This window comes from Blochmannia endosymbiont of Polyrhachis (Hedomyrma) turneri (assembly GCF_000973505.1).
Taxonomy (GTDB): domain Bacteria; phylum Pseudomonadota; class Gammaproteobacteria; order Enterobacterales; family Enterobacteriaceae; genus Blochmanniella.
Genome location: NZ_CP010048.1, coordinates 173,014 through 634,386 on the forward strand (window position 1 = coordinate 173,014; position 461,373 = coordinate 634,386).

Annotated in this window: 373 protein-coding genes, 23 tRNA genes, 1 rRNA gene, 1 other RNA gene and 7 pseudogenes (2 of these 405 cut by a window edge); 215 read left to right on the forward strand and 190 right to left on the reverse strand. The window is 28.7% G+C overall.

The genetic code is table 11. The features are described 5' to 3' along the window. The 8 genes and pseudogenes from murC to folK all read left to right on the forward strand — a co-directional run. Nucleotides 1–880, forward strand: the 3' portion of a protein-coding gene (gene murC / locus BTURN675_RS00670) for a UDP-N-acetylmuramate--L-alanine ligase (protein ID WP_046289080.1). It extends 575 nt beyond the left edge of the window; the window shows 880 of its 1,455 coding nt (coding positions 576–1,455); its start codon lies beyond the left edge, outside the window; it ends in the stop codon at nt 878–880. A 177-nt stretch (nt 881–1,057) separates the two neighbouring features. After that, complete coding sequence (locus BTURN675_RS00675) at nt 1,058–1,738, forward strand: cell division protein FtsQ/DivIB (RefSeq protein WP_082086674.1); 681 nt, start codon at nt 1,058–1,060, stop codon at nt 1,736–1,738. Nucleotides 1,739–1,787: 49 nt separating this feature from the next. Beyond that, entirely contained in the window at nt 1,788–3,050 is a 1,263-nt protein-coding gene (ftsA, locus tag BTURN675_RS00680) for a cell division protein FtsA (protein ID WP_046288676.1), read from the forward strand. Nucleotides 3,051–3,149: 99 nt separating this feature from the next. After that, nucleotides 3,150–4,127: pseudogene (gene ftsZ / locus BTURN675_RS00685) on the forward strand (cell division protein FtsZ); the annotation flags it as partial. Between the two features lie 362 nt (nt 4,128–4,489). Then, the gene (gene lpxC / locus BTURN675_RS00690; RefSeq protein ID WP_046289081.1) at nt 4,490–5,404 is read left to right on the forward strand and encodes a UDP-3-O-acyl-N-acetylglucosamine deacetylase; all 915 of its coding nucleotides are present in this window, start codon (nt 4,490–4,492) and stop codon (nt 5,402–5,404) included. A gap of 468 nt (nt 5,405–5,872) precedes the next feature. Beyond that, nucleotides 5,873–8,575, forward strand: coding sequence for a preprotein translocase subunit SecA (secA, locus tag BTURN675_RS00695; RefSeq protein WP_046288678.1), 2,703 nt, complete (start codon nt 5,873–5,875; stop codon nt 8,573–8,575). Between the two features lie 376 nt (nt 8,576–8,951). After that, nucleotides 8,952–9,410: an RNA polymerase-binding protein DksA gene (dksA, locus tag BTURN675_RS00700; protein WP_046288679.1), complete on the forward strand. Its 459-nt coding sequence runs from the start codon at nt 8,952–8,954 to the stop codon at nt 9,408–9,410. A 603-nt stretch (nt 9,411–10,013) separates the two neighbouring features. Continuing rightward, nucleotides 10,014–10,520, forward strand: coding sequence for a 2-amino-4-hydroxy-6-hydroxymethyldihydropteridine diphosphokinase (folK, locus tag BTURN675_RS00705; protein ID WP_046288680.1), 507 nt, complete (start codon nt 10,014–10,016; stop codon nt 10,518–10,520). 12 nt (nt 10,521–10,532) lie between these two features. Here the strand turns inward: folK and BTURN675_RS00710 are convergent, their stop codons facing one another. From BTURN675_RS00710 to aceE, 4 genes are all read right to left on the reverse strand, one after another. Further along, nucleotides 10,533–13,100: a bifunctional aconitate hydratase 2/2-methylisocitrate dehydratase gene (locus BTURN675_RS00710; RefSeq protein WP_046288681.1), complete on the reverse strand. Its 2,568-nt coding sequence runs from the start codon at nt 13,098–13,100 to the stop codon at nt 10,533–10,535. Between the two features lie 275 nt (nt 13,101–13,375). Beyond that, nucleotides 13,376–14,821 (reverse strand): dihydrolipoyl dehydrogenase, encoded by a 1,446-nt coding sequence (gene lpdA / locus BTURN675_RS00715; protein ID WP_420021788.1) that lies wholly within the window; start codon nt 14,819–14,821, stop codon nt 13,376–13,378. A 218-nt stretch (nt 14,822–15,039) separates the two neighbouring features. Further along, nucleotides 15,040–16,320, reverse strand: coding sequence for a 2-oxo acid dehydrogenase subunit E2 (locus BTURN675_RS00720; protein ID WP_046288683.1), 1,281 nt, complete (start codon nt 16,318–16,320; stop codon nt 15,040–15,042). Between the two features lie 31 nt (nt 16,321–16,351). Then, on the reverse strand, nt 16,352–19,036 hold the full coding sequence (gene aceE, locus BTURN675_RS00725) for a pyruvate dehydrogenase (acetyl-transferring), homodimeric type (protein WP_046288684.1): 2,685 nt from the start codon (nt 19,034–19,036) through the stop codon (nt 16,352–16,354). A 1,301-nt stretch (nt 19,037–20,337) separates the two neighbouring features. Between aceE and mrcB the strand changes: the two genes are divergently transcribed. The 13 genes and pseudogenes from mrcB to BTURN675_RS03275 all read left to right on the forward strand — a co-directional run. After that, nucleotides 20,338–22,557, forward strand: a complete 2,220-nt coding sequence (gene mrcB / locus BTURN675_RS00730) for a bifunctional glycosyl transferase/transpeptidase (RefSeq protein WP_245592139.1) — start codon at nt 20,338–20,340, stop codon at nt 22,555–22,557. A 679-nt stretch (nt 22,558–23,236) separates the two neighbouring features. Beyond that, complete coding sequence (gene erpA, locus BTURN675_RS00735; protein WP_046288685.1) at nt 23,237–23,584, forward strand: iron-sulfur cluster insertion protein ErpA; 348 nt, start codon at nt 23,237–23,239, stop codon at nt 23,582–23,584. Between the two features lie 710 nt (nt 23,585–24,294). Then, nucleotides 24,295–25,983 (forward strand): CTP synthase, encoded by a 1,689-nt coding sequence (locus tag BTURN675_RS00740; protein WP_144406097.1) that lies wholly within the window; start codon nt 24,295–24,297, stop codon nt 25,981–25,983. Between the two features lie 131 nt (nt 25,984–26,114). After that, nucleotides 26,115–27,410 carry a phosphopyruvate hydratase gene (eno, locus tag BTURN675_RS00745; RefSeq protein ID WP_046288687.1) on the forward strand — a complete coding sequence of 432 codons (1,296 nt, stop codon included), beginning with the start codon at nt 26,115–26,117 and terminating at the stop codon, nt 27,408–27,410. Nucleotides 27,411–27,815: 405 nt separating this feature from the next. Further along, nucleotides 27,816–29,678, forward strand: coding sequence for an assimilatory sulfite reductase (NADPH) flavoprotein subunit (locus tag BTURN675_RS00750; RefSeq protein WP_046288688.1), 1,863 nt, complete (start codon nt 27,816–27,818; stop codon nt 29,676–29,678). Beyond that, nucleotides 29,678–31,378: an assimilatory sulfite reductase (NADPH) hemoprotein subunit gene (gene cysI / locus BTURN675_RS00755; protein ID WP_046288689.1), complete on the forward strand. Its 1,701-nt coding sequence runs from the start codon at nt 29,678–29,680 to the stop codon at nt 31,376–31,378. The genes BTURN675_RS00750 and cysI overlap by 1 nt, the downstream gene beginning before the upstream one ends. A 25-nt stretch (nt 31,379–31,403) precedes the next feature. Continuing rightward, nucleotides 31,404–32,138: a phosphoadenylyl-sulfate reductase gene (locus BTURN675_RS00760; RefSeq protein ID WP_046288690.1), complete on the forward strand. Its 735-nt coding sequence runs from the start codon at nt 31,404–31,406 to the stop codon at nt 32,136–32,138. A gap of 553 nt (nt 32,139–32,691) precedes the next feature. Continuing rightward, nucleotides 32,692–34,143: a siroheme synthase CysG gene (gene cysG / locus BTURN675_RS00765; protein WP_046288691.1), complete on the forward strand. Its 1,452-nt coding sequence runs from the start codon at nt 32,692–32,694 to the stop codon at nt 34,141–34,143. An 11-nt stretch (nt 34,144–34,154) separates the two neighbouring features. Next, nucleotides 34,155–35,069 (forward strand): sulfate adenylyltransferase subunit CysD, encoded by a 915-nt coding sequence (gene cysD, locus BTURN675_RS00770; RefSeq protein WP_046288692.1) that lies wholly within the window; start codon nt 34,155–34,157, stop codon nt 35,067–35,069. A gap of 20 nt (nt 35,070–35,089) precedes the next feature. Next, a complete protein-coding gene (gene cysN / locus BTURN675_RS00775) occupies nt 35,090–36,532 on the forward strand; it encodes a sulfate adenylyltransferase subunit CysN (protein WP_046288693.1) in 1,443 nt (480 codons plus the stop codon). Further along, nucleotides 36,519–37,148, forward strand: coding sequence for an adenylyl-sulfate kinase (cysC, locus tag BTURN675_RS00780; RefSeq protein ID WP_046288694.1), 630 nt, complete (start codon nt 36,519–36,521; stop codon nt 37,146–37,148). Before cysN ends, cysC begins: the two co-directional genes overlap by 14 nt. 125 nt (nt 37,149–37,273) lie before the next feature. Next, nucleotides 37,274–37,567, forward strand: a complete 294-nt coding sequence (locus tag BTURN675_RS00785; protein WP_046288695.1) for a septum formation initiator family protein — start codon at nt 37,274–37,276, stop codon at nt 37,565–37,567. Between the two features lie 652 nt (nt 37,568–38,219). Continuing rightward, nucleotides 38,220–39,017: pseudogene (locus tag BTURN675_RS03275) on the forward strand (peptidoglycan DD-metalloendopeptidase family protein); the annotation flags it as partial. A gap of 173 nt (nt 39,018–39,190) precedes the next feature. Here the strand turns inward: BTURN675_RS03275 and mutS are convergent. Continuing rightward, nucleotides 39,191–41,704: a DNA mismatch repair protein MutS gene (gene mutS / locus BTURN675_RS00795; protein ID WP_052722577.1), complete on the reverse strand. Its 2,514-nt coding sequence runs from the start codon at nt 41,702–41,704 to the stop codon at nt 39,191–39,193. A gap of 968 nt (nt 41,705–42,672) precedes the next feature. On the opposite strand from mutS, the gene alaS reads away from it, so the two are divergent. From alaS to tyrA, 11 genes are all read left to right on the forward strand, one after another. Next, entirely contained in the window at nt 42,673–45,336 is a 2,664-nt protein-coding gene (gene alaS / locus BTURN675_RS00800; protein ID WP_046288696.1) for an alanine--tRNA ligase, read from the forward strand. Nucleotides 45,337–45,421: 85 nt separating this feature from the next. Continuing rightward, complete coding sequence (gene csrA / locus BTURN675_RS00805; RefSeq protein ID WP_046288697.1) at nt 45,422–45,607, forward strand: carbon storage regulator CsrA; 186 nt, start codon at nt 45,422–45,424, stop codon at nt 45,605–45,607. Nucleotides 45,608–45,759: 152 nt separating this feature from the next. Next, nucleotides 45,760–45,849 (forward strand) — tRNA-Ser (locus BTURN675_RS00810). Nucleotides 45,850–45,874: 25 nt separating this feature from the next. Beyond that, nucleotides 45,875–45,948: transfer RNA gene (locus BTURN675_RS00815), tRNA-Arg, on the forward strand. 189 nt (nt 45,949–46,137) lie between these two features. Next, a complete protein-coding gene (gene ffh, locus BTURN675_RS00820) occupies nt 46,138–47,505 on the forward strand; it encodes a signal recognition particle protein (protein ID WP_046289085.1) in 1,368 nt (455 codons plus the stop codon). Nucleotides 47,506–47,637: 132 nt separating this feature from the next. Further along, nucleotides 47,638–47,901: a 30S ribosomal protein S16 gene (gene rpsP, locus BTURN675_RS00825; protein ID WP_046288698.1), complete on the forward strand. Its 264-nt coding sequence runs from the start codon at nt 47,638–47,640 to the stop codon at nt 47,899–47,901. A gap of 33 nt (nt 47,902–47,934) precedes the next feature. After that, nucleotides 47,935–48,555 carry a ribosome maturation factor RimM gene (gene rimM / locus BTURN675_RS00830; protein WP_052722579.1) on the forward strand — a complete coding sequence of 207 codons (621 nt, stop codon included), beginning with the start codon at nt 47,935–47,937 and terminating at the stop codon, nt 48,553–48,555. A gap of 34 nt (nt 48,556–48,589) precedes the next feature. Beyond that, nucleotides 48,590–49,366, forward strand: a complete 777-nt coding sequence (trmD, locus tag BTURN675_RS00835) for a tRNA (guanosine(37)-N1)-methyltransferase TrmD (protein ID WP_046288699.1) — start codon at nt 48,590–48,592, stop codon at nt 49,364–49,366. Nucleotides 49,367–49,457: 91 nt separating this feature from the next. Continuing rightward, complete coding sequence (rplS, locus tag BTURN675_RS00840) at nt 49,458–49,808, forward strand: 50S ribosomal protein L19 (protein WP_046288700.1); 351 nt, start codon at nt 49,458–49,460, stop codon at nt 49,806–49,808. A 416-nt stretch (nt 49,809–50,224) separates the two neighbouring features. Then, nucleotides 50,225–51,292 carry a 3-deoxy-7-phosphoheptulonate synthase gene (locus tag BTURN675_RS00845; RefSeq protein ID WP_046288701.1) on the forward strand — a complete coding sequence of 356 codons (1,068 nt, stop codon included), beginning with the start codon at nt 50,225–50,227 and terminating at the stop codon, nt 51,290–51,292. Between the two features lie 16 nt (nt 51,293–51,308). Continuing rightward, nucleotides 51,309–52,430, forward strand: a complete 1,122-nt coding sequence (tyrA, locus tag BTURN675_RS00850; protein WP_046288702.1) for a bifunctional chorismate mutase/prephenate dehydrogenase — start codon at nt 51,309–51,311, stop codon at nt 52,428–52,430. A gap of 160 nt (nt 52,431–52,590) precedes the next feature. Here tyrA and BTURN675_RS00855 read toward each other — a convergent pair whose 3' ends face one another. Both BTURN675_RS00855 and bamD read right to left on the reverse strand, forming a co-directional pair. After that, the gene (locus tag BTURN675_RS00855; protein WP_052722581.1) at nt 52,591–53,448 is read right to left on the reverse strand and encodes a prephenate dehydratase domain-containing protein; all 858 of its coding nucleotides are present in this window, start codon (nt 53,446–53,448) and stop codon (nt 52,591–52,593) included. Between the two features lie 411 nt (nt 53,449–53,859). Beyond that, nucleotides 53,860–54,633, reverse strand: a complete 774-nt coding sequence (gene bamD / locus BTURN675_RS00860) for an outer membrane protein assembly factor BamD (RefSeq protein WP_071840774.1) — start codon at nt 54,631–54,633, stop codon at nt 53,860–53,862. A gap of 154 nt (nt 54,634–54,787) precedes the next feature. On the opposite strand from bamD, the gene rluD reads away from it, so the two are divergent. The 36 genes from rluD (at nt 54,788) to rplQ (ending at nt 76,312) form a co-directional block, all read left to right on the forward strand. Next, a complete protein-coding gene (gene rluD, locus BTURN675_RS00865) occupies nt 54,788–55,765 on the forward strand; it encodes a 23S rRNA pseudouridine(1911/1915/1917) synthase RluD (protein WP_216697868.1) in 978 nt (325 codons plus the stop codon). Between the two features lie 81 nt (nt 55,766–55,846). Beyond that, nucleotides 55,847–58,423: an ATP-dependent chaperone ClpB gene (gene clpB / locus BTURN675_RS00870; RefSeq protein ID WP_046288704.1), complete on the forward strand. Its 2,577-nt coding sequence runs from the start codon at nt 55,847–55,849 to the stop codon at nt 58,421–58,423. 219 nt (nt 58,424–58,642) lie between these two features. Continuing rightward, complete coding sequence (gene murB / locus BTURN675_RS00875; RefSeq protein WP_046289088.1) at nt 58,643–59,707, forward strand: UDP-N-acetylmuramate dehydrogenase; 1,065 nt, start codon at nt 58,643–58,645, stop codon at nt 59,705–59,707. A 116-nt stretch (nt 59,708–59,823) separates the two neighbouring features. Then, a complete protein-coding gene (locus BTURN675_RS00880; protein WP_052722583.1) occupies nt 59,824–60,633 on the forward strand; it encodes a biotin--[acetyl-CoA-carboxylase] ligase in 810 nt (269 codons plus the stop codon). A 151-nt stretch (nt 60,634–60,784) separates the two neighbouring features. After that, nucleotides 60,785–60,856 (forward strand) — tRNA-Thr (locus BTURN675_RS00885). Nucleotides 60,857–60,877: 21 nt separating this feature from the next. Continuing rightward, a tRNA-Tyr gene (locus BTURN675_RS00890) sits at nt 60,878–60,960 on the forward strand. A gap of 76 nt (nt 60,961–61,036) precedes the next feature. Beyond that, nucleotides 61,037–61,108: transfer RNA gene (locus tag BTURN675_RS00895), tRNA-Gly, on the forward strand. An 18-nt stretch (nt 61,109–61,126) separates the two neighbouring features. After that, nucleotides 61,127–61,199: transfer RNA gene (locus BTURN675_RS00900), tRNA-Thr, on the forward strand. Nucleotides 61,200–61,281: 82 nt separating this feature from the next. After that, entirely contained in the window at nt 61,282–61,746 is a 465-nt protein-coding gene (gene bfr / locus BTURN675_RS00905; RefSeq protein WP_046288705.1) for a bacterioferritin, read from the forward strand. A 270-nt stretch (nt 61,747–62,016) separates the two neighbouring features. Beyond that, nucleotides 62,017–62,328 carry a 30S ribosomal protein S10 gene (rpsJ, locus tag BTURN675_RS00910; RefSeq protein WP_046288706.1) on the forward strand — a complete coding sequence of 104 codons (312 nt, stop codon included), beginning with the start codon at nt 62,017–62,019 and terminating at the stop codon, nt 62,326–62,328. A gap of 56 nt (nt 62,329–62,384) precedes the next feature. Continuing rightward, nucleotides 62,385–63,020: a 50S ribosomal protein L3 gene (rplC, locus tag BTURN675_RS00915; RefSeq protein ID WP_046288707.1), complete on the forward strand. Its 636-nt coding sequence runs from the start codon at nt 62,385–62,387 to the stop codon at nt 63,018–63,020. Nucleotides 63,021–63,061: 41 nt separating this feature from the next. Next, nucleotides 63,062–63,673 carry a 50S ribosomal protein L4 gene (gene rplD, locus BTURN675_RS00920; protein WP_046288708.1) on the forward strand — a complete coding sequence of 204 codons (612 nt, stop codon included), beginning with the start codon at nt 63,062–63,064 and terminating at the stop codon, nt 63,671–63,673. Then, a complete protein-coding gene (gene rplW, locus BTURN675_RS00925; protein WP_420021787.1) occupies nt 63,673–63,984 on the forward strand; it encodes a 50S ribosomal protein L23 in 312 nt (103 codons plus the stop codon). Before rplD ends, rplW begins: the two co-directional genes overlap by 1 nt. 77 nt (nt 63,985–64,061) lie before the next feature. Continuing rightward, entirely contained in the window at nt 64,062–64,889 is an 828-nt protein-coding gene (gene rplB, locus BTURN675_RS00930; RefSeq protein WP_046288710.1) for a 50S ribosomal protein L2, read from the forward strand. A 16-nt stretch (nt 64,890–64,905) separates the two neighbouring features. Beyond that, entirely contained in the window at nt 64,906–65,184 is a 279-nt protein-coding gene (gene rpsS, locus BTURN675_RS00935) for a 30S ribosomal protein S19 (RefSeq protein WP_046288711.1), read from the forward strand. 60 nt (nt 65,185–65,244) lie between these two features. Then, a complete protein-coding gene (rplV, locus tag BTURN675_RS00940; RefSeq protein ID WP_046288712.1) occupies nt 65,245–65,592 on the forward strand; it encodes a 50S ribosomal protein L22 in 348 nt (115 codons plus the stop codon). 64 nt (nt 65,593–65,656) lie between these two features. Continuing rightward, a complete protein-coding gene (gene rpsC / locus BTURN675_RS00945) occupies nt 65,657–66,361 on the forward strand; it encodes a 30S ribosomal protein S3 (RefSeq protein ID WP_046288713.1) in 705 nt (234 codons plus the stop codon). A gap of 40 nt (nt 66,362–66,401) precedes the next feature. Next, the gene (rplP, locus tag BTURN675_RS00950; protein ID WP_046288714.1) at nt 66,402–66,815 is read left to right on the forward strand and encodes a 50S ribosomal protein L16; all 414 of its coding nucleotides are present in this window, start codon (nt 66,402–66,404) and stop codon (nt 66,813–66,815) included. Next, nucleotides 66,812–67,036 (forward strand): 50S ribosomal protein L29, encoded by a 225-nt coding sequence (rpmC, locus tag BTURN675_RS00955; RefSeq protein WP_046288715.1) that lies wholly within the window; start codon nt 66,812–66,814, stop codon nt 67,034–67,036. The genes rplP and rpmC overlap by 4 nt, the downstream gene beginning before the upstream one ends. Nucleotides 67,037–67,047: 11 nt before the next feature. Then, nucleotides 67,048–67,299, forward strand: coding sequence for a 30S ribosomal protein S17 (gene rpsQ / locus BTURN675_RS00960; protein ID WP_046288716.1), 252 nt, complete (start codon nt 67,048–67,050; stop codon nt 67,297–67,299). 88 nt (nt 67,300–67,387) lie between these two features. After that, nucleotides 67,388–67,759 carry a 50S ribosomal protein L14 gene (rplN, locus tag BTURN675_RS00965; protein ID WP_046288717.1) on the forward strand — a complete coding sequence of 124 codons (372 nt, stop codon included), beginning with the start codon at nt 67,388–67,390 and terminating at the stop codon, nt 67,757–67,759. A gap of 32 nt (nt 67,760–67,791) precedes the next feature. Beyond that, the gene (rplX, locus tag BTURN675_RS00970) at nt 67,792–68,106 is read left to right on the forward strand and encodes a 50S ribosomal protein L24 (protein ID WP_046288718.1); all 315 of its coding nucleotides are present in this window, start codon (nt 67,792–67,794) and stop codon (nt 68,104–68,106) included. A 36-nt stretch (nt 68,107–68,142) separates the two neighbouring features. After that, nucleotides 68,143–68,682: a 50S ribosomal protein L5 gene (gene rplE, locus BTURN675_RS00975; protein WP_046288719.1), complete on the forward strand. Its 540-nt coding sequence runs from the start codon at nt 68,143–68,145 to the stop codon at nt 68,680–68,682. A gap of 72 nt (nt 68,683–68,754) precedes the next feature. Continuing rightward, entirely contained in the window at nt 68,755–69,060 is a 306-nt protein-coding gene (gene rpsN / locus BTURN675_RS00980) for a 30S ribosomal protein S14 (protein WP_046288720.1), read from the forward strand. Nucleotides 69,061–69,082: 22 nt separating this feature from the next. Next, nucleotides 69,083–69,484, forward strand: a complete 402-nt coding sequence (rpsH, locus tag BTURN675_RS00985; protein WP_046288721.1) for a 30S ribosomal protein S8 — start codon at nt 69,083–69,085, stop codon at nt 69,482–69,484. Nucleotides 69,485–69,541: 57 nt separating this feature from the next. Continuing rightward, nucleotides 69,542–70,081, forward strand: coding sequence for a 50S ribosomal protein L6 (gene rplF / locus BTURN675_RS00990; RefSeq protein ID WP_046288722.1), 540 nt, complete (start codon nt 69,542–69,544; stop codon nt 70,079–70,081). A 48-nt stretch (nt 70,082–70,129) separates the two neighbouring features. Further along, nucleotides 70,130–70,483, forward strand: coding sequence for a 50S ribosomal protein L18 (gene rplR, locus BTURN675_RS00995; RefSeq protein WP_046288723.1), 354 nt, complete (start codon nt 70,130–70,132; stop codon nt 70,481–70,483). 82 nt (nt 70,484–70,565) lie between these two features. After that, nucleotides 70,566–71,069, forward strand: coding sequence for a 30S ribosomal protein S5 (rpsE, locus tag BTURN675_RS01000; RefSeq protein WP_082086693.1), 504 nt, complete (start codon nt 70,566–70,568; stop codon nt 71,067–71,069). Nucleotides 71,070–71,125: 56 nt separating this feature from the next. After that, on the forward strand, nt 71,126–71,560 hold the full coding sequence (gene rplO, locus BTURN675_RS01005) for a 50S ribosomal protein L15 (RefSeq protein ID WP_046289090.1): 435 nt from the start codon (nt 71,126–71,128) through the stop codon (nt 71,558–71,560). Between the two features lie 7 nt (nt 71,561–71,567). Beyond that, nucleotides 71,568–72,896, forward strand: a complete 1,329-nt coding sequence (gene secY / locus BTURN675_RS01010; protein ID WP_046288725.1) for a preprotein translocase subunit SecY — start codon at nt 71,568–71,570, stop codon at nt 72,894–72,896. Between the two features lie 87 nt (nt 72,897–72,983). Continuing rightward, a complete protein-coding gene (rpmJ, locus tag BTURN675_RS03205) occupies nt 72,984–73,100 on the forward strand; it encodes a 50S ribosomal protein L36 (protein ID WP_071840775.1) in 117 nt (38 codons plus the stop codon). A gap of 139 nt (nt 73,101–73,239) precedes the next feature. Then, a complete protein-coding gene (gene rpsM, locus BTURN675_RS01015; RefSeq protein WP_046288726.1) occupies nt 73,240–73,596 on the forward strand; it encodes a 30S ribosomal protein S13 in 357 nt (118 codons plus the stop codon). 28 nt (nt 73,597–73,624) lie between these two features. Continuing rightward, entirely contained in the window at nt 73,625–74,020 is a 396-nt protein-coding gene (gene rpsK / locus BTURN675_RS01020) for a 30S ribosomal protein S11 (RefSeq protein WP_046288727.1), read from the forward strand. 126 nt (nt 74,021–74,146) lie between these two features. Next, on the forward strand, nt 74,147–74,767 hold the full coding sequence (rpsD, locus tag BTURN675_RS01025) for a 30S ribosomal protein S4 (RefSeq protein ID WP_046288728.1): 621 nt from the start codon (nt 74,147–74,149) through the stop codon (nt 74,765–74,767). Nucleotides 74,768–74,807: 40 nt separating this feature from the next. Further along, complete coding sequence (locus BTURN675_RS01030; RefSeq protein WP_046288729.1) at nt 74,808–75,818, forward strand: DNA-directed RNA polymerase subunit alpha; 1,011 nt, start codon at nt 74,808–74,810, stop codon at nt 75,816–75,818. 74 nt (nt 75,819–75,892) lie between these two features. After that, nucleotides 75,893–76,312: a 50S ribosomal protein L17 gene (gene rplQ / locus BTURN675_RS01035; protein WP_046289091.1), complete on the forward strand. Its 420-nt coding sequence runs from the start codon at nt 75,893–75,895 to the stop codon at nt 76,310–76,312. A gap of 63 nt (nt 76,313–76,375) precedes the next feature. On the opposite strand, the gene fmt is transcribed toward rplQ, so the two are convergent. Further along, nucleotides 76,376–77,332 carry a methionyl-tRNA formyltransferase gene (gene fmt, locus BTURN675_RS01040; RefSeq protein ID WP_046288730.1) on the reverse strand — a complete coding sequence of 319 codons (957 nt, stop codon included), beginning with the start codon at nt 77,330–77,332 and terminating at the stop codon, nt 76,376–76,378. An 85-nt stretch (nt 77,333–77,417) separates the two neighbouring features. Continuing rightward, nucleotides 77,418–77,861: pseudogene (gene def, locus BTURN675_RS01045) on the reverse strand (peptide deformylase); the annotation flags it as partial. A 234-nt stretch (nt 77,862–78,095) separates the two neighbouring features. Between def and tsaC the strand changes: the two are divergent. From tsaC to rrf, 3 genes are all read left to right on the forward strand, one after another. Then, a complete protein-coding gene (tsaC, locus tag BTURN675_RS01050) occupies nt 78,096–78,707 on the forward strand; it encodes an L-threonylcarbamoyladenylate synthase type 1 TsaC (RefSeq protein ID WP_082086675.1) in 612 nt (203 codons plus the stop codon). Between the two features lie 44 nt (nt 78,708–78,751). Then, nucleotides 78,752–79,585 carry a shikimate dehydrogenase gene (aroE, locus tag BTURN675_RS01055; RefSeq protein ID WP_046289093.1) on the forward strand — a complete coding sequence of 278 codons (834 nt, stop codon included), beginning with the start codon at nt 78,752–78,754 and terminating at the stop codon, nt 79,583–79,585. A gap of 176 nt (nt 79,586–79,761) precedes the next feature. Next, nucleotides 79,762–79,877, forward strand: a 5S ribosomal RNA gene (gene rrf, locus BTURN675_RS01060). A 109-nt stretch (nt 79,878–79,986) separates the two neighbouring features. Here the strand turns inward: rrf and gloB are convergent. Both gloB and rnhA read right to left on the reverse strand, forming a co-directional pair. Next, complete coding sequence (gene gloB, locus BTURN675_RS01065; RefSeq protein WP_046288732.1) at nt 79,987–80,736, reverse strand: hydroxyacylglutathione hydrolase; 750 nt, start codon at nt 80,734–80,736, stop codon at nt 79,987–79,989. A gap of 154 nt (nt 80,737–80,890) precedes the next feature. Continuing rightward, the gene (gene rnhA, locus BTURN675_RS01070; protein WP_046288733.1) at nt 80,891–81,364 is read right to left on the reverse strand and encodes a ribonuclease HI; all 474 of its coding nucleotides are present in this window, start codon (nt 81,362–81,364) and stop codon (nt 80,891–80,893) included. A 64-nt stretch (nt 81,365–81,428) separates the two neighbouring features. On the opposite strand from rnhA, the gene dnaQ reads away from it, so the two are divergent. From dnaQ to BTURN675_RS01085, 3 genes are all read left to right on the forward strand, one after another. Beyond that, nucleotides 81,429–82,226 carry a DNA polymerase III subunit epsilon gene (gene dnaQ / locus BTURN675_RS01075; protein ID WP_046288734.1) on the forward strand — a complete coding sequence of 266 codons (798 nt, stop codon included), beginning with the start codon at nt 81,429–81,431 and terminating at the stop codon, nt 82,224–82,226. A 360-nt stretch (nt 82,227–82,586) separates the two neighbouring features. Then, the gene (lpcA, locus tag BTURN675_RS01080) at nt 82,587–83,207 is read left to right on the forward strand and encodes a D-sedoheptulose 7-phosphate isomerase (RefSeq protein ID WP_046288735.1); all 621 of its coding nucleotides are present in this window, start codon (nt 82,587–82,589) and stop codon (nt 83,205–83,207) included. A gap of 192 nt (nt 83,208–83,399) precedes the next feature. Further along, nucleotides 83,400–83,472: transfer RNA gene (locus BTURN675_RS01085), tRNA-Thr, on the forward strand. A 47-nt stretch (nt 83,473–83,519) separates the two neighbouring features. On the opposite strand, the gene BTURN675_RS01090 is transcribed toward BTURN675_RS01085, so the two are convergent. Continuing rightward, nucleotides 83,520–84,122, reverse strand: a complete 603-nt coding sequence (locus BTURN675_RS01090) for a peroxiredoxin C (RefSeq protein ID WP_046288736.1) — start codon at nt 84,120–84,122, stop codon at nt 83,520–83,522. A gap of 444 nt (nt 84,123–84,566) precedes the next feature. Between BTURN675_RS01090 and tgt the strand changes: the two genes are divergently transcribed. From tgt to BTURN675_RS01110, 4 genes are all read left to right on the forward strand, one after another. Beyond that, a complete protein-coding gene (tgt, locus tag BTURN675_RS01095) occupies nt 84,567–85,679 on the forward strand; it encodes a tRNA guanosine(34) transglycosylase Tgt (RefSeq protein ID WP_046288737.1) in 1,113 nt (370 codons plus the stop codon). 55 nt (nt 85,680–85,734) lie between these two features. Further along, the gene (yajC, locus tag BTURN675_RS01100; RefSeq protein ID WP_046289094.1) at nt 85,735–86,067 is read left to right on the forward strand and encodes a preprotein translocase subunit YajC; all 333 of its coding nucleotides are present in this window, start codon (nt 85,735–85,737) and stop codon (nt 86,065–86,067) included. 913 nt (nt 86,068–86,980) lie between these two features. Further along, the gene (nusB, locus tag BTURN675_RS01105; RefSeq protein ID WP_046288738.1) at nt 86,981–87,406 is read left to right on the forward strand and encodes a transcription antitermination factor NusB; all 426 of its coding nucleotides are present in this window, start codon (nt 86,981–86,983) and stop codon (nt 87,404–87,406) included. A 160-nt stretch (nt 87,407–87,566) separates the two neighbouring features. Further along, nucleotides 87,567–88,052, forward strand: coding sequence for a phosphatidylglycerophosphatase A family protein (locus BTURN675_RS01110; RefSeq protein ID WP_046288739.1), 486 nt, complete (start codon nt 87,567–87,569; stop codon nt 88,050–88,052). An 82-nt stretch (nt 88,053–88,134) separates the two neighbouring features. Here the strand turns inward: BTURN675_RS01110 and dxs are convergent, their stop codons facing one another. Then, complete coding sequence (gene dxs, locus BTURN675_RS01115) at nt 88,135–90,015, reverse strand: 1-deoxy-D-xylulose-5-phosphate synthase (protein WP_046289095.1); 1,881 nt, start codon at nt 90,013–90,015, stop codon at nt 88,135–88,137. Nucleotides 90,016–90,320: 305 nt separating this feature from the next. Here dxs and thiI point away from each other — a divergent pair, with 305 nt between their 5' ends. Continuing rightward, nucleotides 90,321–91,784, forward strand: coding sequence for a tRNA uracil 4-sulfurtransferase ThiI (thiI, locus tag BTURN675_RS01120; RefSeq protein WP_046288740.1), 1,464 nt, complete (start codon nt 90,321–90,323; stop codon nt 91,782–91,784). 169 nt (nt 91,785–91,953) lie between these two features. Here the strand turns inward: thiI and BTURN675_RS01125 are convergent, their stop codons facing one another. From BTURN675_RS01125 to cyoA, 6 genes are all read right to left on the reverse strand, one after another. Next, complete coding sequence (locus BTURN675_RS01125) at nt 91,954–93,141, reverse strand: MFS transporter (protein WP_046289096.1); 1,188 nt, start codon at nt 93,139–93,141, stop codon at nt 91,954–91,956. Nucleotides 93,142–93,306: 165 nt separating this feature from the next. Continuing rightward, nucleotides 93,307–94,188, reverse strand: a complete 882-nt coding sequence (gene cyoE / locus BTURN675_RS01130; protein ID WP_046288741.1) for a heme o synthase — start codon at nt 94,186–94,188, stop codon at nt 93,307–93,309. Between the two features lie 10 nt (nt 94,189–94,198). After that, a complete protein-coding gene (cyoD, locus tag BTURN675_RS01135) occupies nt 94,199–94,564 on the reverse strand; it encodes a cytochrome o ubiquinol oxidase subunit IV (RefSeq protein ID WP_320408642.1) in 366 nt (121 codons plus the stop codon). After that, a complete protein-coding gene (gene cyoC, locus BTURN675_RS01140) occupies nt 94,519–95,085 on the reverse strand; it encodes a cytochrome o ubiquinol oxidase subunit III (protein ID WP_046288742.1) in 567 nt (188 codons plus the stop codon). The genes cyoD and cyoC overlap by 46 nt, the downstream gene beginning before the upstream one ends. A gap of 40 nt (nt 95,086–95,125) precedes the next feature. Then, the gene (gene cyoB, locus BTURN675_RS01145; RefSeq protein WP_046288743.1) at nt 95,126–97,102 is read right to left on the reverse strand and encodes a cytochrome o ubiquinol oxidase subunit I; all 1,977 of its coding nucleotides are present in this window, start codon (nt 97,100–97,102) and stop codon (nt 95,126–95,128) included. Nucleotides 97,103–97,342: 240 nt separating this feature from the next. After that, the gene (gene cyoA, locus BTURN675_RS01150) at nt 97,343–98,197 is read right to left on the reverse strand and encodes a ubiquinol oxidase subunit II (protein ID WP_046289098.1); all 855 of its coding nucleotides are present in this window, start codon (nt 98,195–98,197) and stop codon (nt 97,343–97,345) included. 463 nt (nt 98,198–98,660) lie between these two features. On the opposite strand from cyoA, the gene clpP reads away from it, so the two are divergent. Next, on the forward strand, nt 98,661–99,278 hold the full coding sequence (gene clpP, locus BTURN675_RS01155; protein ID WP_046288744.1) for an ATP-dependent Clp endopeptidase proteolytic subunit ClpP: 618 nt from the start codon (nt 98,661–98,663) through the stop codon (nt 99,276–99,278). 171 nt (nt 99,279–99,449) lie between these two features. Next, nucleotides 99,450–100,721, forward strand: a complete 1,272-nt coding sequence (gene clpX, locus BTURN675_RS01160) for an ATP-dependent Clp protease ATP-binding subunit ClpX (protein WP_046288745.1) — start codon at nt 99,450–99,452, stop codon at nt 100,719–100,721. A gap of 118 nt (nt 100,722–100,839) precedes the next feature. Here the strand turns inward: clpX and BTURN675_RS01165 are convergent, their stop codons facing one another. The 6 genes from BTURN675_RS01165 to metK all read right to left on the reverse strand — a co-directional run bounded on the left by BTURN675_RS01165 (nt 100,840) and on the right by metK (nt 105,872). Next, nucleotides 100,840–101,073 carry an oxidative damage protection protein gene (locus BTURN675_RS01165; RefSeq protein WP_046288746.1) on the reverse strand — a complete coding sequence of 78 codons (234 nt, stop codon included), beginning with the start codon at nt 101,071–101,073 and terminating at the stop codon, nt 100,840–100,842. 41 nt (nt 101,074–101,114) lie between these two features. Beyond that, nucleotides 101,115–102,173: an A/G-specific adenine glycosylase gene (gene mutY, locus BTURN675_RS01170; RefSeq protein ID WP_046288747.1), complete on the reverse strand. Its 1,059-nt coding sequence runs from the start codon at nt 102,171–102,173 to the stop codon at nt 101,115–101,117. A gap of 106 nt (nt 102,174–102,279) precedes the next feature. Beyond that, complete coding sequence (locus BTURN675_RS01175) at nt 102,280–102,975, reverse strand: YggS family pyridoxal phosphate-dependent enzyme (RefSeq protein WP_046288748.1); 696 nt, start codon at nt 102,973–102,975, stop codon at nt 102,280–102,282. Nucleotides 102,976–103,245: 270 nt separating this feature from the next. Continuing rightward, nucleotides 103,246–103,665, reverse strand: coding sequence for a Holliday junction resolvase RuvX (gene ruvX / locus BTURN675_RS01180; RefSeq protein ID WP_052722588.1), 420 nt, complete (start codon nt 103,663–103,665; stop codon nt 103,246–103,248). Further along, a complete protein-coding gene (locus BTURN675_RS01185) occupies nt 103,666–104,232 on the reverse strand; it encodes a YqgE/AlgH family protein (protein ID WP_046288749.1) in 567 nt (188 codons plus the stop codon). A gap of 479 nt (nt 104,233–104,711) precedes the next feature. After that, the gene (gene metK / locus BTURN675_RS01190; protein WP_046288750.1) at nt 104,712–105,872 is read right to left on the reverse strand and encodes a methionine adenosyltransferase; all 1,161 of its coding nucleotides are present in this window, start codon (nt 105,870–105,872) and stop codon (nt 104,712–104,714) included. Nucleotides 105,873–106,151: 279 nt separating this feature from the next. On the opposite strand from metK, the gene speB reads away from it, so the two are divergent. From speB to rpiA, 4 genes are all read left to right on the forward strand, one after another. Continuing rightward, nucleotides 106,152–107,072 carry an agmatinase gene (speB, locus tag BTURN675_RS01195; protein ID WP_046288751.1) on the forward strand — a complete coding sequence of 307 codons (921 nt, stop codon included), beginning with the start codon at nt 106,152–106,154 and terminating at the stop codon, nt 107,070–107,072. Nucleotides 107,073–107,369: 297 nt separating this feature from the next. Continuing rightward, the gene (locus BTURN675_RS01200) at nt 107,370–108,536 is read left to right on the forward strand and encodes a phosphoglycerate kinase (protein ID WP_046288752.1); all 1,167 of its coding nucleotides are present in this window, start codon (nt 107,370–107,372) and stop codon (nt 108,534–108,536) included. A gap of 125 nt (nt 108,537–108,661) precedes the next feature. Then, nucleotides 108,662–109,744, forward strand: coding sequence for a class II fructose-bisphosphate aldolase (gene fbaA, locus BTURN675_RS01205; RefSeq protein WP_046288753.1), 1,083 nt, complete (start codon nt 108,662–108,664; stop codon nt 109,742–109,744). A gap of 366 nt (nt 109,745–110,110) precedes the next feature. Then, nucleotides 110,111–110,779, forward strand: a complete 669-nt coding sequence (gene rpiA / locus BTURN675_RS01210) for a ribose-5-phosphate isomerase RpiA (protein WP_046288754.1) — start codon at nt 110,111–110,113, stop codon at nt 110,777–110,779. Nucleotides 110,780–110,823: 44 nt separating this feature from the next. Here rpiA and BTURN675_RS01215 read toward each other — a convergent pair whose 3' ends face one another. Then, nucleotides 110,824–111,438 (reverse strand): 5-formyltetrahydrofolate cyclo-ligase, encoded by a 615-nt coding sequence (locus BTURN675_RS01215; RefSeq protein ID WP_046288755.1) that lies wholly within the window; start codon nt 111,436–111,438, stop codon nt 110,824–110,826. A gap of 116 nt (nt 111,439–111,554) precedes the next feature. After that, nucleotides 111,555–111,884, reverse strand: a complete 330-nt coding sequence (zapA, locus tag BTURN675_RS01220; protein ID WP_046288756.1) for a cell division protein ZapA — start codon at nt 111,882–111,884, stop codon at nt 111,555–111,557. A gap of 671 nt (nt 111,885–112,555) precedes the next feature. Here zapA and BTURN675_RS01225 point away from each other — a divergent pair. Both BTURN675_RS01225 and BTURN675_RS01230 read left to right on the forward strand, forming a co-directional pair. Further along, nucleotides 112,556–113,716: an FAD-dependent monooxygenase gene (locus BTURN675_RS01225; protein WP_046288757.1), complete on the forward strand. Its 1,161-nt coding sequence runs from the start codon at nt 112,556–112,558 to the stop codon at nt 113,714–113,716. Nucleotides 113,717–113,752: 36 nt separating this feature from the next. Next, nucleotides 113,753–114,988 (forward strand): Rossmann-fold NAD(P)-binding domain-containing protein, encoded by a 1,236-nt coding sequence (locus BTURN675_RS01230; protein WP_046288758.1) that lies wholly within the window; start codon nt 113,753–113,755, stop codon nt 114,986–114,988. A 186-nt stretch (nt 114,989–115,174) separates the two neighbouring features. On the opposite strand, the gene ygfZ is transcribed toward BTURN675_RS01230, so the two are convergent. Continuing rightward, nucleotides 115,175–116,155, reverse strand: a complete 981-nt coding sequence (ygfZ, locus tag BTURN675_RS01235; RefSeq protein ID WP_046288759.1) for a tRNA-modifying protein YgfZ — start codon at nt 116,153–116,155, stop codon at nt 115,175–115,177. A gap of 338 nt (nt 116,156–116,493) precedes the next feature. Between ygfZ and prfB the strand changes: the two genes are divergently transcribed. From prfB to BTURN675_RS01270, 7 genes are all read left to right on the forward strand, one after another. Then, nucleotides 116,494–117,592, forward strand: a protein-coding gene (gene prfB / locus BTURN675_RS01240; RefSeq protein WP_144406090.1) for a peptide chain release factor 2 whose coding sequence is annotated in 2 segments (ribosomal slippage) — nt 116,494–116,550 and nt 116,552–117,592 — 1,098 coding nt in all. Because the reading frame shifts where the segments join, the coding sequence is not laid out codon by codon here. 19 nt (nt 117,593–117,611) lie between these two features. After that, nucleotides 117,612–119,165: a lysine--tRNA ligase gene (gene lysS, locus BTURN675_RS01245; RefSeq protein ID WP_173424200.1), complete on the forward strand. Its 1,554-nt coding sequence runs from the start codon at nt 117,612–117,614 to the stop codon at nt 119,163–119,165. A gap of 421 nt (nt 119,166–119,586) precedes the next feature. Then, nucleotides 119,587–120,876: a diaminopimelate decarboxylase gene (gene lysA, locus BTURN675_RS01250; protein WP_046288760.1), complete on the forward strand. Its 1,290-nt coding sequence runs from the start codon at nt 119,587–119,589 to the stop codon at nt 120,874–120,876. A gap of 438 nt (nt 120,877–121,314) precedes the next feature. Then, nucleotides 121,315–122,199, forward strand: a complete 885-nt coding sequence (gene lgt / locus BTURN675_RS01255) for a prolipoprotein diacylglyceryl transferase (RefSeq protein ID WP_046288761.1) — start codon at nt 121,315–121,317, stop codon at nt 122,197–122,199. A 266-nt stretch (nt 122,200–122,465) separates the two neighbouring features. After that, nucleotides 122,466–125,918, forward strand: coding sequence for an exodeoxyribonuclease V subunit gamma (gene recC, locus BTURN675_RS01260; protein ID WP_052722590.1), 3,453 nt, complete (start codon nt 122,466–122,468; stop codon nt 125,916–125,918). A gap of 368 nt (nt 125,919–126,286) precedes the next feature. Beyond that, nucleotides 126,287–128,623, forward strand: a complete 2,337-nt coding sequence (gene lon, locus BTURN675_RS01265; protein WP_046288762.1) for an endopeptidase La — start codon at nt 126,287–126,289, stop codon at nt 128,621–128,623. A gap of 131 nt (nt 128,624–128,754) precedes the next feature. Beyond that, nucleotides 128,755–129,027 (forward strand): HU family DNA-binding protein, encoded by a 273-nt coding sequence (locus BTURN675_RS01270; protein WP_046289103.1) that lies wholly within the window; start codon nt 128,755–128,757, stop codon nt 129,025–129,027. Nucleotides 129,028–129,102: 75 nt separating this feature from the next. On the opposite strand, the gene pmbA is transcribed toward BTURN675_RS01270, so the two are convergent. From pmbA to BTURN675_RS01295, 5 genes are all read right to left on the reverse strand, one after another. Beyond that, a complete protein-coding gene (gene pmbA, locus BTURN675_RS01275) occupies nt 129,103–130,443 on the reverse strand; it encodes a metalloprotease PmbA (RefSeq protein WP_052722637.1) in 1,341 nt (446 codons plus the stop codon). A 162-nt stretch (nt 130,444–130,605) separates the two neighbouring features. Beyond that, nucleotides 130,606–132,090 (reverse strand): metalloprotease TldD, encoded by a 1,485-nt coding sequence (tldD, locus tag BTURN675_RS01280; RefSeq protein WP_046288763.1) that lies wholly within the window; start codon nt 132,088–132,090, stop codon nt 130,606–130,608. A gap of 288 nt (nt 132,091–132,378) precedes the next feature. Then, on the reverse strand, nt 132,379–132,879 hold the full coding sequence (gene mreD, locus BTURN675_RS01285) for a rod shape-determining protein MreD (RefSeq protein WP_046288764.1): 501 nt from the start codon (nt 132,877–132,879) through the stop codon (nt 132,379–132,381). 152 nt (nt 132,880–133,031) lie between these two features. Further along, complete coding sequence (gene mreC / locus BTURN675_RS01290) at nt 133,032–133,919, reverse strand: rod shape-determining protein MreC (protein WP_071840777.1); 888 nt, start codon at nt 133,917–133,919, stop codon at nt 133,032–133,034. Between the two features lie 133 nt (nt 133,920–134,052). Next, nucleotides 134,053–135,096 carry a rod shape-determining protein gene (locus BTURN675_RS01295; RefSeq protein ID WP_046288765.1) on the reverse strand — a complete coding sequence of 348 codons (1,044 nt, stop codon included), beginning with the start codon at nt 135,094–135,096 and terminating at the stop codon, nt 134,053–134,055. A 680-nt stretch (nt 135,097–135,776) separates the two neighbouring features. On the opposite strand from BTURN675_RS01295, the gene aroQ reads away from it, so the two are divergent. From aroQ to accC, 3 genes are read left to right on the forward strand one after another with little or no spacing between them, the layout of a single operon-like run. Continuing rightward, a complete protein-coding gene (gene aroQ, locus BTURN675_RS01300) occupies nt 135,777–136,229 on the forward strand; it encodes a type II 3-dehydroquinate dehydratase (RefSeq protein WP_046288766.1) in 453 nt (150 codons plus the stop codon). 26 nt (nt 136,230–136,255) lie between these two features. Then, nucleotides 136,256–136,729 carry an acetyl-CoA carboxylase biotin carboxyl carrier protein gene (gene accB, locus BTURN675_RS01305; protein ID WP_046288767.1) on the forward strand — a complete coding sequence of 158 codons (474 nt, stop codon included), beginning with the start codon at nt 136,256–136,258 and terminating at the stop codon, nt 136,727–136,729. A gap of 15 nt (nt 136,730–136,744) precedes the next feature. Then, on the forward strand, nt 136,745–138,118 hold the full coding sequence (accC, locus tag BTURN675_RS01310) for an acetyl-CoA carboxylase biotin carboxylase subunit (protein WP_046288768.1): 1,374 nt from the start codon (nt 136,745–136,747) through the stop codon (nt 138,116–138,118). Between the two features lie 158 nt (nt 138,119–138,276). Here accC and gmhB read toward each other — a convergent pair whose 3' ends face one another. After that, a complete protein-coding gene (gene gmhB, locus BTURN675_RS01315; protein WP_046288769.1) occupies nt 138,277–138,846 on the reverse strand; it encodes a D-glycero-beta-D-manno-heptose 1,7-bisphosphate 7-phosphatase in 570 nt (189 codons plus the stop codon). 357 nt (nt 138,847–139,203) lie between these two features. Between gmhB and BTURN675_RS01320 the strand changes: the two genes are divergently transcribed. Then, on the forward strand, nt 139,204–140,934 hold the full coding sequence (locus tag BTURN675_RS01320) for a proline--tRNA ligase (RefSeq protein WP_046289106.1): 1,731 nt from the start codon (nt 139,204–139,206) through the stop codon (nt 140,932–140,934). Nucleotides 140,935–141,120: 186 nt separating this feature from the next. Here the strand turns inward: BTURN675_RS01320 and tilS are convergent, their stop codons facing one another. The 17 genes and pseudogenes from tilS to rpsB form a co-directional block, all read right to left on the reverse strand. Further along, nucleotides 141,121–142,620 (reverse strand): tRNA lysidine(34) synthetase TilS, encoded by a 1,500-nt coding sequence (gene tilS / locus BTURN675_RS01325; RefSeq protein ID WP_046288770.1) that lies wholly within the window; start codon nt 142,618–142,620, stop codon nt 141,121–141,123. 166 nt (nt 142,621–142,786) lie between these two features. After that, the gene (gene accA, locus BTURN675_RS01330) at nt 142,787–143,746 is read right to left on the reverse strand and encodes an acetyl-CoA carboxylase carboxyl transferase subunit alpha (RefSeq protein WP_046288771.1); all 960 of its coding nucleotides are present in this window, start codon (nt 143,744–143,746) and stop codon (nt 142,787–142,789) included. 268 nt (nt 143,747–144,014) lie between these two features. Continuing rightward, nucleotides 144,015–147,251, reverse strand: a pseudogene (dnaE, locus tag BTURN675_RS01335) (DNA polymerase III subunit alpha); the annotation flags it as partial. Nucleotides 147,252–147,544: 293 nt separating this feature from the next. Then, complete coding sequence (gene lpxB / locus BTURN675_RS01340) at nt 147,545–148,714, reverse strand: lipid-A-disaccharide synthase (RefSeq protein ID WP_046288772.1); 1,170 nt, start codon at nt 148,712–148,714, stop codon at nt 147,545–147,547. A 3-nt stretch (nt 148,715–148,717) separates the two neighbouring features. Continuing rightward, nucleotides 148,718–149,506, reverse strand: a complete 789-nt coding sequence (lpxA, locus tag BTURN675_RS01345; RefSeq protein WP_046288773.1) for an acyl-ACP--UDP-N-acetylglucosamine O-acyltransferase — start codon at nt 149,504–149,506, stop codon at nt 148,718–148,720. Beyond that, nucleotides 149,499–149,966 (reverse strand): 3-hydroxyacyl-ACP dehydratase FabZ, encoded by a 468-nt coding sequence (gene fabZ / locus BTURN675_RS01350; RefSeq protein WP_046288774.1) that lies wholly within the window; start codon nt 149,964–149,966, stop codon nt 149,499–149,501. The genes lpxA and fabZ overlap by 8 nt, the downstream gene beginning before the upstream one ends. A gap of 117 nt (nt 149,967–150,083) precedes the next feature. After that, on the reverse strand, nt 150,084–151,112 hold the full coding sequence (lpxD, locus tag BTURN675_RS01355; RefSeq protein ID WP_046288775.1) for a UDP-3-O-(3-hydroxymyristoyl)glucosamine N-acyltransferase: 1,029 nt from the start codon (nt 151,110–151,112) through the stop codon (nt 150,084–150,086). A 5-nt stretch (nt 151,113–151,117) separates the two neighbouring features. After that, nucleotides 151,118–151,606 carry an OmpH family outer membrane protein gene (locus BTURN675_RS01360; protein ID WP_046288776.1) on the reverse strand — a complete coding sequence of 163 codons (489 nt, stop codon included), beginning with the start codon at nt 151,604–151,606 and terminating at the stop codon, nt 151,118–151,120. Between the two features lie 112 nt (nt 151,607–151,718). Continuing rightward, nucleotides 151,719–154,181 carry an outer membrane protein assembly factor BamA gene (bamA, locus tag BTURN675_RS01365; protein WP_052722594.1) on the reverse strand — a complete coding sequence of 821 codons (2,463 nt, stop codon included), beginning with the start codon at nt 154,179–154,181 and terminating at the stop codon, nt 151,719–151,721. A 106-nt stretch (nt 154,182–154,287) separates the two neighbouring features. Beyond that, complete coding sequence (rseP, locus tag BTURN675_RS01370) at nt 154,288–155,667, reverse strand: sigma E protease regulator RseP (protein WP_158332951.1); 1,380 nt, start codon at nt 155,665–155,667, stop codon at nt 154,288–154,290. Nucleotides 155,668–155,717: 50 nt separating this feature from the next. After that, nucleotides 155,718–156,560, reverse strand: a complete 843-nt coding sequence (locus BTURN675_RS01375) for a phosphatidate cytidylyltransferase (protein ID WP_046288777.1) — start codon at nt 156,558–156,560, stop codon at nt 155,718–155,720. A 38-nt stretch (nt 156,561–156,598) separates the two neighbouring features. Beyond that, complete coding sequence (uppS, locus tag BTURN675_RS01380) at nt 156,599–157,339, reverse strand: polyprenyl diphosphate synthase (RefSeq protein WP_275451392.1); 741 nt, start codon at nt 157,337–157,339, stop codon at nt 156,599–156,601. Nucleotides 157,340–157,783: 444 nt separating this feature from the next. Continuing rightward, nucleotides 157,784–158,425 carry a hypothetical protein gene (locus BTURN675_RS01385; RefSeq protein ID WP_144406091.1) on the reverse strand — a complete coding sequence of 214 codons (642 nt, stop codon included), beginning with the start codon at nt 158,423–158,425 and terminating at the stop codon, nt 157,784–157,786. A 152-nt stretch (nt 158,426–158,577) separates the two neighbouring features. Then, nucleotides 158,578–159,147: a ribosome recycling factor gene (gene frr / locus BTURN675_RS01390; protein WP_046288780.1), complete on the reverse strand. Its 570-nt coding sequence runs from the start codon at nt 159,145–159,147 to the stop codon at nt 158,578–158,580. Between the two features lie 63 nt (nt 159,148–159,210). Beyond that, nucleotides 159,211–159,951, reverse strand: a complete 741-nt coding sequence (gene pyrH, locus BTURN675_RS01395) for a UMP kinase (RefSeq protein WP_046289110.1) — start codon at nt 159,949–159,951, stop codon at nt 159,211–159,213. Between the two features lie 240 nt (nt 159,952–160,191). Continuing rightward, entirely contained in the window at nt 160,192–161,013 is an 822-nt protein-coding gene (gene tsf, locus BTURN675_RS01400) for a translation elongation factor Ts (RefSeq protein WP_046288781.1), read from the reverse strand. 109 nt (nt 161,014–161,122) lie between these two features. Then, nucleotides 161,123–161,818, reverse strand: a complete 696-nt coding sequence (gene rpsB / locus BTURN675_RS01405; protein WP_046288782.1) for a 30S ribosomal protein S2 — start codon at nt 161,816–161,818, stop codon at nt 161,123–161,125. Between the two features lie 338 nt (nt 161,819–162,156). Between rpsB and map the strand changes: the two genes are divergently transcribed. The 6 genes from map to ffs all read left to right on the forward strand — a co-directional run bounded on the left by map (nt 162,157) and on the right by ffs (nt 170,425). Continuing rightward, nucleotides 162,157–162,918, forward strand: coding sequence for a type I methionyl aminopeptidase (gene map, locus BTURN675_RS01410; protein WP_046288783.1), 762 nt, complete (start codon nt 162,157–162,159; stop codon nt 162,916–162,918). Between the two features lie 194 nt (nt 162,919–163,112). Further along, nucleotides 163,113–163,976, forward strand: a complete 864-nt coding sequence (gene dapD / locus BTURN675_RS01415; protein WP_046288784.1) for a 2,3,4,5-tetrahydropyridine-2,6-dicarboxylate N-succinyltransferase — start codon at nt 163,113–163,115, stop codon at nt 163,974–163,976. 390 nt (nt 163,977–164,366) lie between these two features. After that, on the forward strand, nt 164,367–165,425 hold the full coding sequence (locus BTURN675_RS03240; RefSeq protein WP_052722600.1) for a UvrD-helicase domain-containing protein: 1,059 nt from the start codon (nt 164,367–164,369) through the stop codon (nt 165,423–165,425). Nucleotides 165,426–165,433: 8 nt separating this feature from the next. Next, nucleotides 165,434–167,962 (forward strand): exodeoxyribonuclease V subunit beta, encoded by a 2,529-nt coding sequence (gene recB / locus BTURN675_RS01420; RefSeq protein ID WP_245592134.1) that lies wholly within the window; start codon nt 165,434–165,436, stop codon nt 167,960–167,962. Nucleotides 167,963–168,183: 221 nt separating this feature from the next. Then, nucleotides 168,184–170,118 (forward strand): exodeoxyribonuclease V subunit alpha, encoded by a 1,935-nt coding sequence (gene recD, locus BTURN675_RS01425; protein ID WP_046288785.1) that lies wholly within the window; start codon nt 168,184–168,186, stop codon nt 170,116–170,118. 219 nt (nt 170,119–170,337) lie between these two features. Further along, an RNA gene (gene ffs, locus BTURN675_RS03210) (signal recognition particle sRNA small type) lies at nt 170,338–170,425 on the forward strand. Nucleotides 170,426–170,594: 169 nt separating this feature from the next. On the opposite strand, the gene BTURN675_RS01430 is transcribed toward ffs, so the two are convergent. Next, nucleotides 170,595–170,798, reverse strand: a complete 204-nt coding sequence (locus BTURN675_RS01430; protein WP_046288786.1) for an HHA domain-containing protein — start codon at nt 170,796–170,798, stop codon at nt 170,595–170,597. 617 nt (nt 170,799–171,415) lie between these two features. Here BTURN675_RS01430 and apt point away from each other — a divergent pair. The 4 genes from apt (at nt 171,416) to BTURN675_RS01450 (ending at nt 176,766) form a co-directional block, all read left to right on the forward strand. Further along, entirely contained in the window at nt 171,416–171,970 is a 555-nt protein-coding gene (apt, locus tag BTURN675_RS01435; protein ID WP_046288787.1) for an adenine phosphoribosyltransferase, read from the forward strand. A gap of 109 nt (nt 171,971–172,079) precedes the next feature. After that, nucleotides 172,080–173,294 (forward strand): DNA polymerase III subunit gamma/tau, encoded by a 1,215-nt coding sequence (gene dnaX, locus BTURN675_RS01440; protein WP_052722603.1) that lies wholly within the window; start codon nt 172,080–172,082, stop codon nt 173,292–173,294. A gap of 365 nt (nt 173,295–173,659) precedes the next feature. Beyond that, nucleotides 173,660–174,322 (forward strand): adenylate kinase family protein, encoded by a 663-nt coding sequence (locus BTURN675_RS01445; RefSeq protein WP_046288788.1) that lies wholly within the window; start codon nt 173,660–173,662, stop codon nt 174,320–174,322. A 218-nt stretch (nt 174,323–174,540) separates the two neighbouring features. Further along, nucleotides 174,541–176,766, forward strand: a complete 2,226-nt coding sequence (locus BTURN675_RS01450; RefSeq protein ID WP_046288789.1) for an NADP-dependent isocitrate dehydrogenase — start codon at nt 174,541–174,543, stop codon at nt 176,764–176,766. Between the two features lie 63 nt (nt 176,767–176,829). Here the strand turns inward: BTURN675_RS01450 and BTURN675_RS01455 are convergent, their stop codons facing one another. Continuing rightward, nucleotides 176,830–177,549 (reverse strand): UDP-2,3-diacylglucosamine diphosphatase, encoded by a 720-nt coding sequence (locus BTURN675_RS01455; RefSeq protein WP_046288790.1) that lies wholly within the window; start codon nt 177,547–177,549, stop codon nt 176,830–176,832. A 271-nt stretch (nt 177,550–177,820) separates the two neighbouring features. On the opposite strand from BTURN675_RS01455, the gene cysS reads away from it, so the two are divergent. Next, nucleotides 177,821–179,251: a cysteine--tRNA ligase gene (gene cysS / locus BTURN675_RS01460; protein ID WP_046288791.1), complete on the forward strand. Its 1,431-nt coding sequence runs from the start codon at nt 177,821–177,823 to the stop codon at nt 179,249–179,251. Nucleotides 179,252–179,411: 160 nt separating this feature from the next. On the opposite strand, the gene folD is transcribed toward cysS, so the two are convergent. After that, nucleotides 179,412–180,272, reverse strand: coding sequence for a bifunctional methylenetetrahydrofolate dehydrogenase/methenyltetrahydrofolate cyclohydrolase FolD (gene folD, locus BTURN675_RS01465; RefSeq protein WP_046288792.1), 861 nt, complete (start codon nt 180,270–180,272; stop codon nt 179,412–179,414). 188 nt (nt 180,273–180,460) lie between these two features. Here folD and BTURN675_RS01470 point away from each other — a divergent pair. From BTURN675_RS01470 to BTURN675_RS01480, 3 genes are all read left to right on the forward strand, one after another. Continuing rightward, nucleotides 180,461–180,534: transfer RNA gene (locus BTURN675_RS01470), tRNA-Arg, on the forward strand. A 445-nt stretch (nt 180,535–180,979) separates the two neighbouring features. Beyond that, nucleotides 180,980–181,954 carry a DMT family transporter gene (locus tag BTURN675_RS01475; RefSeq protein ID WP_046288793.1) on the forward strand — a complete coding sequence of 325 codons (975 nt, stop codon included), beginning with the start codon at nt 180,980–180,982 and terminating at the stop codon, nt 181,952–181,954. A 252-nt stretch (nt 181,955–182,206) separates the two neighbouring features. After that, the gene (locus BTURN675_RS01480) at nt 182,207–182,851 is read left to right on the forward strand and encodes a DUF481 domain-containing protein (protein WP_144406092.1); all 645 of its coding nucleotides are present in this window, start codon (nt 182,207–182,209) and stop codon (nt 182,849–182,851) included. 251 nt (nt 182,852–183,102) lie between these two features. Here BTURN675_RS01480 and rodA read toward each other — a convergent pair whose 3' ends face one another. The 8 genes from rodA to BTURN675_RS03280 all read right to left on the reverse strand — a co-directional run bounded on the left by rodA (nt 183,103) and on the right by BTURN675_RS03280 (nt 194,172). Beyond that, a complete protein-coding gene (rodA, locus tag BTURN675_RS01485) occupies nt 183,103–184,209 on the reverse strand; it encodes a rod shape-determining protein RodA (protein ID WP_046288795.1) in 1,107 nt (368 codons plus the stop codon). 87 nt (nt 184,210–184,296) lie between these two features. Continuing rightward, on the reverse strand, nt 184,297–186,147 hold the full coding sequence (gene mrdA, locus BTURN675_RS01490; protein ID WP_046288796.1) for a peptidoglycan DD-transpeptidase MrdA: 1,851 nt from the start codon (nt 186,145–186,147) through the stop codon (nt 184,297–184,299). Between the two features lie 357 nt (nt 186,148–186,504). Continuing rightward, nucleotides 186,505–187,551, reverse strand: a complete 1,047-nt coding sequence (gene holA, locus BTURN675_RS01495) for a DNA polymerase III subunit delta (protein ID WP_046288797.1) — start codon at nt 187,549–187,551, stop codon at nt 186,505–186,507. 54 nt (nt 187,552–187,605) lie between these two features. Beyond that, nucleotides 187,606–187,956: an LPS assembly lipoprotein LptE gene (lptE, locus tag BTURN675_RS01500; protein WP_158332953.1), complete on the reverse strand. Its 351-nt coding sequence runs from the start codon at nt 187,954–187,956 to the stop codon at nt 187,606–187,608. Between the two features lie 198 nt (nt 187,957–188,154). After that, the gene (gene leuS / locus BTURN675_RS01505; RefSeq protein ID WP_046288799.1) at nt 188,155–190,743 is read right to left on the reverse strand and encodes a leucine--tRNA ligase; all 2,589 of its coding nucleotides are present in this window, start codon (nt 190,741–190,743) and stop codon (nt 188,155–188,157) included. Between the two features lie 446 nt (nt 190,744–191,189). Beyond that, complete coding sequence (lnt, locus tag BTURN675_RS01510) at nt 191,190–192,722, reverse strand: apolipoprotein N-acyltransferase (RefSeq protein WP_046288800.1); 1,533 nt, start codon at nt 192,720–192,722, stop codon at nt 191,190–191,192. Continuing rightward, a complete protein-coding gene (gene corC / locus BTURN675_RS01515) occupies nt 192,715–193,623 on the reverse strand; it encodes a CNNM family magnesium/cobalt transport protein CorC (RefSeq protein WP_046288801.1) in 909 nt (302 codons plus the stop codon). Before corC ends, lnt begins: the two co-directional genes overlap by 8 nt. A 312-nt stretch (nt 193,624–193,935) precedes the next feature. Beyond that, nucleotides 193,936–194,172: a hypothetical protein gene (locus BTURN675_RS03280; RefSeq protein WP_245592135.1), complete on the reverse strand. Its 237-nt coding sequence runs from the start codon at nt 194,170–194,172 to the stop codon at nt 193,936–193,938. 342 nt (nt 194,173–194,514) lie between these two features. On the opposite strand from BTURN675_RS03280, the gene BTURN675_RS01520 reads away from it, so the two are divergent. Next, on the forward strand, nt 194,515–195,699 hold the full coding sequence (locus BTURN675_RS01520) for an FAD-dependent monooxygenase (RefSeq protein WP_046288802.1): 1,185 nt from the start codon (nt 194,515–194,517) through the stop codon (nt 195,697–195,699). Nucleotides 195,700–195,867: 168 nt separating this feature from the next. Here the strand turns inward: BTURN675_RS01520 and BTURN675_RS01525 are convergent. The 5 genes from BTURN675_RS01525 to nagB all read right to left on the reverse strand — a co-directional run bounded on the left by BTURN675_RS01525 (nt 195,868) and on the right by nagB (nt 198,279). Beyond that, nucleotides 195,868–195,940, reverse strand: a tRNA-Gln gene (locus tag BTURN675_RS01525). A gap of 17 nt (nt 195,941–195,957) precedes the next feature. Further along, nucleotides 195,958–196,042 (reverse strand) — tRNA-Leu (locus BTURN675_RS01530). A 25-nt stretch (nt 196,043–196,067) separates the two neighbouring features. Further along, a tRNA-Met gene (locus tag BTURN675_RS01535) sits at nt 196,068–196,141 on the reverse strand. Between the two features lie 141 nt (nt 196,142–196,282). Beyond that, nucleotides 196,283–197,431: an N-acetylglucosamine-6-phosphate deacetylase gene (gene nagA / locus BTURN675_RS01540; RefSeq protein ID WP_046288803.1), complete on the reverse strand. Its 1,149-nt coding sequence runs from the start codon at nt 197,429–197,431 to the stop codon at nt 196,283–196,285. A 47-nt stretch (nt 197,432–197,478) separates the two neighbouring features. Continuing rightward, a complete protein-coding gene (gene nagB / locus BTURN675_RS01545; protein ID WP_046288804.1) occupies nt 197,479–198,279 on the reverse strand; it encodes a glucosamine-6-phosphate deaminase in 801 nt (266 codons plus the stop codon). 145 nt (nt 198,280–198,424) lie between these two features. Here nagB and glnS point away from each other — a divergent pair, with 145 nt between their 5' ends. Continuing rightward, nucleotides 198,425–200,098 carry a glutamine--tRNA ligase gene (gene glnS, locus BTURN675_RS01550; protein WP_046288805.1) on the forward strand — a complete coding sequence of 558 codons (1,674 nt, stop codon included), beginning with the start codon at nt 198,425–198,427 and terminating at the stop codon, nt 200,096–200,098. 216 nt (nt 200,099–200,314) lie between these two features. Here the strand turns inward: glnS and fldA are convergent, their stop codons facing one another. The 3 genes from fldA to BTURN675_RS03250 form a co-directional block, all read right to left on the reverse strand. Next, entirely contained in the window at nt 200,315–200,836 is a 522-nt protein-coding gene (fldA, locus tag BTURN675_RS01555; protein ID WP_046288806.1) for a flavodoxin FldA, read from the reverse strand. A 206-nt stretch (nt 200,837–201,042) separates the two neighbouring features. Beyond that, the gene (locus BTURN675_RS03245; protein WP_052722605.1) at nt 201,043–201,321 is read right to left on the reverse strand and encodes an alpha/beta fold hydrolase; all 279 of its coding nucleotides are present in this window, start codon (nt 201,319–201,321) and stop codon (nt 201,043–201,045) included. Further along, on the reverse strand, nt 201,315–201,806 hold the full coding sequence (locus BTURN675_RS03250; RefSeq protein WP_052722606.1) for an alpha/beta fold hydrolase: 492 nt from the start codon (nt 201,804–201,806) through the stop codon (nt 201,315–201,317). Before BTURN675_RS03250 ends, BTURN675_RS03245 begins: the two co-directional genes overlap by 7 nt. Before the next feature lie 298 nt (nt 201,807–202,104). Here BTURN675_RS03250 and BTURN675_RS01565 point away from each other — a divergent pair, with 298 nt between their 5' ends. Continuing rightward, entirely contained in the window at nt 202,105–203,760 is a 1,656-nt protein-coding gene (locus BTURN675_RS01565) for a phosphohexomutase domain-containing protein (protein ID WP_046288807.1), read from the forward strand. Nucleotides 203,761–203,924: 164 nt separating this feature from the next. Here BTURN675_RS01565 and BTURN675_RS01570 read toward each other — a convergent pair whose 3' ends face one another. Beyond that, entirely contained in the window at nt 203,925–205,241 is a 1,317-nt protein-coding gene (locus BTURN675_RS01570) for a citrate synthase (RefSeq protein WP_082086677.1), read from the reverse strand. A 670-nt stretch (nt 205,242–205,911) separates the two neighbouring features. Here BTURN675_RS01570 and sdhC point away from each other — a divergent pair. From sdhC to ybgF, 14 genes are all read left to right on the forward strand, one after another. Beyond that, on the forward strand, nt 205,912–206,304 hold the full coding sequence (gene sdhC, locus BTURN675_RS01575) for a succinate dehydrogenase, cytochrome b556 subunit (RefSeq protein ID WP_046289113.1): 393 nt from the start codon (nt 205,912–205,914) through the stop codon (nt 206,302–206,304). After that, nucleotides 206,289–206,645, forward strand: coding sequence for a succinate dehydrogenase, hydrophobic membrane anchor protein (gene sdhD / locus BTURN675_RS01580; RefSeq protein ID WP_046288808.1), 357 nt, complete (start codon nt 206,289–206,291; stop codon nt 206,643–206,645). The genes sdhC and sdhD overlap by 16 nt, the downstream gene beginning before the upstream one ends. Nucleotides 206,646–206,653: 8 nt before the next feature. Next, nucleotides 206,654–208,429: a succinate dehydrogenase flavoprotein subunit gene (gene sdhA / locus BTURN675_RS01585; protein WP_046289114.1), complete on the forward strand. Its 1,776-nt coding sequence runs from the start codon at nt 206,654–206,656 to the stop codon at nt 208,427–208,429. A 27-nt stretch (nt 208,430–208,456) separates the two neighbouring features. Continuing rightward, a complete protein-coding gene (locus BTURN675_RS01590) occupies nt 208,457–209,191 on the forward strand; it encodes a succinate dehydrogenase iron-sulfur subunit (RefSeq protein WP_046288809.1) in 735 nt (244 codons plus the stop codon). Between the two features lie 220 nt (nt 209,192–209,411). Beyond that, nucleotides 209,412–212,261 (forward strand): 2-oxoglutarate dehydrogenase E1 component, encoded by a 2,850-nt coding sequence (locus tag BTURN675_RS01595; protein WP_046288810.1) that lies wholly within the window; start codon nt 209,412–209,414, stop codon nt 212,259–212,261. Between the two features lie 21 nt (nt 212,262–212,282). Further along, complete coding sequence (gene odhB, locus BTURN675_RS01600; protein ID WP_046288811.1) at nt 212,283–213,527, forward strand: 2-oxoglutarate dehydrogenase complex dihydrolipoyllysine-residue succinyltransferase; 1,245 nt, start codon at nt 212,283–212,285, stop codon at nt 213,525–213,527. A 154-nt stretch (nt 213,528–213,681) separates the two neighbouring features. Beyond that, entirely contained in the window at nt 213,682–214,854 is a 1,173-nt protein-coding gene (gene sucC / locus BTURN675_RS01605; RefSeq protein ID WP_046288812.1) for an ADP-forming succinate--CoA ligase subunit beta, read from the forward strand. Nucleotides 214,855–214,866: 12 nt separating this feature from the next. Further along, nucleotides 214,867–215,757 (forward strand): succinate--CoA ligase subunit alpha, encoded by an 891-nt coding sequence (gene sucD, locus BTURN675_RS01610; protein WP_046288813.1) that lies wholly within the window; start codon nt 214,867–214,869, stop codon nt 215,755–215,757. Nucleotides 215,758–215,793: 36 nt separating this feature from the next. Beyond that, on the forward strand, nt 215,794–216,468 hold the full coding sequence (gene tolQ / locus BTURN675_RS01615) for a protein TolQ (RefSeq protein WP_173424201.1): 675 nt from the start codon (nt 215,794–215,796) through the stop codon (nt 216,466–216,468). A 41-nt stretch (nt 216,469–216,509) separates the two neighbouring features. Continuing rightward, entirely contained in the window at nt 216,510–216,950 is a 441-nt protein-coding gene (locus BTURN675_RS01620; protein ID WP_046288815.1) for a biopolymer transporter ExbD, read from the forward strand. Between the two features lie 50 nt (nt 216,951–217,000). After that, the gene (locus BTURN675_RS01625) at nt 217,001–217,990 is read left to right on the forward strand and encodes a cell envelope integrity TolA C-terminal domain-containing protein (RefSeq protein ID WP_046288816.1); all 990 of its coding nucleotides are present in this window, start codon (nt 217,001–217,003) and stop codon (nt 217,988–217,990) included. 90 nt (nt 217,991–218,080) lie between these two features. Then, nucleotides 218,081–219,385 carry a Tol-Pal system beta propeller repeat protein TolB gene (gene tolB, locus BTURN675_RS01630; protein WP_046288817.1) on the forward strand — a complete coding sequence of 435 codons (1,305 nt, stop codon included), beginning with the start codon at nt 218,081–218,083 and terminating at the stop codon, nt 219,383–219,385. Nucleotides 219,386–219,422: 37 nt separating this feature from the next. Then, entirely contained in the window at nt 219,423–219,941 is a 519-nt protein-coding gene (pal, locus tag BTURN675_RS01635) for a peptidoglycan-associated lipoprotein Pal (protein ID WP_052722610.1), read from the forward strand. 25 nt (nt 219,942–219,966) lie between these two features. Then, nucleotides 219,967–220,734 carry a tol-pal system protein YbgF gene (ybgF, locus tag BTURN675_RS01640; RefSeq protein WP_046288818.1) on the forward strand — a complete coding sequence of 256 codons (768 nt, stop codon included), beginning with the start codon at nt 219,967–219,969 and terminating at the stop codon, nt 220,732–220,734. Between the two features lie 167 nt (nt 220,735–220,901). Here ybgF and gpmA read toward each other — a convergent pair whose 3' ends face one another. Further along, nucleotides 220,902–221,615 (reverse strand): 2,3-diphosphoglycerate-dependent phosphoglycerate mutase, encoded by a 714-nt coding sequence (gene gpmA, locus BTURN675_RS01645; RefSeq protein WP_046288819.1) that lies wholly within the window; start codon nt 221,613–221,615, stop codon nt 220,902–220,904. Between the two features lie 250 nt (nt 221,616–221,865). Between gpmA and pgl the strand changes: the two genes are divergently transcribed. Both pgl and BTURN675_RS01655 read left to right on the forward strand, forming a co-directional pair. Next, nucleotides 221,866–222,882 (forward strand): 6-phosphogluconolactonase, encoded by a 1,017-nt coding sequence (pgl, locus tag BTURN675_RS01650; protein ID WP_082086678.1) that lies wholly within the window; start codon nt 221,866–221,868, stop codon nt 222,880–222,882. A gap of 136 nt (nt 222,883–223,018) precedes the next feature. Beyond that, complete coding sequence (locus tag BTURN675_RS01655; protein ID WP_046288821.1) at nt 223,019–223,729, forward strand: Bax inhibitor-1/YccA family protein; 711 nt, start codon at nt 223,019–223,021, stop codon at nt 223,727–223,729. Between the two features lie 275 nt (nt 223,730–224,004). Here the strand turns inward: BTURN675_RS01655 and ychF are convergent, their stop codons facing one another. From ychF to prfA, 14 genes and pseudogenes are all read right to left on the reverse strand, one after another. Then, nucleotides 224,005–225,120 (reverse strand): redox-regulated ATPase YchF, encoded by a 1,116-nt coding sequence (ychF, locus tag BTURN675_RS01660; protein WP_046288822.1) that lies wholly within the window; start codon nt 225,118–225,120, stop codon nt 224,005–224,007. Between the two features lie 79 nt (nt 225,121–225,199). Beyond that, a pseudogene (gene pth / locus BTURN675_RS01665) lies at nt 225,200–225,774 on the reverse strand (aminoacyl-tRNA hydrolase). A gap of 95 nt (nt 225,775–225,869) precedes the next feature. Then, nucleotides 225,870–226,808 carry a ribose-phosphate pyrophosphokinase gene (locus tag BTURN675_RS01670; protein ID WP_046288823.1) on the reverse strand — a complete coding sequence of 313 codons (939 nt, stop codon included), beginning with the start codon at nt 226,806–226,808 and terminating at the stop codon, nt 225,870–225,872. A gap of 338 nt (nt 226,809–227,146) precedes the next feature. Then, nucleotides 227,147–227,740 carry a lipoprotein insertase outer membrane protein LolB gene (lolB, locus tag BTURN675_RS01675; protein ID WP_158332955.1) on the reverse strand — a complete coding sequence of 198 codons (594 nt, stop codon included), beginning with the start codon at nt 227,738–227,740 and terminating at the stop codon, nt 227,147–227,149. A gap of 145 nt (nt 227,741–227,885) precedes the next feature. Then, nucleotides 227,886–228,908: a lipoate--protein ligase gene (locus BTURN675_RS01680; protein WP_046288825.1), complete on the reverse strand. Its 1,023-nt coding sequence runs from the start codon at nt 228,906–228,908 to the stop codon at nt 227,886–227,888. 61 nt (nt 228,909–228,969) lie between these two features. Further along, a complete protein-coding gene (gene pheT, locus BTURN675_RS01685; RefSeq protein ID WP_046288826.1) occupies nt 228,970–231,393 on the reverse strand; it encodes a phenylalanine--tRNA ligase subunit beta in 2,424 nt (807 codons plus the stop codon). A 15-nt stretch (nt 231,394–231,408) separates the two neighbouring features. Next, nucleotides 231,409–232,404, reverse strand: coding sequence for a phenylalanine--tRNA ligase subunit alpha (pheS, locus tag BTURN675_RS01690; RefSeq protein WP_046288827.1), 996 nt, complete (start codon nt 232,402–232,404; stop codon nt 231,409–231,411). Nucleotides 232,405–232,585: 181 nt separating this feature from the next. Beyond that, nucleotides 232,586–232,936: a 50S ribosomal protein L20 gene (rplT, locus tag BTURN675_RS01695; RefSeq protein WP_046288828.1), complete on the reverse strand. Its 351-nt coding sequence runs from the start codon at nt 232,934–232,936 to the stop codon at nt 232,586–232,588. A gap of 95 nt (nt 232,937–233,031) precedes the next feature. After that, nucleotides 233,032–233,229, reverse strand: a complete 198-nt coding sequence (rpmI, locus tag BTURN675_RS01700; RefSeq protein WP_046288829.1) for a 50S ribosomal protein L35 — start codon at nt 233,227–233,229, stop codon at nt 233,032–233,034. A 58-nt stretch (nt 233,230–233,287) separates the two neighbouring features. After that, nucleotides 233,288–233,824 (reverse strand): translation initiation factor IF-3, encoded by a 537-nt coding sequence (infC, locus tag BTURN675_RS01705; RefSeq protein ID WP_046288830.1) that lies wholly within the window; start codon nt 233,822–233,824, stop codon nt 233,288–233,290. A gap of 12 nt (nt 233,825–233,836) precedes the next feature. Continuing rightward, a pseudogene (gene thrS, locus BTURN675_RS01710) lies at nt 233,837–235,072 on the reverse strand (threonine--tRNA ligase); the annotation flags it as partial. 498 nt (nt 235,073–235,570) lie between these two features. Continuing rightward, on the reverse strand, nt 235,571–236,431 hold the full coding sequence (kdsA, locus tag BTURN675_RS01715; protein WP_046288831.1) for a 3-deoxy-8-phosphooctulonate synthase: 861 nt from the start codon (nt 236,429–236,431) through the stop codon (nt 235,571–235,573). A 186-nt stretch (nt 236,432–236,617) separates the two neighbouring features. Next, nucleotides 236,618–237,454, reverse strand: coding sequence for a peptide chain release factor N(5)-glutamine methyltransferase (gene prmC / locus BTURN675_RS01720; RefSeq protein WP_046288832.1), 837 nt, complete (start codon nt 237,452–237,454; stop codon nt 236,618–236,620). 21 nt (nt 237,455–237,475) lie between these two features. Continuing rightward, complete coding sequence (prfA, locus tag BTURN675_RS01725) at nt 237,476–238,531, reverse strand: peptide chain release factor 1 (RefSeq protein WP_046288833.1); 1,056 nt, start codon at nt 238,529–238,531, stop codon at nt 237,476–237,478. A gap of 310 nt (nt 238,532–238,841) precedes the next feature. Between prfA and BTURN675_RS01730 the strand changes: the two genes are divergently transcribed. From BTURN675_RS01730 to sufE, 6 genes are all read left to right on the forward strand, one after another. Next, the gene (locus BTURN675_RS01730; protein ID WP_046289117.1) at nt 238,842–239,240 is read left to right on the forward strand and encodes an iron-sulfur cluster assembly accessory protein; all 399 of its coding nucleotides are present in this window, start codon (nt 238,842–238,844) and stop codon (nt 239,238–239,240) included. 89 nt (nt 239,241–239,329) lie between these two features. Continuing rightward, the gene (gene sufB / locus BTURN675_RS01735; protein WP_046288834.1) at nt 239,330–240,796 is read left to right on the forward strand and encodes a Fe-S cluster assembly protein SufB; all 1,467 of its coding nucleotides are present in this window, start codon (nt 239,330–239,332) and stop codon (nt 240,794–240,796) included. A 103-nt stretch (nt 240,797–240,899) separates the two neighbouring features. Next, nucleotides 240,900–241,637: a Fe-S cluster assembly ATPase SufC gene (gene sufC / locus BTURN675_RS01740; protein ID WP_046288835.1), complete on the forward strand. Its 738-nt coding sequence runs from the start codon at nt 240,900–240,902 to the stop codon at nt 241,635–241,637. Continuing rightward, nucleotides 241,621–242,946 (forward strand): SufD family Fe-S cluster assembly protein, encoded by a 1,326-nt coding sequence (locus BTURN675_RS01745; protein ID WP_046288836.1) that lies wholly within the window; start codon nt 241,621–241,623, stop codon nt 242,944–242,946. Before sufC ends, BTURN675_RS01745 begins: the two co-directional genes overlap by 17 nt. Beyond that, nucleotides 242,915–244,162 carry a SufS family cysteine desulfurase gene (locus BTURN675_RS01750; protein WP_046288837.1) on the forward strand — a complete coding sequence of 416 codons (1,248 nt, stop codon included), beginning with the start codon at nt 242,915–242,917 and terminating at the stop codon, nt 244,160–244,162. The genes BTURN675_RS01745 and BTURN675_RS01750 overlap by 32 nt, the downstream gene beginning before the upstream one ends. A gap of 10 nt (nt 244,163–244,172) precedes the next feature. Continuing rightward, nucleotides 244,173–244,622 (forward strand): cysteine desulfuration protein SufE, encoded by a 450-nt coding sequence (sufE, locus tag BTURN675_RS01755; protein WP_046288838.1) that lies wholly within the window; start codon nt 244,173–244,175, stop codon nt 244,620–244,622. Between the two features lie 90 nt (nt 244,623–244,712). On the opposite strand, the gene BTURN675_RS01760 is transcribed toward sufE, so the two are convergent. Together BTURN675_RS01760 and BTURN675_RS01765 are read right to left on the reverse strand one after the other, a co-directional pair. Continuing rightward, entirely contained in the window at nt 244,713–244,949 is a 237-nt protein-coding gene (locus tag BTURN675_RS01760) for an LPP leucine zipper domain-containing protein (RefSeq protein ID WP_046288839.1), read from the reverse strand. A 133-nt stretch (nt 244,950–245,082) separates the two neighbouring features. Further along, nucleotides 245,083–245,156 (reverse strand) — tRNA-Val (locus BTURN675_RS01765). Between the two features lie 1,059 nt (nt 245,157–246,215). Here BTURN675_RS01765 and grxD point away from each other — a divergent pair. The 4 genes from grxD (at nt 246,216) to tyrS (ending at nt 250,240) form a co-directional block, all read left to right on the forward strand. Beyond that, the gene (gene grxD / locus BTURN675_RS01770) at nt 246,216–246,575 is read left to right on the forward strand and encodes a Grx4 family monothiol glutaredoxin (RefSeq protein WP_046288840.1); all 360 of its coding nucleotides are present in this window, start codon (nt 246,216–246,218) and stop codon (nt 246,573–246,575) included. 899 nt (nt 246,576–247,474) lie between these two features. Beyond that, nucleotides 247,475–247,963, forward strand: a complete 489-nt coding sequence (gene slyA, locus BTURN675_RS01775; protein ID WP_173424202.1) for a transcriptional regulator SlyA — start codon at nt 247,475–247,477, stop codon at nt 247,961–247,963. A gap of 230 nt (nt 247,964–248,193) precedes the next feature. Further along, nucleotides 248,194–248,850: a pyridoxamine 5'-phosphate oxidase gene (pdxH, locus tag BTURN675_RS01780; RefSeq protein ID WP_046288842.1), complete on the forward strand. Its 657-nt coding sequence runs from the start codon at nt 248,194–248,196 to the stop codon at nt 248,848–248,850. Nucleotides 248,851–248,956: 106 nt separating this feature from the next. After that, nucleotides 248,957–250,240, forward strand: coding sequence for a tyrosine--tRNA ligase (gene tyrS / locus BTURN675_RS01785; protein ID WP_046288843.1), 1,284 nt, complete (start codon nt 248,957–248,959; stop codon nt 250,238–250,240). Nucleotides 250,241–250,309: 69 nt separating this feature from the next. Here the strand turns inward: tyrS and nth are convergent, their stop codons facing one another. Both nth and fumC read right to left on the reverse strand, forming a co-directional pair. Then, entirely contained in the window at nt 250,310–250,948 is a 639-nt protein-coding gene (gene nth / locus BTURN675_RS01790; RefSeq protein ID WP_046288844.1) for an endonuclease III, read from the reverse strand. 155 nt (nt 250,949–251,103) lie between these two features. Then, nucleotides 251,104–252,507 carry a class II fumarate hydratase gene (gene fumC, locus BTURN675_RS01795; RefSeq protein ID WP_046288845.1) on the reverse strand — a complete coding sequence of 468 codons (1,404 nt, stop codon included), beginning with the start codon at nt 252,505–252,507 and terminating at the stop codon, nt 251,104–251,106. A gap of 200 nt (nt 252,508–252,707) precedes the next feature. Between fumC and BTURN675_RS01800 the strand changes: the two genes are divergently transcribed. Beyond that, nucleotides 252,708–254,591, forward strand: coding sequence for an inverse autotransporter beta domain-containing protein (locus tag BTURN675_RS01800; protein ID WP_046288846.1), 1,884 nt, complete (start codon nt 252,708–252,710; stop codon nt 254,589–254,591). Nucleotides 254,592–254,658: 67 nt separating this feature from the next. Here BTURN675_RS01800 and BTURN675_RS01805 read toward each other — a convergent pair whose 3' ends face one another. The 11 genes from BTURN675_RS01805 to BTURN675_RS03300 all read right to left on the reverse strand — a co-directional run bounded on the left by BTURN675_RS01805 (nt 254,659) and on the right by BTURN675_RS03300 (nt 269,575). Continuing rightward, the gene (locus tag BTURN675_RS01805; protein ID WP_046288847.1) at nt 254,659–255,255 is read right to left on the reverse strand and encodes a UbiX family flavin prenyltransferase; all 597 of its coding nucleotides are present in this window, start codon (nt 255,253–255,255) and stop codon (nt 254,659–254,661) included. Nucleotides 255,256–255,348: 93 nt separating this feature from the next. Beyond that, nucleotides 255,349–256,116, reverse strand: a complete 768-nt coding sequence (gene kdsB, locus BTURN675_RS01810) for a 3-deoxy-manno-octulosonate cytidylyltransferase (protein ID WP_046288848.1) — start codon at nt 256,114–256,116, stop codon at nt 255,349–255,351. Then, nucleotides 256,113–256,298 carry a Trm112 family protein gene (locus BTURN675_RS03305; RefSeq protein ID WP_046288849.1) on the reverse strand — a complete coding sequence of 62 codons (186 nt, stop codon included), beginning with the start codon at nt 256,296–256,298 and terminating at the stop codon, nt 256,113–256,115. Before BTURN675_RS03305 ends, kdsB begins: the two co-directional genes overlap by 4 nt. Nucleotides 256,299–256,407: 109 nt before the next feature. Beyond that, the gene (lpxK, locus tag BTURN675_RS01820) at nt 256,408–257,430 is read right to left on the reverse strand and encodes a tetraacyldisaccharide 4'-kinase (RefSeq protein WP_046288850.1); all 1,023 of its coding nucleotides are present in this window, start codon (nt 257,428–257,430) and stop codon (nt 256,408–256,410) included. Then, nucleotides 257,430–259,178 carry a lipid A ABC transporter ATP-binding protein/permease MsbA gene (gene msbA / locus BTURN675_RS01825; protein WP_046288851.1) on the reverse strand — a complete coding sequence of 583 codons (1,749 nt, stop codon included), beginning with the start codon at nt 259,176–259,178 and terminating at the stop codon, nt 257,430–257,432. Before msbA ends, lpxK begins: the two co-directional genes overlap by 1 nt. Nucleotides 259,179–259,288: 110 nt before the next feature. Further along, the gene (gene rpsA / locus BTURN675_RS01830; RefSeq protein WP_046288852.1) at nt 259,289–260,977 is read right to left on the reverse strand and encodes a 30S ribosomal protein S1; all 1,689 of its coding nucleotides are present in this window, start codon (nt 260,975–260,977) and stop codon (nt 259,289–259,291) included. 951 nt (nt 260,978–261,928) lie between these two features. Next, nucleotides 261,929–263,233 (reverse strand): 3-phosphoshikimate 1-carboxyvinyltransferase, encoded by a 1,305-nt coding sequence (gene aroA, locus BTURN675_RS01835; protein ID WP_046288853.1) that lies wholly within the window; start codon nt 263,231–263,233, stop codon nt 261,929–261,931. 270 nt (nt 263,234–263,503) lie between these two features. After that, complete coding sequence (gene serC / locus BTURN675_RS01840; RefSeq protein WP_046288854.1) at nt 263,504–264,595, reverse strand: 3-phosphoserine/phosphohydroxythreonine transaminase; 1,092 nt, start codon at nt 264,593–264,595, stop codon at nt 263,504–263,506. 361 nt (nt 264,596–264,956) lie between these two features. Continuing rightward, complete coding sequence (serS, locus tag BTURN675_RS01845) at nt 264,957–266,276, reverse strand: serine--tRNA ligase (protein ID WP_046288855.1); 1,320 nt, start codon at nt 266,274–266,276, stop codon at nt 264,957–264,959. A gap of 290 nt (nt 266,277–266,566) precedes the next feature. Further along, the gene (gene lolA, locus BTURN675_RS01850; protein WP_046288856.1) at nt 266,567–267,187 is read right to left on the reverse strand and encodes an outer membrane lipoprotein periplasmic chaperone LolA; all 621 of its coding nucleotides are present in this window, start codon (nt 267,185–267,187) and stop codon (nt 266,567–266,569) included. 183 nt (nt 267,188–267,370) lie between these two features. After that, nucleotides 267,371–269,575: an FtsK/SpoIIIE family DNA translocase gene (locus tag BTURN675_RS03300; protein ID WP_320408640.1), complete on the reverse strand. Its 2,205-nt coding sequence runs from the start codon at nt 269,573–269,575 to the stop codon at nt 267,371–267,373. Between the two features lie 456 nt (nt 269,576–270,031). On the opposite strand from BTURN675_RS03300, the gene trxB reads away from it, so the two are divergent. The 8 genes from trxB to BTURN675_RS01895 all read left to right on the forward strand — a co-directional run bounded on the left by trxB (nt 270,032) and on the right by BTURN675_RS01895 (nt 278,440). Continuing rightward, complete coding sequence (gene trxB, locus BTURN675_RS01860) at nt 270,032–270,988, forward strand: thioredoxin-disulfide reductase (protein WP_046288857.1); 957 nt, start codon at nt 270,032–270,034, stop codon at nt 270,986–270,988. 287 nt (nt 270,989–271,275) lie between these two features. After that, nucleotides 271,276–271,494, forward strand: coding sequence for a translation initiation factor IF-1 (gene infA, locus BTURN675_RS01865; RefSeq protein ID WP_046288858.1), 219 nt, complete (start codon nt 271,276–271,278; stop codon nt 271,492–271,494). A 1,456-nt stretch (nt 271,495–272,950) separates the two neighbouring features. Then, entirely contained in the window at nt 272,951–273,640 is a 690-nt protein-coding gene (locus BTURN675_RS01870) for a winged helix-turn-helix domain-containing protein (protein WP_046288859.1), read from the forward strand. Between the two features lie 528 nt (nt 273,641–274,168). Next, nucleotides 274,169–274,543 (forward strand): HIT domain-containing protein, encoded by a 375-nt coding sequence (locus tag BTURN675_RS01875; protein ID WP_046288860.1) that lies wholly within the window; start codon nt 274,169–274,171, stop codon nt 274,541–274,543. A 357-nt stretch (nt 274,544–274,900) separates the two neighbouring features. Continuing rightward, nucleotides 274,901–275,269 carry a hypothetical protein gene (locus tag BTURN675_RS03315; protein ID WP_420021789.1) on the forward strand — a complete coding sequence of 123 codons (369 nt, stop codon included), beginning with the start codon at nt 274,901–274,903 and terminating at the stop codon, nt 275,267–275,269. A gap of 18 nt (nt 275,270–275,287) precedes the next feature. Next, nucleotides 275,288–276,496, forward strand: coding sequence for an FtsX-like permease family protein (locus BTURN675_RS01885; RefSeq protein ID WP_046288862.1), 1,209 nt, complete (start codon nt 275,288–275,290; stop codon nt 276,494–276,496). Beyond that, nucleotides 276,489–277,169 (forward strand): lipoprotein-releasing ABC transporter ATP-binding protein LolD, encoded by a 681-nt coding sequence (gene lolD, locus BTURN675_RS01890; RefSeq protein WP_046288863.1) that lies wholly within the window; start codon nt 276,489–276,491, stop codon nt 277,167–277,169. Before BTURN675_RS01885 ends, lolD begins: the two co-directional genes overlap by 8 nt. A gap of 26 nt (nt 277,170–277,195) precedes the next feature. Further along, a complete protein-coding gene (locus tag BTURN675_RS01895) occupies nt 277,196–278,440 on the forward strand; it encodes an FtsX-like permease family protein (protein WP_046288864.1) in 1,245 nt (414 codons plus the stop codon). A gap of 155 nt (nt 278,441–278,595) precedes the next feature. On the opposite strand, the gene purB is transcribed toward BTURN675_RS01895, so the two are convergent. After that, nucleotides 278,596–279,978 carry an adenylosuccinate lyase gene (gene purB / locus BTURN675_RS01900; protein WP_046288865.1) on the reverse strand — a complete coding sequence of 461 codons (1,383 nt, stop codon included), beginning with the start codon at nt 279,976–279,978 and terminating at the stop codon, nt 278,596–278,598. A 77-nt stretch (nt 279,979–280,055) separates the two neighbouring features. Continuing rightward, nucleotides 280,056–281,177 (reverse strand): tRNA 2-thiouridine(34) synthase MnmA, encoded by a 1,122-nt coding sequence (gene mnmA / locus BTURN675_RS01905; protein WP_046288866.1) that lies wholly within the window; start codon nt 281,175–281,177, stop codon nt 280,056–280,058. Nucleotides 281,178–282,166: 989 nt separating this feature from the next. Here mnmA and BTURN675_RS01915 point away from each other — a divergent pair. Then, nucleotides 282,167–282,814 carry a transglycosylase SLT domain-containing protein gene (locus BTURN675_RS01915; protein WP_046288868.1) on the forward strand — a complete coding sequence of 216 codons (648 nt, stop codon included), beginning with the start codon at nt 282,167–282,169 and terminating at the stop codon, nt 282,812–282,814. A gap of 150 nt (nt 282,815–282,964) precedes the next feature. Here BTURN675_RS01915 and BTURN675_RS01920 read toward each other — a convergent pair whose 3' ends face one another. The 11 genes from BTURN675_RS01920 to BTURN675_RS01970 all read right to left on the reverse strand — a co-directional run bounded on the left by BTURN675_RS01920 (nt 282,965) and on the right by BTURN675_RS01970 (nt 292,298). After that, complete coding sequence (locus BTURN675_RS01920) at nt 282,965–283,759, reverse strand: YchF/TatD family DNA exonuclease (RefSeq protein ID WP_046288869.1); 795 nt, start codon at nt 283,757–283,759, stop codon at nt 282,965–282,967. Between the two features lie 19 nt (nt 283,760–283,778). Next, nucleotides 283,779–284,780 carry a DNA polymerase III subunit delta' C-terminal domain-containing protein gene (locus BTURN675_RS01925; RefSeq protein ID WP_046288870.1) on the reverse strand — a complete coding sequence of 334 codons (1,002 nt, stop codon included), beginning with the start codon at nt 284,778–284,780 and terminating at the stop codon, nt 283,779–283,781. A gap of 21 nt (nt 284,781–284,801) precedes the next feature. Then, nucleotides 284,802–285,431, reverse strand: a complete 630-nt coding sequence (gene tmk, locus BTURN675_RS01930) for a dTMP kinase (RefSeq protein ID WP_046289119.1) — start codon at nt 285,429–285,431, stop codon at nt 284,802–284,804. A 217-nt stretch (nt 285,432–285,648) separates the two neighbouring features. Further along, nucleotides 285,649–286,464 (reverse strand): aminodeoxychorismate lyase, encoded by an 816-nt coding sequence (gene pabC / locus BTURN675_RS01935; RefSeq protein WP_046288871.1) that lies wholly within the window; start codon nt 286,462–286,464, stop codon nt 285,649–285,651. Between the two features lie 147 nt (nt 286,465–286,611). Continuing rightward, on the reverse strand, nt 286,612–286,860 hold the full coding sequence (gene acpP / locus BTURN675_RS01940) for an acyl carrier protein (RefSeq protein WP_046288872.1): 249 nt from the start codon (nt 286,858–286,860) through the stop codon (nt 286,612–286,614). A 192-nt stretch (nt 286,861–287,052) separates the two neighbouring features. Then, nucleotides 287,053–287,787, reverse strand: a complete 735-nt coding sequence (fabG, locus tag BTURN675_RS01945; RefSeq protein WP_046288873.1) for a 3-oxoacyl-ACP reductase FabG — start codon at nt 287,785–287,787, stop codon at nt 287,053–287,055. Between the two features lie 17 nt (nt 287,788–287,804). Continuing rightward, the gene (gene fabD, locus BTURN675_RS01950; protein WP_046288874.1) at nt 287,805–288,743 is read right to left on the reverse strand and encodes an ACP S-malonyltransferase; all 939 of its coding nucleotides are present in this window, start codon (nt 288,741–288,743) and stop codon (nt 287,805–287,807) included. Between the two features lie 21 nt (nt 288,744–288,764). Continuing rightward, entirely contained in the window at nt 288,765–289,718 is a 954-nt protein-coding gene (locus BTURN675_RS01955) for a beta-ketoacyl-ACP synthase III (protein ID WP_046288875.1), read from the reverse strand. 36 nt (nt 289,719–289,754) lie between these two features. Then, entirely contained in the window at nt 289,755–290,798 is a 1,044-nt protein-coding gene (plsX, locus tag BTURN675_RS01960; protein ID WP_144406094.1) for a phosphate acyltransferase PlsX, read from the reverse strand. An 18-nt stretch (nt 290,799–290,816) separates the two neighbouring features. Next, a complete protein-coding gene (gene rpmF / locus BTURN675_RS01965) occupies nt 290,817–291,005 on the reverse strand; it encodes a 50S ribosomal protein L32 (RefSeq protein WP_046288876.1) in 189 nt (62 codons plus the stop codon). Nucleotides 291,006–291,341: 336 nt separating this feature from the next. Further along, nucleotides 291,342–292,298, reverse strand: a complete 957-nt coding sequence (locus BTURN675_RS01970) for an RluA family pseudouridine synthase (RefSeq protein ID WP_046288877.1) — start codon at nt 292,296–292,298, stop codon at nt 291,342–291,344. A gap of 424 nt (nt 292,299–292,722) precedes the next feature. Between BTURN675_RS01970 and rne the strand changes: the two are divergent. The 4 genes and pseudogenes from rne to BTURN675_RS03265 form a co-directional block, all read left to right on the forward strand. Beyond that, nucleotides 292,723–294,258: pseudogene (gene rne, locus BTURN675_RS01975) on the forward strand (ribonuclease E); the annotation flags it as partial. Nucleotides 294,259–295,119: 861 nt separating this feature from the next. Further along, nucleotides 295,120–296,049, forward strand: coding sequence for an LpxL/LpxP family Kdo(2)-lipid IV(A) lauroyl/palmitoleoyl acyltransferase (gene lpxL, locus BTURN675_RS01980; protein ID WP_046288878.1), 930 nt, complete (start codon nt 295,120–295,122; stop codon nt 296,047–296,049). Between the two features lie 122 nt (nt 296,050–296,171). Beyond that, on the forward strand, nt 296,172–296,642 hold the full coding sequence (locus BTURN675_RS03260) for a L,D-transpeptidase family protein (protein ID WP_216697866.1): 471 nt from the start codon (nt 296,172–296,174) through the stop codon (nt 296,640–296,642). An 11-nt stretch (nt 296,643–296,653) separates the two neighbouring features. After that, entirely contained in the window at nt 296,654–297,106 is a 453-nt protein-coding gene (locus BTURN675_RS03265; RefSeq protein ID WP_245592140.1) for a L,D-transpeptidase family protein, read from the forward strand. Nucleotides 297,107–297,203: 97 nt separating this feature from the next. Here BTURN675_RS03265 and BTURN675_RS01990 read toward each other — a convergent pair. From BTURN675_RS01990 to pgsA, 3 genes are all read right to left on the reverse strand, one after another. Then, nucleotides 297,204–297,286, reverse strand: a tRNA-Leu gene (locus BTURN675_RS01990). Nucleotides 297,287–297,295: 9 nt separating this feature from the next. Then, a tRNA-Cys gene (locus tag BTURN675_RS01995) sits at nt 297,296–297,366 on the reverse strand. A gap of 260 nt (nt 297,367–297,626) precedes the next feature. Further along, a complete protein-coding gene (pgsA, locus tag BTURN675_RS02000) occupies nt 297,627–298,196 on the reverse strand; it encodes a CDP-diacylglycerol--glycerol-3-phosphate 3-phosphatidyltransferase (protein WP_046289122.1) in 570 nt (189 codons plus the stop codon). A 384-nt stretch (nt 298,197–298,580) separates the two neighbouring features. On the opposite strand from pgsA, the gene BTURN675_RS02005 reads away from it, so the two are divergent. Next, nucleotides 298,581–298,653 (forward strand) — tRNA-Lys (locus tag BTURN675_RS02005). A 294-nt stretch (nt 298,654–298,947) separates the two neighbouring features. Here BTURN675_RS02005 and BTURN675_RS02010 read toward each other — a convergent pair. Further along, nucleotides 298,948–299,034 (reverse strand) — tRNA-Ser (locus tag BTURN675_RS02010). A gap of 328 nt (nt 299,035–299,362) precedes the next feature. On the opposite strand from BTURN675_RS02010, the gene BTURN675_RS02015 reads away from it, so the two are divergent. The 6 genes from BTURN675_RS02015 (at nt 299,363) to BTURN675_RS02040 (ending at nt 306,056) form a co-directional block, all read left to right on the forward strand. After that, the gene (locus tag BTURN675_RS02015) at nt 299,363–299,692 is read left to right on the forward strand and encodes a TusE/DsrC/DsvC family sulfur relay protein (RefSeq protein ID WP_046289123.1); all 330 of its coding nucleotides are present in this window, start codon (nt 299,363–299,365) and stop codon (nt 299,690–299,692) included. Nucleotides 299,693–300,002: 310 nt separating this feature from the next. Continuing rightward, a complete protein-coding gene (gene hspQ / locus BTURN675_RS02020) occupies nt 300,003–300,320 on the forward strand; it encodes a heat shock protein HspQ (protein WP_046289124.1) in 318 nt (105 codons plus the stop codon). 221 nt (nt 300,321–300,541) lie between these two features. After that, nucleotides 300,542–301,186, forward strand: coding sequence for an outer membrane beta-barrel protein (locus BTURN675_RS02025; RefSeq protein ID WP_046288879.1), 645 nt, complete (start codon nt 300,542–300,544; stop codon nt 301,184–301,186). Between the two features lie 569 nt (nt 301,187–301,755). Then, nucleotides 301,756–302,274: a bifunctional 3-hydroxydecanoyl-ACP dehydratase/trans-2-decenoyl-ACP isomerase gene (gene fabA, locus BTURN675_RS02030; protein WP_046288880.1), complete on the forward strand. Its 519-nt coding sequence runs from the start codon at nt 301,756–301,758 to the stop codon at nt 302,272–302,274. Nucleotides 302,275–302,666: 392 nt separating this feature from the next. After that, complete coding sequence (gene asnS, locus BTURN675_RS02035) at nt 302,667–304,070, forward strand: asparagine--tRNA ligase (RefSeq protein WP_046288881.1); 1,404 nt, start codon at nt 302,667–302,669, stop codon at nt 304,068–304,070. A 798-nt stretch (nt 304,071–304,868) separates the two neighbouring features. Beyond that, on the forward strand, nt 304,869–306,056 hold the full coding sequence (locus tag BTURN675_RS02040; RefSeq protein WP_046288882.1) for an amino acid aminotransferase: 1,188 nt from the start codon (nt 304,869–304,871) through the stop codon (nt 306,054–306,056). Here BTURN675_RS02040 and BTURN675_RS02045 read toward each other — a convergent pair. The 3 genes from BTURN675_RS02045 to topA form a co-directional block, all read right to left on the reverse strand. Next, complete coding sequence (locus BTURN675_RS02045) at nt 306,049–306,684, reverse strand: MBL fold metallo-hydrolase (RefSeq protein ID WP_046288883.1); 636 nt, start codon at nt 306,682–306,684, stop codon at nt 306,049–306,051. The genes BTURN675_RS02040 and BTURN675_RS02045 overlap by 8 nt on opposite strands. A gap of 163 nt (nt 306,685–306,847) precedes the next feature. After that, nucleotides 306,848–307,612 (reverse strand): SDR family oxidoreductase, encoded by a 765-nt coding sequence (locus tag BTURN675_RS02050; RefSeq protein WP_046288884.1) that lies wholly within the window; start codon nt 307,610–307,612, stop codon nt 306,848–306,850. 959 nt (nt 307,613–308,571) lie between these two features. Beyond that, the gene (gene topA / locus BTURN675_RS02055; RefSeq protein ID WP_046288885.1) at nt 308,572–311,163 is read right to left on the reverse strand and encodes a type I DNA topoisomerase; all 2,592 of its coding nucleotides are present in this window, start codon (nt 311,161–311,163) and stop codon (nt 308,572–308,574) included. A 791-nt stretch (nt 311,164–311,954) separates the two neighbouring features. On the opposite strand from topA, the gene BTURN675_RS02060 reads away from it, so the two are divergent. The 7 genes from BTURN675_RS02060 to cls all read left to right on the forward strand — a co-directional run bounded on the left by BTURN675_RS02060 (nt 311,955) and on the right by cls (nt 321,760). Beyond that, complete coding sequence (locus tag BTURN675_RS02060; RefSeq protein WP_046288886.1) at nt 311,955–313,541, forward strand: anthranilate synthase component 1; 1,587 nt, start codon at nt 311,955–311,957, stop codon at nt 313,539–313,541. After that, complete coding sequence (locus tag BTURN675_RS02065) at nt 313,534–314,118, forward strand: aminodeoxychorismate/anthranilate synthase component II (protein WP_046288887.1); 585 nt, start codon at nt 313,534–313,536, stop codon at nt 314,116–314,118. Before BTURN675_RS02060 ends, BTURN675_RS02065 begins: the two co-directional genes overlap by 8 nt. Nucleotides 314,119–314,133: 15 nt before the next feature. Further along, a complete protein-coding gene (gene trpD / locus BTURN675_RS02070) occupies nt 314,134–315,147 on the forward strand; it encodes an anthranilate phosphoribosyltransferase (protein ID WP_046288888.1) in 1,014 nt (337 codons plus the stop codon). A gap of 1 nt (nt 315,148) precedes the next feature. Next, nucleotides 315,149–316,522: a bifunctional indole-3-glycerol-phosphate synthase TrpC/phosphoribosylanthranilate isomerase TrpF gene (trpCF, locus tag BTURN675_RS02075; RefSeq protein ID WP_052722616.1), complete on the forward strand. Its 1,374-nt coding sequence runs from the start codon at nt 315,149–315,151 to the stop codon at nt 316,520–316,522. A gap of 62 nt (nt 316,523–316,584) precedes the next feature. Further along, complete coding sequence (gene trpB / locus BTURN675_RS02080) at nt 316,585–317,790, forward strand: tryptophan synthase subunit beta (protein ID WP_046288890.1); 1,206 nt, start codon at nt 316,585–316,587, stop codon at nt 317,788–317,790. Next, nucleotides 317,791–318,615, forward strand: a complete 825-nt coding sequence (gene trpA / locus BTURN675_RS02085) for a tryptophan synthase subunit alpha (protein ID WP_046288891.1) — start codon at nt 317,791–317,793, stop codon at nt 318,613–318,615. Between the two features lie 1,663 nt (nt 318,616–320,278). Beyond that, a complete protein-coding gene (gene cls, locus BTURN675_RS02090) occupies nt 320,279–321,760 on the forward strand; it encodes a cardiolipin synthase (RefSeq protein WP_046288892.1) in 1,482 nt (493 codons plus the stop codon). A gap of 631 nt (nt 321,761–322,391) precedes the next feature. Here the strand turns inward: cls and BTURN675_RS02095 are convergent. Then, nucleotides 322,392–323,018, reverse strand: coding sequence for a thymidine kinase (locus BTURN675_RS02095; protein ID WP_046288893.1), 627 nt, complete (start codon nt 323,016–323,018; stop codon nt 322,392–322,394). A gap of 480 nt (nt 323,019–323,498) precedes the next feature. Here BTURN675_RS02095 and hns point away from each other — a divergent pair, with 480 nt between their 5' ends. After that, complete coding sequence (hns, locus tag BTURN675_RS02100) at nt 323,499–323,906, forward strand: histone-like nucleoid-structuring protein H-NS (RefSeq protein ID WP_046288894.1); 408 nt, start codon at nt 323,499–323,501, stop codon at nt 323,904–323,906. A gap of 387 nt (nt 323,907–324,293) precedes the next feature. On the opposite strand, the gene BTURN675_RS02105 is transcribed toward hns, so the two are convergent. The 3 genes from BTURN675_RS02105 to galU all read right to left on the reverse strand — a co-directional run bounded on the left by BTURN675_RS02105 (nt 324,294) and on the right by galU (nt 327,704). Then, a complete protein-coding gene (locus BTURN675_RS02105) occupies nt 324,294–325,343 on the reverse strand; it encodes an NAD-dependent epimerase/dehydratase family protein (RefSeq protein WP_046288895.1) in 1,050 nt (349 codons plus the stop codon). Between the two features lie 16 nt (nt 325,344–325,359). Further along, nucleotides 325,360–326,709: a UDP-glucose dehydrogenase family protein gene (locus BTURN675_RS02110; protein WP_046288896.1), complete on the reverse strand. Its 1,350-nt coding sequence runs from the start codon at nt 326,707–326,709 to the stop codon at nt 325,360–325,362. 95 nt (nt 326,710–326,804) lie between these two features. Then, the gene (gene galU, locus BTURN675_RS02115; protein WP_046288897.1) at nt 326,805–327,704 is read right to left on the reverse strand and encodes a UTP--glucose-1-phosphate uridylyltransferase GalU; all 900 of its coding nucleotides are present in this window, start codon (nt 327,702–327,704) and stop codon (nt 326,805–326,807) included. 379 nt (nt 327,705–328,083) lie between these two features. On the opposite strand from galU, the gene xthA reads away from it, so the two are divergent. The 7 genes from xthA (at nt 328,084) to minE (ending at nt 335,189) form a co-directional block, all read left to right on the forward strand. After that, nucleotides 328,084–328,893, forward strand: coding sequence for an exodeoxyribonuclease III (xthA, locus tag BTURN675_RS02120; protein WP_046288898.1), 810 nt, complete (start codon nt 328,084–328,086; stop codon nt 328,891–328,893). Nucleotides 328,894–329,107: 214 nt separating this feature from the next. Continuing rightward, entirely contained in the window at nt 329,108–330,973 is a 1,866-nt protein-coding gene (gene sppA / locus BTURN675_RS02125) for a signal peptide peptidase SppA (RefSeq protein WP_046288899.1), read from the forward strand. 383 nt (nt 330,974–331,356) lie between these two features. Further along, nucleotides 331,357–332,352, forward strand: coding sequence for a type I glyceraldehyde-3-phosphate dehydrogenase (gene gap / locus BTURN675_RS02130; RefSeq protein WP_046288900.1), 996 nt, complete (start codon nt 331,357–331,359; stop codon nt 332,350–332,352). 251 nt (nt 332,353–332,603) lie between these two features. Then, nucleotides 332,604–333,137, forward strand: coding sequence for a disulfide bond formation protein DsbB (dsbB, locus tag BTURN675_RS02135; protein WP_046288901.1), 534 nt, complete (start codon nt 332,604–332,606; stop codon nt 333,135–333,137). 220 nt (nt 333,138–333,357) lie between these two features. Next, nucleotides 333,358–334,062 (forward strand): septum site-determining protein MinC, encoded by a 705-nt coding sequence (gene minC, locus BTURN675_RS02140; RefSeq protein ID WP_046288902.1) that lies wholly within the window; start codon nt 333,358–333,360, stop codon nt 334,060–334,062. Between the two features lie 43 nt (nt 334,063–334,105). Continuing rightward, nucleotides 334,106–334,921, forward strand: a complete 816-nt coding sequence (gene minD, locus BTURN675_RS02145) for a septum site-determining protein MinD (protein WP_046288903.1) — start codon at nt 334,106–334,108, stop codon at nt 334,919–334,921. A 4-nt stretch (nt 334,922–334,925) separates the two neighbouring features. Next, complete coding sequence (gene minE, locus BTURN675_RS03225) at nt 334,926–335,189, forward strand: cell division topological specificity factor MinE (protein WP_071840778.1); 264 nt, start codon at nt 334,926–334,928, stop codon at nt 335,187–335,189. Between the two features lie 138 nt (nt 335,190–335,327). Here minE and tsaB read toward each other — a convergent pair whose 3' ends face one another. After that, nucleotides 335,328–336,008: a tRNA (adenosine(37)-N6)-threonylcarbamoyltransferase complex dimerization subunit type 1 TsaB gene (gene tsaB, locus BTURN675_RS02150; RefSeq protein ID WP_082086684.1), complete on the reverse strand. Its 681-nt coding sequence runs from the start codon at nt 336,006–336,008 to the stop codon at nt 335,328–335,330. A 479-nt stretch (nt 336,009–336,487) separates the two neighbouring features. Between tsaB and pabB the strand changes: the two genes are divergently transcribed. Beyond that, nucleotides 336,488–337,882: an aminodeoxychorismate synthase component I gene (pabB, locus tag BTURN675_RS02155; RefSeq protein ID WP_046288904.1), complete on the forward strand. Its 1,395-nt coding sequence runs from the start codon at nt 336,488–336,490 to the stop codon at nt 337,880–337,882. Nucleotides 337,883–338,011: 129 nt separating this feature from the next. Here the strand turns inward: pabB and BTURN675_RS02160 are convergent, their stop codons facing one another. Continuing rightward, the gene (locus BTURN675_RS02160) at nt 338,012–339,574 is read right to left on the reverse strand and encodes a TerC family protein (protein ID WP_046288905.1); all 1,563 of its coding nucleotides are present in this window, start codon (nt 339,572–339,574) and stop codon (nt 338,012–338,014) included. Between the two features lie 341 nt (nt 339,575–339,915). Between BTURN675_RS02160 and manX the strand changes: the two genes are divergently transcribed. From manX to BTURN675_RS02175, 3 genes are all read left to right on the forward strand, one after another. Continuing rightward, nucleotides 339,916–340,872, forward strand: coding sequence for a PTS mannose transporter subunit IIAB (gene manX / locus BTURN675_RS02165; RefSeq protein WP_046288906.1), 957 nt, complete (start codon nt 339,916–339,918; stop codon nt 340,870–340,872). Between the two features lie 208 nt (nt 340,873–341,080). Then, nucleotides 341,081–341,893: a PTS mannose/fructose/sorbose transporter subunit IIC gene (locus tag BTURN675_RS02170; protein WP_046288907.1), complete on the forward strand. Its 813-nt coding sequence runs from the start codon at nt 341,081–341,083 to the stop codon at nt 341,891–341,893. A gap of 33 nt (nt 341,894–341,926) precedes the next feature. Then, the gene (locus BTURN675_RS02175; RefSeq protein WP_046288908.1) at nt 341,927–342,778 is read left to right on the forward strand and encodes a PTS mannose transporter subunit IID; all 852 of its coding nucleotides are present in this window, start codon (nt 341,927–341,929) and stop codon (nt 342,776–342,778) included. 200 nt (nt 342,779–342,978) lie between these two features. Here BTURN675_RS02175 and cspE read toward each other — a convergent pair whose 3' ends face one another. The 3 genes from cspE to zwf form a co-directional block, all read right to left on the reverse strand. After that, on the reverse strand, nt 342,979–343,188 hold the full coding sequence (gene cspE, locus BTURN675_RS02180; RefSeq protein WP_046288909.1) for a transcription antiterminator/RNA stability regulator CspE: 210 nt from the start codon (nt 343,186–343,188) through the stop codon (nt 342,979–342,981). A gap of 536 nt (nt 343,189–343,724) precedes the next feature. Further along, nucleotides 343,725–344,654 (reverse strand): protease HtpX, encoded by a 930-nt coding sequence (gene htpX, locus BTURN675_RS02185; RefSeq protein WP_046288910.1) that lies wholly within the window; start codon nt 344,652–344,654, stop codon nt 343,725–343,727. A gap of 259 nt (nt 344,655–344,913) precedes the next feature. Then, entirely contained in the window at nt 344,914–346,407 is a 1,494-nt protein-coding gene (gene zwf / locus BTURN675_RS02190; RefSeq protein ID WP_046288911.1) for a glucose-6-phosphate dehydrogenase, read from the reverse strand. Nucleotides 346,408–346,870: 463 nt separating this feature from the next. Between zwf and pyk the strand changes: the two genes are divergently transcribed. Then, a complete protein-coding gene (pyk, locus tag BTURN675_RS02195; RefSeq protein ID WP_046288912.1) occupies nt 346,871–348,331 on the forward strand; it encodes a pyruvate kinase in 1,461 nt (486 codons plus the stop codon). 379 nt (nt 348,332–348,710) lie between these two features. Here the strand turns inward: pyk and mepM are convergent, their stop codons facing one another. From mepM to aspS, 3 genes are all read right to left on the reverse strand, one after another. Continuing rightward, complete coding sequence (gene mepM, locus BTURN675_RS02200; RefSeq protein ID WP_046288913.1) at nt 348,711–350,078, reverse strand: murein DD-endopeptidase MepM; 1,368 nt, start codon at nt 350,076–350,078, stop codon at nt 348,711–348,713. 100 nt (nt 350,079–350,178) lie between these two features. Further along, entirely contained in the window at nt 350,179–350,940 is a 762-nt protein-coding gene (locus tag BTURN675_RS02205; RefSeq protein ID WP_046288914.1) for a YebC/PmpR family DNA-binding transcriptional regulator, read from the reverse strand. Nucleotides 350,941–351,230: 290 nt separating this feature from the next. Beyond that, entirely contained in the window at nt 351,231–352,973 is a 1,743-nt protein-coding gene (gene aspS / locus BTURN675_RS02210) for an aspartate--tRNA ligase (protein WP_046288915.1), read from the reverse strand. Between the two features lie 260 nt (nt 352,974–353,233). On the opposite strand from aspS, the gene argS reads away from it, so the two are divergent. The 3 genes from argS to BTURN675_RS02230 all read left to right on the forward strand — a co-directional run bounded on the left by argS (nt 353,234) and on the right by BTURN675_RS02230 (nt 357,188). Beyond that, the gene (argS, locus tag BTURN675_RS02215; protein WP_046288916.1) at nt 353,234–354,970 is read left to right on the forward strand and encodes an arginine--tRNA ligase; all 1,737 of its coding nucleotides are present in this window, start codon (nt 353,234–353,236) and stop codon (nt 354,968–354,970) included. 595 nt (nt 354,971–355,565) lie between these two features. Next, a complete protein-coding gene (gene mdtH, locus BTURN675_RS02225) occupies nt 355,566–356,747 on the forward strand; it encodes a multidrug efflux MFS transporter MdtH (RefSeq protein ID WP_046288918.1) in 1,182 nt (393 codons plus the stop codon). 349 nt (nt 356,748–357,096) lie between these two features. Continuing rightward, nucleotides 357,097–357,188, forward strand: a tRNA-Ser gene (locus BTURN675_RS02230). A gap of 195 nt (nt 357,189–357,383) precedes the next feature. On the opposite strand, the gene BTURN675_RS02235 is transcribed toward BTURN675_RS02230, so the two are convergent. Beyond that, nucleotides 357,384–357,471, reverse strand: a tRNA-Ser gene (locus BTURN675_RS02235). 130 nt (nt 357,472–357,601) lie between these two features. Here BTURN675_RS02235 and BTURN675_RS02240 point away from each other — a divergent pair. Beyond that, nucleotides 357,602–357,674 (forward strand) — tRNA-Asn (locus BTURN675_RS02240). Nucleotides 357,675–357,774: 100 nt separating this feature from the next. Here the strand turns inward: BTURN675_RS02240 and gutQ are convergent. Further along, complete coding sequence (gene gutQ, locus BTURN675_RS02245) at nt 357,775–358,746, reverse strand: arabinose-5-phosphate isomerase GutQ (RefSeq protein WP_420021784.1); 972 nt, start codon at nt 358,744–358,746, stop codon at nt 357,775–357,777. Between the two features lie 417 nt (nt 358,747–359,163). Next, nucleotides 359,164–359,490 (reverse strand): PTS system regulator TmaR, encoded by a 327-nt coding sequence (gene tmaR / locus BTURN675_RS02250; RefSeq protein WP_046288920.1) that lies wholly within the window; start codon nt 359,488–359,490, stop codon nt 359,164–359,166. 455 nt (nt 359,491–359,945) lie between these two features. On the opposite strand from tmaR, the gene sbcB reads away from it, so the two are divergent. The 9 genes from sbcB (at nt 359,946) to hisIE (ending at nt 368,981) form a co-directional block, all read left to right on the forward strand. Then, entirely contained in the window at nt 359,946–361,421 is a 1,476-nt protein-coding gene (sbcB, locus tag BTURN675_RS02255; protein ID WP_046288921.1) for an exodeoxyribonuclease I, read from the forward strand. A 443-nt stretch (nt 361,422–361,864) separates the two neighbouring features. Continuing rightward, nucleotides 361,865–362,764 carry an ATP phosphoribosyltransferase gene (gene hisG / locus BTURN675_RS02260; protein WP_046288922.1) on the forward strand — a complete coding sequence of 300 codons (900 nt, stop codon included), beginning with the start codon at nt 361,865–361,867 and terminating at the stop codon, nt 362,762–362,764. Nucleotides 362,765–362,769: 5 nt separating this feature from the next. Further along, entirely contained in the window at nt 362,770–364,086 is a 1,317-nt protein-coding gene (gene hisD, locus BTURN675_RS02265; RefSeq protein WP_046288923.1) for a histidinol dehydrogenase, read from the forward strand. Beyond that, a complete protein-coding gene (gene hisC, locus BTURN675_RS02270; protein WP_046288924.1) occupies nt 364,076–365,161 on the forward strand; it encodes a histidinol-phosphate transaminase in 1,086 nt (361 codons plus the stop codon). Before hisD ends, hisC begins: the two co-directional genes overlap by 11 nt. A gap of 12 nt (nt 365,162–365,173) precedes the next feature. After that, nucleotides 365,174–366,262, forward strand: coding sequence for a bifunctional histidinol-phosphatase/imidazoleglycerol-phosphate dehydratase HisB (hisB, locus tag BTURN675_RS02275; RefSeq protein ID WP_046288925.1), 1,089 nt, complete (start codon nt 365,174–365,176; stop codon nt 366,260–366,262). Beyond that, entirely contained in the window at nt 366,262–366,855 is a 594-nt protein-coding gene (hisH, locus tag BTURN675_RS02280; RefSeq protein ID WP_046288926.1) for an imidazole glycerol phosphate synthase subunit HisH, read from the forward strand. The genes hisB and hisH overlap by 1 nt, the downstream gene beginning before the upstream one ends. A gap of 3 nt (nt 366,856–366,858) precedes the next feature. Continuing rightward, nucleotides 366,859–367,599: a 1-(5-phosphoribosyl)-5-[(5-phosphoribosylamino)methylideneamino]imidazole-4-carboxamide isomerase gene (gene hisA / locus BTURN675_RS02285; RefSeq protein ID WP_046288927.1), complete on the forward strand. Its 741-nt coding sequence runs from the start codon at nt 366,859–366,861 to the stop codon at nt 367,597–367,599. After that, nucleotides 367,581–368,357: an imidazole glycerol phosphate synthase subunit HisF gene (gene hisF, locus BTURN675_RS02290; RefSeq protein WP_046288928.1), complete on the forward strand. Its 777-nt coding sequence runs from the start codon at nt 367,581–367,583 to the stop codon at nt 368,355–368,357. Before hisA ends, hisF begins: the two co-directional genes overlap by 19 nt. 18 nt (nt 368,358–368,375) lie before the next feature. Beyond that, nucleotides 368,376–368,981, forward strand: coding sequence for a bifunctional phosphoribosyl-AMP cyclohydrolase/phosphoribosyl-ATP diphosphatase HisIE (gene hisIE, locus BTURN675_RS02295; RefSeq protein ID WP_071840779.1), 606 nt, complete (start codon nt 368,376–368,378; stop codon nt 368,979–368,981). A gap of 173 nt (nt 368,982–369,154) precedes the next feature. Here hisIE and gnd read toward each other — a convergent pair whose 3' ends face one another. Beyond that, nucleotides 369,155–370,561, reverse strand: coding sequence for a decarboxylating NADP(+)-dependent phosphogluconate dehydrogenase (gene gnd / locus BTURN675_RS02300; RefSeq protein WP_046289126.1), 1,407 nt, complete (start codon nt 370,559–370,561; stop codon nt 369,155–369,157). A 528-nt stretch (nt 370,562–371,089) separates the two neighbouring features. On the opposite strand from gnd, the gene metG reads away from it, so the two are divergent. Beyond that, the gene (gene metG, locus BTURN675_RS02305) at nt 371,090–372,733 is read left to right on the forward strand and encodes a methionine--tRNA ligase (RefSeq protein WP_046288930.1); all 1,644 of its coding nucleotides are present in this window, start codon (nt 371,090–371,092) and stop codon (nt 372,731–372,733) included. 433 nt (nt 372,734–373,166) lie between these two features. On the opposite strand, the gene folE is transcribed toward metG, so the two are convergent. Next, nucleotides 373,167–373,811 (reverse strand): GTP cyclohydrolase I FolE, encoded by a 645-nt coding sequence (folE, locus tag BTURN675_RS02310; protein WP_046288931.1) that lies wholly within the window; start codon nt 373,809–373,811, stop codon nt 373,167–373,169. 467 nt (nt 373,812–374,278) lie between these two features. On the opposite strand from folE, the gene rplY reads away from it, so the two are divergent. Further along, on the forward strand, nt 374,279–374,569 hold the full coding sequence (rplY, locus tag BTURN675_RS02315) for a 50S ribosomal protein L25 (protein ID WP_046288932.1): 291 nt from the start codon (nt 374,279–374,281) through the stop codon (nt 374,567–374,569). A gap of 260 nt (nt 374,570–374,829) precedes the next feature. On the opposite strand, the gene BTURN675_RS02320 is transcribed toward rplY, so the two are convergent. The 3 genes from BTURN675_RS02320 to gyrA form a co-directional block, all read right to left on the reverse strand. Then, a complete protein-coding gene (locus BTURN675_RS02320) occupies nt 374,830–375,927 on the reverse strand; it encodes a D-alanine--D-alanine ligase family protein (RefSeq protein WP_046288933.1) in 1,098 nt (365 codons plus the stop codon). Between the two features lie 369 nt (nt 375,928–376,296). Continuing rightward, complete coding sequence (locus BTURN675_RS02325) at nt 376,297–377,424, reverse strand: porin (RefSeq protein ID WP_046288934.1); 1,128 nt, start codon at nt 377,422–377,424, stop codon at nt 376,297–376,299. 643 nt (nt 377,425–378,067) lie between these two features. Then, nucleotides 378,068–380,605 carry a DNA gyrase subunit A gene (gyrA, locus tag BTURN675_RS02330; RefSeq protein WP_046288935.1) on the reverse strand — a complete coding sequence of 846 codons (2,538 nt, stop codon included), beginning with the start codon at nt 380,603–380,605 and terminating at the stop codon, nt 378,068–378,070. Between the two features lie 360 nt (nt 380,606–380,965). Between gyrA and ubiG the strand changes: the two genes are divergently transcribed. The 4 genes from ubiG (at nt 380,966) to yfaE (ending at nt 385,911) form a co-directional block, all read left to right on the forward strand. Beyond that, nucleotides 380,966–381,679: a bifunctional 2-polyprenyl-6-hydroxyphenol methylase/3-demethylubiquinol 3-O-methyltransferase UbiG gene (gene ubiG / locus BTURN675_RS02335; RefSeq protein ID WP_046288936.1), complete on the forward strand. Its 714-nt coding sequence runs from the start codon at nt 380,966–380,968 to the stop codon at nt 381,677–381,679. A gap of 345 nt (nt 381,680–382,024) precedes the next feature. After that, entirely contained in the window at nt 382,025–384,313 is a 2,289-nt protein-coding gene (gene nrdA, locus BTURN675_RS02340) for a class 1a ribonucleoside-diphosphate reductase subunit alpha (RefSeq protein ID WP_046288937.1), read from the forward strand. 94 nt (nt 384,314–384,407) lie between these two features. After that, on the forward strand, nt 384,408–385,538 hold the full coding sequence (gene nrdB, locus BTURN675_RS02345; RefSeq protein ID WP_046288938.1) for a class Ia ribonucleoside-diphosphate reductase subunit beta: 1,131 nt from the start codon (nt 384,408–384,410) through the stop codon (nt 385,536–385,538). Nucleotides 385,539–385,632: 94 nt separating this feature from the next. Further along, on the forward strand, nt 385,633–385,911 hold the full coding sequence (gene yfaE / locus BTURN675_RS02350) for a class I ribonucleotide reductase maintenance protein YfaE (protein WP_082086685.1): 279 nt from the start codon (nt 385,633–385,635) through the stop codon (nt 385,909–385,911). A gap of 78 nt (nt 385,912–385,989) precedes the next feature. Here yfaE and BTURN675_RS02355 read toward each other — a convergent pair whose 3' ends face one another. The 19 genes from BTURN675_RS02355 to fabB all read right to left on the reverse strand — a co-directional run bounded on the left by BTURN675_RS02355 (nt 385,990) and on the right by fabB (nt 409,027). Next, nucleotides 385,990–387,540, reverse strand: a complete 1,551-nt coding sequence (locus tag BTURN675_RS02355; RefSeq protein ID WP_046288939.1) for an NADH-quinone oxidoreductase subunit N — start codon at nt 387,538–387,540, stop codon at nt 385,990–385,992. A gap of 31 nt (nt 387,541–387,571) precedes the next feature. Next, a complete protein-coding gene (nuoM, locus tag BTURN675_RS02360) occupies nt 387,572–389,116 on the reverse strand; it encodes an NADH-quinone oxidoreductase subunit M (protein ID WP_046288940.1) in 1,545 nt (514 codons plus the stop codon). Nucleotides 389,117–389,230: 114 nt separating this feature from the next. After that, a complete protein-coding gene (nuoL, locus tag BTURN675_RS02365) occupies nt 389,231–391,111 on the reverse strand; it encodes an NADH-quinone oxidoreductase subunit L (protein WP_046288941.1) in 1,881 nt (626 codons plus the stop codon). Next, nucleotides 391,108–391,410 carry an NADH-quinone oxidoreductase subunit NuoK gene (gene nuoK, locus BTURN675_RS02370; RefSeq protein WP_046288942.1) on the reverse strand — a complete coding sequence of 101 codons (303 nt, stop codon included), beginning with the start codon at nt 391,408–391,410 and terminating at the stop codon, nt 391,108–391,110. The genes nuoL and nuoK overlap by 4 nt, the downstream gene beginning before the upstream one ends. A 23-nt stretch (nt 391,411–391,433) precedes the next feature. Continuing rightward, nucleotides 391,434–391,976, reverse strand: a complete 543-nt coding sequence (locus BTURN675_RS02375) for an NADH-quinone oxidoreductase subunit J (protein WP_046288943.1) — start codon at nt 391,974–391,976, stop codon at nt 391,434–391,436. 83 nt (nt 391,977–392,059) lie between these two features. Next, nucleotides 392,060–392,626: an NADH-quinone oxidoreductase subunit NuoI gene (gene nuoI / locus BTURN675_RS02380; RefSeq protein WP_046288944.1), complete on the reverse strand. Its 567-nt coding sequence runs from the start codon at nt 392,624–392,626 to the stop codon at nt 392,060–392,062. Between the two features lie 4 nt (nt 392,627–392,630). Then, nucleotides 392,631–393,581: an NADH-quinone oxidoreductase subunit NuoH gene (gene nuoH, locus BTURN675_RS02385; protein ID WP_046289128.1), complete on the reverse strand. Its 951-nt coding sequence runs from the start codon at nt 393,579–393,581 to the stop codon at nt 392,631–392,633. 29 nt (nt 393,582–393,610) lie between these two features. Then, nucleotides 393,611–396,367, reverse strand: a complete 2,757-nt coding sequence (gene nuoG, locus BTURN675_RS02390) for an NADH-quinone oxidoreductase subunit NuoG (protein WP_046288945.1) — start codon at nt 396,365–396,367, stop codon at nt 393,611–393,613. 185 nt (nt 396,368–396,552) lie between these two features. Next, complete coding sequence (gene nuoF / locus BTURN675_RS02395; RefSeq protein WP_046288946.1) at nt 396,553–397,848, reverse strand: NADH-quinone oxidoreductase subunit NuoF; 1,296 nt, start codon at nt 397,846–397,848, stop codon at nt 396,553–396,555. Then, entirely contained in the window at nt 397,845–398,390 is a 546-nt protein-coding gene (nuoE, locus tag BTURN675_RS02400; protein ID WP_046289129.1) for an NADH-quinone oxidoreductase subunit NuoE, read from the reverse strand. Before nuoE ends, nuoF begins: the two co-directional genes overlap by 4 nt. Before the next feature lie 4 nt (nt 398,391–398,394). Next, a complete protein-coding gene (gene nuoC, locus BTURN675_RS02405; RefSeq protein WP_046288947.1) occupies nt 398,395–400,155 on the reverse strand; it encodes an NADH-quinone oxidoreductase subunit C/D in 1,761 nt (586 codons plus the stop codon). Between the two features lie 184 nt (nt 400,156–400,339). Next, nucleotides 400,340–401,005, reverse strand: coding sequence for a NuoB/complex I 20 kDa subunit family protein (locus tag BTURN675_RS02410; protein ID WP_046288948.1), 666 nt, complete (start codon nt 401,003–401,005; stop codon nt 400,340–400,342). Between the two features lie 213 nt (nt 401,006–401,218). Then, a complete protein-coding gene (ndhC, locus tag BTURN675_RS02415; protein ID WP_052722619.1) occupies nt 401,219–401,605 on the reverse strand; it encodes an NADH-quinone oxidoreductase subunit A in 387 nt (128 codons plus the stop codon). Between the two features lie 380 nt (nt 401,606–401,985). Beyond that, the gene (locus BTURN675_RS03180) at nt 401,986–402,600 is read right to left on the reverse strand and encodes an SPOR domain-containing protein (protein WP_052722621.1); all 615 of its coding nucleotides are present in this window, start codon (nt 402,598–402,600) and stop codon (nt 401,986–401,988) included. A gap of 72 nt (nt 402,601–402,672) precedes the next feature. Further along, complete coding sequence (gene folC, locus BTURN675_RS02425; RefSeq protein ID WP_046288949.1) at nt 402,673–403,920, reverse strand: bifunctional tetrahydrofolate synthase/dihydrofolate synthase; 1,248 nt, start codon at nt 403,918–403,920, stop codon at nt 402,673–402,675. A 146-nt stretch (nt 403,921–404,066) separates the two neighbouring features. Further along, nucleotides 404,067–404,933, reverse strand: coding sequence for an acetyl-CoA carboxylase, carboxyltransferase subunit beta (accD, locus tag BTURN675_RS02430; RefSeq protein WP_046288950.1), 867 nt, complete (start codon nt 404,931–404,933; stop codon nt 404,067–404,069). 98 nt (nt 404,934–405,031) lie between these two features. Beyond that, nucleotides 405,032–405,823, reverse strand: a complete 792-nt coding sequence (truA, locus tag BTURN675_RS02435; protein ID WP_046288951.1) for a tRNA pseudouridine(38-40) synthase TruA — start codon at nt 405,821–405,823, stop codon at nt 405,032–405,034. Between the two features lie 398 nt (nt 405,824–406,221). Beyond that, the gene (locus BTURN675_RS02440) at nt 406,222–407,352 is read right to left on the reverse strand and encodes a 4-phosphoerythronate dehydrogenase (RefSeq protein WP_046288952.1); all 1,131 of its coding nucleotides are present in this window, start codon (nt 407,350–407,352) and stop codon (nt 406,222–406,224) included. 457 nt (nt 407,353–407,809) lie between these two features. After that, nucleotides 407,810–409,027, reverse strand: coding sequence for a beta-ketoacyl-ACP synthase I (fabB, locus tag BTURN675_RS02445; protein ID WP_046288953.1), 1,218 nt, complete (start codon nt 409,025–409,027; stop codon nt 407,810–407,812). Nucleotides 409,028–409,346: 319 nt separating this feature from the next. Between fabB and prmB the strand changes: the two genes are divergently transcribed. The 3 genes from prmB (at nt 409,347) to BTURN675_RS02460 (ending at nt 411,638) form a co-directional block, all read left to right on the forward strand. After that, a complete protein-coding gene (gene prmB, locus BTURN675_RS02450) occupies nt 409,347–410,264 on the forward strand; it encodes a 50S ribosomal protein L3 N(5)-glutamine methyltransferase (RefSeq protein ID WP_046288954.1) in 918 nt (305 codons plus the stop codon). A gap of 187 nt (nt 410,265–410,451) precedes the next feature. Further along, nucleotides 410,452–411,531 carry a chorismate synthase gene (aroC, locus tag BTURN675_RS02455; protein ID WP_046288955.1) on the forward strand — a complete coding sequence of 360 codons (1,080 nt, stop codon included), beginning with the start codon at nt 410,452–410,454 and terminating at the stop codon, nt 411,529–411,531. 35 nt (nt 411,532–411,566) lie between these two features. Continuing rightward, a tRNA-Arg gene (locus tag BTURN675_RS02460) sits at nt 411,567–411,638 on the forward strand. A gap of 12 nt (nt 411,639–411,650) precedes the next feature. Here BTURN675_RS02460 and BTURN675_RS02465 read toward each other — a convergent pair. After that, nucleotides 411,651–412,856, reverse strand: a complete 1,206-nt coding sequence (locus BTURN675_RS02465) for an Nramp family divalent metal transporter (RefSeq protein WP_245592127.1) — start codon at nt 412,854–412,856, stop codon at nt 411,651–411,653. Between the two features lie 397 nt (nt 412,857–413,253). On the opposite strand from BTURN675_RS02465, the gene BTURN675_RS02470 reads away from it, so the two are divergent. Next, nucleotides 413,254–414,444 (forward strand): NupC/NupG family nucleoside CNT transporter, encoded by a 1,191-nt coding sequence (locus BTURN675_RS02470; protein WP_046288957.1) that lies wholly within the window; start codon nt 413,254–413,256, stop codon nt 414,442–414,444. 75 nt (nt 414,445–414,519) lie between these two features. Here the strand turns inward: BTURN675_RS02470 and BTURN675_RS02475 are convergent. Both BTURN675_RS02475 and gltX read right to left on the reverse strand, forming a co-directional pair. Then, nucleotides 414,520–414,593: transfer RNA gene (locus tag BTURN675_RS02475), tRNA-Ala, on the reverse strand. A 103-nt stretch (nt 414,594–414,696) separates the two neighbouring features. Then, complete coding sequence (gltX, locus tag BTURN675_RS02480; RefSeq protein ID WP_046288958.1) at nt 414,697–416,118, reverse strand: glutamate--tRNA ligase; 1,422 nt, start codon at nt 416,116–416,118, stop codon at nt 414,697–414,699. A 193-nt stretch (nt 416,119–416,311) separates the two neighbouring features. On the opposite strand from gltX, the gene BTURN675_RS02485 reads away from it, so the two are divergent. Both BTURN675_RS02485 and BTURN675_RS02490 read left to right on the forward strand, forming a co-directional pair. Next, a tRNA-Val gene (locus BTURN675_RS02485) sits at nt 416,312–416,384 on the forward strand. Between the two features lie 20 nt (nt 416,385–416,404). Then, a tRNA-Lys gene (locus BTURN675_RS02490) sits at nt 416,405–416,477 on the forward strand. Nucleotides 416,478–416,641: 164 nt separating this feature from the next. Here BTURN675_RS02490 and ligA read toward each other — a convergent pair. Then, nucleotides 416,642–418,441, reverse strand: coding sequence for an NAD-dependent DNA ligase LigA (gene ligA / locus BTURN675_RS02495; RefSeq protein ID WP_046288959.1), 1,800 nt, complete (start codon nt 418,439–418,441; stop codon nt 416,642–416,644). Nucleotides 418,442–419,300: 859 nt separating this feature from the next. On the opposite strand from ligA, the gene cysK reads away from it, so the two are divergent. The 3 genes from cysK to ptsI all read left to right on the forward strand — a co-directional run bounded on the left by cysK (nt 419,301) and on the right by ptsI (nt 422,666). Beyond that, nucleotides 419,301–420,269, forward strand: coding sequence for a cysteine synthase A (cysK, locus tag BTURN675_RS02500; RefSeq protein WP_046288960.1), 969 nt, complete (start codon nt 419,301–419,303; stop codon nt 420,267–420,269). Nucleotides 420,270–420,615: 346 nt separating this feature from the next. After that, nucleotides 420,616–420,873 (forward strand): HPr family phosphocarrier protein, encoded by a 258-nt coding sequence (locus tag BTURN675_RS02505; RefSeq protein WP_046288961.1) that lies wholly within the window; start codon nt 420,616–420,618, stop codon nt 420,871–420,873. Nucleotides 420,874–420,938: 65 nt separating this feature from the next. Then, complete coding sequence (gene ptsI, locus BTURN675_RS02510; RefSeq protein WP_046288962.1) at nt 420,939–422,666, forward strand: phosphoenolpyruvate-protein phosphotransferase PtsI; 1,728 nt, start codon at nt 420,939–420,941, stop codon at nt 422,664–422,666. 142 nt (nt 422,667–422,808) lie between these two features. Here ptsI and cysA read toward each other — a convergent pair whose 3' ends face one another. From cysA to cysP, 4 genes are read right to left on the reverse strand one after another with little or no spacing between them, the layout of a single operon-like run. Next, nucleotides 422,809–423,882, reverse strand: coding sequence for a sulfate/thiosulfate ABC transporter ATP-binding protein CysA (gene cysA / locus BTURN675_RS02515; RefSeq protein ID WP_046288963.1), 1,074 nt, complete (start codon nt 423,880–423,882; stop codon nt 422,809–422,811). 38 nt (nt 423,883–423,920) lie between these two features. After that, nucleotides 423,921–424,760: a sulfate ABC transporter permease gene (locus tag BTURN675_RS02520; RefSeq protein ID WP_046288964.1), complete on the reverse strand. Its 840-nt coding sequence runs from the start codon at nt 424,758–424,760 to the stop codon at nt 423,921–423,923. Further along, nucleotides 424,761–425,591 (reverse strand): sulfate/thiosulfate ABC transporter permease CysT, encoded by an 831-nt coding sequence (gene cysT / locus BTURN675_RS02525; protein WP_046288965.1) that lies wholly within the window; start codon nt 425,589–425,591, stop codon nt 424,761–424,763. Further along, entirely contained in the window at nt 425,592–426,566 is a 975-nt protein-coding gene (gene cysP / locus BTURN675_RS02530; protein WP_245592128.1) for a thiosulfate ABC transporter substrate-binding protein CysP, read from the reverse strand. A 1,345-nt stretch (nt 426,567–427,911) separates the two neighbouring features. Between cysP and tal the strand changes: the two genes are divergently transcribed. From tal to dapE, 3 genes are all read left to right on the forward strand, one after another. Beyond that, complete coding sequence (tal, locus tag BTURN675_RS02535) at nt 427,912–428,871, forward strand: transaldolase (RefSeq protein ID WP_046288966.1); 960 nt, start codon at nt 427,912–427,914, stop codon at nt 428,869–428,871. A 23-nt stretch (nt 428,872–428,894) separates the two neighbouring features. Beyond that, nucleotides 428,895–430,895, forward strand: a complete 2,001-nt coding sequence (tkt, locus tag BTURN675_RS02540; RefSeq protein ID WP_046288967.1) for a transketolase — start codon at nt 428,895–428,897, stop codon at nt 430,893–430,895. A 218-nt stretch (nt 430,896–431,113) separates the two neighbouring features. Then, nucleotides 431,114–432,241 carry a succinyl-diaminopimelate desuccinylase gene (gene dapE / locus BTURN675_RS02545; RefSeq protein ID WP_046288968.1) on the forward strand — a complete coding sequence of 376 codons (1,128 nt, stop codon included), beginning with the start codon at nt 431,114–431,116 and terminating at the stop codon, nt 432,239–432,241. Between the two features lie 82 nt (nt 432,242–432,323). Here dapE and BTURN675_RS02550 read toward each other — a convergent pair whose 3' ends face one another. The 11 genes from BTURN675_RS02550 to guaB all read right to left on the reverse strand — a co-directional run bounded on the left by BTURN675_RS02550 (nt 432,324) and on the right by guaB (nt 444,343). After that, a complete protein-coding gene (locus BTURN675_RS02550; protein WP_046288969.1) occupies nt 432,324–432,584 on the reverse strand; it encodes an outer membrane protein assembly factor BamC in 261 nt (86 codons plus the stop codon). 62 nt (nt 432,585–432,646) lie between these two features. Then, the gene (gene dapA / locus BTURN675_RS02555) at nt 432,647–433,531 is read right to left on the reverse strand and encodes a 4-hydroxy-tetrahydrodipicolinate synthase (RefSeq protein WP_046288970.1); all 885 of its coding nucleotides are present in this window, start codon (nt 433,529–433,531) and stop codon (nt 432,647–432,649) included. A gap of 940 nt (nt 433,532–434,471) precedes the next feature. Then, complete coding sequence (upp, locus tag BTURN675_RS02560) at nt 434,472–435,098, reverse strand: uracil phosphoribosyltransferase (RefSeq protein ID WP_046288971.1); 627 nt, start codon at nt 435,096–435,098, stop codon at nt 434,472–434,474. 352 nt (nt 435,099–435,450) lie between these two features. Further along, a complete protein-coding gene (gene ureG, locus BTURN675_RS02565; RefSeq protein WP_046288972.1) occupies nt 435,451–436,065 on the reverse strand; it encodes an urease accessory protein UreG in 615 nt (204 codons plus the stop codon). Between the two features lie 109 nt (nt 436,066–436,174). Next, on the reverse strand, nt 436,175–436,885 hold the full coding sequence (locus tag BTURN675_RS02570; RefSeq protein ID WP_046288973.1) for an urease accessory protein UreF: 711 nt from the start codon (nt 436,883–436,885) through the stop codon (nt 436,175–436,177). A 392-nt stretch (nt 436,886–437,277) separates the two neighbouring features. Next, complete coding sequence (ureC, locus tag BTURN675_RS02575; RefSeq protein ID WP_046288974.1) at nt 437,278–438,987, reverse strand: urease subunit alpha; 1,710 nt, start codon at nt 438,985–438,987, stop codon at nt 437,278–437,280. After that, complete coding sequence (locus BTURN675_RS02580; protein WP_046288975.1) at nt 438,984–439,301, reverse strand: urease subunit beta; 318 nt, start codon at nt 439,299–439,301, stop codon at nt 438,984–438,986. Before BTURN675_RS02580 ends, ureC begins: the two co-directional genes overlap by 4 nt. A gap of 26 nt (nt 439,302–439,327) precedes the next feature. Continuing rightward, a complete protein-coding gene (locus BTURN675_RS02585) occupies nt 439,328–439,630 on the reverse strand; it encodes an urease subunit gamma (RefSeq protein ID WP_046288976.1) in 303 nt (100 codons plus the stop codon). Between the two features lie 36 nt (nt 439,631–439,666). Then, entirely contained in the window at nt 439,667–440,506 is an 840-nt protein-coding gene (locus BTURN675_RS02590) for an urease accessory protein UreD (protein ID WP_046288977.1), read from the reverse strand. Between the two features lie 643 nt (nt 440,507–441,149). Beyond that, the gene (gene guaA, locus BTURN675_RS02595; RefSeq protein ID WP_245592129.1) at nt 441,150–442,781 is read right to left on the reverse strand and encodes a glutamine-hydrolyzing GMP synthase; all 1,632 of its coding nucleotides are present in this window, start codon (nt 442,779–442,781) and stop codon (nt 441,150–441,152) included. A 98-nt stretch (nt 442,782–442,879) separates the two neighbouring features. Then, nucleotides 442,880–444,343, reverse strand: coding sequence for an IMP dehydrogenase (gene guaB / locus BTURN675_RS02600; protein ID WP_046288978.1), 1,464 nt, complete (start codon nt 444,341–444,343; stop codon nt 442,880–442,882). 394 nt (nt 444,344–444,737) lie between these two features. On the opposite strand from guaB, the gene mqo reads away from it, so the two are divergent. After that, nucleotides 444,738–446,315 carry a malate dehydrogenase (quinone) gene (gene mqo, locus BTURN675_RS02605; RefSeq protein ID WP_052722623.1) on the forward strand — a complete coding sequence of 526 codons (1,578 nt, stop codon included), beginning with the start codon at nt 444,738–444,740 and terminating at the stop codon, nt 446,313–446,315. Between the two features lie 272 nt (nt 446,316–446,587). Here mqo and der read toward each other — a convergent pair whose 3' ends face one another. From der to BTURN675_RS02645, 7 genes are all read right to left on the reverse strand, one after another. Next, nucleotides 446,588–447,967: a ribosome biogenesis GTPase Der gene (gene der / locus BTURN675_RS02610; protein ID WP_052722624.1), complete on the reverse strand. Its 1,380-nt coding sequence runs from the start codon at nt 447,965–447,967 to the stop codon at nt 446,588–446,590. 87 nt (nt 447,968–448,054) lie between these two features. Next, nucleotides 448,055–449,236, reverse strand: coding sequence for an outer membrane protein assembly factor BamB family protein (locus BTURN675_RS02615; RefSeq protein ID WP_158332956.1), 1,182 nt, complete (start codon nt 449,234–449,236; stop codon nt 448,055–448,057). Between the two features lie 289 nt (nt 449,237–449,525). After that, nucleotides 449,526–450,833 (reverse strand): histidine--tRNA ligase, encoded by a 1,308-nt coding sequence (hisS, locus tag BTURN675_RS02620; protein WP_046288979.1) that lies wholly within the window; start codon nt 450,831–450,833, stop codon nt 449,526–449,528. 1,229 nt (nt 450,834–452,062) lie between these two features. Next, nucleotides 452,063–453,043, reverse strand: coding sequence for a RodZ domain-containing protein (locus BTURN675_RS02630; protein ID WP_046288981.1), 981 nt, complete (start codon nt 453,041–453,043; stop codon nt 452,063–452,065). A gap of 189 nt (nt 453,044–453,232) precedes the next feature. Beyond that, nucleotides 453,233–454,342 (reverse strand): dual-specificity RNA methyltransferase RlmN, encoded by a 1,110-nt coding sequence (rlmN, locus tag BTURN675_RS02635; RefSeq protein ID WP_046288982.1) that lies wholly within the window; start codon nt 454,340–454,342, stop codon nt 453,233–453,235. 201 nt (nt 454,343–454,543) lie between these two features. Beyond that, a complete protein-coding gene (gene ndk / locus BTURN675_RS02640) occupies nt 454,544–454,981 on the reverse strand; it encodes a nucleoside-diphosphate kinase (RefSeq protein WP_046288983.1) in 438 nt (145 codons plus the stop codon). Between the two features lie 193 nt (nt 454,982–455,174). Further along, entirely contained in the window at nt 455,175–456,338 is a 1,164-nt protein-coding gene (locus tag BTURN675_RS02645; RefSeq protein WP_046289137.1) for an aminotransferase class V-fold PLP-dependent enzyme, read from the reverse strand. Nucleotides 456,339–456,822: 484 nt separating this feature from the next. Here BTURN675_RS02645 and BTURN675_RS02650 point away from each other — a divergent pair, with 484 nt between their 5' ends. Then, nucleotides 456,823–457,611, forward strand: a complete 789-nt coding sequence (locus tag BTURN675_RS02650; RefSeq protein ID WP_046288984.1) for an inositol monophosphatase family protein — start codon at nt 456,823–456,825, stop codon at nt 457,609–457,611. A gap of 383 nt (nt 457,612–457,994) precedes the next feature. On the opposite strand, the gene glyA is transcribed toward BTURN675_RS02650, so the two are convergent. The 4 genes from glyA to BTURN675_RS02670 all read right to left on the reverse strand — a co-directional run. Further along, nucleotides 457,995–459,248 carry a serine hydroxymethyltransferase gene (gene glyA / locus BTURN675_RS02655; protein WP_046288985.1) on the reverse strand — a complete coding sequence of 418 codons (1,254 nt, stop codon included), beginning with the start codon at nt 459,246–459,248 and terminating at the stop codon, nt 457,995–457,997. A gap of 752 nt (nt 459,249–460,000) precedes the next feature. Beyond that, nucleotides 460,001–460,561, reverse strand: coding sequence for a tRNA adenosine(34) deaminase TadA (tadA, locus tag BTURN675_RS02660; protein WP_320408641.1), 561 nt, complete (start codon nt 460,559–460,561; stop codon nt 460,001–460,003). 126 nt (nt 460,562–460,687) lie between these two features. Then, nucleotides 460,688–461,068, reverse strand: coding sequence for a holo-ACP synthase (acpS, locus tag BTURN675_RS02665; protein WP_046288986.1), 381 nt, complete (start codon nt 461,066–461,068; stop codon nt 460,688–460,690). A gap of 3 nt (nt 461,069–461,071) precedes the next feature. Continuing rightward, nucleotides 461,072–461,373, reverse strand: the final stretch of a protein-coding gene (locus BTURN675_RS02670) for a pyridoxine 5'-phosphate synthase (protein WP_046289139.1). It continues 424 nt past the right edge of the window; 302 of the gene's 726 nt are visible here — the last part of the coding sequence; its start codon lies off the right edge, out of view — the gene reads right to left on this strand; its stop codon occupies nt 461,072–461,074.

Here is a 461,373-nt window from a genome sequence, read left to right on the forward strand (position 1 = left end):
TACTAATATTGAGCCTGATCATATGGATACTTATCAAGGAGAATTAGAAAATTTAAAGATGGCATTTCTTAATTTTTTGCATAATTTACCATGTAATGGTAAGGCTATTTTGTGTCTTGATGATCCTGTTGTTCGAACATTGTTGCCTTATATTAATAGAAAAGTTATTACATATGGTTTTAGTAAGGATGCTGATTTGTATATTAGTAATTATTCTCAGAATATGAATAAAAATAATTTCATTTTATGTAGAAAAAATATGGTCACTTTAGATATAGTTACAAAGATTCCTGGTCGTCATAATGCACTTAATACTGCAGCGGCTATAGCTTTAGCAGTGGAATCTGGCATTGATGATAATAGTATATTACGGGCTGTGTTACAATTTCAGGGTGTTAATAGGCGGTTTGATATTTTAGGTATGTACGATCTTAAATATTTTAATAAACAATCTGGTGAGGTGATATTAGTAGATGATTATGGTCATCATCCAATTGAGTTGTATGCTACTATTGAAACAATTCGTTCTGGTTGGCCTAACAAACGTGTAGTGATGGTATTTCAACCCCATCGTTTTACCCGGATACGAGATTTATATGATGATTTTGTGCAGGTGTTATCTACGGTGGATGTTTTATTAATTTTGGATGTTTATTCCGCTGGTGAGATGTTCATTCCTGGTTATGATAGTATTTCTTTATGTGCAACAATTCATAAATATGGTAAAATAGATCCATTTTTGGTGTCTGAGGAGGTATTGTTTTATGCGTTATCATCGATTTTAAAAGATAAAGATTTTCTTGTGATGCAGGGGGCTGGAACAATTGGAAATATAGCACAAAGATTGTTTAATTATGATCGGTTGAGCGATATGTCTTGATTGTAGTGATTTTTTTAGTGAATATAGATGAAAAATATTACAATATTTAATGATTTATGTATTATTAATATGTATTGATTGTATTAATGACATGATATCAAGAAATGTATTGTGAGATATTTTAATGTAATCAGAAATATATTTTTAAGATGGATATATTTTTTAATATTCTTTAGTATGATAGTGTTTGTTGTTTGTCGGTTGATATTTTGGATGCACCATACTAGTAGTTCCGTGCTGGTATTTAAGTTGGTGATTAGTGGGAATCGACGTTATACTACTGATGATGAGATTCGAAATGCCGTTTTGCGTGTTGCTCCGATGGGAACTTTTATAACTTATAATATAAATCTTGTTCAAAGAGAAATTAAAAGTTTGCCTTGGGTTAAGCAAGTAAGTGTTCGGAAGCAATGGCCGAATAAGTTAAAGGTTTATATTATTGAATATGTGCCAGTGGCGTATTGGAATTCTTCACATATGATGCTTACTAGAGATGCGGTAATTTTTACTATTCCTGAAAGTCGAATGAATCGGCAGTCATTTCCTATGTTGTTTGGTCCAGTAGGTACTGAAAGAGATGTACTGATTAATTATTATGTTTTTCTTGAGATTTTAAAATTTAATTTATATACACTGCAATCAGCCGGTATAGATAATCGTTATTCGTGGCACATAATATTAGAAAACGGTACTAGATTAATATTAGGTCGAAAATATTGTATTGAACGATTGCAACGTTTTGTCAAGTTTTATCCTATTTTTCTTAAGAAAAATATGTATAAAAACAACGAATTTGTTCATTATATTGATTTGCGTTATGAATCAGGTTTTTCTGTAAAGACCATACCGAATAAATAATTGAGAAAGAATTAATTGATATAATTTTATTATGTAAGGTCATGCTAGTATGGTTAAATTACTGGAAAAAAAGTTAGTTGTTGGTTTAGAAATAGGAACATCTAAAGTTTCTGCATTAATTGGTGAAATTTTATCTGATAATACGGTGAATGTTATTGGTGTTGGCAATGTGTTATCGCGAGGGATAGATAAAGGATGGATTAATGATTTAGAGTCTGTTATAAGTTGTGTGCAATGTGTTGTCAATCAAGCTGAATTAATGGGTAACTGTCAGGTTTCATCGATATATTTAGCTGTATCTGGTAGAAATATTAATTGTCAAAATGAAATAGGTATGGTTCCCCTTTTAGGGGAGGAGGTTACATTAGAGGATATTGAAAATGTAGTACATACAGCTAAATCTGTTAAAATACGTGATGAACATAGAATTCTTCATGTTATCCCCCAAGAATACGCGATTGATGCTCAAGAGGGTATTAAAAATCCGTTAGGTTTATCTGGCGTAAGAATGCAAGCCAAGGTGCATTTAATTACATGTCACAATGATATGGCTAAAAATATTATTAAATCTGTTGAACGGTGTGGTATAAACGTGGATCGACTAATATTTTCTGGTCTCGCTTCATCTTATGCAGTATTAACTCATGATGATCGTGAATTGGGAGTGTGTGTGGTGGATATTGGTAGTGGTACTATGGATATAGTAATTTATATTGGTGGTGCATTGCGATATACCAAAGTTATTCCTTATGCTGGTAATATAGTAACTAGTGATATTGCTTATGCTTTTGGAACATCTACAAGTGATGCAGAAAGTATTAAGGTACGTTATGGGTGTGCTTTGGAGTCTTTAGTTAATAAAGATGAAAATGTTGAATTGACAAGTATTAATGGCCGTTCTTCTCGTATTTTGCAGCGGCAAACATTAGCAACAATAATTGAACCAAGATATTATGAATTATTAACTTTAGTTAATAATGAGATAATTAAATTGCGTAATCAATTACGTTTTCGTGGTATAAAGTTTGACCTTTCGGGTGGTATTGTATTAACAGGTGGGGGTTCTAAGATAAATGGTTTAGTAAGTTGTGCAGAAAGAGTTTTTTCTGGTTTTCATATTCGTATTGGTAGTCCAATGTGTATCACTGATTTGACAGAGTGTGTTCAGAAGCCTGATTATTCTACTACTGTAGGTTTGTTGCATTACGGAAAAGAATTGCAAATAAATACTGCAACAGGGATTGGGAAAAATACTTTATTTAGTACATTGTTGAAAAAAATAAATCATTGGTTCAAAAAGGAGATTTGTTGAACATTAAGTTGTAAGTATTTTAGGTGAAATCGGCGTTAATTTTTAATAGGTAAGTGATAACATGGATAATGAGGTAATGATAAGTTATGGAGAAAAAATATGTTTGAACCGATAGAATTGACTACTGAAGCAATAATTAAAGTACTTGGAGTTGGTGGTGGTGGATGCAATGCTATTGAGCATATGGTGCACGAGAATATTGAAGGTGTTGATTTTTTAGCCATTAATACTGACGCTCAGGCATTGCGAAAGATGGATGTAAAGCAGATTATTCAAATTGGTAGTACTATTACTAAAGGATTAGGTGCTGGTGCTAATCCAGATGTAGGTCGCAATTCTGCAGAAGAAGATCGTGATGTATTACGAGGCGCGATAGAAGGAGCGGATATGTTATTTATTGCTGCTGGTATGGGTGGTGGCACTGGGACTGGTGCAGCACCAGTAGTTGCGTCTATTGCTAAAGATTTAAGTATTTTAACTGTAGCAGTAGTTACTAAACCATTTAGTTTTGAGGGCAAACGACGTATGGCTTTTGCTGAGCAGGGTATTTCTGAATTATCGAAATATGTTGACTCTTTAATTATCATTCCAAATGATAAATTATTAAAAGTATTAGGGAAAGGTATTTCTTTATTGGATGCTTTTCGTGTTGCTAATGATGTCTTAAAGGGAGCTGTGCAGGGTATTTCTGAATTAATTACACATCCTGGATTAATGAATGTTGATTTTGCTGATGTGCGTACGGTGATGTCTGAAATGGGATATGCTATGATGGGTACTGGGGTGGCATCCGGTGATAATCGTGCTGAGGAAGCCGCAGAGCTAGCTATATCGAGTCCTTTGTTAGAAGATATTGATTTATCTGGTGCTCGGGGTGTGCTTATTAATATTACTTCTGGTTTTGATTTACGTTTGGATGAATTTGAAATTATAGGTAATACTATACGCTCTGTGTCTTCTGATAATGCGATTGTTGTTATGGGTACTTCGTTAAATCCAGATATTAATAATGAATTACGTGTTACTATTGTAGCAACTGGTATTGGTATTGATAAGCCTTCAGAAATAATGTTGGTAGCAGGCAATAATCAAGATAAAGAACATGGACAGAGAGCTGTGGATAAAAACCATTATCGAACTCCTGTTAAAGAATATGCTGCTACGTCTCTTTCAGGTCACAGTTATTCATCTGATGTTTTAAGTCAAAAAAGTTTATCAGTTAACAAGAATAAAGAGAATGAATCAGATTATTTAGATATTCCAACTTTTTTACGTAGACAGATAGATTAATATAATGTGATGGTTGTATGAGTTATTTTGTTTCGTGTTATGATGTTTAATTAATTTATGTGCTTTCTTATGTTATTGTATGATAAATATGGTAAATTTATGGATCTATGCTTCGATAATAAAAATACATGACATAATAGGAAATAGTGATTGTGAGACAACGGACAGTAAAGCGTACTGTCAAAATAAATGGCATTGGATTGCACACTGGTCGGAAAGTTACATTAACTTTGCATCCTGCGTTAGAAAATACTGGAATTATTTATCGTCGTGTTGATTTGAATCCTCCTACAATGTTTCAGGTTAGTAGTATGTTAGTAGGAGATACTAAATTATGTACTTGTTTGGTTAATGAATATGGTGTTCGTGTTTCTACTGTTGAACATTTAAGTGCAGCGCAAGCTGGATTAGGTATTGATAATATTGTAGTGGAGATTAATGCTCCCGAAATTCCCATTATGGATGGCAGTGCTGTTCCTTTTGTCAGTTTATTGTTAGATGCGGGTATTACAGAGCTTAATAGTGCAAAGAAATTTATTCGTGTTAAACGAATGATACGGGTAGAGGATGGAGATAAATGGGCGAAATTAGTGCCATATGATGGTTTTACATTAGATTTTACTATTGATTTTAATCATCCTGCTATTGATCCTAATTTGCAACATTATTTTTTTGATTTTTCTGTAGAATCTTTTATATATAAAATTAGTCCTGCGCGCACTTTTGGTTTTATTAAAGATGTAAAACAATTACAATCTTCTGATTTAGTTCTTGGGGGTAGTTTAGATTGTGCTATTGTGGTTGATGATCATCAAATTTTGAATAAGGATGGTTTGCGTTTTAAAAATGAATTTGTTCGACATAAGATGTTGGATGCGATAGGTGATTTATTTATTTGTGGTTATAATTTAATTGGTTCTTTTGTTGGTTTTAAATCTGGTCATGCGTTAAATAATAAATTGTTGAAAACGTTATTAGCATCTCAAGAGTCATGGGAATTTGTGACTTTTAATAATGAATCAGATCTTCCTTATGTTTTTGGTTTTCCTCATGGTGTTATTTAAAAATGGAATATTAATATTCTTTTGTGTATGCAAAAATATATTTTTTTTAAAATGATTTCAATATATTACTAAATTAATATTTATAATTATGCATTAGTGATTTTTCATTATATTTTTATGTTTTTTTAGGTATTATTTTGTTGTGAGTGTAGTTTAGTTATTTTTTAGAAATGAATAATTATTACTGTTTTATATAATAAATTATGTATATGTCTTGTTTATGTTTATAAATCATTATTTGAAATATCGTATGGTATTTAAATATTATTTATGTTATAAAATTGGATACTGATAGTGTTTATGTTGTTGATTTTATTGTGTGTGTTTTATTATTTGTTTTTGTTTGTGGATTTTTGTTAATTATGAATATTTATGGTAAATAATTATGTAAAATAACAGCATAATATTTTTTAGTATGTGTGTTATAGTTAACGTCAATTTATATTATTTATACAACAATGTAAAATAATGTTATTAAGATTTTTTTCTAAATTTTTTGGTAGTTATAACAATCGAATATTGCGTCGTGTAAGTAAAATTGTGGAGATCATTAATCGTATGGAATCAGATATGGAGCGATTAACTGATAAGCAACTTTCCGCTAAAACTGACGAATTTCGTTCTTGCATTCGACAAGGTCAGACTCTTGAGTATATACTACCGCAAGCATTTGCTGTAGTGCGTGAAGCTAGTAAGCGTATTTTCAATATGCGTCATTTTGATGTTCAGTTATTAGGAGGTATAGTTTTAAATAATCGATGTGTAGCTGAAATGCGTACTGGAGAAGGAAAAACACTAACAGCTACTTTACCTGCTTATTTAAATGCTTTGACTGGAAAAGGAGTACATATAGTTACGGTCAATAATTATTTGGCAGAACGTGATGCGAATGATAATCGTCCTTTATTTGAGTTTTTGGGTTTAACGGTAGGGCTCAATTTGCCAGGAATGTCTATATCAGATAAACGTCTTGCGTATCAGGCAGATATTACGTATGGTACGAATAATGAATATGGTTTTGATTATTTACGAGATAACATGATATTTGATTCGCAGGAACGTGTACAACGTGTATTGCATTATGCATTGTTGGATGAAGTAGATTCGATTTTAATTGATGAAGCTAGGACTCCATTAATTATTTCTGGTCCTGCCGAAGATAGTTCTGATTTGTATAAAAAAATTAATATGTTAATTCCTAGTTTAGTTCGTCAGGATCGAGAGGATTCAGATTCTTTTCAAGGAAAAGGTCACTTTGTTGTTGATGAAAAATTCAAACAGGTTATTTTAACTGAGCGTGGGTTAATATTAATTGAAAAATTAATGATGCAAGCTGGAATAATGAATGAAGGTGAATCTTTATATTCACCAGCAAATATTATTTTAATGCATCATATGAATGCTGCTTTACGTGCTCATGTATTATTTACTCGTGAAGTAGATTATATTGTTAAAGATGGTGAAGTGCTCATTGTGGATGAGCATACTGGTAGAGTTCTGCCAGGTCGACGTTGGTCAGATGGTTTACACCAAGCGATAGAAGCTAAAGAAAATTTATCAGTTCAAAGTGAAAATCATACATTAGCTTCAATCACATTTCAAAATTATTTTCGATTATATGAAAAATTGTCAGGTATGACTGGTACTGCAGCTACTGAGTCATTTGAGTTTCGTGCTATTTATAAATTAGATACGATTGTAATACCTACTAATTGTCCCATGATTCGTAAAGATTTTCCAGATTTAGTGTATATGACGGAATGCGAAAAAATTGTTTCTATAATTAATGACATTAAATCTTGTGTGCGACGTAATCAACCAGTTTTAGTAGGAACTATTTCTATTGAAAAATCAGAAGTTATTTCTTGTTTTTTAAAACGTGAACATATTCCTCATAAGGTTTTAAATGCAAAATTTCATGCTGTAGAAGCTGATATTATTGCTCAGGCTGGTCGACCTGGTGCAGTGACTATTGCAACAAATATGGCAGGGAGGGGTACAGATATTGTATTAGGTGGTAATTGGCGTGCAGAAATAGCTGCGTTGGGAAATAATATCAGTGATAATCAGATTACGAGTATTAAATCATCTTGGAAAAAGCGAAATGATGCAGTGTTATCTGCTGGTGGTTTACATATTATTGGAACTGAAAGGCATGAATCTCGTCGAATTGATAATCAATTACGGGGAAGGTCTGGTCGACAAGGAGATGTTGGTTCATCTCGTTTTTATTTGTCGATGGAAGATTCGTTAATGCGTATTTTTGCATCTGAACGTGTTGTTAGTATGATGCGTAAATTAGGTATGCAATCAGGTGATGCTATTGAACATCCTTGGGTTACTAAAACTATTGCCAATGCGCAAAGAAGGGTGGAAAACAGGAATTTTGATATTCGCAAGGAATTATTGGAATATGATGACGTTGCAAATGATCAACGGCGAGTTGTATATACACAGCGTAATATATTAGTAGATATGTTAGATGTTAGTGATGTGATTAAAAGTATGCGTGGTGATGTTGTAAAGAAGGTGTGTGATATTTATATTCCTATTTCTTTACCTAAGAGATCATGGGATATTTGTGGATTAGAAAAATGTTTACATGATGATTTTTCGGTAGATGTTTTAATAACGCAATGGTTACATGATGAACCGAGTTTATATAATAATGGTGTAGTGTTACATGAACGTGTTTTGTTGAAAATTATTGATCATTTTCTTTATCAGGAGTCTCTTTTTGGGGTTGAAGTGATGCGTTCGTTTGAAAAATCGATTATATTGCAAACTTTCGATTTATTATGGAAGGAACATTTGTCAGCTATGGAGTATTTGCGTCAAGGTATTCATTTACGAGGTTATGCTCAAAAGGATCCTAAGCAAGAATATAAAAGGGAATCTTTTTTAATGTTTTCAAAGATGTTGGAAGATTTGAAATATGAAGTGGTTATTTCAATTAGTAAATTACATGTTCTTTATGCGGATAGGCTGAATTGTAGTGTAAATAAGGATTTTTCTTGGTATTATTCTAATATTTTCACGGATTTAAAAATAGGTCACATTAATAATGATCAAGTAAAAAATAATATTTTATATAAGGTAAAAAAAAATGATTTATGTCCATGTCAATCCGGGAAAACATTCAGATTGTGTCATGGATATAATTTATATTGACTATATGAATTAGGTATTTTTTATTTTGAGATATTATTATTACATAATAGATAGATGTTTGTTCGTGGTTATTTTTTAAAATATAATGTGTTTGTTAGTATAAGTTATATATATGTTTTTTAATATGAATGTTTGTGTATTGTGTTTTGTGTGTGTTTGGTTGTGTTTTTTGTATTATAACGAAATATTTTGAAATATGATTGTTAAAGATCATTATATGATAATAGTAATATATTAGGATGATGTGAATTTGTTAATTAGTTTATTTATATAACAATATTGTTAATTATGTTCTAATTAATATGTTAAATGGTATTGTTATTCTAGTATTTTTTAGTTATTGTTGTGGTTGATAAGTAATGGAGAGATTGAAATTATGAGACGGCATGTTACAAAAAAAAAGGTTGGATCATTAAATATTTTATCAATTGCAGGAGTACGACCATATGAGTGTAAATCTAATGAACAGTATATGAACAGTGCTCAAATTGATCATTTTAAGAGAATTCTTGAAGCTTGGCGTGACCAGCTTCGAGTTGAGATCCAAGAGTCTCCTTTGTATATGCGTGATGAGGTTGAAAATTTCCCTGATCCTATTGATCGCGCTGTTCAAGAAGAGGAGTTCAATATTGAGTTAAGAAATCGAGATAGAGGATACAAATTAATTAAAAAAATTGAGAATACTATTAAAAAGTTAGAGAGAAGTAGTTTTGGTTTTTGTGAGTCTTGTGATGTGGAAATTGGTATTCGTCGACTAGAAGCGAGTCCTATTGCTGATCTATGTATCGATTGTAAAATATTGTCTGAAATGAGAGAGAAACAGATTATTGGATAAAATTATCGTGTTTATATGTAGTAGTATTTCATATATAGTTGATAATAAAGATATATTTATGGTATTTATTTGGTTTGATTTGTTGAGGGTGTGATTAGTAGTATGATTTAATGTTATTTGTTAAGTTAAATTATTGTTTATTGAATGCAACGTATTTTTGTTGTGTATTTGTTATTTCGAAAGTATTAAATTTTTATTTTTTATTTTAAAAATCATGAAGTATTGTGTGATTTGTGTGTTTTATGTAACGATGATGTTATAATATATTATATATTAATTGTTAGTATGATGATGGTTTTATTTTTTTGAAAAGTTTTTATTATGTAAATATATTTTATGATAGTGTTATAAAAATTAAATTTTTTAATTGTAAAATTTTTTGAAAAATGAGGTAAAGAATTTTTATAATTCTTAATTATGTTTTAGATGGTTTTTAAGTATATTGTGTCGAAGAATGTTTCAGTTATTAACTTATAAGTTAATAGTAAAATGTGGTATACATATGTGTTATAAAAGAATACTTGTTGTTGTTTGTAAGTGATTTTGTTGTATTAGTGATTACTAAAAATATAATTTTATTAAATTAGGTATTTATATTGCATTATGGAACGTGTTGTAATTGGTATTGGAAGCAATTTATTAGGTCCATTACAGCAAATCAAGAAGTCTTTGTGTACAATGAAGAAAGATTATGCTAATGATATTAGATTGATAGCTTGTTCATCTTATTATCGAAGTCGTCCTTTAGGGGGGATGAAGCAGCCAGATTTTTTAAATGTAGTAGTGATAATAGAGACTCGATTATCTCCAATTGGTTTATTAAATTGTTTGCAATTAATTGAAGCTCAACAAGGTCGAGTAAGAAGCGGTAATTTTCTTCGTTGGGGCCCTCGAACGTTAGATATTGATATTTTATTATTTGGTAATAGGATTGTAATTACTCCAAGGTTGATTATTCCGCATTATGATATGTTAAATCGTGCATTTGTTTTGTGTCCATTATTAGAATTGTTGCCTGATTTTTGTTTTTTAAATGGAAGAATGTTATCTGAATATTTACATATTTTACGAACCGATAATAATTATTTGAGACGTTTAGATATTTCATAAAACAATATATTATTAAATGTATTCATTTAATTTCGAAAAATTTAAGAACGGTGCATTATGTATCGATATTATATTTTTTATTATTTGAAAATACTCTTTTTTATTTGGTATGCGTCCAAGTATTGCTGTTATTGTTGCTATTTCTGTTGAGGCCAGATAAACATTGGCTGATTTACCTAAACGATTAGGAAAGTTTCTTGTTGATGTAGAAATCACTGTCGCTCCATCTTTGACACGTAATTGATTACCCATACATAAAGAACAGCCTGGAATTTCTATTTTAGCACCGACTTTATTAAAAATATCATAATATCCTTCTTTAGTTAGTTGTAAAGCATCCATTTTTGTAGGTGGAGCAATCCATAGTCGACATGGTAATGGATTGAGTTGTTTGCTTAATAATTTTCCAAGTGTACGAAAATGTTCAATATTAGTCATACAAGAACCAATAAAAACCTCATCTACATGATGCCCCGAAATTTCTGATAATGTACAAGTATTATCTGGATCGTTTGGCATACATAAAATCGGTTGATTAATAGTGGATAAATCAATATGTAGTGTTTCAATATATTTAGAGTTTTCATCAGCACATAGCAGATATGGTTTTTTTAGCCAATTAATCATACTGGCAATTCTTCGTTTTAAAGAATTCTTATTTTGATATCCTGTATTTATCATCCAAGTTAATAAAGTAATATTAGATTTTAAATAATTAATTACTACTGTAGGATTAAGTTTTATAGTACAAGCGGATGCTGATCTTTCTGCTGAGGAATCTGTAAGTTCGAATGCTTGATCTATATTGAGATTTGGTAAACCTTCTATTTCTAGAATATGTCCGGAAAAAATGTTTTTTTTATTTTGTGTATTAGTGGTGAGTAGTCCATTTTTAGTAGCACAATGAGGAATAGCATGAACTAAATCTCTTAAGGTTATTCCTGGTTGTATGTTACCAGTAAATTTCACTAATACTGATTCTGGAACATTAAGTGGCATAATTCCAGTGGTTGCAGCGAAAGCTACTAGAGAAGAGCCAGCTGGGAACGAAATTCCTATAGGGAATCTAGTATGAGAGTCGCCACCTGTCCCGACTGTGTCTGGTAATAACATATGATTTAACCAAGAATGGATAATTCCATCTCCAGGCTTCAAAGCTATTCCACCACGTTCTATAATGAATTGTGGTAAAGTATTATGTAGTTCTATGTCAATAGTTTGTGGATAAGCGGCGGTATGACAGAATGATTGTAGAAATAGATCTGTGGAAAAATTCAAGCACCCAAGGCTTTTAAGTTCATCTCTGGTCATGGGTCCAGTTGTATCCTGAGAACCAATGGATGTGATTTTAGGTTCGCAATATTGTCCTGGATATACTCCAGGAATTCCACATGCTTGTCCTATTATTTTTTGTGCAAGTGTAAAATTTTGTGTTTTGTTTTTTAAAAATGAAAAATTTGATTTTTCGAAAATGTCATTTTTTTTTAAATTAACAAATTGTCGCGCTCGCTGTGTTAGATCACGTCCGATGATAAACATAATTCTGCCCCCGGCACGTACTTCATGTAGTAATGAGTTGTGTTTTAGTACAAATTTAGTTAATAATATATTATGTTCATGGTGCCAGATTTCTCCACGAAAAGGATATATATCTATAATATCTCCATGTTTAATATTGGAAACATTTGTTTCAATTGGTAAAGTTCCGGAGTCTTCTAAAGTATTAAAAAATATTGGAGCAATTTTGTTTGCTATTAAAATACCTCCAGATTTTTTATTAGGTATATAAGGAATATCATTCCCTATAAACCATATTAGTGAATTAGCGGCAGATTTTCTTGAAGAACCTGTTCCTACAATATCTCCGACATATATTAATGGAAATCCTTTTTTTTTGAGTTCTTGAATTTGTTTTATTGGGCCGATATAACCTGGTTTATCAGGTATGATACCTTTTCGTGGATATTTTAACATTGTTAATGCATGTAATGGAATGTCTGGTCGTGACCATGCATCGTTTGCTGGTGATAAGTCATCTGTATTTGTTTCTCCAGGTACTTTAAAAACTGTGCCGGTGATTTTTTCTTTTATGTTTGGTTGTGAAAAGAACCATTCTGCGTGTGCCCATGATTTTAATGTTTTTATAGAATAAAAGTTATTATTATTAGCCCGCTGGGTGATGTTTTCAAAATTGTTAAATATTAGTAATAATTTTTTTAAAGTTTTAAAGGCAGTCGGTGCAAATTCATGATTGTCCAGTAGATGTATTAATGGCGGGATGTTATATCCACCTTGCATGGTTCCTAGTAGTTCTATAGCTTTTTTTTTTGAAATAATTTTTGAATGTATTGTATTATAAATGATCGATGTAAGAAAATTTGCTTTAATATATGACGTTTCATCAACGCCTGGTACTACTTTGTTACTTAGTAATTCTAATAAGTATTGTGTGTTGTTTGTGAGCGATGGTGTATTTTCAAGTAGTTTGATTAGCTCTTTTATTTGCATAACATTCATTGGTTTGGGTACCAAACCTTGTTTTTCGCGTTCTTGAATGTGTTTTTGATATTCTTGCATCATAGAGATATACTTTATGTTATTTAACGTATTATTTTTAGTATATAATATTTACAATATTTTTGACAAAATATTGTCATATATTTTTGATGATATAATGATATTATGTGAACCATGGTAAAATTGTTTATTATGATATGAAGAATATATTTTATGATATTCCATAAATAACTTGAATTTGATAGGTATTTTTATACCTTGGTATATTATTTTTGTATCATTTTTTGTTGTTTGTGAATAGATTATTATCTAATGTTTTAAATCAGATATTGGTTATTTTATTTTGTGTATAAATTTTTATTAATTTTGGATTTTATATTTGGTATGTCAGTAATTGAACCTTCGTATACGGCAGCTGATAATCCTATTGTTTCATGCAGACTTGGATGAGCGTGTATTGTTAATGAAATATCTTCTGCGTCACATCCCATTTCAATAGCTAATCCAATTTCTCCTAATAGTTCGCTGGCATGTTTTCCCAAGACGATTCCTCCAATAATTCTATGTGTTTTTTTGTTAAAAAGTAATTTGGTAATTCCTTCTTGCGCATTGGAAGTAATTGCTCGTCCCGATGCTAACCATGGGAAATTAGCAACCTCGTAATTCATATTGTGTATTTTAGCCGTTTTTTCTGTGAATCCAATCCATGCAACTTCTGGATTAGTATAAATAACGGATGGGATGACCTTTGGGTCAAAATAACTTTTCATTCCTGCAATTACTTCTGCTGCTATGTGACCTTCGTGGATACTTTTATGTGCTAACATAGGTGTTCCAATGACGTCACCGATTGCGAAAATGTTTGAAATATTAGTACGCATTTGATTATCAACTTTAATGAACCCAGATTGGTTGATGTTGATATTTATGTTATTTAAGTTTAATAATTCACTATTAGGTTTTCGTCCAACAGCTACTATTATAGTATCGTAATGAGTTTTGTTTTTTACGCATTGTCCATTTTCTGTGTTTACGTAAATACCGTCTGTTTTAGGTGTTATTTTAGTAACTTGTGTTCCTAAAAATAGATTAAATTGTTTTTGAGTATATTTAATAAATAGTCTTGTGATATCCTCATCTACATCAGGTATTGGTTGATTAAGTAATTCTATAACATCAACTTGTGATCCTAATGAATTATATATTGTAGCCATTTCTAAACCGATAGCTCCAGAGCCGATAATGAGTAGATTTTTAGGAATATATTTTAGTTCTAACGCATCTGTTGAGTCCCATATTCGTTGATCGTTGTATGGTATGAATGGAAGTTTATTAGGGTGTGAGCCAGTTGCAATGATGGCATGTTCAAAATTAATTATTGTATTGTTATTGTTGTTAGTGATATGAATGTTATTTTTGTCGATAAATCTTCCATGACCATTAACGATATTTATATTTCTCATTTTGGCCATGCTATTCAGACTGTTGGTTAATTGGTTGACAATTCTTTCTTTCCATTTTCGTATCGCATGGATATCATAGATAGTTTTTTCTTTAAAAATGCCATTTTCGCTTAATTTGTTTGTGTTATCTATTATTTTAGCAATATCTAATAGTGTTTTAGATGGGATACAACCAACATTAAGACAGACACCTCCTAATGTGGGGTAACGTTCTATTATTGTAGTATGAATCCCTAAATCGGCACAACGAAATGCCGCAGAATAGCCTCCTGGTCCTGCTCCGAGGACGGCCACTTGAGTATTTTTGGTGTTTTGCATTATTGTTTTTCGCCGTTTATATGTTATTTAAGTATTTGAGATATTATTTTTTCGAACATAATATTTTGTAACGTTTTTAGTTGTTAGGTAAGTGATTTTTAAATGTTTTTTATTAATTATTGTTTAATATCTATGAATAAGAATTGTATATGTTTTTTATAAAATTGGACAGGGATTTAAGAAGAAAATATTTTAAAATATAAAAGTGTTATTTGATAGTGTCACATGATTAAGTTGCGAATATCAGACAGTAATTTATTGATAATGTTCATGAATTGTGCTCCATCTACCCCATTGATTACTCGATGATCATAAGATAGTGAAAGTGGCAGCATGAGTCGTGGGGAAAATTTTTTACCATTCCAAATTGGTTTAATAGATGCCCTTGAAACACCTAATATTGCAACTTCTGGAACATTGACTATTGGTGTAAATGCAGTACCTCCTGTTTTTCCCAAACTAGATATAGTGAAACACCCTCCTTGCATATCAGATGCAACTAATTGATTATTATTAGAGGTTTTTTGTAAAATGTTAGAAAGTTCTTTTGTTAGTGTGATTATGTTTTTTTTATTTACATCTTTAATTACTGGTACGATGAGTCCATAGTGAGTGTTTACTGCAATGCCTATGTTTATATATTTTTTCAGAATTAGTGTGTGGTTGTTTTCTGATAGTGAACTATTAAATCGTGGAAGTTTTTTTAATGTTAGTGCTACTGCTTTCATAATGAATATTATTGGTGTAATTTTGAAATTTAGTTTTTCTTTTTCAGCTTCTTCATTTTTTTCTTTTCTAAACTTTTCAAGTTCTGTAATGTCAACTTCGTCAAATTGTGTTACATGAGGTAACATGATCCAATTTCTATGTAAGTTAGCCCCAGAAGTTTTTTGAATATGTTTAAGTTTTATTTTTTCGGTTGGGCCAAATTCATCAAAATTTATTCTTGGCCACGGTGCTATATTATTAAATGTTTTTGATTGTGTATGTTGATTGATTGTTTTTTTGTTAATATTTTGAATGTTATTTTTTATATAATTTTGGATATCTTCTCGCAGTATTCGTCCTTTTCGTCCAGTACCGTGTATGTGTTTTAAATTGATTCCAAATATACGTGCCATATGTCGAATTAGTGGTGTCGCATGTATATGATTTTTATTATCATGTATTATAGTTTGATCGTGATGGTGTATTATAGTGGTATTATTTTGATTTATGGGAGTGTTGTTTTGATTGTTTTTTATGGGTATTGTTGTTTTTTTAGTAATTTCAGTATTTTCGATTAACATGATTAGTGAACCAGTATTTACTTTGTCGCCAATGTTAATCATAATTGATTTAACTATTCCTGAACTTGGTGAAGGGACTTCTATCGAAGTTTTATCTCCTTCTAGAATAGCAAGTGGTTGATCTGTGAGCACTGTATCTTCGATTTTGACCATAATATCTGTTACTTCTAATTTGTCGTTTCCAATATTTGGTATATAAACTTTGATAGTCATACTGGTCCTTGTTATTTTTTTCGATATTTCGTCATATAAGACGGGGATTGATTTTATTTATGTCAATGTTGAATTTTTTAATAGTATTCATTACTAAATTGTCTTTTATTATGCCCTGTTTTGACAATTGATATAGTGCAGCAAGTATTATATGGGATTGATTTATTTCAAAATGAGATCGAAGGTTTTCTCTGCTGTCAGAACGTCCAAATCCATCAGTGCCTAAAACGAGAAAATTTTTTCCAGGGATGAAATTTCGGATTTGTTCCGGAAATAATTTAATATAATCAGTAGATGCTATGACTGGTGTCGTGTCTAAAATATTTGTTACGTAAGGAATACGTGGTATTTCCATTGGGTGTAACATGTTCCAACGTTCACAATCCTGTCCATCACGAGCTAGTTCAGTAAAAGAAGTTACACTATATACGTTGGAGCTAATGTTATATTCTGCGGATAGAGTTTGTGCTGCTTTACGTACGTGATATAAAATGGCTCCTGATCCGATTAATTGTATTTTTCCGGATGTTCCAGGAAAAGATTCTAATTTATAGATACCTTTACAAATACCTTCTTCTGTTCCTGGTGGCATAGCAGGCATTTCGTATTTTTCATTGAGTGTGGTTAAATAAAAAAAAATATTTTCTTGTTGACTGCCATACATACGTGCTAATCCATTTTGGATAATGACTGCAAGTTCATATGCATATGCTGGATCATATGAAATGCAATTAGGAATGGTTGATGCATGGATATGACTATGACCGTCGGCATGTTGTAATCCTTCTCCATTAAGTGTAGTGCGTCCGGATGTTCCTCCTATTAAAAATCCTCGTGCTTGTTGATCAGCAGCAGCCCAAAATAAATCTCCAATTCGTTGAAATCCGAACATTGAATAATAAATGTAAAATGGTATCATTGGAAAATCATTTGTGCTATATGATGTTGCGGCTGCTATCCATGATGATCCTGCCCCTAATTCATTGATACCTTCCTGTAGAATTTGTCCTTTTTTATCTTCTTTGTAATAAGCGAGAAGATCTTTGTCTTGTGGTGTATATTTTTGTCCTTGAGAGTTATAAATTCCAAGTTTTCGAAACAACCCTTCCATTCCAAATGTACGAGCTTCATCTGCAATAATTGGTACTAAATAATGTTTAATTGATTGATTTTGCAATAGTATGTTCAGTATACGGACAAATGCGATTGTAGTAGAGGTTTGTTTTTGCTGATTTAGTAATGATTTAAAATCTGTTAATTCAGGTATTGTAAATGATTTTGTGAATTTTTTTAAACGACTGGGAACATAACCATGTAGATCTTTTCGTTTTTTATGTAAATAGGTATATTCTTCAGAATGTTTTTCAAATATTAGGTATGGTAATGATTTTATCTGATCGTCTGTAATGTGATTTAAGTGCAATTTATTTCGGAAATTTTTTATATCTTCTATAGTCATCATTTTTATTTGATGAGAAATGTTTGCACTTTCTGCTGTTGTACCCATGCCATATCCCTTTATTGTATGCAATAATATTACTGTTGGTTTTCCTGTTGTGTGTTTTGCTTTATGTAGTGCAGAAAATATTTTTTTTGGATCGTGTCCACCGTGATTTAAATTCCAAATTTCATCGTCGCTCATATTTTTTACTAGTAATTGAGTTTCTGGATATTTTCCAAAAAAATGCTTACGGATATATGCTCCATTTTTTGTTCTGAGTGTTTGATAGTCTCCATCAATAGTTTCATTCATTAATTGTATTAATTTTCCAGTTGTATCTTGTTTTAGTAATGTATCCCATTTTCCACCCCAAATAACTTTAATGACATTCCAGCCTGATCCATTAAATATATTTTCTAGTTCGTTGATAATTTTCCCATTACCATGTACTGGTCCATCCAGACGTTGTAGGTTGCAATTTATGATGAAGATTAAGTTGTCTAATTGTGCTCGACTAGCAATATTTAGCACACCTGTTGATTCAGGTTCGTCCATTTCTCCGTCTCCTAAAAATGCATATACAGTTTGTTTGCTAGTATCTTTAAGGTTTCGGTCGTTTAAATATTTTAAAAATTTTGCTTGATAGATTGCAGATATTGCACTTAACCCCATGGAAACTGTTGGAAATTGCCAAAATCCGGGCATTAATTTTGGATGTGGATAAGATGGTAGTCCATGATTATTGATTTCTTGACGAAAATTGTTTAACTGTTTTTCAGTTAAACGCCCTTCCAGAAAAGCCCGGGCATATACACCAGGTGAAATATGGCCTTGAAAATATATTAGATCCCCTCCATCATTGTTATTTCGAGCTCTAAAAAAATGATTAAAGCATACTTCATAGATAATTGCTGCAGATTGAAAAGAAGCAATATGTCCTCCGAGCTCAAGATTTTTTTTTGATGCCTTTAATACCATCATCATGGCATTCCATCGGATGGCAGAGCATATTTTATGTTCTAATTCTAAATTACCAGGATATAATGGTTCATTTTCAGCGGGTATTGTATTAATGTAATTACTTGTGTGTTGCTGATTATTATTTTTAGTAATAGTGTTAGTATGTAGTTTGTAGTTATTTATTTCTTGTAGGATGTGATTGATTAAAAATTGTGCACGTTCAATACCATCATTATAAATGACCGATGTAATGGCTTGTATCCATTCATTTGTTTCAGTTTTATCTACATCGTTATATGTAAGATGTTTAGACATGTTGATATTTCCTTAATAAAATCGGTCATGTTGTATGTTAAATGTACTGTGTACATGTATTTTTTGTCAAATATTTCCATATATGTTTTGTAAAATATAAGAATGTCATGATATGTGACAGTTATGTTATATAATACTTATATCAGTAGTGTTATGTAGTTGTTAGTAATATTATGTAGTAATAATAATATGGTTGCTTTGTTGAGTGTATTGATATATTTTTTTCAAAAAAATTATTTTTTATATGTTTTAAAAATATTTTATTTAAAGTAAATGATCTATTTTTCATCTGAAATTTGTGTATGTTTTCAATTAGTGCATAATGCCATCATTAATAAACAGCATGTACATGGTATTAATCGTATTTAGGTTTTATATAAATTTAGTATATTATTGTGTATGTAGTATGTGATTGTGGTTTATTATAAAATTTGTTGTTAGTCGTATCAATCATACAACAATTATATCAATTGAGGAGTAGATATTGAATCGAATATATTATTAAATTTTGATAGATTTGTTATGTGTAGTAATATTTTTTTATTATTTGAATGTTATTTATTATTTATATTTAAGTTAGTGTGGTTACATCTATATTATTTAAATATTGTAATATCTAAAAAAATATTAATTTTTACGCTATGCAAAGTCGTTATTTGTTATCAATGATACTAATTAATTTATAAAACTTGAATGTAATTATTGTACATATATAAATGTTAGAGTTAAAAAATTAGAAGTATAATAAGTTTTGGTTGGTTTTGTTGTTAATCATTTTTTTGTGTAATTTATTTTTATCTTTAAAAGTGTGAATTTATTATATAATACAATTAATCATGTAGTTAAGTATTTTAAAACATTAATGTTTTGTTTAATGTTTTTAAAATTATTTATATCCTTAATAAGGTTAGAATGTAAGGTTAGAATTAAGAATTCCAAAAAATAGTATTGGTATCATTTTTAATAAAAAGATGTTGTTTCGACATTTTTTTGTAGTGTTCATGTTGAATTTTTTAATTTTTAATAGGTTTATGGTGCCTTGTATTAAGTAAATTTTAAAAGTTATATATTTTAATAAATGAATATTCGTCTAAAAATTTATATTATTTATTGACTAAATTATACGATAATTTATTTATTTTATAATAATTTATATATTGTTAGTTGATATATTAGATACAAGGAATGTTAAGAAGAAAAAGATATTATTAAGGAGGTATAAATAAGAAAAAGGAGGCGAGCAATCTGTGTATATTTTTCAGTTTATTAAAAGTTATAAGTTATTGTTGTGTTTAAAAAAGATATTTTTTGTTAATTTTTGTAATACCTTTTCAAAAAATTATTTTGTGTTATTAGTGGTTGTTGTTTTAATACCAATAATTAGTATTATTGGTTATGGTTGGTATTTAAATATAATAATACGTAATCGTATCAGTGGTGAAATTTGGCAGTTGTCTCCGGTTGTATATGGGCGAATTATTGATTTAGAACCAGGTATGTTATGTAGTTGTAATACAGCTATTAATATGTTGGAAGCCATTCAATATCGTCGTGTATCTAAAATTACTAGATCTGGTGAGTTTGTTGTATGTTCTAATTATATCGAGTTAATTCGTCGTGGATTTTTATTTCCAGATGGTTGGGAAAATGAAACTCATGTTCGTATAGTTTTTAATCAAGAATTAATATCAGAGATACGTAATCAAGATACAGATAAAGAGTTTAGTTTATTTCGCTTAGATCCTCCATTAATTGGAATTGTTTCATCGCCTACCGGGGAACAGCGTTTGTTTGTGAGAAAAAGTGAGTTTCCAGATCTGTTAACAGATATTTTGTTAACTATTGAAGATCAGAGTTTTTATAGGCATGATGGCATAAAATTTTCATCAATCTTTCGTGCTTGTTTAATTAATATTCTCAAAGGGCGCACGGTACAGGGTGGTAGTACTTTAACACAGCAATTAGTAAGAAATTTATTTTTAAGTAACCAAAAATCATTTTGGCGAAAATTTAATGAAGCGTATATGGCGTTAATTTTTGATTATCGTTATACTAAAGATCAAATCCTCGAATTATATCTGAATGAAGTATATTTTGGGCAATATGGAAATGACGAGATCAGGGGGTTTCCGCTAGCTAGTTTTTATTATTTTGGTCGTCCTGTAAATGAGTTGAGTTTTGATCAGCAAGCTGTATTGGTTGGTATGATTAAAGGTGCTTCGTTATATAATCCTTGGAAGAATCCTAAATTAGTATTAGATCGTCGTAATTTAGTACTGAAATTATTAGAGAGCAAAAATGTTATTGACAGTGAATTATATAATGTATTGAGTGTTCGTCCCTTAGGAATTCGTAGTAAAGGTGGGGTGTTAATTTCTCAACCAGCATTTATGCATATGGTTCGTGAAGAAATGCGTAAAAAATTTGATAATAGAAAATTAAATTATTCTGGAATTAAAATATTTACCACTTTGGATCCAATATCTCAGTGTATGGCTGAGAAATCGATAGAGCAAGGTATTTTTTCTTTACGAATTAAGCACAATATGACAGATTTAGAGGTTGCTATGGTCGTAATTGATAGATTTAGTGGTGAAATACGTGCTATGATTGGTGGATCGGATCCCCAATTTTTTGGGTTCAATCGTGCGATGTATGCTCGTCGTTCTGTTGGTTCATTGGCTAAGCCGGCTACGTATCTCACTGCTTTAAGTGATCCTGATAAATATAGTTTAAATACATGGATTCCTGATAAGCCAATTTTGATTAAGCAAACGAATGGGCATTATTGGTTTCCGAGAAATTACGATCGTACATTTCGGGGAAGAGTTATGTTAATTGATGGTTTAGTCCAATCTCTTAATGTACCTACTGTACATCTTGGAATGATGATTGGATTAAATAAAATTATTAGTACTTTATTAAAGTTAGGTATTCCTGAATTTGCTATTATGCCATTCCCATCAATGTTGTTAGGAGCTATGAGTTTGACTCCATTAGAGGTTGCTCAAGAATTTCAAACTATAGCTAGTGGTGGTAATTATGTTAATTTATCTGCAATATATTCAATAATTTCTACGGATGGTACTGTGTTATATCAGAATATGCCTCAAGTAAAAAATGTTGTATCACCTCAGGCTGCTTATTTAACATTATATGCCATGCAACAAGTGGTAGAGCGTGGAACTTCTCGCTCTTTATCTTTGTTGTTTCCGGATTCTCATTTAGCAGCGAAAACGGGTACTAGTAATGATTTTCGTGATAGTTGGTTTGTTGGCATTGATGGTAAAGAAGTAGTTATTGTTTGGGTTGGACGAGATAATAATGGTTCTGCTAAGTTAACTGGTGCTAATGGTGCATTATTTTTATATCGGTTATATTTAGAACGTCATCCCCCATTTCCGTTATCTTTAGTACCTCCAAAAGGTATTGTGGATATGTTTGTTGATAGCTATGGAAATTTTGTTACTGAATCTCAAAGTACGGATCGTATGTTTCCTGTTTGGATTAAAGATTCTTAGTATATATTGTTATTGCCGGAAGTATTTAGCTGTGGTGCTATGTTTTATGGGATAATTATTAATTTATTTTTAGTGTATTTCGATGTAATATATGTAGTATAAACATATATTGTTAATGTTCAATTGAGAGAAATATAATCAGTATCAGTTTTTGATTTCGTGGTATTTTTTGTAGAGAAAATTTGCACGATTTGTGAAATAGTATTATCAATTTTTATATTGATGTTTGATTATTGTGCATGATGATGTTTGTTTTTTGATGTTGCAATAATTTTTTTGTATTTTCGTTTGTAATTAAGATGGCTTTTATTGGGAATTGTGGTTTGTTCAATGGTGTGTGCATAATATATGTTATGATGTAATATTAGGAGGGGTAAGTGATTGTTTATAGAATATTTATGCACATAATAACGATAATTTGTATGGTTATATTTTAATTTTTAATTAGTAATTGCATTTTTGCGAGGATGACATCATTAATAGTATATTTTAATAGTATCACTGATTTATGTTGCGTATTCTTTTTTTAAAAAACGTTTTTAAAATTATTTTCAGGGCGTATTACAGAATATGAGTGTATTTTTTATTATGGATATATTATATTTTGTGTAATATTTTGAAGTTTTATTTTGGGTATGTTTAAGTTTATTAATGATTCGGTGTTGTAGAGAAAATATTTATGGTTACGGGTTCATCAAAGGAATATTTGGAATTTACTGATGCAGCAGTGATTAAAATGACGAATATTATTCAGGATGCACATAATCCTGCATTAAAGTTGCGTGTGTATATAGTAGGTGGAGGTTGTGGAGGATTTCAATATAAGTTTATACTTGATGAGGTTATTCAAGTTGATGATTTTTATATTGAGAAAAAAGGTGTGATTTTAGTTGTTGATCCTATAAGTTTACAGTATTTAACTGGTGGTACGATAGATTATTATCATGGTTTAGAGGGTTCTCGGTTTATAGTTATTAATCCTAATGCTAAAAGTACTTGTAGTTGTGGATTATCTTTTAGTGTTTAGAAAATACTTTATGTATTTTGTGAGTTTTTGTTTGTTTAGTTTGTTATTTTTTTATTTTTTTAATGTTTTTGAAAGTAGAATATAATACAATATGATGATGTTGTGGTTGAAATTGTTTGAAATTTATGATTAATTATTGTTATTATAGAAAAAAACTTTAAATTTATTTCGTTATGTTTTGATCATCATAGCTCCCGTATTTTTGATTACGTATTTTGATATTATTATTTTATTTTAATTATATAATATATTTGATTAGTTATTTGATATTTGATTAGTTTTGGTGTGTTGATTATTTGACATATTTATTTTTCGGATTTAGGGTAAATTTTTAGATGTTCGTTTTAAAATATGTTAATACATTAAGTGGTTCAAGAGTATTAATAAGTTGATTTATTGTGGATTTTATGGATAGTATATTTAGATGGGGTTATTATAATGTGCATTCGTTTTTTAAACTGTATAATAAATTTATTGTCGTTTTATTGTTGTTAGTGTCGTTTATTTTTAATATTTAATGATTGTTGATTGTTGTGTTTATTAATAAAAAAGTGGTTGATTGGTTTATAGATGTTGTTTTGAGTGTTTTTTTAAATTTATTATTTTTTGATCATGGATTTAGATTGTTTACTGTTTGTTTGAATGTGTTTTGTGTGTTTTAATAAAATGTTTTCATTGATCATTATTATAATGTATTTATGGATGTAATAGTGAAGGGTAATTATGTTTTCGTCACGGGCGGAGTAGTGTCATCTTTAGGTAAGGGTATTTCAACTGCTTCTTTAGCGGCGGTGCTTGAGGCCCGTGGTCTTAGAGTCACCATCATGAAATTAGACCCGTACATTAATGTAGATCCTGGCACTATGAGTCCCATTCAACATGGTGAGGTATTTATTACTGAAGATGGTGCAGAAACAGATTTAGATTTGGGACATTATGAAAGATTTATTCGAACTAAAATGACTAAGTATAATAATTTCACTAGTGGGCGTGTATATGCTGATGTGTTATACAAAGAGCGACATGGAGATTATCTTGGTGCAACTGTACAGGTTGTTCCCCATGTAACTAATGTTATTAAAGAGTATATTATCAGAGTTGGTGAAGATGGTAAGTACGATATTGTTTTTGTGGAAATTGGTGGCACTGTAGGTGATATTGAATCTTTGCCATTTTTAGAAGCGGTTAGACAAATGATTGTGGAAATAGGTCGTGAGCACGCTTTATGTATACATTTGACATTATTGCCTTATATTGCTACTTCTGGCGAGATTAAAACTAAGCCAACTCAACATTCAGTAAAGGAATTACTTTCTATTGGGATACAGCCTGATGTATTAATTTGTCGTTCAAATCGCGTTATGGAGCCTGCTGATCGAAGTAAAATAGCTTTGTTTTGCAATGTATCTAAACATGCAGTGATTTCTTTGCATGATGTTGATTCGATTTATAAAATTCCGGCTTTATTGAAGTCACAAAATTTAGATACCTATATTTGTAATCGATTTTGTTTACAGTGTCCGGAATCTGATTTGTCAGAATGGAATAGGGTGGTTTATCAGCAAGAACATCCATTGGGTAGTGTTACTATTGGTATAATTGGCAAATATATTAAATTGGCAGATGCATATAAATCAGTAATTGAAGCTTTACAGCATGCGGGTTTAAAAAATAGATTGGCTGTAAATATTCGATTAATTGATTCTCAAAATATTGAACATAATGGCGTGAATAGTTTGAGAAATCTAGATGCTATTTTGGTGCCTGGTGGATTTGGATATCGAGGTGTTGAAGGAAAAATAATTTCTGTAAAATATGCACGAGAAAACAATATACCATATTTTGGAATTTGTTTGGGTATGCAGGTGGCATTAATTGAATTTGCCCGTCATGTAGCTAACATGCCTGCTGCGAATTCTACCGAGTTTATGCCTAACTGTAAATATCCTGTTATATCGTTGATTAATGAATGGAAAATGAAGAATATGCAATTTACTTACAATGAAGATATTAGTAATAACAATGCATTAATAGGTAGCAAAAAAATATTATTGTTAGATCATATTCGTTCAGGCATGCGATTAGGTGGTCAAATTTGTTATATTTCTGAAGGAAGTTTGGCGTACCGTTTATATGGAAAAAGTACCGTATTAGAGCGTCATCGTCATCGGTATGAAGTGAATGTTAAATTTTTGAAAGCAATTGAGGATCATGGTTTGCATGTTGTGGGATTTTCAGAAAAGAAAAAATTAGTGGAAATTATTGAATATCCAAATCATCCGTGGTTTCTTGCTAGTCAATTTCATCCTGAATTTACATCAACTCCTCGTGATGGTCATCCTTTATTTACAGGTTTTGTTAAAGCAGCGGGTGAATATCAAAGAAGTTTATTTAGTTAGTTGGTATATGATTAATATTTTGTTTTTTTATGTAAATACAATTATGTTATATATTAATTGAAATTATAAATATTAATTGAAATTATAATTGTCACCAAAATATAGTATTTATATTAGGGAGTGGTGAAATAATGTCTAAGATTATAAAGGTTGTAGGTCGTGAAATTATTGATTCTCGTGGGTATCCGACAGTAGAATCAGAAGTGTATGTGGAGGGTGGTTTTATTGGTTTAGCATCGGTACCTTCTGGTGCTTCTGTGGGGATTCGTGAAGTGTGTGAGTTGCGTGATGGTGATTCATCACGATTTTTAGGAAAAGGTGTGATGAAAGCGGTAAATTGTGTTAATGGTCCTATAGCTAATTTGTTAATAGGAAGAAATGTACTTGATCAGTCTTCGTTAGATCAAAATATGATAGATTTGGATGGTACTAAAAATAAATCAAGATTTGGGGCAAATGCTATTCTTAGCGTTTCTCTTGCTATTGCAAAAGCTGCTGCTTCTTTAAAATCAGTTCCTTTGTATCAGTATATATCCGAGCTGTATGGTACTTCGAATAAATTTTCTATGCCTATTCCAATGATGAATATAATTAATGGCGGGAAACATGCAATTAATAATATTGACATTCAAGAATTTATGATTCAACCAGTTGGAGCTAAAAGTATTAAAGAAGCAATTCGTATGGGCGCAGAAGTGTTTCATAATTTAGGTCATGTTTTAATTGATCATGGTTTGGGTGTTACATTAGGTGATGAAGGTGGATATTCGCCTAATTTAAAATCTAATGTTCTTGCTTTGGAGTTTATTAAGGAAGCAACGGTGCGTTCTAATTATATTTTAGGACAAGATATTGTTTTTTCAATAGATTGCGCGGCTTCTACTTTTTTCGATAAATCTAATAAGCAATATTATTTACGAGGTGAAGGAAAACATTTTACTTCTGAGGAGTTTACTAATTATTTAGATATTCTTACTAAAAAGTATCCGATTGTTTCTATTGAAGATGGTCAAAGTGAGTGTGATTGGAATGGTTTTATTTATCAGACTCGCATGCTTGGAGATAGGTTGCAATTGATCGGGGATGATGTATTTGTCACTAATTCTGATATTTTAAAGTCTGGTATTAATGATGGTGTTGCGAATGCTATTTTAATTAAATATAATCAGATAGGGTCTTTAAGTGAAACATTGCAAACAATTAGGATAGCAAAAAGTTCGGGGTATGCTACAATTATCTCTCATCGTTCTGGTGAGACTGAAGATTCCACTATAGCTGATTTATCGGTTGGCACTGCTTCAGGATACATTAAAACAGGATCATTACGTGGTTCTGAGCGTTTGGCTAAATATAATCGTTTGATTCGTATTGAAGAAGAATTAGGAGATAATGTGTCTTATAGCGGGAATGGTGTATTTAGTTCGTAATTGTTAAAGTTTAAAATTATTTATTAGTTTATAATATTAGTAATGTATAATAGTTTATTTGATCAATATTTCTTCTTTAGTTTAGGAGGCAAGAAATATTTTGTATTATTTTTTCAGAATCTCAGATTTTATTTAAAATTAATTCTTCAAAATTTATATTTAAATATTTATGATTAACGATAGACATGTTTATTTTACATTTTCAAATAATTTTATGTTTTGGATTGTTTGTATTTTTTAGTATTTGATAATATATTATCAATTATTTTATCAATAAGTATATGAGTTTTAAAATAACAATAAATAATAACTTTATATTATCGAATATAGAGTTTTGACGCACTTGTGTGTTGTTTGTATTTTAATAGTAATAGTTGTATTGATGTTATATTTGGTATCTTTATAATGAAAAATATTCAATCGAATTTTAATGTTCCATTTGCTCCATTAAATAAAGAACAATGGGATATTTTTCAAAAATTAATTACTACTTTATCAATGTCGCAGAAAATATGGATGTCTGGATATTTATGTGGTATGTCGGTTAGTTGTACACAATCTGTTATGAATATTGTTGATTGTAATCAACAAATTTTTGGAGATTCATCTTTTTCTCGTGGTATTACAATTTTATCCGCTTCTCAAACTGGCAATGCAAGAAAATTAGCAGGGGAGTTATATCAATCTTTGTTAAATGAAGGATTTAATGTGAATTTGTTTAATGTAGGTGATTATAATATAAAAAAGATTGCTCAAGAAAAGTTGTTTTTTTTAATTACTTCTACTTATGGAGAAGGGGAACCACCCGAAGAAGCAGTGATGTTATATAAGTATTTATTTTCTAAAAATGCTCCTAATATGAAAGACGTTTACTTTTCTGTATTTGGCATAGGTGATAGTTCATATTTGTATTTTTCGAAAGCTGCTAAAGATTTTGATAAACGGTTAGAAGAATTGGGTGCTTGTCGTATTTATGAACGTATTGATGCGGATGTTGATTATTATCAAAAGGCATGTGATTGGCGTTGTAAAATTATTGATATACTGAAGAAACAGTTTATGGTTTTTTATGAAAAAACATCGATGTTAAATAGTTTAAATAATAGTGAAAACCTTGTTAATATTAATAGAAATTCGTTTGAATATTCTAATGTGTATACCAGAGAATCTCCATTCTCTGCAAGTTTAATTTTACGTCAAAAAATTACGAGTCGTGATTCACTTAAAGATGTTTATCATTTAGAAATTAATTTATCTGGTTCCGGGTTATGTTATCAGCCAGGGGATGCATTAGGTGTTTGGTATGAAAATGATCCAGATTTAGTAGGTGAGTTATTAGGGTATTGTCATTTTACAGGAAATGAAGAGGTTAATATTCAGGATAATATATTGCCATGTAATTTGGCTTTACAAAAATACTGTGAATTAACGAATAATACGCCGTTGTTTGCAAAAAGTTATGCTAGATTAATTAGCAATCAGAAGTTATTGTCTGAATTTTCTGATGAAAATAATTTCAAAAAGTTTATTTCATCAACTTCTATTGTTGATATGATACGTTTTTGGCCACCCAGAGGATTAATACCTAGAGAACTAGTGTCGTTATTTCGTCCATTAGTACCCCGATTGTATTCTATTTCTTCATCACAAGATGAAGTAGGTGAGGAAGCTCATATTACTGTGGGTATGGTTCGTTATAAATGTGATAATTTTATTCGTACTGGTGGTGCGAGTGGGTATTTGGTGGATCGATTATTAGAAGGTGGTGAATTACGAGTTTTTATTGTACCTAACGAAAATTTTCGTTTACCTGTAGATCATAGTAAGTCGATAATTATGGTTGCAGCAGGTACTGGTGTTGCACCATTTCGTGCTTTTGTTCAACAACGTTCTTCAGATTCTTCATCAGGAAAGAATTGGTTGTTTTTTGGAAATTTAAACTTTCTTAATGATTTTTTATACCAACGAGAATGGCAAAGATATGTTAAAGATGGTATATTAACCAACGTGCATACTGCTTGGTCTCGTGATCAAAATTGCAAAATTTATGTGCAAGATAAAATTTTAGAATATGGTTTGGAGGTATGGCAATGGATTAAGAGTGGAGCATATATTTATGTTTGTGGTGATGCATCTCGTATGGCGCATGGAGTAGAAGAAAGTTTAATTCAGTTGGCTGTTAAGTATGGTAATATGAGTATTGAAGAATCAGATTTATTTTGGGGAAATATGCGTATTGATCATCGTTATCAAAAGGACGTTTATTAATGGATAAAGATAAAAAAAATAAACTATCTGATCATGAACGTTTGAAATCGGAAAGTAATTTTCTTCGTGGTACTATTGTGAAGGATTTGTCTAATGAATTAACTGGAGGTTTCACTGGAGATAATTTTCATTTGATTAGATTTCATGGAATGTATCAGCAAGATGATCGTGATCTTCGTACAGAGAGAATAAACCAAAAACTTGAGCCATTGATTAGTATGATGTTGCGGTGTCGTTTGCCTGGAGGTGTTATTATGCCATCGCAATGGTTAGCTATTAATTCTTTTGTTTCCAAACATACTTTGTATGGTACCATGCGGCTTACGAGTCGTCAAACGTTGCAAATACATGGATTATTAAAACGTGATTTGAAAGATACACATCGTATATTACATCATATTGGTTTAGATTCTATTGCTACAGCAGGTGATGTTAATCGAAATGTTATATGTACTTCAAATCCCATGGAATCTATTTTGCATCATTCGGTTATTGGGTGGGCCAAAAAGATTTCAGAGCATTTTTTACCTAATACTCGTGCGTATGCGGAAATTTGGTTGGACGGTGAAAAAACTGAATCAACAGAGGAATGTGAACCGATATTAGGGGCGTCTTATTTACCCCGTAAATTTAAAATTGCTCTTGTAATTCCTCCTCTTAATGATGTAGATGCGTATGCTAATGATTTAAGTTTTGTTGCAATTAGCATGAATAAACAGTTAGTTGGTTTTAATGTTTTGGTTGGTGGTGGCTTAGCTATGACATATGGTGATTCTACAACATATCCACGTATAGCTAGTGATTTTGGTTATATTGATGTTAATGATACTATAAAAGTTGCTGAAGCGATAGTGACGACACAACGTGATTTAGGAGATCGTTTAAATCGTAAACATGCTAAAACGAAATATACTTTAGTGAAAGTTGGTGTAGATGTATTTAAAAAAGAAGTAGAAAAAAGATCTGGAATAAAATTTTTTTCTACGCATCCTTATACGTTTTTAGAGCGAGGTGATCGTTTTGGATGGGTTAAAGGAATTGATGATCAGTGGCATTTTACTGTATTTATAGAAAATGGTCGTATTTTTGATACTGAGGGTTCTTTGTTAAAAACAGGTTTATCAGAAATTGCTTCTATTCATACAGGGTGTTTTCGTTTGACTGCAAACCAAAATTTAATTATTTCTAGTGTTCGAGAATCTGATAAAATTTCTATTGAGTCTTTACTTGTAAAGTATAAATTAATTAATGAAAATATTAGTGTGCAGCGTAAATCTTCTATGGCTTGTGTGTCATTTCCTACGTGTCCGTTAGCTATGGCAGAATCTGAACGCTTTTTACCTAATTTTATTAGTAAAATTGAGAATATTATGTTTCGTTGTGGTTTAAGTAATGATTCGATTATTCTTCGGGTGACTGGATGCCCTAATGGTTGTGCTAGAGCTATGCTTGCGGAGATTGGTTTAGTCGGTAGGTCTGTTGGTTATTATAACATATATCTTGGTGGTAATCGTATAGGGACACGTATTCCTCGTCTATATAAAGAGAATGTTACTGAAGAGGAAATTTTAAATATTCTTAATACAACTATTGTGCGTTGGTCAAACGAGAGACATCCTCAAGAATCTTATGGTGATTATGTGATACGTGTTGGTATTATTACTCCAGTTTTAAATTCTGAACATGATTTTTATGGATAAACTATGGGAAATAATATGATGAAAGATGTGTGATTTTAGTGAATTTGATGTATTGGAAATTGCTCAGCAGGAGTTATTATTACATCGGGTAAATCGAAAATTAAATGCTTTGACTGCTGAGGATAGAGTGGTATGGGGGTTAGAACATTTACCTCGCCAAGTTATTTTGTCTTCAAGTTTTGGTATTCAATCTGTAGTGAGTTTGCATTTGGTGACTCGTTATTGTTGTGATATTCCTGTTGTTTTTATTGATACTGGCTATTTGTTTCCTGAAACGTACCATTTTGTTGATCAATTGACTGACATTATGAAATTAAATTTGCAAGTATTTTCTCCTTTGAGATCTGCTGCGTGGCAGGAAGCGCGTTATGGCAAGTTGTGGGAGCGTGGTTTAGAGGGAATTCAACAATATAATTATTTTCATAAAATAGAACCTATGCGTCGTGCTCTTAAAATATTGAAAGTTCGTACATGGTTTGCTGGGTTGCGTCGTACTCAATCTCAAATTAGAAATAAAATGCAAATATTATCTGTACATCGGGGTGTGTTTAAATTGTTACCTGTTTTGGATTGGGATGATAAAAAAGTATTTGAATATATTGCAAGGTATTCTTTATTGCGTCATCCATTGTGGGATAAGGGCTATACTTCATTAGGGGATGTGCATACTACTCTTAAATCTTGTGTTGATGTTGCTGAGAAAGATGTTCGATTTTTTGGTTTAACAAGAGAATGTGGTTTGCATGAAGAATACTTTTGAAACGGTATTTGTTTGTTGTGTGGATGACATACTTCTATTTATAATATTTAATATATTTTATAAATGTTGATATGTGTTAATGTTTTTTTTATAATATTCATTGAAAATTATATATTTCAGTGGTTTTGTATTGTATAATTTTAAAAATTAGTGTTTATATATTTAATATAATTGTATATTATCAAGTGTTGAATTTTTATTGTTAAAATAAGATCTTGATATATTTGTTTGAGATGTTATATATATTTTTTTATATGACAGGTATAAGTAATTTTTTAGAAATTATATAATTATAATGTTATTTTTGTTTTAAATATATATTATTAATATTATTAATTGGATTATTATAAAAGTTTTTATAATATTTTATAAATACAATTTAAAAAGTGTGTTTGTTGTTTTTTTAAGTGATTTAATTTAGAATTAATTAATATATTTAGAATATTAAAAATTCAAAATTTTTGTTTTTTTGTAAGTTTGATATTTAAGTTTAAAATCCGAATAGTGGTTATTAATATCTTGGATTGTTTTTGAAGTGTAGATAGGTTGTAGTGTGGAATATTTATTTTTGCTTTTTGATCTTAAGGATCGTTATGTTTTAGTGGTAGGTGGTGGAGATGTTGCTGCACGTAAAATTTGTCTTTTGAAACGTGCTGGTGCTAGGATCAAAGTAGTGGCGTATTCATTATGTTCTGAACTAGAAGTAATACTGAAGAATATGTGCGATGTAACATGGATTGGCACAACATTTACACCAAGTATGTTGGATGATGTATTTTTAGTGATTGTTGCTATTGATGATACATCTATTAGTGATTTTGTCTATCAATGTGCTGAAAGATGTCATAAATTCATTAACGTGGTTGATGATCAGAGAAAATGTTCATTTATTTTTCCTGCTGTTATTGATCGGTCTCCTATTGTAGTGGGAATTTCTTCATGTGGTCGATCGCCGGTATTGGTACGTATATTACGTGAAACACTGGAATCATTATTACCTAATTTTTTAGGTCCGATGGCGAGTTTGTTAGGTAATTGGCGTGAACGAGTGAAACATCGTATTTTACATATGGCGCAGCGTCGAAGATTTTGGGAGAAAATACTTCGTAATAATAGTTTTATTACATTAATCTCAGCAGGTTTGTTTAAGGAAGCGGAAAAATTTTTGGATAAGGCTTTGTTGTTTCATTGTAAGAGAGATACATTTGAGAAATTATCTATGGGTGGTGTGTCATTAGTGGGAGCTGGTCCAGGGGATAGTGGATTGTTTACTTTACGTGGGTTACAACTTGTACAGGAAGCAGATGTTGTGTTATATGATTGTTTGGTTAGTGTTGAAGTTCTTGATTTAGTACGTAGAGATGCCAAAAAGATATGTGTTGGAAAAAGAGGTGTAGGCAAGAGTTTCATGAAACAACAAGATATTAATCACTTATTAATATCGTTGGCTAAAGCAGGTAAAAGAGTTGTTAGATTAAAGGGCGGTGATCCTTGTATTTTTGGTCGAGGTGGTGAAGAATTAGAGGCAGTGGTTGCTGCTGGAGTGCCATGCCAAGTAATTCCTGGTGTTACATCTGCGTCGGCTGCTATTTGTGCTGGAATTCCATTAACACATCGACATTATTCTCATAGTGTAACATTTATTACTGGTCATGTGTTTTGTAATAGTGCGTATAAACAAGCAGATTTTCATTTTTTGAGTTATACGAATCAAACTTTAGTGATTTATATGGGGATGATGTATGTTAAACAGATTTATAATGTTTTAGTTGCTAGTGGATGTGATGTTAATACTCCAGTAGCTATTATTAGTCACGGTGCTTGTTCAAATCAAAAAGTGATCATTGGGACATTGAATAATTTAAAACAGTTGGTTAGAATGGCCAATTCTCCATCATTGTTGATAATTGGTCGTGTTGTAGAGTTGCATCGCAAAGCATATTGGTTAAATCAGGAAAACATAGTAAATAGATATAAATTAACTTCTTTAATTAATTTGTTTTAAAGGTTGTATTTATGAAGTATTGTGAAAAGCGTTCTAATTATTTGTATCGTTTAGAGTCAGAAAGTATTTATATTTTTAGAGAAGTGGTATCTGAATTTCATAATCCTGTTATGATGTATTCTGTTGGTAAAGATTCTTCTGTTATGTTGCATTTGGCTAGGAAAGCATTTTATCCGAAACCAGTTCCTTTTTCTATATTACATATAGATACTGGATGGAAGTTTACTGAAATGTATCATTTTCGTGATTATATTGCTCAGACTTATGGTTTAAATTTGTTAATTTATAAAAATTCGGAAGAAAAAGCTGTACATACTAATCCTTTTTTACATGACGTTAGTGAGTATACTAATATTATGAAGACAGAAGCTTTGAAACAAGCGTTAAATAAATATAAATTTGATGCTGCAGTTGGTGGTGGTCGTCGTGATGAGGAACAATCTCGCGCCAAAGAGCGAATTTATTCTTTTCGTGATATCCAACATCGTTGGAATCCTAAAGATCAACGTCCGGAAATGTGGAATAATTATAATTCTCAGATTAAAAAAGGTGAAAGTATACGTGTTTTCCCATTGTCAAATTGGACGGAATTAGATGTTTGGCAGTATATTTTTTTAGAAAATATTGAGTTTGTTTCTTTATATTTAGCTAAAAAACGTCCTGTAGTGCGCCGAAATGACATGTTAATTTTAGTAAATGATAATCGTTTTAATTTACAGTCTCATGAAGTTATTGAAGAACGCATGGTTCGTTTTCGTACTTTAGGTTGTTGGCCATTAACTGGAGCAATAGAATCTGAGTCAGCAACATTGTTGGAGGTTATTCAGGAAATGTTTACTACTACTACTAGTGAGCGTTGTGGACGGATAATTGATTTTGATCAGTCTGGATCTATGGAAATAAAAAAACGTCAAGGTTATTTTTAGATTGTTGTTAGGGATAAATCATGAATGAGATAGCGGATGAAATTGTTCAGTCTGGAGGTATTGAAAATTATTTATATAAGCAACAGTGTAAATCTTTGTTGCGTTTTCTTACTTGTGGTAGTGTGGATGATGGTAAAAGTACATTAATTGGTCGATTATTGTATGATTCTTACCAGTTATATGATGATCAGTTGTTAGCATTACGCAATGATAGTAAAACTGTTTTTCAGAGTAGTAATGATCAATTGAATTTTGCAGCGTTAGTAGATGGTTTGCACGATGAACGTGCACAGGGAATTACTATTGATGTTGCTTATCGTTATTTTTCTACTAAAAGTCGTAAATTTATTATTGCAGATACGCCTGGACATGAACAATATACTCGTAATATGGCCACTGGTGCTTCTACAAGTGATTTAGCTATTTTATTGCTTGATGCAAGAAAAGGTATTCGTGATCAAACTCGTCGTCATACTTTTATTAGTATATTATTTGGCATTAGGAATTTTATCATTGCGATTAATAAGATGGATTTAGTGGATTATGATAAAAATGTTTTTGAGAATATCAGGAGAGATTATTTAGCATTTATTGAATCTTTTACAATGAAATTAAATATTTATTTTATACCAATATCTGCGTTAGTTGGTGATAATATTATTCGTCGTTCTCAATATATGTCTTGGTATGGTGGTTCTACATTAATTCAATTATTAGATACAATTGAAATTATGGAACCCATGTATCATAGTCAGTTTTTACGTTTTCCTGTACAATGTGTTAATTATGATCATATGGATTTTCGAGGGTATTCTGGTACAGTAGCATCTGGTAGGTTGTGTGTTGGAAAGAAAATTAAGGTTTTTCCTTCTGGGGCGATTTCTGTAATTCGTAGAATTGTTACTTTTAGAAAGGATTTAGAAAATGCTGTTGCGGGAGATCCAGTCACCGTAGTTTTAGAGCATGATTTAGATATTAATAGGGGGGATATATTTCTGGATGTTGATGATAATATTTTACCTGTCAATAGTGCTCAAGTTGATGTAGTTTGGATGAGTGTGCAGAATTTATCGAAAGGTATTATTTTTAATGTTCAAATTGCACATAAGCGAATTGGAACGTGTGTAAAGCGTTTACATTATCAAATAGATATTAATAATTCCACCTATCTCATGGTGGATCATTTACCCTTAAATAGTATTGGTTTAGTAGATTTAGTATTTGATGAATCAATGATACTAGATCCATATTCTTATTCTCCGGTGACGGGTAGTATGATTTTTATTGATCCATATACCAATTGTACGATTGGGGCGGGTATGGTACGGTTGCCTTTGCACGGAATAGTAAAATCTGGTAAATATACCACATTTGAATTAGAATTACATGCGTTAATTCGTCGCCATTTCCCACATTGGGGGATGAATGATTTGTTAATGGAAAATTGTGATGTATCTTCGTAAGAAAAACAATTTATTAGGTGAACAAGTGATATGGCATAGTCATGTCATTAAAAAAAATGCTCGTGAGTATTTACATAAACATCGTGCTATGTTGTTATGGTTTACTGGTTTATCAGGTTCTGGTAAATCTACAATAGCTGGTGTGTTAGAAGAAGAATTATATTCTAGATCAATTAGTACATATTTGTTAGATGGCGATAATATTAGGCATGGGTTATGTTATGACTTAGGGTTTACTAATTTTGATCGTCATGAAAATTTACGGAGGGTTGGGGAGGTGGCTGCGTTGATGGTTGATGCAGGATTAGTAGTATTAGCGTCTTTTGTTTCTCCATATTGTTTTGATCGTCAAATGGTTAGAAGTATGGTTCCAGTTGGTTCTTTTGTTGAAATTTTTGTTGATACTCCATTGTCAATATGTAAAGCTCGGGATCCTAAAGGGTTATATAGGATGTCTGATGATGGTATGATTGAAAACTTTGTTGGGGTTCATGCGGTATACGAAAGACCAGTTTTTCCAGAGATTTATCTTGATGGTCGAAAATCAGTGAAATATTTGATTAAGCAATTATTGGAAGCATTGATTTGTAGGATTGTGGTTAGTGGTGGTGTATAATTTTGTTTATTTTATTTTATAATTGGTTGTCATTAAAATATATTTTCGAGTTGTATTGGTGTGTTTGTAAGTATCCGATTGTATTATTGATTGATAGTGTATGAATAAATTTTTTTATATTTAATATGAAATGTTTAGTGTTTACATTGATGGTTATATTATTTTGGTTGCAGTATGTTTTTTGGTTTGGTAAACATGGGGTATGTGACTTTTTTTGTATTAAAAATACTCTTAAAATTAAATTCTTTAATAATTCTAGATATGAATTAAAGATTCGTAATAGTCAGTTGTTGTTTGAAATTGATGATTTAATTAGTCATCGGAATGAATCAGTAGAGGAACGTGCTCGTCATGAATTAGGGATGATTAAATCAGATGAATGTTTTTATCGTTTGATTCCTCTTGATAGAGGGGAGTAGTATAATTGTATATATAAATGTTACAACATTGTTGTTTGTTTGTGTGTTAATAATTTTAATGATAGCAGATATTGGCAAATAATATTGATGTTGATGATGTGTAAACAGGATAGTTAATAAATGTTAAATCACTTTTTGTCATTATGGAAAAAAGGATTTTTTGAATTTTTTAGGGTGGCTATTTTCATTTTGTGTATGATATAAGGATTATTTTGCAGGTTTAAAATTTTTTATTCTTTAGAATGATTATAAATTCTATATTGGTTGTTATGTCTTGCAATGCATTGGAGGTTAAGTTTATTGGATTGTTGTTCATATTGGCGAAAAATGTATAATTATGTGAGGAATAGTTTTTATGAGTGAACCAATTAGTTTTTTATCATATTATTATTGTATGATGATGGGTTCTTTCATGTTTATATGGATATTATCAGGATGCTCTTATGAGCATCCTTCTTACGAAAATATATGTATTAGTAATATTGATCGTTCTATCCGTGAATTTTCTCTAGATTCGGAGGATCCTCATCATCGTGTATCTGGTGATCGGAAGAAGTTATTAAATTCATCTACTATAAAATATAATGCTAGTGATTCTGGTTATCATCATGACTATAATTATGGTAATAAAGGTTCATATTCTTCCTGTTGTTATGTAGTTAAGCCTGGTGATACCTTGTTTTATATTGCTTGGATTACTGGAAATAATTGCCATATTTTAGCGCAAAAAAACAATATTAGTATTAATTCTGTTTTGAAAGTGGGTCAAATTTTGCAAGTAGGTGGTGATAATGAACAGTTGAATGATCGATTTTTTAGAAAATCTATGCAGCATAATCAGAATCGTAATTTTGATCAGAAATGTAATGTGTCTTTTTGTTTAAATTCATGTAAATCAGGCAGTTGTTCTGATAACAGTATTGATGGGAATGTTAATGGTAATATTCATCATATGTTGAATAAAAATTTTATAAATTTGTTATCCTCATCTAATCAAGATTTTTCTATTAGTAGTTCTAAAAATATTGCATCTGTCAATAAAGAAAAAAAAGTGGAGTTAAATGTCGTTAATAAATCTAGAATAGTGTGGACATGGCCTACGTATGGTAGTATTATTAGTAGTTTTTCTTCTCTTAATGGGGGGAATAAGGGAATTGATATATCTGGTAAGTTGGGTCAACCTATATTTTCTGTTGCTTCTGGTAAAGTAGTTTATGCAGGTAATGCTTTAGTTGGATACGGAAATTTAATTATTGTTAAGCATAATGATGATTTTTTAAGTACATATTCGCATAATGAAACAATATTAGTATCTGAACAGCAATATGTTAAGGGTGGCCAGAAAATAGCTACCATGGGGAGTAGTGACTCAGATGTAATTAAGTTATATTTTGAAATTCGTTATAAAGGAAAATCGGTAGATCCATTGTATTATTTACCTAAAAGATAGTTATATTGAAATTGAAAATGAGATGTTTGTAGTTGATTGTCTTGCTGATTCTGTGTTTTTTTAGGAATTTTCATAGTATGTGTTATTTTTTTATCCGTTGTTTATGAAATTGTTTAAGAATATGTGGAATAGATAGTAATATGTTTAATGCGGTTTGTTTTATGTTTGTATATTTATTTTTTTATTTTTTTTAAAATGTTGTACAAATAGTTTGTTATGTGTTGTTTTGTGTTTATTTTTTTGGAATTTTTTTCTAGTTGTTTTAGTTTAAAGTGTGCATTATTTATTACATCAGTTGGTATTCCTGCTAATTTAGCTACTAATAGACCATAACTTTTGTGTGTTGCTCCATGTTTCACATTATATAAAAATGTTACGATGTCATTATTTGTTATTGTATCTAAGTGAACGTTAGTGATTTCTGGGATGTATTTAGATAATGTGGTAAGTTCGAAATAGTGGGTGGAAAATAGTGTCAGTGCTTTAATTTGAGTTGCAATTTTCTCTGCACATGCCCATGCTAGTGACAGTCCATCATAAGTAGAAGTACCTCTTCCGATTTCATCGATTAAAATTAAACTATAATTAGTAGCATGATGTAAAATATTGGCGGTTTCAGTCATTTCTATCATAAAAGTAGATTTATTAGATGTAAGGTCGTCGGCTGAACCGATTCTAGTAAAAATTCTATCAATAGGTCCAAGAATAGCTTTTTGTGCTGGTACGAAACTACCAATATATGCCAATAATACAATTAATGCAGTTTGTCTCATATATGTGCTTTTCCCCCCCATATTTGGGCCAGTAATGATGAGCATATTTTGTTTATCTGATAAAATCGTTTGATTCGGTATAAATGGTTTTTTTATTAATTGTTCAACGACTGGATGGCGGCCATTGATTATTGTGATTCCCTTTTTTTTTGTAATTATGGGGCAAGTATAATTTAGCGTTTTTGCACGTTCTGCGAGGTTACTTAAAACATCTAATTCAGCTAACGCTTCGGCAGCAAATTGTAAATTTAATAGTTCTGGTAATATTTTTTTTAGTATTTCATTATAAATTTTTTTTTCTAGTGCTATAGCTTCTATACCGGAATTTAAAATTTGTTTTTCGTATTGTTGAAGTTCAGGGATTGTATATCGTTCAGAGTGTTTTAATGTTTGTAATTGTATGTAATGTTGGGGTACGAGGTGTTTTTGTTTTTTTTTTATTTGAATAAAATAGCCATGTAATGTGTTGAAAGATATTTTTAGACTATCTAGTTGTGTTTTGTTGCGTTCTTCTGTTTCTAATGTTTTTAGATAGTTACTTGCATTTTTTTGTGTGTTTCTTAATTTGTCTAGTGTTTGGTTATATCCATAAGCGATGATTCCTCCATCATGTATTGATGATGGAGGAGATTCGTTGAGAGCGGTTTTTAGCAAATTTAATAATTGGTCGAATGGTTTTATTTGTTTAGATATTTTAGTGATATTATTGTTAGTGATGTTTAGTAGGATATTTTGAATTTTTGGAAATTGTTGGATGGCTTCTTTCATGTTTATTAGGTCTTTTGGTCGTGCTGTGTGTAGTGCAACTCTAGCTAAAATTCGTTCAAGATCGCCGATTTTTTTTAAAATAGTTTGTAGATAGCTGATTTCTAATTTTAGTAATGATTGAATATTGTTTTGTCTATAAGTAATAGTATTTTGATTGCGAGTAGGTAGGTTTAACCATCTGTTTAACATACGACTACCCATTGAGGTTACAGTGTGATCTAGAATTCCAATGAGTGTATTGTGTTTGTTTTTTTTATTAATGATGTTTTGCGTGAGTTCTAAGTTGCGTCTTGTAGTGTCATCCATGATAATACTAGTTTTGTGATTTTCTAACACAATTGTGCGAATATGGGTTAATAGTGTACATTGAGTGTGTTCAGCATATGACAATAAGCAACCAGCTGCTTGTAATGCCAATTTTTCGTTTTTTATTCCAAGTTCTGTTAAATTGTGTGTTTTGAATTGTGAGTTTAGCTTTTTATATGCGTTGTTTAAGTCAAATTCTAATGCAGGTAGACAACGTAAATATTTTTGTTTTTCAATTAAGTGAAATGATTTAAGTGTATTTGGATATAAAAGTTCAGAGGGATGAGTTCGTGCTAATTCGGCAGCCATGATTTCTTCTCCATTAATTTCTGAGATTATAAATCGACCAGTGGAGATATCTAATGTAGCGTATCCAAATTTATTAAAATCTTGATAGATTGCAGCTAGTAAATTTTCTTGATTGGCTTGTAGTAATTTTTCATCAGTTAATGTTCCTGGTGTAACGATACGTACTATTTTTCTTTCTAAAATATTTTTTTTTAGTGCTAAGTTATATTTGTCTAGTGGATTGATTTGTTCACAGATTGCTACTGATTCTCCTAATTGCATTAATTGTACTAAATAATCTTCTATTGTATTATGGGGTATACCAGCCATGGGTATTTTTTTTCTGCCTGAGATATTGTTTCTTGTGGTTAATGTAATGTTTAACAATTTTGATGCTTTGTGTGCGTCATCGTAAAATAGTTCGTAAAAGTCTCCCATGCGATAAAATAACAGGATATTTGGATGTTGTGATTTAATTTTTAAATATTGTTGAATCATTGGGGTATGTATGCAAGAATGTTTTGTTTTGTTTTTTATTTTAGTGTGTTTCATGAAATTATTGATTTTTAATGTGGTTGTTTGTTGTTTATTGATAAAAATTGATTTTTGTATGTTGGTTTTGTAATATGTTGTGTTATTTGTTTATTATATCGAAAAGTCAGTGATATTTTGTGTTTAGGGATAATAATATTTGGTGTTAGTGTGTATAATTATTTTTTTAAAAATTTTTGCATGGTAGCAGAGTGTTGTTGAAGATTATTTTTTTAGTGGTTTTAGTAAATATTTCAAAATGTTTTTGTATTTTCTATCTAATAAATAGTAATATAAATAATAATCTGATTAAAGGAATGTTTTTTAGTAGTTGAATGTATTCAAGTATGTTTTTATTCATATAATTAAGATAGATACAATATAATTATAATAATAATTATTATAATATATAATATACATGTATAATATATAATAGAGGTGTATTTTAGTTATATAATAATTATTATAGGGTATGTAATTGAGAATTCAAATGATGTGGAAAATTCATTTGGTTTTGATTTTGTGTATTAAGGTTATATTGTATTTGTGAAATCATTTAGTTTTAAAAAATCGGTGATAATAAATTATGATTTATAAAACATTATTAATTTTTGAATAAATGGCATTATATTTTTTTTGCTATGTTATTATTTTCTGATTTTTTAATTAGAAATTGTATTTCATTTAATGTTGTGTGTATATTTTATATTAATAATTAAATTTATGGATAAAAAATTTGATAATTGTTATTAAATTAAGTTTTAAATGTTGATTGTATATATAGTTCAAATCGTGGATAATATACGTTTTAGTTGACTTGTACATGATATTCTTAATATATGATGTTTTTATTAAGATTATGTTGTTTTTATCACATATGTATGTAGATCGGGGTATTTATTTTGTTTAGTTATTTTTATGTTTTTAAATTTGTAAAAATCGTTTTATATTTTTAGTTTTTTTAATATTGTTAATTTTTTGTAATTGGTATGAATAAGAACAGTATAGTTGAAGTGCGCCAGGCGTTTTTTGATTTTTTTTCTAATAAAGGACATGTAGTGATCGATAGTAGTTCTTTATTACCTGAAGAAGACTCTTCATTATTGTTTACAAATGCTGGCATGAATCAATTTAAAAATTTATTTTTGGGTCTAGATAAGCCTTTAAATAGTCGTGTTGTTACTGCCCAACGTTGTGTACGAGCAGGGGGTAAGCATAATGATTTAGAACATGTTGGTTATAGTAATCATCATTTAACATTTTTTGAAATGTTAGGTAATTTTAGTTTTGGTGATTATTTCAAGGAAACTGCTATTTTATTTGCTTGGGAGCTATTAACTGGTTCTCAATGGTTTAATTTATCAAAAGATAAAATACTGGTTACTATACATGTAAATGATGAAGAAGTATATGAAATTTGGAATAATATAATTGGCATATCAGATAAATATATAGTACGTATTGGTGATAACAAAATAGGTGATGGTAGTATAATTTCCGATAATTTTTGGCAGATGGGTGATGTTGGGCCTTGCGGTTATTGTTCTGAGATTTTTTACAATTGTGGTGAAGTGATTGAAGAAAATCAGTTGGAAAATGAAAAAGGTATTCGTGGTAATTATGTTGAAATTTGGAATTTGGTTTTTATGGAGTTTAATCGTCAATTTGATGGAACTTTGTTGCCTTTGCCGTTTTTATCAGTAGATACTGGTATGGGATTAGAGCGTATTACTTCGGTTTTGCAGTCTGTGAGTAGTAGTTATAGCATTGATTTATTCTATAATCTTATGATGGGTATAGTGGGGGTTATTGGAAATGTAGATTTTAAAGATCGGTCTTTTCGTGTTATTACAGATCATATTCGAACGTGTTCTTTTTTAATTAGTGATGGTGTGCGTCCTTCAAATTCAGGGCAGGGTTATGTTTTACGTCGTATTATTAGAAGAGCTGTGCGTCATGGAAAGATATTAGGTATTCGGGGGATGTTTTTTTATAAATTAGTGGGTCCTCTTGTTGAGGTTATGGGTTACGTTAATGTTCAGTTAGTAGAGCATAAAAGTATTATAGAAAGTGTGCTGTTTAATGAGGAGAAGCAGTTTTTATTTGTTTTGGAAAAAGGTTTGGATATTTTAAATGAGTTATTGTCTAAATTAAATGTTGGTGATATTTTAGATGGAGAAGAAATATTTTATTTATATAGTACATACGGTTTTCCATTTCAATTTACAAAAGATATTTGTTTACAACATAATTTTAAAGTTGATGAAATTGGTTTTAATCAATCAATGTTAATTCATAAGAAAAATGCTCAAAGATTCAATAAGTTTTCTATAGATGCAAATAAGTTGTTATTAACGGATCATCATACTATTTTTATTGGGTACAAGGATTATTCATGTATATCTGAAATTTTGTCTATATTGAAAAATAATCAATTAACAGAGTCATTATTTCAAAATGAATTTGGTTTTATTGTGTTGGATACAACTCCTTTTTACGGTGAATCTGGTGGACAAATTGGTGATATTGGTGAATTAAGGACTGAATCTGTTTATTTTGAAGTGTTGCAAACTAGAAGATATGGTCAAATTTTTGTGCATTGGGGGAAGGTGATAAGTGGTATTTTTCGGGTTGGTGATCGCGTAACTGCTCAGGTTAATAAAGACCACCGGCGATGTGTTTCTTCTCATCATTCTGCAACTCATTTATTACATTCAGCTTTAGTGCATGTTTTAGGGAGTCATGTTGTACAGAGAGGATCGTTAATTAATAATCAATATTTGCGTTTTGATTTTTCACATGATAAATCGTTATCTTTAAAGGAGATATATTTGTTAGAAGATATTGTTAATAATAACATTCGAAATAATTTGTTGGTTTGTAGTGAATTGTTGCCAATTGACATTGCCCTTAACAAGGGAGCTAAAAGTATATTTGGTAAGCGGTATGATCCAGTAGTTCGTGTGCTAAGTATTGGTGATTTTTCTATTGAGCTTTGTGGTGGTACTCATGTAGATCGTACCGGTGACATCGGTTTGTGTGTTATTCGTAGTGAGCATGGTGTTGCTTATGGTGTGCGTCGAATTGAAGCGGTATGTGGTGTAGAAGCATTATTTTTCATTCGGGAGAAAAAACGTTTAATTCAGTGTGTTTCAGATCAGGTGAGAAGTAGTCAAGAGAATGTAGTTAAAAAAGTTAGTATATTATGTAATAGAGTAGTAGAATTAGAAACAAAATTAAAAAGATGTAGAGATCGTCAGATTATTGATGAGAACGAACGATTAATAAAACAGGTTCGTTGTGTTGGTAAGATAAAATTAATAGTTGATTGTGTGGATTGTAGTGTTGATTTAAAAATGTTGCGTATGATTGTTTGTAAATTAAAGAAACAATTAGTTTCTGGTATTGTTGTTATTATGTCTCTTAGTACTAGTAAGGTTATATTACATTTGGTAGTTGGTGTTACTAAGGATTTGATTTTTTACGTAAGTGCTGCGGAAATTGTTAGTTATTTAAACAATCATTTTGGTGGAAGTGGAGGCGGTCGGTCAGATTTAGCACAATCCGGTGGTGGTCGTGTTAAAGCATTGCCAACGGTCATAGATATGTTAGATAGATTTTTAATTAAAAAAATTGGTTTTTATAATATGTAATTTATTAATGTGTTGAAGATTTTGTTTTTCATTTCATTTATAATTTTATGTGGTTTTTTTTAAAAAATTTACAAGGAGTTCAGGGATGCTTATTCTAACTCGAAGAGTTGGTGAAACGCTTATGATTGGAGATGAGATTAAAGTTACAGTTTTAGGTGTGAAAGGTAATCAGGTACGTATTGGTGTGCATGCACCCCGAGAGGTGTCGATACACAGAGAAGAAATTTATCAGAGAATTCAATCTGAAAAATCGCAACAAACTTTTTGTTAGATGAATAACTTAATGATAGTAAATTTTTAAGTATTTACATAGTTTTTATTTGTTAGAGAGGTTTTTGTTAACTTGAAATCAAGTGGTTTTTTAGATTCTATGAAAATTAATGATTTACTTGGTTGATTATTTTTGTTTTATTAATGTTTTTTAGTGAGGTGGCCGAGTGGTTGAAGGCGCTCCCCTGCTAAGGGAGTATATAGCGATAATCTGTGTCGAGGGTTCGAATCCCTCCCTCACTGTATTTTATTTTTTATAATATAATGTGCACCCGTAGCTCAGTGGGATAGAGTACTCGGCTACGAACCGAGCGGTTGGGGGTTCGAATCCTCCCGGGTGCGTTTGGGTTGTTTTTTATTGTTTTTGTTTTTATAAATGTAAAAAATATATGTGTGTGCGTTATAATATATTATGTTATAACAATTATTTTTTTGTGTTTTTGTTATATTTTGTGGTGTAAATATTAGGGGTTGAAATTAAAATAGTTAGTTTCAATGGCGTTTTTATATATACAATGTGAGAACATTATAATGTTTGAAAGTTTATCTAATCGTTTATCAAAAATAATTCATAATATTAATACACGCGGTGTATTAACAGAAGACAGCCTTCAGAAGGTATTAAGTGAAGTGCGAATAGCTTTGTTAGAAGCAGATGTTACGTTACCGGTAGTACGTACTTTTATGGATAATGTTAAAGCACAGGCAATTGGTAGTGTGATACGAAAAGGATTGACTCCTTCTCAAGAGTTTGTTAGGATTGTCCATGGTGCATTAGTGCAATCTATGGGTGGTCAAGATTTATCTTTGAATTTGTCTAAAAATATTCCCTCTATATTATTAGTAGTTGGTTTTCAAGGAGCTGGAAAAACTACTACGTGTGCTAAAATTGCTAAATATTTGTCTGTAAAAGAAAAAAAGAAAGTTCTTTTGTCATCAGTAGATATTTATCGTCCATCGGGTATTAGGCAGTTAGAAATTTTGTCAAATATTGCTGGTATTGATTTTTTAAAGGTTGAAGATGATAAAAATGTAATTAATATGGCTTCTTACGTTTTGAGAAAAGCAAAATCAGGATGTTATGATGTTGTGTTGATTGATACAGTTGGTTGTTTGTTAACTGATTTAGATCTTATTTCAGAGATTGTTGATCTTTCATCTTTCTTAGATCCCGCAGAGATTTTGTTAGTGGTTGATGCTATGCTTGGACAAGAATCTGCAAAAATTGCTAGTTTTTTTAGTTCTAAATTGTCGTTAAGCGGAGTGGTTTTAACGAAAATTGATGGAGATTCTCGTGGTGGGGCAGCACTTTCTACATATCATACTATTAATAAGTCAATAAAATTTATTGGCACAGGGGAAAAAGTTAGTGATTTAGAGCCATTTTATGTGAATCGTATGGCAAGTCGTATTCTTGGTATGGGTGATGTTTTATCTTTAATTGAAGATATTGAACATAAGGTGGAAAGTGTTCATGTGAGGCATACTTTATCTAAATTAAATAAAGGGGGGGTTTTTGATTTATCTGATTTTTTAAATCATTTAAAACAAATGCGTGATTTGGGAGGTGTTGATCAAATATTGAGTAAGTTACCTATCATGGGTAGTGTTTCGGATACTGTAAAATCAAAGATTGATGATAAGATATTGATGAACATGGAGGTTATTATTAGTTCAATGACAATAGAAGAGCGAAAATATCCTAACATTATTGATGGTTCACGAAAACGGCGTATTGCGTCTGGATCTGGTGTTTCAGTTCAGTCGGTCAATGTATTGTTGAAGCGTTTTGGAGAAGTAAAATCTGTTATGTCGAAAATTAGTAAAAATGGGTTATCAAAAGTTTTAGATGTTGTGAAAAATAAATTATCTTCGGGGTTTTTCCAAAATAAAGTTTAATATTTATTGAGTTTAGACAATATGTTAATGATATTATATAAAAAATATCATTAAAGTGTTTTTGAATTGAATTCGTAATATTAATTTAATATAGTTTGGTTTGTAAGTGTCATTGTGAGTAGGAGCGAGTGTATGGTAAGAATTCGTTTATCGCGGGGTGGAACAAAAAATAGACCGTTTTATCGTGTTGTGGTTACTGATAGTCGTAGTTCTCGTGATGGTAGATTTATTGAAAGAGTTGGTTTTTTTGATTCGATTGATAACAAATGTTATATTCGTCAAGGTATAACTTTAAATTTAGATAGAATTTATTATTGGATGAAACAAGGCGCAGTTGCTTCTGATCGTGTATGTAGTTTGATTAAGAACTATAAAAAGCAAAAAATTATATCATGATTTTTATTATATGTGTTGTGTTTATAGTTTTTTATGTGTAGAAATATTTTTGTTATTATTGATTTTGTATTATTAGAGATGAGTATAGATAAGAAAAAATTAAATGCGTTGTTTTCTAGTGATATACCTATTAATTTTGATCCTATTATTATAGGTCAAATACGTTCAGCATATGGTATTTTTGGATGGTTAAAAATTATTTCTTTTTCTGAAAAATTTAATCAGATTATGAGTTACAAACCTTGGTTTGTACAGTTATTTTTGTGTTGGTATAGTGTATACGTGGAATATTGGAAAAATCATGGTAGTGACTGTCAGTTTATTGTTAAAATTAAACAAGTATCTAATCGAGAGATGGCTCAAATATTTAATAATCACAAAATCTATATTGATGTGTCACAATTACCTTTACTTAGTTGTGGTGAGTATTATTGGAAAAATATAATTAAATGCCAGGTTATTAGTGTTTCTGGTTACAATTTTGGGGTAGTTACTGATTTAATTTCAACTGGTTCTAATGATGTGTTAGTTGTTAAAACACAACGAGTGTCGATTTCTAGTCGTGTTGTTTTGATTCCTTTTCTTACAACAGTGGTAAAATATGTTGATTTTTTAAATCGTGTTATTTATGTGAAATGGAGTATAGAGTTTTGATTTTATTTTTATAAGATGATTAGGTATATATTAAATGTGGATTGCTGTGATAACTTTATTTCCAAAAATGTTTCGTGCTATTACTGATTATGGTATAGTGGGACGTGCGATAAAAAGGGGTTTATTATCGATAAAATTTTGGAATCCTCGCGAGTTTTCGAGTGCTCGATATGGTCGAGTAGATGATTATTTATATGGCGGTGGATCAGGTATGTTAATGATGGTTCAGCCATTAAGGGACGCAATTTCTTGTGCGAAAAGTGACGGAGGAACAGATAATATAAAGGTTATTTATCTTTCTCCTCAAGGAAAAAAGTTAGATCAAAATGGAGTGTATGAGTTTCTTCATGCTTCAAAATTAATTTTGGTGTGTGGACGTTATAAAGGTATCGATGAACGTTTGATACGTTTAGAAATTGATGAAGAATGGTCGATTGGTGATTATGTTTTAAGTGGTGGTGAATTAGCTGCAATGGTATTAATTGATGCGGTTTCTCGTTTTATTCCAGGAGTTTTAAATCAGATAGTATCTGCAGAAGAAGATACTTTTTGTTGTAATAATTCAATGGGTATATTGTCACCCCCCCATTACACGCGGCCTTCTATTTTTGAAGGTATATCTGTCCCACGTGTGTTATTATCGGGAGATCATGATAAAATTTGTCAATGGCGTTTAAAACAATCTCTTGGTTGGACATGGGTCAAAAGACCCGAGTTATTAAAAAGCATTGTATTATCGCCTGAAGCTAAGAGATTGCTGTTTGAGTTTAAATATGAATTTTTTATGAGATTAATAAATGAGTTACATTAAATATGTATTTTTATATGAAAGTATGTTAGCATTATTATAATATTTATTGATGCTAACAGATTTTTACAGGATATAGAAGTGATAATATATTATGAACAGTAATATTATTAAAATGTTTGAAGTGCAACAAGTGCAGAAAAAATTTTTATCTTTTCGTTCTGGGGATTTTGTTATTGTTAAGATATGGATTATAGAGGGAAATAAAAAGCGTTTACAGATATTTGATGGTGTGGTTATTTCTATACGAAAATCTGGATTAAATAGTACTTTTACAGTTAGAAAAATTTCTCATGGGGAAGGTGTTGAGCGTGTATTTCATCTTCATTCTCCTGTTATTGAGGAGATTGTGGTCAAACGTTATGGTAAGGTTCGTCAAGCTAAATTATATTATTTACGTTTTTGCACGGGAAAGAATGCAAGGATTCGGGAACGTCTCGTTTAGCCGGAGGTTTTGATGTCTTTTTAATGTAATTGATTTTTTTAAATTGTTTTAGTTAATAATTGGTAAGTTTTTTTGAATATATTGTGTTATTTAGTTTGGTGGTAGTTTGGTTTGTATGATTTTATTTTGTTATTGATCTGTTGATTGTTTAATTTCATGATTATTTCAAGATAATTTGTAATGTATGCAATATATTTATGTTTTGATAATGTAGTTAATAGCATGATCTTGCATGTTTAATTTTTCTTCATTAAATTATTTCTTGATTAAAATAAGTGCATGTGTGTTATTTATTAGTGGTTTTTTATATAACATTAATATAATATATATTGCATATATCATTTCATATACTTTAATTTAGTATAAAGTTTTCGTTTATGATTTTAATGTGAATTATTTTAATTAAGGTTGATGTTATGCTAAATTGCAAAAATAATTTTAAAACTAATAGTGAATTATGTATTATTACGCCAGAACAGTTAAAGAGGCAATTTTTTTTAAAATCGAATTATCGTGAAATGATTTCCTGTTCCAGACAGGTAATTTCTGATATCATACACAGATTAGATTCACGATTTTTAGTAATTTGTGGTCCTTGTTCTATTCATGATGTAAATTCTGCTATTGATTATGCTAAACGTTTAAAACAATTATCTGACGAATTGTGCGGACAATTGTATATTGTTATGCGTGTATATTTAGAAAAACCGCGTACGAGTATTGGTTGGAAAGGTATAATTAACGATCCGTATATGGATGGATCATGTAATATAGAATCTGGATTAAAAGTTGCTCGTTCATTATTATTGGAATTAATTGATATTGGTGTACCTTTAGCAACTGAAGCTCTAGATCCCAATATTTCTCAGTACCTTAACGATTGTTTTAGTTGGTCAGCTATTGGAGCGCGTACTAGTGAATCTCAAGTACATCGTGAAATGGCTTCTGGGTTATGTATGCCAGTAGGATTCAAAAATAGTACTAACGGTAGTTTAGAGATGGCAATTAATGCCATACATTCTGTGTCTATTGCTCATTCATTTATTGGTATCAGTCAATCTGGACATGTTGCTCTATTGCGTACCACAGGTAATTCTAATTCTCATATTATTTTACGTGGCGGTAAGCATCCGAATTATTATCCTGAAGATATTTTATATTGTGAAAAAATGATGTTTCAGGCGGGTTTACCTGCTGCATTAATGATTGATTGCAGTCATGGTAATTCTAATAAAGAATATAATCGTCAATTAGACGTTGCAGAGTCTGTATTGTCGCAGATTAAGTCAGGAAATCGTTCTATTTTTGGATTAATGCTTGAAAGTCATATTTATTCTGGCAATCAATCTGTAACATTGCCAGTTAATAATATGCGGTATGGTGTTTCAGTTACTGATCCTTGTATTGATTGGGATAGCACCAAAAAACTTTTACGTCATTTATGTTTTCAATTTAAACAATTTTCTTCTTCTCGATTATTATAGAGGTATTTTGAAAAATATGATAGAAGAATTGAATATTTTGAGAAATAAGATAGATAAGGTTGACAAATCTTTATTGAAATTATTATCTAAGCGTCTTGCGTTGGTTTCTCAAGTTGGTGAAGTCAAAAGCAGGCATGGATTGTTTATTTATGCGCCTGAAAGGGAAAAGATCATGTTAGATTCTCGTCGTCGAGATGCTATTAAATTGGGGGTATCTCCTGATTTAATTGAAGATATTATTCGGCGAATAATACGTGAGTCTTATTCTAATGAGAAAAAAAAGGGGTTTAAGACTTTATGTCCTGGATTGCGTCCAGTAGTTATTGTTGGTGGTTGTGGTCAAATGGGTCGTTTATTTTATAGAATGTTTATTCTATCCGGTTATCAAGTGCGTATTTTAGAGAAAGAGGATTGGATTCGTGCAAAGACAATATTATCGGATGCAGGAATGGTGTTAATTAGTGTACCAATTCATACTACAGTAGAGGTAATTAAAAAATTACCACCTTTATTGCATGATTGTATTTTGGTTGATGTGGCATCAATCAAACATGATTCATTGCAGGCTATGTTATTAGTTCATAATGGTCCAGTATTAGGACTGCATCCAATGTTTCATCCGGATACTGATAGTATGGTTAAACAAGTGATTGTTTGTTGTGACGGTCGTTATCCTGAGTCATATCAATGGTTATTACAACAAATTAAAGTTTGGGGAGCACAATTGTATCATATTAATGCATTAGATCATGACAAAAATATGTTATTTATTCAATCTTTATGTCATTTTATCACATTTGTATATGGCATGTGTTTGTTTGAAGAGAATGTTAATTTAAATGAAATAGAGTCTTTATCATCGCCAATTTTTCGTTTAAAGTTAATGATGGTAGGGAGGTTGTTTGCTCAAGATCCTTCCCTGTATGCTGATATTATTATGTCTTCGAAAGATAGTATATTATTAATCAAGCGTTGTTATTCATATTTTAGTAAATTACTTGTATTGATTGAGAAAGGTGATAAGCAGGAATTTCTTGATTTTTTTAGAAAAATAAAATGTTGGTTTGGACTGTATTCTGAACGTTTATTATTAGAAAGCCGTGTTTTGTTGCGTCAAATAAATGATAATCGTAAATAAATTTTAGATAATACTTAGTTATCATAATTTATGATTTGTTGATATAGTGTTTTTGTTTCTGTAGTTATCGTGTATACATTTTAAAAATGTGTTATTTTACTTGTTATATTTTATTATGTGGATTATATCGTCATATATATGTAATTATATGTAATATGACTTATTCTTGAATTGAAATAGGGTAACAACCTAGTATTTTTAAGGAATGTGTGATATTTCGTAATTTTTTTACAGCCTCTTGTACGTATTGTTGGTATAAATTAGCTTGCATGTCAATAAATATTTTTTGTTCATTTGTGTTATTTTTTATTGATTGAGGTTTAATGTGATGTATTTTAATATTGTATTGATTTAGTATGTGTGATATTTCTTCGATGGAAATGTTAGATGGATGATCAGTGGATAGAATAAGTGTAGTTTTAGCAGGTGTGTTTTTGTTTATTGTGATTTTTTTATTTCCTAGTATTATGAATCGTGTAGTATTATTTTTTTTATTAGCGATGTTTTTTTTTATAACTTGTAATCCATATAAATATTTTCCGCTATTTTCATTACCTAATGCGGCAAAGCTCGGGTTTTTGAGTTTAGATACTTTTTCCATTGCATCAGCGCTACTCTTGCAGAATATAAAATCTAATTTTGGAAAATTTTTAAAAAATTCATTACATTGTTGAAATGGTTCAGGGTGACTATAAATTTTTTTTATTTCTTTAAAAGAAGCGTTTGGTATAGTTAATATGCAGTGTATTATTGGTATATGAATTTCACCTATTAGAAATAAAATAGTGTTTTGTAATAAGTTATATACTTCATGAATTGCACCTGACGTTGAGTTTTCAATAGGTAAAATTCCGTATTTTGCTTGTTTAGTTGTTACTAATTTAATTATGTCACTGAAATTTTGGCAGCTATACTCCCCGATATTATTTAGTTGACGTGTATTTGCATATTGTTCTGATGCAATGTGGGAGTATGATCCTTGTGGTCCTAGAAATGCTATGTTTTCTGTATGCTTCATGGTTGTTTGAGTTTTTTTAAGTTTTTATTGTGTTTTTTGATAATTTATTTTATTTTTCAAGATGGATAATTGGATAATAACTGTATATTTTTTTAGTATGTAAAAAATTAATTAATGTTATTTTTACGAGTTTTATATATCATATTGTGATATTTTGATGTTATTTTATATGTTTTATTAAAAAATTAAAAGATTATAAGTTTATTATATTAGTAGTTGTTATTATATTAGTAGTTATATTTTATATGTAGTAGTGATGTTATAGTAGTGATGTTATCACGGAATATTATGTTTTGTGATTTTAATGTTTTGTGGTCATTGAGTGTTTAAATAGATGGTTAATATTTTGTGATCTAAAGTTAAATTTGTATTTAAGTTGCAAGTTATTTTATTGTAGTAGATGTTTATATATTATGTTTGTTTTAATGTATTAATTATTTTGTTTTTGTTAAAAATGATTATTTTCATAACTTGGTTTGTTTGATGGGTAAGATGTAATTTTTGGTAGGCTGTATGCATATACCATAGTGCATGGTGTGCAGCTTTTGTATCTGAAAAATATCGGAGCATATCTTCAGTACGGTTGATAACCGTTATATAAGCTTGTTTTTTGTTGTAATATTTTATAATAGCTAATTCGTAGTCAGCAATACGGTTTTTTAGATAAATGAGTCGTTTGTATGCGTCTGGTGTGTATTGGCTGTTTGGGTATTGGTGTATTAGTTTTGAAAAATCATGAAATGCTTGACGAGCGTATATTGGGTTATATTTTGATTGCTGTTTTATAAAAGATAATTTGTGTATTGTATGATTATCAAGTTCCATGTTGATTAATCCGCTTATATAAATAGGGTAATCCAAGTTTGGATGATTAGGGTTTTGTTGTAAAAAGTCATTTATAGTTACATGTGCCAATGAAAAATCCATAGATTTGTAATATGCATAAATTAAATCAAGATAAATTTGGTTACTGTATTGATTGAATGGGTATTTTTTATTTAGTGTTTCTAATTTTTTAATAGCGGTTTTATAATTTTTATTTTTTAATTTACATTTTGCGGATAGATATTGTTTATGTAAATCATCATTTGTAGTATTGGTATGATTTTTACAGTGGCATAAAAATGGTGTGAAACACATGATTATAATTAATATTGTTGATGTTGAATGTTTTGTATATATCATGGATTGATGATTAATAGTATTTAATTATATTTTTGCACTAATAATTATGATTAGTGAATGAATTTCATGATATTTATTAGTTAAGTAGGGAATAATTTATTTTTTTATTAAAATCCCGCATTGTGCAACAAATAGCATTATAATGCAACATTCTATGATGAAACAAGAACATAAAAATATTACCAAAACTATAATAATCACAAGTTTTTTATCTGGACTCCGTTTAGATAAAGCATTATCACAATCACTTCCAGATCATTCTCGTTCCAGAATTAAGCGATGGATTCTTAATAGACAAGTTAAAGTTAATAATTGTGTTGTTACAATGCCGGATAAAAAAGTATTACAAGGTGAATTGATTGAGATTAGTTATGTTGTTGAGTATGTTAAATCTTTAAAACCAGAAAATATTTTTTTAAATGTTGTATATGAGGATGATTTCATCGTTATAATAAATAAGCCGTCGAATTTAGTTGTACATCCTGGTGTTGGTAATACTTCTGGCACGGTGTTGAATGCTTTATTATATCATTATCCTAATATTTCTGTTGTTCCTCGTGCTGGTATTGTACAACGTTTAGATAAAGATACCACCGGATTAATGTTAATAGCGAAGGATATTGATACACAGGTTAAGTTGGTAAAGTTATTCCAATTACATAAAATAAGGCGTGAATATGACGCAATAGTTTATGGTAATATCGTTAATAATGGGACAATAGATAGACCGATTGCTCGTAATTTTTTTAATCGGACATCTATGTGTGTTCATCCTTCAGGAAAATCTGCTATCACTCATTATCAAGTTATTGAGACTTTTTCTCATTCTTACACGAGGGTAAGATTACAGTTGGAAACTGGGAGAACACATCAGATTCGAGTGCATATGGCGCATATTCAGCATCCTTTAATTGGTGATAAGAAATATGGAAAATCTAAGCATTTATTGTATTTGAAGAAGAGATATGACAGGACATTTAATCATTGTTGTGTGTTTTCCTTTGAAAGGCAAGCTTTACATGCTTCCATGTTAAAGTTTGTGCATCCTATTACAGGTGTTTCGATGAGATGGAAAATACCATTACCGTTAGATATGTTAGGTTTATTAAATGTTTTGCGATTGAGTCTTTAATTGATTTAGTTGTAGAATTTTGAATTTAGCAGTATATTGTTTATATTTTATATCAAGGCCTTGGTTTAGGAAAAATAGTTCATGAATTTTGATCGTTTTACTAGTAATTTTCAATTAGCGTTATCTGATGCTCAGAGTATAGCTATTAGACTGAATAATCAGTTTATTGATTCATTACATGTTATGTTATCTTTATTGCGGCAATCAAACGATTCGATATGTCGGTTATTACAGTGTATTGAAGTTGATATTGATAAATTTACTGTCGCTGTTGATCAAGCTTGTAAATTATTGCCTAGTATTGATAATCCTGATGGAAATGTTCAGTTTTCTCAAGATTTAATTCGCACATTAAATCTTGCTGAAAAGTTTTCACAAAAATATTTCGATACTTATATTGCTTCTGAAGTATTTATGTTAGCTGCAGTAAAGATAAATAGTTCTTTAGGTATTATTTGTAATAAATTTGGTATTAGTGTAGATAATGTAAAAAAGGCTATAAAAACTATACGAGGAAACAAACCGGTGAGTTCTCAAGAATCGGAAAATTTAAGAGATATTTTAAAAAAATTTACTATTGATTTAACTGAATTAGCTAAACATAATAAATTAGATCCAGTAATTGGTAGAGATGAAGAGATTCGTCGTACAATTCAAGTATTACAGAGGCGGACTAAAAATAATCCAGTTCTTATTGGTCCACCAGGGGTGGGAAAAACCGCGATTGTAGAAGGATTAGCACAGCGGATAGTTAATGGTGAAGTACCTGAAGGATTAAAAAATAGCCGAGTTTTATCATTAGATATAGCAACATTGTTGGCTGGAGCTAAGTATCGAGGTGAATTTGAGGAACGTTTAAAGCATGTATTGCGTGATTTATCTCAACATTCTGGGGCTGTAGTTTTGTTTATTGATGAGTTACACACTGTGGTGGGTGCTGGAAGAACTGATGGGGCTATAGATGCCGGGAATATGCTCAAACCTAGATTAGCGCGAGGTGAACTGCATTGTGTGGGTGCTACAACATTAGATGAATATCGAAAATATATTGAAAAAGATGCGGCTCTTGAAAGGCGTTTTCAAAAAGTATTTATACTTGAGCCAAGTATTGAGGATACTATAGCAATTTTGCGGGGTTTAAAAGAACGTTATGAATTACATCATCATGTACAAATAACTGATCCAGCTATTGTGGCTGCAGTGGTTCTTTCGAATCGTTATATCACTGATCGTCAGTTACCAGATAAAGCTATTGATCTTATCGATGAAGCAGCGGCTAATATTCGTATACAAATAGATTCTAAACCAGAGGATTTAGATCGTTTAGACCGAAGGATTATACAGTTGAAGTTAGAGCAACAAGCTTTAAAAAAGGAATCGGATGATGCTAGTCGAAAACGTTTTGAAATGTTAAGCAGTGAACTTTCTAATAAGGAAAGTGAATATGTAAAATTAGAGGCTGAATGGAAAGAAGAAAAAGAATTTTTATTAGATATGCAATCTTTAAAAACACAATTGGAAGAGGCTAAAATTGCTCTTGATCAATCTCGTCGGGTTGGTGATTTAGCACGAATGTCTGAATTACAGTATGGTAAAATTCCTGAGTTGGAAAAAGAGTTATCTACGTATTTGAGTTCTAAATTTACTAAAATGCGTTTGTTGCGTAATCGTGTTACTGATACAGAGATTTCTGAAGTGTTGTCAAAATGGACTGGAATTCCTGTTGCACGTATGTTAGCCAGTGAAAAAGAAAAATTGTTACGTATGGAAGAGGTGTTACATCAATCAGTCATTGGTCAAAATGAGGCAGTGGAGGTAGTTTCTAATGCTATTCGAAGAAGTCGCTCTGGGTTATCTGATCCTAAAAAGCCAATTGGTTCTTTTATGTTTTTAGGTCCTACTGGTGTGGGTAAGACTGAGTTATGTAAATCATTGGCAAACTTTTTATTTGATACTGAAAGTTCTATAATTCGTATTGATATGTCTGAATTCATGGAAAAGCACTCAGTATCAAGATTGCTTGGTGCTCCTCCTGGATATATAGGTTATGAAGAGGGGGGGTATTTAACAGAGTCAGTTCGTCGTCGTCCTTATTCTGTAGTGTTGTTAGATGAGATAGAAAAAGCACATTCAGAAATATTTAATGTTTTGTTGCAAGTATTAGATGAAGGTCGTTTAACGGACGGACAAGGTCGTACAGTTGATTTTCGTAATGTTGTTGTTATTATGACATCTAATTTGGGGTCGAATATCATTCAGGAAAATTCGGGTCAATTGAATTATTCTGGTATTAAAGAAATTATTTTTAATTTATTATCTCATAATTTTCGTCCAGAATTTATCAATCGTATCGATGAGGTGGTTGTGTTTCATCCATTAAATGAGACTCATATTATTAGTATTGCAAAAATTCATTTATCGATTTTATCCAAACGTTTGGAAGAATGTGGTTATAAAGTTAGTTTTTCTAACGATATTTTAGTTTTGTTAAGTAAAATTGGATTTGATCCCGCATATGGTGCTCGGCCGTTAAAACGTGTGATACAACAAAAAATTGGAAATTTTTTGTCGCAGGAAATATTATCAGGTTGTTTAGTGCCTGGGGATAATATTATACTAAAAGTGAAAAATGATTTTATATATTTTGAAAAACAATAATAGATTAAATGATGTGTGTGGTTGTTGTAATTGTGATATTCGGTATAGTAGTACACTGTTTGTATATATTTGAATACTATTATTTGTAGATTGTATTTTAATTGAGTGATGTTTGTTTTTGTTTGGTGATTTTCATTTATATTATATTAGTGTTTTGTGTTATTTAAAGCCAAGATAAGTGAAAAATAAATTGTGATTTTTTTTGTTTTTGTTGTAGTTATGATCAAGAATCGAGTTTCCTTAAAGTCTTTGAATACTTTTTCTTTAAGAGTATATGCTGATTATGTGATTAAGGTATATACCGAGGGTGATTTGTTGATCTTTTGGAATCGTTTTGTGCAAAAAGGGTATTCGGTGTTAATTTTAGGAAGAGGTAGTAATGTTTTATTTTTAGAGGATTATTGTGGTGTGATTTTATTAAATCGTATTAAAGGAATTGATTTACATGAAGATAAATATTACTGGTATTTGCATGTTTGTTCAGGTGAATTATGGCATGAATTAGTGGTATATAGTTTAAAAAATAATATGCCTGGATTGGAAAATTTAGCGTTAATTCCGGGTTGTGTAGGTGCTGCTCCTATTCAAAATATAGGAGCTTATGGTGTAGAGTTGCAAAAGTTTTGTGAATATGTAGATATTTTAAATTTAGATATTGGAGAAAAGATTCGTTTTACAGTGGATGAATGTCAATTTGGTTATCGTTATAGTATTTTTATGGAACAATTTAAGTTTAATTATGTCATAGTGGCTGTTGGATTAAAATTAAGTAAAACTTGGCGTCCTGTACTAAATTACATTGGTTTAGATAAATTAAATATAAATAGTGTTACTCCTGTAGGAATATTTAATGCAGTATGTATTATGCGGCAGTATAAATTGCCAGATCCGTTGGTTTTCGGTAACGCTGGTAGTTTTTTTAAAAATCCGGTGATTAATTGCGCATTGATGGATGATTTATTAAATGATTATCCAGATATGCCGTGCTTTTTTTATAAACAGAATTTAGTGAAATTATCGGCAGGTTGGTTGATTGAGAATTGTAATTTATCAGTTTCTACATGTGGATATGCATCTATTTATAAAAAACAGTCTTTGATTTTAATTAATATAAATCAGCAAGCTACTGCTGGTGAAATTGTAACATTAGCAGGTCGTATATATGAAAAAGTTATGGATTATTTTCATATTTCTTTAGAACCTGAAGTTCGATTTATTGCTGATTTTGGGGAAATAGATAGTGTTCAGTTATTATCAACGGGAAAAAAAGTTTTAAGAAAGTAATATAATTGAATTATGTGATGGTTATTTTATTTATTCATAATTAAAAAATTATCAACGATTGGCATATTTTAAAGTGTTTTATTAATATTTAAATACAGTAATTGTGGGTATTGTGTATGTTATATCAGTTGTTAAATATATCGAAAATTTTATCTCAATTATCATACAAGGGAGAATTGGTTATTTTAAAAACTGTTGCTTCTACCAATCAGTATCTTCTTGATAATATTTATTATTTACAATCAGGGGATGTTTGTCTTGCGGAAAGTCAAATGCAGGGTCGTGGACGATATGGAAAATATTGGTTCTCTCCGTTTGGTAAAAATGTTTATTTGTCTATTTATTGGTTGTTATCACACTCCAATCGAAGAGAACCAATTACTATATTAAGTTTAGTGGTTAGTGTTGTTATAGTTGAGGTCTTACAATCGTTGGGTGTTAATGATATACGAGTGAAATGGCCTAATGACATTTATTTTAGAGGTCGAAAGTTAGCAGGTGTGTTGATTGAAGTTATCAGTAAATTTCGAAATTGTATACATGTGGTGATTGGTATTGGTATTAATACGGCTATGATGTTAAAGGTTGTTGAAGATAGTGTCTCAATAGTTAGTTTAGAAGAGATTGGTATTAAGGTTGATCGTAATATTTTAGCGGTGAAGATGATTAATGCATTATATCGATCTTTAATACAATTTGAATGTTGTGGTTTTTCTTCGTTTATTTCTCGTTGGTTATCTTTGGATTATTTTTATAATCAGAGAGTAAAAGTATTTGTTGATGATCGTTGGGTATTAGGAATATCTAAAGGTATTAATGGTAATGGTGAGTTATTATTGGAATATTTTGGTGCAATATATTCTTATTCATGTTTGGAGAATGTCATTTCAATTCGTAGTGTTAGTAATAGTTGTGTTAGTGTGTAAATATTAGAAATAATAGTTATGTGATATATGATAAATATGATAATAGCTAATCATAGTTATTTTTTTTACATGACTAGATAAATATTTATTCTCTTGATATTTTTTTCAAAATATATTAAACTAGAGCAGTTACAATGTGAATTATTGATGAGTCGGCATAGCTTAGTGGTAGAGCAACTGATTTGTAATCAGTAGGTCAAAGGTTCAAGTCCTTTTGCCGGCATTTTAAATTTTATAAATATTTGGTGGGGTGCCCGAGTGGCTAAAGGGAGCAGACTGTAAATCTGCCGTCATATGACTTCGAAGGTTCAAATCCTTCCCCCATCATTATATTAATTTTTTAGATGGTTTTTTAGAGAAGAGTGTTTCGTTTTTTTTTGGGGTAAAAAATATATTATTACATGTGGGCATCGTATAATGGTTATTACCTCAACCTTCCAAGTTGAAGATGTGGGTTCGATTCCCATTGCCCGCTTTCGTTCAAAAAAATTCAGCTGGTATAGCTCAGTCGGGAGAGCACACCCTTGGTAAGGGTGAGGTCAGCAGTTCGAATCTGCTTATCAGCATTGTATATTACAAATACTTTGTGTATTTTTTATTAATGGGAAATTGTAAAATTTTTATTATTTAAAATGGAGGCTTCTGTTTATGAAAGGCAATGAGCAGATTATAGTGAATTTTAATCGTTTACTTGCTAATGAGTTTACTGTTGCTAATCAGTATTTTTTACATGCTGGGATATATAAACATTGGGGGTTAATGAAACTGCATGATATTGAATATAAAGAATTTTTAGATGAAGTTGAACATGCAGATAAATATTTAAAACGAATTTTATTTTTAGAGGGAGTGCCTCATATACAGAATGGTAATTTATGTAATGTGGGCAATTGTGTTGAGGAGGTTTTGCGTGTTGATCTTAATCTAGAATATGATGCGGTAAGTGACTTACGAGAATGTATCTCGTATGCTGATTCGGTGCATGATTTTGTGTCTAGAGATCTTATGGTAAAAATTTTAGTAGATGAAGAACAACATATTGATTTTTTAGAAACTGAACTATCTTTAATTTCACGGATTGGGGTGTATAATTATTTGCAATCACAATCTTAATATTGGATTAATATAATAATATAGTGTCGATTAATGCTATTTGAAATGTATGATATTGCTTGATATTGTTTGTTTATATGTTATATCATGCACTTTATTTGATTATAGTTTTTATTTATTATGCCTCATGGGTTGAGTAATAATAATAAATGGGTTTATATTAATTAGTGTGTTATAAATTATAGTGTGTTATAAATTAATTTATTAGTTAGATGGTTTAATTTTTAGTAAAGTTTGTTTAAATTTTTAGAGGTTTCGGGGTTAAATTGTATGTCAAATCAAAGAATTAGAATTCGTTTAAAAGCATTTGATCATCGATTGATTGATCAATCAACTTCGGAAATTGTTGAAACTGCCAAAAGAACAGGAGCTCAAGTAAGGGGTCCTATTCCTTTGCCTACTAGAAAAGAACGTTTTACTGTTTTAATTTCTCCTCATGTAAATAAAGATGCACGTGATCAATATGAAATACGGACTCATAAACGATTGATTGATATTATTGAATTAACAGATAAAACTATTGATGCTTTAATGCGTTTAGATTTGGCTGCGGGGGTAGATGTTCAAATAAGTTTAAGGTAGTAAATCTTTAATATTTAATTGCCACAAAATGTAGAAAAAATAGGACGGTGTTTGTAATGATTGGATTGACTGGCATGAAGGCGGGAATGACGCGTTTTTTTATTAAAGACGGTGTTACGGTTCCTGTTACTATTATAAAAGTTGAACCACATAGGGTTATACAAGTAAAAACATTAAAGACAGATGGATATAATGCTGTTCAAGTGACTGCTGGTGTTAAAAAATTAAATAGAGTCAATAAACCAGAAATTGGTCATGTTAAAAAGTCGGGTATGAAACTCGGGCATGGTTTATGGGAGTTTCGCATGAGGCATTGTTGTGATCAGTCTATTTGTGTTGGCGATGTTATTACTGTGTCATTATTTACCGATGTTAAACAAGTTGATGTTACTGGTATTTCTAAAGGAAAAGGTTTTTCAGGTACTGTAAAGCGTTGGAATTTTTGTTCGCAAGACGCCAGTCATGGTAATTCTTTGTCTCATCGTGCTCCTGGTTCTATCGGTCAGAATCAAACTCCCGGGAAAGTTTTTAAAGGAAAAAAAATGCCTGGTCATTTAGGTAATATGAAAGTCACTGTACAGAATTTACATGTAGTACTTGTCGATTTGAAAAATAATTTGTTAGTTGTAAAAGGTTCGATTCCTGGTGAAGTAAACAGTATCGTTCGTGTGAGTATATCTGAAAAATTATAAATTTTTTTTGATAACATTAAAATCGGAGTAAATAATTATATATGGAAGTGAAATTAAAAGATACAGGCTCTAAAGTATTTATTTCTGATGTTGTTTTTAGATCTTCTTTTAATGAACCATTAGTACATCAAGTTGTTACTGCTTATTTATCAGGTGCTAGGCAGGGTACATGTGCTCAAAAAAGTCGCTCTGGAGTGCGTGGATCTGGAAAGAAACCTTGGCGGCAGAAGGGTACTGGTCGGGCACGTGCGGGTTCAATACGGAGTCCTATTTGGCGTTCTGGCGGGGTGACTTTTGCTGCATCTAATCAAGATCATGGACAAAAAATAAATAAAAAAATGTATCGAGGAGCGTTAAAGAGTATTTTTTCAGAATTAATTCGTCAAGATCGTGTAATTTTTATAAGCAAATTTTATATTGAAGAACCAAAAACTAAACTATTAGTTAATCAACTGCATCGGATAGATATAAGAGAGAAACTTTTAATTCTTATAGATAATGTGTTAGATAGGAATTTATTTTTAGCGTCTCGCAATTTGTATAAAGTTAATGTATGTTGTGTAGGTAATATAAATCCGTATATTTTAATTGCTTCTAATATAGTTCTTATGACTGTTGAATCTCTTAAAAGAGTTGAGGATATGTTAGCATAATGTTTAATGATCGATTGTTACGAGTGTTGTATTTTCCTCATATGTCAGAGAAATCGTCATCTGTGATGGAAAAATGTAATGTTGTTGTTTTTAGTGTGAAAAAAACATCTACTAAGTCAGAAATAAAAAATGCAGTTAATAGTTTATTTTCAGTGGATGTATGTAATGTGCGCACTTTAATTGTTAAAGGAAAAGTTAAAAAACGTGGAAAGAATATTAGTAAGTGTAGTAATTGGAAAAAGGCTTATGTTACTTTAGCGTCTGGCCATAGTATAGATTTTACTACCAAAATAAAAAAGAACGTTTATTAGAAAATTTATATCAAAAGTAATAATAAAAAATATTGTAAGTATTTTTCAACTAATTATTTATATATCGGTGGGATTTTGTGGTAGTTATAAAATGTAATCCTACGTCTCCAGGTAGACGACATCTTGTTAAAGTGATAAGGCCGTATCTTCATAAAGGGAGGCCTTGTTATTCCTTATTAAGAAAACGTATTCATTCTGGTGGAAGAAATCATCATGGACATATTACGACTCGTCATATCGGGGGTGGTCATAAACGTTATTATCGTTTAATTGATTTTAAGCGTGACAAGGATAATATTCAAGCAGTAGTGGAACGTTTAGAATATGATCCTAATCGATCTGCTGATATTGCTTTATTGTTATACGCAGATGGTGAACGGCGTTATATTTTGTCTCCGAAGGGGTTGACAGTTGGTGATCGAGTACAGTCTGGAATGAGTACACCAATTAATGTTGGAAATGCTTTACCAATATATAAAATTCCAGTAGGTTCTGTAGTGCATAATATAGAACTTAATCCTGGCGGAGGTGGAAAGTTAGTTCGTGCAGCTGGTTCATATGCACAGATTGTTTCTTATGATGTTAAGTATGTTTCCATTCGTTTACGTTCTGGTGAGATTCGGAAAATACAGTCTGAATGTCGTGCTACTGTTGGAGAAGTTAGTAATTCTGAACATATGTTGCGAGTGTTGGGTAAAGCAGGTGCTAAACGGTGGTTGGGTATTCGACCAACTGTTCGAGGAACGGCTATGAATCCAATTGATCATCCCCACGGGGGGGGGGAGGGAAGAAATTTTGGAAAACACCCAGTATCTCCGTTAGGGGTGCCTACGAAAGGTAAAAAAACACGTAATAATAAACGTACTGATCGATTTATTATACATACTCGAACTCGAAATAGGTAATTTAAGGATAATTTTTATGCCTCGTTCTCTTAAAAAAGGTCCATTTATTGATTTGCATTTACTAAGGAAGGTTGATAAAGCTGTGAAGAACAATGATAGACGGCCTATTCGTACTTGGTCACGGCGTTCAACAATTTTTCCAAATATGGTTGGTTTAACTATTGCTGTTCATAATGGTCGTCAGCATATACCTGTTTTTATCGCTGATGAAATGGTAGGACATAAGCTTGGTGAATTTTCTCCTACTCGTCTTTATCGTGGGCATTCGGCTGATAAAAGAGTTAAAAAACGTTAGTTGTGTTATTTTTTTATTATATTGTGTTTTTTTATTATGTTATTATGAGAATATTATATTATGCAAAGTAAAAAATGTTTAGTCAGTGTAGCTAGGTGTCGTTATATTCGAATTTCCGCTCAAAAAATACGTTTAGTAGTAAACGAAATTCGGGGTAAAGCTGTTTTACAAGCAATTAATATTTTAAGTTTTACTAATAAAAAAGCTTCTAGGATAGTAAAAAAAGTATTATTATCAGCTGTTGCAAATGCGAGACATAATTATGCTTTAGACGTTGAAAGTTTAAAAATTACAAAAATTTTTGTTGATGTTGGTCCTAGTTTAAAACGTATAATGCCTAGAGCTAAGGGGCGTGCTGATCATATTTTGAAGCGTACTAGTCATGTTACTGTAGTTGTTTCTAACTAGTTATAATGAATGTTGGTTTTGTATTTGATTGATTGTGTTTAGACGATCTTGAGGTTTAATGTAAATGGGTCAAAAAGTAAATCCTAATGGGATGCGGTTAGGTATCATCAAGTCTTGGCAGTCTACTTGGTATGCAAATAGTCGAGATTTTTCTGCTAATCTAAAAAGTGATTTTAAAGTACGTCAGTTTTTAATGAGAGAATTATCTAAAGCTTTAGTATCTCGTATTATTATAGAACGTCCAGCTAAAAGTATTCGTGTAACTATTTATACTGCTCGTCCCGGAATTGCGATTGGGAAAAAAGGAGAGGATGTTGAAAAATTGCGTAAATGTGTTGCTAATATAGCCGGTGTTCCTGCGCAAATTAATATTTTTGAAGTCCGTAAGCCAGAATTAGATGCTAAATTATTAGCGGATAATTTGTCTTCGCAATTAGCAAAGCGTGTTATGTTTAGAAGAGCTATGAGGCGTATTGTGCAAAGTTCTATGAGACTTGGAGCTAAGGGAATTAAGGTAGAAGTAAGTGGTCGGCTTGGTGGGGCGGAAATTGCACGAACTGAATGGTATCGTGAAGGTCGTGTTCCATTGCATACTTTACGTGCTGATATTGATTATAGTACTTCTGAAGCGCATACTACATATGGCATTATTGGAGTAAAAGTGTGGATTTTTAGAGGTGAGATTTTGGGTAAATATATTCCAGATGCTGAACAAGTTGAGATGTTTGTTCAGTCTAAGAGACAGCAGTTTCGTAAATTACGTAAATAATTTTAATTTAAAAAAAATAAATAGGGAATATGTACATATTATGTTGCAACCAAAGCGAACTAAGTTTCGTAAAATGCAAAAGGGTCGTAATCGGGGCATGGTTGTAGATGCTGTATTAAATTTTGGGCGTTTTGGGTTAAAATCCATTAATTATGGGCGATTGAGTTCTGCTCAAATTGAAGCGGCTCGTCGGGTTATTTCTCGTTCCATTAAACGACAGGGGAAAATTTGGATTTGCGTATTTCCGGATAAGCCAATTACGGAAAAACCTCTTGAGGTACGTATGGGAAAGGGAAAAGGTAATATAGAATATTGGGTAGCTTTAGTACAACCAGGACGATTGTTATATGAAATGGATGGAGTTTCAGAATCTGTAGCACGTGATGCATTTAAATTAGCAGCATCGAAGTTACCTATTAAAACTATTATGGTAGTTAAGGATAGTCAAGCATGAGCGCATTTTCTAAGGTAAAAAAGAATAAGGAGTTTTCTAAGAACAATTACCAAGAGTTGCGATTGGAGTTATTGAATTTATTGCGTAAAAGATTTTATTTTTATACTCAGTTTAAAATAGGTCAATTAAAACAGACACACTTATTAAGAGGAGTGCGTCGTGATGTTGCTCGAATAAAATTTTTATTATTAAAAAGTAATTCAAAAAAACATAAAACATAAAGGTTGTGTAAATGTCTAAAGTGCGAGTGTTGTATGGTCGTGTACTTAGTAGTAAGATGGATAAAACGGTTGTTGTTGTTATTGATCGATGTGTGAAACATTCTTTATATGGAAAATTTATTAAGCGAACAACTAAGTTGCATGTTCATGATGAGTGCAATAATGCCCGTGTTGGTGATGTGGTTTCGATAAAAGAGTGTCGCCCTATTTCTAAAACTAAGTCATGGAAATTAGTATCTGTTGTGGAAACAACAGTTTTATAGTTGTTATGAATTGTTGTTACTGAAAGAATTTTCAATTATTTTTTATCTTTTTTTTATTTTTTTATGTATATTGTTGAGGTGTTTCATTATGATTCAAGAGAGTAGTATTTTAAGTGTTGCTGATAATTCTGGAGCACGTCGTGTGATGTGTATTAAAGTTTTGGGGGGGTCTAAACGTCGGTATGCTAATATTGCTGATATTATTAAAGTTACTATTAAGGAAGCAAATCCTCGTAGTAAAGTGAAAAAAGGTGATGTATTGAAAGCTGTTGTTGTTCGTACAAAGAAAGGTTTATCTCGTTTAGATGGTTCATTTATTCGATTTGATAATAACGCTTGTGTTTTGCTTCATGATGTTACTGAACAGCCGATCGGAACTCGTATTTTTGGTCCAATTACTCGTGAGTTGCGTATTGAAAAATTTAATAAAATTGTTTCTTTAGCACCTGAAGTTTTATAAGTATTTTAATGATTTTGCTGGAGTATGACATCATGGCAAGAAAAATTCGTTGTAATGATGAAGTGATTGTGTTAACTGGTAAAGATAAGGGAAAACGCGGAAGAGTTCAGAGTATAGTATCTCCAAATAAAGCTATTATTACAGGCATTAATGTCGTTAAAAAACATCAAAAACCGATACCTGCAATAAATCAACCTGGTGGTGTTATTAAAAAAGAAAAGGCGATTGATCTTTCTAATGTCGCGATATTTAATCATTCTTCCTTTAAGGCGGATCGGGTAGGATTTAGAATGCAAGGTTGTAAAAAAGTACGAATTTTGAAGTCCTCTGGAAAGGTGATTGATTAAATATTTATTAACAATGATATGGGAGTTTTATATTTCATGAGGTTGTATGATTTTTATAAGAAAAATGTGATTCCTCAATTGATGAAAAAATTTCAATATACGTCAGTTATGCAGGTTCCTTGTTTTCAGAAAATAACTATTAATATGGGTGTTGGTGGCTCAGTATCTGATAAAAAGTTGTTGGATAGTGCAATGAATGATTTGATGATTATTTCTGGTCAAAAGCCTATTTTGACATATGCCCGTAAGTCTATTGCTAGTTTTAAAATTCGTCAGGGGCATCCAATTGGATGTAAAGTTACCTTACGTAATTTTCGCATGTGGGAGTTTTTTGAGCGTTTAATTTTTATTGTTATTCCACGTATTCGTGATTTTCGTGGTTTGTCTTCTAAGTCATTTGATACCAGTGGTAATTATAGTTTAGGAATACGTGAGCAGATTATTTTTCCTGAAATTGATTATGATAAGGTTGATACTATTCGTGGGATGGATATTACTATTACTATAAATTCTAGATCGTATGATGAAAGTTATGCTTTATTATGTTCATTTAATTTTCCGTTTCGACGTAGTTAATTATTAATCTTACAGAATGAATAACTAACAATGTTGATGCAATAAAAAAAAATTATGGAGGAATAGAAACAAGTGGCTAAGGAATCACTTAAAGCACGTGAGTTAAAGCGTTTAAAGTTAGCTAATAAATATTTTTTCAAGCGGCGTTCATTAAAATCTATTATTTTGAATATGAAAATTTCTCAAGAAGAACGTTGGGAGGCTGTTCTTAAATTGCAGATGCTTCCTCGGGATTCTAGTGTTTCACGGCAACGTAAACGGTGTTATCAAACTGGACGTCCTCATGCTGTTTTGAGAAAATTTGGTTTAAGTCGTATGAAATTACGTGAGGCAGCTATGCGTGGTGAAATTCCAGGTTTAAGAAAAGCTAGTTGGTGAGTTTAATAGAAGGGTCATAAAAATGAGTATGCAAGATCCAATTGCTGATATGTTAACATGTATACGTAACGGGCAGATGGCGAAAAAAAATCTAGTGACTGTGCCATCTTCTAAGATAAAGATCAATATTGCAATTTTGTTAAAACAAGAAGGTTTTATTGGAGACTATGCAATTATTAAAAATATTAAAAATAATAAACCTTATTTGTCATTAACATTGAAATATTTTAATCAAAAACCAGTGATAGAAAATATACAGCGTGTTAGTCGTCCGGGTTTACGTGTTTATAGAAAAAAAAATAGTTTACCGATCATAATGTCAGGTATGGGGGTTGCTATCATTTCCACCTCTCATGGGGTTATGACTGATCGTTTAGCACGTCAAATGGGCCTTGGGGGGGAAGTCATTTGTTATATATCATAAGTAAATCAAATGATAATTTTAGATTAGAGTTGTACAGAAGAATTCGGGAGTTATAGAATGTCGCGTCTTGTAGAATCAACAATTTGCATTCCTAATGACGTAAAAATGATAATTAAGGATCGGGTAGTTTTAGTGCAGGGTAATCTTGGTTTGTTGACCCATTTTTTACATAATATATTGGATTGTAAGATAATTGATAAGAATTGTATTTTATCATTCCGTTCAAAAAATAGATTAGTGAATAATAGGTCTTTGTTAGGTACCACATATGCGTTATTGCGTGCTATGATATTTGGTGTGAGTTTTGGTTTTATAAAAAAGTTACAGTTAGTTGGGGTTGGTTATCGGGTAGCGATTAATGATAATATTATAACTCTTATGGTAGGTTTTTCTCATGTTGTTAATTATAAAGTCCCAGATGGGATAATTGCGACTTGTCCTAGTTTGGTAGATATTGTATTGAGAAGCGCGAATAAACAATTGCTTGGGCAGTTTGCTGCCAATTTACGTGCGATTCGTCCACCAGAACCTTTTAGTGGAAAGGGAATTCGTTATGAAGGAGAGATTGTACATATCAAGGATATAAAAAAGAAGTGAATTTATTATTATTTTTATGAATGTTGTTTAAATTACGAGGTTAGGTACATGGATAAAAAATTAGCTCGGATTCGTCGAGGTGCTAGGCTTCGTTATAATTTGAGAAAATTGGGTGCAGTGCGTTTAGTGGTTCATCGTACTTCAAGACATATATATGCACAAATAATTTCGCCCGATACTTCTAAAGTATTGGTTGCTGCTTCAACAGTAGAAAGAGTGATTAGAGAAAATTTGAAATTTACTGGAAATAAATATGCTGCTGGTGTAGTTGGTCAGATAATTGCAGAACGTGCATTAAATAAAGATATTTCTAAGATATCTTTTGATCGTTCTGGTTATAAATACCATGGTCGTGTGCAAGCATTAGCAGAATCAGCACGAAAATTTGGAATAAATTTTTAAGTAATTAGTAAAAATAAATCATTATATATAAAATTATAAAATAATATTACAACAAAAGGATGTAATTAAAGTGGCACGGGATATTGATAAGCAGTTCATTAGTAGTGAGTTTAAAGAAAAGTTAATTGTAGTTAATCGAGTATCTAAAACTGTCAAAGGGGGTAGAATTTTTAGTTTTACCGCGTTGACTGTTGTAGGTGATGGGAATGGTCGTGTAGGTTTTGGGTATGGAAAAGCGAGAGAGGTGCCATCTGCTATTCAAAAATCCATGGATAAGGCTCGTAGAAATATGATTAGTATTCCTTTGAAAAAAGGAACTTTACAACATTCTATTATAGGGGTGTATACGGGTTCTTGTGTTTTTATGAAACCTGCGTTTGATGGAACAGGAATTATTGCTGGGTGTTCCATGCGTGCTATTTTAGAGGTAGCTGGTGTGCATAATGTATTGGCTAAGTCTTATGGTTCTACAAATCCTATTAATATTGTTCGTGCTACTATGACAGCGTTGAGTAACATGAAATCACCTGAGATGGTGGCTGCCAAGCGCGGTAAAACAGTTCAAGAAATATTTGGTGTTATATAAATGAGTAAAATTGCTTTATGTTTTTTAGAGTGGTTTGATTTATGAAGGAGTTTCAGATGCGTTTAAATACTATTTCGCCAGCTCGTCAATCTAAAAAATCAATAAAACGTTTAGGTCGGGGGATTGGTTCTGGATTAGGCAAAACTTGTGGTCGAGGTCATAAAGGACAAAAATCTCGTTCTGGTTGTTCTTTGGCTTCTTCTTTTGAAGGAGGACAGATGCCTTTATATCGTCGGGTGCCAAAATTTGGTTTTAGATCACGTAAATCGTTATTTACTGACGAGGTGAGGCTATCAGATCTTTCGTGTATTAAAAATAACATAGTGGATTTAAAATTATTGAAGTCATTAAATATTATCCCACGGAAGGTTAAATATGTTAAAATAATAAAATTTGGTACCGTAAAATATCCTTATATTATACGTAATATACGTGTTACTCGTGGTGTTCGTTTTATGGTTGAAGCTGTTGGTGGTGTTGTTGAGGATTAATTAATAAATGATAAAAACATCAAAATTATGTTATGAAAATATTAAAGGTGGTTTTTATACATTAAGGCGTAGGTTATTTTTTGTTGTGGGAGCACTTATTATTTTTCGTATTGGATCATTTATTCCTATACCTGGAATTGATATCCGTGTTTTTACAAAAATATTAGAACAACAACAAGGTACGATTATTGAAATGTTTAATATGTTTTCTGGTGGTGCCTTGAGTCGTGCTTCTGTTTTTAGTTTAGGTATTATGCCATATATTTCATCATCGATTATTGTTCAATTGTTATCATCAGTACACCCTAAATTAATTGAATTAAAGAAAGAAGGTGAAGCTGGTCGTCGAAAAATTAATTCTTTTATTCGTTATGGGACTTTGTTTTTAGGTATATTTCAAGCGATAGGGATTGCTACTGGATTACTTAGTATTTCTGGTATACATCATGGATTGATTGTTAATCCATGTATTTCGTTTTATTTCATTGTAGTTACAAGTCTGGTTTGTGGCACTATTTTTTTAATGTGGTTAGGTGAACAAATTACTCATCGGGGTATAGGAAATGGTATTTCAATTATCATTTTTTCTGGTATAGTCGCAGAGTTGCCAGTTGCAGTTCTCCATACTATCGAGCATGCCCGACAGGGTGAATTACATTTTTTTGTATTAATATTAGTATCTATATTAATATTATTGATTACTTTTTTTGTTGTTTTTATTGAAAGAGGTCAACGTTGTATAATTGTTCATTATGCTAAAAAACAACATGGTCGAAAGATTTATACTCCTCAGAGTACTCATTTGCCACTTAAAGTAAATATGGCTGGTGTAATTCCAGCGATTTTTGCATCGAGTGTGATTCTGTTTCCAGGAACGATTACATCGTGGTTTGGTGATGGGATAGGATGGAATTGGTTAACTGTAATTTCTTTTTATTTACAGCCTGGTCAGTTTTTGTATATTATATTATATGCTGTTGCTATTATATTTTTTTGTTTTTTTTATACATCTTTGGTATTTAATGCTAGGGAAACTTCTGAGAATTTAAAAAAATCTGGTGCCTTTGTTCCGGGTATTCGTCCAGGCGAGCAAACAGCTAGGTATATTAATAAAGTAATGGTTCGTTTAACTTTATTTGGAGCAGTATATATAACTTTTATTTGTTTAGTTCCAGAATTATTAAGAGTTACTATGCATGTTCCTTTTTATTTTGGCGGAACGTCATTATTGATTGTCGTTATAGTAATTATGGATTTTATAGTGCAGGTTCAAACTTTATTGATGTCTACTCAATATGAATCTGTGTTAAAAAAAACACATTTGAAAGGTTTTTAACTGAAAAAATCATTTTTGTTAATTTATAATAAAAATTGACGTTTTTGTTTTTTCAATATAAAGCATCTCATGAAGAGGTAGTAATAAATGAAGGTTCGAGCTTCAGTGAAAAAATTTTGTAAGCAATGTATAATTGTTAAAAGGAAGAGGATAGTGCGTGTCATTTGTCGAAATACAGCAAAACATAAACAAAGACAGGGATAATATAATGATATATTTAAATATTAATAATTTGTACTATTTTGTTATTTTTCAAAATTTTATTCGAGAGTTTTTTTAAGAATATGTTAGTTAGATAATATTATATATTGTATTAAATTTTTTTGTAGGAGTGTATAATTCAGTGGTGCGTATAGTAGGAATAAATTTGCCTGATTATAAACATGTTTTTATTGCATTGATGCTAATTTACGGAATTGGTAGGTCGCGTGCTCGTTCTATTTGCGCGGCTGTGGGTATTTCTGAGCATATTACACTTGGTAAATTATCTGAAGAGCAGATCGATAATTTACGTAATGTAGTATCTAAATATGTTACAGAAGGTGATTTGCGTCGTGAAGTGTCGTTAAATATTAAACGATTAATAGATCTAGGTACTTATCGAGGTTTAAGACATCGTCGGAATCTTCCAGTGCGCGGTCAGAGAACGAGGACAAATGCACGAACTCGAAAAGGTCCTAAGAAAACAGTTAATAGATAATATTTTTTAAGGAGTGTAATTAGGTAACATGGTTAAATCGAGTAGTCAGTTTCGAACAAAAAAGCGTGTCAAAAAGCAAATTTTAGATGGAATAGCATATATACATGCATCTTTTAATAATACGATTGTTACAATTACTGATCGTCATGGTAATACTTTAGCTTGGGCAACATCTGGTGGTTCAGGTTTTCGTGGTTCTAGAAAATCAACTCCGTTTGCAGCACAGGTTGCAGCTGAAAAATGTGCGGAGTTAGCACAGGAGTATGGGATAAAAAATTTAGAGGTTATGATAAAGGGTCCTGGTCCAGGTCGTGAGTCTACAGTTCGCGCATTAAATTCGGCAGGATTTCGTATTACCAATATTACCGATATTACCCCTATTCCGCATAATGGATGTCGGCCTGCTAAAAAAAGAAGAGTATAATATCACAAATATATGATAAATTGTATTTATAAATTCATGATGTTTATTATTAATTTTTCGTTGTGTTACTAATATACAGGTTATTGCAATACAGGAATAATTATATATATAAAGGAATAATTATATATGGCAAAATATTTAGGACCTAAATTAAAATTAAGTCGTCGTGAAGGAACAGATCTTTTTTTAAAATCTGGTGTGCGTTCAATTGATTCTAAATGTAAAATTGATCAATTACCAGGTCAACACGGCATTCGTAAGCCGAGATTATCAGATTATGGTCGTCAATTAAGAGAAAAACAAAAAGTTCGGCGTTTATATGGTATTTTAGAACGTCAATTTTCTAATTATTATAAAAAAGCAGCAAGATTTAAGGGAAATACTGGAGAAAATTTATTAAAATTATTAGAGGGACGATTAGATAATGTTGTTTATAGAATGGGTTTTTCTGCTACACGTTTTGAGTCTCGTCAATTAGTTAGTCATAAATCTATTATGGTGAATAATCGTGTGGTGAATATCCCGTCTTATCAATTAATGCCGAATGATATAGTTTCTGTATCTGAAAAATCTAAACAGCAATTGCGAATTCATGCTGCGTTAGAATTATTTGAGAATCGTGAAAAAATAGATTGGATTAATGTTGATAAAACTAAATTGAAAGGTATTTTTAAACGATTTCCGGAACGTAGTGAATTGTCAGCGGATATTGATGAGCATTTAATTATTGAATTGTATTCTAAATAATATTTAGTGGTGATATATTGGAGATAATACAGGGGGCGGTATGCGACAAGTTGCTTTGAAAAATTTTTTAAAGCCTCGGATTGTAGATATCGAACAAATTAGTTTGACTCATAGTAAAGTGACGCTTGAGCCTTTAGAACGTGGTTTTGGTCATACTTTAGGTAATGCATTGCGTCGTATATTGTTGTCATCCATGCCTGGTTATGCAGTTACTGAAGTAGAAATTGATGGAGTATTGCATGAATATAGTACAAAAGAAGGCGTCCAGGAAGATGTTTTAGAAATTTTATTAAATTTTAAAGAATTAGCGGTAAAAGTGCAGGGTAAGGATCATGTAATATTAACGTTGCATAAGTCTGGTGTTGGTCCTGTTCAGGGATCTGATATCATTCATGATACTAGTGTTGATATAATGAATCCTGAGCATGTTTTATGTCATTTGACTGCAAATGATGCGTCAATTGATATGCGTATTAAAGTTCAATGTGGTCGTGGTTATGTGCCTGCAAATTCTAGACTTTTATCTAACACTGAGATTGTAAGTGAGTTATCTGTAGGACGTTTGTTAGTAGATGCTTGTTATAGTCCAGTATCACGAGTTTTTTACAATGTAGAAGCGGCTCGTGTTGAACAACGTACTGATTTAGATAAATTGGTTATTGATATAGAAACTAATGGGACTATTGAACCGGAAGAGGCTATTCGTTGTTCAGCTACTATTTTATCTGAACAATTGATTGCGTTTGTTGATTTGCGTGATGTACATCAGCAAGAGGTCCAGGAAGAAAAACCTGAATTTGATCCTATTCTGTTGCGTCCTGTAGATGATCTTGAGTTAACTGTGCGTTCTGCTAATTGCTTAAAGGCAGAGTCCATTCATTATATTGGAGATTTAGTTCAACGAACTGAAGTTGAATTATTGAGGACACCGAATTTAGGTAAAAAATCTCTTGCAGAAATTAAAGATGTTTTAGCTGCTCGTGGATTATTTTTGGGAGCACATTTTGATAACTGGCCTCCGAAAAGTATTGTCGATACGATAGTTGAGTAGTAAAAATTATAAATTGATTTAACAAGATAGGGTAGAGAAAATGTTGTCCAGGAGAGCAAATGGGGGGGTTGCTTATGCGTCATCGTAAGATTGGTCGTAAGTTTAATCGTACTAGTTCACATCGTAAGTTGATGTTAAGGAATATGACAGTTTCATTGCTGTATCATACAATCATTAAAACAACTTTAGCAAAAGCTAAAGAGTTACGTCGTGTTGTTGAACCTATAATTACGTTATCTAAATTTGACACTTTAGCAAATAGACGTTTGGTGTTTTCTAAATTAAGAAATAATAGGGCACTAAATATATTGTTTCATCAATTAGGTCCTCATTTTGTCAATCGTCCTGGTGGTTATACGCGTATTTTGAAATATGGAATACGTACAGGAGATAATGCTCCTATGGCTTATATTGAGTTAGTTGATCGAGTTTTATTAAAGGACAACAGTGAGAGTAAGAGTAATGGATTTCGTGGTATTAGTATGAAAAAATAATTCAGTGGTTTTATATTTAAAATGTTTTTGAATTTTGCATTGTTGCAGATGTGTTTTTATTTTTTAAGATAAAATAGTGCCGGGTATAAACCAGTTTTTTTTTGAATTTAGTAGATCTTTAATTGAAATTATTTTTTTCCCTTCTATTTGTACTAATTTTAGGATTAATGATCCATCATTTGTGGCAATGGTAATTCCTGATTGTTGTATTGTTAATATTGTACCTGCTGTTGTTTTTTGTTGTCTGTTTATGTTATTAATTGTTGCTTCCCATATTTTGATTCTTTTTTTATGTATGTGAAAATAGGTAACAGGCCATGGATTAAAAGCTCGTATACGGCGTTCTAATTGTATAGAAGGTGTATTCCAATTAATTTTTCCTTCTTGTTTATCTATTTTTTTAGCATATGTGGCAAGCTTATTATTTTGAGGTATAGCGCGATTTTTCCCAGATATGATTTGTTGTAATGTATATAATAGTGCTTTAGTTCCAATATTAATTAGTTTTTTATATATCTCGAGACTGGTATCATGAGGTAAGATGCTACAGGTGTCTTTGTATAATATATGTCCGGTGTCTATGCCAGTGTCCATTTGTATGATACTGATACCGGTCTTTGTATCTCCGGCTTCTATTGCGCGTTGTATGGGAGCTGCTCCTCTCCAACGGGGCAATAATGATCCATGTACGTTGATGCAGCCTAATGGTGGTAAATTTAATATTTTTTGAGGTATGATTAATCCGTAGGAAACAACTATTATAATATCTGGATTAAGATGTTGGATGGTTTGTATAATTTGATTTGTATTTAGACATTTTGGTTGAAATATTGGTAATTTATTTTTGTTTGCCACATCATATACGCTGTTAGCGTATATTTTTTTTTCATAATTAACAGGGGAATGTTTTTGTGTAAAAATTGCTAATATTTGATGTGATGATGAGTGGATTAAAGTGTATAAGTAAGATGCTGAAAAATTTGTTGTTCCAGCAAATATAATTTTTAATGATTTTTTCATAAATAATCTTATTGATAAAATTTATAGTAATGTGAGTAATTTGTATGTTTGAACTTTATGTGGTTTGTGTTAAATTTTGATGATCAGTAAGATAATCAATAAATAGTTTTCCAATTAAATGGTCTATTTCATGTTGAATACAGATTGCAAGAAGATCACATGCTTCTATTTCAAAGGTATATCCATATTGATTTAATGCACGAACTCTTATTGTTCTTGAGCGTGTTATAAATTTATGTTGGTTAGGAATAGATAAACATCCTTCTATAATACCAGTTTCACCCGTTTTATTTAACAAATTTGGATTGATAAATACTAAGCGTTTTTTAGGGTCTTTCCATATGTCAATTACAATAATTTGTTTATGAATATTAATTTGAGTAGCAGCTAAACCTATGCCATCATTGGAATACATAATTTCGAACATATTATATATAATAGACTGAATATTGCTGTTAATATCATTGACAGGTTTAGCAATTTTTCGTAAACGTTTATCTGGATAAATTAAAATTTTTAGTTTTGACATGTTATTTAATTATATTCTTATAAAAAGTATACTTTGTGTTAGCAGTATGTATGTAATTATACTAATTTATTTAATATGAAAGTTAAAGTTATATTTTTTTAAAAGTTGTTTAATAGGTGAATGATTTAATGCATGTTTTTTTGTATTTTTCATTAAATGTTTTATAATATACAACGATAATTCATAGTTATTTTGATAAATTATAGACACAGATAAGTATTGAAATTTATTATTATGAATGTATGTAAATATAAGTTAAATAATACTATTGATTGTAAAATTAATAAAAATTTTTTTTTGGATAATCATGATTTATCTTTTGCTTTACATTGTAGTCAGGTTATCATTTATCCTACAGAATCTGTATTTGGGTTAGGATGTGATCCTGATAGTGAATTTGCAGTAAAAAAATTATTAGATATTAAACAACGATCATGGAAAAAAGGGTTGATTTTAGTTGCTGCTTATTATAAGCAATTAATTAATTATATTGATGATAGTAGTTTAAATAATGTTCAGCGGTCACGTGTTTTTAGTACTTGGCCTGGTCATATATCATGGAGTTTTCCAGTACATTCAAATACTCCTAAATGGTTGATTGGTGATTTTTCTTCACTTGTGGTTCGATTGAGTAGTTTTAAACCAATTCAAGAGTTATGTTTGTCTTTTGGTAAACCTTTAGTTTCTACCAGCGCAAATATATCTGGTTATTTGCCGGCCGACAATGTTGATGATGTGTGCGATCAGTTAGGTTTGAATTTATTTATTATGGATGGTTCTGTTGGTGATATGCAACATCCTTCAGAAATTCGTAGTGCTGTAACTGGTAAGTTAATTCGTAAATAATGATAAGTTTATTTTTATATTCGAAATTTTTAGGAAGTGTTTATATGAGTGCATTTGCAGTTTTTGGTAATCCAATCAGACATAGTAGATCACCTGAAATTTACTCTATTTTTGCTCAAGAATTTGGTTTTTTTCAGTTATATACTCGAATTTTAGCATTTCGAGTGAATTTTGATCAAGTGTTAAAAGATTTTTTTAATTTTGGAGGGATAGGTGCAAATGTTACCATGCCTTTTAAAGAACGTGCATTTTTTATATGTGACAAGTTAACTGAACGTGCTTCTATTGCTGGTTCAGTGAATGTAATTAAGAAAGATATTCATGGTATGTTGTTGGGTGATAATACTGATGGTGTTGGATTATTAGGTGATTTACATAGATTACAGTGGTTGAGTAATACTCCTGAGAAGAGAACTAAAATTTTATTATTAGGGGCCGGTGGTGCTTCACGTGGTGTGATTTTTCCATTATTGCAGTTTGGTTGTCAAATTGAAATCATAAATCGAACATTATCGCGAGCTCAAAAAATAGTTGATTTTTACAAACATGTTGGAGATATTTCTCTTGCTGTTTTAAAAGATGATGATTCGAATGATGTTTGTGAGTATGATTTAATTATTAATGCTACTGATAGTTCATGGGTATATAGTCAGCATCCCATTTTACCAGTGAGATATATTACACCGTTGGTGGCATGTTATGATATGTCTTATCAAACTGGAAAGAATGCGACACCATTTATTTCGTGGTGTCAAGATCATGGGGCATCTTATTGTTCTGATGGACTTGGTATGTTAGTTAGACAGGCAGCTTATTCTTTTTTATTTTGGCATGGTGTTTTTCCTTCTGTTATTTCAGCTTTGAATAAATTAAGATAATATTGTGTGTTTGTTTTATTATATGATGTTTTATAATGTTATAATATATTAGTGATTAATTATTTGAGTTACGATCGGGTTATTAGGGAGTATTGTTAAATATACATTTGACATATTTTTTTTTTTGAGAGAGAATGTATCTTTTATATGTTGTATGTTGTTTTGAATATTATTTACTTGGTGGCGAGAGCGCGATGGATCCACCTGAATCCATATCGAACTCAGAAGTGAAACGTCGTAGTACCGATGGTAGTATGGGGCTTCCCCATGTGAGAGTAGGTGGCTGCCAAGTATTTTAGTGAATTTTTATTTGTGGAAGGTATATAGTTTGTGTATTTAAAAAAGGCATGATGGATGCTGATATATGTTGAATTAATCTTGAAGTTAACCGAGCTTAGACATTAGTAGTTGTCTCTTCGTTTTCGTAGTTCTGTAAATATTTTTAATTCAGGGCATTGTACGGAAAATCCTAAAGATTTTTTTAATGTAATGTCGTGGCATTGCAAAAATAAATTGATTTTTAATTCGTGTTTTAGTTTTGATGGTAGTGTGGGTTTGTTTTTTTTTCGCATTTCTTCTATATATTTTTTATAAGATACCAGTTGTTTATTATAGGGTGTGATTGATATAGCAAAATTAATGTTAGATAATGTGTATTCGTGTGCACTACAAAGGAGTGTATTTTTGTTTAGTTGCTTAATTTTTTGTAATGATGTATACATTTGTTTTGTTGTTCCTTCAAATATTTTACCACATCCGGCTGAAAATATTGTGTCTCCGCAAAATAGCCATGGGTAACTATAGAATCCAACATGGCCAGATGTATGGCCGGGTAGTGAAATTGTTTTAAGTTTTATGTCTAAGATTGTTATTGTATCTCCCTCAATTACAATGTTATTGCTGCCTTTATTTTTTGTTTCTTTTGGACCATATACTGGTATTTGGTAGTGTTTAGTTAAGTTGTGTACTCCATGAACGTGATCGTGATGGTGGTGTGTTAAAAAAATACCTATTAAGGTAAAATTTAATTTTTTTAATATTTGTAATACTGGTTTATGATCTCCTGGATCAATTATTATACATTGTTTTTTGTCATTATATAATAACCAAATGTAATTATTTGTTAGTGCTGGAATACAAATTAATTTCATATGTGAATGTATTTTTCTATTTGTTTATAATGTTATTAATTATCGGTTGTATTTTTATACAACTTATAATTAATATCGTTGTTTATAGTTATGACGAAAATTTGTTTGTGTATTATTATATTGTATAATATGTCAGTAGGTTTTTTTGCGTGTTCTATAAAAAATATTTTTTAGTTATAATATCGTCATATATTGGAAATTTAGCAGCGTTTTGGGCTAAAAAGTTGCACCGTTCATTTTCTATGTGTCCTGCATGTCCTTTTAACCATTTCCAATATATTTGATGAGTGTGCGTGGAGAGTTCTAGACGTTTCCATAAATCATCGTTTTTCACTAATTTTTTTTTTGTTGTTTTCCAGTCGTTTTTTTTCCAAATAAATATCCATTGTGTGATACCTTGTAATAAATATTGGCTGTCCGTATAAAAAATAATATTACATGAATTTTTCAATGTTTCTAGTGCTATGATAGCTGCCATAAGTTCCATACGGTTATTTGTCGTTAATTGGTATCCTGCGCTAAGTTCTTTTTGATATCCTTTATATTGAAATATTATAGCATATCCTCCTGGTCCAGGATTACCTAAGCAAGAACCATCAGTAAAAATTTTTACTTTTTTTGTGTTCATTTTTTTGTTTTTTTGTTATTTTATTTTGATTTTTTTAATCATTTGCTTATGTTATAATAAACACATGAATGACAAGATTCTTAGGCAAGTTGTTTTAGATACAGAAACTACTGGAATGAGTAAAGACAAACCTCATTATAAGGGTCATCGTATAATAGAAATTGCTGCAGTAGAAATTGTCAATCGCCGTTTAACAAATCATTTTTTTCATGTATATCTTAATCCTAGTCGTAATATTGACTCAGAAGCTTTTAGTATTCATGGAATTAGCGAGCATTTTTTATATGATAAACCGAAATTTTCTGAAATATCAAATGATTTTTTAAATTTTGTGTCTGGGAGTGAATTAATAGTTCATAATGCTTTGTTTGATATAGGTTTTATAGATTATGAATTTTCAATGTTAACAAATAATGTAGAAAAAATAACTTCATTCTGTAATGTTATAGACACTTTACAATTAGCTCGGAGATTATTTCCTGGAAAAAGGAATAGTTTGAATGCTCTTTGTGAACGTTATTATATCGATAATTCTGCAAGACGCGTTCATAGTGCGTTAATTGATGCCAGACTTTTAGCACAAGTTTTTTTGTCAATGACCGGTGGGCAAATTCAGATGTTTTTTATGAATGATCATCCTGAAATATGTGATATGGAGTATTATGATGTCGATAAAAATAAATTGTGTGATATATCATCAAGCAATTGTATTCAACTTCCTATGATAAGAGTAATTTATGCTAATAAATTTGAGGTTGAATTGCATGAGCGATATTTAAATATACTTGAAAAGAATAGTAGTCAGGGTGTTTGTATATGGCGTAATAAAAAATATATTGTGGTTAATAGGTCAAATAGTTAAATTGATTGTTTTTTAATTTTTTTATTTGTTTATTTTTTATATGTATTATTTATATTTTTGCATTATTATTTGGATGTATTTTATAAGTAATTAAAAATTAGATTTTTTTGATTTTTTTTCAATATTATTATTAAAAATGTGGTTCACTATTATAGTTTAGTGGTGTGTGATTTTTTAGTTACGTATAAAATATATAGTTTTTATAATACAACAAAGGTTTTTTTGAAATTGTTAATTAGAGTATTCTTGATTCAATGTGGATAAAGTTATTTATATTTAAATATAAATTATATGTCATAATATAATATTATTAATATAATTTGAATATTATTTATTACATTTTTGATTGAGGAATATTTTATGTATCATGATTTAATTCGCAATGAGTTTTTTGAATCGATAAAGTTAATGCAGATTTTTAGTTCGGATGATAGACTGGTTCAGTCTATTGAGGATGCATCTCGTGTTATTGTTAGTGTTTTTAAAAATGGAGGTAAGGTATTATCTTGTGGGAACGGTGGTTCACATTGTAACGCTATGCATTTTTCGGAAGAGTTGACAGGACGTTATAGACAAGCTCGACCAGGGTATCCAGCAATTGTGATTTCTGATCCTTCGTATTTTTCTTGTGTTAGTAATGATTTTGGTTATGAATATGTTTTTTCTCGTTATTTGGAATCAGTTGGTACTAATCGTGATGTATTATTAAGTATTTCTACTTCTGGACAGTCTATCAATATTTTAAATGCAATTAATGCTGCTTATAATATGGGAATGCAGGTAATTTCATTAACTGGTAATAAATATAAAAGCGAAGATCATGATAATAGTCGATATGATAATACAATTGATTTAAAAAGTAATGCTATTTCTGTAGAAATTTCTGTACCTTATTCTGAATATTCGGATCGTATTCAAGATGTGCATATAAAAATTATTCATATATTAATTTTATTAATTGAGAAAGAAATGTTAAAGTAATATTTGTTGGTGTGTGTGTAAAATTTATCTTTTTATTTTGAAGGTAATGAAGAGTATATATTATATATTATATTGTAATGTATTGATTAAGTGGCAATGGTCTTGAATTATTATTTGAAATAATAGTGATCGTTATTGCAATTATGTTGTTTTTAATTATTTTCTTGACTAAAAAAAACAGTTCTCATAAATGCCGGTGTAGCTTTAATGGAAGAGCAGTGTATTCGTAATACACAGGTTATAGGTTCGAATCCTATTACCGGCAACGTTTATGAGTAGATTTGTTAGTTGAAATTATGAATTGCAACAATTTTATAATTTATCAATGTGTTTTTTAAGATATTGGGAAACTCCTGATTGTGAGGCCTTCATTCCTTCTTGATCTTTTTTCCATTGTGCTGGGCAAACCAATCCAAATTTTTCATGGAATTGAAGTGCATCGATCATACGAATAATTTCATCAAAGTTTCTGCCTAACGGCAGATCATTAATCAATTGATGTCTGATAAATCCTTGTTTATCAATTAAGAATGTAGCACGTAAAGCCACTCCAAGTTTGGGGTGCGTTATTCCATAAGCTTGCATAATTTCATGTTTAATATCAGCGACCATTGGATATTGTATTGGACCAATACCTCCTTGATCAATTGGAGTGTTTCTCCAAGCATAATGAACGTATTGTGAATCACCTGAAATTCCGATAACATTGACTTTTCTTTTTTTGAATTCGGCATGTCGTTTGTCACAAGCGATTAGTTCCGATGGGCAAATAAAAGTGAAATCCATTGGCCAGAAAAAAATAATTGATGTTGTATTTGATATATATGTTTTAAGATTAAAATCGTTAACGATTTCACCGGTGTTTAATACTGCAGGAGCAGTGAAATCTGGTGCTTGATACGTGACTAATATCATAATTATTATTCCTTATCTATTTATTATTTATTTTTTGGTATATTTTTAATTGAAGTTATATTTTTATGTAATGTGTATATTTTTAAATACATCAACATATAAAATTATAAAATATTTTTAGTTAGTTATAAAGTATTTTTTATTGTTGTAATATTTATATTATTAATTGTTATATAATATAAATTGAAAATAATTTTTAGTAGTTTTTAATTGTGATAAATGTTTTATAATTTTATTTTTTGAATTTTTTATCTATGATATTTAGTGAATTTTAATTAATAGATTGTTTATTGAATTTTTTGATATTATATTATGAGTTTTTTAATTAATATGTATATAAAATTTTTATGTATTTAATATAGAGATGTTATTATATCATTATTGTTTCATGATTAATTATTATATTTAGACCTTATAACCTTACAAATGGAGGAACTTAATTTCGTGAAGTTTCAATTATTGAAAACGGATGGTTTTGCTCGTTTGGGACGATTTATGTTTAGTCGTGGTCTTATTGAAACGCCTGTTTTCATGCCAGTAGGAACGTATGGTGCTGTTAGAAGTTTAACCTCTGAGGAAATGGTAAATAGTGGTGTAAAAATGATTTCAAGTAATGCTTTTCATTTATGGCTGCGTCCAGGGGAAGAAATATTACGATCTTATAATAATTTGCATTCTTTTATGCATTGGCCTGGTCCCATACTTACAGATTCAGGTGGTTTTCAAGTATTTAGTTTGGGAAAATTTTGTAAAATTATGGAAGAGGGTATATGTTTTTGTAATTTTATCAATGGGAATATGTTGATTTTTGATGTTAAAACATCGATGAGAGTTCAGTATAATTTACAATCTGATATAGTTATGGTTTTTGATCATTGTATATCCTATCCGTGTAGTTGGGATGATGTTAAATGTTCTATGGAAATATCTTTACATTGGGCATTAAAAAGCCGTGAATATTTTGATCAATTCAATAATTTAAATATGTTATTTGGTATTATTCACGGCGGTGTGTATACAGATTTAAGGGATGTGTCGATTAAACATTTAATAGAGATTGGATTTGATGGATATGCAATAGGGGGGTTAGCGGTTGGAGAGAGTAATGATATAATGTACGGTATAGTAGATCATGTGTGTAAAAAAATACCTGATGATAAACCTCGTTATTTGATGGGAGTTGGAAAACCTGCAGATATAATTGAATGTGTAGCACGAGGAATTGATATGTTTGATTGTGTTTTACCTACTCGTAATGCTCGTAATGGTTCATTATTTATTAATCGTAGTGGGGGTGTTTTAAAGATACGTAATGCTTGTTATAAGTATGATATGAATCCCATAGATAAAGAATGTGATTGTTATACATGTCAATATTATAGTCGTTCATATTTACATCATTTGAATCGTTGTAATGAAGTACTTGGTTTACGTTTAAATACCATTCATAATATATATTATTATCAGCAGTTAATGGATAAATTGCGGCACGCTATTAACATAGGTTGTTTGAAGAAGTTTATAAGAGAATTTTATTTTAAATTAAATTGTGTGTAATAATGAATTATTTTTAGAGAAATGTGGTGCTGTAAATCATTATTTGGAGGATTGTATGAATATTTTTATTTTTGATGCTATTGCTGATACGGGTATTTCATCTCAGAGTAATCCATATTCCATTATAATTATGTTAGTTATATTTGCTGCCATTTTTTATTTTTTAATTTTTCGTCCACAGCAAAAACGTAATAGAGTCCATAAAGAACTTATGAATGCTATTTCTAAAGATGATGAGATAGCAACAGTTGGTGGACTAATAGGTCGGGTTACGAAAGTAACAGAAACTGGTTATGTTTTTGTTAGTTTAAATGAGATCAATGAAGTTATTGTTAAACGTGATTGTATTACTGCTATTTTACCCAAGGGTACAATACAGGCTTTGTAATAATTACACATTAATTAGTTTTCTATTGATATTTTTGAGAGTAAGATACATGATATATTTTAAAGTGTAATGGTAGGTTGATAAATAGATAAACATTATAATATTAACTTAATAAATGTTTATGGGTGTATGATTAATACGTGTTATTGAAAATAAAATATTAATATTAATCAGTTTATTTGTTTGTTAGTTACTTGGTATTAAAAATTTTTTAGATTAATATTAAGGTTATGTTTTAACATAGATATTACATGTATGGTGGTTTTTTTTGTTTTGTAGCATTGAAATGTGTGAGTTGATAATCCTTATTATATTATATATCTAGTCTTAATTGGTCTTAAGTATATATTAGATAATTAATAATAACATAATATGTGTAGCGTTATTTGTGTTAATGATAATTATTGATAGTTTGACAATGATATATATATTTTTTAAAATTTATTTGTTTTAGATTATAAGTGTGTGTTAAAAGTAATCGCAAATGTTTTAGTAATGATTAATTGTATACTTAAAATAAAAGTTGTGTATAACTACTAAAAATTATTGTTTTATTCTGATGTTATTAAATGATAACGAATGTCATTTGATCATTGTTTCAGAATTTTTTTGATTTATTATGAAGATATTTAATGTATTAATAATGTGATTACTGTGTAATTTTAGTTTGTTGTGTTATATTAATATAACATATTATGCTGTCTTTTGGTTTGTGGTTTTGATGATAACAATTTTTAATTAATTTATTGAAATTTTTAATATTACAATAATTAATCATTGAAAAGCGGAAGTACACGAGTGATTTTAAAGATGGCTTATATTATTTTTCTATAGTGAAATGATGTGTTATGGATAGTACAATAATGTTGTTTTTTTGGTTTTATATTATACGAAATACAGGTTATTAATTTTTATGAAATTTGTTACTTCTCGTAGATTAGCTAGAAAACGGGCATTACAAGTGTTGTATTCTTGGCAGGTGTCTCATAATGATCTTGTAGAAATTGCATCAAATTTTATTGTAGAACATGATATGACTGGTGTTAATATTTCATATTTTCATATATTATGTTTTGGAGTAGTAGATAATTTATATACTTTAGATGATTTAATGAAACCATATTTATTAAGAACGTTTAATGAGTTAGGATATGTGGAGTTAATAATACTTCGAATAGCAATATTTGAGTTTGTTAAATGTCTTGATGTACCATATAAGGTTATTATTAACGAGGCAATAGAATTGGCTAAGGTTTTTGCAGCTGAAATGAGTTATAAATTTGTTAATGGTGTATTAGATAAAGTAGCGAATAAGGTCATTTTAACAGAAAAATATTAATAATTTTTTATAAAATTTTTTGAATATTTTGTTGTTATTTTTTTATGGTTGATATTGAGTTTTTGGTGTTTTAATGTACAGATATAGATATATTATATTTTGTTTGACGTGAAAATTGTATATTAATATAACATTAATTACTATATGATATAATCATCTCATGGTATGTCATTTTGGGTATTCGTATTTATTAGCAACTTTTTTTGGTGTGGGGCTTATTTCTTGGATTTCTGCACCTGGGACATGTGTGTCATTTTTGTCCATTTTATTATGGTACTTTTTAAGTGTTCTGTTTTCTCCTTCGAAAATATTTTTTATAATTTTGTTGGTGTTAATTATTGGGATTGGTTGTTATGTTTGTCATGTGACTAATGAAAATTTAGTAGTTCATGACCATCAGTGTATTGTTTTAGATGAATTTATTGGCATGTGGTTTGTGTTAATATTATCACCTAATATATCTATTGAGAATTGGTTATTAGTGTTTTTCGGTTTTTTTTGTTTTAGGGTATTTGATATATATAAGCCTTGGCCAATTTTTTTGATTGATGAAAATATAAAAAATGGCTTAGGAATTGTATTTGATGATATAGCAGCTGGAATATTTACCATTTTTGTTTTGTTTTTATTTGATTGTTGCTTATAGAAAATGCACGTTTGTCAATTTATTTTAGATAGATGAATTTTTTATTATTTATTGTGTGTTCTATTTATTACATTAGATTTATTTATTTTAATAACCAAGTTTTTATTTGCGTAGAAATTCCTGTACTGTCTAATTGTAGATCGGATCGTATTTCTTTTTGTGAGCCTTGTTGGATAAAAGAATCGGGGAGCCCTATATTTAGGACAGGAATTAGTATTTTTTGTCGCATTAAAAATTCGTTGACCCCACTTCCTGCACCTCCTAAAATAGAATTTTCTTCTAATGTAATGAATGCTTTATGGTTTTTGCTGAGCAAATGTAATAATTTTTCATCTAATGGTTTCACAAATCGCATGTCCACCAGTGTGGCATTGAGATTGTGCGCAGCTTTTTCAGCTTCTGGTAGTAAAGTACCAAAATTAAGAATAGCTACATCTTGTCCGGGTCTGTAAATTACTCCTTTTCCTAGTGGTAAATTATATAGTTTATTATGATGATCATGATATATTGTAAAATTATTAATTTCTCCTCGAGGATAGCGTACCACGCTTGGTCCGTATCGATAGTTATATCCTGTGTATAGCATTAATTTACATTCGTAATCATTACTTGGGGTCATAATCAACATATTTGGGATACAACGAAGATAGGAGAGATCAAATGCACCTTGATGTGTTTGTCCATCAGCGCCTACGATTCCTCCCCGATCAACAGCGAAAAGTACTGGAAGATTTTGTATTGCTATATCATGGATTACTTGATCATAAGCGCGTTGTAAAAATGTTGAATATATAGCTACAATTGGTTTGTAGCCACTTATTGCTAACCCAGCAGCAAAAGTAACTGCATGTTGTTCGGCGATACCTACATCAAAATATTGATTGGGATATTTTTTTGAAAATTTTGTCATTCCAGAGCCTTCACTCATAGCAGGAGTAATGGCTATTAATTTTTTATCTTTGGATGCCATGTAACATAACCAGTTCCCGAATATTTCAGAATAGGTGGTTTTATTTTTTTGTTTTGGTAAGACTCCGATTATTGGATTAAATTTTGGTACAGCGTGCCAATTAGTAGGATCATTTTCAGCAGGATGATATCCATGTCCTTTTTTAGTTATAACATGTAAAATTTTTGGGCCTTTTAAGTTTTGTATTTTTTTTAAAATTCTTATTAATATAATAATATCATGTCCATTAATTGGACCTATATAATTAAATCCTAATTTTTCAAATAATGAATTTGATGAAATTATATTTTTATTATTTTTTTCTTTGTATGTGTTTGTTTTATTGATTAAAGGTGTTAAATATGAAAGTATATTTTTGTTATTTGTATGTAAGTGTGCATAATATTTTTCTGATGAATTTTGTGTTAAATGATTACTTAATCCTCCTATATTTTTTGAAATTGACATTTTATTATCATTTAATATAACTAGAATATCGTATTCAGTTCCTCCTGCGTGATTCATTGCTTCAAATGCCATTCCAGCTGTAATAGCTCCATCACCTATTACACATACTGTGTGTTGTTTTGACATATTTTTTTTTGCAGCTACAGCCATACCAAGTCCAGCACTAATTGAAGTTGATGAATGGCCCACCGATAGGGGGTCATAGCTACTTTCACTGCGACAAGGAAATGGATGAAGTCCATTTTTTTTTCTTATTTTAAATATTGAGTCTCGTCGGCCAGTAAGAATTTTATGGGGATACGCTTGATGTCCTACATCCCAAATTAGTAAATCAAATGGTGTATTGTATACATAATGTAATGCTATAGTAAGTTCTATTGTTCCTAGTCCAGAAGCCAGATGCCCGCTAGATTGACTAACACTGTTTAACAAAAATTGACGTAATTCACATGATAATTTTAATAAATTTTTTTGAGAAAGTTGTCTTAGTTCTATAGGTGTTTCTATTGTGCTTAATATTGGATATTTTTTTTTATTATAGTTCATGATTTTATGGTTAAATTTTATTGTCATACAATTAATTAATATTGTTGATATATTTAATGTTGTTATATTAATTATAATAATTATATTACATTTTATATTAGTAATAGAATAATTTTCTGATGAATTTTGTAACATTAAAATATTATTTAAAATTTGATATTTAATTTTTTTTGTATATTTTTAATTATTTTTTTGTGTGAAAATATTGGTTATGGAGCATTGGTGATTTTAGATTATTTATTATATAGAACAGTTATATTATATGATATTTGATATATTAGTGTTATTTAACGTGGTATTTAATTATGAAGATTATTGTTAAGTTTTTTCCAGAAATCACTATTAAAAGTAAATCTGTGCGATGGTATTTTATAAAAATTTTAAATAGTAATATTTGTAGGGTTTTAAAATTTTATGATTGTACTGCAGTAGTAAAATATTATTGGGATTATATTGAAATTGTGGTTAATGAAGAATATTCTATTATGAATATTGTTGAGATATTAATTTGCATTCCTGGCATTCATCATGTTTTATTAGTTCAAGAGTATTGTTTTAGATATGTGGATGATATTTTTAAAAAAGTTATGTCTTTGTATAGTGATACCTTAGTTGGCAAAAGTTTTTGTGTACGTGTAAAACGTTGTGGGCATCATAATTTCAGTTCTCAAGAACTTGAATGTTATTTAGGGGCTATGTTGTGTAAAAATATTAAAAGTTCTTTTGTTAAATTAGTAGATCCCGAAGAAGTAATTTCACTTGAAGTTAAATTAGATCGTTTTTTGTTATTGAAAAATCGTTATGTTGGATTAGGTGGTTTTCCAATTGGGAGTCAGGGGGCAGTATTATCTTTAATATCTGGTGGTTTTGATTCGGGAATTGCTAGTTATATGTTGGTTCGTCGGGGCTGTAAAGTACATTATTGCTTTTTTAATATCGGCGGTGATTGTTATGAAAATAGAGTGCATGAAATTGCTTATTTTTTGTGGAAAAGATTTGGATGTTCACATGTAGTGAAATTTATATCTATTGATTTTTCTTGCGTAATAGATGAAATTTTAAATAAAATAAATAGTTCTTATATGGGTGTAGTATTGAAGCGGATGATGATACGCGCAGCAACGTTAGTTGCTAAAGGTTTAAATATATCAGCATTAGTTACTGGTGAGGTATTAGGACAAGTATCTAGTCAGACGTTAATTAATCTAAATATAATCAATAGTGTTACAGATGTTATGATTTTTCGTCCGTTAATTTCGTTCAGCAAGGAAGATATTATTGATATATCGAGAAAAATTGATATTGAGAAATTGATTATTAATGTTCCTGAGTATTGTGCATTATTTTCTAAAAAACCAAATGTTAAGGCATCTAATCGGCTTGTTGAGTTTGAAGAAAAAAAATTTAATTTTTCAATATTAACTACAGTTGTTAATCGAAGAAAAATAGTGAATATTACGAATTTTTTTTCAAAAAATAATTTAAAAATTGTTGATGATATAAAATTTGTAGATCAAGTGGATTCTTCATATATTGTTATAGATATCCGTTTGAAGGTAGATCAAAAGCGTCGTCCTTTGTGTTTGGGTGTAATTGAGGTTCAAAACATTCCTTTTTATAAACTATTTAATGTATTTTTTACTTTAGATCAAGATAGGGAATATTTATTGTATTGTGAGAAGGCTATAATGAGTCGATCGCAAGCTTTATATTTGCGAAGTCATGGTTTTAATAACGTGCATGTTTATTTGCCTTCAAAAGATTCTTAATTAAAAAATTAAGAATAATTTGTATGGAGCATGTTTTGATTGAAATTGAAGTTAGTTGTTTGTGTTGAAAATATTTCATAAACATATTTTAAAATAGGATTATGTTTTTTAAAATTGTTGATTTTATTATTTTATAAAGTGGAATGAATAGAGTGTTTTAGTATATTTTTTAGTTGAGTTTTGTATGAGTTGGTTCTTTTAATGAATAAATTATTATTAACCATATCATTGTTACTATTATTTCGAGAGAAAATATTATTTGTATATCATATATATTTAATAAATATCCTCCTAATATTCCACCACATGTTGTGCCTAAAAATTGGCTAGTGGCATAAAATCCATTGATTGTTCCTTTGTGTGTGTTTGGTGTTTCTTTATTAAGAATTGATGGTAAGATTCCTTCAATTATATTGAAAGCAATGAAAAAGAGTAAAATACTAAAAAATAAAAAATAAAAATTGCTGTTGATATATAATAAAATTATTTCAGATAGAAATAACACATATATAGCTGTGATTAGTGTTTTTTTCATTTTTTTTGTTTTTTCAGCATATAAGATTGTTATTGCGCTGACAATAAGGGCAATTAAAATATTTATACAATATATTTTTGATTGTTCTATAGGTAGCAGTTTTAATACGTTCATAATTTGCGGTAAAGTCATAAAATTTAATATTAGAATGGTATGTAAGAAAAAAATACTGCAGTCTAGTTTAATTAATTGGGGTTGAGTTGAGATTTTTATAAATTTTGAATTTATTGTGATATATTGATGATTGCTATTTTTTATATTTTGTTGTGATAAGGATGGAATGAAAAATATAATTAATACTATTCCTAGTAATGTTAATAATGTAATTGTTAAAAATAGTCCTTGTAGTCCGATGCTATTTGTAATGATTGGTCCTAGTATGATAGATATTGCAAATGTAATAGCAAAATTTAATCCAAAAAACATCATGGCTTTGGTTTTATTTTTATTTTGAATTAGATCTGATAACAATGCTAGTATTGTCGCGCTGATAGCACTTACCCCTTGTAAAGCGCGTCCTAAAATTAGCCCCCAGATATTTTCTATTATAGCGGCTATACAGGTTCCCATAGAAGAGATTAATAACCCTGTTATAATTACAGGTTTTCTTCCGATTTTATCGGATGCGAATCCGAAAGGAATTTGAAAAATAATTTGTGTTAATCCATAAATTCCAATAGCTATACCGATTAATAATTCGCTTGATCCTGTTAATTTCATACCGTATGTACTGATTACTGGTAATGTCATAAATATTCCCAGCATACGTAGTGAAAATATTATATTCAATATAAACACAATATATATTTCTTTATAGGTCATGTTTTTTTATTGTTATTTAATTTGTATAGTTTATGTTGTGGTCGGTATTATTGTTTTTGTTAATTATGTTGAATGTTGTTTATATATACAGTTTATGTGCACTTTTTAAGATCGATATTGTAAATTATCATTTAATGTATAGTATGTATTTTTATAATAATAAAATTATGTCTGTTGTAATATTGTGGTATCTATAACGATACCCACGTTGAAAAGTATTATAATTATGATAGACATGGCAAAAATTTTATTTGCCCAGTTTGTTACATAATGGTTATTATTTTTTGTTTTACTATCTCCTAAAAACGTTACATATAGCCAAATTCCGCTTATTACTTCCATTCCTAATAGGAAAATATAGCTCATGTACTGATTGAATGTAAGTATTATGATATTGATCATAAATGTAGTGATATAAAATATCATATGGCGTTTTGTAGATTTGATACCTTTTTTTAATGGAAAAATGGGAATGGATGCTGTTTTGTAATCTTTTATTCTAGATATAGCAAGGCTATAAAAGTGTGGTATTTGCCATGAAATGAGTATTATCGATAAGATTAATGCTCCTACATCAATATTATTAGTTACTGCACAGTAACCAATAACTGGTGGGGTTGCACCAGCTATGCTGCCAATTAATGTGCTATGCATGGATTGTTTTTTTGTTAAAAGACTATACATTCCGACATATATAATAGAGCTGATTATGGTTAAGTAGATAACTTTTAAATTTGTTGTGTAGAATAATATGATATATCCCACAATAAGTAGAATGATGGCATATATACCAGCATTTTGTAATGTTATTAATTTTTTTGCTAAGGTTCTGTGTTTTGTTCTTTCCATAAGTGCGTCAATATTACGATCAATTATATTATTTATTACGCAATTAGAAGCTATTATTAATGAAACACCAATAATTGTATTAGTAAGTAAATTATAGTTAATGGATTCTTTTGATGCCATAAAAAATCCTCCTATAATAGACAGAATATTTCCAAATATTATTTTTGGTTTTATGATTGTTATATAATGAATAATCATTAGTTATTTTTTAATTATGATGTATAACATAATGGTGAAGATGTTTCATAATCCATATTGATCCGAAAATAAGGATTAAAATAATGAGTGTTGTAAATATTAAAGTTACAGTATTCCAAATTGTCTTGGGTGAATTATCAATATGTAAAAAACAAACAAGGTGAATAACAATTTGTAGTATTGCACAAGTTGTCAAAATAATGATTAAAATATTTTTGTCGATAGTAAAAGTATTAATTACTAAAATAAACGGAATAATAGTTAAAATTACAGATGTAAAAAATCCTAATATATAATTTTTATATGTGTTGTGTGTTATTTTATTGTTTGTCATATCATTCCAAATAAATAAACGAAAGTAAATACGCAAATCCATATTATATCAAGAAAATGCCAAAATATGCTTAAACATTGCAAGCGAATTTTATTATCGATAGTTACACCGAATTGATAAATATGTATCATCATTATTATTATCCAAATTAGACCAGAAAGTACATGTAAGGCATGTGTTCCTAATAATGTAAATAACGATGAAAGAAATCCGCTTCTCCACGGCCCATAGTTTTTACCAATTAAATGGTAAAATTCGTGTATTTCCATGATGCAAAAACAACAACCGAATAAAAATGTTATAATCATCCAAATGTTAATCATTTTTTTATTATTTGTATTTGTGGCGATTGATACCATAGTATATGTGATACTACTGATTAGTAAAAGTAATGTTTCTATAAAAACAAAGGGGAGATTAAAAATATCTTTTCCTGATGGGCCATCGGCAATGTTATTTTTTAAAATAATATATACTGCAAATAGTGTTGCAAATAATATCGAATCACTCATTATGTACAGCCAAAATCCAAATTTTTTGATATTTGATAAATTATTGTTCATAGATGGTATTTTATGGTGATTAAAGGTTTGTAATTACCGTTCATTCGTGTAATTTAATACATAAAATATTTTTTTCTATTTTTTGTATTTCTTTTGTTGAGAGATGAAAAGTTTTGGTCTGTGAAAAAGTATATATTATGTATGTTGTGATAGCAAAAAATAGACTAAAAATAGCCAGCCACCAGATATTCCAAATCATAGAAAATCCAAATATCAAACTAAAAATACTAATAATAATGCCCGCGTTGGTGTTTTTTGGCATATGTATAGGTTGATATATATTTGTTTTATAAAGTGTTTGTTTATTATTTTTTATATACCAAAAACTATCTATAGTATTATGGGCTTGAGGTATAATTGGAAAATTATACAATGGGGGTGGTGAAGGTGTCGACCATTCTAATGTGCGTCCATTCCAAGGATCTCCAGTGGTATCTTTATTTTTATCATAATGATAAATACTGATTATTATTTGAATAATTTGTGACACAATTCCTAAAGCAATGATTATTACACCTCCAGCAGCAACAGTTAATAATTCGTGAAATGAATGATCTATATTTTGATTTAATCTTCGTGTCATACCCATAAATCCTAATATATACAGCGGCATAAATGATATATAAAATCCGGTAATCCATAGCCAATAAGCAAATTTTCCCCATTTTTCATTCAAGCAACAACCAAATGCTTTTGGAAACCAGTACGTTAATCCAGCAAAACATCCAAATATTACTCCACCGATAATAACATTATGAAAATGAGCAATTAAAAACAAACTATTGTGTAATACAAAATCAATACCAGGAATGGCTAATAATACCCCGGTCATTCCTCCAATGGAAAATGTAATAATAAATCCTACAGTCCATAACATCGCTGAATTAAAGGTAATTTGTCCTTTATACATAGTAAAGATCCAGTTAAAAACTTTTACCCCTGTTGGGATTGCAATAATCATTGTCATAATACCAAAAAACGCGTTAACATTCGCACCTGATCCCATGGTGAAAAAATGGTGTAACCAAACGCAGAAAGATAAAAAAGTAATAGCAATTGTAGCCCATACTAATGAAGTATATCCAAAAATTTGTTTTTTTGAAAAAGTGGCGACAATTTCTGAGAAAATACCGAAAGCTGGTAAAACTAAAATATATACTTCTGGATGTCCCCAAGCCCAGAAGAGGTTAATATATAACATCATGTTTCCACCAAGATCGTTTGTGAAAAAATGGGTGCCTATATATCTGTCTAAGGTAAGCAATAGTATAGTAGCAGTTAAGATTGGAAATGCAGCAAGAATTAGTGTATTAGTACACAGAGCTGTCCATGTAAAAACAGGCATTTTCATCATTGGCATGTCTTGAGTACGCATATATAAAATGGTAGTAAAAAAATTTATTCCGGTTAAAGTAGTACCAATACCTGAAATTTGTATACTCCAAATCCAATAATCTACACCCACACCCGGACTATATGTTTTATGGGATAATGGTGGATAAGCCGCCCATCCTGTTTGCGCGAATTCTCCAATACCTAAAGATAGGTTAATTAGGATGACTCCTACCATAAAAAGCCAAAAGCTTAGGGAATTTAAAAATGGAAAAGCAACATCCCGTGCGCCAATTTGTAATGGTACAATTAGGTTCATCAAACCGATTATAAATGGGGTGGCCATAAAAATAATCATAATTACACCATGTGCTGTGACTATTTGATCATAATGATGGGGGGTAAGAAAACCTATATGTCCTGAAGAGGATATTGCCTGATGTGCCCGCATCATGATAGCGTCAGCAAATCCTCTAACAAACATTAATGATGCTATTATGATATACATAATTCCAATTTTTTTATGATCTACAGAAGTAAACCATTCAGTCCAGAGATATTTCCATTTTTTATAATATGTGATGGTAGACATTAGTATTATACTTAATATAGTAAGAACTAATATTGTAATCATAACTATTGGTTCATTATATGGAATATTATTAGAGGTTAATTTTCCAAACATTTTTTTTCCTTGAATTATTTAATAATTTTAAGATAGCATAATATTGTTTATACAGATTGTATTTTGTTATAATGAATTGTATTGTTTGTTATATATCATTATATATCATAATGATACTTATATATTATATAATAGATAAATAATAGGGAGGTATATTATTTATTTTTTTGGGGTTTCTGAAGTGTGATTAATCTATTCTTTTTATATTTTATCACGGGTTATAGTTATAATAATATTAAATTATGTAGAATGAGCAAATTTATTGATAACATCATTAAATAGATTGACTTTAACTTCGGAAAAATATTCTACTGGATGATTTTCTGTCGGGCGTGCTAGTTTTTCATAGAATTCCATATTATTGAGTTTTTTGTGTGATAAATGAATCATTTGTACCCATTCTTTAAATTCTTCTATATTTTTTGTAGCAATTGCATTGAATTTCATTCCAGAAAATCCATATCCGCTAAAATTTGAAGATATTCCTTTATAAATTCCAGGTTGATTGGCAATTAAATGTAATATTGTATGCATGCCTGCCATAGCGTAGATTTGGCTGCCTAATTGTGGAATAAAAAATGCATTCATGACTGAATTAGAAGTAATATTGAATTGTAATGGTGTATTTATTGGAAAAACTATTTCATTAATTGTTGCGATATTTTCTTTTGGGTAAATAAATAACCATTTCCAATCAAGTGCAATGACTTGGATGGTAATTGGATCTAGAGTGGATGTAATTTTTTTTTGCGGATCTAATGTGTGTGTAGATTTCCATGTTAACGTTGCTAAAATAGTGATGATAATAATTGGTATGCTCCAAATGGTTATTTCAATTTTATGATTGTTAGTCCAATTAGGGTTGTAGTTATTGTGAGTATTAGATGATCTGTATTTAACAGCAAAAATGATTGTCATAGTAATAGCCGGTATGACTACGATAAGCATTAATGTCAAGGCAATTAATATTAACGAACGTTCTTGTAATCCCACATTTCCTTTTGGATGCATTAGTATGATGTTGTTACATCCTGTTAGTAAAGTGTTTATTACAAAATAAAATATTATTATTGATACTGTTTTTAGTAACCTGATACAGGGTGTGAAATGATGTTTCATGATAACAATCTCAAATTTAATTTTGGATAATGTAAAGTTTTTATTATTTTTTAATATAGAGTAATAAAGGTTATGTAATATTTTCATTTTAACATATAGTGATCATTGCATCATTATTTCAATAATACAGTACGATTTTATTATATTAAAATTAATGTTGTAATTTATTTTTGTTATTGATGAATTTTGAACAGTTTTGTTTTTAGTGTGCATTTATTCTAATAATATAGGATACTTGATATCTATAATTTATAAAATCATTAGTAATAATAATATTTTATGTGTTTGAAAAATAATTTTTAATTAGATATCATTGCGAAAGTATGCATGGGTGTATTTAATGTTAAGGTAATTTTTATATTTATTATTTGAATTATTTAAAAAATTATAAATTTTGAGATATTTAATATCATAATATTTTTTATGGGAAAATTATAAAATGTTATATTGTAAATCAGGTCAGGAAGAATCATATGTTTCTTTAGTTCCGACTGTAATTGAGAGAACTATACAGGGGGATCGTGCTTACGATATTTTTTCACTGTTATTAAAAGAGCGTATTATTTTTGTCACTGGAAATATTGAAGATCAAATGGCTAATTTAATTGTTGCACAGATGATATTTTTAGAGTCTGAAAATGCTGAAAAAGATATTTATTTATATATAAATTCTCCTGGGGGGGTAATAACGGCAGGAATGTCTATTTATGATACCATGCAATTCATTAAGCCAGATGTTAACACTTTTTGTATGGGACAAGCAATTTCAATGAGTGCATTTTTATTAGCATCTGGTACTAAAGGAAAACGTTTTAGTTTGCCAAATGCTAGAATAATGATTCATCAACCATTAGGAGGATTTTATGGTCAGGCTACTGACATTGAGATTCATACTAAGGAAATATTGAGAATTAAAGCTAAGATGAATGAATTGTTGTCAAAACATACCGGACAATCTGTTGATGTCATTACTCAGGATACTGAACGTGATTGTTTTTTATCTGCTAATGAAGCAATTGATTATGGATTGTTGGATTTTATATTACAGAAGCGTTAAGAATGATGGATATTTGTAGTACAATAATTTAACAATTTACTATTGTTTAATCTTAAGTATTAAATTTTGTTAGATGTTTTAGTGATAATTGTTATTAGATGTTGTAGTTTTCATTATATTAGTAATGATATTGAGTTTTGATTTTAAAATTAAATATAAGAGGTTATATATATGATAGAAGATGATGGATGTTCTTCTGAGGAATTATTGTGTTGTTCTTTTTGTAAAAAAAATCAACATGAAGTGAAAAAATTAATTTCTGGTATATTACGTGTCTATATTTGCAATGAATGTGTTGATTTATATAGTTATGTTATTCGAAAAGAAGGTGAAAAAAAGTTTGAGTTATATAATGATACTCATTATACTCCTCACGAGATATATTCTCATTTAGATGAGTATGTCATCGGACAAAAAACAGCTAAAAAGGTATTATCTGTGGCGGTATATAATCATTATAAGCGTTTACGCAATTCGACTATTAATTTTATCAAACATGATAAAAATGAGGTAGAATTAGGAAAAAGTAATGTTTTATTAATTGGCCCAACTGGTAGTGGAAAAACTTTATTAGCTGAAACGTTAGCTCGTTTTCTTAATATACCATTTTCGATATCAGATGCGACTACTTTAACTGAAGCGGGGTATGTAGGTGAGGATGTGGAAAATATTGTTCAAAGATTATTGCAAAAATGTGATTTTGATGTACAAAAAGCGCAGTGTGGCATCATTTATGTAGATGAAATAGATAAAATTTCAAGAAAATCAGATAATCCATCTATTACCAGGGATGTATCTGGGGAGGGAGTACAACAAGCGTTGTTAAGGTTGATGGAAGGCACTGTAGCAGCTGTTGCACCACAAGGAGGGCGAAAACATCCAAATCAAGAATTTATTTATGTAAATACTGCTAATATACTGTTTATTTTTGGAGGTACTTTTTTTGGTTTAGAGAAAATCATTCAAAAACGTGTTTCAAGTAATCGGAATATAGGATTTTGTAAATCAGTTGGTAGTGATTTTAAAGGTGTTTTAGATTATAATGCATTGTTAAGTGAGTTAAAGTCGGAAGATTTAATTAAATTTGGATTGATTCCAGAATTTGTTGGTAGACTTCCTATTTCAGCAGTATTACATGAATTAAGTGAAGAATTGTTGGTTAAAGTTTTGTATGAGCCTAAAAATTCTCTTATAAAGCAATATCGAAGTTTATTTAATTTAGATGGTATTACATTGGAGTTTTGTGATGGTTCTCTTGAGGCTATAGCCAAAAAAAGTATAGTAATGAAGTCTGGAGTTAGAGGTTTACGTTCTATTTTAGAAAGTATATTGTTAGATGTTATGTACGAGTTGCCATCTCAAACAGGGGTGGAGAAAGTTATAATCAATCAGGCAGTTGTAAAAGGTGAATCAAGCCCGATGTTAGTGTATAAATCATTTTAATTGTTTATATTTATTATTGTTTGTATGTTGTTGTTCCTTAAGTATGTTTTAGAATTTTATATATAATTAAGAATATTTTTCGGAATAAATCAAGAATATTTTAATATAGTGACATAGTTTATTTTTTAAATAAAAAATGTAACATTTCATTCTCTAATATTTTCCTATCGTTTGGATTAATCATGTTTAGTTTTTTTTCGTTGATTAATATGGTTTGTTGTTTTTGCCATTCTATCCAGGCTTTTTTTGAAATATTTTCGTAAATTATCTTTCCTAGTTTTCCAGGATAGCATGGAGATTCTAATGCTTCAGCATCTTTTTTAAAAAAAGAACAGTAGATTATTTTTTTCATAAATATGAATTATTTTTATATATATGATATTGTTAATAGTTTTATTTTAAGTAGTTTATTTGTTGTAATAATTTTAACATTGGTTGAGGAAAACCAATAGTTTGTGGTTGAATAAGATCAAACCATAATCCGGTGTTTTTTTTATTTTCTGTTGTTAAATGTAGAATTTTATTTAGAGTAAATATTATTGGTGTAATATATATGTGATAATTACTTAATGTGTGTTGTAACAATGGTAATATTGTATATTGTTTTGGATTTAAATTGTGATGAATTAACCAATGGTTTAGGTTATTTTGTGTTTTGAATTGTGGAAAGCAAAATAATCCTTTCCATATTTTTCCTGATAAGCATTGTTCAATCCATACTGTATTTTTGTATTGTAGTATTAATAACCACAAATTTTTTTTAAATGTAGTTTTTTGAGTTTGTTTATTTGGATATTTATGAACTATATTGTTCAGATTAGCTTGACATGTAGTGTTCAGTGGGCAAATAGGACATTTTGGATTTTTTATTGTACAGATCATTTCTCCCAAATCCATCAAACCTTGATTAAATTTTGATATATTATTGTGGGGAGTAACTTCATCAATTATTATCCATAGTTTTTTTTCTATTTTATTTTTTTTAGGACACCCGTCGATTATGTGATATCGAGTAAGTATACGTTTTACATTACTATCTAAAATTGGGTGACTTTTTTCTAAGGCTAATGATAATATTGCACCTGCAGTTGAACGTCCAATTCCTGGAAGGGTGATGAGAATACTGAAATCAGCGGGAAAAACAGCATAATATTTATTTACTATAATTTTAGCAGTTTTGTAGAGATTATGAGCTCGGGTATAATAACCAAGCCCGCTCCAAACATGGAGTACTGTGTTTAATTCTGATTTTGCTAATGTTATTATATTGGGAAATTTATTTATAAATCGATTAAAAAATGGTAATACTCTGATTATTTGTGTTTGTTGTAACATAATTTCTGACACCCAGATTGTATAGGGTGTTTTTTTTATTTGCCATGGTAGCGTTTTTCTGCCATGTATATTATACCAATGAATGATTTTTTTTGAGAATTCTGATTTTATTGTCATAAAGTATGATTATTTTTGTATTTTTGTTTAAGCTAAAACGTTGTAATACATATAAAGTAGTAGGATATTCGTTGAATTTATTAATTATTTTTACATGAAATAAAGTTTATATTTTTTTTTTGAAAATTGCTTTTCCTATTCGTATAAGTGTGCTACCAGCTGAAATAGCTGCTTCTATGTCATCGCTCATTCCCATCGATAATGTGTCAATATTTTGTGTAGTTTGTTTTAATGTGTCAAATATTTTTTTCATATTGTTAAATGTTACTAGTTGTTTATGAAACTTTGTTTCATGTTTTGGGATGCACATAATTCCTCTAAGATGTAATCGTGGATATATATTAATAATGTTTGATAAATTCTTTAATTGATTGGGATGAATGCCAGATTTTGTTGGTTCTGAGTCGATATTGATTTGTATCAATACATTTAGTGGGGGAAGTGTGGTAGGGCGTTGTTTATTGAGTCGATAAGCGATATGTGCGTTGTCTATGGTATGGCACCAATCAAAATATTCTGCAATATAACGTGTTTTGTTAGATTGTATTGAGCCAATATAATGCCAAATTAGTTTATTGTATTTTATTGTTTTTTTAAAGTATTGTATTTTTTCTATCCCTTCTTGAACATAATTTTCGCCAAAATTTTTTTCTTTCATATCGATTGCTTTTTTGATGTTGCTAATAGTTTGTGTTTTTGTGGCTATAAGCATTGAAATATCTTTTTTATTTCTGTTATAATTTTTTGCGAAAGTATCAATTTGACAGTGTATTTTTTGTAGGTTATTTGGAATATCATTCATAATTGTAAATATGTTAAAATTGTAATCGAGTGTCATTGTATTAATATTAATGTTTATTAGCAACGTTTTTATTGAGTTTCAGTTGTTAGGATGTGTATATATCGAATATTTAATATTTTTTTGTATTTGTTTATATTTGTATATTTAAGATTTATTGCAATGTTGTTTATTTGTTTTGTGTTATTTTGTTGTTATTTTAATTTGTACAATTGATTATAAATTTTAGTGAAAAGTATAAATTTAATGTTTTAATGTTTGTATGAATTTTATTTATGTTTTTTGTAACCAACTTTCTAAAATAATAACTGCAGATATTGAATTTATTTGATTCGGTTTTAGTGATCGAAATCCATGGTATTTAAATAGTCGAGACCGTGCTTCAATAGTGCTAAATCGTTCGTCTTGCATGATCACTTTAAGATCAAATGTTTTATGTAACATTTTTGAAAATTCATATGTTAAATAAGTTAGTGGTTGATTCGTGCCATTTATGTTTATTGGTAAACCCACGATGAATATTTTTGGTTGCCATATATTAAAAATTTTTTTCATTATGTCCCAATTGGGTTGATATTTTTTAGTTTGCAATGTGGTTATTGGTTGTGCAGTATATGTTAATTGTTGTCCTACAGCAATTCCGATATTTTTTAATCCAAAGTCAAATCCCATGACAATTCCTGTGATTTTCATTTACGCATGTCCTTTTTGATTAATAATATTGTAAATATCAATGCCTAATATTTTAGCTGCTTTTTCCCATCGTGAAATAATAGGTATATGAAATAGAATTTCTTTATTCGCGGGTGTAGTTAACCAAGTGTTTTCTCGTAGTTCATGTTCTAGTTGTCCTTGTTCCCATCCAGAATAGCCAAAAGCTACTAAGATTTCTTCGGGTTGAGTATAACTACCAATGCTTTCTAATATATCTCTAGATGTTGTAATCATAGTGTGGGAAGAGACTTCAATACTAGATCCAAAACCTTTTTGTGGTGTGTGTAAGATAAAACCGCGATCTTCTGCTAATGGTCCACCAGCAAATACCGGCTGAGTTAGGTGTTTAGAGAGTTTTTTTTGGATTAATGGTGTAATTTTTAAATTTTGTAATATCGTTTCAATAGTGAATTCTTTAATTGGTTTGTTAATAATAAGTCCCATGGCACCGTATTTATTGTGTTCACAAACATAAATGACTGAATGTTTAAACAATGGATTTTGTAATGTTGGCATGGCTATTAGAAAGTGATCTTGTAAGTTCATTGTAATAGTTATATATTGATAATTAATATTAAAGTTGATACCAATCTTTTTTTATATCAAAATTTTGAATTTTTTTGTAAGTTAACCTTATGTAGTGTTAGGCGATATTAATTGTTATTTGAAATTTATGAACATTATTATTATATTTTATAATAACGGTGCATATAATTTTATAATGAGAAATATTTATTTTATTTAAGTATATTGTGTTTTTTTGTTCATTAATAGTATGATTTATACATAATGTTTGTGTTTAAATAGTTAAATTATTTAATGAATTATTTAAATTATATTTTATTTAGAGAGTTATCAAAAAAATATTAGTACTGTTATACAGTTATACAAATAAATAGTATTACTTATATTTTAGTGATTTAGTGATTTTGTCTTTTGAAAATACAACACCCCATGTCAGATGTTATAATCTGTTTATCGGAATATATTTAAATATTTTAATTTTAAAGATATATTTGTAATTATTAACACGTGAATGTTTTTATGGTTTCTTTCAGAAGAGCGACTTTATCAGTTTTTTCCCAAGGAAATTGTTCTCGTCCGAAATGTCCATAAGCTGCTGTTTCTTTGTAAATTGGTTGCAAAAGATGTAACATGTTTACTAGTGCATGTGGTTGAAAATCAAAAATTTTTTTAATTAGTTTATATAATAGTTTAATAGGAACATGTTCTGTTCCGAAAGTTTCAAGCATTATAGAAATTGGGTCAATGATTCCAATAGCATAAGATATTTGTAGTTCACAACGATCGGCTAATCCTGAAGCTACAATATTTTTTGTTATGTATCTTGCTGCGTATGATGCTGATCTATCAATTTTGAATGGATCTTTTCCAGAAAATGCTCCTCCCCCATGTCTAGCCATTCCTCCATAAGTGTCTACAATAATTTTTCTTCCAGTTAATCCACAGTCTCCTATCGGTCCCCCGATAACGAAACGGCCTATTGAATTAATAAAAAATTTTGTTTGTTGAGAAATCCATTGTTGAGGCAATATTGGTTTAATAATTTCTTCCATGACAGCTTCTTTGAGAATGGTGGTGGTTATGTCTTCAGTATGTTGAACAGATAACACTACTGCTTCAATTCGTATAATTTTCCCATTTTCGTAGGAAAATGTTATTTGGCTTTTAGCATCTGGCCGAAGCCAAGGAAGTATGCCGTTTTTTCGTACATAAGCTTGTTGTGCAACTAATCGATGCGCATAAACAATCGGGGCTGGCATGAGCACATTGGTTTCGTTACTAGCATAGCCAAACATTACTCCCTGGTCGTTTGCTCCTAATTTATCCCTAGATTGAGATTTTAAATATGTTCGAATATCTTGAGATTGTTTCCCTATAAGATTTAATATTGCGCATGAATTTGCATCAAAACCCATACTTGGGTGAATATAACCAATGTTTCGTATTGTATCACGAACAATTTCTTCTATATCTATTTGAGCAGATGTATTAATTTCACCTCCTACCAAAACAATACCTGTTTTTATATATACTTCGCAAGCTACACTGGCTATAGTGTCTTGTGTTAAAATTGCATCTAATATAGCATCAGAAATTTGGTCGGCAATTTTATCTGGATGTCCTTCAGAGACTGATTCGGAAGTGAATGAATATAGAGTCATTATAATAATGTTGTTTCGTATATTTATATATGATTGTTAAATTGGGTTATTTTATTTATAAAACTTGTATTTAAATATTAAATCATACATCCAATAATTCACAGTTAATAATTCACAGTATAATATAAATATAAAGTGTATTTTAAAATTTTTTATTTATCAATTATAATCCATAATTTAATTTTAAAAAAGTTATTAATTTGCATAATATATGATATTACATTAGTATGATCAAATTTTATCTATGTTCTATATCATGATATTATAGGATATATTTTTATGAATACTTTAGGTTATGCGCCAGATTTTTCTTTAGTTTCTAATGCTTTTGGTTTTTTGCGTTTTCCGTTAGAGTATAATCCTTATACTGTAGATGCTGACTGGGTTATTACTGGTGTGCCATTTGACATGGCTACAACAGGTCGTTCCGGTAGTCGGCATGGTCCTAGTGCAATTCGCCAAGTATCTACTCATTTAGCTTGGGAACAGTTTCGTTGGCCTTGGAATTTTGATCTTCGAAAAAAGTTAAGGATTATAGATTGTGGCGATTTAGTTTTTAATTTTGGGGATGCTCAAGATATGAGTAATAAATTACAGATGCATGCTGAGTTACTTTTATCTTCTGGGAAAAGAATGTTGTCTTTTGGTGGTGATCATTATATCACTTTGCCTTTGTTGCGTGCTTATGCAAAACATTTTAATAAATTAGCTATAATACATTTTGACGCGCATACTGATATGCACAATAGTAAAAGTCAATACGATCATGGCAGCATTTTTTTTCATGCTGTAAATGAGAAGTTAATTAATCCGCATCATTCGATTCAAATTGGTATTCGTACGGAGTGTAATCATGCAAACAATTTTACTATAATAGATGCAGAGTATATTCGCAGATGTGATTCTAATTTTTTGTTTGAAGAGGTAAAAAAATTTCTTAATTCTGCTGGCGAAGTTCCCTTTTATTTAACTTTTGATATTGATTGTTTAGACCCATCAGTAGCTCCTGGCACTGGTACCCCAGTAGTTGGGGGGTTGCATACTAATTTGGCGCTTAATTTGTTACGTAATTTACAGTTTTGCAATATTGTGGGTATGGATGTTGTCGAAGTAGCACCAGCGTATGATTGTTCGCAAATTACTTCTTTAGCTGCTGCAAGCATAGCATTGGATATGTTACACGTTGTTGTAAAAGATTAAGTAAAGTGTTATTTAGTGTGTAAAGTTGTTACAAAATATTAGTTATTTGACTTACTAGCTAGTATTACAATAGTTATTAAATATTGTTTTGATTCTTGTTTAAAGATAAGAAAATAGTACGTGTTGTATACGGAAATATTTACAGGATTTTAAAATTGTTATAATTTGTCAATGAAAAATTGAATTGTTGTTATTTGTGATGATTTTAGTGTTATTGATTTAATGTATGTTATGTTTTGTGATTTGTTTGATTTAAAAGGAAGTATTTTATAAACTTTAAGTATGAAAAGGTTATATATGTCTATTATTAAAATGACTGATATAGATTTGCTTGGTAAGCGTGTATTGATTCGTTCAGATTTTAATGTCCCCATAAAAAATGGTGTGATTATTTCTGATGCTAAAATTCGTGCTTCATTGCCTACTATTGATCTGGCGTTACGAAAAAAAAGTAAATATGTTATAGTTGCATCTCATCTTGGTCGTCCTGTTGAAGGGGAATGTGATGAAAATTTATCATTGTATCCAGTTTTTACATATTTAAAAAATATATTTTTGCAGCAGGCTAGTGAAGTGCTATTTATTAAAGATTATTTAAATGGCATTAATGACATTAGTGATGGGGCACTTGTTATTTTAGAAAATGTTCGATTCAATAAAGGCGAGAAAAATAATGATGAAAGTTTAGCCAAACAATATGCCACTTTGTGTGATGTGTTTATTATGGATGCTTTTGCTGCTTCTCATCGTACTCAATCTTCAACTCATGCTCTGGCTAAAATAGTTCCTGATGTTTGTTCTGGTTTATTGTTGCATAATGAAATAGAAGCTTTGAGTAAGGCATTACATGATCCAAAACGCCCTATGGTTGCAATCGTTGGGGGTTCTAAGGTATCAACCAAATTAACTGTTTTAGATTCATTGTCACGAGTTGCTGATTATCTTATTGTAGGTGGAGGAATTGCTAATACTTTTTTAGCAGCTCAAGGAAAAAATGTAGGAAAATCTCTTTATGAATCTGAATTGATACCTATGGCACAGCGTTTATTAGAGAATTGTGATATTCCAATTCCTATAGATGTATGGGTAAGTACAGAATTTTCTGAAACTGCGAGTGCCACTTTGAAAGTTGTTGATAATATTAATGATGATGAGCAAATTCTTGATTTAGGAAATAGGTCAATTTCTCATATAGTAAATATCGTAACAACTGCTAATACTATTCTTTGGAATGGTCCACTAGGGGTTTTTGAATTCCCTAACTTTCGTCAAGGTACAGAATTAGTAGCAAAGGCTATTGTTGACAGCCAGGCTTTTTCTATTGCTGGGGGGGGTGATACATTAATGGCGATTGATTTATTTGGTATTTCTAATGATATTTCTTATATTTCTACTGGTGGGGGTGCTTTTCTTGAGTTTATTGAAGGTAAACAATTACCATCTATTAGTGTTTTAGAAAGATAGTTATATGTAGCAATTTATCACATAAATATATTTTATTAATGAATACAATTATATTGATATATTTCTGGTTTCTAATTATAGTAACAAGATCATGTTTTACAAAAAAATTATATATAAGGGTGGATGTGTCAAAAGTTTTAGATTTTATTAAACCTGGAGTGGTTACTGGTGATGATGTTCAAAAATTATTTTCTTTAGCTAAAGAAAATAATTTTGCTTTACCTGCTATAAATTGTATAGGAATAGATTCAATTAATGCTGTATTAGAATCAGCTGCTAAATTTCGTTCACCGGTTGTTATACAGTTTTCTCATACTGGATCATCATTTATGGCAGGACTTGGATTAAATATTTTGAATAAAAGGTATTCAAAATCCGTTTTAGGTGCAGTTTTTGGTGCATTATATATACATTATATATCTGGTTATTATGGGGTTCCTGTTATTTTACATACTGATCATTGTTCTAAACAATTATTACCATGGTTAAGTTCTTTATTGGATGTTGGTGAAGAGTATTTTTCTATTACCGGAAAACCTCTGTTTTCTTCTCATATGATTGATTTATCTAATGAACCTTTAAAAGAAAATATTTTGATTAGTTCTCAATATTTATCACGAATGAAAAAAATTAATATGACATTGGAAATAGAGCTTGGTTGTACAGGAGGAGAAGAAGATGCCATAGATAATACGGCTATAGATAGTGATTTTTTATATACTTGTCCGGAGGATGTATCGTATGCTTATGAAAAATTACATATCATTAGTTCAAGATTTATTGTAGCTGCATCTTTTGGTAATGTGCATGGTGTATATAGGCCTGGTAATGTAAAATTAAAACCAAAAATACTTTATCATTCTCAACAGTATGTATCTAAAAAATTTCATTTACCGAATAATTTTTTGAATTTGGTATTTCATGGAGGTTCAGGTTCTTCGGCAGATGAAATTCGAGAAGCAATCAGTTATGGTATTGTAAAAGTGAATATTGACACTGATGTTCAATGGGCGACTTGGTCAGGAATATTGCAATATTATAAAGATAATTATTTATTTCTTCAGACACAAATAGGTAATTCTATTGGAGTAGATCAGCCAAATAAAAAATTTTATGATCCTCGAGTATGGATTAGAAAGGGACAACTATCTGTAGTGAATTGTTTAGAGCAATTTTTCAAAAAGTTAAATATTGTTGATGTTTTGTAACTTGATGTTATTGATATAATTTTATTGTTAATTATTAATTTTATAATTATTAATTATATTAATGTTTCATTGATATATTTAAATAACAACATATTAATTGAATTATAAATTTTAATAACAACATATTACACGTTGTGATAATATATATTTATAAATATATATTATGATGATTAGTTATGCGTGATGTTTATTAGTTAGTATTTTTTTAGTTAATTGTTTATAGTATCTAATATATTATATATGAATGGTATGGTAGTAATATTTAATATAAATATAAATGTATGCTGTCTTGTTTGTTTTGTAATTGTAAATTATTTAAATTAATTCAATTTATATTAGTAGATATTTGTTATTATAAGGAAAATCATGGTTCAGAACGATCTGAAAAAAATAGTTGGCTGGGCTGTTTTGAAATATATTCAATCTCGCACTATTGTAGGGGTAGGTACTGGTTCTACTGTTGCATATTTTATTGAAGCTTTAGCAAGCATTAAAAAAAATATTAAGGGAGTGGTTGCCAGTTCGGATGTCTCTTCATTACAGTTAAAAAAATTGGGAATTCCTATGTTTAATTTAAATAATTTGGATTCATTAGATATTTATATTGATAGTGCAGACGAAATTGATAATCATATGTATATGATTAAAGGTGCTGGTGGTGCATTGACACGCGAAAAAATTTTGGCTGCAGTGGCAAAAAAATTTATTTGCATTGTCGATGTGACTAAACAAGTAAATATTTTAGGTAGTCGTTGTCCATTACCAATAGAAGTTATTCCTATGGCTCGTTCTTTAGTAGCGAGAGAATTGGTGCGGTTTGGTGGTGTTCCTAAGTATCGTCACGGGGTAATTACTGACAATGGTAATAATATTCTTGATATTTACAAATTAAAAATTATTAATCCAATCGATTTAGAAGAGAAAATTAACAATATTCCTGGTGTAGTTAGCGTTGGTATATTTGCTCGTAGATGTGCAGATGTTGTATTAGTTTCCGATAAAAAAGGTATTAAAGTCATTAATGCAAATAGCTGAAATATTATTTTATTTACAAAAGAATAATAGATTTATTTCTGTAGTTAATTAAATTTTTTCCATTTCCAGTGAAAAGATGGTGTGATGATTTCTGGTAATGGAACATCCCATTCTTCTTTTGGAATTCTATTATTAATTTTTTGACAATCATGTGCAAGTCCAATTAAAAGTGTTTTTGAATGATGTGAGTAAGATTTTAATGTATGATCATAAAATCCACCACCCATCCCTAATCTGTTACCATATCGATCAAAAGCTACTAGGGGGATCAACAAAATATCTAGTTCTTGATTGAATATTACGTGTTTTAGATAAAGTTCTGGTTCATATATTTTAAAATGATTAAGTATTAGATTTGTTGATGTTGTATATTTGGAAAATAATAGTATTTTAGGTTTTTTGAAAGGGTATAAAATTGGTAAATATATTGTTTTTCCAATATTTAATAATTTTTTAATAAGTGGGTATGTTTGTATTTCTCCATCAAAACTTATAAATAATCCGATGTGTTGTGCTTGTTGAATACGGTAATCATTTATAATATAATTAGTGATTCTTTGTGAAGATTGAATGTGTTCTTTTTTTGTTAAATTTTTACGTATATTTCGAATATAGTTACGAAGAGATTGACGTGTTTGATTATTATTTATTGTTATCATGGTGATGTAGTATTTATTGTTTTTGTTTTATACATACATATTTGTACTTTAAATGATACAATACAATGGAGCTTTAATATTTTTTTTGGTGATATATTTTTTGTAGTAGTTATTTGTTATTCAAATTGGTTGTTGGAACGATCTGATATTTGTTCATGTTTTAATAATGCTTCTTCAATGGTTTTTTGCAAAATTTGAATATGTTTTTCAATGTTTTTTGCATAATCTTGTATTTTTAGTTTTTCTTGTGCTAATTCGTGACATATATTGAGAGCAGTAATGAAGGCAATTTGTTCACTATTGTTTATGTTAGTTTTTGATTTGAGAGTGTGTAATCGTGTATTGAGATCTTCTACTGCTTGCATAAGAGCTTCTTCTTGTTTATGGGGACACTGCACTCTAAATGTACGTCCAAAAATTTGGACATCTATCGGTTGTCCAGACATATTATGTCCTTAAATGTTTATACTATATTTATTTTTAATGTATATTTTTTATTATTAGTTGAGGTGGTTATATTGTTATGATTTAAAATACAATATAGTAAATATAACACATTATTATTTACGATTTGTTGGTAAAGTGTCAAATATTTTAATATATCGTGAAATTCAAGTTTTTTTTGTATTTATATGAATGCATGTTGACAACATTCATTAAATACGATCAATGTTTAAGGTCTATGTTATTTTTATTTTTTATTTTAGTATACTGTATAAAATAGATGATGTTATTTTGTATTTACAAAAAAATTAATTTTTTATTTTTTTAGCAATATATTATAAAAATTATTTTTGTATAGTAATTTAAAGATAATATTGTCATACATGATTGTTATACATGTTATATAGTTTTAGTATATAATTTTTTATGAGTTTTTTGAATTAATATAATGTGATTTGTGTATATAATATTGATGTTCGATGTATAATATTATGTATTAGGTGTTTAGATTTTTATATTATATATTATATGTTATTTTAAATTTTTGAAAAATTTTAGTTTTTTAGTTATTGTATGTACTACATAAAAGTATAAAAAATATTAATGATATGTATTTAATGTATTAAAAATAAAATGTGTTTATTTTAATAGTTTAAAAAATTGGTTAGATAATATGTCTGTTATTATTAATGGTGGAGGGATATCTGGTGTTATTTTAGCGTTAATGTTATCTAAATTCACTTTGGGAAAGTTACGTATTAATATTATAGAAAGATTACCTAGTAGTTTGTTTTCCAGTGCATATGATACTAGATATATTGCTTTATCTCGGAATTCGTATTGCACATTAATGTCTTTTGGTATTTCTTCGATTTTATCCTCTTGTAGTGTTGCTATTAAAGAGATAGAGGTTAGTTTTGATAATCGGGATGTTGTACTTTCTGCTTCTGATTATCAGATGTCTGCATTAGGATATGTTATTGAATTACATAGTGTTACATCAAAAATTTTTAATATGTTAAATAAATTGACTTCTGTTGATTTTTTTTGTCCGGCAAAATTACAGCAGATAATACGAAATCGGTTTGATTGTTCAGTTATTTTGCATGGTGGCCGTGAAATTTCTGCTCAGTTATTAATAGCAGCAGATGGTTCTTATTCTGTTTTGGGTGATTTATGTGGAATAGAATGGGAATTTTTTGATTATAAACAAGTAGCTGTTATTGCTAATATTGTTACTGCCCTTCCACATGAAGGGCGCGCTTTTGAGATATTTACGTGTTATGGTTCTGTAGCTTTATTGCCTATTTTAAATAGTCAAAGTGCTGTAATTTGGTGTATTCCAATTTCTTATAAAGAAGAGGTTTTAAATTGGAGTTCATCCGAATTTTGTCAAAGTTTACAGAAAATCGTTAAATGGAAATTAGGTGCTATACTTGATGTTGATAAACGTTATTGTTTTTCTTTATTTTTGCGAAAATCTAAAAGTCATATATCTCATAGATTAGCATTAGTTGGTAATGCAGCACAGACTTTACATCCTATTGCAGGACAGGGTTTTAATCTTGGATTTCGTGATGTTCTTAATATTTCTAAAATAATATCAAATGCAAATGTTAGGAGCATGGATATTGGAGATTATAATATTTTAAAATTATATGAAAAGAGTAGACAATTAGACCAAGGTAGGGTAATTACAATGACACATGGTTTAGTCTGTATGTTTAATGGTTCTTGTTTTCCGTTAATATTTTCTGGTAATTTTGTTTTAAGTGCTATGAGACATAGTAAGTTGCTGCGCGATATTTTTGTTCGGACAGTGTTAAGTTGGTAGTAATATTGATTAAATGTATGAGTTGATAGGAATGTTGTGAAAAATTTTGATATTATAATAACTGGCCAGACCATATCAGGATTGGCGTTAGCGTGTGGATTGCCTCGTAATTTTAAGATAGCTATTTTAAATAATCAAAATCATGGTTATGAGTCTGATGTTGTTTTTGATAGCGTTGTAAAACTGTCAATGATTAGTATTGCGGTATTTTATTTGTTGCGTTTTTTAAAGGTTTGGGATACTTATATTATTGATGCAGTAACTTCTTATTGTTCTGTAAATATTTCTGAAAAAGATAGTTTTAATAGCTTTACCTTTAATTGTTTACATGTAGGTTATCCATGTTTAGGTTATATTGTGGATAGTTCTATTATTTATAAGTCGTTATTATTTCGTGCACATTCGTTAGATAATATTTTTTTTATAAATAATTGTGATTGTTACACAACCAAAATAATTGATAAAGGAGATATGTTATGTGTGGTAATGAATAATAGATATTATTTATTAGCTAAATTATTAGTAATTACTGATAGTTGTTTGTCTTTTTTGCATCAAAATTTAGGTATTCCTGTAACATATTGGCATTATCCGTATAGTATATTACTTGGCACAGTATGTTTTGAACATCCTCATTCTAATATTGTTCGTTATGTTTTTCAAAAGAAAAATATATTAGTATTGCTCCCTCTAATGGGAGCGAATTCTTATTTTGTTTTTTGGTTGTTATTTTCTGATTCTTTAAATAATTTTCATGCTTTTGTTGATAAAAAATATTGGAATGATTTGTTTATGCGTTCTTGTTATGAATTAGGAAAAGCGTCTTTTGAAGATAATATAAAAATTTTTCCATGTGTGGCCAGATATGCTAGACATTCATCAGTAAGTCGTTTGTTGTTATTAGGTGATATTGTTTATGATATTTCTCCTTTTAAGTATCAAAGTATAAACACATCTTTAATAGATGTAGCACTATTATTAGGAGAAATATATAAATTTGGGAAATTTATTTATACAGATATAGGATATAGTTCCTGTTTGTGTGCTTATGAACGGAATAGAAGAAAAATGATGATGAAATTTTTTAAGAATATTCAGTATATGCGAATGTTTTTTTCTGGTGATATCCTTTTTCAACAATGCGTTAGGGCTACTGTTTTTCGATTAATGAATGAAATTTCTCCATTTGTAGTTTCGTCAGATATTAGTCGTATAATAATTGGGTTTAATGACATACCTAATTGGTTGTTAACTAATAATTTTGATGATTAAGTGTGAATTCAATATTTTGTAATATAATAAATATGAAATCATGTTTTTTAAAAGTTATACATGTATATGCATTGTTTAAGAAAATATTTGTTGTTTATAGTATTACAAAGTGTGAAACAATTTAATTTATACACTTTGATGTTATTATATATAAATTTATATAATTTTATTGCATTGATCTGTATATTATGTAATAGAATATGGTAGTGGAGAAATTTTAAATATGTTTTTATTTGTTGTATCGTTTATTATTCTAAACTGACTATCATTGGATATGTTATGGGGTAAGACAGCTTGTATCCATGTTTCTTTTGTTTGTATTTGACAAGATTCTAGTATTAATCCAATTGGTTTCCATCTATTGTTATACATTTTTATTTCTAAATTGGTACCATTAGTTGGTAAGTGGTTATTGTTTTTCCCAATTAACCAATACAACGCGCGTTTATTAGTATTTTTATATTGTGTGCGTGCTATAATTTCTTGTCCAATATAGCATCCTTTGTTGAAGCTAATACCTTGTAGTATATGGAGGTTAACTGATTGTGGAATTAATTTTTCACTAGTTTGAGTGTTAATTATTGGATATCCCGCCTCAATATCTAATGCGGTCCATTGTATTTCGTTATTGCATGTTATTTCTTCGTTTAATTGTTGTAGTATGTGTTTTTTATGTGTTGGGATAAGTAGTAAGAATCGTTCTTGTGGAAGATGAAAATATAATATTGTTATATCGGTATTATGGACAAGTTTTTTTTGTATGTTTGGAAGTATTGGAAATAGATTTTGTAATTTTTCTCTTGCATTATTTCCAGCAAAACCAACTAATGTAATAGTGTTGTCAACAGTAATTGTAATATTTGAAAATATTGCATATTTTTTCATTGCTTCTATTTGTTTATTATATAGCGAACTTCGTTCGATTATAGCCATTTCAGAATTTAAATAAAATACGTACATATTATTGATTATTTTTCCTTGTGGATTACAATGAGCAGCAAATGTATATTGATTTTTGTTAATTGTATTACAATCGCATGTAAGTTGTCCTTGTAGATATTGAACCGTATCTTTTCCGGATACCTTGATTAATTTCCAGTCATTTAATGATATTAAAGTACATGGTAAATTTTTTGATGGTATCGGCAATTTATGTGTAGAATTCATATAATTTCAGTATTTTTTATATTTTAATTCTGTATATTGAGTTTGGTTATAATAAATTGTTTTGAAAAAGTTTAATAATATTTTTGTGGTATTTTTAAAATTTTTCCAAATAATATATCATATTTTTTTATAAATTTTGACAAATTAGTTCATAACTGCAATTTATTTGTTGATGTGATAAAATGATGTTTTATATAGTAAAGTATAATTTATTTTAAATGAAAGTATTTAGATTATTATTTAGATTATTATGAGTCAATTATAATAATTATATTTGATATCTCGTTGTAATAAATGAAAAATTATAATTTTGTAGTAACAAATAATTGGTGAAAATTATGTTGGAAATTAATATATTAAAAAATAGTATTAGTAATATGTTGATGAGAATGATTAACATTAAGGAGTATTTTTGATTATGATGTTAAAAAGGAGTCTTTGAAAGAGGGAATATATAAATTGAAATCTCCCGATATGTGGAATCAACATAAAAAAGTAAAAATTTTGAGTAAAGAGGTTGTTTGTTTGGATAAAGATTTAAAGGCGATTGATAATATTGTTCAAGATTTGCAAGAATTAAATGATTTTTTAGATTTATTCGAATGTGAGTTAATTGATCAAACGGATGTTCAGGTTTTTAAAGAGGATTTAGATAATATAGAGCATAAAATTGCTCAATTAGAATTACAACAAATGTTATCTGATAAATATGATGTTAATTGTTATATAGATATTCAATCTGGTTCAGGTGGGGTGGATGCCCAGGATTGGGTAAGTATTTTATTGCGAATGTATTTACGATGGATAGAATTTAAAGGATTGAATGGTAAGATTATTTCAGAATCGTTAGGAGATGTAGCTGGTTTGAAATCAGTAACATGTAATATTAGTGGCAGATATGCGTATGCCTGGTTGCGTACGGAAACAGGTATACATCGTCTGGTTAGAAAAAGCCCATTTAATTCTGCAGGACGTCGTCATACTTCGTTTGCTTCAGTGTTTGTATATCCAGAATGTGTAGAGAATATTAATGTTCAGATTAATACATCTGAACTTCGATTTGATGTATATCGTGCTTCTGGTGCGGGTGGGCAACATGTAAATCGTACAGAATCCGCGGTTCGGGTTACTCATTTACCAACTAATATTGTTACACAATGTCAAAATGATCGTTCGCAACATAAAAATAAAGAACAGGCTATAAAACAATTAAAAGCAAAATTATATAACCTTGAGTTACAAAAAAAAAGAACAGAAAAGGATATTATAGAAAAAAGTAAATTAGATATTACTTGGGGCAATCAAATTCGTTCTTATATTTTAGATGATTCTAGAGTAAAAGATTTGCGTACTGGGTATGAAACGCACAATGTTCGTTCAATATTGGATGGAAATTTAGATCAGTTTATTGAAGCAAGTCTTAAAGCTGGATTATAAGTGTTCATGGAGATTTTTTATGTCTACAATGTATATGCAAAATGATTCGTTTTCATTAGATACTACAGAGAATATTTGTAGTAAGGAATTTTATATGCGTCGTGAGAAGTTGTCGAAATTACGGTGTAATGGGGTGGCATTTCCAAATGATTTTCGTCGTAATGTGGTTTCTGATTGTTTACATAAAAGATATGGTAATAAAAGTAATGAAGAATTATATTTATTAAACATTGATGTGAAAATTGCTGGTCGTATGATGAGTCGTCGCATTATGGGAAAGGTTTCATTTGCAACTATTCAGGATATGGGAGGCATGATACAACTGTATATTGCTTATGATTCTTTACCGGTAGGTTTATATAATGACCATTTTAAAAAATGGGATATAGGAGATATTTTGGGAGTACGGGGAACGTTATTTAAAACAAAGACTGGTGAGTTATCAGTATATTGTAAAGAGATTTATTTATTAACTAAATCTTTACATCCATTACCTGATAAATATCATAAGTTAGTTGATCAGGAAATTCGTTATAGAAAAAGGTATTTGGATTTGATTATTAATCATAAAGTACGGAATATTTTTAAGATACGATCTCTTATTATATTTGAGATACGAAAATTTATGTTAAGACATGGTTTCCTTGAGGTAGAAACACCGATGATGCAACCTATAGCAGGTGGTGCATGTGCTCGTCCATTTGTCACTCGGCATAATACATTAAATATTGATATGTATTTACGAATTTCTCCTGAATTATATTTGAAAAGATTGGTTGTAGGTGGTTTTGAAAAAATTTTTGAAATTAATCGTAATTTTCGTAATGAAGGGATATCTTCATTACATAATCCTGAATTTACCATGATGGAAATTTATGTTGCATATGTGGATTATCGTGATTTAATTGTATTATTAGAACGTTTATTGCGTACATTAGCAAAGCGTATTTTAGGAAGTTATGTAGTGAAATATGGCAATTATATGCTTAATTTTAGTCAACCATTTTTGCAAATGACTATGCATGAATCAATTTTTTATTATTATCCGCATCTTCAATTAGAAGATATAAATAATGTAAAAAATTTGATTGCTTTTGCATTGTCTTTTGGAATAAAAATAGATAACACCTGGAAGTTGGGTAAAATACAAACCGTGATTTTTGAAAAACTGGTAGTGAATCATTTAATACAGCCAACGGTTATTACAAGTTATCCTACAGAAGTGTCTCCGTTAGCTCGTGCTAGAGATGATAATTCTTTTTTTAGTGATCGTTTTGAAGTTTTTGTTGCTGGTCGTGAAATTGCTAATGGTTTTTCAGAATTAAATGATTCGGAAGAACAGAAAGCAAGATTTTTAGAGCAATTACAAGATAATGATAATGACAATAATGGTGGCAACATGGATAATAATATGGTGAATTATGATAAAGATTACTTAACGGCGTTAGAATATGGATTGCCGCCAACAGCTGGAATGGGTATAGGTATTGATCGCGTAATTATGTTATTAACTAATCAGCATACTATTCGTAATGTCATTTTATTTCCTACTTTGCGTCCGAAGAATAAATAATTTTATGTATTAAAATAAATAAAATGATATATAATATATTTTTATATGAAATTTATAATTTTTTTAATTATCTGTTGTATATGTATGATTTATTTATTAATTTTATTAATTAACGAATAATAGGATATAAATTATAAGAGTATTATTATATATAGATTGTGTTTTGCAATGGCTGTAATATTAATTGAATGGTGATTTGATATATTTGTTGATCTTTGTTAGTAATGTGTTATTGATATAAGATCAATAGATCTTTTGTGTTTTATTGTCAATAAATATAGTTTACAATGAAAATTTTTGCTGTGTAATCATATGATATAACAAAAAATTTAATACATCAAAAAAAATGTTCGTTGATTAAAATTGTTGTCATTTTATGGATTATATTATTTTATGTTTATTTGTAAGGTGGATATACAATATGCCTCGTGATATTTATGATGTTATAAGTAATGCTAATCATTTAAATATTGAAAATTTGCAATTTTTATATAAAAAATATAATGGACCAGTTTGGGTTTATGATGCTTCAATCATTATTAATCAAATTAATCGTCTTCGTCAGTTCGATACAATTCGGTTTGCACAAAAAGCTTGTTCTAATATTCATATTTTACGTTTAATAGGTTCACATGGGGTAAAAGTAGATGCAGTATCTTTAGGAGAAATTGAACGTGCATTATTATCTGGTTTTCAATATGGAGAAAATAGTGATGAAATAATTTTTAGTTCTGACTTATTGGAAGAACCTGTGTTGAAAAGAATATTAAACTTAAATATTTTAGTAAATATTGGCTCAATAGATATGTTGCATCAGCTTGGTATTTGTTCTTATGGACATAGAGTGTGGTTGCGAATTAATCCTGGATTCGGATCTGGTCATAGTAAAAAAACTAACACTGGAGGGGAAAACAGTAAACATGGTATTTGGTACAAAGATATACCGTTGGCATTATCATATGTTCATCGTTATGGATTAAGATTACTTGGATTTCATATTCATATTGGTTCTGGGGTAGATTATAATATTTTATCGAAAGTTTGTGATGTAATGGTAGATCAGGTTTGTTCTTCCAGAGAGGATTTGATAGTTATTTCTGCTGGAGGAGGATTGTCAATTCCGTATTATGTTGATAATATTAATATGTTAAATATTGATCATTATTTTAATTTGTGGAATTCCGCGAGAAATCGGATTAGTGATTATTTGGGTCATACAGTTCGGTTAGAGATAGAACCGGGTAGATTTTTAGTAGCAGAATCTGGAATGTTAATTTCGCAGGTAAGAGCAGTGAAAGATGCAGGAGCTCGGCATTTTGTTTTGGTGGATGTAGGGTTTAATGATTTAGTTCGGCCTGTAATGTATGGTAGTTATCATCATGTTTCTTTAATACCGGCGGAAAAACATAGAAATATTTTTCTTGAGCCTGTGTTTGATACTATAATAGGAGGTCCAATTTGTGAGTCTGGTGATGTATTTACTCAAACTGAAGATGGTGATTTAGAACCCCGTAGTTTGCCGTATGCTAAAGTTGGTGATTATTTAGTATTTCATGATACTGGTGCTTATGGTTCTTCTATGTCTTCTAATTATAATAGTAGGCCTTTTTTACCTGAAGTGTTATTTAAAGATGGAAATATGTATCAAATTCGTCGAAAACAAACTTTAAAAGAACTACTTTCATTAGAAATGTGTGATTTATATTTATAAAGAGTATAAAATACTAGATTATTAAAATAAAGTATTTTAATATATAATTATGTTTAACAAAAATTTTTTTTATTGTTTTAAAAATTCTTGGAATTATTGATTTTAAATTATTGATTTTTATTAATATATATATTTGTAATGATATTATTTTTTTTATTTATAGTTATAGGTTAAATTAATACATTATTTATAAATATGTGATTGATTATATCAGTAGAATGTTTTATTGTAGTTTCGAAAAATAAATTTTATATTATAAATAATTTTAGAAAATATTTTAAAATATAGTTTATTAGTTTATGTGTATAATACTAACTAGGTGTATATAATAGTATTCATTGGGACTATGAAATTATATTTTCGATCATATTTTACTGTACTTACTAAATGTAAGTATAAAATATTTGTTTTAAAAAATTAAGTAATGAATGATGATCTATGTCTATAATATTAGTTAATTATTTAGTGTTTCCTTATATAAACCCAATAATATTTTCATGGGGACCGATTTCTTTACATTGGTATGGTGCGATGTATTTTTTTAGTTTTTTGTTTGGTATCTTGGTTTTGTCAAATCGGGCTAATTTTATTGAAAATTGTTGGATAAAGAAAGAAATAGAAAACTTATTATATATTAGTTTTTTTGCTTTATTAATAGGTGGTAGAATTGGTTATGTAATATTCTATCAACCTGAAATGTTTTATCGAAATGTATTGTGTATATTTAAAATATGGGAAGGAGGGATGTCATTTCATGGGGGATTAATAGGTGTTATTGTTGTGTGGATATTATTTTCTTATTATAAAAATTTTCCCTTTTTTAAAATTTCAGATTTTATTGTACCTATTGTGCCATTTGGTTTGGCTGCTGGTCGTTTGGGGAATTTTATTAACGGAGAATTATATGGTCGAGTAAATATTGATATTCCATGGGCTATGTTATTTCCCAATACTCAAAGGCAAGATATATTAGATATATTAAAACATTCTGAATGGGAAGTAATATTTGACATTTATGGTGCGCTGCCTCGTCATCCATCTCAACTATATGAAATGTTATTAGAAGGTGTATTGTTGTTTATTATTATTAATTATTGGTTAATTCGCACATCTCCTCCTATTGGGAGTATTTCTGGATTATTTTTATTTCTTTATGGTGTTTTTCGTATTTTTGTTGAATGTTTCCGAGAACCAGATTTACATATTGGTTTATTTATGGGTTATATAAGTATGGGGCAAATTTTATCAATACCCATGGTTATAGCAGGGATTATAATTCTTTGTGTTTCTTATGGTATTTTTTGTAAAAAAGATTTTAATTAATATTTTATGGTAATTTATTCTAAATTAGTTACTAAAAAAGTTATATTAATGTGTTGTAAATATTTATTTGATTTATTCATTAAACGGATGTTGCTGGTGTATTATAAGTGTTAATTAGAATTAATTTGGTATTATTAATTAATGTTAATGTTTAGTGTATTTAATATATAACTATGTATTAGTGATGAAAATCAATTTTCGAAATTGTAAATATAAATAGTTTTTTTTATTTTTGTTATTATATTTTTTAACAGAAAAATATTTTTATGATAACGATTTATTATTCTAATAAATTAGAATCTTTAAAAGATGAATTAATTCAATTAATTTCCAGTAATAGATTAAGTGATCCATTATTTTCTGAAGTGATATTAGTAGAAAATCCTACTATGATGGAATGGTTGCATATAGAATTAGCAAAATTTTTTGGTATTTCTGCTAATATTAATTTTTTTTCTTCTTTTAATTTTATATGGAGTATGCTTAATAAGTCATTATGGGATATTTTTCCTGCAAGTATGCTCACACCTTCAATTATGTCTTGGGTATTTATGAAGATATTATCTGAGATTAATTGTAATCAATATTTAATTGCTGATTGGTCTTGTATTCAACATTATTTATATAATGATGTTGATCATCGAAAATGTTTAGAATTATCTGAAAAAATCACATATTTGTTTATTAAATATCTTGTGTATCGACAAGATTGGTTAGTTCAATGGCAAAAAAAATATAATGAATCTGATATATATATTTCATCATGGCAAGTTGAATTATGGTGTTTATTTTTAAAAGAAATTAATAATAATAAATTTTTATTTTGCCATTTACAAGATAATGTATATGAATATATATCCTGTAAGTTGAAAAGAAATTATGTTAATTTGACTAAATTGCCGAAGCGTATATTGGTTTATGGTATTTCGTGGTTTTCTCCAATTTTGTTGGAAATATTACAAGCTTTAGGATGCTATATTAATATATATATATATTGTATTAATCCTTGTCGTTTTTTTCTTCTAAAAAATTTAAATTACAATTTCATAAATAATATTTCACAAGAAAATCCAAAATTTTTTCGGGATAATTTTTTAAACAGCTCTTGGTTAAATATCTTTAGTACTCAGAATATATTTTTGAACAACAAAAAGAAATGTAATTCTATTAATAATTCTTTACTATCTACATGGAGCCAATTTTTTCAAAAAAATCACTATTCATTATTATCTTGTTCAACAAATATTCATGAAAGATCATGTTTTTTTGAAAATACAGGAAATTGTTTATTACACTTTTTACAAAATGATATATTAAATAATTATTCGCAGACCTTGAATATGTCAATTAACACTTCGTTTAGTAGTATAAATGATAAATTCAAAAATATTCCAAAAAACCGTTTATTGCATGCTAATGATTGTTCATTGTCAGTGCATGTATGTCATAACATGCAACGTGAAATAGAAGTATTGCATAATAATTTATTGGGTATGATGTCAGATGATCACTTATTATTACCGCGCGATATAATTGTTATGGCTCCGAAAATTGATTCTTATGTGTCTGTGATTCAATCTGTGTTTGGTCATGCCTCTTTTTATGGAAGGCATTTACCTTTTATAATTCTAGATTCTTCTAGTAATATAGGTTTAATTTCTTCCATTTTTCTCAAGTTACTTAATTTACCTAATATGCGTTGTACTATTGAAGAAATTTTTGGATTTTTAGAAGTTGAAGCTTTATCTAGATGTTTTGATATTGATAAAGATAGTGTTAAAATACTAAATACATGGATACCAGAATCTGGTATTCGATGGAGTTTAGATGATGATATGTTTTCTAAACATATCATGGGTACAGCAGTTAATGTTCAACATACATGGAAATTTGGTTTAAGTAGAATTTTATTAAGTTATGCTATAGATAACGCATCTGGCCCCTGGTGTGGCATTTTATCGAGTGCTTTAGGTGCTGATAATATGGATTTTATTGATCTTATTGCTAAATTAGATAGATTTATTGAAAAAATAAAAATTTGGAGGGATCGATTATCAATAGTGTATATATTAAAAGACTGGTTGTTTGTAGCTGAAGAGATGATTAGTGATTTTTTTGTTAGTGATTTTAATTTGGAAACGGAGTTTGATCTAAAATCTTTAAAGAACGCTTGGAGGAAAATCATAACATCAGGCATACAAGCTAATTATTACAAATCAGTGTCTGTAGATATGTTATATAGAAAATTGTCTGATGTATTGCATAAAAAAACAATTAATCGAAAAGTATTTTCCGAAAAAATCGTGTTTTGTGATTTATCTTCAATGCGTTCTATTCCTTATAAAGTAATTTATTTATTAGGGATGAATGCGGATGTTTATCCAAGATTTGATGCATCGTTAAGTTTTGATTTAACGGTGAAAAACATTTGTGATTTAGATTGTGATATGTGGTGTAATGATTGTTATTTGTTATTAGAAACATTATTAGCCGCAAGGAAGAGTTTTAATATTAGTTTTATTGGATATTCTATGCATAATGATACAAAATATGGACCTTCAGTATTAATTAATGAATTATTTGAATATGTATTTCGTAATTTCTATTGTTTTAATCAAGATACAAAGAACATATCATTATTAACAATGGAATGGATATATGATACTTTTTGGCGGTGGCATAGTCGAACACCTTTTGCATTGGAAAATTTTATTCCGGACACACAGAATCAAAGTTTTTTCAAAGAATGGTTACCAATTATCAATGATAATATTAATTGGTCTAAATCAGTATTTTTGTGTGATCTGTCGTCATTATCTAATGATAATATATCGTTAAGTATTTTATATGATTTTTATAATCATCCAGTTCGTATGTGGTTTCAACATCGATTAAAGATTTATATTCCAAAATTTACAGAAATTCCAATTGATGAACCATTTTTTATAGATATTCATCTTAAATATCAAATATGCCGTAGTTTAATATGGGCTTTTTTAAATAATGAGGATATTGACGATTTATATAGCCGGATTCGTATTTCAAGTATATTACCTTATGGAAATTTTGGGGATGTATTTTGGTTGCAACAATGTCAAAAAATGATGAAATTATCGCAAGTAATAAAGGGATACTATATACCAAATAACAGGCGCGATTTACCAATTTCTTTGAGTTTTAAAAATTTTCGTTTAAATGGAATTTTATCCGCAGTACAAGAAAATGGATTATTACGTTGGCAACCCAGAATTTTATCTATGCGAGATGGTTTATTATTTTGGTTAGAGCATTTAGTATATTGTGCAACAGGAGGTCAGGGAAATAGTTATATGTTTGGAGTGAAAAGTTGTTGGCATTTCCGTGCATTGTCAAGTGCAGAAGCAAAAGAGTATTTATTATTTTTAATATCTGGTTATTTGCAGGGAATGAATATTCCTTTATTATTGTTTAATTATGTTGGTGGTTGTTGGTTACGGCATTGTTTTGATTCCAAAACCCGGGATATTTCTTTGGATTTAAGTCGACAATATGAGGCACGTTGCAAACTTATTGAATCATGGGAAAATAATCAATATATTTATGGAGAAAATAGTGATCCATATATAAAAAAATTAGTAACTCAATTAAATGATGATGATGTTGAATCTATTATTTTAGCGGCAAAAAATTATTTTTTATTACCTATGAAATTTAACATTTCAGATGTATTATATTCATGATATTATTAATTAACATATAATATTAATTGTAACATATTTTGATATATTAATTTTGAATTGATGTATATTTGTTTTAAAATATTTGTAAGTTATTCACAACACAACTTCAGTCGTATAAGCAGTATCTTTTGTGTGTATTGAGTCATAACATAATAGTTGATAATTATTAAATATGTTGAGTGTATTTTTTGTAAAAATATTTATTAAAAGTGTACATTTTGTTATGTGATTTTAAATCTGACAATCATTATTTTTAAAGTTGAATATCGTTAATATGCCCCCATATATCTGTATACCCAACGTTTTCAGAAGTGTTAAGTCGGATTATAATTTTAGAGTTCAATAGATTGTATGAAGGGAGAAGATCCGTGATTTCCGAACAACCAAAGCGCATGGAAATTCCTGTATTGCCGTTACGTGATGTGGTGGTATATCCGCATATGGTGATTCCTTTGTTTGTTGGTAGAGAAAAATCAATTCGGTGTCTTAAATTTGCCATGGATTCTGATAAAAAGGTTATGTTAGTTGCACAAAAAGAAGCATCTACTGATGAGCCAAGTGTTAACGATCTGTTTTTAGTTGGTACTATATCAACTATTTTGCAAATGTTAAAATTGCCTGATGGTACTGTGAAGGTTTTAGTAGAAGGATTAATGCGAGCAAAAATTGTTAATTTAGCGGATAGTGGAGATTATTTTACAGCTGAAACTAGTTGTTTTGATGATATTGAATTAGATAATAAAGAAAAAAAAGTCTTGGTACGTGCTATTCTTAATCAATTTGAAAGTTATATTAAGCTTAATAAAAAGATACCTCCTGAAGTTTTAACATCTTTAAGCAGCATTGATGATGCTGATAGATTAGCTGATACTATTGCTGCACATATGCCATTGAAATTAAATGATAAGCAATCTGTATTAGAAATGTCTAACATCATTGATCGATTAGAATATTTAATGACAATGATGGAATCAGAAATTGATTTATTGCAAATAGAAAAGCGTATTCGTAATCGAGTAAAAAAACAAATGGAAAAAAGTCAAAGAGAATATTATCTTAATGAACAAATGAAAGCAATTCAGAAAGAATTGGGGGATATGGAGAATATACCTGATGAATATGATTCTTTAAAAAGAAAGATTGAAGATGCAAAAATGCCGAAAGATGTTAAAGATAAAGTGGAATTAGAATTAAATAAATTGAAAATGATGTCTCCTATGTCTGCTGAAGCTACTGTTGTGCGAGGGTATATTGATTGGTTATTATCAGTACCGTGGTATGCGCGTAGTAAAATGAAAAAAAATATATTTAAAGCACAAGTATCCTTAGATAAGGATCATTATGGTTTGGAACGAGTTAAGGATCGTATATTAGAGTATTTAGCAGTGCAAAATCGAGTGAATAAAATGAAAGGACCTATTTTGTGTTTAGTAGGTCCTCCTGGAGTAGGAAAAACTTCTTTAGGACAATCTATAGCAAAAGCTACTGGTCGTAAATATGTGCGGATGGCATTAGGAGGAGTTCGTGATGAAGCGGAAATTCGGGGCCATCGCAGGACGTATATTGGATCTATGCCTGGTAAATTAATACAAAAAATGTCTAAAGTAGGAGTAAAGAATCCATTATTTCTTTTAGACGAAATAGATAAGATGTCTTTAGATATGCGAGGTGATCCTGCTTCAGCATTATTAGAGGTTTTAGATCCAGAACAAAATTTTTCTTTTAATGATCATTATTTAGAGGTCGATTATGATTTGTCTGATGTTATGTTTGTTGCGACTTCTAATTCAATGAATATACCACCACCGTTATTAGATCGTATGGAAGTAATTCGTATATCTGGTTATACAGAGGATGAAAAATTTAACATAGGGTGTAAACATTTATTACCAAAACAGTTAGAGCGAAATGCTTTAAAGCCAAGTGAATTGTTAATAGAGGATAGTGCTTTATTAGGTATAATTCGCCATTATACGCGTGAAGCTGGTGTTCGAAATTTAGAACGAGAAATTTCAAAATTGTGTAGAAAGGCTGTAAAAATGTTATTAATGGATAAAAATGTTAATTTAATTACTATTAATGCAAATAATTTGAAAAATTTTCTAGGAGTGCAGCGTTATGATTGTGGTTATGCTGAAAAAGAAAATCGGATTGGACAAGTTACTGGATTAGCATGGACGGAAGTAGGTGGTGATCTTTTAACAATTGAAACAGCTTGTATGCCTGGTAAGGGGAAATTAACTTATACTGGCTCTTTAGGTGAAGTAATGCAAGAATCTATTCAAGCAGCGTTAACGGTTGTTCGTTCTCGAGCAAATAAATTAGGAATTCATTCCGATTTTTATGAGAAACGTGATATACATGTACATGTACCTGAAGGTGCTACCCCTAAAGATGGGCCTAGTGCAGGTATTGCTATGTGTACTGCGTTGGTATCTTGTTTAACAGGTAATTTTGTAAAGTCTGATGTAGCGATGACAGGGGAAATTACTTTGCGAGGACAAATTTTACCTATAGGAGGTTTAAAGGAGAAATTGTTAGCAGCTCATCGAGGTGGTATTAAGGTAGTTGTAATTCCTTATGAAAATAAACGTGATTTAGAAGATGTTCCGGAGGTTGTTACTAATAATTTAAATATTTATCCTGTTAAACAAATTGATGAAGTTTTAGCGCTTGCTTTACAAGATGCTCCATTTAATACATGAAGTGAATTTTATATATGAATATAGAATGTTTTAGAAAATAATATAGATAGTGTAATTATTAAGAAAATGTAACAAAATAATATCTTTTGATATGTTTTTGTTTATATGAATATTTTAAAATTGGAGATGTAATGAATAAATCACAATTAATCAATAAAATTTCTGTTGATTCTTGTATATCAAAAGTTGCAGCTAGTCGAGCTTTAAATGCTATGACTGCATCAGTTATAGAATCACTTAAAAATGGAGATCATGTATCTTTGATCGGGTTTGGTACATTTATTGTAAGGATTCGAACTCCTCGTGTTGTAAAAAACCCTCAAACTGGTGAAAAAATTTTTGTTAAAGAAACTAAGATACCAGCTTTTCGTGCGGGTAGAAAATTAAAAAATGCTGTAAATTAATAAGAGTGTGGACAAATTTTTAGTTTTAGTGATGCCACTACTCTGTGGTTTTAATTTATTAATTTATGAAGTTGATTATTTTCCTGCTATCATCATGGATGATATTAATATGGATCCACATTTTATGTTAGATCTAGTTTCTATATCGTTGCTTATAGAAATTATATTTAGGAACATGTCTTTTAAATTTCCAGAAATTGTAATTTCATGTACGGGGTGTTTAATTTTTCCGTTTTGAACCCAAAAGCCGGTGGCGCCTCGGGAATAATCTCCGGTGATTATATTTATTCCTTGCCCCATTAAATCAGTAATAATTATTCCACGATCCATTTTTTTTATTAATTGTATTAAATTTATATTATTGCAATTAACATACCAATTATAAATATTATTAGCATGACCTGTGCTATGTAATTTTAATTTTCTAGCGGAGTAACTATCTAATAGCCATGTGCATAGCATTCCGTTTTTGATAATTGTTCGATCAGTAGTTTTGACGCCTTCATTGTCGAAAGGTGCTGAACCAATTTCTGCAGGTACATGAGGACGTTCTTTTATGCATAACCAATTGGGAAATATTATTTTTCCTAAGTCATTTAATAAAAATGTTGATTTTTTATAAACATTTTTTCCATGAATAGCATGTATTAAATGATTAAAAAGACTGGCAGCTATTTCTGCAGAGAATAATATTGGTGATTCTATGGTAACTATTTTTTTTGGATTTAATTTTTTTAAAGTACGGCGAGCGCATCTTTCCCCTATTTTTTCAGATGAGCATAATTTTTTCATCGATCTGTTGGTTGTATAGTCATAATTTCTTTCCATAGTATCATTATTATTTTTGGCTATTACACCGCATGAAAGTGAATATTGAGTGCTATGATAGCCTTGGAAAAAACCATGGGTATTAGCAAGTATTTTTGTAATTGTCAGGCTATTAAATATGGCTCCTTCGGTTTGTATAATTTGTTTGTCATATTTTAGGGCTATGTTTTCTGCGTGAGCAGTAAAATCGATGACATCTTTTATATTATATTCAAAAGGGTGAAATAAATCGAGATCCAAATTATGATAAGCTAATAATGATTTATTAGCTAAACCAGAACATGGGTCTGGTGAACTATAACGAGCGATATTTAGAGCTTTTGATATTATGTCTGGTATTTTTTTCTCATTAAAATCATTTGAAGTAACATGTCCTTTGTTTTGCTTAAGGTATAGGGTAACTGTGAGTATATTATCATTATGAAATTCTATGTTTTCAAGATTACCATAACGTGTGCTGATATTAATTCCTGTGGTTCGTATGATCGATATTTGAGCTTCAGCAGGAGATGATATTGAATTTAATGTTTTATATGCTATGTTTTTGAGGTAATCATATTTTTCGATTGCGTCATTGATAATAATCATGGTCTTTTTAAGTTTAATTAGAAAATTATGTTGGAAAGTTTTTATATTTTTAAAAAGTTTTAAATATTTTGGTATTGATTTGGTATATAAAAATTTTTTCATTATCAAAATTGAAAGAGATATTATTATATAATGAATTGAAAATTTATAAGTGTGTATTTTTTATGCGGTACCTCCAATAGTTATTTGATTAATTTTAATTGTTGGTTGTCCTACACCTACTGGTAGGCTTTGTCCATTTTTCATGCATGTTCCAATTCCTGTGTCTAATTTCAGATTGTTGGCAACCATAGAAATTTGGTTCATTACTTCTATACCTGAACCAATCAAGGTTACTCCTTTTACTGGTTTCGTTATGTATCCTTTTTCTATTAAAAAGGCTTCAGAGGTAGAAAATACAAATTTTCCTGATGTAATATCTACTTGTCCTCCAGAGAAATTTGATGCATAAATTCCGTAATTTACACTGCTAATAATCTCTTCTTCAGTAGATTCTCCTGCTAACATATATGTATTAGTCATTCGTGGCATAGGTAAATTTGAATATGATTCTCTTCGTCCATTTCCAGTGGGTGCCATGTTCATTAGTTTAGCATTTAATTTATCTTGCATGTATTTTTTTAAAATACCCTTTTCAATCAATATATTGAATTGGCCAGGAGTACCTTCATCATCGATGTTTAATGATCCTCGTGCATTTTTCACTGTTCCATCATCCACGACAGTACATAATTCAGACGCTACTTGTTTACCTATATTTTTAGTAAATGCAGATGTGCAATATCGGTTAAAATCTCCTTCTAATCCGTGTCCAACTGCTTCATGTAACAATATTCCAGCCCAACCGCATTTTAATACAACAGGCATACTTCCAGCTGGTGCTTCTATTGCCGATATATTGTTTATAGCCATTTTTACTGCTTCTTGTATCCAATTAATAAGAATTGTTTCTCCTGTATGCGAAGGATTTAAGAAAAATTCATATCCATGTCGCCCTCCCCCACCACTTCTTCCTTGTTCTCGTTTCCCATTATGTGATATTTGGACGTTAATAGATAATTGTACTAATGGACGTATATCTGAAGATAATGTACCATCTGTTGCCATGATAAGTATTTCTTCATAAGTACCAGATAAAACAGCAATAATTTCTTCGATACGTGTATCGATTTTACGCGCAAGTTTATTAATTTGCATTAATAGTTCAATTTTTTGTTGTTCTGAGAAGCTGGTCAATGGGTTTTGGTTTGAATATGTAGAAACATGTTGAATAACATTTTTTTTAATGTTAGCAATTTTATTGTTATTAACATAATAAATTATGTTGTTTTCGTTTTGATCATTTATTAGGATATTACGCGCTGTTTTAATGCTTTGTATTAATGAATCAATATTTAATTGATTAGTGTAAGAAAATCCAGTTTTTTCCCCTTTAATAATTCGTATTCCTACCCCATTATCTATACTATATCTTCCAGTTTTTATAATTCCATTTTCCAATACCCATGTTTCATGATAATTAGATTGGAAGTAAAAATCAGCATAATCTGTATTTTTTGTGTGGATTGTATCTAAAAGGTTTAATACGTCATTTGTTTGCAAGTTATTTTCAGAAAGTATGTTATCAATAACATTATTGGAATTCATGTTTGTTCTCACATAAGTATTTAAGTATTAAATATTGATAGTATAAGTTAATAAATTTATATTTTTTGTAAAATCAATAATGTTATATATAGTATATATAATTATATTGTTTAAAATTTAATTTTTTATTTTTTAGATTATTGATATTTATAACATATAATATGCGGATTTTTTTTCACAATTAATGTATTTTAAAATATAGTAGTGTTACTTATTATTTGTGACAATAATACATTCCATACTAGAAATTATATTGTAATATTTAATATGTTTTTTAAATAATTAAAATTATTTTTTGATTTTATTATAAGTATGTTTTGTTTTCATGATAAAAAATATTCCAATCCATATAATGCCATCAACAATGTTAACCAAAAATATTTCTGGATTGAATTTTATTTTATTGATTAATAACATATTTGCCAGATATGGAATTACATTCATGTTAAAAGAAATTAGCATTATAGTCAAGCATTGTTTCCATAATGGCATATTTTTAAATAGTGAAAATTGAGTAATTAACAAATAGGTACTAATACTCATGCTGATAGCATGTATACCAAGAATTGGTCCTAAAAATATGTCTGTAATTAATCCAATTATAAATCCAGTACCTATATTAACGTGGTTAGGTGATTTTGTTATCCAATAAATTAATAACAAACTTAACCATGATGGTTTTGGTAAGTTAAGTGATTCTAATGGACATGGAATGATTTGTAATATTGTTGCAATGATAAATGATTTCCATATTGTAGAAGTTTTGTTATATCGTCGATATAAATGCATTATTTTTATTTTACTGACAATATTGTAATAGAAATAGTTTTTATTATTTTTTAAGGTGATTAATTCAGTATTTTTTTATAATATTCTTTATTTTGAATGTGTGATAATAAAATTGCGCATATCTTTTTAAATATAAAAATTTATGTAATTTTTTATTTATTAATAAATATTTTATGAGTCTTATTTAGTGGTACATTCGATTTAGTGCTATCTGTGATATTCCAACAAAGTAATAATAAGTAAGACAAATTATCTAGTTGTACAATTGGATATGCTTGTGCAACAGTATATCCAGTTTTTTTATCCACAACTATTGAAGAAACTGTTGCTACAGGATAGCCTGCTGGAAATCGTCCACCTATACCAGAAGTTATTAATATATCTCCAATTTGAATATCGCTATTATTTGGAAAGTGTTTTATATCCATTGTTTTTTTATATCCATTACCATTTAATATCATTCGAGTATTGTTTCGTAATATTTGTACTGGTACTGCATGTGAAGTATCGCAAATCAGTAATACTCGGCTAGTAATATCATTTGTTGCAATAACTTGCCCAATTATACCTTTGTGATTGATAACTGGTTGTCCAACATATACGCCATGTCTTATTCCTTTGTCGATGATTATTTGTGAGGTGTATTGATTAATTTTTGTAGAAATGACTTGAGTTAGTATTTTCTTTTCATTATATAATAGCGGAGAAGATAATAATTCTCTTAGTTTAATGTTTTCTTGTTTGTAATGTTCCATTAATAATAGTTCGCTATTTTTATATGATAATTCTTGTTGTAATATATTGTTTTTCGATAATAGTTCTTGGTTGTTTTTTAAAGATTGTGAAATGGTTTGTAACCATTGATTGGGTATATTACTTAAGAAATGTAAAAAAAATGATGGATAATCTATATAATTTTGTATTTTAACAAGAATGTTATATCGAATATCAGAAATAATTATCATTAGTGAGATTGTTATGTAAAAAAACAACCGAAAACGTAAGAAAGTATGTTTTTTTTTGTTGAAGATACTGTGCATATTAAAATAATGTTTTTAATGCTAGAAAAAATATTATAAATCAATAATTTTGAAATATAATTTTAAATTAATTTATGGATAATGATTTTTTGTGTGTAGCGATTATTGTGTTAGGAATCATTATTAATTATTATCACTCTTCACTAAATAGATCATCACCATGAATATCAATCATTTCAAGTGCTTTTCCGCCTCCTCTTGCAACACATGTAAGAGGGTCTTCTGCTATAATTACTGGAATTCCTGTTTCTTGCATCAATAAACGATCAATATTGCGTAATAATGCGCCACCTCCAGTAAGAACCATTCCGTATTCAGAAATATCGGAAGCTAATTCTGGTGGGCATTGTTCTAGTGCTAGCATTACAGCGCTAATAATGCCGCTTAATGGTTCTTGAAGAGCTTCTAAAATTTCATTAGAATTTAATGTGAAACTTCTGGGTACTCCTTCTGCTAAATTTCTCCCCCGTACTTCCATTTTTTGAGTATCTTTGTTTAAATAAGCAGAACCTATTTCATGTTTGATTCGTTCTGATGTAGCTTCACCAATAAGTGATCCATAATTTCGTCGTACATAATTAATGATAGATTCATCAAAACGGTCCCCTCCAACACGTACAGAAGATGAATACACAACTCCGTTGAGTGAAATTACTGCTACTTCTGTAGTTCCTCCTCCAATATCTATAACCATAGATCCATTTGCATCAGATACTGGTAGTCCGGCACCTATTGCGGCAGCCATTGGTTCTTCCATTAAGAACACTTTTCGTGCCCCAGCGCTTTGCGCTGATTCTCTGATGGCTCGTCGTTCTACTTGTGTAGCGCCGACTGGCACACATACTAATACTCTTGGGCTTGGTCGCATAAAATTATTGCTATGCACTTGTTTAATAAAATGTTGTAACATTTTTTCTGTTATAAAAAAATCGGCTATAACTCCATCTTTCATGGGACGAATTGCAGCTATATTACCAGGAGTTCGACCCAACATTCGTTTTGCTGCATGCCCTACAGCAGCAACACTTTTTGTTGCACCAAAACGATCTTGTCGAATAGCAACTACTGAGGGTTCATTCAGTACAATTCCTTCTCCTTTAACGTAAATAAGTGTATTAGCAGTACCAAGATCAATAGATAGATCGTTAGAAAAAATGCCTCTAATTTTTTTAAACATTGTTATCGATTAATTTTAGATTGTATATTATAAAATATATCATATTCGTTCACATCTTTAAACAAATTGTATGATAAATTCATAATTTGAGCTTTTGATAATATAAATGTTTAACATGTTTAGCTAAAAGATAAATATTGTAATTAAATAGTTTGATAGTTAATTGATTGCTTGTTTTCCTAATTAATTACACATTTTCTTTTATTGGCATCTACAAACAATATTAATATATTAAATAGTTGTTTATATTGTTTGTTATTTAATGCAAATATCGTGAATATTTGGATTATATTTTTTAAATTTAATAGACAATTTTGTTATAGGAATATAATGGAATAGATCATAATTCTATGATAAATTACTAGAATAATGTGCATTGAGTGTTTTTTATTTACTCATTACATAATAAATGTTGTGTCAAGAATTTATGTATTTTGTTAATATTGTTATATAAAATTTTGAATATTGAGAAAATATTGTACGAAATTAATATTTTTTAATCTGTTTTAAATATTTTGTAGAATAGTTGTATTATATTAATGTTTTATAATGTAATTTCGTAATTAATTATGATGGTTATATATCATGTATAATTTAAAATATCTTAACAAAGGTATTATTTTTAATAACAATGATTTTTTAAAGATAAGATTAAATTAATTTAAGGAAAGTGTATTGTTATGAATGATAAATTTCATATTCTGTTTCTTAATGGTCCGAATTTAAATTTATTAAGTATCAGAGAACCGAAAATATATGGATATAAAAATTTATCTGAGGTTGTACAAGATTTATTTAAATTAGGAAATGATTTAGGTGTTTTTGTTGATCATTTTCAGTCTAACGCTGAATATGAATTAATTAGTCGTTTACATAGTGTTTATAATATTGTAGATTTTGTTGTGATTAATCCTGGTGGTTTAACTCATACAAGCATTATTTTACGTGATGCGTTTTTATCGGTGAATATTCCATTTATTGAAGTACATTTATCTAATATATATGCGCGAGAATCTTATCGTCATCATTCATATTTATCTGATATTGCTCTTGGTGTAATTTGTGGTTTTGGGATTCATGGTTATTATTGTGCTTTACATATGGCTATAAAACATCTATCACAGTCTAACTGAATTATTAATGAGATCGGATATTAATTATGGACATTCACAAAATTAAAAAATTAATTCAAATCATAGAAGCTTCTAGTATTTCTGAAATAGAAATTTCTGAAGGTAACGAAATATTACGAATGAAACGTTTTATATCCAAAGTATCTAATTCACCATCTGATGCATTAACAAAAAAAGTGGATGATATTGTTCTATCTCAAGAGACAATGTTAATGAATGAGAATTTAGATATAAAAAATACTCAAGATGCAATAATATTAAATGATAAATATGTGGTCCGTTCTCCTATGGTTGGTGTGTTTTATTCCACTTCTTCTCCTGGGTTACAGCCTTTTGTATCTATTGGTCAAAAAGTAAATATTGGTGATGTTTTGTGCATTATTGAAGCTATGAAAATCATGAATCATATTGAATCTGATAAAAATGGTATAGTAAAGTCCATTTTAATTAAAAATGGACAACCAGTAGAGTTTAATGAACCACTTTTTATTATTGAATAAATAGTTAGGAGACATATGTTAGATAAAATTGTTATTGCAAATCGTGGAGAAATTGCATTACGAATTTTACGTGCTTGTAAAGAATTAGGTATTAAGACAGTTGCTGTTCATTCTACGATTGATCATGATTTGCAACATGTCTTATTAGCTGATGAAAGTATATGTATTGGACCTCCCCATTCTTCAAAAAGTTATCTTAATATTCCAGCAATTATTGCAGCTGCAGAAATTACTGGAGCTTCTGGTATTCATCCTGGTTATGGATTTTTATCTGAAAATCCTGATTTTGCAGAACAAGTAGAACAATCTGGATTTGTGTTTATAGGACCTCGGTCAGATACCATTCGTTTAATGGGGAATAAAATTTCTGCTATTCTAGCTATGAAAAAATTAGGGATGCCATGTATTCCTGGCATTTATGAAAATATCGATCATACTCTTACAGAAAAAGAATTAAAAAAAATTATAGATGATGAAAAAATTAGTTACCCACTAGTTATTAAGGCTTCTCATGGAGGAGGTGGGCTTGGTATGCGTGTTATTTATGACAAAAATGAAAGTTTAGAAAAAGCTATTTATATGACACAATTAGAAGCCGAGGTTTCATTCAATAACAATCAGATTTATCTTGAACAATATTTAAACAATCCAAGACATATAGAAATTCAGATATTATCCGATGGGAAAGGTAATGTGATTTATTTACCAGAAAGAGATTGTTCGATTCAAAATCGATATCGTAAAGTAATAGAAGAATCACCTGCGTACGGTATTTCGGATGTAATTCGCGATGATATTGGTAAGTACTGTATTAATGCTTGTGTTGGTATTGATTACGTTGGGGTGGGGACGTTTGAATTTTTATGTATAAATAATAGATTTTTTTTTATTGAAATGAATACCCGTATTCAAGTAGAACATCCAATAACTGAAATGGTTACAGGTATAGACATCATTAAAGAACAGTTAAATATTGCATCTGGGAATTTGTTAAATATTAAACAGGATGAAATTAAAGTTTTAGGTCATGCTATTGAATGTCGTATTAATGCTGAAGATCCTATTAATAATTTTTTACCTAGCTCTGGTCGAATTACAAGATTTCATCCCCCTGGTGGGTTTGGTGTTCGTTGGGAATCACATATTTATTCTGGATATTTTGTGTCTTCTTATTATGATAGAATGGTGGGTAAATTAATATGTTTTGGTGAAACAAGAGAAATTGCGATTTCTCGTATGAGAAATGCATTGTCTGAATTAATTATTGATGGGATAAAAACAAATATTGATTTTCAATTGAAAATTATAGAAGACTCAAAATTTGTAGAATATGATCAAGTTCATGTTAGTTATTTGGAAAATATACTACAAGTTGATAAATTTTCTTAATTATTAACAATTAAGAATTATCGATGGTTTGTATTGTACTATTATAAAATATTATAATTCGTGTATTCTTGTTAAGTTATGAGTTTGATTTATAGATTTAAATGGTTATGAATTTATTTATTTAGAAAGTAATGGTGGTATATAATAACAGACAGGTATTAAAAATTTTTATGTAATTTGATTATTTCTGGTAAATATGCCAAACTATCTATGATATAATCTGCAGAGTTTATGCCATGTTTTGTTATCATTTTACCGCTACGGACTAAAATTTTTGTTCCTATTCCTGCTGCTTGTCCTGCCAGCATATCCTCTGTAGTGTCCCCGATTATATAAGATTTATTCATATTAAGATTCAAATTCTTTTCTGCATTTAATAACATACCTGGTTTTGGTTTTCGACAATTGCAATTTTGTTTAAATTGTTTTATGGCCCCTTGGGGGTGATGTGGACAAAAATATATTCCATCTATGTTTATTTGGTATGTTTTTAATATTTTGATCATCCATTTTGTTAGTTGAATAAATTGTTCTTTACTGAAGAATCCTCGTGCTATACCAGATTGATTTGTAACTATAATTAAGCAAAATTTCATTTTTTTTAATTGTATCATAGCATCTATAACTCCATTAATGAAAATGAAATTTGTTATGTTATATGAATATCCTTGGTCTATATTAATAGTACCATCACGGTCAAGAAATATACCAAATATGGAAGAGGACATAATGATTTCAAGTGGCTTATTTACAGTAATGTATTTAATTAATATATGTATCCATATTGTTAATATTGTTCACGGTTTTTATTATAATTAAAATATCGTAATTTTATATATTATTGTCTAATGTTATTGTTTCATGAATGTATGTACGTATTAAAAAGTATTTTAAATGCATAGCTATTATAATGAAATATAATTATTAATATAGTTTATTTTTTCAGGATAAAAAATTTTTTAAGTAATTTTTGTTAAAGTTAATAAGAAGATATTTATATTATAAAAATATATTAAATGATTTTTTATGTATTAAATCATGTTATATTATTAACAAAAAAGATCAATATTAAAGCTAATGTTATTATGCGCATGAGTCAGTATTTTCCAAAAACGTTTAAAAAAACATTTAAGCATGATGATAGCAATAATGTCAGTTATCAATTAATGTTACGTGCTGGTTTAATTCGTAAAGTTTCGGCTGGATTGTATGCTTGGTTGCCAACTGGTTTACGTGTTTTGCGTAAAGTAGAGAATATTATTCGTCAAGAAATGAATAAGATTGGGGGAATGGAAATTATTTTACCGATAGTACAACCAGCTGAATTATGGAAAATCAGTGGTCGTTTAATTCAATATGGTCCTGAATTGTTGCGATTTAAAAATAGAAAACATCAAGAGTTTATACTAAGTCCCACACATGAGGAATTAATAGCAAAAATTATTAATAAAGAAATTTTTTCTTATAAACAATTACCTATAATTTTATACCAAATTCAAAATAAATTTCGTGATGAACTTCGTCCAAAATCCGGTATGTTACGTTGTCGTGAATTTTTAATGAAGGATGGATATTCTTTCCATTTAGATACTGAATCATTACAAAGCACCTATGATACGATATATCGTGCTTATAGTATTATTTTCAATAAATTTGGGTTAAATTTTCGAGTTATTCGAGCTGAATCGGGCAACATTGGAGGTAGCATTTCTCATGAGTTTCATGCATTAGCTGACCAAGGTGAAAATGTTGTTGTTTATTCTACTATGTCTGATTATGCTTCAAGTATTGATATAGCTGAATCACTTTCTTCTGTCTGCCATACAAGAGATACTTGTATAAAAGAAGATATACGTTTAGTAAAAATATTTGATGTAGAAACAATTATGGACATTGTGTATAAATATAATGTATCTCGACAAAAAATTGTAAAAACATTTCTTGTTCGTGCTAATGAAAATATTGCATCTTCATTTGTAGCATTATTAATACGTTCTGATCATGAGCTTAGCTATACAAAAGTTGAAAAATTATCTCAAGTTAGTTTGCCTTTATCATTTGCTAATGAAAATGAAATTCGTTCTTTACTTGGTGTGAGTTCGTTGGTATTAGGTCCAATGAATTTACCATTTCCTATAATTGCAGATCGTGATGTAGCGATTTTGGATAATTTTGTTGCAGGTGCTAATATTGATAATGGATATTTTTTTGGAATTAATTGGGGTCGTGATTTATCTCTACCAATAATTGCAGATTTACGAAAAGTTGTATCTGGTGATTATAGTCCAGATGGAAAAGGTATGTTAAAAATTAGTCATAGCATTGAAATTGGACATATTTTTCAATTAGGCAGTAAGTATATTAGTTTATTTTTATCAAAAGCACAAGGAAAAAACAAGAAAAATGTAGATCTTAAAATGGGTTGTTATGGCATTGGTGTAAGTCGTATAATTCCTGCTATTATTGAACAAAACAATGATGAACATGGTATTATCTGGCCAGTAAGTGTTGCTCCATTTTTTTTGGCTATTATACCAATTAATATGCATCAATCTTGTAGTGTTGCTCAGGTAGCTGAGACACTTTATCATGAGTGTTCCATTTTAGAAATTGATATTTTATTGGATGATCGTAATGAAACTGCAGGTGTGATGTTTTCAGATATTGATTTAATTGGTATTCCTCATAGTATTATCATTTCTGATTCAACTTTACATTTTGGAGAAGTAGAATATAAGTATAGAAATAATCATATGAAAAGAAAGGTTAAACTTGACAATATTATGGATTTTTTAAATACATTGCTATTGTCATAGATATCAATATATTATTATATATATATGTATATATGCGTTGCTACAAATAGCGAAATTTTGTCAATTAAATATATATATCTATTTGTTTATTTATAGTATTTATATATTTTTTTAATATTTATTGTTTTTTTTAATATTGTTTTTTTAATAAATATTGAATATCGGGTATCAATCATTTATTAATTGTTATTTTATTGTTTTTTGTAACCAAAAAATTCCGGCTACTTTTGATTTATTTGTTATATTTCCATCTTGTGTTGTAAATATCCCAAGGGCTGAAATTAATTTATTATTATAGAATAATAGAGGGGTATTGTTTCGAATCCAAGGTGGTATTTTAAGTTCTTGCCATATTTTTTTTATTTTTTTACTATGTACTTTACCAATAATGCGTATGTTACTATTTTGTAAATATTTAAATCGTATTGAGATTTTTTCTTGTTTATTGGGGGATCTTACTAAGGATAAAGTTAATATTTTTTTATTAATATAATTAGATTGCCAAAAATTGTTTGGTAATAATATTATTTTTTTAATATGATTTTTTTTTTCATCTAATAAATAACTTTTTATATTAGATGATTTTATCGAGGTTAGTGTTCCAAGGTTGTTTGGTAATGTTATTCTTTTTTTAAAATTATTCCACGGAATTATAATATCATTTAATAATGTTTGTGTTGATTTGGGAATAATATATAGTCTATTTTGAAAACGACGGAGTAAATTTTCTTTATTTAATACCATAATTGGTGTTGAATCTTTTTTACTGAGTATAATGTTGTTCCATATATGATTTAACTTATCGTATGATGGCATTTGTATATTAAAATTAGTTAGCCAACGTCGTATTAATGCTTGCCTTTTTTGTATACTCATATGAATAAGTGGTTTTAATAATAATGATTGATCAGTATGATATAATGACTTTAGTTCTTGTTGTAATAATTCATCTAATAAAGTTTCTTGTTCAGCACATAATTGTGCACTTCGTGATATTGTGTGATTAATTCCTGGCCATCTATTTTTTAGTATTGGCATAATTTGTAATCGTAAAAAATTACGGTCGAAACGTGTGTTTGAATTACTGTTATCCGTTATCCAAATTAATTTTTTTTTCTTTGCATATAATTGTATTTGTTCTTTAGTACACTGTAAGAATGGGCGGAGTAACAGTTGATATTTAGAAAAAAAAGTTTTTTTTTGCATTCCTGACAAACCTTTAGGTCCACTTCCCCGTTTTAAAGCGAGTAAAAAAGTTTCAGCTTGATCATTTAAATGCTGTGCAGTAAGTAATGTTTCTTGTTTATATATATTTTCAAATAGTTTTTGATAACGTATTTGACGTGCTGTAGCTTCAATGCCCCCTTGATTATTTTTTTTGTTATAATGAGCATAGATAAGATTAAATGGAATGTTTCGTTTTTTACATTCTTTGAAGCAGTGCTTTGCCCAATGATTTGAATAGTAATTTAATCCATGATGTATATGAATTGCACGTAATGTGAATGGTGTGGATATATTATATGTATTTGATTGTGTTTGAGTATTAATAGTATGTAATATATCTAATAATACTGTAGAATCTAATCCACCACTAAATGCTAATACTAGCTTGGAATGATTTTGTATATGTTGAATAACTTCTTGATATAATTGATCTTCGGGGGTTAATGTATTAATTAGCATATTTATTTTTATAATTATTATAGAATAATATTTATTTTAAATAGAAAACTAATATTCATATAAGGTTAATTGTTAATATAAAAAAATGCGTTGTTTTACTCAATTTTTTTTAATAATTATGTGTGTTAAATGTGATTATTTTCCATGTTGACTATAAATAATAAAATTAACAATAACCATAATTCATAAGACGATTATAACGTCTATTGATGAGTTCTTTATCTGTTAGTAAATCCAGTTCTGATAAATCTAGAAATAATTGTGTTTTGATTGAGGTGGATATATCTATTATGTTTCTGTGGGCTCCACCAATGGGTTCAGATATAATGTTATCTATAAGACCAAGTTCTTTTAAACGTGGTGCAATTATACTCATAGCTTCAGCAGCTACTGGTGCTTTTTCTATATTTTTCCATAAAATTGAAGCGCATCCTTCTGGAGAAATTACAGAATATGTACTATATTGCAACATATTTATTTTGTCACCTACGCTAATTGCTAATGCGCCACCTGATCCACCTTCGCCAATAATTGTACAAATTATTGGAGTGTTTAAAACAGACATTGTGCGTAAATTTTTTGCAATAGCTTCTGATTGTCCTCGTTCTTCTGCACCAATTCCCGGATATGCTCCTGGAGTATCGATAAATGTGATTAGTGGCATTTTAAAACGTTCTGCTAATTGCATTAATCTGAGAGATTTTCTATAACCTTCTGGAGCTGGCATGCCGAAATTTCTACGAATGTTTTCTTTTATTTCTCGTCCTTTTTGGTGTCCAATAATCATAACTGGTCTATTATCAAGACGTGCTATACCTCCAACAATAGCCTTATCATCGGAGTAAATGCGATCTCCAGATAATTCGTCAAAGTCGTCAAAAATATATTGTATGTAATCTAGGGTATGTGGTCGACACGGATGTCTAGCTAATTGTGAAATTTGCCAGGCAGTTAAATTAGAAAAAATTTTTTGAATTAATCGAGTGTGTTTTTTTTTAAGTCGTTGAATTTCTGTATTAAAATTAATATTAAGTGTTTTATCTTTTTCATTTAATTGTATTAATTCGTGAATTTTTTCTTCTAGATCTACGATAGGCTGTTCAAAATCGAGAAAATTTAAATTCATAATATTCCTACTTTTTTTAAAATGTTGACTTGTATTTGTTAATTGTCTTTTAATTAGTAAAGTTTGTCTAATAATGTATCAGTAATTGCTATTTTTTATTTTTTTTGTTAAAAAATATTTGTTTTTATGTATTTATTTAATTATTACAGATAAAATGATACTGTTAGTATTTCTGTTTGATGTTTTTTAAACATGTATATATTCATATTAAAAATTTATCATGTATTTAAGTATATGTTAAGAAGATAGATGAACTTTTTGAATATTATTTACGTGTGTTATTGATATTTGTGATTGTATTAGCAGTTATTCTAAATCTGTTATACGTGTTATCAATATTAACTTTCCCTTGTATTAATAGAATTGATTTATGGTTTATGTAATTTTTGAGTTTATTTAGTAATGTGGATCGAATAATTATTTCTAATTCTCCGGTATTGTCATCTATAGTACATAAAGCAATTTGATTGTTATTTTTAGTATTAATAATTTTTTTTGATATTAATAATCCAACAATGGATACAGTTTTATTATTTGATATATATACTATTTCGTTTATTTTTTTTATTGATGGAAAGATTTTTTTGTAGTTGTGTATTTCTTTCAAGTATTTGTTAATGGGATGGTTACTTAAATACATTCCGATGATTTCTCGTTCTTTATGTAGTAAAGTTTCTTCAGAATATTTTGATGGTTTGCTTTTATTTGATGTATTTGGTTCTGTAATTAATATTTCAAACATATCGTGTTGATGATTAATTTTATTATTAATATATTGATTAGCAGTTTTTATTGTATAATCAAGTGATTGTATTAATTGTGTGCGACTAGTTCCAAAACAATCACATGTTCCAGAAAAAATTAATTTTTCTATAATTTTTTTATTTAAGTTTTTTTCTTGACTAAACGTACATAAATCAAATAAATTTTTAAATATTCCATAATTATTTCGTATAGTAATAATAGATTGAATTGTATGTTCTCCTAACCCTTTTATAGCACCCATTCCATAAATAATTTCATGATTATCATTAACATGAAAGTGATATTGACTGGTATTGATATTAGGCGGTAATATTTTAATCATCATTCGCTGACATTCGCGGATCAATTTAATAATTTTATCTATATTATCTATATCTGCGTTTAAAGTAGATGCCATAAATTCGGCCGGATGATGTGTTTTCAACCATAATGTTTGGTATGATAATAATGCATAAGCAGCAGAATGAGATTTATTAAAACCATATCCAGAAAACTTTTCTACTAGATCGAAAATTTTCATTGAAAGTGTATTATCGATACCAAGTTTATGTGCCCCTGCTTGAAAGATTGATCGTTGTTTAGCCATTTCTTTTGGTTGCTTTTTCCCTATTGCACGCCGTAGTACATCTGCATCTGCCAAACTATATCCTGCCAATACTTGAGCGATTTGCATGACTTGTTCTTGATAAAGGATAATACCATATGTAGATTCAAGAACTGGTTTTAAACTATCGTGTTGCCATTGGCTATCCGGATAAAAAATTTTTTCTCGGCCATGTTTTCTGTTAATAAAATTATCAACCATTCCTGATTGTAATGGTCCTGGTCGAAATAGTGCAATTAATGCGATAATATCTTCAAAGCAGTCTGGTTGTAATCTTTTAATGAGTTCTTTTATACCTTTAGATTCTAATTGAAATATGGCGGTAGTTTCTCCAGTTTGCAATATTTTAAAGCTTTTTTTGTCATTCAATGGGATTGTATTAATATCAATTAGTGATAAATTATTTTTTAATGATCTTTGATTAATAATTTTTAATGTTGAATCAATAATTGTCAGTGTTCTTAAACCAAGAAAATCAAATTTTATTAAACCTATACGTTCGATATCATCTTTGTCAAATTGCGTCATTGGATATTTTCCTCCTTTATCGTAATATAAAGGAGCAAAATCAGTAATTGTAGTTGGTGCAATCACTATCCCCCCGGCATGTTTCCCTACGTTTTTAATTACGCCTTCTAGTTGAAATGCCATGTCAATCAATGATTTTATATCTTCATTTTCATGATAGGACGAGCATAATTTTTGTGAAGTATTGAAAGCTTTTTTCAATGTAATTCTTGGTTCTAATGGTATTAATTTTGAAATTTTATCCACGAAAATATAAGGATATTCTAAAACGCGTCCAACGTCTTTAATTACTGCTCGAGCGGACATTGTGGCAAATGTAATAATTTGAGAGACTGCATTATTTCCGTAAGTTTTTATTACATGATCAATAACCATATCACGTTTTTCCATGCAAAAATCGATATCTAAATCAGGCATTGATATACGTTCAGGATTTAAAAATCTTTCAAACAATAAATTAAATTGCAATGGATTAAGATCTGTAATTTTTAATGCATACGCTACTAATGAGCTAGCCCCAGAACCTCTTCCTGGTCCGACTGGTATACAATTTTTTTTTGCCCACTGTATAAATTCCATGACAATTAAAAAATAACCCGGGAATCCCATATTGTTTATCATTTGTAATTCATTATTTAATCGGTTATCATAATTTTTTCGTTGTATATATCGATCAGCGGGATTTGGAAATAATTTTTTTAATCGTTCTTCTAATCCATTTTTGGCATGTTTGATTAAAAATGTTGTGATTGGAGTTTTTCCAGTTGGAAATTTTGGTAGAAAAAATTGATTAAATTTCATTGTTAAATTGCATCTTTTTGCAATTTCTACAGTATTTGTTAAAGCTGCTGGGATGTCGAAAAAAAGCTTGCACATATCTTGTTCATTACGCATAAATTGTTGTGGTGTATATGTTTGCGATTTTTTGATATTTTCGTATGTTGTTCCTTTATGTATAGCAACACGAATTTGGTGTGCTTTAAAATCTTTCGCATGAATAAACCTGACATTATTAGTAGCAACTAGTGGTATTTTTTTTTGTATAGCTATTGTAATAATTTTATTTAAATAAATTGTTTCATTTGTTTGTCCAGTTCTTGTGATTTCAAAATAATATCGATCATGAAAGTATTTCATGTAAAATAATATACATTGTTCTATTTGTGAGGTATTGTGATATATTAAATATTGACCAATATCTCCTTTATATCCTCCAGATAATAAAATTAATCCTTCATTATGTTCAGATAGTAAACTATATGTTATAGTTGGTATAATTGTTTGAGTATAGGATCTATTTCGATATGCTTTTGAAATAATATTAATTAAATTTTTATATCCTGTGTTATTAGCTGCTAAGCATGTTACTTCAAAATATTTATTATGAAATTTTATTAAAAAATCGCTGCCGATAATTGGTTTGATTCCAAGATTATGAGCATATGAGTAGAATTTTATTGAACCAAATATATTTGTGAAATCAGTGATAGCTAATGCTGGCATATTCAAATATGCGGCTTGTTCTACTAAAGAATGAATTTTGGCTAATCCATCAATCATGGAATAATCGCTATGAATATGGAGGTGAATAAAATTTGGTTCCTTCATTTTAATGTTATTTTATAAATATACTTTAAATATTGAATACAAAACTAGTTAAATTAGTTGTAATATTTTATTATGTATAATATTTTTGCAATTTTAATTACAAAATATGCGATTTATTTATAATAATGCATAATTTAAATATTAGCACAATATTTATTTTTTTGACTATTACATGATTCATATTATATTTATTATATTATTGATGTATGTTAAATTGATATTTTTAATTTTAATATATTGATAGATGATCGCATCATAATATATATTATTAGTAGTTTTTTGTGAAATTGTTATTATTTTTTTGTTAGTGTTAAGGAAGAACGGATTAATTGTAATACTGCAATTGCTGCTTTTTTGTTGGCATTGCATTTTATTGTTTTATGTAATTTCAAAAAATCATTTTTTAATATTAATTGTGTTTTTGTATTTGTTAGTAATGGTATTAATGCTTGCACCAAATTGTCTGGACAGCAATTATTTTGAATAAATTCTTTAACTAATTCACGTTTTGCTAATATATTTGGCAAAGATATCCATGGTGTTTTTATAAATTTTTTTATTAATAAAAAAGTTATTGGATGTATTCGATAGGCAACTACCATAGGACATTTCACTAGCATACATTCCAAAGTAGCAGTACCTGATGCTAACAATGTTGCGTCTGCGGCAGTCATAGCTAATTGCGATTGATTATTTAAAATATGAATATTTTTTATTTTAGAATGTATGTTGACAAAATATTTGTTAAGTTTTTCATGTGCCATTGGGATAATAATTTCAAGTTCTGGGAAATAATCACGTTGTAATATTTTTACACAATTTATAAAATCATTAATTAATCTTTTTACCTCATGATTGCGGCTACCAGGTAATAATGCTAAACAAAGTGAATGATTAGAGATCCCTAATATTCGTCTAGCAGCATATTTATCTGGCTTTAGTGGAATTGAATCAGCTAATGTATGACCAATAAATTGGCATGGAACATTAAAATGTTCATATATTTTTTTTTCAAATGGTAACAATGTTAAAATATTGTTAGTTGCATTAGCAATTTTAAATATTCTGTATTTACGCCATGCCCAAATTGTTGGACTAACATAATGAATAGTATAAATTCCTTTATCTTTTAGTTTCTTTTCTAATGTGATATTAAAATCAGGAGCGTCAATTCCAATAAAAACATTAGGTTTTAAGAGTAAAAATCGTCGAATTAATTGTTTTCTAATTTTTAAAATTTTAGGCAGTTCTGTTATTATCTCCATGATGCCCATTATTGTTAATTCTTCCATATCATACCAAGTTTCTATCCCTGCTATTTTCATATTGGGACCTGCTACACCAAAAAATTGTACATTTGGTAAATATTGTTGTAAAGACATCATTAGTCCTGCCCCTAAAATATCTCCAGAAATTTCTCCTGCTACTATACCGATATTGATTTGACGATTTGTAACGTTCATGAATTATCGAATAATCCCCCGTTTAGAGCAAGCTAAAAAATTTATTAGTGTATTAATTACAGAATGTTTCTCTGCTAAGTACTTTAGGTCTAATTTTGCTTCTTCTATTGTTTTATTACTTCGATAAAGAATTTTATAAGCATGTCGAATCGCACGCAATTCAGTATGATTAAATCCTCGTTGTTTTAATCCTTTAACATTAATTCCAAATGGTGTTGCATGATTACCATGTGCTATTACAAAAGGTGGAACATCTTGGACAACTCCAGAACATCCTCCCAACATAACATGTGCTCCGATAATACAAAATTGATGTATAGCAGTCATCCCACCTATAATAGTATAATCTCCAACTATTACATGCCCTCCTAAAGTGGCATTGTTCGCCATAATACAATGATCGCCAATTATACAATCATGTGCGATATGAGTGTTGATCATTAATATGTTGTTACTACCTATTTTTGTAATTTTTCCTCCTTGTATTGTTCCTCTATGTATTGTGACACTTTCTCGAATATGATTATTATGTCCTATTTCTATACGAGTGGCTTCTCCTTTATACTTTAAGTCTTGATTAATTTCACCCAGTGAAGAAAATTGATATATTTGATTATCTTCTCCAATATGAGTAATACCGTTAATTACAACATGTGATTTAAGTAATGTTCGTGCACCAATTTCAACTTGTGCTCCAATAAAGCAAAATGGCCCAATATAGACATGAGGATGAATAATAGCACCTTTTTCAACAATAGCACTAGGGTGTATAAAAGCAGATTGGTTAATCACACATTGTACTCTCTTTTCGGCGTGCGCACATCATTGATGCCTCACAGGCTGTGTCTCCATCAACTGTAACTATACCTTTAAAACGTGCTACTCCGCATCGTTCTTTAATAAATTCAACTTCGAGAATCATTTGATCCCCAGGATGTACTGGACGTTTAAATCTAGCTTCATCAATAGCAGCAAAATAATATAGTTCTCCTGGAGATAATTTACCGTTACTTTTAAACGCTAATATACCTGTTGCTTGTGCCATAGCTTCTAATATTAATACGCCAGGGAAGATTGGTTTTCCAGGAAAATGTCCTTGGAAAAATGGTTCGTTAAACGAAACGTTTTTTACTGCTCGTAAAAATTTTCCTTTTTGAAAATCTAACACACGATCAACTAACAAGAATGGAAATCGGTGGGGTAAAAGTTCTAATACTTCTTCAATATGTAGAACATGGTTATCAGTAGTCAAAATATTCTTCCTGCTTTATAAAAATTTTATTAAGTATGGGTTATCTTGTTGATCGTAGGATAAAAGGAGTAAATAGTCCCATAAATAATAAATAGTTTTTTTAAGTATTTACAATCTTTATGGTATTTTTTTTATAAATTTATTTTCTAGTGTTTTTATTCGTTTGTTTATATTGTTAATATTCATGACTAGTATTGCAGTTTTTCGCCAAACTTTATTTGTTTGTAAAGGGATTCCTGATGAATATGTTCCAGGTTCAGTAATGGTTCGCATTACCATTCCCATTCCCGTGATTATTACATTGTTGCAAATTTTTATATGCCCATTGATTACGCTAGCTCCGCCTATCATACAATGTTCTCCAATAATTACACTTCCAGCTATAATTACTCCTCCTGCAATAGCGGTATTTTTCCCAATAATAACATTATGTGCAATTTGACATTGATTATCTATAATTACCCCATCGTGTATATAAGTATCATCTAATGCTCCTCGATCAATTGTAGTACAGGCACCAATTTCAACGTGGTTTCCAATGCATACTTTTCCTAGTTGAGGGATTTTCATCCATTGACCGTTATTATTGATATATCCAAATCCATCGGATCCAATAATTGTTCCGGAATGTATTGAACAGTATTGGCCAATATGAGAATTGTGATAGACTGTAACATTGGCTGACAAGTGTGTTCCGGAACCTATTTTTGTATTTTTCCCTATAAAGTTACCTGCTCCGATTATTACATCGTTGCCTAGTGTTACTCCTGTTTCTATTACTGCATTCGCTCCAATTCCAATGTTTTTACCTAATGTGACGTTTGGATGAATTATTGCACTGTTTTCAATTATTCTTGTTGGTTTTGAAGTATGATCTATAAGTTTTGCTATTTTAGTATATGTAAGATATGGATCATTAACTACTAATGCGGATGTTTTGCAAAATTTAATATTATCATATGTCATAATAATTGCTGAAGCTTTACAAGAAGACAATGTATGTCTTAGCTTTTTATTTGCTAGAAAAGTAATATGGCCTGTTTGTGCATTTTGTATAGAAGCGATACCAGTAATAGTAACATTATTATTGCCGTATATTTTCCCATTTACTTGTTTTGCTAAATCCGTTAATTCTATTGGGAACATAATACTTATTTAACCTGTTTTAATATATCGTCAGTAATATCTTGAATGTTATTTGCATATGCTATAGCGCTACTATCAATAACAAGTTCATAACCTTCTCGTTTTGCAACATTTGTAACTATTTTCTGTATCATGTTTAAAATTTTATCTCTTTCTTCTGTTTGTCTAAGTTGATTGTCTTGCTGAAATGATTTGGCTTTGTTAGAGAATTCTTCTCGTTGATCCATTATTGATTTTTCTAAATTATTACGTTCAGACACTCGCATTGTAGAACTATCTCTTTGCAAATTATGTATTTTTTGTTGCAAATTTTGTTCTATTGATTGTAGCTCTATGGCACGATCTTTAAATTCTTCTTCAAGTTGTTTTGCTATTATAGCACGTTGTGCAGATTGCTGAAAAATATCAGATATATTAACTATTGCAATTTTATTCATTGCAAAAGCGCAATGTGAAGTTAAACTAAAGATGATTATATGTATCCATGTTTTCACTGTAGTCCTCTTAAGTTATTAATTTATACTATTTTAGAGAATAATGATGTTTTATTGATTACATTTTAAAATTTAAGTTGATGAGTAATTTAGTTGTTGTATTGTATAATAACTACCATGTCTTTCCAATGTTAAATTGAAATTGTTCGGTTTTATCTCCAGTATATTTTTTTATTAATTTTGAATAAGAGAATATAATTGGTCCAACCGGTGACATCCATTGGATTGCTAATCCATCAGAGATACGAATATTGGTTGCTTTTTTATAATTTGGAATGGCAGCTGCATAAGTAGATAACGTATTTTTCCAATAGGTGTCCCACACAGTACCCATGTCAATGAATACTGATGTTCGTATTGTATTGATGTACTTTTTACTTAAAAATGGAGGAGGAATAATTAATTCTCCTTTTAAAATAGTTATTGCATTGCCACCTATAGCATCTTGGGAGTTTTTTATTATACATGAGTCATATGTTGTATTATCGGTGGTACATATATAGTATGCTGCCTTTGGTCCGATAGTGTTATTTCGAAAACCTCGTACTATATTATTACCTCCTGAATAAAAATTATCATAAAAAGGATTTTTGTGTCCATATAATCCTGCACTATATCCGGCATGTATATGACCCATTAGTATCCAATAGTTGGATTTTTTGTATAGTGGAATGTAGTGGGTACTATTAAGACTTAATTTATAATATTTATTGCTAGAACCAGGAATTGTTATTTTTCCTGAAATATCAGAATATACACCTTGTGTAGGAAAATAAGAGTGATTTAGAGTATTATGTTTCCAGTCGATTCTAAAAAACAAATCATTACTAGTAAAGTTGATATTATGAAAAGTTTCATTTTTATTTTTTATTTTATTATTGATAAATGTTTTTGGATAAATTCCTTGAGAATTTAAATATCTCCATATTATTATTTGAGGTTTTATATTATTTAAATGATTATACATATAATCTAAACCAAAATTTGTTGTATTGTATTCATTAACAGGAAATCCTATACTAAAATTCATACCATAACTTTTTAGTCCGTAATTTGCCAAGTCAGCGTTGTTTGCAGTGAAGTTATTGTAGAATATTTTTCCTTCTATACCGAGATTGTTGATGGTAAGATATGGATAAGTTATTGATAATTCAGTATAGGTTTGATAATGATTTTTAGTTGCGTTTAAAATAAATGCATTTCCTGTTCCAAATAGATTTTCTTGCTGAATTCCACATTGGAAATTTATTCCACTTTCAGTTCCTATTCCAACATTAATATTCATATTTCCACTATTATGTTCTTTTACTTCGTAAATTATGTTTGCCATATCAGGGATTTTTGGAATATATTCAGTATGAATTTTCACATATTCGAATAATCCTGTTCTATTTAAACGTTTTTGACTGTGATTAAGAAAGTTACTATTTATCCAAGTGTTTTCCATTTGATATATTTCTCTTCGTAGCACTGGATCTTGAGTAAAAGTATTCCCTTTAAATATTATTTTATTAACATAAAAACGTTTTCCAATATCAATATTAAGATATAATTTCACTGTTTTAATAGTGTCATTTATTTCAAGTTCTGTTATTATATTTGGGTTAATATAGCCATGAGTTCCCAGAAATTTTTTTATATCGTATATTGTATTTTGTATTTTTTGATTATTATATAGTTCATTTGGATGGATTTTTAGTAATGTATGAATTTTATGAGAAAAATTGGATATGTTACCACTGACTGATATTTTAGATATTTTATATTGTAATCCTTCTGTAATATATATGGAAATATATACATTTTCTTTGTTTGGTGTTAATCGAATGTGAGTAGAATCGATGTTGAATTTAGCAAAACCTCTGTTTAAATAAAAATTCTGAAGTGACTTTAAATCGTGTAATAAATATTTTTTTTTATATTGTTTTTTGAACGGTATATGTAATCCATAAATGTTGTTATGTAATTGAAATAATTTCAGTAATGTATTAAAATTGGTTTGATGATTTCCTATAATATTTATTTTTTGAACTTTAGCTGTTTTTCCTTCGTCAAATAATATTTTTAAATTTATTTGATTATTTGGTAAATGTATGATTGTTGGTTGTATTTTAGCATTATATTTTCCAATATCGTAATAAAAGTTTTTTAATATTTCTTCCATTTTGGAAATACTTTGTGGATTAAAGAATTTTCCCACTTCTATACCATGAAGTTTCAAATTTTTGTCTAATATGTTTTTTTTGATTGTTTGATTACCTAAAAATGAAATATTGGCAATTAATGGATATTCTTTAACTCGTATAATAATTGTGTTGTTATTTTTGAGTATTTTGATATTTTCAAAATATCCTGTAGAAAATAGTATTTTTATTGTGTTGGCGATGTCATGGTCATTAATTATGTCCTTTGTGCGAAAGGGTACATGAGATAAAATTAATTTAGTAGGAACACGTTGTAAACCTTCACATTGAATGTTTTTTATTATAAATTGATTATCGGCATATGATAAAGTATGGTTTAATATAAGTAGTATATTAAATGATATGAATATTATTAAAAATATTTTTTTCATTATTTTTATTTTGTTTTTTGATAGCGTATTCGATAACAAATTTAAATGTTATTGATATATCTATAAATGTATTTTTAACGTAATATTGTGTCATATATTAAAATTATTAAAATTTAGATAAATCATTGAATATTGCTAAACACATTAGGAGTATTAATAAAAGTATTCCAATTGGATAAGTATATTTTTCTATTTGTTTGGATACTTTTTTTCCAATAATTTTTTCAATTATTAATAATAATAAATAACCGCCATCTAAGATGGGTAATGGTAATAAGTTGGTGATTCCTAAATTAATGCTAATTAATGATAAAAATATCAGATAGGAAATCATTCCATATTTTGTTGCTTCTTTAGCGCCTTGTGCTATAGCTATAGGACCCCCCAAAGCATTGAATTCAATATCTCCAATAATTAATTTATATAACACATTATATGTAAGAGATATTATCTTCCAAACTTTTTCTATTGATTTTTTAATAGAGATTATCGGATTGAATTTTTGTGTAACAGTGTATTCTTTTGAAGTAGGAACATATGTTGGAAATACACCAATATATCCTTCAATAACATTGTTTTTTATAATTTTATCTGGTTTTATTTGTAATTTAAATGTTTTATTTTTTCGAATTATAGTTGTATACAAAATTGTATCTGGATTGTGTTTAACATGTTCTATAAATTCTTCCCATGTTTTTATTGTTTGCTCATTAATAGAAATTATTTCATCTCCCACTCTTAATCCAGCTTTCATACCTGCAGAGCTTTTTTCTATTTTTGATACAATTGGTTGTGTGATAACAGTGGGCATCGGAATTATTCCTACTGCAGTAATAATATCTTTTGTATTTATTGTATAATCACAGTTTGTCAGATCAATAAAATATTTTTTATTATCAGTAGAATGTATAGGAGCAACATCAAGAGTAATATTTTTTTCTTTTTGTTGTGTAATGGTATTAAATAACATCCATCGCACAGATTCCCAATCAGGGGTGTTTATGTTATTTATAGATTTAATTTCTGAATTACAGGGTATTTTATATTGAGAAAAAATTGAGTTTGGGATAATATCAGCGATGATTGGTCGATAAGTGGAAATTCCTATTACAAATATTAACCAATAAATTATAAAGGCAAAAATAATATTAAATATTGGTCCTGCCGCTATGATTATCATTTTTCGCCAAATAGTTTGTTCTTCAAATGTTGTTGCGGGTTGTGTGAGTGTACAATTTTCAGTTGTTAGTGTCTCATTTTTATGTAACATTTTTACATATCCCCCAAGGGGAATAGCTGAAATTACATATTCTGTATTGTGTTTATCTTGATATTTCCAAAATATATATCCAAAACCGATTGAAAAACGTTGTACGGTAACTCCGAAAGCACGCGCTGCTATGAAATGTCCTAGTTCGTGAATTGTAATTAATATTCCCACTGTAACAACAAATGCACAAATATTCCAAAAAATGTATAACACCATATTTTCCATTTTACCTTTTAAAGTTTAAATAATTAAATAATAATAACAAATTAAGTAGTTAATAATAATAGACAGGCGCATATAGGTATTGTTGAGTATAAACTATCTATAGTGTCTAATATACCTCCATGGCCAGGAATTAATTGACTACTATCTTTAACACCTGATTCACGTTTGAACATACTTTCAGTTAGATCTCCTAGTATAGAAGATAATATTATAATAACAGAGTATAAATATAATTTTGAGGGTTCTATATTTATTGGAATATATTTTGAAAATATGAAGCAATTCACAATCATAATGAATATTGCGCCAATATATCCTTCCCATGTTTTGTTGGGTGATATTTTTGGTATTGGGGAATGACGACCTAATTTATATCCGATAATATATGAAAAAGAGTCCATTCCCCAAACGATACCTATAATATATAGTAATAACCATCCACCGGTATAATAATTTTCACTATAACAATATTGTCTTAAAATTAATACCCCCCAAAAAAATGGGAGAATAATTAACATTCCAAATATTTTACATAATAAAGCAGATTTATTCCATAAATTGGCTGAATTTGGATAATATGCTATCAATAAAATTGCAATCAACCACCACGTTAAGATCGCATAAATAATATATATGCTGTTGATAAAATGAAATTTGTTGGGGTGAATACATATTTTTAATAAAACGCATAATAATATAAATATTAATAATAGCCAATTTTTTTGATCGTTAGGAGAATGATGTAGTAATTTCCCCCATTCCCAAGCACTTATCATGCAAATAAATAACGTTACTATTGCAAGTTGTAACGTGGAGAATAAAAATAATATTGTAATAATACACGGCACTAACACAATAGTGCTTATTAAACGATGTTTGAACAAATTAGTCTCCTAAAATAGATCATTATTGTGATATCATATCATATGATTTTACCAAATCGCCGTTTTCGTTGCGCAAATGAATTTAAGGCACGTTGAAATACTGCATCATTAAAATCAGGCCATAATATATCAGTAAAAAATAGCTCAGCATAGGCTATTTGCCACAATAAAAAATTACTAATACGGTGTTCACCTCCAGTTCGAATAACTAAATCTACTGGAGCCAATTCATGCATACAGATATATTGGTATATTATATCTTCATTAATATCGAGAGGATTTAAAATTCCTTTTTGAACTTGTATGGCAATTTTTTTTACACTTTGAACAATATCCCATCGTCCTCCATAATTTACTGCAATATTTAATGTTAATCTATTATTTTTTGATGTTAATTTTTCAGAATTCCGTATATTGCTTTGCAATTGTGCACTAAAAGGATTAATATCACCTATGATACGTAGTTTAATATTATATTTATGTAAGTTTTTTATTTCAGTGTTTAGTACGTAAATGAATAATTTTATGAGTCCGGAGACTTCATATTTTGGTCTGTTCCAATTTTCACTACTGAAAGCATATAAAGTTAATGCATCTAAATTATGATCTAGAGCAAATGTTATAGCTTTTCGAACAGCTTTCACCCCCGCTTTATGTCCCAAAATTCTTAATTTTCCTTGTGTTTCAGCCCATCGTCCATTTCCGTCCATGATAATAGCTACATGACGTGGTAAATTTGATTGCTCTGTTTTATATTTTTCATTAGTTTGGTACGATATCACGTTTATGTATATCCTTAATTAAATAATGTTGAATTTAAAATAAAGAGGTACAAATAACGCGTAAAAACTTTGTAGAATAAGAGTAAAATTAAATTAGTAAGATAAAAATTAAAGTTAAATCTTTTGAAATATGTTTTTTTTAATTTTGTTGTTAATAACTGTAATTGTTTTAATGCCAACATTTTGATCTATAGAAAAAAATTTTCTATAATGTTCTAATTGTTTTTAGTTTTATTGATCGGCTAAATGTTTTGTTATAATTTTTTAAAAAATTAATATAAAACAAACTTTTTTGCAAAGAAATATTTGTAAGTGTTTTATTAGTTATAATGAATATTTTCATTGTTAACTGGATAGGTATTGTAACCCCCAATTAGTATATATATAGTAAAAGTTTGCATATTTACAAGTAATAATCTATGTTACGATATTTTGATTTAATCATATTATGTCATAGTTTTGTGATTTATTTTGTACGTAAAAATATTTCATTTTTCGTACAGAAAATAAATTCATCAGCAATTGATTTTGAATATACTCAAATTTTTTATTGATGATCAAGATAGTCGAATTTGTTGAATTTTTTTTCTTTATTGTCCAATTTTGGTATTGATGTATTATTTTATGTATAATATGAGTATGAGATAGCTGAAATTTTAAAATAATTTTTCGATTTTCTTTTAAATTTTTTGATATTATTTTAAATATTAAACATTTATCTAATAAACTAGATCGTGTGTTCTGTTGGAATCGTATTGTAAATATATTTGAAAAATTAACATTATATTTGTTATTGATAGATAATGGATCTGTATTATTATTAGGAATATTTTTATTGATTTTTTTTTGGTTATTTATTGATGATTGTTTACTTTTCAGAAATATTAATTTTTTATTATATAATACGAAAGTGGTAAAAAATATTTTAAAAATATCAAGGGTGTAAATTATGATTTTTTCAACATTATTCACTGTTGTTAATTTATAGCTATCTTGAATATTTACGAATACTGTTTTAATAGTACCATTGTTAAGTAGATATAATTGTTTTTTCATTTTCTTTCTTGCTTGATTATGAATCATAAAAAATCGCATATGTAATTAAACATTGTTGAACTGACGTAACAGTATTTTTTTATATTCTTGTGTATATACAAGATTTATCAGTATTTTGTTTATGACAAAACATATTTTATGTTTGATAAATTTGTTATTTTAAAATTATTAATTTATGTTTAAAGATGCATCAGTTCTGTTGATTTATTTTCCACAATTTTATTAATTATTTTTGTCCAAGTATCTGTTGATTTTTGTATTTTATTTTGTAATAAATATTCTTTATCTTGATTGATCATTTTATTTTTTATCAGAATTTTAATTTTTTCGTTCATAGAACGGCGTATATTTCTTATGGAAATTTTTGTTTTTTCTGATTCTGTATTTACTAGTTTTATTAATTGATGTCGACGTTCTTCAGTAAGAACAGGCAAAGATACCCGAATAATGTTACCATGTGAACTTATGTTAAGATTTAAATCAGATTTTTGTATTATAGTTTTTTCAATTAAAGTAACCATTTTAGCATCAAATACGGTAACAACTAGTGTGCCTGGGTTTTCAGTAATAATATTGGCTAAATATCGTAACGGTGTAGCAACTGTCCCTGCTGCTTGATATTTAATTTGAATATTGTCTAATATATTTGAAGAAATTCTTCCGGTATGAATTTTTTTGATTTGTGTTTTAAACGTTTCAACACATTTTTTCATGCGTGTTTCGGTATTTTGCATAATATCATTGATCATTTTGTATACCTATTATACCGTTTATAAATAAAATTTTAATGTTAAATATTATTTTGTATCAAATTATTTTGTGTTATTAGTGATTAATGTCCCTTCATTATATCCCATGACAATTCGAAATAGTGCTCCAAGTTTATTCATATTAAAAATACGTATTGGCAAATTATGATCGCGTGCTAATGTAAACGCAGATAAATCCATAATTTTTAATTCTTGTTTTAATACGTCTTGATAACTTAATTGGTCATATAATTTGGCATGAGGGTTTAATATTGGATCAGTGGAAAATACTCCGTCTACTTTAGTGGCTTTTAAGATTACGTCTGCTTCAATTTCTATTCCTCGTAAACAAGCGGCAGAATCAGTAGTAAATAAAGGATTTCCGGTTCCGGCAGTAAAAATGACAACTTGATTTTTATGTAATAAATTGATAGCTTTTTTCCAATTATAATGTTCACATAATCCCTGTAATGCAATAGCAGACATTACATGTGATCTAACATAAATTCGTGTTAAGGCATTACAAATAACTAATCCATTTATTATCGTTCCCAACATACCTATATGGTCACTAAGAACACGTTGCATACCTGATTTTATTAAATCAGCACCACGAAATAAATTACCCCCACCCATGACTATACCGATTTGTATACCTAATTGTGTAACCTTTTTTATTTCTTTGGTAATTCGTTTTAAAACCACGGGGTCTATTCCATGGTTTTCTGTGCCCTGTAAGGCTTCACCGCTTAGTTTGAGTAAAATACGTTGATAAATTGGTTTTCGCGTTAATTTTTTTGCCATCATTATGTTATTCCTTGAAGAACAGTTTTATGAAGCAATTTTAGTTTGATTAGATACGTATTTTGTGGTGGTGAATCATAAAATTTTTATTACCTGAATGTTGTTTAATATTAAATTGATTGTTGTGTTAGACAATTTTGTATAACTATAAGAATCAGTACCAACTTTAATATATTTTGTTTGCTGTATGTCAAATTATTAATTTTTAAAAATAGTAAAGTTTTTAATTATATACAATTATTAATTTGTTGTTTTTATGCCTTCTCCTAGTTCAAATCGAATGAAATGTGTAATATTAATATTGTTATTTTTTAATATATTGGCAATCGTTTTTTGTGTATCCATTATAAATATTTGGTTCAATAAAGAAATTTCATTGACAAATTTTTTTATACGTCCTTCAACTATTTTTTTTGCTACATCATTTGTTTTACCTGATTGTATAGCAAGATTCATTTGTATGTTTTTTTCATGTTCAATTATATTTGTAGGTATATGATGTACATCGATATATTCTGGTTTGTTAGCAGCAATATGCATTGCAATATGTTTTATTAATTGTGAGTTTGTATTACAATTAGTTGTAGAAAGTATTACTCCTATTTTTTGATTATGCAAATAACTTCCGATCATTTCTCCCTCGATATAAGCTATTCTTCGTATTTTAATGTTTTCATCAAATATGGAAATTAGTATGTTTTGTTTTTCCATAAAGTGATTTTTTAATACATTAATGTCGGAAATATTTTTTTCTAAAGCCGTGGCAGCTACAATGTTGGCAAAATTATTAAATTTATCATTTTTACTGACAAAATCAGTTTCGCAATTGATTTCTAAAATTATCCCATTTCTTTTATTTGGTGAAATTTTAGTTAAAACTATTCCTGATTTGGTGATTTTTCCTGATTTTTTTGCAGCTTTTATTAATCCGTTTTCTTTCATGTTATCAATTGCTAATTGAATATTACCATTTGCATTAATTAATGCTTGTTTACATTTCATTATACCCACGTTGGTGCGCTCGCGTAATTCTTTAATTAATTCACTCGAGATATTTGACATGAGAAACGTTCCTTGAAATTTTTAAAGTTATATTTAAATTTTGATTTAACAATTACATCGTTATGGTTATATAATTATGGTCATATAATGATAAATATTTAAAAAAATTTTAATGTGTTTCTTGGGATATGTTTATTATCACATTAGTTACATTTTTTAAATATAAATTGATAGCACGCATAGCGTCATCATTACCTGGAATAATAAAGTTTACCCCATCTGGGTTTGAATTTGTGTCTACAACAGCAAACAATGGAATTCCTAAATTATTTGCCTCTTTAATTGCAATATGTTCATGTGCGGCGCCAATAATAAATAACGCATCTGGCAATCCTCCCATGTTTTTTATTCCTCCTAAACTATTTTCTAATTTTTCTAATTCGCGTTTTAAAGTTAATTTTTCTTTTTTTGTGAGTTTTTCAAAAGTGCCATCTTTTAATTGAGATTCTAGGTCTTTCAAACGTTTAATCGATTGACGAACAGTTTTCCAATTAGTTAACATACCACCTAGCCATCGATGATTTACAAAAAATTGATTACAAGAAATTGCTGCTTCTCGTACAGAAGCACTTGCTGCACGTTTAGTACCCACAAATAAAATTTTTCCTTTTTTAAGGGCGATTTTTTGCAATTCTGCTAATGCAATATGAAACATCGTTAATGTTTTTTCTAAGTCAATAATATGAATTTTATTTCGTATACCAAAAATAAATGGTCTCATTTTTGGATTCCAATATCGTGTTTGATGTCCAAAATGGACGCCAGCCTCCAGCATTTCATGTATAGAAATATTTGTCGTTATCATTGTAAGTTTTTAAAATTATATTGAAAGTTTTGTAATAATATTACATTTTAAAAATATTTTAAATATCATCTCTATATTTAAATTGCAATATTTTTAATGCAATATACAATAGCAATAATATAATAAAATACAATAATGGTTTAGAGGAAACTTTCCTGGATGAACATTTCATGTTGTTTTATGTTTTGGTGTGTACTGAATTAAATAAGGAAAGATTTATAAGAATTTATTGAATTTTTAAATCGTGTTTAAATAGCACCAACGAAATTTTGGTTTATATTATTATAGGAAATTTGATATTTTAATAGTTAAATAATTTATTAAGGTTAGAATGTATTATGCCGATTTTTATTAAAACATCCTCTGATATTCGGAAAATGCGTTTAGTTGGAAAATGTGTTGCAAATGTATTAGCAATGATTGAATGTTACGTTCAGCCTGGCATCAGTACTGCTGAATTAGATAGAATTTGTAGTGATTATATTATCAATAAACAATCAGCAGTGTCTGCTACATTAGGATACCGAGGATTTCCTGGGTCGATTTGTACCTCGGTTAATGAAGTGGTGTGTCATGGGATTCCGAGTAGTAAGACTATTTTAAATGAAGGGGATATTGTTAATATTGATGTTGCAATTATAAAATATGGATTTTATGCAGATACGTCGAAAATGTTTTTTGTTGGTACAGTTTCACCATTAGCTCAACGTTTATGTAAAGTAACACAAGATAGTTTATATTTGGCTATTAGTATGGTAAAACCGGGTATGAGATTGCGTTTGTTAGGTAAAGCTATTCAAGAATTTGTAGAAAAACAGGAATTTTCTATCGTCAAAGAGTATTGCGGACATGGTATTGGGAGAAATTTTCATGAAGAACCCCATGTATTTCATCATGATACTGATGATAACGGTGTGAGATTAACACCTGGTATGGTATTAACAATCGAGCCAATGGTTAATATTGGAAACTCTCATACATATACTCTGTCTGACGGTTGGACTGTAAAGACTAAAGATCATAGTTTGTCTGCTCAATATGAACATACTATTGTAATTACAAATACTGGGTGTGAAATTATTACTGCACGTTCTGAATAAATAACTATTTATTAAAGTATTAAAAAAATTTGTTCGATGATTTAGTAGAGTGTATTGTTTTTAGTTATTATTTCTTCATGATGTTTTGAAAATCGTTCAAGTTGAGATATTTTTTTAAATTCTTTCAATTTATTGAAATTGTGTAATTGTGTATAATATATAATATAAAATCAATATTATGTAAAATAAACGTTATGTATAGTAACACAGAAAAACTAAAAAACATTATTAATTGCGCTTATGAAAGTCGATCTATCTTTTCTTCTAAAAAGACCGAATTTATTTTTAATGATAACATTGTAGATATTGGTATTGTTGTTTGCAATGTTATTAAATTGCTAAATATAGGGAACTTTCGTATAGCGGAAAAAGTTAATGGTCAGTGGATTGTACATCAATGGTTAAAAAAAGCAATATTGCTTGCATTTTACATTATGGAGAATAAAGTCATAAAATGGGGAGAGGGGTGTTTTTTTGATAAGATGTGTTTAAAATTTTCTAATTGGAGAGAAGAAACTTTTAATAAAGAAAATATAAGAGTTGTACCCCCGGCCACTATTCGATATGGTGCTTATGTTGCGAGAAATGTTGTGCTTATGCCATCATATGTTAATGTTGGTGCGTATATTGATGAAGGCACTATGATTGACACATGGGCAACCATTGGTTCATGCGCGCAAATTGGAAAAAATGTTCATATATCTGGAGGAGTTGGAATCGGTGGGGTATTAGAACCTTTGCAAAATAATCCAACTATTATTGAAGATAATTGTTTTATCGGTGCTCGTTCAGAAATTGTGGAGGGGGTAATTGTAGAACAAGGATCTGTAATTTCTATGGGGGTATTCATTGGTCAAAGTACTAAAATTTATGATTGTGAAAATGGCAATATATACTATGGTCGCGTTCCGACTGGATCTGTTGTAATTCCCGGTACATTACCCAATCATCGTGCAAATGCTAAATTTAACATTTATTGTGCACTTATAGTAAAAAAAGTAGATGAAAAGACTAGAAAAAAAATAGGTATTAATGAGTTATTACGCGGTGTCGGATAATCAATTGGTAGTTTGCTAAGGTTTTTTTTGAATTCGAATGTTTCGTTGTAGTTTTTTTATAATATTACGTTTTATCTTAAATTAGATATAAAAATCATCATTTAATGATTGAAATATGTATTTTGTATTTTTATTTCTTTATGCATGCATGTATTTTTTACATGAATTTTGGTTGTATGTTGAAACATTTAGTGTCGTGTCCTGTTATGGAGTATTATATACGTGACTAACTAAACTGTATGCTGTTGTATTTGAATGCAAATCATATAAAACCATATAACCTAATTATTTTTATTAATGATTGTCAATTAATATTTGATAAAAAATTTTTTCTCATTAAAATGCTCTGATTGAATACCATTCAAGTACATTTAATATTTCAAATCATTAATGCAACCAATAATTAAAGATTTCGATTTTTTGACCTTTTCGTTCCGTGGTCGTTCATTGATTGAAGCTTCAGCTGGCACTGGAAAAACGTATCTTATAGTTATGCTGTATTTACGTTTATTGTTAGGCATTGGTAACGAAAATTGTTTACAATTAACAGTAGATAATATTTTAGTGGTAACATTTACAAGAGGAGGCGTTGAAGAATTACGTGAACGAATCCGAATTTATCTTCGTGAATTTAGATTAGCCTGTCTTGTTGGATATAGTACAAATGTATTTTTTTCCGCCTTGTTAGAAAAAATAAACGACCCCCAGTCAGCTTGTCAAACATTGTTAGCAGCAGAGCATACAATATCGCGTGCTTCAATTTTTACCATTCATGGATTTTGTCAGCACATATTAAAGATGTATCCTATAGAGTTAAACTCAATGTTTCAATATAGTATATTAGAAAATGAAGATCATTTAATTGAAACAGCATGTAATGATTTTTGGCGTAGTTATTTTTATTCTTTACCTACCGAAATTATAAATATCATAACAGGGTATTGGAAGAATCCAAAAGATCTTTTACAAGATGTCCATCCTTATTTACATTATTTAAGTATAAATATTCAGCCGGTATTACGAGGAAATTTTATAACACGTCACAAATATATCATTGATTATATTAATTATATCAAAAAAATATGGATTGCAGAAAAAAGTAAGTTATTAGAATTTATGAATAATAGTAAATATTTTTTAAATCGACGAATTTATAACACTAAAAATATACGAAATTGGTTTGAAATTATTAATTTATGGACTCAAAGTACAACAGTGGATTATCAGATACCTAGTGCATTATGTCGTTTTAAATATTCTGTGATTATACGACATATTACTGTCTATAATCATCAAATTTTGCAATGTCATTTATTTAAGTTAGTAGATGCATTATTTGAAAAGATTGTATCATTAAAACAATTAATACTAAGTACAGCGATATATGAAATACGTAAAAATATAAACTTATTGAAAAAAAAAATTCTGAAATTAGTTTTAATGATTTAATTTCTTTGTTGGATGATGGATTACATGTTCATGATAAAAATGGGAAACTATTACAATCAATACGAAAAACTTACCCCATAGCGATTGTTGATGAATTTCAAGATACTGATTTTCAACAATATCGTATTTTTCATACATTATATTCCAGTCGATCTCAATCAAAATATGGATTGTTATTAGTTGGCGATCCTAAACAATCAATTTATTCATTTCGGGGAGCTGATATATTTTCATATCTATTGGCACGTAAACATGTTGATTTTTATTATACTTTAAATACCAACTGGCGTGCATCGAAAGGCATAGTAAATGCTATTAATAAATTATTCAATTCTAATACATCTTTTTCCCCATTTATTTTTCAGAAAATTCCATTTATTACTATGCGTGCTGCAAAAGATAATAACAGATTACGTTTTGTAGTAAAAAATAAGTCTTATCCTTCATTTTGTTTTTATTTGCCATCCTATCATTCATTAACGGTACGTGAGTATCAAAAAATTATGGCATTTCATTGTGCTACTACTATTCGTGATTTATTGTGTGATGCCAGTTATGGGCAGGCGTGGCTTCAAAGCAGTACATGTAGCAAAAAATTATTGGAATCATCAGATATAGTTGTATTAGTTCGTAATAGTCATGAAGGGAATTTAATCTCTTCTGTGCTAAATCAGTTTAATATATCTAATGTATATTTATCTAATCAGAAAAATATTTTTGAAACATTAGAAGCATTTGATTTGTTATTGATATTACAGGCTATATTATTGCCAGAAGATAATAATATTTTACGTTGCGCATTAATGACTGGTATTATTGGATATAATGCTCAAAAAATTGAATTTATTAATCAAAATGAAAATGATTGGAAAAAAGAAGTTAATGCTTTTGTTGACTATCATTCATTTTGGAAAAAATATGGTGTGCAATCAATGTTGCAAGAAATCATATTTCGACGCCATATTTTTAAACATTTAGCAGCGACTCAAGACGGTAAAAGTAGGTTAATAAACATATTACATTTAGCTGAAATACTTCAAAAATATTCAGTAAATTTACATGATGAAAGTTCATTAGTCAATTGGTTGAAAAAAAAAATTTACTTATCTAATAATTTATCATGTAATGATCAATTATTAAGATCAACAGATAATGATAGATTAATAAAAATTATAACAATACATAAATCGAAAGGATTAGAGTTTCCATTAGTTTTTTTGCCTTTTGTTTCAATTTTACACAAAAAAAAATATCCGTTATTTCATGATCGTGAAAATTATCATATATATTTAGATTTAAGCAATTCTTCAAGAAACATTAATTTATCTGATGAAGAAGGATTATCAGAAGATTTAAGATTGTTTTATGTTGCTGTTACTCGAGCAATTTATCATTGTTTTATTGGTATCGGTTCTATTTCCTTTAAAAAAAGAATCAAAAAGAATCAATGTTGTAATGATCTTCATCGCACTGCATTAGGATATTTAGTGCAGAAGGGCGTCCCTGGAAATTTTTATTTTTTAGAAAAATGTTTAATAAAATTAGTGGAATCTGCTCAAGGAGATATAATGTTAAATTATATTTCTAACAATAAAAATCAAGAAAATTGTAAATTATTAATTGATGGTATAACCAATAATGATTTGAAAAATAAAAATAATTTATCTGCTAGAAATTGGAAAATACAGATTAATACCAAATATACAGTTACAAGTTATAGTGAATTGTATCATTCTAATACATTTTTTTCGTCAGAGAAGTCATTGATGTTAAATAAACAGATTATTTGCACGGCGAAAAATAATAAACAAGACGGTATATTGTTTACCCCTTATTCTTTTCCTCAAGGAAAAGAATCAGGTGTTTTTTTACATCATATTTTTCAAAAATGGAATTTTAAAAAAAAAATAAATGCTGAATGGTTATCTTTGCAATTAATGCAATATGGAATTAGTTTAACATGGTTACCTATCTTACAGATGTGGATGGATACAATCGCTTCTATGCCTTTAAATAATGAAAATTTTGTTCTTTCCCAACTGTCATCTAGTGATTATCGTACTGAGTTTGAGTTTTATTTATCTGTCAAGTCTCTTGTTTCTGCCGAAAAGTTTGATAATATTTGTAAAAATTATGATCCAATTTCTCGTTTATCTTCTCCTCTTACGTTTCCTGATATTTTAGGTATGATACATGGATTCATTGATTTGGTTTTTCGTTGGAAAGGTAAGTATTATTTATTGGATTATAAATCTAATTGGTTAGGTGGGGAGTGTCATGATTATTCTTTACTAAATATAAAAAATGAAATGATTTTTCGTCATTATGCATTACAATATCAAATATATACATTAGCTTTACATCGTTTTTTACGTCATAAATTGATATCGTATAATTATAAAAAAGATTTTGGGGGAGTGTATTATTTATTTTTAAGGGGCATTGATTTAGTACATTCAGGTAATGGAATTTATTTTTGTTTGCCTGATCAAAGGTTAATTGATGAACTCGATGAGTTATTATCTATATGTCAATGATTAATTACTAGAATATTTATTATAAAAATAAATAAATCATTGCGTCCGGTTTTCACTTAAATTCACTTATAATGTTTAATGTAATTCATGTATTATTAGACATTATGTTTTATATTGTTTGTTTGTTCTGTTATAAATTTATTTTATATCATTGTGATTTTAATTTTTTTGAAAAAGATTAAAGTATAATGCTTTATTAAAGTATTCATAATAATTATTCTATGCATGAGTTTGTTTTAGAGGCATTAAAATTAGGTTTGTGGCGGCAATTAGACGTTCGATTTGCTTATATGTTATTAGCTGCTACTACTAATTTACATCAATATAATGCTTTAATGTTGGCTATCATTACTTTAAGCGCATATATTAATCAAGGACATGTTTGTTTACCATTGTTTATATTATCTCCTAGTCGGTTATTTGGAGGAGAGCATCTTTTTTTAGCTAATGAAATTTGGAAAAAAATTGGTAATTTATCAATTTCTCAATGGACTGAATTATTACTTGTTAATAATACTATAGTAAGTAATGGGTCTTACTTAGCTCCACTAGTACTAGATAAAGGTCGATTATATTTATATCGTATGTGGAATTATGAATGTTCAATTGCTAAATTTTTTTATTATAGCTCACGACAATTGAGCAATATTTCTATTAAAGAAAACAATAAAATAGCTAAATTATTAAATAACTTTTTTCCTGATGTAACTAATCTTAATAATAAGCTTGGTTATAGAAATAGTAATGATATTGATTGGCAAAAAATTGCTGTTGCTATGACTTTAACTAGTAAAGTCACAGTAATATCTGGAGGTCCAGGTACTGGAAAGACTTTTATTATTTCTAAATTATTGGCGATAATTTCGTTACTGTATTCTAATTGTTCATTAATAGTGAAAATGGCTGCACCTACTGGAAAATCGGTGGCACGATTAAATGAATCTATTAATATTATGAATCAGCAATTATCTTTAGTTAACAGTGATTTTAGGAAGACTACTTTATCAATAGAAGTAGTTACATTACATAGGTTGTTGGGCATGTCTCTTTATCATCAGAACATTCAACGTGTTAAATATAATTTTTTGTGTTTAGATTATTTAATTATTGATGAGTCTTCAATGATAGATTTGTCTATGATGGCAAAAATAATTAAATATTTATCAGCCAAGACAAAAATAATTTTTTTGGGTGATTATAATCAATTACCTTCAGTTGATCCTGGTTCTGTATTTTTAGATCTTTGTTATTTTATTGGAAAAAGTTATACATATAAATTTTCTCAAAGAATTCAAAATTTAACTAATTATACTTTGCCGTATAGTAGTGAAAATGAATATAGTATTACTGATACTTTATGTTTATTACAAAAAAATTATCGTTTTAGCGCTATTTCAGAAATTGGGCGATTAGCTAATGCTATTAATTCAGGTAATCAACATCATGTTTTATCTTTATTAACTTCTAGAATGACAGTGGATATTTGTTACATGGTTGTAAAAGATCGTGAAGATTATTTTAAAATGTTGTTTAAATGTGCACTGGGCTACATAAATTACTTTAAAAATATCGTATCATGTAGTTGTATAGATTTAGTGTCTATTTTAAATATTTTTAATGAATACAGAGTATTATCTATATTACGGGAGGGGCCATTTGGTTTTATACAATTGAATGTATTGATTGAAAATATATTACGTAATTATGGATTAATTCACTCAGTGGATAATAATGACGAATGTTATGTAGGCCGTCCAATTATTGTTACTTCTAATGATCCATCGTTATTGTTATTTAATGGTGAAACTGGTATTATATTGCCGGATGATAATAATCAGTCAGATTTGTTTGCATATTTTATGTTATCAAACGGAAAAATTAATAAAGTTCCTTTGCATAAATTACCAAAACATGAAACTAATTTTGTAATGACCGTACATAAAGCTCAGGGATCGGAATTTAAATATGTATCGTTAGTATTTCCTGATAAAATTACACCAATATTGACTAAAGAGTTGTTTTACACTGGTATTACTAGAGCTCGTAATCGTTTGTCAATTTATGCAAACGATAAAATAATAACTCATACCATGCAACATTCATATAATCGTTATAGTGGTCTGGTTGATCGTTTAAAGCATTATAAAGAATTATAAAGAAGGGTGGTAATATTTTTTTATTGTGTTATCACTATGTATAATAGTAGTAATAATTTTCACTTATTATTTTTCGGTAATAGTAGAAATTGTGCATTAGTGTACTCTGTTATTAAATTATGCTTAGGAATAGGCATAGGCATAGATAATAAAAATGTATTTTGGTACTTGTTTTGAGTAATGTAATGTGGTATCCTCACTTTTTGGTGAGGCCTTAGAGGTGTTCTTGCAATGGATGTTTTATGAACCCGGTCAGATCTGGAAGGAAGCAGCCGTAATGAAATATGCATGTGCATTGAGCCAATGAGGCTTCCCATTTTGATTTTTGTTTTATTTGCTGAGTTTTTTAATTGTTTTTGTATTCTATTCAGTAAAAAAAAACAGATTCTTGTATTTTATAATTTTATCTTCTATACATATAGAAGATTTAATATATAAAAGATTTATTTCGTGATAATAAATAAATAACTTATTTCTTAACGAACATATTTCCAAACAGAAATGGGTACTTTATCGTATAATTTATTCATTGTAAGTTCAGCTAATCTGTGATCTGCTGCAGAATTAAAATTCTCCAATTCATCGTCAGATAATTCATATTTGTTTTTTTCAATTATCCGTTCCAATGTTTCTAGTGTTCTACATTTTCTTAATCGCATTAAATAATCTATTTTTTTCATTAATTAACACCTATGAGTTACCAATTTAAATATTTTTATTGCACAACATAAAAACTTTATTTATCATGAATATATTTATCGTTACATTACTAATTGTTTAATTTCAATCTCAAGAAATTTTATCATACTTTTGATAAAAAAGGTAAATGTAAATATAATTAAATTAAATGTTAATTATTATGTTTTATTTTTTTAAGTAATATAATTGTTGGTTGATACAATAAAATTTGTTGATATAATTGTATACATTGCAGTTTTACTGGCCGGTAATTATACTTTTCTATTGTTGTTTTTATATTGTTTTTATATTGTTTTTGTATTTAATTAATGCCAAAATAGCATTAGCTCAACTTGTAATTTAGTTGATTTGTACGTTGTTTTCATTACATTATAAGGTTTCATATTATGATTATGATGATGATATTCATAAATCAACAATTCCAGTCATTACGTGGGTGATTCGTTGATGTGCGTGTGAAAATCAAGATATATATCCGACATAAAAAATTAACATTTTTTGAGATTTTCGTTTGTAAGGGGATTTTTTTTAGTGTATTTATATCCGTTTAAATTAATAATTTTCTTAAAATGTTTTAAATTTATAAATGCAATGAGCTATGGAAAATATTATAAATCATCAATTATCCTTAATCAAAGAAAATATTTATTGTGTAAAAAATTATCCCAAAAAGGGGATTTTATTTCGTGATATTAGTCCTCTTTTAGAAAATCACAAAGCATATTCTGCTAGTATTTCTTTGTTGGCTAGTCATTATAAAAATTATAAATTAACAAAAATTGTTGGTATTGAATCGCGAGGATTTTTGTTTGGTGCCCCGTTAGCTTTAATATTAAATTTGGGATTTATTCCAATACGGAAAGCAGGGAAGTTACCTAGAGATACAATCAGTACAAGTTATGTATTAGAATATGGAGTGTCTTATTTAGAAATACATAATGATGCTATTTATCCAGGAGATAAAATATTAATTGTGGATGATATATTGGCCACTGGTGGGACTATTACAGCTTCTGTAAATTTAATCAGACGTTTGGGTGGTGAAGTACAAGATGCTGCGTTTATAGTAAATTTAGATTATCTTGGTGGCAAAAAGATATTAGATAATATTGGAATACAGAGTTATAGTTTGGTTGTATTTTCAGAATATTAAATGAATTTTTTGCGTATTAATAAAATTACAAATAATTATGCTATTATAATAGCTTATTATATGACTGTATGTGATTGATTAACAACAATAATTTTTATTAAAATTTTTTATGACCTATCAAGTTCTTGCTCGAAAATGGCGGCCAAAAGTTTTTGATTCTGTTATAGGCCAGGAACATATTGTAACCGCTATTGCAAATTCTTTTATATTAAATAAGGTGCATCATGCATATATATTATTTGGTACCCGGGGGGTTGGTAAAACGACTATAGCTCGATTATTTGCGAAACGCTTGAATTGTAAAAGTGAAAAAAAATCATTACCGTGTGGTTGTTGTAATATTTGTTTAGAAATTGACAAGGGTTGTTTTTTTGATGTTATTGAAATAGATGCTGCTTCACGAAGTAAAGTGGAAGACACTCGAGAATTTTTAGATGATTCGTACTATCCACCAATTGTTGGTCAATTTAAAGTGTATTTAATAGATGAAGTGCATATGTTATCTCGAAATAGTTTAAATGCACTGTTGAAAGTATTGGAAGAACCGCCTAAACATGTTAAATTTTTTTTAATTACTACTGAACAGCAAAAATTGCCAGCTACTATATTATCCCGATGTGTTCAATTTTATTTGCGTCCTTTATCTATTTCCCAAATTTTCAATCAGTTAGTATATATTTTTAAACAGGAAAATATTGAATGTGAACTTTCAGGTGTAAAATTAATAGCTTATTTTGCTAAAGGCAGTATGCGTGATGCTTTAAGTTTAAGTGAACAGGCAATTATTATTGGGAAAAATAAAATATATCATAATGTCATTAAGAAAATGTTAGGTGTTATAGATATAGAGCATCCATTATTTTTATTAGAAAGTTTGATTGATGACAATGTTCATGCGGTAATGCTTCGTATAGAACAGTGCTCAAAATTAAATGTGGATTGGGATTATTTTTTGTCGGATATGCTTATGTTATTGCAAAAAATAGGTATGATTCAATTATCGAATAATACATATGATACACATAATGACAATGTTGATGATATTAGAACATTTGAAAAAACTCGATTAATAGCGTTATCTAAAAAAATAGTTCCAGCACATGTACAATTATATTATCAGATTTTTCTAACAGGTAGAAAAGAACTATATTATGCACCAAGTTATCGAATGGGTTTTGAAATGATTATGTTGCGTGCATCAATATTATTAGACATTGCAAAGAATCATAATTCTCATAATTATATCTGTAGTGATAATTCTGAAAAAAACTCTTTTATTACCAATATGATCGCAAATCAGGGTTCATTTATTACTTTTCGTTAACAAATTATAAAAAAATTCTAATATCATATTGTTATGCTATATGAAATAATAAATTAAGAAGTAAAGAGATAGTTTTTATATTATTCAAAGTGTTTTTAATGTTATTAATGTGAATGTTTATGTTTTAGTCGTGTAATTAATCATAGTAAGATATTTTGAATATAAAATATGTTTTAAAAGTATTTTAATTGTTATTTTATTTAATTGAATGGTATTTATTATATGTTGCAATTTTAAATTACGATGGGTAGTCTTTACATGTACAACATGTTGTTATATTCAGGAGTTGTAATTAGTTTATTTTCATATAATATATTATTTATATGAAATTCTGTACTTAGTGTTATAGTAAAGGTTTTTAAATCATGCGAATTGTATTAATTGGCCCTCCAGGGGCAGGAAAAGGTACCCAAGCGTATTTTATCATGCAACATTATAATATTCCTTGTATTTCTGTAGGAAGCATGCTGCGCGATTTTATGAATACCGACTCCAATAATTTGTCGAATATGGTAAAAAATACTATTAATTCTGGTCATTTAGTATCAAACGAAATAGTAATAAATTTAGTAAAAAAAAGATTTAAAAATCGTGATTATTATAAAAATGGTTTTATACTGGATGGTTTTCCAAGAACATTTACTCAAGCACATGCTATGAAAGAAATTGGAATTTCAATAGATTTTGTGTTGATATTTTCAATTTCAGAACAATTGATTATTCAACGAATTTCTGGTCGTTATTTACATGTTCCTTCTGGTAGAATTTATCATCCAATATTTAATCCTCCTAAGAAATATGGTTATGATGATATTACTGGAGAATTATTGGTGTGTAGAGAAGATGATAATAAGCAAGTTATACGGAACCGATTAATAGAGTATTACTGTTATACAATACCAGTAATAGATTTTTATCGCAAAGAATCTTTGATCGATCAGCGGTTACACTGTGTTTCAATTGATTGTGATAAAGATATATCAGAGGTTCAGTGTGCATTGAAGAAAATTTTTGATCAAAAATATTAAAAAATATTAGTAGTGAAATAATATTGCCATAAATTGAATGATATATATTATCATTTAATATTGCCAACCCGTAATGTTGGGTTGGTATCTTATCAATTAGAATTTGGAGAGGCGGAAATTTTTTTTCATTTAATTCAAATGATCTACATAACATAATATGTAATACGTAAACCATTATATATTTTATCTTTTATAAAAAATTAAATAAAATTTTAGATATGTATACAACTGATTTATCATCCAAAATAATTTATACGTTGACTGATGAATCTCCATTATTGTCAACATATTCTTTCTTGCCAATTATTTTTACATTTATTAAAGATACCGGAATTACAGTTGAAACAAAAGATATTTCTCTAGCTACTAGAATACTTAGTAATTTTTCTCGATTTTTGCGTTTTGAAGAACAAAAATCTAATGATTTATATGATTTAAGTCAAATAATAAAAATCAAGGATGCTAATATTATAAAATTGCCTAATATTAGTGCTTCATTGCCCCAACTAAAAAAAGCTATTCAAGAATTGAAAAGTTGTGGATATTGTATTCCTAATTATATAGATAAACCAAAAAATATATATGAACAAAATATTAAATTACTTTATGATAACATAAAAGGTAGTGCTGTTAATCCAATTTTACGAGACGGCAATTCTATACGCTATGTTCCATCTGTAATTAAAAAACATTTGAAAAGAAATTTCAAAGTTGATGATTGGTCAATTGATTCAAAATCTCACGTATCTCATATGAATAGTGGTGATTTTTATGGTAGTGAAAAATCAATAATAATCAATAGAAGTCATTATATAACGATTGTTTTATTGAATCGATTCGGCGAAAAAAAAACATTAAAAGAAAAAATCTTAGTTAATTTTGGTGATGTAATTGATGTTGCTTGCATGAAAAAAAAGTTGTTAATTCGTTTTATTCGTGAACAAATTCAAGATGCTAAAAATCAACAAATTTTATTATCTATACATTTAAAAAGTACAATGATGAAGATTTCTGATCCAATTATATTTGGTGTTATAGTAAGTGAATTTTACCGTAATATATGTAAAAAATACAAACGATATTTTGAAACGTTAAATATAAATTTTAATAATGGAATTAGTGATCTTTATAATAACATGTCGCATTTACCAAACACTGTGCAAAAAGATATAAAACAATCTCTTGAATTAATATACTCTCATCAACCCCGACTAGCAATGGTAGATTGTAACAATGGTATTACTAACTTACATATACCACATGGTATGATTATTGATTCTTCGATGGCTAACATGATTTATAATTCTGGAAAAATGTTAGGTAATGATGGTAAATTATATGATACAAAGGCCATTATTCCTGATCGTTGTTATGCTGGCATATATCAAGCAGTAATTGAAAATTGTAAAAAACATGGTGCTTTTGATTCTAATACCATGGGTAGTATGTTGAACATTGGTCTGATGGCAAAAAGAGCGGAAGAATACGGTTCGCATGATACTACTTTTGAAATTCCATATGATGGTGTTATGCAGGTTATTGATAATAATAATCAATTATTATTTGAAAACATAGTACAAATCGGTGATATTTGGCGATTGTGTCAAACAAGTGATATAGCCGTTAGGCATTGGGTAGAATTGGCATGCCAATATGCTGAATCACATAACATTCCTACTGTTTTTTGGTTAGATGACAAACGTCAACATGATATGTGTATCATAAAAAAGGTCAAATCGTATATAAATATTTCATCATTTGTAGATATTATTATTTTATCTCCTGTGCAAGCCGTGTTATTTTCTATTGAACGAATCCGTTCTGGGAAAAATGTCATTTCAGTGACTGGGAATGTTATACGTGATTATCTTACTGATTTATTTCCTATTTTAGAATTAGGCTCTAGTGCTAGAACGTTATCCATTACTCGGTTGATATCTGATGGAATTTTATGCGAAACAGGATCAGGTGGATCTGCGCCAAAACATTTTGAAACATTTATCAAACATAATCATTTATCTTGGGATTCTTTAGGGGAGTTTTTTGCTTTGTTTGCCTCGTTTAAACATATATTTGAGAATAACGGTAATTTTAAAGCTAAGATTTTGTCAGATTCTTTATATCAGGGTATTTGTAAATTGATTAAAATGAATCGTTTACCTTCTAAGAAAATTGGTGAGCTAGATAGTCGAGGTAGTCATTTTTATTTAGCGATGTATTGGTCAGAAGCTTTAGCGTTACAAAATACTGATAAAAAATTAAAAAACAAATTTAAAAATTTGTATGATTTATTGATTTTTAACGAAAAAAATATTATGGATGAGTTAATTCAAGTGCAAGGAAAAAGCGTGGAACTTGGAGGCTATTATAATCCAGACGTTAGAAAATTAAAAAAAATCATGTGCCCCAGCATTATTTTTAACGATATATTGAAGTTATTTTAATCATGTGAATTTTTGCTTAATAAAAAAAATTTTGTTGATCGTTGTTATAAAAATTTATGTAAATTATTTTTTAAAAGTAATTTCATTTAAAAATATACCATTTTTGTTAATTTCTACAACTGAGCCTGTATTTTTCCAGTTACCTAAAACAATTCGTTCTAATTTTTTCATATCATCGACAATTGTGTAATATTTTTTTGCTTGATGGATATGACCATGAATCATGAAATCTGTATTGGTTTGTAATAGTATTTTTTTAATTTTTTTTTGATCGATGGTATCAGATGTCACGTTGTTATGTTTTTTATTATTTTGTATAATACGACTAATATATAGGCGAGTCGATAATGGTAATGATAAAAATATTTTTTGAAGCCACATTTGTCTTGTGTATTTACGAAATCGTTGATAGTTATTATCATTAATACATAAAGTATCTCCGTGTAAAATAATTATTCGATGTCCTAAAAATTCCAAAATATTTTTGGATGGTAATAAAGTGATACCACAATTAATAGCATATGTGTTGCCTAATAAAAAATCATGATTTCCATGAATGAAATAACATGGAGTATGATGGCGATACAGATATTGTAATGCATTGGAAATTTCAATATGCAATGGATTAGGATCATCATCACCTATCCATATTTCAAAGAGATCTCCAAGTATATATAATGCTTGAGCATGAATTGCTTGATTGTGTAAGAAATTTATAAAAGATTGAACAATGTATGGTTTGTTATTACAAAGATGAACGTCTGATACGAATAAAATAAACATGTATGATTTGATTATGTTAATTATTAGTTTGTAATTTTTATTTATTGTGTTAATAAAACAGTATCGATTTTTTTGTTTTTTTAATAAATTTTATATAACAATAATCACTGAAGATCAACAATTGTTTGCTGAGATTTACATCTCAGATCATTCTATCAATATGACGTTAATAAAATATTTACCATTACTATATGAATAGTATTTATAATTTGTTAAATTACTACACTATTTTTTTATGCGTTAGAATATATTTTTGTAATCATGGATAGTTATGTTAAAAATTTTTAATACTTTAACAAGAAAAAAAGAACATTTTAGACCGATCAAATCAGGTCATGTAAGTATATATGTATGTGGTGCTACTGTATACGATTTATGCCACATTGGACATGCCCGTACTTTTTTGTTTTTTGATTTTGTTGTTCGTTATTTACAATATTCTGGATATACAGTTAACTATGTACGTAATATCACTGATATTGACGATAAAATTATTCAACGTGCTTTCATGAATAAAGAATCTTATCAAAAATTAACTAATCGTATGATTGTAGCTATGCAAAATGATTTAACTGCTTTAAATGTTATCCCTCCAAACTATGAACCACGTGTTACAGAATATATGAATGATATTATTGCATTTATATCTAAACTTATTGATAAAAATTATGCTTATATAGCTTCAAACGGAGATGTCTTATTTTCTCTTAAAAAAGCAAAAAATTATAATGTTCTTTCCGGTCAAAATCTTGAAAAAATGTATATTATGAAGTCTTCTAATGTATCTTTTAAACGTCATCCAATGGATTTTGTATTATGGAAAAAATGTAATAGTAATAATAATTCCTTATTATTATCTGATTCGGTTTGGTTTTCCCCATGGGGAAATGGTCGACCTGGTTGGCATATTGAGTGTTCTGTCATGAGTTATGTTTTACTTGGGAAGCATTTTGACATTCATGGAGGAGGAATAGATTTAATATTTCCTCATCATGAAAATGAAATAGTTCAATCTACTGCAGCTTATGATACCCCGTATGCTAATATATGGATGCATGTAGGTATGGTGAAACGCAATTCAATGAAAATGTCTAAATCATTAAAAAATTTTTTTACTATACGGGATGTGTTGCAAAATTACGACCCCGAAACTGTTCGGTATTTTTTAATGTCAGCACATTATCGAAATTCGATCAATTATACAAATGAAAATATTCGTCAATCTAGATTATCATTGGAACATTTATATATGTCATTAAGAAATATTGATAAAATCAATAGTACGATAGGTGAAGATTATTTCATATCAAAATTTATTTCTGAGATAGATAATGATTTTAATATGCCAGGTGCTTATTCTGTATTATTTGAAATATCACATAAAATAAACCAATTAAAGAGTAAAGGAAATAAATATATTACAGAATTACAAAATTTGGCATCTACATTACGTTATTTAGGTCAATTATTGGGTTTGTTAAATCAAAATCCTGACTGTTTTTTAAAAAGAATATTTAAACCTTCTGTGATAAAAGATCAAGATCTAATACAAGAAATAGAACTGTTAGTTAAAAACAGAAATATTGCAAGGAAAAATAAAAATTGGATATTAGCGGATCAATTACGATGTGCATTGTATGAATTAGGGGTAATATTAGAAGATGATTCACAAGGAAGCACCATGTGGAGATTTATTAGTTAATTATTTGATCTTATTTTGTATTAAATGTTACATAATCGTTAATAAATAATTGATATTTATCAAATTATTTGACTAATGTACAATGATTCATCTTAGCAAAAACATTGTTTTGAAATTATTTAGCAAAAAAGTAGTTTGTTATACAAAAATGATAATGATATTATACGTATTTATGATATCGAATATAAGCCTGAAATGTATTTTGAATTAAAGTAGCTACCGTCATAGGTCCTACTCCCCCTGGAACTGGGGTAATGTAAGAAGCCTGATTATATGTGCTAAAGAAATCTACATCTCCCACTATTTTTCCATTTTTTAATCTATTAATTCCTACATCTATTACTATAGCTCCTGGTTTAATCCAACTTCCATGAATAAAATTTGCTTTTCCAACAGCGACAATTAATAAATCAGCATGTTTAACATGTTGTTTTAAATTATGAGTAAATCGATGAGTAATCGATACTGTACACCCTGCTAATAACAATTCTAGACTCATTGGTCGGCCTACAATATTTGATGCACCAATTATGACTGCATGAAGAACATGTGTGTTAATATGATATTTATTTAACAAAGTGATAATGCCTTGAGGGGTGCATGGTCGAAGCATGGGTGATCGTTGACATAATCGTCCAATATTATACGGATGTAATCCATCTACATCTTTTGAGGGCAAAATTTTTTCTATTACATTGATTTGGTTAATATTTTTTGGTAATGGTAATTGTATTAATATACCATCTATATAATCGTCGATATTTAGTGTTTCAATCAATTTTAATAATGAGTTTTCATCGCTTTCTTGTGAAAGATTATAACAAAATGAACAAATACCAACTTCTTTACAAGCTTTTTGTTTACTATTTATATAAATTTTTGAAATTGGATTATTACCTACTAAAATTATTGCTAATCCTGGAGCTCGGATCCCTTGTTTAAGATATTTTTGTATTTTGTATGCAATTTTTGTTTTTATTTGTGTGGCAATTCGTGTGCCATCAATTATTTTTGCTACCATGAAAATTTATATCCAGTATGTTTGTTTAATGAGTAATTATTCAATTATAAATATGAAAAATGTTAATTTTTATCATAAATGATATTAATATTTAAGGATTCTTGACTCACATTATGATCTTAGTATAATAAAAATGGATATGAAAATAATTATGTAATTATTATTAAATGTTCTTATATTTATTATGTGCGCCCTTAACTCAATTGGATAGAGTAGCAGCCTTCTAAGCTGCAGGTAACAGGTTCAAATCCTGTAGGGCGCGAATCTCATTACATTAATATTGCAATATGTTATGTAAATATTGTAAATTAATAATAACATTATCATTAGCAATAAGCTAATTAAAAAAATACATGTTACACTGGTGTCAAAAAATGAACAATTGTAAATCAAAATATAATTTACAAATTATGAACCTATATATAGTAAATATATATTTAAATTATTTGGATATTTTTATGAAGAAATTTTAAAAATCGTTCTTAATTTTAGTTTGTTTTTATTAATATTAGTTGCTCAATGTTTTAAAAAATATATGTTTATATTAACAATCATTATTATTGTTAATACTTGTTAGAAATATTTTTTAAATATAGCTATATTTACGTGTTGCTTACATGTTAAAATATGTAACATTGCAAAACATCAATTATTATTTATAATATTTAAACACCTTCTTTTTATAGATAAGTAGTTGTGGAATAATTATGATTGCTGGTTTATTGTTTTCTCTTGGAGCCAATTTGTTATGGGGACTAATTTTTATTGGCCCACTTTTAGTTCCAGAGTATCCAGGAGTATTACAAGCAGCAGCAAGATATGTTGCATTTGGGATTATTACTTTGCCTTTGTCATGGTTTGATAGAAATCGTTTGTTTAAATTGTTACGTAAAGATTGGATAGAAGCAATAAAATTGGTGTTAGTCGGTAATTTAATATATTATGCATGTCTTACGAATGCTATCCAACGTACTGGATCGCTGATTTCCACAATAATTATTGGCACTTTACCAGCTGTTTTAGCTATTACTGCTAATCTTTCATATACCACCTATAATAAAAAGGATAAGTTATCATGGAACGTACTTCTAGTTGGACTATGTTTTATCGTATTCGGTTTGATATGTGTGAATTTAGAAGAATTGCAGTATACATTAAATATTTTCAGTTTTCAGGAGTATTTTAGTGGCATAATATTGGCTGTTGTCTCTGTAATTTGTTGGACTTGGTACGCGTTACGAAATGCCAAATGGTTAAAACAACATTCATATAGTACATCGATGACTTGGACTATAGCGCAAGGAATAGTACTATTACCTTTATCTTTTATATTTTATGTTGGTATTTGCATATTTTTTAATATAGTTAACAGTGATTTTATATTACCTTTGGGGCCGAGACCGAAGGTATTTATTTTGTTAATGTTTGCTATTGGTTTTTTATGTTCTTGGGTAGGTACTTTTTTTTGGAATGAAGCTAGCCAACGTTTACCAACTGTGTTTATGGGTCCGTTGATTGTATTTGAAACTATATTTGGATTATTGTATACTTTTATACACAGGAAAATTTGTCCATCGTTTTTAACATTATTTGGTATATTACTTTTGATAGTAGGTGTTGTATATATTAGTAGTACCAAATTATTTTTAATAAAAAAAGATGAACGATCTGTTAAGAGTTAGTTTATGTTGCTAACAAAATGATGTCATACTAGTTTACACTATATCCATGTTTTTTTTAAAGATAAAAATATAAAGCTGAATATTTTTTATATTAGGTGTTTTTGTATTTTTTTAATAATATTAAATTTAGTTAAAATATAACTATTGGGTATGTTATTAATGATTTCAAAAAATATGTTAATTCAATATAATATTATTTCTCAGCTAAATTTGATAAATTTCACCATATCCATAATGTTTTTTTATGTCATTATGTTTTCTGTTACACCTCGGTTCTGTTTTGCAAAAAAATTGTTGTGTATAGATAGCAATATTCAAAAAAAATACAATTTTTTATTATTAAAATCACAAAATTATAATTTTTCCGTTGAAATCCCTACAAAAAAAATATTTGACAATAATCATTATGGTTTAAAATATCAAGCATGTATTCAATCACAGTATTATTTAAATAATGACAAATTTTTATTTGTAAAATATTCTGGAATAAAAGAATATTACAATGGTTCATTATTCAAAAATATTTTATTAATTGGTTCGGGATATAATATTTTTCATGGACCAGTATGTTTTTCTCAAATGCGATACTCCCCTGGTTTTTATTACACTATTGTATATAATAATCATCAAAACAACTGTTTTAAATCATTAATGTATGGTTCTGGTATGTATACGTATCAGTTGATTAATAATATTTATTATTATCAATATTTAGGTGTATTAGCAAATTTAAAACATATATGTACTAAATTTGAAAATTCATTAAGTATATTTTTTAATAGTCAAACTGTTTTATTGAAATGTTCCTATAATGTTGTTTTAAACGAAAATAAATTTCAAAATCTGTTACCAAATGTTAATAAATATGTTTCGGTATCTTTTACATATTTTTTATAAAATGTTAATGACTTATAAAAAATGATGTTAAATATGTAATAATTAACAAAAAAAATTGTTTTCGTATCATAATTCAATTGATGATTTTATGTTAAATACACAACAAGAAACATATTATGATTAATAAATATTTTAAATATTTATTAAACTATACAACAATATTTATAATTAAAAAAATATTTGAATAATTATACAAAAATATTTTTTATGCATACAATGATGGTGATTGTATAAAATATTTCTTAATATTCTTATATAATGTCTCTATGAATATATACTGACATAATAATTCCAAAACTTGATAAAAATACTATTAACGCTGATCCACCATAGCTAACTAATGGCAATGGAATTCCTACCACTGGCAAAAGACCACTGACCATTCCGATATTTGTAAATACGTATATAAATAAAATAATCATTAAACTACTACTTATGATTCTTCCAAAAATATTTTTTGCATTAATAGCAATAAAAAAACCCCTAATAATAATATTTACATATAGTAATAATAATACTATTTCTCCTATTAATCCTAATTCTTCACCAATTACAGAAAAAATAAAATCAGTATGTCTTTCTGGTAAAAATTCAAGTTGTGACTGTGTACCATTCAACCAACCTTTTCCGGTTAATCCCCCTGAACCGATAGCGATTTTTGATTGAGTAATATGATAACCTGTTCCTAATGGATCAAGATCCGGATTCAATAAAGTATTAATTCTATCTCGTTGATAATCATGCATATAAAAAAACCAAATTATTGGAATAGAAAATATTACTATTGAGATTATTATAACAATTAATTTACCACTAAAACCTGCAAAAAATAAAGTAAATAATCCAGAAATACTGATCAAAATTGCACTACCTAAATCTGGTTGATAAGCTACAAGTACTGTAGGTATTAAAATGAGTATTAATACAAAACTAGTATGTTTTACAGATGACAGTGATTCATTATCATAATAGTGAACATAACGAGCTAATATAAGAGGCATAATAATTTTAACTAATTCTGAAGGTTGAAAGCGAATGTCGCCAAAAAATAACCATCTTTGTGCTCCTTTAGTAATATCTCCATAAATGTTTACCAAAATTAATAAAAATATGCAAAAGCAATATAAGTAAGGTGCCAGTGTTTCATATATACGAGGAGGTATTTGTGCCAATCCTATCATTATTATTAGACCAAAAATAATTTGAATGATCTTTTTTTCCACAATAAATATATTTTGTCCACTAGCGCTCCACATAATAAATAAACTGTATATCAAAAGTAAAATAATAAAAAAAAACAATATTCTATCAATATACATTTTTTTTCGTGTAGTATATTTTTTAAAAATTGTTTTCATAAGTTATAAATACATTTTTATATAGGCATACAAAAATGATTGCGATGCAATGCATGATTGTTAATGCAACTTTTTTTAATTAGATTTTTAATTAGATAATAAAATATAATCAAATATTTTTCTGGTAATTGTTCCTATTGATATTCCATTACCTCCATTTTCTAAAATGACAACAATTGCTATTGTAGGTTCATGGTACGGCGCGAAAGCAATCATTAATTTGTGATCACGTAAGTATTCTGAAATTAAACATGGATTGTAAATTTCATTATCTTTTAAACTGTAAATTTGTGCCGTTCCGGATTTTGCAGCTACTTTGTAAATAGTATCAAAAAAATTATTTCGAAGTATCCCGTTATTTCTATTAGCTGCCCCAAACATAGCATCTTTGACAATTGTCCAGGATTCTGAGTCAGAATTACAAATTTGATATTGTGTGTTTTTATAATAAATTTGGGATTCATCTGTAACAATTGCATGCAACAAATGGGGGGTACGCACAACACCATTATTAACCAAGGTCATAAGTGATTTTGACATTTGTATAGGAGTTGCACTCCAATAACCTTGACCTATGCCTACTGAAATTGTATCACCTGGATACCAAGGTTTTTTAAAACGTTTCATTTTCCAAGTTTTTGTGGGCATTATTCCAGAAATTTCTTCTAACAAATCGATACCTGTATATTGTCCGTAACCAAATTTTATCATCCATTTTGATAAATTATCTATACCCATATTATAAGCTATCTGGTAAAAAAACGTATCAGAAGATTCTTCAATAGCTTTAGTAATATTTAGATATCCGTGCCCAGTACGTTTCCAATCTCGATACCGTTTTTCTGATCCTGGAAGTTTCCACCAACCAGGATCAAATATGGAAAAGTTTTTATTTATAGTACCTGATATTAATGCTGATATTGAAATATACGGTTTTATTGTTGATGCTGGAGGGTAAATTCCTTGAGTAGCTCGATTTAACAGTGGTAGATTTTTATCCTTTAATAATTTATTAAAGTTTTTTTCTGAAATCCCTTTAACAAATTGATTTGGATCATAGCTAGGATTAGATATCAATGCTCGAATACTACTATCACGTGGATCTGTAACTATTACAGATGCACGATTACCTATTAATAGTTTTTCAATATATTGTTGTAAATTAATATCTAATGTTAAGAAAATATTTTTCCCTGCTTCGGGAGATTGTTTATATAACTGTCGAATAATTTCTCCTCTATTATTTACTTCAACTTTTTCGTATCCTGGTTTGCCATACAAAATATTTTCATAATATCGTTCAATTCCTAATTTTCCTACATTACGCGTAATAAAAAATTTTTGCATATTGTTTTCTGAATTTAATTGTTTAATATCTTGAGCGTTAATTTTAGAAACATATCCAATTACATGGGTGAGTGTAGAACCATATGGATAATATCTATATTGATATTCTTTCATTTCAACACCAGAAAATCGAAATTGATTAAGCGCAAAAGATGCTTGTTCTACATCTGTGAGATCGGTTTTTATGGGTAATGACAAAAATTTTGGAAAATTTTTTCGTTTTTTTTTAAAAGCAATAATTTCATCATTAGTTATTTGTATTATTGATTGTAAAGAATTAATAGTTTCTTGTAAATCTATTACTTTTTCTTCTGTGATTTCTAACTGGTATATTGTTTGATTTATTGCTAATGCAACCCCATTACGATCATATATAATTCCTCTTGAAGGAGGGATTGGTAATAATTTAATTCTATTATTATTAGAACGTGTATTATAATTTTTAAAATGTATTATTTGCAAATAACATAAATTGATTATTAAAATAATAATTAATATAAAAATCAAAATACATGCGATAATTATTCGCCTAGTAAATATCGTTATTTTATTTGAACAATTATAAAAAACTTGAGAATATTTAGTCTTCATATTAGGATTTTTAATCTTATAAATTAAATATATTAATAAGTTATTTCCAATATCTTTAAAAAATTAATTTAAGTTGATATACATATCTTGTAATGATACGTCAATTTTATAACAGTTTAGATATATACTAAAAAATTGTTTTTGTTATTTTAGTATAATTGTTTGATAAGTAATATGTTGTTATTATCTGTATACGATAGTAAAAAAAATTACGTTTCGTACCTTTTTAAAAGAAATTATACATAACATTTAAAATACCTTAGAAATGGTTTATTCTTGATTGTCAATGTAGACATTGATTGTTATTCGTGAGCATTGCAAATATACTAACAAATATTTGTTGATTATTTTGCATTATTAATGATGATTAATATCATCAGATAGTAATAAAATTACTGCTTTAAGATTATTCCAAATAATAAATGTACGTTCTTGATAAATCATCAGTTCTGTTTGTAGTAATAATGTAATTGTTAAATATAATTTTTTTAGAGTTATATGATTTAATTTTTTAATAAATAATAAATGTAAAGATTTTTGAATTTTGTATTTATTAAGTAATGAGCTTATAAGTGAATGATTTTTCCCTGATAATGTTCTTTTACACATTATTAAAAGGGTTATCAAATTTTGTATACTACGTAATACTGTTAATGGTTTTGTTGTATTTTCTGCTTGCAATTTATTCAAAATACGTTCAAATCGTTTTTTATCATATTTTAATATGGTACCTAGTAAATGTGAAATATGAAAGTATGATGACGTATCATTCATTAAGTCTTTAATATGTATAATGTCCAAATTTTGTTTAGGATATATGATTGATAATTGATAAAGTATTTGGTGTAATGCATTAAGGTCATCTTCATAATATGAGGATAATAATTCACAAGAAGATTGATTCAATGTAAAATTTAGGTCTTTAGCTCGTTGTAAAATCCAAGGTATCAATCTGTTATATTGAGGAGTATTACATTCAATAAATACTATATGTTTTCTTAAATTTTTGTAAGAATGAAAATAATTTTTTATGGCAATAGTTAATGTATTTATACGGAATATTAAAAATAAGTTATGATTCATAAGAGGGATAAGAAAAGATATTTTTTTAAAAATCGTATTATCAATTTTTTTGTTTGTTTGATATAACAAAAATATTTTTTTTTTACATTTAAATAAAGATTGTGTATGAGCAATTTCAAATATGTCGTTTAATGTTGATTGATCATTTAATGAAAATACGAATTGATCATATGAATGGGGAGATGTAAGATTTTTTAGAATAAAATCTTGGGTGTCATTTAATAAAAACTGGTTATTACCAAATATAACGTAGCAATAATAACATGTTTTTTTTATTGAAATTTGTTGTTGTAATTGTTGAAGGCATATATGAGTAATCATAGTATTTGTGTAATATAGAAAATGGTATTTTAATGTTAATTTATATCTTAATATCTAATAATATTTTTTAATTACATCTAAGAGTTTAAATGTTAACTCTTCTGATATTTCTTCATATATTTTTTTACGGATAGTATTTTCTTTAATAGAATTTGCTAAAATTTTTACAGGATCATTGAAAAATGATTTAGAAACTACAATATTAGATGGATAATATTTATTAGTTGGTGTTACAATTTTTATTGTTGTAGTCAATATCATTTGATATTCTGCAGGTTGTCCATCTGAAAATAAAGACTTTGTAATGCATTTTTCTAATGTATGTATTATATATAAAGATATATAGGCAGAACGATTACATTGATATTTGTATGTATTGCAATCAATGTATGAAATATTATTCATGTGAAGTTTTTCTTTTGTAATTTTTGTTAAAAAATTATAAGAATTGTAACTATACAAATTTATGAAAGGATGATTATTTTTTTTAACAACATCATGCGTGATGATATCATATGCACATCCTGAAGTGAATATTAATATTATTAATACACTATTTCTTAACCACAATATGGAGTTATTTGTGATGTACAAGGGATACCTTCATTTTTTTTCTGTAATAAAATTAATAATTTTATTTTGAATATAAATTGTTTTTATAATTTTTTTATTTCTTAAGTATTTTAAAGCAGTAGAATCTTTTTGGGATACAAGATCATAGATTGTGTGTTCTGGGGTATTATTTACAACATCAATTGTATCTCGAGTTTTACCATTTATTTGTATAATAATTGTTTTTGTACGTTCTATTAATGCTGTTTTATCTCCTATTGGCCAGGTGCTATGATCAATATCACCTTCAGCACCTAAAGCTTGCCAAAGAACAAAAGTGATATGAGGTGTGAATGGATAAAGCATTCGTATTATTGATAAAAGTGATTCATGTAATAAAGCACGATCTTGCTGATTTTTTTTTGGAACAGATATCAAATGATTTATTAATTTCATAATAGATGCAATTGCAGTATTAAACATGTGCCGACGATCAATATCATCAGTGACTTTTAAGATTGTTTTATGTACTTTTCTTCGTAATATTGTTTGTTGGTTATTTAAAATATTTATATTTAATGTCTCTACTGGACCATTATTAATATGTTCATAAACTAACCTCCATAAACGTTTTAAAAAACGATGAACACCCATAATGTTTGTTTCTTTCCATTCTAATGGCATATTCACTGGGGCAGCAAACATAATAAATAATCGGACAGTATCTGCACCGTATTTTTTAATCATAATATCTGGATTTATTCCATTTTTTTTTGACTTTGACATTTTAACCATGCCCAAATGAGTTAAATGATTTCCATCATCATCGATAGCTTGGATAATATGTCCTTTTTTGTCATATTTAACTGTAACATGTAAAGGTGATACCCATATTTGTTCATTGTTTTTATTTATATAGTAAAATGCATCTGATAATACCATGCCCTGACATAACAGTCGTTTTGCAGGTTCAACTGAATTCACCAATCCTATGTCTCTCATGAGCTTATGATAAAATCGAAAATATATTAAGTGCATCGTAGCATGTTCAATTCCTCCGATATATTGATCAATAGGTAACCAATAATTTACAGCTTGGGAAGATAGCATTCCAGATGTGTAATTGGGGCAAGTATATCGAGCATAATACCATGAAGATTCCATAAAAGTGTCAAACGTATCGCTTTCACGTGATGCTGGAGAGTTTTTATAGATAGTATGTATCCAGTCATCACTTTTTAATGGATTGAAAACATTATTTGTTGTAATATTTTCTGGTAAAACAACGGGCAATTGATTACTCGGAACTGAAACAATATTTCCATTTTTTAAAATAATCATTGGAATGGGTACCCCCCAGTACCGCTGACGTGATATACACCAATCTTGTATTCGATAGCATACTTTATGTTTAGCAATCCCTTGATTTATTAATTTTTTGGTAATTTTCTCACAAGCTACTTGATGATTAAGTTTATTGAATTCTCCGGAATTAAATAATGTACCTTTATATACCATAGCGTGAGTATCAACTTTGGGTTTTTTGTTATTTATGTCAAGAATAACAGATTGCATAGGTAAATTATATTTATTAGCAAATCTCCAATCTTCTTGATTATGCGCTGGAACCCCCATGATGGCACCTGTACCGTACTTAATAGATACATAATTACTAATCCAAATTGGTAATATATTATGGTTTAATGGATGTATAGCATACATACCAGTGTTTATTCCTTGTGTTTCTGTAATCAAATTTTTATATTGATTTGTTTGGTATATTTGTGAATTTTTAAAATTATAATTTAAGAAATTATTGTTATTTATAATATTTTTAGATAAAGGATGTTCTATTGAGATTGCGATATATGTTGCCCCCATGATAGTATCAGGACGAGTAGTATAAATTGTTACAACATTGTTGCTATTTAATATTTTAAAAGATATTTCAAGCCCATTAGAACGTCCAATCCAATTTCGTTGCATGGTTTTTACTTGTTGGGGCCAATCTGTCAAAATATCTAAATCATATAATAATTGATCAGCGTATTTAGTAATTTTTATAAACCATTGGGGGATACATTTGTATTGTATTTTTGTATTACAACGCCAGCAACAATTATTGATTACTTGTTCATTGGCTAATACTGTTTGATCTTTTGGACACCAATTTACCAGTGATTTTTTTTTATACACTAATCCTTTTTGATATAATATTGTAAAAAACCATTGTTCCCAACGATAATATTCTGGTTGACAAGTTATAAGTTCTCTACTCCAGTCGTAAGCAAATCCCAACGATTTAAGTTGTGTTTTCATGGTGCAAATATTTGAATATGTCCAAATAGAAGGGGGGGTGTGATTCAAGATAGCTGCATGTTCTGCAGGTAAACCAAAAGCATCCCATCCTATTGGTTGTAACACATTTTTTCCTAATAAACGTTGGTATCTAGAAATTACGTCACCGATAGTATAATTTCTAACATGTCCCATATGTAAATTACCGGAAGGATATGGCAGCATAGATAAACAATAATATTTTTTTCGGTGAAAATCTTCTGTAACCATAAAAGTTTTTTTATTATCCCAATTAGTTTGAACCAAAGGTTCTATTTTATTCGGTTGGTATATTTTTTCCATATTAAATCTTTATCTCGTATCTTTCTAATGTAAAACGTTATACTGCAAATAACAACTATATAATATAATAGCACTGAAACACAAAAATTTTGCATATTAAATTAATAATTAAAATATTTATAATTATAATTATAATGTGAATATGGTTTTAATATTAAATCTTATTTAAATAAAATATTAACTATCAAAGGTATTAAATATCTAATATTTATTATGTTGAATTATTGTAAACATGAACGATGTGTCAAAAACATAATAATAATTTATTAATGATAATTAAGCATATCATATGAATAATACTATACTTTGAAAATTATTAACGATTATTTGAATTTTAATTATTATATTCTTGAAATATATAGATAATATACATTTGCATACTCAATTATATAATATTGTTATATTAATAATTTTAATAAGGTTGTATGTATATATTTCATAACTAATTATTTGTTTTTTATAGCTAGAATAGTAAAAATTATTAGGATGGTTTTTAAAGGATAACTTCCTAATCTAACATAGGGGGTGATTCCTTTTGTTGGTGTTATTTTATTAGTTAATACTGCTTCAGTACATTGGGGTAACGTAGATTGTAATTTTCCATTTGCTGCAATAAATGCTGTGATTCCATTATTTGTACTATGGATTAGAGGTCTACCAAGTTCAAGAGCTCGCATTTGTGCTATTTGAAGGTGTTGCCATGGTTCAATAGAACATCCAAACCAAGCATTATTGGAAATAGTTAATAAAAAATCTGTATCAGCTTGAAAATTGTTTCTAATTCGATTTCCAAAAATAATTTCATAACAAATACTAGCGGTAAATTTTATGTTAGCCACAGTTAATTGAGGTTGTAAATATTTCCCTGATGTTAAGCAAGAAAATGGAAAATTAAAGAAGGAAAAAAATGATTCTAAATACCTTTTACAGGGGATGGTTTCTCCAAAAGGAACTAAATGATATTTAATATAACGATTATTATTAGAATAATAATATGGAGTAGAATCACCAATCACTATGATACTATTATAATATTGTTGTCGATGTTGTACATATCGGACATCAATTATACCAGTAATTAGACTGACATTTTTGTGTCTTAATGTTAAATCTAGTTGTGTTAAAAAATTATTTTGAGCAATTTCACTATCTGGAATTGCTGACTCAGGCCAAATAATGATTTTGCTTTTTTTGATATTATTAAAACTATGTTGCAGATATGTATTTAATATTTGAGAAATATAATCAGCATTCCATTTTATTGTTTGATTGATGTTACCTTGTATTAATGTTATCACAATACTTTTTTGTGGTACCAAATGGTACCAATGTATTAATTGTAGTGCCCACAGGAATACAATCAATATTGTTGTACTAATTATTAATAATAATGAGTGCTTTTTTAGTAATATGCAAACAAACAATCCACTAATTAACATTAACCCAAAAGTAATTCCTTCCATTCCTAAGATAGGTGCTAGACCTTTTAAAGGAGCATTAATTTGGCTATAACCAAATTGCAACCAAGGAAATCCACCAAACAGATACCCTCTTAGCATCTCTGTCGAAATCCATAAAGTTGGTGCAGCAAATATTAAACGCGAATATGTACTAATTGGCCATATTTGGACTAAAAGTATTGAAAATACTACAGGATAACAGGTTAAATATATTATTAAAACAAACATTAACATAATACTCATCAATTTGGGGATATTTCCAAATTGATGAATACTAATATAAACCCAATTAATTCCAGTACCAAACAATCCAATTCCCCAAAAAAAACTAAAACAAGAAGATTGATAATAATTGCAATTTGTAATGACTAATAACAAACCGGTTAATGAAAATATTGCAGCTGGCCAAAAATTATAGGGAGAAAATGATAATGTACCACAAAGACCAGCCAGTGTAGCTGATAAAATCCGAAAAATGTAATAATTTAATTGTGATGTTGTTCTTTTTTGATCATTCATTTTTTATGAATGTTGTAGGTTTTTTTTTAGACGGAATTAAAGAAAAATCTAAATTTTTTGGAATATCAACAATCATTTGTATAATTCGACGGCTATCAGTTAAAATTATTTTAAAAATATATCCTTCAATATCAATAGAATCTCCATGTTTTGGCAAATGCCCGAACGTTTGCATGACCAGTCCCCCTATAGTGTCAATCTCTTCACTTTTAAAATTGGTATGAAATATTTTATTAAAATCTATAATAGGAGTCAGCGCACAAATATTAAATGTTTTTTTAGTCAATTGATAAATATTTTTATTATTTGTGTCATCATATTCATCTTCAATGTTACCCACGATAAGTTCGAGAATGTCTTCAATTGTAATTAATCCTGACATTGCTCCAAATTCATCGATAACAATCGCCATATGATGATGTTGTAAACGAAATTCTTTTAACATTTTATCAACGCGTTTATGTTCTGAAACCACGATGGCTGGTCGTAATATTTTTTCAATATTAAACAATGCAGAATTTTTTTTCATAAATGGTAATAAATCTTTAGCCATTAAAATACCTTCGATATGGTCTTTATCTTTGTTAATAACTGGAAATCGAGAATGAGCTGATTTTATAATAATATTAAGACAATCTTCTACAGATTGATGATTTTGTATACTAACGATTTGTGATCTAGGTATCATGACATCACGTACTCGTTCTTTGACAATATTCATAACTCCTTCTAACATATCAGATGTATCATTATCGATTAGTTCATTTTTTTTAAGTTTTTTTATTAATTTCAATAAATCATTTCGATTTTTTGGTTCATCATGAAATAAATGGTTTAAAATTATAGAAAAGAAGTTTTTTTTAACCGGAGTAGAACTATCTTGAGAATCATTATCGTTCATATCTTTAATTGAATTATTATTATTTTAATCAATGTTCCATAATAGATATATTAGGACTGTAAAATTAAATTTCAATTTTAAAGGGCATAAATATTAATATTTCTTATCTGTATCCTAAATTGTACATAATTTTTTTTTCCATTTTTTCCATGATTTCAGTATCGTTAGTAGTGATATGATCATAACCCATGAGATGTAACGAGCCATGAATAACTACATATGCTAATTGTCTTTCAATAGATATATTATTTATTTTAGCTTCATGCTTTATAATTTGATAACAAATTACTAAATCACCTATTATGGTTGTGTTTAGCCAGAGAGGAGGATAAAATGGAAATGATAAAACATTAGTGGGATTTTTTTTTTTAAGAAATACATATTTAAAGAACGACTTTCCATTTCATCAACTATTCGGATAGATAGTTCTATACATTTCCGGTGATATGAGGAAAAAATGCATCGTATCCAACGGGTAAATGTAGATTTATTTGGTATTCCATTTAAGTTATTACACGCTAATTGTAAATTAAGAACAATTTTCTTCATATATATATTTTTTTAATATTTTTATAAAAAAAATCAAGACGATACACATTATATAATCAATTACGAAAAGAAGTAATATTTTAAATTATTTTTTTATAAATGAACAAATTATCAAATATAGGCAATTAATGATCTTGATTAACTTGAATTTACTATATTACTGTAATATATATATTTAAAATATATAGAATCAAAGATTCTGTTTTTTTAGTATTATAATTAAGCACAGATATTAGTTTAAAAAATTTTGATTTTTGAATTTAATACATTAATATTGTTTATTAAAAAATAATTCTGTAATATTTTAAAAATATTAAAATATATACTTAATATTGTTAAATCATGAACAAAATGTATTGTGATGTTTTAATATCAGGAGCTGGAATTGTGGGATCTGTTTTGGCGATAAGGCTTGTGCAATCCGGTTTTCGTGTGATTATTATAGATTCTGCTGTGCCACATTTATTGCCAACAACTTCTGCACCTGATTTACGAGTATCTGCTATAAATATATCTTCAGTAAAATTGTTGCACATGATGAATATATGGAAAAGAATAAAATCTTCTTTTTATGTGCAATTTCATGAATTAGAAATCTGGGAATGCTTATCCTCAAAAGTTGTTTTTAACAGCGATTTATTAAATCTTCCATATATGGGATTTATTGTGGAAAATTCAAGATTACAATTTGCCTTGTGGGAAAATTTTTTAGATTATAAAAACAAGTTAATATTTTTTGATCGTTGTTCATTAAGTTCTATTTTTTATAATGGAAAATATTGGGAATCTACATGTAGTAATGGAAAATCAGTTAATAGTTTATTATTAATAGGGGCTGATGGAAAAGATTCTTTAGTACGAAATAAAGTAAACATTGGGGTAACTGGTTGGCAATATCGACAATTTTGCATGTTGATGAGCATAAAATTTACTAAAGATCAAAAAGGGAAAATATGGCAACTTTTTACCCCATCTGGTCCTAGAGGGTTTTTACCATTATATGATAATTGGGGTTCTTTAATGTGGTATGATAATATTAATAATATTCATCAATTACAAGAACTATCTTTACCAATATTAGAAAATATTCTCCAAAAATATTTTGGTGAGCGACTAGGTATAATAAAGCTATATAAGCGATTTTATTTTTCCTTAGTCCGACAACATGCTAACTACTATGTAAAACAAGGTTTGGCACTAGTTGGAGATGCTGCACACACAATTAATCCGTTAGCTGGACAAGGCATTAATCTTGGTTTACGTGATGTTAATACGTTAGTCAACATATTAAATGCAGCTAAATGTGGAGGAGAACTATGGAATACATTAACAGTCTTACAACGTTATCAAAATCAACGGCGGTATGATAATTATTTTATGCAAACTGGAATAGATTTTTTATACACTATTTTTAGTAATGATATTTTGTTTATAAAATTTTTAAGAAAAAGTTCTTTAGTTATTCTTGAACGTTCTCCCATATTAAAGAAATATATTTTACAATATGCATTGGGTTTTGAATTTTAAAATGAAGGGAAATTAAATTTTGGACGATATGTAAGTAAGTAATAGTAACAATATACTATACTTTATATACTTTATAAGATAAGTCTATTAGTGTTATTTTTTAGTTTTATTATTAGCATGTTCATTTTATGCATTTAAAATATTAGAATAGCCGTATAACATTAATAACTGGGGCACCAGGATTCGAACCTGGGTATGGCGGGATCAAAACCCGCTGCCTTTGCCGCTTGGCTATGCCCCATCATTGATACCAAAAAATACGGGAGGCGAGATTTGAACTCGCATACTCATTAATGGTATCAGAACCTAACTCTGACGCGTCTACCTATTTCGCCACTCCCGCTGATAAATTTTAAAGAATTACACAATAGCTACGACAAGATTTGAACTTGTGACCTCAGCATTATGAGTGCTGCGCTCTAACCGTCTGAGCTACGTAGCCAAAACATCTCATCTAATATTTTAAATAAAATTACATATCACACAGTAACAATCAATTTCTATATTGTATTACATAATACTTAACATAAATTAAACATAATGTATAAATCATTCTATGTAGTAATTCTTAATTATTTTATTGTTAAAAAATTACATGTTTTCCGTTAACAATTGTCATAATAATTTTATATTCCTGTGTAAACGCAGTTAAATTTGCAATTTTATTCATTGATAAACTTCCTAATTTATTATCCACTCCTATAGCTCGTGCTGGATATAACGTAGCCATTCGTAATGTTTCATATAATGTCAATCCTACAAATTTAACAGTATTACGTATAGCATCAATCATAGTAAGCGATGAACCACTAAAAATTCCGTTTTGATCTAAACATACCCCATGTAAACAATTTATTTTTTTGTTTGAAAAAAGAAATTCTTTAATGTTATTGGCCCCTGCGGGGGCAGTACTGTCTGTACTGAGAATTAAATGATCTCCTTTTATATATTTTGCAATACGTATATTTGCCCAATTAACATGTAATCCATCAGCAATAATACTACAATAAATTTCTGGTGTATCAAAAATTGCTCCCACAACACCTGGTTCACGTGCATTCAATAGTGACATGGCATTGAATAAATGAGTTGCACAACTAACACCAGCGTTGAAACTTTGTTTTGATTCTTGATATGTGGCGTTAGAATGTCCAATAGAAACGCAAATTCCGGATTTATTAAATTTCCGAATAATTGAATCTTTTACTTTTTCTGGAGCCAACGTAATTTTTACAATCACATCATGATTTTCACAAAGATAATTAACCATTGGTTTAGTTGGTTGCCTTATTAAATTGACATTATGAGTTCCGCTTTTTTGTGGGTTAAGATATGGTCCTTCTAAATGTAATCCTAAAATCTGATTTCTATTGTTTTTTAAAAAAAAACGCACGGTATCAATTGCTTTTATCATGCAACTATTTGTCGTAGTAATCAATGTTGGTAAAAAGCTGGTACAACCAAATCGATGATTAGTTTTTTGCATTATTTCTAATGTTTGTGTTGATAATGCGTTTTCACCATTGTTAAATTGAACGCCCCCACAACCATTCACTTGAAGATCAATAAAACCAGGTGACAGTATAGCGCCACATAAATTATATTGTTTAATCATTTTAGGTAATTTATGTTTGGGATAAATACCTTTGATTATTTCTTGATCAATAATAATGATATGTTGGTCTAAAATTTCATTACTAGTGTATATTTGTGCATTAGTTAAAGCATACATATACGTAGTTATTAAAGGTCATTTTTCAGTTTAATATTAAGTTAATTTTAAATAATAGATAAATGATGCATTTCTATTTTTTTAAAATATTTAATTGTTTTTATTTTTAGTTCTAACGTTGATGCTTCATCACATATCAAGGTGACTTTAGGATGTAATTGCAAACAACTAATAGTCCACATATGGTTCAAATTACCTTCTATGGCAGCTTGTACTGCTAACGCTTTATTTTCTCCAGTTACTAAAATAACAATTTCTTCTGAATCAAGTAATGTAGCAACTCCAATCGTCAAAGCGTATTTTGGTACATTATTCATGTCATTATTAAAAAAACGAGCATTTGCTAAACGAGTGTTAATAGTTAATGTTTTTATTCGAGTTCGTGAAGATAAAGAAGAACCTGGTTCATTAAAAGCAATGTGGCCATCTTCACCTACCCCCCCCATAAATAAATGAATCTTTCCGTATGATTTAATTTTATTTTCGTAACGTTGACATTCATAATGAATATTTTCCACATCACCGTTTAACAAATTAATATTTTCTTTGGGAATATTGATATAGTTTAAAAAATTTGAATGTATAAATGAACAATAGCTTTTGGGATGATCGGAAGATAAACCAACATACTCATCCATATTGAATGTTACTACATGTTTAAAACTAACTTGACCATTTTGATATCTTTTTATAAGATGCTGGTAAGTTTGGATTGGTGTTTCTCCAGTTGGCAACCCTAATACGAACGGATTCTTAATGTTAGGATGAAAAGAATTAATTCGATTGGTAATATAATTCGCAGCCCATTGACTGACTTGTTCGGCAGTTTTCAGCAATATGACTCTCATAAATATATTTGATTTAATCGTCGAATATGTAGTAAATTATACCAATAAGTTCTATTAATTACGAATATTTCAGTAATCTAGTATGATTATAACATTCATTTGTTACTTCTGAAAGATATTTTTTTAATTACTAATTTTTTAAAGCATGCGTGAAAACAAAAATAAAGAATGTGCAAAAAATTTTATTTATCAAATTATTGAAAATGATTTAGTGTCTGGTAAATGTACTTTAGTTCGTACACGTTTTCCACCAGAACCTAATGGATATTTACATATTGGACATGCTAAGTCTATTTGTTTAAACTTTGGTCTTGCTCAAGATTACAAAGGTTACTGTAATTTGCGTTTTGATGATACTAATCCTACGAATAAACATGCAAAATATATTGAAGCTATTAAAAAAGACATTAATTGGCTCGGATTTCAATGGAATGGTACTGTTCGTTACTCTTCTGATTATACTGAAATATTGTATTTGTATGCAATTAAACTTATTAAAAAAGGTTTAGCGTATGTAGATGAATTATCAAAAGCTCAAATACGAGAATATAGAGGAACATTGAAGGATCCTGGAAAAAATAGTCCATATCGTTCTCGAAGTATTCAAGAAAATTTGTTTTTATTTAATAAAATGAAAAATGGTATGTTTTCTGAAGGGGCTGCTTGCTTACGCGCGAAAATAAATATGTCTTCTTCTTTTATTGTCATGAGAGATCCTGTTTTATATCGCATAAAATTTATTCAACATCATAAAACAGGTACAAAATGGTGTATTTATCCCACATATGATTTTACACATTGTATTTCTGATTCACTAGAAGGCATAACTCATTCTTTATGTACTTTAGAATTTCAAGATAATCGTCAATTATATAATTGGATATTAAAAAATATTGATATAAGTGTACCTCCCCGTCAATATGAATTTGCTCGATTAAATTTAAAATATACTGTAACATCTAAACGATGTCTTAAATTATTAGTGGAAAAAAAAATTGTAGATGGCTGGGATGATCCTCGTATGCCAACTATTGCTGGTTTGCGACGCAGGGGATACACTGCATCTTCTATTCGAGAATTCTGTCATCGAATTGGTTTAACTAAACAGAACAATCAAATAGAAATTTCAACATTAGAATCGTGCATTCGTGATGAACTTAATGAATTAGCACCTCGTGTTATGGCAGTGATAAATCCAGTAAAAATTATAATTAATAATTTACCAAAAGATTATAATGAAAAACTTTCAATGCCCAATCATCCTTATAAATCAGAAATGGGAACCAGAAATGTAATGTTTACCAGAGAAATTCTGATTGAGAAAAGTGATTTTAGAGAAAATATAACAAATAATGATCAACATTATAAAAGATTAGTATTAGGTGGGGAAGTGCGATTACGAAATTCCTACGTTATTAAGGCTGAACATATTGAAAAAAATATACAAGGAGAAATTATTGTTATTTACTGTACATGTGATCTAAAAACATTAAATAAACATCCTGATGATAGAAAAATTAGGGGTGTTATTCATTGGGTGTCTGCTATTTATGGTATTTCAGCAGAATTTCGATTCTACGATAATTTATTTTTAGTTCCTAATCCATCCAATTGTAAGAATTTTCTAGAAAATATAAATCCTAATTCATTAACTGTTACTCATGGATTTGTTGAATCTCAAAATATTATTAATAACGCTAATATATCTTATCAGTTTGAAAGAATAGGGTACTTCCGTATTGATAATAGTTGCTTTCAATCTACTCATCCGATTTTTCATCAGATAGTAAGTTTACGAAATATATCAAATCTTAAATAACATTAATTCATAGCATATTACTTATATACTAAAACTAAAATTGTAGTTATACTATTGACCTATACGTTAATTATAAACGATATATTTTGAATTTACATTTAACGTACGGTAATGACTACTAATTATATAGTTCATAATTACAAACATGTAAATAATTATAATTGTTAAAATTATTTAATTTTTTATATTAAAAATTATAATTTTACGTTCTAATTTTTAATCATTATTTAAACGCAGTTCTTTAAAAATTTGCTTCACCCAAAATTTTATACGTTTTGAAGTCATTTCTGGTTGTCGATCTTCATCAATAGCTAAACCCACAAAATTATTATTTATGACGCTTTTAGAAGATTTAAAATGATATCCATGAATTGGCCAATGTCCAATAGAAATACCTCTATTTAATTTTATTATTGTATATAAAATAAACATTGCATCGCAAAAATATTCAGAATAATCTTCCTGATCACCACATCCAAAAAGTGCTATTGTTTTTCTAGAAAAATCAATTTCTTTTAAAATTGGAAGAAAGTCATCCCAATCACATTGAGGTTCACCATAATACCAAGTGGGTATTCCAAAAAGCAATTTATCATATTTTTCTAAATCTTCTTTGGTACTTTTAAGAATATCAAAAACATCAGCAATATGTTCTCCTATTTCTTTTTGAATCATACTAGCAACGTTTTCTGTATTTCCAGTGTCACTACCAAAAAATATACCTATTCTTGCCGCCATAAATATTCAATCCTTACAATAATGGAATATTGTATATAATAATACATTATTAAATATTAATTACATCAATTTTTCATATTTTGATGTTAATAATGAAGAAAATAATATTTTTATTTAAATTATTTAAAATTTATTTTTATAGAAAATATTTTGTATTAAAAACATAATTAATACAATTAAAACATATATTTATTATATGGTTTATGCTATTTTAACAAAAAATCATCAATAATACTTACAACAGAATCTTTTTGTTCAATATGCACCCAATGACCAGATTGCACGATATGAATAAGAGATTTTGGAAATTGTTGATATATTTCACAATAATGATGATATTTTATATATGGAGAATATCGACCGGCAATGAATAGAACATCCCCCAGCCACGGATTATACTTTTCCCATGAATTTAGCGCTGAATAATTTTTTTGAATGCTATCGATATTAAAAATCCATTGTCCTGTTCTGAATGATTTTAACAAAAAAAAATTGTTTTTTGATCATGAATAAATTTATTCATTAAAATAAACGCTTCATTTTTTGATGTGATATGTGATTTTGTAACAGAATTAATTGCTAGAAAAATATTGTTATTCTGATTTGTAGCGTACGTTGTTGGCGCTATATCCATTATTATTATCTTAATAACATGATTTTTCAATAACATAGGTAAAGTCATAGCAACTTTTCCTCCCATAGAATGTCCTATTACTATACATTTCTTTATATTCAAATCATCTAATAAACATAAAATATCTTGCGCCATTATTTTATAATTCATTATAAAACTATGCGGAGATTGTCCATGATTTCTTAAATCAACTTGTAGCGTATTATATTTTTTTATATTAAATTCTTTCGCTAAAGTATTAAAATTATTTAAATTTCCAAACAAACCATGTATAAATATTATAGACGGTTGAGAGTCTTTGAAATCCGTATTTAATCGATAGTTTAATTTCTTCATTGTTTTTTTAATGTCTAAATCAAATAAATTTTGACCAGCTGAACCATGAAACGCAAATTGCGCAATATAACATGCAAAAATTTTATCACCAAAACGATTGTTTTATTAAAAATATAATATACATCGAATACTTTGTTTATTAATTAATTGTAACCATTATAATTAATAAATAATGTCAACACAAAAATATAATGTATAATATTTTATATTATCATATTTATCATGGTTTACTATCATGTACTTTAAATATTATTACAGTATGCAAAACTAATACTATACTCAACACAAGGATTGACCAATGACTGATTGTCAACATGCAGGTCATCATAAAAATAACTATACTGATGTTTCTCAATTAATACATAAATATTTCGAATTAATACCTAATCCTAATGATTTTTTTCAAAAAGTCAAATTTGGTACATCAGGACATCGTGGAACATCTGAAAACTATACATTTAATGAAGCACATGTTCTGTCTGTCACGCAAGCTATTGCGCAACAAAGACGACAAGAAGGCATTCTTGGTCCATGTTATCTTGGTAAAGATACTCATGCTTTGTCTGAAGTTGCATTTATTTCTGTACTTGAAGTTTTATCTGCCAACAAAATACATGTTATTACACAAGGATATGATGTATACACACCCAGCCCAATAATAGCTCACGCTATTCTAAATTACAATAAAAATCGACACAGTCAATCTTTAAAAGCCGATGGAATAGTAGTTACATCTTCTCATAACCCTCCTGGTGATGGTGGAATAAAATATTATTCACATTACGGAGGTATAGCGGATACACGTATCACTAATATGATTGAAAAATATGCTAATTCACTGTTATTAAATAATTTACGGGGTGTATATCGTTTGACATTAAGCCAGGCGTGGCGTAGTGATTATATTCATCTTTTAGATTTTACACAAGAATACATTAAAGGATTGGTGAATATAATTAATATGCAATGTATTCGAGAATCTAAAGTCAAACTAGGTATAGATCCAATGGGTGGCACTGGTATTGATTGTTGGAGTCGAATCGCTCAATGTTACAAGTTAGACATAACATTAATTAATGATACTATTGATTCAACATTCCATTTTATACCTCCAAATCGTGATGGTATAATTCGTATAGATTGTTCTTCTGAAGAAATAATGAAAAATCTATTAAAAATCTGTAATAAATATGATTTAATTTTTGCTAATGATCCTGATTGCGACAGATATGCTATAATTACTCCCCAAGGATTTATAAATGCAAATAACTACCTAGTTATAGCAATTAATTTTTTGTTTAAAAATAGGCCAAATTGGAATATAAAATTGGGAATTGGAAAAACTTTAGTATCTAGTACAATAATTAACCAAATCTCTAAAAAACTTAACCGTCATTTAGTAGAAAAACCAGTAGGTTTTAAATGGTTTGTTAAAAGTTTATTTCAAGGTATGTTGGGGTTTGTCGGAGAAGAAAGTGCTGGAGGGGTATTTTTACAATTCAATTCTGCACCATGGTCCACAGATAAAGATGGTATCATTATGTGTTTATTAGCAGCAGAAATTTTTTCATCTACTGAAAAGACGCTTCAAGATCATTATAATCGATTAATTAAAGATCTTTCTTTTTTAAGTTATACCTGCATACAAATACCTATCTCTTATTCCACGTATGCAAAAATTTTTGATGCATTTATTTCAGGAAAAATGTTACATATTCGTGAATTAGCCGATGATCGTATCATAAAAATCATCCAAATAATAAACAATACGCCAACAGGATTAATAGTTGATGGGATAAAATTTATAACAAAAAACGGATGGGTTGCTATTAGAAATTCTGGCACAGAAAAAGTATGTAAAATTTATTGCGAAAGTTTTTTAGACGACAAACATAGAAAAAAAATTGAAAATTCAATATATGAAAATTTAGCCTGTTTGTCTATTCAAATTTAACTAAATTTATGAATTTATAAACACTTTCTGAGCTGAATACAATACTTAATACTATATAATATATTGTAATATGTTATAATATGTACCATAATACAGTATTAGTTAATATTCCTCTACAAACTACAAATAAATATACTACTAATGTTAGTTAATTTTTATCAAAATTATAGTAATGCTGACCTATGACTAAAAAAATTTCTTTCTTTACAACCATTATACAGCTGTCTTGGACGAATCAATTTTACCCCCTCTTCAGTTTCATCATACATTTCTTTCCAATGTGCAATCCATCCAACGGTTCGTGCAACAGCAAAAATTACAGTAAACATTACGGGAGGAATCCCCATTGCAGTTAATGTCAAACCAGAATAAAAATCTATGTTTGGATATAACTTACGTTCAATAAAATATTGATCATGCAGTGCAATTTTTTCTAATTCCATAGCTATCAAAAATAAATTAAATAATTTGTCGGAAACTTTCACTTTTTGCAATATTTCACAACAAGTCTCACGCATAACAAGAGCACGAGGATCATAATTTCTATAAATTCTATGACCAAAACCAATTAATCGAAATGGGTCATGTTTATCTTTAGCTCTTTTAATAAATTTTGGAATGTTTTCTACTTTATCAATCATTTCTAACATATGTAGACATGCTTCATTGGCACCACCATGCGCTCCTCCACCCAAAGCAGAAATTCCAGCTGCAATACAAGAAAATGGATTGGCACCTGAAGAACCTACCATACGTACTGTAGATGTAGAAACATTTTGTTCATGATCCGCATGTAAAATTAGAATTTTATTCATCACTTTTTCTAATACAACTTTGTCATCCGAGTTATATTTCTTATTAATAAGCATATTTAAAAAATTTGCAGCATAAGAAAGATCATTCCTTGAATAGATAAAGTTCTCGTTTTTCAAATATTGATTACATATTGCAGCTAAAATTGGCATTTTAGCAATTAATTGGCAAGCAATTATATTCCTATTTTTTTTTACGCTAATATCTAAAGAACTATAAAAAGCACCTAATGCGTTAACCGCATTGGCAATCATTACCATTGGATGCGATTTGTCATAAAAACTATACAACATATGTTTAATTTTGTCATGAATGGTATTATTTTTAGCAATGATATTACAAAAAATTTTATGTTCTTTATCTGAGGGTATATCTCCATATAATAAAATATAACATACTTCTAAGTATGTAGATTGTTTAACCAATTGATCAATTGGAAATCCTCTATAAAGAAGTGTTCCTTTTTCACCGTTAATATAAGTGATTTTAGATTTGCAAAATGCAGTAGATGTCAGTCCAGTATCAATCATACAATAGCCATGTTTTTGCAATTTGCCAATGTTAATTTGTTTCTCCCCCATGCTGCCAGGAATAACATCCAATTCAGTAGTAAAATTATCATGTTTTGCGATAAATGTTACTGTGTTATTATTGAAATCATCCACCATTAATTATTTTTATCCCAAATACTTGTTTGAATAACTTGAATTACAAAAAAACCTAACAATTAATACAATTAATACACATGATAGTATCTAAAATTATCAAATTTCATATTAGCACGTTATAAATACACTATAACTGATATACTATATCAAAGTATTCTTTAAAACAACTCCAACATTTTTATATCTTATTAACAATAAGTAAATCCGTTATATCTTAACATTTAAATCTACTAATTAATAGCAAATTATTTTTTCAAACAAACAATATGAAATTAAAGATACTTAAATAAATGGCACATCCTAAATGAAATTTCACAATTAAAAAATATAAATTTCTAATTTATTTGCCCAATACTATTGAATTAATATATTATTAACATATAAAATATAACTTTGGATATAAATAAACAATATAATTATATTGGTACTATATTATTACTTTACTACTTTACAATGTTGTTATTATAGCAAAAAAAATTTTTGCATTAATTACTCAAAAAAGTTCGCGAGGTTGTTACAATTTACAATATACATAGAAATATTACTCATAATTTTAATGCACACAAAGAAATCTAAAATAGTAAAAAGATTTGCGTTGATTAAAAAAACATATACAACAAAATATATAATAAACAGTATTTACAAATTAATTACACAGTTACAAACTAAAATGATTAAAAAATATAAACCAATAATTGATTTAAATCTAAAAAATATTAAATTTCCACTAACTGCAATTGCATCTATTAGTCATAGAATTTCTGGTGCAATTATGTTTGCAATAGTGGGTTTGTTATTGTTAATTCTAAAATTATCCCTTATATCTACAGAAAATTTTTATCAAATAAAATTGATGATAAATAATTATTTTATTAAATTTTTAATTTGGAATATGTTGATTTTTTTTATTTACCATTTCATAAATGGTGTTCGACACATTATTGTAGATTGTGGGTATTTAAATAAAAAAATAACAATAGCTACAAAAAGTGCACAAATAGTCTTTTTATTAACAATCATTGTATCTATTTTAATTGGATTATTATTATGCGAAATATTTTAATAACATTGAAAAAATTAAAATGGAACGCTACTTATGAATGGTTAACAGTTCGATGTTCTGCTGTGCTTATCCTTATATATATTATTTATTTACTATGGTTTTTTTCTAGTGTTGATTTTCTTACTTACGAACTGTGGCGTGCTTTTTTTTCAAAAAAATTAACTAAAACTTTTAATTTTTTTGCTTTATTTGCTCTTTTGATACACAGTTGGATTGGAATATCACACATTTTGGTAGATTATGTTAAAAATTCAATATTATATGGTACTTTGAGACTAATTACTCTTATAATATTTTTTATGTATTTTCTCTGTGGCATGAATTTAATATGGAGTATATAATTATAATTATGCATAATATACCTACAAAAGAATTTTTTGCTATTGTTATTGGCTCTGGAGGCGCTGGCATGCGTGCTGCATTGGAAATTTCACAACACGGACTATCTTGCGCGGTAATTTCTAAGGTCTTTCCAATACGTTCTCACACAGTATCAGCTCAAGGCGGAATTACTGTTGCACTTTCTAATGTGCATAAAGATGATTGGCAATGGCATATGTATGATACAGTAAAAGGGTCAGATTATCTTGGTGATCAAAATGCAATTGAATATATGTGTAAAGAAGGACCTAATGCGGTATTAGAACTAGAACATATGGGAATGCCATTTTCCCGTTTACATGACGGACGTATTTATCAACGGCCATTCGGGGGTCAATCTATAAATTATGGAACAGGACAAGCAGCACGAACTGCCGCTTCGGCTGATCGGACAGGACATGCCTTGCTGCATACTTTATATCAACAAAATATAAAAAATAGCACAACTATTTTTTCAGAATGGTATGCAATTGATTTAGTAAAAAATCAAGATGGCCATGTACTTGGTTGCCTTTGTTTATGTATTATGACCGGGGAGATAGTCTATTTTAAAGCTCGTGCCACAATACTTGCGACAGGAGGAGCAGGTAGAATTTATCAATTCACTACAAATGCACATATTAATACCGGAGATGGAATTGGAATGGCATTACGGGCTGGTATACCTGTGCAAGATATGGAAATGTGGCAATTTCATCCAACTGGTATAGCTGGAATTGGAATTTTAATTAGTGAAGGTTGTCGGGGCGAAGGCGGATATCTTTTAAATAAACATGATGAACGTTTTATGGAACGATATGCTCCTAACTCTCAAGACTTAGCGAGCCGGGATATTATTTCTCGATCTATTATGACAGAAATATATGAAGGACGAGGATGTGAAGGTATACATGGATGTTATGTAAAATTACAATTACATCACTTAAAAAAAGAAACTCTAGAATCGCGTTTACCTGGAATTTTAGAATTAACGCGTAAATTTGCTAATATTGACCCAGTCAAAGAATCGATTCCAGTAATACCTACTTGCCATTATATGATGGGCGGTATTCCCACAACAACAAACGGACAAGTCATTAGTGTCAATGACAACGGTGATGATATTTTAATTCCTGGTTTGTTTGCGATAGGTGAAGTTGCATGTGTATCAGTCCACGGAGCAAACAGGTTGGGAGGAAATTCACTTTTAGACTTAATAGTATTTGGACGTTCTACAGGATTGTTTTTAAAAAAATTATTTAAAGAAGGGGAATACTCAATAAGAAATGCGAGTCGTTCAGATATTGAAGCAGCACTCAATCGCTATTTTCATTGGAAAAAGACTTGTACAACAGGGGAAAAACCTAATGAAATAAAAAAAGCGTTACAGTCTTGTATGCAAAAATATTTTTCTGTGTTTCGTGAAAAAAACACAATGATGCAAGGATTACAAGAGCTACAAAACATTCGTGAACGATTAAAATACGCATCTTTAAATGATTCATCTAACGTGTTTAATACAGAAAGAATTGAATGTTTAGAATTAGATAATTTGTTAGAAACTGCTTATTCTACAGCTGTGTCTGCTAATTTTCGAACTGAAAGTCGAGGCGCACATTATCGTTCTGATTTTCCATACCGTGATGACAATAATTGGTTATGTCATACATTATATTTTTCTCGCACAAACACTGTGCGTTGCAGAAAAATTAATATGCAACCTGTTTTTCGTTCAGCATTTCCACCAAAAACACGAATTTATTGAATACGATTTTAAGAGAATAATATTAATATGCGAAAAATTACACTATCTATATATCGTTATAATCCTGAAATCAATGATCAACCATACATGCAAAATTATTTTTTTGAATTTAGTAAATCATCCAATATGATGTTATTAGATGTATTAATTGAGTTAAAAAATCAGGATCCTACGTTGAGTTTTCGTCGTTCTTGTAGAGAAGGGGTATGTGGTTCTGATAGTATGAATATTAATGGGAAAAATGGCATGGCTTGTGTTACTCCATTGTTAACATTATGTAAAAATACTAATATCATTTTTGTTCGTCCATTACCTGGACTTCCGGTAATTCGTGATTTAGTGGTAGATATGAGTCCATTTTATGCACAATATGAAAAAATTAAACCATTTTTAATTAACAATGATAAGATAAAAAACACATCACATGAATATTTACAATCACCATATGAACGTTCTAAATTAGATGGACTATATGAATGTATATTATGCGGTTGCTGTTCTACTTTTTGTCCTTCCTTTTGGTGGCATCCAAATAAATTTATTGGTCCAGCTGGATTATTGACTGCATATCGATTTTTAGTTGATACTCGTGATACAAATTCTCAAGAACGTCTTAAAGATCTTAATGATACTTTTAGTGTATTCCGTTGTCATAATATTATGAATTGCGTCCACGTGTGTCCTAAAGGTTTAAACCCGAATATAGCTATTAATAAAATCAAACGTATGTTATTAAAATATAATTTTATGAATAAAAATTAACTGTACTAGAATTATAAACATATTATCAAATGTTTAAACATATTATTAATATTAGAATATTTATTTCGAAAGAAATAAGCACACAATTGATTCATCCTTTAAATGTAATGAATAACGTAAAATGATTAATAACAAATAACACTTATTTTAAATCTATCATGAAATTGAACATACCTATTGTCAATTTTACTTGAAGATAATATTTATTATGGTCTATATTATGAAAAACAATACAATACAAAATTGGCTACATTCGTCCTGTTTAACAAGAGAAAATCAAGTTTATATAGAAGAATTGTATAAAAAATTTTTGAAAAATTCAAAGGATGTGGATTCGCATTGGAGTACTCTTTTTGAAACTTTATCTGAAACAAACAATTATTCTCAAAACCATTTATTGACTAGACAAGAACAAAAACAAAAAAATAATTTTTTAAATTTAAAACACCAACAAACAGATTTATATCATACACAAGAAAAAGTTTTTAAATTAATTGATGCCTTCAGACTATATGGATATCAAAATACCGCACTAGATCCGTTAGGTATGTGGACCGCTGTTCGTCCTGTGGATTGTTTGGATTTAAATTTTTATAAATTTAGCCAATATGATTTACAAAAATCATTTCATGTTGGTTCTTTATCCGTTGTTCCTAAAGTTGTTAAATTAATTGATATATATACAATACTAAAAAAAATTTATTGTGGTTCGATCGGTTTTGAATATATGCATATTGATAATATTGAAGAAATTTCTTGGATTCAACAAAATGTTGAATCCATTATGGGTGAAATCACACTCACTCATTCAGAACAAAAACAATTATTAAATGAAATTATTCAAACAAATGATATTGAACAATATTTGGCTATTCAATTTCCGGGAACAAAACGATTTTCTTTAGAAGGAGCTGATGTATTAGTTCCAATGTTGAAAGAAATAATACGGTATATTGCTGTGTATTACCATAATACAAAAAAAATAATATTGAGCATGGCTCACCGAGGCCGTTTAAATGTATTAATTAATGTTTTAAATAAAAAACCTAGTGATTTATTTTTAGAATTTTCTGATTTTAATAAAATCAGTTCTCGTATTAGTGGTGATGTTAAGTACCATCAGGGTTTTTCTTCAAATATTAACATGAAAGATACAAATATTAATGTACTGTTGTTGCCCAATCCGTCTCATCTTGAAATCGTTAACGCAGTGGCTATGGGTGTAGCACGAGCTTATATTGATAACGAAAATGTAAACAGATTTTCTTTTAATGATCCAACTATTGTATTACCAGTTACTATACATGGAGATGCAGCCATTAGTGGACAGGGGGTGGTACAAGAAATTCTAAACATGTCTAAAGTACCTGCATATAACGTTGGTGGGACTGTAAGAATAATTATTAATAATCAAATAGGATTTACTACTTCTAAAATTTGTGATATCCGATCGAGTCGATATTGTACTGATATTGCAAAAATGATTCAAGTTCCTATTTTTCATGTAAATGCTGACGATCCAGAAAAAGTTATTTTTGTAATTCGTACTGCGTTAAAATTTAGAAACACTTTTAAACGGGATGTTTTGATCGATTTAGTATGTTATCGACGACATGGACACAATGAAGTTGATGAGCCAAGTGTAACTCAACCTATAATGTATAAAAAAATTAATAAACATCCGAATGTTTATCAAATATATTCTGATTATTTAAAATACAAAGGTGTAATTACTGATGATGAAATTTTAAATATGACAACATCTTATCAAAATTTTTTAAAAAACGAAAAATCACTTTTTGAACAAAAAATGACTACGGTACAAAATAACATATTATCTCAATGCGTTATGAAAACGACTAATGAAGATGAAGACAATAATAAATATAACAATATTCGACAACAAATAACATCTGATGATTTGAAAAAATTAGCATTATCCGTAAGTTCAATTCCGAAAAATTTTCAATTACATCCCAGGGTATATAAAATTTACCAATCACGAATAGATATGGCGAAAGAAAATAAGCTTTTCGATTGGGGAGGTGTAGAAATTGTAGCATATGCAACATTACTAAATAATGGAACTTCTATCCGATTGTCTGGAGAAGATACTACACGGGGCACTTTTTTTCATAGACATGCAATTGTACATGATCAAAATAATGGGAATATTTATATTCCATTAGCTAATATTCGTGAGAATCAAGGAAATTTTTCTGTATGGGATTCTGTTTTATCAGAAGAAGCTTCTTTAGCATTTGAATACGGTTATTCTGTTTACTCATCTGTAAACACTTTAGTAATTTGGGAAGCCCAATTTGGTGATTTTTCTAATGGAGCACAAATTGTTATTGATCAATTTATTAGTTCCGGAGAACAAAAATGGGGACAAAAATGTAGTTTAGTAATGTTATTACCTCATGGATATGAAGGACAAGGACCAGAACATTCTTCTGCAAGAATTGAACGATATCTTCAATTATGCGCTGAAAATAATATGAAAATTTGTATACCCTCTACTCCGGCACAAATTTATCATTTATTACGGTATCAAATATTACATTCAGTTCATACACCATTAATCATCATGTCACCAAAATCTTTATTACGGCATCCTATGGTTAACACATCAATATATGAATTAACACATGGAAAATTTCAAAAGATCATTGGCGAAATCAATAATGAAATTAATCCCAAAGATGTTAAACGTATATTGATATGTTCCGGAAAAATTTATTATGATTTATTAGAACATAGGCAACAATACAAACAATATAATGTAGCTATTATTCGTATTGAGCAATTATATCCATTTCCAACAAAAGAGATACAAAAAATTTTTGATATATATACTCATGTGAAACATTTTGTTTGGTGCCAAGAAGAACCAAAAAATCAAGGTGCGTGGTATTATATTAAAAATTATTTCTATAAAATACTTCCAAATGATGCTGTATTAAATTATGTTGGACGTTCTTCTTCTGCTTCACCTGCAGTAGGATATCTCGCTTTACACAAACAGCAGCAAAAAATATTGATTAATAGTGCACTGAATATTATTTGATTAATGATTTAAGGATACAAAATGAATAATAAAAAAAATATTTTAGTTCCAAATTTACCTGAATCAATTTCAGACGCTGTTGTTGCTGTGTGGCATAAGCAAATAAAGGACAATGTTACACAAGGTGAAATATTAGTTGAACTTGAAACTGATAAAATAATGATAGAGGTTCCAGCGGAAGAATCAGGAATTTTAGAATCAATATTTCAAGATGTAGGTGCAACAGTTGTTAATGGACAAATTTTAGGAAAATTATTATTAAATGATAACAATCATTGTAGTAACACAGATATTAATATACAGTCCGAAAATACACAATCTGTACCATATACAAAGCATGAGAAAAATATTTTGAAAACAACTGATGACGTAACTAATATTTTTAGTCCGTCAATACGACGACTTGTTCATGAATATAATTTACAACCGGAATCCATTTTAAAAATTAAAGATATTCATGGTCAGATTACTCGTGAGAGTATAAAAAAATATTTATTTGATAAAGAATGTGAACAATTATCGATTCCAGTGGAAACAAAATCAGAAGTAATAACCAAGAAAAAAGATCGTAATGATGTCCGTATTCCAATGAGTCGTTTACGTAAACGTATAGCAGAACGATTATTAGAAGTAAAAAATAATACTGCTATGTTAACTACTTTTAATGAAGTGAATATGAAACCAATAATAGATATTCGTAAAAAATACGGTGAAATATTTGAGAAAAAACATAACGTGCGATTAGGTTTTATGTCATTTTATGTTAAAGCAGTATTAGAAGCGTTGAAATCTTTTCCAAATATCAATGCATCTATTGATGGCGAAGAAATAGTACATCACAATTATTTTGATATAAGCATTGCTGTATCAACATCACGTGGATTAGTAACACCAGTTTTGAAAAATATTGATTTACTTAGCATTTCCGAAATAGAAAAAGAAATTAAAAATATGGCTGGAAAGGGACGTGATGGGAAATTAACTATTCAAGAACTTAGTGGAGGTACTTTTACCATTACAAATGGTGGGGTATTCGGATCACTTATTTCTACTCCTATTATTAACCCTCCGCAAAGTGCAATACTTGGTATGCATGCTATCAAAGATCGACCAATGGCAATCAACGGAGAAATTGTTATTTTACCAATGATGTATTTAGCATTATCTTATGATCATCGTTTAATTGATGGCAAAGATTCGATAAATTTTTTGATAAAAATCAAAGAACTATTAGAAAATCCTATACGATTTTTATTAGATATTTGAATCTTTTATGTGTTAAATTATTAAAAATTGAGTCTTAAACGTTAAAAAGACATTTGTATTTTTTTTATAATACAAATTGTTGTGTTTATTAGAAAAATATAAAATAGTATTTTACAAATAATATTAATTTTTTTTTAAAAAATTTAGGTACATCATGAATTTATATGAATATCAAGCAAAACAACTTCTTGCTAAATATAATTTGCCAATTCCAAATGGGAACGTATGTTCCACATTAAATCAAGCAAAAGAATATATAAAACATACTAAAGGTCCTTGGGTTGGAAAATGTCAAATACAAGCTGGTGGTCGAGGAAAATCCGGGGGGGTTGAAGTTCTCAAATCTGAAAATGAAGTACAGTATTTTATTACACATTGGTTGGGTAAACGCTTAATAACCGATCAAACAGATGATGATGGAGAAATAGTACATAACATTTTATTAGAGCCATATTTTTGTGTTATTAATGAATTATATTTAAGTATGTCGATAGATCGTACTAATGAAGGAATAGTCTGTTTAGTATCCAGTAAAGGGGGGGTAGAAATAGAAAAAATTGCTCAAGAAACTCCACATGTAATTAAAAAAATATTTCTTGATCCATTAATGGGACCACAAATTTATCAAGCACGAAAATTAGGATTTAGTCTAAGATTAAACATGGATCAAATTAAACAATTTACTAACATATTCATGAATATAGGGAAAATGTTTTTAACATATGATTTGATGTTAATTGAAATTAATCCATTAGTTATTATTGATAATAATCATTTGTTATGTTTGGATGCTAAAATACACATTGACCATAATGCTTTATTCCGACAAAAAAAAATGTTATTAACAGATAATATTATTCAAAATATATCTAATACATCACTATTATGTAGTGATAATACAAATTTAAAATTCAACTATGTCCCCATGAAAGGTAATATTGGATGCATTGTAAATGGAGCTGGTTTAGCTATGGCAACGATGGACTTGCTGTCTTTATACGGAGGAAATGTTGCTAATTTTTTGGATGTTGGAGGAGATGTTACAAAAGAATCTGTTATCGAATCTGTTAAAACTATAATTTACAATCATAAAGTAAAAGTAATATTAATTAACATTTTCGGGGGTATTGTCTGTTGTAATTTAATTGCTGAAGGGATTATCAAGGCATTATCAACATTGAATATTATGATACCTATCGTGGTTCGATTACAAGGTAATAATGCTATATCGGGAAATAAACAATTAGCTAACAGTAAACATCATATCATTGCTAGTGATAATTTATTTAATGCAATTCAAACAGTTATTTCGATAGCAAATAAATAGGTGTAAATAATAATGTCAATTTTAATTAATAAAAATACTAAAGTACTTTGTCAAGGTTTTACTGGGTATCAGGGTACTTTACATTGTGAACAAGGATTGCAATATGGAACAAAAATTGTAGGAGGGGTCACTCCAGGAAAGGGGGGCACCAAACATCTAGGTTTACCAGTGTTTAATAATATGCACGAAGCTGTCTTTGCTACTGAAGCAACAGCATCTGTTATTTACGTTCCAGCTCCGTATTGTAAAGATTCAATCTTAGAAGCTATTGATGCTGGAATAAAATTAATAGTTTGTATTACAGAAGGGCTTCCAATTTTAGACATGTTAATAATTAAACATCAGTTGAAAATTAACCATAAACAAACATATATGATTGGACCTAATTGTCCTGGAATTATTACCCCTAACGAATGTAAAATGGGAATTATGCCAAGTAGCATTCATCACCCAGGGCATATCGGGGTTATTTCTCGTTCTGGTACATTAACATATGAAGTAGTTCAACAAATTACTAATATTGGATTAGGACAATCTACTTGTGTTGGTATTGGTGGTGATCCTATACTTGGTTCTAATTTCATTGATATTTTAAAATTATTTGAACAAGATATAATGACGAAATTAATAGTATTAATTGGTGAAATTGGAGGTAATGAAGAAGAAACTGCTGCTATATATATTCAAAAAAATATTACTAAACCAGTAGTAGGATTTATTGCTGGAGCAACCGCTCCAAAAGGAAAAAGGATGGGTCATGCTGGTGCTATTGTTTCTTCTAATAGAGGGGGCGCAGCAGAAGAAAAATTCCAAGCATTAGAAAAAGCGGGTGTTCATGTCGTCCGAAATTTACTTGATGTAGGAACATGTGTAAAAAAGTATTTTTATAATAATATTACTTAACTTAAATATATAATAAAATAATATGAGCTGAGTTATATGGATTTTCTTGAAATGTTTTTAAAATCAAGCCTTTTGATACAAGTAATTATGTTAATATTAATTAGTTGTTCTGTATTTTCATGGGGAATTATTATTTATCAAATACACGTGTTAAATACTATAAATCGATCAATAAGAAAATTTGAAAATAAATTTAACTCAGGAAAATCATTAGACGAATTGTATCAACATAATGTATCCAATTTCACTATATTAACAGGACCAGAAATAATTTTTTACTCAGGATTTAAGGAATTTTCTCGATTATGTCACGACAATAATTTTCCATTAAAAGACATACTAAAAGCAACTATGCAAACGATGCGTGCGACTGTTTATACAGAATTACAAAAATTAGAAAAACATGTTTTTTTTCTTGGTATTATTGGTTCCATTAGTCCATATATCGGTCTTTTTGGAACTATTCTGAGTATTATACATATTTTTTTCAAATTAGGATCAGTTAAGTACATTACTCTACAAACAATTGCACCAGGTGTTGCTGAATCATTAATTTTTACTGCTATTGGTTTATTTGTAGCTATTCCATCTGTTATAGCATTTCATCATTCAAATTTATGTATTAATAATATTGAACAAAAATATGAAATATTTTTGAATCAATTTACTAGTATTTTACAAAAAAAGTACTTTTCAAAAAAAATCAATTAAGATATTCATGCTTTTTACTATAGTAAACAACACAAAACAAAATGAAAAATAAAAAAAATCGTTACATAATGAAATGTGAAATAAATATCATTCCTTTTTTAGATGTACTGTTGATATTACTGTTAATGTTTATGATATCCACTCTAATTTTTACACAAAATTTTGAAATTAACTTACCAAAATCTTCTTATACCACAACATCCGATAACACTAATAACGAAGATAATAAATTTAAAATTATTATTGAAGTATTAGGAAATAATAATTACAATCTATACGTTAATTCTAAGAAAATAGAACATATATCCTTCGATCAAATAATTCTCAATATAAATTCAAAAATGAAAATTAAATTTACTGATGTGATGTTTTTTATTGCTGGAGATAAAAATATCGCTTATAATGAAATCATTAACACGTTAAATGTTTTAAATAATATAGGAGTTACAACTGTAAAAGTTTTGACACAACCTATTTTTTAATGATGACATAAAAATTTTGAATATTATTTATATTGTATTAATTGGAATATGTGGTGCCAAAATTTACTAAACCTGAAAAAAATAGTTTTATACTTTGCACTGTTTTATCAATGTTGTTGCATTTTATTTTAGCTGTTTTTTTGTATTATAGTTATACAGTAAAAAATAAAAATAATATATCAAAATTAGCAAATAAAAAAAAATTAACATCCATGGATATAGAATTAACTAATCAATACACAAAAACATCAAAACAACCATTTATTCAGACACCACAAGAAAAATTAAATAAAATAAAAATATTAGAAGACATCACACCCATGCAACCGGTTTCTCAACCATCTATTCAGACACCACAAGAAAAATTAAATAAAATAAAAATATTAGAAGACATCACACCCATGCAACCGGTTTCTCAACCATCTATTCAGACACCACAAGAAAAATTAAATAAAATAAAAATATTAGAAGACATCACACCCATGCAACCGGTTTCTCAACCATCTATTCAGACACCACAAGAAAAATTAAATAAAATAAAAATATTAGAAGACATCACACCCATGCAACCGGTTTCTCAACCATCTATTCAGACACCACAAGAAAAAAAACCACACATTTTACCTAACACTAAAAAAATTACAAATGAATCTAATCTCAATTATTTATTGAATAAATTCATCAATAATAATGAAAATTTACTACAATTAAAAAATATAAACATAAAATCTATTAATAATACTAAATTTTATGAACAAGAATATCAATCAAAACTAGATGCAATAAATTTATATAAAATCATGATTACTCAATCGATCATCAATAAATTTTACAATAATACTAATTTTTCTGGAAAACAATGTACTTTACATATCACATTAGAAGACAATGATACAACAAATATCATAAAATCATTTGAAGGCAATTTCGAACTATGTCAAGCGGCAATATCTGCAGTAAAATTAGCTGAAATACCAAAACCACCTGATTCAGAAATTGGTGAAATTTTTAAAAATATTACATTAAATTTTACACCATAATAAACATAAATACTATTCCTTTAATATCGAAAAAATAATAATTTATTCATAATTTTTTCCTCTGGGGATAGCAAACAATATTTTTAATCAATGTACCACATATTTACATTATTAATTGTTTTTTTTTGTATTCCATCATTGATTTTTGCAGAAATTTGCATTGATATTACTAAAGGAATTAACCGTCCACGTCCAATTAGTATTCTTCCTTTTAATACAACAAACCTACTCAATATTGGTGATATTGCCGAAATTATTGCATTTGATTTAAACAGTACTGGTAAATTTTATGTTTTATCTCGTACAGAATTTCCAGAACAGCCTACTAATCTTTCTGAAATTACTGTCCACAAATGGTTAAAATCAGGTAACGATATTATCGTTATTGGTAAAATCAATATTATAAATAATAATCAGTATGAAATTTTTTATCAATTAGTAAATATTGCTAATAAACATCCTAATAAGACTGTCATTTTACAAAATAAATATACAGTTACTCAAGAATGGATCCGTTATGCTGCACATACTATTAGTAACGACATTTTTGAAAAATTAATTGGTATTTCAGGGGAATTTTGTACTAAAATTGCTTACATTACGTATGTAAAAAATAGACAATATCCTTACAGATTGTATATTTCTGATTATGATGGTAATAATCAGATTTTAGTCTATCAATCTACAGAACCATTAATGTCACCCGCTTGGGCTCCATCTGGAAAACAATTAGCGTATGTACTATTTTCAAATAATCGTTCAATACTTGTATTACATGATTTAAACAATGGTTCTATACGACAAATAGTTAATTTTCCTCGCCATAATGGCGCACCTGCTTTTTCTCCTGATGGAAAAAAATTAGCTTTTGTTTTATCCAAAACAGGGAGTTTAAATTTATATATTATGGATCTTAGCTCTAATTATATTAAACAAATTACCAATGAACGTAATAATAATACAGAACCAAGTTGGTTTCCAGATAATAACAATTTAGCATATACTTCAGATCGAAGTGGAAAACCGCAAATATACAAGATTGATACTAGCAAAAAAAATATTTCATCAAAAAGATTATCTTGGGAAAATGTTAAAAATCAAAATGGAAAGGTTAGTTCTGATGGAAAATTTTTGATTATGATAAGTGGAAACAATAATGCTCAATATATTACAAAATTAAATTTGCTAACCGAACAATATCAAAAATTAACAAACAGCACATTAGATGAAACACCTACATTATCACCAAGTAATAACATGATTATTTACAGTACATCAGAACAATCATCTTCTGCTAAACTATATCTAATTTCAGTTGATGGACGATTTAAAACTTGCCTTCCAATAAATGACGAACAAGTTAGATTTCCTGCGTGGTCTCCATATATAAAATAATCTTAAGTTATAAAAAAATTACATAAGGATAATAATTATGAACATAAAATTCTCACCATTACAATATATTATATTTATAATGATTTCTAATATATATATAACATCTTGTTGCAACAATGATTCAATTGATACTGAGTACAAAAAAAACGTAAATATAAATACCACTCAACATACTAATGATACAAATCCATTTGTGATGAACAACATAACCAATCAAATTCGCATTTTAAAAAATATAAACACAATTTATTTTGATCTTGATCAATATAATATTTTGCCTCAATTTTTTCAAATATTACATAAACACGCTGATTTTTTATGTAAAAATGAATATTATAAAATAGTTATAGAAGGACATGCAGATGAACGAGGTACACCAGAATATAATATTGCTTTAGGAGAACGTCGTGCAAATTCTGTTAAAATGTATTTACAAAGCTTAGGTGTATTAGATCAACAAATGTCTATTTTGTCTTATGGTAAAGAAAAACCAATCTTTTTAGGACATCATGAAGATGATTATGCAAAAAACAGACGAGTTGTATTAGCATATTAATTCAATAAATTATTTATTAAAAGCGATGAAAACATATTTAAACGTTATTTCCTTCAATGCGGTCATAGTTATATCTTTAAGTATGATTCATTCTATAAATGCTTATTCAAATATTGCTAATCATAAAAATATACAAAACAACATAACTCAATTAAAAAATATTTCTCATGCACATAGTGAATGTTTAATAAATTTTCAAAAACAAATTTTATTAATAGAAGAAGATATTAATGTTTTAAGAGGACAAATTCAAGACACTGAACATCAATTATCAAAAATGATTGAACAACAAAAAAATATTATTCAAAAAATAGATGGGATCATAAAGAAAAAATCAAATCTATCAAATAATTACATTGATAATAATGTGATTTTTCATTCAAAAAACACAGAAAACATTTTTCACACTAATAATGATAACAATCAACATATTAATGATTATAATAAAGCTGTAAGTTTAGTTTTAGAAAACAAACAATATGAACAAGCTATTCAGGCGTTTCAAAAATTTATATTACAATATCCTAATTCTGTATACCAACCGAACGCACATTATTGGTTAGGACAATTAAATTATAGAAAGGGTAATAAACATAATGCATCATATCATTTCGCATTAGTAGCAAAAAAATACCCAAAATCACTAAAAGCAGCAGATTCTCTGTTAAAAGTTGGAATTATCATGCAAGAAAATGGTGACAACGACAACGCCAAATTTATTTATAAACAAATTAATTATTTGTACCCAAATAGTGATGCAGCTAAACAAATTCACAAACGATTAAAGCAATAATAAATAATGTCATTTACAATAATTAATGTTTTCAAAATTACAAAATATTTTTAACACAACAAAAAACAAAAAAATATGTGTTTTATTTTAATGTTCACATCTTATCCGTTTTTGTAACTACAAAAGGTTATTCCCCAATCTTACAAATAATATTTCACAAGCCAGTATTAATTAATACGTAAATAATAAAATTTAATAAAACTAAAATTTATGTCAGGGTCAAATTCACAAACTATTGGTATCCCAGTGGGGATATTAAGATCAATAATTTCATCATCATTTAAGTTATTTAAAAACTTTAGTATAGCTCGAATAGTATTTCCATGAACACTAACAATCAACGATTTTTTATTTTTAATTTGAGGAAAAATTTCATGTGTCCAGTAAGGAAGAATGCGATTTAACGCTAATGATAAACTTTCCGAACGAGGTAATTCTTTGAAATTTAAATTAACGTAACGAGGATCTTTTCGTAACAATAAAACTTCATCAGCATCTGTTTGCGGAGGGCTAATAAAAAAGCTTCGTCTCCATTGTTTCACTTGTTCGGCACCATATTTTTTAATAACGTCGCATTTATTCATCCCCTGTAAAGATCCATAATGTCTTTCATTTAATCGCCATGATTTTTTAACTGGTAACCATGTTTGATTAAGTTCATCCATGATTATCCATAGAGTGTGAATAGCACGTTTTAACACTGACGTATAACCACAATCAAAAACAAACCCTTCTTTTTTCAAGAATTTTCCAGCTTGTTTGGCATCATGACATCCTTTCTCTGAAAGGCCAATATCCACCCAACCAGTAAAACGATTCTCCTTATTCCACTGACTTTCTCCATGTCGAATAAGTACTAACTGAATATTCGTGCTTTTCATCATCACAGTAAAATCTCACTTAAATTAATATACAGACATTAATTTAGTATCATACCATTTATATTGTATTATCTATATAATATAATATTGTTACTGATATTTCAAAAAAAATATACTAAAAATTTTTAAACAATCATTATTTACACACTGTATAAAAATATCATTTAAATGGTTTATCACAACAATAAACAAACATTCTAACTAATATCCATAATCATTAACTTTCACAATATTATATTAAAGATATTACATGATGAAACAAATAATTTACATTACGAGCCCGAATAGTCACAACATACATGTTTGGAAAATAGATGAAAATTTATTACCACGACCAATACAAACAATAAATACCATAGAACAAGTACAACCTATGATTATTCATCCTAACAAAAAAAAATTATACGTTGGAACGCGAATTACTCCTAAAATAATTATTTATCATATTGAAAAAAATGGAATTCTTAACCAACAAGGAGAACTATTAATTTCCGGATATTCAACACATTTAAACATTAATAAACAAGGATCTTGTCTCTATTCTACCTCTTATAATAACAATAGTTTAGATGTCATACAATTAAATAACTCCGGTGAATGCACGTCAATATTACAAATATTAACAGGATTATCAGGATGTCATTCCTCGAATATAGAGATAACTAATACAAGATTGTGGGTACCGTGCTTAAAGGAAGATTCTGTAAGAATATACGATATCAATAATTTAGGAACATTAAATACTCGTTCATTAAAAATGATTAACATTAAAACTAATTCAGGCCCTCGACATATGGTATTTCATCATTCATATCGTTATGCATATATTATTAACGAAATCAGTAGTACTGTTAATGTTGTTAAAATTAATAAATATACTAATTGCACACCAATAATTACACAAACAGTGAATATTATTCCTGATGATAATATGAATATAAAAATCACAAAGAATAATTGGGCATCAGATATACATATTACCCATGATAATTGTTGGCTATATTGTAGCGAACGTCAAACTAGTATTATCAGTTATTTTAAAATACTTCAGGAAGGTAAAAAATTACAATATGCAGGCTCTCAAGCTACTGAATCACAACCTAGAGGATTTGCAATAGATGATAGCGGAACATACTTAACTGTAGCTGGACAAAAATCAAATTTCTGTTCTGTGTATGAAATTGATAAAAAAATTGGTGCATTAAAACACTTTTTTCGATTTCCAGTCGGAATTGGCCCTACTTGGATTAAAATTTTAAATCAATAAAATTTGAAATTTATCGAAAATTTCTTGCTGAAATAAAATTTTACTCTTGACCTCCTGTAATTTATACGATAATCTTAAACCAAACAGTTTTTATCATGTTGATTATGTATTTACGTTTAAATTTAAGGTGATATTTATGGACCGATTCTCCCGTTTTCAAGGTGCACTTGTAGAACGAGCCAATAGTACAATTCAGCCGTTTATTGCGCAAGTGTTTGGCTGGATGTCTTGTGGGTTATTATTAACATCTTTTGTTGCATGGTATGCTTCTCAATCACCAATAATATTACAGTTTATTTTTTCTAATCAAATCACTTTTTTTAGTCTAATTATTATTCAATTAGGGTTAGTTTTTGTCCTTTCTGGTATGGTGTCTCGTTTAAGTGGGGCATTAGCAACAACATTATTCATGTTTTACTCAATGCTGACTGGATTAACTTTATCTAGCATTTTTATTATTTATACTGCTTCTTCTATTGCCAGTACTTTTATAGTAACTGCAGGAATGTTTGGAACTATGACATGTTATGGTTATACTACTAAACGAGATTTAAGTAGCTTGGGAAACCTACTATTTATGGCCATGATTGGAATAATATTGGGTTCTGTGGTGAACCTATGGTTGAAAAGTACTCCGTTAATGTGGTTAATTACTTATATTGGTGTTGTTATATTCGTTGCCTTGACTGCTTATGACACACAAAAATTAAAATCCATGGGCGCTACTTTAGCTATGGACAATAAAGAGCAAGTTAGAAAGTATTCCATTCTAGGAGCACTAACGTTGTATCTTGATTTTATAAATTTATTTTTGATGATGATTCGAATTTTTGGTAATCGAAGATAAACAAAAAATCAAAAATTTATATATTTATATAAAATGACATTACATTAATAGTTGATTTTTTGTTAGTTTAGTGTCACTGCTTGTACGTTAATTTTTTATATAAATTTTAATTAATTATTATAAAACAACAAAATAACAAAAACAGGTGTTGTTGTCCTTTATTATAAACAGTAAACATAATATTTTTGTTTTATGCTTTTTTTTATAAATAAAATAAAGGACAATAACAGCTCTGCTAATTTAATGACACGTTTATTATTTTATATTCTTATATATCATATCAAGAAATGTAATATATCACCATCTTGAATGAGGTAGTTTTTTCCTTCAATTTTAATTTTTCCGTGTTTTTTTGCAGAAAACTTTCCTTGAAAAAAAATAAAATCATTATATCGCACAACTTGAACGCGAATAAACATTCTTCGAAAATCGCTATGAATCATATCAGCTGCTTGTATTGCTACAGTGTCTTTTGATATTATCCATGCTCTTATCTCTTGTGTATTAACAGTGAAAAATGTTTTTAATCGTAAAACATGATATAATGTATTAACAAAATCAAATATTTTAGAGTGATTAAAGTAATCTTCAAAAAAAGACACCATATCATCAAACATAATATCATTATATTTAACTTTTGTTCTCATTGATTCCGATGCAGACAAAACACATATTGGTATATATGGAACATTATCAACAGTAGAAATTTCTGATATTTCATTCAAATAATAATTATTATTACTAATACTGTCGATATTAGCGATATATATCATTGGTTTATAAGTTAAAAAATTAAAATTCTTCAGAATCACTTTCTCTTCTTTATCGAAAATAAGATTGCATAATCTAGTTCCCTCATATAAATGTTCTAAACAATTATTTAATAATGATACAGTTTGAGTAATATCTTTAACAACATCTTTTTTTTTGTCGTATCTACTAGTTTTTATTAAGGACGATATCAATCGTTCACAAAGTGAAATATCAAACAATACTAACTCATCATGAATAATCTGAATATCTGTTTTAGGATCAATGTTATTATTAACATGATAAATATCATTTTTATCAAAACATCGAACAACATGACATAAAATATCAACTTGTGCAATATCATTTAAAAACTTATTACCTAATCCTTCTCCTCGTGAAGCCCCTTTAATCAATCCAGCAATATCAACTAACACTATATTTCCAGGAATTATACGTGTTGTGTGTACAAATTTAGATAACTTATATAGACGAATATCTAATATTGAAAGAATCCCTCGATTAGCATTGATGGTACAAAACGGAAAATTTTCAGATTTTACTGAAGAATGTGTAAGTAAGTTAAACAAAGTTGATTTACCTACATTTGGCAAACCAATAATACCACATTTGAATGTCATAATATTTTAATATTATATAAATGATAATAATTTACACCCACATTAAATACAGTTATTAATAATTAATTTCAATAAAACATTAACATTTATTTAAACATTGTACAAACCCAGAAATATTTTTTATCAAAATCATTTCAGTGCAATTTACTACTTTAATAAGTAGTTCATCAATTTTTTTTTTTCTTGTAAAGAAGGTTCGCTAAGCACAAAACGAGTTATTGAATTTTTTCTTAAAGGACGACCAATACCAATTCTCAATCTATAAAAATTTTGATTGTCTAATTTTTTAATAATATCTTTGATTCCATTATGTCCATTATATCCACCAGAAAATTTTAATTGTGCACGACCTGGAAGCAAATCAAGTTCATCATGTGCCACTAAAATTTCATCACAAGATAATTGATAAAATTTAGCAATAGATAAAACAGACATTCCACTCATATTCATATAAGTAGTTGGTATTAATAATCTAACATCAAAATCACATAAAACAATTTTTGCTGTATATCCATAAAATCTGTTTTCTTTTTTTAAAGAACATTGACCATTATACAACATCATTAATTTTTCAACATACCAAGCGCCAATATTATGACGGGTATTAAAATATTCAGACGAAAAATTAGCTAAACCAACAATAAGTTTAATCATGTTTTTATTATTTATCCTTCATTTAATGAATACTGACTCACTGCTAATACATCAACTTTATACTAATTTACTATAATCTAAAATATCTCCACTGATTAATGTTGAAACATAGCAGAAATTGATTCCTCGTTACTAATTCTTCGAATAATTTCAGCTAACATACCAGAAAGTGTTAATATTCGAATATTAGATAAAGATTTCATGCACGTGCTTAATGGAATTGTGTCACAAATTACAATTTCATCAATTACTGAAGTACTAAGGTTTGTATAAGCATTTCCAGAAAAAATTGGATGGGTGGCATAAGCAAATACCCTTTTAGCACCCTTTGTTTTTAACACATCAGCAGCTTTACATAACGTTTCACCAGTGTCAATCATGTCATCCACTAATATACAATCACGGTCAGAAATATCTCCAATAATATTTACAATTTCTGCAATGTTAGCACGGGGTCTACGTTTATCAATAATAGCCATGTCAGTATCATAAAGTAATTTTGCAATTGCTCGTGCACGCACAACACCTCCAATATCTGGAGATACTACAATAGGATTTTCTAATTTTTTTTGTAACATATCTTCTAAAAGAACTAAACTACTAAAAACATTGTCTACAGGAACATCAAAAAAACCTTGAATCTGTTCAGCATGTAAATCAACAGTTAAAATTCGATCTATACCTACACTTGATAAAAAATTTGCCACTACTCTAGAGGTAATCGGAACACGAGCAGATCGTACACGGCGATCCTGTCTGGCATAACCAAAATAAGGAATTACTGCTGTGATTCTACCAGCTGATGCACGACGTAATGCATCAACCATAACTACTAATTCCATTAAATTATCATTTGTAGGAAAACAGGTAGATTGAATAATGAAAATATCTCCTCCTCGTACATTTTCATTGATTTGTACACTTACTTCTCCATCATTAAATCTACCAACAGAAGCATTACCAAGTTTTATATATAAACGATTAGCTATTTTATGTGCTAATTCTGGAGTAGCATTCCCAGAAAATAATTTCATTAAAATATATCCTAATTTTGTCTAGAACAAAATTGTTCACAATATATAATCTAAACACCACATATATAATATAAGTCAAAAAATAATACAATTACATGCTATAACTATTAACAATTTTTTTTAAAAAAATATTAATACTGATATTTTAACAATTTATCTAAAAAAAATCTCTATAATGAAAACAAGAATAAACAAATTTATTTTAATACCATTATTCATGGTAACTATATCGTTATAATTAAAAAATTAAAATAATTTTAAAAAAATAACATTTATCAATTAATTTATTGTGAATATATAAAATCAAACTGACTTTTCTGATAATAGATCACAATAAATCACTGTATTTTCCAATTATATATTTTTATATTAAAAAAATAATTTTTATCACATAATATTTCTATGACTTTAGGTAACATAGGGCAACTACTATTATAGTAACTTTTGTACAATATTGTAAAATTACCACTATTACATGGACAGTAAACTTTTTCTAAACAACACTTTGCGTTCAAAATAAAATCACATTCATTATGACCAGGCAAACCAACTATCCATGCTTTAAAATTTTTAAATGAAATCTTCAAATGTAATAATTCTTGAATTATATTTTCGAAATAATCAATAGTACAACAATTTTTTATACTTTTATCATCAACAGGACATACTTTATTTTCTAATATGTTAATTTCAATACTTTCTAATCCAATAGGATGGATAAAAATAAATTTGTAATGTTCATCATTAACTTTTTGCCAAACAAACGATAATCGTTTCCAATGCGTTTGAAAAATAGCACATGTTATAACACCTCGAATCTGATACCTTTTTACTTTTAATAAAGATTCTCTATGTTTTTGCCATGCGTTAAAATTTTGACAATTATTAAAAAAATATTTTTCATATCTGCAAGAATTTACAACAAAATGCATTAATATAAATAAAAAATAAAAAAACACCTTACAATGATACATTATTTAATAATATATATATCGTATTTATTTTTCATATATACTCTGTTTTTTATTAGAAAAAATATATTATGAATTTTTATAAAATAATTTTTTATATTTTACCTCAAGACACACATTGTTCTAACCATTTACTAATTTCTGTTAATTCCGGATATTCTAACCACCGTTTCATCCATTGTTTACAACAAAATCGAATATTTTTTGGGTTATATGGTACATTAATTAACCGAAATGATAATTCTTCTAATGGGTCAGGATATAAACTATCAGTAAACATACAACTACGAACAATAGTACCATTTTCTATATCAAAAAAAAATGACACACCCCCCCAATCAAAACGCGTATTCAACTCATGACTAAAATCAGGGGCAAGTCCAAAATTCCATTTCCAAGAACTTTGCTTAAGAAATAATTTCAAAAATTCGAAATCATCTGAAAAAATTTTAGGTGAAATAATTTCTGATATTACTTCTTGATCACAAGCATTGAAAAAAGATTCTTTTAAAGATTGACATAACATTTCATGATTGATATTTGGTTTTATTTGAATTAAATTAACTACCCTAGAACGAATTGAGGTGATCCCTTTTGATTGTAATTTTTTTTCATCTGGAGTAAGGTAATAAACTAACTTGTTTAGATCAGTATGTAACAATAAAGTTCCATGGTGAAATTTTCCACAATTTGTCCGGCGGTATGCGGATCCGCTTATTTTTCGATTTCCATAATTAGTTTTCACTAAAATATCATTTCTTCCACATACAAAAGCATCAATATTTACTCGGTGTAAAGCATCAAGAACAATCTTTGTAGAAAAATTATCATCATGATCAAAAAATTTACTTTTACTCGACATAAAAGTAAAACAGGTATTTCCCAAATCATGAAAAACAGCCCCCCCACCACTACTTCGCCTAGCTAACCGAACACCATCCCGGTCCATACGCCGAGTATTACATTCTTTCCATGGATTTTGCGCTCTGCCAATAACAACAGTATCACAATTACGCCATAAAAATAATATACATTGATATTTTGGCATATTATGAAATATATAATTTTCTGCTGCTAAATTAAACCATGGATCATACGAATCTGAAAACAACAATCGAATTGAAGACATCTTATTTTACTCCTGTAAAATTAGGAATACAAAAAACTAAATTATATATTTTTTTAGCTATCTATTTATCTCTTAATAACACTTGGAAACGATTTTTAAGTACAAAAATACATTCTTGAATAATTAATTTAATCTCTTTTTCTTGCAATGTATGAGCAGTATGATATATATAAAGACTAATAGATAAACTTTTAAAGCCATTGGGAATTCCATGCCCTCGATAAATATCGAATAATGTAATATCAATTAATTTATCTTTAATAGTCTTTTTACATTCAAATATAATTTCTCCAGCAGAAATATGTTCAGGAACAATGATAGAAATATCACGACGGTTAATTGGGAATTTAGGAATAATAATATTTTTTAATGTCATTTTATTTTGAGATATCTTATCCCAAAACAATTCAAAAGCACATGTAGTAGTTTTTAATTTTAATTTTTTAGCTAAAATTGGATGAATAACACCAACAAATCCAACATACTCTTCTCGTAAAAAAATTGATGCACTTTGACCAGGATGTAATGGTAAATATACATTTGTTGACTTAAATTCAATATCATTTAATTGCCCCATAAACTCCAATAATGCTTCTATATCACCTTTAATATCGTAAAAATCTAACGAACGAGACAAAACATCCCAATGATCGTCAAATCTTTCTCCAGTTATGATACCAGATAACATAAGATGTTGATGAATTTTATTATCTATATTGGATCTATTAGGTAAAAAACATTGACCACATTCAAATAAACGAATATTTTTTTGTTGTCTATTTTGGTTATAAATTAACGTGTTTAAAAGTCCTACTAATAATGATAAACGCATTACAGACATATCATTTGTAAGTGGATTAAATAACTTTATCGGAAGATTGTGGGGATACAACAAATTTTGAATATCATGATTAACAAAACTATACGTGATTATTTCTTGATATCCCAAATCCACAAGTAACGTTTTTATTCGAGATAATGAAAAGTTATTTTTGATGTGTTTATTTATATGCAACTTAGCGTATACAGAAACTTCTGCTATTTTATCATAACCATGTAATCGAACAATTTCTGCTATTAAATCTTCTTCAATTTTTATATCAAAACGCCAAGTAGGTACCAAAACTATCCATGAAACATCTTTTTGATAAATTTGTACACTACAACCTAAATGAATCAAAATATCAACAATTTCATTATTTGAAATAATATAACCAAGTAATCTATTTAATGTACTACGATACAAAATAATAGCATTTTTCTTTGGCAACATATTTTGATTAATAACAGATGTTATTGCACCAGATCCTCCACCACACATTCTGAGCAGAAAAAACGTAGCACGCTCTAATGCTAATTCAGAAACTTCTGGATTAATACCATTTCGTTCATAATATTGGGAAGAATAAGTAGTTATTCCATATCGTTTTATAGATCGAATAATATGCAACGAATTAAAAAATGCAGATCCTAAAAATATATTAGAAATTTTTGAAAAATTTAAAGTATCAAAATTTTTAACAGATATTCCAGCTATTTCTAAAGGACCTGTATGATCAGCAATAATTAAAGTATCTGGACTCAGAGCTATTTCATTATCATATGAAATAGCTATGGTTTCTTTCTGAGCAGCGAAACGAACATTAATGCCACCATGAATATCATTTAGATCAAAAATATGTATTGGTTGCCCCAATTCTAATAACACATAATTAATAATGTCCATTACTATATTAGAAATCATGACTCCAGAACGTCTTAATTTTTCTTTCATCCACAACGGTGTGGAAATAGAGGTATCAATATTTTTTAATATTCTTCCGAAATAACATGGACATGCTTCAGGAACATCAATAGATATTGATACTACATCATCAATCGTAGGTATTACATGATCAATTTTAGGATATTGAATAGGTAAGCGATATATCGCTGCGATATCATGCGCAATTCCCATTAAATTCAAACAATCACCACGATTGGGTGTGATAGAAATATCGAAAATATTATCATCTAATTGTAAATATGTTCTTAAATCTTGACCAAGTGGTGCATCCATTGGCAGTTCAATTATAGAATTATTTATAATAATATCATGATATATGATTCCTAAAGACTTAAACGAACACAGGATCCCTTCCGATAATTCATTCTGTATTTGAATACATTTTACTTGTAAATTATTAGGTAAATTTGCGCCCCTAAGAGCAACTGCTACCCGAATATTTTTTTTACATCTTTTCGAATTAGAGATAATTTTAAACACACCTACATGGCCAGTGTCTATTGTATTAACCAACAAATTACAATTATCAGGATGTACTTTGACATCTATGATGTTACCAATTACTACACCAGTAAAATATAATGAAACAGGTTCTACTACATTAACTTTTAAACCTGACATAGTAATTTTTTTAGCCAACGTAACACTATCAACGGGTAGGTTAACCCATTCGCGTAACCATAATTCACTAAATTTCACCCACTAACCTCAACATCATTTAAATTGTTTAAGAAAACGCAAATCATTTTCAAAAAACAAACGCAAATCAGTAATATCATAATATAACATTGCTAATCGTTCTATTCCGATACCAAAAGCAAAACCAGAAAATATTTTTGGATCAATATTAACATTATTTAAAACATGTGGATGAACCATACCACAACCTAATATTTCCAGCCAATCATAATTTTTTAACAATATATCTATTTCAGCTGAAGGTGCTGTAAAAGGGAAATATGAAGGCCTGAAACGTATCTTTATAGAATTTTTAATACTTGTAAAGAAATCATATAAAAAATTAGACATGATATATTTCAAATTACTAAAACTAATATTTTTATCGACAACTAATCCTTCTATTTGATGAAACATAGGTGTATGATATTTATCATAATCTTTTCGATATACACGTCCTGGCGAAATAACCATAATTGGTGGATCGTTAATTTCTTGCATAACACGAATTTGCATACCAGAAGTTTGTGTACGAAGTAAATAAGTTGTATCAATCCAAAAAGTGTCCTGTTCATTACGGGCAGGATGATTATCAGGAATATTCAGTGCATCAAAATTATAATAGCTATTTTCAATTTCTGGACCATATACCACAGAGAATCCTATATTTTTAAAAAATAAAATAACACGATTCATTGTATGTGTTATCGGATGTAATCCAGCAATTGAAGGTTTACGTCCTGGAAGAGAAATGTCTAACACACTATCTACAATTTCTTTATCAATAGACATTAATTGCAAAACGTTTCTTTTCTGAAAAATCAGTTCTTCTATTTCTTTTTTTGCTTTATTAATAATTTTATATTTTTTAGAACGTAACTCCGGAGGTAAATTGCGTAAAGTTTTTATTTTCTGTGTAAAATGTCCATTTCTTCCTAAACACTTAACTTTTAAAAATTCTAAAACATCAAGATTTGTTGTTTTGTTAATGGCGATTTTTGTTTGTTCAATAACATTTAAAAATTTTAACATAAATTTTCTCAAATATTAACATACAAAAACACATAATTGATTAATTCCACTGTATTGTTACATTATAAATATAAATGCCATGTATATTTAATAAATAAATAATTTATGTAATTTATATGAAAAAAATATACATTTCAGTAAACATATTTTAAATTATTAAAAAAATATCTTCATTCCATGATTAAATAGATCTAATCTTTTTTATTAATAAAGAAAATGTTGTTTGATCAAACATAGCAAGATCAGCAAGTACTTTACGGTTCATCATTATAGATGATTCATGTAATTTATTTATTAAACTGCTGTATGACATACTATTTTCCCTAGCAGCAGCGTTAATTTTTATAATCCATAATTGCCTGAATTGCCGTTTTTTTTGGCGCCGATCACGATAAGAATATACTCCAGCTTTAATCATTGCTTGAAATGCCACACGATACGCCCTCGAACGAGCACCATAATAACCCTTCGTTCGTGAAATTACTTTTTTATGTCTAGCATGTGCAGCTACACTATTTTTCACACGAACCATAATTTTCCTTTTTTATTTGAATATATAATTATTTTTTACACGAAATTATTTAAATTTTTCATGTATATTTGCCATTAAAAATGGCAACATAATACTTATACATAAGGCAAATATTTTTTAACTGTTGTTAAACAACTTTTAGAAACTAAAGATTTTTTCCGTAAATGACGTTTTCGTTTGGTCGATTTTTTAGTTAAAATGTGTTGCAAATAAGAATGTTTATACTTAAATTTCCCCAACGATGTTTTTTTAAATCGTTTACTGGCACTACGCAACGTTTTCATTTTTAACATAACATTTTCCAAACACAGCCCATATCTTCATCTTTAGATACAATATTTAACATAATATTTATTTTTTTGAACTTAATAACATAACCATTTGCCTACCTTCTAACTTATTGGGGAAAAAATCTACTACTGACCATTCTTGTAGATCGTTACATAAACGATGTAAAATTTTCACCCCTAAATCTTGATGTGCTAATTCCCCCCCCCGGAAACGTAAAGTAATTTTAATTTTATCTCCCAATTGCAAAAAACGAATTATATTTCGCAATTTAATTTTATAATCACCTTCATCAGTATTTGGACGAAATTTAATTTCTTTAAGATGTATGATTTTTTGTTTCTTTTTTTGTTCTTTTATAGATTTATTTTTTTCATATAAAAATTTTCCATAATCCATAATACGGCATACTGGCGGTATGGTATTAGAATTAATTTCCACTAAATCAAGTTCTAGTTCTTGAGATTTTAAAAGCGCTACATCCAAACTGACGATGCCAATCTGTTTACCGTCTGTGCCAGTCAATCGCACTTTGTTAGCAAAAATTTCTTGATTAATTCGATTAGGTCGTATCGACTGATTTCTTCTTCCAGTTTTGATATTTCCCCCTTATTATTGATAAGCGTAACTTTTAATTTCATATATTAATTTATTTATAAAAACATTCACATCATAATTTCCCAAATTTTTTCCTCTAGATGTACGAACAGATACTGTTTTTTCACTAATTTCTTTATCACCACAAATTAATATATAAGGTATACGTTTCAATGTATGCTCTCTAATTTTAAAACCTATGGTTTCGTTACGTAAATCCGCTTTCACACGAATATCTAATTTCAACATATCTTTCTTTAACATAAGAATATATTGTGCATGTTTTTCTGTAATATTTAACAAAACCACTTGTACTGGAGCCAACCAAATAGGATAAAATCCTGCACATTCTTCTGTTAAAATAGCAATAAAACGTTCTATTGAACCAAGAACAGCCCTGTGAATCATCACTGGTGGAACTCTATTATTATACATATCTACATAAAACGCATCTAAACTATTTGGCAAAGAAAAATCTAACTGTATTGTACCACATTGCCAGAATCTATTCATGGAATCTAATAAAGTAAATTCAATCTTTGGTCCATAAAACGCCCCTGCATTCATTTGATATTTAAATACAATATTATTTTCCTTTAAAATGTTAGCTAAACTACGTTCTGATATATCCCATATGACATCTTCACCAATTCTTTTTTCCGGTCGGGTAGATAATTGAACAATTATATTTTTAAAACCAAATATATCATAAATATCATACATCATTTTCACACAACAATTAAGTTCATCAAGAATTTGGGATTGCATACAAAATATATGCCCATCATCTTGTACAAATCCTCGTGTTCGCATTAATCCATGTAATGCTCCAGAAGGTTCATTACGGTAACAACTTCCAAATTCTGCTAGCCGTATCGGTAAATCTCGATAGGATTTCACTCCTTGATTAAAAATTTTTACGTGGCCAGGACAATTCATCGGTTTAATACAATATTCATCATTTTCTGAAGCAATAGTATACATATATTCAGAATAATTATCCCAATGACCAGTTTTTTTCCACAACGTTTGCTTCATCATCCATGGAGTTTTAACTTCCTGATATTCGTATATTTTAAATTTTTTTCTTATGAATTTTTCTAACTCACAAAATATTATCCATCCATTAGGGTGCCAACACACCAAACCAGGAGCATTTTCTTCTATATGATACAAATCAAGTTGTTTGGCAAGTTTGCGATGATCTACTTTTTTTTTATTCATATCTGTTTTAATATATAATGATATATGAAATCTTTTTTTACGAACAGGACTATTTTTTTTAAAAAAATAACGTATAATCTTAAAAATATCTTGTAACCAATTTAAATATTTTAATTTTAGATTAATTAAAATGTTTTAACATAATTTATTTAATAAAGACCAAAATAATAAGTTAACAGACAACACTAAATAAACTAACAGATAACACCAACTATGATCATTGAGTTATTTAATAATACCATAGTAGCATTATAATTATTATTTTTTAAATTCTAACTAATCAAAATTCACCTAAAGCTATATTTTTTAATGATAATAAACAACAACATAAATGTAAATTAATATTTGAAAATTATTTATTAATCTTAATCTCTTTAAATACATTTATTAAATTAGTTTACAATGATTATAAAAACAGTAGTATACTATATTTAAAATATCATATTTTACCAAAAAATAAACTATTACACTATCATTTAATAATACGTTTCCGAATATTACAAATCTAAATAGTAATCACCTATTTCAAGAAATATCTCCATTATTCGATATTAATAAATATTTTATTAAATTATCTATGGATTGCATTTGCTTTAAAAAATTCTCTAATTCATCTAATAATAATGCAGATGATCCATCACATTTAGCAGATTTGGGATCTGGATGTGCTTCAAGAAATAAACCGGCAATACCCACAGCTATACCAGATCGCGATAATTCATAAATTTTCCCCCCCCGTCCACCTGAGACACAACTAAAAGCATTTCTAATTTGCAAGGCATGAGTAACATCAAATATTATCGGACAACCTCCAGATACTGTATTCATTACATTGAAACCAAGCATATCCACAACTAAATTATCATAACCAAAACTTGTACCTCGATCACATAAAATTATCTTGTCATTTCCATAATTTCTAAATTTATCAACAATATGACTCATTTGTGTAGGATTAATATATGGAGGCTTTTTAATATTAATTACAGATCCAGTACGCGCCATAGAAATTATAAGATCAGTTTGCCGTGCTAAAAATGCTGGCAATTGTAAAATATCAACAATACTGGATGCAATATCAGCTTGATTTGATTCATGTATATCTGTAATAATTTTTACCCCAAAAGTTTTTTTTAATTCTTGAAATAATTTCATTCCCTGATCAAAACCAGGACCACGATAAGAATGAATGGATGAACGATTTGCTTTGTCAAAAGAAGCTTTAAATATATAGGGTATATTTAATTTTTGAGTTATATTAACATAATGTTCACAAACTTTCATCACTATATCTCGTGATTCTAAAACATTCATCCCCCCAAACAACACAAATGGTAAATTATTCGATATTTGAATATCACCAACATTTACAATCAATTGTTTCATATTACACCGAAATCCATAGTTTGACAGTAAACAAATATTGTTTATTTGATCATGAAATTATAAAAAAAATTTTTATATTCATGAAAAATTAATTCAATCAATAAAATCATATTGATATATCAATATTTAAATATTGATAATAAAAACCTATTTTTAAATAAAAATATTGTTTTTTTATGAAAAAACTCAACAAAATTGTCCATATGTAACACGTTCATTATTATTATAATCACGTACTGTAGTAATATCTCTAAAACCAGATTGACGAAACAAAAAACGTACATCACATCCTTGTAACCATCCATGTTCTAAAAATAACCACCCTCCTAATTTTAAATATTTAACAGAATTAATACAAATATGTGATAAATTAAATAGACCAGAATGTTTTGCTATCAGAGCTGTTTTTGGTTCAAAACGGACATCACCAAATAACAAATGTGGATCGTATTTATCTATATATGGCGGATTACTAACAATAAGATCATAATTATGCATTTTTAAATTCTGAAACCAATTTCCAAATACAATCGTAACATTGTTCATTTTTAATAAATTAACATTTTTCGATGCTAAATAAACAGTTTTTAATATAAAATCAACCCCTGTAATTTTCCAAGTAGGACGTTCTGATGCAATCGCCAAAGCTATGGCACCACTACCAGTGCCTAAATCAAGAACATTCAATGAACTTACACATGAAGAAAACTTTAATAATACTTGCTCTACTAAACACTCAGTATCACTCCGCGGAATAAATATTCCTGATGATATTTTGAAATTTAATGACCAAAATGAATGTTCACCAGTTAAATAAGCAATGGGTTCACCACGTATTCTACGTGCTAATAATTTATTTGCTCGCTTTTCTTGATATTTAGTAAGTGTTTTGTCACCAAAACCTAAAAAATACACACTAGACTTCCCAGTGATCTTTTCTAAAATACACTCTGCATCACGTTTCGCAGTTTTAAAAATACACAAACGTGAAATTGCTTGACTTAACCAGTTTTTAACATTCATTTTGAATTATCTGATAAGAAACTAATTAAAATTATATTTTTCTGTAAGAGGTTTTATTAAAATATCCAAATTTCCTTCCATAACTTCATTTAAGCAATACACTGTTAAACCAATTCGGTGATCAGTGATACGATTTTGATGAAAATTATATGTGCGAATTCTGTCAGATCTGTCACCAGTACCTAATAAATTACGTCGGGTAATTGATGATTGTTCTTGTTTACGTTTGGATTCAACTGCAGATAAACGGGCACGTAAAATTTCTAATGCTTTAGCTTTATTTTTATGTTGTGATCGACCATCTTGACACGCTACCACAATTCCTGTGGGAAGATGAGTAACACGAATCGCTGAATCAGTGGTATTAACATGTTGTCCACCAGCACCAGACGAACGAAAAGTATCAATCCGTAAATCACCCATATTTATCATCGGTAACTCTTTATTACACAACTCTGGAATAACAGCTACTGTACAAGAAGATGTATGTATCCTACCCTGTGATTCAGTACAAGGAATTCTTTGCACTCGATGTCCTCCTGATTCAAATTGTAATTTTTTATAAGCGTGATCATAAAATTTTATAATAATCTCTTTGTAGCCTCCCTGTTCCCCGTGAGTACTATGAATAATTTCCATTTTCCACCGGGACTTTTCAGCATATCGCACATACATGCGAACAAGCTCCCCCGCAAACAAAGCTGCTTCATGTCCCCCGGTTCCAGCCCTTATTTCGCAAAAACATCCTTTTATATCGTTGTTGATAATTTTAGACTCAAGTAAAAAACTCAATTTTTTTTCAAGTGACAAACGATCAATATTTAATTTTTTTATATCATCTTGAGCAAGATTATATATTTCTGAATCTTCTAAAATAGACTGTAAAGAAACAATGTTTTTTTTAATTGCCATCCACCGTCGAAAATATATTATGAGATTACTTAATTGACCATATTCTTTAAATAAGGCTCGAAATTTCTTTTGATCATGTAACATGTTTGGATCATTAAGCAAAATTTCCAAATTTTTATAACGTATATTTAATGTTTCTAATTTAGCAAGTGTAGAAGATTTCATAAATTAACTATTTTTACATCAAAATATGGCATTTTTAGATTAACATACTTTAAATAACATGCCAAATATTACATATGATTTTAATTTTAATTAAATCAATTTGTCATTAAATAGAAACAACATATAAATATAAAATAATCTAAAATACATTTACAGTTAATACTTACTTGATTAAAAATGATTAATAATGTAAGTTTGTTAAATTCATTAAATTTATGGTATAATCAAATTAAGTGATTTGTATTACAAAAGTACTAAATTAGTATATCACATAATGGAAGTAGAAAAATATTTTTATTTGGGTATCCTCATGCGCAATGATATTAAAAAAATCACTTCAAAACAACACTTTAATTATCTAACTCAAAAAAACAAATACAAATTAATTTTAACCAATGAAGCTGCTATACATATTCAACAACTAATATCTAATGATGTTAATATGATCGGTTTACGTATTAGTATTAAAAAATCTGGATGTGCCGGTTTTAGTTATATATTTGATAAAGTAATGCAAAAAGATATTAATTGTACCGACTTAATATTTGAATATGAAAATGGAGCTAAAATATTTATTCCACACGCTACGATTCCATTTATGAATGGAAGCGAATTAGATTATATTAAAGAGGGTTTATGTTCTACATTTAAATTTAAAAACCCCAAAGCACGCTATTTATGTGGGTGTGGTGAAAGCTTTACTATTTAGTTGATTTCATACAAGAAACTTGTTTCATAGTTTTAGAATATTTTTAAATTATGAAATAACATTTTAAAATACAACAATGAAAAAAAATCATGACATTTATAAAGATTTATAAAGAAGGTTTCGTTACCGTATTAAATACTGAAACATTCCCTTTAGGAATTAATGAAAATATCATTCACGCTATTTCGAAAAAACGTAATGAACCAAAATGGATGCTAAATTTCCGATTAAAAGCATACCGTACATGGATAAAAATGAAAGAACCTCATTGGCTTAAAGGAAATTATCCAACATTAAATTATAATGAATATAGTTACTATTCTGCTCCATGTTCCTCTTTGAACTCAGAAAATTCAAGTAAAACATATAAAAATAATGAACATACTATCAAAAATAAACAAAAATCAAATAAAAAAAATTATTTGACTAAAGAAGTTAAAGAAACATTTCAACAGTTAAAAATACCTATCTATGAAAATAGTGGTATAGCAATAGATGCAATTTTTGATTCAGTATCTGTTACCACAACTTACCGTTCCGAATTAAAACAATTAGGAATAATTTTTTGTTCGTTTAATGAAGCAATTCACGAACATCCAGAATTGATACAAAAATATTTAGGAAGTGTCGTACCTATTAATGATAATTTTTTCGCGGCTTTAAATTCTGCAGTCGTATCCGATGGAACATTTATTTACATTCCTAAAAACATACGGTGCCCAATTGAACTTTCTACATACTTTCGTATTAATGCTGAAAAGACAGGACAATTTGAACGTACGATACTAATCGCTGATGAAGGAAGTTACGTTAGTTATATTGAAGGATGTTCTGCACCAATTAGAAACAGCTATCAATTGCATGCTGCAGTAGTTGAAGTTATTGTTCTGCAAAATGCACACGTCAAATATTCCACAATACAAAATTGGTTTTCTGGTAATAAAAATTCTGGAGGTATTTTGAATTTTGTTACTAAACGCGCACTATGTTTGGGCACAAATTCTAAAATGTCTTGGACACAATCTGAATCTGGTTCTGCCATTACTTGGAAATACCCCAGCGTTATTTTAAAAGGCAATTATTCTATAGGAGAATTTTTTTCAGTTGCTATTACAAAAAATTGTCAACAAGCAGACACAGGAACAAAAATGATCCACATTGGGAAAAATACCCGATCGACTATTATTTCCAAAGGAATTTCAAGTGGAAAAAGCGAAAATACTTACCGTGGATTAGTAAAAATATTACCTAATGCTAATCACTCAAGAAATTTCACGCAATGCGACTCCATGTTAATTGGCAATAAATGTGGTGCACACACATTCCCATATATTAAAGTACATAATCATACTTCTCAAGTAGAACATGAAGCTACCACTTCACGCATTAATGAAGAACAGTTATTTTACTGCCAACAACGTGGAATCAATGAAGATAATGCAATTTCTATGATTATCAATGGATTTTGTAAAGATGTACTTTCTAAATTACCTTTAGAATTTGCTATAGAAGCAGAAAAATTATTAACTATCAACTTGGAACATAGTATTGGTTAAATATGTGCAATTATTAATATAAATACGATGGACAACATACAAAAATAATACAATTAACAAAGAATGAAATTATTTAATTATTCAACTAGTTAAAGAGAAACATATGCTGTTGATCAAAAATTTAAAAGTAAATGTCGATAATATAAACATTCTTAATGGCGTAAATTTGCAAATTCAATCTGGTGAAACACATGTTATCATGGGACCAAATGGAGCAGGAAAAAGCACTTTAGCAGCAACACTTGCCGGTCGTAAAGATTGCATTGTAACCTCAGGATCTATTTTTTTTAAAAACAAAGATCTACTTCTTTTAGAACCAAATGAACGTGCCGGAGCGGGAATTTTTTTGGCATTCCAACATCCTGTTGAAATTGCAGGAATCAAAAATCAATTTTTTTTACAAACTGCTATAAATGCAGTAAGAAAATATCGTAACCAACCAATCTTAGAACGATTTGATGCCAACGATTTTATAAAATCAAAATTAAAACTTTTAAAAATGCCTGTTGATTTTTTAAATCGTTCAATTAATGTTGGATTTTCAGGAGGAGAAAAAAAACGTAACGATATTCTACAGATGGCCGTATTAGAACCATCATTATGCATTTTAGACGAAACAGATTCTGGGTTAGACATTGATGCGCTTAAAATCGTTTCTAATGGAATTAACACACTAAAAAACTCCACACGATCGTTTATTATTATTACACATTATCAAAGAATATTAGAACATATTAAACCTAATTTTGTACATATTTTATATCAAGGATGCATTATAAAATCAGGAGATATATCTTTAGCTAAAAAACTCGAGGAAAAAGGTTATGGATGGCTCGCCTAATTACATTGACAATAATATAATAAATAGATGGTACCATTTATTTAAAGAACAAAACAAAATTCATTCTAACCAAAAATATCAGTATTGGGAAAAAGTCCAGAAATACGGATTAACCAATCAAAATAATGAAAAATGGAAATATATCCCACTGCATAAACTACTTGCTAACAATTTTATTAATGCGAACAAAAACTGTCCAATAAACACCACTATTCGAGATAACATCAATTTAAATAAACCAGCATATCAACTAGTATTTATCAACGGTTTTTTTTCCCAAGAATTAAGCACTCAAGATACTGGGCCATGGAAAATAAAAATAATAAATAGAAATATGCACCAACTCCTACCACAACCAATCCAACCGGAAATATTTTTATATTTAACTGAATGTTTAAGTTATGAAACTACATATATTTCTCTTCCTAATAACACGACAGCAAAAATTCCACTATATTTATTACATATTAATCAAGGATCTAATGATAACAATATATTAATGAATATCCATTACAGACATCATGTTAAAATACACAAAAATTCTCATGGTGAAATTGTTGAACATTTCGCTAGTGCAAATACAAATAGTCATTTTACTGGTGCACGTACATCTATTATAGTTGATTCTAACGCACGCATAGAACATACAAAACTATCTTTTGAAAATCGTGCTAGTTATCACATCTCTCATAATGATATACATATACACTGTAATTCTATCGTTCAAAGCAATGTATTTAATATTTATGGAAACCATTTCCATCAACATCAAACCAGTACAATATTACACGATAAATATGCTGCTGTATCACTTAACAGTCTATTATTACCTTTAGACGAGGACATTCTTGATATGTCTACCTATGTAAAACATAACACACCAGGATATAATTCAAGCAAGCAAATACACAAAATTATTTCAGGTAATCAAGGACAAGGTATATTTAGAGGATTAATTACAGTAGATAAAGAAGCTATTAAAATTAATGGAAATATGCTTAGCAAAAATTTATTATTACATCCATTCTCTAAAATTTATTCTATGCCACAACTTGAAATTTATGCTGACGATGTCAAATGCTCTCATGGAGCAACGATTGGGCACATCAATCATGAAGAAATATTCTATTTATGTACACGAGGGATTCCATATCAACAAGCATGCCAAATAATTGTATACGCTTTTGCATTAGAAATTATAGATACTATTAATGATAATGAGATTCAAAAAAATATTTCTACACGTATTATTAATATTTTAACAAGGATATTTCAAAATGGTATATCCCATAAAAAAAATTCGGTCTGAATTTCCAATATTGAAAACAAAAATTAATCACAAGCCATTAATTTATCTTGATAATGCTGCTAGTACACAAAAACCCAATGTAGTAATTAATTACCAAAGCCAATTTTATCAACAAAAATATTCGGCTGTACATAGAGGGGTTCACACATTAGCTAACTTGGCAACACAAGAAATGGAAGAAGTTCGAATGTATGTAGCAAGTTTTATTAATGCATCATCTTCAGATGAAATAATTTTTACTAAAGGAACTACTGAAAGTATCAATTTAGTAGCAAACACTTGGGGCCATCAATATTTAGAAGAGGGAGACAATATTATAATCACTGAAATGGAACATCATTCAAATATTGTCCCTTGGCAAATGCTTGCAAAAAATAAAAACATCACATTACGAATAATACCATTATTACCAAATGGTACATTAAATCTTAATATGTTAAATGACTTAATTGATAACCATACAAAATTATTATCAATTACTCATGTCTCTAATGTATTGGGCACACTAAACCCATTAAAAGATATTATCAATAATATTCGAACAATTAGGAGTTCTATCATTGTATTAGTTGATGGAGCACAAGCTATTGTGCATGAAAAAATAGATGTACAACTCCTAGATTGTGATTTTTATGTTTTTTCTGGTCATAAAATGTATGGGCCATCGGGAATAGGTATATTATATGGAAAAAAATCTATACTGCAAATTATGTCTCCATGGGAAGTCGGGGGAGGTATGATTCAAAAAGTAAATCTTAATACAGATACAACATTTCTCGCACCACCTTGGCGATTTGAAGCAGGATCACCCAACATTAATGGAATAGCTGGATTAGGGGCAGCTATTAGATACATCAATAATATAGGATTAGATCAAATAAAACTATATGAAAAAAATATTATGCAATATGCAGTAGAATCTCTACAAAAAATAAAAAATATAACAATTTATGGTCCTAAAGAAGATCGCATATCAGTTGTTTCCTTTAATATTAATAAATATCATGCTTATGATATTGGGTTATTTTTAGATCAAAATGGTATTGCTATTAGAACTGGACACCATTGTGCAATGCCAGTTATGAATTATTTTAATGTTTCTACTATGTGTCGAATATCATTAGCTATATATACTAATAAAGAAGAAATTGATCAATTAATTCATGGTATAATGAAAATTAGCCACCTACTCAAACATCGCGTAAATAACAATTAAAACCACCTTTATGAATAATATAGTGAATTTACCAACCCAAAATATTGTATTACGTAACTTTCATAATTGTATTAACTGGGAAGAAAAATATTTGTATATTATTGAACTTGGAAACTATTTATCATCGATTCCCCAATCGATGAAATCAGAAAAAAACTTAATTCCAGGATGTCAAAGCAAAGTTTGGTTTATCATGAAAATAACAAACATAAAAAACGGAAAAAATATTGTGAGATTCTATGGTGACAGTGAATCCGCTATAACAAAAGGAATTTTGTGTATAATATTTATTATGTATCAAGGATTAACAATAGAAGAAATTATCTATTTTGATCCATACCATTTTCTAAATCAATTAGAATTAACTGAACATTTAACGTATTCTCGATCGCAAGGGGTAAGATCAATATTGCAAACTATTTATAATCACGCCAGAAAACTATCCACAATTTCCCATTAAACAAGCAGACAGAATGGTGTACATACAAAGTATGTACACCATTCTGTCATAAGTTTTACAATAAAAAAACAAAAAATGGTCAATAATTGTTTATTTACGATATGAAGAAACTTGATTATCAAGTCGCTGATTTGCCCGAATAGCATCATCCTTAGCAATTTGTACTTCAGGCCGCAATGCACTTACATCATTGGTCACTTGATCCATCTTAGCATTTAATGTTTGTACATCAGAAGAAAGTTGTTCAACTACATTTCTCGTGCTGCATGCAGATAAACATACCGAACCAAAACAAACAACATATAATATTAACTTGCATGTATTCATTAACAATATCCTTATTTATTTTTTATATAATTTAGTTGTGTACAACTAATATTTTTTAATTAAAATTATTTTTTTAAAAAAACAAAAATAAGCATCTCCATTATAATAATTACACTACTAACACAACCTTTCATGCGTTCTAATGGATTTGAACCATTGACCTCTACCATGTCATAGTAGCGCTCTAACCATCTGAGCTAAGAACGCATACATAAAACGAATTTTATTATAACCAATTGTTAGTACATGGTCAAACTATAAATACTATAATCAAATACTACAAAAATATACATAAATTTCAATAACTGCATTACTATCTATAACATAAAATGGCATAAATATAATATAAATTATACATGATTTCAAAATAAAAAAATATATCGACTAACATTATAACAACACCACTATACTAGTTTATACATTTTAACAAATAAAATATTCAAAACAAACAAAAATTTATAAAAACTATTTGTTATATTTTTTAATATATTTAATTGTTTAAACAAGTTAATTTACACATAATATATATCTATATCTAATTACAGTTTATCAATATTTACTAAATAAATTATTAATAACCATCATCTACTATTACTTAATTAATAGCATCTAAAACTCAAAATCATTCGGGAAACTTTAACATATCATCAAAAAATATTTCATCTTATTAATATAAAAAATATAAAAAGTAATATGACTCTAATATAGAACAGTGAATACTTATTAATAATTAATAGCTATACAATATTGTGTATATCACCCATTCAGAGTGAATAAAAATATTTTTTTATATCATCGATAACATAATACATATTCTTGAAAAATATAATAATAAATATAATATTATAAAGTACATTTAAAAAAATTATTATTAATAATCTAACTTAACCATCAATTATAGATATCAAAATCAATACTATTTTACATTAATTATTGATTTTTTTAAAAAAATCACCATTATCATCTAAACATGCACCATTTTTAAAAAAATACTAATATTCTTACAAAACGACATGTATTCTATATTGAATTTACTATCTTTTAAAAAACTAATACAAACTATACACAAAAATTATTTATGTGTTCTATCAATGATAGAATGATATTTTTAAGTAAAAAATTAAAAACAATAACAGTTGCAGTATTGTTTAAAACAAAAAAAGATATTGATTAAAAATATTTATAATTTATAATGCTAATGTTAGTTGGTAGTATTGATGATACCTAAATATAAATTTCAAAAAAAATCTATAAATAACCGTAAATATGATAATCAAGAATATAAAAAAACAAATATCGAAAAACCCTATACTTTTGTATATGAAAGGTTCACCTAACCTACCGAATTGTGGTTTTTCCTCACAAGCAGTAAAAATATTATTAAAGTGTAATACACCATTTTCCTACGTTGATGTTTTAGAGCACCCTGATATTCGATTAGAATTACCAAAAATTTCACATTGGCCAACTTATCCTCAGTTATGGATAGATTCTGAACTCATTGGAGGATCTGATATTATGATGGAAATGTATAAAAAAGGTGAACTTCAGAACTTAATTAAAAGGATAAAGTTAAAATACAATTTAAAGACAAATAATTCGGATAATATAACTAAAGCATCTTAAAATATTTATCTTCTGTAATGCATTTTTAAATTTTAAAATGAAAGTTAACCGTCTATTTTTTTAAAAAAATTACTACGGTACAACGTTTGAATGATCAGATTATTATTAAAATAATAATAACATTTAAAAGCTTAAAAACGATTCAGGACAACTGTTAAATTTTTCAACATGTTACCATTTCTTAAAAAAATATTTTTTAAATCACTCCAAGACCAAATTAACTTTTAAATGTAACCATCGTAAAACACACTTAAACATTTCCCATCTATAAATATTTCTCATTCTTATAAGACCTTTGTCCATTGACATACTCGAAATACATTTATACTGATATTCCGACTTTGATATCATAAAAAAATACATAAACTAATACAACACCAAAATATGGATTCTTTCTAAATTATATCAAAAATTTTAAAATATTAAAATACGTTTTTATTATTCATTATCTCATTCAGTATACACAATAAAAACATTCGATATACTGATCAAATATGGTATAATCACATTGCATATATTTAATATACAACTAATTATTTTAATAATATAATTCATTTAAAATAAATGTTTCATTTATATCAAAATAAGTTATATACATGCTAATAAATATATGATAATATTATAAACTAATGTATTTTAATTTTATACGACAAGAATTTTAAAAATATAAAAATTATATACTAATATATAAAACATTAACTATGATTATAATGATACATAAATAAAATATCAAAACTATACAATATAATATATAGTAATTCACTTAAACAAACGATATACAATATTCAAAATATTTTAATATTATTAGAGAATATATGCTGTTTTTATTAATCTAAATCTCAACACACTGGATTAATAAAAATTTCATAATTTGATAATTTTCTCATCCACCCATTAGGATGGATAGTAAATCGAGAAAATACTCACTTAACTACCCCAACTATAAGGAGAGAAAATTGGAAACACCACTGGGATCAGATTTAGCACGTTTAGTACGAATATGGCGAGCATTGATTGATCATCGACTCAAACCATTAGAACTCACACAAACACATTGGATTACATTACATAATATTTGTCAATTACCACCTGAACAATCACAAATTCAATTAGCAAAAGCTATAGGAATAGAACAACCATCTTTAGTACGTACATTAGATCAACTTGAAGAAAAAAAACTGATAACACGACACACTTGTATCAATGACCGCCGTGCTAAAAGAATAAAATTAACAGAGCTTGCTTCACCAATTATAAGAAAAGTTAATGATGTTATCAACGGAACTAGAAACGAAATTCTATCTGGAATTAAAGAAGAAGATATAAGATTTTTAACAAAAATTATTTTAAAATTAGAAAAAAACATTATGAACCTTTATAATAGATGATCAATTCCAGCTCTCTATAAATATTTATGCCATAACAATCAATTATAACATACAAGTGTTGTTATAGCATGAATATTTTATATCGATTATACATTACACTTTCTTTACCATCCAAATAAAAATCAATGGTAAAAAATATTTTTTTATCAATATGATTAAAAATATCCACCAAAATTATTCAATTTTATTTAAACATAAATTATAGTAGAAAATAATCGGAATTATTGATAATGCACAAAAAAAAACAAACTGGAAATATCAAACAAATACGAAGAGAATATACACATAGCACACTATCTCAAAAAAATTTAACAAATGAACCGATACAACTATTTAAAATATGGTTAAACCAAGCCTGTAAAAGCAAAATGCTTGATCCAACAGCAATGTGTTTAGCAACAATAGATGAATTAGGACAACCATGTCAACGATTAGTTTTACTTAAAACTATTAATAAAAACAAAATTATCTTCTATACAAACTTTAAAAGCAAAAAAGCTATGCATATTCAACATAATCCAAAAGTTAGTGTATGTTTTCCATGGACCACATTAGATAGACAAGTAATAATATCAGGATATGCCTCCAAACTACCAAAAAAAGATAACATCAAATATTTTTACAGTCGACCAAGACATAACCAAATCAGCACATGGGTCTCACACCAATCTGAAATAATAAACTCTAGAACAAGACTTACAAAAAGATTTTTATATTTTAAAAAGAAATTTTTAAACATTAAAGTACCTGTACCTAACTTTTGGGGGGGGTATCAAATCTATATTACTACTATGGAATTTTGGCAAGGTAGAGCACATAGATTACATGATCGGTTTATTTATAAAAAAAAAGATAAAAAATGGCATATTGACCGATTATCACCTTAATACTTATAAAATTACAATTTGAATCAACTATGAAAATTTAAAAATAACAAGTAGTATATAATGTAACAAATTGAGTTGCAAACAACAACACAATGAGAACATACTAATGAACAAATACAACCTGATCATCGATCTTCAACAACGATATTTGATTTCACAAATAACCAATCAAAAAAATTTAATAAACAAATTAAATTCAGAAATAATTACATTATATTGTGGATTTGATCCTACGTCTGATAGTTTACACCTAGGACATCTTATACCATTAATATGTTTAAAACGTTTTCAATTAGCCGGACATCGACCAATAGTTTTAATAGGTGGTGCCACTGGACTAATTGGAGATCCTAGTTTTAAGATCACTGAACGTCCATTTAACTCTTTAGAAATAATATTGAAATGGGCGGAAAAAATAAAAAAACAAGTCGCTACTTTTTTAGATCTTAATAATAAAAATAATGGTGCAATTATAATTGATAATTATCATTGGTTTTCTTCTATGAATATCCTTGATTTTTTACGTAATATAGGAAAAAATTTTTCTATCAACACAATGATTAATAAAGAATGTATTAAGCAACGATTAAAAAAAAATAATACTGGAATTTCATTTACTGAATTTTCATACAACCTTTTACAAAGTTATGATTTTGCATATTTATGCAAACATTATGACGCAATATTACAAATAGGGGGATCAGACCAATGGGGGAATATTATCTCTGGAATCAACTTAATACGTCGCATATATCAAAAAAACGTTTATGGATTAACATTACCATTAATTACAAAATCTGATAACACAAAATTTGGAAAAACTGAAAATGCAACAATATGGCTAGATAAAAATAAAACTAGTCCATATACATTCTATCAATTTTGGATTAATACGGACGATAAGAATGTTTATAAATTTTTAAAATTTTTCACTCTTTTAGATATGGCAACTATTAACGAATTAGAACTAGAAAATAAAAAAAGTAATAACAACATAAGACATCAAAAAATATTAGCTCAAGAAATTACAAGACTAGTACATGGAAAACAACAATTAAATATTGTAGAGCGCATGACTAAAAATCTATTTGAAAATAAAATATCTCAATTAACCATAACAGATTTTCTTCAACTTGAATATGACGGGATACCTACAATCATATTATTTAAAAAAGATAAAATCAGTTTACAAGAAGCATTAGTACTGACTAAATTTGCACCATCTAAATATCAAGCAGGTATACTAATTGAATCAAATAGTATTTTGATAAATGGCGAAAAAAAAACACAAGAAAAAAAATATATCTTCCAGAACAAAGATATTTTATATAATTCTTACACGTTATTACGAAAAGGAAAAAAAAATTTCTCACTAATTCATTGGAAATAATAATAAATAAAAAAAGTATACACAGGAATCATAGGAATTAAGTTAAAATATTATACTAAAAAAATTATTTTATTTTATAGAAAAATTTTTATAAAAATCACACATATCATTAATAAAACAAATATCACATAATGGAGTTTTAGCCATACAAATATACCGAGCATGCAACACAAACCAACGATGACATTGGACTTTAAATTTATTTGGAACAACTTTTGATAATTTTTTCTCTACAGCATACACATTTTTTCCCACCGCAAATCGAGTACGATTACAAAATCTGAAAACATGCCTATCTACGGCAATTACAGGCCAAGAAAAAATTTCATTAAGTATTACATTTGCACTTTTACGACCAATACCAGGTAGTTCTTCTAATAAAATACGATTTTCGGGAACTAATCCATGATATCTATCCATAAGTAGACGACAAGTATAAAAAATATTTTTAGCTTTGTTATTAAACAAACCTACTGATTTTATATATGTTTTTATACCGCTTATACCCAATGCAACCATTTTCCCAGGTGTATCAGCTATCATAAATAATTTCTTAGTGACCTGATTCACTTGTCTGTCTGTAGATTGCGCAGAAAGTAATACCGCAATCAACAATTCAAATGAAGAACGATAATCCAATTCAATAACTGGTTTAGGGTTAGATATATAAAATCTGTACAAAATTTTATAACGTATTTTTTTATTCACAGTGAAATTTAATTACAAAATAATACTATTCATAATTTACATTCAAACATAATATAAAATACTAACACACAAACGATCGATAAACACTTCATATATTTCACAAAATGGAAAATCAATTATCAATATAATATATAACAATAATCATTATTCGAATATTACAAATCATTCACCATGTTTTCTATTTTTACAAAATTTTTAAACTCCTCTTCTGTTAAATAACCAGATTTCACCGCAGCATCTTTCAAACTCAAGCCATACTTATAAGCAATTTTAACAATTTCAGAAGATTTATCATATCCAATATGAGGATTTAATGCAGTAACTAACATAAGCGAACTATTTAATAAATAATTTATTCTATCAATATTTGGTTTTATTCCCATCACACAATGATAGTGTAAACTTTTAATACCATCTGACAATAAACGAATTGATTGTAAAACATTATAAATAATCACAGGTTTACAAACATTTAACTCAAAATTGCCAGAAGAACCAGCAATATTTATTGTAGTATCATTCCCAAGAACCTGATAGCACAACATATTCATAGCTTCGCATTGCGTAGGATTAATTTTCCCTGGCATAATTGAACTCCCTGGTTCATTTTCTGGAATATTTAGTTCTCCAATTCCACATCTTGGACCAGAAGACAACCAACGTATATCATTTGATATTTTTATTAAAGAAACAGCTAAACATTTTAATGCACTATGACTATGTACTAAAGCATCACAAGTTGCTAAAGATTCAAATTTATTTTTTGCAGTGACAAAAGGATGTTTGGTCAAAATGGCCAATTCTTTCGCAGCACGAACAGAATATTCTGGATACGCATTTAATCCAGTACCAACTGCAGTGCCACCTAACGCTAATTCATATAAATCAGTAATACTATCATTGATACGAATAACATTATGTTCCAACATGGATAACCATCCGGACATCTCCTGCCCAAGAGTTAACGGAACTGCATCTTGTAGATGTGTTCGACCAATCTTAATAATATCTTTAAAATTATTAGATTTATCAAATAATGTTTTATTAAAATCAATAATTGCTGGCAATAACCGTTCCTTTAACATGACTACCGCTGCAATATGCATAGCCGTTGGAAATACATCATTAGAACTTTGACATTTATTAACATGATCATTAGGATGTACCAATTGTTTATTACTATTATTTTTTTTCTGATTATTGAATAACAATGTATTCGCACGGTTCGCAAGTACTTCATTCATATTCATGTTACTTTGCGTACCAGATCCTGTCTGCCACAAAGATACCGGGAATTCACTAAAATGATTCCCAGAGATTATTTCATCAGCTGCATACATAATAGCTTTTGCTATATCTGGATCCAAATAACCTAAATCACTATTGATCATAGCAGCAACATACTTAATTTGTGCAAGAGCTATAATAATTTCATTAGGCATCTTTTCGTAAGAAATTTTGAAATATCTTAAAGAACGTTGCGTTTGTGCTCCCCATAAATGATCGACAGGCACTTCAACATAACCTATTGAATCTTTTTCAAGACGAAAAACAGACATAACAAACACCCCTCATTATAATAAATTATCTACATCAAAATAACAATTTATTATTATTAATTGACTATGATATTATTATCTATCTATTATTACAATTAAAATCAACTGTTAATCATATATTTATCATTAAACGATATTTAATAATGAATAATCATAGAACAAAGATACAATATTTTCTCGCTATTAGTACAATAATTTTTATGCTATCTCAATGTAATCGATATTACTGTTATAAAAACAAAATAATTAACATATATGAAAACAATCAACATAAAAAAAAATATCCGCAACATACTAATCAAAATTATAAAAAATATTATAAATATTTAAAAAAAAATAATTATAACAATGATTTAACACAAAACAACCACATTATTCACTCATATATACCTGAACGTTTTTTATCAGAAATACACATAAACCATAATTCCATAAATTTATTAAACACATACTTTAAAAATTATAAAAAATTAATGTTTAACCAAATAAGCTTAAACAATTCTCACGAAAAAAAAATATATAATTTTGGCGTCGGATACAGAAAAAACTATCGAAAAGATCTAATAATCGGTAATAATATTTTTTATGACACAATTATATCTGAAAATAAAAAAAATTTTTTAAGTATAGGACACGAATTGTTTAAAAAACAAACACATATCACTACCAATATATATTACAATATGTTTAGTAAATCTTATTTAACAATAAGAAATAAAATACACTATCCTCATTCTTATGACATACGCATTAAAAGCGCCTTACCATTTTTTAAAGCAACAATGGGAAAAATAAGTATGGAACGTTCTTTTAATCATAACAACAATCACAATGTACAAAAAAAACTCATGATAAAACAAAATAAATCGAATTATAAAATAACACTAGGTATTGACTATACACCAATACCAATGTTTACTTTCAGTATTGATAAAACCATTTATAACCAAAAAAAAATTCATGGAACAAAATTTAACATCACAGTCAACTATAGATTGATTACTCTTTCAAATAAAATAATATCATATAACCAAGATATAAATAACAACAAAAAAGAAGCTCTAATAGACAAAAACTATACAGTCAACAGAAATAATAATATTCTAACTGACTATTATAATAATGACAATAATTCAAATATAATGCGACACAGTATACATATCATTCAGAATAATTCTGATGAAATACCATTATTACTAAAAAATATATTCCATGAAAACAATATAACTAATACAACACAATATGTTGAACAAAACAAATATGAAATACTCAAATTAGAAAAAAATAATAGTAACACCCAACTTAAAAAAAATTATCATCCAAATAATAATGATTTAAAATTATTTGCTGTTATTACTACCTATAATATAAAACAGAAAGAACACTTAAATGACGATTATTTAACCTCTATAATGAAACCAGTTAATTCAAAAATAAAAAATTTACAACAAATACATATAATGAATAAAAATTCTGATCCTTCACTCATTGATAATAAAGATAACATTATTAATCAAGAAAAAAAAGAAAAATCATCTGAAAATAATACTCATGATAGTAACACAAACATAATAATTAACCATGAATGTTCAAACAAATCTAACAAAATTATCACCAAAAAAGATTCAAAAACTAAAATACAAGAAAAAAATACACATTATCATAATTATCAAACACAAATTATACCTCCCCCACCACCTTTCCCTAACACTTATTCAACTACACAAGATAAAATAAATGTGACAATACAACAACCAAGCAACCAATATACATCAAATGATGATAATTGTGATAATTACCACGATAATCAAATGTCTAAAGAATTAATACAAAATATCAATCAGTGTAAACAAAAACAATTCTCTTCTCTAGGAAGCGAACAACATCTAGCAAAACTCAACAGTATTACTAAAAAAAGAAAAAAAACAACCTCAACAAATAGCACTAATAGTAATAATTCAGAAATAACAACAATATTAAAAATCATAGAACGACAAAATATATTAACATCAGACAGTGATAATACAGACAATGATGATAAAATTTCAATAAATAGCAACAACAACGAATTTTCAGACAATTAAAAAATCCTTGCAATACAAATATTATCCACTTAATTATTTTAAAATATATCTCCTAAATAATAAAAACCTATTTACAATATATATGTTCACTAACCATACCAGACCAACAAAACTCTTCCCCTATATTTTTAATTCTAAAAAGATTTAACGCTCGAATCACTGTATAATTAATAATATCATCAACAGTTTTCGGATGCATATAATATGCCGGAACAGGAGGCATAATTATAGCACCCATTTCAGTAAGCTCAATCATTTTACGCAAATGACCAATATGTAACGGTGTTTCTCGCACCATTAAAACCAAGGTTCTTTTCTCTTTTAAAGTAACATCAGCAGCACGAGTCATTAATGAAGAAGTAATACCAGCTGCAATTTCTGACATAGTTCGAATAGAACACGGAGCAATTAACATTCCATCATTTAAATACGAACCGCTAGAAATTTTAGCACCAATATCGCGAAAAGAGTAAGTTTTATCGGCTAGTTTATACAAATTTGTTTTAGTAATTCCAACTTCTTGTCGCAATACTGTTAAAGCATTTCTAGTAACAATAAGGTGAGATTCTATATCGTACTGCCGTAATAAAAACAATGCACGAATACCATAAACAATACCAGAAGCACCTGATATCCCTATTATTAATTTATGTTTACAAGACATTAATAATTATCCATGCTAATATTAATAAATTTCAAAAACTCACCAAAAAAAAATTACCTGATATATTGAAAAAATAGTTTTTATAATATAGTATTATTTTTCTAAAAATTCGTTCACCTGATTTAATTCCTCAGGAGTATCTACATTAATATAAATTCCATTATTATTAATTACCGAAACATATATTTTTTCACCATACCATAATATTCGAAGTTGCTCTAAAGATTCAATTTTTTCCAAAGAGGTAATTTTCCAATTAACATAACGATGAATAAAACTCACACGATAAGCATAAACTCCAATATGACGCAAAAAAATATTATCAACATATTGATTCTCATTAACAAATAAAGAATAATTTTTGCACCAGGGGATCAAAGAACGAGAAAAATATAAAGCATGATTTTTTATATTTACTACTACTTTTACCACATTACTATTATACAATTCTTCTAAAGAAACTATTCGAGCAGCTAACGTCGAAACACTAATATCATTCATAGTTAACAAATTATTTGCTACTTGATTCAACATATCTGATGATATTAATGGTTCATCACACTGAAGATTTATAATTATTTGATTATCCGAAAACTGATACTTCTTAACAACTTCCTCTAATCGTTCTGTACCTGATTGATGATCTGTACTCGTTAATATAACCTCTGCAAGAGTTTTTTCTTTTTTAATTATATTCAGTATACCAATATGATCGGTAGCAATAATTACTTGTTCAGCATGAGACATTAATGCAATTTTCATAACACGTACAATCATCGGTTTCCCTTGAATAGTGGCTAACGGTTTACCAGGAAATCGACTAGAAGAAAATCGAGCGGGTATAATAACAACGAAACTCATCTTTTTATCTTATCATTAAAAAAAAAATTCCTAGATCTATCTTTTAACAATATTGGAATACCATGTAAAATAGGAAAAGATATTTGATCAAATCTACAAATTAATTTCCACTGTGATTTTAAAAAATATAAAGATCTATAACATATCGGACAAACAAGAATTCTCAATAATTTATTATCCATGATAACCTCATTATTAATATAAATTTTCCTTCATTGCATGAGTTTATAAAAACAACAACCACTTCAAAGAACAAACAATTTATTTCTTTTTAATACATATTTTTTTAAATTATATATGATTATTAAAAATATGTTTTTTATACTTTAAAATATTTTTTTCAATTGGTCTTATTAATAATTTTTTTGATTGTTGAGATAAAACTGCTTCCACTTCCAAATACCACCAATTATCATGAGCAAATAAACAACATTTAACTGCATCTTTTTCAGTCATCAATAATAATTCATGTTTTTCAGCTACCCTATCTAAAACATTTTCAGAATATATTTGGTGATCTGAAAATGATACCTCTTTAATTGGAATAACACCATACATATGTAATGTAGAAAAAAATTGAGATGGATGTGCAATCCCAGCCATTGCAACCACATCAGACAATATAGTATTAAGTAATCGTCGTTCTTTAGTTAATATATTAACAATTGCAACTGGAATTACCCTCATAGATATTTCACTTGGCATCACATGATTACCAGAAAAAATTACTTGCTGTACAGTATTCAACCTGTTAAGCTTTTCGCGCATAGGTCCAGCCGGCAACAAACAGCCATTTCCAAAACGGTACTCACTATTAACAACAACCCATTCAATATCCCTTGCTAAAGAATAATGCTGCAAACCATCATCAGATATTATAATATCTAATAGTGGATAAGTTTTTAATAATTTAGCTACTGCATCTGTTCGACAAGGCGATACGGCCACTGGAACATTCGTACGTTGCCAAATAAGTATCGGCTCATCACCACATTCATCAGTATTACTATTTTTATCTAAAATAATCGGATAACGTTGAGAACGTCCTCCATAACCTCTTGAAACTACACCAACATTCCATCCTCGATGTTTCAATTGTCGCACTAACCATAACACCATAGGTGTCTTCCCATTACCACCAATTGTCAAATTGCCTATAACTACAACAGATAGTGGAAAACGATACACTTTAAATATGCCATATTTAAAACTAAGCCTAATAATATAACTAACAAAACCATACAACCAAGAAAACGGCAACAATAACAAATAATATGGGAAAATATTATTAAACCAAATATGCCTAATAAACATTATGAAAACTGTAATTGATATAATTGAGAGTATATTCCTTGACGACTAATAAGTGTTTGATGAATTCCCCGATCAATAATTCGACCATTGTCTATTACCAAAATTTCATCAGCTCTTTCTACAGTTGACAAACGATGAGCGATTACCAACGATGATCGATTCCTTCTTAATGTCTCTAATGCTTTTTGAATCATCCATTCAGACTCAAGATCTAAAGCCGAAGTAGCTTCATCAAGAATTAAAATAGAACAATCACGAAGCAAAGCACGAGCAATAGCAATGCTTTGTCTTTGTCCACCAGATAATAATACTCCATTTTCTCCAATTATGGTATCTAAACCATACTTCATTTTTCCGATAAAACTCATTGCACATGCCATATTTGCAGCAGTCTCAATTTCCTCCCTGGAATATACGCCACTAGTAGCATAAGCAATATTATTAGCAATAGTATCATTGAATAAATGAATATTTTGCGATACTAAAGCAATTTGACTACGTAAAGAAGACAACTTGTATTTACTAAGACTCACCCCATCAAGTAATATCTCACCATCGTGAACATTGTAAAATCGAGTCAATAAATTAGCAATAGTTGTTTTTCCGGATCCAGAACGACCCACTAACGCTATAGTCTTTCCAGCAGGAATAGTAAAATTAACATTATATAACGTTGGGGTATCTTTACCAGGATAAAAAAACGTAACATTATTGAACATAATACTATGAGCAATATTTTTTACTTCTAATGTACCATCATCTTTTTCTGCTTCCATATCTAAAATAGCAAAAAGAGCCTGACAGGCCGCCATACCTCTTTGAAATTGGGCATTGACATTAGTTAATGATTTTAATGGTTTCATTAAAACTATCATAGAAGAAAAAATAACAGTTACAATACCTGCAGTTAATGTTTCCATAATACTAGGAATACTAGCCGCATACAATACTGTTGCCAATGCCAAAGAAGCAATAAATTGAATTAAAGGATCAGAAGCTGATACAGCAGCCACCATTTTCATCCCTTGTTGACGCATACGATTACTAATATAACGAAAATTTTTATTTTCAATAGACTGCGCGCCAAAAATCAATATTTCCTTATGTCCTTTAAGCATTTGTTCTGCGCTACTAGTCACTTGCCCCATAGCATTTTGCACTTTTTCACTAATTTGACGAAAACGATTAGATACCAAATAAATAGTCAATGAAACAATTGGAGCAATTGCTATTAAAATCAACGATAATTGCCAACTATAATAAAACATCATACTACATAAACCTATAATAGAAGCACCTTCGCGAACAACAGTAATTAACGCACCAGAAGACGATGATGCTACCTGCTCAGAATCATAAGTAATACGAGATAACAATTTTCCAACAGGCTGATTACCAAAAAATGATACTGGCATACTCATCATATGTTGAAACAATTGGCGACGCATTTGCATAACTACTTTTCCAGAAACCCAAGATATACAATAATTAGAAATAAATCCACTGCAACCTCGTAATCCCATTAAACAAACAACTACTAATGGCATCCAAACAAAAATCTCTTTGTTTGCTTTTCCAAAACCATCATCCAGCAATGGTCTTAATAAAGCCAACATAAGCGCATCACTAATAGCATTAATTATTAAAGTAATCGAAGAAATAATCAAGCCAATTTTGTAAGGAGATATCATCGGCCAAAGACGACAAAAAGTCCGCCATGTAGACAAATCATTAATAGATTTAGACATTCATTTTCCTAATGAAAATAATTTTTCCCAGCAAAAAAATAACATAACACATAACTTAACATTAATACACTCATTGTTATATTGAAAAAAATGAGAAACTCAATACTACATCATGAATCAGTTTTAGTGGCCGCCTTAAAAGCTTCTGTCATTACATTCGAAAAATTTTGCTTCACATCTTTTGATTGCTTACTTGCATTAGGGGAATTAATAATTTTAGAATTAGTATTATCAAAATCATTAATTACAAAAGGAATACTTAAATTGATCATACGACTCTTACGATCTATACCATTACATTTAACCTCAATATTATCTCCAATATTATATGTTTTTTCATTTTGTTTATCAACATCAGAAAATAACACATACCCTACAATCATATCTGTCAACTTAACCGACATACCTTTTGTGTTAATTGATAATATTGTTCCAGTAACAACTTTCTTTTTTTGATTCAATGATAAATATATATTTAATGGATCTTCTTCTAAATGTTTTATACTCAAAGAAATACGTTCACGTTCTGCATCTACTTGCAGTATTACAGCTGCAACTTCATCTCCCTTTTTATACTTTTGCATTATTTCCTCAATACTTAAATGCCAAGAAATATCAGAAAGATGTACTAAACCATCAATTCCGCCCTCTAAACCAATAAAAATACCAAAATCAGTAATCGATTTAATTTTTCCTATAACACTATCTCCCTTGTTATAAGTCTCCAAAAACTGTTCCCATGGATTTACTGTACATTGTTTTAATCCTAATGAAATACGACGACGAGATTCATCAATATCTAATAACATCACTTCAATGAATTCACCTACATTAACTACTTTAGAAGGATGAATATTTTTACTAGTCCAATCCATTTCAGAAATATGAACTAATCCCTCAATACCTCCCTCCATCTCTACAAAACAACCATAATCAGTCAGATTAGTCACTTTACCTGTCAAGCGCATACCCTCATGATACCGTTTTGTGATAGCAGTCCATGGATCTTCTTCAAGTTGTTTTAACCCTAAAGAGACACGATTTTTTTCTCGATCAAATTTTAATACTTTTACAATAATCTCATCACCAATACCAACTACCTCACTTGGATGTCTAATCCGTTTCCATGCTATATCAGTAATATGCAATAAACCATCAACACCACCTAAATCAATAAATGCACCGTAATCAGTCAAATTTTTAACAATACCCTTAATTTGCATACCCTCGTGTAACTGCTCTAATAATTGATTACGTTCTGAAATATTTTCTGATTCAAGTACTGCACGACGAGAAACAACAACATTATTACGTTTTTGGTCTAATTTAATTACCTTAAATTCAAACTCCTTCCCCTCTAAATTCATATTTTCACGAATTGGGCGAATATCGACCAAGGAACCAGGAAGAAAAGCTTTAATACCATTTAATTCCACCGTAAATCCACCTTTAACTCTACCATTAATAATACCAACAACTGTAGATACTTCTTCATATGCTTTTTCTAATATTAACCAAGATTCATAACGTTTCGCTTTTTCACGCGATAATATTGTTTCACCAAATCCATCTTCCACAGCATCTAAAGTAACATCAACTTGATCTCCAACTTTGATTTCTAAAACACCTTGAGAATTATAAAATTGTTCAATAGGAATAGGAGATTCTGATTTCAAACCAGCATCAACTAGCACTATATCATTTTGAATAGAAATTATAGTCCCACGAATAATAGAACCTGGAGAAGTTTTTATCCTTTTAAAGGATTCTTCGAGCAATTGAATAAAGGACTCTGTCATAATCGATTATCTTTAAATTTTAAAATTATTATCCACATACCACGTTCCATGTTATACACTAGGATAACTAAAATAGACACTCACCATCCAAATATGAGCTATTAAATATAATTATAGTATATAATCCTACTACTTTATCATCATTCACCTATTCCTAACACACTAAATGAATAGTGACACAAAATCATCGAATAATCAACAAATATGAAATGCCGTAAAACATAAACTTATTTAACTTATTTTAAACAATACACACTTAAGATAATAACATTCGTAAAATTATTAACAATTATAAAACAAAAGTTAAAAACTATAAACAATTCCATCTTTAGTATATCAACACTATTGCATCAACTGCACAAATATAAAATAAATTATATATAATTTCTGCTAATCAGGGTGGAGCTATCCAGAATAACAATAATTACTCATGCCCTTAATTTTTACCACGGGTCGATCTCAACTGGCATTAAAAGTTTTCTTTGCACTCGATCTGACCTATATGCACAGCGAATTTTAAATAATTTACTAAAACATAATTTAAAAAATCAAATAAAAAAACACCTGTAATTCAAAAATTGCACAATAATTTATTTAGTCAAACAACACATTTCTCTGGAATAAAAATAACGTTTAAAATCGATAATTTCGATACAAATCAAATGATCGCTTTTTTATCATTAAAATAAAACATCACTCCTTAATAACATTAAAGTATAAAACGATTTCATTAAATATTCCACACAACAAGAATTAATATATTATAGAATATAACTTTCAAAATTCTAAATTAAAAAAAACGATAATTAACCTTATTAAATATTCTCATTATTAATTAATATACCAACTACGTTATAACAAGTCCTTATCTTTACATGATTTACTTATTATAATATTATAACTCAAATTAAAAACCACCAACTGTTAACACATGTAACACATTTTAATAATTCACACAAATGTACTGATTGCAAAAAAATCTTTGAAAAAAGATGGAAATGTTTTATTAACACATGACGGATTCAAAATAATAACGGAACTATCAGATAACGCTGCTAAAGAAAAAGCCATAGCCATACGATGATCATTATATGTGTTAATTGTCGCAAATCGGATTTTTTTTGGCGCAACTATCTTAATATAATCTTCACCTTCAATAATACTCGCTCCTAATTTACGTAATTCTATTGCCATGCCTCTTAATCGATCAGATTCTTTTAATCTCCAATTATAAATATTACGCAGTACAGTAGGCAAATCATCATTAACAAACAATGCTGTAACAGCAATCGTCATAGCTGCATCTGGAATATTATTCATATCCATGTCAACAGAACGTAAAACATTTCTTGTACATGAAATATAATTATCTCCCCAACAAATAACACTACCCATTTTTTCTAAAACATCAGCACATTGTATATCTCCTTGTATACTATGTCGTCCAACACCAGTAACACAAACAGTTCCGCCACGAATAGCAGCTGCAGCTAAGAAATATGATGCACTGGATGCATCACCTTCGATGAAATAATTGCCAGGTGCTCGATAAAATACACCACCGAAACAATAAAACACCCGATAATCATCATGTTTTATTTCAACACCAAAAGCCCTCATTAGAGACAATGTAATATCAATATAAGGTCTAGAAACTAAAACTCCATCAACATGAACACGAGTGTCTTGAGGAATAAGAGGAGCCATCATTAATATTGCAGAAAGAAACTGACTAGAAATATTTCCACGAATCGTAATATCACCTCCAGAATACCCCCCGGAAATTTGTAAAGGTGGATAACCATCACTTTCTAAATAATCAATTTTGGCACCACCTTGACGTAAAGCACTTATTAAATGTCCAATAGGACGTTCCTTCATTCGTGATTCACCGGTAAGCATTACATTATGTTCTCTCAAACACAATGCAGCAGTTAACAATCGCATACTGGTGCCAGAATTACCAAGAAACAAACTTAATTTTTCATTCTTCGAGTATAATGCACCACCAATTCCATCAACTTCACATATTTTTTTATTTTGTGAAAAGCGAAAATGTACACCAAGTTGCTTTAAAGCAAATAGCATATAATTTACATCATCACTTTCTAATAAATTAATTAATCGTGTTGTACCAACTGATTGAGCAGATAACAATAAGGCTCGATTTGAAATACTTTTTGATCCAGGTAAATCAATACAACCATCTACTGATTTGATAGATTTTAATTCCATAGCACCCTGTGTACTTAACATAAAACTCCTAAAAATCGACTTTTAATCAAAATATTTTAAAATTTCTCATTACTTCAATTCAAAAAAATAAATTATTCAACTTTCAAAATAACCATATTTTAAAACTGATACTAAAAACTGACACTAAATAATATATACAAAAAATTTTTTAAAATATCTTAATATTTTTGTTAAAACACAACTAAAATACACAAAATCATTATACTCATAAAAATAAATACTACATTAATAAAGAAATTATCTTATATAACTAAATTACAACTAAATGATTTATCCATATTTTTTAGCAAACCATTCCATAAACTCAACCAACATTTCCACTCCTTGTAATGGCATCGAATTATACAATGATGCTCTCATTCCACCTACTGATCTATGACCCTTTAGAGCATACAATCCAACATAATTAGATTCTTGTAAAAAAATATCATTTAATTTTTCATCGTGTAAATAAAAAGGAACATTCATATATGATCGATTCATCTGTGCAATATTATTATAATAATAATCGCTACTATCAATAGCTTCATAAAGTAAATTTGCTTTCTCTATATTTCGCAAACTCATTGCTATTAACCCTCCATGCCTCTTAATCCACTTAAAAATTAATCCTGCAACATACCACGAAAAAGTTGGAGGAGTGTTAAACATAGATTTATAATTATTAAGAATACTATATTGTAATGTTGATGGCACTTGATGACATTCACGATTTAACAAATCTTCACGAATAATTACAATCGTTAAACCGGGTAATCCAATATTTTTTTGGGCAGCAGCATAAATCATACCAAAACAATTAACATTAATCGGTGCCGACAACAATGTAGAAGAAAAATCTCCAACAACGACAACACTATCATTAAATTCAGGTTGTTCATGAATAGCTACACCATCAATAGTTTCATTAGGGCAATAATGTAAATAAGCACTATTGCTAGATAATGGCCAATCCTTCATATTCTTTACAGAACATACATGATTCTCATCCAAAATGCTGACATTAATTAAATTTACTTTACAATATTTTTCAGCTTCCTGTGCAGCACTTCGTGACCAATAACCACTATTAATGTAATCAGTAACATGAAATCCCCCCAATAAATTCATTGGAACAGATGAAAATTGTGTGCGAGCACCACCATGACAAAATAATACCTTATAAACATTAGGTATATTTAATAACTCTCGTAAATCATGTTCTGAATTGTAAACTATCTCATGAAATTCGTCACTACGATGACTAATTTCCATAACAGACACATTCAAATTATGCCAATTTTTTAATTCCGCGTCTATTTGATCTAAAACTTCTCTTGGTAACATTGCCGGACCGGCACTAAAATTAAATATGTCATTCATAACTTATATAGTATTGTAATACTTAGTAAAAGTAACAACTTTTTTAAACAAAAACACTACGATAATTAAAGTATTATATATCTATTATGATAAAAATATTTTAAGCCAATATGTCAACTCGAATTCATAATTATAACTATAATTTACATTTTAAACACGAACATAAAATATGATATTCTAAATGATACATAACTACAACATAATAACACTATTTTAAAAACAAAAATACATAATTCAATTCATATATATTGTGAAATACACAAAAAAACAAACATAACACTACTCTTTAAAATATAAACTCTTTAAAATATAAAAATATAACTCGTAATCAAATAATACATAACAAACATTTTCCATTCAACTATAATATATATTGCTGTTTGCGCAAAGGATAAATACAAGTTAAACCATTCATATATGATTGTAAAACAGATGGTACTTCAACACTACCATCCAACAACTGATAATTTTCCAATACTGCCGCTAAAGTACGACCAATCGCTAATCCAGACGCATTTAAAGTATGCAAAAATTTTATCTTTTTATCTTGAAAATTACGATAACGAGCATGGATACGACGAGATTGAAAATCACATACATTTGAACAAGAAGCCACTTCACAATATTCATTCCGGGAGGGCAACCAAACATCTAAATCATATGTTTTACAAGCTGAAAAACCAATATTGCCAGCAGCTAATAACATTTTTCGATACGGTAACTTCAATGACCGTAATACTCGTTCTGCATGGCCAGTCATTTCCTCTAATACTTGCATCGAATTTTCTTGCTGAACTATCTGTACTAATTCAACTTTATCAAATTGATGCATACGAATTAATCCCCGACTTTCGTGACCATACGTACCCGCTTCTGCACGAAAACAAGGAGTATGCGCCACCATCTTAAGAGGCAAATCTTGTTCCTCAAAAATTTGACCACCTACTAAATTTATTAACGGTACTTCAGCAGTCGGTATTAAGGTGTATATATTATTTTTATTTTTCCAAGATTGTATATGAAATAAATCATTAAAAAATTTAGGCAATTGCCCTGTGCCATATAAAGAAGACTGATTAACTAAATAAGGTACATAATACTCTTGATAACCATGGTGCCTAATATGCAAATCAAGCATAAATTGAGATAATGCTCTATGTAAATAAGCTACTTGACCACGCATTACTATAAAACGCGCCCCAGTTATTTTCGTTCCAGATGTAAAATCCAATCCCCCTGTTATATTACCTAACTCAATATGATCACGAATTGGAAAATTATATTTTTTCGGTACCCCCCAACGAAAAATTTCTACGTTATCTTCCTCATTGTTTCCATCCGGAATATGATCATCTGGAATATTAGGTAAAGATAAAATATATTCTTGAGATTCTTTTTGTAATAACTTAAGAGAAACTTGTATTAAATGTAAACGATCATTTAAAATATTAACTTCTTCGCAAAGATATTTTGTATCTTGTCCTTTAGATTTAGCAATACCAATTGTTTTAGATTTTAATTTTCGTACAGATCTCAAACGTTCAACCTCTACTTGTAATTTTTTTCTCTTTAACTCTCTGATACGTACATTATTAATATCTAACACACAATTTTTACGTGATAACTTCTTCTTAAGTACAGAAAGACTATTATCCTGACGTAATAAACTAGGATCTAACATATGACTTTAACTTGAAATGCTAATATATTTCACAAAGTATCATAATTAAAATATGATTACCACAATTCTTTTATAAAATATACCGTAATACATCGATTGTAAAAAAATAATATCAATACATAAACAGATACAAACCACAACAAATAAAAAATTAGTCATTGTTCTTAAAACTAAAAAATATTTAACACATATAATATTATGAAAGCTATCAAATGATAGCATCATAATAACATAAAAATATCACAACTTACATACAAACACGACAGTTAATAACTAATGATTATAATAATTTAATATTTTCCCCAGCGCTGTTCATCAATCACTACCCCATTTGGTAGTAAAAAATTAAACGTATTTATATTAAACCGCCGAATATCATGATTAGTTAATTGATAATTAATATGCTGATCATCTTTATTCACAATCTCAAAATTTTTTATTATACCCTGGTTAGTTACTGTAATTATTAGTGACTTAAACATAGAAAAATCACTTTTTTTTGAAACCAAAAAAAAACTATCATTCTTTTTATCAATATTATATTCACACCAATTACTATCAAAAGTACTTGTCAACAACATTAAGAATGTGTCACCTATAACATCACTTAACCAACTAATAGTTACTTGATTAATATAAGGATCATAAAACCACAATGTTTTACCATTAGATATTAAAAAACATTCTTCTGGAATGAATACATGATAATGAAACAAATTGGGATGCTGAACCCACAATTCCCCATTATTTTCTTGTAAAATTAGGCCTGTTTGATCACTAATAGTTTGAACAAATTGAGCATAAAAACTGTTAATATGATTCAAACGAGTACGCAATTCAATTGCATTATCACCTAATGTAGGAAATATCACTGCCAAACATAAAACACAAAACACAAAAAAAATTTTCATCGCTATTTTCAAAATAATTAATCATAGTATCATAACATAATATGCAATATAATTGCATACACACAATTAATATATAAAATACATCCATGTCATTTATAAATAATGTTTTATAAACAACAATCCTATAAATTAATTAATAACAAATTAATTAATATATGACTATAATTAAAATATACTGGTATTTTATTTATAAAAAATATTTTTTAAATATTTCACCACCAACAAAACTTCTTCATCAGATACAAAAGCACCATGAACACGAATAGGTACAGATGAACAAGATGATAAATACAACATATCTCCCATACCAAGCAAAGATTCAGCACCAGATTGATCAAGAATAGTTCGTGAATCTATCTTGCTAGATACAGTAAATGCAATTCGACTTGGAATATTAGCTTTAATCAATCCAGTAATTACATTTACAGACGGTCTTTGTGTGGCTAATATTAAATGTATACCACAAGCTCTCGATTTTTGTGATAATCGTATAATTAATAATTCTATTTCTTTTCCAGCTGACATCACTAAATCTGCAAATTCATCTATTATAATCACAATATATGGCAATTTATTCTTTAACCCTTTAATTAACGTATCATCCTCCGTAATATTATCAGAAGACAATGAACTATCCACATATTCATTAACGTTATATGACTTTATACGATCATTACATTTTTTTAAATCGCGTACACCATAATAGGCCATAATTTTATAACGACGTTCCATTTCATCTACACACCAATTCAAAACAGTAATAACACTTTTAATGTCAGTAACAACATTTCTTAAAAGATGGGGGATATCATTATAAACTGATAATTCCAACATTTTTGGATCAATCATGATAAATCGAACATCTTCTGGTGTTGCTTTATATAAAATACTAATAATTATGCTATTAATCCCAACTGACTTTCCCGATCCGGTGGTACCAGCTATTAATAAATGAGGCATCTCACTTAAGCATGTTATTACCGGATAACCAGAAACATCTTGTCCTAAACCTAACGTTAAAACATCACAAGAAGACCGAAACTGTTTAGTTTCTAAAATCTCTCGCAAATACACTATCTTACGATGTTCATTGGGTATTTCTACGCCGACATATGGTTTTCCAGGAATGACTTCTATAACCTGAAGATGACATACAGATAAAGAACGAGCCAAATCTCGAGACAAACTAAAAATACGTGAAGATTTCAAACCTGGTGCTAAATCTAACTCAAATCTAGTAATCACTGGACCTTGCAAAACATTAACAACTTGAGCACGTATATGATACTCTGCTAATTTTGATTCTAACAATACAGACTTTTGCCGTAACGCATCCATGTCCAAATCTTTTTTAAAAGATGAAGGAAATAATAATTCTATATTCGGAAATACATTTACCATTTTCTGTAATAGCAACTGATTATTATGATGAATGTGTGACGAAATATTAATTGGGAATTTCAAATCATTCGTTCTTAGACAATCTTTATCAATCGACTCATAATCTTTACAACAACTATTATTATGGTATGCTACAGCGTTATTCATATCATTTGAATTTTTTACATCACATAATGCACATTCGTTATTTAATTTAAAACTATTAAAAAAAATGGTACTATCTAAATTTAATCTACATGATAAATATCGAAAAACAAAATTTCTTATACCACCAAGATTTAATTTTCGAAATAATATCCCGAAAAAATTAAACAAATGATTATTACACATCTTATATATTACGGAAAAAAATATTTTCGAATCATACCTACTACACTGTTGGATTAAATATACGCAACAACAAATAAAAAAATTTAAAATAATAAACATAATCTTTTTTAATATTGCCCACCAGAAACCTGGTGTTAGTAGCACTACACCTAATATTAAAGATAAAAATAATATAAAATTGATTGTCATATCACTTTTAAATATATGTATGATCTGAGCTCGCAAAAAAAATCCTACTATCCCACCAGAATAACAATAATAAAATTCTTTAATAAAAAATTCCGCTAATCCACAAAGACTAAATAATAGTATTATTCCTCCAAATATTTTATTCATTATATCAAAAACATTTAAAACAATATTCTTAAACAAAACACCCCAAATTAAAAAACACATAATACATGGAAGAAAATATGCCGATAAACCAAAAAGAAAAAATAAAATATCAGAACATACAGCGCCATAATATCCAAAAATATTATGAATATCATCATTTCCAGTATATTGAAAATAACTATCATCAAAAGGATGAAAAGTCATCAATGATGACATTATAAAATATATGATAAATCCAAAAAAAAATAAAAATTTTTTTCTTAAAGACAAAAAAATAACAATAATATTTTTACACATCATAGCTTTCATTATATAAAACATTGTGTATTTCACAATACATTTACTAAAAATCAATAATTTTCATTAAAATTTTAATCAAAATACCTAAATAACAAAATATCACAGATAAACATAACGATATCTACAATATTTAAAATATATTATATAATATTCTGGTATTTAAAATAGATGATCGATACAATATCAATATATTATTATTAGGTTAATAGTCTAATTTAAGAATAAAAATATGTACAATAACCAAGATAATACAATTATTTCATGATTTTATTTTTAAAATTATTAAAAATTGTGTAATAAAAAATATGTGTAATTTTTAATGTCAACATTTAAAAATTATATTTTTAATCTAATTCAGAAACTCATTCAAATATTCTTATGTCTTTAATTACATAATATTACCTGTACATAAATATTTGAATTTAACTAAAATATTTAATAAAATACTTTTTATAACAATATTATTAATATTTAATTATGTCAAACATAAAACATTCTCAAATCATCATATTAGGTTCAGGACCAGCAGGATATACTGCAGCTATTTATTCTGCCCGTGCTAACTTACACCCAATACTTATTACTGGAACAGAATATGGAGGACAATTAATTAAAACTAATCAAATAGAAAATTGGCCCGGTGATCCCGATCAACTCGCTGGTCCCAAACTTATGGAAAGAATGAATATTCATGCAAAAAAATTCAATACAAATATCATCGTAGATAATATTACTAATGTAAATTTAAATAGTCAACCATTTTACCTGGCCAGTGATTATCATAAATACACCTGCGATTCATTAATTATTTGTACCGGTGCCTCTGCAAAACATATGGGATTACATTCAGAAACACAATATCAAGGAAAAGGTGTATCCTATTGTGCCACATGTGATGGTTTTTTTTATAAAGATAAAAAAGTAGCTATTATCGGAGGAGGTAATACTGCAATAGAAGAAGCATTATATCTCACTAACATTGCTGCTGAAACACATTTAATCCATCGTCGCAATACTTTTACAGCAGAAAAAATACTAATTGATCGATTAATGACTGCAGTAGAAAAAAATAATATTATATTACATTGTCCTTTCACACTTATTGAAATATTAGGTAATACAAATTACGTTACAGCTATAAATATAAAACACAATATTACACATCAATATACACAATTAAAAGTTGATGGTGTGTTCATTGCTATTGGTTACAAACCAAATACAACTATATTTTCTAATCAACTTTTACTAAAAGATGGATATATTTGCACAACAAACACAAAAAATGAACAAACAGCAACATCTATTCCTGGTATATTTGCTGCAGGAGATGTTATGGATCAATATTATAAACAAGCAATTACCGCTGCTAGCTCTGGTTGTATGGCCGCGATAGATGCAGAACGTTATTTATCTAAAATAAAAAACAAATAACAAAATAAATTTACTGATATAATAAACAATCCAATGAAAATTTCACTATGTTATATTACATATATATCTATACTAACAATTAACAAACAAATGAAAAAACTGCTACGTAATGATCACAAATTTAATAAAAATACAACACATAAATAAAAAAACATACAAACTATATTTTTAACATAGTGTTAAAAAAAATTTATAATTTTTAGTGAACATTTTATGTAACATTGTAATACATAATTATTTTATACTCATAATATTAACAACAAAAATATAACTATTAGGTAACACTAATGACAAAAGAGGATCATATCGAAATGCATGGTACTGTGCTAGACACGCTTCCAAATACTATGTTTCGAGTCAAATTAGAAAATGGACATATTATCACAGCACATATCTCAGGAAAAATGAGGAAAAATTACATTCGTATTTTAACAGGCGATAACGTTGTAGTTGAGCTAACTCCTTATGATTTGAATAAAGGCCGAATTATTTTTCGAAACCGTTAACATAACACAACACACTAAAAATTATAATAAAAAATAATTATTACTCTTTACTCACATATATAAAACACCTTACACATTATAAAATTTCAGATTTGAACTGCAAATTTAACTATACAATAATAATAACATATAATTAATTTAGGACCAACATCCTTCGCATACTACTTATGTATGTATACTAAAACAATAAACAATATGTAAGTTACAACAAACATATAACCAAAACAAAATGACACCCAAAAAAAATTAATTTTGTTAATTGTCAACCACATTCTATCTATATTTCATGACATACTTTTTGTAACTTTTATGAACCATAAACATCCGCTCAACACTTTATTTGATCAAATTTTAAAACTGACTAACTCTCAAAAAATCTAAAATCAATAATCATATTAACATTTAATTTATCCAATGCTGATTGGATAACACATGTATTAAAACATCAATCATCACATCATTGAATTATACTACTTGTTCAACAAAAATAACCAATCGTATCTTCAAAAATAGATATCGATAGTTTATCTGAATTATATATTCTAACCTCTAACTATTATAAAACTACGAACCTTTATCATATAATTACAAAACATAGTGCACCTTGTAAAATATACCATCTTTCCAAAATAATCACTCCTCATAAAACTATTTAAAGATCCTTAATGATACTGAAAAATTACATATTTCTCAAAAAACATAAGCACTAAAAAATTCATATAACAACAACAAACACTAAACATTTACTTATTACCATCTAATATACCAAATATACCACCACATTCCTTAAAAAAACTAAATCAATATTTATCCCTAATTACAAATAAACAAAAACCTAAAAAATATTTCAAAGTATCAATACCATCACTAAAAATATGAGCTAAATAAACACATTAAAAAAATAACTCATAAGAAAAAAAATCACGAGCTTTAGTCACAGTAATCATTTTAAACTCAGCATTATTCATTAATTTTAGCAATATTCTTACAATAATTACTTTCGTATAAATACACTAACTAATATATGACATTTAACGAATCTGACATAACTCAAAAAATACAAAAAATAAAAAAACATACAATTTTTATCAAAAAATATTTAAACAAAATTTTCAACTTATAGATAAAAATAACAACATAACTTTAAAAAATATCAACCCTCACATTATGTAAAAATTAAAATAATTGATACAAAAACAATAATTACAAAGAATGATTCTTCAAATTTTCTATAAAAAAATACATTATCTATCTATGATACTATACTATGATATGAACTTATAAAATAAAACATATAAGAAAAATTCCAAAATATCATTTTTTATGCTATCTTTACATTACAATATTCTCCAAATATCTAAATAGTTAATGATTCATAAACATACATAAAAAAATATAATATACATATTAATAAAACCATCCTTTAGTCAGTATAATTATATTAGGATTATTTATAATGAAATATATCATCCATTCTACTATTATATTTGATACCACAGAATATCTTCTAACACCCCTAACCGACAATAATCAATCAATTAAACTTTCCAATTCTGCAGGACGTATATTAGAAGAACTAATAAAGTATCAAAATACCGATGAACCAATTACCCGAGAATATTTATTTTCTACAATATGGAGACAACACGGACTAGAACCATCACACGGAAATTTAAATCAACAAATCAGTTTAATCAGAAAAAGCTTAGGATCATTTGGAATTAGTCCTACATCAATTATCACCATTCCTAAACGAGGATTAAAATTAAATAAAGAAATATCAATAGAAATCACAGATAAAAAAACATCTGTTATCCCATCTGCAACAATTTCAGCTAACAACAAAAGAACATTTAATAAAACGCCATTTTTCTCAAGTCCGGCAATATTAAAAAGCAATCCAAGATATGCTATTATTTTACTCATATTAATAATTACAGTACTAAGCATCAGTATAATATATATGTATATCAAAGATAAAAATCTTAAAAAATTACATTTGTGTAAACAAATAAATTCATGTAATATTTGTACTTTTCATCAAACACCAAATTTAGAATGTAATGATCTCACATTTAAAAACTCTGAGAATACACAAAAAAATAACGAAGACTATAACAAAAAATACACTGAAATACAATTTTAACACCGTTAAAAATTTTTTAAACGCACCAATACACACAATAACAAATAAAAATTATTTCTTTAAACATCGTTATCATGAAAAATATAAAAAATATATGTACTATTTTCATTGAAAGTTTTAATTTTTATACCTGTGATACACAGTATATTTTAAAAAATATATATAAAATTTTAATACATAAAAAAATCCACACACTAAACAAACTAATATTCAATTATAAACATATATATCAATATCAAAAAAAATATTTTTCATACTCGTTCCAATAATTAAGTGTAACTACAAAAACACTAAATTTCATTTAATGAACACAATATAAAAACTCAAATTTCTGTAAATATTTATAAAAAACTACAAAATTAACAACAAAAATGATTTTATTTAACTTTTAGTAAAGCATTAAAAAATGACAAACACAATAATTATTCAAAATCTAACCAAAAATTTAAAACAATTATTTTTTAATAATCATTCATCTCTGAAAAATGAACAATATATTAATAATCACAATCTAACAATAAATATCCTATGAAGAAGCATAATACTATATTTGAACAAATCATTCAAAAAAAAACTGCCACACAACTACTATATCAAGACAATCTAGTTAGTGCATTTTATGACATTCATCCACAAGCACCAATACATGTCTTAATTGTGCCAAACATACCAATCCCTACAGTGAATGACATAACACCTTATCATGAAAAAACTATAGGAAGATTATTCACAGTTGCAGCTAAAATTGCTGTAAAATTAAAAATAAACGAATCGGGTTATCGATTGATAGTAAACTGTAATAATGATGCAGGACAAGAAATTTACCATTTACATATGCACCTTCTAGGAGGTAAAACACTTGGACCATTAATTTCTAACAGTACTATAACAAACTTAATGTAAAAAATATGCTATATTTATAAATCCAATACACATAATCAAATGACATAAAAACTATCTGTGCTATACGATTAATAATCATACAACTAATACTGATGGTAATTGATTTTACTAAAATAAATCGTACGTTATACACAACTAATTAATGAAAAAAAAAATATTTTTTTAATTATATTATCTTTCATATATAATCAGATAGGTTTCAGTGAAAAAATTCTACAAACAGAAACATCAATATTTAATAATCAGATAAATTTTCAAACAAAGGCAGTTAACACAATACCTACTCCACCAAAAATCCACATCATTATAGATTGGCGAAAACACTTTCTCTTACACATACAGGAAATAATTACATTTATTACAAAAACTCAACATAAAAACAAGATCATTGCATTATTCATCAACAAAATTGAAAATTACTCTGATTATCCTCTAAATATTCAACAAACTACAAATAATTTGAAAAATTTACTACACGAATTAAATAATAATAACAATTTTATAATCATTAATTCATATATTTCATGTGAAATATATGAAAATATAAAATTATTAAACAAAAACCTAACACCCCGCAGTACAAGTATTAAATTAGCAAGACATATGAATGCTGAGTATATACTATATAGTACTGCATACAATGACACAAAAAACATAAATATAAAATTAGAATTAATATCAGCAAAAAATGGCGAAATAATGTGGTCAAAAATTACTAATACCTAATTAAAAATATTTAACAATATGTATCAACCTTTTATAATATGCATTGGATTGCGTTATATTTTTAAGAAAAAATTTTATCAATTGGAACAATTCACTGCTTACACTTCTATACTTGCTATTACACTTGGTGTAACAGCATTGATAGTTACATTATCAATTATGAACGGAGTTGAACAAAAATTAGAGCAAAAAATACTTAACATCGTACCTCATGTATTATTAACCTCACAAACACAAAACATTAACCCTGAAAACAATAAAAAATATTTTTTAAAAAACCTACGTGGTATAACACAAGCAAATACCATAGTAAATTTTGACGGAATATTACAAAGCTCTAACAATATCTCTTTTGGAAAAATAATTGGCATTAATCCTACAGATTATGAACCATTGTCTCGTTTTATGATTTATGGATCTACAAAACAATTAATACCTAACAAATACTATGTAATTATCAGCGCAACATTAGCCCAACATTTAAAAGTACAAATAGGAGATAATATTCGCATAATATTACCTAATATAACAAAAATTACCCCTATAGGACGTATTCCTACACAAAGACTATTCCAAATAATAGGAATTTATATCACTAACACTAATGTTGACGATTACCAATTACTAATTAATCAAGAAGATGGAGCACATTTACTGCATCTTCCAACTACACATATCACAAACTGGAGATTATGGTTAAAAGAACCATTAAAAATAAACTCTTTTAATAAACAAAAATTACCTAAAAATGTTATTTTCAAAACAGACTGGAGAGAGTATCAAGGTAATACTTTTAAAGCAATTCAAATGGAAAAAAACATGATGGGGCTCCTATTAAGTTCAATTATACTAATATCAGGTATCAATATACTCACTTACTCTTCTTTATTAATTACAGAAAAAAAACAAGAAATTGCTATTTTAAAAACATATGGGTTAAATACAAAAAAAATTATATTATTATTTAGCATACAAGGAACTTGTATTGGTGGAATGGGTACAATATTTGGTATTTTATGTGGATACCTTATAACAAAAAACATAAATTGGATAACAGCTATGTGCAACTTATTAAATAATGAAGAAATATTACCTGTTCAAATTAAAACATCTCAAATCACCGTAATTACCATTATAACAATATTAATATCTTGCTTATCCACATTATATTCAGCAAAAACTGCAACAAACATTAATGTAATCGAGACACTACAACAAAATGAATAATTCAATATTACTACAATCGCACCAACTTAGTAAAACTTATCAAGACGCGAATTTTTTTATTCAAGTATTAAAAAACATCAACTTTACTGTACAAACAGGAGAAATGATCACTATTATTGGACATTCGGGCTCAGGTAAAAGCACGTTATTACATTTACTGGGAGGATTAGACACACCTACGCACGGTAAAGTCATTTTTAATGGACAAATATTACATCAAATATCTGAAAAAACACGTGCATTAATACGCAACCAACAATTAGGTTTTATTTATCAATTTCACCATTTATTGTCTGATTTTAACACACTAGAAAACATAGCAATGCCTCTTATGATTCAGGGGAAAAAATTCAAACATGCAAAAATAATAGCAAAAAAAATGTTAAAATTGGTAAACTTACACCATAGAGACGATCACTATCCATATGAATTATCAGGAGGAGAACGTCAAAGAGTAGCTATCGCACGTGCGTTAGTAAATAAACCAATATTAGTCTTAGCTGATGAACCTACTGGTAATTTAGACAAAAAAACAGCAAACAACATTTTCCAATTATTACATACAATAAATATAAATTATGGAACTACATTTTTAGTAGTAACACATGATATATGCTCTAACACATACTTTAACAGAACATTAGAACTATGTCATGGAGAATTAAAACCATAAAATAAAAAAATGAATAAAACATAAATATGCAAACGATATTACTTTCACTATATCTTGCTTGGCGATTGTATCGCAATCCTAAAAAAAATAAAACAATATCTTTTATATCTATTGTATCCATTATTGGAAATGCATCAAGTATAGCTATTTTAATTATTTGTTTAAGTGCAATAAATGGATTTAAAAATGAACTTAATGAACGAATTTTTTCAATTATTCCTCATGGAAATATCCAATCAACAAATTCAACATTTTCTGATTGGAACATAATACTAAATAAAATTAAAAACATTCCGGGTATCGTACAAAGCGTTCCATATGTTGATTTATCAGGATTAATAGAAAAAAACAATAAATTTCACCCAATTCAAATTCATGGAATTAGTACACTACATAACATGCACCCTAATATCATTTCCTATCTTTCATCAATAAACACCATTCCAAACTTTGTCCCAAATAAGCAAATAATTATATTAGGACAAGGCGTTGCTAACACTTTAAATATTAAAAAAAACGATTGGATTAATATTATAATTCATAACACTGACGGAAATAATAAGCTACTTCCCTATAAATTCATAAACGCACACGTTATTGACATACTAAATTTAAAAAGTTATCTAGATAATAACATTGCTATCATTCCATTATCAGACGCACAAAATTATTTAAATAAACAGAAATATATTTCTGGTATCAACATTAAAATAAACAATATTTTTCATATTAATAAATTATTAAAGCAAATTATAAACACCATTAAGAATGATCATATTATTACTCAAAGTTGGATCAATACATATAAATATATGTACCAAGATATCCACATAATAGAAACAATCATATATTTAACAATGACACTAGTCATATGTATCGCATGTTTTGGAATTGTATCTATATTAACTTTGATTATAAAAGAAAAAAATCACGATATAGCTATTTTGAATACACTAGGTTGTAAAAATAAATTAATTTACTCTACTTTTATCTGGTGCGGCTTATTACATAGCTTAATAAGCATTGCAATAGGAACCACTAGTGGAACATTGATTGCATTATATTTAACCAAAATATACTTTTTGATAGAAAATTTATTTGACTACAAAATATTATCTCATAATGTTTACTTTATTAATTTTTTACCTACTGAAGTACATACAAAAGACATAATTTCTATTATAACCATAAACTTATTACTAAGCTTTCTAGCCACTTTATACCCTATAATAAAAACAAATTACAGCAATCCCGGTGCAATATTAAAATAATCACATACAAAAAACAATACTTGCAAAAATATATAATACTAACCAATCAAATTGTAAATACTTAATAATTCATTTAATTAAATTTAACTATAAAATACAACAACTAATTTTAATAATATTTTACTCTGAAAAAATTAATAATTTTTTTCCTTCATTTAAAAAAATGTAATCGATTCATCAACTAAATTTTTTGCATACCCAATATACTTGTCTGGAGAAATTTTTTTAAGACGCTCCTTTTCCAAAATTGGTAACGGCAAAGAATCAATAAATGATTTCATTTCAGAATCACTAACATATCGTCCTTTCGTAAATTCTTTTAACATTTCATATGATCCCTTAATACCATAACGCCGCATAACTGTTTGAATAGCTTCAGCTATCACTATCCAATGTTGATTTAACTCATTCAATAAATGTTCAGAATCTACTTTCAAAGTGTCAATGCCTTTTAAACTAGAACGATACGCAACTAAAGAATATGCAACACCTACACCAATATTTCTCAAAACAGTAGAATCACTTAAATCTCTTTGCCAACGAGATATGGGTAACTTAGATGAAAAAAAGTTCATTATTACATTTGCTAAACCTAAATTACCTTCAGATTTTTCAAAATTAATAGGGTTAATTTTATGGGGCATAACAGAAGATCCAATTTCAGTAGATATACTATATTGTTTGAAATATCCTAATGCAACATAACCCCATATATCACGATTAAAATCAATTAGAATAGTATTAAATCGTGTCACACAACTAAAAAATTCAGCTATATAATCATGCGGCTCAATTTGAGTTGTATAAGGATTCCAAGAAACACCTTCAAAAGAAGTAACAAATTCTTTACTAAATTTATGCCAATCAACATTAGAATAAGCCACCATATGCGCATTATAATTACCCACACTACCATTGATTTTCCCTAAAATTTCTATCTGTTCTAATTGTCGATACTGACGTATTAAACGATAAAAAAAATTGGCCATTTCTTTACCTACAGTGGATGGAGTAGCAGGTTGACCATGAGTTCTAGATAAACATGAAATATCTCTATGACTACATGCTAATAATTTTATTGAATCTATAATTTGTTTCCACATTGGTAATAATATTTGCCTACGAGTATAGCTTAACATTAACGCATAAGCTAAATTATTTATATCATCTGATGTACAAGCAAAATGAACAAATTCAATAACATCTTGAAAACCAGATATAGATGACAATTTTTCTTTTAAAAAATATTCTACAGATTTAAGATCATGATTAATTAAAGATTCAAATTCTTTAATTTTTTTTGCGTCATCAAGACTAAAATTATCAATTAATGTATTAAGAACATTATTCATACACTCATTAAAACAAGGTATTTCCTGAATTTCTTTAGCAGCAGCTAACTTTTGTAACCATCGTATCTCAATCTGTACACGATATTTTAATAAACCAAATTCACTGAAAATATTGCGCAATTGACTAGTATCTTTTTCATAACGCCCATCAATAGGAGAAATAGCGGTCAAAGAAGATAATTCCATAAATATTATCCTTAAATTAAAATATATTATAAAATCGTTCTAAAAAAATAAAATGTTATTTATTATGCATTATCTATTTATACACGAACATATAAAGGAATACGAGCTTTAATAACACCTCCACCAAGACAATACTCATTTAAATAAAACACTGCAGATTGACCCGGTGTCACCGATAAAACAGGATGTTTAAACACAACTTTAATTTCATTTTTGGATAACAACATTACTAAACATGGAATATCTGATTGACGATAACGTATTTTAACAGTACAAAATAAAGATGATTTACCAAAAAAAAAACTATCATTCACCCAATATAACTGGTTAGCTATCAAACCTTTGGACAATAATGCCGGATGCTCACCACCCTGAGCAACAATTAACGTATTATTTTTAGAATTCTTATCTACTACATGCCATGGTTTCCCATTCCCCCTGGAAGTACCACCAATACCCAAGCCTTTACGCTGACCCAGCGTATAATATATTAAACCATCATGCTTTCCAAGTGTTACCCCATCAATACTCAAAATAATTCCCGGCTTAACTGATAAATATTGACCAATAAAATTTTTAAAATTTCGTTTACCAATAAAACAAATTCCAGTTGAATTCTTTTTATCAGCCGTAACGAAATGTAAATGATTAGCTATCGCTCTAACTTGTAATTTAGTGAATGTACCCATAGGAAATAAACAATAACGCAACTGATCATAATTCAAAGTATACAAAAAATAACTTTGATCTTTACTAATATCTAAACCCCGTAACAAATATATCTTTTTGTTATAACTGACACAACGGACATAATGTCCAGTAGCAATATAATTAGCCTGCAAATGTTCAATAGCAAACTTTAAAAATACATTAAATTTGATCTCTTTGTTGCATAATATATCAGGATTTGGAGTACGCCCTAAACGACATTCCTCTAAAAATACCATAAAAACCTTATTCCAATATTCAAACGAAAAATTAACAGTATGCAATTTAATATTTAATCGTTCACAAACAGATTGTACATCTGATAAATCTGCTGCAGAAGAACAATAACTTTCGGTATCATCTTCCTCCCAATTTTTCATAAACAAACCTTCCACCTGGTATCCAGCTTGTTTTAATAACCAAGCAGACACTGAAGAATCAACCCCCCCAGACATGGCAAGAATCACTTTTTTAAATTTTCTTAATAACATAAAATAAATAAAAATATTACGTCATGTACTTTATTACTTTAAATAATATAAATTCATTAATGTTAACATATAATTAATATGTAATTAATAATACACACAACACTGCATACCGTATCAAAAAATAATATCTCTTTCAAATTTAAATACTATCTATCAATAATATCTACTAACTTTTTAATTACATTAGCAATAATTAAATATAGAAATATAAGATAAAACAATATCTTATAAATTTCAGTTAAATAATAATTGTATTTATATTATACAATAATCACGCACAAAATAAATAAAAAACATAAACAACATCATACAACCACTTATTTTATTACTATTATCGTTTACTAATAAAATTAATAATGCTTGAAAAAAATAATCACAAAAAGATAAATACAATACCTATAACAAAAAAATAAAAAATACATTTACCATTAAATGAATATATGAAATATATATAACATATTCATTATTAACTTTTACACATCAAAAAATTATATAAATATATTTATATAAATAAAAATTTTACTACTTATACATCAAGAATTATTTATATCAGCCATTTAAAATATGTGAAATAGACCAAAAAATCTTTAAATACATTAATTGAACCACAAATAAACACCAATTTAGTATACCATCATTTACAACTATACTACAATAAAACATATTACTACAAAAATTTATTGCATAAATATTATATAGTATAATAATACCTGTTAAATGACAAAATCCAAAAAACAATTACCTGCCAGTTATATTTTAAAACTAAATGTAATCGAAGACACCACCATCAATAAACTAAAATAATCAATATACAATTTTAATTGTACTAAATAATAGTACTAAAAATTAAAAACATTAAATACTACTATCATATTTATGTTATAAATATGTAATCTTTTCTACATAAAAATTATTTTTAAAGTATCATTTATAATATACACCATTATAATTCAAATTAGTATCATTAAAAGCATTCAACATAAAACAATATGAAAAAATATTTCATATACTTCATGATGATCACAACATTTTTAACAAACTGCTCAAAACAAAAACAAAAAAATTTTTTTCAAAACGCTCACAAACATCAAAAAATAATTCCTAATACATCTTCTACACAAAACACTAATACCTACCAAGAACATATTCATCAATCCTCAATTAACTACGGAATTGATGAACGACTAATCATGGCTATCATTCAAGTAGAATCCAATTATAATCCGACAGCAATTAGCAAATCTAACGCTATAGGATTAATGCAACTTAAAGCTTCCACCGCAGGCAAAGACGTTTACAAACTGAAAGGACTACAAGGACAACCCAGTCCAGATATATTAAAAAACGCCGAAATTAATATTGACTGTGGAACTGCATATCTCTCTATATTACAAAAACAATTATTAGGAATTAATAATTCTAAAACTCGTCGCTATGCTATTATAGTAGCTTACGTAAATGGATTAAGTACACTATTAAATATATTTTCTATTAATCACAATATTGCTATTAAAAAAATCAACCATATGACACCAGATAAATTTTGTCGATACATAAAAAAACACCACCCAGCACCGCAAGCACAAACTTACTTGTATAAAGTAAATGCTGTATACTCACTAATACATCATCAATAAACACATCATAAAGAAAATAATAAATAACACCACCCACCAAATAAATAAAATACTACATCAATAACACCTGATTTATTCACAATAAAATTTGAAATCACATAAACACTCTTCTACAATTCACAATAATGTAAACAATATTTCAAATACTGGTTACAATAAGAGATTATATTTATTAACATCTATTTGAAATAAATTAAAAAAATTTGAAGTCGTAATAAATGCTAATTCGTCAAGACTAATACCTTTTATGTTTGCTAAACATTCAGCAATGTTATAAATATATGCAGGTTGATTTTCAATACCCCGATATGGTACTGGAGTCAAATACGGAGAATCAGTTTCTAAAAGTATTCTGTCCATTGGCACATAATCGGCTACCAATTTTAAATTTTGAGAATTCGAAAATGTCAAAATTCCGGAAAAAGAAATATAAAAATTAAGATCCAATAGCGATTTTGCCATACTTTTATCTTCACTGAAACAATGTAAAATACCTCCATTGGAAAAATTTTTTTCGTGTAAAATAGATAACGTATCGTCACGAGCCAACCGACTATGAATAATCACAGGTTTATCTCGTTCATGCGCAATATCAAGGTGATCCTGAAACACTTTCCTCTGCTGTTTTTTATCACTATGGGGATAGTGATAATCTAAACCAGTTTCTCCAATAGCAATAACATTCTTGGAAAACGATAAATGAAATAATTCAGAAACCTTATAATCATCATTTAAATAAAGCGGATGCACACCACAAGAAAATAAAACATCATTACGATATCCAATAAAATTAACCATTTTAGAAAAATTTTCCAAAGTGACTGAAACTGATAAAATCAACTTAACATGAAAAATTTTAGCTTTATTCAAAACATCTAACAAATCTTTATGCAAACTATCATAATTTAATTGATCAAGATGACAATGAGAATCAACAAAAAACATAATAATATTATCCTTAAATTTAATAACAACTAAAATTCATTACATTTCCTTCAATATTCAATAATTGATACATCAACAATGATTTTTTATCAACATTCGTAATATTTTTCCAATAATACAAACAAATTAAACACTGTTGTAACTGATGATTTAACGCTAATAAAGAATATTGTACAGAAATAATTCGCACTAAATTTGTTTGATCTATATTAACTAAAAAATCATACAAACCCATATGACATTTCATGGCATCAATAAAAAAAGTACACAGCCAAAATATAAATCTTTCATCTTCATTAAAATACCTTTCAAAAAATGGCAATATACTTAAAAAATCATTTTTACCAACTGTTTTCAACAACTCAAAACATAATTTTAATCGTAACTTCCAATATTCTGAATTTAAAAAATGATACGCTGCCAACGGAGAACTATCTGACAAACGCAATGCAGTGAGAGCTTGTGTATTATTCACAACACCTTGTTGAAATAACCATTGTAAACTAATTTCCTCCTTAGGAGGATGAATTTCCCAACATAAACACCGACTCAACAAAGTTGGTAATAAACGTTTAGAATTTTTACATCCTAAAAAAAAATAAACCTCTTCTGGAGGTTCTTCAAAAATTTTTAATAAAGCATTCGACGCATCTTGAGTAAGCCATTCACTATTTTCTATATACACGATCTTTAATTTGGCAATATATGCATATTGATATAATTTTTCAACAAGAGAACGAATTTTCTCCACACCAATACTCTTTGCATCATCATTATCTGGAGTTAATAAATAATAATCAGGATGCGAAAAAGATTTCATTAAACGACAATTGCAACACTGACTACAGCTCTTTATTCCAATGGGTTTAGAACACATCAACCAACGACTTAATGCATAAATCAATAAATTTTCACCATTATCTTGTTTACTATGTAAAACCAAAAAATGATGTCCTGTATTAGTTCGATACGATTCTACTATCTGACTATACACTATAGTCAACCAAGGATACCATCTCATAATTTCTATAAATAATATAATTTATATTTTTAACAATTTTTTAATATAATACTGAACATCACTATTCACTTGATTTAACGTTTGAGAAGCATCAATAGTTACAACATTTAAATTCTCACTTGCTAAAGCTTGATAAGACAAACGAACACGATTAAAAAAATCCATGGATTCTTTTTCAATATGATCTAATTTTCTCTTATTTTCAATTCTAGATAATCCAATCTTAGGAGAAATATCAAGATAAAAGGTTATATCTGGACGAAAATTATTCAAAACAACCCTACTTAAATTTTTTATAAAATATTTGTCAATCCTTCTTCCACCACCTTGATAAGCATAAGAAGAAAAATCATATCTATCTCCAACTATCCATATACCCTTTAACAAAGACGGTTTGATGACATTCTCTAATAATTGAACACGTGCAGCATAAAACATTAACAACTCTGCATAACTGGTAATTGGATCTTGATCTCCATCTTTTCCGTATTTAATTAATGTACGAAAAATTTCTGATATTGGCGTACTACCAGGTTCACGAGTTAATATAACATTTTTTATACCATAACTTTTTAAAATCTTCACTATATATAAAGCAACTGTAGTTTTACCAGAACCTTCCAACCCTTCAAGAACAATAAATTTACCCATAACTAATGTTAACAACCAACAAATATTATAATCATGTTTTAAATTAAATATCAATTCATAAAACAATAATCTATAAATACAACACACACCGTCTAAAATAATAATTTATAAAGATATTAAAACAATTTTATAAACTATATAAAAAATCATCAAAAAACTTATAACCAACAAATAATAATCAAAAAAACATAAATTTACCTATTTATTATGAAAAAATTTACAATGTAGTATAATAAGAAAGCAATAAATTACATAATGTCCGATCTATATAGCGATGCTCTTCTATAGAAACTACCGATACTAAAGGTAATAAAGAGTTACTTATAAAAACCTCTTCGGCGTTTTTTAAAATTTCAGGTCCTGTCGTAATTTCATGAAAATTATATCCTAATTGTGGTAATAATTGTAATATCCATCGTCTCATAACTCCAGAAACTCCCGCATAAACCAAGGAAGGGGTGAAAACATCACAACCAATTCTCCAAAAGATATTTGCTGTACAACACTCAATTAAATTACCTGCAGTATCCAATATTAAAACCTCATCAGCACACTCTTGATTACTAATCCAATGTGCACGAATAAGAATGTATTCCAAACGATTTAAATGCTTAATACCTGCCAACAATAAATTTCTAGATATTCGTATGTTACTTTTTACTAATCGTATACCATATTTGTGCCAATTTTTATGATCTTTCACAATTGAAGAATAATAAATAACACGCAAAGGTTCGATATTTTTCCTGAAACTATATCCAGTTTCTCCACTTGCAGAACGAAGAATAACAATCTGAATTACACCATTTTTACCATACTCTGAAGCCACTTTAAGTTCTTGACACAAAGAATCAATATCCAAATCATTAAACAAAAGCCTCTTCCCTGCCAACATTAAACGATCAAGATGCCAATCTAACAACTCAACCTGTCCATTTCTAAGTCTAGCTGTAGTAAAAAACCCATCACCAAAAAGAAAAATACGACCATCTAATGATAATTTTTTTTCGGAAACACCATTTAACCAATACATGACCATTCTACAACAGAACACATTTTTAAAACTACTCATTATACTACAATTAATTGATATCTAAAAAAATTACCAACAAACCACAACTATAAAACTAATTATCTAACTTATATTGCTTTAATATTATATTGATTTAATATTATCAAACTATGAATTTATTGCACTTTGATTAGCCTGAATAAAATTAATCGCCGCTTGAACAGTAGTAATTTTTTCAGCTTCTTCATCTGGAATTTCAGTATTAAACTCTTCTTCTAAAGCCATAACTAATTCAACAGTATCAAGTGAATCCGCACCTAAATCCTCCACAAAAGAAGCATGATTGATTACATCTTCTTTTTTCACACCTAACTGTTCGGCAATAATTACTTTAACCCTATCTTCAATGGTACTCATATTTTTATAATTCCTAAATTTAAAATTTTCAAAAATTATTATTTTAAATAATTAATTTACATATAACAAATGTCAATAAAAAAAAATCACACATTAACTACAGATACAACAAACAAATAACATTTTATCAATTCTACCATAAACTAATATATTTAGGATAAAATTTACTCTATTATATATATAAAAAATATGCTACAACATATACATGCCACCATTAACATGCACAGTTTCACCAGTAATATACCTAGCCGAATCAGAAGCAAGAAATACCACAGCATGTGCAACATCTTTGGGATCACCAAAACAATTCATAGGAATTTTCGATAAAATACTCACACGATACTTATCCGATAAATTTTCTATCATGTCAGTAGAAATAAAACCTGGTGCCACTACATTAACAGTAACTCCCCGAGCTGCCACTTCACGTGCTAAAGATTTACTAAACCCAATCATACCAGATTTTGCTGCAGAATAATTAGATTGACCAATATTACCCATAAAGCCAACAACTGAACTAATATTAATAATCCTACCATAACGATTCTTCAACATCGACCGAACTACTGATTTTGACATACGATATACAGATGTCAAATTTGTATTAATAATAGACTCCCATTGATTGTCTTTCATATGTACTAGTAGACTATCTTGAACAATACCTGCATTATTAATTAATATATCAATATCACCAAATTTTAACTTTATATTTTTTAACACATGCACAATAGAATCCAAATCTGTTACATCTAATTCCATCCCCAATCCTGCATCTTTTAAATAAGAATTAATAATTTTAACACCAACTGCATTAGTGGATGTACCTATTACAATAGCACCAGACATAACTAACATTTCAGAAATAGCACGCCCTATTCCACGAGTAGCTCCAGTTACTAACGCGATTCTTTTTTCAAAGCTCATAAACACCACCTTAACGATTAATATTTAATTGCCACATTTAACGATGGTACATCATTTACAGACATACTTAACAAATTACTGTTAATAATACATCTTCGAACCATAGTGCTTAACACATTGCTAGGACCCATCTCTATTAATGTATTAATATTAAATTTTAACAAATACTCAATAATTTCATACCAACGTACAGGAGTATATAATTGCCTGATCAAAGCCTGTTTAACACGATCGGGATTTTTTTCAATACTAACATCAACATTATTTATTACAGATATAGAAGGAAACAAAAAATCAATTTTTTCTAACTCACGTTCAAATTTTTCAGCTATGGACATCATTAACTTACAATGAGACGGTATAGTAATAGGTAATATATATACAAATTTAGCACCTAATGCTTTACAAATAATATTTACACGTTCTACAGCTGTTTTATAACCTGAAATAATCACATAATTTGGTGCATTGAAAACCGATACTGAAACAAATTGATCATTACACCTAACGTCCTGACAAACTGAAATAACAACACTTTTATCTAAACCAATAACCGCAGACATCACGCCAACATCTTGGACAACTGCCATTTGCATCAAGATACCCCGTGACTCCACTAATTTAATTGCTGCAGAAAAATCAATAACACCAGAACACACTAAAGCGGAATATTCTCCTAAACTATGCCCCGCCATAAATTTTGGTAATCGCCCACCCTGAGCACACCAAATTCTCCAAATGGCGACTGACGCCGCTAAAATAGCTGGTTGAGCTCGACAAGTTTTATTTAATTCTTCTACTGGCCCCCGTTGTGTTAAATCCCATAAATTATAACCTAAAACTTCCGATGCTTCGCTAAACGTTTCCTTTAATATAGCATTTTCCGATAAACCGGATAACATTCCTACCTTTTGAGATGCTTGCCCTGGAAAAACTACTGCTAATCTATTATCCATATATAAAATCCTAATTTAATATTAAAAACGTAATAACACAGACCCCCATGTCAATCCGCCTCCAAAAGCTTCTAATAAAACTAAATGACCTCGTTTGATACGACCATCACGAACTGCTTCGTCCAGTGCTAAGGGTACAGAAGCTGCCGATGTATTACCATGCCTATCAAGGGTTACTACAACTTTTTCCATACCCATACCTAAACGTTTGGCAGTTGCAGAAATAATACGCAAATTTGCTTGATGAGGCACTAACCAATCTAATTCTCCTCGATCAATTTTATTAGCAATCATTGTTTCATCTACCACATGAGCCAAAGAAGAAACCGCTATTTTGAATAATTCATTACCAGACATTTGCAAATATGTAGTACTTGAAGGACAAATTCGATTGTAATATGGTAAAGTCAATAAATCACCATATCGACCATCAGCATGCAAATGTGTTGAAAGAATCCCAGGAGTGTCTGAACGGCCAAGTATTACAGCACCAGCTCCATCACCAAATAAAATTAACGTTCCTCGATCTTTAGGATTTAATGTATGACTTAAAGTATCAGAACCAACCACTAAAGCATATTCTATAGTACCATGCTTAATATACTGATCTGCCACACTTAACGCATAAGCAAAACCAGTACAGGCTGCTGATAAATCGAATGCAATACTATCATCTATATTTAAACTACGCTGAATTTGACACGCTGCACTAGGAAATGCATGAGTAGAAGAAGTAGTAGCAACAATAATAATACCTACAGTTTTTGCATGAATATCAGCCATCTTTAAAGCTTGTTGTGCAGCATAAAAACCCATATTAGACACTGTCTCATCCGCATTAGAAATGCGACGTTCACGAATACCAGTTCGAGTCACAATCCAATCATCTGATGTATCAATCATCTTTTCTAAAAATGAATTCGATCTAACACAAACCGGAAGATAACTCCCAGTACCAAGAATTTTAGTAAACATGTATCTATTATATCTACTTATCAATTATCATCACTATCATAATTCAGATAAAATACTTATCAATCGAGTCGCAATACGATCTGGTACTTTACGCTTCACTGCTTGCACCGCCTGTTCAATAGCAGAAACAAATGCATCTTGAGTAGCCGAACCATGACTTTTTACTACAATATCACGCAAGCCTACTAAACAAGCACCATTATACTTATTAGGATTTAATTGATTCAACCGATCACCAATAAAAAATTTTTTTATTCCAATTTGAATCCACTTATGTATTAACCATGCTGATGTAATATAATTACCTCTATTGCCTTTCAATAACGAAAGAAAAACTTTTATGACACCTTCCATCGTTTTTAAAGTAATATTTCCAATAAAACCATCACATACTAAAACATCTGCCTTACCCATTAATAACTCGTTTGCTTCAAGATAACCAATATATCGAATACATGGAATATTTCGCAATTTCATTGACGCTTGATGAATATTATGCAATCCTTTCATCTCTTCTTCCCCAATGTTAAGTAAAGCTACTCGAGGATTATTAACTCCCACGATCTGTTCAGCGAATACCGAACCCATAATTGCAAACTGAACCAACATTGAACTATCACACGTAATATTCGCACCTAAATCTAAAATAACCGTCTTTCCACAGCGTTGATTAGGCAACACAGCAGTCAACGCCGGCCGTTCAATTCCCTTTAAAGATTTAAGAATTAACTTTGACAACCCCATTAAAGCACCTGTATTACCAGCACTAATGCATCCCTGAGCTTTTTTTAACTTAATAAGTTCTAAAGCTACACGCATTGACGTTCCGCGACTAACACGAATAGCTTTCGAAGGCTTTTCCTCACTACTAATTACTAATTTAGTAGGAATCACCGTTAAACGAGTTAATAAATCACTATTTTCTGATCTAGATAAAATCGGACAAATAATATCAGGATCACCAACAAGCAGTAACTTAAGATTTGGATGCATAGCTAACGCCTGTAAGGCAGCAGGCACTATTACACTTGGCCCAAAATCGCCTCCCATAACATCCAAAGAAAGAGTAAAAAATCCCAAAAGTATATACCCTATTTTTTAAGATACCCGTTTTATTGAAATCGCTTCATAACCCCGATAAAATCCATTTTTGGTAATATAATGCCGACGATGCAACTCACCAGAACAAGAATCAATTGATATTGACATATTAAATAACTTTAATGAATCATGGGATCGCCGCATTCCGCGTTTAGAACGCGTAGGCTTATTTTGTTGTACTGCCATAACAATTCCTTAAATAACTGTAAATGTAAAAAATATAAACCAATCCAACAAAAATCACTAAAATGAATTTCTGTTTTTTAAGCATAATCATACTATAACACATGAATATAATTAAATATTAACCAAATGCAATCACAAATACTAACACGATATAGCATATTAACTATAATACAATAAATTCAATACAACTTAATAACATTTAATACAATTTTTAAAAAATTATTCTAATCAAAAATCTTTATAAAACTAAGTATCTACACAATCACTAAACGATATACAGCTAATAAAACTGTACCCAAAATACATTTTTAAAATAAAATAATTATTAAACATCAATTACTTTCGCAAAAACAATAAACAATTTGACAATATTTTATCCATAGGTGCTTCAATACAAAAAGTCTTGCCATTGATTGGATGAATAAATCGTAATTTAGAAGCATGTAAAAATAACCGATTTAAACCAGAAGAAATCTTAATCTTTTGATTATATATTGCATCTCCATAACGTTTATCATATGCAATAGGATTTCCTATATATTGTGCATGAACACGAATCTGATGTGTACGCCCAGTAATTGGGTTTACTCTAAGCAATGTTTCTGCAATAAATCTTTCTTGAACAATAAAATAAGTTTTAGAATACTTCCCTACTATCGAATTTACTTTAACATTATTTAAACATGTAGAAGAAGAATGCCTTGATAGCGGAACAGTCACAACTTTAAAATTAAATTTACACTTTCCAAAAACTAACGCTAAATATTCTTTCTTTATTACATTTAAACGCAATTGTTCATGTAACTGAATTAAAGAAAAATAATTTTTTGCTAACAACAAAACTCCAGAAGTCTCTTTATCCAAACGATGCACTAATGAAAGATAATCAAGTTCGGGACGTACTGTTCTTAACCCTTCAATAATACCATATGACAACTTACTACCAGCATGCACTGCAATACCAGATGGTTTATTAAGAATAATTAAATGATCATCTTCATAAAGAACAGAATTAAATAACTTCCTAATAATTGTTTCAGAAATACAAACATTATTTCTTTCAAACATTACATTTCGTATTGGTGGAATACGTATTATATCTCCAAAATTCAACCTATACATACATTTGACTCTTTTTTTATTAACTCGAATTTCACCTTTACGTAAAATAGAATAAACTTTATTTCTAGATATCCCTTTCAAATATGATAATAAAAAGTTATCAATACGACGTCCAATAATATTTGGCGAAGATATAGTAATTAAATTTACATTATTATTATATGTTTTCATAAAAAATTATGGTTAAATAACGATACAAAAAACTATACAGGAATAAATAACTTAAAAAAACCACTAATGAGATACCGTATATACATTTACTAAAATATAATACATTATTTACCAAATAGCATTGTTATTATAATAACTAAAATAATCATACTAAAATTATTTTAAAACGCATAAATGAAATACAATATCATGTTCAAAATTTCACTAGATTAAATTCATGAATACAATTTAAAAAATATAAATACAATATCATATTAATACTAACTACAATTCTAATTATAAAAATATAAAAATATAATAATAATACTTTATGATATTTGAAAATATCATTTCATAAAAATAATATACACATATTTTAATCACTCTTACTAAAAAATACCTTTTCCCAACAATAACAAAATATATAACCATCGGATACACTACAATGAAAAGAATGTTAATCAACGCCACCCAACAAGAAGAACTTCGTATAGCCTTAGTAGACGGACAATGGTTATATGATTTAAATATTGAAACTGTAGGACATACTCAAAAAAAATCCAATATCTATAAAGGAAAAATAACTAGAATCGAACCAAGCTTAGAAGCAGTTTTTGTTGATTATGGTGCTGAACGACACGGATTTCTCCCCTTAAAAGAAATTTCCCGCGAATATTTTTCTGCTCAATTTTCTTCATGCATTAAAACTACAAACATTAAAGAAATTTTACACGAAGGACAAGAACTAATAGTCCAAATTGATAAAGAAGAAAGAGGAAGTAAAGGTGCTGCATTAACAACATTTATCAGTTTAGCAGGTAGTTATTTAGTTTTAATGCCAAATAATCCAAAAGCAGGAGGAATTTCACGACGCATTGAAGGTAATAATAGAGTCGAATTAAAAGAAATATTATCGCTATTAGAACTGCCTGAAGGTATGAGCTTAATTGTTCGTACAGCAGGACTAGGTAAATCTGCTGAAGCATTAGAATGGGATCTGACTTTTCGACTAAAACATTGGCAAGCAATTAAAAAAGCTGCGGAAAAAAAAACAGCTCCTGTTTTAATTCATCAAGAAAGCAGCATAATTGCTCGTACTGTTCGCGATTATTTACGACCGGATATTGGAGAAATTTTAATTGATAACCCAGAGATCTTGATAACGATAAAAGAACATATAATGGCTCTTGGTCGACCGGATTTTAACAACAAAATCAAATTATACAACGGTGAAATTCCATTATTTAGCCATTATCAAATCGAATCACAAATTGAATCTGCTTTCCAGCGAAAAGTTAAATTACCATCTGGAGGTTCAATTGCTATTGACAGTACTGAAGCATTAACTGCTATTGATATTAATTCCGCCCGTTCTACACGAGGCACAGATATTGAAGATACGGCATTTAATACTAATTTAGAAGCATCTGCAGAAATTGCTAGACAGTTACGATTGCGTGATTTAGGCGGATTAATTGTTATAGATTTTATCGATATGAATTCAATGCGCCATCAACGAGAAATAGAACAATCTTTACGAGAATCCGTACGACAAGATAGAGCACGTATTCAAATTGGGCGTATTTCTCGATTTGGATTATTAGAACTTTCACGACAACGATTACGAGCATCATTGGGTGAATCAAGTTATCACGTTTGTCCAAGGTGCGGAGGTACAGGTAGTATTCGTGATAACGAATCGTTATCTCTATCTATTTTACGATTAATTGAAGAAGAAGCACTAAAAGAAAATACATGCGAAGTACACGCTATTGTTCCAGTACCAATTGCCTCCTATTTACTTAACGAAAAAAGAAAATCAATTAATGAAATTGAAAAACGACAAGGGGGAATTCGAACTATTATAGTCCCCAATGACCAAATGCAAACGCCGAATTATATTATTCATCGTATTAGAAAAGGCGAAAAAGCTTCTAGACCAAGCTATTTATTACCACAACTCCACGAAATAGATATTGCAAACGAAGAACATAACTATAATAAAGAAAAACAATATACCCACGAAACTACTACATCATCACAAAACATTCATATTAGATCAAATAAAACAATATCAATAACCAAAAAAATAATATTTAACACAATTTTATACACAACATTCCTCGATAAAAATACTATCTATTTTTATAACATACTACACCGATTAATCATTAAACTTAAATACACATTGTTTATGTTATCAAAATCATTAAAATAATTATACCATCTTAGTTCATGATTGCTTTTAAAAATTGCTTAATTGTACAATTGGATACGAATATAAAAATATCAACAAAAAATAATAAACAAGAAAATTATTCATAAATTCAACAATCATGGAATCATATAAATTAAATAAAAACATCTTAATATTAAAAAAAATTAAAAAATAATATAAATACACCCAAAAACATTAAAGACATACTAAAAAATATTTCTGAATATGTTATAAACTTGATAATTATATTCAATATATTATATAATTAAGTAACTGTTGTAACAATACACGAATTTCAAATCATCATAACATATTTGAAATCATTTAAATATTGTAGTATTTTAACTGCAAAACCATTAATTAAAAAACATAAAACCCTATATTTGGAAAATAAATATTCAATTAATATTTTCTCTAAATTTTTAACACATACAGCATCGGATACTTATGGTATAATTTTTCATTGTAAATAATTTGAATTTTTTTAAAAAATTGTATTTTACTAACAATAATAACAATAAATTGTCTTATTAACACACTATTAAACTTGGTTATTATCTATACAATTTAATTAATATCTTTAATTTTGAATTTAATCAATATTAATAATGTTACAAATATATAATGACTAAACTCCCAAAATTTAACTGTAATCTATTACACCCAAAATATTGGTGCATTTGGTTAGGAATAATACTACTATATTTAATAGTAGTACTCTTACCTTATCATGCAATACATTACTGCGGTATTAAATTAGGCAGAACAGTACAATGGTTTATATCACGTAGAATAAAAATTATTCGACAAAATCTACAACTGTGTTTTCCAAATTTAACGAAAACAGAACTAGAACATTTAGTAAAAAAAAATTGTGAATCAATTGGTATGGGAATTTTTGAAACAGGCATGGCTTGGTTTTGGTCAGATACACGTATTAAACGTTGGTTCACAATTAAAGGTTTAAAATATATCATTCAAGCAAAAAAAGAAAACAAGGGGGTTCTACTAATTGGAATGCATTTTCTTACCCTCGAACTAGGAGCAAGAATTTTTGGCATATTACATCCAGGTATTGGTGTATATCGACCTAATAACAATTTATTAATCGATTGGTTACAAACTTGGGGACGATTACGATCAAACAAATCAATGCTTCATCGTTCTGATATAAAAGGAATTGTAAAAGCATTAAAAAATGGAGAAATTATTTGGTATGCACCTGATCATGACTACGGATATAAAAACAGCATATTTGTTCCTTTGTTTGCTGTACCTCATGCCGCAACTACAATAGGAACATACAAAATAGCTAAAATTACTAAACCAGCTATTATCCCATTCATGCCCTACCGTTTACCGAACGCTTCAGGTTATGAATTACTCATTTTACCGGATGAAAAAACCATACCACTAAACCAAGACATCGAAACAGTAATAACTTACATTAACAAAAAAATAATTGAAAAATTAATTCTAACCGCTCCAGATCAATATATGTGGTTACATAGACGTTTTAAGACACGGCCCCATGGTGATCCCCCTCTATACTAATATTAATAAAAAACACCAAACTAAACATAATTAATTCCAATGCTATAAATACTGCAATATAAAAAATTTTATACTTATTAATAATTATTACTCAGACAAGATAAAAAATACTTACAAATATTATGCGAATATTCACTATAATATACAACATTCTTATTTTAATAACACTGTTGCACTCTACACACCCCCGTGCTTTACTGTATACCCTGCCAAAAAAAGGGAACAAAATAGTAGGAGAAAATATCGAAATTACAATCCCAACCAATAACACACTTCCTCTTGAATATTTTGCTGAAAAATACCAAATCGGATTAAGCAATCTTTTAGAAATTAATCCTAATATCGACGTTTACTTACCAAAATCAAACAAACCAATAATTATTCCCCATCAATTAATTTTACCTGACACCCCCCATGAGGGAATAATCATTAATAGTGCAGAAATGAGACTATTTTTCTATCCAAAAAATAACAACACAGTAATTATTTTTCCAATAGGTATCGGAGAAATTGAACATCACACCCCATTTAACTGGATTACATCAATACAAAAAAAAAACATAACCCAACATGGATTCCCACCCAAAATATAAAAAACGAATATATTGCACGAGGAGACATCCCTCCAAAAATTGTACCACCAGGACCTCAGAATCCAATGGGATCGCACGCTTTATATATTGGAAAACTTTATGCAATTCACGGTACTAACTCAAATTTTGGCATTGGTTTACGTATAAGCCATGGATGCGTACGTTTAAGAACCAAGGATATGAAATATCTCTTTGACCATGCACCAATAGGAACTAGAGTACAATTTATTAACGAACCAGTAAAAATCACCACGGAAACAAACGGTACTTCTTATTTAGAAGTACATGATCCATTATCACTAACAAAAAAAGAATTTAATTCACAACAACAAAAAAAAATTCAATTATCAAACACTATACGCAAAATACTTCAGTGTAATAAAACAATAGACCATAAGCTAGTACAAGAAGCACTTAATCAACGTCTAGGAATCCCAATTAACATTACATTAAAACACAAATAATAAAAACACAAATAATATTTATGTTTTTAAGTAATATTTATGTTTTTATAAATTATGACAATAATATCGAGTCATTACATATAATGACTATTGTTTATACCCGGGACGAGACTTGAACTCGTACAGCAAGCAGCTGAGGGATTTTAAGTCCCTTGTGTCTACCAATTCCACCACCCGGGCTAAAGAATTAGGCACGTCTCAGACTTGAACTGAGATTAACGGATTTGCAATCCGTTGCATAACCCTTCTGCCAACGCGCCATTTATACTCATCATTCTTTATAAAAAATAATATGACATGCAAACTAAAAAAATAAAACATATATATAAAGTATACAATATAAAACAGCCTAAATACAACAACTAACAAAGTAAATAACAAATAATAATTTTCATTAACAAAAAACCACACCACAAACATATTTTGTTAAAAAAATCAATTTTAAAATTTGAAAATTAAAATCACAAAAAAATATTAATTTTAAACGTTTAATTAGAGTCAGTACCACTCGAAACATACATCAAGAGCCATTATCTGTCCTTTTAAATAAACCATTCTTGTACAATATACAAACATATTTCAAAATCGACAATAAAGTTAAAACGAAAGCTAAATATAAAATAACTGTCCCCACTACTATTAAATATTCACTTGGGTGCCATAATAATAGTACCACAGAAAACATTTGCAACGTTGTTTTTATTTTGCTTGTTCTGGAAACTATAATACCTACATTAGGATAGGAAATTTTGGCTACCCATTCACGTAATGCTGATATAACAATTTCGCGCATAATCATACTCGCAACTGGTAAAGTCACCCACCATGTATGAAAATACTCTTCAATAAGCATTAATGCCACGGCAACTAAAAGTTTATCAACTACCGGATCTAAAAAAGCACCAAACACAGTAGTTTGTTCCAAACGACGTGCTAAAAAACCATCAAACCAATCTGTTAAGGACGCAAAAATAAAAAATATTGCAGATAATAGCGGGCAAAATGAAAATGGCAAATAAAAAAATATAATAATAAACGGTATGGTAATTACACGAAACAAAGTAATCCACGTAGGTATATTTATATTCAAATACATAATAACACAACAACTGAAACAATAATAATAAAGAGGCAAGTAAAACTACAAAAAACCGCACTATAGCATCTCAATACATTTCATAAAAAAAATGTACAATTATATATCATTACTACAACGACAATCATTAAAAACGTACTCTAAAAAATTTAACAATACAAATACACACACACCTAACAATTTTCCAACAAATATACTATTATACTTAAATATGTCTGTAAATAAAAAATTCACCTTAAAAATATACACTAACAAATGTACAGCATAAAACATGTTCTTACTAACTTAACTCTATATCACATATCACACTAAATAACATAATCTATTGACAAAATATTGCAAACCTGAAACACTTATACCATAATAATTCATAATCCTGGGTCGTTAGCTCAGTAGGTAGAGCTGTTGACTCTTAATCAACAGGCCGTAGGTTCGATTCCTACACGACCCAACTCTAAAAAATCATTAAACACGCAGTCAATAAAATTAGTATAAAAACACTCGACAATACTTTAATAATTTAATACTTGTACAACATCTAAATAATTCTATATGCTGTATTTATAACGCATAACAAAAAAATTAGAAAATTTCAAATCACACTAAATAATACAAGAAAAAAATAAAAACCTACAAACAATTATGTAATACTACAATGTAGTAATACACAACCCTAATTAATAAATACATACAACATCAGCAACAGATAACACTCACTCTTTAAAGCTAAAATTTTATATTACCCCGGAGGAGTAGAGATTCGAACTCTAGAATACTAAAAAATATTACCGATTTTCAAGACCGGCGCCTTCAACCACTCAGCCACTCCTCCAACTAATAACACAAATATTACAATATACATAAATTTAAATCATTAAAAAACATATTTTAACACATACAACGTTTTTATAAAAAAACACAAATAATTTAATATTATATAATAATTCTTTCATATAATATACTTATATCTTAATATACTTATATCTTAACAAGATATTTAATCATAATTCACAATTTCAACAAAATAATTTAATCATCACACTTTACAAAGTATAACTAATTTAACACAAACTATACAATTTAATAACATAAATCTAATAACATAAATAAATAACACAATATACTCTAATTTTAACAAATACATGAATTTTAACAAATACATGAACAAACAAACATTAAAACTAATCACCGATTCTGAAGGATATTTACTAAATTTTAATGACTGGAATGAAGAAATTGCTACTTTAATTGCTAATAACGATAAAATATTGCTTAAAAATCCACATTGGGAAATTATCTATTTCGTTAGATCATTTTATACAAAATTTAATATTTCTCCAAATATTCGGCTCTTAGTTAAAAAATTGGCATTGAAATATGGACCAAACAAAGGAAACAGCATATATCTCTTACGCCTTTTTCAAAACAATGAAATAGCAAGAGAAATCGCTAAAATATCTGGATTGCCAAAACCAAAAAAATGCCTATAAATACAATAAAAAATCATGCTCCACTTAAATCTCAAGAACAAAAAATAAAATAATTATTACAACATCCACAATTATATAACTAATACTAAAAAATTATATTTCTTTTAAAATAAACCTTTCACAGATTTACCTGTATAATAACATATTGCAAATATTTTACATCTCGTATATAATTAACTCGATTTTAAAATAGTGAGCATTATAAATTTATACTAGAGTATTCATTCTCTACTTCTTTTCACCATAAATTTATTAAAAAATATATAAATAAAATATAAAATAAAGGAATAGATTAATGTCAGAAAGTTTCATAACAGCAAGTAAATTTAGCATAGGACAACAAGTAAGACACAAACTTTTAGGATACTTAGGAGTTGTTATTGATGTAGATCCTGAATACTCTCTTGAAAAACCATCACTAGATGAAATTACAAATAACGATACTTTACGTCAATCTCCTTGGTATCATGTTGTTATGGAAGATGAAGAAGGAAAACCGATACATACTTATTTAGCCGAAGCTCAATTAGGATATGAACCAATTCCCACACATTCAGATCAATCTACTTTAGACGATTTAGCAGAATCTATTCGTTTGCAGCTTCAAGCTCCTCGTTTAAGAAATTAATATATTCATAAAAAATAATAAACTAATCTTGTTTGTAAAATTCCACGATAATATTCATGTAACTATACACTACACAAATGTAATCATTTAATGCCTATTAGTAACTTAACATATAAATCATCACTACTTACTATGGGTTATATTCAAAATAATAAACATACAATCATATATTCTGTCACAATTAAACAACATTCATAATACGCAATGAGAAATACTTAACTATGAAAAAAATACAAACACTAACTCTTATAATAATTGCACATTTAATTTACTTACCAGATAATATCGCATATTCAAACCCATTAAAAAAAAATACCTGGTATATAGGTAATAAAATTGGTTTACCTCGATATAATAATATCATTACCTATATTAATGAAATAATAACATGCAATAATACTAATGAGGAAATTTGTAACTCACATATAGGATTCGGAACATTCATTGGCTACCACACCGATCAGTGTTTCGGATTTGAGTTAGGATACAATTGGTTAGGACAAATAACTTATTCTAACGAAGAAATCAAGAGCTCTTTTGAAGTACAAAATATAGATATTAGCACAAAATTATATCATCCAATTATTCATGATAGTATTAATATATATACAAAAATTGGAGGAGCAATTTGGCACGCCAGTATTAAAAATTCATATCATGATCATACCAATAAAATCCATCACCTTAATATCAATGACACAAGCATATCACCACTTTTAAGCTTCGGAATAGAATATACAATTAAAAAACAATGGACAACCAGACTAGAATATCAAAAAATTAATAATGTCGGAAACATTCACTCTATTGGAGCACAATCAAATCATACTATGATAAACCTAAATATTCTGTATTATTTTATATAAATATAACTTAATATAATTACAATATAAAAAATATCTATGTATATCCTAAGATATAATCCATAAATTTTAATGTCAAAAATATTAATTGATCAATTGTATTATCATTACATTATAGATAACAAAATACATAACAAAATATTCTACCTCTTATGTTATGTATTATGTATTTGTTTTATATATTAAAACCATAATTTTATTATGCCAATTAACTTAATTGATAATCAAAAATATCTAAAATGTACCATATTAAACATTAAAAAATACACTAATGTTACACTAACTGAAATTTAAAAATTTTTTAACAAATAATTACTAAAAAATACCTTAAAAGTTAAACATACAATTTATATTTTTTCATATCAACATTAATCTATAATTTACTGTTACATAACATATTATATATTAATTCTTCAAAAACAATTTATCCATAAATCTACAAATCATGTCAAAAATTTTCAAAAATCATTTAAAATCAAATAACAAAATTATCAATAAATATATTCAATAACCTTACTTAATTTTAACAATATCATTCTTAATATTCCATATTATATATTACCGAGAAAAATATGATCAAAAAACAACAATATTATACAAAAGAAGATTTATTAGCTTCAGGGCGGGGTGAACTTTTTGGTAATCAAGGACCGTCACTACCAGCACCAAATATGCTAATGATGGATCGTGTAATAAAAATAACCGAAAACGGGGGAAATTATAATAAAGGTTTTATACAAGCAGAACTGGATATTCTTTCAGATATGTGGTTTTTTCATTGCCATTTTATCAATGATCCAGTGATGCCTGGTTGTTTAGGACTAGATGCAATGTGGCAACTAGTCGGTTTTTATTTAGGCTGGTTAGGTGGCAAAGGCAAAGGACGGGCTTTAGGTGTAAAAACAGTAAAATTTAGTGGACAAATTTTACCTACAGCCAAAAAAGTAACATATGTAATTCATTTTAGAAAAATCATTAACAGAACACTGACTATGGGCATGGCTGACGGCGAAGTATTTTGTGATGGAAAGATAATATACACCGCATCTGATTTAAAAGTCGGATTATTTAAAAATATTACAGAATTTTAATAAAATAAACCACACAATTCAGTTAAAAATAGCTCTAATTCATCAAAGAATTTTAAAATTTTAATATACACAAATCAGTGAAATTATTTGCAAAAAACATTGTACATCATAATACGATATGAATACAATTATCACTAAAATAAATAACACAAAAATTACCGAAACTTAGTAACATATTAAACCTGCAAAATCAATTTAACAATTATAATTATCAAAAAGTATCAAAATACACGTTTTACATTAAAAATAAATTTTTAACACTATAGCTTACATAAATTTATCTGCATATACAGACTTTACTATAAAAAAATAATAAATTTTTAACAATTTTAATATTAAAGATCTTATAATTTAAAATGAAAATTAATTACACTATTATTTAGAGAAAGTTTATGAATGAAATTTCTACTATTACTAACATACTACAGGGACATATACCAACTAATTCTGAAATAACTGTATGCGGTTGGGTTAAAACTCGAAGAGATTCCCGAAAATTATCTTTTCTCAATATATACGATGGATCTTGCCTGCACACTTTACAAGTAATAGTTGAAAATAAAAAAATTCACAATTATAAAAAAGACATTCTTCACCTAACAAGCGGCTGTTCAGTCAAAATCATTGGAAAAATAGTCCAATCAATAGGAAAAAAACAAAACATTGAATTACAAGCTAAACACGTTGAAATATTAGGACTAATTGAAAATCCTGACACATATCCTATATCCCCTAAAAAACACAATATGGAATATTTAAGAGAGATCGCACATTTACGTCCACGAACAAATATTATAGGAGCAATTTCACGAACACGTAATGTATTAGCACATGCCATTCACAATTTCATGAACAAAAACGGATTTTTGTGGATTCCTACTCCTATAATTACCACAACCGATACCGAAGGTACAAGTAAAATGTTTCAAGTATCTACTTTAAACTTCAAAAATTTACCGTATACCCCGTCAGGTAATATAAATTACGCAAAAGATTTTTTTGGTAAAGAATCTTTTTTAACAGTCTCAGGACAACTTAACGTAGAAAGTTATGCCTGTGCATTATCAAAAACCTATACATTTGGACCAACATTTCGAGCCGAACCATCCAATACAAACAAACATTTAGCAGAATTTTGGATGATTGAACCAGAAGTCGCATTTGCAGATTTAGATAATATTATTTGTATTGCAAAATCATTATTACAACATATTTGTAAAACAATATTAAAAAAATGCTCTGATGATATAGACTTTTTTTCAAAAAAACATAATCTTGCTATTATTAATCGTCTAGAAAATATTGTAGAAAAAAATTTTATAGAAATTACTTATACCCAAGCTATCAACATTCTAAAACAATCTAAAAAACAATTTAAAAATAAAATTTTTTGGGGAGCTAATCTTTTATCAGAACACGAAAAATATTTAACAGAAGAATATTTTAATCAACCTACGATAATAAAACATTATCCTAAAAAAATCAAAGCTTTCTATATGCGTTTAAATGACGATATGAAAACTTCAGCAGCAATGGACATATTGCTACCAGGTATAGGTGAAATTATTGGTGGCTCTCAACGAGAAGAACGACTTAACGTTCTTGACAAAAATTTAGAAGAATTTGGACTAAATAAAAATAACTATCAATGGTATCGAGATCTTCGCCGGTACGGTACCGTCCCACACTCAGGTTTTGGATTAGGATTTGAAAGATTAATGCTATTTATTACCGGAATAAAAAATATTCGTGATATCGTCCCATTTCCAAGAACATTAAAAAACATAAACTATTAAATAAATAATAGCATTGTAGATATATATCACATGATTCACAATGACTAAAATTAATTACTATTTAATACATAATGAAATACATTCAAATAATTACATATTAAAAAAATATAATAAACGATCGAAAATTAATAATATCAACGAAACAATATTTTAACACACTAAATTTAAATTAAATTAGTACACTACATAACACTTATAAAGTGGTAATATAATTATATAATTATAAGATCCAAAAAAACAAACAATATGCAATATGACATTAAAATATTTTACAACTATCAAATTCATCAAATGAATTACTCTAAAATATACTATGACTATAACCAACAAAAAATTTAAAAAATCACATATAAACTATCTTTATACAAATAATTCAAACCATATTATCAATAATAATAAAAATATGTAACTGAAGATATATAATTGAACTTGATATTTATATCGCTATAAATATAAAAATATATTTTATCACATGAAATAAAATAAATACATCATACAAATACAAAATTTATAGATATATTATATTTAATACAAATACATCAAATCAATAAAACTCTTGAAATTAATTGTAATTTAAAATAATATACTTGCTTAAATTTATAATTTAAATTTTTAAAAATTAATATTACTATTCAATAATTAAAAATATAAAAACAAAAAATAATCATTCATGACATTTAAATGTTTTAAATTTTAAATACCATTTGAAATGCAAAATATATATTAAGTATATAAGTATGGATATTACCTTCACTGCTACACAAACTACATTCCATAAACTACACTCTAGGAAAATATATGTTCGAACATATACAATTAGCAACACCTGATCCAATACTAGGACTGCTAGATATCATATCTACTGATCAACGACCTAACAAAATCAACTTAGGAATAGGAATTTATCAAGATCAATATGGAAATACTCCAATACTAAAAAGCGTAAAAAAAGCAGAACTATTCCTGCTAAACAGTGAAACTACAAAAAATTATCTTAATATTGAGGGAAACAAAGACTTTAATAAATCCACTCAAAAACTATTATTTGGAATACACTCACCCACCCTCGAAAATAGAATGAAAACAGTACAAACACCAGGAGGTACTGGTGCACTACGAATAGCTGCAGATTTCTTAAAAAAGAACACTAACATTAAACGCGTATGGATTAGTGATCCAAGTTGGACCAATCACAAAAACATATTTCATACAGCAGGATTCGAAATTATTCAATACCCTTACTATGATTATGACATGCATACCATTAATTTTAACAAATTATTTGATAGTTTATCACATGCACAATCGAAAGATCTTGTAATATTTCACGGATGTTGTCACAACCCAACAGGAACTGACCCTAATCATGATCAATGGAAGCTATTATCAGATTTATCTTTAAAAAACAACTGGCTACCCTTATTCGATTTTGCATATCAAGGATTTTCTGAAAATTTACAACAAGATCTTACTGCATTACATATTTTTTCAAGTTCTCATCAAGAACTAATTGTTTGTAATTCGTATTCAAAAAATTTTAGCTTATATAATGAAAGAGTTGGTGCTTGCACATTAATTTCAGAAAATGAAATAATTGCTAATAAAGTACATAGCCAACTTAAATGTATAATTCGTAGCAACTACTCCAATCCTCCTTCCCATGGAGCATCTGTGGTAAATACTATTTTAAATAATAATGATTTAAAAAACTTATGGGAACAAGAACTAAAAAACATGTGTATGCACATTAAAAAAATACGGCAACTATTTACAAAAACTTTAAATAATTTTCACCCAAACAAAGATTTTAATTTCATCAACAAACAAACAGGTATGTTTTCATTCCTCGGACTACATAAACAGCAAGTACAACAATTACAGAAGGAATCAGGGATTTACATGCCAAATTCCGGTCGTATTAATATATGTGGAATAACTCAAAATAACATAAACTATTTATGCGAGAAATTATCAAATGTTATATAAAATGCTGTATGCAGTTATTATAAATTCGCTCATGACCTAAAGTGGATTTCGGACCATGTCCAGGTAGGAATAATATATCATCTCCCAAGGAGATTACCTTTTTAATAGAATGAATTAAATCGGACATATTCCCTCCTGGTAAATCAGTACGTCCAATACTACCATTAAACAATACATCGCCCATAAAAATAAACCTAGACTTTTTATCCCAAAATATCAAATGGCCTGGAGAATGACCTGGACAATGAAGTACTTCAAACTGCACATTACCCACCATCACTATTTCATGATCCAATAACCAAAAATCTGGCACAACTGGCGGAACAATATTAAAATTTAACATGCAACATTGAATTTCTATATTATTCAATAACCATCTATCCGCGAAATGCGGACCAACAATAGGTACTTTATAATAATCTGATAATTCTTTAGCTCCAGCAACATGATCAACATGACCATGAGTTAATAAAATTTTTTTTACAACCAAAGAAAGAGAAGTTATAATTGGCAATAATAATTCAATCTCACCGCCAGGATCTATTACAATTGCTTCATTTTTTTCCTCACACCAAACTAATGAGCAATTTTGATGAAACGAAGTAACTGGGATAACTTTATATCTCATTATAAACCTTATATACCTTATATATATAAAATCTAACTTTATTTCACATTAAAGCAAAAAACACTACATATCTACTATAATAAACCTTCAAAATTACTATAGTCACCTAATTCAGGTATCTTGAAATATTAAAAAAATCAAAAATTTTTTTAATGTACTAATATCAAACAACACTAAAACCAGCATCTACATAAATCACTTCACCTGTAATTCCACTAGAAAGATCAGAACATAAAAAAGCTGCAACATTACCAATTTCATCAATAGTAACATTCCTGCACATTGGTGATTTATCTTTACAATAAGATAACATCTGTTTAAAATTCATAATACCAGAAGCAGCTAATGTACGAACAGGCCCCGAAGAAATAGCATTGACACGAATCCCTTCAGCCCCCAAAGAACGAGCCATATACCGCATATTAGCCTCTAACGAAGCTTTAGCTAACCCCATAACATTATAATTAGGAATAGCACGTACAGACCCCAAATATGTTAATGTAACTAAAGACGAACATGTACTTAACATATTACGACAAGCCTTAGCTAAAGCAACAAAACTGTAAGAAGTAACATTATGTGCAACAGAAAAACCTTCACGAGTAATAGACTCCACATAATCACCATTTAATTGATCATTTGATGCATATGCAATGGCATGAACAAATCCATCAAACTTTAACCAAAACTTAGATAAATGTAAAAAAAGATCATTAATAGATTCGTCTTCAGAAACATCACAAGGCAATACAATATCAGAACCAAAATCATTAGCAATCTTTCTTACTCGATCTTTCAATTTATTATTCTGATAAGTAAAAGCTAACTGAGCACCTTCACGATACATCGCTTTAGCGATACCATACGCCAAAGAACGATAACTGGCAACTCCAGTAATCAAAACACGTCTACCATCAAGAAATCCCATAAAACTACTCCATGGTAACATATACCATTATCGAATAACATACCACTAATACAGTATAAAACAAAAACGCAAATATATCAAATATATGTAATTGTATATAATAAATACAAAAAACAAACTCATTTTATATCATATTAATCTTAAAACATTCATTGGTATTTATACAAAAATATTAAAAAAAATTTTATAATGCAAATATTACAATTTATACTTCATAATAACACAAAATATAACTTCATAATCAACAAAATAAGAACATTAACATTTTTTTTAAAAATTATTATAAAATTAATCAAACACACTAATACACTAAATCAAACAATTTATAATGAATATAACAAAAAATTTTCAATGACTATAACCAAACATTCTTACAAAATCACTCCATCAAATAAACTGCAATAAAAAACTCTAAATAGACACATAACAAAAATAAACATAAACATATAATTATGTGAAGCTTATTATAATAGTATATTACAGACTGACAATAATACATGTTCTCATACTATTTAATTACCATGATTATTCACAACACATAAATAAATTTACTTTATTGCAAAACCACCAATAATATATATAACATATAAAATAAAAAATTTTAAAAATCAATATTTATAACAAAGTTATATTTGTATTTTATATACCATGATTTTTAAAAAATAAAACAATGCAATTCAACATATAACAACAATAATCACACTCTATATAATTCCTTAATAAATTTTTTATTTATAAAATTTTAAAAAATTAACACTAAAATAAATACATAACATAAAATATACAAACAATTAACAAATCACACTAATTTCAACAAAAACACATCTAGAACAGTTTCTGGTAATAATACAAAAAATTTAAGTATACTTACAATCTTATAATTATGAACTTGCATTATACTCTATCAAAAAAAATGAATGTTTTGCTATATCATCAACAAAAAAAAATATTAATAGATACTACTTATCACTTTTAATTTTCCAACATCCATTAATAAAAAAAGATTTCCAACTAGTACACTTACCATCCTTCATCGAAACAACATACTGCTGTTTACTTTTTCGATCAAAACGAACTAAAGTTTTATTACCATAAATATCATATATTGGCGCATCTGCCAAATAAGACAACTTTTTTGGCAAACGATCACGAAAACGAACCAATTCTTCTACAAAAGGAGCACGCGTCTCTCGCGATTTCGGGAAGGTATTAGCCGCTAAAAAAATCCCTGCTTTCCCATCCCGAAGAACAAAATAAGCATTTGATTTTTCACATATAAGTTCTGGTAACGGAAGTACCAAAGATTTTTTAGGCACCACACAATCATTAGATGAAATTTTCATGGTATTTTTGCAATCCAGATTGCTGCATAACATATATTTACCAAAACGACCAAACTTTACATACATATCATACATACATTTATCACACTGAACAACACAAAAATCACTTATCTTCTGTATACCAAATTCACCATTTTCAATATTATATCCAGCACATAACGGATTATTAACACAAACATGTAATTTACGACAACTATCAATAAAATAACTGTCCATAACACTATTACATTTTTCACATTTAAAATGATTACTACGAGGAATTGAATTTTGCAACATCTCAGGAACTAAATTTATTGTATTTTTACATCTACTTTTTAAAGACACGATATTTTTATAACCTTCACAACTAAGAAAAACACCAGTAACCGCAACCCGAATTCCCATATTTTTACCACATAACGAACAAACTATACTAGTCATTATCATCGAATTCTGACGCATACCGCCATCCTCGAAATCTTTCTCTGCAACACTTAACTGTTCACTGAACCTAATAAAAAAATCATCTAAAACAATTTTCCACTCAGTCTGATTATCAGCAATTTTATCAAGCACACCTTCCATATTAGCAGTAAATTGATAATCCATTAACTCATAAAAATTTTCAGATAAACGATCAGTAACAATTTCACCTATTTTCATGGCATAAAAATGTGCATGATAAAGACAAACATAACCACGATCCTGTATGGTAGAAATAATTGAAACATACGTAGATGGGCGACCAATACCTCTTTTTTCTAACTCTTTTACTAAAGATGCTTCATTATAACGAACAGGTGCTTTAGTGAAATGTTGAGTAGCAACAATCCTTTTAAATTTCAATACTTCACCAATCTTAAAATCTGGAAATTTATTTTTCTCTTTTTGATCCGACTGATTACCAATCTTAGACATTATTTTTTTCCAACCATCAAAAAAACAAATTCGATGAGAAAACTGTAATGTAAAATCTCCTATTTTCATTGATAAGGTAGTAATAATATCTTTCGATGAACTCATTTGAGAAGCAATAAATTGACACCGAATTAAATGGTATAATTTTTTTAAATCAGAATTTTTATCTTTTATTGATTCCGACGAAAAACACACGTTAGAAGGTCGAATAGCCTCATGTGCCCCCTGCACACAAGATGTAAAATTATATTCATTATTTTTTTTAGATAAATATTCTTGACCAAATACATCATAAATATAAGAACGCACCATGCTTAACGCAGATTTACTGACATTTGTTGAATCAGTACGCATATAAGTAATATATCCCGCCTCATATAATCGTTGAGCTAATAACATTGTTTTTTTTATACTGTACCCTAAATGCACACTAGCTGATTGCTGTAAAGTAGATGTAACAAACGGAGGATGTGCCCGAACAAATAAAAATTTATCTACTCTATTGCTAATAACATAAGAATCAGTTTGCAATAATATATTTTTTGCTTGCTTTAACTCTGTTTCCGTAGTTGGAATAAATCGAGATTTTCCATTACGAACTACTTGAAAACGCAACTCATTTCCAATAGAACCAATTAAATCAATATATAATTTCCAATATTCTTTAGAAATAAAATTTCTTATCCTGCGTTCACGTTCAACTACCAACCTCACTGCCACAGATTGTACTCGTCCAGCAGATAATCCTCGAGCAATTTTTTTCCATAATAACGGAGATAACATATAACCAACTAATCGATCCATAAATCGGCGTGCCTGTTGTGCATGTACTTTACCAATATTCAATACCGTTGGATGCTTAAACGAGTGCATAATAGCATCGCATGTAATTTCATTAAAAATAACACGACTAATTTTCTTCCTATCTACTTGAATGACCTCTTGCAAATGCCAAGCGATAGCTTCACCTTCACGATCTAAATCAGTTGCAAGATAAACATGATCAGAGTTTTTCGCTAACATACTAAGTTCATCAATAATTTTCTCTTTTCCAGGCAAAATTTCATATTTTGCTATCCATCCATGATATGGATCAATTCCTATACGATGTATTAATGCATTTTTTTTATCCAATTTATCAACATTTTTTTTTAAAATTCTGTGGTCTTTTTGATTTTTAATAAACAAACTATTACTTGGTAAATCTCTAACATGACCAAAACTAGATTTCACTATATAATTATTCCCTAAATATTTATTAATTGTTTTAGCCTTAGCTGGAGACTCAACAATAACAAGAAATTTTCTCATATAAGCCTTTTTAAATATACGAAATATTCTATTTCATTCAACACAAATATAATAATATTCTACTACATTTAATATTAAACTAACTAATATATATTTTATAATATGAAAAATTTAATTATGACAAATCAATATAGCAAACAAATCATAATTAAATCAATGATCTCTCATCAACATTACAATAACATCAAAATTATTCATTCTATTCTTCAATACATAAAAAATTTATTTAAAATACACACCAATGTTTAAATAAATAATGAATATTAAAATTTTATAAAAAATAATATAAAAAATGAATAATTCACAACCATGCCAAATATAATTTTCAACATTTAAATAAAAATCATTTGCAATTATAAAATATCAATATTATTTAATTATAATTACTTATCTACAAAAAAATTGTATTATATAATAATTTTATATTTATTAAATATTATTAGTAGCATAGTTGTTTTTCATCTTTAAATTGATCTTATTTATTAAAATCACAATATTCATAACAGACTTATTAACATCAGTATACAATCTAGTAGATTTATGATATTTTATCTTTTTAAGAAAATCTTGATAATTTATGATTAAAATACAATAATTTATTAATTAATTTAATTTTTAAAATTTATATTAACATAATTACATTCTCATGAATAAAAAATTGAAATAGATTTTCAAAATTTCGTAAAATTATTAATATAATTTTAAGTATAAAATTATACTATTAAATAGCACCATTTTCAAAATTCCAACTATGATCTAAAATGTTAAAATAAATATCATCAGGAAAAAGCATGAAACCCAAGCAGCACCAAATAGAAATAATCAATATTCAAGCAAAATATCACAATGACCCATCAGCAATATTTAATCATTTATGCGGACAACGCACATCAACCTTGCTTTTAGAATCAGCAACAATTAACAAAAAACACAATATAGAAAGCATGATGATCATAGATAGTGCACTACGCATTGCAGCACATAAACAAAACACAGTAACTATCCAAGCATTAAGTGAAAACGGACTATCATTGCTCCCTTTACTAGACGAAATACTACCAACTAATATTACAAATAATATTCTATCTAATAGTCGTGAATTAACTTTCCCAATAATAAAAATTTCTGAACACGATGAAGATATGAAATTACAATCAACATCAATATTTGATTGTCTTCGCTGGCTGTTACAACTAACAAAGCAACCACAAAACATTACTAACAAAGCAATATTTTTTGGAGGGTTATTCTCATATGATTTAGTTACTTGTTTTGAATCCGTGCCATCTCTAAAAAATGGACCAAAATGCCCATATTTCTGTTTTTATCTAGCAGAAATACTTCTAATCTTAGATCATCAACATAACACTTGTAACTTTCAAGCCTCATTGTTTAATAACAATAACCACCAAGAAAAAAAACGACTACAAAATAAACTATACACCCTGCAAAAATACATGAATAAAACACCAAAACCTATTCATTCACAAATAATAAAAAACCTAAATCCTACATGCAATAAAAATGATGAAGAATACAAAAAAATCATAAAAAAAATGCAATCAGCAATACAAAAAGGAGAAATTTATCAAGTAGTTCCTTCACGAAAATTCTTACTCCCCTGTCCTTCACCATTAGCTGCTTATCATATATTAAAAACAGAAAATCCGAGTCCATATATGTTTTTCATGCAAGATCACAAATTTACTCTATTTGGAGCATCACCAGAAAGTTCATTAAAATATGATTCAAACACTCGAAAAATTGAAATTTACCCAATTGCAGGTACACGCCCAAGAGCAAGAAATATAGATGGAACATTAAACATAGATTTAGATAACCGTATTGAATTAGAAATGCGATCAGATCATAAAGAACTATCAGAACATTTAATGTTAGTAGACCTAGCACGAAATGATTTAGCACGAGTTTGCATACCGGGTACAAGATATGTTTCTGATTTACTCAAAGTAGACAGATATCATTTTGTTATGCATTTAGTATCTCGCGTGATCGGTAAATTACGACATGACCTTGATATATTTCACGCCTATCGTGCTTGTATGAACATGGGAACATTAAGCGGAGCACCAAAAATTAGAGCAATGCAACTTATATCAGAAGTGGAAAAACAACGACGGGGAAGCTATGGAGGATCCATTGGATATTTCACAGGCGCTGGTAATTTTGACACATGTATTATAATACGATCAGCATATATTGAAAATGGAATTGCAACTGTACAAGCAGGTGCTGGAATAGTAGTAGATTCTATTCCACAAAACGAAGCTGATGAAAGTCGAAACAAAGCACAAGCTGTTTTACAAGCAATCAAAAATGCACATTCTACATCTTTTAAGAGAAACTTTCATGGCTAATATATTATTACTCGACAATATTGACTCATTTACTTACAACTTGGTAGATCAATTAAGAAGCAATAAACATAACGTATCTGTTTATAACAACAAATTATCTGCCGCAACAATTATACAAATACTTTCAAAAATGAAAAATCCAATACTACTACTATCACCGGGACCGGGATCACCAAAACATGCTGGTTGTATGTTAGAATTATTAAAAAAAATGAAAGGGAAAATACCAATTATCGGGGTATGTCTTGGACATCAAGCTATTATTCAAGCCTACGGGGGACACATAAAACAAGCCGATAAAATTTTACATGGTAAAACATCAAAAATATATCATGACAATACTGCCATGTTTAAAAATATAACCAATCCATTGTTAGTCGGCAGATATCACTCATTAATAGCTACCGATATACCTCCAAATACATTAACAATCAATGCTCTATTCCAAAATAATACTATCATGGCTGTTCGTAACGACAAAGATAAAATTTGTGGATTTCAATTCCATCCTGAGTCAATTTTAACCACTCATGGAACACATTTATTAAACCAAACTATCAATTGGGCAATAATATAAATAAAAATATATCTCATGAAAACAAACAAAATTCTAAATAAACTATATCACGGACAATATTTGAATTATTCAGAAAATGAAAAACTCTTTCATTCTATTATTTACGAAAAATTGACACCATTACAAATAACAAGTGTACTAATCAGTATGAAAATACGAGGTGAATCTTACGAAGAAATTGCAAGTGCTGCTAATGTACTGCTAAAAATAGCTAAACCATTTCCACATCCACAATACCCTTTTGCCGATATCAGTGGCACGGGAGGGGATAAAAACAAAACAATAAATATCTCTACAACTAGTGCAATCGTAGCTGCTAGTTGTGGACTAAAAATAATTAAACATGGGAATCACAATATTTCTGGCCACACAGGCTCAGCTGACTTACTATCAGGATTAAATATCAAACTTAACGTATCTATTCAACAATCTTTAAAATCTTTACAACAGGCTGGAATATGTTTTTTATATGCTCCACAATATCATCCAATTTTAAAACATGTACAAAAAATACGACAGGATTTAAAAACACCAACTTTATTCAATATATTAGGACCACTTATTAACCCAGCAAAACCTCCATTAGCTATTATTGGAGTATACAAACCAGAATTACTTTTACCGGTTGCTCTCACTGTAAAACAACTTAAATATCATCACACAGCAATAATCGCACATTGTGATGGAACAGATGAAATTGGATTACATGCTCCAACAAAAATTGCAGAATTTCATAAAGGAAAAATACAACAATACACGTTAACAGCATCAGATTTCGGACTCAAAAATCAGAAAAAAAACGTAATCATTACTAAATCAAAACAAGAGAATATTGATTCTATATTAAAATTGTTACAAGGACAAGGAAAAACAGAACATGAATACGTAATAGCAGCTAATGTGGCTATGTTGTTAAAATTATTTGGAAACAATAATTTAATTGATAACACACATCGTGCCTTAGAAGCAATTCATGAAAAAACAGCATATAAAAATCTATTAGAATTACAACATTGTCAACAGACATAACATGAATAACTCTATTTTAGAAAAAATAATTTTTTATAAAAAAAATTGGATACATGCACAAATCCAACAAACACCACTAAAAACATTACAAGCATGTGTTCAACCAAGCACGAGGAATTTTTATCATGCACTTAACAAAAAATATACCGTATTTATTTTAGAATGCAAAAAAGCCTCCCCCTCTGGAGGTATTATTTGCAAAAATTTTAATATAGCTAAAATAGCTAATGTTTATAAACATCATGCATCAGCTATTTCAGTATTAACTGATGAAAAATTTTTTTGTGGCAATTTTAATCTTTTACATCAAATGAGTCAAATTGTTCAACAACCAATATTATGCAAAGATTTTATCATATCTAAATGGCAAATTTATTTTTCACGATTACATCAAGCAGACGCTGTCTTATTAATGTTATCTATATTAGACGATGAAACATATCAAAAATTACAAAAAACAGCTAAAACCTTAAATATGGAGGTATTAACCGAAGTTACAAACCAACAAGAATGGGAACGTGCCATGAATTTAGGAGCTAAAATAATAGGCATCAACAACAGAAACTTACATGATTTTACTATTAATTTGGAACGTACTATAACATTAGCTAAAAAAAAATATCAAGATAAAATAATAATTAGTGAATCCGGTATTAATCATTATAGAGATATCCGAAAACTCTGCCAATATGTTGATGGATTTTTAATTGGAAGTGCATTAACCAGTCAACATAATATCAATATAGCTATAAAAAAAATTTTCATGGGAGAAAACAAAATATGCGGTTTAACCAGGGCCACAGACGCACAAGCTGCTCATCAATCTGGCGCTATATATGGGGGATTAATTTTTGTTCCAGAATCACCTAGAACTATTGACATAGATACAGCATATCACATTATATGTAGTATGAAAAAATTATATTATGTTGGTGTATTCCGTAATTCTCCAATTGAACATATCATTAAAATAGTTACATTATTAAAATTATCTGCAGTTCAACTGCATGGCCAAGAAAATACTCAATATATAAATATATTACATAACCATCTGCCAAAAAATTGCTCAATTTGGAAAGCATTAAACGCTAATGAATATATACCAAATATTAATTACCCTACCACAAAAAAAATAAAACGATATGTATTAGATAATCACCAAGGAGGAAGTGGCAAACAATTTGACTGGTCACTACTTAAAAATATCCCCCTGGACAATATAATATTAAGTGGTGGATTAACAACAGAAAATTGTCATCATGCATCCACATTAGGATGTGCAGGATTAGATTTTAACTCAGGCGTAGAAACCACTCCAGGAATTAAAGATCACCAAAAACTAAATGAAATATTTCAAATATTACGATCTTATTAGCCAGCCCATAACTGATTTTATTAAACTACTAATTTTATTATACTTAAGAGATATATACAACAATGACCAAATCAAAACTTTCTTCTTATTTCGGGGAATTTGGTGGCGCATATGTGCCACAAATTCTAACTCCTGTATTAAATGAATTAGAAAATACCTTCATTTCTGCTAAAAATGATCCAATTTTTCAAAAAACTCTAACAATGCTTCTTAATAAATATGCCGGAAGACCAACACCACTAACATTATGTAATAATATCACACAAGGTACACATACTAAACTATATCTCAAACGAGAAGATTTGTTACATGGAGGTGCTCATAAAATTAACCAAGCATTAGGACAAGCTCTTTTAGCAAAACGAATGAAAAAAAGTGAAATTGTCGCTGAAACTGGCGCTGGACAACATGGAGTTGCTTGCGCTATGGCTGCATCTTTATTACAATTAAAATGTCGAATTTATATGAGTGATAAAGACATACAACGACAAAAAGAAAACGTATTTCGGATGCAATTAATGGGGGCAAAAGTCATTTCTGTAAATAAAGAAGGTCACGCTACTTTAAAAGATGCTTGCAATTCGGCTATGAAAGATTGGACAAAAACATATAAAAATACTCACTATATACTTGGCACAGCTGCTGGACCGCACCCTTTTCCTACTATCGTGCGAGAATTTCAACGTATTATCGGGCAAGAAACATACAAACAAATACAACTAGAAGAACACTGTTTACCAAATGCAATTATTGCTTGCATAGGTGGTGGATCCAATGCTATTGGGATTTTCTCTGATTTTATTCATCAAAATTCAGTGAAATTAATAGGCGTTGAAGCCGGAGGACTAGGAGTTAACACGGATCAACACAGCGCAGCCATACAATATGGTTCTTTAGGAATATATTTCGGTATGAAAGCTCCCATAATGCAATCTAATGATGGGCAAATTATTAAAAATTCATACTCCATTGCCGCTGGACTTGATTTTCCTTCTGCCGGCCCAGAGCACGCATATCTTAACGAAATACAACGCGCGAAATATGTTTCAATAACAGATGCAGAAGCAATACAAGCATTTAAAATGCTATCTAAATACGAAGGAATTATCCCAGCTTTAGAATCTGCTCACGCTGTAGCATATGCATTAAAAATGATTCAAAAAACACCAAATACAGATCAAATTTTGATAGTCAATTTATCTGGACGAGGTGATAAAGATATTGAAACTATACAAAACACTTTAACAAAAAATTCAGGAAATACATAAATGACACGTTATAAAAAACTATTTTCAAAATTAATGCTACAACAAGAAAAAGCTTTTATTCCTTTTGTTACTTTAGGGGACCCTGATTTTCATTTATCAATAAAAATCATAAATATATTAATTAAATATGGTGCTGACGCATTAGAACTAGGTATTCCATTTTCTGATCCACTGGGAGACGGGAAAAGTATACAAAATTCTTTTCAACGTGCACTTGACTCTAAAATTAAAATAAACGATGCATTTAAAATAATAAAAATAATACGTCAAAAATATTCAAATATACCTATCGGGTTATTAACATATACTAATTTAGTATTTAAAAATGGAATTGATGAATTTTATTCATCTTGTCAGCAACATAATATAGATTCTATATTAATCGCCGATCTACCAATCGAAGAAAGCAAAATATTCAGAAATGCTGCATTACAACATAATATTAGCCAAGTCTTCATATGCCCACCAAATGCTAATAACAATTTACTAAAACAAATAGCCAAACATTCGCAATCATATACTTACTTAACATCTCGTCCCGGAGTAACCGGAAATGAACACAATAATAGTATGCATGATAATTGTTCTTTAGATATTTTAATTCACGATTTAAAAACACACAATTCACCACCAATTATACAAGGATTCGGAATATCTTGTCCTTTAGATGTACAAATAGCACTATCATCAGAAATAAACGGAATTATTTCAGGATCAGCTATTGCTGACATTATTATGTATAATATGTATAATCATGAAATACTATTTGACCAACTAAAAAATTTCGTTTCTTCAATGAAGAAGGCCACTATTATTAAAAAATAAAACTCTATTTATTATAATATATCAAATTATATGGCTTATTGGGATATGAATTAACTAATACAACAATACTAAAACAACAATTATCAAAAAAAATTAAATTTACCTAGTGAAACTGAGTTAAAGACATATAACTAAATATTAACAATGTTGATGTCATAAATGTCATTTTATGTTCACCACCTATCAGATTGAAGAATTTTTTTCTAAAATATACATAAATCACAAATTAAGTGTTATGTGAAACAAAACGTTTTTTTACTTTAAATATGCAAAAATTAAAACACTCACACTTTAAAAAAATAAGAATATTTAAATAAATTACAAATACAACACTACACAATAACTAATACAATACTGAATAATTAAGATACAGGAACAAAAAATACACCAAACTTTTGATATAATGTACTTATGATACGACACAAGTAATAAGATATCTAAATTCTATTGCTTCATTATACATTCAAGATATTACTACTAAAAAATGTATTATTAAACATTTTAAATATCAATATAAAATAAATACTTATATAATTCATAATCCATCCGTGAATATTGATATCACATTTCATAATATTTTCTCTCTGTACTTGTAATAATTTAGCTTAAACCAAATAATTAGATTTATGCAAATAAATCACAAGACAAACAATTATCAACAAAAATACTACTTATTTCATTTCTTAACTCTAATAATGAAATATTTTCTATTAATTTAGTTAAAAATCACCTAATTTGTTTAGGTAACACACCATCCTTAAAAAAAATTTCATCCCATGAATTATTATACAAAAAACCTAATTCAATTAAATGATTGTTTTCATCATGTATTCAATATATATTTATTTTTAACTAATCCATATTCAATTATTAATCTAAATCTACATCATACTCATTCTCATTATTAATAATGTAAATATAAATATTTTTATTAAAAAATTTACATTACATGCTTAATATATGAACGAAAAAGTACACATTGTACACAATATTATCAAAAATAAAAACATGATATATATAATTCATGATCGATCCTAAAAACAAAAATTCACAAATATTCACACATAATAATATGTCATTTATTATTTTATTCAAAACATATACAACATATTAATATAAAAATATCTCATTAATAATCTATTAACAAAAAACGTCTTAATTACACTCATAAAATAAACAAACGTATAATTTACAAAAAAAATTTACAAGACTAAATAAATAAAGAATAATGAACATATAACATAGCTACTTAAAAAAAACTAACTACATTATGAATCACTGGATATTAATCTTAAACATCATTATCACTAATAATAAATGTCAATATAAAAATTCGCAAATTATACCTTTTGAAATATAAAATTAAAACTTAATTAAAAACATTATAAATAATATAACTGACTCATGATATTAATATCAATTAAGTGAGTAATATCAAATGAACACAAAAAACCATTCAATAAATAAAAATCTTCCTCGAAATTACAATATATAATGAATTAATAATTTAACACTGACAACAAAGACACGTATCCCAAAAAAACTGACACCTAATTATCAACAATATAAAGTAATTTTTTTACAACAACAAAATAACAACATATTTAAAATTTTTACATTTATATAAAATATAATCAATTCAATACCTCAATATATGAAATTTATGTATGTAAATACAATAACAATTTATAACTTAATATATTGGTTACTCATATTTACATACTGGTTGTTGATTTTAAACATAGTACTGCATATTTTCCTAAAACACAGAACGGTATCTTCATCTATCGCCTGGCTATTAACAATTTACATTTCACCATCAATTGGTATTGTTATATATTTATTATTTGGAGAATTCCACTTTGGCAAACATCGATCTCAACGAATCAAAAAAATATACATTTCTATTGCACACTGGATACAATCTCTTAAATCTCATCAAAATATCTTTTCAACACAAAACAAAAAAAAAATACACCCCCTTTTCCAATTATGTAAGCATCGCCAAGGTATTGGCGCAATTACAGGAAATCATATACAACTAATAAAAAATTTTGACGAAACCATTATTGCTTTAATTCATGATATTACATTAGCACAAAAAAGTATCGATATCATTTTTTATATCTGGCAATCCGGAGGATTAGTCGAACAACTAACCCAAGCGTTAATACAAGCTGCGCAACGGGGCGTTAAATGTCGAATTCTTCTTGATTCTGCTGGCAGTACTAATTTTTTCCATAGCCCATATCCTGACTCGTTAAAAAAATATGGAATAAACATTATAAAAGCATCAGATATTAATATATCACAATTTTTTATACGCCGGGTAGATCTACGACAACATAAAAAAATGATATTAATTGATAATCACATTTCTTATATCGGAAGCATGAACATGGTAGACCCGAGATTCTTTAAACAAAATATCGGTATTGGTCAATGGATTGATATCATGGTACGAATAAATGGCCCAGCCACCCTTGCAATGAAAGTAATTTTTAATTGTGATTGGGAAATAGAAACCGGAGAGCATCTTTTATTACCCCAAATACAACACAATAAAACTGTATCACCATATAAAACAATCACTAATTATAATCTTATTCAAAGCATTGCCTCTGGACCAGGATTTCCTAGAGAAATTATTCATGAAGTATTATTAACATCAATCTACTCAGCACGAAAAAAAATTATAATCACAACCCCATATCTGATTCCTAGCGACAATATTTTATACGCTATTTGTGCTGCTGCACAACGAGGAGTTAAAGTTCATATAATTGTACCAAAAAACAACGATTCTATTTTAGTAAATTGGGCAAGCAAAGCTTTTTTCTATCAACTATTAAAAGCAGGAGTACATATCCATCAGTTTCAACAAGGACTTTTACATACAAAAAGTATTCTCATCGATGAGAAACTAAGCTTAATAGGTACAGCAAACTTAGATACTCGTAGTATATGGTTGAATTTTGAAATTATTGTAGTTATTGATGATAAAAACTTTACTCATGATTTATCCAAACTACAAAAAAGCTATATTTCTTATTCTCAAACAATAAATATTAAAACATGGACACAACGACCGTACTGGCATCGACTGATCGAAAGATTATTTTACTTCTTTAGTCCACTATTATAAATTTTAAGTTAATCTTTAAGTATATAACAAAAAAATACAACGCATCCATATTTTATAATCATGCAATATTCTATCTAATTATATTATCAAAACATTGTATATTAATATATTTCAAACAATTAATAAAAATTTCAATGAATAATATAATTATAACTTATACTTTTTAAAACAACTAAAAATATACAATAATCAAAAATTACATTATCATTAAAAAATACACCTAATACAATAAAAACACTTAATATATTTCAAAAAATTATATATTTTAAACGATTTTCAAATACTAATTATCAATAGTTATTATAATAACCATTACATCATAAAAAATTTACAAAATAAGTAATCAATAATAAATACATCATAATATTGATATACATACATCAATATGTGTTGTTCGATAATGATACTTGTATGTTATTTTATAAATAAATTGTATAACACTGTTATTAAGATATATCAACAAAATATTGATCAAAAAATATACAACTATTAATTAAATACATAATCCACAATATATAAATAATTCAAACATACAACCCTGTCAATTAATAAGAAAACATAAAAATTACTAAAATAATTATTAGTCACGAATAATATACATACGATACACACAATACATAAAGAAACAGAATTAAGTAGTATATATTTTCATAAAATGCCTTCGGCATACCGAAAGATAACAATTCTCTTTACCAATCATGATTTGCTTTCCTGAAAATGTTGTTTTTCCATCAGAATCAAATCGTAAAACACGATTAGCCTTTCGACCACAATAACAAATAGTCTTTAACTCAATTAATTTATCAGCCCAAGCCAATAACCATAAACTCCCAGAAAATAATTCAGCTCGAAAATCAGTACGTAAACCATAACACAAAACAGGAATATCAAGCTGATCAACCACACAACCTAAATCAATAACCTGCTGACGATTAAGAAATTGACATTCATCTATTAATACGCAATGAACAACCTGTTCATTATGTTCAGTAGCTATATCAGAAAAAAAATTTGTATCATCAGTAAATGCTTTTGCATAAGACTTAAGCCCTATACGAGATTGTATTTGTATATAATTTTTATTCACATGACCTGCATTATTATGAACACCATTACCATTGTAATCAAATTTAATATCAAATGCCGTTGTATATATTAAAGTACGCATACCTCTTTCATGATAATTATAAGACGACTGCAACAATGCAGTAGTTTTCCCCGCATTCATGGCAGAATAATAAAAATATAATTTAGCCATACGTTAAACATATACCCTATTTAAACTATAAAATACCAACAATTTTTTATTCTACTGAATAAAAAATATTACTAATAATTTTAAAATATAGTCATAATAATCAACAACATCAATTTTTTTTAAAATTTTAAAAATGAGCACTTAAAGAATATATTTAAAATCACATTTCAAAAAAAATTTACACAACATATCAATGTTGTATAACATTGTATAACATTATTATAACAATATCCATACACAACCATGATTAATTTTTACAAAAATACACTTCAATAATTAATATATATTATTATAAAAAACTTTAAAAAAATTAAATTAATATTTAAATTAACAACCAAAATATAATTTATATTTATTAATTCATGAAGATTTATATACAATATTTTTATATAATTATAGCATTAATGAAAGATATACAAAAACAATTGACGCTTATTTTATTTAAAAGCGTATTCATTTATAATATTCGAGATTAAACTAATGAGCGAAGCACTTAAAATCCTTAATAATATACGCACTCTAAGAGCACAAGCCAGAGAATGTACTTTAGAAACACTAGAAGAAATGTTAGAAAAACTTGAAGTTGTTGTTAATGAACGACGAGAAGAAGATAACCAAGCACAAGCTGAAATTAAAGAACATACTCGTAAATTGCAACAATATCGTGAAATGTTAATTGCCGATGGCATTGACCCCACTGAATTATTACAATCAATGAACACAACAAAAGCTATCAGTAGAAATAAACGTGCAATACGTCCTGCTAAATATCAATATGTCGATGAACAAGGAGAAATAAAAACATGGACAGGACAAGGACGAACACCTGCAATAATTAAAAAAGCTATTGATAAAGACAATAAAACACTAGAAGATTTTTTACTATAATTTCACTATAAAATACTGTTACTTATTATAATACGCAGCAGCCTGCTGACATATAGCAGGCTAATAGTTTTAAATTTATCTATTAAATAATAATTTTTTACAATATTTACATATTAACCAAATTTAACTACAATATAATATATTATCTACCTCTATAATATAATATATAATATAATATATTATCTACATAATATTCTGTATCTTATCCATAAATAACTAAATTATAACCCCAAATAATAAATCATTATTTACACATCCATCTACTAAAACATCCACAATAAATAACATTTTGCACACCAATAACACAATACTAAACATACACATTACAATTTAATAAACAAGATTATTAACAAAGATGTTTATTTAATATAATACCTAAATCATTTATTACAATTCTTCTATTTTTCTAGAATTTACTAAAATTCCACCATGATACTCAAAATACCAATTAAGAAATTTTTTTACTCCATGTATTATGGATGTTTTCGGTTTAAATTTAATCACTTGATATAAATCGGTAAGTTCATCAGAACAAGTCTCCAACACATCTCCAAATTGCATTGGTAACAAATTCTTTTTAGCAGTAACCCCAAGTAATTGTTCCAACATTTTAATAAGAGTAGTTAACTCAATAGAATCACTATTAGCTACATTATAAACACAATACGGCACTAAAAAAGAAGGTTTTAAATTACCATTTTTAGAATTATAAATATCATCACACCCATTAGGAACATTATTTTGAATACGAATAACAACTTCAACAACATCATCAATAAAAGTAAATGAACGCTTCATATGACCATAATTATAAATATTTATATTTTTACCAGACAATATAGATTTAGTAAACTTAAAAATCGCCATATCTGGACGCCCCCAAGGCCCATAAACAGTAAATAATCGTAAACCAGTAGTAGGTAATCGATATAAATAAGAATAAGTATAAGACATTAATTCATTAGTTCTCTTAGTAACACCATATAGAGAAACAGGATGATTTACAGCATCAAAAGTAGAAAATGGTAATTTATAATTTGATCCATACACTGAACTAGAAGAAGCATAAATCAAATGATTAATCTTTTGCAACCGAGATGCTTCAAGAATATTAAGATAACCAATTATATTAGAAGTTGCATATATCATAGGATTTTTCAAAGAATGACGTACCCCAGCTTGCGCGCCAAAATGAATTACCCTATCAATTTTTTCAAGAAAAAAAATATTTTTAATAGCACGCTCATCAGTTAAATCGCATTTATAAAAAACAAAGTTATCATACATTTTTAAAATTTTTAAACGGGCTAATTTCAATGTGATATCATAATAATTATTCAAATTATCTATACCAATAACATCATAACCTTCAATCAACAATCGCTTACTAACATGATAGCCAATAAAACCAGCATTACCGGTTACTAAAAATCTCACTTACCCCCCTTTATTTCTACAAATGAATACAAGACATACCACGACCAATTCCATAATACACAAACCCACAACTACAAAGATATTCGGGATCATACAAATTTCGCCCATCAAAAATTACAGGATTTTTCAACATAGATTTTATCATATTAAAATCCGGCTGGATAAAATCATCCCATTCTGTACAAATAATTAATGCATCAGCATTATGTAACACACTTTCTTTAGTTTTAAAAAAACATAAATCATCCCGTTCACCATATATCGCACGCATTACATTCATTGCTTGAGGATCATATGCCTTAATTTTAGCTCCTGCTTTCCACAAAGATTCGATCAACACTCTACTAGATGCAAAACTAACATCATCTGTCCCCGGTTTAAATGATAAACCCCATAACGCAAATACCCTATCACGCAAATCTAAACCAAAATAATTTTGTATTAAAACTAATAATTTATATTTCTGATAATCATTAATCTGTTCTACCACTTTTAACAATCTTGGAACATAACCAAATTGTACAGAATGAAAAATTAATGATTGTATATCCTTTGAAAAACAAGATCCACCATATCCACAACCTGGAGCAATAAAAAAATTCCCTATACGAGAATCTGAAGCTATCCCTTGACGAACTTTTTCAATATCCGCTCCGAATATTTCAGCCAAATTAGCAATTTCATTAATAAAACTGATCTTTGTAGCTAACATACAATTAGCAGCATACTTTGTTAATTCAGCACTATTAGTATCCATAAATATCATAACATTTTTTTTGAAATTAAAAGGTCCATATAATTCATATAGTAAATCAATCACATAATTATTGTTACAGTCATTCACTCCTAAAATAACACGTTCAGGATACATACAATTAAAAATAGCTGAACCTTCCGTTAAAAATTCTGGGTTAGAAACAACATCAAAAGATAAATCATTACCCCTTAATTTTAATTGTTTACAAATAAAATCGCCTACTTTATCAACTGTACCTACAGGCACTGTAGATTTCACTAAAATTAATTTATATTGACTCATGTATTTAGCTATAACTCGCGCTACTGAAAAAATTTGTTGCACATCAACAAAACCACTTTCAGTTAACGGGGTGTTAACTGCAACTAATTGAACCACTCCATAATTAACAGCATATTCAACATCAATAGTAAAACTTAAACGACCAATATCATAATTTTTCTTCATCAAAAATTCTAATCCTACTTCATAAAATGGCATTATCCCATTTTTAATATTTTCAACTTTATACTGATTCGAATCAAAACACATCACCTCATGTCCAACTTCCGCTAACACAACGCCCTGCACTAAACCAACATGACCAATACCAAAAATTGTAATTTTCATTCCATTATTCCACAATAAATATCCCTAAAATATAAAATCAACCTGTTAAATATCAATTAAAATTATATTTATACTTTACTAACCACCAAATTATATTAAATAACATTGTTTTTTAACCACAGTTTAAATTTTTCACCTAATTGCTTATGTTTTAAACCATAATCAACAAAAGCCTGCATATAACCAAATTTATCACCACAATCATAGCTAAGACCTTTTAAACAATATGCTTCTACCACTTCTTGCTTTATAAGCATAGCAATAGCATCCGTTAATTGAATTTCATTACCTACCCCAGGTTCAGTTTTCTTCAATAATGACCAAATACTAGAAGACAAGACATAACGCCCAACCATAGATAAATTAGAAAACAAAAAATTGACATTTGGCTTTTCTACCACTTCTAAAATTTTAATACTATTTCCTGGTTTTAAGTTATCCTTTCTACAATTAACTACACCATAACTTTTAATATCCGATACATATTTGACTAAAATTTGGCTATAACCTGTTTGAGAAAAACGATCAAGCATTGCAGAAAGATTATCAGTTTGCACATTAGATTGATAATTATTTATGATTACATCAGGTAAAACAATTGCTACCGGTTCATTACCAACCAAAGGATGAGCACATGAAATTGCATGTCCTAAACCACGTGTAAAACCCTGACGAACCTGCATAATTGTTACATTAGGGGGACAAATCTCTTGAATTTCTGACAATAATTGACGTTTGACGCGTTTCTCTAATATTGTCTCTAATTCAAAACTTGTATCAAAATGATTTTCAATAGAATTTTTAGATGAATGCGTTACTAAAATAATCTTATAAATTCCAGAAGTAATACACTCATTAACTACAAATTGTATTAATGGTGTATCTACTAATGGAAGCATTTCTTTCGGAATCGCCTTAGTTGCCGGCAACATACGAGTCCCTAATCCAGCAACTGGAATCACTGCTTTTTCCACTTTACACGAAAGAGTAGACATGCAACACCTCTTAATTATAATGAAATGTCTTTATTGTAAATACATAAAATATCATACAAAATCAAAAAAATTATTTAATACAACAAGCATAGCATATAATAACAAACACACCATTAATCTACTACTTACAATTTTTAAAAACTGCGGAAATATTTTATCAAAAAAAATTTCAAAACATATTTATTGTTCTAAAAACTAACAAAATCTTGTTTATATATTAACAATATTTGTGATACAATTTAATTTTTAACTCAAAATAAATTTGCATGTGCCAAGTATTCAAACATTAGTACACATTAATAAATTTAATAAATAATAATACTGTAGATTTAAGATACATAACCTAGTACCATTAGCTCTAAAAAAATAAAAATTTACAATGAAAATTATTTCTTTTAACGTGAATGGATTACGAGCACGATTACATCAATTGCACACACTTATTACACACTTTCAACCAGATGTTATAGCTCTACAAGAAACAAAAGTACACGATCATGATTTTCCAACAGAAATATTTTTACAATATGGATACAACGTTTACTGTTATGGAAAAAAACAATACCATGGTGTTGCTTTACTCACTCGTCAAAAATTATTAAAAATACAACGGGGATTATCTGATGATAATCAAATAACAAAACAGCGAATTATTATAGGTAATATTTCCACTAAAATAGGAACAGTTACAATTATAAACGGATATTTTCCTCAAGGAGGAAATGTTAATCATCCTACAAAATTCATACATAAAAAATTATTTTATCAAAATTTACAACACTATATTAAAAAAAATTATCATTCTAATTCTTTATTATTTGTTATGGGTGATATGAACATTAGCCCTGGAAACCTTGACATAGGTTTCGATAAAAAAGACCAAAACATTTGGTTACAGCAAGGAAAATGTTCATTTTTACCGGAAGAACAAAAATGGATCAATCAATTAATACGCTGGGGGCTAATAGATGTTTTTCGATATATTCATCCAAGGAATAATCACAGATGTTATACATGGTTTGATTATCGATCAAACAATTTTAAAATAAATAAAGGTTTACGCATTGATTTATTATTAGCAACACATCCACTAACTATACACTGTCAAAACATTAATATTCAATATGAAATTAGAGCTATGCAAAAACCTTCTGATCATGTTCCAATTCTAGCAGAATTCAAAATATGATAAATAATACGATACTGTTTATTCATTGTACAAAATAATTAATTAATAATGAAAAAATTAACAAAAACTAATAAAATATTAATACAACATAATTATTTAACTTAGCTTGTAAATTTAAAATAATATTCTAATAATATAATTAAACTAATAATACATTAACTTACCACTAACACAATATATTCTCATAATTTATCTATATAATCATGGAAATTATATGTACACAGTATGGCAAATTACTATACAAATTATTAAACAATCTTTTAAAATACTAAATTATCTCCGTATATTAATCACTAATTTACTATTCCTAATAACAATTATTAGTATTATAGGAATAGTTTTATATCTGAAAAAAACATATGATAAACCTCCAATAAAAGGAGCGTTAATTATGGACATTGCTGGAAATATCGTGGATCAACCAGCAGTGTATAACAAAATTCAACAATTAAAATATGACATATTTAAACTATCGAAAAATAAAATACAAGAAAACTCATTGTTTGCTATCGCCGATATTTTACGTCAAGCAAAAAATGATGAAAATATCACAGGACTCATACTGTCATTAAAAAATTTATCATATGTTGATCAAACATCTTTAGAATATATCGGAAAAATCTTATACGAATTTCGAAACTCTGGAAAACCAATTTATGCTATCGGTGATTATTACACGCAAACCCAATATTTTCTCGCCAGTTATGCTAATAAAATTTATCTTACCCCTAATGGTTCAATTGACTTACACGGCATGGCTACAAATAAATTATATTTCAAACAATTATTAGATAAATTAAAAATTGACAGCCATATTTTTCGAGTAGGAAAATATAAATCCGCGGTTGAACCATTTTTAAGAAATAACATGTCCGAAGAAGCTAAAGATATAGATAAATACTGGATTAATCAAATATGGAAAAACTACCTAAATACTGTATCCTATAATAGAGGAATTAATCCGGAACAATTATTTCCAGGCGCAAAAAAATTCTTGCACGATTTAAATAATTTCAATGGTGATTATTCTCAATATGCACTGCACAACAAATTAATTGACGTCATTGCTTCTAACACTAGCATAGAAGACATTATGAAAAAAAAATTTGGGTGGAACAAAAAAGATAATACATTTAATTCGGTCAGTATATATGAATATCCATTAAGATCATCAAAAGCAAAAGAACACAATAACCAAATTGCAGTTATTATAGCTAACGGAACAATTATAGATGGAGAAGATACATCAGGATCAATAGGCGGTGACAGCATAACAGAAAAAATCAAACACGCTAGATTAAATCCAAAAATAAAAGCTCTTATTTTACGAATAAACAGTCCAGGTGGTAGTTTTAGTGCCTCCGAACTAATTCGATCAGAACTAATAGCCATGCGTGAATCTAAAAAACCAATAGTTATATCCATGGGAGGAATAGCTGCATCCGGGGGATATTGGATATCAACACCAGCTAATATCATTATAGCTAACAATAATACATTGACTGGTTCAATCGGTATTTTTGGAATAATCAATACCTTTGAAAAGGTCCTCAATAATTTCGGGATATACAATGATGGAGTAACGACTTCACCATTAGTTAACATAGGAATTAATAAAACATTATCACCAGAATATATACAAATGATACAAATCAACATTAATAAATCATATGACTATTTTATTACTACTGTGGCTCAATCACGACATATAACACCAAATACTATAAGTGAAATCACACAAGGACAAATTTTTACTGGAACAGATGCTTTAAAATATAGATTAATAGATTATATAGGCGATTTCGATTGTGCAATAGAAAAAGCCGCCGCACTTGCTAATTTAAAAATATATCAATTGAATTGGTATATTGAACAACCAAAAATACTTGATATCATATTACTTCACATTATGGATATATTTCAAAATATGTTTCTTCAAACAAATTTTTCTAGCTATAAACATTTAACGCCAACAATCATTAATAGTAATACGTTACAACAATTTATTCCAAATAAAATTAACACAAAATTCACATGGAATGACCCCAATCATTGTTATGCATTAGCCATTATTGCGTAAACCAAAACATTATACATTCAATAGATAAAAATGCAAAATAGTATGTTCAATTAACTATAACTGATAAACTACGCTATGCTTAAAAATTTAATGCACACATTACCGTTTTTATAATTAAATTTTATTGATAAAAATTATTTTTTTAATTATATTATTTGTTGCACAGTTTTATTACAAAATCATTCAACAATACCAAAATGACGAATAGTGCGGTATCTGTATTATTATAAAATAACATAGTACTCACGCCACCTTCAAAAAAACAGTGATTTTTATAATACTTCAACATTGAAATATATTTTTAAATAATACAAAAGATTACATGTAGATCACATAAAAATAGAATAAAATATAGCAATTCAAAATAATAATGGAACAAAAATATGAAAATTAAAATTGGAATTAACGGATTCGGACGAATTGGACGTGTAATACTACGAGAATCACAACACAGAGAGAACATTGATGTCACAGCTATTAACGATATACTAGATATTAATCAGATTGCATATATGCTAAAATACGATTCAACACATGGAAAATTCAACGGAACAATCAATACAAAAAACAACTATCTAATAATTAACAATAAACCAATACATTACACATCAGAAAAAAACCCAAAAAAATTGCAATGGAAAAATCTTAACGTTGACGTCGTAATTGAAGCAACAGGAATATTTCTAACATATGAACAAGCCCATCATCATATAATAGCCGGAGCTAAAAAAGTAGTATTAACAGGACCTTCTAAAGATAACACGCCAATGTTTGTAATGGGTGTCAATGAAAATTTATACAAAAATGAAAAAATAATATCTAATGCATCATGTACAACAAATTGTCTAGCACCATTAGCTAAAACTATCAATGATAATTTTGGCATTATAGAAGGATTAATGACAACTGTACATGCAACAACTGCAACACAAAAAACAGTAGACTCACCTGGAAAAGACGATTGGAGAAGTGGGCGAGGTGCTTATCAAAACATTATTCCATCCTCTACTGGCGCTGCAAAAGCAGTGGGTAAAATAATAAAAGAACTTGACGGAAAATTAACAGGTATATCCTTCCGAGTACCAATAGCTAATGTTTCTGTTGTAGATTTAACGGTACGTTTAAAACAAAATGCCTCATATAAAAATATTTGTGATTGCATAAAAAATGCATCACAAGGACATCTAAAAGGGATCATGGGATATACAGATGAGGATGTAGTGTCTAGCGATTTTAATGGAGAAACATTAACATCAGTTTTTGATGCCAAGGCTAGTATTCTGTTAAATGAACGATTTGTAAAACTAATAGCATGGTACGATAATGAAACTGGATACTCTAATAAAGTATTGGACTTAATAACCCATATCATGAAGTAAAATTACAATTATAATAACACATGTTCTATTTCATATTTTATAGAAATACAATATAAAATACGCAATAAAAAAATATCAATATTATACACAAATATATAACTATGTAACTATTATTACAATATATGATAAAATATTCAAATAACAGTATTAACACGTTCATTATAGCAATCATTATGTATTATTAATATCATTAAATACATTAACTAATAAAACTATAAATACTAATATTATTGTTATACATAATCACATATATGATAAATACGATAGTGTTTTATTTTTTTAAAAAACGACAAGTCTGGTTATTATTAATGACCAGTGCATTAATACTAGAATCAATTGCACTGTATATCCAACACATAACTTTATTAAAACCTTGCGTTCTCTGCATCTACCAACGATGCGCATTGTTCGGAATCATACTAACCGGACTATTTATAATTATGACACCATCATATGCTATATTTAGAATAATTGGACTATTAACCTGGATATATAGCGCCTGGCAAGGGTTATTCTTAGCAAAAAAACAAAACGATATACATCTACACCCTTCTCCATTCACCACATGCGATCTTTTTGTACAATTTCCAACATGGTTACCGCTAGATACATGGATACCTTCTATTTTCTACGCTTATGGAGACTGCACGGAAAACAAATGGTTTTTTTTAACACTAGATATGTCACAATGGATGATTATTATTTTTTTTATTTATCTCATTATTCCCACTATACCGTTGATACTATATATTATACATATACTATCTAAAGATAAATTAAAATGACAAACACATCACATAACAACAATAATAATAAACAATACCTAAATAAATTATTTTGATTCCAAAAAATCAACATTTATTGGTATCACAAAAACAATAACATTGCTAGAATTATACGAATTACAACAATGTCATAAAAAAATAACTTAAACATACTTCACACCATTTATACGAAAATATATTCATTATATATAATATACATTACATAACATCTTCACTAAAAATGATTGCCAAAAATTTAATACATCTACAAATAAGCAATTTTAATTTACCAGTAATTCACATTATTAATGCAACATCACACAATGATATAGAAAATACAATAAAAAAAAACATGCAAGAAACACGTGATTTTCTAAAATACACACCAGTTGTCATTAATGTAGCTAATCTTACCCATAAAAATAATTGGGAAAAACTATATCAATCTATATTAGAAACAAAACTATATGTAATAGGAGCATGTTCTTGTAACGATAACAAATTAAAAAAAATAATCATAAAAAGCGGATTACCTATACTAACTGAAAACATATTATCACAACACCATTCATTATATAATTCTCAAAAAAAACTAATAAAACAAATAAAAAACACAAATAACAACACACAACTAATACACACCCCAATACGATCCGGACAACAAATTTATGCACGTAACAGAGATTTAATTATCATCAATGATGTAAGTGCTGGAGCCGAAATTATTGCAGACGGAAATATTCATATTTATGGTATAATGCGCGGTCGAATATTGGCGGGCGCATCAGGTAATACAACATGTCAAATTTTCTGTACACAATTTTTTCCCGAACTCATATCTATTGACGGAAATTACTGGATAGGTGATCAAATTCCAAAAAAATTTATGGGAAAATCAGTTAGAGTTAGCCTACAAAATAACACATTAATTATTCATTCTTTATAATAATTCATCTAACATTTAACAACAACAGGAATGCATTTTTTTTATGACACGAATAATAGTTATTACCTCAGGTAAAGGAGGAGTAGGAAAAACAACATCAAGTGCTGCTATTGCCACTGGATTAGCCCGAAAGGGAAAAAAAACAGCGGTAATTGATTTTGATATTGGTCTACGTAATCTCGACTTAATTATGGGATGTGAAAGACGGGTGGTATATGACTTCATAAATGTTATACATGGAGATGCTAATTTAAACCAAGCACTGATTAAAGATAAACATACCGAAAAACTATATATCTTACCAGCTTCACAAACACGAGATAAGAACGCTTTAACACACGCTGGAATAAAACAAGTACTTAAAACACTCAATCAAATGGAATTTGAATTTATAGTATGTGACTCCCCAGCAGGCATTGAAACAGGAGCACTTATGGCGCTATATTTTGCTGATGAAGCAATTATCATTACCAATCCAGAAATCTCTTCAGTACATGATTCAGATCGAATCCTGGGTATTTTATCTTCTAAATCACAGCGCGCTGAAAATAACAACACAGACACAATTAAAGAACACCTGCTACTTACCCGTTATGATCCAACCCGGGTTAATCAAGGAGATATGCTAAGTATGGAAGATGTAGTTGATGTTTTAAAAATTCCTTTATTAGGGGTAATCCCAGAAGACCAAGCAGTACTAAAAGCATCCAACCAAGGGACTCCAATTATCCTTGACACAAAATCAAATGCAGGACAAGCATATTTAGATATGGTAGACCGCCTTTTAGGAAAAGAAAGACCGTTAAGATTTATTAAAGAAAAAAAACAAGGATTCTTAAAACGATTTTTTAGGAGATAATGCAATGTATTTAATAAGCTTGTTGATGATACGCAAAAAAACACCCGCTAACATCGCTAAACAACGATTAAAAACTATCGTTACTAAACAACGATTATTAAACAATCAAATCCCCAACTATCTTCCTCAACTAAAACGCGATATACTCAATGTAGTATGCAAATATACACAAATTAACTCCAAAACAATCTCAATGCAATTCGAAAAAAAAAATGACAACACATCTAGACTGGAACTGAATATCATTTTAAACGAACAAAAAAAATAATACTTATCACGAAGTACGATGTTATCCAACATACCTAATAAATATTTTAAAATCTCTCAATATAAAATATACTAACATTCTAGTTAACATTAAAGACCTATATATGCCAAATGACACTATTGCAGAAAATAACAGTTATCATAACCTCTTTGATCTAAAATACACCGGTTCTACTTGATCCACAGAAAGTATATCACCATTCTTCCAACTTTCTACAGCAATTGATAACATGTCTTTTGCTAATGGAAATAGTATTTTTCTTGTACTAATTTGCAATATGCTCTTAGAGAGCAAAACTGGATACTCCCAACCTTGACCAACTAAAACCCATTCTCCACGTAACTTAGAAATTAATATTAACATATCCTCAATCGTAACAATCGATTCAGTATCTTTCCCTAACCACAAATCATCAATTTCATCACGATGATAACATGCTAAATATAATTCCCCTAATCCAGCGCCAATAACCGCCAATACTTGAGGTGCTTGAATTAATCTCCAAATACCTTGAGCTAAAACCTCTAAACTAGATACTTCTATTAATGGCAAATTGGCTCCTAATGCTAACCCTTGAGCTAAACTTATTCCAATACGAACACCTACAAAACTACCAGGACCCCGACAAACAACCAAACAATCAAGTGATTGTAATGTACAATCAGCCTCTAACAATAAACAATCTATCATTGACAAAATATTTTTCTCATGTTGATACGGTATTAATATACAACGCTCAGTAATAATACCATCAATTAACAATGCTACCGAACACATTGCTGTAGAAGTGTTAAATGCTAACATCTTAAGAGACAACATATTTAAAAACCAACTTAATTAACTAACATGTATCAAATAATAATTAATCTATATAATTTATAAAAAATACATTAAATACATACTAATAAATACAACTTAATCAATTTCAATAAATTATATTAAAAAACAAAATACTAATTCTTCATCGTTAAAACAATAAAAAACATTAAAAAATTATTAAAAAATCATAAAATAATTTATTTTTAATGCTATCACCTTTAAAAACTTATCTTTAATATCAATTTCTTATATACTAATATTTATTATAATACATTTATTATGATACTATATCTATTATAGTTTATAATTATTATAATAAATAAATTATTATAATAAATATATGTACTCAATACGATTCTTCACAATAAAATATTGACTACTGTAATAAAAATTTATAGTATTATTTAATAATCACATTTAAACTAAATACATTGCTCTACAAAAAATTATACAATTTATTTATCAACATATTTAATACAATGTTTTTTAGACAATTCCCATATCACAAAAATGCTATATTAGACTTTTTTATTCCATTGTCCAATAAACCTTGGGCTATGTTACTCCATTCTGGATACAGTAAACATAAAGATGCTAGATTTGATATCTTAGTAGCCTCTCCAAATACAACATTAACAACAACGCAAGGAATCACTATAATTCATAATAAAAATAAAAATTACTATAAAAAAAGTAATAATGACCCATTTTTTTTGTTAAAAAAAGAAATTGAACTCTCTAATATGCAATCTACTACAAACCCACAATTACCATTCCAAGGAGGATATGTAGGAATATTTGGATACGACCTAATACGAAACATTGAAAATCTACCAAAAATAGCAAAGAAAGATATCAATCTTCCAGATATGGCAATCGGACTATATCGTTGGGCAATTATTGCAGATCACAAATATCATACATTACAATTAATTAGTCACGATGAACCCAATGAACTAATAATTTGGCTTAATAATTTGATTCATTCATTTTACAAAGATTCATTTACACTTAAAGGTCCATGGATAAGTAATATCACTCGAAATGAATATAGTAAAAAATTTCATATAATACATAAACATTTAAAAGAAGGTAACTGCTATCAAATATGCCTTTCACAACGTTTCTCTGCACCATACATCGGAAATGAATGGATTGCTTTCGAACATTTATTAAGACATAATTATGCACCATTCTCAGCATTTATTCGATTGCCTGATCAAGTTATACTTAGTTTATCGCCCGAAAGATTTTTATGTTTACAAAACTCAAATATTAAAACCCAACCAATCAAAGGCACAATATCTAGATCACAAAATCATAAAATAGATGATCAATATAAAAAATATTTGGCTAATTCAAACAAAAATAAAGCAGAAAATCTTATGATTGTTGATTTACTGCGCAATGATATTGGGCGAGTGGCAATACCCGGTAGTATTCAAGTCCAAAAACTATTTGAAATCCAAACATTTCCAAGTGTTCATCATATGGTAAGCACAATTACGGGACAACTCAATAGCATTCATTCTGCGTATGACCTGTTACGTGCTTGCTTTCCTGGAGGATCAATTACTGGTGCACCTAAAATAACAGCCATGAAAATTATTGAAGAACTAGAACCACATAGACGAAATGCTTGGTCTGGAAGTATAGGCTATATAAGCTGTTGTGGGAATATGGATACTAATATTGCTATACGCACACTGTTAGCTGAAAACAATACACTTTTCTGTTCAGTAGGTAGCGGAATAACATTCGATAGCCAGGAAAAAACAGAATATCAAGAAATGATCACTAAAGTATCCACATTGTTACCATTGTTAAATACTCCAATAATATTTTCTACAAATAAAATTAACACATCTAACTAAACAATTATATTCAATAACATTTATCAATATAATTATTACAATACGCCTCACACAAATATTAATATACACAACCAACTATTAAGCACCATAATACACAATAATTTTCAACTACAAGTTTCCACTTATTTACTACTGCTCATTTAAATAATTAGATGATAAATGTTTAATAATAACTAATTCAATTCGATATTTTGACATCTTCTGAATAGTAAATTTCCAATTATTAATCATTATAACATCTCCTTCTATAGGAATATATTCACATTGAGATAATAATAAACCTGCTAAAGATACAATATTATCACATCCAGATACTAAATCTTGAGTATGTAAAGCTTGTTGTAAAGAATGAAGATCTGTACTTCCTTTTGCTCTCCAACCTTCTTCAACAATTTCAATTTCTGGAGTTTCATCTTCATCAGGAAACTCACCTGCTATGGCTTCTAAAACATCTAAAGGAGTTACCAAACCTTGAATAACTCCAAACTCATTAGAAACCATTACCATACTACCTTTCGCGCGACGCAATTCTCCGAGTAAATTTAATACATCCAATGTTTCTGGCACTACAATTGCAGAATTTCCTGATGCATAAACACCCACCTGATCACCATTGGCTATAGCCGCCATTAAATCCTTGGCGCGAACAACACCAATCAATTGATCTAACTCACCATTACACACAGGAAACATGTTATGAGGAGTATCCATTAACTTAGAATATAATTCCTCTACTGGTCTTTTACAATCCAACCAAGAAATCTCATTTCTGGGAGTCATAATACTACGTAAAGTTCGTGAAGATAAAGATAACACACCAGTAATCATATGCCGTTCCTCTTCAGCAAAATGTACCGTATTATATGATTTATCAGAAGATAAATTTTCATTTTGAAAAACATGGTTCGCAACATGCCCCCCCATTAATCGAATAATTGCAGAAGCAGCACGCTCACGCATAGACTGCATTGATTGCTGATTTTTAACAAAATTAGCGTGAGCAATTTGATTAAAAAATTCAATTAAAATAGAAAAACCAATAGCAGTATACAAATATCCCTGAGGAATATGAAAACCAATACCCTCACTGATCAAACTTAATCCAATCATTAACAAAAAACTCAAACATAATACCACTACAGTTTGATGTGAATTTACAAAATTACTTAATGAACGAAACGTTAATAACATAATAGTTATAGCAATAATAACAGCAAGCATCATAATAAATAAATGATTTACCATGCCCACAGCTGTTATAATTGCATCAAGAGAAAAAATAGCATCAAAAATAACAATTTGTGTTACAACCACCCAAAATTTATTATGTCCCAAAGTAGCATTACCATTTACTGAACGATTTTCTACTCTTTCATGTAATTCAATTGTTGCTTTAAATAAAAGAAAAGTACCACCAAACAATAAAATCAAATCACGACCAGAAAAACAGAATGAACCAAAAGAAAATAATGGCCGAGTTAATGTCACCATCCAAAACATCAAAGATAATAAAGTAAGACGAAAAATTAATGCTAATATTAATCCAAGAACACGCGCATGATCACGCTGCTTTTCAGGTAATTTATTAGATAATATTATAATAAAAACTAAATTATCAATACCAAGAACAATTTCTAATATTACTAATGTAAACAATCCCACCCACACCGTAGGATCTATTAAAAACTCCATAATAAGCTCCATACATAAAATACATGTATCATTTTATAATTTATTTTTCACTAAAAAATATATCAAAATGACATATATTTCAAAAATCACATTTACAAAAACAATAAAAATACATATAACGTAATACAAATTTAATATTTATAATCTCATATTTTATAAATTAAAAATTGCTGTATGGTATAGTCATTAAATATTAAAATTATTGTATCAAAAAAAATCATACAGACATCTAAAAACCATATATAATAGATACAAATTGGCATAACAAAATTAATTCTAAACAACACTTCCAGTAATAATATACATAATTACAACCTTTTATAAAAACTAAGGAATCACCAATGGATATTGCTATCATTATTGGCACTCATGGTTCAGCAAGCGAACAACTACTTAAAACAACAGAAATGATTCTAGGTAAACAAGATAATGTTGCCTGTACGGATTTTTTCCCTGGAGAAAACACAGAAACACTTATTAATAAATATAACACACACATTCTTAAACTTAAAACACAATCTGGATTGTTATTTCTAGTAGATCTTTGGGGAGGCAGCCCATTCAATGCCGCTCAACAAATAATTATTGGAAAAAAAAATTGCGACATTGTTACTGGAGTAAATATTCCTATGTTAACAGAAATATTTATGGCACAAGAAGATCATTTATCACTAAAAAAATTAGTTCAAATAGCAATTAATAATGGAAAAGCTGGCATAAAAAATATCAATCATAAAAATACTCATACTGTTACTTCTGTCGAAAGTACAGATGAAAAAGTAAAATACAATCACAATATAAATCAACATATGACAATCGAATTAGCAAGAATTGATGACAGATTAATTCATGGACAAATAGTAACTCAATGGACAAAAGCAAGTAAAATTCAACGCATTATTGTAATTAATGATGAAGTTGCTAATGATACAATCAGAAAAACACTACTTACCCAAGTTGCTCCACCAGGAATTACTGCACATGTTATCAGTATATCAAAAGCCATACGCGTATATAATAATCCAAAATATGCACAAGATCGTGTTATGTTATTATTCACTAATCCTACAGATGTTGTACGATTAATTGAAGGAGGAGTAAAAATACATTCTGTTAATATTGGAGGAATGGCATACCAAAAAGAAAAAATACAAATTAACAATGCCATATCAGTCAATCAAGAAGATATTAATTCATTCAAAAAACTTAATGAATATGGAGTAACATTGGAAATACGAAAAATATCATCCGATACACCATTAAATATGATGGATTTAATTAAAAAACTAAAAAAATAAAAAAACCAATCATTATTTTATTTATTAAATACATTCAAATATAATTAATTTTGTCAAATAATAATTTAATAAAAAAATATACAGTAAAAATATACCAATAATCATAAATATATATTGTTTGTAATTATTAAAAATATAAATATTGTTAACATTAATATCAATCATAAATAAATTAGGATATAAACACACATTTAGGATGTAAACACATATGGAAATTAATACAATTCAACTTATATTATTATTTATTGTTTCTTGTATCGTAGGAATGGGTTCAATACTAGATGAATTTCAATCTCACCGGCCACTAATTGCATGCACATTAATTGGATTAATTTTAGGAGATACAATAACTGGCGTCATGATTGGAGGTACATTAGAAATGATTGCGTTGGGATGGATGAACATCGGTGCAGCTGTAGCACCAGATGCTGCTTTAGCATCAATTATTTCTACCATTTTAGTAATTGCCGGTAAACAAAATATAGGTGCTGGAATTGCACTGGCAATTCCTTTAGCCGCAGCTGGACAAGTTTTAACTATTATAGTACGCACAATTACTGTAGCGTTTCAACATGCTGCTGATAATGCTGCCGAAAAATGTAATTTAAATCTTGTAAATTGGATTCATATTGCAGCATTAATGTTACAAGCTATGAGAATTGCTATTCCATCAACTATTGTTGGAATTTCTGTAGGAACAGAAACAGTACAACATATATTTAATTCAATTCCTGAAGTTATTACTAACGGATTGAACATCGCTGGAGGCATGATAGTTGTCGTAGGTTATGCTATGGTTATTAATATGATGCGAACAGGATATCTAATGCCATTTTTCTATTTAGGTTTTGTTACTACAGCGTTCACTAATTTTAATCTAGTGGCACTAGGAGCCATTGGGATAATTATGGCCATGCTTTATATTCAATTATCTCCAGAACATAATCAAAAAAAATATGCTCTCAAAAACAGCATAAATGATCCTGTTAATAAAAATACAATAGACAATGAACTAGACTAACCAATAATAAAATAACATAGAAGGATTTTAATAATGAACTACGATCTTAAAAAAACTAATGAAAAAAAATTAACAACTAATGACATTAGAGCAGTATTTATTCGATCAAATTTATTTCAGGGATCTTGGAATTTCGAACGTATGCAAGCATTGGGATTTTGTTTTTCTATGATACCAGTTATTAAACGTTTATATCCCCAAAATAATAAAGACAAGCAAGACGCTATCAAAAGACATCTAGAATTTTTTAACACCCATCCTTATGCAGTTGCCCCAATTTTAGGCGTCACAATGGCTATGGAAGAACAACGTGCTAACGGTTCACAAATAGACAATGCTGCAATTAATGGATTAAAAATTGGACTAATGGGACCACTTGCTGGAGTAGGTGACCCCATATTTTGGGGGACAATACGACCAATTTTTGCTGCTTTAGGTGCAGGAATTGCAATGACTGGAAATATATTAGGACCATTAATTTTTTTTATACCATTTAATTGTGTTCGTTTAATTACTCGTTATTACGGTATAAGTTATGGGTACAATAAAGGAATTAGTATTATTCATGATATAAAAAGCGGGGTCTTAAAAAAAATTACAGAAGGTTCATCAATTTTAGGATTATTTATCATGGGAGCATTAGTAAATAAATGGACTCACGTTAATATTCCTTGTGTATTATCAGAAACAATTGATAATCAAGGCAATGCTACAACTATCACGTTACAATCTATTTTTGATCAATTAATGCCGGGATTTATACCTTTATTATTAACATTTACCTGTATGTGGTTATTACGAAAAAAAATAAATGCTTTGTGGATAATCATGGGTTTTTTTGGAATTAGTATTTTTGGTTACTGGATTGGTATTTTCGGATTATAACTTTCAATCGATTTTTTTTATAAAAATAAAAACCGGCTATTTATTACATGCACATAATAGCCAGTTTTTATCTTGCCTATGTTGATATAAATACAAAATTACAGTAAAAAATACTATGAAAACATTAACTAACTGTTTCCTTCATTTCATCTAATGAAACAAAAGACAATTAAACAATATTAATTATTATATTCTCTCACTTATAAGGCTACTACATTAACAGCTGATGGACCTTTTTGACCATCCTGTACTTCAAATTCCACACTCTGTCCTTCAGATAAAGTTTTAAAACCATTGCCTTGAATAGCAGAAAAATGCACAAACACATCTTTACTGCCATCTGCAGGAGTAATAAAACCAAAACCCTTAGACTCATTAAACCACTTAACTTGACCTTTAATTTTTGCCATCTTATTTCCTTTGAAGCGTTTTAATTGTATCAAAACAATACAGAAGACAAACCGTGGACTATCACGTTTCTAAAATATTCAAATAAGATAATAACATTATTTCACAACACAATATATTATTTTTTTACTAAATGTTCCACGTGCATCATACTGAATCATACCTCGGTTTACCTAAAATTACATTTTTGATTACTACTATTATTTAATAATTACAATTTTGAAATTGTTATAAGTTTTTTAAAAAATTAAGAAACACTTATCACAAAGACACATATAACACAAAAAAAGATAATTCTCAATATAGAAATTCATATTTTTTCTAATATTTTTAAAGTTTTAATCTTTAAAACTATAAAATATAACAATCAAATATATTTATTAGTTAATTGTTGAAAAACATACTTAGTTTATAAAATACAACAACATACAACAATTTAAAAAAATAGCAACAACTGTCTTTTCACAATAATTTCATCTTTAAATAACGAAAAATACAAATATCATAATCAAAAAAACATCAAACTTATCTAAGTAAATCAAAAAAATAACCTTTCTTTATTAAAATACACTTCATCACGTAATGCTTCTATCCGAGCATCTATCGAAGGATGAGACATAAATAACTCACTAAACATATTTCTATTTTTTTTACCATGAATACATAAAGACATTACAATATTAGATTCTTTTGGTTCATAACTTAATTTTAATCTTTTCAAAGCAGCTATCATATTATAAGTACCTACTAACTTAGCGGCACCAGCATCAGCATAAAATTCACGATGACGAGAAAACCACAGTGTAACTATACTAGCTAATATACCAAATACTGATTCTAATATTATGGAAATAAATAAATAAATAGAAGAATTTTCCTGAAATAAATTTTCCTCATCATTATTATCTTCTGATGCCCCATCACCCAATGACATACAATACGCAATACACTGAGCTAAAACCCTGGATACAAAGACAACAAAAGTATTCATCACACCTTGTAGTAATGTTAACGTTACCATGTCTCCATTATAAATATGAGTCATTTCATGTGCCACCACTGATTCAATTTCATTATTGTGCATGTTCTTTAATAAACCAGTACTTACAGCCACCAATGCTGAATTTCTTCTAGGACCAGTAGCAAAAGCATTCATGGCAAGAGACTCATAAACAACCACTTGGGGAATCACAATTCCCAACTTCTTTGACTGTGCACATACAATACGCAATAACCACATTTCTTTTTCATCAGCCATATCTTGTTTTAAAATTTTTCCACGAACAGCAAACAAAGCAATATACTTAGACATACATAAAGAAATTATCGATCCACTAAAACCAACAATCCCTGATATAATTAACAAATTAATCAAATTTAAAAATCGAACATTCATAAAAAACATCACTATACTAAACAATAACATAACTGCTATATTAGTAACTAAAAAAAGAATTATACGTATCATAAAACATCATTCCTAAATATATATATAAAAAAATTGCACTTAGTAAGATTGATATCCAGAATATAACTTTCAAAGATCTTATCATAATATTAAACTTACAATATAAAAATAATATAAAAATAATCAACACCGACAAAAAACTATTTCAAACAAATTCAACCAAATATATTACAAAATTTCATAAAATCAATACATTTCACAAATATCAAAAATACACATAAACATTCTTTCGCTTCAATCAATCAAAATCGACAATACACTACCGACTATTTTCATTCCAACAACGACCATCACGCGCTATCATCGCCGAAGAAGCCTCAGGACCCCATGTTCCAGCTGAATAAAACTTCAATTGGGTATAATGATTATTAACAATACACCAAGATTGTATAATAGAATCAACCCACTTCCAAGCACACTCCACTTCATCACGTCTCACAAATAATGTTTGAATACCATTCATAGCTTCTAATAGTAAACGCTCATAAGCATCAAATAAATACTCTTGATTAAACATTTCAATAAATTTTAAATCTAACGCTGCAATTTGCAATTGATGCTTATGACCTAAACCTGGCATTCTGCTAAGAATTTTCATATCTATACCCTCGTTTGGCTGCAAACGAATAATCAGTCTATTATTTGGTAAAGTATGATAAGAATCACAAAATAAATTATGAATAGGTCTTTTAAAAACAACAACAACCTCAGAAGACTTAGTCGGCAACCTTTTTCCTGTACGTAAATAAAATGGAACACCAGCCCATCGCCAATTATCAATATCTACTCGAATTGCAACAAATGTTTCAGTAATACTATGCTTATTTGCCCCACTTTCTTCTAAATAACCAGGAACTTTTCTGTTATTACTCATATAACCAGAAACATATTGTCCCCGTACTATATTACATATATTAGTATCATTTATGACACGTAAATCACGCAATACCTTTACTTTTTCATCACGAATACAATCAGCAGTAAGATTAGACGGAGGAGACATAGCAATAATAGTTAAAATTTGTAATAAATGACTTTGAACCATATCTCTCATCTGCCCAATCGAATCAAAATACCCCCATCGACCTTCAATGCCAACCTCTTCTGCTACAGTAATTTGAACATGATCGATTATACGATGATCCCAATTATAAGCAAACAAAGAATTAGCAAAACGCAACGCTAATAAATTTAAAACAGTTTCTTTACCCAAATAATGATCAATACGATATATCTGATCTTCATCAAAATATTTCGCAACTTGACTATTAATTAAACGCGCAGAATTTAAACCAGTACCCAAAGGTTTTTCCATAACAATACGACTTGACTTTTTATTTAAACCAAACATCCCTAAACCTTGACAAATAGCACCAAAAAGATCAGGAGGAACAGCAAAATAATAAATAATTACACACGTCTCAACACAATGAATATTTCGTAATAAACTATCAAAAGCACTGATATTTTTAACATCAAGATTACAAAATTGAAAACGGGCACTAAAAATTTTCCATACACTTTCATTAATCGGTTCCAACATAAATTCTTCTAATGCTACTCGAATAACCCGATTTCTATAAAATAAAGAATCCCACATTGCACGACCTACTCCAATAATACAAGTATTTGGATGAATAGCATTCATCTTTTCAAGTTGATACAATGAGGGCAACAACTTTCTACGAACTAAATCACCTTTAGCACCAAAAATAACCAAATTACAAGATTGTGTTACAGAAATCACCACAATAACTTACCTTACAAAAACCATAATAAAAACTAATAATCTATGAATACTATAGAAGATATAAAATTATAAACACACACTTACACATATATTAACAGTATACATGAAATAATTTTAACAATAAAACATCCCCCAATAATCATACATCTTAGAGAACTATCTTGTATTATAAAATAATATAATTAACAATTATACATTATCTTTATTACTTGATAAAAATCTCTGAAATATAATCAGCATCATTTGTAAATATATTAATTTGTAAATATATTAAAATGAAGTCATAATAAATAATTATTTAATCATATTATTATTAGTTTATACACAGTATAATATTTTGGGCGTAAGTAACTTATACCAAGTATAAAAATATAGTATTTAACATATATAAAACAAAGTAAAAAATACCATTCATCCATCATATTTTACCAAAATTTCATTGTTAATTCAACTAACAGAGATTACTATGTCTAGAAAAAAAATATTAAGACGAACTAAAATCATTGCTACATTAGGCCCTTCAACTGATTACAATAACAATCTTGAAAAAATTTTGATCGCTGGTGCAAATGCAGTACGATTAAATTTTTCTCACGGCAAAGATAATGATCACTTCTCACGCGCTAAACAAGTTAGAGAAATATCTAAAAAATACAATAAACATATAGCAATCCTAGCCGATTTACAAGGTCCAAAAATCCGAATATCCACATTTAAAAATAACAAAGTATACCTCACTGCAGGCGATACATTTTTACTTGACTCAAATGTAAAAACTGGAGAAGGAGATCATAAACAAGTAGGTATTGATTATAAAACACTAGCAAATGATCTTAAACCTAAAGATATTTTACTCCTAGATGATGGCCGTATCCAACTACAAGTATTACACATTAAAAATATGCAAATATACACACAAGTACTTACAGGAGGAATATTATCAAATAATAAAGGAATTAATAAATTAGGTGGAGGTCTATCCACTGCAACATTAACGGACAAAGATAAATATGATATTATCACTGCCGCAAAAATTGGAGTAGATTATTTAGCTATTTCATTTCCACGTACTAGCAATGATATTAACTATGCTCGACAATTAGCTATAAACGCTGGCAGCCAAGCTAAAATAGTGTCTAAAATAGAACGTGCTGAAGCTGTAACATCAGACACAATAATAGATGATATTATCCGTGCTTCAGATGTTGTTATGGTAGCCAGAGGAGATCTGGCAATAGAAATTGGCGAGTCAGAACTACCAAGAATTCAAAAAAAAATAATAAACAGAGCACATATACTCAATCGAGCAGTTATCACTGCTACTCAAATGATGGAATCAATGATAGAACGATCCATTCCTACTCGAGCAGAAATCATGGACGTAGCTAATGCTGTGCTCGATGGTACTGATGCTGTTATGTTGTCAGCAGAAACTGCCACAGGACAATATCCATCAGAAACCGTTACTGCCATGGGGAATATTTGTTTAGGTGCTGAAAAAATTTCCAGTATTAATATTTCTAATAACCAACTAAAAACAAAATTCCAAAATATTGAAGAAGCAATTTCAGTTACAGTAATGTACACCGCCAATCACACACATAAAATTAGTGCTGTAATTGACATAACAGAAACAGAAAAAATAACACTAAGAATGTCCAGAATTAACTCAAAGTTACCAATTTTTACCGCATCCCATGATACACATACATTAAACACAATAGCTATATATCGAGGAGTTATACCACTTCTTTTAAAAAACCAGAAAAAAAAAACCTCTACAATTAATACTATAATTAGTCAATTGTCAGAAAATGGATACCTACTATCGGGAGATTTTGTAATTATTGTAAATAATGAAACACTAGAATATATCAACACCAATAATACTAATACAAATACAATACGCATTATACAAATCAAATAACACTTATCTACACAATTTACAATATAATATTACCTTTATTCAGATCGCAAAATAGCATTATCTTTAAAAAAAAGATATTAAAAAAGAATAATTAATTAATAAATATTTATTAATTTTTCAATTATTTTATCATTACATTAATTTAAATATAAAATATTACAAATAATCCAATATCAATACACAACTATTATAAACACATTTCAAATTATTAAATAAACATATACATTCTTCATATGAAAATTTCCACACATGATAAAAAACAATTTTTATATAACTAATTCATTTAAAAAAAATCAACAATATATTCTATACAAAATCCACATAACAAAACATGGTATCTAATATACAATCTTTAAATTGTAGATAAATACTACATACATTAATTAAAATGTAAATATGGCAAAATTATACCTACTTGATGCATATAATTCACACGATCACAACCACTCAATCTTTCAATATTTAAAAAAGTAGCAGTTAAAGGATTAACTGGTTTACGATTAACCCATACTTCAAAATGTAAATGAGGACCGGTGGAACGTCCTGTATTACCTGATAAAGCAATATTATCCCCTTTTTTAACTACTTGACCGACTTTAACTAATAAACGATTTAAATGCAAGTAACGTGTAACACAACAATTACTATGACGAATCACAATATAATTACCTGATATACGTCCATATTTACTAACAATTACTTCACCATCCCCAACAGATAAAACAGGGGTACCAATTGGCACAGCAAAATCCACACCAAAATGAGGAGAAATACGACCAGTAATAGGATTTAAACGATTCAAATTAAAATTAGAAGAAATTCGAAATTGTTTTAGAGTAGGAAACCGTATAAAGTTTCCTGCCATACTAATAGCATCCCGATTATAAAATCTACCATTATCTGCACGAAAAGCATAATAATCTTTACCAAAACTATGTAATCGCACAGCAACCACAAATAATTTGTCAGCAGAATCTTCAAAATTTTTACGATCTAAAGATCTTGAACAAACAGTTAATATCGAAAATTTGTCTCCCCTATGTAATTTTTGAAAATTCACCTGCCACTCTAAAGCATGTATTATCGTTTGAATATTTCGACTATCTAATCCTAAAGAGCGAACACTATTGATGAAATTATCATTCAATTGACCAATAATCATTATATGACGACATCGATCATATTCACGACATGTTATAATAATATTTTCTATAAAATTATCAGTAGACAACACACGATTATAAATACGAATTTCTGTAGATGAAACTCTCCATAATACAGACTGTAAACCATGGCCTTTAACAATCGCTAAAACAACACTTTGACCAAATTTTAAATTTTTTAATATGGGATATTGATTAAATAATATATGTATCTCACGAATATCAACCACTTTAGTATCAGACAACATTTGAAAAAATGTTTTAAAAAATGTAGAAACATTATATATATATACTGTGGCTTTAATTTCATTTTTTTGATACAAAAAATAATTCCTTAAATAAAAATCATCTTGAAAAAAATTTTCAGAAAATTGTATGTTTTGAGTTTGATGTAAACACTGATGTAATAAATAATCTTTTATCGAAAAAAAACGGGTAAAAAAATTGCAATCAAAAGAATAATAATTAGGTGAATATAAAACAGCAATAATCAAAGTAATCAAAACAAATATTTCTGATATAATAGACTGTAATCGATGAAAATAATTCAATGCCAAAATAACAAAAAGAAATACGCAATACACTAATTTTTATCCTTATAATAATCTTTCTTAAAACATAAAAAATCAACTATTTTTATTGAATAAAAATATTCTTAATAGCCACACAATTCATACATACACACTAAATATCATTATCTATATGATACAACATGTCGTTTTTTAAAAATTTAGCATTATGATAAATATCACATACACCATAAATTTTTTTTAACATATGAATCAATTTAAAACATTTCAAAGAATTATCTGCATTTAAATCAATATATACATACGGAATCATCACAAGTTGAAACTCACAAATTTGTATATCACAAGATCGCAACTCAATTTCCATTGCTTGTAATAATTCTGAATTAATATATATCTTAACCATATCACCTGAATGCACACTAACATCATAAGCTCCAACCTTTAATGCTGCATCTATAATAATATCCTCAGAAAAATTAGACACACAAGATATTATCCCTTTTTTACTAAATAAATATGCCACAGACCCATGAATACCTAAATTACCACCATATTTAGACAATGCATAACGTATCTCAGAAACAATACGCCTACTATTATCAGTTATACATTGCAACAAAATAGCAGTACCACCTGGACCATATCCTTCATAAATAACATTCTGTACAATCTTCTCGTTAGCCAATTCTTTCGAACCACGAAAAATAGCACGATTTAAAATATGTTTTGAAACATTATTAGATGAAGCCTTTTGCAAAACCATGCGTAAACGCGAATTATAAAGAACATCCTTACCACCGACTTTTGTTGCAGTTCGTACTTCACGTATTAACTTACTAAAAATTTTCTCTTTTTTAGCATCTTGAACAGCTTTACGACGTTTTGTATTTTTCCATTTACTATGACCAGCCATATACCCTCATTAATTACAATCTAAAAATTCACAAAATACGTAACCATAAATTAAACAACAAAAAACTATACATACTTTATCTATCCGTTAATATTTATCAATATAATAAACAATACAGCACATAATATTATACAAGAAATCAATAAATTTTAACGATAACCACCACTTTGGTTCTTCAAAAATATTTTATCTACAACACAACTTAAAACATCACAAAAAATAAAAACACTTAAAAATTATCAGTAAATTATAATACTAAATAAAACAATACTGATGTTAAATGATAAAAATCAAAAATCAGAATCACAATCAAGAACACTAGGTGCTTTTGTCATTAAATCAACAGCATTTGTTGTTTTAGGAAATGCAATCACATCACGAATATTATCTGTACCACTTAATAGCATCACTAAACGATCAAGACCACAAGCAATTCCAGCATGCACTGGAGCACCATATTTTAAAGCATCTAACAAAAAACCAAACTTATCATTCTGAAACTCTTCAGTAAAACCTAAAATTTCAAATATAATTTTTTGTATTTTATACGAATGAATACGTACTGACCCACTACCAAGTTCACAACCATTAATCACGATATCAAAAGAATCCGCTAATACTGATAATGGATATTCTAATAAAATTTGTATATCAGTACTTTTTGGTGCAGTAAATACATGATGCATAGACATAATATCACCTTCTTCATCCTTCTTAAACATCGGAAAATCAATTACCCATAATGGTGACCAACTACCATTCTTAATTAATTGTAAATCATTACCTAATTTTACTCGTAAAAAATTCAATGCTTTACTTGAAAATTGATGATGTGAACATGATAAAAATAAAATATCGTGTTCTGATATACACGTTTTAAGCAAAATACTTTCAAGAATTGCACACGTAAAAAAACGAACTGCAGAACCTTCTATATTTCTATTACAACCAAAACCATGAATTTTTACCCATGTTAAATTTCCACCTCCAAAACTCTGAAAATCATTAACATACCGGTTAAGTTCATGACATGACAACCGTGCCCCAGATGGCACAAACATAATCATAACTTTTAAAGATATACTTTTATCCACATCCGAATCAAAATAATCATTAGATATTATCTGTTCTGCTGAAATATCAATATAGCTCATTTCTATTGGATTTCTTAAATCTGGACGATCTGAAGCAAACTTGTCCATAACCTCTCTGTAAGTTAATTGAGGAAACCGTGTTAATTCCACGCCTAAAAACTCATACCAAAGAGCATAAATTAAAGATTCAACAAACTCACGTACCCTTTTAGCTGACATAAATGAAGTTTCCAGATCTATTTGAGTAAATTCTGGCTGTCTATCAGAACGCATATCTTCATCACGAAAGCATTTAATAATTTGATAATACCGGTCAAAACCAGATATCATTAATAATTGCTTAAATAATTGAGGGGATTGAGGCAAAGCATAAAACTTTCCTGAATGCAATCTACTATAAACAAGGTAATCACGTGCTCCTTCTGGAATACTGCGAGTTAACATAGGGGTTTCAATATTCAAAAAACCATGTTTTTCCATAAAATGATGCACAAAAGAAATAACATGTGACCGCATTTTTAAACGTTGAAACATAATCGGCCGACGTAAATCCAAATAACGATATTTTAAACGTTGTTCCTCAGAATTATTATCCTTAGTTAAATCCAACGGTAATGGCTCAGAAGTACTAATAATCTTTAAATTACTTGCTAAAACTTCAATCTCTCCAGTTTTCATATTACGATTAATATGATGCATAGGACGCGCACGTACTATACCAGTTATTTGCACACAAAATTCATTCCTTAAATATCGTGCCGATGAAAAAACAACATTATCATGATTAACATCAAAACAAACTTGTATATTTCCAGATCTATCCCGAATATCAATAAAAATAAAATCAGAAAAAATTCGATACCGATTAACCCATCCACACAATATTACTTGTAATCCAATATTAGATATATTTAAATCTTCACAATACACAGTACGCATACAAAAACCCCTCAATATTTTTCATATTATTTGCATAATTTTAAAAATTATAATAAACAATATTGATAAAATATATCTAATACAAATGTGCAATTAATACACATATTTGTACATATTTGAAAAACTATTCCAAAAACATTCAAAAACTTACAAAACTATTTATATATCATCCAATAAAACTATAACACATACTTTTAATACTGTATAATTCATCAGTGAACAATATAACATCAACATCTTATTATTATACTAACACTCTTATGAATCTTCGAAAAATATTATTAAAAAAAATTAACATCGCATTTAAAAAATCAGGAATCCCCAACATATATCAAGCTAACGTACAACAATCTAGTAAAATACAATTTGGTGATTATCAAATTAATGGAATTATATCAATTGCAAAAATGCTTAATGTTTCTTCTAAAACACTTGCAAAAAAAATAGCAAATATACTGCAATCAGACAATATTATTAAAAAAATAGAAATTGCAGAAAAAGAATTTATTAATATCTTTCTAGAACCAACATGGGTAGCAACACAAGTGCAAAACACTCTTGTGTCACCTCGCTTAGGTATTTCACCTATTAAACCAAAAACTATTGTAATTGATTATTCAGCACCAAATGTAGCTAAGGAAATGCACGTCGGACATTTACGATCAACCATTATTGGTGATGTATCCGTGCGTACATTATCTTTTTTAGGACATAAAATAATTCGAGCTAATCATATAGGAGATTGGGGAACACAATTTGGAATGATACTAGCATACTTAAACAAATTACAACTTACAAATACATTCAATGAAAATATTCTACTCAATAAAATAGAATATTATTATCAACAAGCAAAAAAAAAATACGATACAGATCCTGAATTCGCTGAAGAATCAAGGCAATATGTTGTAAAATTGCAAAATGGTGATCATTTCTGTCGAAACATTTGGCTAAAATTAGTGAATGCTTCCATGAAGCATAACCAAAAAATTTATAATCAGCTTAATGTTACATTAAAACCAACTGACATTATGGGAGAAAGCTTATATAATAATATGCTTCCTTACATTGTAGAAGACCTAAAATATAAAAAATTAGCCATAGAACATAATGGTGCAATAGTGGTCTTTCTTGATGAATTTAACAATAGGCATGGACAACCAATGGGAGTCATTATTCAAAAAAAAGATGGAGGATACTTATACACTACCACTGATATTGCCTGCATAAAATATCGATTTGAAATATTAAAAGCACATAAAATAATTTACTATGTCGATTCTCGTCAACATCAACATCTCGTTCAAGTATGGACAATCGCCAGAAAAGCAAATTACATACCTAAAACAGTATCATTAGAACATCATATGTTCGGTATGATTTTAAATCAGCATGGACAACCATTCAAAAGCAGATCAGGAAAAACGCTAAAAATAGAAGATTTGTTACATGAGGCTTTTCAACGTGCAAAAAATTTAATAATTAAAAAAAACCCTAACATACCACCACAAGCACTACAAAAATTAGCTAATATAATTAGTATTGGCGCCATAAAATATGCAGATCTGTCCAAACATCGTACTACACATTATGTTTTTGACTGGAATAAAATATTAAACTTTGAAGGAAACACAGCTCCATATATACAGTATGCATATACTCGAATTATTTCAATTTTTAACCAATCAAAGCTTGATATTAAAAAAATAAAGAGTAATATCGAACTCAATACAAAAGAAGAAACTTTACTAGCGGTTTGTTTATTACAATTCGAAGAAACAATTTTAGTTGTAGCTAATCACGGTACTCCACACATTCTATGCAACTACCTCTACAGAATAGCTTTACTATTCTCATCATTTTATGAAAATTGTTCCATACTTCAAACAAAAAATACACTAACAACACATAGCCGATTACAATTATTATTATTAACACAACGTACTCTAAAACAGGGCCTAAATTTATTAGGCATATCAACCACAAAATATATGTAACAATGTCAAATTATACACATTAATATTTATTAAACAGTTAACCACTACTCACTATAATGTCATGAAAACAATATACTTCATAACTTAAATACAAAAATATATCTTATTACAAATAACAACGTAACATTATTAACAACCCTCACTACTAATTATAATAATGAGTCATAACATAACAAATATAATAACTAAAAGATAAACAAACATTAACTATATTAATAAATAAAATTTTCAATTTTTAACATCATACACAAATACATATTTATGAAATCATATAATACAATGACTACTCAATAATTCATCAAATGACAATACATAAATATATAATTGTCATTTTGAAAAAACAACAAATCAAAAAAATCAATAAAAATATCTTTAAAATTTTTTTAGAATCTAAATAACCACATAATATATTTCAAACACCTATCACAATAAAATGACAGATTTTGCACAAAATAACAAAACAAACAATATTCTTGTTACCTACAACATTAATAATAAATTGACTTAACACAATAAAAAATAATTGAATAAATAATATATCATTTATTAAATAAAAACGCTCTATATTACATAAAACATCATTAATGGTGAAAAAATGGATCAACCACCCAGTATACAAAAATTAGGAAAAATTTTTTTGATAATAGATAATATGTTTGTAGTCATAGGTTTTTACATTGTATTTCCATTAATCTCCATATATTTTATCGAACAACAACAATGGGAAGCACTACTAGTAGGTACTGCTCTAGGACTACGACAATTTATTCAACAAGGATTAGGAATTTTTGGAGGGGCCTGCGCTGATAAATTAGGTGCAAAACCAATGATTGTATTTGGAATGTTAATACGAGCATTTGGGTTATCAATTATGAGTATCTCTGAAACTCCATATTTGCTGTGTGCATCATGTATTTTAGCTGCATTAGGAGGAACATTATTCGATCCACCAAGAACAGCACTAGTATTACAGTTTATTCCATTAAAAAAACGTAATCGCTTTTACACATTACTAATGTTAGAAGACAGCATATGTGCAATTATAGGTACTTTGCTCGGCACCTGGTTACTTCTTCAGTATAATTTTAAATTAGTATGCCTATGTGGATCATTGGTATTTTTAATTGCTGCTATTTTTAACGCTATAAAATTTCCAATATGCTATATACATTATCACCACATTCCAATTTTACAAAATATACAAACAGTACTCAACAACAAAAAATTTGTTATTTACGTTTTAACATTAACTGGCTATTACATACTCTCCATACAAGTTATGTTAATGTTTCCAATACAAATAAATAATATCAGCGGGCATCCAGAAACAATAAAATGGATATACATTATTGAATGTATATTATCACTAATATTATTTTTCCCTATTACCTCTTGGGGCGAAAAATCTTGTAACTCAGAAAAAAGATTAATGATCGGGTTAGGAATAATGCTAATTAGCTTATTTACAATTGGTTTTATTGATAATTTATATATCTTATTTTGTTCGATTAGTTGTTTCTATATAGGCACTATCATCGCTGAGCCGGCAAGAGAAACATTAATCAGTATTTTATTAACAAATAATAAAGAAAAAAATAGTTATATGGGATTTAGCAAATTAGGACTTGCTTTGGGAGGAATTATAGGATATAGCGGAAGTGGTTGGTTATATGATTTCAGTAAGCAATTAAACATTCCAGAATTGCCATGGTTTATACTTAGCATAATCGGACTAATTACATTATTAGGACTGTATTATCAGTTTAATAAAATATAAAAAATTATATAATTAATATAGTTTAAATGTTAAGTGTCACATATAAAACATTTCGACAGCATATGAAAAAAATATCTTATTATACAGATAGTAAATTTATATTTATAACAACCCATTTTATTTTAATACAACCGATTACATTTCTTTACAGAAATATTTAAAATAAATAATTATTTAAAATACATCTGACGCATCATTTTTTATATTAAAATAACAAAAAAACCGTTAATATACTGCTGATATATGATATATTATTATTACATATGTTACGTTACATGTATAGCATAAAAACTATTTCTTTTATATAAAAAATATAAAAAATTATAACGAATAACGCAATTCAAAAAAAGGTGGGGTGTCCGAGTGGCTGAAGGAGCATGCCTGGAAAGCGTGTATACATAACAAAAACGTGTATCAAGGGTTCAAATCCCTTCCTCACCGTATAAAAAAATATAATATAATAATTACCACCACAAATAAAAATAGATAATATATTTTAAACAATTGAGTATAAAATATCATTATCTCCACTATATTGATCATTATAACAATATCTATACCTATATCTATGTATCTTCCATCTTTCAATTTAATGCAAAAATCAAAACAATAATTATATACTTTTACATTGAGAAACGGAGAGGAAGGGATTTGAACCCTTGAAGAACATCATGCTCTTAACGATTTTCGAAATCGACCCGTTCAACCACTCCGGCACCTCTCCATATTACCCTCTCAACAAGAATACACCACCCAATAACAACAATATGCAAAATAAAAAAATACACATATATTATTGACAATACTAATAATCATTGACATATCACACTTAATAAAGCATACTAAAGGAGAATTCCTCTGTAGTTCAGTTGGTAGAACGGCGGACTGTTAATCCGTATGTCACTGGTTCGAGCCCAGTCAGAGGAGCATACTCAAAACACATTTAACCAATACTAATTATTGTATATCGCAAAATTTTAATTATTAATTTTCTCTACAAAACAATGTAAATACATATAATTTCAAATTAATTCAAATCCAATTGATGAAAATCATGCGAATTAATCATACCCACTAATTTTCCTCTAATATCCACTACCGGGGCTGCATGAATTTTATTTTTATGAAACATTGTCATAGCCACAAAAGCACGACAATCCTCCTCTAGCAAATAACCAGGAACTGTCATCGCTTTAACAATGGGATCCGATAAAGATTTTCCAGCTACTAACCACCGTCTTAAATCCCCATCAGTAAACACACCAACTACATTATTTAATGGATCACACACAGCTGTCAAACCTAATCCAGTACGATTCAATTCACACATTGCATCCATTACTGTTACTTTTAAACAAACTTTTGCTATATTACCACCAACTCTCATAACCTGAGAAACACGATTATATAATTTAGCACCCAATCTTCCTCCCGGGTGAAAACGAGCAAATTGATCTACACTAAATTCTTTTTGACGCATTAATGTTATAGTTAAAGCATCACCCATCATTAATGCGTTAACAACACTAGATGTTGGTACAAGCTTCATTGGACAAGCCTCCCTTTCAATTTTAATGTCAAGAACACAGCTAGCAGCTTTAGCCAATGATGAAGAAGAATTACCAGTTAAAGCAATAATTGGAATACAATTCTCTGATAACAACGGGATTAAAGTATCTAATTCACACGCTTGACCTGAATAAGAAATAAATATTACTACATCTTTAACATCAATCATTCCTAAATCGCCATGCAACGCGTCCGCTAAATGCATAAAAAAAGAAGGAGTACCAGTACTCGCCAACGAAGCAGCAATTTTTTGAGCAATATGACCAGACTTACCTATACCAGAAACAATAACCTTCCCGCTACAATTCAATAATATTCGACATGCAAGAACAATACTATCATTTAAACGCATTAACATCTTTTTTGCTTCAGAAATCTCTATTAATAAAGTCTCTTTAGCATAATCCAATAATTTCTTCTCATTCATCACGATTTACCAACACCAATATCGTCTTTTAACTATTTATTTAAAAATATATACCAAATACTTCCAAATAAATAAAATAAATTTTATGATTTAAATAAAATAAATGAGAAACTATTTTCTTTTCAATTTATTAAAACTTCTAAAAATATAACAAATGTAAATATAACCAATAAAAATAAAATACTTAACTATTAATCACAATATATTTTATTATAACAATTAATTATATTCATTATATACTATATATTAAAATAAAAACACCAAAATTTAAAAAACAACACAAACACCATCTTCATGCTGCATAGAAAAGCTTAAATATTTTTTAATTAAAAAAACATGCAAATCAAAATTTCTTGAAATTAACAAACACATTATCTACATTCCTCACATGAAATCAAATAACACGATACAATATATCTATTAATCTTTAATCTTTACGTTTCTTCCAAAACCTTTTATTTTTTTTGTTAAATCACGACGTTCCCTTGATAATTCAGCATTTTTAATAATATATTCATCAACACGATCTTCATAATCTGCACGCATATTTTCAATAATTGCATGAATTCCTTCAATAGAAATACCAGACTTAATATATTCCCCCAAATTAATTAACAGTAACACTCTCTTTTGATTATCACGAATTTTCTTTTGATTATCAATAATTTCACGTTGTAATTTATTTTTACGACGAAACATACGAACAAATTCCAACACATCATAAAACGATGGATTAGTATGATTCATTATCTTAAATTTTCCTCATATACAAATTATAAATTACTCCAAAAATTCAAAAATATACAATACCACAACACAATGAATATTAACAACTAACAATCTTAATATTATTTGTATTATCAATAAAAAAAACTACTATAAAAATATAATAATACTTATCATTGTTATCATAACATAATAATTATGTTACATACTAACTATCATTTATAAAAACAAAAAAAATAAACATCATACAAAAACAAACAAAAACCTATTATATGATATAATTATTTTTTACTATAAATATCAATAATATCAATCATACTATATATAACAAAATAAACATATTATTCTCAAAATAACAAAATATATACAATATATAACTAAAATATTCAATAACTATAATATCAAATCTAACAAATTTATAATTTTCATGAAAAGTTATTTTTAATACATTTTATTCATATAAAACAAATAATACAATGAACTACAAAAACACATATGAAACATCTTCTTTTTTTATATATGACTACGAAACTTTTGGTAAAAATCCAGCATCAGATAAACCCGCACAATTTGCCGGAATTCGAACTGACTATAACTTTAATCCTATAAGCAAACCAGAAAATTTTTTTTGCCGATTACCAAACGACTATTTACCGAATCCAGAAGCTGTACTTATAACAGAAATAAATCCCATAAATGCGCTAAATATAGGAATTCAAGAATATCAATTTGCACAACGTATTCAAAAAATATTTTGCACACCACAAACATGTATACTGGGATACAACAACATTCGTTTTGACAATGAATTTACTCGAAATATTTTTTATAGAAATTTTTATGATCCCTATACTTGGAGCTGGAAAAATAAAAACTCAAATTGGGATTTACTAAACATAATGAAAGCCTACTACGCATTACGACCAGAGGGAATTACATGGCCTCTAAATAATAAAGGAACTCCCAGTTTTCGACTAATGGATCTTTCAAACAGTAATAATATTACACATAATAAATCACACGACGCACTATCTGACGTATACGCAACTTTAGAATTAGCAAAACTTACTCAACACACACAACCAAGATTGTTTAATTATCTTTACCATCATCGAAAAAAATCAGAAATTAAAAAATTAATAAACATCACAAATATACAACCACTAGTCTATGTTCCAATAAACAACATAATTAATAATCGTTATGCTATATTAATCAAACCACTAGCTTGGCACACAAACAATTCCAACATTTTAATTGCTTGCAATCTCAATGAAAATTTAGACAAATTATGGAAAAATAATATCAATTATATACCTTGCAATAAACAAATGATAAACTTTTATCATCAAAATAAACACCGACAACATACAATATTAACAATACACATAAATAAATGTCCTATACTAGCCCCAATTAGTTCCCTAAGACCACAAGATATTTCAAGACTCAATATTGATTTACAATACTGCTTAAATAATGCCAAAAAATTACAAAACAATATATCTAACAATAAAGAAATTATTAAAAAAACAATAATTACATTTCAAAATAATTATGATTATTTATCACAAAATACAGATAAAACGTTACATGTAGACAACCAACTATATACAGGATTTTTTAATAAATCTGACCGCCATATGATTAATATAATTCGAAAAGAATCACCAGAAAACTTAAATAAAATACATACTAAATTTTACGACAAACGACTAAAACCACTACTTTTTTACTATCGAGCAAGAAATTTCCCACATACACTAACTCAATATGAAAAACAATACTGGCTAGAATATCGAAAAACATTATTTACAAAAATAATATTGACACAATATAAAGAACAACTTGATCAGTTATTTGAAACTCATAAAAAAAACACAAGAAAAATAAACATTTTGAATTCATTAATAAAATACTTACAATACATCAATGACACACTAAATCAGTAATAACTGATTCACATTTTTTATACAAATTAAACATATATTTAGCATTTCCACTACATTCTGTATAATTTCTATTATTTCAAAAAAAATACTTTTTTATAATTCATCATTACATACCCATTATCTAAAAAATATCGTTTTTATAATACAATTAAACATCATAACAACATGTAAAAATTTAAAAAAACATATATATTCACTAATTACTAATTAAAAATATTTTATTTTATTAATAAACAGATAAAATAGTCATATAAAAATATTGAACTATAAACTAAATTAAATTACATTTATTAAAAAATTTATACCTGTATAAAAAATAAACCACACAATTACATACCAACACAAAAACTAAAACAAACATAATCATAACTAATATGTCACATAATAATTTACAAAAAAAAATAACTTTTTCCATTGAACAAAAATATTTAAGGTAACAAATCATGTTCGACAGATCACGATTACGAATAGCAATGCAAAAATCTGGAAGATTAAGTAAAGAATCACAAAAACTTCTAGAACAATGCGGAATAAAAATTAACTTACAAGAACAACGTTTGTTAGCATTTGCAGAAAATATGACTATCGATATTATGCGAGTAAGAGATGATGACATCCCAGGACTAGTAATGGATGGAGTAGTAGACTTAGGTATTATTGGAGAAAATGTACTAGAAGAAGAACTATTAACTCGTCGGGCACAAGGTGATGATCCTCATTACTTCACATTACGAAGATTAGACTTCGGAAATTGCCGATTATCAATGGCATTACCTATTGATGAACCATGGAACGGACCAAACTGTTTACAAGGAAAACGAATTGCCACCTCATATCCACATTTATTAAAACAATATTTAGACAAATTAAACATTAACTTTAAATCCTGTCTTTTAAACGGATCTGTAGAAGTTGCACCTCGTGCAGGATTAGCAGATGCTATTTGTGATTTGGTATCAACTGGCGCTACTTTAGAAGCCAACGGACTACGTGAAGTAGAAGTTATCTACCGATCAAAAGCATGTCTCATTCAACGAGACGGTAAACTATCAGACAGCAAACAATTACTAATTAACAAACTTATGATAAGAATACAAGGAATTATACAAGCCAAAGAATCAAAATATATAATGTTACATGCACCCACAGAACGATTAGAAGAAATTATTAATTTATTACCAGGAGCAGAAAGCCCAACTGTACTTCCATTAGCAGGTAATCAGGAACGTGTCGCAATATATATGGTCAGTAATGAAACGCTTTTTTGGGAAACCATGGAAAACTTAAAAAATCTTGGAGCTAGTTCAATTTTAGTGCTTCCAATTGAAAAAATGATGGAGTAATATCTATGATGTCATCTATACCTCTCAATCCCATTATTTGGAATAATTATAATATTTCTGAACAAAAAAAATTACTCAATCGACCCGCTCAGAAATCTCCAAAACAATTACAAAAAAATGTAGAAACAATCCTCAATCAAGTAAAAAAACATGGAGACACTGCCTTACGAAATTTTAACCTACATTTAGATAACTTCCAAACAAACGAACTAAAAATTAAAAAATCGTTATTCAAAATATCTGACGATACATTATCAAAAACATTTAAGTGCGCTATACATACAGCAAAAAAAAATATTACCCGATTTCATCAACTACAACATACTCAAGAAATTAATATAGAAACATCACCAGGCGTACACTGTCGACAAATCATTAAACCATTAAGTTCAGTAGGATTATATATTCCATCCGGCTCAGCTCCACTACCATCAACAGTAATGATGTTAGGAATACCGGCAAAAATTGCTAATTGTCCGCGAATTATGCTATGTTCACCTCCACCAATATCATATGAAATCTTATACACAGCAAAAATATGCGGAATAGAAGAAATTTATCAAATTGGAGGAGCGCAAGCTATTGCCGCTATGGGATTCGGAACTGAATCTATTATAAAAGTCAATAAAATATTTGGGCCAGGAAATATATGGGTTACCGAAGCTAAACGACAAATTAGCTACAGATCAGCTACAGATATTGATATGTTAGCAGGACCATCAGAAATATTAATTATAGCTGATAATACAGCTAATCCAAAATTTATTGCTGCTGATCTTTTATCACAAGCAGAACATGGATCACACTCACATATCATTCTCTTAACACCAGACATTAACATCATCAATAATGTAATATTTGAAATTAATAAACAAATCATACATCTCTCTCGAATCAACATCATTATTCAATCACTAAAAAACAGCCGATTTATTCTCAGTAAAAATATTATGGAATGTGTAAACATTAGTAACGATTACGCGCCTGAACATCTCAGCATTCAAACAAAAAATTCAGAAAATTTACTAAAATTTATTACTAATGCAGGCTCAATATTTCTTGGAAAATGGTCACCAGAAGCAGCTGGCGATTACGCATCAGGGACTAATCACGTGCTACCCACATATGGATATACAATAAATAATTCTGGACTGAGTGTATTAGATTTTCAAAAACGTATAACAGTACAAAAACTAACTAAAAACGGATTATTAAAACTTGCCCCTACAATTACAACATTATCAGAAATAGAAAAATTAACCGCTCATACAAAATCTATAAACATACGTTTCACAAAATGCAAGGATAACAATGGACATTAATAAATTAGCACGTACAAATATCTTACACTTAAACCCATATCAATCAGCCAGAAAAATAGGAGGAACAGGAAATATATTTCTAAACGCCAACGAATATCCAATATCCACTAATTATAAAATGCGTTTTAAAAATATCAATCGATATCCAATGTGTCAACCTCAAACAATAATTAAAAAATATGCTAAATATGCAAAAGTAGAAACAAATCAAATTTTAGTATCAAGAGGAGCTGATGAAAGCATTGAATTATTAATACGAGCATTCTGTGAACCAAAAATTGATTCTATTTTGTTTTGCCCTCCAACATATGGCATGTATAAAGTTGCAGCCGAGGCATCTAATGTTAATTACCGAGAAGTACCAACAGATAAAAATTGGCAACTTGATATATCAAGAATTACAACACAACTTAAAAATGTCAAATTAATATATATTTGTAACCCAAATAATCCGACTGGAAATATTATTAACACACATATTATTCAACAATTATTAAATATCATTAATCAACATTCTATTTTAGTAATCGATGAAGCATATATTGACTTTTGCCCTCAAATCAGTTCAGTAAAATTATTATCTAAATATCCACATTTAGTAATATTAAGAACCCTATCAAAAGCTTTTGCATTAGCAGGATTAAGATGTGGATTTACTTTAGCACATCCAACAATCATTCAGGTATTATTAAAAATAATTACCCCCTATCCATTATCAACACCAGTAATCGATATTGCTCAACAAGCACTTAGTTTACAAGGAATACAAAACACAAAAAAAAGAATCAAAACAATCAACACAAATCGGGAATATTTTATCCAAGAACTAAAAAACTGCAAATGTATAGATAATATTTTTCCTAGTGAAGCTAATTATATTTTAGTACGCTGTAATCCAAAATACAAAGTGTTTAAAACATTATGGGATCAAGGTATAATTTTAAGAGATCAAAATCAACAATTTGGACTAACCAATTGTTTACGAATTAGTATTGGAACGCACGATGAATGTCAACATGTTATTTCAGCTCTAAAAAAATTAACAAACAATAACCCTACTAAACTACTAACTTAATGGTAAAATATTATGAACCAAAAATTTTTATTTATCGACCGAGATGGTACACTTATTCACGAACCAACAGATAATTTTCAGATCGATTCTATAGATAAATTAACATTAGAGCCATATGTAATTCCTGCTTTACTAAAACTACAAAAAATAGGATTTAAATTAATAATAATTACTAATCAGGACAATTTGGGTAGCGATCACTTCCCACAAGAAAATTTTGACAAACCCCATAATTTCATGATTAAAATATTCGGTTCTCAAGGTATCAAATTTAATAAAATTCTAATTTGTCCTCATTCTGATCAAGATCAATGCTATTGTCGAAAACCAAAAATAGGATTAGTAAAAGAATTATTAGATAAAAACATAATAAATAAATCTAAAAGCTATGTTATTGGTGACAGAAAAACAGATATCCTGTTAGCACAAAACATGAAAATTCAAAGCATACAATATCATAGAAAAAAATGTAATTGGAAAACTATTGAAAAAAAATTAACTACCATAATTCGATCTGTTAACGTTAAACGTATTACAAAAGAAACCACTATTAACGTTAGCATACAAATTGATAACAATCCTAATAATAGCTCCATTAATACTGGAATACATTTCTTTAATCATATGATACAACAAATTGCCACTCATTCTGGAATATATATGAATATTACGGTTAAAAATGATATTCATATAGACGATCACCACACAATTGAAGATACAGCATTAACACTAGGAAAAGCACTGCATAAAGCATTAGGAAACAAAAAAAATATCAAACGATTCGGATTCGTACTTCCCATGGATGAATCTCTTGCACAATGTTCATTAGACCTCTCTGGTCGACCACATCTTGAATATCATGCAAACTTTAATTTTCAAAAAGTCGGAGATCTCAGCACAGAAATGATAAAACATTTCTTTCAGTCACTTACACAGTCAATGCAATGTACATTACATATAAAAACACAAGGAGAAAACGACCATCATCGAGCAGAAAGCTTATTTAAGGTTTTTGGCCAATCATTACGTCAAGCAATTTGTCTTAACCCCAACAACAATAATAATTGCGATATAATACCAAGCTCAAAAGGACAATTATAATGAAAATTGTAATAATTAACACTGGATGTGCAAATTTATTCTCAATAAATACTAGCATCCGTCGATTAGGATATTGTCCAATAATCACCGATAATTTTGATATTATATCACAAGCAGATAAAATTTTCCTCCCTGGAGTTGGAAGTGCACAAACTGCAATGAGACAACTACAACAAAAACAATTAATTAGTGTATTACAAAATATAACACAACCAATATTAGGTATCTGTTTAGGAATGCAAATATTAGCTAAATATAGTGAAGAAAACAAAGGTACTGACACTCTAGGAATTATTAATACAACAGTAAAAAAAATGCCATATCAAGGATTATCATTACCTCATATTGGTTGGAATAAAACTAGTATAAAAAAAAATACACACAATTTATTTTATAATATTAAAAACGACAGTTATTTTTACTTTATACATAATTATTTTATACCCTTATGCGCAGAAACAATTGCCATTACACAATATGGCATCCCTTTCACAGCAGCAATAACATATCATAATTTTTTTGGTGTTCAATTTCATCCGGAAAAATCTAGCTCAGCAGGGGAACAATTAATAAAAAATTTTTTGGAGATGTGATCTATGATTATACCAGCATTAGATTTAATGAACGGCAATATAGTAAGACTATATCAGGGATGCTTTCATAAACAACGAATTTATTCAAATAATCCACTTCTATATTTAGAAAAATATTTTCAACAAGGCGCTAAAATAATACATCTAGTAGATCTAGAAGGAGCAAAAAATCCAACCAACCGACAAATACACTTACTCCATAAATTATTACGTGCCAACCAACACAACAATCTCCAAATAGGAGGAGGAATACGTTCTACAAAAGATATTGCAGATTTATTAAAACTTGGTGCCAAACGTGTCGTGTTTAGTTCACAAGGAATTAAAAATCCATACAAAACTAAAAAATGGTTTGAATATTTCGGCTCTGAATCGTTGGTATTAGCAATAGATATACGAATGAACTCAACAGGAACTAATAATGTCGTCATTAATGGGTGGCAAACAAATACTACTACAACATTACAAGAAATAATTGAACAATATCACAATATTGGTTTAAAACATGTTTTATGCACTGATATTTCAAAAGATGGTACATTAACAGGAAGTAATACTATTTTGTATCAAACAATATGTAAAACATGGCCTGATATTAAATTTCAATCGTCAGGAGGCATTAAAAATTTAGATGAAATACATAAATTAAGAGATACTGGTGTTACAAGTATCATTATTGGACGTGCCCTTTTAGAAGAAAAGTTCACTATATCGGAGGCTATCTCATGTTGGCAAAACGCATAATTCCATGTCTAGATGTACACAATGGACAAGTGGTTAAAGGTCGACAATTCCGTAATCATAACATTGTTGGCAATATTATTGATCTGGCGCAACGATATGTTCAAGAAGGTGCTGACGAATTAATATTTTACGATATTACAGCATCTCCGAATAATCGGACAGTTAATAAATATTGGATAAATCAAGTAGCAGAAATTATTAATATCCCATTTTGTGTGGCTGGAGGTATTAATACTTTAACACAAGCTAAAACAATTCTTTCTTGCGGAGCTGATAAAATTTCAATAAATTCACCAGCTTTATTAAAACCAATATTAATCAAACAACTTTCTGAATCCTTGGGTAGCCAGTGTATTGTAGTTGCCATTGACAGTTGGTACAATGAAAAGAAAAATATTTATCAAGTAAAATATCACACCGGAGATACTACTTGCACAAAAACAACTAACTGGCAAACGATACAATGGATACAACAAGTGCAAAATTATGGAGCTGGAGAAATTGTACTAAATATGATGAATCAAGACGGTATGCAACAAGGATACGATATAAAACAATTACAAGATATCAAAGAAATTTGTCAAATTCCACTCATCGCTTCCGGAGGTGCTGGCACGCTATACCACTTCTTAGACGCTTTTCAACAAACAAAAATAGATGGCGCACTAGCAGCTTCAGTATTTCATAAAAACATAATCAACATAAATATATTAAAACAATTTTTACAAAAAAATGGAATAAACGTTAGATTATCTTAAAATAAAACACATACTACTATCTCACTAAATTGGAAGAAATTGATGCACAACCTAACTCCAACAATTATCCAACATGCTATTTCAGGTGAAGTGCTAATGTTAGGATATATGAATGATGAATCAATAAAAATAACAAAAAATAGTGGCTATGTAACATTTTTTTCTCGCAGTAAAAAAAGATTATGGACAAAAGGAGAAACATCTGGAAATCGATTACAATTCATTCGTGCTTACGAAGATTGTGATAAAGATACATTACTCATGTTAGTTCTTCCAAATGGACCAACTTGCCACAAAAATAATAGTACTTGTTTTTATCCTGCTATGACCGATTGGGGGTTTTTATATAAATTAGAAGAAATTGTAAAAAATAGAAAATGTTCATATTTAAAAAACTCATATACTAAAAAACTATACGCTAGTGGAAGCAAACGAATTGCACAGAAAGTTGGAGAAGAAGGAATAGAAACCGCTTTAGCTGCTGTAACACAAAACAAAAAAGAACTTATTAACGAAGCCGCTGACCTAATTTATCACTTATTGGTTCTTTTAGAAACACAATCTTTAAATTTAACTAATATTATCAAATGTTTGCATGATCGACACAACAAAATTATTACATAATAATATAAGCACCGTTAATTATAAAATCACATTCTTAATTGTTTTAAAAACATCCACATCTATTATACCATCAAAATGGCTTTAAACTCTCAAAAAATTAAGTTTTAAAACTTATTTTAATATCAAACTCACTCCATACTGTAAAAATATATTATTTATTTATATCCCATTTATTATAACCAGTTAGCATGAAAAATATCATCCTTATTATCAATACACTTATAACCATGAGCCCCAAAATAATCACGTTGAGCCTGAATTAAATTTGCTGGAAGCACAGCTGAACGATAACTATCGTAATACTCTATAGCAGCTGAAAATGCAGGCACAGGAACTCCATTTTGAATTGCACAAATCACTATATCTCTTAAAGATTCTTGATAAAAATTTGCAATATCTTTAAAATAAGGCGCTAATAACAAATTAATTATTGAGGGATTATCCTTATATACATGTACAATATTTTGTAAAAGTTGTGCACGAATAATACAACCAGCACGAAAAATTTTAGCAATATTGCTAAAATTTAAATTCCAATTATTTTGATTAGCAGCTACTCGTAATTGCGAAAACCCTTGAGCATAAGACATTATTTTAGACAAATATAAAGCTTTCCTAATTTTTTCAATAAACTTATCAGGATCACAATCAATTCTTCTTACAGAAGGACCTAATAAAACCTTAGATGCACAAACACGTTGAGATTTCAATACAGATAAATAACGCGCAAAAACAGATTCAGTAATAATATTTAATGGTTCATTATTATCTAAAGCACTTTGACTAATCCACTGACCTGTACCTTTACTTTCTGCTTCATCTAAAATAGAATCCAATAAATAATATCCTTTCTCATTTTTTCTGATCAAAATATCTTTTGTAATACCTATTAAATAACTATTTAATTCACCTTGATTCCATTCATTGAAAATTTTTGACAAATCTTCATTACTGAAATTTAAAAGATATTTTAATAATGCATATGATTCTGCTATTAATTGCATATCAGCATATTCAATACCGTTATGAACCATTTTCACATAATGTCCAGATCCATCAGAACTAATATAAAATATACACGGTTCACCATCAAAATCTGCAGAAATATCTTTTAAAATCGGTTCAATTATATTATAACCACTCTTTTGTCCACCTGGCATAAAAGCAGGTCCATACAATGCACCAAATTCTCCACCAGAAATACCTAAGCCAATAAAATAAATTCCTAAATTAAATAACTCAAAATTTCTGCGAACCGTATCTTTATAAAAAGAATTTCCACCATCAATAAGCACATCACCTTTTTCTAAATAAGGAACCATTGACATAATTATTTGATCCACACTCGCTCCAGACTGAATCATAATTAAAATACAGCGGGGGCTCTCTAAAGAAAGCACGAAATCTTTAATAGAAGAATACGCAAACAATTTTTTCCCTACATGCTGCAATATGATACTTTCAACTTTATTATAAGACCGATTAAATATTGAAACACTATAACCATGTCTTTCAAAATTCAGGGCTAAACTTTTTCCCATGATACCCATACCAACTATACCTACTCTTTTTTTAATCAGCATACAATCACCTAATATAAAATAAAATAAAAAATTTTACAATATAACATAAAATATATACATGTTAAATTTAATAAATATAATGTATATTATCCTATATTTAACAATATTACTATATCCGTTTAATTTCTTTAAAAAATAAAAAAATAAAATATAAAAACAAACATATAAACAAAAAAAATTTCATCAAAAAAAATATCATATCAATCTACAATTAAAAATATTTTAAAACAGACAATATAGATATATAATCATAACCATTACTATATAATCATAATCATTACTACTACAACATATATAATTCACACATGAACATATTCACATTCTAATACATAATATTCAAACAATAGCTATTTATATAAATCATAAAAAATATTTTAAGTATAAAACCACTTAAAAATTACATAACTTACAATTATTAATTGTATTAAAAATATAATATTTATTTTAAATATATTTAAATTAATGTACTTAATATAATAATAACCAATTATCAATCAAACTTAACCATTTAACTAAAAATCACACATGCATAACACACCAAAAATATTAGTGACATGTGCATTACCATACGCTAATGGACCATTGCACCTTGGGCATATGTTAGAACATATACAAGCAGATATCTGGGTCCGCTACCAAAAAATGCGAGGTAAAACTGTTTACTTTATATGCGCCGATGACGCCCATGGAACAGCTATTATGCTTAAAGCACAAAAACTCGGAATATCACCAGAAATAATGATTCAACAAATTCATAAAGAACATAATCAAGATCTTAAAAAATTCTTAATAAATTACGATAATTATTATTCTACACATAGTATAGAAAATTTAGAACTCTCAACACTCATATACCTTCGCCTAAAAAAAAGAGGATTAATACAATCAAAACTCATCTCTCAACTATATGATACAGAAAAAAAAATATTTTTACCTGATCGATTCATTAAAGGAAAATGTCCTAAATGTCAAGCATTAAACCAATATGGTGACAATTGTGAAATTTGCGGAGCCATTTATAATTCTACTGAACTAATTCACCCTCGATCAACAATATCAAATACAATACCAATCATACAACAAACTGAACATTTTTTTTTCAATTTAACATATTTCACAAATATGTTATACCAATGGATTAAATCTAATAATTTACAAACAGAAATTATTAATAAAATGGAAGAATGGTTCAGCACAGGATTAAAATCATGGGATATCTCCCGAGACGAACCATATTTTGGATTTAAATTACCTGATTCAAATAAAAAATATTTTTATGTTTGGATGGATGCCCCCATTGGATATATGGGAACATTTAAAAATTTATGTAAGAAAATACATGATATATCTTTTGAAGAATTTTGGGCACAAAATTCAAAAAATAAAATTTATCATTTTATTGGCAAGGATATAATATATTTTCATATTTTATTTTGGCCAGCAATATTAGAAGGTAGCCAATTTCGAAAACCAACTAACATATTTGTTCATGGACATGTAACAATTAATGGCAGAAAAATTTCAAAATCCCATGGCACATTAATAAAAGCAAAAACTTATCTATCCCATTTAAATCCAGAAACATTAAGATATTACTATGCAACTAAACTATCATCTAACATTGATGATATTGATTTAAACTTCAATGAACTTATACACAAAATAAATGGAGATATTGTCAACAAAATAGTCAATTTGGCAGCAAGAAATGCAAAATTTATCAATCAATACTGTAATGGAGCATTATCAAACTATCTTCTTGAACCCATAATATATAACACATTTACCACAGCTGCTAACTATATTGGAGAAGCATTTCAAAAACGAAACTTAAATCGAGCAACTAAAAAAATAATACAACTAGCAGATTTAGCTAATCGATACATAGATGAACAATGTCCATGGAAAAAACAGTATACCAATAAAAAACAAACACAAGCCATTTATTCTATGGGGATACAATTATTCCGTGTGATAATGATTTATATGAAACCAATAACACCAGTATTAGCAAATAATACTGAAATATTTCTTAACACTATACTAACTTGGGAGAGCATTCACAAACCACTAACTGAACAACACTATATTCAACCATTTAAAACACTATTCACACGAATCACAACACAAGAAATCAACAAAATACTATCCGCAACAGAGAACAATTAACATCACTTCAAAACTTTTTATTTAAATTTTACAAAACTTATTTTTATATAACACCAAATTGTTTTTAAGATATTAACCATTACTAACCATTGATATATCAACAACAACTAAACACCACCACCATACTTGTAAATCGCACCACAAATTACAATTATTACATATTTTTTTATACATCAAAAGAAACTTAATAACAACTAATCACTACTATATAGTGTAATAATAACACACTAACTATCATCGAATAAAATCTAAATTACTCACATATCACTGCATTTTACTATTTATCTAATATAACTTTATCTTAAAGTAAGTAACAACATATTCACACACATTCAACTCTAATATTTTATAAAAAATAACATAATATAACATGTTTCAATATTATTAATATCAACACAACATTATAATAATACACAATCATTTTTAAAAACTCTCAATAAATATTATTTCCCGTTTTTTTTAATATTCCACCTGATGCAAAAGTAATAGTACTACTATTATCACCAACTCCACGAGCCTTAACACAAAAATGAACAGCATCAATAGAAATCGCCACATTTTTAGTATCTAATAACACTTGTAATGCTAAAAAAATTTGTTTAGTTAAACGTTCCTGTACCTGAGGACGTCTAGAAAAAAAATCAACCAATCTATTAATCTTTGATAAACCAATAATATGTTTATTAGGAATATACGCTACAGTAGCAATACCAGAAAAAATAATAAAATGATGTTCACACATACTAATGACATTAATATTTCGAACAGTAATCACTTCATCCATATTCATGGTATTTTTAAACATTGTAATTTTTGGAAAATTAGCATAATTTAAACCATAAAAAAAATCTTTAAGATACATTCTTGCAATACGTTTAGGTGTATCTATAATACTATCATGTTGCGAATCAATATTTAATAAATGTAAAATAGCTAACATATTTTCTGCAATACGTGCCTCTCTTACTTGATCATTTAACCTATTTTTTAATCCACTCTGTACTAAAAAAGGAGTTTCTAAACCCTGTAATAATAAAGTATCACGCACTAATAACGCTTGCTCCGTCAAAAATATCATAAACATTTGCCTATCTTTTAAAATATTCAAGTCAAAAAAATATTAATATTTTATGTTAAATCACATTATGAAATATTATCTATCTAAATAAAATTAACTACAGTCCACATAAAAATCATAATAAATATACTAAATATAAAATACTATTATTTTATAAATCAATCATGACATTACTACACGTAAAATACAAAATGTTAAAAATCAAAAATATATATGCTAAATAATAATTACCATACTTTTCCTACCATTTTGTGAATTAATCATAAAAATTTTTTACAAATAATTCACCATTTACAATACACAACATATTTTAATAAACAACGTTCTGAAATATAAAAAACACATAATGCAACGATAAAAAATTTACTCAACTTTAAAACACATAATCAATCATATACATTGCATCTCAATATATAATATGATATTTTTATCGTATTTTTAATTTTCAAAATTTTAAATAATACATTATGCTTGTCATTCATGCTGAACATAGAAAAAAAATAGGAACAAAAAACAGCCGAAAATTACGAAGACAAAACAAATGTCCAGGAGTAATCTATGGAAAACAACAACCAAACATTACTATTATAATCAACCAAAATATTATTTCAAATATACAACGAACGAACGATTTTTATAAAAAAACTATTGAAATTATCATTAATAACAACCAACGTTATATAACAAAAATTTGTCATATACAATACCATCCATTTAAAAAAACAATAACACATATAGACTTTCTTTATCAAATGTAACTATAATACAAATAAAAATTTGAATAAACACAATAATTAATATGCTTTTATTAACATAAAAAACATACGAAAAATCACATCATCCTGATAACTTCATTAACTATCGATAAATCACGCTCAGCTACAGTATATACCGTGACAAAAAACCAATGCTAAAAAAACCAATACAAATTCATAATAACTATTATCATTAAAAATTAAAACAATTCTACTGTAAATATCATAATCATTAGAAAAACACAATAAATTACAATAAAATATCAACTGAAAATACGTTTTTTATCGTCTTCTCGAGATTCTAATGCTAACTCTATTAAGATAGTCACTAAATCTTTCGAATTCAAACCACTAGCTTCCCATAATTTAGGGTACATACTAGTAACAGCAAAACCTGGCAATGTATTCACCTCATTGATTATAACACGAAAATCAGATGTTAAAAAAAAATCTACACGGGCCATACCCCAACATTGTAAAACACGAAACGCCCGTAAAACAACGCTATATATCTTGTCACTAACATCATGACTAATTTTTGCAGGAATAACAATTTCCACACACTCTTGATACTTATTTTGATAAGTATAAAAAGTATTTTTATCTAACAAAATTTCACCACAAACACTTATTCTTAAATCATTATTTCCTAACACTGCACATTCTAACTCTCTACCAACAATAGCTGCCTCTATCAAAACTTTATAATCTAAGCTAAAAGCTAAATTTATAGCTGAACAAAAATCTTTACGATTAAACACTTTTGACGTGCCAATCGAAGAACCTTGGCAGGCTGGTTTCACAAAAAATGGTAAACCAAAAACATCCGCATAGTATTCAAAATCCAACTGTTCGTCAGATTCAGTTAATGTGACAAAAGGAGCCACCATTAAACCAGCATCATGTAATAACCGCTTGGTAATATCCTTATCCATACTAATTGCAGAACCTAAAACACCACTACCAACAAATGGAATTTTTTTTATTTTCAATAAACCTTGTAAAGAACCATCCTCACCAAATCCACCATGAATAATTGGAAAAACAACATCAAGGCCAGATAAAATTTCAAAATCACTAAAACATCTAGACAATACACATGATTCGCATTGTGATATACTGCTACTTAGTCGATACTTAAAATATTGATAAAAATCAAAAATAACACCCCTAATCTTTGAAAAACTTATTTTATTCGTCATATCTTCCCGATGCCATATTCCCTTCTTATCAACAAAAATCATTATTATTGTAAATCGATTTTGATCAATAACACATGCAATATTTTTAGCAGATTGTAACGAAATATCATGTTCTAACGACACACCACCAAAAACAATACCAACATGCAATTTGGACATAATAAAATATTAATTTATCCTCTGAACATTAAACAACATTAATATTATCTAATATTACTTTAATGTCATCACCTAATATTTATATCTATTTTTAGATAACTAAAAATACACTGAACACAACGGATGTCTAAAAAAAAGTAACATATTCATGTCATACAAAATATTATTAATAAAACAAATATTATATAATTTTTACAAAAAAAAGCGACCCATCAATATATCAATATCATGAGTCGCACGTTATTTATATTACTACTAACAGCAAAACATCTATTCACCAATTAACATTCCTTTATGGACGATATACTAACTCTATATATAATAATTATATGTAAAAAATATGATTACTAATCATACTATTAATTATTATTAAAAAGTATAAACCATACCAAAGGCAAAAATATTATCCGTAGATATCTGTGCAGCATTAGTAAAATCATTCTTTTTAAGCAAATTAATACGATAATCCATAGTAGTAGAAATATTTTTATGTACATTATAAATACTACCAACTTCGATATATTTCTTTAAATAACAATCATAACCATTAATCATATCACTAGCTTTAGAATGCAAATAACCAATAGAAGGACGTAAACCAAAATCAAAACAATATTGCGCAACTAATTCAACATTTTTTGCTTTATCAACAAAACCATACACACGATCAGTATTAAAAGAATCCTCAAAAACACCAAACGGTATCATATTTTTCACTTCACCATATAATGCTGCTAAATAAATATTGTTATTATCGTATTTCAAACCTATAGAATAAGCTTCAACTTTATCATTTCCAGAATAATTATCCGCAGCATTCACTAAAGTTTTTTGCCCAACCGTACGATTATTATTGGTATAAGCAGCAGCTGTAGATACTCCATTATCAAAAGAATAAGAAGCAGAAACACCATAACCAATACCATTAGCTTCCTTTACAGTACGACCACTAGTTTGAGATTCATCATTTTTACCTTGATATTGCACCGCAAAATCTAAACCATTCACTAAGCCAAAAAAATTGGCATTACGATAAGTGACAACATTAGATGCACGACTAGAAAGAAAATTGTCAACTAAAGAAGTATCACCACCAAATTCAGGCATTACATCCGTCCAAGCACCCACATCATACAACAAACCATAATTTCTACCGTAATCAATAGTACCAAAAATACCATATTGCACACCAGCATATCCAAGACGAACAAAATTATCTTTAATATTGTTATTACCTTCAATATATTGAAAATTTACTTCGTCTTCCCACATACCAAAACCAACAACCGTATCACTAAGACATGTTTTTCCAATTAAACCATACCTTAGAAAAGAACGATCACCCTTCTTATTTTCATCAGGTGATAAATAATGCCCCCCATTAAAACTTCCAAATAATTCTAACGTACTCCCATTTTTATTATAAACTTCAACAGCACTTGCAATATGAAGCATGGATATAGTTAAAATCAGAGTACAAAAACACCGTAATTTCATATTGACACCCCTTTAATCAATAACAATTAAGTCACTAACATAAAAAAACTAAAGAAAACTAAATAATAACAAATTTACCACTCTACTTTTAGTGCAATCATCCAAAAAAAACAACATAAATAGACACAAAATCAGGTAATAGCACAACCTGTATTCTACTATAATAAAAAAAATCTTTCTACTAATTTTAAGTATATTCTAAAACAAAACACTGAAAATAATTTAAAAAACTGCAATATACATAACTTAAATCTATTTTAACCTGAAACAATAAATACAAAATTTACAAAAAAATTCAATATACATAATTTAAAATACAAAAATCAAACCCAATCTAAACGCGTAAAACGCTTGAAATTATTAACAAATATCAAATTTATTAACATGTGATACAATACTATTGTTGTCTTTTCATTAAAATGTCTTTTCATTAAAAATACCCTACCATACACATATCATACACATAAACCATTTTTAACATCACCATAAACAACTCAATTTTAAACTCTAACAAAATGTCACTAAACAAATTATAACAACCTTATCTTATTTCTTATTCTTATTTATGTATGAATAATACAAATACTTAAAAAAATTAACGCAATACATCCATGATAATAACATACTTAACTTAATATACTCTTTAATTCTTCTCCACAGATTCAACAACACGTTGTAAACTGACTAATCGCTCATTATTAGCAGTACGAATTAATAATACACCCTGAGTATTTCTACTAAAAATATTAATTTCTGATGCACGAATTCGTACCAATCTACCACAATCAGTAATCATCATAATTTCATCATCATCATCAACTTGTATTGAACCAACAACATTACCATTCCGATTATTAACTTTTATAGCAATTACACCTAAAATACCACGAGACCTAACTGGATATTCAATTTTATTGGTACGCTTACCATAACCATGTCTAGTTACCGTCAAAATAGAACTATCACCCCGAGGTATAATTAAAGAAACTACATGATCACCATTCAATAAATTCATACCTCGCACACCAATTGCTGTACGTCCCACACTACGAACCTGATTTTCCTGAAAACGTACTACTTTCCCATATTTAGAAAATAACATAACTTCATTATCACCATAAGTAATATCAGCACCAATTAACTCATCACCTTTATTTAAATTCAATGCAATAATACCCATATTTCGAGGACGACAAAACTCAGTTAAAGAAGTTTTCTTCACTAATCCACTACTAGTAGCCATAAATACCTGACATCCTATTTCATATTTACGAATAGGTAAAATAGCTGTAATACGTTCACGGGACTCCAAAGGTAATAAATTAACAATAGGCCGACCACGAGAAATATGTTTCGCTGCTGGCAACCGATATACCTTCATCCAATATATACGACCATAATTAGAAAATAACAAAATAGTATCATGAGTATTTGTCACTAATAACCTAGTAATAAAATCTTCTTCTTTAACTCGTGTTATCAATCTACCCTTACCTCCTCGCCGCTGTGCTTCGTAATCCGCTAATGGTTGATATTTGACATATCCTTGATAAGATAATGTTACTACCACATCCTCTCGATCAATTAAATCTTCAACATTAATTTTAGAAAAATCTCGTATAATTTCAGTACGACGTGCATCTGAATATCGTGCTTTAATACTTGTTAACTCTTCACAAATAACACTCGTTAAACGTTTCGAATGTTTTAAAACATCAATCAAATTTTCAATTTTTAACAATAATTCTTTATATTCATTCAATAACTTATCATATTCTAAACTAGTTAATTTATATAAACGTAAATCTAAAATGGCCTGCACTTGCTCTTTACTAAAATAATACAAATTATCACGAATACCAACATGCATACTTTCCAACCATGAAGATTCAAATATATTACTAGAAACCATTCCTCGCATCATCACAACAGAACCTAATTCCCAAGAAGTAGACATTAAAGAACTCGTAACACCTACTGAAGTAGACGAATCACGAATTAATGAAATAATCTCATCAATATTAAATAAAGCAACTACTAGAGCTTCCAAAACAATCATCCTATTTTTAGCTTTTTTAAGCTCAAAAATAGTACGACGAATAATTATAGAACGACGATGATATATGAAAGCAGATAGAATTTGCTTTAATGAAAGAATTTTAGGTTGACCATGATCCAAAGCAACCATGTTAATTCCAAATGAAATTTGCAACTGAGTTAGTGAATATAAATTATTCAATACTACTTCAGAAACAGCATCACGCTTTACTTCAATTACAATTCTCATACCATCTTTGTCAGATTCATCACATAATCCAGCGATACCTTCTAAACGATTTTCCTTAATTAATTCAGCGATTTTTTCAATTAAACGTCCTTTATTTACCTGATATGGTATTTCATATATAACAATAAATTCTTTATTATTTTTAGAATCTGTTTCAATTTTAACACGGGCACGAATATGAATTTTACCCCTACCGGTACTATATGCTTCTTTAATACCATGAGAATCATCAATAATAATAGCTGCAGTTGGAAAATCTGGCCCAGGAATATAATTCATCAATTCATCCACACTAATATCTTCATTTTCTATAAAAGCCAAACAAGCATTAACAACCTCACAAAGATTATGAGGGGGGATATTTGTCGCCATACCAACAGCAATTCCAGTGGAACCATTAATTAATAAATTTGGAATTCGAGTAGGCAATACAACCGGAATTTGCTCAGTCCCATCGTAATTAGATTCATAATCAACAGTCTCTTTATCTAAATCAAACAGTAATTCATGAGCTACTTTAGACATACGTATTTCGGTATAACGCATTGCTGCAGCCGGATCACCATCAACAGAACCAAAATTTCCTTGTCCATCCACTAAAAGATATCGCATAGAAAAAGATTGCGCCATACGTACAATTGCATCATATACAGCAGTATCTCCATGAGGATGATATTTACCAATCACATCACCGACCACACGAGCAGATTTTTTATAAACTTTATCCCAATTGTTATTAAGAATATACATTGCATACAATATTCGACGATGCACAGGTTTTAGTCCATCTCGTATATCAGGCAATGCTCGACCAATAATCACCGACATTGCATAATCTAAATATGAACGCTTTAACTCTTCTTCAATGTTAATCTCTATAATCTCTTTTGCCATAATAATTCATCAAATTTCAAGTTGCTTAGCAGTAAATAATTAACAACAATCAAATAACTAAATATAAACACGTTAAAACACAAACTAAATTCACACAACAAATTTAAAATTAAAAAATTTTACAAAAATAATTCATTTTCACATATATTATAAAATATAATAACTTTACGATAAAAAATAGCATATAATGAAAAAATTATTATTTGTATTAAAAAATATTTAAAAACCTTAAATTAGCCGATTTAAAATCCATGACATCCAATCCAACCAACATAGTTAGTGTAAAAAATTATAATGTATTAAAAATATAATATATGTAAATATATACTGCTACAATAACTCATATACTATAACAACTCCATGAACGATAATAATAATATTGATTATAACGAAAAAATAAAATTTGACACACTTTTTAACCACTGGTGGGACAAAAATGGAACATTTAAAATACTACATCAAATTAATCCTATTAGATTAAAATACATTACAAACTGTAGTAATGGAATATTTAAAAAAAAAATATTAGATGTTGGCTGTGGTGGAGGGATCCTCTCTGAGAGTATGGCCGAAAAAGGAGCACATGTTACTGGTCTAGACATAGGAGAAAATACAATTCAAGCTGCACAAAAACACGCTAACCAACAAAAAATACAGATTAATTATATTAATGAAACAATAGAACAACACGCACGTAAAAACAAACATAAATATGATATAATCACTTGCATGGAAGTCTTAGAGCACGTACCAAACCCTATATCAATTATACAATCATGCGCTTATGCATTAAAAATTAATGGCAACATTTTTTTTTCTACACTAAATCGTACTATTATTTCATGGCTAATTATTATTGGGGGAGCTGAATATATATTTAACATTCTCCCGTACGGAACACATCAATTTAAAAAATTCATTAAACCATCCGAACTATTAGCATGGACGGACACAGCACACTTACAAGCAAAAAAAATAATCGGACTATCCTTTAACATAATATCTAAAAAATATAAATTATCCAATAATCTCAATACAAACTACATACTACATGCTAAACATATTACACAATAAACTAATAATTAAACATCTTGAATCATTAAAATGTATATAATTTAATTTGAATCATTACAATGTATATAATTTAATATAAACATATTCAATATAAACATAAACATATAAACATATTTAATATATTTAATATAAACATCCCGTTTTACTTTTTTAATTTAATAATTCACAACACTTAACTTACATATAAATTTAAATTTAAAATAATTTTGTTATTCCAAATTAAAATTATCATACAATGTCACAAAAAAATATAACAATTAACCACCACCCAAAATGCACACTTTAAAATAATTTCTACTAACAAAAAAGAAAAATAATTAAATAAAAAAATCATCAGGCAAAAATATGAATCATAATCTAGTAGTTACAAAACGTAACGGATCCCAAGAACTTATTAACCTTGATAAAATTCACAAAGTCATAAATTGGGCAGCTAAAAACCTAAAAAACGTTTCAGTTTCACAAGTCGAATTACGCGCACATATACAATTCTATAATGGAATTAAAACATCAGATATTCAAGAAACTATTATCAAATCAGCAGCAGACTTAATTTCTCAAAAAACACCCGACTATCAATATCTAGCAGCACGTTTATCAATATTTCATCTACGTAAAAAAGCATATGGTAAATTTGAACCACCCAAACTATACCAACATGTTTTGCGACTAGTTGAAATAGGAAAATATGACAAACATTTATTACAAAATTATAGTCCAGAAGATTTTGAAAAAATGAACAACTTCATTGATCATCACCGTGATATGAATTTTTCTTACGCCGCAGTTAAACAGTTGGAAGGCAAATATTTAATACAAAATCGAGTTAGTGGAGAAATTTATGAAAGTCCACAATTCATGTATATATTAATTTCCGCCTGTTTATTTTCTAAATATTCTGACACACATCGCATGTATTATATAAAAGAATTTTACAATGCAGTATCCACATTTAAAATTTCACTAGCCACCCCAATTATGGCAGGAGTACGAACTCCAACAAGACAATTCAGTTCTTGTGTTCTTATTGAATGTGCTGATAATCTAGATTCAATTAACGCTACTAGCAGTGCTATTGTAAAATATGTTTCACAACGAGCAGGAATTGGAATTAATGCAGGACGAATCCGAGCCATTGGAAGCCCTATACGAAATGGAGAAGCATTTCATACTGGTTGTATTCCGTTTTACAAACATTTTCAAACAGCAGTTAAATCTTGTTCACAAGGGGGAGTGCGAGGTGGAGCAGCAACACTATTTTATCCTATTTGGCATTTAGAAATAGAAAATTTATTAGTTTTAAAAAATAATCGGGGTATAGATAGTAATAGAATTAGACATTTAGATTACGGGGTGCAAATTAATAAATTAATGTACCAGCGATTACTAGAAAGAAAAGAAATTACATTATTTAGCCCTTCCGATGTACCAGATTTATACAACTCATTTTTTGAAAATCAAATAAACTTCGAAAATTTATATGTAATGTATGAAAAAAATTCGAAAATACGTCAAAAAAAAATTAAAGCAGTAGACCTATTTTCACTCATGATGCAAGAACGTGCTTCCACTGGACGCATTTATATTCAACACGTAGATCATTGTAATACTCACAGCCCATTTGACAGTAAAATAGCACCAATTCGCCAATCTAATCTATGTATGGAAGTTCTATTACCAACTAAACCTTTACAAAACATTAATGATGATTCAGGTGAAATCGCTTTATGCACATTATCTGCGTTTAATCTTGGAGCTATCGATGATCTTAAAGATTTATCTAAATTATCTATATTACTAATTCGTGCCTTAGATGAATTACTAGATTATCAAAATTATCCAATACGTTCTGCCAAATATAGCGCAATCAAACGGCGATCATTAGGTATCGGGGTTATAAACTATGCCTATTATTTAGCTAAAAATAAAGTTCGTTATTCAGATGGAAGTGCGAATAACTTAACACACAGAACATTTGAAGCACTTCAATATTATCTTTTAAGCGCCTCAAATACCCTTGCTAAAGAACGAGGAACTTGCTCATTATTTCATGAAACTACATATTCGAAAGGTATATTACCTATAGATACTTACAAAAAAGATGTAGATACTTTAACAAATGAGAAGTTATATTATAACTGGACAAAATTACGAATGAACATTCAAAAATATGGTCTTAGACATTCTACACTATCAGCATTAATGCCATCAGAAACTTCATCACAAATTTCTAACGCCACAAACGGCATTGAACCACCACGAGGTTTTGTTAGTATTAAAACATCTAAAGATGGGATTTTGCGACAAACAGTACCTGAATCTATAAATTTAAAAAATGAATATGAACTATTATGGGATATTCCAAACAACAATGGTTACTTACAACTAGTAAGTATTATGCAAAAATTTATCGACCAATCTATTTCTGCCAACACAAACTATGACCCATCCCGATTTTCAAATTCAAAAATTCCAATGAAACAACTATTATCAGATTTACTACTAGCATATAAATACGGGATAAAAACATTGTACTACCATAACACAAGAGATAACGCTAATGATACACAACAAACAACAACACAACATGATAATCCACAAAATATGTGCACAGGAAATGCCTGCATAATTTAATATTTTTATATAATATGTAATTATTGAATAATTAACTATCTAAAATTAAATTTACTAAATATTTTTAAAAAAAACAAACTTTATGGAATATAATATGTCATATACAACTTTTTCAAAAAACAACAACAATCAACTTCTTGAACCAATGTTTTTCGGTCAATCAGTAAATATTGCACGATTTGATCAACAAAAACACAATATCTTTGAAAAACTCATTGAAAAACAATTATCTTTCTTTTGGAGACCAGAAGAAGTTGATATTTCAAAAGATCGAATCGACTATCAATCACTTGCAGAACATGAAAAACATATTTTTATTAGCAATTTACAATACCAAACTTTATTAGACTCTATTCAAGGAAGAAGTCCAAATATTGCTCTTCTACCATTAATATCTATCCCAGAGCTAGAAACATGGGTAGAAACATGGGCCTTTTTTGAAACTATTCATTCGCGATCATATACTCATATAATTCGAAATATCGTTAACATGCCATCGATTATTTTTGATAACATTATTAATAATAACAATATACTAAACAGAGCCAAAGATATTTCCAGCTATTATGACAAATTAATCGAATTAACAAATTATTACCATTTATTAGGTAATGGAATTCATATAATTAATAATAAAAAAATCTCAATTAATTTACATGAACTAAAAAAAAGATTATACCTATGCTTAATCAATGTTAATGTATTAGAAGCTATTCGATTTTATGTAAGCTTTGCCTGTTCATTCGCATTTGCTGAAAGAAAATTAATGGAAGGAAATGCTAAAATAATACGACTTATTGCACGAGATGAAGCATTACACTTAACTGGCACACAACATATATTAAATCTCATGAAATCAGGAAAAGACGATCCAGAAATGGCTGAAATAGCTTTAGAATGCGAACAAGAAACTTATAAAATATTTTTATCAGCAGCAGAACAAGAAAAAACATGGGCACAGTATTTATTTGAAAACGGATCAATGCTAGGATTGAATAAAGAAATTCTCTGCCAATATATTGAATATATTACAAATATTCGAATGCAATCTCTGGGTTTAAATCCACAATTTAATACGATTTCCAATACAATACCATGGATTAACGCATGGTTAACATCAGATAATGTGCAAGTTGCACCACAAGAATCAGAAACAACTTCATATCTAATAGGCCAAATAGACTCTACTATTAATTATTCAGATTTTGATGATTTCACGTTGTAACAAACACTACATATCACATAATAGCAATAATATTACTATAATATTTAATTAAATAATACAGACTAATTAAAACAACCAAATAATAACAAATTCAATGTCAAAGATAATAAATATTCAACAACTATACATTTGTATACACAATCAAACAACTAGAGTGTTATATCATAAAAAATATTGCTCAATTTTAGAAACACTAGAAGCAAACAACATTACAACCAATTCTCAATGCCGTGCAGGATATTGCGGAGTATGTCGTGCATCATTAATATATGGTACAATTACATACCTCAAACAACCATTAGCATATGTTCAAAAACATGAAATTCTTATTTGTTGCACACTACCAAAAACTAACATTCAAATAAAATTATAATCAATAATAAATTCCAATTTTATTGTTTTTATAACACGATAATAATCAAAATTTAACAAACTACAACCACTGAACATACTATATCAAAGATAATAAATATAATAAACACTGAGGAAAAATACCAAAAAATGCTAGTAATACAGAAAATACTAAAACAATACAAAGCGCACATAGCACCATAACTAATTGCTTATTATTATAATAGGAATTTAAAAAAGCAAAAGAACCATTACTACACCGTACATAAAAATCCCTAGAAGGCAACGGACTTAAATATAAAATAATTATCGCACGTGAATAATATAATACGCTCACTCCAGAACAAAAAACCATAAAAGCCACACACCACCACAATTCTCGTTCTACACCAAATATAATCAAATAAAATTTACAAATAAATCCTAATGTTGCAGGAACACCAGCTAACGCTAGTATTATAATGGTAAATGCTATTGATAATATTGGATCCTTCCAAAATAAACCCCGATATAAATTTAATATACCTGGATCTTCATTTTTATCGTAATAATATATACAAAATACTAAACTAAATACAATAAATGCCCCTAATGTAGCAAAACAATAATTCACTAAACAAATACTGATAGTTTCTATACCATCTGTAAATGTATTCAATACATTAAAATTACGAACAGGAAATGATTGTTTCATACTACCTATCACACCTACTAATAGATAACCAGTGTGTGTAACAGAAGAATATGCTAAAATCCTTTTTATATTGTCTTGTTTAATAGCCATTAAAGTACCAAATAACATTGAAACACAAGAAATTATAACCAAAATGTAAATTATCTTATTATAAGATGCTGGAAATAAAAGAAAAAAACGAACTAATATAGAAAACACAGAAATTTTATTAATCGTAGCTAAACACATTCCTGCTATTTCTGAAGCACCTTGATAAACATCAGCTGTCCATAAATGAAACGGTACTAACGATAATTTAAAACCAAATCCCACCAACATCATCGATATACCAAGCATCAATATCATTGACTGACTAAACACATTTGCCCTCATAACTAATTCAGCAAAAAGATCAATAAATGATAAACAAGCTGTTTCAGCATATACCAAAGCTATACCAAATAATAAAAATGCAGTAGATATAGCAGATAATACAACATATTTAATAGTAGCTTCTAAAACATATTGCCGTGCAGTAACATAACCTATGATACCAAACAAAGGCAAAGAAACCAACTCAATTCCAAAAAATAACATTACTAAATGACTAGTATTAACTACTATCACGGCACCAATAGTAAGAATTAACAATAACAAATAAAACTCATCAGAATAAACACAACGATTATAAGCCAACCACATATAAGATACGATGCTAGTCACAAAACTAGCAAGCAAAACCAACACCATACATAAAATTGAAAACTTATCTATATAAAATAAATTTGCAATTTCATGTACCTCATATTTCCATACTATATATAACGAAACAAAAGATGTAGTAACTCCAAATATCGTTATAAAAAAAGTTACACAATGACAACGGTAAAACAAAACAAACAATAATACACATAATGTCGTTACACATAATATTAATAATGGTAACAATCCTATCATGTCTTGAAAAGTCATTATCATAATAAATTATAATCCCCGTTATATATATTATTTATGGAACAGGAAAACGAACAACATTCTTAAAACATTTATAAATATTGTTCATCGAAATGAATGATATATCTATAACAGGCTGTGGGAAAAATCCCAAACAAATCACAAAAAATAACAACGGGAAAATAATTACTTGTTCACGAAATGATAATAGAGAAAATGATAAAGAAGAATAATTATTGTTAATCTTCGATATACCGTAATAAATACGATGTATAAAAATCAATGAATAAACTGATGCAAAGATGCTTCCAAAAGCAGAAATTGATGCAATAACAGGATAAGTATGAAACAGCCCAAATAAAATCATCACTTCACCAATAAAATTTCCAGTACCAGGCAAACCTAACATACATATCGAAAATAACAAAGACAAACCAGGAATTAAATGTAATTTATCCCATAATCCACCCATTATTCTCATATCTCGTATATGTATCCGCTCAAACAACTGTCCACAAAGAATAAACATACCTGCCGTAGACAAACTATGAGCTACTATATGTATAACTGCACCTTGATAAGCCAACAGATCACCGCTATATACTGCTAATAATATAAATCCCATATGAGACATGCTACTATAAGCTATTAATCGCTTAATATCAGTTTGAGAAAAAGATATCCAAGCAAAATAAAAAATACTGATCACTCCTAAAAAAATTCCAATAAAAGAAAATCCTCTGGAAGCATTAGGAAATAATGGTAAATTAAATCGAAACAAACCATATGCCGCTATCTTTAATAAGATACCAGATAAATCTACAGAACCAGCAGTTGGTGACTCACTATGAGCATCAGATAACCAACCATGAAATGGAATAATCGGCAATTTAACAGCAAAAGCAACAAAAAAGCCCAACATTAATAAATATTCTATATGAATCGGCATAGACACAAATAATAAATTATCGTAATTAAATGTCCACACACCATTAACATTATAATTTACAAATACTAACCCCAAAATAGCCACCAACATAACTAACCCACTAATTTGAGAATAAATAAAAAATTTTACAGCAGCTTGAATTCTAATTTCAACATTTGAAAATTTATGCCCCCATAAAGAAATTAATAAATACATTGGAAAAATCATCATTTCCCAAAACAAAAAGAAACAAAACATATCGATTGATAAAAATACAGCAATAACACATGAAATAAGCCAAAGTAAATTAAAATAAAAAAAACCCACCTGACGTCTAACTTCTTTCCATGAACAAAGAACAGATAAAACCCCCAAAAAACCAGACAACATCACCATCAACAATGACAATCCATCTAACGCTAAACGAAAATTAATATCAAACCGAGAAACCCAAGACCAAACATATTCCTTCTGCCAATGGGATGAAACAGAACATTGAACAACATCCAACATATATTTTCCACTCTGTACACATAGAGCTAATGTTATTATAAATGTTACTCCTATACCAATTAAAGCAAACCAACGAGGTAACACCTTATTAATACATTCAGAACACCAGCATATAATACCAGTTAAAAACGGAATAAATACAAGATAAAATAACAACATAATATATCCTAATTAATAATTACTAACTATACGCCAACAATAACTAAAAAACTCACTTATATAAACAAACATATAAAAACATTACGTAACACACACCGCTACAAATGTTTTCTTTCATAAAAACATCAATATCAACAAAAGAACTGTTATACCAAATATAACGGACATAATATAATGACGAATCTGACCATTTTCACTCAATACCAATCTGTCAGAAAAAAAATTAACTATATTACGTACACTGAAATATAATACATAATGCACTGGATCAAAAGAAAACACACGAGCAATCAACAAATAAGGCTTAATAACAATGTGTTTATATATCCAATCACATCCCCAACCAACAAAAACAAACTCTACAAACACTCTCCCTAATAAACAATTCAACAACTTATCTAATAGCATAAAACGATATGAACATAAATAATATAAACCAGATAAAAAACACCCAGAAATAACTATAACACCTAAACAAATCTCAAAAACAAACTTATTATAAACACAAACACCATTGTTTAAAATTTGCATAGATGAAGGCAATGCACCAAACATAGGAAGCCTTAATAAGGCCCCGAAACAAGTAGATAACACCAATAATATTAATAACGATAAACCCTGGAAAATATCATAACATGATTTAGACTTAACTACATTGGAGCCGCTATAAAAAATAATAAAAATCATACGGAAAGTATACAAAGATGTCAAAAATGATCCAATTAATCCCGCAATAATAAATAAAGAATTATTACTAAGAAACACATTCCAAAGCACTTCACCTTTGGAATAAAACCCAGAAGTTACTATAGGAATCGCAGATAATGAAGCTCCTCCTACCAAAAAAGAAAAATAAATTAACGGTGTAGATGTATATAATTTACCTATTTTAAAAATATTCTGCTCACCATGACAAATCATAATAAGAGATCCAGATGCAAGAAACAATAATGCTTTAAAAAAGGCATGAACCATTAAATGAAAAATCGATGATTCCCATGCTTGCACAGAAAGAGCTATAAACATATAGCTGATTTGACCAACAGTAGAATATGCTAAAATTTTCTTAATATCAGTTTGTACTAATGCCGAACAACTTGATATAATTAAAGTTATTGATCCAATAACACCAATTACGTATAATATATTTGGAGCTATTACAAACACATTGTGTGTCCGAGCAATTAAATAAACTCCAGCAGTCACCATGGTCGCAGCATGAATTAATGCTGATACCGGAGCAGGAGCTACCATAGCATCTGACAACCATATTTGAAAAGGAAATTGTGCTGATTTTGCTACAGCAGCAATAACTAGAAACAAAGCAATCAAATTTGGAGAAATACTAAAAAATTCTGTAGAAACACATGACATTAATTTATATACATCTAATGTATGGAAGCATGCATAAAACATAAATATTGCACATAACAAAAAAATATCTCCAATACGAGTTACAAGAAATGATTTTAATGCTGATTCTCCATGCTTTTTATCAACATAATAAAAACCAATAAGCAAATAACTACACAAACCTACACCTTCCCATCCAAAATACATTAACAATAAATTATCCGCCAATATTAAAATAATCATATTTGCAACAAACAAATTCATGTAAGCCAAAAAACGAAAATACGACGGATGATCAGACATATACGATAAAGAATATATATGAATCAAAAAACTAACCCAAGTAACTAACAATAACATACTCAAAGATAACCCATCTAACCTAAAAACTACAGGAATACAAAAATCAATTAAAGAAATCCATGTATAAACTGATTGAACAAAAAAAAATGAACTTTCACTCTCATTAGCACTAACATGATTTAAAAAATCAAACGATACCCATGTAGCACATAACACCGATAAACATATACTTCCAACACCAATAGTAGAAATCATATACTTAGAAAATAATTTTTGAAAAGATATTAGTAAAACAAATCCTAATAATGGAAACAACATTACCAAAAATAAAAAATTCATCTACGCATCTCACTAATTTTATCAATATCTAAAGTATGATAATACCTATACATCTTTAACAATAACGCTAAACATACACTAGCCTCAGAAACAGCAATAGTAATAATAAAAATATAAATCACCTGACCATCCTCATGACCTAAATAATTACCAACTAAAACAAACATTAAAGCTGAAGCATTAATCATAATTTCTAACCCTAATAAAACAAACAAAAAATTACGCCGTACAATACTTCCAAACAATCCTACAATAAATAAAACAACTGATAAACTAATACCATGCGATAATGGAATCATATATATTATTCCTAACTGAGACTTTACTGTATTGTTGTATTATCCTTAGTGACTCCCTCACCAACAAGCTCACTAAAACCACCCCCAATTCGAAGAGATATTATTAATGCTGCTAACAATAGCATTGACGCCATTTCTACCACTAACAAATAATATCCAAATAAACTAATTCCAACACTTTTTAATGTAATAATTTCTCTACTTATATTGTCAATATAAAAATCACCCTTGCCACTCCAAATAATATACAAAGAAATTACTGAAAAAATAAAAATCAAAAATAATCTGCTCATACTACGCTCAATCATTAAACTATTACTTTTCAACTCAGAATCATCAACATTTAACATCATAACCACAAAAATAAAAAGTACCATAATAGCCCCAGCATAAATTATAACTTCTAATGCACCGGCTAAATACGCACCTAAAAGAAAAAAAACACAAGAAATCGACAAACAAGAAACCACTAAACATAATAAAGCATATACAGGATAAGTATTTAAAACCACACCAATCGCTGATATAATGGAAATTATGTTAAACAAATAAAATAATATCTCCATTGTCCAATATACCCTCAAAATATATCAACTAAAATGCAAAATATGTTACATCATCCATACAACAACACAAACACACCATTCTATTATGGCATAATAGTCTTAACATCAATGGGATCTGTAGATGCTCTTTTAGAAAAAGAGTTATTCTTACCTTCTAAAGAAACTCCAGATACCTGATAAAAATCATACTCCGGATATTTCCCTGCTTCATTAATTAATAAATCTACCTTTTCATATATCAAATCAGATCTATTACACTCATTCATGTTAAAATCTTGAGTAAGCTGAATAGCACCAGTGGGACATGATTCTTCACACATACCACAAAAAATACAACGAGAAAAATTAATACGAAAAAACTCTGGATACCAACGACCATTTTCACGTTCACCTTTTTTTAAAGCAATACAATCAACAGGACATGCTACAGCACACAAACCACAAGCTACACAACGTTCATTACCATCAAGATCAGATGTTAATACAATACGACCACGATACCTAGAAGCCGGTATACAAGGAACATCAGGATACATCTGAGTCTCTCTTTTACTAAACGCCTGCAAAGCAACTATAAATATACTGCGAATAATAGAAAAACAATCTTTAAAAAAAATTTTCCAATAAATAAACAATGAATCTAACCTCATAATTTTAATTATTTAATAAAATAAATATTGCAGTAACCAATAAGTTTATAATAGTACACGGCAAACACACTTTCCAAGCTATTAGCATCACCTGATCATATCTTGGTCGAGGTAATGCAGCACGAATCAATATAAAAAATACAATAAATAAGAAAATTTTACCTATAAACCACACAAAACCAGGCAACAAAGGCCCATGCCACCCACCTACAAACAAAACAGTTATCAACGCCGAAATAACAATTATGCCAATATATTCACTAATAAAAAATAAACTAAACTTTATACCAGAATATTCAATATGATAACCATCTGCTAATTCTTGCTCAGATTCAGGCTGATCAAACGGATGTCTATGACATACAGCTAACCCAGATAAAAAAAAAGTAATAAATCCAAAAAATTGCGGCACTATATTCCATAAATACCTTTGCGACTCTACAATAATGCTTAAACAAAACGAACCCGATTGTGCTACTACACCCATTATTGACAAACCTAAAAAGACCTCATAGCTCAATGTCTGAGCTACAGCACGAATAGAACCAATCAAAGAATATTTATTATTACTTGACCAACCACTAAGTAAAATAGAATATATTGTTAAACTAACCATCATCAAAAAAAACAATATACCAATATCAAAATCTGATATCATCCAATTTGGAATGATTGGAATAATAATTACACTAAGTAATAATACCAAAAAAGAAATCACCGGAGATATAATAAAAACAATTTTATTAGAAAATGGAGGAACCCAATCTTCTTTAAACATTATCTTAATGAAATCAGCAACTAATTGTAAAGAACCACCCCAACCTACCCGATTAGGGCCATAACGATTCTGAAACAAAGCTAATATACGACGCTCAAAAAAACTCATATAACTGCCACAAATCACCATAACACACAACACAACCAAGGATTTTATAACAGCAACTATATAAAACATAAACGATTCATCAAATAAAAGAGCTAACATTAAAACTTTCCTTCTATATTCGTTATATACATGCCCAAATAAAAATGCGATATTCCAGGCAATCCTATAGGTAAACCAATATAACCAGAAGTTAATTTATTACTAAATACTAACGGTAATGATAATTTATGATCACCACATGTAATCACTAAAATATTTTTATCATACAAACCAAATTGAATCCCATCTGATTGGCTAAGTACTACATATGGATTCGTTATACATTTCTGAATAGATAAAGAACGCTGAGACAATTCTTCACTGCCAAAAATATGCCAATATGGAACAACATACCACATGTTATTACTAATATTTATTGAATTAGATGATAAAGAGGAAGATACAATAGGAACATTAACAAACCAATCTATTCCTCTTCTTTCATTCTTGACACTATGATCAAAAATGCGAACTCCAGAATCCATAAAATTTCCCACTCCGCTATGAAATTTATTCCACGCTTGAGGGGAATTCCAACCAGGTGACCACACAAAAGCGATATGCTGACGACCAAAATTTGGAATATTATTACCTTCCATAGAAAAAGAAAACATACTATCCTCATCCTGGCATACACGAGGCTCATGTACGTTAATATCTGTTCCATAAGACGTACGACCACTATAACGACTTGGAGCTCGAGATAATTTTTGACCAAAAATTCGAAATGATGCATGAGGTGCTGCTAAACGAATTTTAGACAATTCCGGCAAATTCAAAACAACACGATCAACCACATCATCAAAATTTAAATACCTCATCTGATTCTGTGAACAAAAAACAGCCCGTAATTTATATAACCACCGCCAACTTTCAAAAATCAACAAAGAAGAATCATAATAATTTGGATTATATACCCGAAAAAAGCGTTGAGCTCGACCCTCCTGATTAATTAGTGTACCATCACTTTCAGGTACACTGGTTACTGAAAAAACTAAATTCGCATGTTTATGAAACGATAATCTCTGATGATCTAACACTATTAAATGATTGATCCGTCTTAAAAAAGATTCAACACGCTTAAATGACAAATGACGACAAAGATCACTTTCTAATACAATTACAGAATCAATCTTATTATCTTTACTAACATCCAATGCATCATCTAAACTACCTCCTCCATTCATCATAGCCAATCCTATACTGTTAACTTCAGATACAACTAAATTAATACTGACATGTTTACCACAATTCTTCAATGATTTAGCAATATTAGCAGCAGCTGAAATAATTGATTCATTTCCAACATTACTACCAGAAATAATTACTGGCCGCTTTGCCTTTAATAAGGCTTGCGCAACCATATGAACTTTATTAATCAAATTATTATCAAAATCATTAACAGTAGGAGCTGTATTATCCAACACACTCGCAACAGCAAACCCAAAGCGCGCTTGATCATTTAAAGATGCATAATATGTCCAAAACGCAACATCATCCAATTTCGTTTTATCAACATTAGTAATAAACAAAAAATTCGTATTACTTGCCAAAGAACGTACAGCATTCATATGCCAAATAGGAATATTTTTATCCTTAGCCACATTTAACATCCCACCCTTCACAGATTGACGTATTGCTAAAGCAATTCGAGCACTTGTCTGAGTTACATCCTCCCCTAACAAAAATATCGCATCAGCAGCCTCTATATCCTTAATAGAAGCAATATATATACCACTATTTTGTAAAATATTAAATATAAGTAATAACACACGATGCTCGAATCTATTTATTCCAAAATAAAAATTATCAGCACCCACCAAATCCATTAAAGCAAAATTACTTTCAACACTAGCTCTAGGAGAGCCAATGCCAATAACTTTATTGGAGATACGTAATATCTTTACCCCCGCTGCTATAGCCTGTTCTTCATTTAATTCTATCCAATTTTTTTTATCTTTCCTGTGTAGGGGTTTTTTGAACCGAGATTCCATATTATTAACATAATCATAACCAAACCTACCACGATCACATAAAAAATAACCATTTATACTACCATTATAACGATTATCAACACGACATATTTTCCCATAACGTTCACCTAAAATAATATTACAACCTACACTACAATGTACACAAATACTAGGAGAAAATTGCATGTCCCATTTTCTGGAATAATATTGAGAAGATGTTTTATCAGTAAAAACACCAGTTGGACAAATTTCTACCAAATTACCAGAAAATTCACTTTCTAATTTTCCTTCCTGAAATCGACCAAAATAAAGATTATCGTGCACCCCATACACATCAAAATCAAATCCATCAGCATAATCTTTATAATAACGTACGCAACGATAACAACTAATACATCGATTCATTTCATGTGCAATAAACGGTCCCAAATATTGATTAACATGTGTACGTTTCATAAAACGATAACGACGGACATAATGTCCTACCATAACTGTCATGTCTTGTAAATGACAATGCCCACCTTCCGAACATACCGGACAATCATGAGGATGATTAATCATTAATAATTCCAAAATTGTTTCACGAAACTCTTTAACTTCAATATCATTGATAGATATCACAAGACCATCAACAACCGGCGTCATACAAGCCATAACAATACGACCAGATTTTGAATCACTCGAATATTGCTTTACAGCACACTGACGACAAGAACCCACACTACCTAATGCTGGATGCCAACAAAAATAAGGAATATTCAAACCAAGTGATAAACACACTTCTAATAAATTGTAGGACTCACCGACACAATACTTCTTGTTATCTATATAAATACTGACCATAACAAACATCCCAAAACATCTACAATTATGAAATAAGTAAATAATTACTAACTATTAAACAAGCACTCTAGCCCCATAAAATATAAAAAACAACTACAATACATAAGACATAAAAATGATAATAATAAACTGCTTGACTTTTATATAAACAATATCCGAAATATTTATCAAATAAACTATAATAACTATAATAACAACACACCTGCCATAAACTCATCTTCAAAATATCTTAAAGCGCTTTTTAATGGCTCTACAGCACCTGGCGCATGTGCACAAAAAGTATTACCTGGACCAAGTATACGACACATTTTTTTTAAAACCGCAATATCTGATACATGCCCATTATTATTTTCTAATCCAACTAATATTTTAAGAATCCACGGAAGACCATCACGACACGGAGTACACCATCCACAAGATTCACGAGAAAAAAACTCTTCTAAATTACGCACTAAAGATACCATACTAATATTATTGCTTACCGCAATTGACATTGCAGTACCTAACCGACTCCCAAAATTAGCAATACTGTCAAAGTCCATTGGAACATCGATATGCTTTATAGTTAAAAAAGCAGTACTAGCACCACCAGGTTGCCATGCTTTTAATGTTGCACGATCTATCATTCCACCAGCATAATCTTCTAAAATTTCACGTGCAGTAATTCCAAAAGGAAATTCCCAAATTCCAGGATTATTCACATGTCCAGAAAATCCCATTAATTTAGTACCGGTATCATTGCTTTTTCCCAAAGAAATCCCTTTATACCAATCTACACCATAATCTAAAATAGCAGGAAGATTACATAAAGTTTCAACATTATTTACACAAGTTGGCTTACCCCATATTCCCACATGGCTAGGAAAAGGAGGTTTAGCACGAGGAATAGGCCTTCGACCTTCTAAAGAATTAATTAAAGCAGTCTCCTCTCCACAAATATAACGACCGGCTCCAGTATGTATAAATAACTCAAAATTAAAACCAGTACTAAGAATATTATCACCAATTAAACCAACATGGGTTGCTTCATTAATAGCACGTTGTAAATATTTAGCTGATTCAATATATTCATAACGTAAAAAAATATAACCACGATGAGCTTGTATAGCATATGCCGCAATTAATATTCCTTCTATTAATAAATGAGGCATCCTTTCCATTAAAAAACGATCTTTATAAGTTCCAGGCTCCATCTCATCTGCATTACAAATTAAATAAGATACATGACGTGAAGAGACAGACTCTGGCATCATCATACTCCATTTTAATCCAGTCAAAAACCCTCCACCACCACGTCCCCGTAAACCTGAATTTTTTATTAAAGTAATCACTTCACGAGAAGCAATAGAAAAAGCTTTTCGCATACCTCTATAACCATTTCTACCTTCATATTCAGCTAACCATACAGGCTGATGATCGTCTCGAATCCTCCAAGTAAGCGGATGATATTCTGGAGTCCGAATAACATTTTTATTCTTCATAAATACTTCTCTAACATTTCTGTAATATCCATAGATAACACATGAGTATAAATATCATCATCTATCATAATCACTGGTGCACAATCACACTTCCCCAAACAAGAAACAGGAATCATAGTAAATCGATTATCTAATGTTGTTTCACCCGTTTTAATACATAAAAATTGTTCAAGCTTTATTTGAAAACTTTGACATCCAGAAATATAGCACACCACGCTATCACAAAATCGGATAATATGTCTACCAACAGGTTGACGAAAAATCTGATTATAAAATGTAGCTACACTTTCCACATCACTAACAGAAATTCTCAACATCTCAGCAATAGAAATAATTGCACAATCCATAACCCAACCACAACGTTTTTGAACAATCTTTAATGAGGTAATCACAGCTGCTTGCAAATTTTCATAATGAGTAATTTCAGTTTGAATTTCTTGACATTCTTCTTTTGTAAAAGAAAAATCATTATCCAAACAACCAGACACCACCGAAACTGGCAATGTAATACAACCATTTAATTTATCATTCTTTTCATTCATATAACTAACGATCCACATCTGACATAACAAAATCAATACTACCTAAATACGCAATCAAATCAGATATTACCCCACCCTGAATTACTGAAGAAATCTGTTGTAAATGAGGAAAACTAGGAGTACGAATACGAGTACGATAACTCATTGTTCCACCATCACTAATTAAATAATAACTATTAATACCTTTCGTAGCTTCAACCATCTGAAACGATTCTCCAGGTGATATCACCGGGCCCCAAGAAACATGAAGAAAATGAGTAATTAATGTCTCAATGTGCTCTAACATACAATCTCGCAATGGCGGAGTAGTTAATGGATGATCAGCTTTAAAAGGACCTTCAGGCATATTCTCTAAACACTGTGTTAATATATTTAAACTTTGATAAATCTCTTCTACTTTTAACATCACTCGAGTATAACAATCACTAATACCATTACCTAATGGTATTTCAAAATTAAAGTTTTCATAACCAGAATAAGGACGACATTTACGTACATCAAAATTAATACCAGTAGCACGTAATCCTGCACCAGTCACCCCCCAATTTATTGCTTCTTGAGCAGAATAACAAGCAACACCACAAGAACGACGGCGTAATATACTATTTTTTAATGCTACTTCAATATACTTATTAATTCGCTTTGGTAACCAATTTAAACATTCTCTTAACACAGTATCCCAACCAATTGGTAAATCATTCGCAACACCACCAATACGAAACCATGCTGGATGCATGCGCGCACCAGTAATCATCTCAATCACATCATATATTTTTTGGCGATCAGTAAATGCCAAAAATACTGGTGTCATACCACCTAAATCTTGTATGTAAGTACTAATATATAATAAATGACTATTAATACGAAATAATTCAGATAACATTACTCTAATAACCTGTACTCGAGCAGGAACAACAATATCAGCTAATTTCTCCACCGCCAATATATAAGGCATTTCATTAACACAGCCTCCAAGATATTCAACCCGATCAGTATAAGGAATGTAACTGTGCCAAGATTGACGTTCTCCCATTTTTTCAGCACCTCGATGGTGATAACCAATATCAGGCAAACAATTAAGAATCTCCTCACCATTTAATTGTAATAATATACGAAATATTCCATGCACCGAAGGGTGATTAGGGCCTAAATTAAGAAACATGAAATCTTCATTTATATTGCTACGCACCATCCCCCAATCTTCTGGTTGAAATACCAAAGACTCCATCTCTTGAATTTCCTTTTGTCGAGTCAACACGAAAGGATCAAATTCTGTAGCCCTCGCGGGATAATGTTTTTGCAAAGGATGACCTTCCCACGTCTTTGGAAGTAATATTCGAGTTAAATAAGGATGCCCATCAAACAATATCCCAAACATATCCCAAACTTCTCTCTCATACCAATTAGCATTAAAAAATAAATTAGTGATCGTTGGTAATGACATAGACATCTCTGACACAGCTACTTTAATTATAATATCACAATTACGTTCAATAGATATTAAATGATAAAACACAGTAAAATCCATTACAGGTAATACATCCTGTTTCTGTTTATAAACCCGCAACCTTTCATCTATTCCATGTAAATCATATAACATATTATAGGGTTTTCGTAACCCCTTTAAAAATTTTAAAACTATGATAAGTTGATTACGATGTACCCAAAGTACTGGACAGCCGATCAGAGTATCCTGTAGAACACCAATATCCTTCCCGAAATGATTAAATAATTCTATAACTAACAGATCGTCATAACACTTCATTATCAAAACAATCTCTAATATGAATAACGATACTCATCATTAACACTGATAAATATATAATATACATTAATTCATTACCCACAACTATACATGACTATCACACCAACCATCACTGCATAACATAATAACAACCCAATACAAAAAACAAAGCAAACACATTTCTAATAATAATACACTAATCACACTAATCATTAACATCTGATGGAATAGTTCTAGAACGTTTAACATATTTCTTAGACTTTAAATTTGCGCGATACACCCCTTGATCACCAATAATCCAAGATAAAGGGCGGCGTTCTTTACCAATAGACTTTTTTAATAACAATAAAGCATCGATATATGCCTCTGGCCTAGGAGGACAACCCGGTATATAAATATCAACAGGCAAAAATTTATCGACACCTTGAACTACAGAATAAATATCATACATCCCCCCAGAATTTGCACAAGCACCCATAGAAATTACCCATTTAGGCTCTAACATTTGATCGTACAATCGTTGAATAATTGGAGCCATTTTAATAAATGGGGTCCCGGCAATAACCATGAAATCCGCTTGACGAGGAGAAATACGTAACACTTCTGAACCAAAACGTGCAACATCATGTACTGAAGTAAAAGCAGTAGTCATTTCCACATAACAACAAGACAAACCAAAATTATAAGGCCATAACGAATTTCCACGGCCCCAATTGATTATATTATGTAATGCATACATTACTTTTCCAAAAAATACACTACGTTGAAGATATTTCTCCAATGGATCATCAGTCACTAAACTCCTTGAACTAAAAGGATAAGCGCTTTCATTATTAAAATTCTGAGATACATGTGTAAGAGTATAACGCATCTTAATATTCCTTAACCTAAATCATATGAGTATATTTATTACAATAAATATCATCAACACTAAAATAATATACCTATAAAAAAACACGCTCAATATTATGTCTAAATATATCACTTAATATACAAAATTAATACACCATTAATAAAAATCTTATTAAACAGTAAATACCAAAATCACCAAAAATATAAATAACACCCTACAAACACATTATCATTAAAAACTCTTTTTCCAATTCAAAACATCCATGAAAACTAAATATATTAAACCTAATAACAAAATAAAAACAAATACTACAACTTCCATCAATCCCAACCAACCAACCTCACGAATCACAATTGACCAAATATAAAGATACAAAGCTTCAGCATCAAAAATAATAAAACACATCCCAAGTAAATAAAATTTTATTGAAAATCGTAATCGAGCGGTTCCAATCGGTCCTATACCTGATTCAAAAGGCTCATTTCTCGAATGAGAGGATACAGAACGACCACCTAATAAATACCCCATTAACAACATAACAACAGATAAAAATAAAATACTAAAAAAAAATACAAAAAAACAAACACTATGAATATTAATCGACGGAATAAATAACATTTTTACTAAATTCCTAGCATACGAACATTAAATATACTAAACGTCAGAAACATATACACCCCACAAATTATAATTATTTTATTGATAAAATAACGACAACAAAATTAAATATAGTGCATTACAATTATAATTGTACATGTATCATGAAATTTATCAACCAAATCAAACAGAACCATTGCACACATCAACATTAACCCACAAATACAACCAAAAAAACTGAAATATTTAAATAAAAAGTTTTGATTGTACCAAAAAAATCAATAAAACAAACTATTTCATCAAACACATAAATAAAATAATTAACTAAAATATCTATAATATAAAAATATTTTTGAACATACTATCTGCATTGCATAGCAGCATAGCATATATACCTTATCTCAGTTGTGAATATTTGGCAATTGTCTTATCTTACCAAAAAGACCACTTAAAGAATACAAATCATCTAATAAACATTCTAAATCCTTTTTTACATAACTCGGACCAACAAAAATACGAACAAGCTCCCCTGATTTAGGCTCGCGAGGAGATATATATACTAAATAATTATGCATTTTTAACTTATCAACAATCTCAAACACTTTTTTAGAATTTCTTAAAGCACCTAATTGTATCACCCAATAAACCCGATCTTTTGCTAAATCTAATTCTAAAATCGTAGTAGTACTTGTTATCACATCAGAATTTAACAAAACACATGATTGATGCATTATTTTATCCAATAAAATACTAGCACTATCACATATTTTTTTTTTTATATTACACATTGAAAAAATATTTAAACACTCATTTTCAATGCTAATGTTCTTAAATAAGAAAAAAAATAAGTTAAATGAATTATCTATTTTACCTAATGATGTATCATTGAAAACTTTACATCCAGAACTCTTAACTTCTCTAATTGATTTACAATACTCAATTTCAGAAATTAACGGAAAATTACAATACGAATCTTCGGTAAAAATCTTATGACCATTATGTAATACTAACAACATAACTACAGTATTTAAAATGAAAAAAATAATAGAAAAAAACTTTATTTTTAAAATACACTCACCTAAACATATTTAATGTATTAATTGAAGTACCGGAGCTACAGTATGAAAAGAACCAAAAACAACTATACAATCCTCAACATAAGCATCCAATAATGCCTGATTAAAAGCATCACAAACATTAACAAATTCTCGAAAAACTGAAGTAGTATCTTTCATACAAGACACTAAATGGGATGAAGAAACTCCTAATGAACAATTTAAAGACACTAAATACCATACTGGCATTAATTCATCAAATACACGCAAAGTATCAAAAATATTTTTGCTACTTAACATACCCACGATTAATCTAAATCTTCCTAATACATTCATCATTTTCAATCGTCCAAATAAATAATTAGCTCCGTGAGGATTATGCGCTACATCCAAAATTACAACAGGGCGCTCTGAAACAATTTGAAAACGCCCAGGCAACACAGCTGTAGTTAAAGCATAATCTATAGATTTCCTAGAAATTGAAAATGGTAAACAAGAAATTGTAGCCAATGCTACAGCAGCATTTTCTATAGGAATATGGGGAAATGGTAACAAATCTAAAACATAATATTGATTCCACCATCGCCATGTTTGTTTATTAATCTCTATATTAAATAACCAATCATCATATTTAATAAACGGAACAGCACCATACCAATCAAATATAATGTTTCTCAAAATATTATGATAACTGAAATCACCTACTATAGCAGGCTTACCAGATCGAAAAATACCAAACTTCTCTTTTGCAATACTCATATAATCAGTGCCTAATAAATCGGTATGATCAATTCCAATATTAGTAACTACAGATACATCAGCATTGATAATGTTAGTAGCATCTAATCTACCCCCCACGCCAACCTCAAGAATCACCACATCTAATTTTGCATGTTTTAACAAATATAAACTTGACAAAGTAGTAAACTCGAAATAAGTCAATGATACAGAACGCACTCCTTCGATAATAGCTAACGCTTGAATATGTAACGACTCCAACAAGAATTGTCCGTTAATGCGTACCCGTTCAACATAAGACAATAAATGTGGAGAACTATAAACACCTACACTCATACCATGACGCAACAAAATATTCTCTAACAAACAACATGTAGTTCCTTTTCCATTTGTTCCTCCTACAATAATCACAACAGGTGCAAGATCTAATAAATCAAGTTTAATTGCAATATCTTGAACACGATCAAGTCCCAAATCAACAGATTTAGTATGCAAATTTTCGATATAACATAACCAATCTTGTAAAGATAATATCTTGTCCATAAACACTACTACGATATATAAAAATCAAATATACACACCAAAATAACCATCAAAACTACATTATTAGCTAACCAATAATATACACTATTTTAAATAAACAACACATAATAAAACTGACATTCTAATAACATTATATTGAACATTTCTTATAAACCTTTTGGTTTGGGATGCTGAGTCAGCTTGGCCAACAAATTAGCTACACGAAACCGCATCTCCGGCCTACGTATAATCAAATCAATCGCACCTTTTTCTAATAAAAATTCGCTTCTCTGAAACATATCAGGCAATTTTTCACGTACTGTTTGCTCAATTACTCTCCGTCCAGCAAAACCTATCATGGCACGAGGTTCAGCAATATTCAAATCACCCAACATACCTAAACTAGCTGAAACCCCACCCATAGTAGGATTAGTTAATACAGAAATATAAGGTAAACACCTCTCATATAACTTAGCCAATGCAGCACTGGTTCTCGCCATTTGCATCAAAGATATCAATGCTTCTTGCATACGAGCTCCACCACTTGCGGAAAAACAAATCAATGGACAATCATTTTCTAATGCTCGATTAACTCCACAAACAAAACGAGCACCAACCGCTGATGACATAGAACCACCAATAAATACAAATTCAAAAGCAGCAACCACCACCTGCATACCATATAATCTTCCCTCCATTACTACTAACGCATCTTTTTCATTAGTAACCTTTTGAGCAAGAAGTAAACGATCTTTATATTTTTTTAAATCCTTAAATTTTAAAATATCCCGAGGTTGTAAATCTATACCTAATTCTAATCCTGTCCCAGTATCTAAAAATGATTCTAAACGAACACGAGCCGATATATTCATATGATAATCGCACTTTGGACAAACTTCCAAATTTCTCTGCAATTCAGCACGATACAAAAGCTGATTACAATCAGTACACTTGGTCCATATTCCTTCAGGAACGCTCGATCTACGAGCTAAAATAATAATATTTTTATTAAATACACGCTCAATCCAACTCATAATCTAATATCCATACCATAATTTATTTAACATATAATTCAATATATAAACGTAACAACAAAATACTATTGCCTTATTAAAATATTATAGATACAATTTTACAAAAAAAATAATTCTTTATAATTATCTCTAACATCTGGGAAAAAATAATACGATGGATATTCTATTTTTATCAAATACAAACCATCGGAAGCAATCATTGTTCCTGCCAAAGATCTATCTCGTAATAATAATAATTCAGTAATCCAACCTACTGGACGATTACCACAACCCACTTCAACTAAACTACCTATAATATTACGAATCATATTATGTAAAAACGCATTAGCTTGAATTTCAATGATTACATAATATCCATATCGAAATATTGATAAAAAATGCACATTACGATAAAAAGATAATGATTGGGATTTTGAAGTACAAAACGATGAAAAATCTTTTTCCCCTAATAAACATTGAGCTGCATCCCTCATTTTTTCAATATTTAAAAATTTTTTATAATAACCAACTCTTTTGGTAAATAAAGCTGATCGAGTATCAGAATTATAAATAATATATCTGTACCTTCTTGATACAGCACTAAATCTGGCATGGAAATATATATCAGGTGACTCAATAATCCAACGAACAACAATATCAGCAGGCAAATTGCTATTAATGCCAGACATCCATGAAAAACATGATCGAAAAATATTTGTATTAAAATGAACGACCTGACACACAGCATGAACACCAGTATCAGTTCTACTAGCACAAAAAACATTTACTGCTTCATTGGCCACTACCGAAATTGCATTCTCCAGACATTCTTGAATGGTCAACACATCTTTTTGACGTTGCCAGCCAAAATAAGCAGAACCATTATATTCTATTCCTAATATTAACTTCATTAAAAAAATATATATCCTGCATACAGCATATTAAAAAAACTTTAACAATCATTAAAAATGATAACAAAAAATTTTATAAAAATATCACATACAAAACTGTTATTTAAATTACAAACCAATAAAACAACACTTCGAATCACATAAAATCATCAAATATATAAAAACATATAAATACACAAAAAAACTAATATCAAAAAACATATAATCATACAATGCTATATATTATTAAATAACAATCTCATTAATCTCTTCAAATAATTAATTACATAATCACAACCTTACAAAATATGTCAATAATCAAAAACCTAAACCAAGAACATCAAATAAAATCAAAACAAATAAATTCTATAAATATTATTTTTAACTTGGAAAATATATTCTCTACAATGATAAAACCATTAAATACATATACTATTAAAACCAAGAGCTTTAAATCTTTCAACAAAAACACTCTTAGATGATTTCACGCAAATCGAAGACCATTCTCTACGACTAATATATTCTTGACGCAATTGATCGAATACATTAGGCTGACCAATACTACAACGCAATCTGATATCATCAATAGTAATATTATATATAAAATTCGACAAACAAAACAAAATTTCTTGATTAATATCTTCATATATCTCAAAATAATCCGTGATAGAAAATAATGATGGAATATAATTATTATATTCATTATTAATACCCAAAAAAACTTTATAAGCATCAAATATCTGCATTATACCCCGGATTTTTCCTTCAAATGTAGAACCAGCAATATGTGGGGTGCCAAGATCAACAAAACGCAATAATGGCCATAGTAATTCAGGTTCATTTTCCCAAACATCTAAAATAACACTTAATTTTTTACCACCCTTTAATGCTTCCCATAAAGCAAAATTATCAAAAACAGAACCACGAGAAGTATTGACTAGCACTCGAATATCCGACAATGATTCTATTACATCAGCATTTACCATATGCCATGTAGCATATGGACCATCTACAACTAATGGGACATGAAAAGTAAGAATATCTGACTCAGAAATAACTTTTTCAAAAGAACAAAAATCACTATAATTATCACTCGATTTTACTAACAATGGATCACATAACAAAGTGGAAACCCCAAAAAATCTAAGCTTTTTATACAAATAATTACCAATGTTGCCTACTCCAATAATCCCAATAACTTTATCACATAAAAAAAAACAATCACGTTGTGCCAACCACAACAAAGCAGAAAAAACATACTCCGACACAGCAATAGCATTGCATCCCGCCGCTGATGCAAAGGCGATAGAAGAATTCAACAAATAATCCTGATCCACATGATCAACCCCTGACGTTACTGTACCAACAAATTTTACCGAAGTATCCAGCAATAATTTATCATCTACCTTAGTTATCGATCTAACTATTAACGCATCTGCTTTTCTTAAAGAATCACAAGTAATGTCACGACCAGATAATAATTGAACATCACCAAATTGATTAAATAACTCATAGGCATACGGAATATTTTTATCTATTACAATTTTCACATCAACCCTAAAACATTAACAACTATTAATATAAAAATTCAATCAAAAATTACGATCTTACTACAATATTTCATATCACATTCTAAACTCTTAAAAAAATCTACTAACTATATACATGATTACATTCCACATTCTATCCATACAACATATAAATAAAGACCTCAAACAAAGCAAAGTATATTAAAATTATAACACTACAACATAAAATATGTTACACGTACTTACTGACTAATATAAATGATTACTAAAAAAATTAGTTCAAAAATAAAAAAACTATCCTAATTATCCAACAATTAAAACAACTGTAATACACATGTAAGATGAAACACAATCTCCAAATCTTCAAAAAAAAATTTTAACTTAACAATCACAACTTAATTAGTTTTAAAAAAACCCTCAAAATGAACAACCATATATTTTGAAATATAAACACATCAAACATACTTTATGATTACCGCTATTCAACATATTTACGCATTACTAATGTAGCATTAGTACCACCAAAACCAAAACTATTAGTCATTACCGTTACTAATTTACAACTAGTAGGTACAGTAATTAACTTCATACCACGTACTCGAGGATCCAAATTATGAACATTAATACTTGGAGCAATAAATCCATGTTCTAACATTAATAATGTAAAAATAAATTCATGAACTCCAGAGGCTCCCAATGAATGTCCAGTCATAGACTTTGTAGAAGAAAATGCAGGATGATAATTACCAAAAATTTCACGAATAGCCCACAATTCTTTAATATCACCTATCTCAGTTGATGTTCCATGCACATTAAGATAATCCACTTGATGAGTGTCAACATTTTTCAAACCCATTTGCATACAACGCACCGCTCCTTCTCCAGAAGGAGCAACCATATCTACACCATCAGATGTAGCACCATAACCAACAATTTCCGCATAAATATGAGCATCACGCATTAAAGCATGACCCAGCTCTTCCAAAACAACAATACCACCACCACCAGCAATAACAAAACCATCCCTATTAATATCATAAGGACGCGAGGCTTTTTCTGGAATATGATTATATTTAGTAGATAAAGCCCCCATTGCATCAAACTCACATGCCATTTCCCAACACAACTCCTCACCGCCACCAGCAAAAACAAGATCTTGTTTGCCTAATTGAATTAATTCAACAGCATGACCAATACAATGAGCAGAAGTTGAACAAGCAGAACTAATAGAATAACTCACTCCCCGAATTTTAAAAGATGTAGCCAAACAAGCTGATATACCAGAAGCCATAGACTTAGTAACCATATATGGACCAACCCCCCGTAAACCTTTTATGCGCATACCATCTGATCCAGCCACTTGATTGCGAGGAGAACCACCGCCAGAACCAACAACTAAACCTGTTCTATCATGAGCAATCATCTTATAAGATAAACCAGAATCTAAAATCGCTTGCTCCATAGACAAATAGGCATACACAGATGCATCACTCATGAAACGCATGATTTTACGATCAATTAAACCTACAGTATTTAATTTAACGTTACCCCAAATATGACTACGCATCCCCGATTTTTTTAACTCTTGAGAAAAAGTAATACCAGATCGACCTGTTTGTAAAGACTCCAACACCTCACTCTGATTATTCCCAATACTTGAAATAATACCTAATCCAGTAACTACAGCACGTTTCATTTTCGAATACCTCTATAATTAATAATATTCAATAATTTTATAAGTATCAAACGTGCACCTTACCCTATCCAGAGAAGAAGAACGAACAGTCTATCTAAAAAAATAAAAAAATATTAAAAAAAAACAATATTAGCTATAATTAATATGAATAAAAAATAAATAAATTAGTAAAACAAAAAAAACAATTATTGCATTATTGTACATTAATAAAAACTATAAATATCATCTTATATAAAAACCACAAATTTTATTATTAAATTAACCAGTATAAAATAAAGTCTAACAAAAATACACAAAAATAAATAAAGATTGACAGTCTATGAAAAAAAATATAATCAAAGAACTACGTACTATATTAGATTTATTACGATGGACTGGTAGCCAATTTAATGCGTCACCAATCTGTTACGGCCACGGAACCAATAATTACTGGGATGAATCACGACACTTAGTGCTACCAAGTTTACATCTACCAATAGAATCACCACAAATAATTTATCATGCAAATTTAACATCATACGAAAAAAATCATATAATCAAACAAGTAATTAAACGTATAAACATGCGTATTCCGGTACCATACTTGACTAATCTAGCCTGGTTTTGTGGTTTAGAATTCTACATTGACAAACGGGTTTTTATTCCCCGTTCACCACTTGCTGAACTAATTAAAACGCACTTCAAAAATCTACTACCTCAAACACCGAAACATATTCTTGATATGTGCACTGGCAGCGGATGTATTGCTATTGCCACCGCTATTCATTTTCCAAACTCTGAAATAGATGCAATAGACATTTCAAGTGACGCATTAAAAATAGCAGAACATAACATTAAACTTCATAACCTTGAAAATAGAATTGTTCCTATCAAATCTGATTTATTCCATGATGTCCCAAAACTAAAATATAATTTGATTTTAGCGAATCCACCATATGTTAATGAATTCGATATATATAAACTACCAAAAGAATTTTTATTCGAACCAAAAATAGCACTATGCGCAGGAAATGATGAACTACAAATAATTAAAAAAATTTTGTATAATGCTGATCAGTATCTTAGTCATGATGGTATTTTAATTTGCGAAGTGGGTAACACAGACACGCAATTAAAAAAAACATACCCTAACATTCCATTCCACTGGATTACCTGTCAACATGGAGGACACGGAATCTTCATGCTGACATATAAACAATTAATTACAAACAAAAACATTATACACACCCATGTATAATATAAAAATACCGACTAAAATTAACATTTAAATAGAACACTGCTTATACAAAACTTAAATATATCTTACTAAATAAATTTTCAAACAGTTAAATTATAACATAAAATTACAAAAACAATAATATTTAAATATATTTAATAATGTTATAATATAATTAAATTATATAATCTATATCACAGGAAACACAATGGCCGGAAATAGTATTGGAGAACTTTTTCGAGTAACAACATTTGGAGAATCACACGGAACAGCATTAGGAGGCATTATTGACGGAGTCCCCCCAGGAATTCAGTTAAACGAAAAAGATATACAACACGATCTCAATAGACGACGACCAGGAACATCTACTTACACAAGCAAACGTTCTGAACCAGATATAATAAAAATACTATCTGGAACATTTCATGGAATCACTACTGGAACCAGTATAGGAATACTAATAGAAAACACTGATCAACGACCACAAGACTACAATCTTATTAAAAATATTTACCGACCTGGACATGCTGATTATACATACCAGAAAAAATACCAACAACGTGATTACAGAGGCGGGGGACGTTCATCAGCACGAGAAACCGCAATACGAGTAGCAGCGGGCGCAATAGCTAAAAAATATTTATTTGAACAATGTAACATACACATTTATGGATTTTTATCTCAAATGGGTAATATTTATTGTAAACTAAAAGATCATAAGGAAATAGAAAAAAATCCTTTCTTCTGTCCTGATATCCAACAAATAGACGCATTAGACAAACTAATACGTGATTTAAAAAAAAATGGAAATTCCATTGGTGCAAAAATAACTGTAATAGCAAATAATGTTCCTCCTGGATTAGGAGAACCAGTGTTTGACCGACTAGATGCTGACTTAGCTCATGCGCTTATGAGTATTAATTCTGTAAAAGGAGTAGAAATCGGAGCTGGATTCTCAGTTATTACTAAACATGGTAATGAAAATCGTGACGAAATCACACCTGAAGGATTTCAAAGTAATCATGCAGGAGGAATTTTAGGAGGAATCAGCAGTGGACAGCCAATTATTGCGCATGTAGCTTGTAAACCGACCTCAAGTATATCTATACCAGGTAAAACTATAACAGATAACAATGAATCAATAGAAATTGTTACTAAAGGCAGACATGATCCATGTGTGGGAATCCGAGCTGTCCCCATTGTAGAAGCAATGACCGCAATCATTCTTATGGACCACTTATTAAGACAACGCGCACAATGTGGAAATATTAACAATCAACATCAATAACAAACAAACAAAACAAACATTAAAAAATAAACATTGTCTTCGTAGTTAAATGGATATAACAAGCTCCTCCTAAGGGCAAATTGCAGGTTCGATTCCTGTCGGAGACAAAATTAGTTATCTCAAATAATTATCTCTACAAGAAGATATAAATTTAAACTTACCACTATAATAGTAATTATCCACCCTAATAATTTAACGAACAAAGAATTTACCATATCTTTCATTAATTGACCATTACCAGTAAATATCAATAACGGTACTAACGCCAAAGCTATACCAAAACTCAATAAAACTTGACTAACAATTAAAATATGAGTTGGATCAAATCCAAAAAAAATAACTACAAATGAAGGAAACATCGTAATAATTCTACGAAAAGTTAATGGAATGTGAAAATGAACAAATCCTTGCATAACTACTTGACCAGCTAAAGTACCTACTACAGTAGAAGACAAACCAGCGACTGTTAAACTTAATCCAAAAACTGTAGCAGCAGTATCATTCAATAATGGCGACAACGTCCGATAAGCTTCATCTAAATCAGCCACTCCAATATAACCACTGAAATGAAAAACAGCAGCTGAAGTGGCCATCATAGAAAGATTCACAAAACCAGCAATAGTCATAGCAATAGCCACATCTAATTTAGTAGCAGCATATCTCTCGGCACGACTAACATGTATACTTTCATATTGAGTAAGCGAAGAATGCAAATAAATCACATGAGGCATAATCGTTGCACCTAAAACTCCAGCAGCAAGAAATACAGCTTCATTATTAGGTAAATTCGGTAACAACATCCCACGTCCTAACACTAAAAACTCAGGTTGAGAATAAAATAATTCAATCACATAAGCAACAGCAACAAAAAGTAATAAACTCCCAATAACAAATTCTAAATATTTTTGTCCATAATTTTGCAACATTAAAATTAAAAACGTGGCTATACCAGTTAAATATGCTCCTTGTAATAGAGAAACACCCAACAATATTTTAAAACCAATAGCAGCACCAATAAACTCAGCTAAATCTGTTGCCATAGCAATGATTTCAGATTGAATCCAATACATCCACACTACTGATCGAGGAAAATGATCACGAATATGTTCTGCTAAATTTTTTCCAGTTGCAATTCCTAATTTAGCAGATAACAACTGAATAAGCATGGCCATGAAATTTGCCCACAATACAACCCATAATAACTGATAACCAAAACTAGCACCAGCTTGAATATTAGTGGCAAAATTGCCAGGATCTATATATCCAATTGCCGCTATGAAAGCAGGCCCGAGTAATGCAATTCTAGCTTTACTTATAATACACAATGATAGAATTCCTTGTTATTAACACAACAAATCATTTCTAAACAACTAACAATTATTAATTTATCAAAAATGCTCCAAATTGTTGTACAATTTGCTTACTTAAATCTTAAATATCATTAGGAATTTTATTAAATAAAAAACAATTACAAAAAAATAACCTTAAATAATAAATTCTGAATTCACAATTTTACAAAAATGTATATTTCTAAAATTATTGTATAAAATCACTTAAAAAATATATATTTGTAGATTCTGATATATTTTTATTATAACATAAATAATTATAATTTTAATAATTATTCCAATACACAGAATCTATAAACTAGTTTATACTATCATATTTATAAACGGGATAAATACCTACCTAATCCATCTATCTAACTATCAAGGAGTGATCGTGTCTCAAATTTTACACTTTATATTCGGATTAATTACCATAATACTTCTTGCGCTTATAATTAGTAAAAACCCAAAAAAAATTCAAATACGTTTTATCATACAAATACTAACCATAGAAATAATATTTGCATATTTATTCTTAGATACTCAAATAGGGTTAACAACTACATACAAAATTTCTAATTTTTTTAATACGTTATTAATTTTTGCCAAAGAAGGTATTGACTTTGTATTCGGTAACATGAATAACGCAGAATTAGCATTCTTTTTTCTTAATGTATTGTGCCCAATTATTTTTATTTCCTCTCTAATTGGTATTTTAAAACATATGAAAATACTATCAATACTTATAACAAGTATTGGTTATCTTCTATCAAAAATTAATGGAATGGGAAAACTAGAATCATTCAACGCTGTTAGCTCATTAATTTTTGGCCAGACTGAAAATTTCATAGCATATAAAGATATCTTAACAAAAATACCAAAACAAAGAATGTACACTATGGCAACAACAGCAATGTCTACAGCCTCTATGGCAATCCTTGGTGTATATATGAACATGTTAAATCCAAAATACGTCGTCATAGCAGTTATATTAAATATGTTTAGTGCATTCATTATACTATCTTTATCAAACCCATATCAAATAACAAAAGAAAATGATTTATACATACTTTCATTTTATAACAATGAAAAAAACATTTTCGAAATCTTACAAGAATACATCTATACCGGACTTAAAATTACAATAATAATTACCGCTATGCTAATTGGATTTATTGCGTTAATACACACAATTAACGCAATTTTTAATACACTATTTCATATAACATTGCAGGATGTAATAGGTTATATATTTATCCCTTGTGCATGGATAATAGGAATTCCTGAACACGAATGTTTTCAAGTCGCTCGAATTATGGCTACTAAATTAATTACAAACGAATTTATAGCAATCATTGAACTACAAAAAATATCAGAAACACTATCAACAAAATCAATAGGAATATTGTCTGTTTTTTTAGTTTCCTTTGCAAATTTTTCATCTATTGGAATAATCGTAGGTGCTATTAAAGGATTAAACGAAAAACAAGCAAAAGTAATATCTCATTACGGACTTAAACTACTCTATAACGCGATACTAATTAATTTATTATCAGCAAATATTATAGGACTCGTTATAAAATAAAAATAACTACCATTGGTTGGCGTAAAAAATAGTATTTTTTAAAAAAATACCCAGAAAAATAACAAACATACGGTGTGGAGCTAAACGGAATCGAACCGTTAATCTCTTACATGCCATGCAAGTACTTTACCTAATTAAGCTATAGCCCCACTAATCAAATTTAATTCAAATGCACAACCTAAATACATTCAAAAAAACTATTTACACAATCATATTATATTATGTATATACTGAAATATAAATTCTTAATTATTAAACAAAAATATCATTATTATTACCAGCAATATAATTCAATGCCATATCTAAACGTCTTAATACACGTACTTGACCACAAATATACAATACAGTTACCAACTCTGGCGACTGAGTTACACCAGTTATTGCGACCCTTAAAGACATACCTATCTGTTTAATATCCACATGACATTCAGAAATTGCAGAAAACAATGATGAATAAACAACATTATAAGTCCAAATATTTAAACTACCCAAACGTAATCGCAAAATCTGAAAAAAATTTTTTATCTCACCAGATAAATACTTTTTAGCTAGTTTATGATCATATTCATAAAAATCACAATAACAATAACCGCAATGATCTACAATATCTTTTAAAGTTTTGTATCTCTTACCAAAAAATTTAATAATATCAACTAATTTTGGGCCAGTTGTATAGTCAATATCTCTTCTTTGCATATACCACGCTAAATGAGAAGCAACATAATCTACTGGAAGATGATTTATATAATGACCATTTAACCACATCAATTTCTCAAAATTGAAAGTACTAGAAGCACTATTTACAGACTCCAAACTAAAAATATTTTGCATTTCAGATATAGTAAATAACTCTTGATCACCACAAGACCATCCTAAACGTACTAAAAAATTAAGAATTGCTTCAGGTAAAAAACCCATTTCACGATAATTCATAATACTAAAATCATCACAACGCTTAGATAATTTTTTACCATGAAAACCAAGAATTATTGATAAATGCGCATATTTTGGAATAGAAGCATTCAACGCCTTTAAAATATTAACTTGGCGAGGAGTATTACTAATGTGATCTTCACCACGTATAACATGAGTAATTTGCATATCCATATCATCAACAACGACACAAAAATTATACGTCGGAGCACCATTAGAACGACAAATCACTAAATCATCTAATTCATTGTTATTAAATACAATAGATCCTCTAATTTCATCATCAAATATAACTACGCCACAATCAGGATTTCGAAATCTTACCACAAAAGGAAGATCAGAAAAACTACGAAAATACTTATCACGACAATAACCATCATATTTAGGCTTTTTCCCAGCAGCTATTTGCTCCTTTCTTAGAATCTGTAACCTATCTTTTGAACAATAACACCGATAAGCAGTACCATTTTTCAACATACTTTTTATTACAGCATTATACCTATCTAAACGAGCAGTTTGAAAATACGGCCCTTCATCCCAATCTAACTTAAGCCACTTCAACTCATTTATAATCTTATCTACGTTCTCTTTTACAGAACGAAATGCATCAGAATCTTCTATACGTAACAAAAATTTTCCATAATATTTTCGAGCAAATAACCACGAATATAAAGCAGTACGCGCACTCCCTAAATGAAGACTACCACTTGGACTGGGTGCAAATCTAGTCCTAACTTCCATATATACCACCAAACAAAAACATAACATTTGATATAATAAAAACAAACAAACTAAATAAAAACAGACAAACTATACATAAATATTATATAATATATTTGTGCTAAATACATAAAAATAAAAAAAATATCATATTTATCGAAAAAATATTGACTCAGCTTAACGAATACATATAATTCGACACCAAAGGTGTTAAAGGTGATTAGCTCAGCTGGGAGAGCACCTCCCTTACAAGGAGGGGGTCGGCGGTTCAATTCCGCCATCACCTATTTTTAATACTCAAATATAAGGGTCGTTAGCTCAGTAGGTAGAGCAGTTGACTTTTAATCAATTGGTCGCAGGTTCGAATCCTGCACGACCCATAATATTAAAAAATAATAAAAGGTTTTTTTATTAACCACACCATACCATATATATAAAAATGCAATTTAAACCCCAGCAGTACAAAAAATACACATTTTTTTTGACAAATAACAACAAACTTATAAAACAATCTACAAGTTAGACTAAAAAAACCATTCAATGATCACCCATCCATAAATCGAACACCAAAATCAGAACTAAGTAACTCATTTACTATACAAATATTATGATTATTTCTAAAAAAATTAAACACATTATATGCCACGATATCCCCAATATTTCTAATAGCTAATAAAGAAATAATTTCCGCACTAATTAAACATTCAAGAGTGCCATAATGTTTTGCTAAAATATTTGCTGTGCATTCTCCAACATTAGGAATACCTAAAGCATATATAAAACGCGATAAAGTAGTTTTTTTTGAAATCTCAATCGCATGCAATAAACGATTAGCTAAATCAAATTTAACACCATCTACACTCACCAAATTTTCTATTTTTAATTTAAAAAAATCCACTTGGGTACTCAGCAAACCAACTTTAATCAATCGATCAATAATTTTATCCCCCATTCCAACAATATTCATCGCTTTACGAGATACAAAATGTTTTAAAATCTCCTTTCGCTGAGCAAAACAATTTAAGCCGGCATTACAACGTAAAATCACACGTTTCTTACAACAAATTTGATATAACACAGAACTACAAACCGGACAATTCTCCGGGTACATTATTGGACGACATTCATGAAAAATACGCTTTGAAAACACCACATGTATAATTTTCGGAATAACATCACCTATTCTCTGTATAATCACAAAATCACCAATCATTAGGTCAAGACGACGAATAAAATCAATATTATGTAAATTAACACTACGAATCACAACACCTGAAATTACAATTGGAATAATAGACGCTACGGGTATTAGTACTCCCATTCGACTAACTTGAAACCGTATATCACAAATTCTAGCTACAAATCGCTTAGCAGAAAACTTATATCCTATAGCCCATCGAGGAGCACGTAACGAAACACTCAAATTATTTTGTGAACAAATAGAATCTACCTTAATAACTATCCCATCTATATTAAATCCTAATAATTCACGATCTTGTTGTACTTGTTTATAATATTGCAACACTGCATGAATACCCGTGCAGATTTGATTATACCTTCTCAATATAGGTAAACCCCAAATAGCACACTGTTGTAACCTGTTATAATGACTATCAGATAAACTCATTTTATCATCACTTAATACGACACTAACAAGATGATAACAAAAAAAATCTAAAGAACGTTCATGAGTAACAGAAGAATTTAACTGACGCAAAGAACCAGCAGCAGCATTTCTAGGATTTGAAAAAGTTTTAACTCCACTTTGTATAAATAATTTATTTAATTTAAGAAAAGCATCATTAGACATAAACACTTCCCCCCTGACTTCCAACAATTCAGGAAAAAATTTATCTTTTCTTAAAAATAACGGAATAGCACGAATAGTACGTACATTATCAGTCACATCTTCTCCTATATGACCATCCCCACGAGTCGATGCAGATATCAATATACCGTTTTTGTATACTAAATGAACTCCTACCCCATCTATCTTTAATTCGCAACAATAACAAATCTCTTGATCATCTTTATATTGCAATCGCTTACGAACACGTTTATCAAAATTTAACAATGAAGATTCATCAAAAATGCTATCTAACGATAGCATAGGTATAGTATGATGAAATTGACAAAAACCACTTTTTAATTTTCCTCCTATACGATTAGTAGGAGAATCTATAGTAATTAAATCAGGGTATTTCATTTCTAAAATACGAAGAGCTTCCATATGATAATCATATTCTTCATCAGATACTACTGAATCGTTTTCCACATAATATAAATACTCCCAATTACGTAAACGATCACGTAATACTTTAATAAAATTTTTAACATCATTCATAGTATTTTTATTGTTAAAAAAACTGAAATACTAAACATATCAAGAACATGTATGCTTTCATACTACAATATATATATAAAAACTACAATTATATAACAAAATGTGAAAGAATAACTGTCATGTATCTATAATATCAATATCTATATATTAGAATCTTGAATTCTAATAATTTTAAATAATTATCATAAAAAACTACTTCAATCAGAATATTCTATATTAACTAAAAAATGACCTAATTATTCATGTGATACGCAATAACACATTATGCAAAAAGATAATACATAATAAAACAAACATACATAAAATAATTACAACATAATAATATACCTGTATAATAACATATCCAATATACAATATTATATATACTTCACTCACACAAAAAATAAAACGATAAATATCTTCAAATTGATGCAAACTTACTTAAACTTACACTAAATTACATTTAGTGCTAATATTACACTTACAATCAAACAACAAAATATTATATACTTTATATCATGATTATAATATGATAGGTACCGTACAATCAAATATATATTTCATATTCAACAATATATTTTATGCATTATAATTATATAAATTTATTACTAAAATTTAAACCACAAAAAACAAATTCATTAAACAGATTCATTATAGTATTATATTTTATATTTATAAATGTATTTACATATTTGACCATAATTCAATCATAATATTATAGAAAATTCTATTTTCTTAATAACAAAAAATTAACTATAACCACACATATTCCAACATCAATATTTAAAAAATATACTTTTATTACAATTACTAATTTAGAAATATTTAAAACAAAATAAAAACAATATATCTTTACAGAGACACTTATTCAGGAGATTTTATGAACAAAATTTACACAGATAACTCTATGACAATCGGTAATACCCCACTTGTGCGTTTGAATCACATAGGAAACGGCTATATCTTAGCAAAAATCGAATCTCGAAATCCTAGTTTTAGCGTTAAATGTCGTATTGGTGCTAACATGATATGGGACGCAGAAAAACGCAATATTCTACAAAAAAACACACAAATCATTGAAGCAACCAGTGGAAATACAGGTATCGCTCTCGCTTTTGTAGCCGCAGCTCGACAATACAAACTAACTTTAACCATGCCAGATACCATGAGTCAAGAAAGACAAATACTTCTAAAAGCATTGGGCGCTAATTTGATATTAACCGATGGGCGGCTAGGAATGACAGGAGCCATTAATAAAGCACAAGACATGATCGAAAAAAACAAAAATTATTTAATGTTAAAACAATTTAGTAACCCAGCTAACCCAAAAATTCATGAACAATCTACCGGCCCTGAAATATGGAAAGATACAAACGGAGATATAGATATTTTTATTGCTGGAGTAGGAACAGGTGGTACTATTACTGGTGTTGGCCGATATTTCAAACATATTCAAAAAAAACATATCACAATCGTAGCAGTTGAACCAAAAAACTCCCCAGTAATTACACAAACTCTAAATGGAGAAAAACTACAACCCGGACCACATAAAATACAAGGTATTGGAGCTGGATTCATCCCTGAAAATTTAGACCTAACCTTAATCGACAAGGTACTTACTGTAACTAATGAACAAGCTTTTCTAACAGCAAAAACACTAATGAAAAAAGAAGGAATAATATCTGGAATCTCTTCAGGTGCAGTAATAGCTGCCGCATTAGAATTACAAAAAAATAAAAATTATAACAATAAAAAAATAGTAGCTATTCTTCCATCCTCTGGAGAACGATATCTTAGTACTGCATTATTCTCAGAGAGAATAACACATAATAAAACACATACTCTATAAATAAAAATAAAATGTTAATGCAATAACATACCAATAATTTTAAATTCAATAATACTTGTAAAAAATAAAACAACAATCACTACAACACTATTGAATTAACTACATTATATATCATATAATACAATGTATCATTATACAAAACATCTTCATAAAGAACAACGATGACATAAGAACATACACCATTATTCAATAACAAAATTATTAATACACGAATGGTTTCGTTAAATTAACATTCTTACTAATAAATATTAACAAACAAACAAAATAATTGCATATGCATATATGATACCTACCAAAATATCATATTACATAATAATACATATACATATACATAATGGAGAAAAACATGTATCAAAAAAAAATAATCATTAACACCCCTCACGGACTACACAGCAGACCAGCCGCCAAATTTGTTAAAGAAGCTAAAAATTTTACTTCAGAAATCACTATCATTTCTAACAACAAACAAGTAAGCGCCAAAAGCTTACTAAAACTACAAACACTAGGATTGACACAAGGCAGTACTATATTAATTCAAGCTAATGGAGAAGACGAAAAAGAAGCAATACAACATCTCACACAACTAATCGCAACACTAGAATAATAATATCAAACAATGATAAAAAACTTAAACGAAGTACTTATTACACATTTAAATAAGGTGCAGTGATGATTTCAGGTATTTTGGCGTCACCAGGAATTGCTTTTGGAAAAGCATTGCTACTAAAAAAAAAGAACATTAATATTAACAAACATAAAATTACTGCCGAGCATGTTGCAACAGAAATTAATCGATTTTTTCATGGCCGTACAGAATCATCTAAACAATTACAAGCAATTAAAAATATAACATGTAAAAAATTTGGTAAAGAAAAATCAGATATTTTTGAAGGTTACATTATGTTGTTAGAAGACCCTGAACTAGAACAAGATATCACCTCCTTCATTAAAGAAGATCTCTTACATGCAGAATATGCCGTATACATTGTTATTGAAAGCCATGCCCAAGAACTTGAAAAATTAAAAGATCAATATCTAAGAGAACGTGCAAACGACGTACGAGACATTGGAAATCGTTTATTACATAACATTCTCAATATACCTATTATTGATTTAAGCACAATTAACAATGAAGTAATATTAATAGCAACAGACCTCACACCATCAGAAACAGCCCAATTAAACACAAAAAAAATATTAGGATTTGCAACTGATATTGGAGGGCCAACCTCACATACTTCCATTATAGCTCGATCATTAGAAATCCCAGCAATAGTTGGCACAGGAAATATTACTCAAAAAGTATCTAATAATGACTTCATTATCATTGATGCACTTGATAATCATATTTATATAAATCCAATATCACATATTATTAATAAATTAACCCATTCAAAAAAACAATACTTCATCAAAAAAAAACAATTAATTAAACTGAAAAACCTTCCAGCAATCACACTTGACGGGCACAAAGTAGAAATCTCAGCTAATATAGGAACAACACAAGACATTACAAATGCAAAACACAATGGAGCAGAAGGAATTGGTTTATATCGTACTGAGTTTTTATTTATGAACAGAAACTCATTGCCAAGCGAAGAAGAACAATTCCAAACTTATAAAATAATCGCACAATCTATTACTTATGGAGGTATCATCATACGAATTATAGATATTGGAGGTGATAAAAACTTATCATACATGAATCTTCCTAAAGAAGACAATCCATTCCTTGGATGGCGGGCTATTAGAATACTACTTGACCGAAAAGAAATACTACATACTCAATTACGAGCTATCCTTAGAGCATCTGCATTCGGTAAATTACGAATTATGTATCCTATGATCATTTCCTTAGAAGAAATTCAAACATTAAAATCAGAATTAACATTTCTAAAAAAACAATTACAAAAAGAAAAACATATATTTGACCAAAAAATTGAAATTGGCATAATGATAGAAACACCTTCAGCAGCAATAATCGCAAATCACTTAGCAAAAGAAGTTGATTTTTTTAGTATCGGCACTAACGATTTAACACAATATACACTTGCCGTTGACAGAGGCAATAAACTCATCTCACATTTATACAATCCAATGTCACCATCTGTATTAAAATTAATTAAAAATGTAATTGACGCATCGCATGCAGAGGGAAAATGGACAGGAATGTGCGGAGAAATGTCCAGCGATAAACATGCTACAGCATTATTATTAGGAATGGGATTAAATAAATTTAGTATGAGTGCATCATCTATCCCTAATATCAAAAATATTATTCGAAATATAAATTTTAAAGATGCAAAAATATTTGCTAAAAAAGCGTTAAATTATGGAACAACAAAAGAACTTGCTGATCTCATTCACAAATTTGAACAACAACACTACCCTGTATAATAAAACATATACAAAACAAAAAACAGAACAATACAATATCAGCAACAATAAATATATACTAACTATAATAATCAATAAAAATACAAAACAATGAACTCATATTATGATAACAATATTAATAACAAAAAATCACTAAACACCTTTACAAGGCTTCTTCACCTACATATAATCGTGCATTTTGACCACTTAAGTAATAATACATCCCATACTCTGGAACAGATTTAATGTCTCTAATACCAAAAATAACAGTCAACAAATTATTATGCCAACCAAGCGGCTGAACTCTTAACTGCCAATAATGCCCCCGCAAACTAATATCAACAATTTGTATTGGCAACAAATAAAAACCATCACATGTCTTACTTATAAGCATCTCCCAAGGTCGCAAAAACAAATCCACTGCACCCTGATAATATAACTTTTTATTAAACAATAACGGCCAATGATACATACCGATACACAATTCAGTACCACGTATCTCACCATGTAAATGATTCACATCTCCAAAAAATTCTAAAACAAAACGGTTAGCTGGACATGACCAAACATCTCTAGGAGTACCTACTTGCTCGATCCTACCATGATTCATAACTACTATTCGACTGGCAACTTCCATAGCTTCATCTTGATCATGAGTAACAAAAATACTAGTAAACTCCATCGTATTGTGTAATTCCCGTAACCAACGACGTAACTCTTTACGAACCTGAGCATCTAATGCTGAAAATGGTTCATCCAAAAGTAAAATCTCAGGATCTAACGCCAATGCTCGAGCCAAAGCCACACGCTGTTTTTGACCACCAGATAATTGCACTGGATAATAATCCGATAAATGTGTTAATTGAATGATATTCAATAAATAATTTACTTTATATTTAATCATGGATTCAGATGGTCGCTTACAACGAGGCAACATTCTAATTCCGAAAGCAATATTTTCTAATACTGTCATATGACGAAACAATGCATAATTTTGAAAAACAAAACCTACATTTCTATCCTGGGGGGCAAGATGACCAACATCTTTACCTTTAAATCGTAAATATCCACTATTATGATACTCTAATCCTGCAATAATACGTAACAATGTCGTTTTTCCAGAACCAGATGGACCAAGAAGTGCTACCATTTCACCAGATTCAACATTTAAAGATACGTTATTTAATACTGTGACAGAATTAAAAAATTTACTAATATTATCAATTTCAATATTCATAATAATTATATACCTGCATATATATCATCTTATATACCCTATTTTAAATATGCTTCTGTAAAATAATTACGGGCAATACATTTCACAAATAACGTAAATATAGCCATACACCCTAACAATAAAGAAGCAACAAATGCACCTACAATATTATAATCTTGATACAATAACTCTACTTGTAATGATAAAGTATAAGTTTTGCCTCGTATCAATCCAGACACAACAGATAATGCACCAAATTCTCCAATTATACGTGCATTTGAAAGAATCACACCATGCAATAATGACCACCGAATATTACGAAAAGTAACATACCAAAACATTTTCCAACCGGACGCTCCCAATAATACTGCCACTTCATCTTCCTCTTTACCAATACTAAACATAACAGGAACAATCTCATGTACAATAATCGGAAATGTAACAAAAACAGTTACTAATACCATACCTGGCCATGCAAATAATATCTGTATATTACAACTATCTAACCAACCCCCTATTAATGTATTATAACCATATAATAATAAATACAAAAATCCTGCTATTACAGGCGAGACAGCAACAGGCACATTAACTAATGTCAATAATAACTGTCGACCTCTAAAACTAAAGCGAGTAACTAACCAAGATAATAAAATACCAAACACTACATTTATTGGCAAACTTAGTAACGCAATAAACACAGTTAAAAAAATAGCATGCAACATATCACAATCAAGCAAATTTTTTTTAAACACTAACAATCCTTCTGAAAAAGCAGTCACAAAAATAAAAACAAGGGGAATAAATAACATTAATGCCGAAATTAATATACCAAAAGTAATTAAAATCCATTTCGTCCAATTAATTAAAAATATATAATTTTTAAAATTATTTAACATTTAATTTCCCTTTAACCTTGATTCAAAACGAAATTGCAAAAAATTAATTATAAAAAATAACAATAATGTTATTCCAAGAACAACAGAAGCAATAGCACTAGCAGCCGGATAATCAAATTCTTGTAATTTAATAAATACTATTAAAGATAACACTTCACTTTCCCAAGCAATATTTCCAGCAATAAAAATTACAGCTCCGAATTCACCTAAACTACGAATAAAAGATAATGCTATTCCTGATAATAATGCTGGAAATAATTCAGGAAAAATAATATTGCAAAAAATTTGCCAACGAGTAGCACCGAGAGTTTTTGCAACTTCTTCATATACAGGAGGTAATTTCTCTAAAACAGGCTGTACAGTACGTATTACAAAAGGTAAACTAGTAAACGACATAGCAACAGCTATACCCAACCAAGTATAAGACACCTCTATACCAAATTGTATTAACACACTCCCATACCATCCCGTAGTAGAAAATAATGTTGCTAAAGTCAAACCTGCTACAGACGTTGGCAACGCAAACGGTAAATCTACTAAACCATCTAACAACATTTGACCAGGAAAACGATACCTGACTAATATCCAGGCAATTAACACACCAAAAAAAATATTAAATAACGTTGCTATTCCAGCAGATAAAAGAGTGATTTTATAAGACATAACTACAGACGGATCTGTAATTATATCCCAATATTGTAGCAAAGATATTTGAGATAATTGCATAACGAAACCAGTTAAAGGTAATAACAATATTAAACAAACAAAAAACAAACTACTCCCAAAACTAATACCAAACCCAGGTAATATATGATGCTTTATAAATAACATTTAACGATTATGCCTCATTGCCAGTAATTTATCTAATTCACCACCACGATTAAAATGAACACACATTACTGTATTCCAATCACTAAATTGATCTTCTACACGAAATAATTCAATATCCGGAAACCTATTAGAATATGCTTTCATGATTGACGGAACATGTACTCGATAATAAAAATCCGCAAAAATCTTCTGAGCTTCTTCAGTATACAAATACTGTAAATATGACTTAGCTATTGCCTCTGTTCCATGCTTACCAACATTAGCATCTATCCAAGTTACCGGAAATTCAACTAAAATATTCTTTTCAGGTATAATAATCTCATAATTTTCACGACCATGCTGTTCACAAATAATATTTGCCTCAGCCTCAAAAGTAATCAATATATCCCCTCGTAATTGATCTACAAAAGTAGCAGTTGCACTACGACTACCAATATCAAACACAAGAACATTATGAAGAAACTTAGACATCCACGAACGAATATCCTGATATTTTAAATTATTAACACGAGAAGAAATAACATTCCAGGCTGCTAAATAAACATAACGTCCACTACCAGACGTCTTTGGATTTGGAAAAACAATTTTGATATCTTCAGATGTTAAATTATCCCAATCATATATTTTTTTTGGATTGCCTTTCCGTACAACAAAAGCAATAGTTGAATAAAATGGCGAACTATTGTTTGGTAAACGAAATTGCCAATTGCATGGAATTAATTTACCACGATCATATAAAATATGTACATCGGTAACTTGATTATATGTCACAACATCTGCACGTAATCCTTGTAAAACAGTCATAGCCTGTTTTGTCGACCCAGAATGGGATTGTTGTATAATAACATCATCATTAGGATGATCTGTTTTCCAGTACCGTATAAAAGATGAATTAATTACCATAAATAATTCTCTTGCTGTGTCATACGAACTATTAAGCAAAACTATACTTCCTTGTACAGAAACAGATAGCATGAAAGATATATACAATAATAATTTTAAAATTATTCTAAAATAACACACATTCAATATCATCTTGTCCATATATATTATTCTCTAACAATAATCTTGATTTTAAAAATTATCAATTTATAACCTATAAATGATACAAATATTAATGTAAATGAAAATTATTATCTCTTTCTAAACAAAAAAGAAAATTAAACTACTTAAAAAAATAAATAAATTTACATTTTAATTTTAGATAATCTAAAGATAAATATTCACCACTATTTTCAATTTATAAATCTCTTTTATTAAAAAAACAAACCAAATATTAAAAAATCATAATTATAAATTTTATAAATCATTAAACTTTAACACCAAAACACTATTATCATTATAATAATAGCAATAAATATAATTTAACATAATATGTATCATTATTAATAAATATCTAAAAATATGGATATAAATATCATTAATTTAATTACACACACAATTAAAATTGCAGTAAAAAAATATCAACATATACTAAAACACACTATTTTTCTTGTATCAATTCTATAAAATCAAAATAAATTATATTTAAATATTATAACAATTCATTATACCATTAAATCAATAAAAAATTCATAAAAATCACATAATGAAAATATACTAATAAAAGAATAAATTAAAACAAACTAAACAATAAATATTCCTTAGATCAAGGATCAATATTCTTAATTAACATATTAATTTAAAAATCTTACAAAATATATACAAACTTTATTTATAAATATGATATATAATCAAAAAATTAGATTAATAAACTAATACCAATATAAATTACAGATTTACCTATAAACTAAGCATTACTTAATTTAATATATATAATGAACATGTAAATGCAATATTTATATTTTATGAATATTCATATTATATTTATTATATTAATTCAAGGAACTATAATTATTCATAATTAATATTAATAAATCAGCGTTACATTATGAAAAAACAATTTTAAAATACTACCCTTTGAAATTCATTCAATATATAAAACTTAACCAAATAGATATTCATCTAATAATTTTTAAAATTAATATAAATACAATCATAATATTAATAATAATTATGATATTATTATTTATTAATTAAAAATATGATTTCATAACCATCACGATAATAATATAAAATTATAAATTAAGTTATATCTTGTTTACATTTATGCACATTATCTGTATAATACGCTTATTTTTCAGTATATAAAACATAAATAACGTTATATTAAATATACGGTATAGTTGATATTTTAACATTTTTATGCACAATATACTGGACAAAAACACATAGTGAATGTTTCTCGTATATTAATGCTTGCATTCACGAGGCTATATGAATGAACCAACTAGACAGTTTAAAAAAATTTAGTACCATTGTCGCAGATACTGGAGATATAGAATCAATCCAACGTTACGCTCCGCAAGATGCTACCACTAACCCATCATTGCTTTTAAAATCAGTGATGCATAATAAAAAATACCAAAAACTCATAATAAATGCTATATCATATGCACAAAAAAAAGGAGGTAATAAAAACAATAAAATATTTAATGCAAGCAGTAAACTAGCAGTAAATATTGGTGCTGAAATATTAAAAAAAATACCAGGGTACATTTCAACTGAAATAGATGCACGTTTTTCTTTTAATTATGAAATGAGCATAAAACATGCTATTAACTTAATTAATATGTACGAAGAACTAAATATTAACAAAAAAAGAATTTTAATAAAACTAGCTGCAACTTGGGAGGGAATTCAAGCTGCCAACGAATTAAAAAAACATGGAATAAAATGCAATCTAACACTACTATTCTCGTTTGCACAAGCACAAGCCTGTGCTGAATCTTATGTGTATCTAATTTCTCCATTCGTTGGTCGAATTTATGACTGGTATCATCACAATCAACTATTATCACAACCATATAATTGTAATAATGATCCAGGAGTACAAGCAATACATAAAATCTTCTTATATTACAAAAAATACAACTACCCAACGATAATTATGGCAGCAAGTTTTAGAAACATTGAACAAATAACAGCTTTAGCAGGATGTGATCGACTTACAATATCACCCGATTTATTGGAAATACTACAACATAATAAACACACCGTCAAACAAAAATTATTTCCTCCCGATACACAAATAATGAATACACATACACCATTATCTGAAACAGATTTCCATAAAAAACATAACAAAAATACCATGGCTGTCCAAAAATTACTTGAGGGCATCCATAAATTTTCCACAGATCAACAAAAAATAGAAAAAATCCTTAATAATCTATTATAGTAATCAATCATGGAGAAAATTTAATGATATTAAGAAAAACTCTAGCAAATGCCATTCGTGTGTTGAGTATAGACGCTATTCAGCATGCTAATTCAGGACATCCAGGCATGCCAATGGGAATGGCTGATATTGCAGAAGTACTGTGGAGGGACTACATGAACCATAATCCACAAAATCCGACATGGATAAATAGAGATCGATTTATTCTTTCTAACGGGCATGGAGCAATGTTATTATATTCTCTCTTGCACCTTACTGGATATAATTTGACAATAGAAGATCTAAAACACTTTAGACAATTAAACTCTAAAACCCCTGGACACCCAGAATGTGGAGAAACAGAAGGAATAGAAATAACTACAGGTCCATTAGGACAAGGAATAGCTAACGCTGTAGGTATGGCTATTGCAGAAAAAACACTTGCTGCCCAATTTAACAAAACACCATTTAATATCATCGATCATTATACCTATGTCTTTTTAGGCGACGGATGTATCATGGAAGGGATTTCACATGAAGCATGCTCCTTGGCTGGAAAACTAAAACTCAACAAATTAATTGCATTTTACGATGATAATAATATTTCAATTGACGGAAATGTGGAAGACTGCTGCAGTGACGACACTGCAGCACGATTCGAAAGTTATGGTTGGAATGTAATACGAAATATCGACGGACATAACAGTAATAAAATTAAACAAGCTATTGAAAATGCTAGATCTATACTCAATAAACCTTCATTAATTATATGTAAAACTATTATCGGATATGGTTCGCCTAACAAAAGCGGTAAAAATACTGCACACGGTGCCCCCCTTGGAGAACATGAAACACTTATTACAAAAAATACACTTAACTGGAAGGAAGAACCATTTATCATACCAGAACATATCTATGAACATTGGAATGCTAAAATAGCTGGCCAAAATAAAGAAAATACATGGAATAAAAAATTTTCCGAGTATTCAATCATGTATCCAACACTTGCGATAGAACTTAAACGTCGTATAAATAAACAGTTACCAAAAATCTGGAATACACACATCCAAACACATATTGCATCCTTATTAAACCATTCACAAACAATAATATCAACACGGCAAATATCACAAAACATACTAGAAATACTCGGGCCAATATTACCAGAATTTTTAGGAGGGTCTGCTGATTTAACATCCAGCAACTTAACAAGTTGGTCACACTCAACACCAATCACTAAAAAAATATCTGGAAATTACATCCACTATGGAGTTCGAGAATTCGGAATGACCGCAATTGCAAATGGAATTAGTCATTATGGAGGATTCTTACCATATACTGCAACATTTTTGACATTTACCGGATATGCACAAAATGCCATTCGCATGGCAGCTCTTATGAAAACAAAACATATTATGATTTATACTCATGATTCGATTGGTTTAGGAGAAGATGGGCCTACACATCAACCAATAGAACAATTATCAAGTTTGCGCATGATTCCTAATTTGAATATTTGGCGACCATGTGATCAAATAGAAACAATAATCGCTTGGAAATCAGCAATTGAAAATTATAACAAACCAACCGCATTAATCTTATCCAGACAAAATTTACCCCAACAACAACATACTTCAAATCAAATTGAAAACATTGCTAAAGGTGGATATATTCTAAAAGATTGTAAAAACTTACCAACACTAATTATTATTTCCACAGGTTCAGAAATACAATTAGCAATTGATGCTTATTATATATTAACAAAAAAAGGTTTTGATATACGCGTAGTATCATTACCATCAACAAATACCTTTGATTGCCAAAACAAAGAATATAAAGAACTCGTATTACCTAAAAAAATAACCAAACGACTTGCTATTGAAGCAAGTAGTAGCGATTATTGGTATAAATACGTTGGATTAAATGGAGCAATCATTGGTATGAATACATTTGGAAAATCCGCACCATCAAAAGACCTGTTTGAATTTTTTGGATTTACCACTCATACGATAATACAAAAAGCATATGATTTACTAAATCAATAAATCACTAAATCAATAAATCAATTAGTTATTAAATTTAATTAAATAAAAAAATACCATTATATATTTAAACACGATAACCACTCTGGTTGTTGTCCAGAGTTATTACACACCACAATAACATAAGGTACAAACTAACAACTTTCCCACAAATTTTTGCATCATATATACAAAATACCAAAACTTCATATAAAACATAAAAAAAGATTTTACAATAAAATATGCAAAAAATAATACAACTAGCTCAAAAATTAATCAATATACCATCTTTAAGTCCAAATGACGCAGGATGCCAAAAATTAATAATCAAAAAACTAAAAAAACTAAAATTTAATATAGAACTTATGCCATTTAAAAACACAACTAACTTATGGGCATCTCGAGGAACAGGAACAACTCTAACTTTCGCTGGACATACTGATATAGTCCCACCCGGAAACATTGATGACTGGACATTTCCGCCATTTGAAGGAACAATAAATAATAATGTATTATACGGACGGGGTGCAACAGATATGAAAGGATCTTTAGCTGCTATGATAATAGCAGCCGAGAGCTTTATCACGCAACATCCAAATCATCAAGGCAAATTATCATTTCTTATCACTTCTGATGAAGAAGGAGAAGCTATATACGGAACAAAAAAAATTATAGAAACATTAATCAATAGACACGAAAAAATAGACTACTGTTTATTGGGAGAACCTTCTAGCTGCAATCAATTAGGTGATACCATTAAAAATGGTAGACGTGGATCATTAACAGCTAAAATAACAATTCACGGTATACAAGGACACGTAGCTTACCCAAATTTGGCAAAAAATCCAATACATATAGCTATTACGCAAGGATTAAATACACTGATTAATACTATATGGGATCACGGAAACAATATTTTCCCCGCAACAACCATGCAAATAAGCAGTATCCGCTCAGGAATACACAGTAACATTATTCCTAGTCAAATCGACATTGAATGCAATTTTCGATTCAATAATATATCTACACCACACAAAATACAAGATAAAGTAAATAACATTATGAAAAAACATAATTTAACATACAATATCAACTGGTATCTTATGGCTACACCCTACTTTAGCCATCCGGGAAAATTAATGCATGCTACAATAAAAAGTATCGAACACTTTCAAAAAATAAAACCAAAATTAGACACCAGTGGTGGAACATCAGATGGACGATTTATAAAAAAAATTGGAGCAGAAATAATAGAATTAGGAACCATAAATCAAACAATGCATAAAATAAATGAATGCGTAAACACTATCGACCTAAAAACATTAAGTAAAATATACAAAAATATTATAGAACGTGTTTTATTATCATAAATTACAGATATATACCTATGATCTATATTATACACCTCTTGAATTATTCTTGACTATTATTCTATTTTTATAAAAAAGTTTTTTAATACGCAACATTAGGCGGACAAATATCCAATTTCTTACCAACATTGACAGAATTTTTATCAAAAATAACACCACCAGAAGGACTACCTACCTCGTAAGTAGGATTCGAGGGTGGCAATATCATACCATTAGGTACACAAATGCTGGATAATGGAGCTGAATACAAATAATCTTCATTTCCATTTATTCTACATATATCAGGCATAGTCCGAGTACAAGATACAATACATACTATAAAAAAAATAAAAATTAATTTCATAAAGTTTATAAAACTATTAACCAATAACTAATATAATGTTTTACCTATTAAATCATAAATAATTATAATGATAATAAACGAAGATTAATTAATATTTGTTTTAACACATCCGTATAATCCGCTGATAAAGATGTAAGAGGTAAACGTAAAGTAGCACATTTAATTAATCCAACAGCCCATGCGGCCCATTTCACCGGTATGGGATTAGACTCAAGAAACAAAGCACGATGTAAAGGCATCAAGCGCGCATTAATAGAACGAGCAGACAAAAAATTTCCTGTAAGCGCAAATTTACACAAGTTCACCATTTCTTGTGGAACTATATTAGCTGTAACTGAAATCACTCCGTGACCCCCAAGTTGCATAAAATCCAATGCAGTAATATCATCTCCACTAAATAATAAAAAATCATCATCTACTACCTCTTTCAATTGATTCACACGACTTAAATCACCAGTTGCTTCTTTAATACCTACTATATTTTTTATTGCCGATAATCTAGAAACAGTGACAGGCAATATATCACACCCAGTTCTAACTGGAACATTATATAAAATTTGAGGTAAATCAGTAGATTCAGAAATTGCTTTAAAATGCTGAAATAACCCTTCTTGTGTGGGTCTATTATAATAAGGTGCAACACTTAAACAAGCTGCTATATCAGTACCATTAAATTGTCGCGTCAACAAAACTGCTTCAGATGTCGAATTAGCACCAGTCCCTGCAATAACAGGAACCCGTCCATCACTGATATCCAATGTCCACATAACCATATCAGCATGTTCCGTATGACTCAGCCCAGACATTTCACCAGTAGTCCCTACTGATACAATCGCCGAAGTACCACTAAACACATGATAATCAATTAACTTTTTTAAACTAATCCGATCGATATTACCTCTCTCATCCATCGGAGTAATTAACGCTACTATACTCCCAGATAACATTATCGTTTTTTCCTCTTTCAATAAAAAAATATCAATGACAATAATAAAAACAATTCACCTCCTGCTATTATATGAAAATACATATCCTATATATAAATCCAATTCACCATTACCCAATAATATAAAAACACTATTACATTATAGAAGTAATCTTTGCTAACTAAAATATACTTTTAAACTAATGCACTCAAAATACAACTATCGATAATAAACTATTATATTTTTTAATGTAGATATATACTTATCACACGATATATAATGTAATAATAATATAAACATCGTGTTCTTATAATAAGAACGATACTATATTATTGAAAATATAACAAAACTCCATTTAATACATTAAATATCGAACATTACAACAACATTCTTCAATACACTAACAAACAATCTATTATAACATATGAAACATATCAAAAAATATTATCTTAAAACTTCAGCAACAATATATAAAAGAAACATATAATAAAAATATAATAATATAATTCCAAAAAATAAAAAAAATTTATGATAAAAAAGATTATCTGTATTACAATTATATTATATTTTATACAACAAAAAACACGAAAAAAATGAAATTTTACTAAAATACAAACTTTTTGAAAATTTTAACAATATCTAAAAACAAATAAACATTTCATCTAATGAACTCACTAATATATCCACACTAACTAATATTATATCCACAAAAAAATATTACCATATCCCTGTACAACAAAAAATAATAACAAATTAACAAAATAAAGATCACACATCATACTTTAATGACCTAATAAAACAAACACTTACATATAACAAAATTTTATTATTAATATTAAACTAAACAACCATAACAATTTAATATTTAATGTTTAATATAAGATAACAATCAATTTTACTTTAACCTAATAGATAATTGATATAATGATATAATAAATAAAAAAACACACACTTAATGTAATTATTCAGTACCAAATATCTTGTCACCTGCATCCCCTAAACCAGGAATAATATAACCTGAAGCATTTAATCTCTGATCAATAGCTCCCAAATATAATTCAACATCTGGATGCATATTCTCTAAAGCTAAAATACCCTCAGGAGCTGCTACTAATGCTAATACTTTAATACTCCGACAACCAGCTTTTTTCAATAAATCAACAGCAGCAATCATTGATCCACCAGTAGCCAACATAGGATCCAATATTATAGCCATGCGTTCATTAATATTTGAAACCAACTTATGAAAATAAGGAATTGCTTTCAAAGTAATTTCATCACGATATATACCTACCATACTAATTCGTGCATTAGGCATATTTTCTAAAACACCACCCATCATCCCCAATCCTGCTCGTAAAATTGGAACAACAGTAATTTTTTTACCTTTAATACGCTCAATATTAACCAAGCCGCACCAACCTCTAATAGTTACAGTTTCAATTTCTAAATCCGACGTTGCCACATATGTCAACAAACTTCCAATTTCTGCAGATAACTCACGAAAACGCTTTGTGCTAATACCCTGCGCGCGCATCAAACCAAGTTTATGTTTTACCAACGGATGCTTAACCTCAACAATTTTCATGCTATTTACTCTTCGGTATAAGACAACACTACAACTGTGAGACGATTATTATTATAATATATACTGGCACCATACCAAAATATATTATCTTATAAAATACCTCATTATAAATTCAAAATATCATCACTTTTAGTACACACCATACTACTGTCATGGTAATAAATTTTAAATAAATTATCTTTTAAATCAATTAGAATACATCATAATGCTAATAATATCAAATCTCTATTAAAATAATCAAAACCACTCAGTCAAAAGTTTCAACATACTGCGCAATTTAACAACATGTAACAACCAAGTATTTTCATGTAAACGAAAAACAAATATAAAAACAAATATAATATACAAAAACTTATTTCATAAAATCACAAAACTTCTGCACAACAAAATCAACAATTACATCAACACCAACCCCCGTCTTTAAATTAGTAAACCCCCATGAACCATGAGCACGTATACGAGTAATATCCGTTTCCATCACTACTAACGAAGCCCCTACATATGAAGATAAATCCATCTTATTAACTACCAAAAAATCAGAACGAGCAATACCTGGACCACCCTTTCTCGGAATTTTATCTCCTCCCGCTACATCAATAACATACAAACTCAAATCTACCAATTCTGGACTAAACATCGCACTTAAATTATCACCACCACTTTCAATAAAAATAATATCTAAATTTTTAAACCTATTAATTAACCCTTCAATAGCTAATAAATTCATTGAAGCATCCTCACGAATAGCAGTATGAGGACAACAACCAGTTTCTATACCAATAATACGATCACTATTTAAAGCACCAGATTTAATTAAAATACGCTGATCTTCTTTAGTATAAATATCATTAGTAATGACTGCCAATTGATACTGATGACGCATCTTTTTACATAATTTTTCGATTAACTCAGTTTTACCAGTCCCTACTGGACCACCAACACCAACACGAAATGGTTTTTCACTCATAAACACCACCAAAATTTTTGATTATACAGTAATATATCATTCATTAATATATAAATATTATTCATTAATATATAAAACACTACACCAACACTATATGTATAAATAAACCTCAAGAACGAAACAAACGAGAATCTTGTACTTCATGACATGACGAAGAAATCCCCTGAAATGGAAAACTATTACCCAATTCATTATCTGTAATTAAAACAGATTGTCTTAAAATTTCCGGCAATAATTTCAAAAAATACATTATTAGCTGCTGCGCTACAAATTGACCAAAAAGAAGCAATTTTAACCCTGATATAACATTATTCTCTATATAACTATATGAATAACCTACACATAAAATATTAACGGGAATTTTCCACACACATCCCATCCAAGCAATACCTGCTAATATACTTTTCTTTAAAATTAATTCCCAACAACTATCTAATGATAACCCTAACTTATACATTAACTGAACAATCACTTTTCCACGATCCTGTTCCTCCATCCGTAATTCATACGTTTCACGAAAAGATAAAAGTTGTTCTAAATAATACCAAAAACGATCAATATCATTACACATGATACAATCATAAAAACGATAAAGTATCGGTAAATCTAAATACACTAACTGACTATTCATTAATTCCTTCTGCCACACGATAAACTCAGCTACAGAACATACCCAATTACGGCTTACTGCTAATTCTAAACCGTGAGAATAACTAAAATTTCCCAATGGGGCATGAACACTAAACAACTGCATGAAACGCAATAAAATATTTACATTAAAAAAATCTATATCTTCTAATAAACAAAACTTCTTATTCATATTTTGTATAAATATAACATGACAATAATTTTTTTATTTATATAGTTTGTATATAAATCAAAAAATATATAACAGCAATCTTTAATATACTATTGAATCATAAAATCTCATAATACAAATCAAACACTCACAAAAAATAAAAACACACTAAAACCATACTTTTACAACACATCAACTAAATTGATAACACATTGGCATCTCTAACAACAACCACTACATAATAAAATAAAAAATTCCATAACAAATTAAATTAATAAATGCTTAAAATTATTTAAACTTCCCCGCGTTCCAATGTAAAATTTGGAAACTTTTGTTTAACAAAGCAAATATTACCAATTAATTTCAATTAATAAATCAAATCAAAATATGATGATAACACAAAGATATCACAACTAAAATAAAAAATAACGTTGAGACATTGGTAACACCGTGGACGGCTCACAAAATAACAACTCTCCATTCGCATACACTCGATATGTTTGAGAATCAACTTTAATATACGGTTTCCAAAAATTATGAATCATATTATCTTTTTTTACATTACGACATTTATGAGCCACACCAATTAAACTAGATAACCCTAAACGTTCATGCAAATTTTCAATATACGCTATGGACGAAATAAACGTCATACGTATGACCTGACGAACACCACCTAAAACACCAAACATTAAACGATGATAAACTGGCTCAGGAGTTGGAATAGAAGCATTGGGATCACCCATTAACGATACAACAATTACACCCCCTTTAATAACTAAATCAGGTTTAACACCAAAAAACGCCGGTGACCATAATACTAAATCAGCTAATTTTCCAATTTCAATCGAACCAACTTCATGAGAAATACCATGAGTAATAGCAGGATTAATAGTATATTTTGCAATATATCTTTTAACACGAAAATTATCATTATCACTAGATTGTGCTCTATCCAATAACACACCACGTTGTAATTTCATTTTATGTGCTGTTTGCCAAGTACGTAAAATAACTTCACCTATTCTTCCCATCGCTTGAGAATCAGAAGAAATCATAGAAAACGCCCCAAGATCATGTAAAATATCTTCAGCAGCAATAGTTTCTTTACGAATTCTAGATTCTGAAAACGCTATATCTTCAGGTAAATTGCTATCTAAATGATGACAAACCATCAACATATCTAAATGTTCATCTACTGTATTAACAGTATAAGGCATAGTAGGCGTAGTAGACGACGGTAAAACATTACTTTTACCACATATTCGAATAATATCTGGAGAATGCCCTCCACCAGCTCCTTCAGCATGATAAGCATGAATAGTACGATCACCAATTACCAGAAGGGTATCTTCAAGAAAACCCGATTCATTTAAAGTATCTGTGTGAATGGCTATCTGTACATCAAAAGAATCTGCTACCTTTAAAGCACAATCAATGACAGCGGGGGTAGCACCCCAGTCTTCATGTATTTTTAACCCAATAGCTCCAGATACTATTTGTTCTTCCAATGCAGCAGGTAAAGATGAACTACCTTTTCCCAAAAAACCAATATTTACAGGCAATGAATCAGATAACTGTAACATACGTGATAAATACCATGGACCAGGTGTACAAGTGGTAGCATTAGTGCCAGTAGTTGGCCCCGTCCCCCCTCCAATCAAAGTGGTGACCCCCGAACAAATTGCCTCCTCTATTTGCTGAGGACAAATAAAATGAACATGAGAATCAATACCTCCAGCCGTGACAATCTTACCTTCTGCTCCTATAACTTCAGTACTTGGACCAATATACATTGTAACGCCCGGCTGAATATTTGGGTTACCGGATTTTCCAATAGCTACAATTCTACCATCCTTAATACCAATGTCAGCTTTAACTATTCCCCAATAATCAATAATTAAAGCATTAGTTAATACTAAATCAAGACAATCCGAAGAACACATCTGTCCTTGACCCATCCCATCACGAATTACTTTCCCGGAACCAAACTTCATTTCTTCTCCATAATAACTAAAATCCTTTTCTACACTAATCCATAAATCAGTATCAGATAAACGAACACGATCCCCTACGGTTGGTCCAAACATATCAACATATGCACGACGTGATAACATACTCATATAAAATTATCCAATTTCCCCATAACCATTTTATTAAAACCATATACTGTACGCTTACCTAGATAATTAACTAACTGTACAGTTCTTGATTGCCCCGGTTCAAAACGTATCGTCGTGCCTGATGGAATATCTAAACGATATCCCCATACAGAACAACGATTAAATTTCAAAGCTTTATTTACCTCATAAAAATGAAAATGCGACCCTACTTGTATGGGGCGATCAGCTGAATTAAAAACACATAACACTACACAATAACGATGTGTATTTAATTCTACATCACCTGAAATAAGACGATACTCACCTGGAATCATAAATATAATGGTAATTACACATTAAATTAAATTATTGGATTATGCACTGTCACTAACTTTGTTCCATCCAAAAAAGTAGCCTCTACTTGCACATTAGGAATCATTTCTGAAACACCTTCCATAACATCATCTTTAGTTAAAACACTACAACCCAAATTCATTAATTCTGCAACAGAATGACCATCACGAGCCCCCTCCAAAATTGTAAAAGTAATAAGCGCAACTGCCTCTGGATGATTTAATTTTAAACCTCGGGCACGTCGACGTTCAGCTAATAAAGCGACAACAAATATTAACAATTTATCCCGTTCACGAGGTAATAACTTCATTATAAAATCAACCCCCCCTATTTTTTTAAATAATATTTATGTTGACCATACTCTTGGGACTACTGGTTGTTTTCCAACAACACTAGGTCGCAAAAAACACCACAAAACACGCAAAAACGCTTGTACACATTCATGTTCATTATCTAATAAACGCACCACAAGTAACTTATCTAATAGTGTAGCACCTCCTGCTGCAATACCATATTTTTTAATTAAAATACGCACATCATTTAATACATGAATATCACTTGGTAAAGCATACAAAACCGCACTAACTTGATATCCAGAAAACTTATTTAAAAACTCATCAGAATAATTAACTTTGATTCGTTCACGTAAACCAATAGCATTTTCTAACACAACAGATACAAAAATATTCAATACCCTTCCTGTACATACCTCTTGAAACGGTACACAACAAAAACACAAACTCTCAAAAAAAATGAAACGAGCCCCTTCTGCTACCCATACATTACTTTCTATAATTACTTTAGATTTTGAAAAAAATATATTACATTGCGGTAACCATTCTAATGCACTTCCCTTACTGAGATTAAAATTTTGACGAACAAACACATACATACCATCAGAACGATAAAATTTAGTAGCTCCAGGCATAGTCAATAATACGTGACTGTTTTCTTCTAAATCAATCTCCAAATATAATTGATCTCCTGCAACCAAACCACCAGGTGGATGTAATAAATAAACATGAGGTACATTATCATCATAATAAAATGGTTTTTGAATTATAAAAGGACCACGATGCCAACGTTTTAGTAATGTATTTCTATTATTACGTAATCCAAAATTTAACTTCAACTCTCCTACCCAATTACGCATAATGAACATAGGTACAATATTATTTGATAACATAAAAATTAAAAAAATACTATTAAATTAATTATAACTACTAAGACCATTATCTTTCTTATGTATTTATCTTTTCTATGTATTTAACAAGAAAAATACATAATATACAACTCATATAATAAATTGAAAGTAAATAACTAAAATTCATAAAAAAAATACACAACTAACTACCTCAACTATAGCTCGAAATAAACATAAATTAATAAATATTTTAAATAATCAATTATAAAAAAATTACAAAATACATATATACTATTTCATGAAATACTATTGAATCATCTCACATTACTTAAATACACTAAATACTCCAAAAAATCTACAAAAAAAAATTACAAAATAAAAAATAATATTAATAAATTAATAATTTTTCTAACACTATAATTCTATAATCCAATTATATAATATTTATATAATATAATAATTAACAAACCGACATTTAATGAATATAATAATATAATAATTAATATTACAATACTTAAAATTAATAAAAATATTGAAATATTCAAACACACCAAACCTCAAATTTTGGTTTTATAGACCAACATATTCAATAAATAATGTATTTTAATATATTAAAAAATTATTAAAAATTACAAAAAAAATAATACAAAACATTACCAAATAAAAAATAACATACTTCCAAAAACTACTCCCATTCAATAGTAGATGGTGGTTTATTTGAAATATCATACACAACACGAGAAATACCATCAACTTCATTAATTATTCTAGTAGATACCTTACACAAAAAATCATAAGGAAACTCTGCCCAACGAGCAGTCATAAAATCAACCGTCTCCACTGCGCGCAATGCAACAACCCATTCATACTTACGTACATCACCCATTACCCCTACAGATCGTACTGGTAAAAACACAACAAACGCTTGACTAATTTTAGTATATAAATTAGACATTTTTAATTCTTCAATAAAAATTAAATCAGCACAACGCAATAAATCACAACGCTCCCTATTAACCTCTCCTAAAATTCGTATTCCTAACCCAGGACCTGGAAATGGATGATCACACAAAATATCAGAAGATACACCTAATTCTTTCCCTAATGTTCTAACTTCATCCTTAAATAAATGCTTAATAGGCTCTAAAAGAGCCATCGATTTTATATCCGGTAATCCACCAACATTATGATGAGACTTAATAAAAAATTTCTCATTAGCAACAACACTAGAAGAAATACCAGACTCAATTATATCAGGGTATATAGTACCTTGAGCTAACCACTTTACATTATTATTAGCTAATTTTTTTCTTTCACCTTCAAAAACCTCTATAAAAACTCGACCAATAACTTTACGTTTTTCCTCAGAATTGCTGATCCCTACAAGTGCATCAAAAAAACGATTCGCTGCTGATATATAAATAATATTTAACGAATATTCCTGCATTAATCTTTTTATATGCGTGCAATCATTATAACGCAAAAGTCCAGTATCAACAAAATAACAGATCAATTTACTATCACCAATAGCACGACGCAATAATAATGCTGTAACAAGAGAATCAATACCTCCAGAAAATGCAAGTAATACACTTTCAGATCGTACTGTATTTCTAATATCGGTAATCAAATAATTAATAATATTTTTCGAATTCCACAACGACTGGCAAGAACAAATTTGAAAAATAAAACGTTTTAAAATGTGTTTCCCCTTTCGGGTATGAGTGACTTCTGGATGAAACTGCAAACCATACAAACGCTGTTTTTCATTTGCTATAATAGCAATATCACAACTTTTTGTAACAGCAATAACAACAAATCCATCCGGTATAGAAATAACTGTATCAGCATGACTCATCCATACATCTAATACACCTCGACCATCAACATTTACACTATCATAAATCCCTTGCACTAAAACACTATTAACAACAACCTCTAATTGAGAATAACCAAACTCTCGTTTAGATATACTCTTACGAACTACACCACCAAAATGAGCCACTAAAACATGCATACCATAACATATTCCTAAAATAGGAACATTGAACTTAAAAATATATTCAGGTACAATGTTGTTAATAACATTCTTTGCATAAACACTCATAGGACTGCCAGAAAGGATAATACCCGACGGAGTAAATTGTCGAACTGCATGTTCTGTTAAATTCCAACAAAAAAAAACCTCACAATACACTCCTAATTCCCGAACCCTCCTGGCTATTAGCTGAGTATATTGAGAACAAAAATCTAAAATTAAAATGCGACTTTTACAAACACTAAAATCTTTTATAACACTCTTATTAATAAAATTCACCAATAATTAAAATATTAATTATAAAAAACACAAAAAACAATTCGATTTATACTGATCAATTTAACTTAATTACACTAATATAACGAACCTGTTACATCCTAACCTAAACGATAATTAGGAGATTCCTTTGTAATATTTACATCATGAACATGACTTTCCCGCATACCAGCATGACTAATTCGAACAAATTTACTCTTATACCGCAAATCATAAATAGTATGACACCCAGTCAAACCCATACAAGAACGTACACCTCCTATTAACTGATGAACAACATCTTTTAATCGGCCTTTATAAGGTACACGACCTTCAATACCCTCAGGTATCAATTTATTACCATCATTAACTTGAAAATATCGATCAGAAGAACCATGCACCATTGCACCTATAGAACCCATACCTCGATAACTTTTAAACGAACGACCTTGATAAAATTCTATCTCTCCAGGAGATTCTTCTGTACCAGCTAATAATGAACCAACCATTACACAAGAAGCACCTGCCCCTATAGCCTTTGCAATATCACCAGAAAAACGAATACCACCATCTGCAATTACTGGAATATCAGCCTCTTTTAAACTATCTACTACGTCAGAAATTGCAGTAATTTGGGGAACACCAACACCAGTAACAATACGAGTAGTACAAATGGAACCAGGACCTAACCCTACTTTCACAGCGTTAACACCAGCCTTAACTAAAGCTTGTGCACCCTCACTAGTAACCACATTACCACCAATAATTGGTAACTTCGGAAACATTGAACGAACATCCCAAATACTTTGTAACACAGCCGACGAATGACCATGCGAACTATCAAATAACAAAACATCTATACCAGAATTTACTAACGCCTGAACACGATCATTAGTATTAAAACCAACACCAACTGCAGCACCAACCCTCAAACGGCCATACTCATCTTTGCAAGCAGATGGCTTTTGTTCTGCCTTCTCAAAATCCTTTACCGTAATCATACCTAATAAATGAAAATAATCATCTACCACCAATGCTTTTTCAACTCTTTTGTTATGCATTTTCATCAATACCACATCATATGCTTCACCTTCTCTAACAGTTACCAAACGATCTTTTGGTGTCATAACCGATGAAACAGGTGCAGTCAAATCAGTTATAAAACGTATATCACGACTTGTAATAATACCAACTAATTCATTAGTAACGCTAATAACGACCGGATAACCACCAAAACCATTACGCTGGGTAAGCTTTTTTACTTCTAATAACGTTGTGTCAGGCGCAACACATTGAGGATTAGTTACCATACCGCTTTCATATCGCTTGACACGAACAACCTCAGCTACTTGATTTTCTATAGACATATTTTTATGTATAAAACCAATCCCGCCTTCTTGTGCTAAAGCAATTGCTAAACTTGACTCAGTCACTGTATCCATAGCAGCAGATATAATAGGAATATTTAACTTAATGTCCTTAGTCAACTGAGTACTAACATCAACAGCAGCCGGTAACATTGTAGAATATGACGGAAGAAGCAACACATCATCAAAAGTTAAAGCTTCTTTAGTAATACATAACATGATAGCATTTCAAGCATTAGTATTCTTAACATTAAATTGAAAAATTTGTCGAAAGGTCAATAATAATATACTTTATTATAAATTACAAATAAATTTTATATTATAACATACTGTATATTAATAATATAAAATACATAAATATAACATACATATATTAATTAGTTAAGTCAAAAAAATATGCCTTAAAATAACAATTTTATTCACAGTCAAAACAAAAAATATTATAATTATAGTTATAATTATAATTATATATAGTTAATACAATAACTGTTCAAAAAAATATCATCACATATCACTAATAACATTAAAAACAAAACAACTTAGATGACTTAATATCTAAAAGTACAATTATAACATCATAAACTAATATACAACATACTAACATAAAAACATAATGAAATACTTGACACCATATAAAAAAAACAACAATAAAAAAACACACTACCAAACAACACCAATAGATATTGTGTTAATCGGGGCTGGAATTATGAGTGCCAGCTTAGCAACTGTTATAAAAATTTTAGAGCCAAGTTGGAATATTCATATGTATGAACGACTAAAAAAAGTAGGACAAGAAAGCTCAAATGCTTGGAATAATGCTGGAACTGGACATGCAGCTTTTTGTGAACTAAATTATACCAAACAAAATGAGAATGGGATAATAGATATTTCAAAAGCAATTCAAATTAACGAAGCATTTGAAATTTCACGTCAATTTTGGGCATATTTAGTAAAAAATCAATTCCTTAACAACCCTCATAGTTTTATTAATAATATATCACATATGAGCTTCGTATGGGGAGAAAATAACATCAAATTTTTACGAAAACGATTTCATGCTTTACAAAACAACACATTATTTTATGGAATAAATTACTCGGAAGATCCAAAAAAAATTCATGAATGGGCTCCACTCCTGATGGAAGGACGAGACCCATATCAAAAAATTGCTGCTACTCATATAGAAACAGGAACAGACATTAACTTCGGAGAGATAACTCAGCAATTGATAACAACACTAAAAACTTACCCTAACTTTTATATATATTTAAAACATAATGTAAACAAAATACGACAAAATAAAAATCACACCTGGCTGGTAAATATAACCGATCACAATCAACAAAACAAAAATATTCTTGCGAGATATGTTTTTGTAGGTGCAGGTGGACAATCTTTACCATTATTACAAAGTACTGGAATACAAGAAATAAACGGTTATGCAGGATTCCCAGTTGGTGGCCAATTTTTATTCACTAACAATCCCAAGATCACCAACAAACACTCAGCAAAAATATATGGACAATCACCAATAAATACACCTCCAATGTCGGTACCACACATAGACACACGTATTATAGACGGACAAAGAATTTTATTATTTGGTCCATTCGCTACATTCAGCGGGAAATTTCTTAAACACGGATCACAATCAGACATTATACGTTCACTAACTTATCATAACCTATTACCAATATTAGAAGTCGGAATAAATAACTTTCAATTAATAAAGTATCTTATACAACAATTAAAAATGCCACAAGAAAAAAAATTCAATCAATTACTTCAATATTATCCAAATGCAAAAATAAATGATTGGACATTACTAAATGCTGGACAACGTGTTCAAATAATTAAAAAAAATAACAACAACAGAGGAATTTTACAATTCGGAACAGAAATAGTCAGTTCATCTACCGGTACACTTTCAGCATTACTTGGAGCATCACCAGGAGCTTCTACAACAGCATGCATTATATTAGAAATTTTACATATAATGTTTAAAGAACACATAAATAGCACATCATGGACAAACACTATTAATGATATTATACCGTCATATAATCATACACTAAATGGTAATATCCCGCTAATTAACAAAATTCGAAATTATATCTGTAAGACACTGCAACTAAAAAACATTACCATCATACCTAAAAACAATATACACCAATACAATACTGATAATTAACAAATTATAAAATAATTAACATATATATCAATAATTAACATTAATTTATGATATTAAAATATAATAATACATAACTTAAAATTTCTAAACATTAAAAACATAACAAATAGCATTGATAACAAAAAAAGAAGTAAAAAATACACAAACCTAATTTATCTCACGAAAATTTCAACATATTTAACTATATAATATAAACATATAAACAACACAAACAATAATCGTTACAATACCACTTATAACAAAATTTCCTGATTATTATAAAAAGACAAACATTATTTACTTTCTCGAAAACGAATATCAAGATAAGAACCAAATATTTTCAGTGAACGTGAAAAAAAATTGGATAAATAACGCCTGTAATTATCAGGTAAACCAGTAACATGGTTACCATAAACAATTACAACTGGCGGTAAAGTACCACCCATATGAGCATATTTTAATTTTACTTCCTTACCATACACACGGGGAGGATGGCATTTATTTACCGCCATATGTACAGTTCGTGTCAAAAATTCAGTACTAACTGACCTTACAGAAGAGTAATACGTTTGAATGATGGATTCAAACAAACAAGGTATACCTGTACCACATAATGAAGAAATAAAATTTACATTAACAAAGCGAACAAAATTCATACGAACATTACACATTCTTTTAAATTTATCTTGAAGATCCGGGGATATAAGATCCCATTTATTAACTCCAACCACTACAGACCTTCCACTACGTAAAATATTATTCAATAATGATAAATCATTATTAGAAATTCCACAAGAGGCATCAATTAATAACAAAACCACAGTGACAGTTTGAATAACTTTTAAAGTCCTCACTATAGAAAGCGATTCTGTCAAAGACCTCACTCTAGTTTTTTTACGAATTCCTGCTGTATCAATTAAAATATATCTATAACCATTATATATGATCGATGCATAAACATTATCACGAGTAGTTCCTGGTGAATTACACACAACTACACGATCTTCACCTAAAATAAAATTAATAAAAGTTGATTTTCCAACATTAGGTGATCCCACAACCGCTAACATGATTACATCCACATTCTTTTTATCAAACGATGATAATGAATTCTGTAAACATATCTTCGATTTTAAATCATAATTACAACAACTGTCACTTCTTACTAACAATTTTTCCCATTGGAAATAAAAAAAAACTTTCTCTAGTAAATAATAAACCCCAAATCCATGAGAAGCAGATACTGAAATTATTGTTTTAATTCCAAAAAAAGAAAACTCCGCTTGCGGATTTTTTAAAGCAATACCATCAACTTTGTTAACAACAATAAATACTGATTTTTGAAACTTGTATAAAAACTTCATGATATCATAATCGGAAGGTAATAAACCAATTTGAGCATCAACAACAAATAATATAAGATCAGCTTCTGAAATTGCAGATCTTGCTTGATTTAGCACTGCAACCTCTATACCGTGATGAGCTATCTCAATTCCACCAGTATCAATAATAATTGATTGATATTCTCTCCATCTGCAAAAACCATATCTCCGATCACGAGTTAATCCTAAATTGTTAACACCTACTAATGCATCATTAGTCAATGTTAAACGATTAAATAACATCGACTTTCCAACATTTTTACGACCAATCAAAGCAATCACAGGAAGCACGATTAATTACAACCAACTTTATAATTAATATTATGATAAATTATAATACAATATTATAACACCCAAACAATTTTACCTATCGATTAATTAAAATTTATTAAATTTAAAGACAGAAACTTTTCCATTTTTTTCATAAACAACTAATTTGTCAAAAACAATTATTGGTGTACTAAAAATACTCATACCAACTTTTTCCCTTCTAAACAATGAACCATCCTTTTTAAATAACCAATATACATAACCGTGTTGGTCACCAAACAAAATATGATCTTTATAAGATACTATCGAATTTAATTGACAAGACACCCCAAATTTCTTCTTCCATATCACATTACCATTACTAGAATCAATCGCCAATATACAAGAATATTGATCCACCAAATAAATAACACCATTTTCCATTATAATATTAACCAATGAACCTATATCTCGTGACCATATCAAATCACCAGATACAATATCTAAAGCTACGATATTACCATTATAAGCAACAGCATATACCACACCATTCATTACAATTGGTGCTACAATATCCGATAATCGGTCAATATCTGTAATACCTTTCTTCACATTAGAAATTTTTCTTTGCCAAATTAATTGTCCGCTAGTAATTTCACATGCACTAACCACACCAGTAGTATCCCCAATCACTACAATATCTGAAGAAACAACAGGTAATAATGTAACCAAAAAACTTAAACCGGAAGGAATATCTAAATCCACCTTCCATTTGATAATACCGTTTCGAGCATCCAAAGCATGAAGTACACCGTTATTGGTATATACTATAACAAAACCTTGACTAACAACAGGGGTAGAAATCACCTCTCCAGAAACTCGCGCAATCCAGCAAATATTACCAGTATTTATATCTAAAGCATATACTTTAGATGATTCACTACCAACGTAACAATGCCTTTTATCAACAGCGATATCAGTAGATATTAACCCCCCATGACGACTAACCAGCCAATAATTAAAATATAAATCAAATAATTTTTTTGACCAAATACACACACCACTCTCAATATTCAATTTTTTTACAACACCATGACGATCAGCTATAAAAATATAAGCTCCATCATCCTGAACAACAGGATTGCTATTTAAATAATAATCACATGCTCCGCAACCAATTTGATTCGTCCACAACAATTTCAATAATGACCGATCACTACTATTAATTTTATGCTGAAAAAACAACGTATTCGGAAAAAATAAACCATCATGCTTTAAAAAAGCATATCCATAATTATTATAAAATATCATATATCGAATTATTAAAAATATACAAAACAACCAATAAAAAAATTTCATAGCATATCAATTGTACCCAAATTGTATATATAATCTTTATTGCATATATATATCATTCAAAGGCCATATTAATAATATTAAATTTAAACATATAGACAATTAAAACACATCACATAAATAATCAAATCATTTCAAAAAATTTATCAATGAGTTAAATCACATCAAAATAATATCTAACTAAACACAATCAACAAAACGCAACCAATAATAAAATATTACCTTAACTCGACTAAGAATATTATCAATTACTCTCAAAAATAGATAACAACTTATCAATTAACAAATTTTGCACTAGTTCTTCTTGCTTACCAAACCGAAAATCTTTTAATATAACATGATCCTTTAACATTTTATTGCTGCCTACCACTAAAGCAACACGGGCACCATATGCATATGCTTTTCTAAACTGTTTTTTTAAATTTACAATTCTATAACTAATGTACAATCGTATAGTAGGCAATATATCACGAATACGCTCTGATAGTAATATAGCACGCTTATAATCAGACATGTGAGAAATAGCAATATATATATCTATTATATTTGGAAATATATTTCTACACAATTTAGAATTAATTGCACTAATTAATAAAAACAAACGATCTAAACCTACAGAACAACCTATTGCAGGAGTAGAATAACCACCTAAATTACGCACCAAAGTATCATATCGACCACCAGCACAAACAGTATTTTGAGCACCTAAACAACTAATATTACTAATCCATTCAAACACAGTTCGATTATAATAATCTAAACCACGAATTAAACGGGGATTTATAATATATGAAACCCCTCCTGCATCTAATAACTCACATAAATGACTAAAATGAACACGAGACTCAGAATCTAAGTATTCTGTTAATATAGGAGCATTATACAATAATTTTTGAATATTTTTATTCTTGGTATCTAAAATTCTAATTGGATTAGAATGCAAACGCCGGCGAGCACTTTCATCTAAAATATCTATGTATTGCAATAAAAAATTTGACAAATCATTACAATATAACCTTCTAGAGTCCAACGAACCAATAGAATTCAATTCTAATGACAAATATTTACTAATTCCCAAAAGTTTCCAAAAACGAGCAGTCATCATAATCAATTCTGCATCAACACCAGGTCCATAATTACCAAACATTTCAACACTTAACTGCTGGAATTGACGATACCTACCCCTCTGAGGACGTTCACGCCGAAACATTGGACCAATATACCATAAACGTTGCTCTTGATACCTATTATTATAAAATAAACCATGTTCAATACAAGCACGCACACAACCGGCCGTTCCTTCCGGACGTAACGTCACGCTTTCTCCATTACGATCATTAAAAGAATACATCTCTTTCTCTACTACATCAGTTACCGTACCAATAGCACGCTTAAATAAATGTGTTGATTCAACAACTGGGGTACGTATTTCATTATAGCCATATCTAACAAGCATATCGATAAGAACCGTCTCTAAATAACGATATAAGGCCGCATCTTGAGGAAAAACATCATGCATACCACGAATAGCTTGAATATACTTTAAAGTCATAACAATAACTATTAATGTTAATAATAATACATTAATGTAACTCAATCATCACATTAATATAATGTGGTTACTATTTTTAATGCCACCGATTAACCACGAATATATTTAAAATTAAATACACTTTAAAAATTAACTACACACAAAAAATTATTTTATGTTGTTTTTTATTTTTATATACGCTGTACTCACATAAATTACTTGCATTACAAACATACACTATATAAAAATATCAATTTTTACACACTCTATACAATCACTCAAGTAATAATAAAAACATTATAAAAAAATAATTTTATTTAACATTTGTATCCTGCATTTACTCTTCTCACGCACCATGACAAATGATCTACATATGCATATCAACAAATAACAAAACTATTATCTATTTTTTAATACATGGAATACTTAAAAAAATATCACCAATAAATTATTTCACCCCTTCAAATAAAATCTATATTCTTAATAATACACAACTCACAACAACAATACATTCATTCAATAATAAAATATTGTCAACACAATTAACCTTATCATGCCATTAAAAAAAACAAAAACACCAGCTTTAATAATACACAAAATATCAAATAATTTTTTCACAAAAAATATACAAAAATAACCAATCAACTTAACTATTAACAATGAATCTAAATTTTTAATACTAACCTTAGAATAATCAAAATTAAATTTATATAGAATATATAAATATTTCATACTAAATTATAACAATACTTTTATAACATATCATTCATATCTTTTCCTAAATTACGCTAGCAAAACAATATTCTCATGAACGCAGATTAAAAAAATAAATACACATATACAATCTATAATAAATTCAATTTAATATCACCAATTATAAAAAAGATAAACCACAACAATTAAAATCAACATTCAATAAATTAAAATTCCAATAATTAAAATAACTACTGATATTTCATAAAACATATATATACTTTTTAATATATTGAAAATATTCAAAAAACTCACATTCAAACATCACTACTTACACAAATCAAAATAACCTCTTTTGAATCACACATTTATTTAATTACAGCCCAACATCTATATAGCAAGGTTAATAACCATCCATATTAAGATAATCAAATTAAAATATATAAACACCACACATAAATACACATTAAACATTTAATGAATAACATTTAAAACATTACACACCTTCTTACCTCTTTTCAAAAGAAAACAATAAAACACATTCTTTACTATAAGTACTACATAGGTATTGTTAATCGCGTAACTCTATGCGGATGAACAAACTCATCCAAGTTCACAAAATTACCTTGATATCGTATACTAATTGATCTAGGTGACCCAATAACCAATCTATAAGGAATCTGACCTTCTAAATTTATAACATCACCAGAATACTTTGTACCTACAAATAATATTTTATCATTAGCATCAACAACCTCTACCCAACACTCAGATGTAAAACTTAAAACTAAAATATGTTTATATAAACTATTACTATATGTGACATTATTAATATCATTCATGACATTATATTTTGTACTATAACTGTCTATACCGAGAGAAAAACTCTTGATATTTTTAAAATCACAAAAAAACCATGATAATGGACTCGCAATATTATCAATACAATATAAACTGCTTATGAATGAAATATGACAATTTTTATCCAATGAAAAACTTCTTGCAAATTGCTGTGTTAAATATGGCTGATTATATTCAGAAATAACAAAAGACTGTATGGATCTTAAATTAGCTATACCAAAATAATTAGTTTGCGAAAATCCATTTTGTGAATACCATTTCACCATAAAAATACAAAATACAAACAATACACAACAAACAAAACCAAATACAACCAATATTCTATATTGTCTATATAAATCTAACACACGAAATTTTTTACTTGTATTCACAGCACAAGACATTTCATCAAATCGCTGATTCAAAAAATCTGTTTCTATATCATCAATATGTACTAAACGTGCATAAGAACGAATATAGCCATATAAAAAAATCGACGCAATTTTCAATTTGTGTATATTATAACAACCATCTTCAATATTTTTTATAATAGATAATTTTAAACATAAACAATCAGCTACACTTTCTTGAGTTAAACCTACAGCTTTACGCGCTTGACGCAAACGCTCACCTATCGAAACAAATATTGATATCTGTTGCCCATTATCACTAAAATTATAATTTTTATTAATATCCATGTATCAAATTTATATACAACTAACTACATATCTCAAATTATCCAATAAAAATATAACAATATACTAATTACAATAACACATAACCACTAAAATAAAAGATACATCTTTATTATAATCATCCGATGCCGCATATACATAATATTTCAAATATTATGATATCATGAATTATATACCTAATTATCTTTAAAACTAAAAATATTGTCTTTTTTTAATAACCACTCCAACTAATTGACCACATGCAGCATTAATATCGTCACCTCTAGTTTCACGTACTGTAGCTAATAATCCATATTTTGATAAAATCTTTAAAAATCGACAAATTCGATCTTGCGAACTGCAACGATATAATGAATCTGGAATAACATTACAAGGAATTAAATTGATTTTACAAGGCAAATTTTGTAAACACTGTACTAATTGATACGCACAATTCACATAATCATTTACATGATCTAACATTATGTATTCTATAGTTACACCACGATTACGACTCACTGTTGATTTAGACACATAATATTTTATAGAATCAATCAAATCACAAATATTCCATTTTCTATTAATGGGCATAATCCTACTTCGAATAAAATCATTAGGCGCATGTAAAGAAATCGCTAATGATATATCAATCATCATATCAGCTAATTTTTTTATAGCAGGTACAACACCAGAAGTAGAAAGAGTAATTTTACGTTTTGATAATCCAAATCCAAAATTATCTAACATAATTTGTATTGCTATAACTATATTATTTAGATTTAATAAAGGCTCACCCATACCCATAATCACTATATTGCTAATAGGAGGGCCAAAAATATGATTAACATTAATCATCCTAGCAATACTCCATACTTGACCAATAATTTCAAAAACATGTAAATTTCGACTAAAACCTTGTCTACCAGTAGAACAAAAATCACATTTTAAAGCACAACCTACTTGCGAAGAAATACATAAAGTAGCTCTCATATTTTTAGGAATATATACTGTTTCAATTTGTTGATGATCAATTTTAAAACAACATTTTATAGTCCCATCACGAGAATATTGACGATTAACCATTATAGGTGTACGAATTTCTGAATGCAATTTTAACTTCTCACGCAAATTCTTTTTAATATCAGTCATACCATCAAAATTGTCACAATAATCATGATAAATCCACTTCATAACCTGATCAGCACGAAACGACTCTTCACCCAATGAAGAAAAAAAAACACGCAACTGCTGACGATTCATATTCAATAAATTAATTTTATTCTTATTACTAATAGTAATCGAACAACCTACTGAATCGGTCATGATATTATGACACTCTGAAATATTTTAATATGCAAAAAAATAATAAATAATGATTTAATTAAAAATTCTAAGTATATATTTCACAATATACTTCAACAACATCTATATACAACCTTACAAATCATACACTACACTAATAAACGTGAAAATACACTAAACACACCTAAACAAACATTTATACATATAAATACTGTTATCCTTTTAAGATATACACACACGAGTATAAATTTCTTCTTCAGTAAAAAAATAAGAAATTTCACGTATTGCAGACTCTACAGAATCAGAACCATGTACTATGTTTTCAACACAACTATCAGCATAATCTGAACGAATAGTACCACATAAAGCATTAGCAGGATGAGTGGATCCCATAATTTCACGGTTACGACGAATAACATCTTCACCTTCTAAAACCTGTAATATAACAGGACCAGAAATAATAAAATCAATTAAACTTCTAAAAAAAAATTTATCTTTATGTTCTAAATAAAATTCTTCAGCTTGATTTCTTGTTAATTGCAACATTTTAATGGCAACAATATTAAAACCAGAAATCTCTAAACGATTAATCACAGCACCAATTAAATTTTTACAAATTGCATCAGGCTTTATAATCGACATAGTACGTTCTTTAGCCATAATATAATACTCTTTCTAAATTTATTGAAAATAAAACACAATATCCTAAATTTTAAAAAAATAAAAAATTTACTAAATAAACCGGAAACACTATAACTCATAAACAAAACAACCTATTTATAAAAAATTAATAAAAAAACAAATAAATCAAAAAATCATATCCAAAATTACATTTGACTCGATAATAATTTAACTAATTATGACACAACAAACATATAGTCTTAATCAGGAAAGACATTTGACGTACAAGAAAATCAATTTCCTCTTCAGTTGTATACCGTCCAAAAGATAAACGTATTGAATTCAATGCTAATTCTTGACTAAGACCCAAAGCACGTAATACATGTGATGATTTAAAATTAGAAGAAACACAAGCAGATTTAGATGAAACAGCAATATCCTTTAACGCCATTAAAAACATTTCACTATTTATATTATCAAACGTTACATTTAATATTGTTTTTACATTATTTTCTAAATCTCCATTAAAAGAAACTCCTTCAATACCTTTCAACCCTTCTAATAAACGATAATATAATTTCCATAAAAATGGCATTTCAGTTATCATTTCTTGTTGAGCAATATTACACGCCTCACCCATACCAACAATTTGATGAACTGGCAAAGTACCAGAACGTACACCCCGCTCATGACCACCACCATGAATTTGAGATTCAAGATCAATATTTGAATTACTACAAATATACAACGCGCCAATACCTTTTGGACCATATAACTTATGAGCACTAAACGACATCAAATCTATAGGCGCATCTGACAAATTAATACATAACTTTCCAACACTTTGACTAGCATCAACGTGAAAAAATATACCATTCGAATGGCACAAATTACCAAAAGAAACTATATCTTGAATAACACCAATTTCGTTGTTAACATGCATTATTGATAATAATATTGTATCATTTCGAATAACATCAACAATTTGTTTAATAGAAATTAACCCATTTTTTTTCGGGGTAACCCGAGTAATCTCAAATCCTTGAGATTCAAGATAAGAACATGTACTCAATACTGCCTGATGTTCAGTAGCACTTGTAATAATATGACGCCCTTTTTTCCCACAATAACGATAAACAATACCTTTAATTGCTAAATTAATCGATTCAGTAGCACCTGAAGTAAAAATTATTTCATCAGAATTAGCACCTACCAACGAAGCAACTTGATTGCGAGCAACATCTACAGCCTCTTCCGCTTGCCAACCATAATAATGAAAACGAGAAGACGCATTACCAAACACTCCATCCAATGTAAGATATTTACTCATTTTTCTTGCAACTCTTTTATCCACCGGCGTGGTAGCTGCATAGTCAAAATACACGGGTAATTTCATATAAATTAAATCCACACAAAATACATGTTATCATATTTCGCTAAAACAATATAATCATTTTAACTAATCATCAAAAAAATAACGCTATAAAATCACACAAATATTTAGTAATATACATAACAGTTATTATTTATTATGATTAATATTTATATTAATACAAAATATTTTATATATTATGTAAAAATATTATATTTTATAATTATACTATAATATATGTGACATTTAATCACTAAACCAAAAAAATAAACTACTTAGTTAAGGAAAATATAAAATAACAAAATCTTCAAATTTCATACAAAATTATTAATTTTCTGTTTATTTGATAATTAATACACACCGTTATTCTTTTAACAACAAAACAAAATTAAAAAAAATATTTATTTTATAAAATACACATTATACATGTATAATACATGCTAATAATACTTCTATTAAAAATTACCGATTCTTTTACAAATTATTCACATCAAGGATGAATAAAATTATGCGTCCAATGCTTAATGTTGCTATCCAGGCCATACGACAAGGAGGAAACTTTATTATTAAACAATATGAAATGTTAAACACTAAACATATAAAAACTTTAAAAATAAAAAATGACCTACTTATAAATATTAATAAAAAAATAAGCCAAATTATCACTAACGTTATTAAAAAATACTACCCTCTAGATACTATTTTTATAAAAAACCAACAAAATTGCATGAATTTAAATAACAACACACAGTGGATAATTAATCCATTAGATAGTCAAACTAACTTTATAAAACATATTCCATATTTTGCATCATCTATCGCTGTTCAAATCAAAGGAAAAACAGAAATTTCAGTAGTATACGATCCTATCCATAACGATCTATTCATCGCCAGCAAAGGACAAGGCACTCAACTAAATGGTTATCGAATTCATAATTATATTACTAAACAACTGATACACAACTATGAAATTATAACTTATTTTCCATATTATAACAAAGAACACACTACTATAATGCATACATTAAATAATAAACTATACACCATAAAACATGATATAGATTTTCGATATAGTGGCGCTATTACACTAGATTTCGCATACGTTGCTGCTGGTCGCATTAGTGCGATATTTGCAAGTAATCTAAATACATACAATTTTACCAGTGGTGCACTCCTCATACAAGAAGCAGGAGGATTAATACTAAATTTAAATCAACATAAAATATCCAACAACACATCCAAAAACATTATTGCTGGCAGCCCAGCATTAATAAAATTAATAATCGCTAAAAATTAATATTTATATTTTGCATTTTATAATAAAAAATACAACAAATACCAAACAAACAATAACCATTGTTATACTAACTAATTGTATAATTATACCAATTATATTACAACAATATAATCAAATAAAATCTTTAAATAAAAAGATAACATTCAAGACAAACAACAAAATTACCATACAACCAATATTTAATTACATCGAATACAAATTAAAACACACATATAGTTAATATATAACAATATATATAATATATAATGAAATTTCAGAAAATGAAAAACAAGACATAACACTCATTATAAAATAAATCAATGCAACACAATAAATACATAAATTAAAAGATATTAACTACAGACATACACTAAATGAACAAAATAATCTGAAATATTACTACACTAAATATATACTGGATAACGCTCACAAATATTTAACACATGTTTTTTAATAACATGCATGCAGTCCTTATCATTGATATTTTCTAACATATCGCATATCCAATCAGCAACATTAGATACATCATGAATACCCAACCCACGACGAGTAACTGCCGCAGTACCAATTCGTACTCCAGATGTAATATAGGGAGGATGACAATCATTCGGAATAACATTTTTGTTAACAATGATATTAATTTCTCCTAAAATGCTTTCAGCTGCTCTTCCAGTTAAATTCTTATTCATTAAATCCAACAAAAATAAATGATTACTAGTACAACCAGAAACCACTTTAAAGTTTCGAAATAAAAATACTTTAACCATAGCCTGTGAATTTTTAACAATCTGATGTTGATATACTTTGAACTCATCGCTCATTGCTTCCCGTAAAGCAATCGCTTTAGCAGCAATAACATGCATTAATGGTCCACCTTGAGAACCAGGAAATACCGAAGAATCAATTTTTTTATATAATCTTTCATCACCGCATGACGATAAAATCAAACCACCCCTAGGACCAGCTAATGTTTTATGTGTAGTTGTAGTCACCACATGAGCATACGGTAATGGATTAGGATATATATCAGCAACGACCAAACCAGCAACATGAGCCATATCAACTAATAAATAAGCGCCAACATTATCAGAAATTCTACGCATCTCTTGCCAATCACAAATCCCAGAATAAGAAGAAAAACCGCCAATAATCATTTTAGGGCGATACATTTTTGACAAATCAAATAATCTCTCATAATCAATATGCCCATTATTGTCTACACCATAAAAAACCGATCTATACAATTTTCCCGAAAAATTCACTGAAGAACCATGAGTTAAATGCCCACCATGCATTAAATCCATTCCTAAAATAACGTCACCAGGATTTAACAAAGCATTATAAACCGCAAAATTCGCTTGAGAACCTGAATGAGGTTGAACATTAACGTATTCAGCACCAAACAAAGATTTGGCACGATTAATACTTAATTGTTCTATAACATCAACGTACTCACAACCACCATAATAACGCTTTCCTGTATACCCTTCAGCATACTTATTGGTTAATTGAGATCCTTGTGCCTCCAGAACACGAGTGGTGACATAATTTTCAGAAGCTATTAATTCTAAATGTTCCTCCTGCCGTACACGTTCCCGTTGCATGGCCTCCCATAACTCCGGATCGTAAGTATCTATCTTTTCAATACTTTTCAACATACAATTTTCCCAAACGTTAAAAAATATATTTAACAACTAAATTATAACCACATACTAAACATATCATTTTTTAAACACATAATGCAAAATATTATAAATGTATAATTTAAAACACTACCATAAAAAACATTTTATCATGTAACATACTATCTTTAATATATTCTAAAATATAGCAAATAATTATAAGTACTGGAATGTTTTTAACATACAAACTACTAAAAATAATTTTTTTACACCGCAAATAAAAAATCTTTTTAACACATCTAACATATAATCATATAATATATACGTTATCTAAATATATACGTTATCTAATGTAAAATATTAAACGATTTACACGATATATAACACAACCATACATATCAAAAAAATTACCCGCAAACTAACATACAATTATTTAATATTTAATATAATCGATATAATATGCTTAATATATCTTAAAACAAATAACAAAAAAACTGACAATGATTCTTAAACAACGTATAACATATATATACCACCAATTAAAACAACTAACAAAAAATATCCCAATAAAATAACATTCAATACAAATACATCTCTTCTATTTACTATGTTAAAAACAAAAAACACTAAAATAGAAATATCTTTTTTATATATAAATTACAAATAAAATGAATTTAATCTATGATCAAATTTAAAGAATATTTTTATATTACACAACCACAAACCACATATACTAAAAAAATTAATCACTGTAATTTAAGATAAAGACTGTTAATGGTAACATCTATTTATAAAGAAAAATTTTTCTTTCTTTTATTACAAAAAAAACCAGCTATTTGGTTAGAACATAATTTTTGCAATACACCGCCAGTAAAAACAATACGATGATTAAACATAACACGATCTAAACTTCCTTTGTGTGAAACTAACACACCCCCCTTCGAATTTTTAGCACCAAACACTAACCGAAAGATACGCGCATGAATCATTGCACCAAAACACATAATACATGGTTCTAAAGTTACATAAAGAGTTGTATGCAATAAACGATAGTTCCTAATCACTTTTCCAGCTTGTCGCAAAGCCATAACCTCTGCATGTGCGGTAGGATCATTACAAGTAATAGAACTATTCCATCCTTCACCAATAATGCAACCATCTAACACTAAAACAGCACCAATTGATATCTCACCACGAGACACCGCACGATCAGCTAACATTATAGCATAACGCATCCATATTTTATCATCAGGCAACTCATAACACATCAAATTTCTCAAAAACAAAAAAAATAAACAACAACAACAATATACTACTAAACATAATAATACTGCAACAAAAAATAACACACTATTGAATACTTCACAAAAAATAAAAAAAATTATATTACAAACAGAAATTACAACACTCTATTAATTATATATCATGAAACTCTCCAAATAATCATCAATAAATCACAAAAACTACTAATCATACTACCGTTCAAAAATAACCACCGCGAACACATAATAATTATCATCCGATAAAGTTACATGCGTTCTAGATAAAGATAATTTTTCAAATAAAGATTTTGCATACGATAACAACCTTAATACAGGTTTTCCGTATGTATCATGCAACACCTCAAAATGACGAAAAAATAAACCCTCACTCACTCCTGTGCCAAAAGCTTTAGACGCAGCTTCCTTAACAGCAAATCGCTTTGCTAAAAAATGTATTGGATATTTACTACTCTTGTATCTCGTTAATTCAAACCTACTTAGAATCCTTTCAGCAAATCGATCACCTGACCGAAATATAATTTCCCTTACTCGATTAACCTCAACAAAATCTATACCAATTCCATAAATCACAATTCACTAACTCCTAACAGATTGTATTACATTCTTCATATCTTGAACCGCTGAAAATAGTCCGTAAAAAACGGAACGAGCAATAATAGCATGACCAATATGCAACATGTATAAAGATAACCCCGAAAATAATTTCACATTACGATAATTTAAACCATGACCTGCATTTACCCTTAAACCACAACTAATTGCATATTCAACACACTCTTTAATATATTCAAATTCTGGTATACTAATTACACTCCTATGATCCGAAACATATGGACCCGTGTGTAATTCTATACAAGACACCCCAAGATCTCGAGCAA

Excerpts from the sequence above, each read along its gene's own strand:
- rplF (WP_046288722.1), top strand. The coding sequence starts at position 69,542 with ATGTCGCGTCTTGTAGAATCAACAATTTGCATTCCTAATGACGTAAAA.
- rplS (WP_046288700.1), top strand. The coding sequence starts at position 49,458 with ATGAACAGTAATATTATTAAAATGTTTGAAGTGCAACAAGTGCAGAAA.
- fabG (WP_046288873.1), bottom strand. The coding sequence starts at position 287,787 with ATGAGCTTTGAAAAAAGAATCGCGTTAGTAACTGGAGCTACTCGTGGA.
- cyoE (WP_046288741.1), bottom strand. The coding sequence starts at position 94,188 with ATGATTATTCATTATATAACAATCATAAAACCAAAAATAATATTTGGA.
- glnS (WP_046288805.1), top strand. The coding sequence starts at position 198,425 with ATGCGTGAAAACAAAAATAAAGAATGTGCAAAAAATTTTATTTATCAA.
- ruvX (WP_052722588.1), bottom strand. The coding sequence starts at position 103,665 with ATGAAAATCACAGGAATTGTCATGGGATTTGACTTTGGATTAAAAAAT.
- rplT (WP_046288828.1), bottom strand. The coding sequence starts at position 232,936 with ATGGTTCGTGTGAAAAATAGTGTAGCTGCACATGCTAGACATAAAAAA.
- rpsJ (WP_046288706.1), top strand. The coding sequence starts at position 62,017 with ATGTCAAATCAAAGAATTAGAATTCGTTTAAAAGCATTTGATCATCGA.
- nuoI (WP_046288944.1), bottom strand. The coding sequence starts at position 392,626 with ATGAGGTTAGATTCATTGTTTATTTATTGGAAAATTTTTTTTAAAGAT.
- ndhC (WP_052722619.1), bottom strand. The coding sequence starts at position 401,605 with ATGTTATTTATTCCGTCGATTAATATTCATAGTGTTTGTTTTTTTGTA.
- BTURN675_RS00785 (WP_046288695.1), top strand. The coding sequence starts at position 37,274 with ATGAAATGTTTAGTGTTTACATTGATGGTTATATTATTTTGGTTGCAG.
- holA (WP_046288797.1), bottom strand. The coding sequence starts at position 187,551 with ATGATTACTCATATATGCCTTCAACAATTACAACAACAAATTTCAATA.
- pheS (WP_046288827.1), bottom strand. The coding sequence starts at position 232,404 with ATGTTAAAATTTTTAAATGTTATTGAACAAACAAAAATCGCCATTAAC.
- BTURN675_RS02580 (WP_046288975.1), bottom strand. The coding sequence starts at position 439,301 with ATGATTCCAGGTGAGTATCGTCTTATTTCAGGTGATGTAGAATTAAAT.
- ndk (WP_046288983.1), bottom strand. The coding sequence starts at position 454,981 with ATGGCTAAAGAACGTACTATGTCGATTATAAAGCCTGATGCAATTTGT.
- fumC (WP_046288845.1), bottom strand. The coding sequence starts at position 252,507 with ATGTCTGTTTTTCGTCTTGAAAAAGATTCAATAGGTTATGTTGAAGTG.
- cyoC (WP_046288742.1), bottom strand. The coding sequence starts at position 95,085 with ATGAACAATAATTTATCAAATATCAAAAAATTTGGATTTTGGCTGTAC.
- BTURN675_RS02410 (WP_046288948.1), bottom strand. The coding sequence starts at position 401,005 with ATGCGTTATACTCTTACACATGTATCTCAGAATTTTAATAATGAAAGC.
- odhB (WP_046288811.1), top strand. The coding sequence starts at position 212,283 with ATGAATAATAAAAAAAATATTTTAGTTCCAAATTTACCTGAATCAATT.
- rpsB (WP_046288782.1), bottom strand. The coding sequence starts at position 161,818 with ATGATAACGACAAATATTTCTATACATGAAATGCTGGAGGCTGGCGTC.
- BTURN675_RS01620 (WP_046288815.1), top strand. The coding sequence starts at position 216,510 with ATGAAAAATAAAAAAAATCGTTACATAATGAAATGTGAAATAAATATC.
- BTURN675_RS01745 (WP_046288836.1), top strand. The coding sequence starts at position 241,621 with ATGGATGGCTCGCCTAATTACATTGACAATAATATAATAAATAGATGG.
- hisC (WP_046288924.1), top strand. The coding sequence starts at position 364,076 with ATGGACATTAATAAATTAGCACGTACAAATATCTTACACTTAAACCCA.
- ureC (WP_046288974.1), bottom strand. The coding sequence starts at position 438,987 with ATGAGTATGTTATCACGTCGTGCATATGTTGATATGTTTGGACCAACC.
- dnaQ (WP_046288734.1), top strand. The coding sequence starts at position 81,429 with ATGAATGACAAGATTCTTAGGCAAGTTGTTTTAGATACAGAAACTACT.
- rplY (WP_046288932.1), top strand. The coding sequence starts at position 374,279 with ATGCTTGTCATTCATGCTGAACATAGAAAAAAAATAGGAACAAAAAAC.
- BTURN675_RS02175 (WP_046288908.1), top strand. The coding sequence starts at position 341,927 with ATGAACTACGATCTTAAAAAAACTAATGAAAAAAAATTAACAACTAAT.
- BTURN675_RS02025 (WP_046288879.1), top strand. The coding sequence starts at position 300,542 with ATGAAAAAAATACAAACACTAACTCTTATAATAATTGCACATTTAATT.
- aroQ (WP_046288766.1), top strand. The coding sequence starts at position 135,777 with ATGAATGATAAATTTCATATTCTGTTTCTTAATGGTCCGAATTTAAAT.
- xthA (WP_046288898.1), top strand. The coding sequence starts at position 328,084 with ATGAAAATTATTTCTTTTAACGTGAATGGATTACGAGCACGATTACAT.
- BTURN675_RS00710 (WP_046288681.1), bottom strand. The coding sequence starts at position 13,100 with ATGATGCAAGAATATCAAAAACACATTCAAGAACGCGAAAAACAAGGT.
- rplC (WP_046288707.1), top strand. The coding sequence starts at position 62,385 with ATGATTGGATTGACTGGCATGAAGGCGGGAATGACGCGTTTTTTTATT.
- rpmI (WP_046288829.1), bottom strand. The coding sequence starts at position 233,229 with ATGTTAAAAATGAAAACGTTGCGTAGTGCCAGTAAACGATTTAAAAAA.
- BTURN675_RS00845 (WP_046288701.1), top strand. The coding sequence starts at position 50,225 with ATGCTAAATTGCAAAAATAATTTTAAAACTAATAGTGAATTATGTATT.
- hisG (WP_046288922.1), top strand. The coding sequence starts at position 361,865 with ATGTTCGACAGATCACGATTACGAATAGCAATGCAAAAATCTGGAAGA.
- BTURN675_RS02585 (WP_046288976.1), bottom strand. The coding sequence starts at position 439,630 with ATGAAGTTATTACCTCGTGAACGGGATAAATTGTTAATATTTGTTGTC.
- BTURN675_RS02375 (WP_046288943.1), bottom strand. The coding sequence starts at position 391,976 with ATGGAGATATTATTTTATTTGTTTAACATAATTTCCATTATATCAGCG.
- mreC (WP_071840777.1), bottom strand. The coding sequence starts at position 133,919 with ATGCACAGTATCTTCAACAAAAAAAAACATACTTTCTTACGTTTTCGG.
- fabA (WP_046288880.1), top strand. The coding sequence starts at position 301,756 with ATGATCAAAAAACAACAATATTATACAAAAGAAGATTTATTAGCTTCA.
- BTURN675_RS01175 (WP_046288748.1), bottom strand. The coding sequence starts at position 102,975 with ATGAATGATATTCCAAATAACCTACAAAAAATACACTGTCAAATTGAT.
- rseP (WP_158332951.1), bottom strand. The coding sequence starts at position 155,667 with ATGGTGTTATACATTTTTTGGAATATTTGTGCATTTGTTGTTACAGTG.
- BTURN675_RS01595 (WP_046288810.1), top strand. The coding sequence starts at position 209,412 with ATGAAAAACAATACAATACAAAATTGGCTACATTCGTCCTGTTTAACA.
- nrdB (WP_046288938.1), top strand. The coding sequence starts at position 384,408 with ATGTCATATACAACTTTTTCAAAAAACAACAACAATCAACTTCTTGAA.
- cysA (WP_046288963.1), bottom strand. The coding sequence starts at position 423,882 with ATGAATATTGAAATTGATAATATTAGTAAATTTTTTAATTCTGTCACA.
- BTURN675_RS00855 (WP_052722581.1), bottom strand. The coding sequence starts at position 53,448 with ATGAAGCATACAGAAAACATAGCATTTCTAGGACCACAAGGATCATAC.
- BTURN675_RS02015 (WP_046289123.1), top strand. The coding sequence starts at position 299,363 with ATGAACAAACAAACATTAAAACTAATCACCGATTCTGAAGGATATTTA.
- BTURN675_RS03240 (WP_052722600.1), top strand. The coding sequence starts at position 164,367 with ATGCAACCAATAATTAAAGATTTCGATTTTTTGACCTTTTCGTTCCGT.
- rplO (WP_046289090.1), top strand. The coding sequence starts at position 71,126 with ATGCGTTTAAATACTATTTCGCCAGCTCGTCAATCTAAAAAATCAATA.
- sdhA (WP_046289114.1), top strand. The coding sequence starts at position 206,654 with ATGCATAATATACCTACAAAAGAATTTTTTGCTATTGTTATTGGCTCT.
- clpB (WP_046288704.1), top strand. The coding sequence starts at position 55,847 with ATGAATTTTGATCGTTTTACTAGTAATTTTCAATTAGCGTTATCTGAT.
- BTURN675_RS01590 (WP_046288809.1), top strand. The coding sequence starts at position 208,457 with ATGCGAAAAATTACACTATCTATATATCGTTATAATCCTGAAATCAAT.
- rplE (WP_046288719.1), top strand. The coding sequence starts at position 68,143 with ATGAGGTTGTATGATTTTTATAAGAAAAATGTGATTCCTCAATTGATG.
- tsaC (WP_082086675.1), top strand. The coding sequence starts at position 78,096 with ATGAATGTATGTAAATATAAGTTAAATAATACTATTGATTGTAAAATT.
- BTURN675_RS01570 (WP_082086677.1), bottom strand. The coding sequence starts at position 205,241 with ATGGTGGATGATTTCAATAATAACACAGTAACATTTATCGCAAAACAT.
- nuoM (WP_046288940.1), bottom strand. The coding sequence starts at position 389,116 with ATGTTGTTATTTTATCTTGTATTTATTCCGTTTTTAACTGGTATTATA.
- nagB (WP_046288804.1), bottom strand. The coding sequence starts at position 198,279 with ATGAGAGTCATATTGCTGAAAACTGCCGAACAAGTCAGTCAATGGGCT.
- rpsD (WP_046288728.1), top strand. The coding sequence starts at position 74,147 with ATGGCAAAATATTTAGGACCTAAATTAAAATTAAGTCGTCGTGAAGGA.
- BTURN675_RS02170 (WP_046288907.1), top strand. The coding sequence starts at position 341,081 with ATGGAAATTAATACAATTCAACTTATATTATTATTTATTGTTTCTTGT.
- gyrA (WP_046288935.1), bottom strand. The coding sequence starts at position 380,605 with ATGGCAAAAGAGATTATAGAGATTAACATTGAAGAAGAGTTAAAGCGT.
- sufB (WP_046288834.1), top strand. The coding sequence starts at position 239,330 with ATGACATTTATAAAGATTTATAAAGAAGGTTTCGTTACCGTATTAAAT.
- corC (WP_046288801.1), bottom strand. The coding sequence starts at position 193,623 with ATGAACGATAATGATTCTCAAGATAGTTCTACTCCGGTTAAAAAAAAC.
- aceE (WP_046288684.1), bottom strand. The coding sequence starts at position 19,036 with ATGTCTAAACATCTTACATATAACGATGTAGATAAAACTGAAACAAAT.
- hisB (WP_046288925.1), top strand. The coding sequence starts at position 365,174 with ATGAACCAAAAATTTTTATTTATCGACCGAGATGGTACACTTATTCAC.
- cysN (WP_046288693.1), top strand. The coding sequence starts at position 35,090 with ATGAATGAGATAGCGGATGAAATTGTTCAGTCTGGAGGTATTGAAAAT.
- gap (WP_046288900.1), top strand. The coding sequence starts at position 331,357 with ATGAAAATTAAAATTGGAATTAACGGATTCGGACGAATTGGACGTGTA.
- pyk (WP_046288912.1), top strand. The coding sequence starts at position 346,871 with ATGTCTAGAAAAAAAATATTAAGACGAACTAAAATCATTGCTACATTA.
- topA (WP_046288885.1), bottom strand. The coding sequence starts at position 311,163 with ATGAGAAAATTTCTTGTTATTGTTGAGTCTCCAGCTAAGGCTAAAACA.
- lolB (WP_158332955.1), bottom strand. The coding sequence starts at position 227,740 with ATGCATTTTGTTGTAAATTCTTGCAGATATGAAAAATATTTTTTTAAT.
- hisH (WP_046288926.1), top strand. The coding sequence starts at position 366,262 with ATGAAAATTGTAATAATTAACACTGGATGTGCAAATTTATTCTCAATA.
- nagA (WP_046288803.1), bottom strand. The coding sequence starts at position 197,431 with ATGTATGCTTTAACTAATGCACAAATATACACTAGTAATGAAATTTTA.
- hisF (WP_046288928.1), top strand. The coding sequence starts at position 367,581 with ATGTTGGCAAAACGCATAATTCCATGTCTAGATGTACACAATGGACAA.
- tmk (WP_046289119.1), bottom strand. The coding sequence starts at position 285,431 with ATGGGTAAATTTATTGTTCTTGAAGGGTTGGAAGGTTCTGGTAAAACT.
- mreD (WP_046288764.1), bottom strand. The coding sequence starts at position 132,879 with ATGCATTTATATCGACGATATAACAAAACTTCTACAATATGGAAATCA.
- sucC (WP_046288812.1), top strand. The coding sequence starts at position 213,682 with ATGAATTTATATGAATATCAAGCAAAACAACTTCTTGCTAAATATAAT.
- rplX (WP_046288718.1), top strand. The coding sequence starts at position 67,792 with ATGGCAAGAAAAATTCGTTGTAATGATGAAGTGATTGTGTTAACTGGT.
- BTURN675_RS01655 (WP_046288821.1), top strand. The coding sequence starts at position 223,019 with ATGGACCGATTCTCCCGTTTTCAAGGTGCACTTGTAGAACGAGCCAAT.
- BTURN675_RS01295 (WP_046288765.1), bottom strand. The coding sequence starts at position 135,096 with ATGTTTAAAAAAATTAGAGGCATTTTTTCTAACGATCTATCTATTGAT.
- BTURN675_RS01760 (WP_046288839.1), bottom strand. The coding sequence starts at position 244,949 with ATGAATACATGCAAGTTAATATTATATGTTGTTTGTTTTGGTTCGGTA.
- fabB (WP_046288953.1), bottom strand. The coding sequence starts at position 409,027 with ATGAAACGTGCTGTAGTTACTGGATTAGGTATTATTTCAAGTATTGGG.
- rpmC (WP_046288715.1), top strand. The coding sequence starts at position 66,812 with ATGAGCGCATTTTCTAAGGTAAAAAAGAATAAGGAGTTTTCTAAGAAC.
- BTURN675_RS01215 (WP_046288755.1), bottom strand. The coding sequence starts at position 111,438 with ATGATAACAATAAATAATAATCAAACACGTCAATCTCTTCGTAACTAT.
- trpCF (WP_052722616.1), top strand. The coding sequence starts at position 315,149 with ATGAATAACTCTATTTTAGAAAAAATAATTTTTTATAAAAAAAATTGG.
- BTURN675_RS01925 (WP_046288870.1), bottom strand. The coding sequence starts at position 284,780 with ATGAGATGGTATCCTTGGTTGACTATAGTGTATAGTCAGATAGTAGAA.
- nusB (WP_046288738.1), top strand. The coding sequence starts at position 86,981 with ATGAAATTTGTTACTTCTCGTAGATTAGCTAGAAAACGGGCATTACAA.
- speB (WP_046288751.1), top strand. The coding sequence starts at position 106,152 with ATGAATACTTTAGGTTATGCGCCAGATTTTTCTTTAGTTTCTAATGCT.
- BTURN675_RS01565 (WP_046288807.1), top strand. The coding sequence starts at position 202,105 with ATGACTGATTGTCAACATGCAGGTCATCATAAAAATAACTATACTGAT.
- BTURN675_RS02060 (WP_046288886.1), top strand. The coding sequence starts at position 311,955 with ATGAAACCCAAGCAGCACCAAATAGAAATAATCAATATTCAAGCAAAA.
- rpsC (WP_046288713.1), top strand. The coding sequence starts at position 65,657 with ATGGGTCAAAAAGTAAATCCTAATGGGATGCGGTTAGGTATCATCAAG.
- tyrS (WP_046288843.1), top strand. The coding sequence starts at position 248,957 with ATGAACAAATACAACCTGATCATCGATCTTCAACAACGATATTTGATT.
- tkt (WP_046288967.1), top strand. The coding sequence starts at position 428,895 with ATGATATTAAGAAAAACTCTAGCAAATGCCATTCGTGTGTTGAGTATA.
- recC (WP_052722590.1), top strand. The coding sequence starts at position 122,466 with ATGATAACGATTTATTATTCTAATAAATTAGAATCTTTAAAAGATGAA.
- BTURN675_RS01110 (WP_046288739.1), top strand. The coding sequence starts at position 87,567 with ATGGTATGTCATTTTGGGTATTCGTATTTATTAGCAACTTTTTTTGGT.
- grxD (WP_046288840.1), top strand. The coding sequence starts at position 246,216 with ATGATAATCAAGAATATAAAAAAACAAATATCGAAAAACCCTATACTT.
- purB (WP_046288865.1), bottom strand. The coding sequence starts at position 279,978 with ATGGAATTATCTTCTTTGACCGCTATTTCTCCTATTGATGGGCGTTAT.
- hisA (WP_046288927.1), top strand. The coding sequence starts at position 366,859 with ATGATTATACCAGCATTAGATTTAATGAACGGCAATATAGTAAGACTA.
- rpmJ (WP_071840775.1), top strand. The coding sequence starts at position 72,984 with ATGAAGGTTCGAGCTTCAGTGAAAAAATTTTGTAAGCAATGTATAATT.
- gpmA (WP_046288819.1), bottom strand. The coding sequence starts at position 221,615 with ATGAAAAGCACGAATATTCAGTTAGTACTTATTCGACATGGAGAAAGT.
- BTURN675_RS02110 (WP_046288896.1), bottom strand. The coding sequence starts at position 326,709 with ATGAAAATTACAATTTTTGGTATTGGTCATGTTGGTTTAGTGCAGGGC.
- sdhD (WP_046288808.1), top strand. The coding sequence starts at position 206,289 with ATGCGAAATATTTTAATAACATTGAAAAAATTAAAATGGAACGCTACT.
- tldD (WP_046288763.1), bottom strand. The coding sequence starts at position 132,090 with ATGAATTCCAATAATGTTATTGATAACATACTTTCTGAAAATAACTTG.
- rpiA (WP_046288754.1), top strand. The coding sequence starts at position 110,111 with ATGGTTCAGAACGATCTGAAAAAAATAGTTGGCTGGGCTGTTTTGAAA.
- BTURN675_RS03250 (WP_052722606.1), bottom strand. The coding sequence starts at position 201,806 with ATGAAGAAATTAAACTATCGATTAAATACGGATTTCAAAGACTCTCAA.
- BTURN675_RS03300 (WP_320408640.1), bottom strand. The coding sequence starts at position 269,575 with ATGTTTTATATAATGAAAGCTATGATGTGTAAAAATATTATTGTTATT.
- dsbB (WP_046288901.1), top strand. The coding sequence starts at position 332,604 with ATGATAAATACGATAGTGTTTTATTTTTTTAAAAAACGACAAGTCTGG.
- msbA (WP_046288851.1), bottom strand. The coding sequence starts at position 259,178 with ATGTCTAAATCTATTAATGATTTGTCTACATGGCGGACTTTTTGTCGT.
- mrdA (WP_046288796.1), bottom strand. The coding sequence starts at position 186,147 with ATGAAGACTAAATATTCTCAAGTTTTTTATAATTGTTCAAATAAAATA.
- BTURN675_RS01225 (WP_046288757.1), top strand. The coding sequence starts at position 112,556 with ATGTCTGTTATTATTAATGGTGGAGGGATATCTGGTGTTATTTTAGCG.
- ybgF (WP_046288818.1), top strand. The coding sequence starts at position 219,967 with ATGAAAACATATTTAAACGTTATTTCCTTCAATGCGGTCATAGTTATA.
- BTURN675_RS02160 (WP_046288905.1), bottom strand. The coding sequence starts at position 339,574 with ATGGAGTTTTTAATAGATCCTACGGTGTGGGTGGGATTGTTTACATTA.
- ligA (WP_046288959.1), bottom strand. The coding sequence starts at position 418,441 with ATGAATGATGTTAAAAATTTTATTAAAGTATTACGTGATCGTTTACGT.
- asnS (WP_046288881.1), top strand. The coding sequence starts at position 302,667 with ATGAATGAAATTTCTACTATTACTAACATACTACAGGGACATATACCA.
- nuoG (WP_046288945.1), bottom strand. The coding sequence starts at position 396,367 with ATGGTCAGTATTTATATAGATAACAAGAAGTATTGTGTCGGTGAGTCC.
- BTURN675_RS01185 (WP_046288749.1), bottom strand. The coding sequence starts at position 104,232 with ATGAACTTACAAGATCACTTTCTAATAGCCATGCCAACATTACAAAAT.
- sucD (WP_046288813.1), top strand. The coding sequence starts at position 214,867 with ATGTCAATTTTAATTAATAAAAATACTAAAGTACTTTGTCAAGGTTTT.
- cysC (WP_046288694.1), top strand. The coding sequence starts at position 36,519 with ATGTATCTTCGTAAGAAAAACAATTTATTAGGTGAACAAGTGATATGG.
- fabD (WP_046288874.1), bottom strand. The coding sequence starts at position 288,743 with ATGGATAATAGATTAGCAGTAGTTTTTCCAGGGCAAGCATCTCAAAAG.
- rplR (WP_046288723.1), top strand. The coding sequence starts at position 70,130 with ATGGATAAAAAATTAGCTCGGATTCGTCGAGGTGCTAGGCTTCGTTAT.
- gloB (WP_046288732.1), bottom strand. The coding sequence starts at position 80,736 with ATGAAATTAATTTGTATTCCAGCACTAACAAATAATTACATTTGGTTA.
- accA (WP_046288771.1), bottom strand. The coding sequence starts at position 143,746 with ATGAATTTAAATTTTCTCGATTTTGAACAGCCTATCGTAGATCTAGAA.
- manX (WP_046288906.1), top strand. The coding sequence starts at position 339,916 with ATGGATATTGCTATCATTATTGGCACTCATGGTTCAGCAAGCGAACAA.
- BTURN675_RS01445 (WP_046288788.1), top strand. The coding sequence starts at position 173,660 with ATGCGAATTGTATTAATTGGCCCTCCAGGGGCAGGAAAAGGTACCCAA.
- fmt (WP_046288730.1), bottom strand. The coding sequence starts at position 77,332 with ATGAAAAAATCATTAAAAATTATATTTGCTGGAACAACAAATTTTTCA.
- hisD (WP_046288923.1), top strand. The coding sequence starts at position 362,770 with ATGATGTCATCTATACCTCTCAATCCCATTATTTGGAATAATTATAAT.
- hns (WP_046288894.1), top strand. The coding sequence starts at position 323,499 with ATGAGCGAAGCACTTAAAATCCTTAATAATATACGCACTCTAAGAGCA.
- dksA (WP_046288679.1), top strand. The coding sequence starts at position 8,952 with ATGAGACGGCATGTTACAAAAAAAAAGGTTGGATCATTAAATATTTTA.
- lpxK (WP_046288850.1), bottom strand. The coding sequence starts at position 257,430 with ATGTTTATTAGGCATATTTGGTTTAATAATATTTTCCCATATTATTTG.
- cysP (WP_245592128.1), bottom strand. The coding sequence starts at position 426,566 with ATGCTATCTGTTTCTGTACAAGGAAGTATAGTTTTGCTTAATAGTTCG.
- bamD (WP_071840774.1), bottom strand. The coding sequence starts at position 54,633 with ATGATATATACAAAACATTCAACATCAACAATATTAATTATAATCATG.
- erpA (WP_046288685.1), top strand. The coding sequence starts at position 23,237 with ATGGTTACGGGTTCATCAAAGGAATATTTGGAATTTACTGATGCAGCA.
- pdxH (WP_046288842.1), top strand. The coding sequence starts at position 248,194 with ATGCACAAAAAAAAACAAACTGGAAATATCAAACAAATACGAAGAGAA.
- cysT (WP_046288965.1), bottom strand. The coding sequence starts at position 425,591 with ATGTTATTTATAAAGCATCATATATTACCTGGGTTTGGTATTAGTTTT.
- cysK (WP_046288960.1), top strand. The coding sequence starts at position 419,301 with ATGAACAAAATTTACACAGATAACTCTATGACAATCGGTAATACCCCA.
- BTURN675_RS01805 (WP_046288847.1), bottom strand. The coding sequence starts at position 255,255 with ATGTCTTGTAAACATAAATTAATAATAGGGATATCAGGTGCTTCTGGT.
- recD (WP_046288785.1), top strand. The coding sequence starts at position 168,184 with ATGCATGAGTTTGTTTTAGAGGCATTAAAATTAGGTTTGTGGCGGCAA.
- zapA (WP_046288756.1), bottom strand. The coding sequence starts at position 111,884 with ATGTCTGGACAACCGATAGATGTCCAAATTTTTGGACGTACATTTAGA.
- tolB (WP_046288817.1), top strand. The coding sequence starts at position 218,081 with ATGTACCACATATTTACATTATTAATTGTTTTTTTTTGTATTCCATCA.
- mnmA (WP_046288866.1), bottom strand. The coding sequence starts at position 281,177 with ATGTTATTAAGAAAATTTAAAAAAGTGATTCTTGCCATGTCTGGGGGG.
- BTURN675_RS01875 (WP_046288860.1), top strand. The coding sequence starts at position 274,169 with ATGAAGAAGCATAATACTATATTTGAACAAATCATTCAAAAAAAAACT.
- BTURN675_RS01475 (WP_046288793.1), top strand. The coding sequence starts at position 180,980 with ATGATTGCTGGTTTATTGTTTTCTCTTGGAGCCAATTTGTTATGGGGA.
- BTURN675_RS01320 (WP_046289106.1), top strand. The coding sequence starts at position 139,204 with ATGCGCATGAGTCAGTATTTTCCAAAAACGTTTAAAAAAACATTTAAG.
- folC (WP_046288949.1), bottom strand. The coding sequence starts at position 403,920 with ATGGACAAGATATTATCTTTACAAGATTGGTTATGTTATATCGAAAAT.
- BTURN675_RS01870 (WP_046288859.1), top strand. The coding sequence starts at position 272,951 with ATGAAATATATCATCCATTCTACTATTATATTTGATACCACAGAATAT.
- infA (WP_046288858.1), top strand. The coding sequence starts at position 271,276 with ATGACAAAAGAGGATCATATCGAAATGCATGGTACTGTGCTAGACACG.
- minE (WP_071840778.1), top strand. The coding sequence starts at position 334,926 with ATGTATTTAATAAGCTTGTTGATGATACGCAAAAAAACACCCGCTAAC.
- BTURN675_RS02040 (WP_046288882.1), top strand. The coding sequence starts at position 304,869 with ATGTTCGAACATATACAATTAGCAACACCTGATCCAATACTAGGACTG.
- dapA (WP_046288970.1), bottom strand. The coding sequence starts at position 433,531 with ATGTTATCTGGGAGTATAGTAGCGTTAATTACTCCGATGGATGAGAGA.
- BTURN675_RS01270 (WP_046289103.1), top strand. The coding sequence starts at position 128,755 with ATGAATAAATCACAATTAATCAATAAAATTTCTGTTGATTCTTGTATA.
- tmaR (WP_046288920.1), bottom strand. The coding sequence starts at position 359,490 with ATGAATCATACTAATCCATCGTTTTATGATGTGTTGGAATTTGTTCGT.
- prmB (WP_046288954.1), top strand. The coding sequence starts at position 409,347 with ATGAAAAAAAATATAATCAAAGAACTACGTACTATATTAGATTTATTA.
- BTURN675_RS01030 (WP_046288729.1), top strand. The coding sequence starts at position 74,808 with ATGCGACAAGTTGCTTTGAAAAATTTTTTAAAGCCTCGGATTGTAGAT.
- csrA (WP_046288697.1), top strand. The coding sequence starts at position 45,422 with ATGCTTATTCTAACTCGAAGAGTTGGTGAAACGCTTATGATTGGAGAT.
- trxB (WP_046288857.1), top strand. The coding sequence starts at position 270,032 with ATGTCAAACATAAAACATTCTCAAATCATCATATTAGGTTCAGGACCA.
- BTURN675_RS01480 (WP_144406092.1), top strand. The coding sequence starts at position 182,207 with ATGTTTTCTGTTACACCTCGGTTCTGTTTTGCAAAAAAATTGTTGTGT.
- prfA (WP_046288833.1), bottom strand. The coding sequence starts at position 238,531 with ATGAAATCTTCTACACTTGCTAAATTAGAAACATTAAATATACGTTAT.
- sbcB (WP_046288921.1), top strand. The coding sequence starts at position 359,946 with ATGAACTACAAAAACACATATGAAACATCTTCTTTTTTTATATATGAC.
- folE (WP_046288931.1), bottom strand. The coding sequence starts at position 373,811 with ATGATATTTTTGACGGAGCAAGCGTTATTAGTGCGTGATACTTTATTA.
- BTURN675_RS01680 (WP_046288825.1), bottom strand. The coding sequence starts at position 228,908 with ATGTCTTCAATTCGATTGTTGTTTTCAGATTCGTATGATCCATGGTTT.
- dapD (WP_046288784.1), top strand. The coding sequence starts at position 163,113 with ATGTATAGTAACACAGAAAAACTAAAAAACATTATTAATTGCGCTTAT.
- sppA (WP_046288899.1), top strand. The coding sequence starts at position 329,108 with ATGTACACAGTATGGCAAATTACTATACAAATTATTAAACAATCTTTT.
- aroE (WP_046289093.1), top strand. The coding sequence starts at position 78,752 with ATGAGTGCATTTGCAGTTTTTGGTAATCCAATCAGACATAGTAGATCA.
- metK (WP_046288750.1), bottom strand. The coding sequence starts at position 105,872 with ATGACTCTATATTCATTCACTTCCGAATCAGTCTCTGAAGGACATCCA.
- galU (WP_046288897.1), bottom strand. The coding sequence starts at position 327,704 with ATGTCTACTCTTTCGTGTAAAGTGGAAAAAGCAGTGATTCCAGTTGCT.
- lpxL (WP_046288878.1), top strand. The coding sequence starts at position 295,120 with ATGACTAAACTCCCAAAATTTAACTGTAATCTATTACACCCAAAATAT.
- BTURN675_RS03260 (WP_216697866.1), top strand. The coding sequence starts at position 296,172 with ATGCGAATATTCACTATAATATACAACATTCTTATTTTAATAACACTG.
- BTURN675_RS02630 (WP_046288981.1), bottom strand. The coding sequence starts at position 453,043 with ATGGATATTAATAAAAATTATAATTTTAGTGATAATGGGCAACAGATA.
- lolD (WP_046288863.1), top strand. The coding sequence starts at position 276,489 with ATGAATAATTCAATATTACTACAATCGCACCAACTTAGTAAAACTTAT.
- dnaX (WP_052722603.1), top strand. The coding sequence starts at position 172,080 with ATGACCTATCAAGTTCTTGCTCGAAAATGGCGGCCAAAAGTTTTTGAT.
- rimM (WP_052722579.1), top strand. The coding sequence starts at position 47,935 with ATGTGTAGAAATATTTTTGTTATTATTGATTTTGTATTATTAGAGATG.
- BTURN675_RS01520 (WP_046288802.1), top strand. The coding sequence starts at position 194,515 with ATGAACAAAATGTATTGTGATGTTTTAATATCAGGAGCTGGAATTGTG.
- BTURN675_RS00760 (WP_046288690.1), top strand. The coding sequence starts at position 31,404 with ATGTGTGATTTTAGTGAATTTGATGTATTGGAAATTGCTCAGCAGGAG.
- trpA (WP_046288891.1), top strand. The coding sequence starts at position 317,791 with ATGACACGTTATAAAAAACTATTTTCAAAATTAATGCTACAACAAGAA.
- leuS (WP_046288799.1), bottom strand. The coding sequence starts at position 190,743 with ATGGAAAAAATATACCAACCGAATAAAATAGAACCTTTGGTTCAAACT.
- prmC (WP_046288832.1), bottom strand. The coding sequence starts at position 237,454 with ATGAATGTTAAAAACTGGTTAAGTCAAGCAATTTCACGTTTGTGTATT.
- sdhC (WP_046289113.1), top strand. The coding sequence starts at position 205,912 with ATGATTAAAAAATATAAACCAATAATTGATTTAAATCTAAAAAATATT.
- BTURN675_RS01430 (WP_046288786.1), bottom strand. The coding sequence starts at position 170,798 with ATGAAAAAAATAGATTATTTAATGCGATTAAGAAAATGTAGAACACTA.
- BTURN675_RS02065 (WP_046288887.1), top strand. The coding sequence starts at position 313,534 with ATGGCTAATATATTATTACTCGACAATATTGACTCATTTACTTACAAC.
- nuoF (WP_046288946.1), bottom strand. The coding sequence starts at position 397,848 with ATGAAGAATAAAAATGTTATTCGGACTCCAGAATATCATCCGCTTACT.
- BTURN675_RS02325 (WP_046288934.1), bottom strand. The coding sequence starts at position 377,424 with ATGAAATTACGGTGTTTTTGTACTCTGATTTTAACTATATCCATGCTT.
- gmhB (WP_046288769.1), bottom strand. The coding sequence starts at position 138,846 with ATGTCCTCTTCCATATTTGGTATATTTCTTGACCGTGATGGTACTATT.
- BTURN675_RS01090 (WP_046288736.1), bottom strand. The coding sequence starts at position 84,122 with ATGATATTAGTCACGTATCAAGCACCAGATTTCACTGCTCCTGCAGTA.
- mqo (WP_052722623.1), top strand. The coding sequence starts at position 444,738 with ATGAAATACTTGACACCATATAAAAAAAACAACAATAAAAAAACACAC.
- alaS (WP_046288696.1), top strand. The coding sequence starts at position 42,673 with ATGAATAAGAACAGTATAGTTGAAGTGCGCCAGGCGTTTTTTGATTTT.
- tyrA (WP_046288702.1), top strand. The coding sequence starts at position 51,309 with ATGATAGAAGAATTGAATATTTTGAGAAATAAGATAGATAAGGTTGAC.
- serC (WP_046288854.1), bottom strand. The coding sequence starts at position 264,595 with ATGAATGACATATTTAATTTTAGTGCCGGTCCGGCAATGTTACCAAGA.
- rpsS (WP_046288711.1), top strand. The coding sequence starts at position 64,906 with ATGCCTCGTTCTCTTAAAAAAGGTCCATTTATTGATTTGCATTTACTA.
- BTURN675_RS01800 (WP_046288846.1), top strand. The coding sequence starts at position 252,708 with ATGCTATCTCAATGTAATCGATATTACTGTTATAAAAACAAAATAATT.
- ubiG (WP_046288936.1), top strand. The coding sequence starts at position 380,966 with ATGAACGATAATAATAATATTGATTATAACGAAAAAATAAAATTTGAC.
- yajC (WP_046289094.1), top strand. The coding sequence starts at position 85,735 with ATGAATATTTTTATTTTTGATGCTATTGCTGATACGGGTATTTCATCT.
- tsf (WP_046288781.1), bottom strand. The coding sequence starts at position 161,013 with ATGTCAAATATCTCGAGTGAATTAATTAAAGAATTACGCGAGCGCACC.
- BTURN675_RS01970 (WP_046288877.1), bottom strand. The coding sequence starts at position 292,298 with ATGAAAACATATAATAATAATGTAAATTTAATTACTATATCTTCGCCA.
- tolQ (WP_173424201.1), top strand. The coding sequence starts at position 215,794 with ATGGATTTTCTTGAAATGTTTTTAAAATCAAGCCTTTTGATACAAGTA.
- BTURN675_RS02590 (WP_046288977.1), bottom strand. The coding sequence starts at position 440,506 with ATGTTATCAAATAATATTGTACCTATGTTCATTATGCGTAATTGGGTA.
- nuoL (WP_046288941.1), bottom strand. The coding sequence starts at position 391,111 with ATGAATTTTTTATTTTTGGTAATGTTGTTTCCATTATTAGGATTTGTT.
- nuoK (WP_046288942.1), bottom strand. The coding sequence starts at position 391,410 with ATGATTCCATTATCGCATGGTATTAGTTTATCAGTTGTTTTATTTATT.
- BTURN675_RS00720 (WP_046288683.1), bottom strand. The coding sequence starts at position 16,320 with ATGACTATCAAAGTTTATATACCAAATATTGGAAACGACAAATTAGAA.
- frr (WP_046288780.1), bottom strand. The coding sequence starts at position 159,147 with ATGATCAATGATATTATGCAAAATACCGAAACACGCATGAAAAAATGT.
- BTURN675_RS03180 (WP_052722621.1), bottom strand. The coding sequence starts at position 402,600 with ATGTTGTTAGTATTACATAATGGTCATAAGATTTTTACCGAAGATTCG.
- BTURN675_RS01385 (WP_144406091.1), bottom strand. The coding sequence starts at position 158,425 with ATGATTCATAATCAAGCAAGAAAGAAAATGAAAAAACAATTATATCTA.
- mdtH (WP_046288918.1), top strand. The coding sequence starts at position 355,566 with ATGGATCAACCACCCAGTATACAAAAATTAGGAAAAATTTTTTTGATA.
- BTURN675_RS02205 (WP_046288914.1), bottom strand. The coding sequence starts at position 350,940 with ATGGCTGGTCATAGTAAATGGAAAAATACAAAACGTCGTAAAGCTGTT.
- BTURN675_RS03305 (WP_046288849.1), bottom strand. The coding sequence starts at position 256,298 with ATGGATAATAAATTATTGAGAATTCTTGTTTGTCCGATATGTTATAGA.
- nuoH (WP_046289128.1), bottom strand. The coding sequence starts at position 393,581 with ATGTTTTATATAGTTGCTGTTATAAAATCCTTGGTTGTGTTGTGTGTT.
- guaB (WP_046288978.1), bottom strand. The coding sequence starts at position 444,343 with ATGTTATGTATTACTAAAGAAGCTTTAACTTTTGATGATGTGTTGCTT.
- lpcA (WP_046288735.1), top strand. The coding sequence starts at position 82,587 with ATGTATCATGATTTAATTCGCAATGAGTTTTTTGAATCGATAAAGTTA.
- mutS (WP_052722577.1), bottom strand. The coding sequence starts at position 41,704 with ATGAAACACACTAAAATAAAAAACAAAACAAAACATTCTTGCATACAT.
- nuoE (WP_046289129.1), bottom strand. The coding sequence starts at position 398,390 with ATGAATGAAAAGAATGATAAATTAAATGGTTGTATTACATTGCCAGTT.
- cyoD (WP_320408642.1), bottom strand. The coding sequence starts at position 94,564 with ATGGATTTGCGTATTTACTTTCGTTTATTTATTTGGAATGATATGACA.
- rplD (WP_046288708.1), top strand. The coding sequence starts at position 63,062 with ATGGAAGTGAAATTAAAAGATACAGGCTCTAAAGTATTTATTTCTGAT.
- accB (WP_046288767.1), top strand. The coding sequence starts at position 136,256 with ATGGACATTCACAAAATTAAAAAATTAATTCAAATCATAGAAGCTTCT.
- minC (WP_046288902.1), top strand. The coding sequence starts at position 333,358 with ATGATTGCCAAAAATTTAATACATCTACAAATAAGCAATTTTAATTTA.
- fldA (WP_046288806.1), bottom strand. The coding sequence starts at position 200,836 with ATGGCGGCAAGAATAGGTATATTTTTTGGTAGTGACACTGGAAATACA.
- BTURN675_RS01895 (WP_046288864.1), top strand. The coding sequence starts at position 277,196 with ATGCAAACGATATTACTTTCACTATATCTTGCTTGGCGATTGTATCGC.
- clpP (WP_046288744.1), top strand. The coding sequence starts at position 98,661 with ATGTTATATTGTAAATCAGGTCAGGAAGAATCATATGTTTCTTTAGTT.
- BTURN675_RS01955 (WP_046288875.1), bottom strand. The coding sequence starts at position 289,718 with ATGTTTACTAAAATTCTTGGTACTGGGAGTTATCTTCCGGTTTGTGTT.
- lnt (WP_046288800.1), bottom strand. The coding sequence starts at position 192,722 with ATGAATGATCAAAAAAGAACAACATCACAATTAAATTATTACATTTTT.
- BTURN675_RS01200 (WP_046288752.1), top strand. The coding sequence starts at position 107,370 with ATGTCTATTATTAAAATGACTGATATAGATTTGCTTGGTAAGCGTGTA.
- rpsP (WP_046288698.1), top strand. The coding sequence starts at position 47,638 with ATGGTAAGAATTCGTTTATCGCGGGGTGGAACAAAAAATAGACCGTTT.
- pyrH (WP_046289110.1), bottom strand. The coding sequence starts at position 159,951 with ATGGCAAAAAAATTAACGCGAAAACCAATTTATCAACGTATTTTACTC.
- accC (WP_046288768.1), top strand. The coding sequence starts at position 136,745 with ATGTTAGATAAAATTGTTATTGCAAATCGTGGAGAAATTGCATTACGA.
- rpsK (WP_046288727.1), top strand. The coding sequence starts at position 73,625 with ATGGTTAAATCGAGTAGTCAGTTTCGAACAAAAAAGCGTGTCAAAAAG.
- BTURN675_RS03280 (WP_245592135.1), bottom strand. The coding sequence starts at position 194,172 with ATGAAGAAAATTGTTCTTAATTTACAATTAGCGTGTAATAACTTAAAT.
- nuoC (WP_046288947.1), bottom strand. The coding sequence starts at position 400,155 with ATGAAGTGTTATGACGATCTGTTAGTTATAGAATTATTTAATCATTTC.
- BTURN675_RS01750 (WP_046288837.1), top strand. The coding sequence starts at position 242,915 with ATGGTATATCCCATAAAAAAAATTCGGTCTGAATTTCCAATATTGAAA.
- nrdA (WP_046288937.1), top strand. The coding sequence starts at position 382,025 with ATGAATCATAATCTAGTAGTTACAAAACGTAACGGATCCCAAGAACTT.
- BTURN675_RS02570 (WP_046288973.1), bottom strand. The coding sequence starts at position 436,885 with ATGAATAAGAAGTTTTGTTTATTAGAAGATATAGATTTTTTTAATGTA.
- lysA (WP_046288760.1), top strand. The coding sequence starts at position 119,587 with ATGCCTCGTGATATTTATGATGTTATAAGTAATGCTAATCATTTAAAT.
- hisS (WP_046288979.1), bottom strand. The coding sequence starts at position 450,833 with ATGACTTTAAAGTATATTCAAGCTATTCGTGGTATGCATGATGTTTTT.
- BTURN675_RS01885 (WP_046288862.1), top strand. The coding sequence starts at position 275,288 with ATGTATCAACCTTTTATAATATGCATTGGATTGCGTTATATTTTTAAG.
- trpB (WP_046288890.1), top strand. The coding sequence starts at position 316,585 with ATGACCAAATCAAAACTTTCTTCTTATTTCGGGGAATTTGGTGGCGCA.
- aroA (WP_046288853.1), bottom strand. The coding sequence starts at position 263,233 with ATGTTAAGTACACAGGGTGCTATGGAATTAAAATCTATCAAATCAGTA.
- BTURN675_RS01455 (WP_046288790.1), bottom strand. The coding sequence starts at position 177,549 with ATGTTTATTTTATTCGTATCAGACGTTCATCTTTGTAATAACAAACCA.
- ftsA (WP_046288676.1), top strand. The coding sequence starts at position 1,788 with ATGGTTAAATTACTGGAAAAAAAGTTAGTTGTTGGTTTAGAAATAGGA.
- BTURN675_RS02355 (WP_046288939.1), bottom strand. The coding sequence starts at position 387,540 with ATGATAATGACTTTTCAAGACATGATAGGATTGTTACCATTATTAATA.
- pabC (WP_046288871.1), bottom strand. The coding sequence starts at position 286,464 with ATGTATTGGTTAAATGGTGTTTCCGAAAAAAAATTATCATTAGATGGT.
- rplP (WP_046288714.1), top strand. The coding sequence starts at position 66,402 with ATGTTGCAACCAAAGCGAACTAAGTTTCGTAAAATGCAAAAGGGTCGT.
- yfaE (WP_082086685.1), top strand. The coding sequence starts at position 385,633 with ATGTCAAAGATAATAAATATTCAACAACTATACATTTGTATACACAAT.
- dxs (WP_046289095.1), bottom strand. The coding sequence starts at position 90,015 with ATGAACTATAATAAAAAAAAATATCCAATATTAAGCACAATAGAAACA.
- rodA (WP_046288795.1), bottom strand. The coding sequence starts at position 184,209 with ATGAAAACAATTTTTAAAAAATATACTACACGAAAAAAAATGTATATT.
- BTURN675_RS02650 (WP_046288984.1), top strand. The coding sequence starts at position 456,823 with ATGCGTCCAATGCTTAATGTTGCTATCCAGGCCATACGACAAGGAGGA.
- tsaB (WP_082086684.1), bottom strand. The coding sequence starts at position 336,008 with ATGTTGTCTCTTAAGATGTTAGCATTTAACACTTCTACAGCAATGTGT.
- BTURN675_RS02320 (WP_046288933.1), bottom strand. The coding sequence starts at position 375,927 with ATGTCCAAATTGCATGTTGGTATTGTTTTTGGTGGTGTGTCGTTAGAA.
- rplW (WP_420021787.1), top strand. The coding sequence starts at position 63,673 with ATGTTTAATGATCGATTGTTACGAGTGTTGTATTTTCCTCATATGTCA.
- ychF (WP_046288822.1), bottom strand. The coding sequence starts at position 225,120 with ATGACATTCAAATGTGGTATTATTGGTTTGCCAAATGTAGGTAAATCA.
- BTURN675_RS01915 (WP_046288868.1), top strand. The coding sequence starts at position 282,167 with ATGAAAAAATATTTCATATACTTCATGATGATCACAACATTTTTAACA.
- glyA (WP_046288985.1), bottom strand. The coding sequence starts at position 459,248 with ATGTTGAAAAGTATTGAAAAGATAGATACTTACGATCCGGAGTTATGG.
- pal (WP_052722610.1), top strand. The coding sequence starts at position 219,423 with ATGAACATAAAATTCTCACCATTACAATATATTATATTTATAATGATT.
- map (WP_046288783.1), top strand. The coding sequence starts at position 162,157 with ATGCCGATTTTTATTAAAACATCCTCTGATATTCGGAAAATGCGTTTA.
- lgt (WP_046288761.1), top strand. The coding sequence starts at position 121,315 with ATGTCTATAATATTAGTTAATTATTTAGTGTTTCCTTATATAAACCCA.
- bamA (WP_052722594.1), bottom strand. The coding sequence starts at position 154,181 with ATGAAAAAAATATTTTTAATAATATTCATATCATTTAATATACTACTT.
- trpD (WP_046288888.1), top strand. The coding sequence starts at position 314,134 with ATGAAAACAAACAAAATTCTAAATAAACTATATCACGGACAATATTTG.
- BTURN675_RS00750 (WP_046288688.1), top strand. The coding sequence starts at position 27,816 with ATGAAAAATATTCAATCGAATTTTAATGTTCCATTTGCTCCATTAAAT.
- murB (WP_046289088.1), top strand. The coding sequence starts at position 58,643 with ATGATCAAGAATCGAGTTTCCTTAAAGTCTTTGAATACTTTTTCTTTA.
- BTURN675_RS02550 (WP_046288969.1), bottom strand. The coding sequence starts at position 432,584 with ATGAAATTAATTTTTATTTTTTTTATAGTATGTATTGTATCTTGTACT.
- rpsA (WP_046288852.1), bottom strand. The coding sequence starts at position 260,977 with ATGACAGAGTCCTTTATTCAATTGCTCGAAGAATCCTTTAAAAGGATA.
- BTURN675_RS00880 (WP_052722583.1), top strand. The coding sequence starts at position 59,824 with ATGTTATATCAGTTGTTAAATATATCGAAAATTTTATCTCAATTATCA.
- BTURN675_RS01125 (WP_046289096.1), bottom strand. The coding sequence starts at position 93,141 with ATGACCTATAAAGAAATATATATTGTGTTTATATTGAATATAATATTT.
- sufE (WP_046288838.1), top strand. The coding sequence starts at position 244,173 with ATGAATAATATAGTGAATTTACCAACCCAAAATATTGTATTACGTAAC.
- apt (WP_046288787.1), top strand. The coding sequence starts at position 171,416 with ATGGAAAATATTATAAATCATCAATTATCCTTAATCAAAGAAAATATT.
- BTURN675_RS01165 (WP_046288746.1), bottom strand. The coding sequence starts at position 101,073 with ATGAAAAAAATAATCTACTGTTCTTTTTTTAAAAAAGATGCTGAAGCA.
- htpX (WP_046288910.1), bottom strand. The coding sequence starts at position 344,654 with ATGATACGTATAATTCTTTTTTTAGTTACTAATATAGCAGTTATGTTA.
- cls (WP_046288892.1), top strand. The coding sequence starts at position 320,279 with ATGTATGTAAATACAATAACAATTTATAACTTAATATATTGGTTACTC.
- tilS (WP_046288770.1), bottom strand. The coding sequence starts at position 142,620 with ATGCTAATTAATACATTAACCCCCGAAGATCAATTATATCAAGAAGTT.
- BTURN675_RS01670 (WP_046288823.1), bottom strand. The coding sequence starts at position 226,808 with ATGAAATTATTTTCTGGGAATGCTACTCCAGAATTAGCACATAAAATA.
- kdsB (WP_046288848.1), bottom strand. The coding sequence starts at position 256,116 with ATGAGTTTCGTTGTTATTATACCCGCTCGATTTTCTTCTAGTCGATTT.
- argS (WP_046288916.1), top strand. The coding sequence starts at position 353,234 with ATGAATCTTCGAAAAATATTATTAAAAAAAATTAACATCGCATTTAAA.
- BTURN675_RS02045 (WP_046288883.1), bottom strand. The coding sequence starts at position 306,684 with ATGAGATATAAAGTTATCCCAGTTACTTCGTTTCATCAAAATTGCTCA.
- lpxB (WP_046288772.1), bottom strand. The coding sequence starts at position 148,714 with ATGAACGTTACAAATCGTCAAATCAATATCGGTATAGTAGCAGGAGAA.
- BTURN675_RS00675 (WP_082086674.1), top strand. The coding sequence starts at position 1,058 with ATGATAGTGTTTGTTGTTTGTCGGTTGATATTTTGGATGCACCATACT.
- aspS (WP_046288915.1), bottom strand. The coding sequence starts at position 352,973 with ATGCGTACTGTGTATTGTGAAGATTTAAATATATCTAATATTGGATTA.
- pmbA (WP_052722637.1), bottom strand. The coding sequence starts at position 130,443 with ATGATTATTATCAATGACGCAATCGAAAAATATGATTACCTCAAAAAC.
- cysD (WP_046288692.1), top strand. The coding sequence starts at position 34,155 with ATGAAGTATTGTGAAAAGCGTTCTAATTATTTGTATCGTTTAGAGTCA.
- folK (WP_046288680.1), top strand. The coding sequence starts at position 10,014 with ATGGAACGTGTTGTAATTGGTATTGGAAGCAATTTATTAGGTCCATTA.
- upp (WP_046288971.1), bottom strand. The coding sequence starts at position 435,098 with ATGAAAATTGTTGAGGTTAAGCATCCGTTGGTAAAACATAAACTTGGT.
- rplV (WP_046288712.1), top strand. The coding sequence starts at position 65,245 with ATGCAAAGTAAAAAATGTTTAGTCAGTGTAGCTAGGTGTCGTTATATT.
- rplN (WP_046288717.1), top strand. The coding sequence starts at position 67,388 with ATGATTCAAGAGAGTAGTATTTTAAGTGTTGCTGATAATTCTGGAGCA.
- BTURN675_RS02520 (WP_046288964.1), bottom strand. The coding sequence starts at position 424,760 with ATGTTAAATAATTTTAAAAATTATATATTTTTAATTAATTGGACGAAA.
- ygfZ (WP_046288759.1), bottom strand. The coding sequence starts at position 116,155 with ATGAATTCTACACATAAATTGCCGATACCATCAAAAAATTTACCATGT.
- secA (WP_046288678.1), top strand. The coding sequence starts at position 5,873 with ATGTTATTAAGATTTTTTTCTAAATTTTTTGGTAGTTATAACAATCGA.
- thiI (WP_046288740.1), top strand. The coding sequence starts at position 90,321 with ATGAAGATTATTGTTAAGTTTTTTCCAGAAATCACTATTAAAAGTAAA.
- lptE (WP_158332953.1), bottom strand. The coding sequence starts at position 187,956 with ATGAATAATATTTCATACATTGATTGCAATACATACAAATATCAATGT.
- rnhA (WP_046288733.1), bottom strand. The coding sequence starts at position 81,364 with ATGAACACAAAAAAAGTAAAAATTTTTACTGATGGTTCTTGCTTAGGT.
- tal (WP_046288966.1), top strand. The coding sequence starts at position 427,912 with ATGAACCAACTAGACAGTTTAAAAAAATTTAGTACCATTGTCGCAGAT.
- pgl (WP_082086678.1), top strand. The coding sequence starts at position 221,866 with ATGATGAAACAAATAATTTACATTACGAGCCCGAATAGTCACAACATA.
- cysS (WP_046288791.1), top strand. The coding sequence starts at position 177,821 with ATGTTAAAAATTTTTAATACTTTAACAAGAAAAAAAGAACATTTTAGA.
- lolA (WP_046288856.1), bottom strand. The coding sequence starts at position 267,187 with ATGAAAATTTTTTTTGTGTTTTGTGTTTTATGTTTGGCAGTGATATTT.
- mutY (WP_046288747.1), bottom strand. The coding sequence starts at position 102,173 with ATGACAATAAAATCAGAATTCTCAAAAAAAATCATTCATTGGTATAAT.
- rluD (WP_216697868.1), top strand. The coding sequence starts at position 54,788 with ATGATGAAACAAGAACATAAAAATATTACCAAAACTATAATAATCACA.
- lpxD (WP_046288775.1), bottom strand. The coding sequence starts at position 151,112 with ATGTTCCCAATAGAATTAACGGATTTAGCAAAACAAGTAAATGGGAAA.
- BTURN675_RS02050 (WP_046288884.1), bottom strand. The coding sequence starts at position 307,612 with ATGGGATTTCTTGATGGTAGACGTGTTTTGATTACTGGAGTTGCCAGT.
- rplQ (WP_046289091.1), top strand. The coding sequence starts at position 75,893 with ATGCGTCATCGTAAGATTGGTCGTAAGTTTAATCGTACTAGTTCACAT.
- ureG (WP_046288972.1), bottom strand. The coding sequence starts at position 436,065 with ATGAGTGAAAAACCATTTCGTGTTGGTGTTGGTGGTCCAGTAGGGACT.
- minD (WP_046288903.1), top strand. The coding sequence starts at position 334,106 with ATGACACGAATAATAGTTATTACCTCAGGTAAAGGAGGAGTAGGAAAA.
- sufC (WP_046288835.1), top strand. The coding sequence starts at position 240,900 with ATGCTGTTGATCAAAAATTTAAAAGTAAATGTCGATAATATAAACATT.
- BTURN675_RS01730 (WP_046289117.1), top strand. The coding sequence starts at position 238,842 with ATGCGCAATGATATTAAAAAAATCACTTCAAAACAACACTTTAATTAT.
- BTURN675_RS01450 (WP_046288789.1), top strand. The coding sequence starts at position 174,541 with ATGTATACAACTGATTTATCATCCAAAATAATTTATACGTTGACTGAT.
- truA (WP_046288951.1), bottom strand. The coding sequence starts at position 405,823 with ATGAAGTTAATATTAGGAATAGAATATAATGGTTCTGCTTATTTTGGC.
- BTURN675_RS02505 (WP_046288961.1), top strand. The coding sequence starts at position 420,616 with ATGTATCAAAAAAAAATAATCATTAACACCCCTCACGGACTACACAGC.
- ptsI (WP_046288962.1), top strand. The coding sequence starts at position 420,939 with ATGATTTCAGGTATTTTGGCGTCACCAGGAATTGCTTTTGGAAAAGCA.
- acpP (WP_046288872.1), bottom strand. The coding sequence starts at position 286,860 with ATGAGTACCATTGAAGATAGGGTTAAAGTAATTATTGCCGAACAGTTA.
- folD (WP_046288792.1), bottom strand. The coding sequence starts at position 180,272 with ATGGTAGCAAAAATAATTGATGGCACACGAATTGCCACACAAATAAAA.
- dapE (WP_046288968.1), top strand. The coding sequence starts at position 431,114 with ATGCAAAAAATAATACAACTAGCTCAAAAATTAATCAATATACCATCT.
- BTURN675_RS01920 (WP_046288869.1), bottom strand. The coding sequence starts at position 283,759 with ATGTTTTTTGTTGATTCTCATTGTCATCTTGATCAATTAAATTATGAT.
- lysS (WP_173424200.1), top strand. The coding sequence starts at position 117,612 with ATGTCTACAATGTATATGCAAAATGATTCGTTTTCATTAGATACTACA.
- cspE (WP_046288909.1), bottom strand. The coding sequence starts at position 343,188 with ATGGCAAAAATTAAAGGTCAAGTTAAGTGGTTTAATGAGTCTAAGGGT.
- trmD (WP_046288699.1), top strand. The coding sequence starts at position 48,590 with ATGTGGATTGCTGTGATAACTTTATTTCCAAAAATGTTTCGTGCTATT.
- slyA (WP_173424202.1), top strand. The coding sequence starts at position 247,475 with ATGGATAGTAAATCGAGAAAATACTCACTTAACTACCCCAACTATAAG.
- accD (WP_046288950.1), bottom strand. The coding sequence starts at position 404,933 with ATGAGTTGGATTGAGCGTGTATTTAATAAAAATATTATTATTTTAGCT.
- kdsA (WP_046288831.1), bottom strand. The coding sequence starts at position 236,431 with ATGAAACAATTGATTGTAAATGTTGGTGATATTCAAATATCGAATAAT.
- rpmF (WP_046288876.1), bottom strand. The coding sequence starts at position 291,005 with ATGGCAGTACAACAAAATAAGCCTACGCGTTCTAAACGCGGAATGCGG.
- secY (WP_046288725.1), top strand. The coding sequence starts at position 71,568 with ATGATAAAAACATCAAAATTATGTTATGAAAATATTAAAGGTGGTTTT.
- BTURN675_RS02095 (WP_046288893.1), bottom strand. The coding sequence starts at position 323,018 with ATGGCTAAATTATATTTTTATTATTCTGCCATGAATGCGGGGAAAACT.
- rlmN (WP_046288982.1), bottom strand. The coding sequence starts at position 454,342 with ATGACCGATTCAGTAGGTTGTTCGATTACTATTAGTAATAAGAATAAA.
- cyoB (WP_046288743.1), bottom strand. The coding sequence starts at position 97,102 with ATGTTTGGAAAATTAACCTCTAATAATATTCCATATAATGAACCAATA.
- serS (WP_046288855.1), bottom strand. The coding sequence starts at position 266,276 with ATGTTAGATCCTAGTTTATTACGTCAGGATAATAGTCTTTCTGTACTT.
- rpsH (WP_046288721.1), top strand. The coding sequence starts at position 69,083 with ATGAGTATGCAAGATCCAATTGCTGATATGTTAACATGTATACGTAAC.
- rpsQ (WP_046288716.1), top strand. The coding sequence starts at position 67,048 with ATGTCTAAAGTGCGAGTGTTGTATGGTCGTGTACTTAGTAGTAAGATG.
- BTURN675_RS02615 (WP_158332956.1), bottom strand. The coding sequence starts at position 449,236 with ATGATATTTTATAATAATTATGGATATGCTTTTTTAAAGCATGATGGT.
- cysI (WP_046288689.1), top strand. The coding sequence starts at position 29,678 with ATGGATAAAGATAAAAAAAATAAACTATCTGATCATGAACGTTTGAAA.
- eno (WP_046288687.1), top strand. The coding sequence starts at position 26,115 with ATGTCTAAGATTATAAAGGTTGTAGGTCGTGAAATTATTGATTCTCGT.
- pabB (WP_046288904.1), top strand. The coding sequence starts at position 336,488 with ATGTTTTTTAGACAATTCCCATATCACAAAAATGCTATATTAGACTTT.
- aroC (WP_046288955.1), top strand. The coding sequence starts at position 410,452 with ATGGCCGGAAATAGTATTGGAGAACTTTTTCGAGTAACAACATTTGGA.
- metG (WP_046288930.1), top strand. The coding sequence starts at position 371,090 with ATGCATAACACACCAAAAATATTAGTGACATGTGCATTACCATACGCT.
- clpX (WP_046288745.1), top strand. The coding sequence starts at position 99,450 with ATGATAGAAGATGATGGATGTTCTTCTGAGGAATTATTGTGTTGTTCT.
- ffh (WP_046289085.1), top strand. The coding sequence starts at position 46,138 with ATGTTTGAAAGTTTATCTAATCGTTTATCAAAAATAATTCATAATATT.
- bfr (WP_046288705.1), top strand. The coding sequence starts at position 61,282 with ATGAAAGGCAATGAGCAGATTATAGTGAATTTTAATCGTTTACTTGCT.
- gltX (WP_046288958.1), bottom strand. The coding sequence starts at position 416,118 with ATGGAAGTTAGGACTAGATTTGCACCCAGTCCAAGTGGTAGTCTTCAT.
- BTURN675_RS02645 (WP_046289137.1), bottom strand. The coding sequence starts at position 456,338 with ATGAAATTACCCGTGTATTTTGACTATGCAGCTACCACGCCGGTGGAT.